Origin of the sequence: Nocardia sp. NPDC056100 (assembly GCF_042266325.1) — a bacterium.
Taxonomy (GTDB): domain Bacteria; phylum Actinomycetota; class Actinomycetes; order Mycobacteriales; family Mycobacteriaceae; genus Nocardia.
In genome coordinates, this window is sequence record NZ_JBHJVY010000003.1 from 57292 (window position 1) to 518664 (window position 461373).

The window sequence follows — 461373 nt, forward strand, 5'->3', positions numbered from 1 at the left end:
CTACACGGTCGACACCCTCGGCACCGGCCACGAGGGACCGATCCCCAGCGCGGGCCCGAATGTGCGCGGCGGCTTCGGTTTCGGCGGCGGCGGACGGCACGGCGGTGGCGGGCCCTGGCAGAACGGCGGCACCGCACCCGGCCAGAACGGCGGCATGCGCGGCCAGAACGGCACCACACCGGGCCAGAACGGCGGTATGCCGGGCATGAACGGTGGGATGCATTCCGGTGGAGCCCGCAATGGCGGCGGTATGCCAGGTGGCGAAATGGGCGGTGGCGCGGGCAATTTCATGATGGCCAGCAAGCCGAGTGCGAAGGTCACCGCGCTGCTGTCCGCCAATGGCGATCAGTTCACCTGGGTGGCGGCGGCCATCGGCTCGAACAGCGCCGCGGGTTTCCAGCTCGCCACGCAGCTGCCGGTCATGCCGGTCGGCGGGTTCAACGGCAGTGATCCGTCGCCGACGCTGGAGCAGTTCCAGCGGTATGTGACCGATGGGGATATCCACTACTTCATCGGCGGCGGCGGTATGGGTGACGGCGGTGAGGGCCGGATGGGCGGTTCGAACCGTTCCGGCTCGCACAGTTCCGAGATCACCAAGTGGGTGCAGGAGCATTACACGGCGCAGGAGGTGGACGGGGTGACCCTCTACGACCTGACCGCGCCGAAGCCCGCCTAGCCCCGCATACGAAAGAGCCCGTTCCGCGTGATTGCGGGACGGGCTCTTTCGTTTGCTACGCCTGGCTCAGGCGAGGCACTGCGCCTGGATCAGGCGAGGCCCCACGCGTGCAGCAGGTAGGTGATGTTCGACGCGATGCTGGTGACAACGTTCGCGAGATTCAGTGCGGCAGAGCCGAGATCGATGATGGGCACAACAATGTCCTTCGCGGATCGGGTTCAATTCAACCCTGCACGTTAGGCTCCCGGACAAGCGTCCAGCAATGATGCAGTTCACGTATTTCCGCTGATCAGCCGCGATGTCGCCCACTCGAAAACAATATTGTGACCCGCGCCACTCCCCTACCCTGAAATCGGCACCCGGCAATCCGATCCAGGGACTGTCATATGAACGATCCACTCCCCCTCAGCGATGAACGCCGCGAAGCCTTCTGGCGGCGAGCCGGTTGGGCACCGGACCTGCCGGATCTCGAACGCGAGCGCATCGAACACCGCTGGGACGACGAATCGATCGATATCGCAGAGGTTTTCGGCTGGTAGACGACGAATCGGAGTTCAGCGCGGGAGAATTCAGCGCGGCGCGTGCAGCGCGATATGCAGCGTGGCCGCCCACTGCTGCACGATCTCCTTGCGGCGCAACGAGTCGTCGGTGAGGATATCGGCCAGTCCGAGACCGCGCGCCAGATCCAGCGTGGCCTGAACCAGATGGTGCGCAACGGGATCGGAGTCGTCCACGCCCAGCGCCTCCACCGCCATGCGATGCGAGACCCGGCCGAAGCGCGCCTCCATCGGCACGATGAGTTCGCGCAGCGCCGGATCGGCGGCGGCATGCGTCCACACCTGGAGCGCCGCCTTGAAGAACGTGGTGGTGTAGCCCTCCACCAGTGCGGTCACCACGGCCTCGGTGCGGCCCTGCCCCTCGGCCACCTCACCGATGGCCTGGGCGTCGGCGAGCGATTGCGCCATGCGGGTGTCGAACATGTAGTCCAGCGCGGCGGTGATCAGATCCTCGCGGGTGGGGAAGTGATGCTGTGCCGCACCGCGCGACACCCCGGCGCGTTCGGCGACCACCGCGACCGTCGCCGCCGCCCAGCCGGTCTCGGCCAGGCAGTCGATGGTCGCCTCCAGCAGCCGCTGCCGGGTGGCCCGGCTGCGGTCCTGCTTGGGTTCGTGGGGTGTAGCCATGAGTAGTTATTCTGCCCAGCTCGGCGGGCGACGCTGAAAGAAGGCCGTCATGCCCTCGATCACATCGGGGGTGCCGAAGAAGCTGCCGGACCGCTCGGCCAGGGCCTGCGCGGAGCGATCGACCTCGGCCAGGATGGCGGCGGTGGCGAGTTTCTTACTCTCCGCCAGACCCTGCGGGGAACCCTTGCGCAGCTCTCCCACCAGGCGTTTCACCTCGGCTTCCGGATCATCGGCGGCAATGCTGATCAGGCCGGTGCGCTCGGCTTCGGCGGCGTCGAAGGTCTCCCCGGTCTGGAAGTAGCGGGCCGCCGCGCGTGAGGTCAGGCGCGGCAGCAGGGTCAGCGAAATCACGAACGGCGCGAGCCCGAGCCGGGCCTCGGTGAGGGCGAAACTGCTGCCGCGACCCGCGACCGCGATATCGCACGCGCCCACGATGCCCATACCGCCCGCGCGCACATTGCCGTCGATCTGCGCGATCACCGGCTTGGGCAGGTCCAGGATGTCGCGCAGCACCCGCACCATCCAGCCGGTGCGGATACCTGCGGCGGCCGCCGGATCGGCGTCCAGCGCTTCCTTGAGATCCGCTCCGGCACAGAAGGTATTGCCGGTGTGGGTGAGCACCACCCCGCGCACCGCGGTGTCCGCGGCGGCCTGTTCCAGGCCCGCGAGCAGCTCCGTCACCAGTTTCGAGGACAGGGCGTTGCGATTGTGCGGGGAGTCCAGGGTCAGGACGGCGAATCCGTCCCGCACCTCGTAGCGCACGTACGGCGCGTCGGGGGTGGCGTCACTCATCGAATTTCCTTACGGGTCAAGAGAAGACGGCTCAGTCGGATACGGCTCAGTACGACCGGGGCAGGCCGAGCGAGTGCTGTGCGACGAAGTTCAGGATCATCTCGCGGCTGACCGGGGCGACGCGCGCGATGCGCGAGGCCGCCAGCATGCCCGCCAGCCCCACATCGGAGGTGAGGCCGGAACCGCCGTGCGTCTGAATCGCCTGATCCAGCGCCTTGATACTGGCTTCCGCCGCAGCGTATTTCGCCATATTGGCGGCCTCGGCGGCACCGAAGTCATCGCCCGAGTCGTACAGGAACGCGGCCTTCTGCATCATGACCTTGGCCAGTTCCAGTTCGATCTTCACCTGTGCCAGCGGATGCGAAATGCCCTGGTGCGCACCGATCGGCACGCCCTTCCACACCGCGCGCTCCTTGGCGTAGGTCACCGCGCGATCGATGGCGTAGCGGCCCATGCCGATCGCCATCGCCGCGCCCATGATTCGCTCCGGGTTCAGACCGGCGAACAGCTGCGCGATGGCGGCGTCCTCCTGGCCTACCAGGGCGGTGGCGGGCAGGCGCACATCATCGAGGAACAGCGTGAACTGGTTGTCCGGCTCGATGATGTCCATCTCCTGCTTCGTCTTCACGAAGCCGGGGGCATCGGTGGGGACGATGAACAGGGCGGGCTGGAGGTTGCCGGTCTTGGCGTTCTCGGTGCGCGCCACGATGAGCACGGCCTCGGCCTGATCGACACCGGAGATGTAGACCTTGCGACCGCTCAGGATCCAGTCCTCGCCGTCCTTACGGGCGGTGGTGGTGATCTTGTGCGAATTGGAGCCGGCATCGGGTTCGGTGATACCGAAGACCATCTTGCCGGTGCCGTCGGCCAGCTTGGTCAGCCAGTACTGCTTCTGCGCGTCGGTGCCGTACTTGGTGATGATGGTGCCGCAGATGGCCGGGGAGACCACCATGAGCAGTAGGCCGCAACCCTGTGCGGCGAGCTCCTCCTGCACCAGCGCCAGCTCGTAGATGCCCGCGCCGCCACCGCCGTACTCCTCCGGCAGGTTCACGCCGAGGAAGCCGAGTTTGCCCGCCTCATCCCACAATTCGTCGAACGGCTCACCCTTGCGGGCCTTGGGTCCGGCGTAATCGCGGAAGTTGTATTTGGCGGCCAGCTTGGCCACGGCCTCGCGCAGGGCCTTCTGCTCATCGGTTTCGATGAAGCTCATCGTCTACTCCTGGTTTTCGCTGTCATCGGACTGGACCACGGCGAGCAGGGCGCCCACTTCGACCTGCTGACCGACCGTCACATTGAGTTCGGTGAGCACACCCGCGGCGGGCGCGGCGATGGTGTGCTCCATCTTCATCGCCTCCAGCCACAGGATGGGCTGGCCCTTCTCGACCCGGCTGCCCAGCTCCGCACCGAGGCGGATGACCGCGCCCGGCATGGGAGCGAGCAGTGAACCCTCGGCCACCTGATCGGCCGGATCCTCGAAACGCGGCAGGCGACGCACCGAGACCGGGCCGAGCGGGGAATCCACGGCCACCAGATCGCCGTAGCGGGCGATCTCGAAGCGGCGGCGCACCGCGCCGCGCTCACCGGGCACCAGCAGAATCACCAGATCCGGTGTGGCCTCGACCAATTCGAGACCCGGATGGCCCTCGACCTCGAGACCGGCACGCGTGATGCGGTAGCGCACCTCATGCTTACCGCTCACACGGCTCTCGTAGGACTTGGACTGCGGTTGCGACGGCAGATTGCGCCAGCCGCTCGGCACACCGAAACCGACCTTGGCGTTCCTGCGATTCGCGGCCGAATCCGCCAGTGCCGCAGCCACAATGGAGAGTTGCTCGGATTCCTCGGACACCAGCGGCGCGGACAGCTTGTCCAGGCCGTGCGTGGCGAAGAAGGCGGTATCGGTGTCACCGGCCAGGAAGGCCGGATGCCGCAGCACCCGCACCAGCAGATCGCGATTGGTCACCAGACCGTGAATCTTGGCGCGCTGCAAGGCCGAAGCCAGGATGTGCGCGGCCTCGTCACGGGTCTCGGCGAACGAGATCACCTTGGACAGCATGGGGTCGTAGTGCACGCCCACCACGGAACCGTCCACCACACCGGTGTCCAGGCGCACGCCCGGTTCGGTCAGGACGGTGAATTCACCCGTGGTGCCCGGGATGTCGAGCTTGTGCACCGGACCGCTCTGCGGCTGCCAATCGTGCGCCGGATCCTCGGCGTACAGGCGCACCTCGATGGAGTGCCCGCGCATGCCCGGCTGCGTCGCCGGCAGCGGGCGACCGGCGGCGACCTGCAATTGCAGGCGCACCAGATCCAGGCCGGTGACCTGCTCGGTGACCGGATGTTCCACCTGGAGACGGGTATTCATCTCCAGGAAGAAGAAGTCACCCTTCTCGTCGGCCAGGAATTCGACGGTGCCCGCACCCTCGTAACCGATGGCCTCGGTGGCGAGCTTGGCGGCCTCGAACAGGCGCGCACGCATCCCGTCGATCTTCTCGACCAGCGGGGACGGGGCCTCTTCGACGACCTTCTGATGGCGGCGCTGGATCGAGCACTCGCGCTCGCCGACCGCCCACACCGTGCCCTTGGTGTCGGCCATGACCTGCACCTCGATATGGCGGCCGGTCTCCAGGTAGCGCTCACAGAACACGGTCGGATCACCGAACGCCGATTCCGCCTCGCGCCGCGCGCCTTCCAGCTGTTCGGTGAGGTCGGCGAGATCGCGCACCACGCGCATACCGCGACCGCCGCCGCCCGAGGACGCCTTGATGAGCACCGGCAGCATATCCGCGGTGACCTCGGCCGGGTCCAGCTCGGCGAGCACCGGGACACCGGCGGCGTCCATCATCTTCTTGGACTCGACCTTGGAGCCCATCTGCTCGATGGCGGCCACCGGCGGGCCGATCCAGGTCAGACCGGCTTCCAGTACGGCACGCGCGAATTCGGCGTTCTCGGAGAGGAATCCGTAGCCGGGGTGGATGGCGTCCGCACCGGCGGCCAGCGCGGCCTCGATGATCAGTTCACCGCGCAGGTAGGTCTCACCAGGAGTGTTTCCGGGCAGTCGAATGGCCGAATCCGCTTCCGCCACATGCGGTGCGGCGGCGTCGGCGTCGGAATACACGGCGGTGGTGGCGATTCCCATGCGACGGCACGTGGCGAATACGCGCCGCGCGATCTCACCGCGGTTCGCGACCAGAACGTTCGTTATCTCCATACCGGCACTCACATTCGGAAGACGCCGAAGCCCTCGGCGCCCTTGATCGGGGCATTGTGGATGGCGGACAACGCCATTCCCAATACCGTGCGGGTGTCGCGCGGGTCGATGACGCCGTCGTCGTACAGGCGGCCCGACATGAACATGGGCAGCGATTCGGCCTCGATCTGCGCCTCGATCATGGCGCGGATACCGGCGTCGGCCTCCTCGTTGAACGGAATGCCCTTGGCCTCATTGGCGGCCCGGCCCACGATGGAGATGACGCCCGCCAGCTGCGCACCGCCCATGACGGCGGATTTGGCGCTGGGCCAGGCGAATACGAAGCGCGGATCGTACGCGCGACCGCACATGCCGTAGTGCCCTGCGCCGTAGGACGCGCCCATGAGCAGCGAGATATGCGGGACCTTGGAGTTCGACACCGCGTTGATCATCATCGCGCCGTGCTTGATGATGCCCTTCTGCTCGTACTCCTTGCCGACCATGTAGCCGGTGGTGTTGTGCAGGAACAGCAGTGGCGTGTTCTTCTGATTGGCCAGCTGGATGAACTGCGCGGCCTTCTGCGCTTCCTCGGAGAACAGCACGCCGCGCGCATTGGCGAGAATGCCGACCGGGTAACCGTGCAGCTCCGACCAGCCGGTGACGAGGCTGGAGCCGTACAACGGTTTGAACTCGTCGAAATCGGAGCCGTCGACGACGCGGGCGATGACCTCGCGCGGATCGAACGGGATCTTCAGATCGGTCGGCACGATGCCGACCAGCTCTTCCTGATCGAACAGCGGCTCGATCACCTCGGCGACCGGGCGCGGGGCCGGGCCCTGCTTCTGCCAGTTCAGGCGGCGAATAATGGAGCGGCCCAGGCGAATCGCGTCCTGCTCGTCGGCGGCAAGGTAGTCCGCCAGACCCGAGACGCGGGCGTGCATCTCCGCGCCACCCAGCGATTCGTCATCGGATTCCTCACCGGTAGCCATCTTCACCAGCGGCGGACCACCCAGGAACACCTTGGAGCGCTCCTTGATCATGACCGTGTAATCGGACATGCCCGGGATGTACGCGCCACCGGCGGTGGAATTACCGAAAACCAGTGCGATGGTGGGAATTCCGGCCGCCGACAGGCGGGTGAGATCGCGGAACATGCGACCACCCGGAACGAAGACCTCCTTCTGCGTCGGCAGATCCGCGCCGCCGGACTCCACCAGGCCGATGACCGGGAGCCGGTTCTCCAGCGCGATATCGTTCATGCGCAGGTTCTTGCGCAGCGTCCACGGGTTCGAGGTGCCGCCGCGCACGGTCGGATCCGGTGCGACGATCATGCATTCGACGCCCTCGACAATGCCGATACCGGCGATGACGCTCGCGCCCACGTGGAAGTCACTGCCCCAGGCGGCCAGCGGGGCCAGCTCCAGGAACGGTGAATCCTCGTCGATGAGCAGTTCGATGCGCTCGCGCGCGGTCAGCTTGCCGCGCTTGCGATGTCGCGCCATCTTGTCCGGGCCGCCGCCCGCGACATTCTTGGCGTATTCGGCCTCGACCTCGCCGAGCTTGGTCGCCATGGCCTCGGCGGCGGCCTGATAGTCCGCCGACTTCGGGTCTACGGTGCTGCGCAGAATGCTCAAGACTGGAACCCCAATCGCTTTGCCGCCAGGGCGGTCAGGATCTCATTGGTGCCGCCGCCGATACCGAGAATGCGCACATCGCGGTACTGGCGTTCGACCTCGGACTCGCGCATGTAGCCGAGCCCGCCGAACAGCTGAACCGCCTGGTGCGCAACCCATTCCGCGGTCTCGACGGCGGTGTTCTTGGCGAAGCACACCTCGGCGATGAGATCGGTCTCGCCCTGTGCGGCGCGCTCGGCGATATGCCGGGTGTAGACGCGGGCCACATCGATGCGGCGCGCCATCTCCGACAGCGTGTTCTGCACGGACTGGCGGCTGATCAGCGGGCGGCCGAAGGTCTCCCGGTCGCGGGTCCACTGAAGCGTCAGGTCCAGGCAGCGCTGCGCCTGCGCGTACGCCTGGACCGCCAGGCCGACGCGCTCGCTCACGAAAGCGCTGGCGATCTGGGCGAATCCGGAGTTCTCCGCACCGACCAGGTTCGACACCGGTACGCGCACATCGACATACGAGAGTTCGGCGGTATCGGAGGCCAGCCAGCCCATCTTCTCCAGCTTGCGGCTGACCGTGAAACCGGGCGTGCCCTTCTCCACGATGAGCAGCGAAACACCGGCCGCGCCACTGCCTCCCGTGCGCACCGCCGTCACGACGTAATCGGCGCGCACACCCGAGGTGATGTAGGTCTTGGAGCCGTTGACGATGAACTCGTCACCGTCGCGCACCGCGGTGGTGCGCAGATGCCCGACATCCGAACCGCCGCCCGGCTCGGTGATGGCGAGCGAACCGATCTTCTCGCCCGCCAGGGTCGGCTTGGCGAAACGCTCGATATGGTCGGCGTTCCCCGAGGCGATAATGTGCGGCACCGCGATACCGCAGGTGAACAGCGAGGCGAACAGACCGCCCGAACCGCCCGCGTAATGCATTTCCTCGCACACGATGGCGGCGTCGATGGGATCGCCGTCCGAACCGCCGCCCGATTCCGGGAACTGGATGCCGAGCAGGCCCAGCGCGCCCGCCTTCTTGTGCAGTTCACGCGGGATCTCACCGTCCCGCTCCCAGCCGTCCAGATACGGGAGCACCTCGCGCTCGGCGAATCCGCGCACGGTGGCACGCAATTCGCGCCGCTCCGGCGTCTCCCAGGGGTTCACAAAGGCAGTGCTCATGGCAGCAGCTCCACAGGAATTTCGATGTGCCGAGCCCGAAGCCATTCCCCGAGCCCCTTGGCCTGCGGATCGAAACGCGCCTGATAGGCCACGCCCTCCCCGAGCAGACCCTCGACAATGAAGTTGATCGCGCGCAGATTCGGCAGCACGTGCCGGGTGACCGGCAGTTTCGCGGTTTCCGGCAGCAGCAGGCGCAGTTCGTCCACGGTGAGCGCGTGCACCAGCCAGCGCCACTGCTCATCGGTGCGCACCCAGACGCCGATATTGGCATTGCCGCCCTTATCGCCACTGCGCGCCAGCGCGATGGTGCCGAGCGGGACGCGCTTGGTCTCACCCCGCGGAAGCGGCTGCGGCAGTGCGGGTTCGGGCACCTCGGCCAGTTCCAGGGTCTCCCCCGCCGGTGCGATATCCACCGTGCCGCCATCGGGCAGCACCGCGATATGCGGAACTTCCTTCGCATCCACATAGCCCGGCGTGAACACGCCGTACGGGCCGCCGTTTCCGGGCGGGGCCGTCAGCGAGAAGCCCGCATAGCTGGCCAGGGCCAATTCCACTGCCACGCTGGAGAATCCGCGCCCCACCTTGTTCGGGTCCGGATCGCGCACCACACAGCGCAGCAGTGCGCTGGCCTGCTCCTCGGTCTCGGCGTCCGGCCGGTCCAGGCGGGCCAGGGTCCAGTCCAGTTCGGCGGGCCGCACCGGCAGCCAGGCTTCCAGCTGTCGTTGCGCCAGTTCGGCTTTGGCCTCGATATCCAGGCCGGTGACGATGAACTCCATCTCATTGCGGAAACCGCCGATGGTGTTCAGCGAGACCTTGGTGCGCGGCGGCGGCGCTTCACCCTTCACACCGCTGATGAGCACCCGATCCGGGCCGTCCTGGGAGAGTTCGATGGTGTCCAGGCGCGTGGTCACGTCCGGTCCGGCGTAGCGCTCGCTCTGGATCTCGTACATGAGCTGGGCTTCGACGGTGTCCACGGTGACCGCGCCGCCGGTGCCGTCATGCTTGGTGATGACACTGCTGCCGTCGCGGCGCACCTCGGCGAGCGGGAAGCCCGGGCGGTTCAGATCCGCGATCTCGGTGAAGAAGGCGAAATTGCCGCCGGTGGCCTGGGTGCTGCATTCGATGACGTGCCCCGCCACCACCGCGCCCGCCAGCGCGTCGTAATCGGTTCGGCCCCAGCCGAAATGCGCGGCGGCCGGGCCGACCACCAGGGCGGCGTCGGTGACGCGACCGGTCACCACGATGTCCGCGCCCGCGTTCAGGCTTTCGGCGATACCCCACGCGCCCAGATAGGCATTGGCGGTCAGCGGCGCGCCGAGGCCGAGTTCGCTCGCACGCGGCAGCAGATCGTCACCGGTCACATACGCGACCTTCGGTGCGAGACCGAGCTTTTCGGCCACCTCGCCGACCCGCTGGGCCAGTCCGGCCGGATTCAATCCACCCGCGTTGACGACGATCTTCACGCCCTTGTCCAGGGCCAGTCCGAGATTGCTCTCCAGCTGTCGCACAAAGGTTTTGGCGTAGCCGAGATTGGCGTCCTTCATGCGATCCCGGCCCAGGATCAGCATGGTGAGTTCGGCCAGATAATCGCCGGTGAGCACATCGAGCTGCCCGCCCTCGAGCATCTCGCGCATGGCGCTCATCCGGTCCCCGTAGAAGCCGGAGCAGTTGCCGATCCGAATGAGGTCCGGATCGTCGCCGAGCTGACTCATTACTGGGCCTCCCTGTGCACCCGCATGGCGCAGCGCCATCGCTGCGGTCGGTTACAGGGTCACATCGCCCCAGAAAAAAATCAAGCCTGCGTGCTTGTTAATTGGCTGAGAGCTTCGGCCGGAGCCCCCGAGACCGGCCCGAACCCCGCCAGGCACACTATTGCGGTGTCCGAAGACGTCGCCATGATCGCGCTGCTAGCCCTGGCCGGATTCCTCTACGGCGGGGCCTACTCGACCTGGAAGACCGCACGCCCGCTCGCGATCGCACTCGGCGTGGCCGGAGTGCTGGCGACAGCGGGCGCAGTGCTCTATCTCCTCTAGATACCGCCTACTACTCCGCCTCCAGGCGGAAGATGCGCAGATCCTCCGGCACACCGCTGAGCGGGGCCGCGAAAAAGCTGCGCCGATACGGCCGGACCCCGAAACCGAGCTCCTCGAGCGTCTCGGGCTTCAGGGACTCCAGCGTCACCGCCGACATCATGGTGTTGCCGTTACCGCCCGCCGCCATCACCCGCGCGGCGATCGTGACATCCACGCCCAGCCAATCGCCGCCGATCTCGCGCGGGGTGCCCGTATGCAGGCCCATGCGCATCTGCGGGCGATAGCCGTTGACATTCACATTGGTGAGATTCTCCTTGGCCGCCACCGCGGCTCGCACCGCGCGATCCGCGGACGGGAACACCGCCATCAGACCGTCACCCATGCGCTTGATGACCTGACCGCCGCGATCGGCGATCGGCGGCTCGATGGCCTTGGCCACCCGGCGCAACAGTTCCAGGGTCTGTTCGTCACCGGCGGCCAGCGACCAACTGGAGAAGGCCACCAGATCGGTGAACATGATGGTGATCTCCTGGGTGCCGCGGCCCTTGCCGACGCGCTCCAGCATGGCCTGCCAGACCTGCAACGCGCCCAGGCCCAATTCGCGTGCGGCACTGGGTGAATCGCCGACCAGTTTGTCCGCGGCGCGGGCGACGGCACGAGCACCGCCCGGACCGGAAACCGAGAGCGGATCACCGAAAGCCGGGTCACCGGGCAGGTTTTCGCGGGCCTTGCGGACCAGGCCGATCAGATCACCGCGCTGATTCGCGGCATTGACCAGCGCCGAAAGCTGCCCGCTCGGGAAACGGCGGCGGCCGTTCGCGGCATCGGTGTCGTCGAGGGAATCATCGACCGATTCGGTCGGGACCAGCGGAATCACCACGTCGGGGTCGATGCGGGGTGCGCGCGACTCACGAGCACGGGATCCATTCGCCTCCCGCGACCGCTTGCGATCGGTTCCCAGTCCTTCCGAGCGGGGGGCGTCGGATGCGCGCTCGCCGCCGTCGGAGGGTCGTTCGCTCACGCCCAGAGCGTATCTCAGCGCTTGATCTCCGGATGGATTAATGACTGCCACCTGACACCTTCCGATCGGTCCGAGCGGCCACATCATTGGGCCCGCCGATGTACGAGTGTTTTGGTTGCTGGGCCGATGCTACTCAGCTCCGGAGGGGTCCGCCAGACACTTGCGACCCGATTCGACGGTATTCATACAGTGTTTCCCGGCACACCCGGAGCGAGAGTCCCCCGACCACCGGAAACGACATCGGCCCGATACGGATTTCTCCGTATCGGGCCGATATTCGCCGCCGAACCGGGCAGTGGCCGGCGGCATCCCCGGGCAGGGTCTATGCGTCGCGCTTATTGACTACGAACAGCGCGGCTCCGAAAACGATTCCGACGAACACGGCGAAGTACAGCAGGCTGCCCCACGGGCCCCAATGCCAGTTGGAACCGGCCGCGTCCGCACCCGCCGAATAGAAGTGACCGGCGTTCGCGAAAGGCATGAACGCGCCCACATTCCGGCCGAAGCTGCCGAACGCGCTGAGCAGGGTTTCCAGCACCGTCGGCCACAGGATGATCAGCGAGATCGCCGCGGCGCTCTGCCGGACCAGCACGCCGACGCCGATGGCCAGCACCACGGACAGGAAGGCGTAGATCGGGACGCCGTAAATGGCGCGGGCGTTATCGGCATTGGACAGCACCAGGGCCGCGCCGCCCTCCGAACCGCTGATCGCCTTTGCCAGCAGGAAGGAGAGCAGGGTCAGCACGCCGATCAGGACCGCGCCGAAGGCGCCGATCAACAGTGCTTTGGTGATCAGCACCTTATCCCGCGCAGGGGTTGCTAGAAATGTGCTGCGAATGGTGCCGAACCGATACTCGCTGGTTATCGCGAGCGCCGCCAAGATCATCAGCACCAGTACGCCGAAGCCGCTCACGCCACCCACGACAGTGGTCACGTGCAGGGGCGGGGTATCGGCCTTGGGCGAGCGATTCACCGCCGCCACCAGGGCCGCGAAGCCCAGACCCAGCGCCACGATGATCGCCGAGCACCACCACGGAGACCGGGTCGAGGTGAGTTTGATTCGTTCCGCCGCGAGTACGCCCATCAGAGCGCACCTCCCATCACCTGGTCGAAGCCTTCGCCGTGGTACTCCACCGCACTGCCGGTCATCCGCATGAACGCCTCCTCCAGCGACGCGCGCTGCGGTGACAGCTCGAAGAGCGTTATGTCATTGGAGCCGGCCAGTTTTCCGACCGCGTCCGAGGTGACGCCCGCGATCACCAGGGCCGGGCCGTCATTGTCCGCGCCCGCCTCACGCACCGTCATGCCATTGGAGGTGAGCAGGCCGCGCAATTGATCCAGCTGCGGACTGCGCACGCGCACAGACTGTTCCGACGCCTTCTCGATGAAATCCTTTGTGGTGGTGTCGGCCATCAGCTGGCCGCGGCCGATCACGATGAGATGCTCTGCGGTCTGCGCCATTTCGGACAGCAGATGGCTGGAGACCAGCACCGTGCGGCCCTCCGACGCCAGCCGCTGCATGAAACGGCGAATCCACAGAATGCCCTCGGGATCCAGGCCGTTCACCGGTTCGTCGAACAGCAGCACCTTCGGATCACCCAGCAGCGCACCCGCCAGGCCGAGCCGCTGCGACATGCCGAGCGAGAAACCGCCCGCGTTCTTATTGGCCACCTCCGCGAGGCCGACCAGGCGCAGCACCTCCTCCACGCGTGCCGCCGGAATGTCATTGGACGCCGCCAACCAGCGCAGATGTGCGCGCGCCGAACGATTCGGATGTACCCACTTGGCATCGAGCAGCGCGCCGACCTCGGTCAGCGGACGCTTCAAATCGCGATACGGCTTACCGTCGATGAGCGCGGTACCGGACGTCGGTTCGTCCAACCCCAGAATCATCCGCATGGTGGTCGACTTACCCGCCCCATTCGGGCCGAGAAAGCCGGTCACCAACCCCGGACGAACCGTGAACGACAGATCCGACACCGCGACGGTCTGCCCGTAGTGTTTGGTCAGGCCCCTCAGTTCGATCATGGGGACCAGTCTTCCCGAAGATCCGGTCCCGCACTATCGACCAGAGGTCGCGCGTCCCCTCAACCTCGAGGATGACCTGCTCTACCCCCTTCCAGGGGACTTCCCCCCGGACAATCCGGACTCGGCGGCGCGCCGAAACCTTCGGACGCCGGGTCAGAGCGCGGGCGAAGAGGCTTGTGCCCAGAAACGTTTCGGGATGCGGCCCGCCTCGCGCGCCAGCCAACCGGCCTGGACGGCATTCGCCATGGCCGTCGCCATGAGGGCGGGTTTGCGGGCGCGGGTGACCGCGGTGGCGAGCAGGACTGCGGCACAGCCGAGTTCCATCGCCAGGGCGGCATCGCTGGCGGTGCCGATACCCGCGTCCAGGATGACCGGGACGCCCGCGGCGGCCACGATCATCTCGATATTGTGCGGATTGCCGATGCCCAGGCCGGTGCCGATCGGCGAGCCCAGGGGCATGACGGCGGCGCAGCCCGCATCCTCGAGACGGCGCGCGAGCACCGGGTCGTCGGTGGTGTACGGCAGCACGGTGAAACCGTCGTCCACCAATTGCTCTGCGGCATCGACCAATTCGATGGCATCCGGGAGCAGGGTGCGCTCGTCCGCGATGACTTCCAGCTTCACCCAATCGGTTTCGAGCGCCTCACGGCCCAGGCGCGCGGTGAGCACGGCCTCGGCGGCGGTGCGGCAACCCGCGGTATTGGGCAGCGGGGCGATCTCCAGGCGCTTGAGCAGATCCAGCACGCCGGTGCCGCCCGCGGCGTCCACGCGGCGCATGGCGACCGTGGTCAGTTCGGTGCCCGAGGCGATCAGGGCCTCCTCCAGCACCGCGAGATTCTCCGCGCCGCCGGTGCCCATGATGAGCCGCGAACCGAAACTGCGACCCGCGATCACCAGCGGATCGATGCCGCTAGCCACCCTGCACCGCCGTCAGCACCTCGAGCTCCCAGCCGCGCCCGACCTGCTCATCCCAGCGCGACTTCGGGAACAGCGCGCCGTCCACCGCCACCGCCACACCCTGACACGGCAGATTCAACTGCTCCAGCACCTGGCGCACCGTCGGGGCCTCGGCGAATTCGTGGTCCTCACCATTGACGGTGATACCGACCGGAACTGCGGTCATCGGACTCCTCCTGAAGAGATGGGGGCGGAAGTGCGGAAGCGTCCCGGATCGGCGGATCGCGCCTCGGGGAGCTGAGCATCGGCGAGCAGGGACAACACTGCGTCAACCGTGACGGGGGTATCGAGAATTCCATTGCGGCCGTGCCCCGTCGCCGCGATCACGCGCTCATCGAGATAGCCGATGAGCGGCAGATTATCCGGCGATCCCGGCCGCGAACCCGCGATGGCCTCGGCGAACTCGTACTCCCCGATACCCGGCAGGATCGCCTCGGCATCGGTGATGAGATCCCGCACGCCCGCCACGGTGACAGCCGTATCGAACCCCTGCTCGTATTGCGTTGCGCCCAGCACGATTCCGTCACTGCGCGGCACCAGATAAATGGGCCGCCCGTGCACGCGAGCGCGAATCACACTCTCCGGCGGCGTCGGTGCACTGGGCCGCCGCCGCAACCGCAGAATCTCGCCCTTCACCGGGCGAACCGGCAGCCCCGGCCACAATTCGGCGGCAGCCGCCCCGGCCGCGAGCACGACCCGATCATGCGACAGATCCGCGAGCGAGTTCACCTTCTCCGCGCGAAATTCAACGCCGCCCGCCACGCAGGCGGACCGCAGCGCGTTCACCAGCGCGCGATTGTCAACGGCGGGTTCGGAATTCGCGAGCAATCCGGCACGCACGGTCCGGGCCAGACCGGGCTCGAGTGCCCGAACGCCACCGCGATCCAACAGCCGCAGATGCTCGCCACCGGCCCCGTCTCCCCGCGCGGACATCTCCGGGATATCGCCGGGTCGTGCGGTCGTGGACAGTGCACCCGCGCTATCCAACGTGGGCAAGGGCTGGGCATTCACCCAATCAGCGATAGTGCGCAAGTCGGCCGCGTCGGCGGTGTCGAGAGCGACCGTCAGCGTGCGCGTCGCGGTGAAGAGCTCGGTGGTCGCGTGGGCTTGCAGGCGAGCCGCGAACTCAGGCCACCGCGCCAGCGAAGCGGCCCCGAACGCGAGCGCGGCCTCCTCCCCCGGCCACCCCTCCGACAGCGGCGCGAGCATCCCACCCGCCACCCACGAGGCCCCCGACCCACTCGCCGGATCGAACAGCGTGACCGCCCACCCCGCCTCGGCGGCACGCCATGCCACCGAAAGCCCGATCACACCGCCGCCCACGACGGCCAGAGTCCGCACTACATCCACCTAACTGTGTTCGATTGCGCCGCCTCCGGCGGCGCGGTCCGCGGCCCTCGAAGCCCCGGCGGGCCGCGAATCAGAAGTTCGGCATGGCGGGGCCGGTGTCTTCGAAGGCAACGAGCAGTGGCCCCGCACGCAGGTCACACCGTTCGTTTCGCCTCACCACGGTAGCGCGACTAGCGTCGGGGACGTGCAGCCCTCCCACCCGAACCGGCCCGCCACACCGCGCGAACGCCTGGCCAGCGCACGCCTGTACCTGTGCACGGATGCCCGCCGGGATACCGGCGACCTGGCCGCCTTCGCCGATGCGGCCCTGGCCGGGGGCGTCGACATCATCCAGTTGCGGGATAAGGGGTCGCCCGGGGAGAAGGAGTTCGGGCCGCTCGAGGCCAAAGCCGAACTGGGTGCGCTTGCCGAATTGAAGGCCGCCGCGCGCAGGCACGGGGCACTCGTGGCCTGCAACGACCGCGCCGATATCGGACTGGCGGCGGGCATCGATGTGCTGCATTTGGGGCAGGGGGATCTGCCGCCCTGGTACGCGCGCAAGATCCTCGGGCCGGATGTGGTGATCGGCCGCTCCACCAATAACCGGGCGCAGGCGGGGCTCGCCGCCATCGACGAGCACATCGATTACTTCTGCACCGGGCCCGTGTACGCCACGCCCACCAAGCCTGGTCGTCAGGCGTCGGGGTTGGAGCTGGTGCGCTCCACCGCCGAATCGCATACCGCGCGGCCCTGGTTCGCCATCGGCGGCATCGACGATCAGCGCCTGCCGGAGGTGCTGGCGGCGGGCGCGACCCGAATCGTGGTGGTGCGGGCCATTACCGCAGCACGCGATCCGGAATCGGCGGCCCGTGCGCTCAAGCAGCAGGTGCTGGACAACCTCGCCAACTGAGCCTCAGCTCAGCGGCACCGGATCCAGGCGGATCGGGACGCCGTTGAGGTGGGACATGCCCGCCAGGCGTTCGACGTCGGCGGGATCGGTGGACATGAGGTGGTTGGGGTTGGCTCCGCCGGCGGCGTTGGCTCGATGCCAGCCGCCGTTGTGGCCCCAGCCGTGCGGGATGGCCACCGCGCCTTCGATCATGTCTTCGGTGAGGTGGGCGGTTACCTCTATGGAGCCGTGGGGGGAGGTTACGCGGCAGCGGGAGCCGTCCGAGATGCCCGCTACGGCTGCGTCTTTGGGGTTGATGCGGGCGGCTTGGGTGCGGTCGCCGCGCATGAGGAGTTCGGAATTGTGCATCCAGGAGTTGTGGGATTTGAGTTCGCGCATTCCGATCACGCGGAGGGGGTAGGACGGGTCGGCGGGGGCGGCGGTCAGGTCGCGGAGTTCGGCGAGGATTTCGGCGGGGGCCAGGTGGACTCGGTTGTCCTTGTGCTGCACCACTTCTCGCAGGACACCGGTCGTGATGGAATCCGCGAGGACCAAGCCGTGCGGGTGGCGGCGGAGCATTTTCAAGCTGAGACCGCCGCGACGCAGGCCGAAGAGGTCGCCGTAAGGGCCAGTGCGGACGGCCAGATCGACCAGCAGGCGCGGGGTGGGGTGGGCCGCGCGACCGCCGGGGAGGCCGCGCAGGCGGCTGAGCAGGCCACCGGCGGCCTTGGGGCCGATGACGAAGGGCTGCACGCCGATTCGGGTCGCGATGGCGTCGATGATCCGCCATTCCTCGCGGGCCTCGCCGTACGGTTCCAGCACCCGCTCGGTGTACTGCGTGTACGGGGTGGGTGCGAGCGCGGTGAACGGCAGCGGGATGTCATCGCGTTCCAGGAAGGTGGTGGCGGGGAGGATGTAGTCGGCGGTGCGGTTGGTCTCGTTGACGTACAGATCGATGGAGACGTGCAGGTCGAGCTGCGTCATGGCGGCGGCCAGTTCGCGGCCGTTCGGCACCGAGGAGACCGGATTGCCCGCCGAGGTGAACAGGGCGCGGAGCTGTCCGGGGCCGGGGGTGGTGATCTCCTTGGCCATGATGGCGGCGGGGAAGGTGCCCAGCACATCCGGGAAATCGCCTATGCGGGAACGGTTCTTGCCGTATTTGATCAGGCCGAGTTGCGCGTTCAGTTTGGAGACGGCGACCAGTTCCCTGCCGAACACCGAACCGCCGGGCCTGTCCAGATTGCCGGTGACCAGCGCCAGCACATCGATCAGGAATGCGACCAGGGTGGCGTGGCGGCCCAGGCAGGTGCCGGTGCGGCCGTACACGGCGGCGGAGTCGGCGCGCGCCAGATCGCGCGCGAGGGCGCGCACGGCATCGGGCTCCAAACCGGTCACCGGCGCGGTGACTTCCGGGGTGAATCGCGCTACGGCAGCACGCAATTCGTGCGCACCGGCCGATTGGCGGCGGATCGCGTCCGCGTCTTCCAGACCTTCCGCGAAAATGACCTGGAGCAGGCTCGCGAGCAACCAGGCGTCGCCGTCGGGACGCACCCCCACATGTTCGAACAGCTGCGCGGTCTCGGTGCGGCGCGGATCGACCACCAGCACCCGCCCGCCGCGTTTGGTGATGGCCGTGAGCTTCTCGCGAATACGCGGCATACTCATCGCACTACCGTGCGACACAACGGGATTCGCGCCCAGCATGAGCAGGAAATCGGTGCGGTCCAGATCCGGCACCGGTACCGAGGTCAGCGATCCGTACAGCAGTTCGCTGGCAACGAACCGATTGTTGATGTCCTGCGAGCCCGCCGAATAGACATGCCGCAATCCGGCCGCGAGCTGAAAACCCACCAGCCACAACGTATGTGAATAGGAGAACGAGGAGGGATTGCCGAAATACCAGCCGAGACTCTCGCGCCCGTGCGCGCCGATGATGGTGCGCAACCGCGCGCCGATATCGTCCAGCGCCTGGTCCCAGGTGACCCGCTCGAACCCATTCCCGGTGCGCCGCAAGGGATACAGCACCCGATCCGGATCATTCTGTATCTCGCTGAACGCGATCCCCTTCGGGCACGCGTTCCCCTTCGACAGCGGATGCGACTTATCGGCGCGCAGTCGCACCAGCCGTCCGTCCTCGACGGTGGCGATCAGTCCACAGAGTGGTTCGCAGATCCGGCAGTACGTGGGAATCTCACGCTCGCTCACGCCTCAAGACAACACCTGAGCCAGCGTGAGGTACAACACATTTCCGGCCAGATCATCGATGTCCGCGCCTGCGCCGATCCGGGCATCTCGGGCATTGCCATTGCCGTCCGTGCGCAACCAGAGGAACTCCGCATCGGGTAGTTCCAGGGTGCGTGGCAATGCGGCCGCCACCGCTTCCGGATCGTCCAATCCGTCCAGGCTCACCCGCGCCGGGGTGGCGCGCAACAGCGGCCAGGCGGCCTCGAAACCCGGATGCAGCGGGCGGGCGTCCACTTCGGCCTCGGGCACCCACGCCAATTCGGTGCTCTCCAGATTCGCCTCGGTGCGCAGCCGGGTGGCCGCGTCCGCGATAACCGTGGTGTACGTCCAGCCACTGGCGGCGGTGGCGGTCACCCGCGAGGCCCGCACCCGGATGGATCCGGCGGTGATGCCCGCCTCCTCCTCGGCCTCGCGGACGGCGGCGTGCACGCTCGTCTCATGGCTGTCGCGGGCGCCGCCGGGCAGTGCCCAGGTACCGCCCTGATGACTCCAGGCCGCGCGATGCTGCAGCAGCACCGCCGACCCGCCATCGGCCAGCGGGGCACGCAGCAACAGTCCGGCAGCTCCGAATCGACCCCACTGTCGGGTGCCATCCGGGCTTTCCGCCCAGCCGTCGCCGTCACCACGCATGCTCGCATCCCATCCTCGGACCCGTGCCGTACAGAGATCCGGGTGTTCCCGCGTCACGGCACAGGTACGTCCACAATAAGCTCATCCGAGTGCTACAAGTCGATCGTCCGGTTTCGGTCAGTGGGAGGTGAACATGGTTCGCACCGAGCAGTTGCGGCTGGACGAGCTGTCCCCCCGCGCGGCCGCGGCGGCCGTGCGCGAACGGCTCTCGACCACCGAGATGCGGCTGTTCGCACAGTCCTCACCGGCCAAATTGATCGCCGTCGGACTGGTGCTGCTGGGCATGTGCCTGGCGGCGGGCGTGGTCACCGCGAGCGCGGTGAACAATCGGCAGCACGCGCTCGATGTGCTTTTGGATCAGAGTGAGCCGGACGCGTATTCGGCGCAGCGGCTGTACACCGCGCTGTCGGTGGCGGACGCCTCGGCGGGCACCGCGTTCATCTCCGGCGGGCTCGAACCCAAGACCGTGCGCGACCGCTACAACCAGGCGGTCGGCGAGGCCGCGGCCGAACTGGTGACGCAGTCCAATCGCAGTGGCGGAGACGGGGATACGCATCTGCGCACCGGCATCTCCACCGGACTGCCGGTGTACTGCGGCATCGTGGAGACCGCGCGCGCCAACAATCGCAGCGGACTACCGGTCGGGGCGGCCTACCTCAGCGAGGCGTCTAACCTCATGCAGGGCACCGTGCTGCCAATGGCGCAGGAATTGCAGGAGCATCGCGCCGCCGCCATCACCAGCACCCAGCGCAGTCATGTACGCCCGCCGTGGCCCGCCATCGTGACGCCGCTGCTGGCGGTGGCGGTGCTGGTCGCGGCGCAGTGGTTCCTGTTCCGGCGCTGGCATCGGGTGCTCAATGCCGGACTGCTGCTGGCCACCGGGACCATGGTGGTGCTGCTGGGCTGGACGGTCATCGCCGGATTCATCTCCGCCGTCGACACCACCGACTCCCGCGATTCGGGCAGCATTCCCACCGCGGCGCTCACCGAGAGCCGCATTCTCGCCCAGCAGGCCCGCACCGCCGAAACGCTGAAGCTGGTGCGGCGCGATACCAGCGCCGAATACGACAAGACCTTCGACCAGGCCGTAGGCAAACTGCAGGCCATTCTGGCGGGATATTCCAGCCACGCGCCCGGCGCGACCGAGGTGAAGACCGCGAGCTCGGCGCTGGATCGCTGGAAGGCCGCGCATCAGCGCATGAACGACGCGCTCTCCAAGGGCGACTTCATCGGCGCGGGCGCGGTCGCCACCGGACCGGGCGCGAACGAGGCCACCGCCCAGGTCGACGCCCTCGACACCGCCCTCGGCAACGGCATCACCGATACCCGGAACGAATTGCGCGCCAACACCTCCCACGCCGCCCGCACCCTCGATCTACTCGCCCCGGGCGCACTGGTGCTGAGCACCGCCGCCGCCGTATTGGTCGCCGCGGGACTGTGGCCGCGACTACGGGAGTACCGATGAACCGACACTCGGCGCTACGAACCATCGGTGTGATCGCGGCCGCGCTCGCGGTCGTGAGCGGCTGCGCGGACGGAGCCGCGCCCGCACCGTCGAGCCATGTGCCCAGCTATATGGAACCGCCGCTGCCCTCGGGAGCCGTTGCGGCACAGACGCAGACGCCGCTGCCGCCATCGGTGGACAACTGTGGGGATCCAACGGCGAGCCTGCGACCGGCGAGCACCGCCGGGCCGAGCGTGGACGCCATTCGAGCGCGCGGGCGACTGCTGGTCGGATTGGATCCGGGCAGCAATCTGTTCAGCTTCCGGGATCCGACCAGCGGGGCGCTCACCGGATTCGATGTGGACATCGCACACGAACTGGCGCGGGATCTGCTCGGGAATCCGGATGCCATCGAATACCGCATTCTCGGATCCGCCGATCGCGAGCGCGCGCTCCAGGAGCACACCGTCGATGTCGTGGTGAAGACCATGACCATCAATTGCGAACGGCGGCAACGGGTCACCTTCTCCACCTCGTATCTGCAGGCCCATCAGCGGGTGCTCACGGTGCGCAATTCCGGCGTCTCCGGGCTCACCGATCTGGCGGGCAAACGATTGTGCGTGGTGCGCGGCACCACCTCGCTGGATCTGGTGCGCATCCAGCAGCCCGCGGTCTCCATACTGACCGTGCCGAGCTGGGCGGACTGCCTGGTGGTGCTGCAGCAGCGACAGGTCGACGCCATCAGTACCGATGACACGCTGCTGGCCGGACTGGCCATCCAGGATCCGGCCATCGAGGTGGTCGGGCCGAACCTCAGCACCGAGCAGTACGGCATCGGAATATCCCAGGGCTCGGACGATCTGGTGCGCTTCGTCAACGGCACCCTGGAACGCATTCGCTCCGACGGCACCTGGAATCGCCTCTACCACCGCTGGCTGGCCACCGAACTCGGCGACGCCGCCATTCCGCCCGCGCCGAGGTACCGCGACTGATGCACACCCCACAGGAGCCCGACCCGACCCAGGCCACCGAGCGCGTGGCCGAACCCACCCAGGCCACCACGCGGCACGAGGAGGCCGAATCGGCTGCCACCCAGCAGCATTCGGCCTCCGGCACGGCGGTGAGCACCGGGCGCACGCCCACCCGGCCCTCACAGCGCACCGCGCGAATGGCGCGGACGCGCCCCGTGGTGCGACGGCTCGGGGCCGGACTGGTGCCGATTCCGGCGGTGGAACAGGTTGATCCGGAGAAGGCGGTGCTCGCCGATCCGATGGTCGCGGAGGGCCGCCGATTCTGCTGGCGCTGCGGCAAACCGGTGGGGCGCGCCACCGCGGCGCGTCCGGCCGCCACCGCCGGGACGTGCGAGACCTGCGGTGCGCCTTATGATTTCCGGCCGTCGCTGCAACCCGGGGATCGCGTCGCGGGACAGTACGAGATCCAGGGCTGTATCGCGCACGGCGGGCTCGGCTGGATCTACCTGGCCATCGACCGGAATGTGAGCGACCGCTGGGTGGTGCTCAAGGGCCTGCTGCACGCCGGTGACGCCGAGGCGCAGGCGGTCGCCGTGGCCGAACGGCAATTCCTGGCCGAGGTGGTGCACCCGAGCATCGTCAAAATCCACAATTTCGTGGAACATCCGGGCTCGGACGGCTCCCCCGTCGGCTACATCGTGATGGAGTACGTCGGCGGGCATTCGCTGCGCGATCTGCTCGAACAGCACACCCGGCCCGAACGCATGCCGGTCACCGAGGCCATCGCGTACCTGCTGGAAATCCTTCCGGCACTGGACTATCTGCATTCGGTGGGCCTGGCCTACAACGATCTCAAGCCGGACAACATCATGGTCACCACCGACCGGGTGGAACTCATCGACCTCGGCGCCACCGCACCCTTCGAAGCGTACGGAAACCTGTACGGCACCAGGGGATTCCAGGCGCCGGAGATTCCACAGACCGGGCCCACCATCGCCTCGGACATCTATACGGTCGGCCGCACCCTGGCGGTGCTCACCCTCGACCTGCCCATGGAGAAGGGCGCGTACGTCGAGGGCATCCCGGCGGCGAAGGATCAGCCGGTGCTGGCCCGGCACCAGTTCTTCCACCGGCTGCTGCTGCGCGCCACCGATCCGGATCCGGATCGACGCTTCGGGTCCGCGCGACTGCTCAGCGGTCAGCTCACCGGTGTGCTGCGGGAAATCCTCGCGGTCGAGACCGGCAATGAACATCCGCAGCTGTCAACGCTTTTCAGCCCGCCGCGCACCAGTTTCGGCACCGCGGAATTGGTGGCGCAGACCGATGGACTCATCGACGGCGTCGAACGCGGCACCCTGCTGCGTCCCCGCGATGTGGTGGCCGCGCTGCCGGTACCGCTGGTCGATCCGACCGACCCGTCCGCGGCGCTGCTGGCCGGGGCCGCACACCCCGAGGCCCGGCACGCGCTGGACGAACTGCGGCACGCGCGCCAGCGCGCGGCGGCCGAACCCGGCGGCGCACCGGAGACTTTCGAACTCGAGGTGACCCTGGCCGAGGCGCGCGCCCATCTCGATCTGGAGGAACCGGCCGCCGCCCGCATGCTGCTGCGCCGCCTCACCGATAATGGGGAACCACCGTCCCAGGATTGGCGCGCGGACTGGTACCTGGGCATGATCGAACTGCTGGAACAGGATTACGAACGCGCCTTCGCCCGCTTCGATGCCGTGCTCCAGGCCATCCCGGGTGAGATAGCACCGAAACTCGCGCTCGCCGCCACCGCGGAACTCATTCTGCAACACTGGGATTCACCCGATCCGGAGGAATGGCGCGCCTACGCCGAGAACTACTACGCCACCGTCTGGCGCACCGATCGCGGTGTGGTCAGCGCGGCGTTCGGCCTGGCCCGGCAACTCGCCGCCGCCGGGGATACCACCGCCGCCGTGCACGCCCTGGACGAGGTGCCGCCCGCCTCGCGGCACTATTCCGAGGCCCGGATGACGGCGGTGCTCATGCTGCTGGCCAGCATGCCGGTCGCACAGCTCGACGAAAGCACGCTGCACGTGGCAGCCGCTCGCGTGCAGGCGCTGCCGCCCGGCGAGAGCCGCACCGCGCAACTGCGCATTCTGGTGCTCGGCACCGCATTGGGCTGGTTGCAGGCGGGGAATGCCCCGAAAACGGGTGATGCCAAGATATTCGGCGCACCATTCACCGAACGGGATCTGCGGCGCGGTATCGAAACCGGTCTGCGCGGTCTGGCCCGCTTCGCGCCCGGGCGCACCCACCGGTACGCGCTGGTGGATCTCGCCAACGCGGTGCGCGCCAAATCCTGGTTCTGAGAACACAGCGGCCCGGTTCCGGGAAGACCGGAAGGCCCCGTGCCGCACTGCGTACCTTCGGAGGCAGCCGAGAGGATCCGGGTACTGGCGAGGGAGGGTCAGTACCCAGCGCAGTTGTGCGTTGGGCGGCACGGGTTCCGGTGGATCCGCGCTCGGGGGGAACCGGATCCGAGTAGCACTCTGGCAGACCGATCGTGATGTTTTGGTGAAGATGCTCGGAAAGCGGCTGCCGCGCTGGTCAGCCCACCAGGCGGGCGGCCGCGCGCGCGATGGCCAGTTCCTCGTTGGTCGGCACCACCAGCACCGCGACCTCCGCGCCCGCCGGTGAGATGTACCGGGCGGAGCGATCTTTGGCGGTATTGCGGGCCGGATCCACCTCGATGCTGAAACGCCCCAGATCGGCCAGCGCGGCCGCGCGCACCGCGGCGGCGTTCTCACCGACGCCGGCGGTGAAGGTGATCGCGTCCACCCGGCCCAGTTCCACCAGGTACGCGCCGATATAGCGGCGCAGGCGATGAATGTAGACGTCGAACGCGAGTTGGGCCGCGGCGTCCCCGGTCTCGATGAGGCGGCCGAGTTCGCGGAAATCGTTCACCCCGGACAGGCCCTTGATACCGGACTGCCGGTTGAGCAGGGCATCCACATCGTCCACATTCATATCCGCGGTGCGAATCAGATGGAAGATGATCCCCGGATCCAGATCCCCGGACCGGGTTCCCATGACCAGCCCCTCCAGCGGCGTCAGGCCCATGGTGGTGTCGACCGCTTTCCCACCGCGGATGGCGGAGGCGGACGCGCCGTTACCCAGGTGCAGCACAATCTGATTCAGCTCGGACGGGTCTTTACCGAGGAATTCGGCGACCTGCCCGGAGACGTATTCGTGCGAGGTGCCGTGGAAGCCGTACCGGCGCACGCCGTGCGCGGCGGCGACCTTCGCGTCGATGGCGTAGGTCTTGGCGGCGGCGGGCAGCCCGTGGAAGAAGGCGGTGTCGAACACCGCCACCTGCGGGACATCCGGCAGCAATTCGCGCGCACTCTCGATGCCCACCACATTGGCCGGATTGTGCAGCGGCGCAAGGGAGGACAGGTTCGCGATGGCCTCGACCACCTCATCGGTGATCAGGGTCGGCTCGTAGAACACCTCACCGCCGTGCACCACGCGATGCCCGACCGCGCGCAGGCCCTCATCGGCCAGATCGTGGCCGCTCTCGGCGAAGATGTCGAAGACCAGGCGCAAGCCCGCGGCATGATCGGGCACTTCCCCGTCATGCTCGAAAGTCTTGCCGTCACTCTGGTGTTCGATGCTGGGCGAGCCCTCGGCGACCGGTTCGCCGATCCGCTGCACCATCCCGGCCGCGACCACATCGGCCGATTCCGGGTCCAGCAGCTGGTATTTGATCGACGACGACCCGGAATTGATGACCAGGACCTTCACTTCGCCTCCCCCTGCGCCTGAATGGCGGTGATGGCAACGGTATTGACGATATCGGCGACCAGCGCGCCGCGCGACAGATCGTTGACCGGCTTGCGCAGACCCTGGAGTACGGGGCCGATGGCCACCGCACCGGCGCTGCGCTGCACCGCCTTATAGGTGTTGTTACCGGTATTGAGGTCCGGGAAGATGAAGACCGTCGCCTGCCCGGCCACCGCCGAATCCGGCAGTTTGGTGCGCGCCACCGTCGGCTCGATGGCGGCGTCGTACTGGATCGGGCCCTCCACCAGCAGTTGCGGTGCGCGCTCGTGCACGAGTTTGGTTGCGGTGCGCACCTTTTCGACATCAGCGCCGGAACCGGATTCGCCCGTCGAGTAGGACAGCATCGCCACGCGCGGATCGATGCCGAACTGGGCGGCGGTGCGGGCCGACGAAATAGCGATATCCGCAAGCTGATCCGAGGTCGGATCCGGCACCACCGCGCAGTCGCCGTACGCGAGCACGCGATCGGCCAGGCACATCAGGAACACACTCGACACCGTGGAGACGCCCGGCTCGGTCTTGATGATCTCGAAGGACGGGCGAATGGTGTGCGCGGTGGTGTGCGCGGCGCCGGACACCATGCCGTCCGCGACGCCCATATGCACCATCATGGTGCCGAAATACGAGATATCGGCGAGGTATTCGCGGGCGCGGTCCACCGTCATGCCCTTGTGCGCTCGCAGCCGCGCGTACTCCTCGGCGAATTCGTCGCGCAGCGGACAGGTGCGCGGATCGAGCACCTCGGCGGCCTCGATATCCACGCCGAGTTCGGCGGCGCGACCGCGCACGGCCGCCTCGTCACCGAGAATGGTGAGGTCGGCGATCTTGCGCTGCAGCACCCGGCCCGCCGCGCGCAGAATGCGATCGTCATCGCCCTCGGGCAGCACGATGCGCTTGCGGTCATTGCGGGCGCGTTCGATGAGCTGATACTCGAACATCTGCGGCGTCACGATATTCGGGATGGGAATCTCGATCTGCTGCAACAGTTCTCGCGCGTTCACCCGCTCCTCCATGAGCGCCAGCGCGGTATCCACCTTGCGGATGCTGGACAGCGATACCCGGCCGCGGGTGCGGGCCGCGGCCTTGGCGGTGGCGAAGGTGCCCAGATCCGTGGACAGGATGGGCAGTTTCGGCTTCAGACCCGCCATCAAGCGCGCGATGGACGGCGCGGGCTGCATATCACCGTTCATGATGATGCCCGCCAGCGACGGAAAGCCTTCCGCCTCATGGGCGTTCACCAGCGCCAGCAGCACGTCGGAGCGATCGCCGGGCGTGATGACCGCGACGCCGTCGGTGAGCCGCTCCAGAATGTGCTCGGTGGTCATACCGCCGATGATCACGTCGAGGGCCTCGCGATGCAGCAATTCCGGGTCACCGCTGTAGATTTCGCCGCCGATGGCCTGGCACAGCTCCTCCATGGTGGGCGCCTGCAACAGCGGCACCTCCGGCAGCGTCCAGGACGGCACCGCGGCGGCCTTGGCCAGCGCGGCGGTATCGGCCTCCAGCTGATCGGGATCGCAGCGATTGGCGATCACCGCCACCAATTTGGCGTGCTCGGAAACGAGTTCGGTGCGGCACAGCTCCACCAGCTGACCCAGTTCGGCGGGCGTGCGCTCGGAACCGCGCACCACCAGCAGTACGGGCGCACCGAGATTCACCGCGATGCGGGCATTGAAGCGCAGTTCGCTCGGGCTCGCGACATCGGTGTAATCGCTGCCCAGGATGAGCACGGCATCGCACTGTTTGGCCATGGCGTGATAGCGCATGACGATCTCGCTGATCGCGGCGTCCGGATCGGCGTGCACCTGTTCGTAGGTGACGCCGATGGACTGGTCGTAATCGTCATCGGCGGTGGAATGTTCGAGCAGCAGCTCGAGAATGTAGTCGCGTTCGGTCGCGGATCTGGTGATCGGCCGGAACACTCCGACTCGCGGTGTCGTCGCGGCAAGCGCCTGCAGGACGCCGAGCGCCACCGTCGACTTGCCGGTGTCACCCTCGGGCGACGCGATGTACACACTGGAAACCGGTGAGGCCATAAAACAAGAGCGTACCGACCGGAATATAAAGATTTCCCGGGTGCGGCACCGACGTGCCGAACATCATGCGCCGCCGGTGACGCACCACACCCGGGAACCGAACTACAGCGCGCGCAGGCGCGGGGCCAGATCGCGCTTGAACAGATCGAGGAAGCGCAGCTGATCGTGACCCGGGGCGTGGAAGACCAGGTGGTTCAGGCCCGCGTCCAGGTACGGCTTGATCTGCTCGACGGCCTGATCCGGATCGCTCGCCACGATCCAGCGCTTGGCGATCTGCTCGATCGGCAGCGCGTCGGCGGCGGCTTCCATCTCGATCGGATCGGTGATGGAGTGCTTCTGCTCCGCGGTCAGCGACAGCGGGGCCCAGAAACGCGTGTTCTCAAGGGCCAGTTCGGGATCGGTGTCGTAGGAGATCTTGATCTCGATCATGCGATCGATATCGTCGACCGTGCGGCCGACCTTGGCCGCGCCCTCGGCGACGGCGGGCATGAGCTTCTCGGTGTACAGGTCCATACCCTTGCCCGAGGTGCAGATGAAACCATCACCCGCACGGCCCGCGTACCTGGCCACCAGCGGACCACCCGCCGCGATGTACACCGGGATGCCGCCCTTGGGCACGTCGTAGATGGACGCGCCGACGGTGCTGTAGTACTCGCCTTCGAAATCGACGCGATCGCCGGTCCACAGCGCGCGCATCAGATCCACCGATTCGCGCAGGCGCGCGAAACGCTCCTTGAACTCCGGCCATTCGCCCTTGTATCCGGTGGCGATCTCATTGAGCGCCTCGCCCGAGCCGACACCCAGCATCACGCGATTCGGGTACAGGCAGCCCATGGTGGCGAACGCCTGCGCGATCACGGCCGGGTTGTAGCGGAAGGTCGGGGTCAGCACCGAGGTGCCGAGCAGAATCCGCTCGGTGCGCTCACCGGTCGCGGCCATCCACGCCAGCGAGAACGGGGCGTGCCCGCCATTGTGCCGCCACGGCTGGAAATGATCGCTCACCGTCGCGCTGTCCAGGCCGTGCTGTTCGGCCGCGACCGCGATCTCCACCAGCTCTCGCGGACCGAACTGCTCAGCCGACGCCTTGTATCCGAGTTTGAGGTCTGTCACCGCGCCACTCCTTCGCCTTGTGCGCTTGGTCATGCGGGCCAACCTCCCGCGCCGCCGTTCGGATTCCCGGTTTACGGCTCCCTTCGCACCCTAGTCAGCGATGTGGCGGGGGTCGCACCCACCCGACACAACGGGGATAGCGGACAATTGGCCCGTGACCTCTTCCGAAGAACCGATCCTGTCCTACCTCACTGACATGGACGGGGTTCTCGTACACGAGAACCACATGGTGCCCGGAGCCGACCAGTTCCTGGCCGAACTGCGCGATAACAACATCCCGTTTCTCGTGCTGACCAACAATTCCATCTACACCGCGCGCGATCTGCAGGCCCGGCTCCGGCACACCGGACTCGATATCCCGGTCGAATCGATCTGGACCTCCGCGCTGGCCACCGCCACCTTCCTCAAGGAGCAGCGGCCGAACGGAACCGCCTATGTCGTAGGCGAATCCGGGCTCACCACGGCGCTGCACGAAATCGGATACGTCCTGACGGACAGCGATCCGGACTATGTCGTGCTCGGCGAGACCCGCACGTATTCGTTCGAGGCGATCACCACCGCGATCCGCCTGATCTCGGCGGGCGCGCGATTCATCGCCACCAATCCGGACCCCACCGGACCCTCGCGCGAGGGCATCCTGCCCGCCACCGGTTCGGTCGCGGCGCTCATCACCCGCGCCACCGGCAAGGAGCCGTACTACGTGGGCAAGCCGAACCCGCTCATGATGCGGTCCGCGCTGCGGCGGATCGGCGCACATTCACAATCCACCGTCATGATCGGCGACCGGATGGACACCGATGTCATCTCCGGTCTGGAGGCCGGTATGCGCACCATTCTGGTGACCACCGGCATCTCCACCCAGGCCACCGTCGAGCAGTACCCGTACCGGCCGACCGCAGTACTGCACTCGGTCGCGGAACTGGTCGGCAAGACCAAGTCCCCGTTCGAGGTCTGAAAGACGCAGCAGTTACTCGGATTCGATGGCTTCGAGCGCGGCCGACAGGTCCGTGAGCGAATCCACGATCCGGGTGAAGCGCTCCATGCCCAACTCGGCCACGAGCCGCGCGGCCCACTCGGCGTGCTGCGGGTTGATCCGCCGCACCGCTGCACGACCCTCCTCGGTACCGGCCACCAGCTTGGCGCGTTTGTGCTGCGGATTCGGGCGGTATTCGGCAAAACCCTTCTCCACCAGCAGATCCGCGATGCGCTGCACGCTCTGCCTGGTGATGCCCATCTCGCGGGCGATGCCCGCAACCGGCAGCGGTTCGTGCAGCACCGCGCCCAGCACCTGCCACCAGGCCGCGGTGAGCCCGGCCGGATTGGCCAATTCCTCTGCGATGGCGAGGAATTGGCCGTTCAGCTTGAAAGACGTGATCGCCGCCGTACTGAAGAGTTCCTGCTCGGTGCGGGTCATGCCGTCGCCGCGGCGCGGCTCTCCTCGTATTCGGCGAGCGTGAAGAAGCCCGCCGGATCATTCTTGCCGTAGAGCAGGTACCACGCCTCGAGGATGTGCGGTTCGAAGATATTCAGGCGGCCCAGGATGGCGCGGGCGAAATCGACCGGCAGGGTGCCACTGGCGGTGATGAGATCACCGTCGGTCACCGCGGGCTCGTAGACGAAGCCCTCACCACCCGAATATCCGCTCATGGCAAGGTATTCCGCCGCATTGCTGGTGTGCTTGCGGCCATCCAGCAGACCCGCGCTCGCCAGGCCGAAGGTCGCACCACAGATGGCGGCGACCGGGACACCGGCGGCGAGGAATGCGCGCGCCTTCTCGGCGAAGGCGTTCAGCTCACCGCTCTCCCAGGTGGCCGAGCCCGGCAGGATCAGCATGGCGCTGTCGGCGGGCGAGAGTTCATCGAGGGTGAGATCCGGCGTGACCCGCATACCGCCCATGGAGACGACGGAATCCTTTGTGGCCCCGACGGTTCGGACCTGCCACTCGCCGGGCTCGCGATGCCACAGCGGGCGGTTGATATGCGCGGTGGCGAACCCGGGCTCCCAATCGGAGAAGGTGTCGTACACGGCCAGGTGAACTGTTTTCGTCATGACAGTATCCTGTCATGTTTGACAGCATGCTGTCAACACTTCGTCCCGAAACGACGAAGGGCCGGAACCATGACGGTTCCGGCCCTTCGAGCTTTACGGTCAGCCCAGTGCGCGACCGAGATCGTTCAACAGATCCTCGACATCCTCGAGCCCGATCGAAATCCGCAGCACGCCATCGGAAAGACCGATGGCCGCACGGCCTTCCGGGCCCATGGCGCGATGCGTCGTGGTCGCCGGATGCGTGATCAGCGTCTTGGAATCACCGAGGTTGTTGGAGATATCGATGATGCGCAGACCGTTGAGCACCTCGAACGCGCGCTTCTTGGCCGCTTCGGGCTGCGCCTTCAATTCGAAGGTCACCACGGTGCCGCCGCCGGACATCTGGCTCCGGGCCAGTTCGTACTGCGGATGCGACTTCAGGAACGGGTACTTCACCCAGGCCACGGCCGGATGCTGTTCCAGGAACTCGGCGATGCGCAGCGCCGACTCGGTGGACTGGCGCACCCGCAGCGGCATGGTCTCCAGACCCTTGAGCAGCGTCCACGCGTTGAACGGGCTCAGCGCCGGACCGGTATGGCGCATAAGGGTTTTCACCGGGCCGTCGATGTACTCCTTCGACCCGAGAATCGCGCCGCCGAGCACCCGGCCCTGACCGTCGATGTGCTTGGTGCCGGAGTAGACCAGCACATCAGCGCCGAGATCGAAACCGCGCTGCAGCAGCGGGGTGGCGAAGACGTTGTCCAGCACCACCTTCGCGCCCGCCTTATGCGCGAGATCGCAGACCGCGCGCACATCGACCAGCGATTGCATTGGGTTGGAAGGGGTTTCGAAGAAGACGGCCTGGGTCGGCACCGACAGCGCCTCTTCCCACTGCGCCAGATCCTCACCGTCGACGAACACGGTCTCCACGCCCCAGCGCGGCAGGATCTCATTGGCCACCACGAAACACGAGCCGAACAGGCTGCGCGCGGCCACCAGGCGATCACCCGCGGCGAGCAGCGCGCCCAGCGCGGTGAACACCGCGGACATACCGCTCGCGGTGGCGAAGCACGCCTCCGCGCCGTCCAGCAGGCGCAGACGCTCTTCGAACATGGCGACCGTCGGATTGCCGTAGCGCGAGTACACGAAGTGCTCGATCTCGCCGGTGAACGCGGCCTCGGCGGCCTCGGCGCTCTCGTAGACGAAACCCGAGTTCAGGAACAGCGCCTCGGAGGTCTCGTCATAGCCGGAACGGCGCGTACCACCGCGCACACCCAGCGTGGCCGGGCCGACGCCCTCGGGTAGCGGCCGCTCGAACGAACCACCGGTGATCATGACTGCCTCCACGGAAGCCCATCGGCGCGCCAGCCTTCGCTGCCGCGGTGACCCTGCGCGTCCAGCGCGCCTTCGAAACCCTCGAGGACATTGAAAGAAGGGGAGATGCCGATCGCCGTGGCGGCGGTGGCCGCGCCGATGGAGCGCTGGCCGGAGCGACAGATGAAGATCACCGGCGCTTCCGAATCCGCGGCGCGCTCACGCAGAGCCTGCTGAAGTTGGTCCGTGAAGCGCGAATTGGGGGTACCGCTGGTGTCCACCCATTCGATCAGCGCGGTCGGCCGCCCGATGCCATTGGTATCGGGGACACCGACGAAACGCCATTCGGCTTCGGTGCGCACATCTACCAGCACCGCATCCGGATTGTCCCGCAACAGCTCCCACGCCTGCTTCGGCGTGATATCGCCCGCGTAGCTCACTTGTCGACCTCCTGTGAATCCGCACTTGCCGCACCGTTGCCCGATGCGCGGCCAGGTCGTCACCCGGAGCACCCCGCCGCGGAGGAGGGTTGCCGACCAGCCAGCCGGGGCTTGGCGCTGGTACTCATGACCTGGGATGAGATTGACCGAAAAATGGGCTACCTGTCAAACCGTGCGGGGTGTCGCGGCGGATCAGGAATCGCAGACCAGCCACAGACTGCCGGAACGGGTGAAGTGCCAGGTGGAGGTTGATTCCTTCCCGGCCGTATCGAAGGTGACCTGGGCGGTGGCCTTATCGCCGGACACCGCCGGATCGGTGAGTTTCACGAAGTCGAAGGCGGTGCCGTCACCCGCCTTGGCGGGGGCAAGCGGGGAGCGCTCCTCGCTGAATCCGTCGCAGACCACGCGGGGGTCCAGTGTGCCGGTGGCGCTGCGGGATTGGAGGAACTTGCGCGAGGCCAGGTCGAGCCGGTCCGAATCTGTGACATTCTTCTCAACCGGTGAAACCAGGGCGGCCACCACGATTCCGATGATGACCAGCACCAGCACGCCCGCCGCCACCAGGAACGGCAGCAGACTGCGCGCACTGCTCTGATCGATCGGTATCTGCTGGTCGTCGCCTTGTTCCATGACTCGATCATGCCCGGTCACGGCGGTGGCATCGGTCGCGACACCGGCATTCCGGGCTGCTGGACGTCCGCACAGTCGCGCGGCACCGGCGCGGGCGGGGGCTTCCGCCCACCGATAGAATCAGCAGAATTTCCGGACGAAAACGGAAATAGCAGGACCACGCAGCAACGCTGCAGCTTCGGGGATTCCAATGAAGGGCACCCCGGAGCGAGGGCGTCAACTTAGCCTAAGCTAAGAAAGACGGCTGAGACTTGACGGCAAGATAGTTCAACCAAAGGGTGCGCCAAGAATGACCGAACAAGCAGCGACCCGCCCGCTTCGTATAGCGATCGTGGGCGCCGGCCCGGCCGGAATCTACGCGGCGGACGCGTTGATGAAATCCGACGCCGACGTGAGCATCGACCTGTACGAGCGGATGCCCGCGCCGTTCGGCCTGATCCGCTACGGCGTGGCCCCCGACCACCCGCGCATCAAGGGCATCATCACCGCCCTGCACAAGGTGCTCGACAAGCCGCAGGTCCGCCTGCTCGGCAATATCGACTACGGCGTCGACATCAACCTCGAGGATCTGCAGCGCTTCTACGACGCGGTGATCTTCTCCACCGGCGCGAACGCCGACCGCGCGCTCGAGGTCCCGGGCATCGAACTCGACGGCTCCTACGGTGCCGCGGACTTCGTGTCCTGGTACGACGGCCACCCGGATGTGCCGCGCGAATGGCCCCTGGAGGCCGAGAAGGTCGCGGTCCTGGGCGTCGGCAACGTGGCCCTGGACGTGGCGCGCGTGCTCGCCAAGACCGGCGACGAACTGCTGCCGACCGAGATCCCGCCGAACGTGTACGAGGGCCTCAAGCAGAACAAGGCCCTGGAAGTGCACGTCTTCGGACGCCGCGGCCCGGCGCAGGCCAAGTTCACCCCGCTCGAGCTACGCGAACTGGACCACTCGCCGACCATCGAGGTCATCGTCGATCCCGAGGACATCGATTACGACGAGGGCTCCGAGGCCGCACGCCGGCACTCCAAGCAGGTCGACATGATCTGCAACACCCTCGAGCAGTGGGCCATCCGCGACGTCGGCAACCGCCCGCACAAGCTCTTCCTGCACTTCTTCGAGAACCCGGCCGAGATCCTCGGCGCGGACGGCAAGGTCGTCGGCCTGCGCACCGAGCGCACCGCGCTCGACGGCACCGGAAACGTCAAGGGCACCGGCGAATTCAAGGATTGGGACGTCACCGCCATCTACCGCGCGGTCGGCTACCTGTCGCAGAACATCCCCGCCCTGCCGTTCGACGATCAGGCGGGCACCGTGCCCAACGAAGCCGGGCGCGTGCTCATCGACGAGAACGCCGACGGTGCGGCTCGCTTCATGCCGCAGACCTACGTCACCGGCTGGATCAAGCGCGGACCCGTCGGCCTCATCGGCCACACCAAGGGTGACGCCAACGAGACCATCGCCTGCCTGCTCGACGACGCCGCGAACTTCACCGCGGCCGCCGAACCGGAACTCGATGCCGTCACCAAGTTCCTGGAGGACAAGGGCGTCCCCTTCACCACCTGGGCCGGTTGGTACCGCCTGGACGCGCACGAGCGCGCCCTCGGCGAGCCCGAAGGGCGCGAGCGGGTCAAGGTCGTCGAGCGCGAGGACATGCTGCGCGCCAGCGAACCGGACAAGGTTTCCTGATCAACCTGGTTCCCCTCGACTGACCTGGCCCAATCCGACAGGTGGACAAGGTTTTCCGCACTTGTCACCGTTGTGAGGCATGCTGATCACGTGTTCGATGCCCATCTCCACATCTTCGACCCGCGGTTCCCGCTGGCCGAGAACGAGGGCTACCTGCCCGACCCGTACACCGTCGCCGATTATCGACGCCGCATGCAGCGCTTCGATATCGACGGCGGCGCGGTGGTCAGCGGGTCGTTCCAGGGCACCGATACCAGCTATCTCCGGGCAGCCCTCGCCGAATTGGGTGCGGGCTGGGTCGGCGTCGTCAATCTGAACGAGGACGCCACCGACGCCGAGATCCTGGAACTCAACCGCGCGGGCGTGCGCGCGGTCCGGTTCAATTTCAAGCGCGCGGGCGGCGATATCGTCGGGCTCACCATGCTCGCACTGCGGGCCTACGAGCTCGCCGGATGGCATGTCGAGCTGTACATCGACGGATCGATGCTCGGCTCGCTCGAACCGGTCATCACCAAACTGCCCAAACTGTCCATCGATCACATGGGCATGTCCGACGATTGCCTGCCCTACCTGCTGAACCTGGTCGATCGCGGTGCCAAGGTGAAAGCCTCCGGCTTCGGGCGGGTCGCCATGAATGTCGGCATGGCGCTGCGCAAGGTGCACGCGGTGAATCCCGAGGCGCTCATGTTCGGGTCCGATCTGCCGGGCACCCGGGCCGGGCGGCCGTTCCTGGACTCCGATATGCGGATAATCTCCGATTCGGTCGGCAATGATCTGCACAAGGTATTGGACGACAATGCGCGCGCCTTCTACGGACTGCCCGCCAAGGAACGCCGTATCGAGGATCCGACGCCGACCGTGCCGCTGTTCGGACCGGAGTCGCCGACGCTGCGACTACACCGTTCCGAACTGCCGCTGCCGCCGCCGGACACCCTGCCGCTACCGCGGATCGACCCTAGGTCGCGATAGCGGCGATCAGCCAAACACCCGCTGCCAGTAGCGCACCGAACAATTCGACCAGCATGGACAGGCCGACGCCCTTGAGCGCGTGCACCGTCGACCGCCAGGCCGGTTGCTGTTCGCGCAACCGCTGCAACTCCGAAACATAAACGCCCAGAACGAATCCCAGGATCAGCCCGACCACCGGCACCACGAAGAAGCCGATGATGCCGAGCACCGCGCCCAGCAGCAGCGACCGATTCGGCACCCCCGCCTCACGCAGTTTGCGGCCCGGCCAGGTGTATTTGATGATGCCGCTGATCACCAAAAACGTTGCGCAGGCGGCGAATACGCCCCAGGCGGTCGCACCCCCGGTCATGATCGCCCAGACCAGGATGGCCGCCAGAATCAGGATCACGCCGGGCAGAATCGGCACGATCACCCCGAGCAGGCCGACAAGTATCGCGAGGCCGACCAAGACCTCGCCCGATGCACTCACTGTGGATCCTCCCGCTCGTACTCCCCCGCATTGTCGCTCATCCGGACCCGTCGCGTTATTGTCGTTTGGTCAACACCGGTGTTGTGGCCGGTGCGCTGGAACGATGAACCGAGGTAGGGCGTGAGCACTCCATCCACCGCCAAGCAGGGCCCGCTCGCGGGGGTCCGGGTAGTTGAACTCGCCGGGATCGGCCCCGGACCGCATGCGGCACTGCTGCTCGCGGATCTGGGCGCGGACGTGGTGCGGGTACAGCGGCCGAACCAGCTGCCCGGCTTCATGGAACGGGCACAGTGGCGCGGGCGCACCATCGTCGAGGCCAATCTCAAGGATCCGGCCGATATCGAGAAGGTGCTCGGGCTGATCGAGAAGGCCGACGTACTCCTGGAAGGCTTCCGGCCCGGCGTCACCGAGCGCATGGGACTGGGACCGGACGTCGCGCTGGAGCGCAATCCGAAACTCGTCTACGGCCGCATGACCGGCTGGGGCCAGTACGGTCCGCTCGCCGATCGCGCCGGGCACGACATCAACTACATCTCGCTCACCGGCGTGCTCAATGCCATCGGGCGCAAGGGCGAACGCCCGGTGCCGCCGCTGAACATGGTCGGCGACTTCGGCGGCGGGTCCATGTTCCTGGTCTTCGGAATTCTGGCCGCGCTGGTGGAGCGGCAGTCCTCGGGTAGGGGTCAGGTCATCGACTCCGCCATGATCGATGGGGCGCTTGCCCTTTCGCACATGATCTGGGGCATGAAGGGCGTCGGCCTCTGGTCCGATGAGCGCGGCACCAACCTGCTCGACACCGGTATGGCGTTCTACGACACCTACGAGACCTCCGACGGCAAGTACATGGCCGTCGGCTGCATCGAACCGCAGTTCTACGCGGAAATGCTGAAGGGCCTGGAGATCGATCCGACGGGCCTGCCCTTCCAGATCGACCCGAACGGCCAGGACGAACTCCGCAAGATCTTCACCGAGAAGTTCAAGACCAAGACCCGCGACGAGTGGTGGGCCATCTTCGAACACACCGACGCCTGCACCACCCCGGTACTGACCTTCACCGAAGCCGAACAGAACCCGCACATCCAGGCGCGCACCGGCCTGATCGAGATCGACGGCATCGTCCAGCACGCCCCGGCCCCGCGCTTCTCCCGCACCCCGGCCGGCATCCCCACCCCGCCCCCGAACGAGGGCACCCCGATCGAAACCGTTTGGGCCGACTGAGCGATACCCCTTCGCGGGGTAGGCGGTGGCATTCGATTCGAATGCCACCGCCTTTTTCATAGCCGACAGGTATGGAAGGCGTGATAGCGGTGGCAGATCACAGCACATGAACAGCTATTTAGCTTGAGTAGTGACCTCGCCAACCGATAGCTTCGAACAGCGCCGGGCCGACTGTCCCAGTCGGATTCGGGCCACATCGAAACTTGCAACCATCGGGGGAAATACCATGCTGTCTCGTCGCTCGACCATGCTCGCAACCCGCATCGCCACCCTGTGCGCGCTGCCCGTCGCCGCCGCCGTCATGCTCTCCGGCACCGCTCAGGCCGCCGCGGTCGACGCCCCGGTTCCGGCCACGCAGATCGACGCTCCGGCGGGGCCGGATCTGACCAAGGTGGGTAATGCCGCGCTCGTCGGCGCGGGCATCGGTGCTGTGGCGGCGGGTGTTCCGGCCGCGGTCATCGGTGCGGCCGGTGGCGCGGTCGCCGGTGGTGTCGTCGGAGCGGGTGCCGGATTCCTGGTCGGCATCGGGGCTCCCGCTCTTGCCACCCTGACCGCCGCCGCCGTCGGCTGCGCGACCACCGGTTGCGTCATCGATGTTCCGATCTTCGTGGCCGGGTTGGCCGCCGAGGCCGCGGGCGCTGCCGGTGGAATTGCGCTCGGCGCGGCGATCGGTGCGGTCGGCGGTGGTGCGCTCGGCGCGGCTGCTCTCGGTCTGCCCGCCGCGGCGGTCGGTGCGGGCATCGGCGCTGCCATCGGCGCGGGCGCGGGTGCCGCCGGAGTCGCGGGCTGATCCACGATCCGCGCGCCGTACGGAAACGGCGGCGCTGACGAAAGACGAAGCGGCGGCACCCCTTTCGGGTGCCGCCGCTTTCATATGGTCGGAACTGATGCCGACTTCCGTTGTCGGTGATCGGCTTCCGGTCGGGAAGCCGATGGGCCGATCAGGCGGAGGGCTCGACCAGCTGGATGTCGAGTTCGATGGCGATCTTGTCGCCGAGCATGGCGGTGGGCAGGCCGGCGGCGATGTTGAACTCGCTGCGCTTGATGGTGCCGGTGGCGGTGAAGCCGGCGTGGTGCTTCTGGTCGCCGGGGAACAGCTGGACGCCGCCCCACTCGACATCGAGGGTGACGGGCTTCACGACGCCGCCGAGGGTGACCTCACCGGTTACCTCGAACTCTTCGGCGATGTCGACCGGCTCGGTGACCTTGAAGTGCAGGGTGGACAGGTTGGCGGTATCCAGGATGTCGGCGCTGCGCACGTGGCCGTCGCGCATTTCGTTGCCGGTGTCGAAGGAGTCGAGGAAGATGGTGGCCTCGATGGTGACGGCCTTACCGGCCTCGTCCACCACGAAGGCGGTCTCGAACTTGTTGAAGCGGCCGCGTACCTTGGAGATGCCCAGGTGGCGGGCGGTGAAGTTCACCGAGGAGTGGTTGGCGTCGAGGTCCCAGGAACCGGAGGCCAGGCGGGTCTGCTCAGAAGTCGTCATGTCCACTATTCAAGCGGACCCCAGTCCGGTTAGCCACACCGTCTTGATCCTGGCACTGGCAGGGCTGGGATAACGAAGCCTGGAACAGGCACTATGGATATGTGTCCAGATCCGAGTTCGCCGAATTCCTGATCGCGCGCCGCGCGCAACTGCAGCCCGAAGACGTCGGCCTGCCCGCGGGGCGGCGTCGCCGCACCCCCGGATTGCGCCGCGAGGAGGTCGCCGCGCTCGCCGGTGTCAGCTCGGACTATCTTGCCCGATTGGAACAGGGCCGGGACAGCAACCCCTCCAGCTCGGTACTCGGCGCGATAGCGGATGCCTTGCGGCTCAACGAAGTTGAGCGTCACCACTTCGGCAGGCTCGCCATGAGCATGGAGCAGAAGGCCAGCTGCCCGTCCGCCGGACAGGCCCGGGAACAGGTCTCCGACACCATGCGCGCGGTCATCGACGCACTACAGCCCACACCCGCCTTCGCCCTCGGGCGCTGGCTCGACATCCTGGCCTGGAATCCGTCCTGGCGGGATTTCGCCGAACCGCTCGGCATGCTCGACGACTCCGTGCACGGCAATTTCGCCAACTACGTCTTCACCCATCCGGATGCGCCGAAATACGTCCGGAACTGGTCCGATGCCGCCGATATGCTGGTCTCGGCGCTGCGCAACACGCAGACCCGCTTCCCGGACGACCGCAGCCTGGAAGCCCGCATCACCGCGTTGCAGCGCTATCCGGAATTCGCCCGGCGCTGGCGCGAGCACCTGGTCATCGACTACCGCACGCACGTGCTGATCATCGAACATCCGCAGCGCGGGCAGGTCGAGGTGGAGATCGAATCACTGGATCCGCTCGCCGATCTGACCATCCAGGTCTGGCTGGTCGACCGCCGGAAAGCGCACGCCCCCGGATTGCGGCTGGTCAACGAATAAACCCTCACATTTCAGGCTATTTCGTTCCTCCCGCTCACAAAGGGCGAGCGAACTACAGTTGAAGCCATGGCTCGGAATTGGCCGATGGTCGAACGGGAGAGCGAGCTCGAGGCGATCACCGCCGCACTGACCGGCGATGAATTCGTCGGCGCGGTGCTCACCGGCGACGCCGGGGTCGGCAAGACCACCCTCGCCCGCCTGGCCACCGCGGCGGTGAACGGCAGCACCGGAAATATCCGCTGGGTGGCGGGCACCGAATCGGCCCGCAGCATTCCGCTCGGGGTGTTCGCGCATATGGTCGGGGTGTACACCGCCCACGATCCGGTCACCTTCATGGCCGCCGCGCGCGAGGCGCTGCTCGCGGACGGGCACACCATCATCGGCGTCGACGACGCGCATCTGCTCGATCAGCTTTCCGCCACACTGCTTTTGCAGCTCGCCATCGACAAGGCCGCGCATATCGTCGCCACCGTGCGCAGCGGGGTGCCGGTCCCGGACGCGGTGACCTCGCTGTGGAAGGACGGGCATCTGCTGCGCATCGATCTGTCGCCGTTCACGCAGCGGCAGAGCGTCGAGCTGGTGGAGAACATGCTCGGTGGGCAACTGGAGGGGTTCACCAGCAATCTGATGTGGGAATCCTCCGGGGGGAACGCGCTTTTCCTGCGGCACCTGGTCGAGGGCGCATTGGAGGCCGGGACGCTGCGGCAGGTCAACGGGGTCTGGCAATTGCGCGGAAGGGCCGCTGTCACTTCGCAATTGGCGGCGCTGCTGGAGGATCGGGTGGAGCAGCTGCCCGAACCCGTCCTGCGGGTGCTGGAGCTGCTCACCTTCTGCGAACCCATCGACCTGGACGTACTCGCCGAACTCACGGGCGAACAGGCCGTGGAAACCGCCGAATCACGCGGTGTCATAAGGATTGTCGAGCACGGGCGGCAACTGCTGGTGCGGTACAACCATCCGCTGTTCGGGGAGGTGATCCGGCGGCGGCTCGGCATCGCCTCGGCGCGGCGGCTGCGCGGACGGCTGTTCACCTCACTCAAGGAACGGCCGATCAACTCCGCCTCCGATCGCATCCGACTGGCCGAATTGGCTTTGGACAGTGATAAATCCGCGGATCTGGAACTGTTCGAGGCGGCCGCCGCCGATGCCATCGGATTGGCGAATCTGCCACTCGGAGAACGCTTCGCACGCGCGGCCGTGGAGCGCGGCGGCGGCGTCGAGGCTGCGGACCTACTGGCGCGCGCACTGCTGTGGCAGGGACATCGCATCGAGGCCGAACGCACCCTCGCGGCGTTCGACCCGGATCAGTTGAATGAGGTGCAGCTGGCGCGCTGGGGCTCGACGCGCGTCTCGAATCTGCTGTGGTCCATGGGCGATGCCGACCGGGCCGACGAAGTGCTGGAATCGGTGCGCAGCCGGGCCACCCATCCCAAGATCGTCGCCATCCTGGACGGGGTGGCCTCCGCGTGCGCGGTCAACGAGAACAAACTCGACGAGGCGTTCGCGTACGCCGAACCCGTCATGGCCGCGAAAGACGTTCCGCCCTGGGCGGTGTGGTGGGCGGCGTTCGGTGGCGGACTCGCGCTGGCGCTGATGGGACGCGGGGAGGCAGCGCGGCAGTACGCCGAACGCGGGCATGCCATCGAATCGCATATCGACGGGCTGAACCGGTTCATGTCCACGCACGCGGAGGTGCTGGCGCTCACCTTCACCGGGGATATGGATGCCGCACGGCGTTGTGCCAGTAGCAATTACACGTACTCCTCACCCGGGCAGTATCTGGCGTGGGGCATGACCAAAATCCTGCAGGGCACCGTCGACGTCGCACAGGGGCGGTTTCCCGAAGGCATCGACAATCTCGAACAGGCGCTCGCGGCACTGACCACCGAGGGCAAGGCCGCCTGGATGTTCCCCGCGAGACTGCAACTGGCGGAAGCGTATTCGGCGCTGGGCCGGGCCTCGGAGGCCGCCGAATCCATCGCGGCGGCCGAGGAACGCGGCGGCAGGCACAGCGCGGTGTACGAACCCATGCTGGAGATCGCCAAAGCGTGGCAGGCAGCGGCGGAAGGCACTGCGACACCGGCGATTCGGCTCGCACTGGGCGCCGCCGACGCGGCGGCGCGATCGCATCAGCACGCCATCGAGGCCATGGCGCTGCACACCGCGGCTCGCTTCGGGGACCATTCGGTGGCGGGACGGCTCGCCGATCTGGCGGCCCGGGTGGACGGGCGGCTGGTGCAGGTGCAATCGCGGCACGCGGTGGCGGTCGCCGCCCACGACGGGGCCGGATTGGATACCGCCGCAGCCGAATTCGAGGCCATGGGGGTATTGCTGTCGGCGGCCGACGCCGCCGCGCAGGCCGCGTCCGCGCATGAGCGGGCCGGTGATCGGCGGCGGCTGCTGGAATCGGCCGCCACCGCGAATCGGCTCGCGGCCGCATGCGGTGGGGCGAGTACGCCCGCGCTGCGGCAGTCCGCGCAACCGCTACCGCTCACCGCGCGCGAACGCGAGATCGCGAATCTGGTGGCGGCGGGGCTGTCGAACCGGCAGATCGCGGATCGGCTGACCGTTTCGGTGCGCACCGTGGAGGGGCATCTGTATCGGGCGTGCATCAAGCTCGATGTCACCGATCGCGAGGCGCTGGCCGAGTTGATGCTCGGCGGGGCACCTTCCGGCAAATTGGAGCCGTGAGCTGCCGAAGCATCTTGAAAATGCTTCTACCAGCGATTGTGGGATATCTCTCGAGCATCACCGTCAGGTAACGAATCGATTGATTCACATCTGGAATCACCCGTTTCCTTTCAGCTACCATCCCCGCCGAGTGGCCGCTCCCGGCCACGGGGACAGTTCCGATCTGATGAGGGTGGTTTTCGGCGTGACTCGTCGGCATGACATGAATACCGGCGTTCGACGCGCCATCCGGCCCGCACTCGGCGCACTGCCGCTGGCCGTCGGCATCGCGTGCGCGGGCGTCGCACAGGCCATTCCGCAGCCGGGCGTGACCACCGGTCCCGCACAGCCCGCCGCACCGAGCGCGGACTCCACGCGCCAGCCCGGCACCACGGTCGCGCCGCCCGCACCGCAGGTCAATTACGCTGTCCCGCAGGACCATCGGCCGGTCCCGGTCGAGACCGAACCCGCACCCGCCGTCAACTGGCAGCAACTGCACGCGCCCGAACCGGTCGCACCGGTGGCCCCGATCGCACCGCCGCCGCGCACCGTCCGCATCGGCGACTTCACCACCCCGGCCCCCGACGCGCTGCCGGACGCCATCCTCGCACCCGTCAATGACGCGGCCGCGGGCACCGAAGCCGCCCTCTCCACCGGCCTCCAGTCGGTCGGCATCAACCCGTCCCGCTCGGACAAGATCGCCGCGGGCACCGCCGGCGGCGCGGTCCTGGGCGCGGCCATCGTCGGCATCCCGTCCGCCATCGGCGGCGCGATCGGCGGCGGCCTCATCGGCGCGGGCGTCGGCGCGGGCATCGGAGCCGGTATCGGCGTCGCCATCGTCGCCGGAACGGCCGTCGCGGCGGGCGTTCCCACCGGTGGCCTCGGCGCGGTCATCGCCGCCCCCGCCGCCGTCCCGATCATCGGCGGCGGAGCGCTCATCGGCGCAGGCGTCGGCGCGGCAGCGGGAGCCGCACTCGGCGCTGCGGCCATCGGCATCCCCGCCGCCGTCCTCGGCGGCGTAGCGGGCGGAGCCGCGGGCGGCTTCCTCGGCGGCGCGTTCTAACCCGAACCGAACAACCTGGCTGCCCGCGCCCCACCGGCGCGGGCGGCACCGAATTCGCCTGGCGGACAACGTGTATCGGCCCAGCACAGCGGTGGCCGACGTCCAATCATGTGCCTGTGGCACCGGAACGCGGCGCAGCGGCCAGGGTGAGCGGCCAACCAAGCAGCTCAGCGCTCAATTCGACACGCGGGCCGAGAACTGCGGAGCACCAGCGAGTCTCGGCGTGCCGGGGTGCGAGGTTTCCAACCCGGCACCTGCCTCGACGATCAGCGCGCACGATCTAACCGCCAGCTCAGCGGCATCCACGGGGCGAGATAGCCAGCGGGAACCGAATCAGTGAGCGGTCGGGGCATCGGAAGCGGCTGGCACTCGTCAATTTCATATCGCTCGGTCAATCGATTCAATCTGATGAGGGTGGTGATCCGGCGTGAACCGTCGGCAGCTCGTGAACAACACCGCGGTTCGCCGCGCCATGATCCTCGGCACGCTGCCGCTCGCGTTCGCCGTGGCGTGCTCCGGCACCGCTGAAGCACCCAGTGCGGCACCGGCATCCAGCCCGTCGGGCAGTTCCGGCACGGATGCGCAGCCCGGTGTGCTGCCGCCGGGGAGTGCTCCCGGCAGTGATCTCGCACCCGGTGCGGTACCGGGGATCACGCCCGGCACCCTGGCACCGGGCACTCCGGGCGCGCAGCCCGGTGTGCAACCGGGACAGCCCGGAACCGCTTTCCCCACACCGCAATTCGGTGCCGGACAGTCGCAGCCCGGCGTGACGTATCCGGCGGCCGACCGTGCGGGCGCGCGCCCCGGACCGATCCAGCCGGGTGTGACGACCCCCAATCGGCCACCCGCACCGGCACAGCCGCAACCCCAGCCGCAGGCGGATTACGCGGTCCCGGCCAACTTCCGGCCCATCCCGCAGACGACACCGGCCCCGCCGGTGGATCTGCAAACGTTGCACGCGCCGACCGTCGTGCAGCCGGTCGCCCCCATCGCGCCGCCCCCGCGCACGCTGCGACTCGGTGACTTCACCTCTCCCGTACCGGATGACGTGCCCAATCCGGCACTGGACACGGTGAACAATGTCGCCGCCGGTGCCGAAGCAGCCATCGCCACGGGCTTCAACTCCATCGGCATCAACCCGAGCCGGTCCGACCGCATCGCGGCGGGCACCCTCGCCGGTGTCGCGGCGGGTGCGACGATCGGCGCGATCGGCGCGGGCGTCCCCGCCGCCATCGCGGGCGCAGTCCCCGGTGCGGTGGTCGGCGCGATCATCGGCGGCGTCGCGGGCGGAGCCCTCGGCACCATCGGCGCGACGGTCCTGCCCTGGACCGCCCCCATCGACATCCCCGGCGGTATCGCGGGCGGAGCCCTCATCGGCGCGGCGGTCGGCGGCGCGGCCGGAGCCGCAGCGGCGGGCATCCCGGCGGCCGCCCTCGGCGGTATCGCGGGCGGCGTCGCAGGTGGCGCTGTCGGCGGCTTCCTGGGCGGCGCGTTCTGACACGAGCGAAGACGCCTGATTTGTCACCGTGTAAGACCCCTGAATCGCCCGTGCCATACGAATTCGTATGGCACGGGCGATTTTTCGTGGGTGAGCCGCCCTCAATTCACATCGCGCTGAGAGATCGCGCGTAGTTGAGTTGGTGCATGACCATCGGGAAGGTCTGCTGGTCTTGGACCGGGATCATGGTGGAGTGGAAGCGGCCGCCGCCGGTCACGGTGACCTGGACATATCCGGCAATTACTCGTTCCTTGATGAGGAGGAAGAGTAGGCCGAGGAAGCAGAGGGGGAAGAAGAGGATGGCCAGCACCACGGCGTAGGCGGGGATGCGTTCGGCCGTTTGGGACATATCGGTCGCGGTCCAGATGGCACCGCGCAGCGGCAGCGTTCCGGACGGAGTGACCACCGCGCCGTCGACCACCGCGATATCGCCGATGGCGATCAGGAAGTTCGGGGCGGGCTGTGCCACGGGCTGCGGCCAGACCTGTTGCGGTACAGGCAATCCGGGAGTCTGCGGGTACGGCATTCCCGATCCGGTCCCGGGCGCGCCGAATGCCGCCGGGTCATTGAATGGTCGTTGCTGGTACGGATCTGTCACGTGCGCCCTCCCTGGTGTCACGCGGGATCCCCACCCGCGTCGCTTCGCACGATCGCCGGATGCGTGCCATCCCGCGCGATCCAGATCATTCTCATCCCGAATCATGGGACGCGCCCGGCGTTCTCACAGATCAGCGGAGAGGTGTTCCCGCGAATCAGAACAGCGTGGGCTCGCCGAAGCCGGGGGTGCGCTCGATTTCGAGCAGCCGCTGTTTGGTGTTGATGCCGCCGGGGGCCGAGAAGCCGTGCAGGGCATGGTCGGCGGTGAGGACGCGGTGGCAGGGGACTATCAGGGGAATGGGGTTGCGACCCAGGGATTGGCCTACGGCCTGCGCACCGCCGGGAGCGCCGATGCGGTTGGCGATATCGCCGTAGCTGAGGGTGTGGCCGGGGTGGATGGCCCGGGTTACCGCGTAGACGGCGCGGTCGAAGTCGTTGAGCGGACTCACATCCAGCGGAATCCAGTCGAGATCGTCCAGATCACCCGCGAGGTGGGCGCGGATCTTCTCGATAGCCGCGGCGATCTCGGGGGTGGGTTCGGCTTCGCGGACGTCGTAGACGCGGTGCCTGCGCAGGATGTACGCGCGAGTGTCTTCCGGATCCGCCTCGGGGAGGGCGAAGCGCAGCACACCGGCGGCGCTCCAGGCGAGGGCGCAGGTGCCGATCGCGGTATCGAAGAGCGCCGCCGAGGCGAGCGGGCGGTCCGGGTGCGACATAGAGCCAGTGTGCACCGGGGTACCGACAAGTCCAGTTCCGGATGGCCAGCATCCATGCGCGGCAGCCACTTCAGACCAGTTACCTAGAACTGGACTGTTTCCTCACGGCAGGGGATCTTCGCTAGATGCGGCAGTGGTGAGCGGCCGCGCCCGGTCAGCCGGGTCCGCTGTGCAACCAGCACGGCCGGTGGCTCGTCCTGATGCGCGTAGGCGGCGGCGAGGTCGGCGTACTGCCTGGCCCCGTCGTATTCCGCGACCGACCAGTCCGACATCGGCGCATGCGGGCGGTACTTCTCCAGCAGTGCACCCCAACGCTCATCCGGCGTGGGAGCGAACCGGTACACGATTCCGGCGAAGGCCGCGACAACCAGCAGGGAGATGAGCATTGCGATCATTATTCGATGGTGGCCCCCGCTGGACTTGAAGAAAATATCCAGTACCCGGATACTGGCCTTTATGGCGATACGAGTGATCGGGGCAGCCAGCCTCACCCGCGACCTGGGGCGCTGGCGGCAGGACGAGCCCGGCTCCCCGGCGGCCGAGACCAAACGCAGCAGCAGGCCCGCGTACGTGGCGCTGGCCGAGAGCATTCGACTGCTCATCCACGACGGCCGCGCACCCCTGGGCGTCGCGCTGCCCAGTGAGCGCGATCTGGCCACCAGCCTGCATGTCAGCCGCACCACGGTGACCTCCGCGTACGCGCTGCTGCGCGAACACGGCTATCTGATCAGCAGGCAGGGTTCACGCAGTACGGTCGCGCTGCCGCCGACCGTGGTGCACGACGGCACCAAACCCGCGCGCAGCCTGCTCGCCATGATGGCGCAGCCCGAACTCCCGACCATCGATATGACGTACGCGGCCATGTCCGCGCCGATCGAGATGACGGACGCGTATACCACTGCGCTACAAGGACTTCCGACGTATCTGGGCACGCACGGCATGGACCCGGTCGGCATGCTCATGCTGCGCGAGGCGCTGGCCCGCCGGTACACCGAGCGCGGCCTGCCGACCGATCCGGATCAGATCCTGGTCACGCTCGGCGCACAGCACGGGCTGCGATTGCTGCTCAATGTGCTCACCACACCGGCCGAACGCGTGCTGATCGAGCACCCTTCGTACCCGAACGCCATCGAGGCGATCCGCGATGTCGGTGCGCGCCCGGTGCCGGTGCCATTGCGCCCGGACGGCTGGGATCTGGATGGAATCCGCAGTGCCGCAAGGCAAACCGCGGCCAGCGTCGCGTATCTGGTGCCGGATTACCACAATCCGACCGGACTGCTGCTGCCCGCCGAGGGTCGCGCCGAACTGGCCGCCATCGCCCGCGAAACCCGCATGACGGTGATCGTCGACGAATCCATGGTCGACCTGCATCTCACCGATCACGAAATCATGCCGCCCGCAGCGTCATTCGCACGCGGTTCGGAGATCGTCACCATCGGTTCGGCCTCGAAATCCTTCTGGGGCGGTCTGCGCGTCGGCTGGGTGCGCGCGAATCAATCGCTGATCACCAAACTGCTCGGCACCCGCTCCACGGTGGACCTGGGCACCCCGGTCATGGATCAGCTGGCCACGGTGCACCTGCTCCAGCACGAGGACGAAATCCTCACCGTGCGAAGGGAACAACTGCGTTGCCGCCGGGCGGCGATGCTCGAGGCACTCGCCGAGGACCTGCCCGATTGGCGGGTCTCCCCCGGCGCGGGCGGCATGTCACTGTGGGCCCAACTCCCCGCCCCGGTCTCCACCGCCTTGGCCGCGACGGCCCCGAACCACGGCGTATTACTCGCCGCCGGACCGCGTTTCGGCGTGCAGGGCGCGTTCGAGCGATTCCTCCGACTGCCATATACGCACGAGGAAGCCGACATTCGTGTCGCGGTGAAATCGCTCGCGGCGGCCTACGCGTCATTGACCCCGCACGCGGCCGAACCGCTCGCCCCGCTGACCTGCTACTGAAGAACCCCCGCTGAAATGAGTCACCCCCGTTGCGTTTTCACGCAACGGGGGTGGAATTCTCAGACAGAGAAACGATCTCGGGATCTACTCCCGCGCTCTCAACTCAGGATGTCGTGGCGCACGATCGTCTGATCGCGGCCCGGGCCGACGCCGATGCAGGACATCCGCGCACCCGAAAGCTCTTCCAGCCGCAGCACGTACGCCTGTGCGTTCGCGGGTAGGTCGTCGAAGGTCCGCGCCCCGGAGATGTCCTCCCACCAGCCCGGCATCTCTTCGTAGATCGGCTTGGCGTGGTGGAAATCGGTTTGCGTGGTGGGCATTTCGTCGAACCGCTCACCGTCGATCTCGTAGGCGACGCAGATCGGGATGGTGTCCAGGCTGGACAGCACGTCGAGCTTGGTGAGGAAGTAGTCGGTGATGCCGTTGACGCGGGTGGCGTAGCGGGCGATCACGGCGTCGAACCAGCCGGTGCGGCGGGCGCGGCCGGTGGTGACGCCGACCTCGCCGCCGGTCTTGGCCAGGTACGCGCCGGACTCGTCGAAGAGTTCGGTCGGGAACGGGCCGGAGCCGACGCGGGTGGTGTACGCCTTCAGGATGCCGAGCACGGTCTCGATCTTGTTGGGGCCGATGCCCGAACCGACCGCCGCGCCACCCGAGGTCGGGTTGGAGGAGGTGACGTACGGGTAGGTGCCGTGGTCGACGTCCAGCAGGGTGCCCTGCGAACCCTCCAGCAGCACGATCTCATCGCGCTCGAGCGCCTGGTTGAGCAGCAGGCGGGTATCGGAGATGCGGTGCTTGAAGCCTTCGGCCTTCTCGAGCACCTCGTCGACGACCTGCTGCGGGTCCAGTGCGCGACGGTTGTAGATCTTCACCAGCACCTGGTTCTTGAATTCCAGTGCGGCCTCGACCTTCTGGGTGAGGATCTTCTCATCCAGCACGTCGGCGACGCGGACGCCGACGCGGGCGACCTTGTCCTGGTAGCAGGGGCCGATGCCGCGTCCGGTGGTGCCGATCTTCTTATTGCCGAGGAAGCGCTCGGTGACCTTATCGATGGCCACGTGGTACGGCATGATCAGGTGCGCGTCGGCGGACAGCAGCAGGCGGGAGGTGTCCACGCCGCGCTGTTCCAGGCCCGCGAGTTCGGTGAGCAGCACGCCCGGATCGATCACCACGCCGTTGCCGATGACGTTTGTCACACCGGGGGTGAGAATGCCGGACGGAATCAGATGCAGTGCGAAGTTGTCGCCATTGGGCAGCACCACGGTGTGACCCGCGTTATTGCCGCCCTGGTAGCGCACAACCCATTGGACGCGGCCACCGAGCAGGTCGGTCGCTTTGCCCTTGCCCTCGTCGCCCCACTGGGCGCCGATCAGCACGATTGCCGGCATTAGAAGACTCCTACGGGTTCGACGCGCAGCATCGGTGATGCTGCAGCTACCCGCCGTCAGAAGGCGGTGGCCGGAGGCACAGTCTAGTAGATGCTCGAATACGCCCAGGTTCGCGACCCGGCACGGGACGAAACCGACGTAACGGGTGGGCTTCGAAGGCGGCGCCGCAAATGAACCGGGGCTATGGTGGCACGGGGAGTCGGGCCGGTAAGACGGCCCGCAGGAGCGCAGTGAGGCGATGGTGTTGTCAGGTCAGAGGAGGGTGTACGGCAGTTGAGTACCCATGTTCTCCGCTGCGACGGCGCACCCGTACCGATCGCACTCGCTTCGCTACCGCTCACCCAGACTTCCGCCATACCGGACACCAATGTGCTGGACGAGTTGCTGCCCGTGATGGCCGCCGACAGTCTGCCGCGGCTCATCGTGCTCGGTGAGGACGCCGGACTCGCGGCCGTGCTCACCCATCTGATGCGCACCGAACGCCTCGGCGTCGAAATCGGTTACGTCCCCGTCGACCGCACCTACGGTTCACGCGCCTACGAAACCGGCACCGGATCCGCCGCCGCCAAGCGCGCGCTGGAAGGTAAGCCGACCGAGACCCCGCTCATTCGCGATGACACCGGCAAGGTGCTGATCGGCCGCGCCACCCTGGTCGGCGAGAACGGTGAGAAGCTCGAAGGCGAAGCGTACGTGGACGACACGCGGTTGTTCACCGGTAAGGTCTCGGCGCTGCTGGTGTCACCGACACTGGAGATGCCCGGGCTGCACGCCAGCGCGCAACGCGGGATCCTCGGTAAGAAACGCTGGGCGCAGGGGCGTGCCATGCAACTCGGCACGCGCGGCGCGATCGTCACCCGGGACGGCATCACCACCGATAAGCCGGTGCGGCGATCCACGTTCTACCGGCATCATGAGCCGTGGTTGCTGGTCCGCTGATCTTCACCCGGTGCATCCGGGGTCCATTCAAGGAGTCCGATGAGTAGTCCTCGCGCGATCGGCCGTGCCTCGGGGGCGGTGCGCCCGAGCCCGGTGTTCCTGCTCGTCGTCGCGATCGCGGTGGCGGGCGGGGTGGTGGCCTGGACCGCGGATCTGCTGTCCAATCAGGCGAAATTCGGGGTTTTCCTGATGGTGGTGGCGGGCTGGGTGGTGTCCATCTGCCTGCACGAGTTCGCGCACGCCTTCGTCGCGTATCGCGCCGGGGACCGCGAAGTCGAGTTGCGCGGGTACCTCACCTTGAATCCGCTCAAATACAGTCATCCGCTGCTGTCGATCGGATTGCCGCTGCTGTTCATCGCGATCGGCGGGTTCGCGCTGCCGGGTGGTGCGGTGTACGTGAACTCGAACAGTTTCAGCGCGAAAATCCGGCGGATTCTCAGTGGTGCGGGACCGGCGTCCAATCTGCTGTGCGCGATCGTGCTGTTGATCATCGTGAAGCTGTGGGGCAGTTCGTATTCGCATGCCGCGTTCTGGTTCGGGCTGAGCTATCTGGCGTTCCTGCAGATCATGGCCACCGTGCTCAATCTGATCCCGGTGCCGGGCACGGACGGGTACGGGATTCTGGAACCGTCGCTGAGCTATGAGACGCGGCGATCGATGGATCAGATCAAGCCGTACGGGATTCTGATCCTGGTGGCGCTGCTGTTCGTGCCGCAGATCAATATCGCGTTCTTCAACGGGATTCGGGCGCTGTTCGAACTGTCGGGCGTGCCGTCGATCTGGTCGGATTTCGGTTCGACGCTGACGCGTTTCTGGCGCTGAGCCGACTCAATCGACCGGTGTCACATACGGATTCGGGACGGTCGGCGGGAGCATGGCGATCGAGGAAAGCCTGCGCATCCCGCACACCTGCATGAGATCCACCACGATCGACCGGATCTGCGCGAACACCACGTGCGCGGAGATGCCCGCGCCGTCCACCAGATCCTTGGTCGCGCCCTTGGCGACCGTGCGCAGTACGCGGGTGGCCTCGGCGGCATCGGGTTGATCGCCCGGATCCGCGAGCACCATCTGGCGCACCATATCCACGGCCTGGCCGAGCCGTTCGACTTCGAGAGTCAGTCGCGGATCCAGGATTTCGTCATCGCGTACCAGGGACAGGGCGCGGCGCAGCAGGACTCGTGAATTGCGGACGGCATTGTCCAGCGGGTCCGCGACCTCGCGCAGGCGTTCCAGGCGGGCGCGCGAATTCCAGTACAGCGGTGAGATTCTGCTGATCTCGCGGCCGCCCTCGAGGGTGCTGCGCAGGGTGTCGAGATTGCTCTGGGTGCCGCGCACGGCCTCCAGCGCGACCTTGATCTTCTCCGCGTCATGCTCCAAAAGCCCCGCGGCGCACTCGGTCAGCGAGTTGCCCATGACGCCGAGAATGTCCGCGGCCTGCTGCCGGGCGCGGCGCACCGGATGCAACGGGATCGCCGCCACCACCACGATGCCGACCATGCCACCGACCAGTGCGTCGATGATGCGCAGATTCGAATTGCCGCTCGCCGGCGGCAGCAGGGTCGCCACCAGCACCGCCGAGGACGCGGCCTGCATGGTGATGACCGGGCCACCGTCCAGGAATACGGCCGTGCACATGGCGAAGATGACCAGCACCGAGATCTGCCAGATGCCCGTCCCCGCCCAGGAGACGAACAGATCGCCGATGCCGATGCCGACCGCGACGCCGACGATCAATTCGACCGCGCGGCGCAACCGCGCACCGAACGAGACGCCGATCGAGATCATGGCGGCCATCGGCGCGAAGAACGGTTGCGGATGGCCGACGATATTGTGCGCGATGAACCAGGCCACGCCCGCGCCGACCGCGCACTGCACGATCGGCAGCAGCGAGGACCGCACCCGCTTCGCGGCGGTGCGCATGCGCGTGACGCCGCTGTCCTTGGCGGCGTCGAACGTGGTGCCTAGGCCACTGCTCAAATCAGTCGAGACCGAGTTCGGCGGCGGCGCGCGGGTCGCAATCCTCGAGCAGATCCAGGCAGCGCGCGTACTCGTCGGTCTCGCCGATGGTGCGGGCCGCGCGGGCCAGCGCGCCGACGCTGCGCAGGAATCCTTGATTGGGTTCGTGGCTCCACGGCACCGGGCCGAAACCCTTCCAGCCGTTGCGGCGCAACAGGTCCAGGCCGCGGTGGTAGCCGGTGCGGGCGAACGCGTACCCGGCGAGGGTGTCGGCGTTCACCTCGTTATCGCCGCGCTCGAGGGCGCCTTCGGCCAGATGGGCCCAGGCGATGGAGGCTGTCGGATGCGCGGCCGCGACCACTACCGGGTCCTGCTTGTTCAGCAACGCGTCCTCGGCGTCGGTGTTTTCCGGAAGCAGTACCGGCTGGGGTCCGAGCAGATCACCGAAGGAGGTCATGCCGATCATTCTGCACCGACCGCGCGAATGCTCAGTAGGCTGACCGTCGAATCACAGTTCCGCCGAACCGAGGGGTAGCGCGTGTCCGACTCGAACGACGACCAGCAGCCACAGGACCCTGCCCGCCAGGCAGCTCCCGGCAAGGGCGCCGACAAGGACACATCAGCCGCCCCCGAAACCGCGGCCACCGAGGTGATCCACACCGCCAAGCCGGGCTTCGCCACCATCAAATACGAGCCCGCCCAACCGGTCTCCGAAGGCCCCACCACCCGAATCCCCGCCACCCCCCGCCCCGAGAACACACCGGGCGGACAGCAGCCGACCGCGAATCAGGGTGCGCCCGCCGCGAATCAAGGTGCCCCCACGCAGTCGGGCGCGCCGCAGAGCGCGCCGAGCGCGCCCGCCCCCGGTAACGCCCCCGCACCCGCGAACCAGAACGAAGCCAACCGGCCGGGCGCACCCGGCCAACCGGGCGAAATTTCCCAGCGCGGGGAAGCAGGCCAGCAGCCCGGCACCGCGAACCAGCAGGGCGCGGCACAACAGGGCGGCGCGGCCAATCAGCAAGACCCTGCGCGACAGGGCAGCCCCGCGAACCAGCAAGGCGCGGCGCAGCAAAACCGTCCGGCCGACCAGCAGGGCGCGGCGCAACAGAGCCGTCCCGCCGACCAGCAGGGCTCAGCGCAGCAGGGTGCGCCTGCTCCGCAGGGTGGCGCGCAGCCGAGCGGAGCGGGCGAGGCTTCGGGTCGTGGCGCGAACGCGGCGGACTCCGGAAACCCGCCTCCCTCAGCGGATGTCACCACTCAGTTCAAGGTCGTCCCCCGCGCGGACGCTTCCGGCGCGCAGGCGGGCGGCCCTTCCGGTCAGCCGAATAACGCTGCCGGACAGCCCGTTTCGCCCACCGGTCAGCCCGGCGACGCCTCCGCCGCGAGTGGCGGCACGTCGGCCGCCGGCGGACAGGGTACTTCCGGCGACGAACAGCCGGGAGCGGATGCCGCTGCGGCCGGGGGCGTGAGCGAATCGGCCGATGCGGGAACGAAGGACTCCGCCGATCAGGATGCGCCCCAGGGACCTGACGAAGTTTCGGGGACTGGCGGGGACGCCGGGTCGCCGGATTCGAAAACCGTTGTGATGAAGCAGGTTCCGGCGGGGTCGGAGGATGCGACCACCATGTTGCCGGTGGTCAATCCGGATCAGGCGACGGAGAAGATGCGGGTTTCCGGGCCGCAGGGGCGGGCTGTGAGCAAGCCGCCCGCTTCGCCTCGGATGAATCAGGGGCCCAGGAATGTGGGGCCGCGCGGGGGTGCGCCGGATCAGGGTGGAGCGGTCGAGGAGACTCGGCCCGCACCGCCGCGACCGCCGCATGCGCCGCGCCGACCCGCCAGTGCGCCCTCTCCCGCCGATATGCAGCCGACCGCGCCCGCCGTGCCGATTCGCGGGCCGAGGGCCATGCCGCCCGGGCCGCAGCGGGTCGGACCCGGCGCGCCGCCGCAGGGACCGAACGGACAGGGCGGACCCGGACAGGGCGCGCCGCAAGGGCCCGGTGGGCCTGCGCAAAGTGGACCCCAGGGGCCGGGTGGACCGGGACAGCGCGGGCAGCAGAGCCAAAGCGGACCCGGACAGGGTGGACCGCAAGGCCAGGGTGCACCCGGACAGATTGGGCCACAGGGTAAGGGCGGACCTGCCCAGGGTGGACCGGGCGGCGTGCCGATGACCAAGCCGGGTGGCGTGGGGGCGCCGGGGTTGGCCGGAGCCGCGGCGGCTGGAGCCGGTGGTGCGCAGGGAGTGGCGGGTGTTCAGGGGGTTGGACAGCGGCCTCAGGATGCTCAGTGGGGTCAGGAATCGCAGCGGCCTCAGGATGGGCAGGGTGCGCCGCGGCCGATTGCCACGCCGCAGCGGGTGCCCGCGGCGGGTGAGAGCGATGCCGCGCCCGCGAAAGCCGGTGCGGGAAGCAAGAATCGGGTGTTGTTGCTGGCGGGGATCGCGGCGGCGGTGGTGGTCGCGGTGATCATCGGCATCGTGGTGATGGTGGCCGGAGGGTCGGACGATTCGCCGGAGACGCAGGTGAAGGGCGCTATTTCTACCTACACCGATGGGCTGGCGACCGGGGATCTGGAGAAGTTGCGCGGGATCACCTGCGGTGCGCAGCATGACTTCTATCAGAAGATCTCGGCTGATCAGTTCGCCGGTGTGTATCGAACTTCCAAGGAGCAGAAGAGCATTCCGGTGGTGAAGAGTGTGGATGCCATCCGCATCACCGGTGATGCCGCGCTGGCGCAGGCGACCGTCTACACCGAGGCGGATCCGTCCAAGCAGTCGGCGCGCACCTTCGACCTGCAGCGCACCTCCGATGGGTGGAAGGTCTGTGATCCGGCCAACGGATAGCGGATCTCGACTAACGGATCGGACCCTCGCGCAGATGTTCTGATCGGGCGGGTGTCGCATTAGCGCCCCTGCCCGCGACGAACATCACATACACCTGGTCAACAGTCCGACTCGCCAGTAATATGGCGCAGATTGTCTGGGCCAGCCACGATGGGGTGTCGGCGCCTCCACCGGCGGTAAGCCGTGGTTTTGTGCTGACACCGATCGGGCACGGTCCTACCGGGTTTCGATTGTGCAGGGAGCTGAACCATGCCGGAGACGGCCGAGGCGATTGCCGCCACCACCGCCACCGATCTGGTCGGTCGGCATTTTCGCGTACGTGACCATTACGACGTCGGCCGGGAGAAGATCCGGGAGTTCGCACGCGCCGTGCGCAACCACCATCCCGCCCACCACCGCGAGGACGATGCGCTCGCGCTCGGTTACGCCGGGCTGCTGGCCTCGCCGACCTTCGCGTCCGTCATCGGCGCCGCCACCACCCGTTCGCTGATCGGTTCCGTGCTCACCGAGTACGACGTCTCGCAGTTCATGCAGACCGATCAGATCTTCGAGTACCACCGCCCGATCCTGGACAACGACCTGCTGTCGGTCGATGTGCTGATCGAGCAGATCCGTTCCTACGGCGATAACGACTTCCTCACCGTCAAGGTGACCATGAGCGATGCCGACGCGCTGCCGGTGCTGGTCGCGACCACCACCATCGTGGCCCGCAAGGGTGTCGAGATCGATCCGGCCGCCGTGGAGACCGTCTCGGGCGTGCTCATGCACGGCCATGTCCCCGAGGATCAGGCCACCGATCCGACCGGGCTCATCCTGCTCGCGCCGGAGGATGTCGCGGAATTGCGCGATCCCGCCCCCGCGCTGCCGGTGCAGACCACCCCGACCGCCGCGACCCTGGCCGCGGGCACCGAACTGCCGCCCGGCAAGGTGCCCGTCACCCGCGGCGATCTGGTGAATTACGCGGGCGTCTCGGGCGATCCGAACCCGATCCACTTCAGCGATGCCGCCGCCCAGCTGGTCGGCCTGCCGACCGTGGTCGCGCACGGCATGCTCACCATGGGCCTGACCGCCAGCTACCTGGTGAACTGGCTCGGCGATCCGGCCGCGCTGAGCAAGTTCAGCGTGCGCTTCTCCGGCTTCGTCCCGGTGGAGCCGACCGCGCCGACCTTCGTCGATTTCACCGGCAAGGTGAAGTCGGTGGACGCCGAAACCGGCTCCGCCACCATCGTTCTCGGCGCTACCTCGGAGGGCAAGAAGCTCTTCGGCCGCGCAGTCGCCGAAGTCCGGCTCTCCTGACGCACTGAAACCGCCTGGGCGGCATCGCGATACGATCGCGGTGCCGCCTTTCGCGTCAATTCAGCGTGGCGTGCATCAGGTAGACGTTGTAGTCGCTCCAGGTCGACATGGTGAAGTAGAGCTCGTTGCCGGTCGACCAGGGGTGGATGAAACCGCCGTAGAGTTCCGGGAATTGCATCGCACTCACCGTCGCCGCGCCCGGGGACCAGACGCCCTGCGGTGAATCCGATTCGCGCACAACGAGAGCCGCTTTCGCGGTGTCCAGGTAACTCATCTGCCAGATCTTGCGCACGGCGTCGTAGCGCACGGACAGCTCAGCCACCGGAGCGTCGACAATCGGTGTGGCGGAGGTGTATCCGCCGACCGGGGTCCATTCACCATCGCGCCAGTACTGGTACGCGGTGGTGTTGAGCACCTGATCCTTCGGCACCCGCGCCAGGCCGACGGAGGCCAGGCGGGTGTTGGGCGTGCCGAACATGTAGACGTAGTCGCCCGCCGGGACCATGGCCGAGACCTGGAAGTTGGAGACGCCGAAGATGTTGTCCCACTTGGCGTGTGCGTCCTTGGTCCAGGTGCGGCCGTGATCGTCGGAATAGGCGATGCCGCCGTAGTTGGTGTACCAGGTGCCCGGGATGCTGTTCCAGGTGCGAATGGACATGTAGCTCATGTACTGCCGGTCGCCGAGCGCGAAGCCGGAGGTCGGGATGGTGGTGATCTCGATATTGTCGAGCTTCTTGCTGGACAGCAGTTCGGTGGCGTGACAGCGCGAGTCGGTGACCATGCTGTCGAAGGTGACGCCGTCCGCGAGGTTCTTGTCGGTGCTGAAGGCGAGCAGATTGCTGCGCCAGTCCTCGCCCATACCGCCGGGCGGATGGAAGTCGTGGCCGACGGTGTCACCGAAGGCGATGGCGATCTCGCCGGGTGCGCTCTCCCACATGATGCCCAGGTCGGTGCCCTGCACCTGCCAGCGTTTATCGGTGCGGTTGATGGAATTGGCCCCGGTCAGCTTGGCGACCTCGCGGACGTCGGTGACCTGCGGCATGGCCCGGGCGGGCGTCAGCGGCGCGGCTTCGACGCCGGGGTGCGCGGGTTCGGGTCCGGGCGGTACGGCGGGCGGATTCGGGTTGGGGAAGGCGAAATTGAACGGCTGCGGATGCAGGATGAGGCGCGGAATGCCCAGTTGCTCATTGAGACTCGGCGGCGGGGCGGGCAGATCGGTGAGATCCGGGCAGGGGTTGACGCACGGATCGCCGGGCAGCTCCATATCGATCCGCTTGGTGTTCTCCACCGGCGGTCCGGGGTCGACGGTGACGACCGGATAGGTGATCGGCACCTCGATGGTTTTCGGCACCAGCGATTCGTGTACCGGGGCGGGATCGGTGTGGCAGGGTCCGATGCCCGGAATCCCTTCCACCGCACCGTGTTCCGCGGGGGCCGCCAGGGCGGTCGCGGGGTGCGCGCCGACCAGCGCGCCGGCCCCGAACACCATTGCTCCCACCGCGGCGAGCAGCCGTTCGGCCATGCACCAACCTCTCGCCATTCGGGCTCATCGGACACATCCGGCAGGAGACCCTACCCGCGGCGGGCGGCGAACAGCGGGCACTCGCCCAAGATCAACCGAAATCGATATCCGGCGTGCCGCGGCCCGGATCTCCGCGAACCGAAACCAACTGGGCAGCAGGGTAATACAGTGGAGAGGTGTACGTGCAGGACGTGACCCTGACCGGGACCATCAGCGCCGAACTGGCCGAGGAGCTGGCCTACCTCACCAGCAGGCATACCTCGCACATCATCCTGACCTGCAAGGAACACCGGCTCTTCGTCGGCCTGCTACCCATGTGCCTGGACGATCTACAGCTACGCGCGGGCGATATCGTCACCGTCACGGTGAGCGGCGGCTACAAACCACCCGACACCGAGGACCGGCAGGCGCTGCGCGAGGCGGTGGAGCTGCTGGCCAAGGCCGGGGCCTGACCTCGAGCCAGGCTCAGCGCACCGCCTGGAACACGAACACCGTCGCCCCGATCCGGATGGCGTCACCGTCGGCGAGCACCGCGGCGCTCTCGATGGCCTGCTCGTTGATGTAGACCCCGTTCGCCGATCCGAGGTCCTTGATCAGCAGTCCGGCCCGGCTGGGCGTGATCTGCGCGTGGTACCGGCTGGCCTTGGGATCGTCGAGCACCAGATCGTTATCGGTCATGCGGCCGATCTTCATTCCGCCCACCGCGATCGGAATCATCCGGCCCTCGGCGGTCAGCAATTGCCCGGCCCGCACCGCGCGCGGCATTTCGGTGACCGTCTCGGTCATGGCCTTGGCCATCCGCTCGACCTCGGCGATCTGCCCGGTCTGCAGCGGTTCCTGGCGCAGCACCTGCTGTTCCAGCGCGATGATCGCCGGTCCCGGATCGATGCCGAGTTCATCGGACAGCACCCCGCGCACCCGGCGGCACGCCTCGAGCGCGTCGGCCTGCCGCCCGGACAGGTACAGCGCCGTGATCAGCTGCGCCCACAGCGGTTCGCGCAGCGGATGCGCGTTGGTCATCGCGACCAGTTCGCCGACCACGGCGGACGCACGCCCGCAGGCGATTTCGGCGTCCACGCGCGCGGAGGCGACCAGCAGTCGCTCCTCATCCATTGCGGTGGCGAAACTTTCGGCGAACGACAGCCCGGACAGATCGTCCAGGGCGCGACCGGTCCACTGCGCCAGCGCATCCGCGTACAGCCGCGCGGCGCGCTCATGATCGCCCTGGTTCGCGGCCTCGGTACCCGAACGCCGAATGCTCTCGAACCGTCCGAGATCGCAATGCTCATCGGAGATTTCGAGCCGGTACCCGGACGATTCGGTGCGCAGCACCGTGCCCGGATCGACGCCCGCGTTGCGCAGCGTCTTACGGATATTGGAGACGAACACCTGCAGGCTGGCCTGATAGGAGTCCGGCGGCTCGTCATTCCAGACGATGTCCGCCAGCGCCTGCGACGACACCGCACGCCGCCGGTTCACCGTCAACGCGGCCAGCAGTGCACGTGGCTTGGGGCCGCCGACCAGCACTGGACGGCCGCCGACCAGCACTTGCACAGGCCCGAGGACCCGCACATCGAGAGTCATTGCGCTGCACCTCGTATAGAAAAGCGAACCGCCGCGGCAGCACCTGGCCACCACGGCGGGCTCTGCTCACTGGGCCGGAGTTTTCCGGCCTCGGAGCTACCTTACTTGGCGCTGATGGAGCGACCAGCCGACTTCAGGTCGTTGCACGCCTCTTGCACACGCGCGGCCATGGAGGTTTCGGCCTTCTTCAGGTAGCTGCGCGGGTCGTACACCTTCTTGTTGCCGACCTCACCGTCGATCTTCAGCACGCCGTCGTAGTTGGCGAACATATGACCGGCGACCGGGCGGGTGAACGCGTACTGGGTGTCGGTGTCGACGTTCATCTTCACCACGCCGTAGCGCAGCGAATCCTCGATCTCGGACTTGAGCGAGCCGGAACCGCCGTGGAAGACGAAGTCGAACGGCTGCGCGTCCGCGCCCAGGCCCAGCTTGGCGGCCGCGACGCGCTGACCCTCGGCGAGCACCTCGGGCTTGAGCACCACATTGCCCGGCTTGTACACACCGTGCACATTGCCGAAGGTGGCGGCGAGCAGGTACTTGCCGTTCTCGCCCGCGCCGAGCGCGTCGATGGTCTTCTGGAAGTCCTCGGGGGAGGTGTAGAGCTTGTCGTTGATCTCCGCCTCGACACCGTCCTCTTCACCGCCGACGACGCCGATCTCGACCTCGAGAATGATGTTCGCGGCATGGCACTGCTTGAGCAGTTCCTTGGCGATCTCCAGGTTCTCGTCGATCGGAATCGCGGAGCCGTCCCACATGTGCGACTGGAACAGCGGGTTCAGACCCGACTTCACGCGCTCCGCCGAAATCGCGATCAGCGGGCGAACGAACCCGTCCAGCTTGTCTTTCGGGCAGTGGTCGGTGTGCAGCGCGATGGTGATGTCGTACTGGGCGGCCACCACGTGCGCGAATTCGGCGAGCGCGACCGAGCCGGTCACCATGCTCTTCACGCCCAGGCCCGAGCCGAATTCGGCTCCGCCGGTGGAGAACTGGATGATGCCGTCACTGCCCGCGTCGGCGAAGCCCTTGATCGCGGCGTTGATCGTCTCGGACGACGTGCAATTGATCGCGGGGAACGCGAAGGAGTTCTCCTTGGCCCGAGCAATCATCTCGGCGTAGATCTCCGGAGTCGCGATGGGCACAATGACCTCCGTAGTGGTGTGCTGTGTACAACAAATTCTGTCAGGCGACACCCTAAGGCAGTGTGGTTTCGACACAGTCGGTGGCCTCGGACCGAACATCCTGAGCGGACGCTGTGAGACATTCTGTGATGGACCGCATTCACCGGTAGGGTGGTGCCCGTGACCTTGCTGGCCGTGTCCGATGCCGTGACGACCAACGTCGCGCTCCCCGCGATTCTCGATCCCATGCATCTCCTTACGGAGACCTGGCTGAAGAACGCGGTGCTCCCGGCGATCTTGGTGATCGTCTTCATCGAGACGGGCCTGCTGTTCCCGATTCTCCCGGGCGATTCGCTGCTGTTCACTGGCGGTCTGCTGAGCGCCCAGGCGAATCCGCCGGTCTCCATCTGGGTGCTGCTGCCCGCGGTCGTGCTGATCGCGTTCCTCGGCGACCAGTCCGGATATTGGATAGGCCGGGCCATCGGGCCCGCGCTGTTCCAGAAGGAGGACAGCCGCTTCTTCAAGAAGAAGTACGTCACCGAGACGCACGAATTCTTCGAGAAGCACGGTCCCAAGACCATCATTCTGGCTCGCTTCGTCCCCATCGTGCGCACCTTCATGCCGGTGCTGGCGGGCGTATCGAAGATGGACTACCGCAAGTTCGTCACCTTCGACATCGTCGGCGCGATCCTGTGGGGCGGCGGCGTCACCGTGCTCGGCTACTTCCTCGGCAATGTCGAATTCATTCGTAAGAATGTCGAGGCGATCTTCCTGCTCATCGTGTTCGTCTCGATCCTGCCGGGCATCGTCACCGTGGTGAAGAACGTCCGCAATCGCGGCGCCGAGGCGGAGCTGGCCGCCACGTCGAACGAGCCGAACCGCTAGAGCCATCGGTGTCGACCACCCCGCTAACCCACGCTCTGAGCGCCTTCGGGCCGCTCGAGACAGCTGGGCCGGTGCTCGTGTGGACCGTCGTCCTCACGTTTGTCTTCCTGGAATGCGCGCTGATCATCGGGCTGTTCCTGCCCGGTGATTCGATGCTCATCACCGCCGGTGTCGTGCTGGCCTCGCAGGCCACCGGTGAGATGCACGTGTGGGCGCTGGCGGTCGGCACCATGATCTCGGCCATCGCCGGTAATCAGGTCGGCTATGTGATCGGGCAGCGCACCGGACATCACCTGGTGGCGCGCAAGAACGGTAAATACATCAACACCCGGAATCTGGCCCGGGTGGCCGAGCTACTACATCGCCACGGATTCCTGGCGGTGCTGGTGGCACGCTGGATTCCGTGGGTGCGCACGCTGTGCCCGCTGGTCGCGGGTGCGGCCGGAATGGACCATCGCAAGTACACGATCGCCTCGACGGTGGGCGCCATCATCTGGGCCCCGGTGCTGCTGCTGGTCGGTTATTACGCGGGCAGTTTCCTGGAGAACGTGTCCTGGCTGATGCCCGCGGTGATCGGCACGCTGGTGGTCGGGCTGATCCTGGGCACGATCGTGGGCGTGCGCCAGTACCGTGCGGAAATGTCGCGGCCCGCAGAGGATTTCGAACTCGACGCGGAGTGCGAGACGGTCCCGATGCATGTCATCGGCCGCAACGACTGAGACCTCAGAGTCCCGCGGCGGTGACCGTGTGCGCGGCCTCCATGAGTTTCCAGCCCGAAAGCTGTACGGACAGATCACGTTCCGGAGTGCGCGAAGCCGAGACCGAACCGCCCTCGAAGCGGCCCGCACCCGAAACGCCGGGTAGTCGCGCGGGTAATCGCCAATCCGGGCCGAAGAGCGGTTCGCCCTCCACTTCCAGACGGTTCTCCCAGGCCGCGGTGGCCGATTTGCGCACGATCGCGGCCGCGGTGCGGCGCGCGTTCACCTGTTCGGTCTCATCGCCGGGCAGCATGACCGCGGCCAGCGCCAGATAGCGGATGAGAATGCCGTTGAACAGCCCGCCATCGCCGCCACCACCGCCGATGACGATGCCGCCGCCGACCATATGTTCCTCGATCGCGGCGATCAGGCGGACCGCGCGATCCACATGCCGGGGTTCGCCGGTGTGCACGGCCAGTTCGGTTTCCAGGCCGAGCACCACGCCCTGGCAGTAGCTGTAGGTGGGGCGTTCGACCTCACCGGAGGGCAGGTGGATGCCGTCGAAGATGAGCCCGGAGTCCTTGTCGCGCAGGTTGTCGTCGAGCCAGTCGGAGATTTCCTGGGCGCGCGGGTAGCGGCCGAGCCGGGCCATCGCGATGCCGACCGGACCGTTCGCGGGGGCATTGAAGAAGTCCGAACCCTTACGCCACGGCACCGCGCCGAACTGCGTTTCGAATCCGGTGTACAGCTCATTGCTCAACTGCAGCAGCGCACCGCGCACCTCCTCGACGCCCTGGGTGCGCTCGGCCCGCTCCAAAGAGATTGTCAGCCAGGCCATATCGTCGTAGTAGTTATTGGTCCACCCGCTGATATTGCGTAACCGCATGGCGTGCGCGATCGACCAGATCCGCTTCTGCCGCACCGGCGTCGGCGCGCGATTGGCGGCGTCCACCGCACAGTCGATCAGATGCGCCTGCCACCAGTAGTGCCAGTTCGCGAACCCGCGTTCCCGCTTGGTCGCGGGCCAGCCGACCACGCCCAGGGCCGTACCCGGCATACCCCACAGCGTCCGCAGGTGCCGAGACACGATCGCGGACTCCGCCAGATCGGCGCGCTCCGCCCAGAGCGCGGCCGTCGGCTCGATATTGCGCCCGGTCCGCGAAGTCATAGGACATATCGTGCCAGGGCCACACCCCACCCCGTGGCTGATTTGTTACCAACCTTGTCCAATTGCCGTGGCGGTAGTCACTTCCACGCCGTTCGCAGGTCGGCGTGTTGCCGAACCCAGGCGTGCATCGCGATACCGGCTGCGACCCCCGCATTGATACTGCGGGTGGAACCGAATTGCGCGATCGAAACGGTCAGCAGGGCGGCGTCTTTGGCGGCCTCGGTGACGCCCGGACCCTCCTGGCCGAACAGCAGCAGGCAATCGCGGGGCAGATCGGCGGTTTCCAGCGGAACCGAACCCGGGACGTTGTCCACGGCCACCACCGTCAGGTCATGGGCGATCGCGAATTTCAGCAGTTCGGCGGTATCGGCGTGATGGTGAATGTGCTGATAGCGGTCGGTGACCATGGCCCCGCGCCGATTCCAGCGTTTGCGCCCGACAATGTGCACGGCCGCCGCGCCGAAGGCGTTCGCGGTGCGCACCACCGTGCCGATATTCGCGTCGTGCCCGAAGTTCTCGATGGCCACGTGGAAGGAATGCCTGCGGCTGTCGATATCGGCGACGATCGCCTCGCGGGTCCAATAGCGGTACGCGTCCACCACATTGCGCCGGTCGCCGTGTGCGAGCAGTTCCGGGTCCAGGCGCGGATCGTCCGGGGGTTCGGTGCCGTATTCGTCCCGCCACGGGCCGACGCCGTGCGGATGCTCACCCCATTCGGTGGGACCGGCCGGATCGCCCTCGGGGCCGTCGGCTTCGGGGGCGAGTGGATCGTCGGTACTGGCGGAACTCACTCGCGCCATCGTAATGGCAGGTCAGCACTGCCCTTCCCGCGCTGTCCGGAGGTCGCGCCTAATTCGTCGTACTGCCGACGACGCCGATCACGATGCTCAGGACCACGATCAGCACGACGAACACCAGCAGACCCGTGGCGATGATGCCGCAGATGTATCCGGCGTTCACCATGCCGCGACCACCGATGGTGCCCCGCGAGGCGTCGATCTCGTCGCGGACGCGACGGCCCATGACCCAGGCCACAGGTCCGATGACCTGGCACAGCACCAGGCTGAGAATGCCGAGCACCAGCACGGTGACGGCCTGCGGATGATCCGGCGGCGGTGCGCCGTAATAGCCGGGCGGGGGCTGATACCCCGGCGGCGGCGGTTGATAGCTCATGCACATGATGCTAGGTCTTCGTGCTGGCCACACCCCGGATTTACGGGCCTGCTCCCTCGTTCCGAATCGGCCGCCCGGCCACGATGAGAGGTATGAACGAGACGGCCGCACTCCCCACTATCGTGCTCGGCATGCCCGACCCGGAACCCGCACCGCCACCCGCGAGCCCGGGCGACATGCTGCGCGCCTTTCTGCTGGCCCCGTTCCAGGCGCGGGCGTGGAAGGAATTCGCGTACCTGATCATCGCCTTCGTACTCGGATGTATCGCGGCCGCATACCTTTTCGTCGGCTTCGCCGGCGGCGTGTATTCGATCATCGTATTGATCGGAATTCCCGTGCTGGCCTGCGTGATTCTCGGCGGCCGGGTCTGGGGCCGGGTCTATCGCGTACTGAACGCGGTGCTGTTGAACAATCCGATGCCGGAACCGCAGCCGTTCACCTACCGGCCGGGGGTGCTGGGCTGGTTCCGCAGCGCCTACACCGATCGGACCTCGTGGCGCGCACTGCTTTTCCTTCTCATCCAGTGCCTGTTCGGCATGGTGCTGGGGTATGGGCTGCTGGTCGTGGTGGCGGTGGTCGGGTTCACCGCTCTCTCCCCCATTCCGTGGGCCCTGCTCAATCCCACCAATGTGGATGAGAACGGCGTCGAGCATCACTCGATGATCCAGTTCAACGAGTACTTCCTCGATACCTGGCCGCGCGTACTCGGTTTCGCCGCACTGGGTGTGCTCGGCTGTTTCCTGCTGCCGTGGCTGTTCCGATTCGTCTGCTGGCTGCACGGCTTGTTCGCGCTCTGGCTGCTCGCGCCGACGGCCGGGGATCGCCGGGTGCTCGAATTGCAGGAGAGCCGCCGGGCCGCCGTGGACGATTCCACCGCGACGCTGCGCCGCCTGGAGCGGGATCTGCACGATGGCACCCAGGCACGCCTGGTCAGTATCGCCATGATGCTGGGCCGCGCCGAGGAGCGCCTCGCGAGCGGCGGCGACGCCACCGAACTCGTCGCGCAGGCCCGCACCGGATCCAAGGAAGCCCTGACCGAACTGCGCGAACTGGTGCGCGGTATCCATCCGCCCGCGTTGGATCTGGGTCTGGAAGCGGCGCTGGAGACCTTGGCCGCGCGCTGCGCCATTCCGGTGGAACTGCGGGTGCTGCTGCCGATCCGGCCCAGTCCGGCGATCGAGGCCATCGCCTATTTCTCGGTCGCGGAAATGCTCACCAATGTGGTGAAACACGCTGGCGCGAACCGTATCTGGGTGGCGGTGCTGCCGCAGGGCGCGGACGCGCTTGCGGTGAGCGTGCGGGACAACGGACAGGGCGGTGCGTTGCAACCGGTGGAGCGCCCGGGTGAAACCGCTGTGGCGGGCGGGCTTTCGGGGTTGGCGGCGCGTGCCCGCTCGGTCGACGGGTCGCTGCTGGTGGACAGTCCGGTCGGCGGACCCACGGTGGTCACCATGGTGTTGCCGGTGGCGGGACCGTAGTGCCCGTCGAAAACCGGCCGCCCCGTACGACAATCGAGAGGACAGCATGAGCACCCCCGATCGACTGCGCGTGGTGATCGCCGAGGACAACGCGATCCTGCGGGACGGGCTGACCGCGCTGCTCACCGATCGCGGTCACGAGGTGGTGGCCACGGTCGGCGAGGCGGACGGCCTGTCCGCGGCGGTGGCCGAGCACCGGCCCGATGTGGCGGTGGTGGATGTGCGCATGCCGCCCAGCTTCACCGATGAGGGCCTGCTGGCGGCGCTGGCATTGCGCCGCAGTCATCCCGAGACGGGGGTGCTGGTGTTCTCGCAGTGGATCGAAACCCGCTATGCCACTGAACTTCTCGCCTCCGGTGCGGGTGGCGTCGGCTATCTGCTCAAGGACCGGGTTGCCGATATCGGCGATTTCGTCGACGCGTTGCAGCGGGTCGCGACCGGCGGCACCGCCCTCGATCCGGAAGTGGTGAGTCAGCTCATGGGTGCGGCCCGGCAACAGGATTCGCTCGCCCGGCTCACCCCGCGCGAGCGCGAGGTGCTGGAGTTGATGGCGCAGGGGCTGTCGAATTCGGCGCTGGCGCAGGCGCTCACGGTGACCGAGCGGGCGGTGGAGAAGCATATCGGCAATATCTTCACCAAGCTGGAGTTGCCGCCGTCGGATCTGCATCATCGGCGGGTGCTGGCGGTGCTGCGGCTCAAGGGTTAGCCGGCGGTGTTGAAACGTCGCTGTACGGTTGCCGACCGTGGAACACTGGTTCCATGGTTCGGTCGAGTTCCGCGGAGACGGTGAAAGTCGTTGTGTCCTGGCCCGATCACCTATTGACGCTGGCGGAGTGGTCGGCGCTACCCAATGAGCGCGGTTCCTGCCGCGAACTGGTGGACGGGGTGCTGCTGGTGGCGCCGCAGCCGCCGCGGCATCAACTCGCGGTGTGGCGCTTGGCCGCTCAGCTGGAACCGGCGCTGCCGCGGCGGGTGGCGGCGCTGGCGCGGGTGGAATTGGTGATCGAGGAGACCCATCCGCCGACGGTGCGGGTGCCGGATGTGCTGGTGGTGGGCGGTGCGGCCGGGGCGGCGCACGCGACCCGGGTGTATCCCCCAGATGTGTTGGCGGCCATCGAGATCGTATCGCCCGGATCGCGGCGCACCGATCGGATCATGAAGTTCACCGAGTACGCCGAGGCCGGTATCGAGCACTACTGGTTGCTGGAGACCGACGGGTCGGTGCGGTTGACCACCTTCGGCTTGCGCGAGGGGCGCTACGAGACGACCGGCACGTACGCCGGGCAGGTAACCCTCGAACTGGACGGCATGGTGCTGCCCCTCGATCTCGACGCGCTCACCGCGCTGCGCACCACCGCCTGAGTCCGCACAACAGCCTGACCTCGCCCGATCCCCCACCCATACGGAATATTCGGACTATCCTGGAGTTCCGCAAGCCGTGGTTGGAGGGTCTCGATGGACCACGCGCGTATTTCTCGCACCGTACTCGGCGTCACCGTCGCGTACCTCGTCACGCTCTGCGTCTGGCTGGCCTGGCTGGTGCCGCTCACCCCGCCCGGCACGCTGCCGCTCCAGATCATCGTGCTGGTCGGCATGTTCGGCACCTTCCTCGGCATCGGAATGCTGCTGGCACAGCGCCCCTCGCACAGCGACCGCCAACTCCGGCGGCACGGCCTGGAGGGCTGGGCCACCATCGAGGGCGTGCACCGGCTCATGCGCACCGACCACTGCACCGAGATCACCGAACTCGATCTGGAACTGGTGGTGCCCGGATCCGAGACCTATCGCGGCAGCATCGTCTTCGACGTGGAACCGGTCATCCGCCCGAGAATCACTGTGGGCGGCATACTTTCGATTCGCGTCGACCCGCGCAACCGCGACCGGATAGTGGTCTGCCTGTAGCGGCAGCGCGGGCCGGGGCAATCCGTCGCCGCAGGCAGCCGCCCGATTTGCCCGGGATGACCCGTAGCATCACTGGTCATGACCACCGCTATACCCGCTGTACCGCCCGACCGCCGAGAAGCGCCGCTGCTGCTCGATACCGAGCCGCCGCGCACGCTGAGCTTCAGCGACCAGGCAGCCTTCTGGCTGAATCTCGGCGTCAGCCTGATCGGGTTCAGCGGTGCGGCCACGGTGCTGCTGCCCAACGGACACCCGCCGCTGTCGATCGCGGGTGCGTTGCTGGCCACCCTCGTCGGCACCGTCGCCGGTATCGCCATGGTCGCCGGAACCGGAGCCGTCGGCACCCGCACGGGCGCGCCCGCCATGGCGGTACTGCGCGGGCTCTTCGGCACCAAGCTCTCCTATCTGCCCACCGCCGCGAACATCGTGCAGTGCATCGGCTGGGGCGTTTTCGAACTGACCGTCATCGCACTCGGTGTCTCCGCGCTCACCGATGACCGCGCTCCGCACGCGCTGGTCATCATCGCGGCGGGCATTCTGTGCACCGTCATGGCGATCTGGCCGCTGCGCGTGCTGCACATTCTGCGCAAGTACGTCTCGATCGCGGTCGGCATCGCCCTGGTGTACTTCACCATTCAGCTACTGCGGCAACCGGTTCCGGAACTTCCGAACACCAGTTGGAGCGGATTCTTCCCCGCTGTCGACGCGACCCTCGCCGTCTCGGTGTCGTTCGTACCGCTGGCCGCCGACTACACCCGGCATTCGCGTTCGGCACGCGGTGCGGCGGGCGCGGCGACGCTCGGCTATTCCATCGGGCAGTTCTGGTGCTACCTGCTCGGCATCCTCGCGATACTCCAGGCAGGCGGGGATGTGAACCATATCTTCGACACCCTGCTCGGTGTGACGGCGGGCTGGGCATTCTTCGCGGTGCTGGTGCTGCGCGAATCGGATCAGTCCTTCGCGAACGTCTACTCCACGGCCATGTCGATCCAGAATCTGCTGCCGCGCGTGGATCGCCGACTGCTGGCATTGGGCGTCGGCGTGCTGGTCACGCTGCTGGCTCTGCCGGTGCGCGATTTCACCGACTACGGCAATTTCCTCTATCTGATCGGCTCGGTGTTCGTGCCATTGAGTGCCGTGCTGATCATCGACTATTTCTTCGGCACCAGCAGGCAGGGCTGGAATCTGTCGCAAACCGCGCCCGCTCGCCCATTCATGCTGTTGCCCTGGATCATCGGCTTCGTCGTGTACCAGCTGTGCAATCCGGGCTCGGTGCCGTGGTGGGCGAACCTGTGGACAAAGGTGCAGGACGCCATCGGCTTCCACCCGCAATGGTGGTCTTCGGCTTCACTGCTGTCCTGGCTGGCAGCTGCTTTCGTCACCGCCGTCCTGGTGGCCGTCCAGCGCCGGAGGGCCTGACCCGATGACCCGGGACCGCGTCTTCGGCATGGGTCAGGAACAGCTGGTCGCCCCCGACTGGCCGCCCCTGACCCCGCCGGAGATCGCGGCCCTGCTCGGCCCCGACGCCGTCATCGAATGGCGCAGTCCCCGGCCGCTTTCCGCGACCGCCCGGGTCCGCACCGCCGACGGCACACCGGTGATCGTCAAACGACTCCCCCGCACCCTGCGCGATGCGACGGCCCTCGCGGAGGAGCACGCGTTCATGGATCACCTGCGCGACAGGGGAATCCCCATCCCCGCCATCGTGCTCACCCGCGAGATCGGCGAATTCGCCTACGAGGTACAGGAACTCGGCATCGGCGAGGATCTCTATCGCGGCGCGTTCTCCTGGTCCCCCTACCTCTCGACCGACCAGGCCCGCACCTCCGGCCGCATGCTGGCCCGATTGCATCTCGCCGCAAGGGATTACGACGCCCCACCCCGTCCACCCCGCCCCCTGCTGGCGAGCTTCTCGATCTTCTCCGCACCCGACCCGATCGCCGCCATCGAGGCTCGCGCCGCCGTTCGCCCGGCCCTGGCGGCCTTCCTCGCCACCCGAGACTGGCGCACCGAGGTGCAACGCCTGCATCTGCCCTTCCACACCCGCCTGCATCGACTGCTCCCCCACCTGGACCCCCAGTGGACGCACAATGACTGGCACGGCACCAACCTGCTCTGGCAGTCCACCGGACCCGGAGTCGAATCCCCTTCCACGGTCATAGATTTCGGTCTCTGCGACCGCACCGTCGCCATCCACGACCTGGCCGTAGCCATCGAGCGCTGCGCCGTCGACTGGATCTCCCTGCGCGACGGCGGCCCGGCCCACATCCAGTTCGAGCAGGTCGAAGCCCTGCTGAACGGTTACCGATCGATCCGCCCGCTCGGTCCCACCGAGGCCGCGGCCCTTCCCGAACTGCTACCGCTGGTGCACGCCGAATACGAGCTGTCCGAGATCGACTACTTCCTCGGCGTGATACCCGGCGGCAACCCCGAGAACGCCGAAATCGCCTACCGCCATTACTTTCTCGGCCACACCGCATGGTGGGCAGCCGAAGGCCGCGCCCTACTGTCCCGGCTCCCCTGACCGCGTACGGCCGGTCAGGGGCGGTGGGCGCGGGGGTCTGCCAGGAGGTACTGGGCGGCGGCGTAGGTGGTGAGGATGACGCCCTCGGTGATGCGCTGGGAGCGGGGGGTGCGGGCGAAGATCTTGCGCAGCACGATGAGTCCGTCGGAGACCGTGAAGAGCAGGGCTCCCACGCCGAGACGGGTGCGCGGGTCGGAACCCGGGATATTCAGGCCCGCAATGGCTTTCGCGCCGGGGGCGATGCCCGGATCCGACGCGAGGGTGGCGGCCGTGCCGAGGGTCGCGCCGTAGGCGGTGAGGGGCAGGGCCACCGCCGGGGCCTTGGCCCGCATCAGGGCTGCCGCGCCCAGCCAGGCCACCAGTCGCTGGGCGGCGATCTGGGGTTGCGGGCGGCCGCCGCGCCGCCACCAGAGGCGGGAGTAGCCCGTCTGCATGAGGGCGAAAGATGAAGCGCCCGCGATCAATCGGCGGTCGTTGTCCGGGTCGATGAGCAGGATGTCGCCGACCGTGGCGGCCGCCAGGGAGCCGAGCAGCACTGTGCGGTCGGCGGATTCGAGGCCGTCGTCATTGGTGGCGATATCGGCGGCGAGCAGGGGCATGAGCAAAGGCTTTGCGGCCCACTGCAATGTGTGGCGGCCGGTGACAGCGCCGAACACTGTCACGGCCGCCGCGCCGACGAAGGCGGCGCGGAACGGCCGGGGCATCAGAAGGAGGGCTCGGCGGGCACCGGGGGCAGCACCGCGACCTGGCCGGCGTAGGACAGGCCCGCGCCGAAGCCGAGCAGCAGCGCGAGCTGACCGCCCTTGGCCTTACCGGTCACCAGCATTTCCTCGATGGCCAGCGGAATCGAGGCGGCGGAGGTGTTGCCGGTGTTCTCGATGTCATTGGCCATGGGCAGATCGTCGGCGAGGCCGAGGTTCTTCTTCATGAGCTCGTTGATGCGGGCGTTGGCCTGGTGCGGCACGAACACCTCGATGTCTTCCTTGGCCACACCGGAGAGTTCGATGGCGCTGGAGAGCGCGCGCGGCAGCGTGACCGCGGCCCAGCGGAAGACCTTGGGGCCCTCCATATGCAGCGACATCCGGCCGACGGGCTCGACCGCGGGATCGGTGCCCTGCAGTTCCTGCGCACGGTTCATGAAGGCCAGGAAGTCGATGTCCTGGGCGATGGCTTCGGCGTTCTCGCCGTCGCTGCCCCACACCGTCGGCGAGATGCCGTTCTCCTCGGCGGGTCCGATGACGACCGCGCCCGCGCCGTCACCGAAGATCATGGCGGTGCCGCGATCGGTCGGGTCCAGGCCGACGGTCATGGTTTCCGCACCGATGACCAGGATGTATTCGGCGGAGCCGGAACGGATCATATCGGTGGCGACGCCCAGGCCGTAGCAGAAGCCGCCGCAGCCGGATACGAGATCGAACGCCGGAATGCCGTTCATGCCGAGGTCCGCGGCAATGGTGGGCGCACCGTGCGGGGTGAGCTTGAGCCAGCTGGAGGTGCACAGCACCAGCGCGCCGATCTTGGAGCGATCGATGCCGGTGTTCTTCAGCGCGCGTTCGCCCGCCGCCACCGACATCGATCGGATCGTCTCGTCGCCGCTGATCCACCGCCGGTTGTGGATACCGGTGCGGTCGAAGATCCACTCGGGGGTGGAGTCGAGCGTTTCGCACACCTCGGCGTTACTGACGATGCGCTCGGGCCGGTAAGCACCGATGCCGAGCATCGCAACATTCTGGGGACCCTTGTTGATTGCAATGCTCACCACAGGTGACTCACACGACCCTTCACAACAGCAGTTCGACAACGTTGTCGGACATAAGACCAACAACAGGCTAACTCAGGGCGACAGTTCAGCCCAGCGCCAGATCCTTCAGCCCGAGAATCGAGCGGTACTCCAAACCTTCGGCCGCGATGATGTTGTCGGCGCCGGTTTCGCGATCCACCACGGTGGCCACGCCGACCACGATGGCTCCGGCGTCACGCAGTGCTCGCACGGCGGTGACCGGCGAGTTTCCGGTCGTGGTGGTGTCCTCCACCACCAGTACGCGCTTGCCGACGATGTCCGGGCCCTCGATCTGCCGCTGCATGCCGTGCGTCTTGGCGGCCTTGCGGACCACGAAGGCGTTGATGGGACGGCCGGGCGCGTGCATGACCGCGGCCGCGACCGGGTCCGCGCCCATGGTGAGCCCGCCGACGGATTCGAAATCCCAGTCCGCCACGAGTTCCCGCAGCAGTTTGCCGATGAGCGGCGCCGCCTCGTGCTGCAGGGTGGCCCGGCGCAGGTCCACGTAGTAGTCGGCTTCCTTGCCCGAGGACAGGGTGACCTTGCCGTGTACGACGGCGAGTTCACGTACCAGTTCGGCCAGTCTGTCCCGGTCGGTCGTCGTTACCTGCATTGCTGTGTCTATGTCCTTCCGCGTGCGTTGAAAAAGGCCCGATTCAGGCGGGTCACCAGGGACCGCGGGATCAGTCCGGCGACCGCGGCGATCGCTTTGTACTGCATGCCGGGCACACTGATCACCCGGTTCTTCTCCAGATCCGCCAGTGAGCAGGCGACCACCTGATCCACATCCAGCCAGAGCGGCCGGGGAAACGATTCGGTCGGCAGACCGGCACGTTCATGGAATTCGGTGTGGACCAATCCCGGGCATAGAGCCTGCACCCGGACGCCGGTCCCGGCCAGCCCGCTCGCCAGCCCTTGCGAGAAGGATACGACGTACGCCTTGGAGGCCGAATAGGTCGAGCCCCTCCCGGGTATCAGCCCGGCCATGCTGGCGATATTCACCACGGTTCCGTTGGCGGCGTGCAGCATGGGCGGCACGGCCGCGCGGGTGAGTTCGACCACCGCGGTGACGTTCACATCGAGTTGCGATCGCAGTGTCTCCGGCGTGGCTTCCCAGAACTCGCCGGAGAGCCCGAATCCCGCGTTGTTGACCAGGAATTCGACGCCTTCGGCCAGCCGGGCGGCCACCCGGTCCCGGTCGGCGGCCACGGCCAGATCGGCGGGCAGTACCTGCGCCCGCGCCCCGAAACGCACCTCGCAGTCGTGCGCCAGCGCGGCGAGCCGCTGCTCATCGCGCGCCACCAGCACCAGGTCGTAGCCGAGCGCGGCCAACCGGGTGGCGTACGCCTTACCGATTCCGGAGGTCGGCCCGGTGATCAAGGCCACGGGCCGATGCGCGCCGGGCAGGCGCGCGGCGCTCATCGGCAGCTCGGCGCTCGGGGACAGCTCGGGAGAACCCTCGGTCATCGGCAACCCATCATTCGCACGACTGGTGAACGGTCGGCGATGACCGGGACAGCGCAATCATTCTGGCCCCTCGCACGCGGGACCGAGGGCAGTACCCGTGCAATTGGCCGCGTCTCGACGGTTTCGGCGGATCGAACCGATCGACCGCCGCGCGTCACCTCGGCGTCGGACCCTGATACGGGCGGAAGCCGGGGTGGAAGGGGCCGCCGGGCGGGGCGCTGCGGCCCTGGTCCTTGCGCCAGCCTTCTTCGGGTTCCTCGTCGCGGCGGGGCTCGGGTTCGTCCTCGGGCCAGTCGTCCTCGGCGGCGGGGCGGCGCGGAGCGTCCTCGTCATCGGCCCAGTCGTCGCCCTCTTCGGCGGGAGGCCAGTTGCGGCGCGGGCGATTTCGCGGATCCGGCACGACTTTCAGTGCGGGACGCCAGTTTTCGGGTTCGCCCTCACCTTCGCCACCGGCGATGTCACCGAGCAGGGGGCTGAGTTCGTCGTCATCGGCCTCGATTTCGGCCGCGCCGGGCGGGCGGGTGCGTCCCCGGCCGCGCTCGTAATCGCCGTCCTCGTCGTAGCCGTCGTAGTTCTCGTCCTCCGGAACCGGGTGCGAGCGACCGGGTTCGGGCAGTTCATCGCGGCCGCGTTCGGAGTTGATCACCGGCGGCAGCACGTGCAGCAGCCCGGACAGGCGCAGCACGGCGTCGATCGCCATCTCCCAATCCTTGGCGACCGAGCTCACGTGCAGCATGCCGAGGGTCCAGTTGCCCTCACTCCACAGCTGTTGCACGGTATCGGGCAGCGATTCGATGAACGCCACCATGCGCTGATCCACCGCATGCCGGGCGATGTCCGGATTGGTCGCGAAGACCACCCGATCACCAATGGCGCCAAGCATTTCCAGATCGTGGTCCTTGGGCGGGGCGGCGGTCTTCATGCGCAGATCGATATCGATGTCCGAACCGATCTGCCGGCGCACCGCGACCAGGGTGGCGGCGTCCTCCAGATCGAAGAGTACGAACTTCTCGCCCTTGCGATTTCCGGACACCACATCCACCGCGGACAGGTATCCGAGCTTGGCCAGCGCGCCGCGCCGCCAGGTGGAGGCCAGCGCCGGTTCCACCGAAACATAGGTGTACCCCTGGGATTTCGCCCAGACCTGGCGCACATGCCCGGTGCGCTGCCGTTGCAGCCGATCGAAATAGAGCAGCACGATCGCACCCACCAGCGCGATCGCCGCCAACCCGAACCATATAGCCGTCATCGCCGCCTACCCTATCCAGCCGGGCGGGGGTATGCCCGGTATGCCTGCACTCATCGGGTTCCGCCGGGCAATGACGTGCTGATGATGAGCTTGGCCTGGATCGCTCCGTCGGCGGCCTTATCGCCCTGCACCATCACCATTTCACCCACCGGTATGTCCGCCACCTTCGTACTTCCGAGCGAAATGACCTGCGTCCGTTCGTCGGTGTGCACGGTCACCGTAGTGCCGGACAGTGTTGTCATGGTGAGGGTGGTGCCGTCATTGCTCGCGATGGTGCCCATATTCGCGCCGAGTGAGTCGATATCGCCGAGGCCCGGAATCTGCGGAATGCCGCTGGGCAGCGGCTGCGACGAGGTGTTCCCGGGCAGGTTCGGCATGGGAAAACCGCTGGTGCGGGTGGTGGTGGAGGCCGCGGTATCGGATGAATCCTTGTTCGCGAGAAGCGCTCCCAGCAGTACCCCGGCGATGGCGACGAGTACGAAGGCGGCGATGCCCACACCTATCCACAGGCCGGTTTTGCGCGGCGGCTGCGGCGGGGCGGGCTGCTGCGGGAATCCCGCGGGCTGATAGCCGCCGGGCCCACCCGGATACCCTCCGGTCTGCCCGTAGCTGAGTCCGCCTTCGCCGGGCGGCATCTGGCCGTATCCGGCAGCGCCGCTCGGGGTGTAACCCGCCGGGTTCGGGGTGTAGCCCGGTGGATAGGTGGCGGTGGGTGGGGCGTAGCCCGCGCCGCTGTCGTAGCCGCCCCAGCTGGCGTCGTACGGCGGCAGCACCCGGGTGGCTTCCGGTCCCTGCTGCTGCCCGAAGTATTCGGTGGGCGAGATGTGCTCGCCGCCGCCGTGGTTGTCCGCGACTTCCGAGGAGTGCCCGACCTGTTCGGCGGGGTGCTCGACCTTTTGGGTCGGCTCCTCCCCCGGGCCAGGTTCAGGCCGCCGCGACCATGGATCGCTCGGAGTTGTCATGGCCTCCAGCCTAAGCTGCCGGACTCCTGCGGGGCTTGAACTCGACCGAGCGGTTCCGAATCGGCCATCTACCGGCAAATGAAAATGCCGCACTTTCCACAGCGAAAAGTGCGGCATTCCCGTTTTTCCGGACTAGCGGCCGACGATCAGACTGTCGCCGTCCGGGGTGACGTTGACCTTCACGGTGTCCCCGTCCTGCACCTCACCGGCCAACAGCTCCTTGGCGAGGGTGTCGCCGATGGACTGCTGGATCAGCCTGCGCAGCGGACGCGCACCGTAAGCCGGATCGTAGCCACGCACCGCGAGCCAGAACCGCGCCGAATCCGAGACGTCCAGCTTCAGGCGACGCTGGGCGAGCCGCTTCTGCAACTGGTTCAGCTGGATGTCGACGATCGACTCCAACTGCTCCTCATCGAGCGGATGGAACATGACCACATCGTCGAGCCGGTTCAGGAACTCGGGCTTGAAGGCCACCCGCACCGCGTTCATGACCATCTCGTTCGATCCGCCCGCACCCAGATTCGAGGTGAGAATCAGGATGGTGTTGCGGAAGTCGACGGTGCGGCCCTGACTGTCGGTGAGCCGTCCCTCGTCGAGCACCTGCAGCAGGATGTCGAACACATCCGGATGCGCCTTCTCGATCTCGTCGAAGAGCACCACGGAGTACGGCCGCCTGCGCACCGCTTCGGTGAGCTGACCGCCCTGGTCGTATCCGACATAGCCCGGGGGCGCACCGACCAGGCGAGCCACCGAATGCTTCTCGCTGTACTCGCTCATATCGATGCGGATCATGGCGCGCTCATCGTCGAACAGGAAGTCCGCCAACGCCTTCGCGAGCTCGGTCTTACCGACGCCGGTGGGTCCGACGAACATGAAGGAACCGGTCGGCCGATTCGGATCGGCCACGCCCGCGCGAGCCCGGCGCACCGCATCGGAAACCGCCTGTACCGCAGCCTTTTGACCGATGACGCGATTGCCCAGCTCATCCTCCATGCGGAGCAGTTTCTGGGTCTCGCCCTCCATCATGCGGCCGACGGGGACACCGGTCCACGCCGAGACCACCTCGGCGATATCGTCCGGGCCGACCTCCTCCTTGAGCATGACGTCACCATCGGACGCGCCCTTGGCCTTGGCCTCGGCTTCGGCGAATTCCTTCTCCAGCTTGGGGATTCGCCCGTACCGGAGTTCGGCGGCCTTACCGAGATCGCCATCGCGTTCGGCGCGCTCGGATTCCCCGCGCAGCGCTTCGAGCTGTTCCTTGAGCGCGCTCACCGAATCGATGGCCTGCTTCTCGTTCTGCCAGCGGGTCATCAATTGATTGAGCTTCTCGCGGTCGTCGGCGAGTTCGGAGCGCAACTTCTCCAGGCGTTGCTTGGAGGCGTCGTCGGTCTCCTTGGCGAGCGCGACCTCTTCGATCTCGAGGCGGCGCACGGCCCGTTCCACCTGGTCGATTTCGACTGGGCGGGAATCGATTTCCATGCGAAGCCGGGACGAGGCCTCATCGACCAGGTCGATGGCCTTGTCCGGCAGGAACCGCGAGGTGATGTACCGATCGGACAGGGTCGCCGCGGCCACCAGCGCGGAGTCGGTGATGCGCACGTGGTGGTGCACCTCGTACCGCTCCTTGAGCCCGCGCAGGATGCCGACGGTGTCCGCCACCGAGGGCTCGCCGACCAGCACCTGCTGGAACCGGCGCTCCAGGGCCGGATCCTTCTCGATGTGCTGGCGGTATTCGTCCAGGGTGGTCGCGCCGACCAGGCGCAGTTCACCGCGCGCCAGCATGGGCTTGATCATGTTCCCGGCGTCCATGGCGGATTCGCCGGTCGCGCCCGCGCCGACAATGGTGTGCAGCTCGTCGATGAACGTGATGATCTGTCCCGCACTGGATTTGATCTCCTCCAGCACGGCCTTGAGCCGCTCCTCGAATTCACCGCGGTACTTGGCTCCGGCGACCATCGCGCCCAGATCGAGCGAGACGAGTTTCTTACCGCGCAACGATTCCGGGACATCGCCCGCGATGATGCGCTGGGCCAGCCCCTCGACGATGGCGGTCTTGCCGACGCCGGGCTCACCGATGAGCACCGGATTGTTCTTGGTGCGCCGGGACAGCACCTGCACCACGCGCCGAATCTCGGTGTCGCGCCCGATGACCGGGTCCAGTTTGCCGTCGCGGGCGGCGGCGGTCAGATCGGTGGAGTACTTCTCCAGCGCCTGGTAGCTGCCCTCGGGATCGGCGTTGGTGACGCGGGTGTTGCCGCGCACTGCGGTGAACGCCTCGCGCAGCGCGTCCGCGGTCGCGCCGTATTTGAGCAGCAGTTGCGAGACGTCCGAATCCCCGGCGGCCAGGCCGACCATGAGGTGTTCGGTGGAGACGTATTCGTCGCCCATCTCGGTGGCCAGCCGCTGCGAGGCGGTGATGGCGGCCAGCGCCTCGCGCCCGAGTTGCGGTTGGGTGGTGGCGCCGCTGGCGCGCGGCAGCCGGTCGACAATGTCCTGCGCCTCGCGCCGGACCGTGGCCGGATCTACGGCGACGGCCTTCAACAGGGGTGCGGCGATGCCGTCGGTTTGATCCAGCAACGCCACCAGCAAGTGCGCCGGACGGATTTCCGGGTTGCCCGCGGCGGAGGCCGCCTGCAATGCGGCGGTCAGGGCCGCCTGGGTCTTGGTGGTGGGATTGAACGAGTCCACGTTCACCTTCCTACTAGTCGCTTACTCGAACCAACGCGACAGGAGTTGAGTCTGTTCCGCTCAAGTCTGACGAATTTCCGGTGCGACCACCAGTGCCGAAGGTCCCCGTAAGGCTACTCGCCACGAACAAAACCGAATGGCCTGAATCACACCGGTTCCAGGGTGTCCCTGCCTACGATGAACCGGGTTCGTTGACGCATCACCCGCTCATCCCAAGCTCGGACATCCGGACGAATGGAGCAGCAATGCGCGCGATCGTGGTTCGAGAATTCGGTGGCCGCCCCGAGGCCGCCGATATGCCCGTCCCCGAGGCCGGACCGGGTGAACTCAAGATCGAAATCGAGGCCGCGGGCGTCAACCCCTTCGACCAGCGCATCATCGACGGCTTCCTGGACGGCAAACTGCCGCACGACTTTCCGCTCATCCCCGGCGTGGACGGTGCGGGCCGGGTGGTCGGCATCGGCGCCGATGTCACCGATGTCGAGATAGGCGAACGCGTGGTCGGCAAATGGCTCAATCCGCCGCTCGGGCACGGCACCTTCGCCGAATACATCGTGGTGCCCTCGACCTCGATCATCGCCCGGATACCCGACGAGGTGACCTCCATCCAGGCCGCCGCCCTGCCCACCGCGGGCATCACCGCGCTCGATCTCGTTCACGCCGCGAAGGTGGCGGCCGGGCAGAGCGTGCTGATCGTCGGCGCGTCCGGCGGCGTCGGCTCCTATCTGGTGCAGCTCGCGGCGCTGGCGGGCGCGCACGTCATCGCGACCGCGCGGCCGGACGACACCGATCGGATGATCCGGCTGGGTGCGACCGAGGTGGTCAACTACGGGCGGATCACCGTCACCGACTCGCCGACCCACGCCGAGGGCGCGCCGCTCTCGATCGCGGATTCGGTGCGGATCACAGTGCCCGCCGGAGTCGACGTGCTCTTCGATCTGGTGAGTCCGCCGCCGCTGTTCGCCGACAATGCGAGCGTGGTCAAGTCCGGCGGTGCGGCGTACACCACCGTCTGGTCCGCCGACGAGGAAGCGCTCAAAGCGCGCGGCATCACCGGCGGAAACTTCGAATCCAGCGGCGGCGCACCGGAATTGCGGGAACTGCTGCGCGATGTCGGCAATGGCGATCTGGTGGTCCCGATCGACAACACCCCGCCCCTGGACGCGGCCCCGGAAGTTATCGGCGCCTCCGGCGCACGTGGCAAGACGGTGTTGGTTATCTGAACCCCCGGTGCGTCGCCGCCGTCCAACTACCGGCAAATTCACAACCCTCGGCTATATCCGTGCGACCACGGTTTTTTCAGGGATACTTGACGCGGAGGACCGCCTGGAACCAGGCGCGTCCGGGGTAGTAGCAAGGAAAGGAAAGCTCGACGTCGTGGATGCGCGTTCAGCAGCGCTGGTCCGCGCAAACTTCCGGACAGTCGTCGAGGCCCCGCACGGGCCCGAACGACTGATCAGCGCGTTCTACGGTCACCTATTCGCGGAGATCCCCGCCCTGCGGGAACTCTTCCCCTCCGCCATGGATATGCAGCCCAAGCGGCTGGTGACGGCCGTGCAGTTCGTGCTCGACAATCTGGAGGATTGGGACCGGGCGCAGCGATTCCTGGAGCAGCTCGCGCGCGATCACCGCAAGTACGGTGTGGAGGCGGCGCACTACGACATTGCCGGTCGTGCGCTGCTCGCCGCGTTCCGCTCCTATAACGGGGTCGGAAATTGGAGCAGGCAGCTGGAGTCCGGATGGCGCGATATCACCATCCTGATTTCGGCGTCCATGGCCATCGGCGCGAATTCCGATACGTCACAACCGTATTGGGAGGCGACCGTGGTCGGGCACCGGCGGGTGGTCGACGATCTGGCCATCGTGCGGCTGCAATCCGATACGCCGATCCCCTATCAGGCGGGACAGTATGTGCCGGTGGCGATTCCGCAGCGGCCCAAGATGTGGCGGTATCTCTCGCCCGCGATTCCCGCCAATCAATACGGCGAGATCGAATTCCACGTCCGCAAGGTGCGCACCGGGTGGGTGAGCCCGGCCATCATCAATGAGACCAAGGTCGGCGACCGCTGGATGATCGCGTCCCCGCTGGGCGGACTGCATGTGGACCTGCGCAGCCGCCGCGATGTGCTCATGATCAGCTCCGGCACCGGTATCGCGCCGATCCGGGCGCAGCTGATCGAGATGGGGCGGCGCGGTATCAATCCGCGCGTGCACCTGTTCATGGGCGGGCGCTACCCCTGCGATCTGTACGACGTGGAGAACATGTGGCAGCTCTCGCAGAGCAATCCGTGGCTCACGGTGATCCCGGTGTGCGAGAACGAGACCAACCCGTGGTGGCATCCGTACCCGCCCGCGGATCCGCCGTTCGGCATGCACCGGCGGCTGATCGGTAACCTGGGCGCGGTGGTGGCCAGTTTCGGCGCGTGGGCGGATCGGCAGATCCAGATCGCCGGGTCGGCGCGCATGATCGCGGACACCAAACGGGCACTGTTGGCGGTGGGCACGCCCGAGTCGGCGATCAACTCCGACCCGGTGTGAACCCGCGTCCCGGCCGCACGCGCGCCGGATGATGGTTTTGCGGTCTGTGTGAGAGATAGTGCGGTGCAAGGTTTTTCGATGAGCAGGAGTGTGCGGTGACCCTCGACCCCGATCAGACCGGCCCGATTCGGATCGACGGCCCGACCGAGTGGCCCGCCACCGTGGTCGGCGCGCACCGCCTGCGCGAGGACCTCACGGTGGTCCGGCTGATCGGCGAGTTCGTGCCGTTCGCGCCGGGCCAGTCGGTGGAGGTGCGCACCCCGCAGCATCCGAATATGGTGCGCCGCCTGTATCCCGCACTGCCGCCGTCGCTGGACGGCAAGCTGGAGTTCCACATTCGCACCGTGCCCGGCGGCTGGTGCAGCGGTTCCATGGTCGCCGACACCCGCACCGGCGACGAGTGGAAGATCCGCAATCCGGCGGGCTGGCTGGCGGTGGCCGACAATGCCACCGACCTGATCATGATCGCCGACGGGGTGGGCCTGGCCCCGTTCCGCGCGCTGCTGCTGGATATCTCACGCCGCGAGCACCCCCCGCGCACCCACCTTTTCGTCGGCGGACGCTTCCCCCGCGATCTCTACGCCGCCGATATGCTGGCGCTGCTCGCGAACGAATTGCCCTGGCTGACAATCATTCCCGTGGTGCTGGACGAGCAGGATCCGGACTGGATCGACGACTGGTACGAATCCTGCCGCGTCGATATCGGCTTCCAGCCCGAGGAGCTGATGCCCGGCACCCTCGCCGAGGTGGTCCACCGCTTCGGCCCGCTGGACCTGCAGCAGATCCTGGTCTGCGGCGGCGCGGCCATGGTGCAGTCCACGGTGGAAATGCTCATCGCCACCGGCACCCCGCGCGAACTCATTCGCTACGAAGGGTTCTGAGAGTTAGGTGGTGCCCCGCACCGCTGCCGAGCGACAGGCAGCGGCGCGGGGGTCTTTTCGGGAGGGGTCAGAAGAGCGGATCGTGGCGGATGTTCTTGGTGGAGGTCCCCGCGGCCATCAGCCGGAACTTGGTGGTCTGCACCATCGACGGCGACCCGACGATCTGCACATCGCGATCGTCCCAGGCGCCGAAACTCGCGACCACCTTGCCGATTTGGCCGACGACCCGCGGTTGCAGTCCCGGATGTTCCTTGGGCTCACTGGAATTGGAGAGCTGCCACCACGGATCCTCATCGCTTTCGGTGACCGGGGTGACGGTGAGCCATTTATTGGACTGCGCGAGCTGCCCGAGGATTTCCAGATCGTAGAGGTCGCACGGGTAGTGACCGCCGACGAACAGATCGACCTTGGGATTGGAGCGGCGCTGGGTCATGGCCATGAGTTGTGCTCGCAGCGGGGCGATTCCGGTGCCGCAGCCGATCATCAGCATCTTGCGCCGGGTATTGCGGGGCACGCCGAGACCGCCGAGCGGTGAGCCGATCAGCCATTTCTCGCCGACCTTGGTGTGCCCGACCATGGCCGGGCTGACCCAGCCGCCGGTGACGCCGCGAATGTGGAATTCGATCTCGCCGCTGGGATTCGCGGGAATCGCCGGGGAGAGATAGCGCCACATGCGGGGGCGCGAGGGGATCTGCACGCTCATGTACTGACCGGCCGCGTATTGGATGGGCTGATCCAGTTTGAGCCGCACGATCGCGAGATTGCGCAGTACCTCACGGTGTTCGATGACGGTGCCGGTCCAGACCGGTGGTGTGGTCTCCCGGTCCGCGGCCTCCATCATGGTGGAGGCGATGACCGTGAGGCCCTCGTCCCAGGCCCGGCCGATCTCATCGGTCCACAGCTCGGTGCCCGCGTACGACTCCAGCGCGGCCTTGAGTGATTTCCCCACTGCCGCATAGTGTTCGCCGACCACACCGTATTTACGGTGGTCGCGGCCGAGCTGCGCCAGGAAGGGCAGTAGCTTATCGGGTTCCTCCAGGCGATCCACCACATAGGCGATGGCCTTCACCAGCCGATCGCGCTGGGCGTCCAGCGCTGCCGGGAAGAAGTCTCGAACCTGGGGGTACTCCGTGAAGAGGATGGCGTAGAACGATCGAGCGAGTTTTTCGGGGCCACCATCCTCCGCAGCTACCGCCTTGAACGTCGTTCTTATCAATGCGACGGTCCGCGAATCCATTTGTGTCACAACCCCATTTCGCACTCGAACACAAGCCAGGGCCGGTGAGTGCAGTGCTGCGGGACACTCGACAGCAGCCGTTGCTGAGCAACTATAGGCGAGGTTTGCCAGCAACGGAATGAGTCGTTTCAACAACATGCCTGTAATTCCCCGAAAACGAGCCCGTTGCAACCAAACCTGCACGAAAACAGACTGTTCAACTGGGAAACGCCGGTGGACACCGGCTTTCGGCTACCGATCTTGGGGGATTCGTTTTGCAATCTTCAGTAAGGGAGCGATCCTGCCGCAACCATGACAGGCGATGAATTCCCATGCCACAGCTGGACAAAACATACAATTAGCAAACAATACAACCGAGCGGTCTGTATTAATTTCACGGCCCGCCAACGCAATAAAAAAGCAGCGCCCCGACATTCGGAGCGCTGCTTCCCGTTTCCGGCTGGCTATCGCATGCGGCGTTGCCCGACTACTGCGTTCGCCGATGCCGCGGCTGCCACACCACCAGCGCCGTACTGCGCTGCGGCGGAGTCAGATCCGGGCGGTACCCCGCACGGAGCCGATCCACCTCACCGCTCAGTTCGGCCACGCGCTGCTGGAGTTCCTCGACCTGATTGGTGAGTTCGATGATCCGTTTGATGCCCGCGAGATTCACGCCCTCGTCCTGGGACAGGCGCTGTACCTCGCGGAGCAGCTGCACATCCCGATCGGAGTAGCGCCGCCCGCCGCCCGAAGTACGTTGCGGCGAAACCAAACCCAGTCGGTCATAGGTGCGCAGCGTCTGGGCGTGCATGCCCGCCAGCTGCGCCGCCACCGAGATCAGGAAGTACTGTGCCTCGGCGGCTTTCTTCGGATCGGAACTCATCACGCACCTGCCCAGCCTGCACGCGGATCGAATCCACTGGTCTTCTCCGCCTCCGCATAGCGCCGGAGCGCTTCGGCGGCATTGTCGTCCAGCTTCTGCGGGATGGCGACCTTGACGGTGACGAGCAGATCGCCCGCCCCGCCGTCGCGCTTGGGCACACCCCGCCCGCGTACGCGCAGGGTGCGGCCGTCGGCGGTGCCCGGGGGCACCTTGACGCCGACGCGTCCCTCCAGTGTCGGCACGGAAACCGTTGTACCCAAAACCAGTTCGCTGTAACTGACCGGCAGCACCAGGGTCAGATCGTCGGCATTGCGGCCGAAGACCTTGTCCTGGCTGACGTGCACGGTGACGAACAGATCGCCGGGCGGTGCGCCCCGCAGACCCGCCTCACCTTGACCCGCCAGCCGAATCCGCTGCCCATCGCGCACCCCCGGGGGAATGCGCACGGTGATGGTGCGGGTCCGATTCTGGATACCGGTGCCGTGGCAGTCGACGCACGGATCATCGATGATCGATCCGGTGCCCCGGCAGTCCTCGCACGGTTCGCTGAATCCGAACGCGCCCTGATTGCGGCTGACCACACCCGCGCCATTGCAGTGCGGGCACACGCGCGGGCTGGTGCCCGGCTTGGCGCCGCTGCCGTGGCAGGTGGTGCAGGCGGCCGGACTTGTCATGCGCAGCGGAACCGTCACGCCCTGGGCGGCCTCGCGGAAGCCCAGTGTCGTCTCGGTTTCCACATCGCTGCCGCGCCGCGGCCGCGACGAGGTGCGGGTGCCGCCCCGGTTGAACAGTCCGCCGAGCAGATCGCCCAGTCCGCCGTCACCGGCGCCGGCCTGCTGCCCGCCGAAGATGTCACCCAGGTTGAATTCCTGCGAGAACCCGCCGCCGGGCTGACCGTAACCGGCGCCCGGAGTGAAGCCGCCGCGGCCGAAACCGCCGCCCGCGAAGAGCTTTCGCGCTTCGTCGTACTCCTTGCGCTTCTCCGGATCGGACAGCACGGCGTGCGCCTCGCTGACCAGCTTGAACCGCTCCTCGGCCTTGGCGTCACCCGGGTTCTTGTCCGGATGCAGGTCGCGGGCGAGCTTGCGGTACGCCTTCTTGATCTCGTCCTGGCTGGCGCCGGAGGCGATACCCAGCTCCTTGTAGAAGTCCTTCTCGAGCCACTCCCGGTTCACCGGGCATCTCCTCCTCTCGAATTCCTCGGCGCCGCGGTCCCATTCGGGACCACCGGCTTCGCGGTCTCGCGAGAGACCGCCCGAACGGCCCCGGCCGGGGCCATCGGTGTGTTACTCGGTACCAGCGGCATCGGGGCCGGCGTTCGTCGTATCCGATGCGGCCGGGCCGTTCAGATCCTCGGGCGCGTCGGTGACCCCGACCATCGCGTGCCGCAGCACCCGATCGCCGAAGCGGTAACCCTTGCGCATGACCATGCCAATCACCGGCTCATGGCCGGAGCCCTCGTGCTGGACGGCTTCGTGCAGGGTCGGGTCGAAAGGATCGCCCGCCGCGCCGAATTCCTCCAGGCCCTGCTTCTGCAGGGCGGTGGCGAGCTTGTCGGCGACCGCCTTGAGCGGTCCCTCCAGATCGCCGTGTGCACGCGCGCGGTCCAGATCGTCCAGCACACCGAGCAATTCGCTGACGACCGTGGCCTTGGCATTGTCGATGGTGGCCTTGCGGTCCCGTTCGACACGGCGACGGTAGTTGGCGTATTCGGCGGTGAGCCGCTGCAGATCCGAGGTGCGCTCGGCGAGTTCGGCGCTGATGGCGTCGGCGAGGGAATCCTCGCTCAGCACGTCGGCGGCCGAAGCCGCGGCGAAATCCTCCGCCGCGACATCGCCTACCTCACCCGTGACCGGTTCCTGTTCCGGGTTCGGGTTCGTCACTTCTTCTCCGGCTCCTCGACGACCTCGGCGTCGACGACGGTGTCATCGGCATCGGGCGCGGCCTGACCGTTGCCCGAGGCGGCCTGATCCGCGGCGCTCGCATCGTAGATGGCCTGGCCCAGCGCCTGCGACTCGGTCGCGAGCTTCTCCACCGCGGTCTTGATGACCGCGATATCGGTGCCCTTGAGCGCCTCGTTCGCCTCGGCGATCGCGGCCTCGACCTTTTCCTTGATGTCGCCGGGGACCTTGTCCTCGTTGTCCTTGATGAACTTCTCGGTCTGGTGCACGAGAGATTCGGCCTGGTTGCGGGTCTCGGCCTCTTCGCGACGGGCCTTGTCCTCCGAGGCGTGCGCCTCGGCGTCCTTGACCATGCGATCGATCTCCTCCTTGGACAGGCCGGAGCCGTCCTGGATCTTGATCGTGTTCTCCTTGCCGGTGCCCTTGTCCTTCGCGGTCACGTGCACGATGCCGTTGGCGTCGATGTCGAAGGTGACCTCGATCTGCGGCACGCCGCGCGGGGCCGGCGGGATGCCGGTCAGCTCGAAGGAGCCGAGCAGCTTGTTGTGCGAAGCGATTTCGCGCTCACCCTGGAAGACCTGGATCTGCACGGACGGCTGATTGTCATCGGCCGTGGTGAAGGTCTCGGACCGCTTGGTGGGGATGGTGGTGTTGCGCTCGATGAGCTTGGTCATCACACCGCCCTTGGTCTCGATACCCAGCGACAGCGGGGTGACATCGAGCAGCAGGACGTCCTTGACCTCACCCTTGAGCACACCGGCCTGCAGGGCGGCGCCGACAGCGACGACCTCGTCCGGGTTCACGCCCTTGTTGGGCTCGCGGCCACCGGTCAGCTCCTTGACCAGTTCCGAGACGGCGGGCATACGGGTCGAACCACCAACGAGGACAACGTGATCGATGTCGCCGACGGCGATGCCCGCGTCCTTGATGACGGACTGGAAGGGCTTGCGGGTGCGGTCCAGCAGATCGGAGGTGATCTTCTGGAACTCGGCGCGGGTGAGCTGCTCATCGAGGAAGAGCGGGTTCTTGTCCGCGTCGACGGTGATGTAGGGCAGGTTGATCGAGGTCGACTGCGAGGACGACAGTTCGATCTTGGCCTTCTCCGCGGCCTCGCGCAGACGCTGCAGGGCCATCTTGTCCTTGGTCAGGTCGATGCCCGAGGACGCCTTGAACTTGTCGACCAGCCAGGTCACGACGCGCTCGTCCCAGTCGTCGCCACCGAGGTGGTTGTCACCGGAGGTCGCGCGGACCTCGACGACGCCCTCGCCGATCTCCAGCAGCGAGACGTCGAAGGTACCGCCACCGAGGTCGAAGACCAGGATGGTCTGTTCCTTGTCGCCCTTGTCCAGGCCGTACGCCAGCGCGGCCGCAGTGGGCTCGTTGACGATGCGGAGCACGTTCAGGCCCGCGATCTGCCCGGCCTCCTTGGTGGCCTGGCGCTGCGCGTCCTCGAAGTAGGCGGGGACGGTGATGACCGCGTCGGTGATCTCCTCACCGAGGTACGCCTCGGCGTCGCGCTTCAGCTTCATGAGCGTGCGCGCGGAAATCTCCTGCGGGGTGTACTTCTTGCCGTCGATCTCGACGGACCAGTCCTCGCCCATGTGGCGCTTGACGGACCGAATCGTGCGATCGACGTTGGTGACGGCCTGGTTCTTCGCGGGCTGACCCACGAGTACCTCGCCGTTCTTCGCGAAAGCGACGATGGACGGGGTGGTGCGCGAACCCTCCGAGTTGGCGACGACTACCGGCTCACCGCCTTCGAGAACGGCGATGACCGAGTTGGTGGTCCCGAGGTCGATACCGACCGCACGAGCCATGGTGATTCCTCCTGGTTGACGTACCTATGTGTCTTAGCGGCGAGATCCCTGCCCGTCCGGCGGGCAGGAATCTTCAGCAACACTGAGCGTGGTCGGCTCAATCCTGCACCCGATATCCGATCGGTGCAAGTTGAACTTGAGTCCGTCGCGCTCAACCTTGTCTGAACAGCACCAACTGGTGACTCACGACATCTATTCCCGGGGGAGCGGAGAAATCTCCCGAAAGTGAGGTTACTTCGCGACGTTCACCATGAGCGGCTCGCCCTGCATCGAAACCACCAGGTAGCCGGTGCGCGAACCCTGCGTCGTATAGATGGAGATGGCCGGATCCTCACCGGTCCTGCGCTCGATGCTGATGTGCGAGACCGGAACGCCGGGCAATCCGGCCGAGGCGGCTCCGCCCGCGATCAGACCGGCCAGTTTCGGCAGATCGATAGTGGACAGATCCAGCGACTGGACACTGGAGCTGCGGGCGGTGTCACTGCTGCCGCGGAAGCTGCCGTCGTAGTTGTAGTAGTCCTCACGGCCTTCCTTCGTCGACGGGCGCTGGATCGACACCCGGTCGGGGAAGATCGTCACCTGGTCGACGGTGGTGTCGCCGAAGTGATCCCGGTATGCCGCAACGAAACTCGCGAAACCCGCACCGGTGGTGGCGTCCGGCATATCCGGTTTGGAGACGGTATTGCGGGCGATGCAGCCGCCGAGTGCGCCCACCACGGTCGCGACGCAGAGCGCGGCTATGGCGATCTTCCAGCGCCGCAGGTCATCTCGGCGTTGCGGCCGAAGCAGTGCGGTACCAACGAGATTCGCCGGAATCTGGAGATCGTCGATGAGCTTGTCGAGATCGCCGAAGGTGCGCGCCGCCATCGCGGCGGCGGTGCGCCGCGCGTGTTCGGCCTCGGTCAATTCGCCTTCGGCCTTGGCATTGTCCAGTAGCGCGCAGGCGTCGACCCGGTCGGCGTCGCGAACGCGCATGCTCTGGTTCCGATAGTCGGCCATATCCGTCCTATCCCTTGAACGGTGACGTGCGGGTGACCACACCCGCCGGAGTGGCATCGAGGAAGCCGCCCTCAGTGGCCTTGTTGCTCACGTAGATTCGGACGATCGGAGCCGGCACCCCGCGCGGGGAGGACGTCGAATCGGGATCGAAGCTGATATGGCTGATCGTCCCCTGGGCGACATTCAGGTCGGTGAGCGCCCGCGCCGCCAGTGCGCCGATGGCAGTCGTATCGACGGCACCCAGGTCGAAGACCGGGGCGTCGGATTTGCGGGTGGTCGGCGTCGAGCGCTGCTGGAATCCGCCCCGATAGTCGTACTCCGCCTGGCGATTCGACTGCCCCGGCACCATGCGCTTCAAGATCGCGTAGTCGGGATACAGGGTCAGCTCATCGACGGACAGATCGCCGAACTTGGCTTTGTACAGTGCGAAGAACGCCGCGATCCCTTCTCCCGTATGGAGATTCGGGATCTTGACCACGACGGGCTCCACCACCCCGAGGTTCACCCCGGGCGGCGCGGCCGGAATCGGCGCGGGCCGATTGACCGCCGCGAATCCCGCGATGAACAGCGCCGCGCAGGCCGCGAGCACGCCCACCCCGAACAGCTTTCCGCGATACGACCGCGGCGGCTGCGCCACACCGGGAGCGTTCGCGGACCGTTGCAGATCGGAGGTGAGGTCGGCCAGTTCCCCCAGAGTCCTTGCCTCCCCGGCCAGTTCGGTCAGGGCGCGATGGTCGGCCTCGTTCAGCTGCCCGTCGGCGAGTCCGGCGTCGAGCACAAGACAGGTTGCCGCACGATCGCTGTCCCGCGCCCGAGTGCGGGTGGGATACCGGCTCGTCTCGGCCGGTTTGGTCGGCGGCGCGGTCACCCCCGCCGCCCCCTTGGTGGGTTGCAGATCCCCCGTCAGCCGCGCGAGCTGCTCCAGCGTCTGCGCCGCCTGCGCCCGCTGCGACCGCTGCTCATACTCGTCCGCCCCCAACTGCCCTTCCTCATAGGCGGCATCGAGCCGGGCCCGGGCATTCACCCGGTCGATATCACGCGCCCGCAATCGCCCGGCGCTGGCGGAACCCGACGCATCGGACGATCTCGCACTCACACGCGGATCGTATCCGCCCGGGCAGCGGATAGGGCGGCAACCTGGACACGCGCTATGTCCGAAATACCCGGTTTTCGCAGGTTGGCGGGCAAGATCTAGACGTTTGGACCGCTGCGACCGGAGGAGGCCCGATGGATGTGCGTTTCGGCATTTCGATCCCGCCCACCGCGGCGGCCCTGGAAGACGTGCTCGATATGACCAAGGCGGCCGAGGATGAGGGGCTGGATCTGGTCGGTATCCAGGATCATCCGTACGCGCCGGAATTCGGCGATACCTTCGCCGTCGTCGGGGCCTGTCTGAGCGCGACCGGGCGGATCACCGTCTATCCCGGGGTGGCGAATATGCCGCTGCGGCGACCGTCCATGATCGCGAAACAGGCCGCCACTTTCGATCTGCTCAGTGGCGGGCGCTTCGAATTGGGGGTCGGCGCGGGGGCTTTCGAGGACGGCATCGTCGCCATGGGCGGTCCGGCGCTGAAGGGCCGTGCGGCGCTGCGCGCCCTCGAAGAAGGTATCGAGATCATTCGCGCGGAATGGCGGCCCGGCCGTCTGGTCGCCGTCCAAGGTGACGAATACACCGTCCAGGGCATCGCGGGCGGTCCCGCCCCGGCGCACGATATCGGCGTCTGGATCGGCGCGATGGGCCCGCACGCCCTCGACCTGATCGGCCGCACCGGCGACGGATGGGTTGCGCCCCTGCCCAATTGGCTCCCCTGGGAACACTGGCACGCCGCCCAGGACCGCATCGACGCCGCCGCCCGCGCCGCCCGCCGCGACCCTGCCACCATCACCCGCATGGCCGCCCTCCCCGGCGTCATCAGCGACCGCTCCCTCAACCCTCGCCCCCGCGGCAGGGACCCCATCCAGGGCTCCGCCCGCGAATGGGCGGAAATCATTGCGGCCCTGCACAAGAACGCCCGCTTCGACACCTTCATCTACTGGCCCCCGGGCTTCGACGTGGACCAGATCCACCGCTTCGCCCGCAAGGTCGTCCCCGCCGCCCGAGAGCTGCTCGAGTCAGCCACCTGAACCTCCCGGTCAGTTCAGGAGGGGGAAGCGACCCGAATCGATCAGTCCGGCGATGGCGTCGATCTTCGCCTGCGGCGCGGCGTAATCGGGGTGTGCGCCGAGGATGGCGGCGGCATCGCGGAGGGTGGACATCTGCTGGGCGGCGGCGGCCACACCGCGACCGCCGGGGCTGACCTGGTGTCCGGCGAATGCGGGGCGGTGGGGATCTATGCGGCCGAGTTCGAGAGCCTTGTCGACACGACGTGAACACCGGCAGGGTGCTTGTGGATTGGCCAGGCCGCAGGTGTCGGTGAGGAAATTGCCGATGCGTTTCTTGGCTCGCTCCAGGCGCTTTCGATAGGCGGCGGGGGTGGAGTCGGTGATCCACGCCGCCTCGGCGGAGGACAGCGCGAAGATATCGGAGAGCACGAAGGCGACGCGTTCGTCGCGCGCGAGACATTGCAGCATGGCCTGGGTGCAGTTCAGCCGCACCTCGTGGGTGAGCAGTTCACCCTCGGGGCCGCGGTAATCCGCCTCAGCCAGGCCGTCTCGCAGATCCTCACCGAACGCGTCCAGGCTGACCTGCCGCTCCTCCTGGGATGTCTTGCGCTTGAGATTCAGCAGATAATTCACGCCGATCCGATACGCCCACGTCAGCAGTTTCGCCTCACCCCGCCAGGTGCCGAGGTGCCCGACCACACGCAACAGAATCTCCTGGGTGGCGTCCTCGGCGTCGGCGGGCCGCCACACCATGCGCAGCGCCAGCCGGTAGATCGGATCCTGAAGCAGCAGCACCACGTCGCCGACAGCGGTCCGATCCCCGGCGACGGCCCGCGCGACCAGTGCGAGCTCATCCGCATCCGGCCCCTGCCGGACAGCACTCTCGTCGGTCTCCATGACCGCCAGCCTGGAACGGGCTGCGGTGCGGCGCAAGCGTTGCGGGCGGGGATCACGGGGCGTGTCGAGTGCGCGCCCCGTGATCAGCCCTGCCACGGCGGATTCAGGCTACCGCCGGGGTGGTGGTGAGGGCGTGCCGCCGAATCCAGTCGGCGACGGCTGCGCCGATGGCGTCGGGCTGGTCCTCGGGGCAGTGGTGTCCGGCGGGCCCGATATTCGCCACCTCGGCGGCGGCGAATGTGGTTGCGGCCCAGTCGATGATCTCGGGTGAGCCGAGGCCGACGCCGTCCTGGACGGCCATGACGAGTTTGGGCACCTCGGGTGTGTCCGCCATCCAGCGGTCATAGTTCTCGATGGCGGCGACGACGTCGGCGGGTTCGCCGTCGAGCGGGAATTCGCGCGGCCACACCAGCATCGGCTTGCGCGAGGCCGGGGTCGGGTACGGCGCGCGGTAGGCGTCCAGGGCCTCCAGGGTCAGCGAGCGGGTGGAGGCGGGCAGGTTGAATTCGATGAACATATTGCGTTCCAGGACCATCTCCTCACCCTCGGGCGAACGGAAGCGCCGGAACAGTTCCGCGCCCGCGGGCGGCATCTCCGACCAGAGCATGGGCCGCAGGAAGGTCTCGACCACGGCGATACCCCGCACCCGGCCGGGATGCCTTGCCGCCCAGTCCATTCCGAGCGCGCCGCCCCAGTCGTGGCCGACGATGACGACCTGATCCAGCCCGAGCGCGTCGAACCAGGCGTCGAGGTAGCGGGCGTGATCGGCGAACCGGTAGTCGCTGTCCGGCTTACCGGAAGCGCCCATACCGATGAGATCCGGTGCCAGCGCGCGATTTTCGCCGCTGACATGCGGAATCACATTGCGCCAGATGTAGTTCGAGGTGGGATTGCCGTGCAGGAACACCACGGGGATGGCCCCGCTGCCGGTGTCGCTGTAGTTGATGAACGAGTCGAGCACGTCGACGGTGGCCATGAGGTTGTCCTTCCAAGTGTTTTTCGCCTTCACCTGGTTGGACACGCACGGCCGCCGCCTGTGACTACCGAGCCGAGTGATCCACCTCACAGGCCGCGGCCGTGCCGGGCGCGGCGGTGAGACCGGGGTGGATACCCGGGGTCAGCCCGTTGCCGACGGCCGCGCGCTGCAACAGCTTCACCATGACCGCCCGTTCGTCATCGTCGAGCGCCGACAGGATTTCCGCGTCCAGTCCCCGCGCCAGCGCGGTGGCCTCGGTGAGCAGTTCCCGGGCCGCCGGAAGCAGGTGCACGGCGTGCGCGCGCCGATCGGCGGGATGCCTGCGGCGTTCGACGAGCCCGCGTTTCTCCAGGTCGTCGACGAGTCCGACCATCACATTGCGGTGAATCCCGAGCGCCTCGCACAGCTGCTGCTGCGATCGCCCGTCATTGGCCTCGAGAATCCGCAGCGTGCCGAACTGCGGGGGTTTGATGCCGAGCGGGGTCAGCAGTTCGGCGAATCGGTACGCGGAGTGGGAGCCCAACTGCCCCAGCAGGAATGCGGGGGAATCGAACAGCCGCGGGTACTGGGTTCCGGCGTCATCGCTCACCTCGCCAGAATACAGCAATGCACAAAATATGAATGCCCCCTTGATTGATAATCACTTCATGTGCATAGTTTGAAGGGTCGCACCACCCACCAATCGAAGAGAGCTCGCCGTGGCTTCCGACACCCCCACCCCGGAAAATCCCCCAAGTACCCTCGACCCGCGCCGCTGGATCGCCTTCGCCGTCATCCTGGCCGCCGGGTTCATGGACCTGCTCGATGTGACGATCGTGAACGTCGCCGTCCCGAGCATTCAGAAAGACCTCGAGGCCGAGTACTCGCAGATCGAATGGATCATCGCCGCCTACGTGCTGTCCTTCGCCGCGGTGCTCATCACCGGCGGCAGGCTCGGCGATATCTACGGCCGCAAACGCCTGTTCCTCATCGGCATGACCGGTTTCACCTTGGCCTCGGCCGCCTGCGGGCTGGCCTCGGACCCCACCCTGCTCATCGGCTCACGTTTCGTACAGGGCGCGATGGCCGGGCTCATGGTGCCGCAGATCCTGGCCATCATTCGGGTCACCTTCCCGAAGCATGAGCGCGCCAAGGCGATTGCCATCTACAGCGGTGTCGGCGGTTCCGCGTCGGCGGTCGGGCTGTCGCTGGGCGGGCTACTGGTGCAGTGGAATCTGTTCGATCTGGGCTGGCGGCCGATCTTCCTGGTGAATATCCCGGTCGGCATCGCGGCGTTGATCGCGGCGAGCATCGTCATGCGGGATTCACGGTCCGCGCATGCGCCGCGACTGGATATCGCCGGCATGATCCTGGCCATCGGCGCGGTGGTGCTGCTGGTCTACCCGCTCACCGAGGGCCGCCAGAAGGATTGGCCCGCTTGGACATTCATCATGATCGGGGCGGCCGCCGTGACCTTCGCGGCCTTCGTGGTCTACGAACGGCGGCGGGCGCGCACGGTCGGCTCACCGCTGATCGACCTCGATCTGTTCCGGTCCCGCCCGTTCACCGTGGGCCTGTCCAGCTGGCTGCTGTTCTGGATCGGCATGGGCGGCTTCTTCCTCATCTGGACCCTGTTCATGCAGGCCGGACTGGGCTGGTCGCCGATGCGGGCCGGGCTCACCTCGGTGTTCTTCGCGGTCGGCGCGGGTATCGGCGCGGGCACCTCGGTGAGTGTGCTGGCCCCGAAGTTCGGGCGCTGGGTGCTGCTGGCGGGCGGGCTGATCACCGCGGGCGGTTTCGGCCTGTACGGCTGGCTGGCCACGCACTACGGCAGTGATTTCGCGTCCTGGCAGATGGTGCTGCCGCTCATCGTGACCGGCACCGGTTTCGGCATCGTGGTCGCGCCGACCATCGACATGCTGCTCGGTCAGATTCCGGAGCAGGAGGCGGGCGCGGCATCGGGGCTGCTCAATACCGGTCAGCAGCTGGGTTTGGCGTTGGGTGTGGCGCTGGTCGGCATTATCTTCTTCGGGCAGCTGGATCATGATTCGGCGCGCGGGGTGGACGCGGTGACCGCGCAGACCCGCACCGAATTGAGCACCGCCGGACTGCCCGGACCCGCGCAGGAGCAGATTCTCGCGAGTTTCCGTGCCTGCGTGCAGGATCGGTCGGCGGCCGTGGATCCGTCCGCGGTGCCGGACAGCTGCCGCGGCACCGGCGGTGACGCGCGCATCGCGACCACGCTCGCCGATGCGGGGGCGGAGGCCAACGCGGTCAACTTCGCGCACACCTTCCGGTACACCCTGGCCTGGGGCATCGGATTGATGGCGCTGGTCTGCCTCGGTTTCGCGGCACTGCCCAGGGACGTGAAACTGGAACAGCACGAGCTCGTCGACCTGGACGACGAGCTGGTCGGGGTCTGATACCGCCCTCGATACGGCCCGCGAATCCGGTGGAAACGCCGGATTCGCGGGCCGTTCCCTTTCCGCCGCCGCCCGCGACGGGAAGAATTCAGCACTGACAACGTCTTTCGACAGGAGTGCACCATGCGGGCGGTCACGGTAACCAAGGGCGAATTCCGAGTCGAGGAGCTACCGGAACCCATTCCGGGACCGGGGCAGCTGGTGATCGACGTACTGCGCTGCGGTATCTGCGGATCCGATCTGCACGCGCGCACGCACTGCGACGAGCTCGCCGATATGGCGGCCGCCACCGGCTACCAGCACTTCATGCGCTCGGATCAGAAGGTGGTGCTCGGGCACGAATTCTCCGGTGAGGTGGTCGATTACGGTGCGGGCACCCGCAGGCGCTGGAAGCCGGGGACGCCGGTGGTGGCGCTGCCCATCCTGCGCGGCGGGCGGGTGCCGCATCTGACCGGACTGTCCGCGTCCGCGCCGGGCGGGTACGCGGAGCAGACGGTGGTGCAGGAATCCATGACCTTCGCCATCCCCAATGGGCTGTCCGCCGAGCACGCGGCACTGACCGAGCCGATGGCGGTGGGGTGGCACGCGGTGCGCAAGGGGCGCGTCGGCAAGGGGCAGACGGCGTTCGTAATCGGTTGCGGGCCCATCGGTTTGGCCGTCATCACCATGCTGAAGGCATCCGGGGTGCGGCTGGTGATCGCCAGCGACTTCTCCCCGCGCCGCCGCGAACTCGCCGCCGCCTGAGGTGCGGATGTGGTGGTGGATCCCGGCGTGGATTCGCCGTGGACGGCGTCGCCGAAGAAGGCCCGCATCACCGGGGCGTCCGACATCCTGAACCTCGGCTTCGACGCGATGGAAAAGCTGCGCCGTATCCCGAATATCCCGTGGTGGTACGTGTTCCGTGCCGCGCACGGTCTCAATCAGGGTCCGGCCGGGCCGGTCATCTTCGAATGCGTCGGCGTCCCCGGCATTCTCGATCAATTGCTGACCGCGGCCCCGCCCATGTCGCGCATCGTGGTGGTCGGCGTCTGTATGGAATCGGACCGCATCCACCCCGCCACCGCCATCAACAAGGAGATCGAACTCCGCTTCGTGCTCGGCTACGACCCGGGCGAATTCCGCGACACCCTGCACATGATCGCCGACGGCAAGGTCGACCCGACGCCCCTGATCACCGGCACCGTCGGCCTGGATGGCGTGGACGCGGCGTACACCACCCTCGCCTCCCCGGACCACCACGCGAAGATCCTCATCGATCCGCGCAGCACCGCGACCACTCCCTGAGGCGAGCCGCACCCTGCCATTCCGGCGTGGTGCGGCATCCCGCGCTATGCGTTGCGGGGCAGGGTGATTCGAGCGAACGGTGTCGTCGGGGGCTCGTGCAGGATGTCCAGCAGGCCCTCGGCGCTGCGGGCGGCGGTGAGGCAGGCGTTCGCCATGAATTGATCGGCCAGTGGGTGGCGGGCTCGGGTCCGCCACTTCTGGACGGCGGTCAGCGCCCGATCCCGCTGGGTGTTCACGTCGGTGTGCGACGGCAGGCCGAGGCGGCGGTGCGCCGCGACGCCCGCGCCGCCGATCAGGCGATGCAGTTCGGCGAGATCGGCCGGGGCGAACGGGAGTTCCTCGGCGCGCAGATGACCGAGCAGACGGAGCTCGGTGAATCCATGCACATCCGCTAACAGGGTCCGCACCCGCGGCAACAGCGCATCGGCCTCGGTGCCCGGGTTGGCGACCAGGATTCGAGCCAGTGCCGTGAGCGCCGAATGCGCCTTCAATTCCTCCGCGCGCTGGGCGAATTGCACATCCAGCACGGTGCGCAGTTCATCGAGTCCACTGCGCTGGGTGAGTTCGGCCGCGAGCGTTGCCGAGTCGCGCACACCGAGCCGAATAAGCGTGACGGCCAAGCGGATTCCGAACAGCCCGAACCGCGCCGCGAGATGTGCGCGCAGTTCGGGCGGCAGCGGTAGCGGCAGATCGGGCCGCGCGAACCGATCCGCCGACAGCAGGGCGGCGGCGAGCGTATCGGTCGGCACCCCGGCCAAGGCCTCGAACGCCTGATATTCGCGCTGCCGCAGCGTGGCGGCCGCGAACGCCAGCAGCCCGGCCACCGGAATCACCGACTGGCACAACCCCGTTCGCTCCAACTCGGTCGCGAATCGCGCCGCCACATCCCGCGCCGAATTCAACGCGTCGATGCGCCCCGCCCCGATCTCATCCGCCCGCGACACCACCCCGATCACCCCGAGCGGAGCGCTGGTCCCGCTCGCACCGGAACTCCCCTGCGCACCCGAATGGCCGAACCCGTGCGCCCCGGACGCCGCGCCGATCCGTTCGAGAAACTCCACATCCGAGGTATCCAGCCGCCGCAGCAGATACACCACCGCGTCGGCATTGGGCAGCTCCACGCTGTTCCCACCGGGCGCGAGCAGATGCGAGGTTCGCGCCGACACATCCCGCGACAGCGACGAGATCCCCGGCGTATCGATAATCGTGGTCTGCGCCAATTCCTCCGACGGCCACTCGACCGCGAGGTGATCGACCTCCCTGCCCGGGTTGGTGTGGTGCCCAACCTCGCCGGCCTGACCCTGGTGCGCAGGGTGCTCGGCGGCGCGCAGTTGACCCGGGTTCCAGCGCAGGGCCGACAGGTCGAAGGTGAGGCCGTGGGCGCCGGGGAGGCCCTCCGCGCCGCGGCCGCGGCGCACCACCACGTCGGCTCGCGCGCCGTCGGTCGCGTAGGCGGTGACGCGAGGGGACGGGCCATTGCGGTACCAGGTGACCAGGCGGGTGCATTCGGTGGCGTCGGTGGGGGCGATGTCCTGGCCGACCAGGGCGTTCAACAGGGTTGATTTACCTGCTTTGAGTTGTCCGGCCAGCGCGACCCGCAGGGGTTCGTCCAGGCGGCGCACGCATTCCTCGAGCTGGGCGCGCACCCGGCCGTGCTGGACGAAGGCGCGGCGGGCCGCGGCCAGCAGACCGCGGGTCTCGGCTCCGACACCGTAGCCGGCCGTACCCACGTCATATCGCACCGGCTCATGTTCTCGAACCACTTCGCACCTCCACGCATCGCCAGCCTTTCGGCGGAACCGGGCTCGGCGTTAGCACCGGGTCCGGTAGACGAATTGTGGTCAGGAACCCTGGGGAAGTGCTGTGGGGGTGGGTGCGGGGCCGAGGATGAGGTTCGCGCGGCGGCGGAGATCGGCGAGGATGTGCAGGCGGCGCTCCAGGGCGGTGATGCGGTCGGCGCGGCGGGTGGATTCGAGAGTCGCGGCTTCCTGGGTGGCGCGCAGGGATTCGTCCAGCGAGCGCAGAGTGCGGTCGGCGATGGCGGTGAAATGGTCGCGCAGCAGGCGGTGAATGCGGTGCAGGCGGTCCTTGGTCTCCTTGCCGGTGTGGAAGGCGATATCGTCGAGGTAGCGGCGCACCGCCACCTTGGCGTCGGCGCGGCGTTTGGCCAGGCGGGCCTGTTTATCGTCACGGAAAGCCTTGCCGCCCAGCAGGACTCCGGCCCCGAGGGACAGCGGGTTGATCAGCGCGAGTCCGGCCATGGTGCCGACCATGCCCGCCATGATCACGCCGCCGTAGGAGCCGCGCACACCCACCAGCAGTTTGTGGCCCAGGCCGAGATCGGGTTCCAGATCCGACAGCGTGCAGGATCCGGCGCGAGAGGCATTGCCGTCCAAGGTTTCCCGCACATCGGGCAGATCCACCGCGCCGAGTTCGGTGAAATGCGCGCCGACCTTTTCCGCGAGTTTCACCGCGCGCGTGCGGGTCCACAGCAGATTGTCGCCGACGGCGGTACCGACGGTGCCGGTGAGCCACTCCTCCATGCGGTCCCAGTGGCGGCCGGGATCGTTGTCGTCGATCCATTCCTCGGCGGTGCGGGAGATGTCCCGCAATCGGTCGCGCAGGTCGTGATCGACATCTCCGACCAGGTCGGTGATGCCGTCGGACAGCGTCAACTGCCATACCGAAGTGCGTTTGTGCAGTTCCTCGGCGGACGTTCTGGCGGAACGCAATTCGCGGACCGCTGCCGCGCCGCGCTCCGGATCGCGCAGGGCGACCAGTTCACTGCCCAGGGCGAGCGCCAAATGCTCTGCCGCGGAGCCGATATCGGTGGCGACGGTCTGTTGCAGGGCCGCCTGGTCCCGAGCTACCACGTGATCGCGCAGGAACTGGAATACCCCGCCGAATCCGGACTCCAGTCCGAGCTGGGCATCCTGCAATCGCAGTGCGTGCGTGCGCAGTACCGAGGACACCGCGAGCATGGGGACCTCGATGCCCGCGCGCCGCAGATGTTCCGCATTGGCGTCGAACACCTGCCGCCAGTGCGGGTACAGGTCGATCTTGCCGACCAATACCGCTACGGCCGGGCACAATTCGCGCACCTGCCGCAGGAACTCCACCTCCGGATCGGTCAATTCGGTGGAGGCGTCGGTGATCATCAGCACCGCGTCCGCGGTCGGGGCGGCCCCCAGCGCCGCCCCGCTGCCGCCGTGCGCACCCATGCCGGGCGTATCGACGATCACGATGCCATCGGCGAGCAGCTGATTCGGCGCTTCGATCTCCACGCGCAGCACCGCTCGCCCTTCGGCGTACTGCGACCGGGTCACCCCCGCGCCGATGGCCTCGATCGGCACCGGAATCCGGGTGGTCTCCCCGTCGGCGGCGGTCACCACCAGCGCGGCATTCGCCTCGGGGGCGTGGGCGAGCGTGGTGGTCACCATGGTCGTCGCATCATCTCCGACGGCACAGATCTCCAGGTTGAGCAGCGCGTTCACGAACTGGCTCTTGCCCTGATTCCCCAACCCGCACACCACGATCCGCCGCCGCGGATCGCGCACCCGAGCGGCCACGTTCTCCAGCCGCCCGGCCAAATCCCCCCGCCCCGCCTCCCGCGCGACCGAGATCGCCTCCCCCAACATTCCGGCCAGCGGCCGCGCCGCCACGATCCCAGTCACGCCAGTCCTCACAGTTCCGATCGCCGCACCTCGTGAAAGGCGCGGTCCGCCAACGCAATCAATGCCGAACCGTCACGAATGCAACATGTCCCCGATGATGTCCCCCATCGGATGCGTCCCCAGCTCCATTCCGGCATTCACCCCGCCATCCCCATACAGCCCGGCATCCACACCGCCCGCATGCACGCCCTCCCCGAACGCCTGCGAAACATCCACCCCCGCCCAAGGATTGGCCCCGCCCCCGATCCCCACATCCCCCACACCGTGCACATTCGCATCCAGCCCACTCCCCACCTGCGCACCGAGATCACCAACGGTCCCCACCCCACTGGAGAACCCCGCGCCCACACCGTCGGTTACCCCCGCCGCGAGATCACCCCCACCGTGCACACCGGCCCCAACGGCGGAGTCGACGCCACTGCTCAACCCGGCCCCCAACTGCGCCGCACCGCTCGTAGTCCCATTCAGCGCCCCGGAAAGCCCTGTCTCCAAACCGCTTCCAAGCTGCGCACCGGCATTCAACCCGCCATCCACGGCACCATTGAGCCCGGTCTCGAGCCCCGCACCCGCCCCGACGGCGTTATGCACAGCACCGGAAAGATCGGTGCCGAGGTTCGCGCCCGCACCGACCGCGGTATCGATGCCACCGGAAAGCCCTGTGCCGAGCTGACTTCCGAGGTTTGCACCGAGATTCGCGCCGCCGCCGACAGCGCCGTTCAGGCCGGTCTCCAGACCCGCACCGAGCTGGGCACCGGCATTGGCCGCCGCGCCGAGGTCGGTCGACAGGCCCGCGCCGAGGTCGCCGCCGACCTGCGCGCCCACATCGGTGGCCGCGCCGATCGCGGAGTTGATGCCGCCGGAAAGTCCTGTGCCCAGGTCGGTTCCGAGCTGTGCGCCGCCGCCGACCGCGCCGTTCAGACCGGTCTCCAGGCCCGCGCCGAGCTGTGCGCCCGCGTTCGCTGCCGCGCCGAGGCCGGTGGAGAGTCCGGCGCCCAGGCCGCCGCCGAGCTGTGCGCCCGCGCCGAGGGCGCTGTCGATGGCGGCGTCGACGCCGGTGGTGAGGCTGGTTTCGAGGTTCGCGCCCGCGCCGATCGTGCCGGAGACGGCTCCGTTGAGGGCGGCACCGGCCTGGGTGGCGGCGGAGACGGCGGATTGGAGGCCGAGTTCGAGGTTCGCGCCGGTGCCGATCGCGCCGTTGAGGGCGCCGGAGAGGTCGGCGGCGGCTTGGGTGCCGATGACGCCGGAGAGGTTGGCTTCCAGGCCGGTGGCGGCGGAGGCCGCCGAGGAGAGCGCGCCGCCGAGACCTACCGAGAGGCCGGTGCCGAGGTTGGCAGCCGCGTCTACGGCGGCGTCGATGCCGGTGGAGAGGCCCAGTTCCAGGCCGGATCCGGCGTCGCCGGTGAGGCAGATATCGGTGGCGGCGACGGTGCCGAGGTTCACGGCGGTGCCGGTGGCGGCCGAACCGTTCACGCCCGCGGCACCATTCACACCGGCACCTGTGTTCACAGCGGCCGCACCGTTCACTGCGGCCGAACCGTTCAGGCCGGACGAACCATTCAGCCCGCCCGCACCGGTTCCGGTGGCCTCGCCGCCGCAGCCCGCGGCGATGATGGCGGACAGCTGCGAACCTCCGGCAACCAGTGCGGATTCGGCGACCATGGGGGCCACGGCGGTGATGTCCTCGGGGGTGACGTTTTCCAGTCCGGCGTTGGCGAGGGCCTGGGCCGGGTTGGCGCAATAACCGACGGCGGCTTCGTGATCCCGCAGCAGGTTGAGGATGAACTCGAGAATTGCGTTGGGGCTCATGGCGAATCGTCTCCTGGGTGCGGCGGGCCCGGTTGGCCCGCCCTGCTCGACTTGCCTTTCACGCTAGGAACGCCACCCGTTACGCCGAAACGGGGAGTCGCCCCCCACTTGGGCGTGTTGCCCCAATAGGGGGTTTGTGGCCATTAGGGGTATTTCCCCACACCTGGGTGGGAATCGGTAACGACGATCCCCCAGCAACCGACAGCACCCATGGGTCAACCGGCCCGGCACCACCGTTTTCGTACAAATCGGACTGAACAGCTTTCGAGCAGCACGCGATTCACCCGTCGCGTGTTTCGAATCGACAGGGGATCTCGAATGAGTCAGGGGATGGCGCTCGGCATTACCGTCGGGTCGTCGAATACGGTCGCCGTGACGTCTTCCGGGGGACAGCGAAAAATACACGTCCGGCCGAGTCGCCTCGGTGCGGAGCATGAGGTTCCGGAGAGTCTGCTGGCCCGGGTGGGGGATCCGGTGGACATTCGGATGCGAGACGGATCCGCTGTGCGCGCAGCGGATCTCGTGGCCGCGGCGGTCGGCCGAGCCGTGGACGACTCCGGCCCCGCCGCGGCCATGGTGTGCTGCTATCCGGCCTGGTGGACCCAGCACACGGTGGAGGTGCAGCGCAGCGCGCTACAGGCCGCCGGACTCGATGGCGTGGCCCTGGTGCCCGAACCCGCCGCCGCCATGCGCTGGCTGCAGGATGTGCACGAGTCCAGCCATGACGGCGCGATGATCGTGTACGACTTGGGCGCAACGGGTTTGACGGTTTCCCTGGCCCGCACCGGCGCACTGTCCGGCATGCTCGGTGAACCGGTGCGTTCGACGGCGGTGGCGGGCGCGGAATTCGATCTGCTGCTCACCCGCTATGTGCTGGCTTTCGCGGTGGGGGAAAAGGATTTCGATCCTTTCGACCCGGCCGTGGAACGAGAATTGTCCGGTTTGCGCGTGCGTTGCGGAATGGCGAAGGAAACGCTCTCCAAAAATACCGCGACTATGGTTCCGGTGCGTTTGCCCGGAATCGGAGCGATCGACGTACGCCTGGTCCGCGATGAGGTGGAAGACCTGTTCCGCGGCCCGCTGCTCACCTCGACGGATCTGGTCCGCGAGGCCGTGCGCCGCGCCGGACTCACCATCGACGATGTGGACGGCATCCTGCTCACCGGCGGCTGCGCGGCGATCCCCCTGGTCACCGAGGTGCTCTCCACCGAATTCGGTATTCCGGTCGCGGCCGCCACCGATCCCGCGCACCTGAGCGCGCACGGCGCGGCCCTGCTCGCCGCCGACCTGATCGCCGACACCACCGCGACCGAAGCCCAGCCCGCCATCGCCGAACTGCTCACCCGCCACGACACGGCCGAAGCTCAGCCCGCCATCGCCGAGCTGCCCACCCGCCAAGAGGCGGACGAACGGGTTCCGCTACTACCGCCGCTTCCACCAACGGAACCGCCAACCGGTTTCGCGCATTGGCGGCGGGTCGCGGTGATCGGCGCGGCCGCTATCGCGGTGGCGGCGCTCGCGACGGGCACGCTCGCCATGGGAACGGGCGCGCAGTCCGCGCCGTCGGAATCGCCTGTGCCACAGGCACCCGCGACGTCGGCGGCAGCGCTGGAAGCACCCGGCACGGCGGTGAATACCGGCGGGCAGGCGGTGCCCGCACTGCATCCGGGCACCACGCAGGCTCGCGCCAACACCCCGGGCAGCACCGCGCCCGGCGCTCCCGCGCCGACCACGACGGCCGAGGCTCCGGCGGCCGCGGCACCCGCTCCGGCGCAGCAGAATTCGCCCGCGCCGCAGCCCGCCCCCGGTGTGCCCCAGCAGCTTCCGACGATTCCGGCGATCGCGCCGCCGTCGATCTCGCTCCCCGATCCGGGCCAGCTGACCGTCCCGTCCGTGCCCAAGATCCTGCCCAACTGACGGCGGATGAGAGTTGGTACCCCGTGATAGCCAATCCCCCAGTCGCACTCGATTCCCTGCCCTGCGCGCGCGAGATCTTCCGGGAACTGGACTCCGCTGATTCCGCACCCCGGTGCTATCTGATCCGCGGCCGTTCCGGCACCGGCAAATCCATCCTGCTGACCGCCATCCGGTCGCGGCTGCGCGGCCGCGGTGTCACCGTGTCCGACAATCCGGCCGACGCACTGCCCGATCGCGATGACCGCGGCCCGGCCGCGCTGGTGGTGGACGACGCACTCGGCCTGAGCGCGACGGAGTACGAAACGCTCTGCGCCGTCATCGAATCCGGGGCCTGCACGGTGGTGCTGGCGACCCGCGCGAGACCGCACGATCCACAGTTGCGCGCACTCACCGACCTGATCGCGCGACGCGGCCGCGTGGTGGATCTGCGCGCCCTGGGCGTCACCGAAATCGCGCCGTTCGCACGAGAATTGGGCATGATGGTGCCGCGCGGCCTGGCGCAGCACATCCACCGCCAGACCGCCGGTATCCACGGCGGCGTGGTGGCCGCCCTCATCGCCGCCTGCGCGACCCGCCTCGACGCCGGAATGACGGCAGTCGACGATGCGGTCGCGGCCTGGGCGCGCGCCCGCCTCGACGATGCCGACCCCGAACTGCTCGACGCCTACGTGGTGGCGGCGATCGGTGCGGGTCTGGACACCGGCGAACTCACCGAGGTACTGGACATAACCCCCGCGGCCGCACAGGATCTGGTCGACCGCGCCCGCGCCAGCGCCCTGATCACCGACGCGGATCTGCTGCTCGCCCCCGCGATCGCACCGCTGCGCACCCTGGTCGGGGACCGGCGTTTGCTGGCGGTGCAGCGCCGCCTGCTGCAGGCCCGCCTGGACGCGGGTCTGCTCCGCGATCACACCGCCCTGCAAATGGCCGAATCCGGCGTCCGCGATCCGCGCCTCGCCGAATTCCTCTGCGCCACAGCCGAAAAGGCGGGCGACGAAGCCGTCCGCCACTACGCCGCCGCAGCGGCGGCGGGCGCGAACCCGGAGGCCATCGCCCTGCGCTGGGCCGACGCCGCCGCCCGCACCGGCGATTGCGATACCGCCCTGCGCCTGGCCGAACCCGTCCTGGCCCGCAACTCCTCCCCCGCCGATCTGGCCGCCGCCGTCCGCATCTGCGCGGGCGTCTGGACCCGCCGCGGCCTGGCCGCCCGCGCCGCCCAGCTCTACACCTGGCTAGGCCCCGACCGCGTCGGCCCGGACTGGGCCGTCGCCGCCACCGTCCAGCACCTGGCAGGTGATGCCCCCGCCGCCCGCGCCCTGTCCGCCTCGGCCGCCAACTGGCCCCCCACCGAGGCAACGGCCCGGGCAGCCCTCATCGCACATGCCCTCGCCGGTTCGACCGAATCCCCGAAACCCGCACCCGCACCGCCGCTTCCGAGCCTGCGCCCCGACCCCGCCGTGACCGCGGCCTTCGCCGCACGCACCGGCACGACCACCGCTTCGGCCACGGGAGCATCCGCACCCCAGCCGACTGCCGCGCCCATTCGACGAGATGCGCCGTTCCCCGGCAACATCCAGCCGCGCATGACCGGTTATCCGGCAGCCGCAACGCATTCCGGCGGCCCCTGGCCCGCCGTGACCGGCGACGACTACGGTCCCGGGACGAACAACGGCGGCCCGGCACACCCGTTCGGCGCCCAGCCGGTGGGTGACGACCGGCACGAAGCGGTTCATCCCCCGGCGGCGAACCCCGCAGCCGCCACCGAGCACCTCGACCGAACGAGAGTCGGCAACTATCTGGGCGAAACACAGTGGGCCGCTGGGTATCCGGGCCGATCCGCGACCGGCGCACCGCCGACCACCACGCCGCGGGCGATCGATACCGCCGGGTTCGCGGCGCTGCGGGATACCCCGCCGGTGCGGCGCGCGCAGGTGCGTGGCGTGGACGCGGCGCGGAGTGCGGCCGTCGCGGCGGCTTCGGCGCTGATCCACGCGGCGCATTCCGGGGTCGCCCCGGGTGAGCACGGCGGGGACAGGTTTCTGCCGTGTTCGGCGGTGTCCATCGCGGTGCTGCTGAGTTTGAGCATGGGTGAACCACGCAGGGCCGCAGACGCTTTGCGCGGTTCGGTCCGGAGCCCGCAGGGTGCGGTACTGGCCGCGTGGGTGGCGATGCTGGGCGGGGATGAACAGTCCGCAGCCACCGCGCTGGACGGTCTCGATCTGACGCGGCTCGATGCGCGGGACCGACTGCTCGCGCACGGCGTGATCGTCGGATTGGCCCGGCGCGCCGGGGATCACACCGCGCTGACGGTGGCGTGGCGGGCCGCCTATCCGCTGTTCGATCAGGTGGGCGCGGATCTGCTGGCGCTGCTGCCGATCGGTGAATTGTGGCTCGCCGGAATCAGATTGCGCGATGAGGCCCGGATCGCCGCGCTGGTGACCGCCGCCGGGGAGTTGCTGCGCGGGCTGGGCGATCCGCCCGCGTGGTCGAACGCCTTCCACTGGTACGCGATTCAGGCCGCCCTCGCGCATGAGAGCCCGAATGAGCTGCTGCCGCACGCACATCGGCTCAAGACCGCCGCCGAGGCGGGCGATCCGCAGGCCGCCGCGCTGGCGGACGCGGGCCGCACCTGGGTGCTGGTGCTGCGCGGTCAGGTGGAACGGGAGCCGGTGCAGGCCGCCGTCGCCCGGCTGGCGGGGCTGGGCCTGCGCTGGGATGCGGCGCGGCTGGCGAGCGAGGCGGCCCTCGCGGCGGCCGACGCGGGCACCGCGACCGCCCTGTTGAAGCTGGCGCGCACGGTGCGCGCGCAGTCGCGGCCCCCGGAGGCGCCGGTGCGCACGCCCGTTCCGACCGCCCCGCCGGTGCGCCCGGAACCGCACACCGATACCGTCCTGAGTGAACGGGAGCGGGAGGTCGCCGAGCTTGTACTTCTGGGCTTGACCTATCGGGAAATCGGGGCTCGCCTCTATATCTCCGCGAAAACGGTGGAGCACCATGTGGCCCGGATACGGCGTCGGATCGGTGCGAGCTCGCGTTCGGAGTTATTGTCAATGCTCCGCGCCATGGGTCACGGTTCCCTCCTCGTATGACCTCGGCGCGGAGAGGACTCGGACGCACCTAGTGAGGTAATGGACATGGCCACTGGGGTGGGCCTGCGGATAGCAGACGACGAATCGGTCGTCGCTGTCGTCACCGGCGATGACGCCGCACTCCCGGTGACCTACATCGTGCGCGAGTCGATCCTGCACATGTCCGATGACGGCGATGCGGTCCTCGGCGGCGATTCGATACCGGAGAATTCGCACGCGATCAGTGGTTTCGTGGCGGCCGTCGGCGATCCGGCGGGTATGCCGGTGGACGAGGGCGAGGCGTATCGCGCCGAGGATCTGATGGCCACCGCCGCCTTCTGCCTCATCAATCTGGCCGCCGATCAACTCAACGGCCCGGCCGAGTTCTACGCCACCCATCCCACGGGCTGGCCGGACGAGAATGTGCAGGCGCTGCGCGAGGCCCTGGATTACCTGGGCCTGAAGTCGGTGGTGCTGGTCAGTGAGCGCGATCTGCCGCAGCCCGAGGGCGATACCGGAAAATCGTTCGCACACAACGCGGCTCGCGCGGCGCTCGCGGCGGTGCTGGCCACGCCCGCCGGGCTGACCCCGCCGGATCCGGACGCGGGCACCCAGAACGCCGCCGATGTCACCGATATCCTGCCCGCGCTGCCGAACGCGCTGCCGCTGTTGCAGGCGTATTCGGCGGCGATGCCGGCGGCCACCTCGGTGGAGCAGTCGGTCGGCCCGATCACCGCCGAACAGCCGATCGTCCGCCCCCGCAAGAGCGCGAGTCGCGGTCCGTACATCATCGCCGCGGCCGCCGCCGTGATCGGTTTGCTGCTGGGTGGCCTGGGGGTCGCCGCGGTACTGCGGCAGGACGATTCCGCGCCCGGACCCCCGCGCGGTGAGGTGGCGAATCAACCGGCGGCCACCGCCGGCGCGATTCCGCCATTGCTACCGCCGCCCGCATCGGAAGCTCCTCCGCCGCCCGCTGATTCGGTCGATTCGCAGACCACCAGCGCGCCCCCGCCCACCACGACGCCGCCGCCGACCACCACCCCGGAGCCGACGCCGACCACCACGCGACCCACGACTCCGCCGCCGACGACGACCACCAAACCGCCGTACTACCAGTACCCGCCGGTACCGACGTGGTCGTTCCCGACGCCGCCCGTGTTCGAGGATCCGTGGCCGCAGGTTCCGGGATGAGTTCGTAACCCCCTTTTGTGATTTGTGCCCTAAAGTGGTGCGCTGACCGATGTTCCGTCATGTAACGGGATAGTCGGTCTGCTGGTGCACTACGAAGGGACTCCATGCGCAAGTTCATGGCGCGCCGCGCCGCGGTCCGAGCAGCAACCGTCGCGTTCGCCTCGACCGTCCTAGTCGGCCCCTTGTTCGCAGCGATTCCCGCGAGTGCGGAACCTGTCGATCAGCTTGCCGCGGACAAACTTCCGGCCGAACTCGTCCAGGCGATCCAGCGCGATCTGAAGATGTCGCCGGCCGAGTACCTGGACCGCGCCGCGAAGGCACAGCAATTGCGTAACTACGCAAGGGATTTCCGCGCCGAGCGCCCGGACGACTTCGCCGGCGCCTGGATGGGGGCCGACGGTAAGCCGGTGCTCGCGGTGACCTCCCTCGACGCCGCCCAGATCGTCGCGGCCGACGGCTATCAGACCCGGCTGGCCCCGATCAGCGCCGATAATCTGGAAGGGTCGGTGGATCAGCTGAACAGCTGGATCACCAGCCTGCCGCGCGAGATCTCCGGCGCCATCAATTCGGTCGCGATCGATTTCCTGAACAGCCAGCTGGTGCTCAGCGTGGCCAACACCCCGGCCGGGCACCTGCTGAATCTGCCCACCCTGATCGCGAATATCAAGGTGGTGCTCTCACCCGACAGCGGCGGTCCGGTGGAACGCCGCCCGATGGGTGGCGACACCTATATCAGCGCGCCCACCTCGCTCAATGATTCGTCATTGCAGAGCGTCGATGTCTGCTCGTTCGGATTCAACAGTGTCGATGCCGCCGGTAACGCGCTGAACATCAGTGCCGGGCACTGCAATCCGAATATCGGCAAGTCGAATCAGGCGGCCGAAGTGTATCTGCCCAATATTCGCAATCTGACCGCCTCCCCACCGCTGGGGAGTTTCGTCCGTTCACAACTCGGCGGCGGCAATGCGCTGGACTACTCGGTAATCAAGCTGAATGACACCGCGGTGCGCGCGGGCATGGATCAGCCCTCGGTGCGCGGCGCCAACGGCACCACGCTGACCATCACCGGCACCGCCGATCCGATCACCGGCGCGCCGATCTGCAAGTCGGGCCAGTCATCCACGTTCACCTGCGGTTTCGTGGTGGCAGACCGGGTGGAGACGCAGCTGTTCACCTCCGAGGGCCAGTCCAAGACGGTCCGCGGATTCGCCAGCAGCGCCTGCACCCTGGGCGGTGACAGCGGCGGCGCGATCGTGTCCGGCACGCTCGCGCTCGGCATCACCAGCGGATCGAATGCGGCCGACGCGCCGAATTGCAACGAGGCCAATACCCAGCTCGCGCAGTACGGTGGAACCGCGACACTCGGCATTCCGGTCCGCGCCATCCTGGCGGATATCGACGCGAATTCCGGTGGCGCCCTGGGCAGTGGCATTCAGGTGCGCACCAGCCCGAAGACGAACTGAAGTTGAACACTCGACGAACTCGGACCGGGCCGCGACACGCAGGTGTTCGGCGGCCCGGCGAGTCATCGGAGCGAGTGGCCCGGACAGGGCGTTAGCGGGCGTGCGAAGTCGCGAACTCGCCGAAGTGAAACACCCGCAAATTCCGCACAGCCACGCGGCAATAAGTAGGCATAACGGTCCCGACACCATATAGTCGGCTCATGCTCCTGCCACGTATGCGCAATTCCTCGCCGCCCGTGGGCCGCAGGCCACGGTCCCTTGTCCGTTCAGCAGCGATCGCGGCCAGTGCGCTGCTGATCGCCGGACCGGTGGCGGTAAGCGCACACGCGGAGCCCGCGACTCCCGATCTGCCCGCGGAGCTGGTCGCCGCCATCACGCGCGACCTCAAGATCTCCCCGCAGGACTATCTGAACCGCGCCACCCTCGCCCAGCAGGTGGCCGCCTTCTCCACCACCGCGCAGCGCCAGTTCCCGCAGGTTTTCGCGGGCTCCTGGCTGGACGAGGCCGGTAAGGCCGTCGTCGCGCTGGCCGACGGCCCGGGTATCGACGCCGCCCGCAAGGCCGCCGCCGACGCCGGATTCACCGTCAAGGACGTCGCCAAGAGCGAATCCACCCTGCGCGGCGAGAAGAACGCCTTCCAGAAGTGGCTCGAGGGCCAGCCCGACGCGGTCTCCAAGGCCGTGCGCGGCGTGGCGGTCGACACCATGAACAACAGCATCGCGGTGCGGGTGGATCAGCCCGGCCTGGCACTGCCCAGCTTCGTCGACCCGGCCCGCGTCATCGTGATGGCCGTGCCGCCGACCGGTGGCGAGGACGCGAACCTGCCGCAGGCGAGCGCCATCGCCGGTAACGGCAACGGCCCGCTGGCCGCCGGTGACGCCTACGCGTCGGTGGCCGGTCGCATGTCGCTGCGCTGCTCGCTCGGCTTCAACGGCCTCGATCGCAACGACAATGTCGTGAATATCTCTGCCGGACACTGCAACCCGAACATTCCGGCCACCGGCGGCGCCAACTCGCCGGGCGTGTTCGAGATGGTCGGCAGCGATCACATCGGCACCCAGCTCGGCAGCTTCCAGAAGTCGATTCTGGGCGCGCAGGACTACTCCATCATCTCGGTCGCCGACGGCGCGCGGGATCGCCTGTCCAACAACCTGGTTCGCGTGCCGAACGCGGCGCCGGTGGCCATCACCGGTGTGGCCGTGCCGGTCGTCGGCGCGCCGGTCTGCAAGTCGGGCTCGCGCACCGGCTTCAGCTGCGGCGTGGTGAACGCGGTGGATCAGACCGTGCAGGTCGGCGATCACCAGCTCACCCAGAGCTTCTCCGCCAATATCTGCGCCCTGCCCGGCGACAGCGGCGGCCCGATCGTGACCGGTACCCTGGCCCTGGGCATCTCCAGCGCCTCCTCGGTCGCCGACTACCCGATCTGCGAGATCCCCAACCTGATCGGCCTGATCACCGGCAACGCACCCCAGCTGTTCGCCCAGCCGATCAGCACGGTCCTGTCGGACAACCCGGGACTGCGCGTCCGCACCAACTGAGCATGAGCAGCTGAAAGGGCCGGTAGCCATTGGGCTACCGGCCCTTTCGCATGCCATGCCCGCCCATGGCGGTGCACGGGGTGGCTCTGGCAGCGCTGGGGCACCCGAAGGCGGGCGTGCCGCGAGCGATCTTCCGGCATGCTGGAGTCATGTGTTTGGTGTTGCTCGGCTGGCGGGCGCATCCGGAGTACCGGTTGATCGTCGCCGCCAACCGTGACGAGTTCTTCTCCCGCCCAACCGAATCGCTGCGGTGGTGGGATGAGGTGCCCGGCCTGCTGGCCGGGCGCGATCTCGGCGCGGCCGGGCCGGTACCGGGCACCTGGCTCGGATTGAGCCGGGAGGCACCTCGATTCGCCGCGGTCACCAATGTGCGCGGACCGGACGAAGCACGGCCCGACGCGCGCTCGCGCGGGGCCCTGCTGATGGATTTCCTGCGCGGCGACGCGGATTCGGAAAAGTTCGTGCGCGATATCGCCGCCGCGCCCGACGACTACAACGGCTACAACCTGGTCGTCTCGGATCTGGAAACCCTGTGGTGGCACGGCAATCGCAGCGGACTCGGCCCGCATGAGCTCGGGCCCGGCTTCCACGGACTGTCCAATGGCGCGCTCGCGGCGTCCCTGCCGCCCGGTGGCGAGCTGAGCACCGGAACCGATACTCCGCCCTGGCCGAAGGTGCGCGAGGGCGTCCAGGAGCTACGCAGGGTGGTGGAATCGAATCCCGGTGACGCGGCCGGTTATCTCGCGGTGCTCGCGGATCAGCATCGCGCCGCCACCGCAGAGCTACCCGACACCGGTTTGGGCACCTTCGCCGAGCGGGTGTCCTCGGCGCGTTTCGTCAATCATCCGCTGCACGGAACCCGGTGCAGCACGGTGTTATTGGTGCGCGAGGACGGCCGCTTCGAAATGACCGAGCGCACCTTCGGCCGCTTCGCGCGGCGCAAGGGCACGGTGTCCTTCCACGGCCGCCTCGAACTCCCCGCCTGACCCGGGTCCGAACAGGCTCGGCGCGCCCGGCCGCGAAAACACGAACGGCCCGCCCCCAACGAGTGGGCGGGCCGTTCGCGTCGACGAGACGTGCAGGCTACTTCGGGCCGTTCATGTTCGCGTCGCTCCACTTGGAGGTGCCCGGGGTGGCCTGGAAGGTGTTGATCAGGTCCATACCGGCAACGCCCAGCGCGGGTGCGCCGAAGGCGATGGTGCCCAGGATGCCGCCGATACCGGCCAGCGCGACGAAGGTCGGGATGGCGGTGAGGCAGAGCACGATGGTCATGCACTGGATCGCGCCGAGCGCGATGCCGATCGCGCCGCCGATGACGACACCGACCGCGGTGCCGACGAAGCCGCCGATGGCGGTGGCGAGACCGAACTGGGTGGTGAAGTTGTTCATCGCGCGCTGGTCCTCGACCGGCGAGGCGATTTCCTGCGCCGATGCGATCGGCTTCTCCTGTGCGACAGCGACAGTCGGCGTGTTGAACACCGGGAGCGCGGCGGCGTCGAAACCGGCCGGCTTCTCGGGCACCAGCTCGAGCACCTTGTTGTCGTTCTTCAACGCGGCCGCGACCGGGATCTTGGTTCCGGCGACGGAGTAGTTGAGCGGGAAGGAGACGGCGGTGACGCCGTCCGGACCCTTGACGTTGACGATCGTCTGCTTCGGGTCTTCCTTGGTGGCTCCGTCGACCTGAGCCAGCTCGAAGGTGCCGTTCTTCAGCGTCGAGACGATGGTCTTGACGTCCTTGTCGCCGACCTTCTGGTCGACCAGCTTGGACGAGTACTGGATACCCGTCGGCTCTGCGGGGGCGGGAGCGTTATCGGCATGGGCAGAAGTCGTCCCGATGGTCATTGCGCCGATGACCATGGCAGCCGCCGCAGTGGTGCTGCGAAACTTCATTCGGTTTTTTCCAATCCATCATCAGGTAGATCCGCTGTCCGCATCTTCGCCACGCGAGGCCCTGGCTTCCCTCGGGCCCTGCCTACGCGCTAACGGCGAACTCTCCCCGAGCATGTGAAGATGCGCACAGACTTCGGACGTCGTGAGCTTAATCGAACAGTGACCGATTAGCGACATTCATAACGCCCCGAAATAGCGGGGCTTTCCAAGTAAGCCTGCCCTTTGTTACGCGCGTGATTTGCCGGGATTTACGGTGTGGGAAAACCCTGGACAGCTAAGTTACCGGCGGGTAACTTACTGTCCGTTAGGATACGAGCCAGCCAAGGCGGACCAGGCCGTCCTCGGAGAGCTTGTTGAACCGGTCAGAAAGGTCGCGACATGAATGCCCTGACAGTGACACTGGGCACGATTGGAGCGGTGTTCACAGTCTTCTGTTGGGCATCGTTCATCGGAGGCGTGCGCAACATAACGCGCACCATCATGGTCGGGCAGTCCGCACCCGATCGGTGGCGGCCGTTCCTCCCCCGCTTCAAGACCATGTTCGTGGAGTTCCTCGCGCATACGCGCATGAACAAGTTCCGTACGGTCGGCTGGGCGCACTGGCTGGTCATGATCGGCTTCCTCGCCGGCATGCTGCTGTGGTTCGAGGCCTACGGCCAGACCTTCGACAGCGAATTCCACTGGCCGATCATTGGCAGCTGGGGCATCTACCATCTTGTCGACGAAGTCCTCGGAATCGGTACCGTCGTCGGCATCGTGGCGCTGATCGTGATCCGCCAGCTAAATCACCCACGCGTCCCGGAGCGCCTGTCCCGCTTCAGCGGTTCGAAGTTCGCACCTGCATATGTCATCGAGACCATCGTCCTCGTTGAGGGCCTGGGGATGGTCTTCGTGAAGGCCGGCAAGATCGCCACCTACGGTGAATCGCACACCTGGAGCGATTTCTTCACCGAGCAGATTGCCAAGTTGCTGCCTGCCAGCCCGACCATGGTGTCGATCTTCGCGTTCATCAAGCTCTGCTCCGGCGCGCTGTTCCTGCTGCTGGTCGGCCGCAATGTCACCTGGGGTGTGGCGTGGCACCGCTTCTCGGCGTTCTTCAATATCTACTTCAAGCGTGAGGACGACGGCACCGTCGCCCTCGGCGCGCTGAAGCCGATGATGTCGCAGGGCAAGCCGATCGATATGGAGACGGCGGATCCGGACAACGACACCTTCGGCGTCGGCAAGTTCGAGGATTTCTCCTGGAAGGACATCCTCGACGTCACCACCTGCACCGAATGCGGCCGCTGCCAATCCCAGTGCCCCGCATGGAATACCGGTAAGCCGCTCTCGCCCAAGCTGCTGATCATGTCGCTGCGCGACCACGGTTACGCCAAGGCCCCGTACCTGCTGGCCGGCGGCCGCAAGGATATGGGCGGTGACGAGATCGGTCTCGTCGACGCCGAGGGCAAGCCGAATGAGCGTGCGCTGGCACAGATTCCGGAGGCCGCGCGCGCCGAGGCCGAGCGCCCGCTGGTCGGCGGCGAAGATGTCAGCGGCATCATCGATCCCGAGGTGCTGTGGTCCTGCACCACCTGTGGTGCGTGCGTGGAGCAGTGCCCGGTCGATATCGAGCATGTGGATCACATCATCGATATGCGCCGTTACCAGGTGCTGATCGAGTCGGAGTTCCCGTCCGAGCTCGCGGGTCTGTTCAAGAACCTGGAGAACAAGGGCAATCCGTGGGGTCAGAACGCCAAGGATCGCCTGAACTGGATCAGCGAAATCGATTTCGAGGTCCCGGTTTTCGGTAAGGACGCCGATAGCTTCGACGGGTACGAGTACCTGTTCTGGGTCGGTTGTGCCGGTGCGTACGAGGATCGTGCGAAGAAGACCACCAAGGCCGTGGCCGAGTTGCTGGCGACCGCGGGCGTGAAGTTCATGGTGCTGGGTCAGGAGGAGACCTGCACCGGCGACTCGGCGCGCCGCGCGGGCAACGAGTTCCTGTTCCAGCAGCTGGCCATGCAGAACATCGCGGTGCTGGATTCGGTGTTCGAGGGTGTGGAGGCGTCCAAGAAGAAGATCGTGGTCACCTGTGCGCACTGCTTCAACGCGTTGAACAATGAGTACCCGCAGGTCGGCGGCACCTACGAGGTGGTGCACCACACGCAGCTGCTGAACCGCCTGGTGCGTTCGAAGAACCTGATCCCGGTGTCCCCGGTCGCGCAGAACGTCACCTACCACGACCCCTGCTACCTGGGCCGGCACAACAAGATCTACGACGCGCCGCGTGAGCTGATGGAGGCCTCGGGCTCCAAGCTGATCGAAATGCCCCGCCACGGTGAACGTTCCATGTGCTGTGGCGCCGGTGGCGCGCGCATGTGGATGGAGGAGCAGCTCGGCAAGCGCATCAACGTCGACCGCGTCGACGAGGCCCTGGACACGCTCAACGGCGGCAATGAGCCGTCCATGATCGCGACCGGCTGCCCGTTCTGCCGCGTCATGCTCACCGACGGCGTCACCGCCCGCAAGGACAGCGGTGAGGTCGGCCAGGGCGTCGAGGTCGTGGATGTCGCGCAGCTCATGCTGCAATCCATCGACCGCGTCGACTCGGGTGTGCTGACCGAGAACCTGAAGGTCATCCAGCAGCCGAAGGTCGAAGAGCCGGAACCCGTTTCGGAGCCCGAGCCGGTCGCGGCCGAGGCCGCCGTAGTCGAAGCCGCGCCCGCCGAACCCAAGGCCGCTCCGGCGGGCAAGGGTCTCGGGATGAAGGGTCCGGCCAAGGCTCCGGGCGGTAAGGGACTGGGTATGAAGGGCGGCCTCAAGGCCCCCGGTGCCAAGCCCGCCGCCACCGAGGCGACCGCCGAACCGGCTCCGGCCGAGGCCAGCGAGGCGGCGGCTCCGGCCGCACCCGCAAAGGGTCTGGGTATGAAGGGTGCCGCCAAGGCTCCCGGCGGTAAGGGTCTCGCCATGAAGGGCGGGCTCAAGGCTCCGGGCGCGAAGGCGGCTCCGGCCGAAACCGCCGCTCCCGCAGCCGCTTCCGCCCCGGCCGCACCCGTCAAGGGTCTGGCCATGAAGGGTCCGGCGAAGGCTCCGGGCAAGGGTCTGGCCATGAAGGGCGCGGCCAAGGCTCCGGGCGCCAAGCCCGCCGCCGCACCGGCCGAGGCCACCGCGACCGAGGCGACCTCGGCCCCCGCGGAAACCGCTGCCGCCCCGGCGGATTCGGCACCGGCCACCGCGGCAGCGGCTCCGGCCGAGGCCACCGAGGCCAAGCCGTCCATCGCGCCCAAGGGTCTGGCCATGAAGTCCGGCCTCAAGCGCCCCGGGCCGAAGGCTCCCGGCGCTGCGGCTCCGGCTGCCCCGGCTCCGGCCGCCGAAGCCCCTGCGGCACCGGCTGATTCGGCACCCGAGGCAACTGCCCCGGCTCCCGCCGAATCCGCCCCCGCAGAAGCGAACGGCACCGAGGCGAACGGCACCGAAGCCAAGGCCACCGACGCGGCTCCGGCCACCGAGGGCAATGGCGCGGCCAAGCCGCCGGCCTCCAAGCCGGGCGGCCTCGGCTTCAAGTCCGGTATGAAGGCCCCGGGCAAGAAGAACTGACGCCCGACCGCGACTGACGAAGGCGCGCCACCCACCCGGGTGGCGCGCCTTCGCCGTTTCCGCGCCCGCCGCACCTGACCCGCGCCGGGCGGAGCGCGACGGTGCCCGGCAACCGATCCGGGACTGCCGGGCGAAGGTTGCCGGGGCCGCGCTCGTACCCGGCGAGGTGGGATCAGATCGGCGTGTGCGCTGGTCGGTGCGGCGAAATCGGGTTAGCCCGCACGATTCTGCTAATGCCCGGCAAACATTGTCGGTGATCTTCGACCATAATTCGAGGTATGACGGATGCGGGAGCGGTTCGGGTCGAGATCGGAGTCGAGTCGCTCGAGGGGGTTCGGATCGCGGATGCGGCGGGGGCCACTCGGGTGGAATTGTGTACCGGGCTGTCGGTCGGCGGGCTGACACCGAATATCGCGCTCATCGAAGCGGCCGTGGCGGCGGCCTCGAAGGTGCAGGTGCATGTGCTCATTCGGCCGCGCCCCGGTGATTTCCGGTATTCCGCCGATGAGGTGGCGCTGATGCGCGCCGATGTGGAGCGGGTGCGGAGCGCGGGTGCGCACGGGGTCGTGATCGGCGTGCTGGACGAGCTCGGCCATGTGGCCGCGGCTCCCAATGCCGAATTGATCGCGGCCGCGGAGGGTATGGAGGTGACCTGTCATCGGGCCTTCGATGTGTGCGCGGATCCCTATGACGGGTTCGATCAATTGCTGGAACTGGGGTTCACCAGATTGCTCACCTCGGGACGGCAGGAGTCGGTGCTCGACGGCGCCGCGCTGATCACGCGGCTGGTCACCCTGGCGGACGGGCGAATTCAGGTGATGGCCTGCGGCGGCCTGCGCGCCGACAACGCGCGACGCGTGATCGAATTGACGGGGGTGCGGGATCTGCACGCGGCGGTGCGCGTTCCGGTGCCCGCGCTGACGCGGCCGGAGGGCACCGACGTCTCCTTCGCCGAGATCGGCGCGCCCAGCGGGTACGACCATTTCGTCACCGATGCCGATGGCGTCGCCGCGCTCTGCGAGGCGGCGCGACTTTCGGTTTAGGAATTCATCCGATCTGGATAATGAGTTTGCTGGAGCACAGTTGAAGTTTGCTGTGCTCCATTATTTTTGACTTTCTCGAGCTAGATCGCTTGACCAAAACGTTGCTGCCACATATCTTTCAGAGCACGACAAGACTGTCCATTGTCGCGGCCTCGATCGGCCTCACACCTTTTCTGGTGGCGATCCTGCCCGCGGCGGTGGCCAACGCACACGGCTATGTCTCATCCCCGCTGAGCAGACAGGCGCAGTGCGCCAAGAGCATCGTGTCCTGCGGGGATATCAAGTACGAGCCGCAGAGCGTGGAAGGTGTGAAGGGCCTGCGCAATTGCAGCGCCAATATCTCCCGGTTCGCCGAACTCGACGATGACAGCAAACCCTGGCAGGTGCAATCCGTGGGCAGCACAGCCACTTTCACCTGGACCTTCACCGCCCTGCATCGAACCCTGAACTGGGAGTACTACATCGGCGGCACCCGGGTCAGCCTGGTCGACGGCAACAATCAGCCCCCGCCGTCCGGCGGCGTCACCCACACCATCGACCTGAGCGGCTACAGCGGCAGGCAGAAACTCCTGGCCATCTGGAATATCGGCGATACCGCCAACGCCTTCTACTCCTGCCTCGACCTGCAGATCGGCGGCGGCGGAACACCCACCACCACACCGTCTTCCACCACCGTGCCGCCGACGACCACCAAACCACCGGTCACCACCACGGCACCGCCCGCGACGACACCCCCGGCCACGACCACCACCAAGCCACCGGTCACCACGACGGTTCCGCCGACCACCACCCATCAGCACACCACCACCGATCAGCCCGCGGGCAATGCTTGGACCGTGGGCGCGCGCTACGAGATCGGCGATGTCGTCACCTATCAGGGCCGCCGCTACCGCTGCTTACAGGCGCACACCGTCTACGACCCGAACTGGATGCCCTCGGCGACACCCGCACTGTGGCAACGCCTCTGATCGGTCACCGACTCTCCGATCCGGTGCTCACACCGCGCCTTGACACCGAATCGGAGTAAGAGGGTGGCGCGCTCCGCCGAGCGCGTCACCCTCGCCCGTTCTCAAGGCTTGGAGTGACGGCCCCCGCGCGGCGGATTCTGCGGCTTCGAGGGCGGGCGCGGCAGTGACGGATCCGTATCCTCGTAGGGCGAATCCTGTTGTTCCGAAGCGGCTCTCAGCGACCAGGGAGCGGGCGGTTCGCCCTGCGGACGCACCGCGTTCTGCGGCCCCGATGCGGGCCAGGATTGCTGCGGCGCTTCCTGCCACGCGTCCTGCCAGGGCTGTTGCTGCTGTTGCGGCGGCGGTGCGTCCTGCCGCTGCGGTGGTGCGTCCTGCCTGCCCGGTGAGCTCACCGTCGGCGCTTGGCGCGGGCCGCGCGGCGGCGAGACCGGCTGTGCCGCATCACCTGTCGCGGTGGGGCGGGTTCCGGCGGGGCGGGCGGCGCGTTTGGCGGGGCGCGGGCGGTTGGCACCGGTTCGCACCGCCACCGGGGGCTTATGACCGAAGGGGCGGGCCAGGATGACCGCGATGGCGGTGGTCAGCGGTACCGAGAGGGCGAGGGCGATACCGCCGACCGCGGAGCGCGCGATCTCGATGCCGACCGCGTCACCGGTGAGCACATCGCGCATGGAGCGGCCCGCGACGCTGAACAGCAGCAGCAGCGGCAGCGCGCCACCGGCGTAGGCGAGCACCAGGGTGTAGACGGTACTGGCGATATGGTCCCGGCCGACCCGCATGGCGGCGGCGAAAATGCCTCGGCGGGAAGCCTTCTCGTCGAGGGCCGCCAGTTCGAAGGCGGCCGATGCCTGGGTGATGGTGACGTCGTTGAGCACACCGAGCGAGCCGATGATGAAGCCCGCCAACAGCAATCCGGTAATGCTCACGTGCTGGAGATAGGTCGCCACATTGGTGTTCTGTTCCTCGGACAGACCCGTCAGATGCGTCATCTTCAGTGCGACCCAGGACAATACGGCCGCCAGCACCATGGAGGTGAGCGTGCCGAGCAGCGCCGAGCTGGTGCGCAGATTCACCCCGTGCGCGAGGTACAGCACCGAGTACAGGATGAGCGAGCCCGCGACCAGCGCCACCGGAATGGCCGGTTTCCCGTCCAGCAGCGCGGGCAGCATGAAGCCCACCAGCACCACGAAGGCGAAGCCGAGCCCGATCAGCGCCCGCAGGCCGCGCCAGCGCGCCACCACGATGATCACCAGCGCGAAGGCTCCGACGATGAGGCTCAGCGGCAGTCCGCGCGCGTAATCGTCGAACGAGTACACGGTGGCCCCGTTGGTATCGCTCTGCCGCACGATGCGCAGGCTGTCGCCGACGCGCAGATCGGGTTGTCCGGGGCCGGGCGCGATCTCGAAGAGCGTCTTCTTACCCTTGTCCGCACCCGAGTCGATGGTGACGATGCTGCGCTGGCAGTTGTACGCATTGCTGCGCGGCGCCTGCGGCTTGTCCTCGAACGGCTTTCCCAGCGAAGGACTTCCGCACGGTCCGAGGTCCTGGCTGATCACCGTCCCAGCCTCGGTCACCAGTGCCCCGCCGCCGCCGTTCTGCATGGGCAGCGGAATGTCGACGTGCTGACTGCTGGGCCAGAGCCAGATCGCGCCGCCCACCACCAGCACCCCGATGAAGGTCAGCAATCCGATGACGACCCACTTGGCGGTGGCGCCGATGGCGATGGGTCCGGAGTGGTCATGGTGGTGGTGATGGTGATCGCTCACTCAGGGAGCCTAAACGAAAACCGTTCCCGAAGCTCTAACCGGAGAACCAACGGGACAACTGATCTCGTGAGGTGGGGGTAACTCCGGGGGTACCCCCGAAACGGGACCAAAATCCCTGGTTAGTCCGGTTGAAAAGTCTCCACGGCCTAAGTCCCGGCAGAAGTCACGGGGAGGCGGTGGAGAATTCCTGGAGGGGCGGCGGAGAGCAGGGGGATGTCTCCGCCGCCCGGGACGGCGGCCCAGGGGGGGTAGGCCGACCAATCCAGGGCCAGACGTCCCAGGGGGGGTAGGAGGTCTGGCCGGGCACCTGAGTGCCGAGTCCCACTGTACACAAAAGTCAGTTCTTTGCGCTAGCTAAGTCTCTAAAAACCGAACTTTTTCGTACTAGCGGTTTGTTTTTGGCTTTGTCGCAACCCCGACACTGGACAAACGCCCAGTTCACCGGACGTATGTCCCAATCCCCTACCTACTGACGGTAACTCGACAAAAAGTTGCCGAACCGCTCGATCGCCACCGACAGGTCCCGCGCCCACGGCAGCGTCACGATCCGGAGGTGGTCGTGGTGCGGCCAGTTGAACCCGGTCCCCTGCACCATGAGGATCTTCTCCTGCAGCAGCAGATCCAGCACCAGCTTCGAATCATCGTGGATCTCATGGACTTCCGGGTCCAGGCGCGGGAACGCGTACAGCGCGCCCTGCGGCTTCACGCACGAGACGCCCGGAATCGTATTGAGCTTCTCCCACGCCACATCACGCTGCTCGAGTAGTCGGCCGCCCGGCAGAATCAGATCCTCGATGCTCTGATGCCCGCCGAGCGCCACCTGAATGGCATGCTGCGCGGGCACATTCGGGCACAGCCGCGAGGATGCCAGCAGCGAGATGCCCTCCAGGAATCCCTCGGCGTGATCCTTCGGCCCGGTGATCACCAGCCAGCCGGAGCGATACCCCGCCACCCGGTACGCCTTGGACAGCCCGTTGAAGGTCAGGCACAGCAGATCCGGCGCGAGCGAGGCCAGCGAGATGTGCTTGGCATCGTCGTACAGGATCTTGTCGTAGATCTCATCGGCCAGCAGCAGCAGTTGATGCTTGCGCGCCAGATCCACGATCTGCTGCAGCACCTCCGCCGAGTACACCGCACCCGTCGGATTGTTCGGATTGATCACGACAATGGCCTTGGTCTTGTCGGTGATCTTGGATTCCATATCGGCGATATCCGGCTGCCAGCCATTGGACTCATCGCACAGGTAGTGCACCGGGGTGCCGCCCGCGAGGCTGGTCATGGCCGTCCACAGCGGATAGTCCGGCGCGGGCAGCAGCACCTCGTCGCCATTGTTCAACAGCGCCTGCATGGTGATGGTGATCAGCTCGGAGACGCCGTTGCCCAGGTAGACATCGTCCACATCGAACTTCGGGAAGCCCGGCACCACCTCGTACCGGGTCACGATGGCCCGGCGCGCGGGCAGGATGCCCTTGGACTCGGAATAGCCCTGCGCGTACGGCAGCGCGGCAATCATGTCGCGCATGATCACGTCCGGGGCGTCGAAACCGAACGGCGCGGGATTGCCGATATTGAGCTTGAGAATGCGGTGGCCCTCGGATTCCAGCCGCGCCGCGTGTGCGTGGACCGGTCCCCGGATCTCGTAGACCACGTTCTGGAGTTTGGTCGACTGCTCCAGGACGCGCGGGGACCGATGCGGTAGGTGACTGGAAGGACTCACCCGTCCAATGGTGCCATCCGCCCGCAACCAGCTTTTTTCACCGCACGGAATCGGGCGGCAACATGCTCTTGGCGGCGGTGGTGCCGCAGAACTCCTCGATCCGCTCATCCAATTGCCTGGCCTCGACGGCCTCGCGGAACCCGGGCCGGATCAGGCGCTGGCGCAGCCCGCCGAGCCGTTCCTCCAATTGCGCGATCCGCTTGTCCTCATCGAGTTGCAGCACCGGTTGCAGGGCTTCGGCGGCCCCGTCCAGGCTGCCGTTGATCAGGTGCGCGGCCGCGCTGTCCACCCGGGCGAGCGATTCCGCGCCGTACGAGCGCTGTTCGGTGGGCCCGTTCGAATACAGCTCGATGGCGCGCCGGGTCGCCTCCAGCGCGGGTTCGGCCTGACCGAGATGGATATAGGTCGCGCCCGCGTAGTACTGCGCCTTGGGCTGATTGAAACCGAAGACGCCGCCGACCTCGTCGTGCAGCGTATCGCTGGAATTTCCGTCGCGGGCGTCGTCGGCGGCGTGGATGCAGCGCTCGGTATCGGCCGGTGCGCCCAGGCGGGACCAGATGCGCGCCTCGATATTGTGCAGCCGCACCTGCGAGGTCGCGGACTCCGCGTACTGCTGCCCGCTCTGCGCCAGCAGCACCGCGCGGCGCGGACGGTCCGACCAGTATTCGATCAGCGCCTGCATACCGCGTGTCCAGGCCCGTAAACCGTTGTGGCCGCACAACTCCGCGTAAGCCCAAGCGGCCCTTGCCTGTTCGCCCGCGGCGTCGACGTAGCCGAGATCGGTGCTGGCATTGGCCAACAATCCGGACAAAGTCCCCGCGAGCAGGTAGAGGTGACCGGTATCGGCCGGGCGCTGATGCCCCTCCAGCAGGCGGTAGACGCGGCGGCGCACCCGCAGCATCTCCACCATCATGGGCACCGGCGGGACGTGCACGTAATCATTGGCGATTCGCGTGACATCGGCATCGAGCTGCTCCAATGTGGTGGCACCCACATTGGAACTCTCCGCCCTCCCGGCGTGCTCGCTTGCTTCATGGGCAGCCGCCATGATCAGATCCCTCTCCGAAATAGCCGCTAACGCATCGCCCCTCATCGCACCCGTATCGACGAGTGCCAGCAGTTCCGCGTCGCTGGAATAACTGGCCTGCGCCGGAACATCCTGGCGCGCATCGAAACCCGGTACGGGGCGGTCGATCAGTGGCTGGTCGATCAAAGCCGCGAACCGGGCCCGCACAATATCGTCGGACCTGGCGAGAGAGGTATCGAGAGCGGCCTGATTGACGGGGCGGGGGTGGACGCGATCGCCACCGGCCTCCCACTTAGAAACCAGACGTTCGTGAACGCCCAAATGCGCCGCGAACTCCCGGATACTCATCCGTTTGGCATCGCGGAGGGCACGGGCCTCTTTACCTGACCACTGCCGGACCACGACGTCATCCTTCCGAACGAACTCCGATGTCCAGGGTACGAGCGCATCGTGACCACGGCCACAGCCGAAACATAGCTGGTATGACCAAATTACGCGCGAGTAGCAGTGGCAGTGCTTGGGCAGCGCAAGGAGGGCATGCGGGCGTTACCGCGCGGGCCGCCCGGCCGCACCCTGGAATCGGGAGGCAGGAGTCGGGTCGTGAATACGGACAAGCTGCGCACGGTGCAGGACTGGGTGTCCTTCTACCGGCACGAATTCGGGCTACCGGTAGCCGAACGCGGCGGCTTCGTCATGCTCCCGGTCACCGCCAAGGTCGGCGTGTTGCATTTACCCGTGGCGCGCGCCGAAATGGTCCGCGCCGCACTGCGACAGCAGCGGCGCACCGGTCCCATGCTGGCACGGCAGATTCGCTGGAGCTTCCTCGTCGAACCCGATTCCCGTCCGGGCGAACAGATCCTGACCGCGCTCAATCGAATGGACATCGGCATACCCGCCATCGGCAGCGCCGTCATGCTGCCCACCGGTCTCGGCCGCTGGACGCGCGAGGGCTGTCACTGGGTGGTGCCGCCCGCCCGCGAACTCCAACTCCCACCCCTGTCGCTGCTCGTCACGACGGCGCTGGCGGTGGGGAATATGAGCGAGGACTGAACGCAGCCGGCCCTCGCATCCGGCGCGAATCGCGCCGGGCCCACCGGATCCGCCCCACTTCCGGCAGTCGACGGGGCGGATCCGGCGGGTGGGAGCGCGCCGCCAGTGGCAGCGGAATGGCTGTGCAACGCCGAACGATTCAGCCGCCGGGCGGCGGAAACAGCGGCGGGAGTGTGGGAACGATCACCGGCGGCAGACCCGGAATGATCGTGATGGTGTTCGGGCCCGGCGGCGGCGGGGCCTCGGTGGTGGTGGTCGTCTCCCGGCGCGGCGGCGGCGCGGCCAGCGACTCATTGGTGGCATCGGTGGTGGTGGGCACCACCGTGGTGGTCTCGGTCGCCGGTTTCGTGGTGGTCGGCACCGCCGACGTGGTCCCGGCATCCGAACTCTGCGAATCGTGTTCCAGCACTTGCGGACCCCAGCCCAGCGAGACGCCGATCGCGGCGACCACGACCAGTGCGCCCACCGCCACCCCGGCGATGCTCACCTCGCGGCGGCGGCTGAACTTCTCCGCACCGGCACTCGATAGCAGCGGCGGCACCGATTCATGCTGCGGCGGAAGCGAATTCTCAAACGCGCTGGTGAACGGCGCGGGCGCGGGCCGCTGCCGCACCGGGCGGGCCAGAATCGCCGCACCCCGGGTGGCGACCGTCTCCGGATTGGCGGGCACCAGCACCGGCACCCCCAGCCAGCGCCGCAAAACTCTTGCCACCAGCGGAATCTGGGCGCAGCCGCCGATCAGCGCGACCGCCTGCACCGGCTGCTCGGATCTCAGGATCACATCGCGCGCCATGCGCGCCGACGATTCCACCGCCAGCATGATCAGCGCTTCGAAGTTCTCCTGCGACAGCAGTACCAGGCCCTCGGTGGACGGCAGCGCGACCGCGCTGTTCTCCGACAGCTGTTCCTTCGCGGTGCGGCACAGCGCGTCCAATGCGGCCAGACCGGCCGCGTCCGGCGGATGCGCGATGCGCCCGGAGGCGATCTGCTGTTCGCGGATCAGGGAATCCAGGTAATCACCGCTGATATCGCTGGTGCGCTCGCTGTAACTCACCTGACGCGTGCCGGTGTCGACCACCGTCACCGAAAGTCCGGACGCGCCCAGATCGTAGAGCGCGACGGTGCTGAAACCCTGCAGCTCACCGGAGAATTCGAGGAATTCCAGCGCCGCGGCCACATCGGGCACGAGTTCGTAATCGGTGAACTGACGGCGAGCCAGCTCGGCGCGAATCGCGCGGGCGTGCTGTTCGTCCCGGAAAGCGATGGCGGTGGCGGTAATCCGCTGATCGGCGCTCAGTATCGCGCCGATGGCGTCCGCGGCCAGCTCCTCGACCCGGCGATCGTCCACCGGAACGGTCTGCACATCGAACGCGTCGGCGGCCTGTGGCTGGACGGTTCCGCGCCGGGCGGAATTCCCCGCGAGCGGGCGTGCGACGCGAACCGCGCCCGCCCCCACGGAAACTCCCAGTACCGAACTCATTCGCTGCCCATTCGTTGCCACACTGACCACGCTCACGCACTGATGATGTGCGTGCGGTGCATATTACGGTCGGGTCACTTTACCTGTCGCCGCCACCTTACGACGCCCGAAGCCGTACGTACACCCGCAGAGCTCAGTTGCCTTATGGCGTTTGGAAGTTCAGGTAGGCACGCGACGGGGTCGGACCGCGCTGACCCTGATATTTCGAGCCGACGGCGGCACTGCCGTACGGATTCTCGGCGGGTGAACTCAATCGGAACAGGCAGAGCTGACCGATTTTCATACCCGGCCACAAGGTGATCGGGAGGTTCGCCACATTCGACAGTTCCAGGGTGATGTGCCCGCTGAAACCCGGATCGATGAAGCCCGCGGTGGAGTGGGTGAGCAGGCCGAGCCGGCCCAGGCTCGACTTGCCCTCCAGACGGCCCGCGAGATCGTCCGGCAGGCTGCACACCTCGAGGGTGGAGCCCAGCACGAACTCACCCGGATGCAGCACGAACGGCTCATTGGCGGCGGGTTCCACCAGCGAGGTCAGCTCGTCCTGCTGTTGCGCGGGATCGATATGGGTGTAGCGGGTGTTGTTGAACACCCGGAAGAGGCCGTCCAGCCGCACATCGATACTCGACGGCTGCACCAGCTTCTCGTCGAACGGGTCGAGCCCGAGACGCCCTTCGGCGATCTCCTTACGGATGTCGCGATCGGAAAGCAGCACGCCAAGAGACTAGTTGTCGCTGTCCTTCACCTCGTCCGTCGGGGTCTCGGCGAGTTCGACGACGTGCTGCCGGGTGGGTAGCGGCCAGCTCGAATGCGCCTCGGCGCGCATGCGCTCGACCATATGTGGATAGTGCAGTTCGAAGGCCGGGCGCTCGGAGCGGATGCGCGGTAGTTCGTAGAAGTTGTGCCGGGGCGGCGGGCAGGTGGTGGCCCATTCCAGGGAATTGCCGTAGCCCCACGGATCGTCCACGGTGGCGACTTCGCCGAAGCGGTAGCTCTTGAAGACATTCCAGACGAACGTGATCATCGACAGCCCGAGCACGAACGAGCCGATGGTCGAGATGGTGTTCAGCGTGGTGAAGCCATCGCTCGGCAGATAGTCGGCGTACCGGCGCGGCATACCCTCGTTGCCCAGCCAGTGCTGCACCAGGAAGGTGGTGTGGAAGCCGATGAACGTGGTCCAGAAATGCAGTTTGCCCAGGCGTTCGTCCATCATGCGGCCGGTCATCTTCGGGAACCAGAAGTAGATGCCCGCGAAAGTGGCGAACACGATGGTGCCGAACAAGACGTAATGGAAGTGCGCCACAACGAAATACGAGTCCGAGACATGGAAGTCCAGCGGCGGCGCGGCCAGCACCACACCCGACAGACCGCCGAACAGGAATGTCACCAGGAATCCGATGGACCACAGCATGGGCGTCTCGAACGTCAACTGCCCGCGCCACATGGTGAATATCCAGTTGAAGAACTTCACGCCGGTGGGCACCGCGATCAGGAATGTCATGGCCGAGAAGAACGGCAGCAGCACCGATCCGGTCGCGTACATGTGATGCGCCCACACCGCCACCGACAGCGCCGCGATGGACAGCGTCGCGTAAACCAGTGTGGTGTAACCGAACAGCGGTTTACGACTGAACACCGGGAAGATCTCGGTGACTATGCCGAAGAACGGCAGCGCGATGATGTACACCTCGGGATGCCCGAAGAACCAGAACAGGTGCTGCCACAGAATCGCGCCGCCATTGGCCGGATCGTAGATGTGCGCACCCAGGTGCCGGTCCACCTCCAGCGCCATCAGCGCCGCGGTGAGGATCGGAAAGGCAAGCAGCACAAGCACACTCGTCACCAGGATATTCCAGGTGAAAATGGGCATGCGGAACATGGTCATACCCGGGCAGCGCAGGCAGACCACCGTGGTGACCATATTGACGCCGCCCAGAATGGTGCCGACGCCCGAGACCGCCAGCCCCATGATCCACAGGTCAGCGCCGACGCCCGGCGCGTGCACGATGTCCGAGAGCGGCGTGTACGCCGTCCAGCCGAAGTCCGCGGCACCGCCGGGAGTGACGAAACCGGCGGTCGCCATGGTCGCGCCGAACAGGTACAGCCAGTAGCTGAGCGCGTTCAGACGCGGGAACGCCACATCGGGGGCCCCGATCTGCAGCGGCAGCACCGCGTTCGCGAACCCGAACACGATCGGGGTCGCATAGAACAGCAGCATGATGGTGCCGTGCATGGTGAACAGCTGATTGAACTGTTCCGGCGAGAGGAATTGCAGCCCCGGCCGCGCCAGCTCCGCCCGCATGAGCAGCGCCATCACGCCCGCGATCAGGAAGAACGACATGGCCGAGAACAGATAGAGAATCCCGAGCACCTTGGGATCGGTGGTCGTGATCGCTTTCCAGAGGAAGGATCCCTTGGGCTCGCGCCGCCGGGTGGAAGGCCGCACGGCCTCCAGTTGCGGTATATCCCGCGATGGCACCGTGGTCATACGTCACCCCCATGGGAGCACGGACGCACGCGCCAGCAAACGTTCAGCGCAACCCAAAGTCACTGTGGTGGACAGGCTTTCGACCCTGCGCCACAGTCTACGACCGCCCCCGTACAAAACCCCCCGGTTCGCGCAAAACGATCACCCACCCCGGCGCGCCGCCCCCGGACACGGCCCCGACTCCCAGGGTTGGCTGTGGCCGGGAGGGGTCTGATAGAGTCGCGAAAGCATCATGCCGATGTAGTTCAATGGTAGAACTCCTGCTTCCCAAGCAGGTAGCGCGGGTTCGATTCCCGTCATCGGCTCAAACGAAGATCCTCCGCCGAAATCCTTTGGCGGGGGATCTTTTTCATTCCTAGGATCTGATCATGGGAATCAAACGGGCCACCGCGCGAGTCATCCTGCTCGATCCCGACGACCGGGTGCTGCTGTTCCGCTTCGCCCCACCCGAACCTTTCGAGGAGAAGGTCGGCTGGCTCACCCCCGGCGGCGGCCTCGACCCGGGCGAATCACTCCCCGACGGCGCGATCCGCGAACTCTTCGAGGAAACCGGCCAGCGCATCGACCCCACCCGCCTGAGCCCGGTGGTAGCCGTCTCCTCCGGCCAGTGGACCTCCTCCGAAGGCATCCTTTACGACGCCACCGACTCCTATTTCCTGCTCCGCACCACCTCCACCGACGTGGACATCTCCGGCCACCAGGAAGTCGAGCGCAACGCGCTGTCCGGTCACCGCTGGTGGCCGCTGGCCGAACTGGAGCGGACACCGGACCGAGTGTTCCCACTCGGCCTGGCTGCCCTGCTCAGTCGCCTGCTGGCCGGAGACGTGCCCGCCGAACCCGTCGAACTGCCCTGGCGCTGAGGGTCATTCGCGGCTGACGACTACTTCACGCATTCGGTGGTGATGCGTTTTACGGCGGTGCCGGCCTTGCGGAAGTCCTCGGAGGTGAGGTTGAGGGTGGCGGGGTTGTTGTAGCCGTGGTCGATGAGTTTTTGGATGCCGCTGTCGGAGAGGCCGGTGTCGATGTAGATGCCGGCTACGCAGTCGGCGGTCTTGGCGTCCAGGCCGCCCTTGTCCTGCAGGGACTTCGAGATCTGCGCGGCGGTGAGGGTGGAGCCGCCGGGGGTGGCCGCGCCGGAGGTGGTGGGTGCGCCCGATTTGGCGGGCGAGGTGGTGGTGGTGCTGCCGCCGGGGGTCGCGGTGGTGGTGACCGCGGCGGCGGGGGCGGAGCTGGCCGTGACCAGGTTGGCGGGGGTGCTGTCGTTGGTGCTGCACGCGGCGAGCAGAGGCAGCGCGAGCAGCGCTGCCGCGATTACGGATTTCCTCATCGCATTCCTCGATCTCTCGGGCGGCGGGGGGTTCGCCGTCACCCGAGAGTGCGCGCAGGTACTTACGATCGGCTAGCGAAACGCCAAAAACGCAGGTGCGGAGACTAGTTGCCCTTCAGGCACTCGCTCACGATCTTATTGGTGGCCGAGCGGGCCTTATCCGCGTCCGCGGTGGACATGCCGAGCGATTCCGGATCGGTGCCGGTGGCGCTCTTATTGTCACTCTTGATCATGAGACGCAGGCCGTCCTGTGAAATCCCCTCGTTCACAAAGAGTTTCGCCGCGCAGTCGGCCAGCTTGGCATCCTTGAGGCCGCCGTTCTGCAGCGACTTGGAGATGTCGTCCTGGGAGACGGCCGCAGGCTTGTCATCACTACCGCAGCCCGCCAGCAGCGGCAGTGCCACGAGCGCGGCGGCGATCAGGGAAATCCGCACGGGTTCCTCACTTCTCACGAATCAATGTGGTTGGGCCGCAGGAACGATCTCACAGATCCATGGCGGCGCGCAGCGCTGTGTCGATTCGCTCGGCGGTCTCGGTGTCCACGGCATCGACGCGTTCCTCGAGCCAGCCCCGATAGATACGACCGAGATTGCCCGCGTGCACCCAGCCGTACCCGGGAATCGGCACCGCGAGAATATCGCGCGGATCCTCATCCATCACCTCGGCGGCGATCAGCCACGGCCGCGGCGACTCATTGATGCCGTCGCTGCTGATCAGCAGGATATTGCGAACTCGTTCGGAACCGTGCGGGTGATAAACCCAGAGTTCACCCCTGCGCACGCAACTCCTTCTCGGCGGCGGCCAATTCCGCTTCGTCGCCGACGGCCTGCTGCACCGGATCGAAACCGGGACCGCAGCCGGTGCGCACGGCCTCCCGGCGCGCGGCGCGCGATATCCATGCGGAGGGCGATATACCCGCGCGGGCCGCGGCCTGCTCGGCATACGCCCAGGACGCCTCATCGAGTGAGAGGGTCACCTTACGGGTTGCCATACCTTTTATCGTACCGCCGCCCGACCGGGAAGGAAGGGCTGTTCGAGGGCCGAAAAGCTCAATTGGCACGCGGCCAACGACTGTTAGGGTCGATGCATGGCCAAGCTGAATCACCATCGCGCGGGCACCGGCGACCCACTGGTCCTCGTGCACGGCGTCGGCAGTCGCTGGCAGGTGTGGGAACCGATCATCGACACCCTCGCCGCCTCCTTCGATGTGATCGCGGTGGATCTACCCGGATTCGGCGGCAGCGAACCGCTCACGGACACCACGGTGTCCACCCTGGCCGACGCCCTGGTCGAATTCCTCACCGTCGAAGGTATCGAAAACCCGCATCTGGCAGGCAATTCCATGGGCGGCGGCATCATCCTCGACCTGGCCGCGCGCGGGCTGGCGCGTTCGGTCACCGCCTACTCCCCCATCGGATTCTGGGACACCCCCGGCCGCATCTGGTGCCAGCAGGCGCTCGGCCGCGCCAAACAACTCACCAAAGTGCTGCATCCGGCGGTCCCGGCGCTGCTCGGCAATGCCGCGGGCCGCACCACCTTCCTGAGCCTGGTGTTCGGCAAGTCATGGGCGCTGGACCCGGCGATCGCCGTCGACACCGTCGAGGGCCTGCTCGGCGCGGGCGGCTTCGACGCCGCACTGGCCTCGTTCACCGACTTCCGGCTGCCCGACCGCACCCGGCTGGACAGCATCCCGGTCACCATCGCCTGGGGCAATCGTGACATTCTGCTCACGTACGCCACCCAGGCCCGGCGCGCCCGCGAGGCACTGCCGGGCGCGCGGCATGTCACGCTGCACGGCAGCGGGCATACCCCGTTCTACGACGATCCGGCGGGCTGCGCCCGGCTGCTGCTGGATCAGCTGGACTGACACCCGAGCAGCCGAAGAGGAAAGACCATGAGCAACAACGTCTCCCTGCGTTTCGAAGGCGACCGCGCCTACGTCGCCCTGGACCGGCCGGACAAGCACAATGGCCTCACCATCGATATGCTCCGCGAACTCGCCCGCGTCGCGCGGACCATCGGGGGCCGCAAGGATATTCGCGCGGTCATCCTCTCCGGCAACGGCCCGAGCTTCTCCTCGGGCCTGGACGTCGCCAAGGCCATGAGCAATCCGCTGGACGTGGTGCGCTCGTTCGTACCGCTGCCGTGGACCGGCACCAATGACTTCCAGGAAGCCTGCTGGGCCTGGCGACGCCTGCCGCAGCCGGTCATCGCCGTCGTGCACGGCCGCTGCTACGGCGGCGGCTTGCAGATCGCGCTGGCGGCCGACTTCCGTTTCGTCACACCGGATTCCGAGTTCTCGGTGATGGAGGCCAAGCACGGCCTGATCCCGGATATGACCGGTGCGGCCACCCTGTCCCGCCTGATCGGCATCGATCAGGCACTGCTGCTCACCATGACCGCCGATCCGGTCGACGCCGCCTACGCCGAACGCATCGGCCTGGTCACCGAGGTGAGCGCCGATCCGCTGGCCGCCGCCGAGAAGCTCGCCGACCGCATCGCCACCCGCTCCCCGCATGCCGTCGCGAGCGCCAAGAAGCTGTTCGACCGCAGCTGGCAGTCCTCGGTGCGGCGCACCCTGGCCATCGAACGCGCCACCCAGCTGCCGCTGATCATCCGCCAGGCCCTCGGCAAGGGCGGTAAGCCCGAATAGCGACTCACGCGGCGATCGGCAGGGTGATCGTTTCGGCGATCACCGCCTCGATCGGGGTGACGGTGAGACCCAGCGCGCGCTCCGTCACCGTCGCGTCCAGTACGTCGGGATGTTGGAGGGCGTAATACATTTCGATCATCTCGGCGATGACCGGATTCTCCAGCCCGGCCCAGGCCAGCTCGTGCCGGGTCATCGGCACGAAGACCGGGGCCGATACCCCCGCAGCCGCGGCGATCCGAGTGGTCAACTCGCGCACCGAGATCCGGTTGGACGGCACATGCCAGGCTCGGCCCCAGGCGATCTCGGAGCGGGCGGCCGCCGCCAGGGTCCGGGCCACATCGCCGATATACGACCAGGATTTCTCGACATCGAGATCACCCGGATACGAAACCGGTTCCCCGGCAAGCAGTTTCGGCACGACGAACATGTTGTACACCGAGGAGGCGGCCTCGCGCCCCAGGAACGCGGACGCCCGCACCTCGGTCACTCGCGCCCGGCCCGCCTCGTGCGCGGCCAGTGCGTCCAGCCACATCCGCGCTCGCACAGCGCCTTTCACCGCGATCGGAGCCATCGGCAGATCCTCGGTGAACGCGCCGTCCACCCGCCCGTAGCCGTAGGTATTGCTCAGCGAGACGTATCCCGCGCCGGTCCGCTCGGCCGCGGTCAGCAGCGCCGCACCGATCGGCGGGAATTCGGCGGGCCAGCGATCGTAGGCGGGCCAGGTGGTGTTGATCAGACTCGCGGCCCCCGTGGCCAATTCGCTCATCCGGTCCGCGTCGGTGGTGTCTCCCACCGCCAATTCGATGCGCGGATGCGCCGGTCCGAGACCGCGGCGGCTCACCAGCCGGACCCGTTCCCCGGCCTCCGCGAGTTCGAGCGCGGTACGGCTTCCGGTACCCCCGGCACCGGCGACGACGTGCAGTGACATCGGAATTCCTCTCCCAGCGGCCGCCCGTGCGGCGGCCCGGAAACCACTCTGCCGAGCCGGATCCGGGTACGGTAGTGGCCGGAAAGCCAGATATCCCAAGGATCGAGCCATGCACAGGATCGCGATCGTAGCGGTACCGCCGGTGACCACATTCGACCTGTCGATTCCGGAGGTGGTCTTCCCCGCCACGGTCATCGACGGCGCACCCGGATACGAGGTGACGCTGTGCACGCCCGATCCGGGCATCGTGCCCGGCTACAACGGCACGCCCGTGGTGATCGAGCGCGGACTGGACGCGGCCGCGACCGCGGACACCCTGATCGTCACCGGAACCGGAGCCCGCGCCGAAGGCGATCCACGAGTGCTGGATGTCCTGAGAACCGCTGCGGCCCAGGGCAAGCGGATCGCCTCCATCTGCACGGGCGCGTTCGTGCTGGCTCAGGCCGGACTGCTGGACGGCCGCCCCGCCACCACCTACTGGCTGTTCTCCGATGAGATGCGCGAGCGCTTCCCCGCGGTGGATCTGCAACCCGATGTGCTGTTCGTCGACGACGGCCGGATTCTCACCTCCGCCGGACTCGCGGCGGGAATCGACCTGTGCCTGCACATGATTCGCGCCGACTACGGTGCGGTCGCCGCCAACGCGGTGGCGCGGCTGGCGGTGATGGCCCCCTTCCGGCCGGGCGGCCAAGCCCAATTCATCGAGACACCCCTGCCGCCGGAGACCGGCGCCTCGCTCGCGGCGACCCGGGAGTGGGCGCTGGCGCGATTGGAGCAGCGGCTCGCGCTGCGCGACCTCGCGGCGCACGCGAATGTCAGCACCCGCACCCTCACCCGGCGGTTCCGGGAGGAGACCGGTGCGAGCCCACTGCAGTGGCTGCTGCATCAGCGAGTGGATCGCGCCAGAGAGTTGCTGGAGGCGACCGAGCTGTCCATCGAGGAAGTCGCGCGGCGGTCCGGACTCGGTACCGCCGAATCGTTGCGTCAACATCTGCTGCGCCGGAATGGGCTGACGCCGAGCGGCTATCGCGTTGCGTTCAGCCGCAGGCGGTAGCTGTGCGACGCGCCGGTATCCACATCTGCGCAGTTCAAACCCGAAACGGTGCTCTAATCGATACCGGTAAGCCAATTCACGGCAAACAATCCCGATAGCTCGCCCGCAAGCCCCAGTTCCGCTGTTAGCATTTTCACACTTTGCCAGCGAGCCGAACATCTTGTGCGGTCCGTCACATATCGTGTGGTCGCGCATGATTTTCGGCGAGAACCGGAGGACCACGCATTGACCAAGTCCGCCTCCGTGCTGCTGTCCGCGATCGCAGGTGCTTCGGCCTTGCTTCTCACGGTGACAGGCCCGGCCGCAGCCAATCCCAATGCCATCAATCCGATTCCGGTGCTCAATGGCACCAATGGGCTACCCCAGCTGCCCGGTCGCACCAAAGCGGTCTTCCAGGTCACCGGTATGCAGAGCCCCAACAACACCCAGGCCTACAACGTGCTCGGGACCGACCTCGGCATCATGTGGGACAACGGCAACGGCGAAATGCTCACCACCTTCGGTGACACCGCCGGCCTCGGCTTCCCCAATCTGCTTGTCGGCAGCACCTGGGCCTGGCGCTCGAACATTCTGGTGCGCTCGCACACCCAGAATCCGTCCAACGGCATCTACTTCGACAGCGTCGTGCGCGATATCTTCGGCCAGGCACGCGATCTCATCCCCAGCCCGAAGATCCCGTTCCTGGAGATCAGCCGCATCCCCACCGCGGCCATCTCGGTCGGCGGCACCCAGTTCATGAGCCTGATGTCCGTGCAGAGCTGGGACGATGTCGGCCAGTGGACCACCAATTTCTCCGGTCTCGCCGTCTCCGGTGACAATGGCGAGAACTGGGTGGAACTGCCCGCCACCCGCCGCCCCGACGATCGCGGCAATGCCAACTTCCAGATGAACTCGTTCGTCAAGAACGGCGGCTTCGTCTACGAATACGGCACCGCGTCGGGCCGCAATAATCCGGCATTCGTGGCACGCGTACCCGAGGCGGCCATCGGCGACCTCGGAGCATACGAATACTGGGTGGGCGATCAGTGGAAGCGCGGTGACGTGGACGGGGCCACCCCGGTCATCGGCGGCGGCATCGCCGAGATGTCGGTGCAGTGGAATGACTATCTCGGGCAATACATCATGCTCACCACGGATCCGTGGAACTCGGTGGTCATGTACCGGGCGCCGAATCCGGAGGGGCCGTGGAGCGGGCCCGAGGTGCTCATCGACACCCGGGAACTCCCGACCGCCTACGCGCCGTCGATCTTCCCGTACCAAACCGGCCGTGATCTCTACTTCCTCACAACCGTGCACAGCCAGTACAACGTGATCCTGATGCACACCACGCTCTGACGAGTCGTGTTTGGGGTCGGCTTCTAGACTCGGGGGCATGGATGCCGACGGCTGGGACAGGCACTACTCGAGCACCGAGTTGGTGTGGGGCGCACCGCCGAACGACACCGTGGTCGAGCAGGTGTTCGGGCTGGAGCGGCGACTGCCGCTGACCGGATTCGGGGTCGGCGAACCGCGGCCCGAACTGCCCCGGGTACTGGACCTCGGCTGCGGTGAGGGACGCAACGCGCTGTGGCTGGCCACGCATGGCTGGCAGGTCGATGCCGTGGACTACGCACAGGCCGGCATCGACAAGGGCCGCACCGTCGCCTCGCGACTGTCGCGGTCCGTGCGCGGGCGCATCAGCTGGCATTTCGCCGATGTGACCGATCTGCTCGCCGCCGGACTCACCGGACCGTACGAGCTGATCCTGCTGGCCTTCGTGCACCTGCCCGCCACCGACCGCCGCGCCCTGCTGCTGAGCGCCGCCGGCATGCTCTCCCCCGGCGGCACCCTGCTCGTACTCGGCAATGACACCTCGAATCTCACCGAAGGCTATGGCGGCGAACAGGATCCGGCACTGACCTTCACCCCGAACGATATCGTCGACGATCTCGCCCCCACCGGCGACGATCTGCGCATCCGCGTGGCGGATCGGGTGCACCGTCCGACCGAGGAACGCGACGCCATCGACGCCCTGGTCGTGGCCACCAAACCGATCCCGGAGGAAGCGGCCCCGGCCCTGCCCGCCGACGCGGTCGCGGAGCCACTCGCGCTCGAAGCGCCTACACCGGCGGACGACTGACCCTTTCCGTCATTCCGGTGTCTATGCGGTCCAGCGAAGCAGCCACGGGGTGACTGTTCCGGCGATGTCGTCGAAGCCCGCGCGGTAGGAATGCGCTTGGCCGGGAATGACTTTCACCTCGGTGGCGTCGGCGGGGTCGGGGATGCCGAAGGGGTCGCGGGCACCGTTCACCACCACAACCGGGATATCGCCGACGTCGAGGAGTTCCTCGCGGCGGGATTTCTCCGGCTTACCGGGCGGGTGCAGTGGAAATGACAGGGCGACAACGCCCTTGGCCTTCGCCGCGACGGCAGTGCGGCAGGCGACGCGCGCGCCATTGCTGCGGCCGCCCTGGATGAGCGGGACGCCGCGGAACTTCTTGCGCACGGCGGCGATGATCTCCAGCCAGGCGGCGTCCTGCACGTCGGCCTTGCCGGGGGCGCGGCGGCCCGCCACGCGATAGGGCTGGGTCACCAGGACCACCGCGCCACCGGATTCGAGGGCCGAATCACGCACGGCGAGCAGGTCTTTCGCATCCACGCCGCCGCCGGAACCGTGCGTGAGCACCAGCAGGAAGGCGGGCGGTTTCTTCGCGGGTCGCGCGATGTCGATCTCGGCGGGACCGGCGCTGGTTTCGATGCGCACCGCCTCACGCTAGCGATTGCGCGGCTGTGAATTCGCGTGCCGCTCCGGCCGCTGATCAGCGGGTATGGGATCACCGCCGATTCGGCCGGGATGCGGGCCCTGAGCGGCGCGGGTGCCTTTCATCACATTGGCCTCGATCGTCTTGAGACGGCCCTTACCCATGGGTAACATGGCGCTTAAGTTACCCGTCAGTAGCGCTAGCTTTACGGTGTCTACTCGGTGGACCAACGGGCGGGAACGGCACAACCGAACCGCACCCATCTCAATGGAGAGTGAGTACGACCATGGGTCACTACAAGAGCAATGTCCGCGACCTCGAGTTCAACCTCTTCGAGGTGCTCGGCCTCGGTTCCCTCCTGGACGGCGGCGCCTACGGCGACCTCGACACCGAGACCGCCAAGGAAATGCTGAACGAGGTCCGTCGCCTGGCCGAGGGCCCGCTCGCCGACTCCTTCGAGGACGGCGACCGCAACCCGCCGACCTTCGATCCGGCCACCCACACGGTCACTCTCCCCGAATCCTTCAAGAAGTCCTACCGCGCCCTCGAGGACGGCGGCTGGGCCAAGGTCGGCGTGCGCGAGGAGCTCGGTGGCCTCGGCGCCCCGTCCGCCCTCACCTGGGCGCTCGGCGAAATGATCCTCGGCGCCAACCCCCCGGCTCAGATGTACGCCGCCGGTGCGGGTTTCGCGCAGGTCTTCTACAACAACGGCACCGATGAGCAGAAGAAGTGGGCTCAGGCGATCGCCGACCGCAACTGGGGCGCCACCATGGTGCTGACCGAGCCGGACGCCGGCTCCGATGTCGGCGCGGGCCGCACCAAGGCCGTCAAGCAGGAAGACGGCTCCTGGCACATCGAGGGCGTCAAGCGCTTCATCACCTCGGGCGACTCCGACGACCTGTTCGAGAACATCATGCACCTGGTGCTGGCTCGCCCCGAGGGCGCCGGACCGGGCACCAAGGGCCTGTCCCTGTTCTACGTACCGAAGTTCCACTTCGACTTCGAGACCGAGACCCTCGGCGAGCGCAACGGCGTCTTCGTGACGAACGTCGAGCACAAGATGGGCATCAAGGTTTCGGCCACCTGTGAGGTCACCTTCGGCGGCCACGGCGTGCCCGCCAAGGGCTGGCTGGTCGGCGAGGTGCACAACGGCATCGCGCAGATGTTCGACGTCATCGAGAACGCTCGAATGATGGTGGGCACCAAGGCCATCGCCACCCTGTCGACCGGTTACCTGAACGCGCTGGACTACGCCAAGATCCGCGTCCAGGGCGCCGACCTGACCCAGATGACCGATAAGGCCGCGCCCCGCGTGACCATCACCCACCACCCGGACGTGCGCCGCTCGCTGGCCATGCAGAAGGCGTACGCCGAGGGCCTGCGCGCCATCTACCTGTACACCGCCGCGCACCAGAACGCCGATGTGGCGGAACTGGTTTCGGGCGCCGATAAGGATCTGGCGTTCCGCGTCAACGATCTGCTGCTGCCGATCGTCAAGGGTGTCGGTTCCGAGCGCGCCTACCAGTACCTGACCGATTCGCTGCAGACCTTCGGTGGCTCCGGCTTCCTGCAGGACTACCCGATCGAGCAGTACATCCGCGACGCCAAGATCGACTCGCTGTACGAGGGCACCACCGCCATCCAGGCGCAGGACTTCTTCTTCCGCAAGATCGCCCGCGATCGCGGTGTGGCGCTGGCCCACGTGGCCGGCCAGGTGCAGAAGTTCATCGAGCGCGAGGGCGGCAACGGTCGTCTGAAGGCCGAGCGCAAGCTGCTCGCCACCGCCCTCGAGGATGTGCAGGCCATGGCCGCCACCCTGACCGGGCACCTGATGGGCGCCCAGCAGGACCCGAAGGAGCTGTACAAGGTCGGCCTGGGCTCGGTCCGCTTCCTGATGGCCGTCGGCGATCTGCTCATCGGCTGGCAGCTGCTGCAGCAGGCCGAGGTCGCCATCAAGGCGCTGGACAACGGCTCCACCGAGGCGTTCTACACCGGCAAGATCGCCACCGCGCAGTTCTTCGCGCGCAACGTGCTGCCGGAGCTGACCGCCACCCGCGCCATCCTGTCGAACCTGGACAACGACATCATGGAGCTGGACGAGGCCGCGTTCTGACCTGAGCCTGCGGCTCGATAGCAATCGGTGCGCCCCCGGGATGACTCCCGGGGGCGCACCGCTGTCTGTGGATAAAGGTTGGGGCCCGGAGGATTCCGGGCCCCCAACTCCTGTTTGTGATCTATCCCAAGTCATCCCAAGGGTTATCCACAGGCGGTGGATAACCTGTGTGCGAAGGGATCTCAGCTCACTCGCACTTCACGATCGGGATGGGGTCGTATTTGACGGTGCGGGTGTGGCGGTAGGTTTCCTTGCCGGACTTGGCATCTCGAATGATTCGGGTATCCGACGTGGTGAAACCCGGTGCGCCCTCCGAGGCGATGCAGTTCTTGCCCTTGGGGAGCGTCACCGTATTCGGCTCGGTCGGCTTCACGCGGTCACCGGTGATCGACTCCACCTCAACGGTTTTGGTACTCCACAGGCGCACCGTCAGCTCCGAGTCACCGCCGATGGTCTCGATGTAGATGCCGTACGGGGTGTTGTTGCGGAACTTCAGATCGATCGCGCCGTCGAAGACCGTGGCCTCGCGGGCGGCCGGATACCGGGAGATGTAGTAGCTGTGCTCGGTGTGGTCGACGTCTTCCAGACCGGCGAAGTAGGCCGCGTTGTAGAGCGTGGTGGCGAACTGGCTGATACCGCCGCCGACCGCGGTGCTCGGGCGGCCGTGATCGATGATGCCGGACTCGACATAGCCCTCCGCCACACCGCGGGTACCGGTGAAGTCGTTGAGCGAGAACACATCCCCGGGCCGGATCACCGCACCGTCCACCTTGCGCGCCACCGTGCGGATGTTCACGCCGGACGGACCGCTGAAACCGCCCGTGGTGAACGATCCGACGGGCTGCACCACACCGAACTTCTCGGCGTCGGCGGTGGTCAGCTTGGGCTGCACCGGTTCGTAGACGACGGCCTTGGCGTGATCGCCGGGTGAAATCAGCAGGGCGGGAAGACCTTCGAAGGTCTTATCCCAGTTGACGGCATCGCCGACCACCGCGGGCACCAGGGTGGCGCGGCTGCCCGCCAGCGTCCAGGTGGCGTCCTTGGGTTCCACCACGGTGGGCTTCAACTGTGGTTCCAGTGCCGCGATCAGCGCGTCCCGGCTGTACGAGAGCTCCAGTGCGCCTTGATCGTTCGGCTGGAAGACGAGCGCGCCCGCGAGCTGGGCGGGGTCGAGCACGGCATTGCCGCCCTTACCGGTGAAGGTGACCGGGACGCGCACCGCGGGCTGGGCGATCTCGCGCAGCGCCCTGTCCACCGCCGCGGAGCTGACCCGGGCCTGCTTCTCGACGGCGGGCAGATCCAGCACCGAACCGTCGGCCCAGTGGCCGACGAGCTGGGCGCGCGCGGCGGCCACATCGAGCACCCGCCCGGGCACCGGGTGCACCGGCACCGGCTTGCCCTGGTCGAAGACGATGCCGCCCTCGACGGGCTGGCGGTCATTGGCGCGCAGCGCGTCCAGCTGTGTGGTCATGGCGGCGTCGTCGACCAGGGTCGCGGGTTCCACCCGCCGGGTGGTGAACACCGACCACACCCGGGTGAACGGGTTCAGCGGCTGACCGCCGATGCGGTCCCAGGTGCCGTCCCAGTCCACCGACAGGCCCGCGGTGCGCGGCACCAGATCGGTGCGCACATCCCCGATCTCGACCGTGAGCGGTTGTGCGACACGCTTATCGAGTTCCAGCTCCAGCCGGGTCTGCGCCTGTGCGCGCTGCAGCCCGCCGATATCGATGCCCGCTACCTGCACGCCACGCGGCGTCTGCCCGGACGAGAGCGTCCAATCCACCGCGAAAGCGATGCCTCCGACCGCCATCAGCACACCCGCCGCGATCCCGGCGCGGCGGGCCGTCGGCGAGTTCAGGAACTGGCGTACGGGTGTCGAAGGTTCGGCCGGGGTCTGTTGCGCACGCGCATGCCGCCCGGGACTTCCGCTGGTCACGAACCATCCTCCCAAATGGTTGAATCCGGACTCGCGCACGCGAGCCCGCCACCCACCATAGTGGGCGGCTCCGACACGGGGGTTTGTCCAGGCTCGCAGCAACTTCTGTGCAATACGGCACCGGAAACGAAGAGAGGCTCCGTGCGGTTGCCGGGTCGGGGGTCTGGCAACAGCACGGAGCCACCCCTTTATCGACACCCGTTCGAGGGCGTTACACACCTTCCCGATGAGACCGGAAAAAACTTCCGGCAACCGGAACTGGGACAATCAAGACGATCGCACCGGAACAGTCAGTAGAACCCGGGGCCGCCCGTGGTTCGGGACGACTCGAGGAGATGACATGCAGCTCGGAATGATCGGCCTGGGCCGGATGGGCGCCAATATCGTGCGGCGCATCGTCCGGGACGGGCACACCGCCGTCGGCTTCGAACGCAAGAGCTCGCATATCGACGAACTCGGCGCCGAACTCGGCGACAGCTTCTCCGGCAGTACCGAACTGAGCAAGTTCGTCGCCATGCTGGAGACGCCCCGGGTGGTGTGGGTGATGATTCCGGCGGGCGCGACCGGCGCGGTGATCGATCAGGTCGCCGAACTGCTGGAACCCGGTGACATCATCATCGACGGCGGCAACAGCCGCTACCACGAGGACATCAAACGCGCGAAGGCGCTCCAGCCCAAGGGTATTCACTATCTCGATATCGGAACCTCGGGTGGCGTATTCGGTTTGGAGCGCGGCTTCTGCCTGATGATCGGCGGTGAGGCCGAGACGGTGGCCCATGTCGAACCGCTGCTCAAATCCATTGCCCCGGGCGTGGATACGGCCCCGCGCACCCCCGGGCGCACCGGCACCCCCGCCACCTCGGAAGAGGGCTATCTGCACTGCGGCCCCGCCGGTGCGGGACATTTCGTGAAGATGGTGCACAACGGCATCGAATACGGCGCGATGGCAGCGTATTCCGAGGGCATGAACATCCTGCACCGGGCCAATGTCGGCAACGAGCAGGACACCGAGCATTCGGCCGAGGTCACACCGCTGGAGAATCCCGAGTTCTACCGATACGACATCGATATCCCCGAGGTCACCGAGGTGTGGCGGCGCGGTTCGGTGGTCGCCTCCTGGCTGCTCGATCTCACCGCCGCGGCGCTCTACGCCGATCCGAACCTGGATTCCTTCGGCGGCAATGTCTCCGACTCCGGTGAGGGCCGCTGGACGCTGGACGCCGCCATCGACGAGGGCGTGCCCGCGCCGGTGCTGTCCGCGGCGCTGTTCCAGCGCTTCTCCTCACGCGGTGAATCGCTGTACGCCGACAAGGTGCTGTCGGCCATGCGCCAGGCCTTCGGCGGTCATCACGAACTACCGAAGACCTAGCGAGCCGGAGATCAGAGACCCAGTGCCTGCGCCAGCATCTTCGCGACCGCCAGCGGTCCGAAGGTGAGCAGGTAAACCACACCGTCCACGATGGCCATCATCGGGCGGCTCCTTTCGATAGGGGTGTCATTCGAAGTTGCCGTCGATCCAGTCGATGGTCTGCATGCCGAACAGGTCGACGCCCCAGCCGTACATATCGGTGATGAAGCGTTCCATGCTGCAATCGGTCGGGGCGTAGGTGACGTCCGCGCCCTGACCGCGATAGGTCTCGGCGAGATTCCTGGCGTCCGCCGCGGGCACCAGCGACATCGGCGAATCATCCTTGGCGCACGAGGAGATCATGATCTTCGACGTCGGAGTTCCATTGCGCCCCAGCACATTGTTCGCGAACGCGCGCTGGAAATCCGGCTCGTCGGCCGGATTGCGGCCCGAGGTGAACAGCGCCTCCATCGGCACGAACGGCAACCCGAAATAGGCGGGCACCTGGCACTGCGTGCGATAGAAGCTCGCCAGCGCCTGCCCGGCGGGGTTGAGCTTTTCGTTCACCCGCATCTCCGGATACCAGGGCTCCAGGCCGAGCAGCGTCGCGAGCGCGAAGCCCGAACCGATCGAACCGCTGGTGACGCGCATGAAATTGGCGGGATCGACGACCATGCCCTCCAGCAGCGTGGACTTGATGTCCAGCTCCGGCGCGTACGCCGGCGCCATTTCCGCCGAGAAGGCCGCTCCCACACCGCCGCCCGCGATACCGAACAGGGCGATCTGGGTGTCATTGCTCAACCCCGACGCCGGAAGCCGCAATGCCGCACGTGCGCCGTCCAATTGGGCGTGCCCGGAGTAGGTGCCGACGAAGACGCCGTGCGGATCGCGGTCCGCGTCATTGCCGACGTCGGAGATCATCACCGCGTAGCCCTTGTCGAACATGAGCGCCAGCGGGCCCAAGGCCGACCACGACGAACCGTCCAGGGGCGCGCCGCCGGTCCACTGCGTGCTCGGATGGCACGACCAGCCGACGCTGTCGTTCGCCTCCTGATAGGAGATGAGGCGGCGTTCGGCGGCGGGCTTGCCGTCCTTGGGGATCATCAGGATGCCGGTGCTGATGACCGGGGTGACGCCGTCCGGCGCGGTCGTGACGTACATCAGTTTGTGCGCGTCGACCGTCGTCGGCTTGACGCCCAGGAACATCACGTCGACGGGCTTGGATTTCAGGATGTCACCGGGCTTTTCGGCACCGGTGAGCGGAGGCTCCTGATAGAAGGGGTCATTCGCGAGCAGTGCCTCGAATTTCTCCTCCGGAGAAGCGTTTTCGGCGGTGTTCAGCGTGCCGATGACGAATCCGTTGAAGACCCGGTCGATTCCGGGCACCGGATTCACCGGGGTCACGGGATTCACCGGGGTCACGGGGCTCGCCGGTTCGGCGGTCGCCACGGCGGTGCCCGACAGCAGGACGGCCGCGGCGAACAGCACGGCGGGAAGTGTGCGTCGCATGGTTATCGCACCGCCATTTCCGCGCCGGTGGTGACCGGGTTCGCCGGTGTCACCTGCAGTTGCCGCACAGCCGAATCGAGCAACTGCGGAATGTTCAGCAGCGGGCGCTTCGATTCCATCTGCACCTCGTAGGGCGTGCGCATGGTGGCCTCCAGGGCGGGCCAGTTGTTCTCGACCTGATCGCGGTACTTGGGCAGCAGTTCCTCGGTGATGTACTCCCAGCGCGAATCCAGCACCGACCAATTCCATTCCGGCAGCGGCAGAGTCAGCAGCGAGGGGGTGCCATCGGCCGCGGTGAACGGGATCCGGATGGGGTGGAACTGACGGGGCGGCACCACGCCCGCGACCGACGGGGAACCCGCCGCACCGCTGAGGTAGGTGATGGCCTCGCCGACATCGCCCTTGTACGAACGCACTTCGTCCCACTGCCGGGCGATGGCCCACTGCTGTTCCCGGCGCAGCAGGGCGCGATTGCCGGTGGCGACGCGTTCGCCGTTCCCGGAGGCGACATCGCGCCACGCGGCCATGATGTCATCGCCGAAGAGTCCGGCGGCCTGGAATTCCGCGAGCGCGGGCAGTCCGCCCGTGACGTACGCGTCGTGCATGGGCATGAGGTCGGAGAAGATGTTCTTCTGCATCACCAGGATTCCCGCGATGACGTGGTCGACATCCTCGGGGGTGATGCGCGGGGCGGCCGACGCGAGCGCGCGCAGCCCGGCGGGCAGTCGCTGCACGGCCTGCGGTCCCGCGGCCCGCTGCACGGCGTCGAGCACCGCACCGGCCGATTCGGAAATCCCCGGCAGCCCATAGAGATCCGAGCCCATCAGCTCGAAATCGATGAGCCCGCCGCCGAAGTCGGCGCCGACCTGGCCGCCCATTCCGGCCCACTGGAGTTCGCGGTGCCCCAGTTGCAGATCCTCGTAGTAGCGGTAGGACCTGATGAGATTGTCGCGATTGGCGCGCACCCCGTCGCGCGGATTCCAGGCGCGCAGGTCGATGCCCGCCTTGCCGGTCGCGTCGACGAGCCAGTACTGGTAGAGCAGGGCGGCGTAGCGCTGGGGCGGAACATTCTGTGCGCGAGCCTGTTCGAGCAAGGTGCCGAGTTCGGTGCGGTCGTAGGGCAGGTCCGGGTGGACACCGCCGGGACCGGCAGCCGCGTCCCGGTTGACCAGCGGCAGATCGAGATAGCGGTCAACTTCACTCGCCGAGGCCGGTGCCGCGGCGGCCATTCCCACTCCCACCGCGGCGGCGACTCCCAGCGCGGCCGTGCGCAGCATTGCGCCGATTCGCATATGTCAGTCCTCCATCAGGTTCGTCCCATAGAACCGGCCCGGCAGGTTTGCCACAACACTGCCAGTGGCCGATCTGAGACAACTTCCCCTTGGCGCACATCCGCCAGATTCGGCTCGATTCCCCCGCAACAATCCGCAGACGTGCGTATTTATGCAGCTAGATAGGGCTATCCAGCGCGCGAACAGGATGCTACTGGACGGATGTCCGAATCACTTAATCGCCATATGTGTCGATCGCCACAGGTTTGCCAAAATCAGCCCCATAGGGTTGCCCACACAAACCGGACCGAAACACCGGTGTCCGAATAGGCGCGAACCCCGGCGGCGGCTACCGTCGGATGCCATGCGCAACGCTCCTGGGATCGTGATCGCACTCACCGCCCTCGTATTGGCCGGCTGCTCCGGCAGCGGGTCCGATCAGTCGGCCCAATCGACCACCACCACAACGGGATCCAGCGAATCCACCCCGCCGCCGACCAGCTCCGCACCGCAACAGGACTGCGCGGCGGGGTATTTGGCGAATTTCACGCTGCGGCAGAAGCTGGCGCAATTGCTCACCGTCGGCGTGACCGGCGAGGCCGATGCCGAGAACGTGGTGAAGACCGAGCAGATCGGCGGCATCTTCGTCGGCAGCTGGACCGATAAGGCGATGCTGGCCCAGCATCAGATCGACAAGGTGCAGGCCGCCTCCCGCACCCCGCTCATGGTCACCATCGATGAGGAGGGCGGCCGGGTTTCGCGGGCCAAGGACCTGATCGGCGTCGCACCGTCCGCCCGCGCCACCGTCGGCCAGATGAGCGCCGACGAGTTCTACACCTTCACCCTGGATCGATCCAAGAAGCTGAAGGCGCTCGGCGTCACCGTCGATTTCGCGCCCGATGTGGATGTGAGCAGCCAGCCCGACGATTCGGTGATCGGCGACCGCTCCTTCTCCGATGATCCGAATGTGGTGGCGCAGTACGCCGATGCGTACATCCGCGCCGCGCACGACGCCGGGCTCGGCACCGTCATGAAGCATTTCCCGGGCCACGGTTCGGGCTCGGGCGATTCGCACACCGGTGCGGTGAAGACCCCGCCGCTGGCGCAATTGCAGACCTCGGATCTGGTCCCGTATCGCAAGCTCATCGACTCCGGTTCGGCCGTCATGGTCGGGCACCTCGATGTGCCCGGACTGACCGAGCCGGGTAAGCCCGCCAGCATCAGCAAGGAAGCCATGGATTTGCTGCGCCAGGGCACCGGCTATGGCGCTGCCCCGTTCGACGGCGTGATCTTCACCGACGATCTGGGCGGTATGGCCGCCATCACCGCGCGCATGAGCATCGAGGACGCGGTGGAGGCCGCCCTGGTCGCGGGTGCCGACAATGCGCTGTGGATCACCACGGACGCCGTTCCGCAGGTGCTGGACCGCCTGGTGCAGGCCGTGCAGAGTGGCCGCCTACCGGGAAGCCAGGTGGATGCCTCGGTACTCCGGATGGCAAAGTACAAGGGCACCGCTCCACACTGCTGACGCCCGATGGCGAATCACCGGCAATTCGCACTCGCGGAACTTACCTTGGAGTAAGATAGGGGCTTCGATATGTCCTAGGAGATGTGGATGGCAGGCGGAACGAAACGACTTCCCCGCGCGGTGCGCGAGCAGCAGATGCTCGACGCCGCGGTGGAGGTCTTCTCGCGCAAGGGTTATCACGACACCTCCATGGACGCCATCGCCGCCGAGGCGAAAATCTCCAAGCCCATGCTCTACCTGTACTACGGCTCCAAGGACGAACTGTTCCGCGCCTGCATCCACCGCGAGAGCATGCGGTTCATCGAAGCCGTCGCGGTGGCGGGCAACCCCAAGCTCACCCCGCACGAACAGCTGCGGGCGGGCCTGGAGGCATTCCTGTCCTACGTCGATCACAACCGGCTGTCCTGGCAGGTGCTCTATAGACAGGCACTCGGCCAGCAACCCTTCGCCTCGGAGATCTCCAACAGCCGGGACCGGGTCATCGAGCTGACCGCGAAACTGCTCGAATCCAGCGCCAAGTACGCCGAGCCCGGCACCAATTTCGAAGTGGTGTCGGTCGCGGTGATCGGCGCGGGCGAGGCCATCGCCGACCGGGTCGCCAGCGGCACCGTCGATATGGCCGAGGCCGTGGACCTGCTCGACAACCTCGCCTGGCGCGGTCTGTCCGGTAAGAAGAAGGAAGCCGAACCCGCCTGACGGGACGAATTTCCCGCAGCGCTTGCCAGTCCCGTTAACGCCTGCCACAGTCGCTCGGATTGTGTTGTTGGACGGCCGGTGCGCACCGGCCCGGGAAACGGGGACTCGCATTGTTCGGAATGCTCAAGCCGTGCGCGCACAGTGCCGCCCGATACGGTATGGAAGCGACCGCATGGCAAACCCAGATGTGCGGGCTCTGCCTGGGGCTGCGGGACGGGCACGGGCAGCTCGCACGGGCCGCCACCAATACCGACGCCATCGTGCTCGGCGTACTCACCGAGGCGCAGCAGACGCTGACACTCGAGCGCACCGAGGCCGGGCCCTGCCCGCTGCGCGGTATGCGCAAGGCCAGCGTCGCACCCGCGGACTCCCCCGGTGTACAGCTGGCCGCCACCGCCTCACTGCTGTTGGGCGCGGCCAAGATTCGCGATCACATCGACGACGGTGACACCCGCCGCCTGAGCAAGCGGCCGATGGCGCACGTCGCCGATCGCTGGCACAACCGGGCGCGCGCGGCCGCCGCGCCCATCGGCCTGGATATCGACCCGCTCATCACCGCGATCGAATCGCAAGTGGCGCTGGAGGAATCCGGAGCATCGCTCGCGGAACTGACCGCGCCCACCCAGCTGTGCGCGGCGGAGTTGTTCGCGCACACCGCGATTCTGGCCGGACGTCCCGAGAACGCCGATGCGCTACGGGAAGTGGGCTGGCATTTCGGCCGCATCGCCCACCTCGCGGACGCCATCGAGGATATCGACGAGGACCGCGCGGCAGGCCGCTTCAATCCCCTGACCGCGACCGGCACCAGCACCGCCGATGCGCACGCCCTACTGCGCGAATCGAATTCGCTGCTGAAGGCCGCCCTGGTCACGGTCGGCCTGGATCGCACCACGTCCATCCGCTGGATGCTGCTGGACCCGCTGCACGGCGTCGTCCGCAAGCTGGGCCGGGCCGCCGGAACCGTGCACGCCTGCGCCACGCACGCCTGCGGCACTCATCGGAGCACCGAATCCTTGGTTCCCGCAGCCGGTTCGGAATTCCTGGTGACCGCCGTCGCGAACGGTCCGTACGCGGTGTTCGGCACCGAGCCGCCGCGCACGCCCTTCCGCAGGCCCGGATTCTGGGAGGGCATCGGAATCGGGTTGTCCCAGTACTGCACCGGATACGCCTGCTGCGCCGAGCACACCAGCCCGTGCAGCGGCGAACGCAAGGACTCCTGGTTCAATCGGGGGTGCTGCGATTGCAGCGACTGTTGTGACTGCGGCGATTGCTGCAGCGGCTGCGACTGCTGCGATTGCGACTGCTGCGGCTGCGATTGCAACTGCTGAGCGCCGAAAACGTAAAAGCCGCACACCGATTCCCCCTCCGGATGTCGAAACCCCTGCGTGGCGACATACGGTGTTGAATCGGTGCGCGGCTCTCGCCCCGCCCCTGCGGGGCCGACGCTGTCGGCGGCCCGACCATACCTGTGATGGCCGGACCCCGTGGTGGTTCGGAAACCACCGAATCGGCGTGACCCCGGGTCTTCGGATGAACTGTCACCAATTTGCCACACTCGGTGCGACATTGCTGGCTTCGGTGCGCCACGGTCTCAGCCGAGACCGTGGCCGAACCGACTCAGCGAATGGTGGCGGTCAGGTGGGGGTAACCCTTCTTCGGGTTCTTCAGGGCGAGATCCCAGCCGCCCTCGACCTTGTCGGCGTAGACGTTGATCGTCGACGGCAACAGGATCGGCTTACCGAATTTGACCGCGTACGTGGCCTTTTCGGGAACGCGACCCTCGAGGTTGGACAGGATGTTGGCCGCGGACCACATACCGTGCGCGATCGGCTTCGGGAACCCGAAAGCCTTGGCGCCCAACGCCGAGGTGTGAATCGGGTTGTGGTCACCGGACGCGTTGGCGTACCGGCTGATGGTCTGCTGATCCACCCGCAGCGTGCGCAGCGGCGGCGGCGGAACCTCATCCGGCTTGGGCTCGGGCTTGGGCCCGCCGGACAGCGAGGTGCGCTGCTGGTGCAGGAACGTGGTGACCTGACGCCACACCAGTTCCCGGCCCACGCTCACCTCGGTGATGGCGTCCACGAGCAGACCCTTGGGGTGCTCGCGCAGGTTCTCGATATGGGTGTCGAAATCCAGCGGTTCGGAGACCGAGATCTCCCGGGTCCGCTCGATCACGTTCTCCGCGTGCACCGCGCCGACCGCCACGAACGGGAAGTCGCGGGCGACAACCAGCTGCATGGCGAGCGGGAAGCTGAGCACGAACGGGTAGGTCAGCGGCAGGGCGTCGCTGAACCGCAGTCCGGTCGCGCGGCAGTAGGCGGCCAGGTGATCCGGATCGACCTTGAAGCCCTCCAGCCGCACGGTGCGGTCCGGCAGCTTGGACGGGCGGTTCGACAGTCCGGGCACCGGCAGCGCGCCGAGCGCGGCCTTGACGAACAGGCCGGAGTTCTTCGGCACCTCGCCGAGCTTGATGGTCTGGCTCATCATGCTCCGATCAGGCTCTGGCCGCAGACGCGAACGATGTTGCCGGACACCGCGTTCGACGCCGGGGAGGCGAAGTAGGCGATGGTCTCGGCGACGTCGATGGTCTGACCGCCCTGCAGCAGCGAGCTCATCAGGCGACCGGCCTCACGGGTGGTCAGCGGGATGGCCGCCGTCATGGCGGTCTCGATGAAGCCCGGCGCGACGGCGTTGATGGTGATGCCCTTCTCGGCCAGCTTCGGGGCTTCGGCGTTGACCATGCCGATGACACCGGCCTTGGACGCGCCGTAGTTGGTCTGGCCGCGGTTGCCCGCGATACCGGCGATGGAGGACACGTCGATGACGCGGCCACCGGACTTGAGCGCGCCCGCGGCGACCAGGCCCTCGGTAATGCGGTGCGGGGCAGCCAGGTTCACGTTGATGACCGAGTTCCAGCGGCCCTCGTCCATGTTCGCGAGCAGCTTGTCGCGGGTGATGCCGGCGTTGTGCACGACGATGTCGATGCCACCGAAACGCTCGGTCGCGAACGCGGCCAGCTTCTCGGCGGCGTCGGCGGCGGTGACGTCCAGGGCCAGCGCGGTCGCGCCGACCTTGTTGGCGGTCTCGGACAGGGCTTCACCGGCGGCCGGGATATCGGCGACGATCACGGTGGCGCCGTCGCGAGCGAACACCTCCGCGATGGTCGCGCCGATACCGCGAGCCGCACCGGTGACCACGGCGACCTTGCCCGCGAGCGGCTTGTCCCAGCTGGCCGGGGCGGTGGAGTCGTCCTTGCCGACGCGGAAGACCTGGCCGTCGACGAAGGCCGACTTGCCCGAAAGGATGAAGCGGAGAGTCGATTCCAGGCCGGTGGCGGTCGCGGCGGCCTCCGGGTGCAGGTACACCAGGTTGCCGGTGGAACCGCGCAGCAGTTCCTTGGCGACCGAGCGGCTGAAGCCCTCGAGCGCGCGCTGGGCGATCTGCTCGTCGACGGACGCGGTCAGCTCGGGGGTGGTGCCCACGACCAGGATGCGGCCGGACGCGGCGAGGCTGCGCATGGCGGGCTGGAAGAACTCGAACAGCTGCTGCAGCTCTTCGATGGTGCGGATGCCGGTGGCGTCGAAGACCAGCGCACCGAGCTTGGTGCCCGGGGTGACCGAATCCACAAAGCTGTAGTCGGACAGCAGGTTACGGGCGGCATCGGCGACCCGGCCCTTACCGCCGAGCAGCACCGGACCCGGGAGCGCGGGCTGACCTGCGACGTAGCGGCGCAGGTTCTCCGGCTGCGGCAGACCCAGCTTGCTCGCCAGGAACGCGCCCGGAGCAGAGTGGATGAAAGATCCGTACAGGTTGGGAGCGCCCTTGCTCTTGCTGGCTGCCACTGTTCCTACCTTCTCTTGTCTAGGCCCCGCGGGCGGTCTTGGGCACATTCGCGGGGTACGGTGTCGACAAATGAACTTACTCCAGAGTAAGTTTAATGTAAACCGACCAATGCCGGTCCCGCGGGACCGTGCGAGTACGGAAATCCACCCGACGAGACACTGGAGACTCGAGTGACCACCAAAGCCCGTTCGGCGAAGCCCGCGGCCAAGACCGCCAAGCAGGCCAAGCCTGTCGCGATCCTCGGCGGCAACCGGATTCCGTTCGCCCGTTCCGACGGCAAGTACGCGCACGCCTCCAACCAGGACATGTTCACCGCCGCGCTGAACGGTCTGGTCAGCCGCTTCGGGCTGCAGGGCGAGCGCCTCGGCATGGTCGTCGGCGGCGCGGTGCTCAAGCGCGTCGGCGAGCACGGCATGATCCGCGAGAGCGTGCTCGGCTCCACCCTGTCCCCGTACACCCCGGCCCACGATCTGCAGCTCGCCTGCGGCACCGGCCTGCAGGCCATTCAGACCGTGGCCGACGGAATCGCGCTGGGCCGCTTCGAAGCCGGCGTCGGCGGCGGTACGGACACCACGTCCGACGCGCCCATCGGCGTCAGCGAGTCGATGCGCGAGTGGATGCTCGACGCCAACCGCGCCAAGAACAACAAGGACTACGCCAAGCTGGTCGGCCGCCTGCGCCCGTCCATGGTCGGCATCGAGATCCCGCGCAATGCCGAACCGCGCACCGGACTCTCGATGGGTGAGCACGCCGCCATCACCGCCAAGGAATTCGGCGTCGCCCGCGAGGCCCAGGACGAGCTGGCCTACCTGTCGCACAAGAACATGGCGGCCGCCTACGACCGCGGTTTCTTCGACGACCTGATCACCCCGTTCCTCGGGCTGACCCGCGACGACAACCTGCGTCCCGGCTCGACCATCGAGAAGCTGTCCACCCTGAAGCCGGTCTTCGGCGTGAAGCTGGGCGACGCCACCATGACCGCGGGCAACTCCACCCCGCTCACCGACGGCGCGTCCACCGTGCTGCTGTCCACCGACGAGTGGGCCGCCGCGCGCAACTTGTCGCCGCTGGCCTACCTGGTCGACTCCGAGGTCGCCGCCGTCGATTACATCCACGGCCCGGACGGCCTGCTCATGGCTCCCACCTACGCGGTGCCGCGCCTGCTCGCCCGAAACGGCCTGACGCTGCAGGACTTCGACTACTACGAGATCCACGAGGCGTTCGCCTCCGTGGTGCTCGCCACCCTGCAGGGCTGGGAGTCGGATCAGTACTGCAAGGAGCGCCTGGGCCTGGACGGCGCGCTTGGTTCCATCGACCGCAGCAAGCTGAACGTGAACGGCTCCTCGCTCGCCGCGGGCCACCCGTTCGCCGCCACCGGTGGTCGCATCATCGCCTCCACCGCGAAGATGCTGGCCGAGAACGGTGGCGGGCGCGCGCTCGTCTCCATCTGTGCCGCGGGCGGCCAGGGCGTCGTCGCCATCGTGGAGCGCTAGGAACACTCCGCTCGCGCGGAAGCGAAATACCAAGGGCGGGGCCCGGTTCCGAGGGAACCGGGCCCCGCTCCGGTCTTTCAGGGCAGCAGCCGGTGGGTTCTGGTCGCGAGATCGGAGATGCGCAGGGTGGGGTAGCCGGTGACGGCGCTGTGCAGGGTGTCGCCCAGGGAATCGGTCCAGTGGGCGGGGATGCGGGACGCGCCTGTGCAGATGCCCGCCACCGAACCCGCCGTCGCGCAGTTCGATCGCGAATCCCAGCCCGCACCCGCGGTCAGGCGCACGGTTTCGGTGAAATCGCCGTCGCCCCAGAGCAATCCGGCGGCGATGAGACAGGCGTTGCCGATCGAATGCAGGCGGTTGTAATGCGCGTGGCGTTCATGGATCGCGAGGCGCGCCCGGTCGAAATCCAGGTAGTTCGCATGATCGTCGATGACCTCCGAGAGCGCCACCGCCAAACGGGAATTCGCCGGGATGACACGCTGCGCCCGATCCAGCGCCTCGCCCGGACGCGCGGCCGTGAATGCCGCCGCTATCAGCGCCGCGGCCCATCTCGCCGCCCATAATCCATTGCCGGTGTGCGAGACCGAGGCATCCCGGGCGGCCAGTTCCGCGGCGCGGACCGGATCACCGGGATTGGTGTAGCCGTAGATGTCCGCACGCACCAGCGCACCCCGCCACTCCCGGTAGGGATTTCGGTAGCTGGCCGTATCCGGGGGCAGGAAACCGTCGATGAGATTGCGGTACGCCACCCGCTCGGCAGTGGTGGTGCGCAGGAACGGCAGTCGTTCCAGCCACAGCGCCGAGACGTCGTCGGCGATGAATTCGGCGCCGTACTGCTCGAGCAGATGCAGGCCGAGAATCGTGTAGTCAAGGTTTTCGTCACGCGCGCAACCGATTACGGCCGTGACCCGCGGACCGGACAGCGCGCACCCCGCGCATCTGCCCAGCCAGCCGCCATGGATGCGGTCGAACAGCTCGGTCCGGGAGTAATCCACCGGCGTGCGATATCCGGGCGAATCACGGGCCGCACCAAGGTTGTTCGGATCACCGCCGGTGGCGCTCCATTCGAAGTACCGCCAGTCCGGCGACCGCGCCGCCGATTCGATGCGATCGAGCAGTCGCCAGCAGGCCGCGTCCATCGGCCGGTCGGCCCGCGACAGCTCGTTCACATCTTCGGCGAAATCGGCTACCGCGTAACCGGATTCGAGACGCTGGCACCATTCGTAGTAGAGCAGTGCGCGGGGATCTGCCTCATGATGGCCGAATACGGCCGCTTCGATCGAGGACACCGGATCACAGCACCGCGATGGTGGCGTCGAGTAGCTCCGATAACAGGGGTAGCGATTCATCGCGCTGGGGTGCGCGCGCCCACCACCTGCCCTCATGGGTGTGCCTGCCGAATCCGGTGGGCAGGATGACATTACTGCGATGCGGGCCGATGTCCACGCTGTTGCGCTCCAAGCGTTCGAGCCATTCGTCTGAAGGATACCCGTCGAACACCGCCAGGAAGGTGCGGCGCGGCGGCCGATCGCGCACCAGCACCGGGCCGGGCACGCCGCGCACCGTCAATTCGCCGAGTATCAAGGCGCCCAACGGTTCCGGGGTGTTCAAGGCCGCGATGGTGTCCACCAGGGGTAGCACCACGAAGCCGGGGGTGGTGACATGCACATGCGGCAAACCGAACAGGGAGCGATACACGCTCGCCCATTCCTGCGGGGTAGTCAGCTCGTCCAACCGCACAATCCACCCCTCGTCCGGGCTCAGCTCCAACGACGGCGATGTCGAGTCGGCGGTATGGCAGGTGCCGACACGTCGGTGAGAAAACCGACTCCTGTCAGTGAAAACCGGAGTCGCGTATCCCACCACTGATTTGGGTGAATCGTTCGCAAACTGTGGACAACCCGCGACAGACGGAAGTCGTCAAGTCGGCTTCCGGCAACCTTTCCGGGGTAACCTCGATACGGAGACATGCGTTCCCATCAGGAGGTTCGTCATGCCGTGCGATTTGATGCTCATCGCGTACGACGGGTCCGAGAATGCGCGCCGCGCCGTCGAATACGCCGGGCGGTTCCTGTCCGCGAACAGAGCCGTGGTCCTCACCGCCTGGGAGCCGATGGCCCGCCAGGCCGCGCGACTGTCCGGACTCTCCGGGGTGATGCAACCGGAATGGATGCCCGACGACGAGATCGAGGACGTGGCGTACGTCGACGCCAGGACCATCAACTCCGAGGGCGTGCGACTGGCCAAACTCGCCGGGCTCAATGCCGAGGCGAGCACCGTCGAATGCACCACCACCATCTGGAACGCCATCGTCGAGGTGGCCGACGATCTGGATGTGGACATCATCGTCGCGGGCACCCGCGGCGCGACCGGCATTCGGGCGCTCATGCATTCCAGCGTCGCGGACGCGGTGCTCAAACACTGTCACCGGCCGGTGCTCATGGTCCCGCCCGGCCGCGAACCCGCCCCGAAATCCTGAGCGATCGGCACGCGTGACACTCCCCGCCGCACCCGCCGCGCGGGCCTGCGAGATGAGTCCTTCAGGGCCGCAATGACACTGGGGACCTGCGCCGGAGCGGTGTGATCGGCGCGACAGAGACTTCCGTCGCTCCGGGGATTCAGCCGCGCACGAGCGGACTATGGTCGGAAGACCATGGACGGATTTCTGCTGGCGTCACCCAATGGCGTGGTACGCACCAGAGGCGCCCGCATCAGCTTCGATGCGGCGGCCGACGCGGCGGCCGCGCTGCGCGCCGGAGACGCCGAGCTGATCACCGGTGCGCTGGCGTTCGATCCGCGCCGACCGGCCGCACTGTGCGCACCCGAAGAAGCGCTGCACACCGCCGGGCCATGGCGGCCCGCCGCGCTGCCGGAATTGCCCGCCGTGCGCGTGGTATCCGAAATGCCCAGCGCCGCAGAACATGTGGCGCGCGTGACCAAACTGGTCGAACAACTCTCCGATCCGGAACAGCCGCTGCGCAAGGTGGTGGCGGCGCGCTCACTGCTCGCCGAAGCCGACGCACCGCTGGAACCGGAGGTGGTGGCCGCACACCTGGTCACCCGGCATCCGCGCGCCAATGTGTACGCCGTCGACCTCACCCCGGCCGGACGGCCCGGCGAAACCCTGCTCGGCGCGACACCCGAGGTGCTGGTCGCACGCCAAGGGCGCACGGTAACCCTGCGGCCGCTCGCGGGCACGCTGCCCCGGCTGGCCGATCCGGACGCCGATGCGGCACAGGCGCGAGAACTGTTGTCCAGCAGCAAGAATCTCGAAGAGCACGCGTACGTCGTGGAATGGATTCGCGACCAACTCGCGCCCGTCTGCGGCACGCTGAACATCCCCGACGGCCCGGAACTGCTGAATACGCCCGAGGTTTGGCATCTGGCCACCCCCATCACCGCCGAACTCGACGATCCGTCGGTCACCGCCCTCGACCTGGCGGTACTGCTGCACCCGACCCCCGCGATCTGCGGCACGCCGACCCCGCTCGCCCTCGACGCCATCTGCGATCTCGAAGGCGACCGCGGCTTCTACAGCGGCGCGGTCGGCTGGTGCGATTCCAGCGGCGACGGCGAATGGGTGGTCGCCATCCGCTGCGCCGAACTCTCCGCCGACGGCCGCTCACTGCGGGCCTTCGGCGGCGGCGGCATCGTCGCGGCCTCGGACCCGCACACCGAACTGCTGGAAACCACCGCCAAACTCCGCACCTTCCTCGGCAGCCTGCACTGCGCGGTCCCCGAATAGCGCGGCGGTGCATCCGCCCGGTCAACGGGCTGTTCAACTGTGCAGAATGCCCGGATGCGGACGCCGAGCGGGCTGGGCGGTACGGACCTATCCGCTTCCCAGCGCTCAACCTGCTAGGTTGGCTCGAGTTACGCATGCGTCGATGTATGGGAGTCCGCGATGAAGTTTGCCGTTCCTGGTGTAGCGAGCGCTGCCGGTGGGGCCCTGATCGGGCTGGCGGTGGTGCTGGGCATCACGATGGCGGCCTCACAGGACAAGCGCCCGGAAATCGACCGGAGCGGCGACGCCTCCTCGTCGCTGCTCAACCACGTTGAGTACGGCGCACGCTGACCGGCTGACCTCCGATCCCGCCGCGACCGGTCCAATCGGAGACCGGTCGCCGAACACCACACCGCTGGGCCGCCGCTGGCTGCTCGGCAGCGTCCTCGCCGCCTTCCTGCTGACCTTCGCGCAGGCGCCCGGCCGCACCGTCGCGGACACCAAATACGATCTCGCGCAGAACCCGCTGGGCTTCCTCGCGCGCGCCAGCCACCTGTGGAGCAGCCAGGCCCCGATGGGGCAGGTGCAGAACCAGGCGTACGGCTACTTCTTCCCGCACGGCGCGTTCTTTTCACTCGGGCACATCCTCGGCCTGCCCGCCTGGGCCGTACAGCGCATCTGGTGGGCGCTACTGCTGCTCGCCGGATTCTGGGGCATCATCCGGCTCTGCGAAACCCTCGGCATCGGCAGTCGCGGTTCACGAATCATCGCGGCCGTCGCCTTCGCCCTCTCCCCCCGCGTGCTGACGACGCTCGGCTCGATCTCCTCCGAGACGCTGCCGATGATGCTCGCGCCCTGGGTACTGCTGGCTCCCGCCGCACTGGGTGTGGCGCTACGGCGTACCGCCGAAAACTCCGAGGGAGACGACAGCACCCCGGGCGCGAATACCGAGACCGCTCTCGATAATCCGAGCAGGTGGCGCGGGGCCGCCACACCGGCCGGAAGCGCTGTGGCGTTGGCGCTCATGGGGTCGGTCAACGCGGTGGCCACGGCGGCCGCGTTCCTGCCCGCGGCGCTCTGGTGGATGTCGTATCGGCCGAATCGGGCCTGGTGGCGGTTCACCCGGGCGTGGATTCCGATGCTGGTGCTGGCCACGTTCTGGTGGGCGGTGCCACTGCTGTTGCTGGGCAAGGTGAGTCCGCCGTTCCTGGATTTCATCGAATCGTCCGGGGTGACCACGCAGTGGGCCTCGCTCGGGGAAGTGTTGCGCGGCACCGATAGTTGGACGCCGTTCGTCTCACCGGAGCGCATCGCGGGGGCCGTGCTGGTCACGCAGCCCGCGGCCGTACTGGCCACCGGCATGCTGGCGGCGGCGGGCATCGCCGGATTGGCCATGCGATCCATGCCCGGGCGCGGGCGGCTGGTGCTGATCCTGTGCGTCGGACTGGTCGGGATCTGCGCCGGATACGCGGGCGAATTGGGCGGGCCGTTCGCGGAGCAGGTGCGCACCTTCCTGGACTCCGGGGGCGCACCGCTGCGGAATGTGCACAAGCTGGAACCGCTCATCCGATTGCCGCTGGTACTCGGGCTCGCCCACCTGCTGAGCCGGGTGCCGCTACCCGCATCGGTGCCGATGCCGGTGTGGCGCAGGGCCTTCGCACATCCCGAACGCGACAAGATGGTGGCGGTCGGCGCGCTGATCCTGACGGCGCTGACGCTGTCCACCTCACTGGCGTGGACGGGCAAACTCGCACCGCGCGGCGACTACGACAGGGTGCCCGACTACTGGCATCAGACGGCGGATTGGCTGGCGCACAACGCTTCCGACACCCGCGCGCTGATCGTGCCCGGCGCGCCGTTCGGCAGTCAGACCTGGGGACTGACCCGCGATGAACCCATTCAGGCTTTGGCGAGTACGCCCTGGGCGGTACGTGATTCGGTGCCGTTGAATCCGCCCGGCGCGATCCGCGCCATGGATTCGGTGCAGCGGCTCATCGCCGATGGGCGGCCCTCGGCCGGAATGGCGGCGACGCTGCTGGACCAGGGCATCGGAATCCTGGTGCTGCGCAACGACCTCGACCCGGAGACCTCACGCTCGACCCGGCCGATGCTCGCGCACCAGGCCATCGAGGGCTCGCCCGGACTGAGCAAGGTCGCGCAATTCGGCGACCCCATCGAATCCGGGAAGCTGGCGGGACTGGTCGCGGACGCGGATCTGCGGCCCTCGTATCCGGCGATCGAGATCTACCGGGTACGACAGCCCGATGCCACCGCCGCACCGAACGACCGTGCCGAAAACCCCGGCACCGACCTCGGATCGCGTGAAACCGCGCGCACGGCAGCCGATTTGCGCAGCGGCACCGGTGCGCCCGGTTCGTTCCCGGGCGCTTACACACTGCCGCTGGACGGCGTGCCCGTCGTCCAGGGCGGTCCGGAAGCGCTGGAACGCCTGCGCCGCGATCCCGCGACACCCACCGGCCCGGCCTTGCTCGCGGCGGACGCCGCGCAGGCGGGACTGCCGGTGGACGGCGTCACGATCACCGACACCCCCATGGATCGCGAATCCGACTTCGGGCGGGTCGACAACCACGGTTCGGCGCTGCGCGGTAAGGATGACGCACGGCGGACGCACAATCTGGTGCCGGACTATCCCGTGCCCGGTGCGCAATTGGTCGAGGGCGAATGGTCCGGCGCGCGGATCACCGTCTCCAGCTCGGCCGCCGACGCCACCCAGCTGGGCGGGGCCGCGCCCGGCAGTTCCACCGCCGCGCTGGTGGACGGCGATCCGTCCACGGCGTGGATCAGCAACGGCGTGGAATACGCGCTGGGGCAATGGATTCGACTGGATCTCGACAAGCCCGTCACCTCGGCGGTGCTGCATCTGACCACCAGCGGCGCGGTCATCGGCAGTCCGGTGAAATGGGTGGAGGCCAAGACCTCCAAGGGCACCGTGTCCGCGCGCATCACCGAGCCGGGCAAGCCGGTGTCGATCGCACTGCCGCCCGGCAAGACCGACTGGATCAAGATCACCGCCATCAGCACCGAAAACGGCAGTCTCGGTGGGCAATTCGGGGTCAGCGAACTGAGCCTGGACGACTACGCCGACCGCGAGAACCCGGTGACCGTCGATATCCGGCATCGCGCGGTACTGCCACCCACCCCGGCGGGCGCACAGGTGCGAGGCTGGCGACTCGGCCAGGAATTCCCCGGCCGCGGTGCGTGTTTCGAATCCCCCGATCGGGTGCGCTGCAGTAAATCCATGGCGCTCACCGCCGAGGAACCCGGGCTCTTCGAACGCACCCTGCAGGTCCCGGAGCCGGTCACCGTGACACCGCAGCTGCTGGTGCGCGCCCGCCCCGGACCCGCCCTGGAGAATCTGCTCGCCGACCGCGCCCGGCCCGTCGCCCGGGGGCAGGCCGATGTGGCCGATCCGCGCGGCTCCGCGCTCGCCGCCACCGACGGCGACCCGCGCACCAGCTGGACCGCACCGGAGACCACGGTCCACAATCCCACCGGCGCGAAACCCACGCTCACGCTTGATCTTCCGGAACCGACGCTGGTCACCGGACTGGAACTGACACCGTCCCGAGGCGATCTGCCCGCGCACCCCACCTCGGTCTCGGTGAATCTCGGTGACGGCCCGCAGGTGCGCGAGGTGGACCCGGCCGCCGGTGTCCCCACCCGCATCGAAGTGCACCCCTACGTCACCGATCGCATCGAGTTGAGCATTCAGACCTGGGATGCCGTACTCGACCGCACCGCACTGGGTTTCGCCCAGGAGCAACCGCCGGGCCTGGCCGAGGTGTCGGTCCTCGGACCCGACTATCCGGCCCCCGCCGCGCCCGATCGCCTCATCACCATCGATTGCGCCGACGGCCCCACCCTCGCCGCAGCGGGGCGCACCCTGCACACGACCGTCACCGGCACCGCGGCCGAATTGCGTTCCGGCGCACCGCTGCCCGCGAAGGTCTGCGGGAGCGATGAGACCCCGGGATCCGGTAACCCGGCTGACAGCGCATCCGCTGGTCAGGCGATCGAAGGATCAGACAGCAGCGCAACGACATTCGACTTCCTGCCCGGCGGCATCGATGTCACCGTCGCGCCGACCGGACTCTTCAGCGTCGACGAACTGCGTCTGGACCGCACCGAGTTCCCGGCGCTGAACCCGAACGCCGCCGATGCGCGCGCACCGTCCGGCACCCGGGTGCTGGTGCTCCCGCTGAGCACCAATGTGGGCTGGCGGGCCGTGACCTCCGACGGCCACGAATTGAAACCCGTCGTGATCGACGGCTGGCAGCAGGCCTGGCTACTGCCACCCGGCACGAAGGGCCCGATCACCATCGAATTCCCGGCCGATCGCTGGTATCGGTACGCCATCTTCGGCGGTCTGCTGCTGTTGCTTCCGCTCGCGGTACTCGCCTTCCGGAGCGCACGCGCACCGGTCCGCGATGACGGACCCGCACCGCGCACCTGGCGCAGCCGCACCCTGGGCGCGGCCGGACTGGCCGCCGCGGCGGGCTTGATCGCCGGTCCGACCGGGCTGGTACTCACCGCGATCGGACTGATCGCCGCGCGCCTGCGGCCGCCGCACTGGTCCATGTGGCTGATCGCCATCGCCGGTACGGGAACCGCGATCTCGGCGGCCGCGCTCTCCACCGGGCCCTGGCGTTCGCCCGAGGGTTATATGGGCGGCTCACTGTGGGTGCAACTGCCCGCGCTGGTGGCGATTGTGGCCCTTGGCCTTTCGGCGTTGCCGCCCCGGCGCGACTGACGGCCGCGCCCTCCGATCAGCCGAAACGGCGGCGCGTCCACTTCCGCACCGGCTCCTCGACCAGTGCGAAACTCGCGGCGGCCAGCGGCAGGGTGAAGGCGACGGTCAGCAGATAGACCTGCACGAAATGTCCCCGGAACGGGACGATGCCGAACACCGGGAAAATGATCGACAGCACCGCCAGATGCCAGATGAAGATGCCGTACGACCAGCGGCCGAGGGTGGCGGCGGTGCGGCTCTCCAGCCACCGGTACCGCACCTCCGGGCGCAACACCAGCGGTGCGAGCAGGCTGAATCCGATGATCGCGCCGAACAATATCTTCAATACGTACTGCCACGGCTGCGCGTGCGTGAGCCCGGCCGGACCGGCGAACGGTGTCGCCGACAGCAGCATCGCGGCCAGCGCCAGCGGCCACATGAGCCGCCGGTCACCCGCGATGCGCCGCCATCGCGGTACGTCCCGATCGGAGAGTTCGGCCAGCAGCATCCCCATGGCGAACCACGGCAGATAGGCGGGCAGCCAGTTGTCGGAGTGAATCGCCTCGGGCGTCGGGACGGGCAGCAGATTCCAGCTCAGGAACAGCACCGCGATCGCCAGTAGGACGGGCACCCGCCGATTCGCGCGCGGCCCGCGCAACCACATCAGCGCCAGCGCGAGCAGCGGAAGGACAAGATAGAAGGCCACTTCCACGGACAGACTCCACATCTGGGTGAGTCCGTCGGTGAGCGTGTACGGCACGAAGACCTGTGTCAGCGCGAGATTCGAGACCCATACGCGGAGTCCGGCGGTGTGCGCCGCGCCCGGGAGCAGGATCAATACCGCGCACACCACCACCCAGTAGGCGGGCAGGATGCGGGCCGCGCGATGCAGCAGATAGCGGCCCGTCGAGGGCGCGGCTCCCAGTCCGCGCGCGGCGGCGGCATGCGGACGCCAGAGCAGGAAGCCGGAGAGCGCGAAGAAGATGGCGACGGCCATATCGAAGCGTTCCAGCACGCGGCCGATGATCGGGTACGTGGTGGCCCCGGTCTGGAAGGCGACGTGCGTGACGACGACTCCCAGCGCGGCCATGGCCCGCATGCCCTCCAGGGCCGGGACGAAGACTCCGGGACGGCGGATCGACCGGCGATCGAGTTCCGCGTCCGGCGTGTCCGGACGGACCGGTTCGGTCGGTTCGGAGGGCGGGTGCAGCGTGGCGGTCATCGAGGATCAGTTTGCCTTGTTACTCACGCGTGTGAGCACCCTGTGTTTGACTTACGGGCGTTTCGTGATGTTTTCCTGCCTCGGCAGGACGATGTGAGCCGATCGACTGTTAGTGTCGGGGCTCACGAGTGCTGTGCGGCGACCACGGCACTGATCGGAACGACCTGTTCGACGACGAGGAGAACCTGCATGGCACTGAGTGCCGGTACCCGAAGGACCGTGGCCTGCCTGCTCGTGGGGCTGGGTGCTTTGCTGCTCGTCGCCGCGATCATGATCCCCACCTACACGGTGAGCCGTCTCGCGAAAACCCCGCTTGACCTGGAGATCACGACCGTCGCGACCAATGTCCAAGGGGCTCCCAGCGAAGTGCTGGACTCCAAGTCGCTCACCTCGCCGACCGGTTCGGCGAAGGTGGACACCAACGTACCGCTGTTCTCACAGCGGTTCCTCACCGTCGAAGATCCGGCGAACGCCTCGGAGATGACCATCCAGGCCGGTCAGACCCTGCGGCGCACCGATAAGCAGGGCGATACCGGCCTGCTCACCGCCACCCTCGACCGGGTCACCATCGACCGCAAGGACGGCATGCCCGTCGATTCCGTCGACGGCGGCCCCAATGGCGCGGTCGGCGCGACCGTCGACAAGAAGGGCGACGCGGTCATGGATCCGGTGCAGCACACCGGTCTGCAGTACCGCTTCCCCATCGGCACCGAGAAGAAGGCCTACCCCTACTTCGACCTGAACGTGCGCAAGACCTTCGACATCAACTTCGTCGAAGAGACCGAGATCAACGACATGAAGGTCTACCACTTCCAGCAGACCGTCCCCGTCACCGATCTCTCCACCGTGGTCAACTCCCCCACCAACAAGCTGGCGCTGCCGGCCGAGAAGTGGGGCGTCGAGGGCGGCGAAACGCCGGTCACCATGACCCGCTGGTACACCAACACCCGCGACGTGTGGGTCGAGCCCAAGACCGGAACGGTCATCAAGGGTGGCGAGCACGTACAGCAGTTCTACGCGCGCAGCGCCGACAAGCCCGAGGTCACCGTCCTCAACGCGAGCCTGATCTTCGATGAGAACACCGTCGAATCGCAGATCTCGGTCGCCAAGGAGAACATCGACAAGCTGTCGCTCTTCGGCCGCACCGTCCCGATCGCCTTCGGCATCATCGGCGCCATCGCGCTGATCGCCGGCATCGTGTTCGGCGTGCTCGGCGGCGGCAACGGCAATGGCGGCACCCCGGTCCGCCGCGTCACCCCGGCTCCCGCTCCGGCGGGCGGCCCGCGCCCCGACCCGTTCGCGGACGCGCCGACGCAGCAGATCGACATCAGCAAGACCCAGCAGATCGACATGGACAAACGGCCCTGACCAAGCCCGGTCCCGAAGCGGCCCCGCACCTTTCGAAGGTGCGGGGCCGCTCTCGTTTCACCCGCGCATTGCCCGGCCCGGACAACTCCGGGGGTGCGGCGCGAAGGTCGTGCGGGCGGGTGGGAGCATTGCGGACGTGTCCGTTGTACGTCGTCTACCCGTGGTGGCGGATCTGACGTTGGTGACGGCGGGCGCGATGACCGCCAATGTGGCGGGATACCTGCTGCAACTGCTGGCCAGTCGATGGCTGGGCGTCGCGGGCTACAGTCCGTTCGCCAGCCTGCTCGCGGTACAGCTGCTGTGCGCGGTACCCGCGCTGGCATTACAGAATGTGGTGGCCCGAGAAGTCGTGCGCGGCGCGGGAACCCCCGCCGCCCGCGGGCTGTCCCTGCGCTGCGCCGCACTGGTGGCCGCCGTGGCGATTCCGCTCGTACCCGTGGTCAGCGCGGTGCTGTCGGTGAGCCTGGTCGCCGCGGCCGCCGCACTGTGCGCCGCACCCGTTCTGGTACTGCTCTCCGGGGAGCAGGGAATCCTGCAGGGCCGCAGCCGCTTCCGCGAGCTCGCGATCGTCCTCGGCGGCGCCGGAATCCTGCGCGTCACCCCCGCCGTCGTGGTGCTCGGCAGCGGCGGCGGCACCACCGCAGCCCTCTGGGCAGCCGCCATCGGCATCGCCCTCGCGGCACTCGGTGCCCGTCGCACGGTCGACGGCATCGACCGCGCCGACGAGCGCACCGCACCCCAGCGCGAGTACACGGGCGGGGCCGGGGTGCTGCCGGTGTTCCGGGCGGTGCAGGTGCAGGCGGCGCTGATGGCACTGTCGTCGGCGGATTTGATCGTGTCGCGAATCGTGCTGGACGAGAACGATGCCGGGCGGTACGCGCTGGGGGCCATCGCGGCGAAGATCGCGTTCTGGCTGCCGCAGGCGGTGGGGGTGGTGCTGTATCCGCGCATGGCGCAGCCGCAGCATTCCGCGCGCGCGGTGCGGTCGGCGCTGGCCGTGCTGACCGGGATCGGGGCGCTCGCGGTGGCCGCCGCGGCCGTCGCCGCGCCGCTCGCGCCGCTGCTGGCGGGACAGGATTACGCGCCGGTGCAGGGACTGCTGTGGGTGTTCGCGCTCAACGGCGCACTGCTCGCGGTGCTGCAGGGCGCACTGCTCTCCGCGATCGCCGCCGATCGCACGGCACCGGCCGCGATCACCTGGCTCGGCCTCGCCATCGGCGTCGGCGCGATGCTCGGGTGGGCACATTCGGTATCCACCCTGATCACCATCGCCACCACGACCTCCGCCCTCACCACACTCGTGATCACCGTGCTGGCGCTGCGCACCGCTCGTGAAACAACCTCCCGCGTCCCTGCCGCACGCGATTCCGCCGCTCCCGACGAAAGCGACCCGGCCACCCCCGGCAAACGCGATTCGACCGCACCTGGCGACAGCGGCCCGGGCGTCCCCGGCGAAAGCGATTTCGGCGTCCCCGATTTCGGCCCGAGCGGCGCATAGGGTGCCGGTGTGAACAGTCGGGTTCGCGGTAGCTGGAGCAGGTTCGTGCCCGCGGGGTACAGCCTGGCGCTGTCCCTGCTCGTCCTCGGTCCCCTGCTGGGCCCGGGTTATCTCCTGCTCCGCGACGCGGTCAGCACCCCCCGCTCCTACCTGACCGATTCCGCCCTCGGCCTCGGCGACGCCGCACCCCGCGCCGTCCCGCAGGACGCCCTCATCGCCACCCTCTCCCCCCTGCTCGACGGCGGCCTGATCGTGAAGGCGATTCTGCTGACCGCACTCTGGCTGGCGGGCTGGGGCGCGGCCACCCTCACCCGCTATCTCCTGCACGTCTCCACCGGTCCCCAACTGGTGGCCGCCACCCTCGCCATCTGGAACCCCTACGTTGCCGAACGCCTGCTGCAAGGCCATTGGAGCCTGCTCACCGGCTACGCCGCCCTCCCCTGGATAGCCCTGCATGCCACCCGTTTACGCACCATCCCGGCACCTTTCGCTCGAACCTGGCCGGTATGGGCGGCGCTCGGCGGCTGGCTGGCGGTGGCGGGCCTGACGCCCACCGGTTCCCTGCTGGCGGGAATCATGGCCTTCCTCCTGGTCGGCCGCCGGAATCTGCTTGCGACGGTTGCTCTCTGGATCACATCCTCGGCCCCTTGGCTGGCCGCCACCGTACTCGCGGGCTCGGGCGCGGAACCCTCGGATCCGGCGGGCGTAGCCGCCTTCGCCGCGCGAGCCGAACCACTGCTCGGAACCCTGGGCAGCCTCGCAGGATTGGGCGGCATCTGGAACAGCACCGCCGTCCCCGGCTCCCGCACAACATTTTTCGCCCTGATCGGCACCGCGATACTGCTGGCCTTGGTCGCCACCGGAATTCGTTCCACCCTCCGCCCCGGTGCCACGGCCCCGGGTACCCGGCAGGTACTGGCGGGACTGGCGCTGGCGGCGATCGTGATTCCGGCGCTCGGAGCTACCGGGTGGGGCCTCTCGATCGGAGAGTTCCTGGTGGCGCATGTGCCGGGAGCCGGATTGCTGAGGGATACACAGAAATTCGCGGCACTGACCATGCCCGCGTTCGTGCTGTGCGCGGCGGGCGGCTGCCGAGCGGTGGCGGAGTGGATCGCGCGGCGCGGCGAGGTGCGCCGGGGACACGGTCCGATCGGGGCGGTGGCGGCGGTATTCGTTGTACTGGTGCTGATTTCACTGCCGGATATGGCTTGGGGCGTCGGTGGGGAGTTGCGGCCGGTGACGTATCCGGCTGGGTGGCAGCGGGTTGCCTCGAAGGTCGAGGGGCCGGGGGATGTGGCGGTGCTGCCCGGGGGGATGTTCCGGAAGTTCCGGTGGTCCGGAGGTGCGCCGGTGCTGGATCCCGCGCCTCGAATGCTGCCTCGGGATGTATTGCAGACCGGGGAGCTTCCGGTGCAGGGGGCGACCGTATCCGGTGAAGGGATGCGGGCCGGGCAGGTCGAGCGGCTGCTGTTGCGGGGTGGCTCGGCGGCGGAACTGGCGCGGCTCGGTGTGGGATGGGTGCTGGTGGAGGGTGGTACGCCGGGACCGGTCGGCGAATCGAAAATAACGCTGGGCCAGCTCAATTCGGTGTACAGCGATCGCGACCTACAGCTGTATCGGGTGCCGGGCGAGATCACCCCGCATGATGCCTCGGCCGCGGCGCGGCGGGTATCCGGTGCCGCTCACCTGGTGTGGGGCGTATTGCTCTGCGGCGGAATCATTTCCGCGCTCGTTCGCTTCCTGTCGCAGTCGCGGACCCGACGTCGATCCGCGACGCGCTCAGCCGCGTGATCGTGCCACCGATACCGACGTAGTGCCGGGGCCTCAGGAAACCGTCGCTCCCGCAACGAGTCCGGAGACGCGTTCACCGCGGGCCACGGCCGACAGGACGTCGAAGACGCCGTTTCCGGTTTGCTCCCAGGAGAATTCGCGAGCTCGGGCGCGAGCCTTTTCGCCCAGGACGGTACGGGATTCGGGGTCGGCGAGGAGATCGCCCACGGCTTCGGTCAATTGGGTGACGTCGTCGACGAGGACGCCCGTCACGCCGTCGACGATGGAGTCGGTGAGGCCGCGGGAGCTGCGGTAGCCGACGGTCGGGACGCCGTGCTGGGCGGCTTCGATGACCGCCAGGCCCCAGCCCTCCTTACGGGAGGGCAGCACGTGCACCCAGGCGCGGGCGAGCAGATCGTGTTTGCGGTCCTCGTCCACGTGGCCGTGGAAGGTGACGGCGTCGGCGATGCCGAGTTCATCGGCGTGCGCGCGCAGGTTGGCGTCCCACCAGCCGCCGCCGATGACGTCCAGGTGCAGGCCGGGAACGCGCCCGCGCAGTCCCGCGACGACCGCCATGGCGTCCTCGATCTGCTTGTGCGGCACCAGCCGGGACAGCACCACGATGCTCGGATGCGCGGTGCGGGTGCTGTGATCACCGGTCGGCGCCTGCTCCGGAATGGGTTCGGCGCCATTGCGCACCACCGCGATTCGCGCCGCCTCGACACCGAGCGCGGTCAATTCCTCGGCCGAGGGCAGTGACACCGTCAGGTACTGGTTACCGCGATGCACGCGCGGTGACAGCTGGGATTCGATCCACCAGCCGATGCGCCCGATCAGTCGTCCCGCCACCGGCCACTGTTCGCGATGCCCGTGATGCACCAGCACCACCGTCGGGGCCGCCGCGGCCGTCCGTGCGAAGAAGGGGATCCCGTTCTGGGTGTCGATCACCGCGTCGGGCCGCAGCCCGGCCAGCGGCCCCAGGCCGAACCGGCCGAGCGCGATGGCGGCCAGCGCCCGCGGATACACCGTGTACCGCCCGCCACCGCGGCTGATCTCGATCCCATCGAGGTGCTCGCGGCGCGCGGCCCCCGGGTACCGGGCGGTCCGCAACGTGACCTTCACACCGCGGGCGGCGAGCTGAGCGCCCACCTGTTCCAGGTAGCGCTCACTTCCACCGCCCTGCGGATGCCCGGTGTCGCGCCAGCACAGCAGCAGCACTTCACGCACGGACGATCTCCAGGGTCATCGATGGGGACGGCGAACAATGGGCTCCACCCTATAGCCCGGCCCGCCTCCCCGAGCCAACAGTGGTCAGCCGACCACCAACTGCTCAATCGCCCCGGAGGGTCGCCGTATTACCTCCCCGGCCGGGTAAGGGCCGGATTCGGCATCGCATCGCGGCCATTTTCCTTGCGAAGAAGGCGTGTCGGGGTGCGAGGTTGTGGGTGGGAAGGGGTGATGGCCGTAATTGTGCGAGACTGCTCGCCATGCTTCGAGCCGAGCAGAACCGTGCCGGGAGACGTCCGAGATTCGCGCGTCGGGCGACCCTGCGACGCTCGCTACGGCTGCTGGGCAGCTTCCGGTTCGAGCAGACGGATCCGGGCCTGTTCTACGGCGGGATCGCGACCGATACGGCCGATATGGTGGCCGATTTCTACCGGGATCTGACGGGCCGCTCCCTGAGCGGGACGGTCGTGCTCGATGTGGGCGGCGGTCCCGGCTATTTCGCGGACGAGTTCACCCGTGCGGGTGCGCGCTACCTGCCGGTCGAACCGGATCCTTCGGAAATGCACGCGGCGGGCCTGCGGGTGGCGGGCGCGGTGCGCGGTTCGGGCATGGCGCTGCCGTTCCGCGATGACGCGGTCGAGGTGTGCGTGTCCTCGAATGTGGCCGAACATGTGCCGCGCCCCTGGGTGATGGCGCGGGAAATGCTGCGCGTCACCAAACCCGGTGGGCTGATGGTGTTTTCGTACACGGTGTGGTTCGGGCCGTTCGGCGGGCATGAGACCGGCCCGTGGCACTACCTGGGCGGTGAGTACGCCGCGCGCAGATATCGCCGCATACAGGGCCGCGAACCGAAGAATCGTTTCGGCAGGTCATTGTTCGCCGTGAGTGCGCGGGACGGCGTGCGCTGGGCGAATACCGCACCCGGCGATATCGAGATTTTGGCCGTTTTCCCCCGGTACCACCCGCGCTGGGCGTGGTGGGTGGTGCGGGTGCCGATCGTGCGCGAACTGCTGACCAGCAATCTGGTCGTGGTCGCCACCAAGCGCGCGGCCACGAGAACGCCTGCCGCCGAAGCGGATTCAGCGCTCGAGTCGACCGCGCCGCCAAAAGCGCCGTAGCCCAACGCATTCGGGTTCGCCCCAGGGTGACTCCTGGGTTGCGAGCCCGACCGTCTCCATTGCCGTGAGCCCGACCTGTCCGGCGAGCGCGTTCACCGCAGCTACCGCCTCGGCGGCTTGCAGTGCGGCCGTGGCCTGTTCGGTGGTGAGGGTGCGGCCGGGCAGGAATGACACCACCCAACCGCCCACGCCAACGCTTTTCGCCTGATGAGGCGTGAGATCGCTTGTCATGAGCGACCGATCGACCACTTGCACCGCCATGACCCGGACTCCCCTGTGCGATAACGGTTCACGTTATGAGCGAGCTATCCACGATAGCTATAAAGCATGCTCGCTACGCCTTCCGAATGCAATAGTGCGTTTCACGAAAAGCGAACCGACAGGTTGGAATTCGATGATGGCGAGTGCTACGCGATAGCTCAGAGATCGCCCATCACCAATCGCAGTACCGGCTGGCCCACCCGCGCGGCCCCCTGCGAACTTTCCACGACTTCCACCTGCCAGCCCGGCGGTAACACCTTCTGCAACTGACTCGCGGCCCGCTGCATCGGAGTGCTGGCCGACAGCGGAGGGATCTCGGTCAACTCGGGGAGAACGAAAGCGTCGGAATGCACCTGGGTCATACGATTCGCCTACCTTTCGCGTAATCGAACGAGTAGCCGGCCGAAGGGCTGGAAATTCGAAAAGGGGGCGCGGCAACCGAAGTACCAATAGCTAATTTATAGCAACAGACCGGATCGGTCATGCGGAGGAGCCACGGGAGAGCATAGGGCACCGGTGGGCGAATCGAATTGCGAACCGCCCCGGAAGAATGGACTTCGCGCGCTTTCGATTTCATCCCACTGACCGGGACACTTGTCCGGTCTTCACTACAGACAGCCCTCGGGCCAAAACTGTAACGTGTTCTCATGGATTACCAGAGTCTGTTCATCGGCGGCAGCTGGACCGCGCCCGCGGGTTCGGAAACCGTTCAGGTCGTCTCCCCCGCCACCCTCGAAACCGTCGGCAGCGTGCCCGACCCCACCCGCGCCGACGTCGACGCCGCGGTAGCCGCCGCCCGCCGTTCCTTCGATCACGGACCCTGGCGCACCACCCCGCCCGAGGAGCGCGCCGCACTGCTGGCCCGCGCCGTCGCACTGCTCGACCAGAAGTCGGGCGAGTTCGCCGCGGCGCTGTCCGCCGAGATGGGCGCGCCGACCATGACCGCCACCACGCTCAACTACATCCCCGCCCGCGGCACCCTCGACTTCTACGCCGGGCTCGGAAAGTCCTTCCCCTGGACCGAATCCCGCACCGGCCTGTTCGGCACCACCCGGGTCTCGCGCGAGGCTGTCGGCGTGGTCGCCGCGGTCATCGCCTGGAACGTGCCGATCTTCCTGGCCGTGAACAAGCTCGCCCCCGCACTGCTGGCGGGCTGTTCGGTGGTGCTCAAGCCCGCACCGCTGACACCGCTCTCGGCGAACCTGCTCGCCGACCTGTTCGCCGAGGCCGGGCTGCCCGAGGGCGTGCTGTCCGTATTGCCCGCCGGACCCGAGGTCTCCGAATACCTGATCTCGCATCCGGATGTGGACAAGGTGACCTTCACCGGCAGCACCGCCGTCGGCCGCAAGATCGCCTCGATCGCGGGCAGCCAGCTCAAGCGCTGCTCGCTCGAACTGGGTGGCAAATCCGCGGCAATCCTGCTGCCGGACATGGATATCGCCGATATGCCCAAACTCGCCTTCTCCGGATTGATGAACAGCGGCCAGGCCTGCGTGGCCCAGACCCGCATCCTGGCCCCGCGCTCGCGCTATGACGAAATCGTCGACGCCCTCACCGAATCCGTGCGCCTGTTCCCACTCGGCCTGCCCGACGACCCGAATGCCCAACTCGGACCGCTGATCTCGCAGACGCAGCGCGAACGCGTCGAAGGCTATATCGCCAAGGGCAAGGATGAGGGCGCGCGCCTGATCCAGGGCGGCGGCCGCCCGTCCGATCTGCCCGGCTGGTACGTGGAGCCGACCGTCTTCGCGGACGTCGCGAACTCCATGACCATCGCCCGCGAGGAGATCTTCGGCCCGGTGCTGTCGGTGCTGCCGTACGACACCGAACAGGAGGCCATCGCCATCGCCAACGACTCGGACTACGGCCTCGCCGGTTCGGTCTACACCACCGATATCGAGCACGGCGCGGAGGTCGCGAGCCAGATCCGCACCGGCACCTACGCCATCAACTGGTACGCCTTCGACGCCAGCGCCCCCTTCGGCGGCTACAAGACCTCCGGAATCGGCCGCGAGAACGGCCCCGAGGGCCTGGACGCCTACTGCGAACTCAAGTCCGTCCTCATGCCCGCGGGCTACACGGGCTAGACCGCACGCCCCACCGAAAAGGCCGCCCGCGCTCCGAGGAGTGCGGGCGGCCTTTCGTATTCAGTTTGCGGGGCGAATCAGCCCAGGCGCTCCTTGAGAGCTTCGAACTCGTCGCGCACGCCGGAAGGCAGCTTGTCGCCGATGAATTCGAACCACTCCTCGATGAGCGGAATCTCGCGCTTCCACTCCTCCGGGTTGACCTTCAGCGCCTCGTCGACGTCGGCGGCGACCACGTCCAGGCCCTCGAGATCGAGGTTGGCCGCGACCGGCACATTGCCGATCGGGGTGGCGGTGGCCTCGGCGGTGCCTTCGATGCGGCCGATGATCCACTCCAGCACGCGGGAGTTCTCACCGAATCCGGGCCACAGGAAGCGGCCGTCATCGCCACGACGGAACCAGTTGACGTAGAAGATCTTCGGCAGCTTGTTCGCGTCCGCGTTCTTGCCCAGGTTCACCCAGTGGCCCAGGTAGTCGCCCACGTGGTAGCCCAGGAACGGGATCATGGCCATCGGGTCGCGGCGCACGGTGCCGACCTTGCCCTCGGCGGCGGCGGTCTGCTCCGAGGACAGCGTCGCGCCCATGAACACGCCGTGCTGCCAGTCGAAGGATTCGGTCACCAGCGGGACGGTGGTCTTGCGGCGACCGCCGAACAGGATGGCCGAGATCGGCACGCCCTGCGGATCGTCCCATTCGGGAGCCAGGGTGGGGCACTGCGACATCGGGGTGCAGTAGCGCGAATTCGGGTGCGCGGCGAGGGTTTCGGACTCGCGCTCGTACCAGTCGTTGCCCTTCCAGTCGATCAGGTGATCGGGCTGGCCCTCCAGGCCCTCCCACCACACATCGCCGTCATCGGTGAGCGCCACGTTGGTGTAGACCGTGTTGCCCGCGTCGATGGTGGCCATCGCGTTGGGGTTGGAGGAGTGGTTGGTGCCGGGCGCGACACCGAAGAAACCGAACTCCGGATTGACCGCGTAAAGCTGCCCGTCCTTGCCGAAGCGCATCCAGGCGATGTCGTCGCCGAGAGTTTCGGCGCGCCAGCCCGGGACGGTCGGCTGGATCATGGCGAGGTTGGTCTTACCGCAGGCCGACGGGAACGCGGCGGCCACGTAGTAGTTCTTGTTCTCCGGCGAGATCAGCTTGAGGATGAGCATGTGCTCGGCCAGCCAGCCCTCGTCGTGCGCCATCGCGGAGGCGATGCGCAGCGAGTAGCACTTCTTGCCCAGCAGCGCGTTGCCGCCGTAACCCGAACCGTAGGACCAGATCTCGCGATCCTCGGGGAAGTGGGTGATGTACTTGGTGTCATTGCACGGCCACGGCACATCGGCCTGGCCCTCGGCCAGCGGCGCGCCGAGCGAGTGCAGCGCCTTCACGTACGGGCGGTCGGTGCCGAGCTTCTCCAGCGCGGCGGAACCGGCGCGGGTCATCACGCGCATCGAGACCACGACGTATTCGGAGTCGGTGAGCTCGACGCCGAGCTTGGGGTCTTCCGCGCCGAGCGGGCCCATGCAGAAGGGCACCACGTACATGGTGCGGCCCTTCATGGAACCGCGGTACAGCTCGGTCATGGTGGCGCGCATCTCGGACGGGTCGACCCAGTTGTTGGTCGGGCCGGCGTCGGATTCATTGCGCGAACAGATGTAGGTGCGAGATTCGACGCGCGCGACGTCGGAGGGATCGGAGAGGGCGAGGTAGGAGTTCGGCTTCTTGGCCTCGTTCAGCTTCTTGAACGTGCCGGCCGCGACGAGCTGCTCGGAGAGCCGCACCGCCTCTTCCTCGGAGCCGTCGACCCAGACCACGCGCTCCGGCTGGGTGAGTTCTGCGACCTCCTGTACCCAGGCAAGCAGTTCCTTGTGCTCGGTGGGCGCGGTGCCATCGTGAAGACCAGGAATGGTCGCTGAGGTCATGAAACAACTCTCCTGAGATGGGTGGCCCGGGGTGCTCGCGACACCGAGTGCCACCATTGCGGCAAGGCACCCACCCTCGCCTTGCAGGTAGCTCGTCCCGGCTGGACGGCGTACAAGGACCAAGCGGACGCCCAGGTTCCTGCCATAGAGGTTAACGCCATATATCCCGGCGTATGGAATCGGGTTGTCCAGTCGGTACCGGGTCGAAACCTCCGACCAGCGATTATGCGAAATCGAGTGCGCTCAGGTCACGTTCACATGCCGTCAACAATGCGGGTCGCCGTTGCGCCGCCTGCCGCAAGTGCGCCTCCAATTCCCCTACCCTGCGGTCTGTTTCGACCATGCGCGCGGTACTGGTCCACAGCACCCGTTCGGTGAGTCGTTCCTCCGCCTCCACCAGTGCCGTGGCAACCCGCTGCTCCAATTGCGCCTTCACGTTGACCAGCGCGTCTGCCACCCACTGCCGTAAATGAGCGCGCTCAGCGAGTTGCCGGCGAGCCCGCACCACCCAGCCCGCGGCGGCCACGCCGAGCACCAAACCGACCGGAACGATTGCGTATTCGGCCGCCTCCCACCACGCCAGCGGAACCACCGCGAGCCGCCCCGCGCCGAACCCTGCCGAGCCCCCTAACGCGATCATCAGATGATCTTCGACACCCCGGCACCTGGGTTCAGGATCCGGACCCACCCGGGGCCGCCGATCCCGCCACCCGAGGGCGCTCCCGGCGGGCAGATCGGGCGGCACCGAATCCGGTGCGCGCACCGCCTCGGCGAGCAGCCGATCCAATTCGGCGAGGCGGCCGTGCGTATCGCGGTCGATATCCCGTGTGATCTTTTCCACCGAATCCTGCAACCGCTGTGGATAACCGGCGTGCGCCCCGCGCGGCAACCGCTCGATCTCGGCGCGGGCCGCGGCGTTCAACCCGCGAATCCGGACGCCCGCCTCGTGCAGCAGATCCACCCGCGCCAAATGCAGCCGATTCCGGATCATCGCCATGGCCGTTCCGCGACCGCCGTCGTTCACCGCCAGCAATGTCGCCCGCTCCGCCCGCAGCGCCGCCACATCACCGCCCGTGCGCAATTTCGCCAGCTCGCCTTCGATCCGCGTGCGCGTCTCCGCGACCACCCGTTCGCGCACGATCCCGGCCTGATCCCGCACGGCCCCGGCGCCGACGGCCGCCACCAGCCGGGCGTGCAATTCCCCGATACCGGACCGATCCCCCAGTCCCGCATCCCCGTTCATGCGCGCCACCACCGCCATGCGCGCCGAAATCGGGACGATCTCGACCGGCTCGCCCTCCGACAGCAACTCGATGGCCCGTTCCCGCACCTCCCGCCATTCGGGGTGCGCATGGAATCCGGCCAGTGCGAACACGATCCGAGTGCCCGCACCGCGCAACCGTCGCACCGTCCCCAGCATCTCCCGCCCGATCAGCGCTCCCGCGTCGAGCACCACGCAGGCCACGGCCGCCGGTCGGCGCGGTTCGTGACTCTCCACATCGGCCGTCAGCAACTCCACACGCGGTGTGTGACCGGCCAATTCGGCCCGCAGCAGCGGGATATGCACATCGTCATCCACAATCAGCGCCACCGCTGCGTGGGAGACCTGTGCACAACTTCGCATTGCCAGTAGCAATGCCATCCCGTGCGGATTCCAGCGCGTCACAATCGCTTCCGCCAGCGCGGAAAGACCCGTCGGCCGCACCTCGGACACCCGAGCTGCGGATAGCGGTTCGGGTGGTGGCAGCGTTCTCTCGACCGGCGGCAGATCCAGTGCGAAAGGGAGCGGGGCCATTCCGTTCAGGGGTTCGGGTTCACGATCCAACACTCGTTATTCGTTGCGAGGGGCGGACCGGGTGGGGAATTCGGCGACCGCGCCCGCGATTCCGCCGCCGCCCGTTCATAAAGGTGATGGAGTGCCCGATAGATGAGGTCTATTCCACTGGCGGAGTGCAGGATTTGCAGTAGCGGTTGCGGGGCCAGATCGGGGGCGTGCCGCAGCGCGGCGAGGGCGCAGGCGACACCGTGCAGATCCCAGCGCTCCAGCAATTCCCTGCGAGCCGGTACATCCTCGGCGACGGCCGGGTCCGCGAAGAGGTCCGCGGTGAGCGTGAAGGCCGGATCCGCGCTGTCGCGATGGCGGCGCAGGGTGCGCAGATCCGCCTCGGTGAACATGCCCGCACGGGTGTGCACAGCCAGGGAGGCAACGGCGGGAAGGGTGTGGATACCAAGGGTTTCGCTGTGCCGGGCAGCAGCCTGAGCTGCGTCGGACCACCGGGAACCGATGGCATCGGCCTTGTTGAGAACCACCAGGGTGCGGTCCGGGCGCAGGGTTTCGAGCACACGGCGGTCAGCGGCACCGAGGGTGCCGGGCAGGACATAGAGGATGAGATCGCCGTCCAGGACCGGGTCCGGATGTCCGGGATCGTCCACCGGCGCGGTTTCCTCGGCGGTGGTGAGGGACAGCGCGTTTCGCAGCGTGGACTTACCCGCGCGGGCGCGACCGCTGACCTGGATACGCGGTGATCGCCCGGTCGGCACCGGGCGAGCCTAGTCGTGGCGCGAGCGGACCGAACCGCATTCGCCACAACCCGCCCGGTCTGCCGGAACTGCCCGGTGCGGGCGGCACGACATCGCGGGATCGGACCGGCACGAGCGCGTGTCGCGATGCGCTCGAGTGAGACCGCGCGGTCCGACCTGTGCGGTGAGAAATCCTCGTGAAGTGCGGGTTTATCTGTGCGACAGCATAATTCGGTGCAACTGCTCTTCACAGACACCGCGATCTCACCTAGGGTTTCGATCCGGTCGGCTACCCAGGCCGATAACGGCGACGGCGGTTCCCCCCGGGGAGTATCCGGCGGCCGAACTCACACAGGGAGACTCGTCATGACTGTCACCGCTGATGTCACGGCCCCGGCCGATTACCCTGCGGGACAGCTCGATTCGCCCGCGCTCCCGATCGCGACCGCACACCGCCCCGGCGCGGACACCGTCGATTCGGCTGTAGCGCAGCGGGGTTCGGGCGTGGAATGGCGCACACCGGCCGCGGGCCGCCCGCTGCCGCCGAGCTCGGATCCATTCTTCCGCGCGCCGAGCGGGTTCGCCGCGCAGGATCCGGGAACCGTACTGCGCAGTCGCCCTGTGGAATTGGCGCTGCTCGGAGTGATTCCGCAGCAGGTCACGGCGTGGCAGCTGCTGTATCGCAGCAGCGATCTGCACGGCGATCCGGAAGTCGCGGTCACCACGGTGCTGCTGCCCAAGGGCGCGAACCCGGACGCGGAACGACCGCTGCTCGCCTTCGGAGCCGCCATCGACGCGGTGACCGATCGGTGCGCGCCCTCGTACGCGTTGCGCCGGGGTGCGCTGTCCCCCGGGTCGATCACGCAGTTGGAGTGGTTTCTGGTGGCGAACGCGCTGCGCCGCGGCTGGGCGGTGACGATCGCCGATCATGAGGGCCCGCACGGGAATTTCGGGGCGGCACGGGAGCCGGGCTACCGCACGCTCGACGGGATACGCGCGGCGCTGCGGTTCGCTCCGCTGGGGTTGCGCCCGGACACCAAGATCGCGGTGTGGGGGTATTCCGGTGGTGGCATGGCGAGTTCGTGGACCATCGAGATGGCGCCCGGATACGCGCCGGAGCTGAATATCGTGGGCGCGGCGCTGGGCGCCCCGGTCGGCGATCCGCGCGAGGTGTTCCTGCGGCTCAACGGTGGCCTGTTCGCCGGGTTCCCGGCGATCGTGATCGCCGCCCTGGCGCGCGTGTATCCGGCCATGGCCGAGGTGATCGACAGGGATCTCACCGAACAGGGCCGTCGGCTGCTCGATCGGGTGCGGAGTCTGGGCCCGATCGCCGCCCTGCCCTGGCTGGTCGGCAGCCGGTTGGAGAATTACCTGCTGCGCCCACTCGACGAGGTGCTGCCGGAGCTGGAGGACATGTTCGACGACATCCGGCTCGGCGGTACGGCTCCGGCCTGCCCGGTGCTGGTGGTGCAGCCCGTGCATGATCAGGTCATCGATGTCGCGGGTATCGACGGTCAGGTCGAGCGCTATCGGGAGGCGGGCGCGGCGGTCTGGTACATCCGTGATCGCCTGAGTGAGCATTTCTCACTGCTGCCGCTGGCGACTCCATTGAGCCTGGATTGGCTGGCCGATCGGATCGCGGGAAAAACTCTCACAGAACCCACAACCAAGACCATCTGGTCGGTGGCGCTGCGTCCGGAGCATTGGCGCGGCCTGGTGGAAATGGCAACTACCGCAATGCGTGTCACGCTCGGACTGCCCCTGACAGCGGAGTCGGAGCAGGTCACCGCCGAGGCGCCGGAGCTGGCGGCCTGAGTGATGGCGCACGCCCGAACGCGTGGTCGATCGCTGCGCTGATTACTCAATACTGGACAATGGACGCCGTGAACGACGCCGCGAACCCCACTGCCGAGCCAGTCCCCGGACCGCGGTCCGCCGATCTCAATGGTGACGCCGATCACCCGGTCGAGGGCGTGCCCCGCGCGGTGGGCGGCAATCGCCTGTACCCCCGGGTCACCAGTTTCCGTTCGCGGCGCGGCGCGCTGACCCCGCCGCAGCAGGAGTCCTGGACGCGGATGTGGCCGCGCATCGGCGCGGACGTCTCCGATAAGCCGCTGGACGCCGATGCCTGGTTCGGCCGCTCCGCCCCGCTGATCATCGAGATCGGTTGCGGCACCGGCACGGCCACCGCGGCCATGGCGCAGGCCGAGCCGGAGTTCAATCTGATCGGCATCGAGGTCTACAAGCCGGGTCTGGCGCAGTTGGTGCAGCGGGTGGAACGCGAGAACATCGAGAACATCCGGCTTTTGCGCGGTGATGCCGTGGACGTACTGGAAAACATGATTGCTCCGGAATCGCTGACAGGTGTTCGCGTGTTCTTTCCGGACCCGTGGCCGAAGGCGCGCCACCATAAGCGCCGGCTGTTGCAGCCCGCGACGCTGACACTTATCGCGAGTCGGCTGATGCCGGGCGGCGTGTTGCACGTCGCGACCGATCACGCCGATTACGCGGAACACATTGCCGAAGTAGGCAAGGGAGAATCCCTGCTCATCGGCATGAATGAGGCCACGGGTGGGGACTCTTCGCGGTATCTTGAAACCGCACCAATCGGTTTCGAACGTCCGATTACCAAGTTCGAAGGAAAAGGACTCCGCGCGGGTAGCGCCATCACGGAGTTCATCTGGGGGAAGATCGAGTCATGAGCGTCAGTGAGATGGCCCCGGAGGTCGCGGATGTTGCCGAAATAATGCACGGCACTGCTTCGTCCGAACTAACGGGCACCACGGGCCTTTCCGGCAGCAGTACCGACTTCCGTCGGGTACTGCTCGTCTGGGACGCACCGAACCTGGATATGGGACTCGGCGCCATTCTCGGCGGACGGCCCACCGCCGCATACCGTCCGCGTTTCGACGCGCTCGGCCGCTGGCTGCTCGCGCGCACCGCGGAACTGTCGGTCGGCAGCCGCCAGCGCGTGGAACCCGAAGCCACCGTTTTCACCAATATCGCCCCCGGTACCGCGGATGTGGTGCGGCCGTGGGTGGAAGCGCTGCGCAATGTCGGTTACGCGGTTTTCGCGAAGCCCAAAATCGACGAGGATTCCGACGTCGACAGCGATATGCTCGGCCATATCGAGCTACGCCGCCGCGGCGCGGGCCTGGCCGGAATCATGGTCGCCTCCGCCGATGGTCAGGCGTTTCGCGCACCGCTCGAGGAAATCGCCGCCGCCGGCGTACCCGTCCAGGTATTGGGATTTCGCGAGCACGCGAGTTGGGCGGTCACGTCGGATATTCTCGAGTTCATCGATCTCGAGGACATCCCGGGCGTGTTCCGTGAACCGCTGCCCAGGGTGAGTCTCGATTCGCTGCCCGACGAGGGAGCCTGGCTGCAGCCGTTCCGGCCGCTGTCGGCATTGCTCACCTCCCGCCCCGCTCAAGGAGTCGCTTAGTGTTCACCCGCTGGGGCGACCTGGTCTACAAGCTGCGCTTCACCGTTCTAGGTGTAATGGTGGCTGCCCTGCTCTCCCTCGGTGCTTTCGGGCTCGGGGTCGAGAGTCACCTGAGCTCCAGCGGATGGTTCGATCCCACGTCGGAGTCGACAAGGGCCTCGCAGCTGCGGGACTCGGCGTACAGCCGCGACCACACCAGCGATGTGGTGCTGCTGTACACCGCGCCCGAGGGCAAGACCGTCGACGATCCGGCGTGGAATCAGAAGATCATCGACAGCCTCAACATGCTGCCGAAGAAGTACCCGCAGATCAGCAAGGTCAATGTCGCACCCTGGAAAACCGATACCGGAAACCAGGTCGCGCAGACGGTGAGCACCGATCGCAAACACGCGTTCGCGACCGTGGCCCTCAACGGCAACAACGACACCGAGATGCTGCAGGCATACGGCGCGGTGCAGAACGCGTTCGAGATTCCGGGCGTGACGGTCGAGGTCGGCGGTCTGCAACCGATCGCCTACACCTTGAACAACACCATCGCCAGCGATGTGAAGCGCATGGAGATGCTGGCGCTGCCCGCCGTCGCGGTGCTGCTGTTCTTCATCTTCGGTGGAATCGTCGCGGCCGCACTGCCATTGATCATCGGTGGCCTGACCATCATCGCCGCCAACGGCATGATCATGGCGCTGACCAAATACACCGAGGTGAACTCGTTCGTCTCGGCCGTGGTGTCGATGATCGGCTTGGGTCTGGCCATCGATTACGGCCTGTTCATAGTGAGTCGATTCCGCGAGGAATTGGCGGAGGGCTATGACACCAGGTCGGCTGTGCGGCGTTCGGTCATGACCGCGGGACGCACGGTGACATCCTCGGCGACCATGATCATCGCGGCCAGCGCGGGCATGCTGCTGTTCCCGCAGGGCTTCCTGAAATCGGTCGCCTACGGAACCATCGCCGCGGTACTGCTGGCCATGATCACCTCGCTCACCGTGCTGCCCGCACTACTGAGCATTCTCGGTCCGCGCGTGGACAGCTTGAGCCTGAAGTGGATTCGCAAAACCAAGACGGCCGAAGAGGTCGAGGCCGGATTCTGGGGCAAACTCACCGCGTGGGTGATGAAGCATCCGCTCAAGGTCGCGGTACCGCTGACCATCGGATTGCTACTGCTCATCATCCCGGTGAAGAATCTGCAGTTCGGCGGAATCTCGGAAACATATCTGCCGCCGACCAATCCGGTGCGATTGGCGCAGCAGCACTTCGACGAGACATTCCCGCTGCGAAAATCCGATCCGGTCCAGTTGGTCATCATCACCGATAACTCCAAGGACATCGGGCCGATCCTGCAATTGGCGAACAAGGCTCCGGGTCTGGTCAAGAACGCCCAGTTCGGGATTCCGGCCAAACCGCCCGCGGGGTCCAATGTCTGGTCCTCCGATGCGACCGTCGAGGACAGTACCCATCCCGAGGCGACCGTCGACTATCTGCGGTCGATGCCGGTGCCGGACGGCGTGGAGGTATTGGTCACCGGCCAGCCCGTACTCATGATGGACAGCCTCGATTCGCTGCTGAGTCGAATGCCCTGGATGATCGGCATAGTCCTGCTGGTCACCACCATCCTGATGTTCCTCACCTTCGGTTCACTGGTGCTGCCGTTGAAGGCCGCGCTGATGAGCGCGCTCGGACTCGGATCGACACTGGGCATCCTGACCTGGATATTCGTCGACGGTCACGGTGCGTCACTGCTGAACTTCACCCCGCAACCGATTACCGCGCCGGTGCTGGTGCTGATCATCGCGATCATCTACGGCCTATCGGTGGACTACGAGGTATTCCTGCTGTCCCGCATGGTCGAAGCGCGCAGCCAAGGTGCGAGCACGACCGAGGCGGTGCGCGCGGGCACGGCCCAGACCGGTCGCATCATCACCGCGGCGGCGCTGATCCTGCTCGTCGTGACGGGCGCCTTCGCCTTCTCCGATCTGGTGATGATGCAGTACATCGCCTACGGCATGGTGGCGGCGCTGTTCATCGACGCGACCGTGCTCCGCATGCTGCTGGTGCCCGCCACCATGAAGCTGCTCGGTGACGACTGCTGGTGGGCTCCGGCCTGGATGAAGAAGATTCAGCAGAAGATCGGACTGGGCGAGCCCATCCTCGATGATGAGCGGCCCGGCGGCGGTGAAGTGGTCGACCTGGTCAAGACCACGCCCATCACCGATCCGGTCACCATGCAGATTCCGGCGCTGACCGATTCCGCCGCGCTGCGGCTGCGCAAGCCGCGGCCCGCACGCAAGATCGACATCGACAGTGAGGCGCCCACCCAGCGCATCGGCAAATCGATGCTCAACAAGCCGGTCGTGGACGTCACCCCGAAGCCGGGGGCCGCGAGCGCGCCGCCGAACGCCGAGAAGTCCTTCCCCGCACCGCAATCCGCCCCGATCCCGGGCAACCCGCCCACCCCCGGCACGGATTCCGGCGGGTCACTGACCAACCTCGGCGGCACCCCGCCGACCAGTCCTGCCGATCGCGGCCCGGCCGCCAATACCGGTGCGGCATCCGGCAATAGTGGTCCGGTGGCTAGCAATCCCGGTCCGGCGGTAGGCAATCGCGGTGTGGGGTCCGGCGAATCGGGCGCGGGCTTCCGCGCACCGTTGCAGGAGCCCCCGACCACCGATTTCAGCGCCGCGAAGCCCGCTAGCGGCACCGAGTCCGGCGGCCCCGCCGAGCGAGCGTCGAACGGTGTTCCCGCACAGGCGGATAACGGGAGCCACGGCGGATTCCCGGCACCCGACTTCAGTCCGGTCGCCGGAACCGGTGTGACGCCTCGAAACCTCGGTTCCGGAGCGATGCCCCCGGGCAGCACCCCGCCCGCCGGTTCCGATGACTCGGCGCGTGCCGCCTCCGGTACACCGCCGAAGCCCGACGCTCCGCAGAACGGATGGTCCACTCCCGGCGCGACTCCGCACGGCGGGGCCGGACAGGGTGAGGCCCCGCAGGGCGCAGGTCAGCAGCGTGGCGCCGGGCAGAGCCCGATTCCCTCGGTCTCCGCTCCGGCCGCTCCCCCGGCATCGGCTCCGGCCGCGCCGCAACAGGATTCGCCGCCCGCCGCAGCGCATCCGGTGGGCGCGGAGCGGGTGCTGCCGCCGCCTCCGGCGTCGAAGTTGCCGCCGCATCCGGCCACCCGGGCGCAGCTGTACCAGCCGCACGAGGCGGAGGAGCTGCTGGAGTCCGAATCCGATGAGACGCAGCCGCATCCGGCTCATCACGCGGCCGAGGATCAGCCGCAGCAGGGTCCCGGGCGCAGCAGCATCGAGCAGTGGATGTCCGATCTGCGTACGGCGCGCAAGCGCCCCGGCAAGGCCGAAGCCGAGGACGTCGACGACGAGGGCAAGCATCGCGGTGGCGACGGCCGCACCGTGAGCGTGAACGAACTGCTCCGCCGCCAGAACCGCGACTGAATCAGCCGCGGTACGAACGAAAAGAGCCCGGCCGAGTCATCGACTCGGCCGGGCTTTCTCGTATCTGCGCCACCTACTCATCCAGCCGACTACGGCCCGGAAAGGCCGGCACATCGGCGGGACCGGTTGTGCCGCACGACATCAGCCGTGCGGCACCGGTCCGGCGGGTGCGGGTCAGCCGCGCGGGGCGGGATCCGCGGCCTCGGCGAAGGCGCGAGCGTAGCGGGTGCCGACCAGCAGCAGGAGGACGCCGACCACCAGGAAGGCGGCCGCGCGGAGCAGGCCGTCGAGGGTCGCCAGGTCGAACAGGAACAGTTTGGCCAGTGCCGCCGCGGTGAGCAGCAGGCCCCCGGCGAGCGCGGCCTTAGCCGCCTGCGGGGTGCGGCCCAGCCTGCGCAGTCCGAACAGCAGTGCCGCGGTGGCGGCGGCCATCCAGATCACGGTGGCGATGCCGTGGCCCGCGAGGAAACCGTCATCGCGGCCGGTGGCGACGCCGATCGACACCGCCAGCGCGGTCACCGCGTACAGGCCCGCGATTCCGCCGACCACCGCCACGGCGGTCGCATCGCTTTCCCGTGTGACCAGCCCCAAGCGCCGGGCGCACCAGCAGGCGGCGGCCAAGGCGGCGAGCGCGGACAGCGCGGACAGCGCGGTCGAAATACCAAGGCGCTCTTCGGCATAGAACTGATCGGACAGGGTGGCCGGACCGGCCTGATCCAGCAGCGCGATCATGCCGATCACCCCGAAGGCCGCACCGATGCCCGAGGCCATCCGCGACCGCTGCTGTCCGCCCGCGCCCAGGAAGCCCAGTGCCACCAGGAACAAGCCGATCGGCAGCGTCTGCGCGTTCGTCACGCCGGCGCAGGTCTCCAGTACCGCGAACGCTCCGGCGACCGCCGTGACGATCGTCAGGTGTCCCGGAATCCGCACCCGCTCAGCCAGTTTCGGCATCCACCGCGATGCGGCGAGCCCCAGCAGCACGATCGCGAATCCCGCCGAGATCGCCACGGCGGTGCGCCGCTCGAACATGGCCGGCGCGGCCAGCAGCGGCATGGTCGCCACCGCGCAGGTCAGGCTCGCCGCGATGTCCCCGGCGCGCTGCCGCACCACCGCCAGCGCGCTGACCAGCCCCACCGCCGCAATGACAATGGCCGCCGCCAGCACCTGGTACCGCTCCCCGCGTGCGGCCTCCCCCAGTCCCGCCGCGGCAATCGCGACCAGCGTCGCCAGCACGGCCGGAATCGTCCGCACCACATGCAGATACGGCCAGTCCCGCACCAATTGCACCGGCGCGGCGGCGATCTGCAACACGATCAGGAACGCCAGCAGCGCGAGCTCGGTGGTGATCACCGGCGACAGCAGCGCCGCCCCGATCATCACCATGACCGCCAGCCCCTGCGACCCCCACCGCATGGCCAATGCCACCCCACCCGCGGCGATCCCCAGCGCGATCCCGTATCCCACAACGGGATTCACCCATCCGTAGAGGGTCGTCATCGCGACGACGGACAGATATCCCCCTGCGATACCCGTCGCCGCCAGCGCGACACCGCCCACCTGCCCTCCGGCCTTCCCGTGCACGCGCATCCCGATAGCCACCAGCGCGCCCGAGAATGCCGCCCCCACAACAACTCTCGGCACCGGCCCGAAGAACCCGGCCTGCGCCGCCAGCACCAGCAGCATCACCACGCCGATCAGCGTGACGCCCACCCCGGCCACCGCCAGCACCCGGCTGACCACCCCTTCCCGCTGCCACCACGGCGCTCGCCGCTCCCGCACCGGCACTCCCCTCCGCTGCTGCTGCGCGAGCGGCGGCATCGCCCGATACCCACCCTGCGGCTGACTCCCCATCCACCCCGCACGCCCCGCCCCATATCCCGGCTGACCAGCGGCATAGCCGGGCTGGCCGACCCCATATCCGGGCTGACCGCCCCCGTATCCGGGCTGTGCCACCCCGTGCCCGGGTTGGGCGACTCCGAAGCCGGGCTGCCCGGCACCAGGACCCGGCTGTCCGTAACCCGGAATGGTTCCCGGCCCCGAAGGCACGGCCCCACCGCCCGGCGAACCCCAGCTCGCGGTGCTTCCCGGCCCCTGCTCCCCAGCTGCGGCCTGTCCTCCGGCAGTCGGCGGCATCAGCCCCGCGGGCGGTGGAACGGGTGCTCCTGTATCAGCGGCAATGTCCGCACCACGGGCCGAAACCGGCTCCGCCACCTGACCCGGGGGCGATGTGGCGGCACCGGATAGCTCATCCCCACCGCGCACGGGTCCGCCCGGAACCGTGCCGGGTGCGGGCATGGGAACGCCCGCTGCCGGTGCGGCAGCGGGTGGGGTCGGTGGAACGACGGGTTGTGCGGGACGCGGGGCGACGACCAATTGGCTGCGCAGGACGTCCAGGTCGCGGCCGAGGATTCCCATGTGTTCGCTGAGGGAGGTGAACTCGGTCGACAACCGTGCGATCAAACGGGGATCGATGGCGGTGTTCATGCCGATAATGCTCGCCACCTGCGCCTTCGGCGGGATGAGTAGAAACACTCGGGCACGGCCCGGGTCCTACTCGATTACTCCTGAGTGGCGGCACGGCCCGTGCGCATTCCCGGTCGCGGTGTGCGCGCCGCCCAGGGTCAGGCGGATTGAGCCTGTGCGTCCCGGGTGATGGTGGCGCGGATCTCGGTGGTGATGCGGGCGGGGTCCTCGAGCATGGGGACGTGGCCCAGGCCGGGGAGGGGGTGGATCTCGAGGGTGGGGGTGGGGGTCAGGGGTGCGTAGAGGTGGGGCGGGAGGACCCGATCGAATTCGGGCAGGAGCAGGGTCGCGGGGACCTGAATCGAGGACAGGGTGGTGAAACCTATTGGGAGGGCAGGATCTTCGGCCAGGTCATCGAGGATGGTGCAGTGCGCGGGGGCGGCGGCCATGGCGCGGGCGAGGTGCGCGGGAACCGTCGCGGGATTGTGCGCGAGCAGGGGAAGCAGCAGGCTGCGGATCATGGTGGGCAGCGCCGGTGGGGTGTCCGAGCCGAAGCCGATCAGGGGGCTCATACCGCGGAATTTGCGGACCAGGGCCGCGGATGACGAGGGCTTGTCCCACAGACCCGCCGGGGAGATGGCGGTGACGGTGCGGGCGCGCCCGCGGGCGGCGAGTTCCAGGGCGATCCAGCCGCCGAGCGAGTTGCCGACGATATGCGCTGTGGGCCAACCTGTTTCGTCGAGCAGCGCCTCGGCCCAATCGGCCAGGGCGGCGACGGTGGCGGGGTGGTGCGCGGCGGGGCCGCCGTGGTGGCCGGGGAAGGTGGGGGCCAGGATGTCGTGGTCGGCGCGCAGATCGTCGATCACCGGGAGCCAGGATTGCCAGGTCAGCAGCACGCCGTGCAGGAGCAGCAGCGGTGCGCCGCGGCCGGTCCGAAGAAATGGTTCCGGGGTCGAGTCCGCTGAGCCGCCTGCCATGGGCGTGACGATACCTGCCGGGACGGGGTGTCGCCGAAACCGATTCGGGACGGAATCACGCCCCGTTGAGGAACTTCTTCCACTGGGTACCGAAGGGATGCTTGGCATTGACCGAGCCGAATCGCACCTTGCCGTGCACGACCAGATGCAGCGGCCCCATGGGCGGTCCGGTGCGCACCTTGTTCTCGGCGCTGCCGCCGATCAGATCGAGGCCGTTCAGGTCCACGGTGGCGTCGGCGGGCACGACGAGTTCCAGTGAGCTCAGGTAGTCGTCCACCCGGATCTCCACCACCTGGGTGGACATGATCGCCTGGGTGAAGTCCAGTCGCACGCTGCCCATGAACGATTCGACCAGCAGGGTCTGCGGCACATGCCAACTGCCATTGCGCTTGACCCCGGACAGCTTGGCCCGGATGACATTGCCCGGTGCGACCGGATGCGGCAGCCGCGGCCCGTACTGCGGCCGGTTGTAGCCGAATTGCGGCCGCGGCGCGTAGACGAACTGCGGCGTCTTCGGCGCGGGCTGCCCGGCGAGCCGGATGCCCGGCAGATCGACCAGCACCGCGTTGAGTTCACCGCGGGTCTTGGCGGCGAGCGCGGTATCCATGCGCTCGGTGAATTCCCCCAGCGACAGCATGCCCAGGCCGACCGCGCGCTGCAGCAGTCGTCCGACGTGTTCGCGTTCTACATCCGATACCCGCAGGTCGCGTTCGCCCACCACGGCGGCCTCGACACCGGGAACCACTTCAGGACCTCCCATGTTTTCGAGGCTACGAGCCGATCGGCCGTCGCGCATCAGGGCAATCCCTGAATCCGCACCCTATTCGCCGTCCAGGCCCTGTTCGATGGCATAGCGGGTGAGTTCGACCCGATTGCCGAGTTGCAGTTTGCGCAGGGTGGACTGCACATGGTTCTCCACGGTGCGATGGCTCAGGCTCAGGCGGGTGGCGATCTGCTTGGCGGACAGCCCTTTCGCGACCATGCGCAGCACTTCGGTCTCGCGGTCGGTGAGCGCGGGCCGGTGCGGTTCGTCCCGGTCCGGCGGGGTGTTGGCGATGCGCCGGTATTCACCGAGCACCAGGCCCGCGAGGCCGGGGGTGAAGACGGCCTGACCGGCGGCGGTGGCGCGCACGGCGTCCACGAGTTCGGTGGCGGAGGCGCTTTTCACCAGGTAGCCGATGGCTCCGGCCTTGATGGCGTCGAGCACGTCCTCGCGTTCGGCGGAGGCCGAGAGCACCAGTACGCGGGTGCGCGGGGAGACGCGCAGCACCTCGGCGGTGGCGTCCGCGCCATTGCCGTCGGGCAGCTGCATATCCATGAGCACGACATCGGGTTGGACGGCGGCGGCGCGGCGCGCGGCGGTGGCGACGCCGTCCGCGGTGGCGAGCACCTCGAATCCGGCTTCGGCGAGGTCGCGGGCCACGCCCTCGCGCCAGATCGGGTGGTCGTCCACCACCATGATCGAAATTCGTTCGCCCGCGGTGCTTTCGGACACGCTCGCCTCCCGATTCCTGTTACCGATGCCGCCGGGGGACCCGGAATTCCCATTCGGCCCCGGACCCTTCCTCGCCGTCGGCTTCGAAGAGTAGGTGCGCGGTGCCGTCGAGGGCGGCGATGCGCCCGATTATGGAGCGTGAAACGCCCATGCGGCCTTGGCCTTCGGCTTCCAGCAGCCGTCCGGGGCTGATGCCGGGTCCGTCGTCGCGCACGCTGACGATGAGTTCGTCGCCGGTATCCTCCAGCAGCACATAGGCTTTCGCGCCGGGTCCGGCGTGCTGGGCGACATTGGCGAGTGCGGCGGCGACGGCGGCGGAGATCTCCCTGGCCTCGAAGCGCCCGATGGGGACCGGCTCGCCGGGGGTGGAGACCAGCACCGAGGTGGTGGCCTGCGCGGTGAGCAGCGGCCGCAGATCCTGTTCCACGCCACCGGTGTCCGCGCGCCCGCCCTGTTCGGAGAGCAGCACCCGCAGCGCGACTTCCTGTTCACCCGCGCGCTGCGCCAATTCGGCTGTCGGCCCGCCGATTTCGGTGCCGCGCCGTTTGATGTAGCTGAGCACCTGGAGGACGCCGTCGTGCACTTCGCGGGCGAGCCGTTCGCGTTCCTGCGCGGCGGCGGTGAGCCGCACCGCGCGCTGCAATTGCTGTTGGGCGCGGTGCGCGGTGTTGGCGGCCAGGCCGATCGCGAGTCCCACCGAAACCAGAACCGGCGCTGTGGCATCGCGCCAGATGTCCAGATCCCAGCGGGCGCGCGCACTGAGAATCGCTGCCGCGATGAGGAATCCGGAGCAGATGCCGCCGAACGGCCCCCACAGAATGGCCGCGGACATCACGGCATTGGCCGCCCACAGTGTGGTCGGCAGCGTCTGATGCCCGTAGTACCAGTCGAAATCCGCGACCAGCCGGGTCGCGAAGATGAGCGCGATGACGACCACGTGATCGCCGATCACGACGGTGGTGCGCACCTGACGCACATTGTGAATTCGCCACTGTGACAGCAGAATCGCCGACACCCCGGTCCACACCGCCATGAGCGCGATGAACACCCAGCTCAATCGCTGATTGGTGTAGTGCGAGACCGAGGCGAACTGCTGTCCGATGGCGTACAGCAGGGTGATGAGCCGGAACGCCTGCGCCGCCCGCCACAGCGGGGCGGTGGCGGCGTCGCCGGGATCGGGTTCAGTCCGCGGAGTCACCGGTGGCCGGGGGTTCGGCGGTATCGGCGGACTTCACATCGGATTTCACCGTGGGAGGGGCCAATTGGTAGCGCCCGGGATCGGGTATGTCCGGTTCGGCGGCGAACATGGGTTGATGCGGATCACCGGTGTGCAGCTCCTGGTAGAGCTCCTCCGGTGAATCCGCCAGCAGCGAGCGAATCGCGGTATTGAGCGCCGCCACGAACGGCACCGCGAGCAGACCGCCCGCGATACCGGCGAGCACCACGCCCGCCGCGATGGCCAGCACCACGGCCAGCGGATGGATGCGCACCGCGCGCCCCATCAGCAGCGGTTGCAGCACATGCCCTTCCAGCTGCATGACCGCGACGGTGATGCCGAGCACGATGAGTGCGGTGACCGCGCCCTTGGTCATGAGCGCGATGAACACCGCCACCGAGCCCGCGATGAACGAGCCGATGATCGGAATGAACGCGCCGATGAAGACCAGCGAGGCCAGCGGAAGTGCCAGCGGCACACTCAGAATGGCCAGTCCGGAGCCGATGCCGATGGCGTCCACCGCCGCCACCAGCACGGTGGCGCGCACGAATCCGGTGAGGCTGCCGAAGCCGAGTCGTCCGGCCGTGCGCACGCGTTCGCGGTTGCGGGTGGGGATGATCCGGGTGATGAACTCCCAGATCTGATCGCCGCCGTAGACGAAGAAGATGAGGATGAACAGCGTCAGGAAGGTCCCGGTGAAGAATTCGCCGATGACGGTCGCGGTGGTCAGCGCCCCGTTGGTGAGTGAGTCCTGATTGGATTCGATGGTTTTGACGATGGTGTCGCCCGCATTGCGAATCTGCTCGTTGGACATGTGCAGCGGACCGTTGATCAGCCAGTCCTGGATCTCGTGCACGCTGGATTTGAACTCGTCGGACAGTTGCGGCACACCGGTGACGAACTGTTCCACCACGAAAGTCATGATCCCGGCGAGCAATCCGAGCGATCCGACCAGCGCCACGAATACGCCCAGCGAGCGCGGCACCCCGAGGCGCTGCATCCAATCCACCAGCGGTGACAGCAGTGCGGCCCCGAGCAGTGCGATGGACAGTGGAATGGTCACGGTGGATAACCGATGCGCCAGCCAGGCCAGTGCGTAGACGGCCGCGAGAATGAGCAGTAGTCGCCAGGACCATTCCGCCGCCTCGCGTACCAGCGGGTGCACCGCGTCCGCGGCAGGCCGCCGAACCTTGCCCGGTTTGCCGGATTGGCTGGCCTCTGCCCGCACATCGCTCACGATCGCGAGCCTACTGGGTGACCGACCGACTTGGCCGCCCATAAACCCGTGCCCCGCGTTCGGCGACGCCCCGGCCATTCGAAACGGCTCGGCTCGGTGTTCCCAAGAGTTAACGCCGCCCGAACTGTGCGCCAAAGTCGCGGAGATGCGGAACCGCTAGATTGGTCTCGTGTCAGCGCCCCTGGAAGCGGTCAAACAGACCATGCGAACCCGCTGGCCGCTGTACCTCGCATCGATGCTCGCGGCCAACGCGTTCGGTGCCGTGCTCGTCTGGGCGTTCATTCAGTACGGTTTGCCCGTTCCCGAAGGTGGCTCGAGTGCGACACGGCAGACCGGGCTGTTATTGCCCGCGCTCGTATTCATTGTCGGCGGTCTGCTCAGCCTGAGCGCCTCGGCGTTCATGCTGCGGCCGGTGATGCGATGGCAGGTGCGCGGCGGACCGCCGTCCCGGCAGGAGCAGATGGCGGCCCTGCACGCGCCGCTGCGGCAGGCCATCGTGCACCTGGTGCTGTGGCTGGTCGGCGGCGCGGTGCTGGCGTCGGTGATCATCGTGCGCACGCCGGAGCTGGCGGCGGCGGTGATCGTCACCGAATGTATGGCCGCCACCATTGTTTTCGGCTTCACGTACATGCTCGGCGAGCGAATTCTGCGGCCGGTGGCGGCCGAGGCGCTGACCGTCGGCGCGTTCGATCACACGCTGACCGCGGGCGTCGGCACCCGAATGGCGATGACATGGGGAATGGGCACGTTCGCCCCCGTGATCGCCATTGTGCTGTTGTGCGTCACCCAGATTTCTTCGCGCGTACAGTTTTCCGCGCAGTCGCTGGCGATTTCGATTCTGCTGTTGTGCGGTGTGGTGATCATGCAGGCGCTGGCGCTTTCCATGCTTACCGCGGCGAGTATTTCCGATCCGATTCGCCAGCTCAGCCAGGCTATCGATCGCGTGCAGGAAGGCGCGCGCGATGTGCAGGTGGAAGTTTTCGACGGTTCGGAAATCGGACTGCTGCAGGTTGGCTTCAACCGAATGATGGGTGAGGCGGCCAAACGCCGCGAACTACAGGAATTGTTCGGCCGCCACGTCGGTGAGGATGTGGCCCGGCGCGCGCTGGAGTACGGCACCGAACTCGGTGGTGAAACCCGATTCGTCGCGGTGTTGTTCGTGGATATGGTCGGTTCCACCGCGACCGCCGCGGAACGCCCGCCGACCGAAGTGGTCAGTCTGCTCAACGAGTTCTTCCGCATCGTGGTCGATGTGATCGACCGGCACCACGGGCTGATCAATAAATTCATGGGTGATGCCGCGCTGGCCATCTTCGGCGCACCGCTGGACCGCCCGGACGCGCCGACCGCGGCCCTGGCCGCCGCCCGTGAGCTGCGCGAAGCCCTGCGCGAGGTGCCCGGACTGGATATCGGTATGGGTGTTTCGGCGGGTTTGGCGGTGGCCGGGAATATCGGTGGCGCAAATCGTTTCGAGTACACCGTGATCGGTGACCCGGTGAACGAGGCGTCCCGGCTCACCGAACTCGCCAAGGATCGCCCGGAACGCGTGCTCACCTCCAGTAGCGCTCTCTATTTCGCCGATACCGAGGAACAGCGGCATTGGGAAACGGGTGAGGAAGTCCAGCTGCGTGGACGCCGCCGCAAAACCCGGCTGGCCTGGCCGAAACAAACTAGCGACCAGTCGGATGCAGACGAGGAGACCGCCCGTTCGTTAGGGTGAGGTTGTGACGGCCCATGGTGAGCTGGCCGGCGAACCTGCGCCGCCCGCGGAGAACTCGCGCCGCGGCAGGTTCTGGTGGGCCAAATGGGTGCTCGGAGCCGCGCTCGCGGCCCTGCTGATTTCCGAGGGCGCATATCTCTATCCGCGGCTGCACGAATCCTGGAAGAACCTCACCGAAATCCATTGGGGCTGGGTCGCGGCCTGCGTGGTTATGCAGGCGCTTTCCATGAGCGGATTCGGCCGCATCCAGAAACAACTGCTGCACGCGGGCGGCGTCGAGGTGAGTCAGCGCAAATCGGTGACCGTGGTGTACGGCGCGACCGGTATGGCGCTGACACTGCCCGCCGGACAGGTGTTCTCCACCGCCTTCACCTATCGGCAGACCCGCCGGTGGGGTGCGAGCCCGATCGTGGCGTCCTGGCAGCTGGTCATGTCCGGGGTGGTCGCCACCGCCGGATTGACGCTGCTCGGCGTGTTCGGCGCGGTACTGGGCGGGGACAGTATCGGCCCGGCCAAGGTGATTCTGTCGCTCGGCGCGGTGGCGGTGCTGATCTGGGCGTTCAACTACGTGTCCAGGCATCCGGGCACGATGGAATCGCTGCTGCATCGAATCCTGCATCTGATCAACAGGATTCGGCGCAGGCCCGCCGAGGCCGGGGTCGAGAAACTCGCCGAGGTGCTGCACCAGCTGGAATCGGTGGACCTGGGCAAGAAGGACGGCGCACTGGTCGCGGCCTGGGCCGTGGTGCATCGGCTCGCGGATGTGGCGTGCCTGGGCGCGGCCTGTTACGCGGTGGGCGCGGATCCCCGGCTGGCCGGATTGATGCTGGCGTTCGCGGCCGGAAAAGCGGTGGGCACCATACCCTTCGCGCCCGGCGGCATCGTGTACGTCGATGCCACGCTGATCTATTCGCTGACCGCGGCGGCGGGATTGCCCGCGGCGCAGGCGGTCGCGGCGGCGTTCCTGTACCGGCTGGTCAGCTTCATCCTGGTGGCGATCATCGGCTGGATCGTCTTCCTGTTCCTGTTCCGCAAGCCGCAGGCCGATGACGCGGAGTACGAGAAGGAGTTCTCGCAGCGCGGCGGCACCCCGCTGATCACCGATCGCCGTCGCCCGAATTCCCCGCCCGCGGAAGGCTGATCGACCCGCGTCCCACCGGACCGGCGTGCCGCACCGCCCGGATCGCGAGGAGTGTCCCTGCACGGGGCGCGCCGACGCCGCCCGATAACCTCGTGCCCGTGAAGAAATTGGTGCCGTTCGGCGTGGATGTGGTGCTGGTGGTCGTGTTCTGCGCGATCGGGCGGCGCAGTCATGACGAAGCGGTGCTGGCGGGCATGCTGCGCACGGTGTGGCCGTTCGCCACCGGCCTGCTGCTCGGCTGGGTGATCGCGATCGCGGTCGCCTCCGGGCGCGAGGGCATCAGCGCCGCAAAGCGTTTCGACGGCCGGGTGCTGTGGCCGACCGGCGTGATCATCTGGCTCAGCACGCTGATCGGCGGCATGCTGCTGCGCGTGGTGAGCGGTCAGGGCACCGCGGTCAGCTTCGTCATCGTCGCGGCGACCGCACTCGCCCTGTTCCTGCTGGGCTGGCGCGCGGCCATCAAAGCGCTGGGCTGATCCGAACTCTCTGGGCTGTTAGTCCGGAGTCGCGAGGGACTGGAGCAGTCGGGCCGCCATGCGGGCGGTCGCGTCCGGGGCGTCGATATCGTCGATGTGGATGGCGAAGGCGAGATCGCCCATGGTGGCGATGAGCCAGCCGTTATTGCCCGCGGTGGCCGCGTACGCCTGCACGCCCTGATACCTGTTGAGGCTGACCAACTCCGGTGCGCCCGCGCCGTCGCGCAGCATGGTGCGCAGCCGGTCGGTGACATTGCCGGGCAGGGCGGGCAGATCGGCCTCGGTGGTGGCGGGGACGCCGATGGTGATCATCGGTTTCGGCACCTGGCCATTGGCGATGGCGGCGGCCGCGATGGCCATACCCCACGGGCTGGCCAGCAGTGAGTCGGCGGCATTGCCGCGCCCGACCTGTTCGGCGGCGTTCTTGCCGGTGGGCAGGCGGCCGGTGGTCTCGTCCAGGCCGGGCACCTTGAAGTCCAGGCCGACGCCGAGCTGACTGGCCGCCTCGGCCGCGTCGCCGACCGAAATGTCCTGTGGCGCTTTCTGCTTGGTGAGCGCGGCCATGTTCTTGAACAGTTCGATCATGCCGCCGACCGGGTACAGCCCGGTGAACGCGACCGATCCGTGCTCGCTGGCCTGGCTGTTCTGCGCGGCCGCGACGATCGCGCCGCTGGACGGCTGGATGGCCACGATCGAGGACGGCGTGCCGTAACTCACCACGGCATCCTCGGCGGCGCGTTGCAGGCGCTGATCCATGGTGCCCGGAATATCCGGTCCGGGCGGGCCCTGTTCACCCGCGAGCTGGGTGACGAAGGTGCCGTCGGGTTCGAAGAGCTGCACGCCCCATCCGGCGCGCGCATCGTTGTTGTCCTGCCACACCTTCCGCATGGAGTCCAGCAGCGGCGACCAGACGCGGCGGTCGGCGGAGATGAGCCGGGGCTGCTTCTCCATGACCACGCCGGGGATGGCTCCCATGCGGTCTTCGAGGATATTGAAATCCCCGTCGCGCAGGTTGACCGCGACGACCGGTTTGCCCTGGGAGGCCGACAGTTGTTGCAGCAGCACCGGTCCGGTGATGAGCGGGGCGACCGGTTCGATGGCTGCGGCCAGCGCATTGCTGGAGCCGACCGGATCGCCGGTCCTGGTGGGATCGAGTTTGATGACGTTGATGGTCTGCTCGGTCATGAGCGGAGCGCCGACGATGTCATTGACGTGCGGGGCCGGGGTGGCGTAGGTGCGCACCAGCTTCACGGTGCGCTTGCTGTCCAGCTGCGGGATGACCAGGGCGGGATCCCACGAGATGCGCCAGCCCACACTGAGTTTGCGGACGGTGCCCTGCAGGTCGTATTTCCAGTCCCGCTTATCGCCGAAGTTCCAGGCGGCCGTCATGCTGAACAGTCCGGTATTGCCGTCGAGGCCGATGAACTGGGTCACCTGGTAGTCGGCTTTGCCTGGATTCAGGCCGCTGAAAACTTGCTTCAGCGTTGCCGAAGCACCGTTCGGGTAGGACGTCAGCCGCGCCGCGCCCTCATAGTCCTGTTTGTCGAGCAGGCTGGAGAATCGCTCGACAATCGCTTCCGCACCGGTCGACCGTTCCCGGAAAGCACACGACCCCATCGCAATCGCGATAGCCAGCACCACCGCGAGCACGATCGCGCCACGAATCCGGAAGCGGCGGGATCCCCACACATCCATATCGCCCACTCTTCACTCTTGCCACATCAGCAACAGGACCACGGTACCGCGTTCACACCACCCGCGGTGCCACCTTTCCACCAGGCGTACACGTATTGAGCACCACCATAGTGCCGATTTCGGTCGACATGGACCACTTACATGATCACCGGTCGGTTACGGCCCCTGGCACATTCGCGCCCTGACCGGACCGTCCAGTCCCTTCCGATGGCGCGGTTGCGCAATCGCGCAGCGCCGCGTGTCGAACCCCGTTCTCCGAGAGCGGAATCCATTCGGCCGGAAAGAACGTAACGTTGTAATCAGAATTACAACTCCAGACAGCAAGTGAGAGTGACCGCCATGAAGTACGGACATCGCGGACGTGAATTCGGCCGCCCCGGCGGCTGGCAGCAAGCCGACCTGCCCGACGCCGCAGACGCTTCCGACTGGTTCGCCGGAAGGTTGCCAGCGGAGTGGTTCACCGGACCCGCAACCCTCGAGATCGATCGCGACGAAATCGTCGTCGTCGGCGAACTCCCCCTCCCCGCTACCGAACCCGCCGACGCCGACACACCGGCCGACGCGCCCGCCGAAGTGCCGAAGGCCACCCGCGAGGGCCTGGTCTCCCGCTTCCGGGAATCCACCCGCGCCGCCCGCATGCAGATCGCACAGGAGGCGCAGGCCCGCTACGGCCGCAGCGTCGCCTGGGGCGTCACGGTCGGCGATGAGCGAATCCTGTTCACCCACCTGGCGGTTCCGGTCATGACCCGGCTCCGTCAGCCCGAGCGCAAAGTGCTGGACACCCTCATCGACGCCGGTGTCGCGCGCTCCCGCTCCGATGCCCTGGCCTGGACCGTCAAGCTGGCGGGCAAGCACGCCGAGGAGTGGCTCGAGGAACTCCGCGGCGCCATGCGCAAGGTCGACGACCTGCGCTCGGAGGGCCCGCGCGGGCTCTGAGCCTGCTTATCGCAGCGAGGCAATAGGATCGGACCCATGGCTGACACCGTGGGTCCGATCCTCGTTCTGAATGGGCCGAACCTGAACATGCTCGGCCTCCGGCAGCCGGAGGTGTACGGCACCGACACCCTCGACGACATCGTGGCGCTGTGCAACAAGACCGCCGAGCGGTTCGGGCGCGAGGTCAACACCTTCCAGTCGAACTCCGAAGGCGCGCTGATCGATCGAATTCACGCGGCCCGGCGTGTCGAGTCCGGGATCGTCATCAATCCCGGCGGCCTCACCCATACCTCGGTCGCCCTCCGCGACGCCCTGGTCATCCCCGAGGTGCCGATCGTCGAGGTGCACATCAGCAATGTGCACGCCCGCGAAGAGTTCCGCCACCACTCCTTCGTCTCCCCCATCGCCACCGCGGTCATCGCGGGCATGGGCATCCAGGGCTACGCCGCCGCGATCGAATTCCTCGCGACCCGCTGATCCGGAACGGCGCGAGGTTCAGTACCGGCGCGCCGCGTTACGAGAGTTCTGCGCGATCACCAGGCGCACGGCGACGAAGCCCGATCCGAGAATCGCGACCACGCCGAATCCGAGTTCGAACCAGCCATCCCCATGATTCGAGGATTGCTGCTCGGAGTAATCGCGAGTGCTGGAATGACTACCGTTTCGCAGCTCTTCGCACCTGTCCCCGGCGTGCATGACCTGCCCGCCACATTTCACCTGGTGATCATTGAGCGAGTTGATCCCGCTCACCACCCCCGCGATGCCGAGCACCATCCAAAACACAACTGCCAGAATAGTTTTCATCTGGTAATTCCCCCGGGTACATATTTTTCATCGAGCGTCCGAACTGTAACAGGACGGCCCGACAGCCGGGATCCGGTTCAGTCGCGGCCGCGCAGGACCTGGTAGACCGGCACGGCCTCGCCCGCCTCATCGGTGGCGGTGATGGCCTTGCGCCACAACGACTGTGCGGTGCGCGAGAGGGTGGCGTCGACGCCCGCCTCCTCGCTGGCGTCGATGATGTGCTGTGCGCCCGCGTCCATCATGACCAGTTGGGAGCGGTCGCCCCAGCCGCCCGCCTTGGCGGCCGCCGCGAAATCGGTCATGAAGAAGGGGAACGCCTCGTTCGAGCGCAGGGCGTACGGGAGGAAGCGGTCGATATCGTTGCCGGAGTTGGCGATCAGGGCCAGGGCCTGGTCGTAGGCCAGCATCCACGGGTGGAAGATGGTCAGCAACGCCTGGTAGAAGACCTGTGCCAGACCGTCATCCGCACCCAGGTACTCCTGCGGGCTGAGCGGGCGCAGCAGCTCGGCGTGCGCGTCGAAGACCTCCTTCGGACCGCTGTAGAAGACGTACGAGGCCGGGTGCTCGATATTGTCGCCCGCCGACATGAAACCGCCGGAGATGAATTCCGCACCGTGCGAACGCACCCAGGCGCCGCCCTTGCGCGCCGCGTCCGGGGAATCGGAGGACAGGTTGGCGATCACCTTGCCCGCGAGATGATCGGTGGCCTGGCCGAGCACGTCGTACATGGCGGCGTAGTGGGTCAGGCTCAGGATCGAGACCGCGTTCGCGTCGAGCGCCTCGGCCACGGTGGCGGCCGGCTTCGCGCCCAGTTCGACCATGGCGTCGACCTTGGCCCGGCTGCGGTTCCACACGGTCACCTCCACCCCGGCCTGCAGCAGGGCCCGGACCATGGCCTGGCCCATCGGCCCCAGGCCGAGTACGGAAACGGAACGTAGCTGCTCAGACATGGTGTGTCCCTTCGAATCCTGTGCCGATCGGTCATCGGCGACGGATTCGATCGTGTCCCCGATCGACGGGCTCGGGAAGACCGCACGTTCGAGTGTGGTTGCTTACCTCGAGGTTCGAAATACGGTCAGGAGGACGCGGTGCTGAATTCGGGTGACACGGATCACCAGGTGTGCGGTATGTCCATCGCCATCGACGTGGTCGGCGGCAAATGGAAGATGCACCTCATGTGGGCGCTCGGCGAGGGGCCGCAGCGCTTCGGCGAAATCCGCCGCCTGCTGTCCGGGGTGAGCGAGAAGGTGCTCGCGGAAAACCTGCGCCACTTGGAGGCCAGCGGTGTGGTGCACCGCGAGATCTACCCGGAAATCCCACCGCGCGTGGAATATTCGCTCACCCCCATCGGCCAGGAGCTGAACCGCGCCCTGAGCACCCTCGAAAAATGGGGCAACGATCACCGCGACCAACTCACCGAACGCACTCCCGCACTGGCGGTCTGACCACCGTCAGCGCACGATCCGCTCCCCGATCCGCCGCACCAGTTCGGCGGCATCGGCCATGCAGCGGGCCGGGTCCGGTTCGAGGTCGGTGAGGGCGTAGGCGGCGGTGAATCCGGCCGCGCGCAGTTGGTCCGGGGTGAGTTGGACGCGACCGGCGACGGCCACGATCGGGACTCCGGCGCGGCGGGCGGCGGTGGCAACGCCCATGGGGGCCTTGCCATTCAGGCTCTGGGCATCGAGGGAGCCCTCACCGGTCACCACCAGATCGGCTCCCGCGAGCTGCGCCGGGAAATCCACCAGGTCGAGCACCACGTCTATGCCCGAGCGCGGGACCGCGCCCAGCACCGCCATGGCCCCGAAACCGGTGCCGCCCGCCGCACCCGCGCCGGGTTTGCCCGCCCATTCCGGGCCGAGCAGCATCGCCCAATTCGACAGGGCCGCTTCGAGAGTCGCGACCTGTTCCGGTGTCGCGCCCTTCTGCGGGGCGTACACCGCGGCCGCACCGTCCGGTCCGAGCAGCGGGTTGTCCACATCGCTGGCGAGGGTGATGCGGGTATCGGCCAGCGCCGGATGCAGACCGCTCCGATCGACCCGATCGCCGGGACCGAGAAGTGTTCCATTGCAAGGCAATTCGTTGCCGAACGCATCGCGAATACGCAAGCCGAGCGCTTCCAGCATGCCCGCGCCACCGTCGGTGGAGGCACTGCCGCCGAGACCGAGCACGATCTCGCGCACACCGTGATCCAGCGCGTGCGCCATGACGACGCCGAGACCGTAGGTGTTCGCACCCAGCGGATCCGGTTGTCCGCCGGGCAGTTTCACCAATCCCACGACCGCCGCGAGTTCGATCACCGCGATATCGCCGCGCCGGGCGTACGCGGTGGATACGGGCACACCCGTAGGCCCGGGCGCTTCGAGCGCGATCCGCTCCCATCCGGCGGCGAGGAACGCGTCGACCGTCCCGTCGCCGCCGTCCGCGACCGGCAACCGCCGCACCTCGGTACCGGGGGCGGCGCGTTCGATACCCGCCGCGAGCGCCGCGGCCACCTGGGCGGCGGTCAGCGAACCCTTGAATTTATCCGGGGCGAGGATCACCCGGCGCGGTCCGGCGTGTGTCATTTCCACAGTGTGATCATTGTTCGCCCGCCCGGCATCCGCACGCCCGCGCGATTGTCCGGCGGGTGCGCGACACGCCCGAAGCCGGGTAATTCGGATACGGACAAATAGCCTGGCAAACGCGTTAGCGTCGACCTATGCCGAGTGAGTCGAACGCGTCTGTCGAGGTCCGCAAGAATGCCGAACTTGATCGCTTCGAGCTGTATGTCGACGGCATGCTCGCGGGTGTCGCGGCATATCAGGACACCGCCAATGAGCGCGCCTTCGTGCACACCGAAATCTATCCACAGCATGAGGGTCTCGGGTACGGCCGCAAACTGGTGCAGGGCGCACTCGATCAAACTCGCGACGCCGGATTCGGGATTCTGCCGATGTGCCCGATGGTGCACCATTTCGTGGAGTCCCGGCCGGAGTACCTGGCCCTGGTCCCGCACTGGTCGCGGGAACGGTTGAATCTGCCGCAGCAGTAACCGGATCGAGGTGTGCCGGGGCTCAGTACGCCTTTACTGCGCCATCCAGAGCGGTCTGCAATTCGTCGCGGACGATGCGGGTGATCTCGGCCGGTTTGGTGGGGAGCTCGGGCACCGGCACACCGAAATAGAAGCTGGCCGACTTCGCCTCTTCCTTGGTGGGTTCCACCTTGGGGTCGACGCGCGGTCCGTAGCTCAGGCCCAGGCTCACCAGCACCGGATCCGCGCCGAGCTTCTTGGCGCGGAAGGCGATGTGCCCGATACCCGTTCCCACCGCCTGCACCTGCGCCGGGTCGACGTCATTGCAGGTGCCCTCGGGGAACACCGCCACCCCGTCGCCGCGCGCCATGCGCTCGGCGCAGATGTCGATCATGCGCTGTCCGGCCGCGTTCACCGCGCGCAGTCCGTGGTCCTTACCTCGGAAGACCGGGATCCCGCCCATCATGTCGATGCGGGCGCGCAGCTTCGGTTCCAGGAACAACTCATCCTTGGCCAGCACCCGGGTCCGCCCGATCACCGGCCGCAATGCGCTGTACCAGGCGGCCGCCGCGACCGTGTACGGATCCAGCTGCGAGAGGTGGTTGACCGCGATGAGCAGCGGCCGCTGCTGGGAGATCAACTCGCGCAGCCGTTCCCGCGCCCCCGGCGCATACGAGATGCGCGGCCGATAACGCCGCCCCAGCAGCCAGTACGCCGCCCGCGACTTCAGCAGATTCTGCTGATGATCACGATAGAAGTCGTACACCGCATCGCTGTTCTCGAGGACAACCTCGGGCCGTTCCATGCCGCCACCCTAACCCGGTTCGATCGCCGTCCACAGGGCGAGTTTTCGCCCGTAGCGACCGCCGGGCGACGGCGTAATTGCGCACGTCCGAAATTTGGCCACGCAATTGTGGTGCGGCGGTGCGATGATGGCTGGGTGGCACGCGCAGAGGAACACGGTGACCGTTCTCGACGCGAATTCCGGCATGAGGATCAGGTGGTTCGCCCTGGCACTCTGCTGGTGTCGGCGACGGACCTGATCGAGGCATCCTTCCGGCGCAGCATTGTGTACATCATCGAACACAACGACGCCGGCACGCTGGGCGTGGTGCTGAATCGGCCCAGCGATACCGCCGTTCACGACGTTCTACCGAATTGGGCGGATCTGGCGGCGTCCCCGCGGGCGCTGTTTCTCGGCGGCCCGGTCAAACGCGATGCCGCACTCTGCCTGGCGACCGTGAAGGTCGGTGTCACCTTCACCAAGGTGCCGGGTCTGCGCCGGGTGGACGGCCGGGTGGCCCTGGTCGATCTGGATTCGGACCCCGATGTCATCGCCCCCATGGTGGAGGGCATTCGAATTTTCGCCGGATATGCCGGCTGGACCTTCGGGCAACTCGAAGGCGAATTGGATCGCGGTGACTGGATAGTGCTCTCGGCGCTGCCGAGCGATCCGCTGGCGGGTCGCGTGGATCTCTGGGCGCAGGTGCTGCGCCGTCAGCCGCTGCCGCTTTCGCTGCTGGCGACGCACCCTATCGAATTGGAACGAAACTGATCTGAACCGCAGGCACGGTCTGTGTCGTGAAGGGTGCGGAGGTGACCGATGCCCGACGACCAGGCGGCGTTGCTCAAAGTGCTCTACGAGGAGCACGCGGCAGCACTGTGGAGATATACGTTCGGCCTGGTGGGCGATCCCGGCCGGGCCGAGGACATTGTGCAGGAGACGCTGCTGCGCGCGTGGCAGCGGCCGAATGTGCTGGATCAGTCGACCACGTCGGCGCGGGCCTGGCTCTTCACGGTGGCCCGTAATCTGGCGGTGGACGAGCATCGCAGCGCCCGCTCCCGGCGGGAGTTCCGCACGGATCATCCGCCGGAGCAGCCGACCCCGGATCAGTCGGACCGCGCCCTGGACGGCTGGCTGGTCGCCGACGCGCTGGCCCGGTTGAGCATCGATCACCGCGATGTCATCGTCCGCGCCTACTACCGGGGCCTGTCCACCGCGCAGATCGCGGGGGAATTGGATATTCCGGAGGGGACGGTGAAGTCCCGTATGCACTACGGCATGCGGGCACTGCGTTTGGTGCTACAGGAGATGGGGGTGACGAGATGACGGAGGGCCACGACCTCTGTGACGGCTACACCACGTGGGACGGTGCGTACGTGCTCGGCGCTCTCGCCCGGGACGAACGCCGCGAGTACGAGGAGCATCAGGCCAATTGCGAGCACTGCCGCACCGCGGTGGCCAAGCTGGCCGGATTGCCGGGACTGCTCGCGCTGGTCGATACCGATACCGCGCTTTCCATTGCGGGACAGGAGGATCCGGCCACCGCGGTACCGCCGCCACCGGATCGGCTGCTGCCCACGATCGCCGGACAGGCGGCGAAAAGGCAACGGCGGCGCAGGTTTCTGGCGATCGGTGGCGCGGCGGCGGCCGCCGCGGCGGCGGCCGTGATCGCGGTGCCGGTGACGGCCGCGGTGGTCGGTGATCGCCCGGCGATCGAGCAGGTGGTCGCGCAGGGCGCATTACAGGCACAGGTGGACACCCCGATCGTGGCGACCTACAAACTGCTGTCGGTGAATGGCGCTACGCGCGTGGACATGTGGTGCAACTACCCGTCCTCGGAGGAGTACGACACGTACGCCTGGCAGCTGTCGCTGTGGGTGGTGCGCGCGGACGGGACGCAGTCCAAACTCTCGGAATGGACGGCGAAGCCGGGGCAGGTGTTCACACCGGACGGCACCACTTCGGCCACACCGGGTCAGGTGAAGACGGTGCAGATCCGCAATGCGTCGGGCAAGGTGCTGCTGGCGGCGGGCGTCTGAACGCACGAGGACGGCGCACCCCGGCGGGTGCGCCGTCTTCGCTTCGCGCAGTGCCTATTTCGGCTCTCGCGGTGGCTATTTCAACTGGTCTTGCGGCGGAAGGCCGAGGTGGACCAGAAGTAGCCGACACCGCCCAGCAGTACGCACCAGCCGATCGCGAGAATCCCGTTGTGCCCGATCTCGGTGCCCATCAGCAGCCCGCGCAGGGTTTCGGTGATGGGGGTGAAGGGCTGGTATTCGGCGAACTGCTTCACCCCGGCGGGCATGGTGTCGGTGGGCACCAGACCGCTGCCGAGGAAGGGCAGCATGATGATCGGGGTCGGCATATTGCTGGCGCTCTCCGGATTCTGCGCGATCACGCCGAAACCCGCTCCGACCCAGCTCAATGCGAAGATGGTGAGCCCGAGCAGGCCGAACGCGGCCAGCCATTCCAGCACGCCCGCGTCATGGGAGCGGAAGCCGAGCGCCAGCGCCACCACGGTCAGCACGCCGATGCCCGCCAGGCCCTGCAACAGGCTGCCGAGCACGGTGCCGGTCAGCACCGACGAGTGTGAGATATGCATGGTGCGAAAGCGATTCACGATGCCCTTGGTCATATCCGAGCAGACCGAGACCGCGATGCCCGCGACCATGTACGCGGGAATGATGAGCATCATGCCGGGCGTCAGATACTCGATGTACTTCTGACCGCCGGTCGCGCCCTTCAGCGCGCCGCCGAAAATGTAGTTGAACATGAGCAGCATGACGATCGGCATGATCAGCAGGCTGACCGTCATGGCGGGATAACGCTTGGCGTGCACCAGATTCCGGCGCAGCATGGTCTTGGAATCGGCGATGGTCATGGCCACGGTGGTCATCGGGCGTTTTCCTTATCGGTCGAATGGCCGCCGGTGAGGGCGAGAAAGACGTCATCCAGATCGGGCGTGTGCACCGACAGGCCCGCGGGTTCGATGCGCGCGGCATCGAGGCGGTCGATCACCTCGCGCACCGAGCGCACGCCGCCGTCACTCGGCACGGCGAGCGTGAGATCGCCGTTGACCTGCGAGGCTTCACCCAGAACTGCTGCGGCTGCGGCGAGTTCGGCACGATCGTGGAAATCGAGCCGGACGTAGCCGCCCGGCACCCGGCGCTTGAGTTGATCGGGCGTGCCCTCGGCGACCAATCGCCCCTGATGCAGTACCGCGATGCGGTCCGCGAGCTGATCGGCCTCCTCCAGATACTGCGTGGTGAGGAAGATGGTGACCCCGCCCGCGACCAGTTCGCGAATGATGTCCCACATGGAGCGGCGGCTGCGCGGATCCAGGCCGGTGGTGGGCTCGTCCAGGAAGATGATGCGCGGATTCCCGACCAGCGTCATGGCCAGATCCAGGCGGCGGGTCATACCGCCGGAGTAGCTGGACGCGACCTTGTCCGCGGCGTCCACCAGATCGAACTTCTCCAGCAGATCCGCTGCGATGCGGCGGCTTTCGGCGCGCGGCAGATGGTGCAGGTCACCCATGAGGTGCAGGTTCTCCCGGCCGGTGAGCAGTTCGTCGACGGCGGAGAACTGTCCGGTGACGCCGATGGCCGAGCGCACCTCGTCCGGCTGGGTCGCGAGATCGTAACCGCCGACGCTGATTTCGCCGCCGTCGGACTTGATGAGGGTGGACAGGATCTGCACGGTGGTGGTCTTGCCCGCGCCGTTCGGGCCGAGCAGGGAGAAGATGCTGCCCTGCGGGACGGTGAAGTCGATGCGGTCCAGGACTATCTGTTCGCCGAAGGATTTGCACAGGCCGGTGACCGCTATCGCCGGGGGGCGGTGGTCGTTCATGGGTGTCCCTCTCATCAATGGGTATGCATGAATGCATGCGTCGGGTGAGCCGTGTCCGCCGAGGCGTGCGGACAAAGCGGGTTATTCAGTTGTGCGGCAATACTTTTGGGCTAGCTGATGATCAGATGTCGAGTTCTTCGATATTCGAGTGATCGGAGGCGTCGACCACGCGGGCGTAGAGGCGGTCCGGGATCTTGCCCTTCAGGTCATCGATGGATTCGAAGACCTCGAAATCGAAATCGCCCCAATCCTGTTCGCCCACACCGAGGAAGCGCCGCCACTGCTTCCAATCCTTGAGGATGTTGGTGTCGGCCGGGAATTCACTCCAGTTGGAGAAGTGGCTGTGCACCGCGTACGCGCCTTTGCGTGTGCGGTACACCCGGATGTCTTCGATGCGCTCGTTGCCCACCTGGTGCCATTCGGTCAGCAGGACGCCGGAGAAGCGGATCTGCCGGACTCCGTCCTTGCCGACCTTGAGGACTACCTCGTCGTAGCCCTGTTGGCGGCCTTCCTCGATTTCGATGAAACGCCGCAGCGCCGTCACGATCGCCCCCGACAGATTTCCCCCCACCAGCTCTTGCGCGCGCTGAAACAGCTTGAGGTCCTCATCGGATACGTAGATCGTCTTGTTCGGCATGAGCCAACTATACGTAGACGTATACATACATTGCAAGCCCCACTCCCGGGACCCTCAGGGGCTCCGCCCCCGAACCCCCGAAGGGCCGGACGCGGCAACTGATTGAACCGGCAACAGCTCGGTCTCGTATCTCGGGTAACAGACTCGGGACTCCGGTGTCAGGCACCGAAAGGAGCCGCCTCATGCACAACGGAACACGGGTGGTGGACTACCTGGTCAGAGCGGTCTCCGAGGTTGGCGTGCGGCATTTCTTCGGGGTGGACGGCGCGAACATCGAGGATCTCTACGACGCGGCTTTCGATCATCGCGAGTTGGTGACCGCCGTTGTGGCCAAGCATGAGTTCGCGGCGGCGACCATGGCCGACGGGTATGCGCGGTCCACGTCCGGATTCGGGGTGGTGTGCGCGACGTCCGGGGGCGGGGCGGTGAATCTGGTGGCCGGGCTCGCCGAATCGTTCGCGTCCCGGGTTCCGGTGCTCGCGCTGATCGGGCAGCCGCCGACCGTTCTGGAGGGCAAGGGCGCCTTTCAGGACACGAGCGGGCGGGCCGGCGCGTTCGACGCGGTCCGGCTCTTCACGCCGATCTCGCACTACTGTGCGCGCGTCGAAGCCGCCGCCGACCTGCCCGCTCACCTGACCCGCGCGTGCCACGCCCTGAATCAGGGCGGACCGGCGGTGTTATTGCTGCCCAAGGATGTGCAACAGGCCGAATTGAGCGCCGCGGAATTCACCCCGCCCGAGCCCGCGTACCGGCGCGATACGGCCAGCCTGCGCCGGGTGCTGGATACCATCACCGCCGCCCGGAAGCTGGGCAAGGTGGTCATCATCGCCGGTGATCAGATCGCCCGCGATGACGCGCGCCCGGAACTGGCCCGGCTCGCCACGCTGCTGGACGCCGCGGTGGGGGTGGCCCCGGACGCCAAGGACGTCTATCACCACGGCGATCCCGGATTCTGCGGCATCGCGGGAAGTATGGGTCACCCGGAGCTCATCGACGCACTGCAGCGCGCCACGCTCTGCCTGCTCATCGGCACCCGCATGCCGGTCACCGCGCGGGCGGGGCTGGAGGGCCCGCTGGCGGAGGTGCCGCTCGCGAGCATCGGGGCCGAGGTGCCGTTCCTGTCGGCGATTCACGCTCGCAGCACCGATCTGGCACTGACCCTGGCGGAGCTGCTCGGCGAATTATCCACACCCGCACCGATTTCCATCCTCCGGCCGTTCACCGCCCCGGCTGTGGACAACACACCGCAGGTTGTGGAAACCGGGATGCTCACACCGTTGGAGGTACCGCCGTCCGACGGTCCGGGCCTGCGCTATCGCGAGGTGGTCGAAACCATCAACGCCGCACTTCCCGAGGGTGCGGACGTCTTCGCCGATGCCGGGAACACCGGTGCGGCGGTGGTGCATCACCTGCGGTTGCCGCGGGACGGACGCTTCACGGTCGCCCTGGGGATGGGCGGTATGGGCTACGCCTTCGGCGCGGGCATCGGCTCGGCGTTCGCCCGGCACGAGCGCGCGGACGGAAGCATCCGGCGCACCTTCGTCATCGCCGGTGACGGCGCGTTCTTCATGCACGGCATGGAGATTCACACCGCGATCGAACATCGGCTGCCGATCACCTTCATCGTCTTCAACAACAACGCACATGCCATGTGCATAAGTCGCGAACAGCTGTATTACGGGGATCGCTACAGCTTCAACAGATTTCGGCCGGCGTATCCGGGCGCCGGTCTGTCCGCCATGTTCCCGGATCTGTGCACACACGCACCCATCACCCGGGCCGAGCTCGCCGAATCCCTTCGGCATTGCGTCGGCAGTTCCGGGCCGTCGTTCATCGCCGTCGACTGCGATCCCGACGAAATCCCGCCCTTCACGCCGTTTTTGACGGCTCCGAGGAGGTAAACGTGACCACCAGCGCCCTGCCCGCACTCAGCGATATCCCCGAGGGGGTGGTGCCCGGACTGCTGCGTATCGAGAATTCCGATCGCGAGGCCACCACACCCGTCATTCTGGAGATGCTCCGGTCGGTGTATCCGCACGACCAGATCTTCGGCGACTACTGCCCGGTCCAGGGCTATATCGACGCCCCGCCCCGGGATCTGTACGAATACCTTGCCGATACAAGGTCTTTGGAGGAGTGGACGTACAGCCTGCGCGGTTTCACCGAAACCGCGGAACCCGGGCTGTGGGAATCGTATGACCGGCTCGGCCCCAACACCAAGATCTACACCCGCACGGTCGCCAATCCCGACGCCATGACGGTGGACTACCACTGCGCCTGGGATCAGGGCGAGCACCTGTGGATGATCTATCTGATGCGGGTGGTGGACGCGCAATTGGTGTTCGACAAGCCCGGTTCGGTGGTGCTGTGGACGAACTGCCATCACCCCTTCTACGACCGGAATCCCTACCAGGACAAGGCACCCGAGGGCCGCAAGGTGTGGGTGGGCGATTTCTGGGAGATGTTCTCCGCCGGGCATCAGCTGGAACTGGACAATCTCAAGGCGATTGCCGAGTACCGCGCCTCGCACGGATTGCCCATCACCCCCGACTGGATGAAATAGGCAGGCGCGTCATGGATTTCACGGATCCCCGTCTCACGACCCCGCCCCCGGTCAGCCTGGTCGACGTGGCCAGCTATCTGCCGGGCGAACCGGTCGGGACCGAATACTTCACGCAGTTCTCCCGTTCGGAACGAATGGCCAAGAACGTCATGTTCCGCGCCCCGAAGGGACGGCATCACAAGGGCCGCGACGAAACCGTGGTCGATATGGTGGAGCGGGCCGTCGCACCGCTCATCGAACGCCATGGGGTGCAGGAACTTTCGAATATCGACATCCTGCTCACGCACACCCAGCTGCCGGACAATCCGGTGCTCGGCGCTGGCGGTGAGGTGGCGCGACGGCTGAATATGAACCCGCGCTATGTATTCGATGTGCACAATGGCGGCTGCGCGGCCTTCGTGCACATGATGTGGCTGGCCCGCACCATCATGCAGACCACCGACGCGCGCACCGCGCTCATCGTCGCCACCCAGAATTGCGCGGGACCGGTATTCACCCAGCCCGAGATCCGCAAGCTCGCACAGGCTCCCGTACCCGGTGACGGCTGCGGCGTCGGATTGCTGGTGAAGAACGCCAGCGCGCCGATTCTCGATATCGAATGCCGCACCTACCCCGAATTCGCCGGGGATATGGAATTCACCACCGGCTCGGACCGCAAATACTGGGAACCCGGCGAGGGCGAGGGCTGCGTCAGCTTCACCGAATCCAAGGTGGCCAAGGTGTTCGCGCGCGGCAACCGCCTGGTCCCGGAGGTGGCGCACGAGGTGTGCAAGCGCATCGGGGTGAAGAGCCAGGATATCGACACCCTGGTCACCAATCAGCCGAACCGGCTTTTCCTGCGCAATTGGCATGATGCGCTGGAACTGCCCGCCGAACGCCATCCGGACACCTTCGATCAGTGCGGAAACCTTTTCGCGGCGGGGATTCCCGTCACCCTCGACACCGAGAACGAGGCGGGACGGCTGCGCAACGGGTCGGTGGTATTGCTGTCGGCCTTCGCGCACGCGGGAGATTTCGCGGGCGCGGCGGCGGTGCGCTGGGGCGCGGCGCGATGAGTGCGCCCCTGGAGCAGTACCGCTTCGAAACCGTTCGCTTCGATCTGAGTTTGAGCGAAAACCCGTTCACGCCACTGCCTTCGGTGCTGCGTGCGGTGGATGACTCGCTGGTGCAGGCGAATCGGTATCCGGAGTTCCTGCCGCACCGGTTGCCGTCGATCATCGCCGACCATATCGGGGTGGATCCCGACCAGGTGGTGGTCGGTTCGGGTGCGACCGGGGTGGCCATGCAGATCATGCAGACACTGCCCGACCCCGGTGCTCGATTCGTGTTCGCCACACCGACTTTCGACGGATATCCGATCATGAGCGGCATGGTCGGGCTGCGCTCGCAACCGGTCGCGCTGGACGGTCACGGCCGTCAGGACCTGTGGGCCATGGCGCGGATGATCAACGCGGACACCGGACTGGTGGCGGTGTGCCGCCCGCACAATCCGACCGGGACCGTCATCTCGGCGAGCGAGTTGAAGGCTTTCCTGTGCACGGTTCCGGCCACCGTGCCGATCATCCTGGACGAGGCGTATATCGAATTCCTCGGTGCGGCGGACGCTCTCGACGCCGTGGAGTTGGTTCGGCGGCATCCGAATGTGCTGGTGCTGCGCACCTTTTCGAAGGCGTACGGACTGGCCGGGCTGCGCATCGGATACGCGTTCGGATCACCGGCGCTGGTGCGGCGGGTGCGGCGACTGCAATTGCCGTTCGGGGTGCAATCGGCGGCGGTGGCGGCGGTGACCGCCTCGTATGCGGCCGAGGCCGAACTCGGCGAGCGCATCCTACGCATCACCACCGAACGGGAAGTGCTGCGAACAGCACTGCGGCGCAACGGTATTCGTGTGCCGCGCAGCAGCGCGAACTTCCTCTACCTGCCCGGGCGCGAGGTGGCCCCGGCCTTGGCGCGCGCCGGAATCGTGGCCAAACGCTATCCGGACGGCAGCGCCCGCATCGCGGTCGGTGATCCGGTCGCGGGCCGTGCGGTGCTGCGCGCGCTGGCCGCCCGCCCGTCCACCGGTGCGCGACCGCTGCGCCGGGACGACAGCCGGGTGCTCTCGCTCACGGTGCGGTCCGAGCCCAGCGTTGCGCGAGCGCCGCACAGGTGATCAGCTGCACCTGATGGAAGATCATCAGCGGCAGCACGATCAGGCCGATGGGGTGACCGGCGAACAGCACGGTCGCCATCGGCAGGCCCGTGGCAAGTGACTTCTTCGAACCGCAGAACACCACCACGATCCGATCGCCGCGATCGAAATGCGTGGCCCGGCCCAGCACCGAGGTCACGCCGAGCACGATCGCCAGCAGTGCGCACAGCACCACCACCAGCAGCAGAATCCGCCACGGCGACATGGCATGCCAGATGCCCTCCACCATGCCCGCACTGAACGCGCTGTACACCACCAGCAGGATGGAACCGCGGTCCACCAGTTTGGTCGGCTCGGCGTAGCGGGACAGGAAACCCTTCACCTTCGGGCGGATCAACTGGCCGACGCAGAACGGGACCAGCAGTTGCAACACGATGTCCAGCACCGAGGACAGGTCGACCCGGGCCTGCCCGGTGGTGTTCATCAACAGGATCACCAGTGCGGGCGTGAGGAATACGCCCAGCAGATTCGACAGCGTGGCGCTCACGATCGCGCCCGCCACATTGCCCTTGGCGATCGAGGTGAACGCGATCGAGGACTGCACGGTGGACGGCACCAGGCACAGGAACAGCAGGCCGGTGTACAGATCCTCGGTCAGGATATGCGGCACCAGCACCCGCGCGGCAACGCCGAGAATCGGGAAGAGCACGAAGGTGCAGGCCAGCACGGTGAGGTGCAGTCGCCAGTGCTTGAGGCCGGTGAGCGCCTCATGCGAGGACAGGCGCGCGCCGTACAGCAGGAACAGCAATGCGATGGCAATCTTCGTCAGCCAGCTCACGATATCGGCGGCATCGCCCCTGGCCGGGAAGACGCTGGCCAGACCGACGACCGCGAGAATCGACAGAATGAACCCGTCGATGTAGAACTTGCTGAGAAATCGCACCGAATCAGGCTAATCACCCGATATCCGAGTTATTAACACCGCACCCGGACGGCGGCGATACTTGTGATGATCGACTGACCAGACTTCTCGAGGGTGGGGAATCGCCATGGTCCCTTGGACCACACTGGCCGCGGCCGCGCGCCCGGCCGCCGATACGTGGGGAATCTCCGGCCCGACCTTCCTGGCCGCGTACGCGCTGCTGGGATTCGCGGCCGTCCTGTACGGATTCACTCGGCGCACCAGCGTCATTCGCGCCGACCACTCGCGCGCGCACCTGGCCAACGCGCTGACACCGACCGAAACCGCCATGCTCTTCGACGACCGGCGGCCGGTGCTCGCCGGGCTCGCACAATTGCGCGGCTACCACCTGATCGATTCCAGCGGACAGCCCACGCGCTCCCCCACCGATACCGAAACCCGTGCGCTGGATCCGGTCTCGCGCACCATGCACCAGTACCTGCTGGGCGCGGATCAGCGGCAGCGCCATGTCATCCACCTGGCGGGCGCGACCCGCGCACCCATCACCTCATTGCGCGCGGTCCTGACCGATCGGGGCTATCTGATCGGCGGTGAACAGCGCAAATCCCTGCTGCTGGCCGCACTTCCGCTGTGGGCGCTGCTGGTGCTGGGCATCGTGCGAGTCATCGCGGGCATCGCGAACAACCACCCCATCGGATACCTCGCCCTGCTGATCATCGTGGTGGCGATCTGCGCGTTCCTGGTGCAGCGCGCCCCGCGCCTGACCCGCGCCGGCCGCGCCGCCAAACAGGAATCGATGCGGCGCAACGGACATCTGCGCCCCGCCAACGCCCCCGCCTACTCCGCCTACGGCCCCGACAGCGCCGCCCTGGCCGCCGCGCTGTTCGGCGCGGGCGTCCTCTGGAGCCTCGACCCAGGATTGGCGGGAGCCACCGGAGCCCTCGCCTCCGGCGGCATCAGCGGCTCCGGCGGCAGCTGCTCCAGCTCCAGCGGCGACAGCGGCGGCGGTGGCGATTCCGGCAGCAGCTGCGGCAGCAGTTGCGGCGGAGGCGGCTGCGGCGGCGGGTGCGGCGGATGACCACCCCGCTGCCCGCGGGGACGATCGGGATCGGGTGGAGACGCGAGATCTGCGGCATGATCGCGGCACTCGATGGGATCGGGTTCTGCGAGGTCATCGCGGAATCGCTGGTGAGCGCGGGGGCGGACCGGCCGCGGTGGCGGCGCGTTCGTGGAACTCGGGGAGCGGTTGCCGTACCCGAGGAACTCGCCGCACTGATCGCGCGGGGTATACCCGCAGTGCCGCATGGCATTTCGCTGTCGCTCGGCGGGGCGGAGGCTGTGGATGAACGGCGGGTCACGCATCTCGCGGAGTGTGCGCGGGCGCTGGGTTCGCCGCTGGTGAGCGAGCACATCGCGTTCGTGCGCGCGGACGGGGTGGAGGCCGGACATCTGCTGCCGGTGCCGCGCACCCGCGAAGCGCTGAACGCATTGGCGCGCAATATCTCCCGGACGCAGGCCGAACTCGACGTGCCGCTCGCGGTAGAGAACATCGCTGCGCTGTTCGAATGGCCGGACGCGGAATTCACCGAGGCGGAGTTCCTTCAGGAATTGGTGGAGCGTACCGGCGTATACCTGCTCATCGATATCGCGAACCTGTATGCCAACGCGCGCAACACTTCTCGTGATCCACTGACGGAATTACTGCGCCTGCCGACCGAACGCCTCGCCTACTGTCACATCGCGGGCGGTCACGAGGTGGGCGGCCGCTATCACGACACCCACGTGCACCCGGTCCCCGCCGAGGTGCTGGCGCTGGTGGCCGAATTCGCCGCGAACCGCCAGGTCCCCCTCATGCTCGAACGCGACGGAAACTACCCGCCCGCAACCGAACTCATCGCCGAACTGAACGCCATCGCCACCGCCTCCGCCCGCCCGGCCATCACGTCGCGCCACGCGTTCTCGGCATGATCGAGCAGCCGGAATCGGACGTCGTGGCTTCGGACAGCGGGACGACCGGTGAGCCGACGCCCGGAACCCTCGCCGAGCAGCAGGCGGCGCTGGTGCGGGCGCTGGTCGCGGGAGCGGCCGTTCCCCCGGGGTTCGACGCGGGCGATATCTCGGCGGCGGCGCACGCGCTGCTGCACAAGCGGGCCGAGGAAGTGGCGCATCGCTTTCCGGTGCTGGCACACAATTGCGGGCAGGAATTCACCGCGAGGTTCATGGCGTGGGCACGGACTCGGCCCAAGGTCAGCACTGCGGCCGACGCCGCCGCCTTCGCGACCGAGCTCGGGCTCGCTCCGCCACGCCGGGATTGGCGAGATCGACTGCGCCGCAATCACCGCTGACGTCGGCCTGCTTCGACGGGATGATCCGCCGGGTAGGCGATAGATGCACGGGTGCTAATGTCCGTACCTGTTTGCTGGATGTCCTGCCCATCTCGGAAAGGAAGTTCCATGTCACAGGTTCACACTGCTCACAGTGGACACGATCACGTCCACGGACCCAGTTGCGGCCATGTTGCCATTCCACATGGCGATCACGTCGACTACGCGCATGACGGGCATTTGCACCGGGCGCACGATGATCATTTCGATGAGTGCGAGCCCGCCGGGCACATCACCCATGACAGCCACGATCATGAGCACGGGCCGAACTGCGGGCATGTGGCGGTGCCGCACGGGGATCATGTGGATTACATCCACGACGGTCATCGGCATGCGGCGCACGCCGGGCATTACGACGATCACTGAGTCGCACGGGCGGTCGCGCGGTCGCGGCCGCCGGTGCGCGATCATTCGATGATGGCGTTCTTCGGACGAGATCCCGAGCGCGGTTTCCGGGTGAATGCGGCCCCGGCGACCGGCACCCGCAGTCGTGTCCTTGTTCGATTCACCTGTGCCGGTAGGGATTTCGTGCTCCGGCAGACGATCATCGCGCCGAATGGCCAGAGCGGCTGGCATTTTCACGACGGCACCCTGTTCGTGCTGGTGACCGGTGGGCCGCTGGATCATCCGGCAACCGATTGCGTACCGGTCGTCAAACCACCGTGGCGAATCTTCCGCGAGCCGAGCGGGGCGGGCCACGCACACCTGGCCCGCAATCCCGGACCGAAGCCGGTGCGGCTCACCGTGCTCTATGTGAACCCGGCGGGCAGTCCGCTCTCCCGGAGCATCCCGGCTCCGGAATGCGCACGCATCCCCGAACCGGGTGATACCGCTCACTGAGGCATGCTGGCCTGATGATCGAGGTACTCACCGTCACGACGGAGCAGGAGCTGGCCGACGCGTACGCGATTCGCATGAAGGTGTTCGTCGCCGAGCAAGGTGTGCCGCCCGAACTCGAACTCGATGAGCTCGACGCGGTCGCGGATCATTTCCTGGCCCGATTCGACGGGCAGCCGATGGGAGCGGGCCGTTTGCTGGTGCGGGAGGACGTCGGCCTGCTCGGCCGCCTGGCGGTGCTGGCGGAATCGCGCGGCACCGGTCTGGGCGTGGCGCTGGTGCGGGCCATCGAGGAGCGGGCGCGCGAGCGCGGGCTGGTCGCGATCGAATTGCATTCGCAGACCCACGCGCAGGGGTTCTATGAGCGACTCGGATACGAGGCGTACGGCGAGATCGGCGATGACGCGGGCATCCCGCACATCTGGATGCGCAAGAACCTCGGTTAGTACCCGGAGAGACCGAAGATCAGTTGGCGGCGGGTTCGCAGGCGTCACGCAGCGAGCAGGAACCGCAGGCGCTGCCGCAGCCACCGGCCGGTTCCGCCGGGGAGGCCGCTTCGAGGGCCTTCTCGGCGGCGAGCGCGCCCGCGCCGAGGGTGAAGAACGAGATGACCACGGCCAGCACCGCGATCAGCAGGCCCGCGATGCCACCGCCGACCAGGGCGACCGAACCACCCGCGGCGAGCAGCAGCCCGGCCACGATCGAGGTGGGCGCGGCCACGCGATTGGCCAGCTTGAAGTTCTCCTCGGACTCGATCGCCTTCTCGGAGTGAATCCCGAAATAGCGGTTGCCGGGGAGCGTGCCGGTCAGTCCGAGCACTCCGGTGACCACGGCAACAGCCGACAGAACAAAGAGAATCAGCGCGACGACAACCACCCCTGCAGGCTACAGCGCGCTCGGGTCAGCCTCGGCCCCGGTCGGTGTGTCGCGGGACGCTCCCGAACCTTCCGGCGTGCCGGTGCGCGAGGTCGCGACCCTTTTTGGGGACCGGGGTGGCGACGCTTTACCCTGGTGAGCGACCTTATCGGGGATCGGCTAGGGATTAAGAAGGCAGGACCGTGCAGGACACTCGTGCAACCGACACACCCACCGCGGCCGCGGCTGGGGCCAGCGATGTGCCCGCGCACCGTTACAACGCCGAGCTGGCGGGCCGGGTAGAGCAGAAGTGGCAGCAGGCCTGGCAGGAGCGGGGCACGTTCTACGCTCCCAATCCGGTCGGCCCGCTGCAGGGTGAGACCCCGGCGGACAAACTGTTCGTGCAGGACATGTTCCCGTACCCCTCGGGCGCGGGCCTGCATGTCGGGCATCCGCTGGGCTATATCGCCACCGATGTGTTCGCGCGCTTCCACCGCATGCGCGGCCGGAATGTGCTGCACGCCCTGGGTTATGACGCCTTCGGCCTGCCCGCCGAGCAGTACGCGGTGCAGACCGGCGCGCATCCGCGGGTCACCACCGAATCCAATATCGCGAATATGCAGCGTCAGCTGGATCGCCTGGGTCTGGGCCATGATCGCCGCCGCTCGTTCGCGACCACCGATCCCGAGTACTACAAATGGACGCAGTGGATCTTCCTGCGCATCTACAACGCCTGGTACGACACGGGTCTGGGCCGGGCCCGCCCGATCGCCGAGCTGATCGCCGAATTCGAGGCCGGTAAGCGCGCCATCAACGGTGACGACCGCTCCTGGAACGAGCTGTCCCCGTCCGAGCGCAATGCCCTGATCGACTCGTATCGCCTGGTGTACCAGACCGATTCGATGGTCAACTGGTGCCCGGGCCTGGGCACCGTGCTGTCCAATGAAGAGGTCACCGCCGACGGCCGCTCCGAGCGCGGTAATTTCCCGGTGTTCCGTAAGCGCCTGTGGCAGTGGATGATGCGCATCACCGCCTATTCCGATCGCCTGGTCGACGACCTGGACAATCTGGATTGGCCGGAGAACGTCAAGTCCATGCAGCGCAACTGGATCGGCCGCTCGCGGGGCGCGCAGGTCAAGTTCGAGGCGGGCTCGGATGTCATCGAGGTGTTCACCACCCGCCCGGACACGCTGTTCGGCGCGACCTACGTGGTGCTGGCCCCCGAACACGAACTGGTCGACCGGCTGACCGAGGCCACCTGGCCGTCCGGCACCGATGCCCGCTGGACCTTCGGCGGCTCGGACACCCCGGCGGAAGCCGTTGCGGGATACCGCAAGTCGATCGCCGCGAAGTCCGATCTGGAGCGCCAGGAGAGCAAGGAGAAGACCGGCGTCTTCCTGGGCTCCTACGCCACCAACCCGGTGAACGGCGCGCGCGTACCGGTCTTCATCGCCGACTACGTGCTGAGCGGTTACGGCACCGGCGCGATCATGGCCGTCCCCGGCCACGATCCGCGCGACTGGGAATTCGCCTCCGCCTTCGGCCTGCCCATCGTGGAAGTCGTTGCGGGCGGCGATATCTCGGAGGCCGCCTACGCCGGTGAGGGCACCCTGGTGAACTCCGGTTACCTGGACGGCCTGGAGATCGACGCCGCCAAGGCGCGCGTCATCGGCGAACTGGAGGCCAACGGCCACGGTAAGGGCACCATCCAATACAAGCTGCGCGACTGGCTGTTCGCTCGCCAGCGCTACTGGGGCGAGCCCTTCCCGATCGTCTACGACGAGGACGGCGCGGCGCACGCACTGCCGGAATCCATGCTGCCGGTGCTGCTGCCGGAGATGGAGGACTTCGCCCCCGTCACCTTCGATCCGGACGACGCCAATTCCGAACCGTCCCCGCCGCTGGCCAAGGCCACCGAATGGGTGAACGTCACGCTGGATCTGGGCGACGGCCCCAAGCAGTACCGCCGCGATACCAATGTCATGCCCAACTGGGCGGGCAGTTCCTGGTATCAGCTGCGCTATGCCGATCCGACCAACTCGGAGGCGTTCTGCGCCAAGGAGAATGAGCAGTACTGGCTGGGTCCGCGCACCGCCGAGCACGGCGCGAACGATCCGGGCGGCGTCGATCTGTACATCGGCGGCGTGGAGCATGCGGTGCTGCATCTGCTGTACGCGCGCTTCTGGCAGAAGGTGCTGTTCGATCTGGGTGATGTGTCCAGCTACGAGCCGTACCGCCGCCTGTTCAACCAGGGCTATATCCAGGGCTTCGCCTACACCGATGAGCGCGGCGCGTACGTGCCCGCCGCCGAGATCATCGAGCGGGACGGAAAGTTCTTCTGGACCAACACTTCCGGTGTGGAGATCGAGGTCTTCCAGGAGTACGGCAAGATCGGCAAATCGCTGAAGAACGCCGTCTCCCCGGATGAGATGTACGAGGCGTACGGCGCGGACACCTTCCGCTTCTACGAGATGTCCATGGGCCCGCTGGACGCCTCGCGCCCCTGGTCCACCAAGGATGTCGTCGGCGCGCAGCGCTTCCTGCAGCGCGTGTGGCGGCTGGTGGTGGACGAGGAGACCGGCGCGATCCGCGTCACCGAGGACGAACCGTCGAACGAGGCCCTGCGCCTGGTGCACAAGACGATCGCGGGCGTCGACGACGACTACGCCAACCTGCGGGACAACACCGCGGGCGCGAAGCTGATCGAGCTGACCAACTATCTGACCAAGAACTTCGGCGACGGCGCACCCCGCGCCTTGGTCGAACCGCTGGTGCTGATGCTGGCCCCGATGTCCCCGCATATCGCCGAGGAACTGTGGGAACGCCTGGGCCACAACGCATCCCTGGCGCACGGCCCGTTCCCGATCGCGGATCCGGCTCTGCTGGTGGAGGATTCGGTCGAGTACCCGATCCAGGTCAACGGTAAGGTCCGCAGCCGCGTCAGCGTCCCGGCCGATGCCGATCAGGCCGCGGTGCAGGCGGCGGCGCTGGCGGACGAGAAGATCGCCGAGCTGCTGGGCGGCAAGGATCCGCGCAAGATCATCGTGGTGCCCGGCCGACTGGTGAATATCGTCGCCTGAGCCGAAGTCCGGATAGGGCAGGCCCGCGGGCTGCGGTTTCGAACTCGGATCAGAGTTCGAACTGCACCGGCGGGTCGGCCATCAGTTCCACGATCGGCCGATCCGGGTCGACGGCATAACCGCGGCTGCGGGCGAGGCCGTCGAAGAGCATCCAGATCGAATCCGCCAGCAGGCGCGCCAATTCCGTCGCGTCCAGATCATCCGGCCGGGTGTCGAGCCAGCGCGTCACGCCGCCGTCCACCAGTGAGACGATGGCGAACGCCGCCGGATCGATGCCCGGATGGTGCTGATCCACCACGCTCGCGGCCATGGTGAACAGCTGTGCGACGCGCAGCGCGATGGCGGTCTTGGTGCCGACGACCACGGCCTTGCCCGCCGGGTCCGCGCTGCCCGGACCGCGTTCGATCCACTCGTGCAGGCGCGCGTGCACCGCCACCCACCGCACATAGGTGTCGACAATGCGGAAGATGGTGTCGCGCAGGCTTTCCGCCGGATCGAAGTCCGGCATCATCTGGTCGACAACGCCTTCCACCGCGAATTCCCGGGTCTTGGCGTCCAGATCGCCGCGGTCACCGAAATGCCGGTAGACCACCGAGCGCTTCACGCCCGCGCGGTCCGCGATCAGTTGCAGCGGGATCTCCGCGCCGGGCTCGGATTCCTCGATGAGCTCGATATACGCGGCGATGATGGCACGACGGCGCTCGGTATTGTGATCGCCCCAGCGACCGCCCGTGACCTCCGCCCTGTCCGCTGCCATGCGGACAAGCATCCCATTGCGAACCGGTCAGCCGAGCACCAGGACGTCATTGAGCGTGACCGTGCGCAGACCGCGTTCCCGGATGATGTCGTTCAGTTGATCGAAGACATGGGTGACGGTCGGCCGATTGGCGTGCCCGATCACGATGGATTGCGCGCGGAACCACTGCCGGGCCGCGGTGAGCACCATATCCTCGTTGATCACCGTATTGGTGTCGTTGAGATTGCCGTACCACATGGTCGGCACCGCATAGCCGGAGTCGGCGGCCACCCGATCGACCAGGCCGTTGTGCCGGCCGAACGGCGGGCGGTAGAACGGCGTGCCGTCGGTGCCGAAGGTGTTCCACAGGAACGTCTTCGCGCGTTCGATCTGATCGGAGATGGCCCCGGCGGACAACCGGGTCAGATCCGGATGATCCCAGGTGTGATTGCCGAGCTGGATCTGTCCCGAATCCACCAGCGGGCGCAGCGCGTCCCGGTGCACCAGCCAGGAGTCGTAGTACGCGGTCACGAAGAAGGTCATGCGAATGCCGGTGCGGCGGGCGAATTCGATGAAGGCGCCGACGGTTTCGACGCTCGCGCCGTCATCGATGGTGAGCGCCATATTGTTTCCGTCACCGGGCAGCGCGGTGATCGTGCCCGGGCCGATCGTGGCACGCGGCGACAGCGGCGGAATCGTGGCGCCCGGCAGCACATTCGGCGGGATGAGCCCGGACGAACCGTTGTCGAACGGGAAGTCGGCGTTCGCCTCGCCCGTCCCCAGCAGGGTCGCGGCGGTGCCCGCCGCCAGCAGCGTCAGCAGTCGTCGTCTATCCATGTCGAACCTTCTTCACTAGCAAACGGCATCCGGAGAGGACACCGGAAAATCCACGCCCCCGGGCGATTACGCCCCTAGTGCGATAGCGCCAATACGTCGTTCAACGTGACCATGGCGAGGTTGCGTTCCCGGATGATCTCGACCAGCTGGTCGAAGCAGTGCGTCACGGGCGGGTGGTTGGCGTGCCCGATGACGATGGTCTGCGGCGTGAAATACTTTCGCGCGCATTCCATCAGGTAGTCCTCGGTGATCAGGCCGGAGTCCGAGATCGAGCCGTACCACATGGTGGGCACGGTGTAGCCGAGGTCGCCCGCGACCTTGTCGACGGTGCCGTTGTGGCGGCCGAACGGCGGCCGGTAGAAGGGGGTGCCGTCGACGCCGAAGGTATTGCGCAGGAACGTTTTCGCCTGATCCAGCTGCGATGAGACGGCGCTCGCGGACAATGTGGTCAGATCCGGATGGTTCCAGGTGTGGTTGCCCAGCTGGATCTGGCCCGAATCCACCAGCGGTCGCAGCGCGTCCCTGTGCACGCTCCACGAGTCGTAGTACGCGGTGACGAAGAAGGTGAAGCGGGCCCCGGTGCGCTTGGCGAATTCGATGTACGCGCCGACCACCTCGGGGCTGGCTCCGTCGTCGACGGTGAGCGCCATGGAGTTGCCGTTACCCGGCAGACCGGTGATGGTGGTGCCGGGCGCGATCGGGGTCTTGGGTCCGGTGGGCCGCGCGGGGAGCAGGGGCGGTGTGGTGCCGGGCGGCTGCGTTCCACCCGCGGAGCCGGTGTCCAGGGGATCACCCTGTGCCTGGGTGCAGCCCGTGAGGGCGGCCGCCGTGCCCGCAGCGAGCAGCGTGAGCAGCCGTCTTCTGTCCATCGTGGTAGATCACTCCGAATTCCGGATCCGCATGCGGGATCGCCTCATCCCCGCGCCGGATTCGGGCGGTTCATCCGGTTATATCGACCGCCGATGAACTGAGCACCAATTCGGCGCGAAACGATTGGAATTCAGGGGGAACGTTAAGGCTGCTCTCAGCTGAAACGCCCGGTCAGCGCGGGATCGGGCGCACTACGATTTCGGTGGGATGCGCGTCACGCGGGGTCTCGACGGCATTGCGCACCATCCACGCCACCGTCTCCGCTTTGAGAAATTCATTGGGCTCGTACGGCCGCTGCTCACCCGCCACCAGCTCGCGCTGCATATCGGTGTCGATGCGCCCGGGATGGATCGAGGTCACCCGCAATTCGGGCTCCTCCAGCCGCAGCGCGTCACCGAAGGCGCGCAGTGCGAACTTGCTCGCCGCGTACACACCCCAGCCCGGATTGGCGCGCAACCCCGCGCCGGAATTGATCAGCACCACGTGCCCGCGCGCGGCGCGCAACGCGGGCAGGGTCAGCCGGGTCAGTTCCGATACCGCTATCAGGTTGGCTTCCAACGTATTCCGCCACTGCGCAACGGACGAATCGGCTATTGTTCCCAGGTCGGCGACCCCGGCATTGTGCACCAGGACATCCAGCCGCTCGATCGACTCGGCCTTGCGGGCCACCGCTTCGTAGTCGGTCAGCTGCACCGGCCACCCCGTGGCATCCGGCAATTCCTTCAAGATCGGTTCGAGCGCTTCCGGCGTGCGCGCACCCAGCAGCAGCCGGTGCGTCGGCGCGAGCGCGCGGGCGATGGCGGCGCCCAGGCCGCGGCTCGCTCCGGTGATCAACGCGGTCGGACGGTCATTGCCGGTGCTCGCGGAATTCGCCATGCCCTCACCGTAACCGGGCGCACGGCGCCGACGATGCGTTGGCTAGGCACAGAGGGCTCAAACACACGCGCGTTCGAAAATGTGAAAAGGCGTACACAGTGCAATTCGGCGAACCGGCGTCCTCGGCAGGCACAGCGTCCTACGAGGAGGTGGACATCGCGCCTCGCGACGCGGACACAGCTCCTCCGAGACAGACCGATACGGCGTTACGCCGGGACGGGAACATAGCGTTCTTCGATCACACCATGCCGCCCGAGCATCCGGTCCGGGACGGACATCGCGCATACCTGCGGGTTCCGTCGCAGAATAGGGCGATGACGCACTCGGGTTTCACGCCAACCCAGCTCGCGGCCCGCGCCGCCTACCTGCTGCGCGGCAATGACCTGGGGTCCATGACCACCGCCGCGCCGCGGCTGTATCCGCATATGTGGAGTTGGGACGCCGCGTTCGTCGCGGTGGGGCTGGCGCCGTTGAGTGTGGAGCGCGCGGTGCTGGAAATGGACACGCTGTTGTCGGCGCAGTGGCGCAACGGCATGATCCCGCACATCGTGTTCGCCAATGGCGTGGACGGATATTTTCCGGGACCGAGCCGGTGGGAATGCCGGCGCCTCGCGGCCGATGCCCCGGACGGACCCGATACTTCCGGAATCACCCAGCCGCCCGTGCATGCCATTGCGGTGCAACGGATTCTGGATCATTCCCGGCGGCACGGGCGCAGCACCCGCGCAACCGCCGAGGAGTTCCTGCAGCGGCGCTGGCCGGATCTGATGCGCTGGCATCGCTGGCTGGCGTATGCGCGAGATCCCAAGCAGCACGGGCGAATCACGCTCTACCACGGGTGGGAATCCGGTATGGACAATTCGCCGCGCTGGGATCGCGCCTACGCGAATGTGATTCCGGGACCGGATCTTCCGCCGTACGAGCGGGAGGATCTGCACGTCGTCGGCGATCCGACGCAGCGGCCCAGCGATCGCGAATACGACCGCTACATGTGGCTGGTGGAGCAGATGCGCCGCTGCGGTTACGACGATTATCAACTGGCCTCGACAATGAGTTTCGCGGTCGAGGACGTATTCGTCACCGCCATCTTCGCGCTCGCGTGCGATGTGCTCGCCACCATCGGCGAGGACTACAAGCAGCCGAACGCCGATGTGCGCGAACTGCTGGAATGGGCCGATTACTTCCGATCGGGCGTGGTCGGCACCACGAATCCTCGCACCGGGGTGGCGCGCGATTTCGATGTGCGCGCGGACAAGTGGATCGAGACCGAAACCCTCGCCTCGTTCGCGCCGCTGCTGTGCGGCGGGCTGCCGCGTGACGCCGAACGGCGACTGCTGCAACTGTTCGAGGGTCCGCGCTGGTGCGGGCATCCGGATCTGCGCTACGCGCTGCCGCCCTCCACCTCACCGGTGGCCCGGGATTTCCGGCCGCGCGAATACTGGCGCGGACCGGTGTGGCCGGTGATGAGCTGGCTGTTCTCCTGGGTGTTCGCCCGCCGCGGCTGGGCGGAACGATCGTTCATGCTGCGCGCGGAGGGCCTGCGCCAGGCCAGCGACGGCAGCTTCGCCGAGTACTACGAACCGTTCACGGGCGAACCGCTGGGCAGCATGCAGCAGTCCTGGACCGCGGCGTCGGTATTGGATTGGCTCGGATGAATCGCTGAGATTCAGCTAACACTTGGACAACGTGCGGGCGAGTCGCTGTGTGGGGTGCGTAAGCCCACATAGCGTCCCCTGGCATGGTTCGACGAAGGAAGTTGGCACTGACCACTTTCGCGGTGGCCAGCATTCTCACGGCAATGTCGGCCGCCCCCGCGGCGGCCGATGCGGGCGGGCCGGATGTCTCGTCCTGGCAGCATCTCGACGGGCGCATGATCAATTGGTTCGAGGTGCGCGCCTCCGGCAATCACTTCGCCATGGTCAAGGCCACCGAGGGCGTCAACTATGTGAATCCGTACTTCGTGCCGGACAGCCTGCTCATGCGGGCGGCCGGGGTGGCGCGCGGGACCTACCATTACGCGCGCCCGAACCAGCTGCCCGAGGCGCAGGCCGCGCTGTACGCGGCCACCGTGCTGGGTCAGAACGGGCCGCTGGATCTGCCGCCGGTGCTCGATCTCGAGGATTCGGGCGGACTGCCCGCACCGGCGCTCATCGACTGGACGCACCGGTACCTGAATACGGTGCAGGCGTTGACCGGTCGCGTGCCGATCATCTACACCTACCCGCGGTTCTGGCAGACAGCCATGGCCGACAGCAATGAATTCACCAGGTACCCGCTGTGGATCGCCGATTACCGCGGTAACGACGGCCCCGAGGTGCCCGGCGGCTGGCCGAACTGGACCTTCTGGCAGTACACCGATTCCGGCAATGTGCCCGGTATCGCCGGGGGCACCGATCTGAACGTATACAGCGGCGCCCAAGGCGATTTCGGCCGATTCGCGAATATGCCGAGCTTCGGCAGCAGCTAGAGCACCTGCGAGAGGAACTGCTGCAGTCGCGGGGTCTGCGCCTGATCGAAAAGCGCTTCGGGCGTACCGGTTTCGACGACCCTGCCGTGGTCCATGAACACCACCTGATCCGATACCGAACGCGCGAAGCCCATTTCGTGCGTCACCACGATCATGGACATACCGCCCTTGGCCAGATCGGCCATGAGCGCGAGCACGCCCTTCACCAGTTCCGGGTCCAGTGCCGAGGTCGCCTCGTCGAAGAACATGACCTGGGGTTTCATCGCCAGCGCCCGGGCGATGGCGACGCGCTGCTGCTGTCCGCCGGACAGGTTCGCGGGCCGGGAATCGGCCTTGCCCGCCAGCCCGACGGTCTCCAGCTGCTCCAGCGCGAGCGTGCGCGCCTGCTCCTTGGACAGTCCGTGCAGCTTCTGCGGGCCGAGCGCCACATTGTCCGCGACGGTCTTGTGCGGGAACAGGTTGAAGTGCTGGAACACCATGCCGATGCGACGGCGCAGCTGATCCGGATCATCCTTCAGCACGGATTTCCCATCCAGCAGGATGTCACCCTCGGTCGGCTCGTACAGCCGGTTCAGCACCCGCAGCAGCGTCGACTTACCCGAACCGGACGGGCCGATGACGGTGGTGGTCTTGCCCGCGTCGACGTGCACGTCCACCCCGCGCAGCACCTCGTTGCCGCCGAGCGTCACGTGCAGTCCGGTACCCGTGAGTGAGGCACTCATGCTCCACGCCCTTCCGTGATGACGGCCTGTTCGACCGGTTCGACCGTCTTCTCGGCGCGGCCGGTGCGCAGGCGGCCGTCGATGTAGTTCACCAGATGGGTCAGCGGCACCGTCAGCACCAGGTACATCAGGCCCGCCGCCACCAGCGGCGACAGATTTCCGGTCTGTGCGTTGAGGTCTCGGCCGACCGCGAACAATTCGCGTTGTGTGGCAAGGAGTCCCAGGAAGTAGATCAGGGAGGAATCCTTGATCAGCGCGATGAACTGATTCATGAGCGCGGGCAGCACCCGGCGCACACCCTGCGGAATCACCACCAGGGACATGGACTGCCGGTAGCCGAACCCGATGGCGCGGGCCGCTTCCAGCTGACCCGGCTCCACCGACTGGATGCCGGAGCGGAAGATCTCACCGATATACGCCGAGGACAGCAGCGCCAGCGCCACCACACCCAGCCAGTACGGATTGTTGCCGGTGATGTTCTTGACCACCGGGCCGATGCCGAGGCCGATGATCAGGATGATCACCACGGCGGGCAGGCCGCGGAAGATATCGGTGTACACCCGTGCGGGCCAGCGCAACCAGCGGGTGCGCGAGATGCCCGCCACCGCCAGCAGCATGCCGATCACGGTGCCCAGCGCACCCGAAACCAGCGCCAGGATCAGGGTATTCGGCAGACCGGTCTTGATCAGATCCGGAAAAGCCTTGCGGTACAGCGACCAGTCGAAGAACGTGTCCTTCAACTGCGCGAGCGTGGACTTCGGCTGCACGGCGGTCTGCCCGGCATTGTCACCGGCGTGCTCGGCCGCGATCTTGGCGAAATCCGGGAGCTGCGGGGCGGCAACGGCTTTGGAGCCCGGCTTCCAGCCCGGCGGAATCTCGCGCGGCACCCAGTCCTCGTACAGCTTGGCGTAGGTGCCGTCCGCGATCACCGCGTCCAATCCGGCATTGAGCGCATCGGTGAGCGGCTGATTGTCCTTGCGCACGGCCCAGCCGGTGAAGTTGTTGAGGCTGAAGGTGTTCTGCACGATCGAGGCCGCGTCACCCGGCTTGATAATGCCGATGGCCTGCTGCGACGGTGCCACCCAGGCATCGATCTGCCCGGTCTTGAGATTCGCGTACGCGGTGTTGTAGTCGGGGAACTTCACCGGATCCAGGTGCAGTTCGTTCACCACGTACTCGTCCTGCACGGTGCCCTGCACCACGCCGATGCGGGTGCCCTTGTTCAGATCCGAAAAGCCCTTGATGGCACCGCCGTTCGGGGCGACCAGGGAGAAGTAGCCGAAATCGTAGCCGTTGGTGAAGCCGACCAGCTTGCGGCGGGCGTCGGTGGTGGTGATGCTCGACGACGCGGCATCGAAACGGCCATTGGCCACCTGTGCGAGCAGACCCGCGAAATCGGTGCCGGTGAACTCCACCTGCAGGCCGATCTTGGCGGCGGCCGCGCGCAGCAGCTCATTGTCGAAACCGGTGAACGTGCCCTTGGAATTGAGGCAGATGCTCGGCGGGGCGTCGGACAGGGTGCCGACGCTCAGCTTGCCCGGGGTGAGCAGGCCCAGCTTGGTGATATCGATGCGATCCAGCGGTTCGGTGGTCGCGGTCGTGTATTTATCCGAGTTCGGGGACTGCTGCCCCGACGCCAGATTGGTGGGTGCCGCGCTGGCCGCGGCCACGCCCGGCGGGGAACACAGATCCCCGCCGGAGGGTGCGGCGGCCGACGGTCCGGCACCGAGGGTGACCGCACCCAGGGTGACCAGCAACACCCCCGCCATCGACAGCATGCGAGGTCGGCGGCCGGACCGCCCGGACCTGGTCGTACGCAAGCAAACCATGACAAACCACCCTAGTGGGGGTGGCCGGTAAAACCAGACTTGCCATCAACGAGAGTCCAGGACCGCCCGTCGGCGGCGGGTCAGGCCGAGAGGCTGTCGCGCCAGGCGATGGCCTGTTCGACGGTGCTCAGGTCGTAGTCCGGGCCGCCGACGCCGACGGTGAACAGGGTCGCGCCCTGCGCCACGAAATCGGGAGCCTTGTCCGCGCCCGGCCAATCCACCGACTTCTCGATGTTCGCCACCTCGGTGCCGACCTCGGCGCAATGCTCGGCGAGGATGCCGGACTTGCGCGTCAGCACGTCGAGATCGGCGAAGCTGTGCCAGATATCGGCGTACTGCGCGACCAAGCGCAGCGTCTTCTTCTCACCGCCGCCACCGATGAGGATCGGGATATCGCGCACCGGCTGCGGATTCAATTTGGCCAGGCGGTCGGTCAGCCGCGCCATATTCTCCTTGAGCAGCGCCAAACGGCTTCCGGCCGTGCCGAATTCGTAGCCGTACTGGTCATAGTCCTTCTGGAACCAGCCCGCGCCGATACCGAGGATGAGCCGCCCGTCACTGATGTGGTCGACGGTGCGCGCCATATCGGCGAGCAGTTCGGGATTGCGGTAGCCGCCGCCGGTGACGAGTGCGCCCAGCTCCACCCGTTCGGTCTGTTCGGCGACCGCGGCCAGCATCGTCCAGCATTCGAAGTGCGCGCCCTCGGGATCGCCGTACAGGGGATAGAAGTGATCCCAGTTGAAGACGATGTCGACCCCGGCGTCCTCGGATCGGCGCACCGCGTCGCGAATCAATCCGTAGTTGGGGGCGTGCTGTGGTTGCAGCTGAACTCCGATACGAACCGGTCGGCTCACGTGGCTCTCCCTCTCGTGGAACTGGATTCTCGTACCGATTCCCGAGGCTACCGCCGTACCGATCGGGCCGCCGCGCGAGCTCGCGGGCGGGATACCCTCGCCAAATACATGCAGACATACGCATGTGTTGATGTTATCGTGGCAGGTATGAACGCGACGGCGAACGAACGGCGAACCGCAAACGGTGCCGACCGCCACTCGGCGGGCGACGGCGATCACGGGCACGGCCTGCTCGGACCACGCATGGAGATGGCCTTCGCCATCGGCTCCGGCGTCACCTATACGGGCGGCATGGTTGCCCGCTACCTCCTGGACACCCCGCCGTGGGTCGCGGCCACGCTGTTCGGGGCCACCTATCTGCTCGGCGGCTTCTTCACCGTGCGCACCGCGATCAATACCGTGCGGCGCGGGCGCTTCGAGGTCGACTTCCTCATGCTGATCGCGGCCGTCGGCGCGGCGGCGGTCGGCAAATGGGCCGAGGGCTCGGTACTGCTGTTCCTGTTCAGCCTCGGCCACGCGCTCGAGGAATACGCCATGAGCCGGGCCAAGCGCTCCATCGAGGCGCTGGGCGAACTCGCGCCCCGCACCGCGCTGGTGCGACGCGGGCCGGACAGCGTCGTCGAGATCGATGTCGAGGATCTGGAGATCGGCGATATCGTTGTGGTGCGGCCGAATTCGCGCCTCAGCGCGGACGGCGTCGTGGTCACCGGCGTGAGCGCCATCGACGAATCCGCGGTCACCGGCGAGAGCATTCCGGTGGAGAAGCGGGCCGTGGACGATCCGGCCGCCGCGCTCGCCAGCCGCACCCCGCTACCTGAATCACAACGCGTTTTCGCGGGCACCCTGAACGGCTCCGGGGTGCTGGAGATCATGGTCACCAGCAAGTCCGCCGACAGCACCCTGGCGCGGGTGATCGCCATGGTGCGCGACGCCGACACCCAGAAGTCGCCGACGCAGCGGTTCATCGACCGGTTCCAGGTGATCTACGTGCCCGCCGTCATTCTCGGCGTGCTCGCCGTAATCGGTTACGGCGCTGTCGTTCTCAGCGAACCGTTCGCGGACAGCTTCTATCGCGCCATGGTGGTGCTGGTCGCCGCCAGCCCCTGTGCGCTCGCCATCGCCACGCCCAGCGCGGTGCTGGCCGGAGTCGCGCGCGCCGCACAGGCGGGCGTGCTCGCCAAGGGCGGCGGGCCGCTCGAATCGCTCGGCCGGGTGCGGTCCATGGCCTTCGACAAGACCGGAACACTCACCTGGGGACAGCCCCGGGTCACCGATATCGAACCCGCGCGGGAGGAAATGCGCGATGACCTCATCACCGCCCTGTTCGCGGTGGAATCGTTCAGTGATCACCCGCTCGCGAGTGCCATCACCCGCGACCTGAAACTGCTCGTGCCAGCCGAGACGGAAACCAATGCCACCCAGGTGAATTCGGTGACCGGGCGCGGGGTGACCGCACTGGTCGACGGCAGTCCCACCGAAATCGGCAACCTCACCATGTTCGCCGAGATCGATCCGGACGGGGTGCCCGCCGCCATCGCCGAAACCGTCGACCGGCTGCACGCGGCCGGGCGCACCACCATGATCGTGCGACGCGGTGGCAGGTATCTCGGCGTGGTCGGCGTCATGGACACCCCGCGCGCCGAAGCGGCCGCGGTGATGGAAAAGCTACGCGCACTGGGCATTTCCGATCTGATCGTCATCTCCGGTGACAATCAGCGCGTCGCGGACGCGGTCGCCGACGGTCTCGGCCTCGATGCCGCGCACGGTGGCCTGCTGCCCGAGGACAAGGTCGAGATGATCGGCCGCCTCAGTGCCAACGGTGGCACCGCCATGGTCGGCGACGGCGTCAACGACGCGCCCGCCATGGTCAACGCCTCGGTCGGAATCGCCATGGGCGCAAGCGGTTCCGCCGTAGCCCTGGAAACCGCCGATGTGGCGCTGATGACCGACGATATCGGCCGCCTCCCCTTCGCGGTCGCGCTGAGCCGCCGCACCGCCGCCATCATCCGCCAGAACCTGACCGTCGCCCTGATCATCGTCGCGGGCCTGGTCCCCGCCACCCTGATCGGCCTGCCCATCGGCCCGGCGGTCTTCATCCACGAGGGCTCCACCCTGCTCGTGGTCGCCAATGCCCTGCGGCTGCTCCGCTTCCAGCGCGGGGCCGAACACGAAGGCATCGAACACGAGTCGCGCCCGGGTGCCTGATCACGGCTCGGCAGGGCCGTTCACCGGCTGATATCGTGCCCAGGACCCGAGCCCCCGGCTCGGGTCCAACCCCTCTACTACGGATCGTCCGGCACGTTCCTGCCGGTGAAGGGATGCGTTTCGCATGGCTACGGTCACTTTCGACAAGGCCACCCGGTTGTACCCGGGCTCGGCCACACCCGCCGTCGACGAACTGAATCTGGAGATCGCCGATGGCGAATTCCTGGTGCTGGTCGGTCCGTCCGGCTGCGGGAAGTCCACCTCGCTGCGCATGCTCGCGGGACTCGAGGAGGTGAGTGACGGGCGGATCCTCATCGGGGATCGCGATGTCACGCACGCCGAGCCCAAGGAACGCGATATCGCCATGGTGTTCCAGAACTACGCGCTGTACCCGCATATGAGCGTCGCCGAGAACATGGGGTTCGCGCTCAAGATGGCCAAGGTCGCCAAGGAGGAGCGGCAGCAGCGCGTGCTCGAGGCCGCCAAACTGCTGGACCTCGAGCCGTACCTGGATCGCAAGCCCAAGGCGCTGTCCGGCGGTCAGCGCCAGCGCGTGGCCATGGGTCGCGCCATCGTGCGGCAGCCGCAGGTGTTCCTGATGGATGAGCCGCTGTCCAACCTGGACGCGAAACTGCGCGTGCAGACCCGCACCCAGATCGCGCAATTGCAGCGGCGGCTCGGCACCACCACCGTGTACGTCACGCACGATCAGGTCGAGGCCATGACCATGGGCGACCGGGTCGCGGTGCTCAAGGACGGGCTGCTGCAGCAGTGCGCCTCACCGCGCGATCTGTACCGCAATCCGGCGAATCTGTTCGTGGCCGGATTCATGGGATCGCCCGCCATGAACCTGTTCACGCTGCCGGTTCAGGACGGCGGGGTAACGCTCGGCGGGCATCGCCTCGAACTGCCGCGCACGGTCGCCGGGGCCACCGGGCCGAATATCGTTGTGGGCGTGCGGCCCGAGCATCTGGAGCCGGTCGCCGACGGCCGGGGCATCGGCATGGAGGTCGATGTGGTCGAGGAGCTCGGCTCCGACGCGTACATCTACGGCCGCACCCTCGGCGACGGGGAAACCATTGTGGCGCGCGCGGATTGGCGCAATCCGCCCGCCAAGGGCGCGCGGCTGAGCCTGTCCACGGACGCTGAGCACATCTACTTCTTCGGTCCCGAAGACGGACGTCGCCTGAACTGACGTCCGGCGTAACGACTGGCGTCGCACCGCATTACGCGGGGCGGCGCCAGTTCTTGTTCACGCGGACCCGCAGATTCTCCAGTGGCACTTCATTTCCCGAGGCGGAGCGGATCTCGACGCGCACCGGTTCGCCGGTCGCGTCCTCCACGCGCTCCAGCGGCGGGGTGCCGTCCTGGAGGTACTGATCACCCCACTGCCACAGCGCGAGCACGGCGGGCAGTAGGTCCGAACCCATTGGGGTGAGCACGTATTCGTGCCGGGTGCGCTTACCCTCCTCCTGATACGGGCGCTTCTCCAGCAGTCCGGCATCAGTGAGTTTGCGCAGCGCGCTGGAGGCGGCCGCATCGGTGATGCCGATGCGGGTGGCGAAACCGTCGAACCTGGTGACGCCGTAGTAGGCCTCGCGCAGGATGAGCATCGCCGACCGGGTGCCGACGATATCGAGGGCCTTGGCGATGGAGCACCCTTCGGGCTTCCACGCGCTCAGGTCCCTGAGCTTTCCTTCCAATACGACGGACATGGCGTACATCATACACATGCTGACTTGCCTCAACTATGGCCAGCTCGTAGCCTGGGTTTAGGGCAATGAAGCCAGCTCCTCCGAAAAGGAAAAGCCATGAGAGACGCAGTCATCGTCGAAGCGGTTCGTACGCCGGTCGGCAAGGGCAAGGCCAATGGCGCGCTGCACGGTCAGCATCCGGCCGACCTGTTCGCGCACAGCCTGCGCGAAGTGGTCCGGCGCAGCGGCATCGATCCCGAACTCATCGACGACGTCATCGGCGGTGTCGTCACCGCCGTCGGCGAACAGGGCAGCAACCTCACCCGCCGCGCGGTCCTGGCCGCCGGATATCCCGAATCCGTGCCCGCCACCACCGTCGACCGGCAGTGCGGCAGCAGCCAGCAGGCCATTCACTTCGCCGCACAGGGCGTCATCGCCGGGGCGTACGACATCGTGGTCGCGGGCGGCGTCGAATCCATGAGCCGAGTGCCCATGGGCGCCAACCTCATCGGCGCACAGGACATCGCGGGTGTCGGCTTCGCCGAACGCTATCCCGAGGGCCTGGTTCCGCAGGGCATCAGCGCCGAACTCATCGCCGCCAAATGGGGACTGTCCCGCGCCCAGCTCGACGAATTCGCGCTCGGCAGCCACGAGAAGGCCGCTCGCGCAACCAAAGACGGCGCGTTCGACGCCCAGCTCGCACCCATGGCCGGACTCACCGCCGATGAGGGCATCCGCCTCGGCGGCAGCCTGGAAACCCTCGGCATCCTGCGCCCCGCCTTCTACAGCGAGGAGATGGCGGCCCGTTTCCCGCAGATCGGCTGGAATATCACCGCGGCCAACGCCAGCCAGATCAACGACGGCAGCTCGGCAGTGTTGATCATGACCAGCGAGCGGGCCGCCCAACTCGGCCTCACTCCCTTGGCGCGCCTGCACAGCTTCGCGGTAGCGGGCGACGATCCGCTGCTCATGCTGACCGCCGTGATCCCGGCAACCCGAAAGGTATTGCAGCGCAGCGGCCTGCAACTCTCCGATATCGACCTGTTCGAGGTCAACGAGGCCTTCTCCTCGGTGGTCCTGGCCTGGGCGCACGACACCGGCGCGGACCTGTCCAAGGTCAACGTCAACGGCGGCGCGATAGCCATCGGCCACCCGCTCGGCGCATCGGGCTCCCGAATCGCCACCACCCTCGTGCACGCCATGCACGACCGCGGCGCACGGTTCGGCTTGCAAACCATGTGTGAGGCGGGCGGCCTGGCCAACGCCACCATCTACGAACGCCTCTGACCCTCGAAGTCACAGGGACACCGCGACAATCGCGGTGAGCAAACCCAACACCCACGATTCGATGAGCAGCGGGAAGGCCACCAGCGCGGTAGGCCACGCCCGCTGCCCCAATCGCACCGCCCGCTGCACCCACAGCGGAATCACCATGAGCGTCACCACAATCCCGAACCACCCCACGAAATAGGCGAACGGCAGATACCGGTGCTCACCGGTCGCACCGACCAGCACCCGATAATCCGGCACGAACGCCGCCAGCACCCACCCCGCAACCACCGCCGCGAGATAAATCACCACGGCAGCAACAAGATCCACCGGCCGAACCGGCGGCCGCCAATACTCCGCCATACCTCCAGCATGCCGCGATTTGTCAGCCGACGGCGTTACCGACCAGGACGTGGCCGATACCGCCGCAGATCGCGATGATCGGCAGTGCGGCCAGGGTCCACCACCAGGCGCGGCGACCGGTCATGGCGGCCACCGCCGCCAGCACCAGCGCGGCGACCAGGGCGAGGGACATACCGCCGCCACCGATCAGCAGGCCCCACAGGGCCGAGGCTCCGGGGCGAATCGCGGTGCACTGCACCGAGAGATCCTTCTTGGCCGTACAGCGGTTGCGGATCAGGCCGAAGGCTTTTCCGAACAGGTCATAGGAGAACAGCGACACGATCGCGATATCGACCGCGAACAGCACCGCGGCCAAAGCGGCGTCCTTGCGGCTGACGGGCGGCCTCGGACCCGGAGTATTCGTTTCGGCGGCAGCCGATTTCGAGCGGCGAGCACCGGCCTTCTCACCCTTGGACAGGGTTTGGCGCACGGTTTCCTCGCCATCGGCGGGCGCGTACGGCTGCCCCGGCTCGCCCTGCCCCTGATCGCCCGGACCCGATCCATACGGCGGATTCCCACCGCCGGGACCGAAACCCGGACCGGGAACAGGTTGCGACGCCGGACCTTCCGGACCCCACGGCTGCCCGGATCCCTGCGGTGCACCGTGCCCCGGACCCGGAACCGGCTGTGACAGCGGACCTTCCGGACCCCACGGCGCATGCTGCCCCGTCCCGTACGGCCCACCCGAGCCTCCCGGACCCGGGCCCCGGCCCGGATTCCGCTGCGACGCCGGATCCCCCGGGCCCCGAACCGGACCCGGCGGCCGTCCGGACCCGCCGGTGTTGCGTTGCGCACCCGGATCTTCCGACCCGCGACCTTGACCGGGTCCGCCCGGCCCAGGAGTTCCCGGGCCACCGGAACCTGGGCCGCCAGGGCCGCCCGAGCCCGGACCACCGGCTCCCGGTGCGCCGCCGCGTCCACCCGGGCCGCCGAAGCCTCCCGGTCCCGGCGGTCGGCCGGGGCCGCCCGGGTTGCGCTGCGGCCCAGCTCCTGCCGGGCCGTGCGGCGGCGGACCGCCGGGGCCCGGCGGCGGAAGCTGGCCGGGTGGGTAGTTCTGGCCGCCCGAGCCTCGGGATTGGTTCGGATCGCCCTGCGGGTCGCCGGGTCCACCCTGTCGCCGCGTCTGGCCCGGGTCGCCGGGGACGGGGCCGGAATTCGGCGGGCTGCCGTCCGGGCCGGTCCGACGCGGTTCATTGGGTGGGTACATGCTGATGGGCTCCCCCGGTCGATCGATTACTTCCGGCATTGTCGCCGCGTCGCGACCCGGCCGCCACTTTGTTATCGCGACGCGGGTCCAGACCGACAACATCGGGCCGGGTTCGCGTCATTCCCGCCGCACTTCCGCACCAGTGTGCGCCCATCTCCGCTGGGAAGCAGGGACTTTCGCACCGGAGCGCGGTCGGCTGCCGCGACCCGGCCCTGTCGAGCGCGGTCTCGAATCGGCCGACGGTGCGGCTGGGTAGGCTCGGCGGTGATGAACGACCACGCCATTCAGTCGGCCGGGGCTCCGGATTTCGACGCCGCGATCGTCTACGCCATTCCCATGCGGACCAGGTTTCGCGGGATCACCGTGCGCGAAGGGATGTTGATTCCCGGGCCGCAGGGGTGGGGTGAGTTCTGCGCATTCGCCGAATATGACGATCGGGAGGCGGCCGCATGGCTGGCGACCGCCGTCGAACAGGCGACCGCCGGATGGCCGGAGCCGGTGCGCGATCGGGTGCCGGTGAACTGCATCGTGCCCGCGGTGGGACCGGAGCGGGCGCGGGAGATCGTGCTGGCCTCGGGATGCCGGACCGCCAAGGTGAAGGTCGCCGATCATCCGGATTCGCTTGCCGAAGACCTGGATCGGGTGGCCGCCACCCGGGAGGCGCTCGGGCCCGGCGGTGCGGTGCGGATCGATGCCAACGCGGTGTGGGATGTGGAGACCGCCGTCGAACGGATCACGCTGATCGACAAGGCCGCGGGGGGATTGGAATACGTCGAACAGCCCTGCCGCACGATCGAGGAACTGGCGCAGGTGCGGCGCAGGGTGAATGTGCGTATTGCTGCGGACGAATCCATCAGGCGCGCAGAGGATCCCATGCGCGTCGCGGTGGCGGGTGCCGCGGATGTCGCGGTGCTCAAATGCACGCCGCTGGGCGGGGTACGGCGCGCGCTTCAGGTGGCCGAGGCCGCAGGGCTGCCTGCCATCGTATCGTCGGCGCTGGAGAGCAGCGTGGGACTCGCCGCCCAGATACGTTTGGCCGCAACCCTTCCCGAGCTGGACTTCGCGTGCGGGCTGGACACGCTCTCGCTGTTCACCGGCGATCTGGTGAGCGAATCACTGCGCCCAGTGGACGGATATCTCACCGTTCCGGCCTCCCCGCCTACGCCGGATCCGGAGCTGATGGAGCGCTACCGCCACCCGGACCCGGAACGGGAACGGTGGTGGCGGCAGCGCCTCGAGCGGGTAGCGGCGCTCCTGCCATAGCGCTGTGGCCGAACGCGGTTGCGGTGTTGTGCTCAGTCGGCGATCAGGGCGTTGCGCATGCTGCCGGAGGTGGTCAGGGTGCGTTCGCGCTGGCGGCGGATGAGGTAGCGGCCCGGGGCGATACCGCTGCCGCCGTGTTCGGGGTGCAGCAGGTAGGCGGTGGCGCGGGTGTCGAGGCAGCCCAGTGCCAGGCCCTCCGGATCAGCGACTCGGGTGGTCCAGCGGCAGACGCCGGGATCGGCGACGAGGACGTGCGGGTTGGCTCCGGCCGCGCCGCGGACGATTTCGATGCCCGCGAGCGGGACCTCGGTCCAGCGATTGTCGGGGACGCGGACATTGGTGACCAGCTCGATGGGGATGACGAGCAGGTCGCCCTGGGCTTGCAGGCCCGCTACGGCCGGGACCGCGACCTGGGTTTCCAGATGGTCGAGGACGTCGACACCGGTACGGGAGGTCAGTTCGGCAAGGGTAATGGTCATGAGATCACCTCTGGTGTGAGAAGTTTCAGGTGCGGCGGAGCAGCTGTGCGTACTGCGCACCGCTCAGGCCGTAGGACCAGCCCGCGGCGGCCACGGGATTGTCGATGGTGACGGGAACATTGAGGCCGTAGCGACGACGGGTGCCGTCACGTTCCCGAGAACCGTTGACCACCAGCAGCACTCGGGTGCGATCGCGCCAATTGTCGTAGAGCCGCAGTTCCGCGCCCGGATTGCCGGGATCGGGAGCCGTGGACAGCAGGGTGAGCCCGGCCCGATCGATGAATTCGTCCCAGCCCAGCCGTTCGATGGCGGCCCGCCGCACCTCGATATTGCGCACCGCCAGCACGCGTTCCACCGTCAGATCCTTGAACACCCAGTCCGGCACGAAGGTGCCGTGCAATGCGAACACCCCTGCGCCATCGGCGAATTCGACCGCGGGACCGCTGGAATTGTGCAGCCGCGTCTCACCGAACCAGGCGACCGCCTGCGGTTCGGCATGCACCGCGACCGGACGCTCGGACAGCACACAGCGCTTCGGGCCGGGCCACCACCAGCCCGCATGCCGGGCCAGCGCCACCCACTGATCGAGCTGGTGCGCGTCGTCATCGCGGTACCGCGCCAATCCGGCGACCCGATTCAGGTCGTGAAAGGCCACGGTCCAGGTGTCGTACTGCTCGTATCCGGCGATATCGGTGCGCCGCCCGTCCGGACCGAGCAATTCGGCGCGCATCGGCCGATACATACTGTCCCGCAGTGATTCCTGCAAAGGCAGATGCACCAGATTATCCAGAATCCGAGGCGCGGAGATACCCGCCGCCAGCAATTCTCGCGGCGACATCGCGGACCATTCGTGCGCGGGCAATGACCGGCCGCGCAACCACCATTCGCGCTCGGGTTCGGTGCGTTCGATCAATCGCCGCCGCATGGCGGATTTGTTTCCGAGCAGACGCTGCAATAGCGGCCAGTTCCGAAAAGGCTGACCGGAGGCGGGAATTCCGATTCCGCCCGGTGGCCGGTCCGGATCATCGCGCAGTATTTCCACCGCCGCCGCGGGCGAGGGCACCCAGACGAACTCCGGTGGCGGTGCGCCGACCAGCGCATACAGCTCGGTGACGGCACGCTGTGCGATATCCCGATCGGCGGATGCGGTGGACAGACCGGTCCGCAGCCATTCATCGCGTAATCGGCACGCGAATTCGACGGGTTCTACCAGGGAAACCCCACGGGCTCTGGGCCGGCGCGGGGTGGCGACCGCGGTCACCGCTCGAAGGCGGTGGCCGCCTTTCCATAGAAGGAGATCATGAATCCGATCATGGCATCGAATTCGCGTCGCCGCAAGCGCGATCCGGCCGGGCGCTCAAAGTACGCGCACACCACAGGAATACATGGTGGTGCGCAGCAACAGCGCGGCTTCCGGTCCGACGACACCGTCGACGAGCTCGATATAGCGGCCGCAGAATTCCGGCCCGTGCGGCGCGGTCAGGGCGTGGTCGGCGTCCAGATGGTGCGCGAGTTCGTGCAGAATCACCAATTCCCGCAGCGCCCAGGCTTTTCCGTGCAGATGCAGGGGTACCGCGAGTACCGCGTCGTCGGCCTCGTAGTGCGCGGCCCGCGCTCCGGACCGCGCCCGCACCGTGACCGGCACATCGGCCCGTTTCCACTGGGCGGCAACCCAATTCAGCGTGAGGACCCGATCCACGTAGTTCTGCACGGACTCCACCGACGCGAACTTTCGTTCCACCGGCAATGTCACCTGTGATCCGAGCACCTCCACGGTGCGCACCCCGAACTCGTCGGCACGCTCGAAAGCACCGCGCACCAGCATTTCCGCGTCGTACACCTGTGACCGCTGCGAGTCACGCACGGCGGAGGTCAGCCCTCACCGCGCGGTAATTGCCCACGGCCCGCACCCAATTCGGGCGCGGTGCCCAGACGGGCGGCACGACCGGCGCGATCACCGGCGCGCCGGGCGGCGGCCGAATAGCCCGCCGACGCCTGCGGTCCGCGCCAGGTTCCGCGCGCCTCGGAGGTGCTGGAGTAGAAGTCCGTGAGCTCCAGCTCCTTATTGCGCAGCGCGAGAGCCGTTCCGGTGGAGCGGGTTTCGGTCCGCACCGCCTCGGCCTCCACCTCGGTTTTGACCTCGGCCAGGCGGCGGCCGATGCGCGCCGCGAAGGCCATCTGGAAATTCAGGCGCGCGGTCACCGCCGCGACCGGAGCCTGCACGCGCTTCTGGATCGTGCGGCCCCAGCGGGTTTCGGCGACGATCTTCTCGGTGGTGGCACTCTTGTAGGCCCCGGATTTGATGTACTGATCCGACGCCCGCACCATCTGCACCAGCAGGCTGCCGTACAGCGCCTCGCAGGTGTCGATATCGGAGTCGAACCCGTACGCGTAGACCGTCGTCGAGGACCGCGCCACATCGCAGCGCACATCATTGGCCGCAGCGATCGCCACGAACAGCTGCACGTAGGTGCGCAACCCCTTCTTGCCCGGCTCACCGATCGGGATCACCCGCTGAATCGGCGTCGGCCGCCGCTCCCGGCTCGCGATATGCGCCCGCGCGACGGTGAGATCCACCGAGGACCGGGTGGCGAGCTTCTGTGCGGCCGCCAGGAACGCCTCGGCCTCATGCTCGTTATCGGTCGACTCGGCCTGGCGCAGCAGCCCGCCGATACGTGTCAGTAACTTGTCCGTGCTCAATTTGCCCTCCGCTTCGCTACGGGCAGGTTCGCGGCCCCGGGAAGTCTCACTTCTTCCCTCCCTCCGCTCCTCCGCTTCGCTCCCCCGCTCCACTCAGTCCAGAAGCGAGACGGGCCGCGAACGCTAAGGTAGCTCCGGCGAACGTTAACGCAACCATGTATCTTCCCTTGTGCAACCGGCTGAGTGTGCTGCCGCTCACGTCTCGACCCTGGAGTATCCGCGATGGTTTTGAAGAAGGTGTCGTCCCTACGATCGTCGCTCGTCCCGCGCGCCGCGGTGGCTGTCACCTCGGCCGCGCTGTTGACCGCGACATTCGCCGCGGGTTGCTCGAGCGACTCGGGGAGCAACGCCGCCTCGCAGAACCTGACCGGGCGCGGCCCGATCACCTACGTCGAGGGCAAGGACACCACCGAAACCGGTGCGGTCAAACAGCTCATCGACCGGTGGAACACCGCGCACCCGGATGAGAAGGTGACGTTCAAGGAGCAATCCAACGACGCCTCCCAGCAGTACGACGATCTGAAGCAGCACCTGCAGGCCAAGTCCTCGGACTACGACGTGGTCGCGCTCGACGTGCCGTGGACCGCCGAATTCGCCGCGCAGGGCTGGATCCAGCCGCTGAAGGACTCCTTCGCGATCGACACCTCCACCCTGCTGTCGCCGCCGGTCGCCTCGGCCACCTACAACGGCACCCTGTACGCCGCACCGCGAAACACCAACGGCGGCCTGCTGTTCTACCGCAAGGACCTGTCCCCCGAACCGCCCAAGACCTGGACCGAACTGCTGGCCCAGTGCCCCAAGGCCAAGGAAGCCGGAATCGGCTGCTACGCCGGGCAGTTCGCGCCCTACGAGGGCCTGACCGTGAACACCGCCGAGGTCATCAACGCCTTCGGCGGCAGCTTCGTCGGCCCGGACGGCAAGACCCCCACCGTGAACACCCCGCAGGCCAAGGCCGGCCTGCAGGTGCTGGTGGACTCGTACAAGAACGGCGATATCCCGAAGGAAGGCATTTCCTTCAAGGAGCCGGAATCGCAGAACGCGTTCGTCACCGGCAAGCTCATGTTCATGCGCGGCTGGCCGTCGTCCTTCGGTGACGCGGGCTCGGACGCCTCCGCGGTCAAGGACAAGTTCGGTGTCGCCCCGCTGCCCGGTAAGGACGGCATCGGCGCCTCCACCCTCGGTGGCTACAACGCGGCCATCTCCACGTTCTCCAAGAACAAGGCCACCGCGCTGGACTTCCTGCGCTACCTGATCAGCGAGGACGCCCAGCACATCATCGCCCAGGGTGCGCTGCCGTCCGTGCGCGCCTCGGTCTACGACGATCCGGCGCTGATCGCCAAGATGCCGTACCTGCCCGCGCTGAAGGATTCCATCGCCTCCGCCGTGCCGCGTCCGGTCACCCCGTTCTACCCGGCGGTGTCGAAGGCCATCCAGGACAACGCATATGCTGCGCTGACCGGTACGAAGTCCGTCGACGACGCCATTGTCGGAATGCAGAAGGGCATCGAGACCGCCGGTTCGTAGTACGACGAGTCCGTCCCCGTAGGAGAAGATAAACGGTGTCACGTCCTTCGGGAGCGACCGATGTCGCGACGCCCGACCTGCCTGGCAAGCCCGTGAAACCCGCACCGCCGCAAGGTAAACGCCGATTCGCCCCGGGCGGATCGGCCAAACCGTGGCTGTTCGTCACGCCCGTGTTGCTCGCCCTGGCCGTCGTGGTCGGGTATCCGGTGGTCCGCGCGGTGTACATGTCCTTCCAGAAGGACGCCGGACTGGACAAGTCCACCGGCATGTTCACCAAGGGCGGCAGCGCCGGATTCGACAATTACACGCACTGGCTGCTGCAGCAGTGCACCAATTCGCTCGGCGAGACGGTCGACTGCCCCACCGGCAATCTCGGCTCGCAGTTCTGGCTGGCCATCGGCGTCACGCTGTTCTTCACCGTGGTGACCGTGACCCTGGAGGCCACCATCGGCCTGGGCATGGCCGTCATCATGGGCAAGACGTTCAAGGGCCGCGCCCTGCTGCGCGCCGCCGTGCTGATTCCGTGGGCCATCCCGACCGCCGTCACGGCGCGCCTGTGGGAGTTCATGTTCCAGTACGACGGCGTGGTGAACCGGGTGTTCGGCACCCACATCCTGTGGACCGCCGACCAGTGGCCCTCGCGTTTCGCGGTCATCATCGCCGACGTGTGGAAGACCACCCCGTTCATGGCGCTGCTGATTCTGGCCGGGCTGCAGGTCATTCCGGCCGATGTGTACGAGGCGGCCAAGGTCGACGGCGCGTCCGCCTGGCAGCGCTTCACCCAGATCACGCTGCCGCTGCTCAAGCCCGCACTGCTGGTGGCGGTGCTGTTCCGCACCATGGACGCGCTGCGCATGTACGACCTGCCCGCGATCCTGACCCAGTCCAATCCGAACACCCGCACCATCTCGATGCTGGTGGTCGATCAGGTGCGCCAGGGTCCCAACAGCGCCTCGGCGCTGTCGGTGATCACCTTCTTCCTCATCTTCGCGGTGGCGTTCCTGCTGGTGAAGGTGCTGGGCGCCAACGCGGTTCGCACCCAGGAAGCACAGCGGGAGGCGCACTGATGAGCATCGATATGAGTAAAGCGCCCGCCGCCCCCGTGAAAAAGCCGGTGGCGCAGTCGGTCCCGTGGACCAAGCGACTCGCCTCCGGCCGCGTCTACCTCGGCGCGCTGATCGTGCTGGTGTGGGGCCTGGGCCCGTTCTACTGGATGGTCGTCACCGCACTGCGCGATCCGGCCTACACCTTCGACAACACCCCGTGGCCCACGCACGTCACCTTCGACAACTTCCGCGACGCGTTCAGCACCGATCGCGGCAACGACTTCGGGCGCGCACTGCTGAACAGCGTGGTCATCGGATCGGTGACCACCCTGGTGGCGTTGGTGCTCGGTGTCATGGCGGCTTACGCCCTGGCGCGCTTGACCTTCCGCGGTCAGTACGTGGTCTCCGGGCTCATTCTGAGCGCGTCCATGTTCCCGGTCGTGGTGCTGGTGACACCGCTGTTCCAGCTGTTCACCGACCTCGGCTGGATCGGGCACTACCAGGCCATGATCATCCCGAACATCTCGTTCGTGCTGCCCATGACCGTGTACATCCTGGCCTCGTTCTTCACCGAACTGCCCTGGGAACTCGAAGAGGCCGCGCGCATCGACGGCGCGTCCCGCTTCCAGGCGTTCCGGCTGATCATGCTGCCGCTGGCCGCGCCCGCCGTATTCACCACGGCCATCCTGGCTTTCATCGCCGCGGTGAACGAATATCTGCTGGCGCGACTGCTTTCCAGCGATAAGACCGAACCGGTCACCGTCGCGGTGGCGCGTTTCTCCGGTAATAATCCGCTGGTGCAGCCCTATGCCGCCATCATGGCGGCGGGCACCATCGTCACCATTCCGCTGGTGATCATGGTGTTGCTCTTCCAGCGCCGCATCATTTCCGGTCTCACCGCGGGCGGCGTGAAGTCCTGATCCTGACGGTAGCGTCGATTAGCATGGGTCGCGCCGCGCCTGCGGCGCTCTGACGTACACAAGCTTTTTCGACGCTCCGGAAGGAGATGATCGTGAGCTCGTCCCGCAAACGGCGCCGAAACGAACCGGCCCCGTACGCCACCATGGCAGGGTGGAACGAGCTCCCGACCGTGCCGCTGCAGCGGCAACCGTCGCACAGCAAACCGCGCCGGCGCGCGAAACCGCCGAGCAGGCCCGAATCGGCCACGCGCCCGCCGCGCACCCGCGGGCAGCGCATCCGCCGGGTGCTCGCCGCGCTGGTCGTCATCTTCCTGGTGCTGCCCGCCATGCTGCTCGGCCTCGCCTACTGGAGCGCCGAGATCCCGGATCCGTCGGCGGTGCAGACCAATCAGATCGCCACCATCCTGACCTCGGACGGCAATACCGTCATCGCGAAGGTCATTCCGCCCGAGGGCAATCGGACCCCGGTACCGCTCAGCGATGTGCCGCAGCCGATGCGATTGGCGATACTCTCGGCCGAGGACCGCAATTTCTATACCAATCCCGGATTCTCGACCACGGCGTTCCTGCGCGCGGCCCGCGACAATCTGACCGGTAAGGACGATGCGGGCGGCGGCTCCACCATCACCCAGCAATATGTGAAGAACGCCTTCCTGACCTCCGAACGCACCCTGAGCCGGAAAATGCGCGAGCTCATCATCGCCGCCAAGATGTCCAGGCAGTGGAGCAAGGACGATATTCTCGCGGCCTACCTCAACACCATTTACTACGGTCGCGGCGCGTACGGCATCTCCGCGGCCGCCAAAGCCTATTTCGGCAAACCGGTTCCGGAACTGAACCTCGGTGAGAGCGCGGTGCTGGCATCGGTGGTGCGCACCCCGTCCATCCTGGATCCGGAAACCCATCTGCCGCAGCTGCGAGCGCGCTGGGCATACGTGCTGGACGGCATGGTCGATATGGGAGTGCTCAGCCGCGCCGACCGGGCCGCCGTGCAATTCCCGGAGATCGTGCCCGCCACCGAGGTCGGCGACAATATCCCGCGTGGGCCCGAAGGGCTGATCCGCGCGCAGGTGCTGCGCGAACTGCGCGCCTCCGGGATCAGCGAGCAGGAGCTCAATACCGGTGCGCTGCAGATCTTCACGACCATCGACGCGCGGGCGCAGCAGGCCGCGCTCGGAGCGGTCGGAAACACCATGGGCGGACAGCCCGGCGAGTTACGCAGCGCGGTGGTCTCGATCGATCCGCGCTCGGGTGCGGTGCGCGCCTACTACGGCGGACCGGACGGCATCGGCTTCGACTTCGCACAGGCCCCGCTGCAAACCGGTTCCGCCTTCAAGACTTTCGCGGTGCTGGCCGCGCTTCAGCAGGGAATCTCGCTGTCCTACAAGCTCGACAGCGCACCGCTCACCGTCAACGGCGAGAAGATCCAGAACGTCGGCGGTGAATCCTGCGGCACCTGCTCGCTTGGCGAGGCGTTCAAACGCTCCCTCAACACCAGCTTCTACCGGCTCACCCAGACGCTGTTCGAAGGGCCGAAAGCCATTGCGAACGCGGCACATCAGGCCGGTATCCCCGATCAGATCCCGGGCGTCGCGGGCAAGACGCTGACCGAGGACGGCGGGCAGCCGCTGCCGTCCATCGTGCTCGGCGCGTATTCGGTGCGGCCGATCGATATGGCCTCGGCGTACGCGACCATCGCCGCCTCGGGCGCCTATCGCGCACCGTATTTCGTGCAGAAGGTGGTGACCGGGGACGGCCGGGTGCTGCTGGACCGCGGCCCCGATCCGCAGAAGGGTGAACAGCGCATCCAGACCACGGTGGCCGATACCGTCAGCCAGGCCATGCTGCCCATCGCGGCGTACTCGAACAATCACAATCTCGCCGGGCGGCCGTCCGCGGCCAAGACCGGCACCACCCAGCTCGGCGACACCGGGCAGAACAAGGATGCCTGGATGGTCGGGTTCACCCCGTCGCTGTGCACCGCGGTCTGGGTGGGAACCGAACAGTCGCAACCGATTCGGACCGCGCGCGGCGCCGCCATCTACGGTTCCGGACTGCCGTCCGATATCTGGAAGCAGACCATGGACGGCGCGTTGGACGGCTCGCCGGTGGAGCAGTTCCCGAATCCGGCCGACCTGCCCGGCGCGCCGCCCGGCAATGGCAATTACGACATTCTCAATCCGAGTCCGGGCCCGCAGCAGGAACCGGTGGTGATCATTCCGCCCGCGCCGGAGCCACGCCAGGTGGAGATATTTCCCGGCCTCAGCATCCCGGTTCCGGGCTAGTTGATCATGAATCCCGACTACCGGACCCATCCGCCCCCGGCCACGGATATTGTGGAAACGGCCACCGGTGCCATCGACTCCGGACATCGGTGGCAGGATGCGGGTTGGGAGCAGGGTGGGGTCGGAGACAGCACGAGACTTAGGGGCGACGCCGGTGGATTTCAATGTAGTTGAACGCCACGAGACGCTGGTGGCCGGAACGGTGCTACGCAGCCCGGCGCTGGCGGTCGAGGGACCGCGCCGCGCCAAGGTCGAGGAAGCCTGGAAACAGAACCTCGCCCGCAGCCTGCCCGGGCCACCCGCGACCGCGTATGTCGATCACGCGCCCGAGATCGGCTCCTATCTGACCCATATCGTCGGCTACCGCTGTGAAAGCCTGAACGACCTGCTGCCGGGCGATGTACTCGCCCGGATTCCCGCGGGCACCTTCGCGCGCTTCACCCGCTCCGGCGACAACCTGGGCGACACCATCGCCTCCATCTGGCGCACGGTATGGGATCTGGAAGCCTCGGGCACGTTGACCCGCGCGTATACCGGGGATTTCGAACGGTATCCGGATCCCCGGACCGTGGAGGTTTTCGTCGCGCTGCACGCCGGCGCGGAGGGGTAGGGGCTGTGGATTTCGAAATCATCACCCTCGACGGGTTTCTCGTCGGCGGGCTGACCATCCCGCTCGCGGGCCGCGAGGTTACCGCGCGGGATCTGGATCTGGTGAACTTCACCTGGGACCGCTATCTCGCCCGCGAGAAGAAGGCCGGGCGCGTCGCGGCCTATATCGGGCAGAACGATCACGCCGTGGCGGTTCTCGGCTATGAACTCACCGGTCTCGACGACCTCGACACCGGTGACGTCCTGACTCGAATCCCCACCGGCCGCTACGCCAAATTCGTGGTCTCGGACAAGCCCTACGACCTGCTCCGCACCGCGTGGGCGAAGGTCGCCAAGGCCGAGAACGCCGGAACCATCACCCGATCCCACACCGCCGAGATCGAGCGCTATACCGGCCCGACCTCGGTCGAGGTCTACGTCTCCCTCGACTGACGCTGCCGACAGCTTCCAAAAGCCAAGGGCGGGACCGCGAATCGCGGTCCCGCCCTTCCCTCACCCGGTGGTGATCGCTACTTACTCGGCGCCGATGATGAACGCTTCGAGCTGCTCACGGGCGACATCGTCGGCGAGCTGCTTCGGCGGGGACTTCATCAGGTAGGCCGAGGCCGGGATGACCGGTCCGCCGATGCCGCGATCGAGGGCGATCTTGGCGGCGCGGACGGCGTCGATGATGATGCCGGCCGAGTTCGGGGAGTCCCACACCTCGAGCTTGTACTCCAGGTTCAGCGGCACGTCACCGAAAGCGCGGCCCTCGAGACGCACGTACGCCCACTTGCGGTCGTCCAGCCAGCCCACGTGATCGGACGGGCCGATGTGCACGTTGCCCTCGCCCAGATCCTTCTTCAGGTTGCTGGTGACGGCCTGGGTCTTGGAGATCTTCTTGGACTCCAGGCGCTCCCGCTCGAGCATGTTCTTGAAGTCCATGTTGCCGCCGACGTTCAGCTGCATGGTGCGGTCCAGCTGCACACCGCGGTCCTCGAACAGCTTGGCCATCACGCGGTGCGTGATGGTCGCGCCGACCTGGGACTTGATGTCGTCGCCGACGATCGGGATGCCCGCGTCGACGAACTTCTGCGCCCACACCGGATCCGAGGCGATGAAGACCGGCAGCGCGTTGACGAAGGCAACGCCCGCGTCGATGGCGCACTGCGCGTAGAACTTGTCGGCCTCTTCCGAACCGACCGGAAGGTAGGAGACCAGGACGTCGACCTTGGCATCCTTGAGCGCCTTGACCACGTCGACCGGCTCGGCCTCGGACAGCTCGATGGTCTCGGCGTAGTACTTGCCGATGCCGTCCAGGGTCGGACCGCGCAGCACGGGCACATCGGCCGGCGGCACATCGGAAATCTTGATGGTGTTGTTCTCGCTGGCGAAGATCGCGTCGGAGAGGTCGAAGCCGACCTTCTTGGCGTCGACATCGAACGCGGCGACGAACTTCACATCGCGGACATGGTAGGGGCCGAACTTGACGTGCATGAGACCCGGAACGGTCGCGGTCTCGTCAGCGTCCTTGTAGTACTGCACACCCTGAACCAGGGAAGACGCGCAGTTACCCACACCTACGATGGCCACCCGAACTTCGGTGTTGTTCTCACTCATGGCCGCTATTTCCCTCTTTCTGTGGTGCCGCCTTCGTCGATTGCTCCGCAGCAATCAACTCGTTGAGCCAGCGCACTTCGCGCTCGCTTGATTCGAGACCGAGCTGATGGAGCTGGCGGGTGTAGCGATCGAGTTGCCCGCTGGCTCGTTTGATCGCTTCCCGCAGTCCTTCTCGGCGCTCTTCGACCTGCCGTCGCCGGCCTTCCAGAATCCGCATCCTCGCTTCCGCGGGGGTGCGACTGAAGAAAGCCAGGTGAACGCCGAAGCCGTCGTCGGTGTAGTTCTGTGGTCCGGTATCGGCCAGGAGTTCGGCGAACCGCTCCCGCCCGAGATCGGTCAGCTGGTAGACCCGCCGCGCACGCCGCGTGGTCAACCCCGGTGGAATCTCTTCCGCGATAAGGCGATCGGTCTGCATGCGCTTGAGGGTCGGATACAGCGACCCGTACGAGAAGGCCCGGAACGGGCCGAGCAGACCGGTGAGCCGCTTGCGCAACTCATAGCCGTGCATCGGAGATTCGAGGAGCAGCCCGAGGATTGCCAACTCGAGCACCGGGCCTCACCCCCTCCTGACTGTTGTCTTCAGACCTAACCGATGGATGCAGTTACAAACTATATCGCGCCGATATATTTAGCCACACGAAGCCGGGATCGGGGTGTCTGACGTAACCCTGAGAGTCCATCAGGGGAGTGCGAGGGGCGTGCCGCCGCAAGTACTCTGGGTCGCGTGCGAATACAGCGGCAGGTAGTGGACTATGCGCTCCGGCGCCGGTCGCTGCTGGCCGACGTCTACGCGGGCCGCGTGGACGTCTCGTCGGTGTGCGATGCGAATCCGTACCTGTTGCGTGCGGCGAAATTCCATGGGCGGGGGAGCGAGGTCACATGCCCCATCTGCCGGAAAGAGCAGTTGACTCTCGTATCGTGGGTCTACGGTGACGCTCTGGGACCGGCCGCCGGCTCCGCACGCACGCCGGAAGAGCTGATCCGGCTGGCCGAGACGCGCGAGGAGTTCTCGGTGCACGTGGTCGAGGTGTGCCGGACCTGCAGTTGGAACCATCTGGTGCAGTCCTATGTGGCGGGCCAGGCCCCCGCGCCGGGCCGCCGTCGTTCCGGCGCCCGCCGTCGCGCGGCCGAGTGAAGGGCCGCACCGACTGCTGAATACGCGGGTACACACGTGCCCGCAGCGGCCAACTGCCGCAAGGACCCACCACCCCGGGCTAGGACCGTAAGTATCGAGTAGCTATTGGAGAGCCAGGCTGTGACATCGCCCTATGACGACGGACCGCACGGCGGCCGCCCCCAGCGTGGCGGTTCGCAACCCGGCCCCGGCGGATATCCGCCGCCGCGACCGCAGGGTCCGCCGCCAGGAGCGCGCCAGCCGGGCATGGGCCCGGGACAGCCGGGCCGTCCGGCTCCCGGCGGGCAGCCCCCGCGCGGACCGCAGGGTCAGCCGATGCGCGGTCCGGTGCCGCAGGGCCAGCAGCCCCCGCGCCGTCCGGGTCCGCCGCCGCAGGGGCGGCCCAATCCGGACGCGACGCGCAAGCTGCCCGCGCCCGACGCCACCCAGAAGGTGAACACCGGCAGCCGCCAGGCCGTGCCCCCGCATCTGCAGCGGGCCGCGACTTCCGATCGCGCCGAACGGGTTTCCGACCGCAATCCGCGCGTGCAGGCTCGCGCCGGCGCGGGCGTCGCCGACCGCACCCGCAATGACGACCGCACCCGCCCGCCGTCGGGCCCGAATCCCGCGGCCGCCCGGCGTCCGCAGGGTGGCACCGCGGGCGGTCCGCCGCCGCGGCGTCCCGGCGGCGAGGGCCCCGGCGGCAGCGGAGGCGGCAGCCGTCGCCCGAAGCGCAGGTCGCCGTGGAAGATCGTCCGCCGCGTGGCGTACGTGCTGATGGCGCTGTTCCTGGTCACGCCGAGCACCATCTTCCTGATCGCCTACTCGACCGTGGACGTGCCCAAGGCCGGTGACCTGAAGACCAATCAGGTGGCCACCATGTTCATGGCGGACGGCACCTCGGTGCTGTCCAAAGTGGTTCCGCCGGAAGGCAACCGGACCGATGTGACCATCGACCAGATCCCGCCGCACGTGCGCAATGCGGTGATCGCGGCCGAGGACCGGGATTTCTACACCAATCCGGGCTTCTCCATCTCCGGCTTCGTGCGCGCCGCGCGTGACAATGTCATGGGCAAGGCCAGCGCCGGTGGTGGTTCCACCATTACGCAGCAGTATGTGAAGAACGCGCTGGTCGGTGATGAACGCTCGCTCAGCCGTAAGCTGCACGAGCTGGTCATCTCGGCCAAGATGGCGCGGCAGTGGTCCAAGGACGACATTCTCACCGCGTACCTGAACACCATTTACTTCGGCCGCGGCGCGTACGGCATCGACGCGGCGGCCAAGGCGTACTTCGGCAAGAAGGTCTCCGACCTCGATCCCTCCGAGGGCGCAATGCTGGCGGCGACGATTCAGCAGCCGTCCAACCTGGATCCGGAGAAGAACCTCAAGGGCGCGCAGACGCGATGGAACTATGTGCTCGACGGTATGGTCGCCGGCGGTAACCTGCCCGCCGCGCAGCGCGCGGGAATGCAGTACCCGCAGGTGATTCCGGCCGCGCAGGCCGCCGGTGACAAGACCATGGACAGCGGTCCGGAGGGTCTGATCAAGACTCAGGTGCTCAAGGAGCTCGAGGCCGCGGGCATCAGCGAGCACGAGCTGAACACCGAGGGTCTGCAGATCACCACCACCATTGATCAGAAGGCGCAGCAGGCGGCCGTCGATTCGGTGAACAAGACCATGGACGGTGAGCCGGACATCCTGCGCACCGCGGTGGTTTCGGTGGATCCCAAGACCGGTGCGGTGCGCGCGTACTACGGCGGTACCGACGGTCAGGGCTATGACTTCGCCAATGCCGGTCTGCCGCCGGGCTCGTCGTTCAAGGTGTTCGGCCTGGCCGAGAACCTGGAGATGGGCAAGCCGCTGTCGACGCTGTACGACTCCTCGCCGGTGACGGTGAACGGCATCAAGATCACGAACGTCGAGGGCGAGCAGTGCGGTATGTGCACCATCGCCGAGGCGCTCAAGCGGTCGCTGAACACCAGCTTCTACCGCATGATGCTGGACATGCCGGGCAACGGCCCACAGAAGATCGCCGATATGGCGCATAAGCTCGGCATCCCGGACACCATTCCGGGCGTCGGCAAGACCCTCACCGAACCGGATGGCAGCGGCCCCAATAACGGTGTCGTACTTGGTCAGTACCAGGTGCGCCCGCTCGATATGGCCTCCGCGTACGCCACCATCGCCGCCTCGGGCATGTACCGCGCGCCGCACTTCGTGCAGAAGGTCGTCACCTCGGACGGCACCGTCCTGCTCGATCGCGGCGAAACCGCGGGCGAGCAGCGGGTTTCAGCGGCCGTGGCGGATAACGTCACCGATGCCATGAAGCCCATCGCGGCCTGGTCGCGCAATCACAACCTGGCGGGCGGCCGGGATTCGGCCACCAAGACCGGTACCAACCAGCTCGGCGACACCGGCGAGAACCGCGACTCCTGGATGGTCGGGTTCACCCCCGAGCTGTCCACCGCGGTCTGGATGGGCACCGAACAGGGCGTGAAACTGCGAAATGCCAACGGCGGCATGATCTACGGCTCCGGCCTGCCCGCCGATATCTGGAAGGGCACCATGGACGGGGCGCTCAAGGGCGTGCCGAACAGCAAGTTCCCCAAGCCCGGCACCATCGCCGGACAGGCGGGCGTGCCGTCCTGGTCGGCGCCGTACACCGCGCCCTCCACCACCGATTCGCCGGTGCTGCCGCCGGTGATCACCCAGAGCCAGGTGGAAATCCTGCCGGGTATCACGATTCCGGTGCCGGGGCTGGCCCCGAATCCGCAGAACCAGCAGCGAGCGCAATCGCAGCCGACACAGGATCCGGGGGCGGGTCCGATGTCCGGTCAACCCGTCGCACCGGCAGACGGTTCACCACTGACCACCACACCCAGTACGGGCGGCGGGAACGGTAATGGGAACGGCAACGGCAATGGGAATGGCAACGGGAACGGCAATGGCAACGGGGCGCCACGCGGTCGGTAGCCTCGAGGCGTGATCGAGCAGGAAGTGACACACCGGTCGGCCGCCCTCGGCGAGCCGGCCGGTGCCGCACCGGAACCCGGCCCGTCCGAACCGGTGCGATACGTCTCCCCCGCACCGCTGGCAGCCGATCTGCGGTCGGCCGACGACCGCGACAAGCCCAGCCGCACCGATACCCTGACCGCGCAGCTGTGCGATCTGATCGGCGGGCCGGTCGGCGATCACGCGCTCATCGGACGGGTGCGATTCTGGACGCCCACGCGGGTGCTGCTGGCCTTCGCGGTGCTGTTCCTGGCGCTCAGCTGGTTCGGTAAGGCGGGCTGTATCCAGCAGGCCCCCGACGGCTCCGGCGGTATCGGCCTGGACTGGAACAACGGCCGCCAATACGTGGCCATGTGCTATTCGGACACGGTGCCGCTGTACGGCGCGGAACATTTGAACGAGGGCGCGTTCCCGTACAAGAAGCAGTGGACCGACTTCGGCTCCGACGGTAAACCGCAGACGCGCTACATGGAGTATCCGGTGCTGTCCGGGCTCTACCAGTACGGCGCCATGGGAATCGCCAAGGCGTGGAAGCAATCTCATCTGCCCGGCGCGCTGGAAGTGGTCATCTACTTCAACGTGGTCGCGGTCGGACTCGCGCTGGCGTGGCTGGTGACCATCTGGGCCTCCGCGCAATTGGCGGGGCGGCGGGTGTGGGATGCCGCGCTGGTCGCGCTGTCACCGCTGGTGCTGGTGCACGCGTTCACCAATTTCGACACCCTCGCAACGGCTTTCGCGGCCGGTGGACTACTGGCGTGGGGGCGGCGGCGACCGTGGGTGGCGGGCATACTGCTCGGGCTCGGCGGGGCGGCGAAGCTGTATCCACTGCTGCTGCTCGGCCCCATCCTGGTGCTGTGCCTGCGCGCCGAACGCTGGCACGAGGACGAAAACATCTGGGGCGGAATGCGTCCGCTGCGGGCGGGCCTGTCCGCCGTCGCCGGGGCCGTGATCACCTGGCTGGCGGTGAACGCGCCGATCGCGGTGCTCTACGGCAAGGGGTGGCGAGAGTTCTTCCGGCTCAATACCGAACGGCACGCCGATCCGGATTCGGTGTACAACGTCATCACCTCGTTCACCGGCTGGAAGGGATTCGACGGCGCGCTGGATTCCGGGGCGACCCCGACCATGCTGAACAGCGTCTCGCTGCTGCTGTTCATCGCCGCCTGCGCGGGCATCGGCTGGATCGGCTTGACCGCCGCGCGGCGGCCGCGGCTGGCGCAGTTGGCGTTTCTGGTGGTGGCGGCGTTCCTGCTCACCAATAAGGTGTGGAGCCCGCAGTATTCGCTGTGGCTGGTGCCACTGGCCGTGCTCGCGCTGCCGCAGCGCCGAATCCTGTTGGCGTGGATGACGATCGACGCGCTGGTCTGGGTGCCGCGGATGTATTACTACCTCGGCACCGACCACAAGGGCATACCCGAGCAGTGGTTCACCGGCACCGTCGCCATCCGCGATATCGCGGTGATCATCCTGTGCGGCTTGATAATCCGGCAGATCTACCACCCGGAGGACGACCCGATCCGCCGGGACGGCGTCGACGATCCGGCCGGAGGCATCCTCGACCGCGCCCCGGACCCCGACCACCCCTGGCTGCCGCCACTGCTGAGGCCACGCCCGGCCGCAATCACCTAGTGCGACAACAGAATCCCCGCCCTCAACCGAGAGCGGGGATTCTCGTATCCGGCCTTCAGTGCAGGAAGCGGCCGAGCTGGGGTACGGCCTCGCCCGGGTGCTTGGCCTGGAAGCCTTCGCCGAGCGCTTCCAGTTTCCAGTCCTGGGTGCCGCCCTGGCGGTAGACCTTGGCCATCGCCATACCGGTGAAGGACATGCCGCCCGTCATCGTGTAGCGCGCCAGTTCGGCGTTGTTGGTGCCGTCCACCATGCGGCAGAAGGCATTCGCCACCTGTTCGAAGGTGTGACCCTTGTACGAGGTGACGATGAACAGCAGCGTGGTGACGTGCGTCGGGATGCGGGTCAGGTCGACCACGATCACCTCGTCGTCGCCCTCGCCCTCACCGGTGAGGTTATCGCCCTGATGCCGGATCGAACCGTCCTTGGAGGCCAGGCTGCCGTAGTAGACGACATCGACCGGGCTCATATCGGCGAACAGCACCACCGAGGCGTCCAGATCGATATCGGGCGCGCGGTTTCCGAACATGCCGCCGCGCTTGACCGGATCCCAGCCCAGGCCCATCTTCACGTAGCTGAGGGCGCCGCCGCCCTCCTTGCGCAGATTGATGCGCTGGCCCTTGACCAGGCTCACCGACTGCCCCTTGGGCAGATCGCGATCCGCGCTGGGATCGGTGGCGGGACTGTAGGCGGGCGGCGCACCGCCGCCCTGCGGCGGATACCCCTGTGCCGGAGGCGGATAGCCCCCGGCGGGCGGCGGATAACCGCCCGCGGGCGCGGCCTGCTCGGGATACCCGCCCGTGGGCGCGGCCACCGGAGCGGGCTGGGACTGCGCCTGATTCACCTGCACGCCGTGATCGGTGACCAGCGCGGCGAATCCGCCCGCGTAGCCCTGTCCGACCGCGCGCACCTTCCAACCGCCCTGGCGCCGATACACTTCCAGCGCGATGACGATGGATTCGGTGTCCAGGCCCTCGATCCGGTACTCGAACAACGGATTTCCGCCGAGATCCGAGACCACGGCGACCGGCGCGGGCAGCCGCCCGAAGTTGTTGCCCGCCTCGTCCAGGGTGATCACGGCACGAATCTGCTCGATCCCGGCGGGCACCGCGCCCAGTGAGATCATCAGCGCGGCAGGCTGGCCGGACGAACCCGGTTGCAGGTTCACCCCCGGTCCGCTGGGCTGATTGAAGAACACGAAATCGGCGTCCGAGCGGACCTTGCCGTGCTCGGTGACCAGGAGTGCGGACAGATCCGCGGGCGCGGCGATCTGCACGCTGATCACCACATCGTTCACATTCAAAGGACCGTTCTGGCCCTTCACCAATGCTGCGGACAAGGTCGACCCTTCGCTTGTCGGTGTTGTCGCTGCCACTCTACGAGAAATAGACGACCACGGGCGGCCACCCGATCGGTTAGGGTTGCCCGCAAGTTTCGAGTACGGGGAAATCCATTGGCGCAGCTGTTCGAGAAGTCCAAAAAGGTGATCGAGGCGCACCTGTCCGGAACCAGCCTGCGGGCGATCTCCGGGTCCATGGTCGCCTACGAGGGCAATGTGCAGTTCAAGAGCGCCGGTTTCGGCGGCGGTGACGGCCTGGTCGCGGGCATCAAACGCCGCGCGACCGGCGAATCGCTCTCGCTCATGGAGTGTTCCGGGCAGGGCCGGGTGTTCTTCGCGGTCAACGGCCAGCACGTGACCGTGGTGGATATCAACAACGAGACCTTGCAGGTGGAGTCGCAGCAGCTGCTGGCGTTCGCCGGAAACCTGCGCACCAATGTGAGTTTCGCGGGTCTGCGCGGCGCGACCACGGGCGCGGGCCTGTTCACCACCACGGTGAGCGGTCAGGGTCAGGTGGCGCTGCTGTCGGCCGGTGGCCCGCTGATTCATCTGGAGGTGTCGCCGCAGTACCCGCTGGTGGTCGATCCGGATGCGTTCGTGGCCGCGCGCGGCAATCTGAATCAGTCCTTCGTCACCGACGTGTCGTGGCGCGATGTGATGGGTCAGGGTGGCGGGGAGGCGTTCTCGCTGCGCTGGGACGGGCAGGGCGTGGTGTTGATCCAGCCCGCCGAACGGTAGGGGCGAGAACATGTTCGAACAGGTCAACGCGAAAGTCGTGAAGGTCAATGTCGCGCAGTCCGGTGGTGTGATCGCGCGCACCGGGGCGATGCTCTTCTACACCGGCGATGTGTCGTTCTCACCGCATCAGGTGCCCGGCGCGGGCGCGATGGGCGGTATGAGCGGGCTCGCCGGTATGGCCGGGCGCATGATGGCCGGTGAGCACGAGCGCACCATGCTGGCGCAGGGCAACGGTGAAGTGCATTACGGCTTCGCGGGTTTGGAGACCCACGTGGTGCAGATGCAGCCGGGCGCGGTGCTGCGCGTGGAAGCCTCGCGGCTGCTCGCCAGTACCGCCGGATTACAGAGTTCGGTTGTCTCGGTGGCGAGTTCGGGCGGCGGCTCGGGCGGTCGCGGTGGCGGCCTGATGGGCGCGCTGCGCGGCGCGGCGAGCGGAATGCTCACCGGCGCGGGCATGTTCACCACCCAGCTGTCCGGGCAGGGCAGTGCCGTCTTGCTCGCGCACGGTGGGTTCTTCGAACTACCGGTCGGCGGGCAGTACCCCGTCGTCGTCGACCCGCAGGCTTTCGTAGCGGCCTACGGGAATGTGCAGACGGAATTGAAAACCGCGTTGAGCTGGCGGGACGCGGTCGGCCGCGGGTCCGGTGAGGCTATGCAATTGCACTGCGCCGGCCAGGGCGTCGTGTACGTGCAAGCCTCCGAACAGAAGCTGTGAGACTGCCATGAGCACCCTTCTCAATCCGATGAATCTTGTTGAAAGCGATAATCTTCCGGGCAACGATTATGCCTACAGCATTGATCTGCGCCAACCGTGGTTCATGCGCCGGGGAGCGATGATCGCCTACTACGGGCAAATGGAGTTCCGGGCGCTGACTCATGGACTGCAGGGCGGGTTGCTACACATGGTGTCGCAACAGTTTTCAGCTCCATTATTCACCGGTGACTACGTGATTGCCGAAGGTCACGGAAAATTGATCATCGGCGATCGTGGTTACAACATCAACTCCTATGACCTGGACGAGGGCAATCTCACCATCCGTGCCGCGAATTTGCTGGCATTCGAACCGGGTCTGTCGCTGAATCAGTCCATCGTGCCCGGTTTTCTCACGCTCATCGGCACCGGCAGGTTCCTGGCGTCCTCCAACGGACCGGTCATGTTCGCCGAACCGCCGCTGCGGGTGGACCCGGAAGCGCTCGTCGGCTGGGCCGACTGCCCGTCGCCGAGTCATCATTACGACCAGCGCTGGGTATCGGGTTTCCTGGCCGCGGGGGCCGCGCGATTCGGCGTGAACTCAGGTGAGGAACGGCAATTCGACTTCACCGGCGCGGGTACGGTGCTCATCCAGTCCAGCGAGAAGATCATGGACGACTCGCATCTGGTGCGCACCATCGAGGGTCAGTTGCAGAGCGGCATCACCCCGACCGGCCTGCAGCGCATCCAGAGCGTGGTCACACAGCAACTGGGCGGCCAGCAGAGCTACTGAGCGCGTGACCGACACCGCCCGGGGCACACTGAACAGGGCACGCCAGAGGTTTGCTGCCATTACTGCGCGGCGCCGCTCACCCGTGGCAGGATCGGTTTCGTGAGCGACGGTGAGGTAGAACCCGCGGAAGCGCACGAACAGTATTTGCGCGCCTTCCGGCATCCCGCCGTGTCCCGGACGCAGCTCGAGGACCTCCTCGACGCCGTGAACGGCTTCCTGGACACCATCACTCCCGGCGAGGGTGAATTCGTGCCGCAGGGCGGCTGGGCGCCCGAATCCACCGCGATGGCATTCCAGATCGGGCGCGCGGTGGAGCAGGTGCTCACAGAACGTGAACAAGCCGAGCAGGAATTGTTGCACCGCCGTGACATTCGAGACCGGCTCGTAGTCGCGCTGGACGCGGTGCTGGACTGCCTGCGCACGCTGCCCGATCTCGCCGAGGCCGAGATCGCGCTCGGCACAACGGCTGTGAACGAGGGCTTCCAGGTCTTCGACGACGGATCGGTGCGCACCACCGTCTCCCAGGAGATCGGGGCCGATCTCGGTGCGCTGGAAGCGCGCCGGGTGGAACTCGACGAACAGATGACCGCCGCCGTCGCCGCGCGCACCGGATTGATCGAGGACACCACCGATCTGGTGCGCGACCGCCTCGGCGTCGCCGACGTCGGCATCCCGTGGGTGATCCTGGAGGCCACCAAGGGCGGCCTGGACGTGTCCGAACCGTTCGAATTCGCGGCACACCATCTCCCCGACTGCGAATTACGGGAGCTGATGGTGCAGTTGGTCACCGATATCGAATTGGCGCGCACACTGGAAGAGGACGCGACCGCCTGACGCCGTTGGCTGCGGAGGAGAACGATTCGGTGAAGAAGCTCATCAATGATCCGGCCGATGTGGTCGACGCGGCACTGGCCGGAATGGCCGCCGCGCATCCGGAATTGCGCATCGACGCGAAACAGCGGCTGGTCATCCGGGCCGACGCACCCGTGCCCGGCAAGGTGGGCCTGGTGTCCGGCGGCGGTTCCGGACATGAACCGCTGCATGCCGGATTCGTCGGCCACGGCATGCTCGACGCCGCCTGCGCCGGAGAGATCTTCACCTCACCGGTCCCCGATCAGATCCTGGCCGCCACCACCGCCGCCGACGCCGGGGCGGGAGTGCTGCACATCGTGAAGAACTACACCGGCGATGTGCTGAATTTCGAGATGGCCGCCGAAATCGCCGCCGCCGAGACAGGGGTTCAGGTGATCTCCGTCGTGGTGAACGACGATGTGGCGGTGCAGGACAGCCTGTACACCGCCGGTCGGCGCGGTGTCGGGGCCACCGTCATCGTGGAGAAGATGGCCGGGGCCGCCGCGGCGGCGGGGCGGCCGCTGGTCGAGGTGGCGGGCATCGCCACCCGCGTGAGCGTCGAATCACGCAGTATGGGAATGGCTTTGACCTCCGGCACGGTGCCCGCCGTCGGGCACCCCACCTTCGAACTCGGCGATGACGAGATGGAGATCGGCATCGGGATCCACGGCGAACCCGGCCGCCGCCGCGTCCCGCTCGCTCCCGCGCGCGATATCGCCGCCATGCTGGTCGAGCCGATTCTCACCGATCTGCCGTTCCAGCGGGGTGATCGCGTGCTGTGCTTCGTCAACGGCATGGGCGGGACACCGCTGCTGGAGCTGTACCTCATGTTCGACGAAGTGGCTCGACTACTGCGCGGTCAGGGTGTGGAAATCGAACGCTCCCTGGTCGGTTCGTACATCACCTCACTCGATATGGCCGGATGCTCGGTCACCCTCACCCGGCTCGACGAGGAACTCACGACGCTGTGGGACGCACCGGTTCGCACCCCGGCACTGCGGTGGGGCATCTGATGCGGGTCGACGCGGCGGCCTGGATTCGCGCCTTCGCCGCGCTGATCGACGAGCACGCCGATGAACTGACCGCCCTCGACGCCGCGATCGGCGACGCCGACCACGGCACCAACATGCGCCGGGGCATGGCGGCGGCAGTTGCGGCACTGGATGATTCGACGCCCGACACGGCCGCCGAGATCTACAAGCAGACCGCCATGGTGTTGATCCGCACCATCGGCGGAGCGAGCGGCCCGCTGTACGGCACCTTCTTCCTGCGCCTCGCGACCGCCCTCGGTGACGACCCGGAAACTTCAACCGACATAGGCGATTTCGCGCGCGTTTTTCGGGCGGGGCTCGATGGCGTCATCGCACGCGGTAAGGCGGAACCCGGCGACAAAACCATGATCGACGCCCTCGCACCCGCCGCCGACGCCCTGGAGAAGCAGGCGGCGGACCGCACCGACCACTCGACCACCGGTGCCGATACCACCGAGACGGGGTCCGCGGCCCTCGATGCGGCGGTCGCCGCCGCCGCGTCCGGCAGGGACGCCACCACCGCACTCGTCGCCCGCAAGGGTCGCGCCTCCTACCTCGGCGAACGCAGTGCGGGACATCAGGATCCGGGCGCGACGAGCGCCGCCCTGCTGGTCCGCGCCGCCCGGCAGGCCCTGCGATGATCGGCCTGGTGGTCGTGTCCCACAGCCGTCCACTCGCGCGCGCCGCCGTCGCCCTGGCCACCGAACTACTCCCCGACCAACCCGTCCGCATCGAAATCGCCGCGGGCACATACGAGAACGCCCTCGGTACCGATGCCGTCGCGGTGGCCGAGGCGATCACCGCCGCCGACAGCGGCGACGGTGTCCTCATACTCATGGATCTCGGCAGCGCCGTACTGTCCGCCGAGACCGCACTCGAACTGCTGGAATCGCCTGTGCGCGTGCGACTCTGCGCCGCACCCTTCGTGGAAGGGCTGATCGCCGCACTGGCGACGGCGGGTGGCGGCGCGGACCTGGAGCAGGTCGCACGCGAGGCGGAAGAGGCGCTCGATGCCAAACACGCCCAACTTGGTGCCGGCGCTGTACCTCCCGGATCGAACGAATCACCCGGTGCCATCGCCGAGGCCACCGAACCACCCGAAGCCTTCACACAACCGGCATCCACCGCACGGACGGTGGCGGCCTTCCTGGTCTCCGATCCGCACGGCCTGCATGCCCGCCCCGCCGCCGAACTCATCGCCGCGCTCCGCGACCTGAATGTCGATGTGGAACTCCGAAACCTGAGCACCGGAACCGGACCGATCGCCGCCGACAGCCTCACCCGCCTACTGACGCTGGGCGTATTACACGGTCACCGGCTGGAGGTGTCCGCGCTCGGCCCCGATGCGGCCGCGGCGATCGATCGGGTGCGCGCCGCCGTCACCGGGCGCTGAGACGGCCGCACATTCGGCCCGGCCGAATCGCAGTCACCAGGGTGAGCGGCGGGCCGGAGTCGTGAGTGACGTGGGCCGCCTTTCGCGCGGTGGCGGGGAGGGGCAGGATCGGGGGATGACATTGAAGGAGCACGCCGAAACGTTTCTCGCACTTCATCAGCCGGGGAATCCGGTGATTCTGCCTACCGTGTGGGATGCCTGGTCCGCGAAACTGGTGCAGGAGGCCGGGTTCTCGGCGATCACCGTCGGCAGTCATCCGCTCGCCAATTCGCTGGGGCGGGCGGATAACGAGGGGATGAGCTTCACCGAGGTGACCGCGCGGATCAAGGAGATCACCGCGGCGGTGGACATTCCGGTGTCGGTGGATATCGAGTCCGGGTACGCGCAGAAGCCCGCCACCCTGATCGAAGGGCTGTTGGAGGCGGGGGCGGTGGGACTCAATATCGAGGACACCGTGCACAGCGAGGGTAAGCGGCTGCGGGCGCCGCAGGAGCACGCCGATCTGGTCGGGGAACTGCGGCAGGCCGCCGACGCGGCGGGCGTGCACGTGGTCGTGAACGCGCGCACCGACGTCTTCATGCGGCCCGATACCGGGACACCGGCCGAACGACTGGACAGTGCGCTGGAGCGGATGAAACTGGCCGCTGCCGCCGGAGCCGATGTGCTGTACCCGGTCGGACGGCATGAGCCCGAGGTGCTGCGGCGGCTCACGAGTGAGCTGCCGCTGCCGGTCAACTCGATCGGCATTCCCGCACAGGACGGACGCGCCTACTTCGCCGAATTGGAGGTGGCGCGCGTGAGTTTCGGGCCGTTCCTGCAGAACGCCCTCACCGAATACGCCAACGGGCTGTTCGGCATCTGGCGCTAGGAGAGCACCGGTTCCGGGGTCGCGAGCGCGGCCCCGGTCAGGAACCAGTCCAGGATCTCCACACCCGCGAGAATGCCCGCCGACGGGGTGAGGGTCAGGTTGGGGCTGGTCCAGCCGAGCTGTTCGAGTTCGCCGTGCCGGGGACGGATGGCGGCGTCGGCGGTGCGGAGCATTTCCGCGTCGAGGGCGCCGTCACCGGCCGCGAGCAACCGGGCCTCCGGGGCGAGTTCGCCCGAATCCTGGAGGCGGCGGCGCACTTCGGCGACCGCGCGGCTCTTGCAGACCGCATCGGGCATGCTGTAGATCTTGCGGCCCTGCTGTGAGGCGGACCAGCCGCGTGCGCGGCACCAGGCATCCCATTCGGCCAGGAAATCGGCGGGCTGCCGGGCCGGATCCACGACCAGATAGTTGAAGAGATGGTCGGCGACGCGGAACTTGGTCGCCCAGGAATCGTCTATGCGGGAAAGCAATTCGGCATTCACCTGAGACAGGGTGGCGCTGCCGGAGCGGACCTCGGCGTCCAGTGAACTGCGCCAGCGGGTATCGGGGACCCCGTTGTCGAGGATATTGCCGCCGTTGGTGGTGACGGCGAAGCGCCACGGCGCACCCGGGAGGCCGATTCGCTTGAACTGCTTGATGGTTCGCGTGGTGGTCGGGATGACCGCCGCCACTTCGGTGAGGGCCCGCAGGCGTTCGGTCGCGATGACCGTCATGAACGACAGCGGGGCGCCCTGATAGTGCTCGACGCACACCGAGGGCAGGTCCGGGGTCGCGCCCCAGGCATCGCGGGAAGCGTTGCGGGAGTAGATCATGGTGCGGTCCAGATCGGTCGCGATCAGGGTTTCCCTGCGCGACAGCAGCTTCCGTCCGGTCACTGCTCGGCCACATCCTTGATCAGGCCCATGCACGCGTACGCGAGATCGGGCACCACTTCGACGGGGACATCGCGGGCGGCGGCCAGCATGCGGATATGCGCGTGCTCGGGAGCGTCCGCCTCGCGCACCAGCACTCGCCAGGGGACGCGGCGCAGCAGCACCCGGGTCGTCTCTCCCACACCGGGTTTCACGAAGTTCACGCTGGCGACGCCGTACGCTTCGCGCACCTTCTCCACCGAGGCCCACCCAGCCCAGGTGGGGGTGCGGTCGGAGGTCAGCACGGCTTCGACCTGTGCGGGGACCTGCGGGCGCACCGTGTCGAAGGCCGCGGTGACGGCATCGAGCAGGCGGCCGGACACATCATCGGCGGCGAGTTCGGCGTAGAACTTCGCGCCGTGGAAATCGCCCGGGCCGATCAGGGTGTCGTTCAGCACCGTGCGCGAAACCAGGCCGGACACCGTGGAATTCAGGCAGGCCGACGCGATCAGGAAGTCGTCGCGGGTGCCGTAGGTGCGCACGCACGCGCCCGGATCGGCGAGCACGACCAACTCGGGATTGAACCGCGCGCCGCCCGCGGCGGCGTACGCGTCGAGCGCCTCGGCCAGCTCATGCGTGATCGCACCCTTGCCGGTCCAGCCGTCCACGAACACGATATTCGCCGGATCATGATGCGCGGCAAGATAATCCAGCGCCACCGCGTCGATACCGCGATCACGCACGATCGACACCGCGTAATGCGGCACATCCAGCCCGCGGGTGGCCAGCCACCGCCGCATCAGCACCCCGACCGGGGTTCCGGCCCGCGCCAGCGACACCAGCACGATGTCGTTCCCGCGTTCGGCCACCACGACTTCGGACACCGTGGCCACGGCCAGCGCCAACCGCTCCGCGCTCTCGGCGAGCACCTTGTCGAACAGCTCCCGATAGGCGGCATCCGGCTGATACTCCACCGGCAGCGACTCCGCGTAATGCGCGACCCCGGCCTGAATCCGCCGCTCCCGCTCCGCCACATCGGCTTCCAGATCCGCCCCGGACAAATCCTTCAACAGCCAAGCCACTTCATCGGCCGCATACGACCCGAACTCGGGCCCCCGCAACGGTTCCGGCAGCACCCGCTCGGACCCGGAAGGTGCCGCGACTCCCGCGACCGCACCGGCGGAGCGGGTGGCCAGCAGCGCCTGCGGATCGACACCCGGCAGCACGGCAAGTACCACATCCGCACCGGACGCGGTCAGCACATCGATCAGGCCACCGGCCTCGGTGAGGCGCTCGGTATCGGCGGGCTCATCGATCACAACCAGCAGAATCGGCTCCACAGCGATCGGCTCGGGCCACTGCGCGTTGTACACGAAGCGAGGCGCGTCCTCACCGAGTTCCGGTGCGGTGAAACGGAATCCACGACGCAACGGATACCCGGGCTCATCCAGCACATAGGCCGGTGACCGCGTTGTGGTCTGATACCGCGCCGCCACTCCCCCATCGGCCAGCGCCGCCGCCAGACGCAACGGCAAGTACATGAGCTCCTCATGCGCGAGCACGATCACCGGCCGCAGCGCCGATTCAGCACTACCCCAGGGTAGTTCGCTGAGATGGTCGCGCAGGGCCGCAGTCGCGGTCGAGACGGCGGCTTCGAAAGCAGGGGTATCGGACTCCAGAATCCCGTGCCGACCACCCTCGGGAACCGTTCGGGACCAAGGTAGTTCGAGGCGCGAGAACTCACCGCGAACGGCGGCGACGGGGTTCAGTTCCGGATCCGGCAGCGCGGCAACGGCTTCGACCAGACCGGCGGGAAGAAGGGTCTCTCCGGCCGCCAGGCACACCGCATCGATCTCGACACCGAGCTCGGCGGCGGTGGCGGCGAAAGCGGCCTTGTCCGCATCGGTCCGCATATCGACCAGCGACGCCAGAATGTAGTGCGGTCGCGGTGTGAACGCGTGCAATGCCCGGATCGCATCGAGCGCGGTTGCGCCGGTGGAGATCTCGTCATCGACGAGCACCATGGGTAGCTCATTGCGGAAGGTCTCGGCGGGCATCGGCTGGAGCAGATGCGAGGTGGCGTGCGAATGCCCCTCTTCGAACCCGGTGAGGGTTACGGCGGTGGGCACATCACGCCGGGTGGAGTGCAGGTAGCACTGCGCCCCGATCCGTGCCGCCACCGTGTGCCCGAGTCCCGTTGCGGTCTCGGCGAATCCGAGCACAACCGCGGCCACACTGTTCGCCGTGACGGCCGCAGCGGCGTGCCCTGCATGCGCCGTCAGCGTCTCCGAGACCAAGTCGCCCAGGCGGTTTCCGGCGTCGATGACGCGGTGCGTGTCGGTGGGGAGGTGTTTGCCCAGGACGGTGGAGACCAGCAGGTGGGCGCGGCGGGGGTTGCGGCGCAGGCCGGGTTCGACGAGGTCCGGGATGTCCCAGGCGGGGGCGGGGACGTGGGAGTCGCCGTGGCGCAGGCCCAAGCCGAGTTCGCGGGTGGCCCACGGTTCGGTGGCGGCGGACGTCGCGGGCTCGGTGGTGACTGTGCCCTCGGGACGCGCGCTCACGATGCCACCAGCACTTTCAGTAGGTCTACGAAGGAGACGCCCTTATTGGTGACTCCGAATACGCGGGCGCGCAGCAGGGTTTGGCGAGCCCAGCTGCGATGCGGCTTCATCTCGTTCATCTTGTTGCGGTATTCCGAGGCCGCGACGCCGCCGGAGTCCTCGCGCAGGATGTCGAGGGCGTCGGAGTACTCCTCGTGGGTGACCACCGACAGCGCGTGCACCACCGCCACGTGGGAGGGGTGGATAACCGTCTTGCCCTGAATTCCATTGGCGCGGTCCAGGGTTATCTCGCGCAGCAGCCCGTCCAGATCCCGGCTGACCAGGTATTGCCGGAACGGCACCGCGTCGGCTTCGGAGAACGGCGAGGTACGCAACTGCGGGCGGAACATGCGCTCGTGGTCCGCGAAGTACTCCCACACCGGCCCGGTGATGGTGAATCCCGTTCCGTCCGTTCGCCCCAGGTAGTTGACGATGTCCGCGATGACGTCGGCCACCACGCGCACGTCGTAGATGGTGAGATCGCGGTCGCGCCGAATTCCGAAGGTGGAGCACATATCCGTGGCCCCGATGCGCACCGCGAGCACGCTGTCCCGGCGCGCGGTGAGCATGTCCTGGATGCGATGCAGTTCCAGATCGCGGGTCTGGCGGTGCACCAGCGCGGGCGATTCCAGCACCGGCATGCCGAAGACGGTGCGCCCCAGCGCTTCCGAGGCCCGGTCCAGGGCATCGAGATATTTCGCGCCGGAGGTGCTGTCGAATTTGGGGAAGACGAATCCGGTGAGCGCCCGCGCGCCTGTTCCCAGGGCGGCGACGATCTCACCGACGGATTCGGCATCGCGCACGCGCACGAACAACAGCGGATGCGTATCCGTGCCCGCGCCGAGTTCGTCCAGTGTCGCAACGGCCTGTTTCTTGCCGAATTCCAGATCGTGGTCGGCGACGGCGTCCTCGAGGTCGATGACCATGGAGCACACCCCGCGTTCGGCCCGGCGCACGATGGTGGCGGTGAGGTCGTCGCGGGTCGCGGGCACGTAGAGCGTCGCGCCCAATGCCATGGACAGCAGGTCGCGGTCGCTGGAGCCGCCGAAGGGTTCGGGCAGGCAGTGGAAGAGCAGTCGCAGTTCCGGCCCCGGTACCTGCGGGAAGTGGCGCATGGGGAAGCGCTTGTGCAGGGATACGGGGGCGACTTCCGGATAGGTGCTGATAATCGCGGTCATCGTCCCCCGTGCCTCCTACTGTTCGGTCGGTTTATCTATCGGTATTTCGCATGCGTTCGACAACACCCGCAAGGAACGCCGAGATGGCGTCCAGTTCGGAGATATACGCCCAATAGTCCGGATGCGGGCCGGTGAGCCCGGCGACCACCCGATCCAGGCGTTCGGACTGGGCATCCAGTACCGAACCCCACTGGGGGACGAGACCGTTGTTCACCGCCAGCATCTGCGCGTCGCGCAGTTTGAACCGTACGGTCTTGGCCTTCTCCTGTGGCTTCTCGCGGACCTCGCGCAACAGTGTCAACCGGTCGGTGACAGCGTCGGCCTGCTCCTCTGCGGAGGCGAGGTGCCCGCGGGCGGATGTGGTCAACTCAAGCGTTTGCTCCGGGTCGTTGTTCTGCAATGCGGCCCGGGCCCGGGACAGTTCCGCGGCTGCGGCGTCGATGGCTCGGTGGGCTTGCCGCTCATTGTTCGCCAAATCCGCCGAACTTGCAGCGTTGAACTCCCGGAGCAGGGCGGACAGCGCCGGGGCGAGTCGCTCGGTGCGATGCTGGGCCGCCGCCAGCCGGGTACCCGCCGATGCCAATGCGGTGGTCGCCGAATGCTGTTTGCCCGGTGCGTCTTCCAGTGCCCTTGACAACGCGCGCGTGCGATTGTCCAACTCCGTCGCGGCCTCGCGGGTGGCCCCGACACCGGCCGCGGCCGCCGCCTCCAATGTGACGAGACCCTCATCCACCGCCGCCTTGGACAGCAGCACCGACGGATATCCGGTGAACGGCGACGCGTCCGCGGCCTGCCGCGCCTGCTGTGCCGCCGACCGCACCTGCGCCACCAATTGCGGCACCGAACCGTAGATGGCGACTGCGTGTTCGAGGTGCGCCTGATTGCCGCGATAGAACTCGTCCACCCCGCGCGCGGCATCCGCGAGCTTGCGCACCTGCGCCTCGATCTCGGGTTGCGGGATCATGCCGCCGTCCCGTTCGGCCTGGTCCAGCCGCTCGTTCAGGGCCAGATAGGACCCCGCGGCGTCATAGCAGCGGGCGCGCACCCGATCCCACTGCGCCGCCATCCCGCGTTCGGGAAACACCTGTGCCGATGCCGCGACCGCGTTCTCGGCGATGCTCTGCCGGGTATCCATGTCCAGGAAGGCCGCGGTCAGCGCCGTCCGGGCTTGCGCCACCCATTCGGTGTTCGGGGGTGCGGAGCGGAACCATCCGCGTCTACGGCCTGCCACGCCCCGATGTTAGGTGCCCGTTCACACCCGGGGCGACTGTGACGATGAACCCGGTGACATGTCGCGTGACAGGCTGGTGCCGGTGGATGTCCTCGGTTTGTTCATGCACAAGCTCGCGGAAAACTACTAGGGTCGTACCTGCGGACCCCGGCAATTCGGACATGCCGCGCTACAAGAACGTTTGAACGCTTTCCAACGGAAGGGATTCCCGCATGGGTGTCAGTTTGTCCAAGGGCGGCAATGTTTCGCTGACGAAGCAGGCCCCGAACCTCACCGCCGTGTCGGTCGGCCTCGGCTGGGATCTGCGGACCACCACCGGGAGCGACTTCGACCTGGACGCCAGCGCCATCGCGACCGGCGCCGACAAGAAGGTCGTGTCGGACAAGCACTTCGTGTTCTTCAACAACCTGACCTCGCCCGAGGGCTCCATCGTGCACACCGGCGACAACCTCACCGGTGAGGGCGAAGGCGACGACGAGATCATCAATATCGATCTCGCGGCCACCCCGCCGACCATCGAGTCCATCTTCTTCCCGGTCTCGATCTACGAGGCGGATCAGCGCGGCCAGAGCTTCGGCCAGGTCCGCAACGCCTACATCCGCGTGGTCTACCGCGCCAACGGCGCCGAACTGGCCCGCTACGACCTCACCGAGGACGCCTCCACCGAGACCGCCATGGTCTTCGGTGAGCTGTACCGCAATGGCGCCGAATGGAAGTTCCGGGCCATCGGCCAGGGCTACGCGTCCGGTCTGTCCGGTATCGCCCGCGACTACGGCGTCAACGTCTAATCAAATAGTTTCGACGCGCCAGGGGGGCTCGGGTGCATGAGCCCCTCCTCGTGCGAGCATCACCCGATCCTCAAGCGGTTCCGGCACAACGAAAGGCCCCCTAGCGGTGCGTATATTCGGCCTCTCCATCCTCGTCACGGTGGTGTCGCTCATCGCGGCATTCCTGTACGGCGGTCCGACAGCGCTGGCACTGTGCGCCATCCTGGGCATCCTCGAGGTGTCGCTGTCGTTCGACAACGCCGTGATCAATGCCAGTGTCCTGCAACGAATGAGCGAATTCTGGCAGCGCATCTTCCTGACCGTCGGCGTCGTCATCGCCGTCTTCGGTATGCGCCTGGTCTTCCCGCTCGCCATCGTGTGGGTCACCGCGGGCCTGGACCCCAAGCGCGCGTTCGATCTCGCGATGAACCCGCCCGCGGACGGCGCCCTCACCTTCCCCGATGGCAGCGCCTCCTACGAGAAGCTGCTCACCGACGCGCATCCGCAGATCGCCGCCTTCGGTGGCGCGTTCCTGCTGCTGCTGTTCCTGAACTTCATCCTCGAAGAGCATGAGATCACCTGGCTGGGCTGGATCGAGCGGCCGCTGGCCAAGCTCGGCAAGCTCGACATGCTCTCGGTGGTGCTCACCCTGGTCGCCATTGTCATTGCCGCGGAATGGATTGCCGACGCGGACGACCGCGGCACCGTACTGCTGTCCGGCATCCTGGGCGTGGTCACCTACATACTCGTCGACGGACTCGGATCGATGTTCCACACCGAGGAACTCGAGGAGGGCGCCGAATCCGGGCCCAGCGGGGTCGTCAAGGCCACCGGTAAGGCCGCGTTCTTCCTGTTCCTGTACCTGGAAGTGCTCGACGCCTCGTTCTCCTTCGACGGTGTCATCGGCGCGTTCGCCATCACCTCGGACCCGATCCTGATCGCCCTGGGCCTGGGCCTGATCGGCGCCATGTTCGTCCGGTCCATCACGGTGTTCCTGGTCCGCAAGGGCACGCTGTCCGAGTACGTGTACCTGGAGCACGGCGCGCACTGGGCCATCGGCGCGCTGGCGATCATCCTGCTGGTCTCCATCGGCGTGCACATCAACGAGGTCATCACCGGCCTGGTGGGTGTGGCGTTCATCGGAGCGGCGTTCATCACCAGCATCATTCGCAATCGCCGGCTGGGCGATGACGACGACTCCAAAAGCGTGACGACCCAGGAACCCACCCCGGTAGCCTGAACCACGTAACTCCACTTTCCGCGCCCGTCACGCGAATTCGCGCGGCGGGCGCGGTGTCGTTTCAATCCCTGAGGGGGGAATGTCATGAGCAAGGTCACGCTGTCCAAGGCCGCACCGTCGGTGAGTCTCACCAAACCCGGTGACAGCCAAGGGTTATTGCGGGTGAACCTGAACTGGTCGCAGGGGGCGCGGCGCGGATTCTTCAAACGCTCCAGTGCGATCGACCTGGATCTCGGTTGCCTGTGGGAACTCTCCGACGGCAGCAAAGGCGTGGTGCAGGCGGTCGGAAACAATTTCGGCTCTTTGCATTCCGCGCCCTTCATCCAACTCGACGGCGACGACCGCACCGGGGAATCCTCCGGCGGCGAGAACATGCACATCGACCTCGCACGCCCGGACGCCTTCCGGCGGATTCTGATCTTCGCGTTCATCTATGAGGGCGTACCCAATTGGGCCGCCGCCGACGGCGTCGTCACCCTGTACCCCACCTCCGGTCCGGAGGTCGAGGTACGCCTGGACTCACCGGTGGACGGCGCGCGCTCCTGCGCCATCGCACTGCTGCAGAACAACGGCGGCGGACTCACCGTGCATCGAGAAGTGCAGTACATCAACGGAAATCAGAGCGCCATCGACCGTGCCTACGGCTGGGGTATGAAATGGCAGGCGGGCAGCAAATAGGTCAGAGCATGCGGCGCTGCGCGGTCAGCCGCCGGGATCGCCGCACCGATATGCGCGACCACACCGACTGCTGCACCGCCAGGGTCACCCAGCCCGCCAGCGCCATACCGGCGACATTCAGGAACAGCTGCGCCACACTGCCCCAGATCGTCGAACCGTCACCGAACGCCACCCCGAGCGCGATATTGCCCGCGGCGGGCACCGTGGTGACCGAGATGAAAACCCCGGCCAGGCCAACCGATTTCGCCGAGGTCATGGACAGCACCCCGGCCGCGCCCGCGACGACCGCGACAATGAACGACCACTTGTCCGGGGTGTAGATGAACGCCGTGCCGGGACGCGGGCCGATCACATCGTCGAGGGTGATCCAGCCCAGCGCCCGGCCCAGCAGCGCCAGCCCGATGGTCACCGCGATGGCGATCACGAAACCGCTGACCAGCGTGCGAATCGCCAACTGCAACAGCACGAATCGACGACGCACCAGCGCGACACCCAGGGCCGCGATCGGGCCGAATTCGGGGCCGAGCACCATCGCACCGACCGTCAGAATCTGCGAATCGGTGATGATGGCGATGCTCGCGATGACCGTCGCCAGCGTCAGGAAGCTCAGAAACGTCCAGTTCAGTTCGGTCTCGTCATAGGACCGCTGCGTCACCTCGGCCCACACCACCGAATCGGCGCTGCTGCCCGGGGTGCGGACCTCGGCGTCGAAACCGCTGCGGGACAACCAGGTTCCCACCTGTTCGATCTCGATACTGCCCTCACGATGCACCTTCAGCGCACGCAATCGGTCGACGACGTCATTGGCGGCCTCGCGCGCCACCTGGGCGGTCACCACATCACCCGGCGGTTTGAGCGCGACGCCGCGGAAGACCGCGAGACCGGTCACCGCGTCGTCGTGCTCGAGTGCGCCGAGGATGTCATCGGTCATGGTGGCGGGGGCCGTGATCCGCAGGTGCAGCATGCGCACAGTCTGCCGGGTGATCTAGGCGCGCACCGGCTCCGGCACGGCGACGATCGGTTCCGGCCGGGGCGCGGGGGCCTTGCGCGCGGCCAGGATCATGCCGAGGACGCCGACGGCCAGACCCGCGATCGTCAAGGGGTGCAACGGTTGTGCGATGAAAAGCCAGGCCAGGACGGCCGTGGTGACCGGGGTGGCGAAGAACAGGCGGCCGACCCGGGTGGCGTCCCAGCGGCGCAGCATGGCGTTCAGCAGCAGGAACGCGCCCATCGAGTTGATCAGCACCATCCAGGTGAGGGCGATGCCGAAGCGGCCGGGATCGCTGATGTGGAAGTCGCCGCTCACCAGCACCAGCAGTCCGGCGAAGGGCGCGCTGACCAGCTGATGCACCGCGGTCGCGGCGCGCGAGTCCACGGTGGGGGTGAATTTCTTCTGGTAGACGGTGCCCAGGCTCAGGCCGAGCAGTCCGATGACGCACAGCAGCAGGCCCAGCCAGGAGAAATTGGATTGATCGCTGACCGCGAAGGCCACACCGACGCCGCCGATGCCGAATCCGAGCCACTGCCGTTTGCTGACATGCTCACCCAGCACGCCCGAGAACAGCGCGATGACAACGGGATTCAGGCCCTGCATGAGGGAGATGACGGCGGCGGAGACGTGTTCGCCCATGGCGGTGTAGAAGGCGCCGAACTGCACGATCTGCATGAGCAGACCGGCGATCATGACGTGCCGCAGCTGTCGTCCGCGCGGCCAGACGGCATGTACCGCAAGGCCGTACAGCAGTAGCAGCGGTCCGGCGATGGCATAGCGGCCGAGTAGCACCACCATCGGCGGGGCCGCGCCCACGCCGATGATTCCGACGATGAACGCGCTGCTCCACATGAGGACGAACAGCGGCTGTACGACCCCGTTCATGAATCGGTCCGGCATGGCCATCTCCCGTCGGCGTAACCCCTTAAGACGGTTATCAGACTTCACCCGCTACCAGTAACCTGTCAAGGGGGTTATTGTGGAAGACATGTTCACCTTCGTCAGCGGCAATCTGGCACTGGACTTCATCGGCACGGTCAAGGCCCGGCGCGCCCGGTTCGAGGACCTCCTCGAAACACCGGACGACCTGGGCGCATGGGCCGTCGCGGCCGAACTGCTGGACAGCGCGCCGACCGCCGACGCCGCCGAACTCGAGCGCGCCACCGCACTGCGCGAAGCCACCTGGCGCATGACCCTGGCCGTCATCGACGGCGCGGCGATCGACGACGCCGACCGGCGACTCGTCAACGACATCGCGCGCGGCCCGCTGCCCGGCGTCGAACTCACGGCCGCCGGGGGCGTACAGCGCAGCGGCACAAGCGAATCCGTGCTCGCCGCGATCGCACGCTCGGCCATCGAACTGGTCGGCGGCGCGGCCCGGAACCGGGTCCGCGAATGCGGGCGCGCGGACTGCACCCGCCTCTACGTCGACACCTCACGCGCCGGATCGCGGCGCTGGTGCGATATGACCGTGTGCGGAAATCGCGCCAAGAGCGCGGCCTTTCGCGCCCGCGGCACCGAAACCGATACCGCGGCAGCGCATTAGACGCTCAGAGCGCCGAATACGCCAGCACCGGCGCCGGATTCTCCTCGAATCGCGTTGCCGCGCTATCCCTTACGCGCGGCCTGGCCCGAATGAACAGGAAGAAGAACACCAGCAGCAACACCGCCCGGCCCCACACCCCGAACTGCACCACATTCTCGGCCAGCTCCGGCGCATGCCCGGAACCCAGCGCGTAGAAGTACCGGAACACCCCGATCCCGATCGCGGCATCGGCCAGCAGGTACACCCCCACCAGCGTCCACGGCACCTCCAGCAGCACCAGGAACGGAATCAGCCACAGCGTGTACTGCGGTGAATGCACCTTGTGGAACAGCAGGAATCCGCACAGCATGGCCCCGCTCACCCCGATCCACGGGTACAGCCCGGTGACCGCGAACTGCCGCCAGCCCAGCCAGCCCGCCACCGCGAACGCCAGCACGATCAGCAGCGGAGACGCCGCCGACACCACATCCTGGAAGTTGGCCTCATCGGCGGCGGTATTGCCGAACACCGGGCGCAGACCCCAGTACCAGATCGAATTCGTGGTGATATCGGCCTGCCGCAACTGCTGGAAGGTGATCGACGCCCGCCAGCCCTCATAACCGGCCAGCGCGAACGGCAGATTCACCGCGATCACGGTCACGATCGCGGTCCCCGCCACCAGCAGCGCGCCGCGCACATCGAAGGGGCGCGGCACCCGCGCGTCCTCACCCGGCCGCGGCTCACCGACCAGCACGTATAAAAGCAAGGGCAGCACGAAGATTCCCGGATACAGCTTCAGGCAGAACCCGATGCCGAGCAGTACCGCGGCGGCGATTCCGCGCGCCCGCAACGAATATCGCGTCATCGTGGACACGATGTAGGCCGCGCCGACCGCCGTGCACACCACCGGCAGTTCCCAATTGTGGAAGGCGTACAGGATCAGCGGCGGACCGGCCGCCCACAGCAGCGCCGCGCGCCCGCCCATCCGGCCCAGCATGTACGCGGTCAACAGCGCGAACGGCGCCAGCAGCAGCGCCGAATGCAGCAGGAACGCCGCGTCATCGTGCGCGCCGATCGCACCCAGCCACATGAAAAGCCCACTCAGCACCGGATATTCGACCGCACCGCCGGTGAGCGCGCCGTCCGGGGTGATACCACCGGTCAGGTACGGGAAGATGTGCTCGTTGATATCGCGGCCCAGCCACAGGAACTGGATGTCCGAGTAACAGACGTTCGAATCCTTGACCGAATCGAAGATGGTGCTGCGGCCGAACTCATTGAACGGCGCGCCCGCACAGCGCGCCTTGTTGAAATAGGCCACCAAAAGTGTGACCGCGCACACCAGTACGGCGATCAACCCCATCGATGAACGGTCCGCGACCGCGCGGTCGGCGACCGGCTCATTGCCGACGGGTCGGTTCAACATGGCCACCACCCTAAGCGGCTCGGCCGGGTTCCGGCCCGGCAAACCCTTGTCCGGGCCCGATTTCGCTGCTCACAGCCGCTCATGTAGCCTTGGCGGGTTGCTGACGCAACGAACCCTCCTGCCACGGATCGTCCGTGGCCGTTTAAGCCCATAGGAGGTGATGAGGTCCGTGCGTCATTATGAAGTGATGGTTATCCTCGATCCGAGTCTGGACGAGCGCACCGTTGGCCCGAACCTGAACACCATGCTCGGCGTGGTTGGTTCAGAAGGCGGCAAGGTCGACAACGTCGACATCTGGGGCAAGCGTCGTCTCGCTTACGAGATCGCCAAGCAGGCCGAAGGCATCTACGCGGTGGTCAAGCTGACCGCCGAGTCCGCCACGGTCAGCGAGCTCGATCGCCAGCTGGGACTGAACGAGTCGGTGCTGCGCACCAAGGTGCTGCGCCTCGGCAAGAAGTAGGTCCTGCCCTCCCGCATGTGCGCTCACAATGCGTCGGTCTGTGTCTCTAGGCTGAGCGCAACAGGCGAGTGCACTGCGGACTGCACCGGATAGCAGGAGGAACCATGGCAGCAGGCGACACGGTCATCACCGTCATCGGAAACTTGACGGCTGACCCCGAGCTTCGATTCACGCCCGCGGGTGCGGCCGTCGCGAACTTCACGGTCGCGTCGACTCCCCGTGTGTTCGACCGTAATACCAATGAATGGAAAGACGGCGAAGCGCTTTTCCTGCGCTGCAACATCTGGCGAGAAGCTGCGGAGAATGTCGCCGAGAGCCTGACCCGTGGATCTCGGGTGATCGTGAGCGGACGACTGAAGCAGCGCTCCTATGAAACCCGCGAGGGTGAGAAGCGCACAGTGGTCGAGCTCGAGGTCGAAGAGGTCGGTCCCTCCCTGAAGTACGCGACCGCGAAGATCAACAAAACCACCCGTGGCGGTGGCGGCGGAGGCTTCTCGGGCGGCGGCGGACAGGGTGGCGGCCAAGGCGGCGGCGGTTTCTCCGGCGGTGGCAGCAGTGGTGGTGGCGGAGGTCGTGGCGGCCAGAGTGCCGGCGACGACCCGTGGGGCAGTGCGCCCGCGGCCGGCTCCTTCGGGGGCGGGCAGCAGATGGACGATGAACCGCCGTTCTAGACAACGGCTTTCGCAGGGAGCCTGAGAGCTCCCCCAGAATTACGGAGTAAAACCCATGGCCAAAGCACCGGCACGCGAGAAGGTGCTGAAGAAGAAGGCTTGCGCATTCTGCAAAGAAGCCAAGACCGGCACCGTCAACATCGACTACAAGGACACCGCGCTGCTGCGCAAGTACGTGTCCGATCGCGGCAAGATCCGCGCGCGCCGGGTGACCGGTAACTGCGTGCAGCATCAGCGCGACGTCGCCGTTGCCGTCAAGAACTCTCGTGAGGTGGCACTGCTGCCTTACGTCTCCACGGCTCGCTGAGAAGGGAAGACACAGCAATGAAGTTGATCCTTACTGCTGATGTGGATCACCTCGGTGCGCCCGGCGACACCGTTGAGGTCAAGGACGGTTACGGCCGTAACTTCCTGCTGCCCCGCGGCCTGGCGATCGTCGCCACCCGTGGCGCCGAGAAGCAGGTTGCCGGCATCCGTCGTGCCCAGGACGCGCGCAAGGTGCGCGACCTGGATCACGCCAACGAGCTGAAGCAGGCCCTCGAGGGCCTGACCGGCGTGGCGCTGTCCGTCAAGACCGCGGGCACCGGCAAGCTGTTCGGTTCGGTCACCACCGCCGACGTCGCGGGCGCCATCAAGGCCGCCGGCGGTCCGGTTGTGGACAAGCGCAGCATCGAGCTGCCGAAGGCTCACATCAAGAGCACCGGCAAGCACAACGTCGTGGTGCACCTGCACCCCGATGTGGCTGCCAAGTTCGACCTGCAGGTCAACGCCGCCGAGTAATTTCGGCGTCAGAACGGAGGCCGCCTTCGTACTTCCGGGTGCGAGGGCGGTCTCCGATTCTTTTCTGCGCATCGCTGTGTGCCGGCTTGTGGATGGTTGAACAAACCAACCTTCCGCTTTGTGTGACGGGTCACAAACTGGTTCGCCGCTGTTCACCGAACACGCCCGAAGGTGGACGTCCAGCGACACGCCGGAACGTTTTGATCCACAGTTGCCGACAGTGAGAAATAGACCACTACCTGGCGGTTGTACGATCCCGCCGACTGTTGTCCCCAAGTAATCCACAGGGGGTGCACAACGGTTGGTGAACAACACCCACTTTATCCACAGGTGTATCCACAGGTCGGTTTGGCGAGTACCTGTTCGGTCGCCTAGGTTCGCATCGTTGTCCTCATCACCACGCGCGTTCGCCCGCCGCGTGGCAGCCCGAATCTGTCGGTATGCAGGCGTAGAACGGTGAGGGATGTCGAATCCGGGCCGGAGGAGAGAGGACGGTCGAGATGGCAGTCATCGACGATCGCGGCCACGACGATAACGGACCCTCCGAGTACCGCGAAGCCCCCGGTGAGGATTTCGGCCGCCAGCCCCCGCACGATATGGCCGCCGAACAATCCGTCCTGGGCGGCATGCTGCTGTCCAAGGACGCCATCGCCGACGTCATCGAGGTCATTCGCCCCGGCGACTTCTACCGCCCCGCGCACCAGGCCGTCTACGACGCCATCCTGGACCTCTACAGCCGCGGCGAACCCGCCGACCCGGTGACGGTCTCCGCGACCCTCGATCGCCGCGGCGAGCTCAAGCGCATCGGCGGCCCCCCGTACCTGGTCACCCTGACCCAAACGGTCCCCACCGCCGCCAACGCCGGCTACTACGCCGAAATCGTCGCCGAGAAGTCCGTCCTGCGCCGCCTCGTCGAAGCGGGCACCCGCATCGTCCAATACGGCTACGCGGGCGCCGACGGCCAAGACGTAGCCGAGGTCGTGGACCGCGCCCAAGCCGAACTCTACGAAGTAACCGAACGCCGCTCCAGCGAAGACTTCCTCCCTCTTGAAGAGCTGTTGCAGCCAACAATGGACGAAATCGACTCCATCGCCAGCCGCGGCGGCATTTCCCTCGGCGTCCCTACCGGCTTCACCGAATTGGACGAACTGACCAACGGCCTGCACGCCGGCCAGATGATCATCGTCGCGGCCCGACCCGGTGTCGGTAAATCGACCCTGGGAATGGATTTCATGCGCAGCTGCTCCATCAAGCATGGAATGGCCAGCGTCATCTTCTCCCTGGAAATGAGCCGCACCGAAATCGTCATGCGCCTCCTATCCGCCGAAGCGAAAATCAAACTCGGCGATATGCGATCGGGTCGCATGAGCGATGACGACTGGACTCGCCTCGCCCGCCGCATGAGTGAAATCAGCGAAGCCCCGCTCTTCGTCGACGACTCCCCGAACCTCACCATGATGGAAATCCGCGCCAAGGCCCGCCGCCTGAAACAGCGCCACGACCTGCGCCTCATCGTGGTCGACTACCTCCAGCTGATGAGCTCCGGCAAAAAGGTGGAATCCCGCCAGCAAGAAGTCTCGGATTTCTCCCGAAGCCTCAAACTGATGGCCAAAGAATTGGAAGTCCCGGTTATCGCTATCAGTCAGTTGAACCGTGGTCCGGAACAGCGAACCGATAAGCGACCAATGGTTTCCGACCTTCGCGAGAGTGGATCTCTGGAACAAGATGCCGATATGGTCATCCTATTACACCGCCCCGATGCATTCGAGCGAGATGACCCTCGCGGTGGCGAAGCGGACCTTATTGTAGGTAAGCATCGAAATGGTCCGACAGCGACTATCACCGTCGCCCATCAGCTGCATCTGAGTCGATTCGTCGATATGGCCAGGGGCTAATCCAATATTTTTATTCCACCCCAAAAGAATCGGTTATGGGTCGATAATAGATATCGACAGTAACCGTAACCAAGGGGGGATTCGGTGGATTCGTCACGTATCAATCAGTTTGGCTGTATGCCGGAATCGACGCGAATTCTGCGCGCCGACACAGGCAACGAGGTTTCGTTGGGTGAGCTGCTGTGCAGCCGCGAGCAACCTCTTGTCTGGTCACTCGATGAGCACATGCGCATGGTTGCCCGGCCGTTAGTTGATGTATTCCAGCGCGGTAGGTGTGAGACCTTCAGCCTTCGCCTTGCTTCCGGCCGTGAGCTGCACCTGACCGGCGGTGCCTCGCTACTGACCGTAGAAGGCTGGGCTGCGCTTGGGCAGTTGAACACTGACGACCGCATCGCTATACCGAGGCGGGTACCGGAACCCAACCGGCCCCAGCTCATGCCTGATGCGGAGGTGATACTGCTGGCGCACATGATCGGTGACGGGTCCTGTGTAAAACGTCAGCCGATTCGGTATGCCAGTATCGACGAGGAGAATCTGGCGGCTGTGACCACAGCTGCCTCCCATTTCGGAGTCACCGCTGTACGCGATGAATACGCGGCAGCGAGGGTGACGACACTTCGACTGCCCGCGCCATATCGATTGACGCACGGCCGCAGGAACCCGATCGCCGCGTGGCTCGATGAGTTGGGGTTGTTCGGTTTGCGAAGCTATGAGAAGTTCGTTCCTGATCGCGTTTTCGCGACGCGGAATGATCAGGTTGCACTGTTTCTGAAGCATCTCTGGGCGACAGATGGTTCGGTCCGTTGGGATGCGAAGACCCGCCAGGCACGTATCTACTACGCCTCCACTAGTCGTCGGCTGATCGACGACGTCAACAACCTGCTGCTCCGGCGTGGCATTCATGGTCGGATCAATATCGCTCGCAAGGACGGCTATCGCGACTGCTGGCATCTCAAGATCGACGGTGCCGAGAACCAGACCATATTTCTCGAGGACGTAGGTGTTCATGGTGCCCGTGGTCGGTCTGCAGCTGCTGCGCTAATGGAACTGGAGTCGGTTCAGCGAAACACCAATGTGGATACGGTTCCGAAGGAAATTTGGTCCAAAGTCCGGGAGTCGCTGGCCGATCAGAAGGTGACCCACCGCGCATTTCAGTCAGCGATGGGTTCACAGTTCTGCGGCTCCGCCCTTTGGAAGCGCTCACCGAGCCGCGCCCGTTTGGCTCGCGCTGCGGCAATCCTCGACAACGCCGAGATCGAGATGTTTGCCAACAGTGAGGTGTTCTGGGACCGAATCATCGAAATATCCAGTTTCGGTGCACAAGACGCCTACTTCTGCAGTGTCCCCCGCACTCACAACTATGTCGCACAAGGAATCTTGGTTCGAGACTCGTCAAGCCCGTTGTAGTCGGTGATCGTGACAATGCCCTCCTCGGATAGCAATCCGAGGAGGGCATTGTCGTATTCGATTGTGCGGTAAGGACTTCGGGTTAGCGGTTGGGGGTGGTGGTGACCGTGGTGGTCGGCGGCACGGTTGTTGTGGTGGTGGGTGCCGTGGTTGCGGGTGGGGTGGTGGTGACGGGGGCCTGGGCCAGTACGGAATCCGTGGTCGTCGGGGCGACGGTGGTCGGAGCCGGGGTGGTGGGCGTGGTTGTCACCGGGGCGGGGGTGGTTGTGCCCGGGGTTGTGGTGCCCGGTGTTGTGGTGGCCGGGGTGGTTGAGCCGGGGGTGGTGGTGCCCGAGGCCTTGGTCGGGGAAGTTGTTGTGGTGGAGGCGGATTCGACGGTGGGCTTGGCGGCCTTGTAGGCGGCGGCGAGGTCTGCCGGTTCGGGCTTGGCGGCGGTGGTCACCGGTTCGCCCTTCTGGGCCTGCTGTGCCAGGTGGGTGAGCCAGGCGGCGGCGTATTCGGCGGAGGTGAGGGGTTTGCCGTTGGCCTGGTCAGCGTCTTTCCAGTAGTCGAAGTGGTGACCGGTGTGGTCGGGGCCGAGGGTCTGCTGGTACGGGTCGCTGAGGATGACGGGGATCGTGTTGGTGTTGGTGACGATCAGGCCGACGATCTCGTTGAAGACCTTCTGCGGCAGGTAGGCCAGCGGCGACATGTCGTTGGTGGCGACGCTGTCCCCGGCGGAGACGGGTCCGGCGGTGACGGCGGCGGCGCCGGGCTTGTAGGTGGGGGCGGAGACCTTGAGCAGCACCTGCAGGAAGGTTTCGTCGCTCTTCATCCAGTTCGGGTTGTTGCCGATGTACTGGAACGCCTTGAGCGCGATATCACCGAGTTTGACGGCCACATCCTGACCGGTCGCGGGCGTGAGGCCGTCGTTCTGCAGCGAGTCCACATTGATCTGACGCCCGACGTTGATGGCCAGCTGCAGCAGCGAAATGTTCTGCGGCGCAGAGCAGGTGAGGTCGCCGTCGGAGCAGAAGGAGGCGATCTTGCCGTTCAGCTTGCCGAAGTCGCCGCCGGTGTCGGGCAGTGCGCCCTGACCGCCCGCGCCTTTACCGCCGTAGTTGGTGTCGAAGTTGTCCGGGTGGTTGGGGTCCTGGGCGCCGATGAAGGTGCCGTCGCCCGCCTTGCGGCCCGGGTCGGCGAGGATGACGACGCCGAGCACCTTGTCGGGATCGATATCGGTCTGCGAGTTGCCGATCTGCATGGCGACGCGGCGGACCACGTCCGAGCCTTCGCTGTAGCCGACGATGGAGTACTTGGTGTTCGGGCAGACCGAGGAGATTTCGCGCATGACCTTCTCGGTGTTGGCGACGCCGGCGGTGACGGCGGCCTCTTCCGAGTTCAGGTTGGCCGGATAGGCGATGTAGATGGCGGCGTTGGAATCGGAGCCGACGGCATTGCTGCCCGCGTTCACGACCGGGTCCAGCCATTCGCTCTTGTGGTCTCCGGACAGCGCGGCGGGCAGTTCGTTGCCGTTGCGGTCGACCAGCATGGCGGTGGTGCCCGAGACCGGGGTGTCGTTGCGTCCGGCCACCGAAATGGTCACCATGTCATGGCAGTCCATGACCGATGAGGTGAGCTGCGTCTCGGTGGTGCCCGGCTTCGAGGTGATACCCCAGGAGGCCGCGATGGCCGCGACCAGCCCGAGTGCGGCGAGTGCCGCAACGGGTATCGCGGTGCGGCGGTTCTTTCCGAGGAACGATCGAATGCGCGCAAAATAAGTTCGAAGAGCCAATGTCCCGGTTCCCATTCCCATTCCGGTGGATGGATAGGCCCCCCGACGGGCCGTGATTCACCGGGGACGTCGGAATGGGGAAGGGAATCGTTACTGCGGCTACCGTTTATGCAGCTAGCGGTCAGTGCGCGCGCAGCATCCGGCCCGCCGCGTCGACCGCCGGGGTGGATGATCCGGCGTCATTGATGAACACCGCGAACGCGAGATCGCCGGAGATTCCGACGAACCAGCCGTGCGCGTGTTTGTCGTCGATGAATTCGGCGGTTCCGGTCTTGCCGAGCAGTCCGGGGATGTCCGCCAGCTGGGTGGCGGTGCCGGAGGTGACGGTCTCGCGCATCATGGTTTTGATCTGGTCCGCGATGCCCGCGGGCAGTGGTGCGGCGGCGTGGTCGGGGGTGCCGGGACGGCCTTGCACCAGCACCGGATTCGGCGGCGATCCGTGTGCGAGCGCGGCGGCGACCAGTGCCATGCCGAAGGGGGTGGCGGTGACCTTGCCCTGTCCGATGCCCTCTTCCACGCGCAGCGCGGAGGTGTCGGCGACGGGCACCTTGCCGGTGACGGTGGTCAGCGCGGGCGTCACATAGTCGATGCCGAGCCCCAATTGGTTCGCGGCATCGGTGAGTCCGTCGGGCGGCAGGTTCACCGCGAGTCGTCCCATGGTGGTGTTGCAGGATTTCGCGAAGGCCGTGTGCAGCGGCACGCTGCCGAGGTCGAAGTTGTTGTCGTTGGGGATCTGCCGTCCTTCGATGTTCTCGGTGCCCGGGCAGGGCAGCACGGTGTCGGGGGTGACGGCGCCCGATTGCAGTGCGGCCGAGACGGTCACCGTCTTGAAGGTGGAGCCGGGCGGGTAGAGCCCGGTGAGTCCGATCGGTCCCTGGGCGTCGGCGGGCGCGTTCTGCGCGATGGCGAGCACGTCGCCGGTGGACGGTTGCAGTGCCACGATGGTCGCGGCCTGCGGGATCGGCGCTAGTGCGCCTTCGGCGGCGCGCAGTAGCGCCGGGTCCAGGGTGGTGCGAATGTCATTGACCGGCTTGGCGTCCTGTCCGCCGACCCGCTGTGTCCCGTCGGTCCCGCGCGCCCGGACCGCCCAGCCAGCGGCGGCGTCGTTCTCCTGCTGCCAGAGGTCGCTGAGCCCGGACCAGGATGGTGAGGTGAGGGCCTTGTCGGTGGTCAGCAGCCGATTCTGCGGTGCCAGTGTGACATTCGGCAGTGCGGCCAGCGCGTCTTGAATCGGCGCGATATCGGCCGCGCGCAGGGTGACGGCCGTGATCGATTTGCCCTGCGCACCTGCGAGTTCGGTATTCAGCGAGGCCGCGGTGATATCGGCGGCGACGGGTTGCAGCAGCGCCGCGACGGCCGCGGTGTCCACCCCGGGTGACAGGTTCACGAGGGTGACGACCTGCTGTGTCATGAATTCCGCACCGGTGCTGTCGAGTATGCGCGCGGCGGGCGCGGGATCCACGGCGCTGTACGACAGCGGCCCGATATCCAGCCCGGGCGCGACGGTGGCCGGATTCCAGTGGATCTTCCACCCGTCGCTCGTATCGTCGAGCTGTCCGTTGGTGGTGTACGTCCACGCGTTGTGGCCGTCTTTCCCGAGTTTCCAGGTGCCGGTGAGGGTGAAAGTTCCGCCGCCGTCGGTCTTCTCGACCTTGCCGACCTGGAATTTCACATCCTTGCCGAGTGCGTCGTAGAGCCCGGTGAGGGTGTCGGTGGCCTTTTTGCCGTCGGTGGTGGCGGCGGCCGCGGCGGTGACATCGTCGCGGCTGAGCGCATCGGCGAACCCGCTGGCCGCGTCCTGCATATGGTCGGCGGTCTTATCGCCGGAGCAGGCGGTCAGTGCGAGGCCGGTTGCGACGACCATTCCGAGCAGTCTGGTTCCCGTGCGCATTGGCCCGACGGTACCTGGCGATCACGTGGTAAGCACGGACCTGTCGGGGCTACTGTCGCCACGTGGGTTTCGAGGTTCGGGTGGACAGTGCGGGCGCTATCGAGATCGTCCGGGCCGCAGTGCGGTTCGTCTGGGGCTGGGATGCCACCGATGTCCGGAGTTTCGCGCGCCGGGTGGGGTGGGATACCCCGGAGCCGGTGGGCACCATGCGCCGCGGTGCGGTGTTCTCCCGGACCGGCCTGAATATCTGGTGGGATTCGGCCATGTTCTGGGGCAGTGGGCGACGGCTCCAGTACGTGCGGGTGCCGGTCTCGGACTGTCCCGCGACCGCGCATCGGGATCTGCTCGATGACGCGCTGGCCCGGGTGCGCGCCGCGTTCGCCGAGGTGTGGGGTGAGCCCGAATCGGGTGCGGGGCCGGATGAGGGACCGTCCTGGGTGTTCCCGAATCTGCTGGTGGGCTTGACGATCGGCCCGGAAACCGTGGATCTGATGCTGGTGAATCCGCTCGATCAGCGCTTCTGGATGGATAAGCGGCATGACGGCGCGCGCAGGCGTGCGGGCCTGGGCGGCTGGGGTCGCTTCACCGAGGATCTGGCCGAATACCTGGAGTCGCTGACCACCGACGCGCGCATGGTGGTGACCGCGCCCGGTGGTCGCTACGTGCAATTCGCGGTGGAGCCGGGCGAGTTCACCAGTGAGCTCAGTCGCAGCGAATTCATCGATCCCACTTGGCGATACGGCGTCGAGGTGGACGATCAGCTGATGGCGCAGGGCTGGAAGCCCTCCGAGGACGCGAACTGGTGGCGCACCCTGCCGCGCAATGCCGGGCGCACCGCCGTCAGTCATTTCGCGGCCGATACCGTGCAGGCGCTGCGCATTCTGGAGGTGCGCGCGGTGACGGATCTGGTGGCGGACGCCTGGGTGGAGGGCGGCGAGGATCTCGATGTCGCCCCGCTCGGCATTCCGCCGCACGCGACCGCGCGCACGCAGCGCGCGGAGTTCCTGCGCAGCAACGCCCCGTACGGTTTCGATATCGGCCCGCTGCGCGTGGATGTGCCCGGCGGTATCGAAATAGCGCGTGCGGCAAAGGCTTTCGACTGGTCTTGGTCGCGCGCCGATATCGCCGCGTTCACCGAGCGCCTGGGCTGGCGGCTGGAGGGCGACCCCGGTCCGTCGGATCGCGTGGTGCACGCGAAAACCGAACTGCGGATCGATCATTCGCGCGCTCGCTATTGCTACGGCGGCGACCGTCTGGAGGCGGTGTGCATCACCCTCAGCGACAGCATCGAATCCCAGCTGTACGAGGAGGGTCCGCCCGCCGAGGTGCGAGACCAGTTGACGGCGGCGGTGACTCGGGCGGTGGAGGGTCTGCGCGCAGAATTGGGCGCACCCGTGCACGGCACGCTCCGGCATGCGCACGGCCCGGTGTGGGCGTCGAAGAATCTGGCCATAGGCATTGTGCCGGATGAGAATACGGTCGAGCTGTACCTGGTGAATCCGGCCGAACGCGGCCGCCAGTTGATCATCGAACAGCAGCAGACGGCCCGCCGCGCCGCCGAACGCGAATGGCGGCAGTTCTTCGACGATCTCGCCGTGGTGGTCGCGGAGCTGCCCGAGAACGCCGAGGCCACCGTCGATGCCGGTGATCGCGGCACCGCGCATTTCCACCGCGATGCGGACGGTCTGCGGGTGAGCCTGGACGCCGAGGCCGGGCTGGGCCTGCATCCGCGCATCACCGGTCTGATGCGCGCGAACGGCTGGCAGCGCCCCGAGGCGGCGCGCCCGGTATGGCGGTGCGGCCTCTATCGGCCCGCGCTGTACCGCGATTTCCGGCATTTCGTGGAGTTCGCGCTGTGGCCGCTGCGCACCCGTATGGGCCCGTACACGGTATTGCGGGTGCGGTCGGGCACCGAAGATCACGATCTGCGCACCCCGTCGACGGGGGCTACCGGCTTCTGACCGTGCGCGGCCATAGAGTTTGAGCCATGACCACCGAGATCGACGATGTCCGGGTTACCAGAGAAAGCTATGACGAGGTAGCGGAGCTGTACACGAACACTTTCCGGGAGGGCATCGAGGAGAATCCCTTCGATCGGGCCATGCTGGACATGTTCGCCGCCTCGGTGCGCGCCGCCGATGCCGAGCCGGGGTTGATCGCGGATCTGGGTTGCGGTCCGGGCCGGGCCGCACGCTATCTGGATGTGCTGGGGCTCAATGTCTTCGGCCTGGACCTATCCCCCGAGATGATCGCCCGCGCGCAATCCGCGCTGCCGCATCTGCGGTTCGAGATCGGTTCCATGGAGAACCTGGATCTCACCGATGCGTCGCTGAGCGGAATCGTGGCCTGGTACTCCATCATTCACACTCCGCCGCACCGAATCCCGGCGCTGCTCGGCGAATTCGCGCGCGTGCTGCGCCCGGGCGGTCACGCCCTGTTCGGTTTCCAGGCCGCCGATGATTCGCGCGGTATCCAGGAGTACGACCACAAGGTCACCACGTCCTATCGCTGGGCTCCCGATACGCTCGCCGCGACCCTGGAGGAGCTCGGTTTCACCGTGACCGCGCGCATGTCCCGGACCGCCCGCGAGGATGAGCGCACCCCGCAGGGCTATCTGCTGGCCGTCAAGAACTGAGCGGTTCCACCGGGCGCGCCGCGCGTTCGTCGAATTCGGCTCGGGCGCTGGTGATTTCGTCCACGTGCGCCAGCGCCCACTGCCCCATGGCATGCGTGAGCCGCCCGAGGTCGGCCCCGATCGGGGTGAGCGAGTATTCGACCCGCGGCGGCACGGTGGGGTAGACCGCGCGGCGCACGAGTCCGTCGCGTTCCAGATCGCGCAGGGTGCGGGTGAGCACCTTCTGGGTGATGCCGTCGAGGCGGCGGCGCAGTTCGTTGAAGCGGATCGGGCCGTCGTTCGCGCGCAGTACGCCCAGTACCAACAGCACCCATTTGTCGGCCAGCACCGCCAGCACATCACGTGCCGGGCAGCGTTTGAGATAGTCCTCCACCAGGTTGGTGGATTCTTCCACGTCGAAGACGGTATCCATCGGGTACCTCGGGATCTATTTAGTGCCTTCTTCCCAGAAGATACTACCGGCCGAAGAATCGTAACCATGAAAGCGATCAGTCAGAACACAGTCGGCGGACCGGAAGTACTGCAGACCGTAGAGGTCGAACGGCCCGCTCCCGGTGCGGGTGAGGTCCTGGTGCGCGTTGCCGCCACCTCGGTGAACGCGGCGGACTGGAAGCTCCGCAACGGCAGCATCGACGTGCTGGGTCCGCCGCCGTTCACACTGGGTTTCGACGTATCCGGGACGGTCGTCGAAATCGGTGACGGGGTAACCGATTTCAATATCGGCGATGAGGTTTTCGGTATGGCGCTGAGCCGTTCGGGCACCTACGCCGAATATGTGGTCACCCCGGCCGACCACCTCGCGCCCAAACCCGCGAACCTGACGCACACCGCCGCCGCGGCGCTGCCGACCGCGGTGCTCACCGCATGGCAGGCATTGGCGAAAATCGCACCGGGACAACGCGTTTTGATCCACGCGGCCGCCGGTGGTGTCGGGCATCTGGCGGTGCAGATCGCGAAACATCATGGCGCGTACGTGATCGGCACGGCCCGGGCCGCGAATCACGAGTTCCTGCGGTCGCTCGGCGCGGATGAGGTGATCGATTACCGGACAGCCGATTTCACCACGGTGACGCCGCCGGTGGATGTGGTGTTCGATCTCGTCGGCGGTGAGTACGGTGACCGGTCGCTGACCATCCTGACCCCGGAGGGTCGTCTCATCGACGCCCAGCGCGACGGGGTGCTCGACGATCCGCGGTTCCACCGGCACTACGTCGCCCCCTCCGGCGCGGATCTGCGCGCGCTCACACCCCTGCTCGAACAGGGCGCGCTGCGCGGTGAGGTCGAGCGCGTCATGTCCCTGGCCGATGCCGCCGAGGCGCATCGGCTCAGTGAATCCGGGCGGGTGCGCGGCAAGATCGTGCTGCTGCCCTGGGCCGCCGCCTGATTCCTGGCCATCGGGACATTCCTGTGCGAGGCTCGCGGCCGCGCCCTACCGTCTGGCGTAGGCGAGAACAGGGAGTTGTGGTGACGTACTGGGACAATGAGGTCGATGTGCTGGTCGCCGGTTCGGGCGGCGGCCTGGCCGGGGCGTATACGGCGGCGCGTGAGGGACTGACGGTGCTGCTGGTGGAGGCCACCGAGAAATTCGGCGGCACCACCTCGTATTCGGGTGGCGGCGGTGTGTGGTTCCCGTGCAATCCGGTGCTCCAGCGCGAGGGTGTGGATGACACGCTCGAGGACGCGCTCACCTACTACCGGGCCGTGGTCGGCGATCGCACACCCGCCGAATTGCAGGAAGCGTATGTGCGCGGCGGCGCGAAGGTGATCGAGTATCTGGAGAGCGATGAGAGCATCGCGTTCCAGATGTTCCCGTGGCCGGACTACTACGGCAAAGCGCCCAAGGCGCGGCTCGACGGTAAGCGGCACATCATCCCCAAGCCGCTGGCCGCCAAGAAGCTCGGTGAGCTGAGCGCGTCCATTCGCGGACCGCTGGGCACCGACCGCAATGGTGAACCGCAGCCGGACTATCTGATCGGCGGCCGTGCACTGGTGGGCCGGTTCCTGCTGGCAATGGCCAAGTACCCCAACGCTTCCCTGCGTTTGAACACCGCGCTGGTGGAGCTGGTCGTCGAGGACGGCGCGGTGGTCGGTGCGATCGTCGAACAGGACGGGGAGCGCACCGCGATCCGCACCCGCAAGGGAGTCCTGTTGGCGGCGGGCGGTTTCGAGGGCAATGACGAACTGCGGCAGCGCTTCGGCGTACCCGGTGTCGCGCGAGACACCATGGGGCCGTGGGGAAATGTCGGTAAGGCGCATGAGGCGGGTATCGCGGCGGGCGCGGATACCGATCTGATGGATCAGGCATGGTGGTCGCCGGGCCTGATCCACCCGGACGGGCGGGCCGCGTTCGCGCTCTGGTTCACCGGCGGTGTGTTCGTGAACCAGAGCGGCGAACGGTTCGTGAACGAATCCGCACCGTACGACCGGCTGGGCCGGGACATCATCGAGGCAATGGACGCCGGAACGGTGACACTGCCGTTCTGGATGATCTACGACGATGCCGATGCGGGCGTACCGCCCATCAAGGCCAGCAATGTGCCGATGGTGGAACGCGAGAAGTACGTCGAGGCCGGACTCTGGCACACCGCCGACACGCTGGAGGAACTGGCCGCGAAGATCGGCGTGCCGAGTGACGCGCTGGCGGCCACGGTCGCCCGCTTCAACGAACAGGCCGCCGCCGGGACGGACCCGGACTTCGGCCGCGGCGACGAGGCGTACGACCGTGCCTTCTCCAACGGCGAATCGCCCCTGGCCCCGATCGTGAAGGGCCCGTTCCACGCCGCCGCCTTCGGCATCTCGGACCTGGGCACCAAGGGCGGCCTGCGCACCGACACCGTCGGCCGGGTACTCACCGCCGACGACACCCCCATCCCCGGCCTCTACGCGGCGGGCAACACCATGGCCGCCCCCAGCGGCACCACCTACCCGGGCGGCGGCAACCCGATCGGCGCATCGGTCCTGTTCAGCCACCTCGCGGCGTTGGACATGGCGGCTCGCTGACCCCTCGTCATCCCGGCGCGTATTCGGCCGCGATGACGACGGGGATTCCGGTGTGGCCGGGCTTAGAGTCGATTCATGGGTGATGAGACGGCTCCGGGGTTCCCCGCGCGCGGACGGTACGACGTGGTGGTGGTCGGTGGCGGCCACAATGGGCTGGTCGCGGCGGCGTATCTGGCGCGGGCCGGGCGGTCGGTGGCGGTGCTGGAGCGACAGGATCACACCGGCGGGGCTGCCGTCTCGTCGCGGGTGTTTCCGGGCGTGGACGCGCGGCTGTCCCGGTATTCGTATCTGGTGAGCCTGCTGCCGGAGCAGATCGTGCGAGAACTGGGGCTGCGCTTCGAGACTCGTAAGCGGCGCATTTCGTCGTATACGCCGGTGGGGTCGGGCGGGCTGCTGGTGGACAACGGGTCCGAGGCGCAGACCCGGGAGAGCTTCGTTCGAGTCACCGGCTCGGACAAGGATTTCCGGGCCTGGCAGGACTTTTACGCCCGCACCGGGGCGCTCGCGCAGCGCGTGTTCCCGACATTGACTCGTCCGCTGCCCACCCGCGACGAAATGCGCGGCACCGTGGCCGATTCCGCGCTCTGGGAGTCGATTTTCGAACGGCCGCTGGGTGACTGGGTGGAGCGCGAATTCGCCGACGACACCGTGCGCGGCGTGGTGCTCACCGATGCGCTGATCGGCACCTTCACCCACGCGCATGATCCGTCACTGCTACAGAATCGCTGCTTCCTCTATCACGTGATCGGCGGCGGCACCGGCGACTGGGATGTGCCGGTCGGCGGAATGGGCGCGCTGACCGACGCGCTCGCGACGGCCGCGCGCGCCGCCGGAGCGGAGATCATCACCGGTTGCGCCGTGACCGGCATCGAAACCGATGACGGCACAGCGGAAGTGGCTTTCACCTCGGGCGACGGCAAGGCGGGCGTGGTCGCCGCCCGGCAGGTGCTGGTGAACGCCGCCCCCTATGAACTGGCGAAACTGCTCGGCGAATCCGCCGAACGCCCCGAGGGCGCACAGCTCAAAATCAATATGCTGCTGCGCCGCCTGCCGAAACTCCGCGATACCGCCGTCGATCCGGCCGATGCCTTCGCGGGCACCTTCCATATCGCCGAATCGAGTTCCCAACTCGCCCAGGCATATCGGGAGGCTGCTGCCGGACAGCTCCCCTCCGCCCCGCCCGCGGAAATCTACTGCCACACCCTGACCGACCCCTCGATCCTGTCACCGGAATTGCGCGCCCAGGGCGCACACACCCTCACCCTCTTCGGTTTGCACACCCCCGCAAGGCTTTTCGCCGATGACCCGGAGGGCGCGAAGGCACGACTGGTCGATGCCACCCTGGCCCAGCTCGATGCGGTCCTGGCCGAACCACTGCGCGACTGCCTGGCCCTGGATGGCGACGGCAACCCCTGCCTGGAAGCGAAATCCCCGGTCGACCTGGAACGCGATATCGGCCTCCCCGGCGGCCACATCTTCCACCGCGACCTCGAATTCCCCTATCTCCCAGCCGATTCAGGCGACTCCCCCGCCGCCCGCTGGGGCGTCGCCACCGCCCACCCCAACATCCTGCTCTGCGGCGCTGGCGCGATCCGCGGCGGCGGCGTGAGCGGCATAGGCGGCCACAACGCCGCCATGGCAGCCCTGGAAACCACCTAGCCCTACATCCCCCGCGTTACCTATCCTGCCCAGCGCCACATACCTCAACGCAACATTGAATGAAATCGCTGACCAGCGGCGGAGTCTCGGCCGACGCGGGCCAGGCAACCGCGACGCGGCTCGGTCCGATGCCGCGCACCGGCCGATACACGATGCCGGGGCGCGGGTAGTAGCGCGCCGACGAGGCCGGGGTGAAACTGAGCCCGAAGCCGTTGGCGATGGCGGTGAGCCATTCATCGGTATTGCGGGCGATGGCCCCGATGACCGCGGTGCTGGCGGGCCGGGCGTCCGCGCCGATCCAGAAGTCGCGCCACCAGCCGTTTTCCGGTGGTGAGGCGACGAACGGCTCATCCCAGATCTCCCGGAATTCGATTTCCGGGGATGCGGCGAGCGGATGGTCGGCGGGCAGCGCGAGCCAGCGCGGTTCGGTGAACAGTTCCCGCGCCCGGAAGCGGTCGTCACCCGGGAACGGCAGTCGCACCAGCGCGGCGTCCACATCCCCGTCGGCGAGTCCGGCGCTGGGATCGGTCCAGCCGACCTGTCGCATATCCACCCGCCAGTCCGGATGCGCACGGCGGAATGCCGCCACGATGGCGGGCGTGAATTCGTTTGCGGCACTGGCGATGAACCCGACCCGCAGCACCTTCCCGGCCCGGCTGGCATCGCTTTTGGTGGCGCGCAGCATGCGATCCCAACCGGCCAGCAGTTCCGGGGCGTGCTCGGCGAATACCCGCCCGGGTTCGGTGAGCGTCATTCCCGTGCGCGATCGGGTGAAAAGCGCTACGCCGAGCTGGTTTTCGAGTTGTTTGATCTGTTTGGTGAGCGCGGGCTGGGATACGTAGAGCCGTTGGGCGGCCCGGGTGAGGTGGCCCTCTTCCGCGACGGCGACGAAGTAGCGCAGCAGCCGCGTATCGATGTCCATTCCATCAGGTTATGAATGCGGGTATTGGACGCGGAATTCGCCCCCGGCCAGGCTGAAAATCATGAACATCAGCGAAATCAACAGCCCGGTACACCTTGTCGTCGCCTATCACTCGGGGTGGGGACATACCGAAGTACTCGCCGAGGCGGTGGCGGACGGCGCGCGCACGGCAGGCGCGGCCACCGGGCTGGTGCCGGTGGACCGGATCACCGATCCGGACTGGTCGGCGCTGGACGAGGCCGATGCCATCGTCTTCGGCAGCCCCACCTACCTGGGCGATGTGTCGGCCGGGTTCAGAACCTTCGCCGAGGCCACCTCGCGCCGCTGCTCCGAGGGCCGCTGGCGGGACAAGGTCGCGGCGGGTTTCACCAATTCCGGGGCGATGAGCGGTGACAAACTGCATGCGCTCGTCTCGCTGTCGATATTCGCCGCACAGCATCACATGCACTGGGTGAATCTGGGTTTGACCGCGGGCTGGAATTCCACCGTCGCGAGTCCGGAGGATTCGAATCGCCTGGGTTTCTGGCTCGGTGCGGGCGCGCAGACGAATGTCGATCTGCCGCCGAATGCCATGTCCGAGTCCGATATTCGCACCTGCGCCCGGCTGGGCGAGCGGGTCGCGCGCGTGACGGCGCAATTGCGCCTGGGTCAGGCCGCGCTGCTATGAGGTGCGGCGGCCGTCGCCGGCCTGATGCCCCATGATGTCGGTGCAGCACCGAATGAAGTACCGCACAATGGGATCCGCTTCGGAGGCGTCCGGCCACACCAGTGCGACCCGGGTCTGCGCGATGCCGTGCACGGGCCGGAACACCACGCCCGCATGGGCATTGGCGGCCGCGGTGGAGGCGGGGGTGAAGCTGACGCCGTACCCGTTGGCGATGGCGCGCAGCCATTCGTCGGTGCTGCGGGCGATGGCGCCGATGATGGCGGTATCGGCGGGTCTGGCGTCCAGGCCCATCCAATAGTCGCGCCACCAGCCGGTTTCCGCGGGTGAGGCGACGTAGGGCTCATCCCAGAGTTCGCGGAAGGCGATGTCCTCGCGTTCGGCGAGCGGATGGTTGTCGGGCAGCGCGATCCAGCGCGGTTCGGTGAACAGTTCGCGCACGTAGTAGCCGTCCTGACCCGGGAAGGGTAGTCGCAGCAGCGCCACGTCCACATCGCCCTCGTCGAGTCCGGCGGTGGGATCGGTCCAGCCGCCCTGGTGGATGTCGACCTGCCAGTCCGGGTGCAGCCGGTGGAAGACGCGGATGATTTCCGGGATATGCCCGTCGGCGGCGCTGTGCACGCAGCCCAGGCGCAGTACGCGTGCGGCGCGGCTGGCATCGCTCTTGGTATCGCGCAGGATGTGGTCCCAGGCGCCGAGCAGTCCCGGAACCCGGTCGGCCAGGACCTTTCCGGCGGCGGTCAGGGTCCAGCCGGCGCGGGAGCGGATGAACAGTTCCACGCCGAGCTGCTGTTCGAGCTGTTTGATCTGGGTGGCGAGGGCCGGTTGGGCGACATGCAGGCGCTGCGCCGCCAGCGGCAGGGACTCGGTGTCCGCGACCGCCAGGAAGTAACGCAGCAGTCGCGTGTCGATATCCATGCACTCAGGTTATGGACGCTGCAACCGGTAGGCATACCCCGGCTTTGTAGGCCGGGACGGGATTGACGGTTCTGTCACACCGCCAATGCTCGCAGACGAGTCGTTCCAGGCGAACCGGATTACCCAAGGTGGATGTCGCGGCGAAACCCCGCACGCCACCGACCAGTCGGTTAGTTGCGCGCTAGGGTGAATTTGCCAGAAAGTTGCCGACTCGGACGGGCGGAAGGAGGCGTATGGATTCGGACACCCCCGACCACCCGCAACCCGAAAATCATCAACCCCAGCACCGCATCGCTCCGGCCCCGCGCCCCAGCAGCGGCCGCCTCTACGGGGCCACCCGCCGCGCCGCCGGTTCCATGGACCGCTGGCTGCGCCGGGTCAGCGCCGGCGCACCCGAGGTGCCCGCCGAGGACGCCCCCGAACCCGAGGAGCCGCCCGTCTCGGCCGATCTGCTGGATCTGCTGCGGCATATGGGCGTCGCGCTCATCGCCTCGGGCGAGACCACCAATCAGGTGCAGCGCATTCTCGACGATCTGGCCCGCCGCTACGACGCCGATGAAGTGCACTTCTTCGTACTGCCCACCGGAATCTTCGTGCGCGTGCATGATTCGCGCGGTTCGGCCGTCGATCTGCTGGACGCGTCGGTGGACACACTGCGGCTGGATCAGATCGCCGCGCTGTACAAGCTGATCGATCAGATCAAGAACAAAGTGCCGCCGCCCACCATGGCCACCGCCGCCCTCGCGGCGATCCTGCGCTCACCGCCGCCGACCGCGGTGTGGCTCATGCTGCTCGGCAATGTGGTGCTCACCCTCGGCCTGGGCCTGATGCTCAATCCGACCGCCAATGCCCTGCTCGGCTATATCGTGATCGGCCTGGTGGTGCAGCTGCTGATCATGCTCGCGGACCGGATGCCGCTGCTGTCCCTGGGTTTGCCGGTGGTCGCGGGCGGTGCGGTCACCATGCTGGCCTTCGGTTTTCCGCATGCGCTCGGCGGCGGCAATCCGCAGCAGCTGCTGGTGCCGGGCGTCTCGGCGCTGCTGCCGGGCGCCACGCTCACCAACGGTTCCATCGAATTGGCCACCGGATCGATGGTGGCGGGCGCGAGTCGCACCATCTACGGCCTGAACAAACTGTTCCTGCTGGCGTTCGGGGTTTTCATCGGCTTACAGCTGCTGGGCCCGAATCATCCGAATCCGCCCGAGCAGATGCATCAATTGGGTTGGTGGGCTCCGATTCTCGGTGTGCTGCTGATCGGGTTCGGGCATTCCTGGCGGTCCAGCGCACCGCCGAAATCGCTGCCCTGGCTGCTGGTGGTGCTGTACGCGGCGTTCGCGGCGCAGAAGCTCGGCGTGCAGATCGGCGGCGGTCTGCTGGGTTCGTTCCTGGGCGGCATGGTGGCGGTGCCCGCGGCATATCTGGTGCAGCGCAATCGGAACGCCCCGCCCACCCAGGTGACGTTCCTGCCCGCGTTCTGGATGCTGGTGCCCGGCGGTATCGGCCTCACCGGGGTCTCGCAGCTGGTGGCCGAATCCAATGCGAACGGCCTGCACGTGCTGGTGACGACCACGCTGACCGTCGCCGCCATCGCGCTGGGCGTGCTGGTCGGTTCCGGTATCGCGGCCAAGCGGCCGCCGCAGATCACGCCGGTGGTGGATCAGCTGCTCGGCCCGGATACCGGGCGGCATTCAGCGAACCGTCGGAAGCCCTGAGCCCGGATCGGCCAGCCACAGCAGCCAGTGCGGTGCGAGCAGTGCCGCGAATTCGTCATAGCCGGGGGCGTCGGGGTGGTAGCCGTCGCGCGCGGCGACCTCGCGCATCCAGATCGGATTGTCCCGCAGTGGTTGGTGCGCACGCAGATACCGCGCGTCGAGGGCATCGCAGATATCGGCGAAGCTGTCATCCAGAGCCAGCAGGCGCCGATTGTGATCCTCGTCCACATTCGGCGGCGGCGCGATCACCATTGTCTGCCAGCCTTTTTCCCGGGTTCCGCGCAGGATGGCGGTGAGATTGTCCGCCGAGACCTCGGGATCGACTCGGGGACGGCCGTTCTCGTACTGCGAATCGTTGACGCCGGTGGAGATGACCACCCGGCAGTCCGCCCCGGCGGGTAGTCGCGGGGTGCATTCGGCGGCCCAGCGCGCCCGCAATTCGGTACTGGTCTCCCGGCGAATTCCCAGGTTGTAATAGTTGAGCGGCTGTCCGGCCGCGGTGGCGCGCACCGCGAGGCGGCCCGCCCAGCCCAGGTGTTTTCGGTCGCCTATGCCCGCTACGAAGGATTCGCCGAGAAAACACACGCGCAGATCGGGCACCACGCGTCGATCCTCGCACGGGGCCGCGACGGCCCCGCGCCGAACCTATTAAGCAGGAATAACCGCGACGACGCGTTCGGCGTGGCGGCGGGGTCGTCCCGCTGGGACCCCGCGACGGGTTACGGTAACCGGGCACCAACCGCCCCGAGCCGACCATGGGACCGCAGTCGTTCCCACGATCCGAAAGCGCCCATAGGACATGCGAGTCGACGGACGGGAAATTCCTGTCTCCGGCAGTCTGCTGCAGCCGCGGATCCGGCGGACCAGCGACATTCTGCGCGTCGTGCTGTCCGCGCTGCTGACCGCCGTCGTCATCACCGGCTCACTCATCACGCGGCCGCAGTGGGTGGCGCTGGAGCGTTCGGTGTCCGAGATCGTCGGATTCCTCACGCCGGAGCAGTCCAATCTGGTCTACATCCTGTACGGCATCGCGATTCTGGCGTTGCCGTTCGCGATTCTGGTGCGCCTGATCTGGGGCAGGCAGTGGAAACTGCTGGGCGGCTTCCTGTCCGCGGGCCTGATCGCACTGCTGCTGTTCTCCATCACCGGCACCGGTTTCACCCCGCCGAAGTGGCATCTGTCCGAGGCCGAACAGCTCAATACCTTCCTGTCCCAGTTCCTGGACGATCCGCGCTGGATCGCCATGCTGGCGGCCACCCTCACCGTGGCCAGCCCGTGGCTGCCCCCGCGCTGGCGGCGCTGGTGGTGGACGCTGCTGCTGGCATTCGTGCCCATCCACCTGGTGGTGTCGCTGGTGGTGCCCGCCCGCGCCATGCTGGGGCTGGCGGTGGGCTGGCTGGTGGGCACGGTGATCGTGCTGGTGGTCGGCACACCCGCGCTGGAGGTGCCGCTGGACGCGGCCGTGCGGGTGCTGGCGCAGCGCGGTTTCAAGGTGACGGCCTTCCAGGTGGTGCGCCCGGCCGGGCGCGGGCCGCTGGTGCTCTCGGCCAAGACCGAGGGCGATCCGATCACCGTCGAGATGTACGGGCAGAATCAGCGCAGCCGCAGTGCGCTGCGACAGTTGCGGCGCTGGTTGACGATTCGGGCCAGCGAGTATCCGACCCTGTTCGCGTCCATGCGGCGCGCGGTCGAACATCGCGCGCTGATGGGCATCGCCATCGGGGATCTGGGCCTGGGCAGCAATAGACCGCTGACCGTCGCCGCCCTCGATCGCGGCTGGATGATGTACGCGCACACCGTGCCCGGCGGTAAACCGCTCTCGGCCGCCGACGGCGAGGAGATGCTCGCCAAGGTGTGGCAGGCGCTGCACACGCTGCACGACGCCCAGATCTCGCACGGTGATCTGCGTGCCGAGGACATTCGGATCATCGACGGGCAGGTGCGTTTCGGCGGTTTCATGACCTCGGAATTCGGCACCTACGAGGTGCGCTTCCAATCCGATGTGGCGCAGTTGCTGCTGACCTCGGCCGCGCTGTTCGGCGTCGAGACCGCGGTGCGCACGGCCATCGAATGCATGGGCGCGCAGCGGGTGCTGACCTCGTCCCGGCGACTCACCAAAACCGCCATCCCCGAACAGGTTCGGCACGCGGTGCCCGATGCCGGGGATCTGATGAAGCACACCCGCGACGAGGTGGCCAGGCAGACCGATCAGGACAAGATCGAGGCGGCGCGCATCACCCGGTTCTCCCGGAACCAGTTCATCCAGCTCGTGCTGCTCATCGGCCTGGTGTACGTGGCGTACCCGTACATCAGCGCCGTGCCGACATTCTTCTCCGAACTGCGCTACGCCAACTGGTGGTGGGCGCTGCTGGGCCTGGCGGTATCGGCACTGACCTATCTCGGTGCGGCAATGGCGTTGTGGGCGTGCGCTTCCGAAGAGGTGAACTTCAAGAATCTGCTCTTCATGCAGGTCGCCAATACCTTCGCCGCGACCACCACCCCCGCGGGTGTTGGCGGGCTGGCGTTGAGCGTGCGATTCCTGCAGAAGAGCGGACTGGGCGCGGTGCGCGCGACCGCGTCGGTGGCGCTACAGCAGACCATTCAGGTGGTGACGCACCTGATCCTGCTGCTGTTCTTCAGTGTGGCGGCGGGGGTTTCGACGAACCTGTCGCATTTCGTGCCCAGTGCGACGGTGCTGTATTTCGTGGCGGGCGCACTGCTGGGCCTGCTCGGTGTGACCATGTTCGTGCCCAAGATCCGGCGCTGGCTGCTCAATGAGGTGCGGCCGCAGCTCGCGGATGTCCTGGCGCAACTCAAGGATCTGTCGCGCCGTCCGGGCCGGCTGGCGATGATCGTCGCCGGTTGCGCCACCACAACGCTCGGTATGGCGCTCGCGCTCTGGGCGAGTATCGAAGCCTTCGGCGGCAGTACGACTTTCGTGACCGTCACGATCGTGACGATGATCGGTGGCACCCTGGCCTCGGCCGCGCCCACCCCCGGCGGCGTGGGCGCGGTGGAAGCCGCGCTGATCGGTGGTCTGGCGGCGTTCGGAGTGGCGGCGACCATCGCGGTCCCCGCCGTCCTCCTCTACCGAGTGCTCACCTGCTGGCTTCCGGTGTTCTGTGGCTGGCCGATCATGCGCTGGCTCACCAAGAACGACATGATCTGAAACCTATTTGCGGAGTTCGACCTTCAGCACCTTGCCGCTGGCGTTGCGGGGCAGCTCGGTCACGATGACGAGATCCTTGGGGTGCTTGTAGCGGGCCAGGGATTCGTTCAGGAAGGGCTCGAGTTCTTCGAGGGTCAGGGTGTCCACGCCCGCGGCGAGGGCGACCACCGCGACCGGCACCTCACCCCACTTCTCGTGGGCGCGGCCGATGACCGCGGCCTCGTGGATCTTGGGGTGGGCGAAGAGCACGTTCTCCACTTCGGCGCAGTAGATGTTCTCGCCGCCGGAGATGATCATGTCCTTCTTGCGGTCGACGACGTAGATGAAGCCGTCCTCATCCGCGCGCACCAGATCGCCGGAGTGGAACCAGCCGCCGTGGAAGGCTTCCGCGGTCGCTTCGGGCTTGTTCCAGTAGCCCTGCATGAGGGTCGGGCCGCGGTAGACGATCTCGCCGACGGTGCCGGGTTCGACATCGTTCATCTCGTCGTCGACGATGCGGGCCTGAATCGTGGGGATGGGCTTGCCGACCGAGCCGAGCTTGGTCAGCGCGTCCCGGCCTTCGAGCACGCAGGTGATGGGCGACATCTCGGTCTGGCCGAAGACCGCGACATTGAAGGCGTCCGGGAAGCAGTCGGCCATGGCGCGCAGCACCGTATCCGAGGCCGGGGCCGCGCCCCAGCACAGCGCGCGCAGGGCCAGTTTGCGGTCCTTGACCGTCGGATCCTCACAGATGAGCTGCCACTGCACCGGTACGCAGAAGGCGGTGGTGGCCTGCTCCGCCTCGATGGCGTCCAGGAATTCGGTGGGGTTGAAAGCGCCGAGCGGATGCAGCACGGTCTTGCCGCCGAGCAGGAAATACGGTGTGAGACTGCCCAATCCGGCGATGTGGAACAGCGGTGAGGTGCAGAAGCCGATGGAATCGGGGGTGATCTCCATGGCGCGGATACAGGTCAGCGCCTGGGAGTTCAGGTTCGCGTAGGACAGCACCGCACCCTTGGGGGTGCCGGTGGTGCCCGAGGTGTACATGATCAGCGCCGGAGAATCCTCCGGAATGTCCAGTGCGGCATGGGGTTCGCCGTCCTCGGCGAGGAAGTCGTCGTAGCCGATGACGCCGTCGCCGCTCTGCCCGTTGATGACCACGCAGGTTTCCAGGGCCGGGGCCTGGGCGCGCACGGCGGCGGCCAGCGGCTGCAGCGGCGCGTCGGTGACGATGGCCTTGGCGCCGGAGTCGCTCACGATATAGGCGACCTCGGGCGGGGTGAGCCGGAAGTTCACCGGCACCGCGATGGCCCCGACCGCGTTGATGCCGAGCACGGCCTCGATGTACTCGGTGTAGTTGAGCGCCAGGATGAGCACCCGGTCGCCGAATCCGACCCCGCGCCGGGCGAGCGCGTCGGCGAACTTCTCCGAGCGCTCGTGCAGCTGTCCCCAGGTGGTGTCCGTGCCCTGGAAACGGAAGGCGACACCGTCTCCCCGCATGGCCGCGTGGGTGGCGACCTGGTTGACCCAGTGATTGCGCCGCGACCGGATCGGCTCGTCGAGCGGCCGGAAACCTGTGGTCATTGTGTGCCCTTCCGTCTGATTGTTCGCGAGAATACCAACTAACTTCTTGGCGTGACAAGGGTTACAGAGAAGGTTCTGTACGATGTTTATCATCGATTCAATCAGCAGCTCAGAGGCTGAAAATCGCTCTTGATGACGGGGACGGCCGCTCGCGGTTATCCCCAGGTCGGCGTCCCCTACGCCACCGAAGGTGCAAACTCCGACTCACATCGGGGTTGAACCCCCATATGCAACTATGCGAGTATCGAGCCAGTTGTGAGAGGCCAGAGAGGACTGCGTCGATGCTGCGTACCAGGTTCACCGAGACCTTCGGGGTAGAGCACCCGATCGTGCAGGGCGGCATGATGTGGGTCGGCCGCGCCGAACTCGCCGCCGCCGTGTCCGAGGCGGGCGGTCTGGGCATCATCACCGCCCTCACCCAGCCCACGCCCGAGGATCTCCTGAAGGAGATCGAGAAGGCGCGCGAGCTCACCGATAAGCCGTTCGGTGTGAACGTGACCATCCTGCCGTCGATCAATCCGCCGCCGTACCAGGAGTACATGCAGGCGATCATCGAGTCGGGCGTGAAGATCGTGGAGACCGCGGGCTCCAACCCCGAGCCGTTCCTGCCGTACTACAAGGCGGCCGGTATCAAGGTGCTGCACAAGTGCACCAGCGTCCGGCACGCGCTCAAGGCGCAGAAGATCGGCGTCGACGGCGTGTCCATCGACGGCTTCGAATGCGCGGGTCACCCGGGCGAGGACGATGTCCCCGGCCTGATCCTGATTCCGGCGGCCACCAAGGCCCTCGATATTCCGGTGATCGCCTCGGGCGGTATCGCCGATGCGCGCGGTCTGGTCGCGGCGCTGGCGCTGGGCGCGGACGGCGTGAATATGGGCACCCGCTTCATGTGCACGCAGGAATCGGCCATTCACCAGACGGTGAAGGAGCAGATCGTCGCCAATTCCGAGCGCGCGACGCAGCTCATCTTCCGTACGCTGCACAACACCGCGCGCGTGGCGGATAACGAGATCAGCCGCAAGGTCGTCGAAATCGAGAAGGCGGGCGGCACTTTCGAGGATGTGCGCGAACTGGTCGCCGGTGCGCGCGGCCGCCGCGTATTCGAAGAGGGCGATCTGAACGCCGGCATCTGGTCCGCGGGTCAGGTCCAGGGCCTCATCGATGACATCCCGACCTGCGCGGACCTGGTGTCCCGCATGGTTTCCGAGGCCGAGGAGATCATCCGGGGTCAGCTGGGCGGCATGCTCGTCTGACGACCGCGCGGCATGTTCTCGAAAGCGCAATAGGTGTTTTGAGAATTTCCGCTAAGAGCCCTTGGCAGATCTTGCCAAGGGCTCTAGTCATTTCGGTTACCCGGGGCCCGTCGATGCGTCATGCTTTAACGACAGTCCGAAGTGGTGGAGGTGCCGAAATGGCAATCACTCGTATCTATCTCGACGATGACGCGCTGCGGCGGACAATGGCTATTTCGGGCGTTCACACCGAACAGGACGCGGTGAACCTAGCATTGCGATTCTTCACCTCGCATGCCACGGCGGCGGATCTCGAGCACCCGATTCACACCCGGGCGGCCTCGGCGTAGCAGCCGCGCCCCAGCCGATGTCGTAACCGCGCGCGGCCACACCGTGGCGGCGCGCGGCGCGCGTCCCACACCCGTGGATGGCACGCCGAGTCACAATCTACCTGCGCCAAAGCTCTTCTGGCGGCGGCGAATTCTTGGCAGAATCGCCGGAGGTACCTCGGCGCACACGTCGCCGGACCACGGGAGGGGTTCTCCGTGCGGCAGAGTACGACAGCATCGAACGATTCGGCGCCCGCTCCGCGGGTGTCGATCGTCGGTGTCGCGTACCGGCCGACAGGTACGGCCTTCGACAACGACTGGTTCGCGCTGCCCGAACACGAGGCGGCCGCCCTGGATCCGCGCCAGCGCGTCACCCTCGAACTCGCCGTCGAGGCCCTAGACGACTCCGGCCTGGGCCACCTCGCCCCCGGCTCCCGCGCCGCCGTGGTCTTCGGCGCCGCAACGACATTCGGCCCCGCCGCCGCGCTCAACATCGCCCACCTGCTCTCGCGCACCCTGGACCTGCACGGCCCCAGCCTGCTCGTAGCCAGCGACCGCACCGCACCGCTGGTCGCGGTCGACACCGCCGTCCGCCTGCTCGCCGACGAATCCGTACCGTTCGTCATCACCGGCGGCGCGGACCTGGCCCTGCTCCCCGACCCGCCTCTCCCCCAGCACATCTCGGCCGTCGCGCTGCCCGAATCCAGCCGCGGCGCGGTCCTGATCCTGCAGCGCACGCGGGACGCGTACCGCACCGGCTCCCGGCACTACGCCGAATTCCCCGGCACCGGAATGGGTTTCCCACATCCCGGCGACACCGCACCCCGGATAGCGCTGTGGCACAGCCATCCTCGGTCGGACGAGACCGACGGGCCGGTACGCACGTCGGACCGAGACACCCAGCCACCGCTGCCGATTCCCCTGTCCGCGCACGACCTCGACGCCCTGCACGAACTCTGCCTGCACTACGCGACCGCGATCGGCGGCTACCCATCGCTGCGTGACTTCGCGGCCGCGGTTGCTCGTCTGACACCCGGCCAATCCCGCGCTACGATCCTCGCCCACGACATCACCGATGCCGCAAGCCAACTCCGCGAAGTCGCCCGCGATATCACCGCCCTCGCGACCACCCTGCCCGTCTCCGCCGCCGCCCGCGTGTCCCCACGCGGCGGCCGGGTACAGCCCAATCGAATCGCGCATCTGACGGCAGCAGACGCTCCCGCGACCGCGAGTGCACCGACTTCGACGGCGGCACAGGGAAATCCGGCCACCCGACCGGAGAGCAACGGATCGGCCGGGCCGAGCACGGCGTGCGGTATCGCCGGGGAAATGGTCCGGCGGGTGGTCGGTTCAGCGCTGTCGAGCGACCCCGGATCCGGTGAGGTGGTCGGGATTTCCGAGTACGAGCGCGCCGGCGGGGTGCTGTTCCTGTTCTCGGGCGCGGGCGGGCACGCGCGAATGGGTCGCGCACTCGCGGCACGCTATCCGGTCTTCGCGGCGGCGCTGACCGATGCGGTCGATGCCATCGTCGCGGCCGGTGGACCGCGAGTATGGACCCCGCGCAACGGATTCGGATCGGGAACCGGCGGCGAAGACGTCGCGCAACCGGCGCTCTTCGCATTCCAGGTAGCGCTCGCCGCCCTGCTCGGTGTCTGGGGCATCTGGGCGGATGCCGTTGCGGGACACGGGATCGGCGAGGTCGCGGCCGCAGTGGTGTGCGGTGCGATATCGCTGGCCGACGGAGCCCGAATCGCGGTGGCCCGCGGCCGCCTGCTCGCCGGAACCGGTGTCGACGGTGCCGCAGCGGTACTGGAAGCCACCCCCGCCGAAGTACATCGGCTGATCGAACCCATGCGCTCCTCGGTCGGAGTCGCCGCCGTCGACGGCCCATCGTCCATCACGGTGTCCGGCGACCCGCGCTATATCGACACCCTGGTCCGCCGCGCCCACCGCCGCGCCATCTTCGCGCAGCGCATCGCCGCCGATGGCACCATCGGCGGCCCGATCCCCGTGCCGCACGCACCCCGCGCCCGAGACGTTGCCCCGCAACTGGTTTCGGAGCTCGCGACGGTTACGGCGCTGCGCCCCGAAATGCCGTTCTTCTCAACCACCCGGCGCGGCATGGTGATCGGACCGAAAACAGCGCCGGGGGGGAATGGGGTGGCGCAGGGGTGTACGGATGCGGCGTATTGGGCGCTGAATGCGGCTGGGCCGGTCGAACTCGGGGCGGCGTTGGATTCTGCTGCGGGGGCCGGTATTTCGACGGTGGTGGAGATCGGGCCGCATGGGGTGCTGACGCCGGTGGCGCGGGAGCATATGGCGTTTCGGGGGGCCGCTTATGCGGTGGGGTCGCGGGCGGATGAGGCGGGGAGTTTTCTGCGGGCGGTCGGGCGGTTGTTCCTGGAGGGGCGGCGGGTGGATTGGTCGGCGCTGGGGGCGCTGACGGTGCCGCCGCCGCAGCGGCGGTGGGGGCGGCGGGTGTCGGTGGAGGGCGTCGGGGTGCGGATGCCCGAGGTGCGGATTCGGGTGGACGGGACGTATGTGGTGGCGGGCGGACTGGGGGTGTCGGGCGCGCTGGTGGTGCGGTGGCTGCTGGACGCGGGGGTGCGGGAGGTGGTGGTGCTGACCCGGTTGGCGCGGGCGCTGCCGGAACCACTCGAGGGTATGGAGGAGTGCGTGGTGGTGGTGCAGTGCGATGCCACCGATCGGGTGGATCTGGCTGGGGCACTGGACGATATCCGCGATTCCGGACCACCGATCCGAGGTGTGGTGCTGGCGGGGCGGGCGTTGCATCCGGTGGCGGCGGGCAATCTGGTCGACTTGACCGCGGCCGATCCCACGGATTTCACCATCGGGTTCTCGGGGGTGGGCTGGCTGCCGCTGACCCGCGTGTCGGGCGGTGCCGCGCCGGTCACGCGGGAATGATGTCGGAATGGCCGAGGCGACTATCCAAGTGAAATGGAAGGACCAGCCGGACGAGCACGACTATCCGGCCGCGGCGGACTTCCTCGATATGCTGGGCGATCCGGATGTGGTGAACACGGTCATCGAGGAGTTGCGCGCCGCGCAGGTCACCCATAAGAAGGCCAAGGATATTCTGCGCGCCTCACAGCTGGAGATCCTGCCCGCGTACAACCCGTATGTGCGCCGCGATCTGGAGAAGATCCTGGCGGGCAAGGCGCTTTCGCCGATTCTGCTGGTGCGCGGCAACTTCCGGCGCGGTGTGCCCGCGCAGATCGCGGACGGCTATCACCGCGTATGCGCGATCTACTACTCCGACGAGAACATCCTCATCCCGGTGAAAATCGCTTCGCTGCCGTGACTTTCGAACTGCTCTCGCTGATCGTGCTGCTCGGCCTGGCCGGGCCGATCCTGGCGTGGCGGCCGCAATGGCACATCCCGGTCATCCTGGGCGAGCTGCTGGCGGGAATCCTGTTCGGCAGCACCGGTTTCGGGGTGCTGAACCCCGCCGATCCCACCTTCACGTTCCTCGCGGATGTGGGTTTCGCGGTGGTCATGTTCGTGGCGGGAACCCATGTGCCCATGCGGGATTCGACCATTCGCTCGGCGCTGGGCCGCGGCGCCGTGCGGGCCGCGCTGGTCGGTCTCCTCGCGGTCGCCGCCGGACAGGGTGTGGCCGCGCTGTTCGATACCGGCCACGGTGCGCTCTACGCGGTGCTCATCGCCTCCTCCTCGGCCGCGCTGGTGCTGCCCGTCATCGACGGGCAGTGCCTGACCGGAAAACCGGTGCTGGAGTTGACCGCCCAGGTCGCCATCGCCGATGCGGCGTGCGTGGTGGCGCTGCCGCTGGTGATCGATCCCGGCAATGCGGGGCGCGCGGCGCTGGGTGCGCTGGCGGTGTCGGCGTGCGCGGTGGTGCTCTACTTCGGGCTGAAGTACCTGGGCGATTCCGGCCTGCGCCATCGCTTCCACAAGGTGTCCGAGCAGCGCGGTTTCGCATTGGAGCTGCGGGTGAGCCTGGTGCTGCTGTTCGCGCTGTGCGCACTGGCGACCCGCACGCACGTGTCGATCATGCTGGCGGGTTTCGCACTGGGCCTGGTGGTGTCGGCCATCGGGGAACCGCGCCGGGTGGCGCGGCAGCTGTTCGCCATCGGCGACGGTTTCCTGACCCCGATGTTCTTCGTCTGGCTGGGCGCGCGCTTGAACCTGCGCGAGTTCGGTGATCACCCGTGGCTGATCCTGCTCGGCCTGGCGCTGGGTGGTGCGGCGGTGCTGGCGCATATGGCGATGCGGGTCGTCGGTCAGCCGATCACGTTCGGCGCCATGGCGTCCGCGCAGATCGGGGTGCCGGTCGCGGCGGTCACCGTCGGCACCCAATTGCACGTCCTGCGCCCGGGCGAGCCGGCGGCGCTCATGCTGGGCGCACTGGTGACCGTGCTCGCGACCGCCCTGGCCGCCAATCGTGCCGCCGCCCATTCCCCGAGCGACGAGGGTGGGAGCGACGGGGATGGCGAGCACGGCAAGGGCGCGAAGCACGGCGACTCAGGCGTCGCGGCCGAGTAGCCGATCCGTTTCGCGGCGTTCGCGTTTGGTGGGGCGGCCGCTGCCGCGATCGCGCTGCGGCAGGGTGGCGATCACCGCCGGATCGGGCGGGGGCGGGCTCTTGTCGATCATGCACTGCACGGCGACGGCCGCGCCCACGCGTTTGGTGAGCAGCCGCTGCACGATCACGATGCGTTCGACGCCGCCGACCCGGACCCGGATCTCGTCACCGTGTTTGAGCGAGTGGGCGGCCTTGACCGCCACGCCGTTGACCTTCACATGCCCGGCCCGGCAGGCGGTCGCGGCGGCGGAGCGGGTTTTGAAAAGACGAACGGCCCAGACCCAAGAATCAACTCGGGCCTGGGCCGGTTCGCTCGGTAGAGCTGACGTCACGGGCTACACGATACGTGCCACGCGTGCGCCGACGATCTTCGACTGGGCGGCAGTCGTTTCGAACTCTGTCGTTATGCGGTGATCGCCGTCGATCAGGCGGCGATGCGGCGCGCGGTGACGACCATGTCGGGGCGCAGGTTGGTGTAGGAGACGGGGGTACCGGTCTGCACCGCGTTCAGCAGCTTGCCGTCGCCGGCGTACATGCCGACGTGGCCGCCGCCGTTGGTGACGACGATGTCACCGGGCTGCAGATCCTGGAAGGCGACGGGCGCGCCGACGTGCGACTGCTCGAAGCTGGTGCGCGGCAGTTCGACTCCGGCCTGCTTGTAGGCCCACTGCACCAGACCGGAGCAGTCGAAGCTGAACGGGCCGGTGGCACCCCAGGAGTACTGGGCGCCGACCTTGGTCTGCGCGGCCTCGAGCGCGATCTGCGCGGGGCCGGTCTGCTTCTGCGGGAACAGCTCCGGAAGCTGGAAGCCGTTGGCGCCGGGGGAGGGATTCACCCCGACCTGAGTGCTCTGGAGGTCCTTGACCGCCTGGTTGAACTGCTGAACCTGGGGCGCGAAATCGTCCGGTACATCGAAGTTCCCGATACCCGGGATATCGATGGTGGCTGCCTGGGCGGTGATCGCCGGGAACACACCCGTCGTCGTCGCCGCCATGGCGCCCATTACTACTGCGCCCTTCACGGAACTCGGAATTCGAGATTCCCGCTGCATGCTGTGCTTACCCACCGAGCCGCCATCTCCGATCTTGCTACATCCCGATTCGCTGACGAACGTCTTTGTGGTTCGTCGTCGACTAGCCGGTAACGTCGCGGGCCGCCTCTCCGATGAAGCGACAGACTCCGCTAAGTCACGAAGAGATTACGACTACCCGGCTGTGTTGTCCACCCCACACGCGGCGCGTGTCGCGACACACCGCAAATCCCCCGGCCGCAGCACGAATTCCGCTATGCCGGGCCGGATCACGGGAAGATATACGCGATCGAAATGCCCGTTATCGAAGCGCAAACTCGAGATCAACCGCGTGCCTCCACTGCTCTTTCGAGATCGGCGATGCGGCGGCGCGCGTCCGCGAGTTCGACTTCGAGTTGACCCAGCGCCATCACGAGCGGGCCGACCGCGAGATCGGCGACCAGCTGCGGATCGTCATAGCCGCGTTCGATCGCCACCAGAATGTTGTTGCGAATGCGCGCGGCGACTATCGCCTCCGACGGTACGTTCCAGGACTCGACCACCTCGGCGACGGTGGACGGGGCTTCCTCCGACATGAACCCTCCTGCCCTGGGCATCTGTGAATCAGCCATAAGGGTAGCGAGGGTGCAAGCGCGACAAGGGGTACGAAGCGAACACCCGCTCCCGGCGAAACGGACAGTTCCTCGTGTCGCCGGTCGACAGGCGGCGTATGCCCGTCGATTGCCCTGTCTATGGGCTTCGGTAGATGCCCGGATAATCCCGAACTTTGGCGCTACCGTCGTGCGCGTGGATCCGGTCAGAAATCCCTACGCCCCAGGTGCCGGGCAGCGCCCACCCGAACTCGCGGGACGCGATCGGCAATTGGACGCCTTCGACATCGTGCTGGAGCGCATTGCCCGTGCTCGCCCCGAACGCAGCGTCATGCTGACCGGTTTGCGCGGGGTCGGGAAAACGGTGCTGCTGAATCAACTTCGCTCGGCCGCGCGCACCCGCGGCTGGGGTACCGGCAAACTCGAGGCACGCCCCGAGCAGGAATTGCGGCGGCCGCTTTCCTCAGCCCTGCACATGGCGGTGCGTTCGATAGCGGTGGCACATCGCAATCCGGATCAGGTCGACGATTTCCTGGGGATTCTCAAGGCTTTCGCGCTCCGATCGACCGCGGACAAGGGAATGCGGGACCGCTGGAATCCGGGTATCGATGTCCCGGCGGTCACCGGCCGGGCCGATTCCGGGGATATCGAAATCGATCTGGTCGAGCTTCTGCTGGAGGCCGCGCAACTTGCCCGCGACATCGGTGTCGGCATCGCGCTGTTCATCGACGAGATGCAGGATCTGGGCCCGCAGGACATCTCCGCCATCTGCGGCGCCTGCCATGAATTGAGTCAGGACGCAGCGCCTTTGATCGTGGTCGGCGCGGGCCTGCCGCATCTGCCCGCCGTGCTCTCGGCCTCCAAGTCGTACTCCGAGCGCCTGTTCTCGTACCACCGCATCGACCGCCTGGACCGGGAGGCCGCGGATCAGGCGCTGATCGCCCCCGCCGGTCGCGAGGATGTGAAATACAGCGAGGCGGCGCTGGACGCCCTCTACGAAAAAGCCGACGGTTACCCGTATTTCGTGCAGGCGTACGGCAAGGCGACCTGGGACGCGGCCGCGCAGAGCCCGATCAGCGAAGAGGATGTGGCGGTGGCCGCACCGCACGCCGAGGAGGAGCTGGCGGTCGGATTCTTCGGCTCCCGCTATGAGCGCGCGACACCCGCCGAACGCGAATACATGCGTGCCATGGCGGATCTCGCGGGCGATGACGGCCCGGTCTCCACGGCGGCGGTCGCACGCGAGCTCGATCGCAAACCGGCCTCCCTCTCCCCCGCCCGGGACGGCTTGATCAAGAAGGGTCTGATCTACTCCGCGGAGCGCGGAACGATCGGTTTCACGGTGCCGCATTTCGGCCGATATCTGCGGAGCGTGGCGTAGCCAGCGGTTCGCCGTGCAATCAAGATCATTGTCTGACAAGGGTTTTTGATCTTAACTGGCGTCTACCGGTGGGTAACAAACGCTTCTACACTCGAATGTGATTCCGATCACCTCCGAGGAGGACGCTATGGCGACCACAGCGAAAGTCGACGCCACCGAAGAGCAGGCTCGCGCACTTGTCGAGGAGTCCCGCGAAACCGACTGGGCCAAACCCTCTTTCGCGAAGGAGATGTTCCTCGGCCGCTTCCGTCTCGACCTGATCCATCCGTTCCCGACGCCGAGCAAGGCGGATCAGACCAAGATGGATCTGTATCTGACTCGGCTGCAAGCCTTCTGCGAAACCATCGACGGCCTGCGCATCGAGGCCGAGGGCCGGATTCCGGACGAATATGTGCGCGGGCTGGCCGAACTCGGCTGTTTCGGGCTCAAGATTCCGGAGGCGTACGGCGGCGTCGGCCTCACCCAGGTGGGCTACAACCGCGCGCTCATGCTGGTCGGTTCCGCGCACGCGAGCCTGGGCGTGCTGCTCTCGGCGCATCAGTCCATCGGCGTCCCGGAGCCGCTCAAACTGGCGGGCACCGATGAACAGAAGCGAGAGTTCCTGCCGCGCTGTGCCAAAGGCGCGGTGAGCGCGTTCCTGCTCACCGAACCGGATGTGGGTTCGGATCCGGCGCGCATGGCCTCCACCGCCACCCCGACCGCCGACGGCGAAGCCTATGAGCTCAATGGCGTGAAACTGTGGACCACCAATGGCGTGGTCGCCGAACTCCTCGTGGTGATGGCGCGGGTCCCCAAGAGCGAGGGCCATCGCGGCGGCATCTCGGCGTTCATCGTGGAGGCGGACAGCCCGGGAATCACCGTGGAGCGCCGTAATTCGTTCATGGGCCTGCGCGGTATCGAGAACGGCGTCACCCGCATGCACGATGTCCGGGTGCCCAAGCGCAATCTGGTCGGTCGCGAGGGCGACGGCCTCAAGATCGCGCTCACCACACTGAACGCGGGCCGTCTCGCCATCCCCGCGATGTGTACCGCGGCGGCCAAGTGGTCGCTCAAGATCGCCCGCGAATGGAGCGGCGCGCGCGTGCAGTGGGGCCGTCCGGTGGGTGAGCACGCCGCGGTCGGTTCGAAGCTGTCCTTCATCGCCGCAACCACTTTCGCGCTGGAGGCGGTGCTCGATCTCTCGGCCACCATGTGCGATGAGAACCGCAATGACATTCGCATCGAGGCCGCGCTGGCCAAACTGTGGGCGTCGGAGATGGCCTGCACCATCGCCGATGAACTGGTGCAGATTCGCGGCGGCCGCGGTTACGAGACGGCGGCATCGCTGGCCGCGCGCGGCGAACGCGCGGTGGGTGCGGAGCAGATGGTGCGCGATCTGCGCATCAATCGCATCTTCGAGGGTTCCAGCGAGATCATGCGATTGCTGATCGCGCGCGAGATGGCCGATGCGCATATGTCGGCGGCGGGCGCGCTGGTCGATCGCAATGCCGAACTCAAGGACAAGGCGAAGGCGGCGGTCGGCGCGAGCGGTTTCTACGCCAAGTGGTTCCCGCAACTGGCCGTCGGCACCGGCACGGTGCCCGCCAGCTTCGGCGAATTCGGCCCGCTGGCACGGCATATGCGTTTCGTGGAGCGCATGTCGCGCAAGCAGGCGCGGGCGCTGATGTACGGAATGGCGCGCTGGCAGGCGAGATTGGAGTACAAGCAGGGTTTCCTGGGTCGCATCGTGGATATCGGCGCGGAGCTGTTCGCCATGGCCGCCGCGTGCGTGAAGGCGCAATCGCTGCGCGTGGCGGGCGATCCGGACGGTGCCGCGGCGGAGGAGCTGGCCGAGGTGTTCTGCCGCCAGTCCCGGATCCGCGTGCAGCGGCTGTTCGAAGGGCTGTGGGACAACACCGATGACGCCGATACCGAATTGACCCGGGGCATTCTGGATGGCCGCTACAGCTGGCTGGAGGGCGGTGCGCTCGATCCCAGCGAGGGCACCGGGCCGTGGATCTCCGAATGGCAGTTCGGGCCGTCCACGGAGCAGAACCTGATCCGGCCGTTCCTGCCGTCGACGAAGGCGGGCTCGTCCACCTAGTGCTCGTCAGGTGAATCTGCCCCTCTCTAGCTTCTTCGGTAGAGAGGGGCAGATTGCTGTCGCGAGCACCTTCGCGAGCATTGACCAGGCGGTCTGTAGTTCTCATAAGCATCTACAGCTTTCTAGTGTCATCACTAGAAAGCTGTAGATAGCCCGATTGTGCAGCGATGGCGCAGAAATCCGGTCGAATCGGTATATCGATCACCGGCATCGGTTGGACAACTTGTGCATAACGCCTGGTGTGAACGGTTAACGGGAAGGCAATACCCATCGACAACCGGGCAAGAGGCGAACTCTCCAGGAGGCCGTCATGTCCATCCGCACCCCCGCCGCCGATCACGACGGTCACCATCTGACCGTCACCGCGGACGATGGCGTGCCGATCGCCGTTCGCGAATTCGGCCCCGCCGGCGCACCGCTCACCGTGGTCTTCGCACACGGGCACTGCCTGCGCACCGAATCCTGGGAGCTGCTGCGCGCGCATCTGCAACGACTCTGGGGCGAGAGCACGCACATGGTCTTCTACGACCATCGCGGACATGGCAATTCGGGTACCGCCGATCCGGCCACCTACACCATCGATCAGCTGGCGCTGGATATGGACGCGGTGCTGCGCGCGGTCGCACCCACGGGTCCGGTTGTGCTGGTTGGCCATTCGATGGGCGCCATGACGATCCTGGCGTACGCCCGGCTCTTCCCCGAGACCATCGGCACCCGCATCGTGGGCGTGGGCCTGCTGGCGGGCGCGGCCAACAGCGTCACCCGGGTCGGCCTGGGCCGCCTGCTGAACGGTCCGGCCGTGACCTCACTGCGGGTGGCGGTGCGCCGCGCCCCGCGCGCCATGCAGGCGTCCAAGCATTTCACCCGGCATCTGTTCGAGCCGATCATGCGCGAGGCCACCCTGGGCACCCGCAAGATCAGCCCGCGGGTGCTGGCGGTGGCCACGGCCATGCTGAACGAGACCTCACTGCTGACCATGGCGAGTTTCCTGGAATCGCTGATGCGCTTCGACGAGACCGCCACCCTGCACCGGCTTGGCGCGATTCCGGCGCTGGTGCTGGCCGGTTCGGCGGACATCGTGATCCCGTTCGCGCATTCGGTGGTGCTGGCCTCGCAATTGGACGATGTGGAGCTGGTGCGCCTGGACGGCGCGGGCCACAGCGTGATCATGGAGCGCGCCGAGGAGGTCGCGGCTTCCATTGCGGCACTGGTGGATCGGGCCGTGGCGGTGGTGGCCGATCCGGCCGGACGCCCCTGCGAGCGGGGCGAGGACTGTGGCCCGGAGTTCGCCATCGCGGGGTGAGGCGCTCGTCGTTCCGGGCCGCGACCGTCGCGGCGGCGGCCCGGATCCGCCTCGGGGACAGGCCGCTGAGCAGCGAATATGCCTCCGCGACGAGACGAACGGAGTATCTTCACGTACTGTGTTGTAGATCATATTGTGTGGTCGGTCACACGGCTCGAGGAGGCTTTCGATGACACGCAGCGAGATTGCGGAACTCCGCTACACGGTCGGCCAGCTCCGGCAGTGCGTCACCGCATTGCGTTCCCACTACGGGGAGACCGGTTCGATTCGCCGGTTGGAGAACGATCTGGAGAGGCTCGTCATCGACGCCGATGAATTCGAGCAGGCCCCGCCGAGCGAATCGGCGAAGGCCAAGCAGGAACCCATCTACGTCCCGGACGCCAAGCACGATGAGGCGGCCTGGATGGGCGCGCAGGACGAGGGTCTGGGCTTCCACTCCCGCCCGCGCACCAAGTAATCAACACTTCCGCCCACACCGGCGTGGGGAATCACTAAACTCCCGCCCGGGACAATGCTGCCCGGCAGTACCCATCCATGCGATGGGGCGGTCCCGGGCAGGAGTATGTGTGTGAGTCGCGCGGAGCGATTGACGGCGCGCGATGCCGTCTTCGTCTATGACGAATTCGAGCGGCACCCGTCGAATATCGTCGCGGTGTACGCCTTCGATGCCACCGCGGCCGGAGCGTCGGCTACCGATGCCGCGACCGTGATCGCCTGGGTCCGAGCGCGTCTCGGGCATTTCCGGTTTTTCCAGCGGCGACTGGCGCGGGTGCCGGGAGACCTGGATCTGCCCTATTGGGTATGGGACGCGGACTTCGACATCCATCGGCACGTCTCGATGGAATCGGCTCGGGACTGGAGCGCGGTACGCGCCCGGATCGCCGAAATCGCCGCCACCCGAATGGATCTGACCCGGCCGCCGTGGCGGATTCACATCTTCGAATCGGTCACCGGATATCCGGGCAGGCCCGATGCGGCGGTGACGCTGGTCCTGCTCGGCTTCCATCACAGTGCCGGTGACGGTGTGGCGACCCGGGAACTCGAACTGAAGTTGTTCGACGGCAGCGCATTACCGACACCGATCGATTCCGGCGACGCCCGGGAATGGTCCGCCCGCCGGGCGCTCGCCCGCGCGGTGGTGACACAGCCGTACCGGTTGCTCCGGTTCGCCCTCGGATTGCGGAGCACCCGCGCCGTCCCGTCATCGGCCCCGGAACCGCTCGCCATGCGGCCCGCCACCCGGTTCAATCGAAAAGTGGATCCGCGCTTCGGATTCGATCTGGTGCGCATTCCCATGGCCGCCGTGCTGAAGGCCAAAGCCGCTGCCCCGGAGCGGATTACGGTCAACGATCTGGTGCTGACCGTGGTCGCCGGAGCGCTCGCCGCCTACCTGGACGAGCAGGGCGAGACACCCGCCGATTCGCTGGCCGCCATGGTGCCGCGCTCCATGCGCGGTCTCGCGCACTGGGATTCGGTGAATCAGCTCACCCAGATGTCGGTCGATCTGCATACCGATATCGCCGATCCGGTGCGGCGGCTGCGGGCCATCCGGGAATCGGTGCGGCGGGAGAAGGAACGCGGCGGCGATCCGGCGTATCTGCGGCGGCAGGAACGCGTGCAGACCTCCCCCGCGTGGCTGCTGCGGCTGGCCGGATGGGGCAGGGCGCAACGGCGATTCGATGATGTCGCGCAGGTGCCGCTGTCCAATACCACCGTCAGCAATGTGCCGCCGGTGGCGGAACGGCTGGCCTTCCTGGGTGCGCCGATGATCAGCGCGTTCGGTGCGCTGCCGATCATGGACGGTGACGGTCTGCGGCATCTGACCACCTCGCAGGGCGATGAGCTGATCATCAGTTTCAGCGCCGACACCACCATGCTGCCCGATACCGGGCACTACGGGGAATTACTGCTGCGCTCGTTCGACGAGCTCTGGCAGGCGCTCGAATCCCACCGGGACTGAACGGCTTACAGCCCCAGCGCCGGACCGAGCACCGGCCAGGACCGGTGCAGCTCGTCCTGCCAATAGCCCCAGGAGTGGGTGCCCGGCGCGTCGAGGTTGTAGGTGATGTCGTTGCGGCCCAGGGCATTCGTGCGTTCGGCGAGCCGGGCGGTGCAGTAGTTGGTTGCCGCCTCGATACCGCCGCCGACCATCATCTGATTGGCCAGGGTCTTGGTGTTCTGCCGCACGGTCGGATCGGCCAGCACATCGTGCGGGCCGGGCAGTCCGGTGCCGCTGGAGATGTACATGGGGATGCGCGGCAGCCGGTCGGCGTTCAGCAGCACATCGTGCGCGCGCCATTCCGGGCCGTTCAGCGGACCCCACATATTCTGGGCGCGACCGCCGCCGAGGCTGATGACGAAGTTGATGAACGACTGTCCCAGTGGATCACTGGTCATGGCGCAGCCGCTGTACGCGGCGACGGTGCGATACAGCTCGGGGGCCGCAATGGCCAGGTCGAGCACCGAGGTGCCCGCCATGGAGATGCCCGCCAGGCCGTTCACCCCATTGGTGCCGAAGGCGTGATCGATGACCGGCGGCAGTTCCTCGGTGAGGAAGGTGGCCCATTTGTTCCGGCCGTTGTTGCCGAGCAGCTTGCCCAGGCCGGGATCGTCCTGCTGCCAATCGGTGTAGTAGCTGAACGCGCCCTCCATCGGGACCACGATATTGACCTGTTTATCGGCGAAGAAGCCGTTCAGATCGGTTTGCGCGACCCAGCTCGCGGCGTCCTCGCCGCCGCCCGCGCCGTTCAGCAGATAGAGCGTGGGCGCAGGGGTCGCGGTGTCGACGGGCCGCAGCACCTGAAGTGCGATATCGCGGTCCATGGCCGGTGAGTAGACGGTGATCTGCAGCAGGCGTCCCGCGCCTGCGGTCTGCGATATCAGCCGGGCCGGAACGGCGGCCTGCGCCGGTGCCGGGGCCGGGCCGACGGGAGTCCACAGCAGCGCCGCGGCCAGCAGACTCAGCCCGAACGCGGTGTTCCGCAACCGCCGTGTACTCATGAAATCGCCTGTGCCCCTGTGCTATCGCCAAGGGGGCGCACCCGAATCGGTGCGCCCCCGTAATCGACTATCCGTAGGTCTTACTTGCCCGCGGCGGGGGTGCCGCCGCTCAGCGTGATCAGCGCGTTCACGATCGTGGTGCCCAGGCTGCCGATGCTGCCGCTGCCCTTACCGAGGACATCCCAGAGTGATCCCATGGTGTATCTCCTTGTCGTGCTTGTGATTTAGCGAATTCGTCGGCTACTTGCCGCGGAAAGCGGCGAGCGAGCCGAGGAAGGTGTCCAGCAGGCTGTCGCCCGCGACCGCGGAACCGAGAGCCGGAATTATGGAGCCGAGCAGATCGCTCAACGAACCCATCGTGAATCTCCTTGTACGCGTTCGTCGTTGCCCCGTGCGAACGGCGCCTGCCCGCAAAGAGAAACGTCCACGTTCATCAATGAACGTGACGCAGGCAACATAACAAGCGACCACTTTATGATCAAGACATCACGCGAAAAATTCTTCGCCACGCGCACTATCGATCAGGCGAATTTTCAGCAACCACAGCTGATTTGGGCACTCCCCCGAAAACAGTGGCTTCCGCTACCGCCGACCCCGTGCTATTCGGGCGCGCGGATCGTTTCCGTTCAGCAGCAACAGTCGGCGTGTCGAACGGCGTGTCGAAATCGGATCAGGCGCGGTGCCTGCCGAAACGCCGGGGCGGACGCGCCCCGTGGAAGCGCGCACCGCGCGGGGTCGGCGCGACCTGTTCGGTATAGGCCGATTCGAAGACCGCGGCCAGCGCCTCGGACGGACCGGTGGGAATGGCAGCCAGCCCGTAACCGCCTTCGCTGCGGGCCAATTCGTGCAGCAGCGTGGTCACCATACGCAGTCCGGCCGCCCCGCCCGGATCACCGAGCGCGATGGCCGCGCCGTGCACATTGAGCCGCTCGGCGGAATCGAATTCCCAGCCCTCGCGCTCCCAAAGCCGGTTCAGCGCAAGCACTTCCACCGCGCTGGTCTCGTCGATCTCCAGCAGATCCAGGGCTTCCAGACCGAAACCGCTGCGCCCCAAAGCTTTTTCGATGGCGGGAGCGGCGGCGGGCACGGCCTGATCGGGTTCACCGGTGGCGGCGGCCCAGCCGACCAGATAGCCGAGCGGTTCCAGGCCCAGATCGACGAGGCGGTCCTCGGCCACCACCAGGCAGGCCGAGGCGGCCAGGGTGCGGGTGCTGCTGTTGCCGACGGTGGTGACGCCGCCCGGCAGGAACGGTTCCAGCGCCGCGAAGGCGCGCGCGGACACATCGTCGCGCAGGCCCTCATCGCGGTCGACCAGTTGCACCACACCGGAATTCACATCACCGGCGATGGCGTTCACCACCACCGGCGCGGTCTCCTCACCGAAGATGCCCTGCCGCCGGGCGCGCGCGGCGCGGCGATGACTGGCCGCGGCGAACTCATCGGCCTCCAGCCGGGAAATCCCGTAGTGCTGCGCGAGCAGATCGGCGTACTTGGATTCCTGCGGACGGCGCACACCCTCGGCCGCGGCCCACACCGCCAGCTGTTCGCCGGTGTCGACACCCATGGCCACACCGCTACCCACGGCAACACCGTTCGGCGCGGGCGGTGCGACCCGCTGCGCACCGATGGGCCTGCCATTGCGCGGACCGGTCGGCAGCGGTCCCGCACCCAGCGGGCCCGGACCGACCGGTCCCCTGGGTTGCACCGGGGCGCAGGGGAATTCGGCGCCGAGGGCGAGCACCACATCCGCCGACCCGGTCTGCACCATCATGGCCGCGGTGATCAGCGCGCGCAGTCCCCCGCCCGGACCCGCGCCGAGCGGGAATTCGCCCACGGTGGGCGGCAATCCGGCCAGCGGGACGGCGGCGCGCACCGCGCGCTGATCCGGCACCGCGGTGACGAGTTGTTCGATGCGGTACGGGTCGATGCCCGACCGGCCCACCACCGCGCTGAGCACGGTGGAGATCAGCCGTTGCGGGGCGACCGCAGCGAGGGCGCCGCCCGGCAGACCGACCGGTGTGCGCATCGGCATGACGATTGCGGCTCTTCTCATCACAACAGCTCCTAACTCACTACAGGGCAAGGTCCCACAGTGTTGTTGCTGCTGTGTGACGGCTGAGATAGCCGTTTGTTCACCAATCAAACGACGGGCCGGGAAAATCGCGGATTGTGGCGCAAATCACGGGATCACGAATTCGCGGTACCGAGCTCGAGTGATAGCTGCCCTGTCGTAGGGTGCTCACCATCACATTCGATGCCGGAGGTAACGATGACGTTCCACGGGGTAGAGCAGCGAGGCATCCAGCAGTGAGCGCCGCACCAGTCAAGGGTCCTGAATCGAGCACAACCGGGGTATTCAGCAAGGGTCGTGCGGCCATCTCCGCGCGCACCCTGCGGACCGACAGCTGGTGGGTTCCACCGCTGGTCACCGTGCTGGGCCTCGGCACCTTCGTCATCTACGCCACCGTGAGATCGTTTGCGCGCGCGGCATATTGGGTGAACGACTACCACTATCTGACGCCGTTCTACTCACCGTGCCTGAGCGCGTCGTGCGTCGAGGGTTCGAGTCACCTCGGCACGCCGATCGGCCACCTGCCCATGTGGATTCCGCTGGGCTTCCTGGTGTTGCCGTTCCTGTTGCTGTTCCGGCTCACCTGCTACTACTACCGCAAGGCCTATTACCGCGCGGTGTGGTTCTCCCCGCCGGCCTGCGCCGTGGCCGAACCGCACGCCAAGTACACCGGCGAGACCAAGCTGCCGCTGATCATCCAGAACGCGCACCGCTACTTCTTCTTCGTGGCGGCCATCATCGCGGTGATCAACACCTATGACGCGGCTATCTCGTTCCACGGCAAGGACGGTGGCTTCGGCATCGGCCTGGGCACCATCATCATCACCGGGAACGCGCTGCTGCTGTGGGCGTACACGCTGTCCTGCCACTCCTGCCGGCATATCGCGGGCGGGCGGCTCAAGCACTTCTCCGCGCATCCGGTGCGCTACTGGTTCTGGACCAAGGTGTCCGCGCTGAACACCCGGCACATGCTGCTGGCCTGGACCACCCTCGGCACGCTCATCCTCACCGACTTCTACGTCATGTTGGTCGCGAGCGGCACCATCAGCGATCCGCGTCTCATCGGCTGAGCACGGTACGACTGATCCCAATCCTCAAGTCTGTCAGGAGTATTCGGTTCCATGCCTGAAGTCGAACGGCACAAGTACGACGTCGTGGTCATCGGTGCGGGCGGCGCCGGACTGCGCGCGGTGATCGAAGCCCGCGAGCACGGCCTCTCGGTGGCGGTGGTGTGCAAATCGCTGTTCGGCAAGGCGCACACCGTCATGGCCGAGGGCGGCTGCGCGGCCGCCATGGGCAATGCCAATGAGAAGGACAATTGGCAGACCCATTTCAAGGACACCATGCGCGGTGGCAAATTCCTCAACAACTGGCGGATGGCCGAACTGCACGCGCAGGAGGCCCCGGACCGGGTGTGGGAGCTGGAAACCTATGGGGCGCTGTTCGATCGGACCAAGGACGGCCGGATCAGCCAGCGCAATTTCGGCGGCCACACTTACCCGCGGCTCGCGCACGTCGGCGACCGCACCGGGCTCGAACTCATTCGCACCATGCAGCAGAAGATCGTCTCGCTGCAGCAGGAGGACTTCGCCGCCACCGGTGATTACGAGGCGCGCATCAAGGTCTTCGCCGAACTGACCATCACCGAACTGCTCAAGGACGGCGACAAGATCTCCGGCGCGTTCGGCTACTGGCGGGAATCGGGCCGGTTCGTGCTGTTCGAGACCCCGGCCGTGGTGCTGGCCACCGGCGGAATCGGCAAGTCCTACAAGGTGACATCCAATTCCTGGGAGTACACCGGGGACGGCCACGCCCTCGCACTGCGGGCGGGCGCGACGCTGATCAATATGGAGTTCCTGCAGTTCCACCCGACCGGCATGGTCTGGCCGCCGTCGGTGAAGGGCATCCTGGTCACCGAGGGTGTGCGCGGTGACGGTGGCGTGCTGAAGAACTCGGACGGCAAGCGCTTCATGTTCGACTACATCCCCGGAGTCTTCAAGGGGCAGTACGCCGAATCCGAGGAGGAGGCCGATCAGTGGTTGAAGGACAACGACTCCGCGCGCCGCACCCCTGATCTGCTCCCCCGCGACGAGGTGGCGCGCGCCATCAACGAAGAGGTCAAGGCGGGCCGCGGCACCGAGCACGGCGGTGTGTACCTCGACATTTCGTCCCGGCTGCCCGCCGCCGAGATCAAGAAGCGGCTGCCGTCCATGCATCACCAGTTCCTGGAACTGGCCGATGTCGACATCACCGCCGAGCCCATGGAAGTCGGCCCGACCTGCCACTACGTCATGGGCGGCATCGAGGTCGATCCCGATACCGGCGCGGCCACCGTGCCCGGATTGTTCGCCGCCGGTGAGTGTTCCGGCGGTATGCACGGCTCCAACCGGCTCGGCGGCAACTCGCTGTCGGATCTGCTGGTGTTCGGGCGGCGCGCCGGTCTGGGCGCGGCCACCTATGTGGAGCAGCTGGCCGGGCGGCCCAAGATCACCGATCAGGATATCGCGGCCGCCGCGAAAGCCGCTGTGGTGCCGTTCGATCCGCCCGCCGAGGGGCCGGGCGAGAACCCGTACACCATGCACCTGGACCTGCAGCAGACCATGAACGATCTGGTCGGCATCATCCGCAAGGAGGGTGAGCTGAAGCAGGCCATCGAGAAGCTGTCCGAACTGCGCGACCGCTACGACGGCGTCACCATCGAGGGGCACCGGCAGTTCAATCCGGGCTGGCATCTGGCGCTGGATCTGCGGAACATGCTGCTCATCAGCGAGTGCGTGGCGCAGGCGGCGTTGCTGCGCACCGAATCTCGCGGCGGGCACACCCGCGACGATCATCCGGGCATGGATCCGGTGTGGCGGAACAAGTTGCTGGTCTGCCGCATCGATCCGGACGAGATCGGTTTCTCGGTGCCGTCGGTGACCGTCACGCCCGAACAGCAGATACCCATGCGCACCGATCTGCTGCGTCTGTTCGAACTGAACGAACTCGAAAAGTATTACAGCACCGCCGATCTCGCGCCCGTGCGGGACGGCGACGCCGGAGAGGCGGAATAGCCATGGCTTACGACGCGAAGTTCAAGGTCTGGCGCGGCGATATCGAGGGCGGCGAGCTCCAGGACTTCACCGTCCAGGTGAACGAGGGCGAGGTCGTGCTCGATGTGATCCATCGCCTGCAGGCCACCCAGACACCGGATCTGGCGGTGCGCTGGAATTGCAAGGCGGGCAAGTGCGGATCGTGTTCGGCGGAGGTGAACGGGCGGCCGCGACTGCTGTGCATGACCCGCATGAACACCTTCACACCGGATGACGTCGTCACCGTGACGCCGCTGCGCACCTTCCCGGTGATCCGGGATCTGGTCACCGATGTGTCCTTCAATTACCGGAAGGCGCGGGAAATTCCGTCCTTCACTCCCCCGGTGGATCTGAAACCGGGCGACTACCGCATGCAGCAGCAGGATGTGGAGCGGTCGCAGGAATTCCGCAAGTGCATCGAATGCTTCCTGTGCCAGAACACCTGTCACGTCGTCCGTGATCATGAGGAGAACAAGGAAGCGTTCGCCGGGCCGCGCTATCTGATGCGGATCGCGGAACTCGAAATGCATCCTTTGGACGTGGCCGATCGGCGTGATCTCGCGCAGGACGAGGCCGGGCTCGGATTCTGCAATATCACCAAATGCTGTACCGAGGTGTGCCCGGAACACATCAAGATCACCGATAACGCGCTGATCCCGCTCAAGGAGCGGGTGGCCGATCACAAGTACGATCCGCTGGTCTGGCTGGGCAACAAGCTCTTCCGGCGCTGAGACCGCAGACTGCCCGTCGTTCCACGGAACGGCGGGCAGTTTTTTTACGGTATGGCGGAAGGGATCACAGCATCGCGACGACGCCCAGCGCCACCGCGCCGACCAGCAGCCCCACGGCCACCGCCGATACCAATGCTCCGGTGAGTACGTATATGCCCATCGCCGATACCGCGAAGAGCATCCCTACGATCAGCCGTTCCATCCAGTCATCGGGACCTACTTTGCGGTACCGGGGTCGGGAATTCTTCAGCCCTCGGTCCACGAATACTTGGATACCCAACTTTAGCCGTCGCAAACATGTTTTCGATATGCAACGGCTGCCGTTTCGTGATCTTGGGAGGGCCGGGCGATGAACAGGAAGTTCATCGCCCGGCGACCGTTATCAATCGCGCACGATCAATTCCGTGAACGAATCCCATTCCCGCGCACCGAACACCAGGGCGGGGCCGCCGGGATTCTTGCTGTCCCGCACCCCCACCTGTCCACCGGTCAGGAACGCCACCTCGACGCACTCCTTACCGGCCCCGCTGCGGCTGCTCTTGAACCAGCGCGCACCAGCCAGATCCCGCACACTCATGCCGAATACTCCTTCGCCACCTGCCGCAGCAGGTTTCTGCTGTCCTGGACCTCCAGCGCGCAGCGTTCCAGGCATCCCTGCGCCCGGCGATAGCGCTGAACATCGCCCTGTCTTTCGAGATACAGATCGCCGGTGAACCCCTCCACGTACACCACCGGGGGTTCCACCGGCTGCCCTTTGCCATCTGTCCCGAACTCGAGAATCACGAATGGACCGGTCGAAAGTCCCAGGGGGACACCGGCATCAAAGGGCAGGATGCGCAGTGCGACATTGGGTCTGGTGCTCACCTCCGCCAGGTGCCGCGCCTGCGCCGCCATCACCCTTGCACCTCCCACCGACCGGCGCAATACCGATTCGTGCAACACCATGGCGACCGTCGCCGGATGCATGCGGCGGGTGATCAGCGCCTGCCGCTGCAACCGCAGCTGGACGCGTCGATTCACCTCTGCCGCAGACTCTTCCGGATATCCGAGGGTGTTCAGGGCCCTTGCGTAATCGGCGATCTGCAGCAGTCCGGGCACCAATTCCGATTGGTAGCAGGACAACTGCTGCGCGGATGCTTCCAGGCCGACGTAGACGTCGAAGTTCTCCGGGATGAGGTCGCCGTAGGAGTGCCACCAGCTCTTCACCGCGGCCTGCTGCGCCAAACCCTTGAGCCCCTCGGCGATTTCGGCCGGGATGCCGTAGATGCGGCACAGCTCGTGGATGTCGATGGTGCGGATGCGATCGGCATTGCCCTTCTCCAGCCGTTGCAGCGTGCTCGCGCCCCATTCCATGAGTTTGGCGGCCTCGGCGATGGTCAATCCCGCCTGTATCCGCCAATCCCGTAAATAGCGCCCGAGCTGGCGGCGGGGCAGGGTCGATGACGCAGGGCTCTCTGACACAGCGCGCTCCGTTCTCGGTCGCGGGCACGAGCGGGGCGGCGGCACGACGATGCCGGAGGGCTGGCGGCACGATAGTGTTGCGGCACACCGGCTCCCGCCCGGACGCACTTCTCATCGGCTGGGGGCTTCGTCCACTATGGAGAATCTTCCTCCCCCGGTTGGATTCACTGCTGGGAATTCGCGCAATTTTGCGTTCTCATCTTCGAAAATCACCCGCCGGGCGGCTGCTCATGGTGTGCTGGATATGTGCCCGGGGCGGTGTTGCCAGTCCCCTTTCGTTTCCTGAATGCTCCGGGCACTTCAGGAATTCCATGCGGAACGAGGAGTCATGGCCGAAGCAGTCACCCCCTACCACCTCTCTCTTGCGGAGGTCGGATCATGCAACTGACCGCCCTCAATATGCATGTAGCCGGATTGCTGCGGTGTCGCAGGGATCCGGGTGTCATGAGCGCCGAACAGGCCCACGCCGCAATGCAATTGCACCTCGATTGCACGGTTCAGACCTGCAAGGTGCGGCGCCGCGCCCGCGCGACGCTGGTGGACGAGGGGCGCTGCGTCCTCGACGAGCGCGCCCTGCCATGACAAACGGCGCCGACCGGTATGAGCGCGCGGTCTTTCGCGCACTGTGGTGGATGCTCGATCGCCGCCGCGCGTTCATCCGCCGGCGCCGCGTCCAAGGGCCGGGGAAGGCCCCTGGCCGCCAGAACAGCTGCCGCACCGCCTTTCGATAGCCGTCGCACCTTCCAACCTCCTGGGTGCGCCGGCCAACCCCCGCCGCGTTGCGTCAGCGCGGTTCGGCCCGCCCGTCCGGCAGACGGCAGGCGGGCCGAACCGCATCCCACCACGGCTCCCACCTGTGAGTACACTGCCTCCTGGCTCGTTTGCGGAGACACCGGCCCGGTGTGCCGTCTAGGCTTGACTCAGAGACTTGTGTACGAACGCAAGGGAGCAGATGACCACCATCGCGGAGACAGTTCGATCGTCGCCCGTGTACCGGGTGCCGGAGCGGGCGGACCTGCCCGACATCCAGATCATCGATGCGGCGGCCTTCCGCGACCGCTATCCGTATTTCGTGCTCCGCCAACTGCTGGACGCGCACAGTTCCGGTTGCGTCGTCGCCGTCGAACTCGGTGACGACGGCGAGGAGAAGGTCGTCGGCTACGCCCTGACCATCGGCGAGGGTGGCCGCGCCTGGCTGATCAGCCTGGCCGTCTCCCCCGATGCCCGGGGTCACGGCTACGGCCGGGGGCTGCTCCAGCACACCGTCGACGTCTGCCGCGAAAAGGGCGATGTGGACGAGGTATTGCTGACCGTCGACCCCAAGAATCAGCCCGCCTACAACCTGTTCAAGGATTTCGGCTTCGTACTGCACGAGCGCGATGAACGGTATTTCGGCGATGACGAGCCCCGCGATGTGCTGATCTACAAGGTGCACCGGGTACCCGATCCGTTACCCGCCCTGCTGCCCTGAAACGGTTACCCTGGAACCTGATTGGCGGTTCGCAGTTGGGGGAGTAACCGAATGCCGACGACTGATGAGCGGTGGGGGCGGCTGAATTCGGTCATCGAGAACATCGATGACCGCGCGGCCAGGCACACCGAGAAACTCGATGCGACGAGCGCCGCCGATCTCTCGAAACCCACTGCGCTGGACGACTTCCACGGCCGCGTCGAGGCGCTGATCGACAGATCCGAACTGCTGAGCCTGGGCCGCCGCGGTAATCGGCTGATGTTCGTGACGCTGTACGAGCGGGCACCGCAATTGGCCCCGGGCACCGAAGCCTGGCGTGCGCCGCTGCTGGCTGGACTGCTCGCCGCCGAGATCGAATTCCGCGGTCCGCTGCGCCTGAGTCAGACCCAGAACATGCTGCTCGCAGCGGAATTCGAGACGTTGGCGGCGGAACTGCGCAAGGCCGGACTGCCCGCGCACGCGGTGCTGGCCTGGCGGCGGGCGGTCGCACTGCATCGCCTCACCGAGGATGTGCAGGCCGAGGACCGCTGCGGACTCGAGCTGGCTCGGGCGCGCCGTCGCGCCACCGCATCGGTCTGGCGGCGGATACCGGGCGCCATCTCGGATCTGTTGTGCGGCTACGGATATCGGCCGTTCTGGCTGCTCGGCTGGGTGGCCGTGCAACTGGTGGTGTTCTCGCTGCTCGGCCTGCTCTGGCGGGGAACGGTATCGCGGGGCGATGTCGTCTACCTGTGCACCGTCGGCTTCCTCAATCCGCTCGATCCGGGCAATACCAAGGATATGGCCCCGCCCGCGGAGGCGCTGTTCGCGATCGAGGCGTGGCTGGGCGTGGTGTCGATGTCGGTGTTCTTCGCCCTGCTCGTCCGAAAGTGGTTCCGGCTCTAGCTCTTTCAGCGATAGTCGAGTCCGCCGCGCGCGGCGTAGTACGTCGCCACCCCGATGCGATGCTCGAGCTGTGCGACCTTGGTGTCCCACTGCCGCGAGAATCCCGCATCGGACTGCAGATTCCGCCACAGCGCCCGCATGCTGTCCGGGACGTGCGCACCCGGCATCCACAGGTGCGCGAGATGTTCGAGCACCGGGGCCAGCACTTCGACCTGCCGGTCGTACCCGCCGCCGAATCCGTCCGCGGCCAGCACTTTCGCATTGATGACGGTCAGCAGCCAGTCGTGCGCCGCGACGTCCTGGCAGAAGCGCAGTGCGGCGGGCAGATCCTCGGCGTGCTGCACGGTGACGGTCACGGACCGCGGGCGCTCGTCATCGCCGACGCGGAAGAACACCGAGGTGCCCCGTTCCCGGCCCATCCGGGCCGTCCAGCGCAGCCGGGTGATCGGCGCGAGCAGTGGTGGATTCTGGTCCAGCAGCGGCGATTTGCGCAATTCATCCAACTGCCGGGCGCAGACGGACGCGATATCCAGGATGCCGGGACCCGAGGCGGCGAGGTACGCGTCGGTCAATTGCTGATCGGCGCCCTCGCGATCGGGCAGCGTACCGATCACCTCCACCGTTCCGACCCGGCCGACGTAGTGCGACCAGGACCGGCGTTGCTGCTGCGGGGCGCGCACCACCGTGACGTGCGAGGACATCTGCGCCAGCCGCCCGCCGACCAGGACGGCCGTAGAGGCGACGGTACCCACGATGCGCGCCTTCGCCGCATCGCCCCGGGACAGATGACAATCCACCCCGACCGCGCGCGGCGGCGAAAAGGCAAGCGGCCCCGGCCTTTCCCGGCGGCTGACCGACGCGCCCGGGACCAGCGCCAGGAATTCCTCGGTGCCCTGACCGTCGAGTGCGGTGGAATGCGGCAGCAGACAGGTGCGGATCTCGCCCAGCGCCGCCAGCGGCGCCTGTGACACCCGGCGGCCGCGCGCGGGCGCGGAACGCGTATTCGCCGTCATGATCAGGTCCCCTCGAGCAGCAGATGTCCCACGCGTTCAACGACTTTGGCGGGCACCCCGACCCCCTCGGCGAAGCCCTGCGCGGTGACGTACGCGGCGATATCGTCATCGATCGCGAGGTGATCGAGGATGACCCGCACCGCGTGTTCGATGGGCAGATAGCGCTTGGGCAGCATGGACATCGTTCGATAGGCCGTGAACGGCGCGGCCTGCTCGTTGAGCCGCACCACCGGTGGCAGATCCCGCCAGGCGGTCGGCCAGTCCCGCCCGTCCAGCCACTGCTGGGGTTCGACCACCGCCGCACCGTGATACCGGAGCATCCCCAGGCGCAACAGCTGCCAGACCGCGGCCAGGAACGGGCAGGACCAGCGGCGCTCATCCCTGCGGTCGTGCCACAGTTCGACATCCAGGAAGATGGAATGCTCACGCGCGCCGTGTTCGCGCGGGGGAACGTATTCCTCGCGGTGCATCGCCGCCCGGGATCTGCCGGTCTGCTCCCGCCGCCCATTGCACAGCCAGCCGGATTCGGTGGTCGGCGGGCGGCGGCCATTGGCCGTCTCCTCCTCCTCGGGCTGCGCGATCAAGCGGGCGGCGACCATGGCCGCGACCGGAATCGGTTCTCCCACAGCGACTCCGCCGGTGAAGACCGGGGCCTCGTGGCAGCCGGACTCGCGCGCCAGATAGTCGATGGTCAGTCCGGCGTCGGCGGCGACGCCGAGCAGCCGGTCCAGCACCTCGGCCGGTTTGTGGTCGGTCTGGAAATAGTCGTCCGCGAGGTAGCAGGTGCTGACCCGGGCGTCGGGACCGAACTCGACCCGGGCCGATTCGGTGAAGGCCCGCACCAGCGGGACGGCGCGACGGAATTCGGCCCGGATCTTATCGGTCTCGTCGACTATCTCGTCCAGCGAGAAGTGGCCGATCTCGATCGACAGATGGGCCATGGGTAGCGGCGCGACGGCCGATTCCTCCGAGGACTCTCGGTAGGTTGGTTGACGTATCACTCGATATCCCAGGTCGACTTGTCGGTCAGCTTCCGGGCCAAGCTCATGTACGCGTCCACCGTCGCCACATTGGCGATCTTGGAATTCACGTCCACATCCATGATCAGCTGCTCGCGCCACTGCAGCACCGGTTCGATCGGCGTCTTGCCCAGCAGCATGGCGGTGCCGAGACCGTTCGCCAGCGCCAATTCCGTCAGCGATTTGGCCTGCGTATCCAGCCAGGTGCCCTGCGGTGCGCGATCACCACTCGGCGTGCGATCCGAAGCCACGGCGGTACGCACACAGCGCGTGGCGGCGAGCAGTGCGTCGCGATCGTGCCCCCATTCACTCCCGGCCTCGAGCAATCCGTGCGGGCCGTGCACCAGCCCACCGGCCGCCAGCACATGCTGACGGGTCCAGCGGTGGTAGACCAGCCAGCGATGTGGCCTGCGCCGCAAGCCATTCGACGCGGTCGCCCGCAACGCGATCTCCAACGCGACCGAACGCCCGGCGCTGAGATCCACGATGACCACGCTGAATTCGCTCAGGAGCGAAGACAGCAGGGCGACGCCGCGCGCCACCATCGCGTCATCGCATCCGGCGAATTCCGCGCCGCCCTCATCACCCGGCAGCAACACCAGCTTTCCGGCCCCGGACGGGACCTTGCGCAGAGCGATCCGATCGGTGGTGCGGGCGACATTGAGCCGCTCCGGTTCGCCGATCTGATCGAGCAGATACGAGTGCACACCGCCGCCACCGGGATTACCGCGCTCGACCTTGCCGATCTCGAAAAGCGCACCGGCCGTGGGTGATCCGAAGTCGAAGTCGACGTACGCCACATCGTGACCGCGCAGGCTGAGCCGGTACGCGATATTGCAGCTGGTGACCGATCGGCCCGTGCCGCCCTTGTCGGAGGTCGCGAACACCAGCATCGGGTCCATGCCCCGGACGCTCATCGAGTCGCGTCCTCGCGGGCGTAGGCCAGGGCGTTGAGCCGCAGCAGGGCGTCGGCGGCCAGACTCTCGGCGGTATGCGGGCGTTTGGCGGCGATGGCGCGGGCGCGATCCAGCGACTGCTCGATCGCCTCCAGTTCCTTGCGCCGGGGCGAGTACGCGGTATCGCCGATCTCCAGGAACTCCTGGTTCAGCAGGTGGTCGGCCTCGCTGATCCGGCCCGTCGCGCTGTTCACCATGCTCGCGGTGGCGACCGGCGGGCGCGAGAACGTATTGTGCGCGACCACAAGGGATTCCATCATTCGTTCGGTCAGGAACCAGGACGGTGCGGGCTCGGCGGCATGGTCGGTCGGCGCGAGATTGTCCCACAGGCCGGAGGAACGCCCGCGGGTGACGCTGCGCTCCTGCATATGCTCCATGGCCGAGGCCGCCAGATCGAGGAGTTGCTCCCGGGTTTCGACATCGCGTGCCAGCCGGGCCGCCTGTAGACAGCGCTTGAGCAACAGGGTGGTGAAGTCGGCGACGTGATATCCCATCATCGGGCCGTCGCCCACGTCCTGGGATCCCTTGAGGGTCAAGGTGATTCCGGGATAGTGCAGGGTGGCGGCCGGATCCTCCGGGATCTCCCGGTTGGTGATCCGCGCCCGCTGCGCCAGCTGGGTCAGCACCGCGACGGTGCGCGGCAGATCGGTGGTGGACTCCCGATCCAGCATGTCCTGGATCAGGAAGGACGTGACGACCAGGCTGTAGTAGTCCGATTGCTTACCGTCCGAGGTCCGCCACGGCAGATCCTCCAGCGGCCAGCGGCCGGTGCCGAAACGCGAAATGGTGGACCAGTAACGCTGGGTGAGTTCCGCACGCCGCTTGAGCGATTCGGCGAGCGCCAATTGTTCGCCCTCGAGCAGGTCCGGCTCCTGCGTGCGCTGTGAATAAAGGTCTTTGACACCGTCCAGGGCGACCAGCGTGAAATAGAGATACGGCTCGGAAACCGCGACGCCGGGCTGACTGGCGATACGGGTGTCGAGCTCACCGCGCGGTGCGGACTTACCGTCGATGCTCCAGCTCCATCCGCATTCGAAGAGCAGGTTGTCATCGCGCAGATCGGTATCCGGCGTCCGCAGGCTGCGAATATCGTTGCGCGCCTGGACTCGGATGCGCTCCAGCGTGCCGGAGAAGTCGGTGATGACGTCCTTGAACGCGGAACCGGTCTGGTTGACCAGCGTCAGAATCTCCTGTCCGGCGGGGGAGGAGAAATGCGGCGTGTGAATCACGAAACTGCGGATCAAACCCATCATGGCGGCGGTCAATCGGCTCTGCACGCGCGGTGTCAGCGCATCGATGCGCTTGTCCAGCCGCCCGGCCTGCAACCGCACCTCCCCGCCCAGATAACGCTGCAGACCGCGTACGAAGCGCAGCACCGCGATACACAGGCTCAGCGACATCGAATAGGAATCGACCACGTCGAGCGCGCGCTGTTCCTCGGTGGGCGCACCCTGCCCGACATCGCGAAAGTAACTGCCACCCGCGAAGATCGGCTCCCCCTCGGCATCGGTGTAGCGATCGAAGAACTGCTCGATGACCTCGACCAGGAATTCACCGATCCGCAGATCCTCACCCAGCACCGACACCACCGCGGCGACATCATCGGCCGTAGCGATTCGCTCCGGATCCAGCGCGAAACTCGAAAGCTCCGTCGCCGGATACAAAAGACACATCAACTGTTCGGCATCGCAGATCGAATTGCTGCCGTCCCGCCCACCCCAGACCCAGACCCCGTCCCGATACGACGTTTCCAGATGCGAACGCCATAGATCGAGCAGCTGTTGGCGCGGTCGAATCCTCATCGATCCCCCTCCACGAGCCGACCGGATACGGCTCGTCGTCGAACTCGTCCTTCCAGTGTGAGCGTTTCCCAAGATCTTGTCATCGGTTGCGCCGGAATATGTTTCGTCCCCGAGCCGGTGTTCGCGCACGAGTTATCGACCAGTTTCACTTCCGAAACCACCGCGATTTCTTTCGGTGTTCATCGCGGACACACCGGGCGGCGGGAATTCGCGTCCGGGTTATCGCGGCGGTAGCGTCGGCGCTCATGAACCGGGCCGTTAGGCGTGTGGCCACCAGTTATGTCCTGCTGTTGCCGAGTTTGATCGGTGTCGGCTGTTTTCTGCTGGTTCCGATCGGGGTGGTGCTGTGGCTCAGCCTGCACAGCTGGAATCTGCTGGGGCCGATGGAGTTCACCGGGCTGGCGAACTGGCGAGCGGTGCTGGGGGATCGGCAGTTCGGACATTCGCTGCTGGTGACGCTCGCGCTGACGGCGATGGTGGTGCCGGTGCAGACGGCGCTGGGGTTCGGGGTGGCGGCGCTGCTGGCGGGCCGGGGGCGCGGTGGGACGGTACTGCGGGTGGTGTACGCGCTGCCGTGGATGTGTGCGCCGGTGGCGGTGGGAGTGGTGTGGCAGTGGATATTCGCGCCGACGGGTGGGGCGCTGAGTGCGGTGCTGGGGCGGCGGGTGGAGTGGTTGAGTTCGCCGGTGCTGGCACTGCCGTGTGTGGCGGCGGTGCTGGTGTGGATGAACGTGGGGTACGTGGCACTGTTCTTCGTCGCGGGGATACGGGCTATACCCGGGGAAATACTCGACGCGGGGGCGCTGGACGGGGCCACCGGGTGGCGGCGTACGCGATGGCTGGTGCTGCCGCTGTTGCGGCCGACGATGTTCTTCGTGCTGGCCACGGGGGTTTTGACGGCATTTCAGACATTCGACGCGGTGTACGCGCTCACCCGGGGCGGGCCCGACCATCGCACGGATGTCGTTGCCATGCGGCTGTATTCGGAGGCGTTCGACGCGGCGCGACCGGGACGGGCCGCCGTCATCGCGGTGGTGATGTTCGCCGTGATGTTCGCGATCACCTTCGCACAGCATCGGTACTTCCGGAATCGGACCGGCTATGAATACTGAATCGCGCAGGGGCGCGGTGCGTTCCGGGGTGGCGTACCTGGTGTTGATCACGGGGGCGCTGCTCACTGTCGCACCGCTGGTGTTGAGCGCATCCACCGCGTTCAAGACCCCCGGGCAGTTCGCCGGCGAATCCGCGTTGACGCCACCGCATCCGGTGACGCTCGACAACTTCCGCACGGTGCTGGATCAGGGCCTCGGCCGGGCCGTGGTCGTGACCGCGCTGATGACGGTGTGCATCACCGTCGGACAGCTGCTGGTCTCGATCCTGGCGGCATACGCGTTCGCGCGCACCAGCTTTCCGGGACGGGAGGCGCTGTTCTGGGTGTACCTGGGCACCATGATGGTGCCCAGCGCCGTCACCCTCATTCCGCTGTATCTGATGTTCGCGAAGCTCGGATGGTTGAACACCTTCTGGGCACTGGTGCTGCCGTTCCTGTTCGGCTCGCCGTACGCGATATTCCTGCTGCGGCAGTACTTTCGGGCGATACCGGGTGAACTCATCGACGCGGCCCGGACGGACGGGGCGAATACGCTCGACATCCTGGTGCACGTGGTGGTGCCGATGAGCAGGCCGATCCTGGCCACGCTCACCGTGATCACCGTTGTCACGCAATGGAACAGCTTCATGTGGCCGCTGGTCGCGGCCAGCGGGGCGAAGTGGCAGGTGCTCACGGTCGCCACCGCGAATATGCAGACGCAGTACAACTCGCAGTGGCCGCTCATCATGGCGGCGACCACGCTCGCCATCGCGCCGCTGGTGGTGGTGTTCGTGGTGTTCCAGCGGCAGGTGCTGCGGTCCATCGCGTGGACGGGGCTCAAATGAGGGTCAAGGATTCCACCAGGGTCGTGCTCGGGATCGCACTGGTCATCGCGATGCTGGTGGGGGCGGCGCTGTGGCTGGGGCGGGACGGGGAATCGAGTGGGCGCACGGTGGTGCGATTGCGGATCTGGGATGAGAGCTTCGTTCCGGCGTACCGGGCGTCGCTCGATGAATTCGAGCGGGCCAATCCGGATATCGAGGTACGAATCACCCTGGTGCCGTGGGCTTCCTACGCGCGCAAGCTGCGACTCGATGTGGCGGGCGGGATCGCCGACGATTTGTTCTGGACCGGACTGTACGAGGACTACGCCGACAGCGGGCGACTGGTCGATATCGGTGCGGCGCTGGGGCCGCAAGCTGCCGCGGCCTGGGATCCCAGCGCGGTCGATCAGTTCACCCGTGGCGGAAAGCTCTGGGCGGTACCGCAATTCGTCGACGGCGGCAGTGCGGTGTTCTACAACCGGGACCTGCTGGAGCGCGCCGGAGTCGATCCGGGGGCAGTGACCGCCGCGCGCTGGAGTCCCGATGACGCGGTGGATACGTTCCGGCCGCTGCTGCGCCGACTGCACGCCGTCGCGCCGTGGCCGTACAACGCCGCCAAGGACTTTCAATCCATCGAACTACCGTACCTGGGTTCGGCGGGAGCCGAATTGCAGCGTGACGAACGGTTCGAGTTCGCGAATGCTCAGGGCAACGCGGCGTTCGGCTATCTGGTGGGGCTCATTCGGGACGGGCTGTCGCCGTCCGCCGCTGATACGAACACCAGCGGGGACTTCGCGAAAAACGCATTCCTGCAGGGGAAGATGGCGCTGTTCCAATCCGGCAGCTTCACGCTCGCGACCATCGCGCAGCAGGCCGGGTTCCGCTGGGGGCTCACCCTCATACCGCAGGGGCCGAAAGGCCGGATCAGCACCAATAATTCGATCGCGGTGGCGGGCAATGCGGCCTCGCCGCATCCCGACCAGACGCGGCGGGTGCTCGCGTGGCTGGGCAGCGCGGCGGGCAATCGCCATCTCGGGCTGACGGGGGCCACCATTCCGGCGGTGCTGTCGGAACAGCATGTGTACCGGGACTATTGGGCGCGGCACGGGGTGGATGTGACACCGTTCTTCGAGGTGCTGCGCGACGGGCGGATGGCCGGCGGCAGCGGGCCCGGATTCCCGGCGGCCCTGGAAGCCATGGATCCGATCCTCGCCGAAATGTTCCTCGGCCGGGTACCCGTGGACGTGGCGCTGCGGCGTGCGCAGGATGCCGGGAACGCGGCCCTGGACCAGCGTTGATCGGCATCGGCCCGGCACGGCCGCGAACAAAGGGGGCGGGTCAGATGCGGCTGTGATCGGTGTACGGCGTGCGCGGACCGAACTTCGGCTTGTGCGCGAACCCCGCCAGACCGAGCAGCCGGACGGCCCGATAGCGATGCGGCCGTAGCGGTTCCAGGTAATCGATCATCTCGGCATCGTCGATCGGACGGCCCAGCAGTGTCCAGCCGACGATCGCGGCGAGATGGAAATCGCCCACCGACAACGCATCCGGATCACCGAAGGCGCGCTGTGCGATCTCCGCCGCCGTCCACACCCCGATACCGGGCACGGTGCGCAGCCGACGCTCGGCGTCGGCATGACTCATGGCCGCCGCCTCCTCCAGCTTCCCGGCGATACGGGCCGCCAGCACAATGGTTTTCGAGCGCTGCGGACCGACATTCGCGCGGTGGTAGACCCACGACGGAATATGCCGCCAGGTCTCCGCGTCCGGCATCACCCGCAATCCGTCCGGCGCGGGTCCGGGCGCGGGAGTTCCGTACCGCCACACCAGCTTCCGCCACGAATCATGCGCGGTCCTGGTGTGCACCTTCTGCTCCAGCACGCACGGCACCAGCGCCTCGAACACCAGCCCGGTCCGCAACATCCGCAGGCCCGGATTGAGCCGATGCGCCTCGGCCACCTTCGGATGCTCGGGCGCGAACCCGCTCAGATCCTCGTCCAGGCACAACATGGTCGGCACTTGCTCGAGAAACTCCTCGGCCCCCGGACCCCACGCCCGAGCCTCCACCGCGCACCGATCAACCTGCCGCAATCGATAGGTCACCACCCCGGACGCCATCCGCGAGGCATGCCAGTGCGAACCGTCCGGCGTCTCCCGATGACAGGGATCGCCGAACCCGTGGCGCAGCGGCGCTACGGTCGCCGCGAGATCGATGGGACGCTCCGACCGCACCGTGCGCGTCAATGCGGTGGCGATCGGCGCGGTGGTCACCGGGACATTCTGCCAGTGCCCGAATCCCCGATCAGGAATTGGGCGAGATGCCGGGCGGACCTGCCCGCCAGCTGGGCGGCCTGGGTGCGGCAGGAGAAGCCGTCGGCGAGCAAGACCGCATCGGCGGGTGCGTCGCGCAGCGCGGGGAGCAGGCCGTTCTCCGCGACGGCGACCGAGACGTCGTAGTGGCCGCGCTGCATGCCGAAGTTTCCGGCCAGACCGCAGCAGCCCGCGATCTCCCGCACGGTCGCACCGGTCCGCTCCAGGATGCGGCGGTCCGCCGTGAAACCCGAGACCGCGTGCTCATGGCAGTGCGGTTGCACCACCACCGTCCGATCCGAGCGATCCGGGGGCGTCCAGTCCGGCTGCGCCTCGAGAAATTCCGCGAGGGTGCGCACGGCCGCCGCGACCGGGGCCGCACGCGGATCGTCGGGCAACAGCCGGGGGAGATCCTCGCGCAGCGCGGCGGAGCAGGACGGTTCCAGTCCGACCACCACTCCGCCCGCGCGCACATGCTCATCGAGCGCGTTCACGGTGGCGCGCAGGCGCTTTCGGGCTCCGTCGAGTTGACCCGTGCTGATCCAGGTCAGCCCGCAGCACACGCGCCGATCGGCGACGACAACCCGATGGCCCAGCGATTCGATCAGTTCGACCGCCGCCCAGGCGATCTCGGGATCGAACGCATCGGTGAAGGTGTCCACCCACAGCAGCACCGCGGGTGCAACGGGAACAGCACTCCCACCCAACGCGACCGCTTGATCGGGTGCGATGGGGAGCGACGGCTTGCGGCGAGCATTCCAACCGCGGCGGAAGCTCGTGCGCGCCAGTTCCGGCACCGTGCGGCGGGAATCGATTCCCGCCGCGCGCGACCCGATTCGGCGCAGGATCGCGTTCCCGGACAGCGCATTGGCCAGGCGGGGGAGACGGGTGGCGGCGGACAGCCACTGCGGGAGGCGGCCGAGGGCGTAGTGATCCAGGGGGCGGAGACGGCCCTGGTAGCGGCGGTGCAGGGTTTCGGATTTGTAGGTGGCCATATCGACGCCAGCGGGGCAGTCGGAGTGACATGCCTTGCAGGACAGGCAGAGATCGAGGGATTCGGCTACCGCGTCGGAGCGCCAATCCAGTGCACCCCGCACCACCTCTTGCAGGACGCGGGCACGCGCTCGGGTGCTGTCCTTCTCATCCCCGGTGGCCAGATAGGACGGGCACATGAAACCGCCGGAGGCGCGGGTGTCGGCGCGGCATTTGCCCACACCGACGCAGCGGTGCACGGCGGTTCCCAGATCACCGTCGGCGGGGAATGCGAAGCCGCCCGCGGCGGGAGTCGGCAGCAGTCCCGCCACCCGCAGATCGGCGTCGATGTTCCTGGGGCGCACCAGAACACCGGGATTGAGGACGTCGTCCGGGTCGAATAGCGCCTTGAAATCGGCGAACGCGGTGAGCGCGGCGGGGGAGTACATGTGGCGCAACAGTTCCGAGCGGGCGCGGCCGTCGCCGTGCTCGCCGGAGAGGGAACCGCCGAACGACACCACCTGGCGGGCGGCGTCCTCCAGGAAGTCCCGGAAGCGTTGCGGGGCATCGGCTATCGGCAGATCCAGGCGGACGTGGATGCAACCGTCCCCGATATGACCGTAGAGGAGTCCGTCCACGCGGTGCTCGGTCATGAGCTTCTCGAATTCGCGCAGGTAGTCACCCAGTCGCTCGGGTGGGACGGCCGCGTCCTCCCAGCCCGGCCAGGCCGGATTACCCTCCGGGGTGCGGCCGGACAGGCCCGCGCCATCGGCACGAATCGCCCAGAGCGCCTTGGCTTCCCGAGCATCGAGCACCAGCCGGGAATCCACGGCGTGGGTGGAGCGGCACAGCAGTTCGGCGGTCTCGCGCGCCTGCTCCGGAGTCTCGCCCTCGATTTCGACGAAGAGCCAGCCGCCGCCGCGCGGCAGCGGCGGCACCCCACCGCGATACCTGCGCACCACGTCGACCAGGCGCGCATCCATACCTTCCACGGCGACCGGCCGCACCGCCATGACGGCCGCGACATCGTCCGCGGCCGTTGGCATATCGGGATACCCGAGCACGACGAGGACGGTCGCGGCCGGGATCGGCACCAGCTCGACGATGGCATCCAGCAGCAGGCCGCAGGTGCCCTCGGTGCCGACGAACGCCTTGGCAATCGACGAACCATGTTCCGGCAGCAGATGTTCCAGCGCGTATCCGGACGCCTGCCGCTCGAATCGGCCCACCTCGGTGCGCAGCACGGCCAGGTTCACCAGCGTGAACTCGCTCAACCCCGGCACCGCCGACAGGTCGGTTCCCAGCCGCCGCTCGGTACCCGTACCGTCGAGAATTCGCAGTTCACGCACGGTATCCGAGGTTCGGCCCCAGGCCACCGCGTGCGGCCCGCACGCGTTATTGCCGATCATCCCGCCCAGGGTGCAGCGATTCTGCGTCGAAGGATCCGGCCCGAACCGCAGCCCGTGCGGGGCGGCCGCGCGCTGTAGCTCCCCGAGCACCAGCCCGGGACGCACCCGCGCCCACCGCTCCTCGGCGTTCAGCTCGAGGAGATCGTTCATATGACGGCTGAAATCCAGCACGATGCCCGCGCCTATGGCATTTCCGGCCACCGAGGTGCCCCCGCCGCGCGCGGTGACCCCCAGCCCTTCCGTCCGCGCGAACTCCAGCGCCGCGCGCACATCCGCGTCGCCACGCGGAAACACCACGCCCTCGGGCAGCACCCGATAGTTGGAGGCATCGGACGAATACTCGGCTCGCCGCCGCTCGGACCGGTCGACCTCGCCGTCGATCCGCCCGCGCAACTCCCGCATCGCCGATTCCATCCGCACCCCGCCAGCCTATGAGTCCGGGGCCGCGATGGACCGAACGCGCACACACCACGTCTGGGACGACAGGAGAGCCGGAGCCTTCGTAAGGAGATCCGGTGTTCGCCAACAGCGAATCTCTGCTGGTAACGGCTTGTCCTCAACCTTTGTTGAGGTCCTACTGTCGGTGGTCTGAGGTTCGATGAACTTCAGACGGTGAGGAGTGCGGTTATGACCATGGAATCCATCGCTTGGAGTCAGCTCTATCGGCAGGCGAACGCGCCTACCGCGCAGCGGCCGCTGCGGGCCGGGACCGCGCGGCGGATCCTGGTGTTCGCGCGGGCGCATCATCGGCGGCTGGCCGCGTTCCTGGCGTTCAGCATTGTCTCGGCGCTGCTCGCGGTGGCGACACCGGTGCTGGCCGGGCGGGTGGTCGACGACATCGTGAAGGGTTCGGCACCCCGGACGGTGCTGATTCTCGCGGCCGTCATCGCACTGGTGGCGGTGCTGGACGCGGCGCTCGGGGTGGTCATTCGGTGGCTGTCCTCCCGCATCGGGGAGGGGCTCATCTTCGATCTGCGCACCGCGGTCTTCGATCACGTGCAGAAGATGCCGGTCGCGTTCTTCACCCGCACCCGCACCGGCGCGCTGGTCAGCAGGCTCAACAATGATGTGATCGGTGCCCAGCGCGCGTTCAGCTCCACGCTGTCCGGTGTGGTCACCAATGTGGTGACGCTCGCGCTGACCCTCGCGGTCATGCTCCGATTGTCCTGGCAGATCACCCTGCTCGCGCTGGTGCTGCTACCGGTGTTCGTGCTGCCCGCCCGCCGCATGGGTGAGAAGATCGCGGGCATCCAGCGCGAGGCCGCCGGGCTGAACGCGTCCATGAGCACCCAGATGACCGAGCGGTTCTCCGCGCCGGGCGCGACGCTGGTGAAACTCTTCGGCCGTCCGCAGCAGGAATCCTCCGAATTCGCGGTGCGCGCCGGGCGCGTGCGCGATATCGGGGTGCGCACCGCCATGCTGCAAACCGTATTCGTCACCGCGCTGACATTGGTGTCGGCGCTGGCATTGGCGCTGGTGTACGGACTCGGCGGCTACTACGCGCTGAAGGGACAGCTGGAACCCGGTGCGGTGGTGGCGCTTTCGCTGCTGCTGACCCGGCTGTACTCACCGCTCACCGCACTGGCCAGCGCACGGGTGGACATCATGTCCGCGCTGGTGAGTTTCGAGCGGGTCTTCGAGATCCTGGATCTGAAACCGCTCATCGAGGACGCACCGGATGCCCGCGCGGTGCCGGAGGGTCCGATCGCGGTCGAGCTCGACAACGTGACCTTCGGCTACCCGTCGGCCGACAAGGTGTCCCTGGCCTCCCTGGAGGATGTGGCGACGCTGGACACCCGAGGCGGCGAGGAAGTGCTGCACGAGGTCAGCCTGCGTGCCGAACCCGGGCAGATGGTGGCCCTGGTCGGCTCCTCCGGGGCGGGCAAATCGACCATCGCGCAATTGGTTTCGCGACTGTACGACGTGGACTCCGGATCCGTGCGGCTCGGCGGCGCGGATGTGCGCGAGCTGACCGGGCGGTCCATCCAGGACACCGTCGGCCTGGTCACCCAGGATGGGCATCTGTTCCACGACACCATTCGCGGCAACCTGCTGCTGGCCCGGCCCGAGGCCACCGAGGACGAACTCTGGAATGCCCTGGAGCGGGCGCGCCTGGGCGAGCTCATCGCCTCCCTGCCCGACAAACTGGACACCGTGGTCGGTGAACGCGGCTATCGCCTCTCCGGTGGCGAACGGCAGCGGCTCACCATTGCCCGGCTGCTGCTCAAGCAGCCGCGCGTGGTGATCCTCGACGAGGCCACCGCCTCACTGGACTCCACCTCCGAGGCGGCGGTGCAGGAGGCGCTGGCCGAGGCGCTCGACGGCCGCACCGCACTGGTCATCGCGCACCGGCTGTCCACCATCCGCAATGCCGATCAGATCCTGGTGCTCGAACACGGCCGCATCGTCGAACGCGGCACGCACACCCAACTGCTGGCCGCGGGCGGGCGCTACACCGACCTCTACCGCACCCAGTTCGCCGATGACAGCGAGCCCGCCGCGGCTTGATCGCTATTTGCCGGTCCGGACACCTTTTGCCGGACCGGCAAACAAAGTTGGCAATACGGGAAAATTCGATACGGTCGTAGGAATGGGAGCACACACGCACGGGCACTCGCATTCACCCGATACCGTCGGCCATCACCACGGCCACACCTATGACGGGATCGATTGGACCGAGCAGATCGGCAATCTGCGGCGGGAGGATCTGATCACCGCCGACGCGCAGGCGCGGATCGCCGAGCGGCTCATCGGCCTGCCGACCGGATCCGACGGGCAGCCCGTGATCGTGGATATCGGGGCCGGTGCGGGCGGGCAGAGCGCCGCGTTCGCGGTGGCGCTGGCCAAGCGCGGCGGCGGACGGCTGATCATCGCCGACGCGGTGCCCGAATTGCTGACCGCGGCCCGCGAGCACACCGAACAGGCCCTCGCAGGCGATGATCGGGTGACCATCGAGACCGTGGTGGTGGACGCCGCCGCCGACAGCGTGCTCGAGACGGTCGCGCAGGCCGATATCGTCTGGGCCTCGCGCATGGTGCACCACCTGCCCGATCAGCAGGCGGGCGCCGATCGACTCGCCAAACTGGTGCGCGCCGGCGGCTGGCTGGCACTGTCCGAGGGCGGGCTCAGCACCCGAAATCTGCCCTGGGACATCGGAATCGGCGCACCCGGCCTGCAGGACCGGCTGCTCGCGGCCCGGGACGCGGCCTTCGTGCGCATGCGCGCCGAGATCACCGGCACGGTCCCCATGCCGTACGGCTGGACCACGACCCTCACCCGCGCCGGACTGACCGAGGTCACCTCGTTCAGCGTCCTCACCGATCACCCCACCGCGACTCCCGAGGTCCGCGCGTCCGTGGCCGCCTGGCTGGAATCGCTGCGCGACCACGTGAGCGATGCCATCACCGCCGCGGATCTCCAGGCTCTGGACGCGCTGCTGGATCGGAACGCCCCCACCTACGTCGCCAACCGCGACGATCTCTTCGTCCTCGGTGCGAGCACGATCCATATCGGACGCCGATAATCCTGTCCCGCATCGCATTTCACCTACCCGGCGGTAGCGCAGCGCTGCCGCCGGGATGACCGCGCATGCGCGGGGCGAACGGATTCATAGCGAATCGGTGCTACGACGTTTGCAAGATCAGTTGAGAATGCATCGTCGATGGTATCGGTGCGAGTCCCTCCTGTGACCGTTCCGTTAAGGTACGGCCGGTCTCAAATGCCCTGCTGTACGGCATAATTCGGGTTCCCTGGCACAGCAGTCGGACGCTTGTTTCACATGCCGGGGGAGGAGTTTCGGTGAGCCGTACCACGGAGCAGCGGCGGGTGCCCGCCTTCGGTTTCGATGATTTGCAGCGTTTCGCTGCCGCCGCGCGGAGAAGCGGTGAGCAGGTCCGAACGCCGGCCCCGGCGGCCCCGCCGCTGGAATTGCGCGTGACCGGTGAATCCCGGCGCACCGAGGAACAGTGGACGGTGCCGGAAAAGCTGGTCGCGGAATGCACTTCGGGCAAGGTCGTCGTCGACTTCACCCAGGCCTACTGCTCCCGGCGCGAAATCGATATGCGGGTCATCGCGGGCTCCGGCACCATCATCGTGATCGTGCCGCGCGGCTGGCGGGTCGACCTCGAAGCCGTGGAATTCGGCACCGGGGGACATGTCTCGAATCGCGTGACGCTGCCGCGTTTCCCGGGGGCGCCGCTGATCCGCATCGAGGGCCGGGTGGAAACCGGGGTGCTCAAGGCGCGATACGCGTACCGCTCGCCGAAGGCGTGGCTGCGCGGGGATCGCTAGCCCCGTCACCGCACCGATACCGCGCGGGTGAGCCGGTATCCGGGCATTTCGACAGACCATGCGGTATGACGGAAGGGTGACGCGCTGGCTGCTGCACGTCGACCTCGACCAATTCCAGGCCGCGGTCGAATTCCGGCGGCATCCGGAGCTGCGCGGTCAGCCCGTCATCGTGGGCGGCAACGGGGATCCGAAGGAACCGCGCAAGGTGGTGTCCTGTGCGTCCTATCCGGCGCGGGCCTACGGGGTGCGCGCGGGCATGCCGTTGCGATCGGCCCTGAAGATCTGCCCCGACGGGGTGTTCCTGGCTCAGGATCTCGCCACCTACGCGGAGGCGTCCGAGGAGATCATGACGCTGCTGCGGACCTTTCCCGGACGGGTGGAGGTGCTCGGCTTCGACGAGGCGTTCCTCGCGGTCGACACCGATGATCCGGAGCAGATCGCCCGCGATATCCGTTCCGCCATCGAGGAATTGGACCTGACCTGCGCGGTCGGCATCGGCGACAACAAACTGCGCGCCAAACTCGCCACCGGATTCGCCAAAGCCGTTGGTAAGAGCGGGGATACGGACAACACCGACTCGGACGCCACCCAGGCCACCGGCACCGGCATCTTCCGGCTCACCGCCGACAACTGGACCGAACTCATGGCGCACCGCCCCACCACCGCGCTCTGGGGCATCGGCGCGCGCATCGCGAAACGCATGAGCGCCTTGGGAATCGAGACCATCGCCGATCTCGCGGCCTCGGATCGCGATCTGCTCGCCAAGGAATTCGGGCCCAATACCGGCCCCTACCTGTGGGTGCTCGGGCACGGTGCGGGCGATACCGATATCTCGGAACCGCGTGAGCCGGTGGGTCATTCGCGCTCGGAGACCTTCCCCGCGGATCTCACCGAACACGCCGAACTCGATGCCGCCATCACCCGGCTGGCCACCCAGGTCGCGGAGGAGACCATCGCGGGCGGTCGCGGTATCGGCCGGGTCGGGGTCACGGTGCGCACCAAGACCTTCTTCACCCGCACCAAACAGAAGAAGCTGCCGCGACCCACCACCGATGTGGACGAGGTCGTCCGGACCGCGCTGCTGATCCTGCACACCTTCGAACTGGATCGCCCGATTCGCCTGCTCGGCGTGCGCGTGGAATTCGGGAGGGAATGACCGAACCGCAGGCGGGCACACCGCGTTTGTCATGCTGGGATCAGGCATACCGACGGAAGGCACCACCGGACAATGAGCAACTACCAGAACATCAGCTTCGTGGCGGACGGCCCGATCGCCCGCATCACGCTGAACCGGCCCAGCGCCGCCAACGGCATCGACCAGGCGCTCGCCGACGAACTGGCAGCCGCCGCGACCTACTGCTCCGAGGATCCGGCCGTGAAGGTCGTGGTGCTGACCGGTGCGGGCAAGTTCTTCTCCGCGGGCGGCGATCTGCGCGCCATGTCCGAGAGCCCGGACACCGGTGAGTTCATCGCCAAACTGGCCGACACCCTGCACCAGGCGGTATCGGCGCTGGCGCGAATGGACGCGCTGCTCATCGTGGCGGTGAACGGCACCGCCGCCGGGGCGGGCATGAGCCTGGCCGTTGCCGGTGATCTCGTGGTCGCGGGCGAATCCGCCGCGTTCACCATGGCGTACACCAAGGTCGGGCTGAGCCCGGACGGCGGCGCGTCCTACTATCTGCCGCGCCTGATCGGCGTGCGCCGCACCCAGGAACTCATGCTCACCAATCGGGTGCTGCGCGCGGCCGAGGCGCTGGACTGGGGCCTTGTGCACCAGGTGGTGCCGGACAGCTCGCTCACCGACACCGTCGACGCGCTGGCGCAGCAGTTCGCGCAGGGGCCCAAGGGTTCCAACGCGAATGTGAAGAAGCTGCTGCTGGTTTCGTCGCAGCACACCCTGGAGGAGCAGCTGGCCACCGAGGCCTCCTTCATCACCCACGCCGCGGAATCCGCGGACGGCGTCGAAGGCATTGCCGCGTTCCTCGACAAGCGGTCGCCCAAATTCGCTTGAGCCACATCGTGATTCGCCGAGGAACGCGGGCATTCAGCTCTTCAGGAACTCCAGGATTTCCGCGTTCACCTCGGCGGCATGGGTGATGTACAGGCCGTGCCCGGCGTCCCAGTACTCCTTCAGCACCGCGTGCGGCGCCAGCTTGACCGCCTGATGGCTGCTGATCTCGATCGGAATCGATTGATCGGCCAGGCCGTGCAGCAGCAGGAACGGGACCGTCACCGCGGCCACATCCGGGCGGTGATCGGAATGGAACAGGTCCCGCTGCACCGCGATCGTGGCATACGGTGACGCCGACAGGCAGCGCTGAATCTCCATATCGATGACCGCCTGCGAGGTGCCGCGCCGCAGATGCGTGGCGAAGTAGCCCTGTGCGCGCTCGGCGAACCACTGCGGGCGATCCGACTTCAATTGTGCCGCAGAGGCTTCGAAGGCCGCGCGGGGCGCGCCGACCGGGTTGTCCTCGGTCTGCAACATGTACGGGATGGCCGGGGCCAGCAGGGCGATGCGGTTCACCCGGTCCTGACCGTGCCGGGCCAGATAGCGCACCACCTCCGCGCCGCCCGCCGAATGCGCCACCATGGTGAAGTCGTTCAGGTCCAGATGCGCGATCAGGGCGGCGATATCGTCGGCGCGGGTGTTCACATCGTATCCGGCGGCCGGGCGATCGGAACGACCGTGGCCGCGCCGGTCCAGCAGGATGCAGCGGTAACCGCGCTCCACGAAGTAGTGCAGCTGGTACTCCCACATATCCGCGTGCAGTGACCAGCCCGCGATGAAGACGAGCGGCGCTCCGGTGCCGTACTCCTCGTAGGCGAGAGTGGTGCCGTCGGTGGTCTGGAAATAGGGCATATCTGCTGCGCTCCTTGGTCTTTCGCGATGCGGGGAGAATGTCTCCCGCTGTGCTGAGAACAAGGTTGCCGCAGTGCGGGAACGAAAGCGATTACGTGCGGGGTAAAGTCGCCGCTTCCCCCGGAACATCGCCCTGACCAGCGGTTCGAGTCCTATGCTCGGTGCATGGAGTTCCAGGCGATGGTGGCACGCAAGACGGACAGCGGGATCGCACTCGCGCGCGAGACGGTCGGCGACGACTTCCTCGGCCCGGGCGAGGTGACGATCAAGGTGCACTTCACGAGCGCCAACTACAAGGACGGGCTGGCCATCACGCCCGGCGGCGGCGTGGTGCGCGAGTATCCGATCATCCCCGGCATCGATCTCACCGGTGAGGTATTCGCCTCGGACAACCCGGAATTCGCGCCCGGCGATCTGGTGGTCGCGCACGGTTACGACATCGGCGTCGCGCACAACGGCGGTTTCGGCGAGTACGCCCGCGTCCCCGCCGACTGGGTGGTGAAGCTCGACGGCCTCACCCCGCGCGAAGCCGCCGCCCTCGGCACCGCCGGTTTCACCGCGGCCATGAGCGTGCAGGCGCTGCTGGACAATCGCATCACCCCCGAATCGGGTCCGGTGCTGGTCACCGGTGCGACCGGCGGTGTCGGCAGTGTCGCGGTGGATATTCTGGCCGGACTCGGCTTCGAGGTGATCGCCTCCACCGGAAAGCTCGGCGCCACCGAACTTCTCACCGCGCTCGGCGCGTCCAGCGTGATCGGCCGCCTGCCCGGTGAGGGCGAGAAGCTCCGGCCGCTCGGCAAGGCGCAGTGGGCCGCCGCGGTCGACAGCGTCGGCGGCACCTCCCTCGCGCATATCCTCTCGACCATCAAATACGGTGGCGCGGTGACGGTTTCCGGCCTCACGGGCGGCACCGATCTGCCCACCACCGTGATGCCGTTCATCCTGCGCGGGGTCTCCCTGCTCGGTGTCGACTCCGCGCACTTCCCGATCAAATCCCGCCGCGAACTGTGGGCGCGCCTGGCCAAAGACCTGAAGCCCCAGCATCTTTCACTGCTGGAGAACTACGCGCCCATCACCGAGGCCGAAGCCGTGCTGCACTCCATTCTGGAGGGCAACCACTCCGGCCGCACCGTGCTCGCCGTGGCGGGGGAGTTCTAGCCGATCGTCGCGCGTACGAGATTGTGGTCGGACACCCCGGCCACATCCTCGACGGCCGTGGCCCGCGCGGCGAGGCCGCGCGTCACCACGTGGTCGATGAACTGGGATTTCTCCGCACCGGAGCTGCGCGGGCGCGTCGCGATGGCAGCGGCCGGGAGCGCGGCAACGGTGTAGTCCGGCCCCAGTGCCGCACCGACTTCCGCGGCGGGCGCGTTGAAATCGCCGAGCAGCACCACCGGTCCGCCCGCGGTCAGTTCCGCCAGCCGCGCGAACTGCCCACCGCGCCGATCATCGCCGGTCACGTGCGTGGCGACCACGAGCACCTCGTCCAGCAGCACGGCGACATAGCCCTTGCCCGGATCACTGGTGAAGGCTCCGGCGGCGAAGTCACGCGCGGTGCCGTCCACGATCAACACCAGGAACTCACCGCGGTCCTCCAGCACCGAGGGCACCCGCCGCGGCCGCGGCACCCGCGGATACCGCAGCACATGGAACTCCCGCCCCGGCAACGCTTCCCGCAAACTCGCGAGTTGATCACCGCTCACCTCCTGTAGCGCGATGACCTGCTCGGATCTCCCCGCCACCACGCCGGTGACCCCTTCGATCCGCACCTTCTCCTCCGGCCAGCGCCCGGAAAACGAGCTGTCCCAGTTGTCCGCATGAACCCGATGCAGGACATTCCAAGTGGCAACAGTGATCACCCAGCACACGTTACGAGACACAAACGGACCGCGCGGGATTCACGTTTCATATCAACCATCCGTCCCAAGAAGACGGACTTGCTGCTCACGCTCTCACTGGCTGTGAGAGGAGTGGCTGCTTTAGGCCGGTTGATTGGCGGCCCGATAGCTTTCATACCCGAGTACGGCAATATTGTGGGCGGCGTTGTGATCGGCGTGACCGGTCCACGCGCATCGACGGCACCGAAACACTGGCTGACTGGGTCTGTTCGCCGAGTCGATGTGTCGACAGCGGTGGCAGGTTTTGCTGGTGCCACGCGGGTTGACGACCTGCACGGGAACTCCCGCAGCTTGCGCCTTATATGCGATCTGCTTCCGCAACTGCGCGAATGTCCAGGTATGTAATTGGTGCCGCTGCGTGCGAGCGAGCCGTACCCGGTCCCGGATTCCCGACAGGTCTTCCATCGCGATGCCTTGTCCGGTGCGTTGTGCTTGCGCGACAATGGTTTTGGAGAGCTGGTGGTTGATGTCGGTGGCGTAGCGGGTTTCCTTCCGGCGATGCTTCTTCAATTTGCGTTTCGCAGACTTGGTTCCCACCTTTTGTAAAGCTGTGCGCAGGACCTGATGCTTCTTCCTGACCGCGGTGACCGCACCACCCGACCAACGCAGATCGAGGTTGGAGGGATCATCGGCGGTGGTGACAGCCAGGTTCACGATCCCCAGGTCCACCCCGAGCCAGCCGTCCGGACCATCCGAAGGGGTCAGCGAGGGTGGAGTGCTTGTATCGACGGTGGCGTGCAAGTAGAAGTGGCCGTCGCGGAGGATCAGATCCGACTCCCCTTTGCGATCCGCAAGTAGTGCCAATTGCCATGGCGCACATACGAATCGTAAGCCCTTCATTCGTCCTGCCGTGGTCCAGATCGACACCGTCGAGTCTTCTAACTGCCATGACAGGCATCGATCGTCGAATGGTTGGCCCGCATCGTCACGGAACACGATGGCCTTGCCTGCGATCCTTCGATAGCGATTCGATCCGGGCAGTCCATAGTTCCCCCCGACGAGCTTTCCCTGCCGGGTCGCGTAAGCGTCCGAGACCTTCTTGATGACCCGAATCGCGGGCTGCGCGGACAGTCCGCGCGCCTTGAGATCGGCGTACACCTGTTTCTGTAATGCGAATGGCCTGCGATCGGTAGCGGTGTGCGCGAACCGGGAGACCGCATTCGCCCCTGTATTGCACAACTTCAATGTTGATGACAACGCCGCGTGCTGCTCCGGAGTGGGAACCAGCTTCACGGTGACGATCCGTTTCACGACCCGCCCCTGTCGTTGCTACCGTTTGGTCTATGTCACCGAGATGGGTATCTGATCCAGATATACGCCGAGGTAGAACAGTCATACACAATTTACAGGCGCATTTGGTCTTCGTCACACGTTTTAGACGAGAAGCCCTGAGTGAGCCGATGCTGACTCGCTGCGAGCAGATCATGGCCGAGGTTTGCGACAAGTTCGACGCAACATTGATCGAGTTCCGTGGCGGTGAAGACCATGCGCACCTGTTGGTCCACTACCCGCCAACTGTGCAGGTCTCCACGTTGGTCAACAGCCTCAAGGGTGTGTCGGCGCGCTACCTACGCCAGGAATTCCCGGAGAATATTCAGCGATCTTCGCGAGGCGCGCACCTCTGGTCACCCTCGTACCTCGCGGTATCGACAAGCGGAGCATCGGTGGCCGTCATCGATGAATACCTCGCTGCGCAGCGACAACCGGTGTCTGTGGACGAGGGCAGCCCCACCGGGTAGCCGGCGCGATTACTCCGAGGTGCAAGACGGTTTCATGTGAAACACGCGCGGTCTCGGTAGTTGACAGGGGAGGAGCCGTGCGTGTGGGACGCACGCACGGCTCCTCATGAGGAGCGCTCGCGGGTTAGGCGGTGGCGCTCAGGGGGCGGCCTTCCAGGGCCGGTTCGATGACCGGCTCGATGGCGTAGGCCAGGATTTCGGCCACGTCGGCGACGGGGCGGACATCCAGGGCGGCCAGCACCTCGGCGGGGACTTCGTCGAGGTCGGGCTCGTTGCGGGCGGGGATGAAGACGGTCTTCAGGCCCGCGCGCTGGGCGGCCAGGAGCTTCTGCTTGACGCCGCCGATGGGCAGGACTCGGCCGTTGAGGGTGACCTCGCCGGTCATGCCCACATCCGCTCGGACCTGACGGTCCAGGGCCAGGGACACCAGGGCGGTGACCATGGTGACGCCCGCCGACGGGCCGTCCTTGGGGACCGCGCCTGCCGGGAAGTGGATGTGGATATTGCGGTCCAGCACCTTCGGCTCGATGCCGATCTCCTCCAGGTGCGAGCGCACGTAGGTGAGGGCGATCTGCGCCGACTCCTTCATGACGTCACCCAGCTGACCGGTGAGGGTGAGCGAGCGCTCGCCCTCGGCGGCATTGGCCTCGATGTAGAGGACATCGCCGCCCGCGCCGGTCACGGCCAAACCCGTTGCGACACCGGGGACCGCGGTGCGTTCCACCCCGTCGGGGGTGAAGCGCGGACGGCCCAGGTAGTCCTTCAGATCACCGAGACCGATCACCAGCTGATCGGCCGAGTCCGGCACGAATTCACCTGCGGTGATGATGCTTTCGGCATCGCTCAGGTCCGCGGTTTCGGACAGCTTGGTCGCCGCCTTGCGCAGCGCCTTGGCGATCAGGCGCTCCATCTGGCGGACACCGGCCTCCCGGGTGTAGTTCGCCGCGACCTCACGCAGCGCCTCGTCCGTGATCTGAACCTCGGCGCTGGTGAGCGCGTTGCGCTCCAGCTGACGCGGGATCAGGAAGTCGCGGGCGATGGCGACCTTGTCGTCCTCGGTGTAACCGTCCACGGTGATCAGTTCCATGCGGTCCAGCAGCGGGCCGGGGATGGTGTCCATGACATTCGCGGTCGCGATGAACAGCACATCCGACAGGTCCAGATCCAGATCCAGGTAGTGATCGCGGAAGGTGTGGTTCTGCGCGGGGTCCAGCACCTCGAGCAGCGCCGCCGCCGGATCACCGCGGAAATCGGAGCCGACCTTGTCGATCTCGTCCAGCAGGACAACGGGATTCATCGAACCCGCCTCCTTCATGGCACGCACGATGCGACCGGGCAGTGCGCCGACGTAGGTGCGCCGGTGGCCACGGATCTCGGCCTCGTCGCGCACGCCGCCGAGTGCGACGCGAACGAACTTGCGGCCCAGGGCACGCGCCACGGACTCACCCAGCGAGGTCTTACCCACACCGGGCGGGCCGACCAGCACCAGCACCGCGCCGGAACCGCGACCGCCCACGACCTCCAGGCCGCGTGCGGCGCGACGGGCGCGCACCGCCAGGTACTCGACCATGCGGTCCTTCACCTCGTCCAGGCCGTGGTGATCGGCGTCCAGCACCGCGCGGGCAGCCGAAACATCGGTGCTGTCCTCGGTTTTCACGCTGAACGGCAGCTCCAGGACGGTGTCCAGCCAGGTCCGGATCCAGCCGGATTCCGGGCTCTGATCGCTGGAACGCTCCAGGCGATCGACCTCGCGCAGCGCGGCCTCGCGGATATTGTCCGGGAGATCGGCGGTCTCGACGCGGGTGCGGTAATCGTCCGCACCGTCGGGCTCACCCTCGCCCAGTTCCTTGCGAATCGCGTTGAGCTGCTGGCGCAGCAGGAATTCGCGCTGCGACTTCTCGACGCCCTCGCGGACCTCTTCGCTGATCTTCTCGTTGACCTCGGTCTCGGCGATGTGCTGTTTGGTCCACTCGATCAGCTTGGTCAAACGGGTTGCGGTGTCCAGGGTTTCGAGCAGCTCGCGCTTCTCGTCATGGCCCAGGTACGGGGCCCAGCCGGCCGCGTCGGCGATGGCCGACGGATCGTTCAGCTGATTCACCGCGTCGATGACCTGCCACGCCTCACGCCGCTGCAGCACCGCCACGACCAGCTTCTTGTATTCGGCCGCGAGCTCCTTGGTGCGGCCGTCGGGCTCGGACACCTCGACCGGTTCGGCCTCGACCCAGAGCGCCGCGCCGGGTCCGGTCACGCCGTGCCCGATCTTCGCGCGGCCCTCGGCCTTCAGCACCGCCGCCGGTGCGCCGCCGCGCATGCGGCCGACCTGTTCGATGGTGGCGACCACGCCGTAGCTGGCGTAGCCCTCATCGAGGCGAGGCGCGACCAACACCTGGTTGACCTTGCCCGCGCGGGCGGCATCGATGGCGGCTTGGGCGGACTCGTCGAGCTCGATCGGGACGATCATGCCGGGGAGCACGATCGGATCGGTCAGGAATAGCACCGGCAGGTTCTGAGGGTTGGTCACTTCTCTACCTCTTCCAAGATTGAGCGTCTCCTACTCAACTCAGGTTGAGCGTTACCCAGTCAACTCCGGCCCCCGCCGAGTAATTCCGCGACCTTGTTCGCCCCGGGCGAACGCCGGATTCACCCCGGTCGGAATATAGATTCCATGGACATAGTTTCCATGTACAGTAAGCGATAGGACGGCTTACTCGTCGATACAGGGAGTCACCATGACCACCGCACCCACACTCACCGGACAGGACATCGCCGAGGCGGAAGGGGCGGTCACCGCCCTGCTCGAGGCGACGCTGATCGCACAGGGATTCAGCACGACCGCCAATGAATACGCCGTGCTGCGGGCCCTCGCCGCGCGCGGGCCGGTCGCCGAACCGGGCGAATTCCATCGCTACCTGGCCGGGCAGCGGCAGCTCGGCGTCGATGCGGCGGGGACGGCCGAGCTGCTCGCCGGGATGGAGAAGAAGGGGTTCGTCAGCGGATCCGCGATCGACGGGCCGGGGCCGGTGGAATTGGCCGCCGCGGGTTCGGCCGAGTTGAAGACGCTGATGCAGACGATCGCGCCGTTGACGCGGCCGATCTTCGGCGGCTCGGACCCCGAGGAACTGGCCATCGCGCATCGGGTGCTGACCTCGGTCATCGAGCGGGCGAAGAAGCTGCGCGCGGGCGAGACGCTGTGAAAAAGCCTTAGCGACAGCGCTATTCGGCACCCTCGGGCGCATCGAGGAGTTCGCGCAGCATGGCTGCCAGCTCCGCGGTGCGCTCGCTGCCGTTCCCACCCAGCGGCGCGGTCAGGCGGTCGCGCATGCCGTGCACGAGTTCTATTGTGCGGCGGGCGGTTTCAGCGCCCTGTTCGGTCAGCGCGAGTTCGACCGCGCGCGGGTCGACGGAACTGGCCGCGCGGGTGACCAGCCCCTGGCGTTCCAGGGCGCGGACCAGTTTGGAGATGTAGACGGCGTCCAAACCGGTGAGGTCCGCCAGTTTTCGCTGACTCGGACGCGTCCCATCACCGGTCAGACCGTAGAGCGGGGCGAGCACCGAATACTGCGCCTGGGTGAGACCGTGCGGCGCGAGAGCGCGATCGAGGATAGCGCGCCAGCGGGTGGAGAGCCGCCAGACCAGATAGCCGACGTTCGCGTTCACATCACTCTCGGTATCCGCCACGCCGGACAGTTTATATGGCAACTATCCACCGGAGACACGCCGAAAACTGAGGGTTGACGACTTTGGCTAAAGTTATTAGCTTTATGGCTACAGGAATTAGCCACACGAAGGAGCGGACGATATGACCGAGTACATGGACATCGACGGCGGCCGGATCGCATACGACTCGATCGGCGAAGGCCCCCTGGTGGTGCTCTCGCACGGCATCGGCGACCGCCGCCAGGCCTACCGGTTCCTGGCCCCGATCATCGCGGCCGCCGGTTACCGGGTGGTGAGCACCGATATGCGCGGACACGGGGATTCCAGCATGAACTGGGTGTCCGAGACCGGTAAGGAAGCCATCAGCCGCACCGATGTCGCCAATGACCTGCTCGCGGTGATCGCCGGACTGAACGCCGGACCCGCGATCGTGGTGGGCCACTCGCTCTCCGGCGGCTCGGCCACCATCGCCGCCGCCAAATCACCCGAACTGGTGCGCGCCATCGTGGAGATCAACCCCTTCACGCTGACCCAAACCCCTTCCGTCGGAGCGCTTTTCACCGTGTCCCGGTACCGCCGCGGCATGACCGCGCTGATGGGCACCATGATTTTCAAGAGCGTGAACCAGTGGCTGAAGTACCTGAACATCGCCTACCCGACCAAGCCCGCCGACTACGACGAGTACATGGCCGCCAACGCCGCCAAGCTCCGCGAGCCGGGCCGGATGGCCGAATTCATGAAGACCGGCAAGTCGACTCCCGCCGACGCGCAGGCGCAGCTGCCCAACGTCACCCAGCCCGCGCTGATCGTCATCGGCACCGCCGATCCGGATTTCCCGAACCCGGAGGCCGAGGGCCGGGCCATCATCGCCGCGCTGCCCACCGGACTCGGCAGCCTCGGACTCGTCGAGAATGGTGGCCACTACCCGCACGCGCAGCTGCCGGAGCGGACCGCCGAATTGATCCTGCCGTTCCTGAAGGAGCACGCGAATGCCTAGAGCCGGGCTCAGCAAGACCGATGTCGTCGCGGCGGGAGCGCAACTCGCCGACGACGCCGGTTTCGCGAACCTGGCCCTGAGCCCGCTGGCTCAGCGACTCGGCGTTCGCACCCCGTCGCTGTACAAGCACATCGACAGCCTCGCCGATCTGCAGCACGGCGTCGCCACGCTCGCCATGACCGAACTCGATCAGCGGCTGCGCGACGCCATGCACGGGCTGTCCGGCAGCGAAGCGCTCGCGGCCTTCGCCACCGCGTTCCGGGAATACGTGGTCGCGCATCCGGGCCGCTACAGCGCCACCGTCGGGGCCACCTTCACCGGGCCGGACGATCCACTGCTGCAATCGAGTTCGCGCGTCATGGAATCCATGCGGGCGGTACTGCGCGGCTACGGCATCCCCGACGACGAGATGGTGCACGCCATCCGCACACTGCGCTGCACCTTCCACGGCTTCGCGACGCTGCAGGCGTCGGACGGCTTCCAGTGGAGCGACGACTCCGAGGACAGCTTCGACTGGATGATCCGCTTCCTGGACCGCGGACTCGGCCAAATCGGCACCGCCTGAGCCGAACTCCTATGACGCGGCCGCATTCCGGAGGACCATGGACACGACACCGGCAACGAAGCCACCTGGAGCGTCATGGAAGACTTCACCTTCGACGGGATCCGCATCGCCTATCTGAAGCGCGGTGACAGCGGACCACCGGTGGTGCTGCTGCACAATGCCGGATCCTCCCATCTGATCTGGACCGCGCAGACCACGGCGCTCGCCAGGAACCATCGGGTCTACGCGCTCGATCTGCCCGGCTACGGCTCCTCCGATCAGCCCGCCGACGGCTTCACCCTCGCGCGCTATGCCGAACTGGTGCACGCGTTCCTGCTGCACCATGAGCTCACCGATGTCCGGTTGATCGGCAATTGCCTGGGCTCGGCCATCAGCCTCACGCTGGCCCGCACCCATCCCGGCCTGGTGCACGCGGTGGTGGCGATCAACCCGCTCACCGAATCCACCGCCATGCGCGGCGATCTGGGCGCGGCGGCCCGGCTCACCCGCGCGCTGCCCGATTCCGGCGCTCGCGCGCTGTTCGGCTGGCACACCCCGAAATGGTTCGCCCGCACCACCATTCGCACCTGGTTCTCGAACGGCCGGGCCTATCGCGAATGCCCGTACGTGCAGCCGCTGTCCGACGGTTTTCCGGCCCGTGCGCTGGTCGGGCTGGTTCGCGACCTGGGATCCTTTGCCGCACTGGATAGCTGGCCGGACCGCGACAGCATGCCGCCGGTCTGCACCATCTGGGGCGTCGAGAATCGCATTCTGTCCGCGGCCGCCGGGCGCACGCTCAATGAACAGCTCCGCCCGGACCGCGCGGAATGGCTGGATCGCTGCGGCCACGTGCCGATGCTCGAACGCGCACCCGAGGTGACGGCGATCATCACCGGATTCCTGGAGTCGACATCCTCCGATACCCATCGGACCGCCCGGACCCGGCGGCGCGCGTCGACCGGGTAGCGGACGAAGCGGACCATTCACTCGAATTCTCGACCTAGCATGGCTGGCAGTGAGCAATGCTTCCAACCGCCATAGGAGTCGATGATCATGCTGGCCGCGCGACTACACCTGGGACCGAATCGCCGCTTGGAATTGGATGAGGTTCCGGTGCCCGAGCCCGGCCCGGATCATGTGCTGGTGAAGGTGGAGGCGGCGGGCGTCTGCCTGTCGGACGTGCACCTCATCGACGGAACGCTGTCGCCGCTGTTCCTCGAGGGCGATGTGGTGACGCTCGGGCACGAGGTTGCCGGAACCGTGCACCAGCTCGGGCCGGGGGTCACCGCCGCCAAGGTCGGGGATCGAGTGCTGTTGCAGGCCGGGGAGATTCGCGGGGGAGCCACCTTCACGCGCGGTGTCGACTACGACGGCGGCTGGGCGGAGTACACGCTGGCGCGCATCGATACGCTGGTGCCGATCCCCGATGATCTGCCGTTCGAGCAAGCCTGCTTCATTCCGGACGCGGTCTCCACGCCGTGGGCCGCCGTCACCGCGACCGCCGAGGTGAAAGCCGGTGAGGCCGTGGGCGTCTGGGGCGTGGGCGGACTCGGGGCGCACGGGGTGCAGTTGCTGCGGCTGGTCGGCGCGGCCCCGATCATCGCGGTCGATCCGCTGCCCGCGGCGCGGGAGCGGGCGCTGGAATTCGGGGCGGATCTCGCCTTCGATCCGGCCGATCCCGATCTGCGGCAGAAGATCTTCGCGGCCACCGGGACCGGGCTGGCCGCGGCCTTCGACTTCGCCGGTGTCGCCGCCGTGCGCGAACAGGCCGTGGTCTGCCTCGCACCGCAGGGGCGATTGGTGCTGGTCGGGCTGACCAACAAGCCGATCACCATTACCGGCGGAACAGCTTTCAGCTTCTTCCAGCAGCAATTGCGCGGGCACTACGGGTCCGGGCCGGAGCACGTCACGCAGCTGGTGAAGTTGCAGGGTTTGCAGCGGGTCGACTTCTCGCGATCGGTGAGCGCGGTGGTGCCGCTGGCCGATGCCGCCAAGGCGGTGCATGCCCTCGATGCCAAGGAAGGCAACCCGATTCGGATCGTGCTCAAGCCCTGAGGCTCAGAGGCGACGCTGGAATACGTTGGTGGGCTGACCGTTCGAGGGATCGACGGTGTGGACGGTCAGGTCCGCCGATGACGCGGTGAGGTCCAGCACCATGAAGCCGAGATCGGTGAAGTTCTCGAACAGCGCCGGGGTGATGCGGGCCGGATCCTTCTCGTGCGAACCGGAATTGGTCTTGGCGGCCGCGCCGGACACGATCTGCCGGGTGCCCTTGCAGGCCGGATTCGGTTCCAGCACCTGCAGGCAGTGATCGTGCCCGGAGAGCAGGAACTGGGCGCGGCCGAGCACATGCGCTTCGAAGAAGCGTTTCACGTGGATGCCGTTGACGGGTTCGATGCTCAAACCCTCGTATTCCCCGGCGTTTCCGTGACTGCCGTTGCTCAGGTACGGGTGGTGGGTGCAGACGATCTTCCACTTGGCGGTGGATGCGTCGAGCGCGCGATCGAGCCAGGCGGCCTGTTCGGTCATGAACTGGCCGTCCGCCGCCCAGTACGGCGCGAACAGCGGGGGCAGGTACGCGGCAATGGGATTCAGGTCCAGCACGAAGAATTCGACCAGATCGCCGATCGGGACCGAATAGTAGCGGGACGGCATCCACCAGCGCGGTGAGCGCGAGTGATAGGCGACCTCGTGATCGCCGCGCAGCAGCCAGCCGCCGTCGCCGGGCAGGATGGAACTGTTGTCGTGGTTGCCCTGCACCATGATCCAGGGGAAGTCCAGATCGTGGTTGGGGTCTTCGAATTTGGCGTTGAACTGGGCGTCGTCATCGGACTGCGGCCCCTGTTCGTAGAGGTTGTCGCCGAGTCCGATGGCGAAGGAGAAGGGCTGTTGCGCGTGCAGTGTGCGGGCGGCGTCGGCGACGGCCCACTGTGGGCGCGCGCCGGTGCCCGCGTCACCGGTGACGAGAATGCGCAGCGGCCCGCCGTCGGGGAAGGGCAGTTTGCCGGGCGCGGGTTGCGCTCCGGCGGGTGCGGTGGTCGCCAGGCTCGCGGCGGTGGCCAGGCCGGCGGCGGTGGCGGCGCCGGTCAGAAAGCCGCGGCGGTCGACATTCATTCATCTCTCCCTTGACTACCCTATTTGGTCGCCCGACCAGTATTGCCGGTCCCGTGAAACCACGCACAATATGACACGTTCTCCGAGGCCATCGACCTTTTGACAGCACACTTGGCCAATGAGAGTGTTGTGTGTCCGTTTTCTCACCATCGGCCGCAGGGGGACGCAGTAATGACGACAATGGCCTCGGGTGTCTTCCTCGACTGGGAGCAGCTGACCGGCCAACCCAAACTCGTCGTCGACCTGATCAGTTTCCCCATCTTCAGCGCCATCGCCGGTTGGCTCACCAACTGGACCGGCGTGCTGATGTTGTTCTGGCCGCTCTACTTTCGCGGTATCCGCATTCCGGGCCTGGACATTCTCTATCCCTATCTGCCGCGCCGCGTGCAGGTGCTGCCGACCTTCTCCGGCGACGGCAAACAGCTCGGCTTCCAGGGCTTCATCCCCGCACGCGCCGAGAAAATGGCCAGCATCTGCGTGGACGTCGCCATCATGCGCATCGGCAGTCCGCGCGATTTCATCCATGAGCTGGATCTGGACGGCATCGCGGATTACATCGCCGACGTCGGCCGCAAACAGGTGCCGTCCATGGTCAACGAGATCATGAAGCGGGAGAACCCGGATCTGTGGGGCGCGGTCCCGCGCGCGGCCCGAAATGTGTTGTACCAGCGCGTGGAACGCGAATTGCCGACGCTGGCCCGGCGGGCTTTCGAACAGCTCGGCGACAATGTCGATCAGCTCATCGACATCAAGAGTTTCGTCATTCGGTACCTGCAGGAGAATCCACACATCCTGAAGGACCTCACCACCACCATCGCCGCGCCCGAACTCAAATTCATGGTGCGCATCGGACTGCTCGGCGCGCCGTTCGGCCTGCTGCTGGCGCTGTATATGCAAGTGCACCACCGCATTCCGGTCGTCGGCTGGGTGCCGAGCTGGGTGGTCATCCTGGCCGCGGCCGCCGCCATCGGCGTACTGGTCAATGTGATCGCGGTGAAAATGGTGTTCGAGCCCGGCGATCCGCAACCGCGCTACAAGTACCTGTGGAAGCAGGCGCTGCTGGCCAAGCGGCAGCCCGAGGCCGCGGCCGATCTCGCGCACATCCTGGCCTACCAGGTGCTGACGCTGCCCAATCTGGCCAAGGAATTGCTCGACGGCACCAATGGCGACAAGACCCGGCAGCTGCTCGAGCGTCTCATCGCCGCCGAGATCCACCGGCAGCTCGGGCCGACGCACACCTTCGTGCGCACCGTGTTCGGGGCTCGGAATTTCGACAATCTGAAGGTCGGCGCGACCGCCGCGGCCGCCGGACTCGCGCCGAGCCTGGTCGAGGACGAGGAATTCGCGGCGGCGCAGGCCAAGAAGATCGACGAATTCGCCGCGCGCAAACTCCAGCAGCTGACGCCGGGCGAGTTCATGGAGATGTTCTACGCCTCGGTGGAACAGGACGCGTGGCTGCTGTATCTGCACGGCGCGGCGCTCGGGCTCGGCGTCGGCGCGGTGCATCTGATCCTGTTCGGCTGGTAGACGGCCGCTTCGAGGCAAATACAAGCACGCATGCTTGCATTTTTTCGGCCGCACTGCGATGCTGGCGGCGACGGCACACACAATGGCGTGTGTGCCCGTTCTGTGCCTGTCTCGGCACAGCGAGCTTGAGCGACAAGGACTTTCGATGGCCGATCTCGAGGCGTTGCTCGCCGACTTCACCGCCGAATGCGACGACCTGGACCGGCTCATCGCCGATCTCGATGCCGCCGAGTGGCAGCGGGACACCCCCGCGCCCGGCTGGACCATCGCCCATCAGATCGCACACCTGACCTGGACCGATCGCGTCGCCGCGATCGCCGCCACCGATACGGTCGCCTTCGACGCGCTCGTGCAGGCGGCGCTGCCCAAGGCTCTCACCTTCGTGGACGAGGCTGCCGAGGAAGAGGCCAAGACGCCCGCGCCGGAATTGCTCGCGGCCTGGCGGCGCGATCGCGCGGTGCTGGTCGAGGCTTTGCGAACGGTGCCCGCCGGAACCAAACTGCCGTGGTTCGGACCGCCGATGAGCGCGGCCTCCATGGTGACCGCGCGGCTCATGGAGACCTGGGCGCACGGGCAGGATGTGGCGGATGCGCTCGGGGTCACTCGGGTACCGACCGCTCGGTTGAAGAACGTCGCGCATCTCGGCGTGCGCACCCGCAATTTCGCGTACCTCACGCACGGACGCACCGCGCCCGATGCGGAGTTCCGGATCGAATTGACCGCGCCCGACGGCTCCGCGTGGACCTGGGGTCCCGCGGACGCGGCGCAGCGAATCAGCGGTCCCGCCGTGGATTTCTGCCTCGCCGTCACCCAGCGCAGGCATCTCGATGACCTGTCTTTGCAGGTGGAGGGTGCGCAGGCGCTCGAATGGCTCGGGCTGGCACAGGCTTTCGCCGGTCCGCCCGGAGTCGGCCGGACGGCGGGCCAGTTCCACTGACCCGCCGCCGATCCCGGCCTCCGGCCTAGATCTCCCCCAATTCCCAGGGAGTAGAGCGAGCGAGCGCCACCCTTGGGTGCGCCGTGCCTGGTGCCGACCGGACGACATTGGCCGGAGGTCCTCGAGTGGCAGTCGAGTGGGCGCTCGCCGCTCTCTGGTATTTACCCAGCCTTCCGATATCGGAAACCTGCCGATGCAGAAACCCGGGCGAAGTTCCCATTTCGGACCTGGCAGTCTCATCTGTCGGTACAGTCGCTGTGATCCTGGTCTCGAGGGCGGCGGGTGTCACCGCGCGTCACCGTAACCTGGACGGGCGTACGACTTTCAATGGTGCGGGTCGTGGGCGTCGAAAGACGCAGGGGGACCAGGGGAGAGGGAAAGGACCGCACCAGTCATGTCGCATCAACTCACGACGCAGGCCGCCGGATCATCGCGGCGTGCGGCACAGGTGCTCCGCTACAGCGCCATCGTCACCGCCGGAATGGCGAGCATCGGTCTCACCGTCGCCGCCGGCTCCTACATCGCCAACCAAATGGCCGACGCACAGAAATCCGGCACGATCGTGGCCGCGCCGGGTGACCGGCACGCGACGGTGACCGCGCCCGGCAACGTCACAGCACCGGTCGACAATACGCCGGTTGCCGACAATATCGGCCTCACAGCATTTTTCACACCGCATGTCACGGAAAATCCTGCACCGCTGAATATTCCGGCCACCCGCGTCGGAACGACCACCGAAACCACCCGCGCGGCCAAACCCGAGCCGATTGCCGGACAGTTGCGACTCGGCGGCGCATACGTCGGCGCGGCAGTCGTTCCGGTACAGCGCAATTCGGTCTCGCTGACCTTGGACACCAATGTGTTCGCCACCATCGCCGATCTGGTACTGCACACGCCGATCGGGGAGACCCTGGGCATCGGATCCGATCCGACGGCCAACACCCAGCTGCGCACCGATGTGGATACGCACAGCGGTGAGGTGACGGTGACACTGTCCGATCCGGCGCTCGGCCGCTACGGCGTCCAGCTGGCCAGGCACAACACACCCGCCGCGGCGACCGTGCCGAGCCAGGCAGCCGGGCAGAACCAGGTGGTCACGCCGAACGAGGCCGGAGCACAGCAGGTCTCGCCCGGCACGGGAGCGGAATCCGGTCGCACGGGCGGCCCGGAACTCACCACTGTGTGAGACTTCCGGTGTGTACGACTACTGCGTGATCGGCGGCGGCATCGTCGGAGTGGCCACCGCGCACCGCATTCTCGAACGGCATCCCGGCGCGAGCCTGCTGCTGCTCGAGAAGGCGGATGCGCTGGGCGTGCACCAGACCGGGCACAACAGCGGGGTGATCCACTCCGGAATCTATTACGAGCCCGGCAGTCTCAAGGCGCGACTGTGCCGGGCCGGGGCCGAACAGACCAAGGAATTCGCGGCGGCGCACGGCATTCCGTTCGAGGTGTGCGGAAAACTGCTGGTGGCCACCGATTCCGCCGAACACGCCCGGATGCTGGCGCTGTACGAGCGGTCGGTGACCAATGACGTCGAGGTGGAACTGCTCGACGCCGCCGAACTGGTGCGCCGCGAACCCCGGATCACCGGGGTGGGCGCGCTGTTCGTGGCGAGCACCGGAATCATCGACTACAAACTGGTCACCGCGGCGCTGGCGGAGGCGATCCGCGCGGCTGGTGGCGAGATCCGGCTCGGCGCGGAGATCACCGCGATCGACGAGAACACCGATACGGTAACCGTTTCCGGTCCCGCCGGGAGCTGGCGGGCGGCCCGGCTGGTGGTGTGCGGCGGATTGCAGGCCGATCGGCTCGCCGCGCTCGCCGGATTGCGCCCCGACCTGCGCATCGTGCCGTTCCGCGGTGAGTATTACCAGCTGCCGCCCGAGCGCAAGGGCCTGGTGAGCACGCTCATCTACCCCATTCCCGATCCCGAATTGCCGTTCCTGGGCGTGCATTTGAGCCCGACCATCGACGGCGGGCTGACCGTCGGGCCCAACGCGGTGCTCGGATTGGCGCGCGAGGGATACCGCAAGGGCAGCGTGAATCTGCGCGATGCGCGGGAAATCCTGGGATTCCCGGGTTTTCACCGGGTGGCCGCGGCCAATGTGCGAACGGGACTGCGCGAGATGCGCAATTCGATGTTCCGGCGCGGATATCTGGCGGAGTGCCGACGGTACTGCCCGGAATTGACGGTAGCGGATCTGTTGCCACGCGAGGCCGGAATCCGCGCGCAGGCGGTGCGACGGGATGGCACGCTGGTGCACGATTTCCTGATCGAACGGACGGCGAGGTCGGTGCACGTGCTCAATGCGCCGTCACCGGCCGCCACTTCGGCGCTGCCGATCGCGGCACATATCGCCGAACAATTGGACAACTGACCGAATTGCGCACGCACAGCAAATCCGGGTATCCATTCATTAAATAGGATTGCTGTAGTACTTTTGTTGGCAGCCGTGGGACAGGGAGCACCTATGGGCCACATGAAATACGCGTGCGACGTCGGGGCACCGGTGGAGGTCGCGTTCACCTATACCGACAACCATCAGTTCGTACCGGACTGGGCCTTCGCCGTCACCGCCTTCGAACCCCTCGGAGACAGCGATCACGGCTCGGGAGCCATCTTCGGGGCGCGGCTGCGGGTCGGCTTCTGGCATCCGGTCATCGAATGCGAGATCACCGACTACCGCCGCAACGCGGTCATCGAATACACGCTGCGCAGACGCAGGACGGGGAAGTCGGCGCCCGCGCAGCAGCACGATGGCGGCACACCGATCGGCGCACCACTGTGCGTCATCACCCTGCGATTCGATCCGCTCGGCTACGGTCGTGCGGTGCTGACCTCGGAAACCGAGTACCGCGTTCCGCGCGGGCTCACCGGCCGCCTGCTCTCCCGAATGCTGGCCGCCGCCGTACAATCGGCCGTGCGACGCACCGAATCGCAATTGCGAAGGGAGATAGAGGAATTCCACGGAACGGATCTTGTCGGCCGGATTGCGTAGGGTTGTGAGCATGATCATCGTGAGCACCGACGGATCGTGCCTGCGTAACCCGGGCGGAGCCATCGGCTGGGCGTGGGTCAATCACGCGGGCGGATCGGCCAGCGGCGGTGCGGCCTCGGGCACCAACCAGATCGCGGAGCTACGCGCGCTATTGGAAGCCATCCGCGCCCATCCCAGCTCGGAACCGCTGTTCATCGAATCCGATTCGCTCTATGCGATCAAGTGCGCCTCCGAATGGATCAACGGGTGGCGGCGGAACGGGTGGAAGACCTCCAGCGGGGGACCGGTGAAGAACCTGGAGTTGATCCGGGCGATCGATCAGGCCATCAGCACCCGGCCCGGGCCCGTGCGATTCCGCTGGGTGCGCGGACATGTCGGCAACTACTTCAACGAGCAGGCGGACACGCTGTGCGGGCAGGCCGCGCGCGCCATCGCCGCCGGGACGCTCGAGCCCGCGCCCGATGTCACCACCGATGATCCGATCACCGAGCCGATTCCGATCGATCCGATGACGGAGCCGATTCCGGTGATCTCGCCGGTGGAGAATGTCTCGGCGGTCGCCGAAAAGATCGTGGCGCAAGCGCATACGGCCCCGGCGACTCCGCGTCGCAGGGCCACCCCGGCGAAAACCCCTGCGCCCGACGCGCTGACCCTGTTCTAGAACAGGGGAAATGGGGGGACGCTGACGCTGGGTCTTGGGGGCTACGCCCCCAAACCCCCAGGCGGACGCGGTGACACCCGATCGAGGACGCGACCCCGAACCCTCGGCGGTGCGACGCTGGATCGAGGCGAGCTGGACCCTCGGCGGGTGCAATGCCGGGTTCGGGACGCCAGCCCCAACCGTTCGATCAGAAAGGCCCGCCCCCCGATTTCCATCGGGGGGCGGGCCTTTTCGTGTGGTGGCTCAGTTACCCGGGGCCGGGGTGGGGGCGGGAGCCGGGGCTCCGGAGGGGGCGGGCTGTTGGGTGGAGGGGGAGCCGCCGCCGGGGAAGAGGCCGTTGTTGCCGTTGTCGGCGATGGGCTCGAACTTGGAGACGAGCCACTTGCCGTCCTTCTTCTCCAGTTCGGCGTAGGTGGGCAGGGTCAGCACGAGGGGCTGGGCGCGCATGGTGTTGCTGGAGGTCTGGGTGAGGCTGACAAGGACGGTGGCCTTGGAGTCGTCACCGGATTCCCAGCCGCAGCGGACCGTGTTCAGCTTCGAGGAGGCGTGCACACTGGTCAGCACGTCCTTGAGGTCGCCGGACATCTTGTCGAACATGTCCCGGAAGTCGCCGGTGGTGGCGGCCTGGACGCGCTGCACGTAGTCGCCGAGGCTCTTGTCGTCGTAGACCGAGACGGTTTTGACGAAATCGCAGGCGGCCTTGGTGGAATCGTCGCGGTCGGCGAGTTCGTTCTTGTCGTTGTTCGACTGCAGCCAGAAGAACACGACCGCGCCGATCGCGGCGACCAGCAGTACGCCCGCCGCGAAGGCGGCGATCAACGGCAACGGCAGCGAGGACGACGACTTCGCCGCAGGCGGCGGGGTGGCCGGAGCCGAGCTCGCCGGAACGGGCGGCACCTCGGAGTCGGCCGCGGCCGCAACCGGTGCGGTGGGGATCGCGTCGGCGGGCTTGTCGGCGGCAGCGGCGGCCTTGTCGGCGGCGTCGGTGTCCTTGCCGAGGGCGACCGTTTCCGGTTCGGCCGCTTCCTGCTTCGCCGTCGGCGTTACGTCGGCGCTGCCCTGTACATCGGCCTCGGCGATCGAGTCGTCTTCGGTTTTCTTGTCCTGGGCAGCGTCATCCGACATGTATCGATCACTTCCTCGGTGCGCTGCGGGCGCACCGTTCTAGGTTCTTCAGCGAGTATGCCCGCTCACCGGATCGGCGGGAGAGTCCGCTCGTTCTGGTCGGCACCCGCGGGCGGGTACGCGCCATTGTTCGGCACATCCGGTCGCGGGGCGTTGCCCGAACCGCGAATCTGCTGGTCCGCCTGTCCATTGGTGCAGTAGCTGCCCCACTTGGAGAGGGTGGCGTCGGTCGCTGCTTCGGGGCGGATCTGCTTCGTCGAGTAGTCGCAGAAGGGACGCGGCCAGATATCGACGATGGTGTAGAACTCGCCGTCGTGCGCCGGCACACCCATGGCCGAGGTGCCGACCACCAGCGCCGGGAACAGCGCGCGCAGGGCGGGCTGCCGCAGTATCGCGCCCTTGGTGATGGCGGCGAAATTGGCGGCCAGGCTGGTCATCGGGTCGGCGGTCTTGTCGAGCACCGCTCCGAGGGCCTGCAATTGCGCGGGCGCCTGCTCCAGGATCTTCTGAAGTTCGGCATTGGCATCGTTGAACTGCTGGAACAACACACTCGAATTGCGGGTCAGCGTGGCCAGATCCGGCTGCGCCAACGAGGTGGTGGCATTGATCGTCTGCAGGTTCTTGATCAGATTCGTGGTCTGCGGCAGCAGGTTGTCCAGGCCGGTGGTCGCCAGGCTGATGCCGTTGATGAGCGATCGTAGCTGATCCGGTCCACCGGACAGCGCGGTGTCGAGTTCGGTGAGGATGGTGGAGAATTTGTCCGGATCGATCTGCGAGATCAGCTCACTGGAATTGTCCAGCACCGACCACACCGGGGTCGGCGTCTTGACCTTGTCCTTGTCGAACTGGACGATCGAGCCGTTGTTCAGGAACGGCGCCTTATCGGTATTGGGCCGGAAATCCAGGTACTGCTCACCCGCGCCGGACAGCGCGCCCACCGAAATCACGGTATCGCTGGGGATGCGGTACTTCTTGTCGATCTCGACGGTCGCCGCGATGGCGGAACCGTCCTTCTCCAGCTTGATATCGGTGACCTTGCCGATGCGGTAACCGCGCAGGGTGACGTCATTGCCGGACTGCAGACCGCCGGAGCGATCCAGATCGACCGTGACCCTATAGGTTTCGCGCAGCGGATTGACCCGCATGACGCTGATCGCCAGATAGGTCGCGCCGACGAGCAGAATGAGCACCAGCGCCGAATTCGACACCAGGTTCTTGTGGTTCTTCACCCAATTCATCGGTGGCCCCCGTTGATCCGGCCGTAAATGATCTGCAGTACCTGGATCAGGCTGCCCCCGAAGTCGTTCAGGTCGCGCAGGTCCGGGAACTTGCTATTGGCCGGATCGGTGAGCAGGCCGATATCGAGCATGCTGAGCGTGGCCGCCACCGCGAGCGTATTGCCCTTGAACGACGCGTCCACCGACGGCCGCAGCTCGTGGATGGCGTCGAGCATGGGACCGAAGTCGGGTTCGGTGCGAGCCAGCGCGGCCATCAGCTGCTGCACATTGTCGAGCAGACTGGCCAGATCACCGGAGGTGGTGTTGGCGTAATCGCCCAGGGCCGCACTGGTTGTGGAGATCTTGGTGAGCAGATCGCCGAGCGCCTGATTGTTCTCCGCGACCGCGCCGATCATGGCGGGCAGCGTATTCGCCACCTGGCCGAGCTGATCGTGATTGGCCTGAATGGTGTTGGCCAGCGCGCTGAATTGGGCGAGCACACTGTCCACCCGCGAGCTGTTGTTGTTGAGACTGCCCACCACACCGGTCATTTCGGTGATCAGGTGCGCCAGCGTCTGCCCCTTGCCGCCGACGATGGAGTCCATCTCGGAGGTCAGTTTGGACAGGGCCGCGATACCGCCGCCGTTGAACAGCATGGAAATCGACAGCAGCAGTTCTTCCACGGTGGCGCCCGCCGACGTATTCGTCAGCGTGTCACCGTTTTTGAGCATCTGCACGCCCGGATCGGTCTTGGGCTTGGACACCGCGACGAACACATCGCCCAGCGGCGTGGCCTGCCGCAGTTCCGCCGTACTGCCGGTGGGCAATTCGATATCGGTGCGGATGGCCAGATCGACATTGGCCTTGAAATCCTTGGTGCTGATCTTGGTGACGACGCCGACGTCGGAACCGCCGATCTTCACCTTGGCCTGGTCCGGCAGATTCAGCGCGTTGTCGAAGACCGCATGGATGGTGTACGTCTTATCGCCCGCGCCGGGCTTGGGCAGCGGCAGGCTCTCCACGGTCAGGCCGCAGCCGGAGACCGCGAGGGTGGAGGCCGCCACCGCCAGCGCGACGATGGTGTGCCGGGTTCGCCTGCCCGACCGCAACTCTCGGCGGAAACGGTTGCTCATTTCGTCATTCCCAACATTGCCGCCATCAGGCCGAGATCGGGGCCGAGGTCCTCCACCTTGCCGGTGCGGCAGCCGTCCGATTTCATCTGGATGCGTTCACAGAACAGGCTGATGATCTCGCCGGACAGCACCGTGCCGAGCACCGCGTGCAGGCGGATGAACTGGCCCTGCCGGTTCACCGAGCGGTCCAGGTTCTGCATGAGCAGCGGTGCGGTGTCGACGACCTCGATGACACCGGCGGCGTTGGCGCGCAGCTGATTGGTGACATTGGTGAGGCCGGTGAGGGTGCCGTTGAGCTGATCGGAGTACTGCGAGAACGCGCCACTGGTGTTGGCCAGGAAGGCATTGAGCTGTTCCAGCGTGGCCTGCAGGCCGGGGGCCTGGTCGGCGAGCAGCCCGGTCATCTGGGTCATGCGATTGCTGAAATCCCGGACCGACTGGTCGTTGTCGGCCAGCATGGTGGTCAGTTCGTTCAGCTTGATGATGATGGTGGAGACGGCGTCCTTGTTGTCGACACCGACCTTCAGCGCGCCCGAGAGCGAGTTGAGCACATCGCGCATCTTCTCGCCGTTCCCGTTCATCATCGGGTACAGCACGCGACCGGACAGCGGACCGAGACCGTCATTGCCGTCGGTCGGCTTGAGCGCCGCGGCGAAGGTGTCGATGGTCTTGATCATGGTGTCCAGCTCGACCGGGGTCTTGGTCTGCTGGGTGGTCAGGTGCGAACCGTCCTTGAGCTTGTCCCCGCCGGTGTAGCGCGGGGTCAGCTCGATATGCCGGTCCGTCACGATGGACGGCGAAATCAGCGCCGCCTGCACGTTTTTCGGGATGTCCACGCCGGCGTCCACCGTCATGTGCACCTCGACGTACTGACCCTTGGGCACGATCTTGTCGACCTTGCCGACATCGAGCCCGAGCACCGTGATCGGGTTGCCCTCGAACATGCCCGCGATATTGAGGAAGTCGGCGGTGAAGTGCTGGGTCTGACCGACCGCGTCCTTCACCCCGAGCGGCACGATGGAGCAGCTGCCGACCGCGAGCGCGGCGGTGCCGATCATGGCGGCCTTGGCGATGCGCCCGATGTTGAGCTTGACCGATTTCATCCCTGGCACCCCTGAATGACTTGAGCGAAGCACAACCAGTTGTCCGGGAACAGCCACGGCAGACCGACATTGCCGTAGTTGCCGTCACCGAACGCGTTGTTGAACGTGCGCACGCCGACCGGCATGGCGGACAGCAGGCGATCCAGGTTGTCCTTGTTCTTCTGCAGGCCCTCGGCCATGGTGTTGAGCTGGATCAGGGTCGGGCCGAACTGGTTGTCGTTCTGCGCGCCGATCTGCTGCAACTGGCTGCTGAGCGTGGCGACATTGTCCAGCAGGGTGCGCAGCAGGGTCTGCCGTTCCATCACCCGGTTGGCGATGGCCTCGCCCTGGGTGATGACCAGCAGCACGCTGTTGCGGTTGTCGCCGAGGATCTTGGTGACCCGGTCCAGATCCTTGAGCAGCTGGTCGACCTCGCCCTTGCGGTCGTTCATGGTCTTGGCCAGCGCGCCGACCGAATCCAGCGCCTGCACCGTGAGCTGCGGGGAATCACCCATCTGCTGATTGATCAGATTGAGCGAATCGGCGAGCTTCTTGGTGTCGAGTTCCTCGAACTTCGGCGTGCCCTCCTGCACCACATCGGCCAGGTTGTAGGGAACGGACGTGTTGGACTTGGGAATTCGATTGTTCTTCAGGCCGGAGCCGTCACCGGGCACCAGATCGACATAGCGCGCGCCGAGCAGCGTCGCCATCTTGATCGACGCCTTGGCATCGGGTCCGAACTTGACGTCGTTCTTCACCGAGAGCGAGACCATCACATGGTCGCCCTCGAGTTCGGCGCCGGTGACCGTGCCGACCGAGACACCCGAGACCGCGACCTTGTCACCGGTCTTGATGCCCGCGGTCTGCACGAATTCGGCCTTGATGGTCTTCTCGCCGATACCGATCTGGCGGTACAGCGTGGACCCGGCCAGCAGGCCGACGATGAGCAGCACGCCGAACAGGCCGAGCCACATATTGCGATTGGCGTTGAAGCGGGACTTGAGTTTCACCATCATGGCCGGCACACCGCCGAGTGGGAGTTGCCGCCGATCTGGTTGAACAGACCGCGCGGGAAGAGGATTCCGTACAGCGAGACATCCAGGCTGCACACGTACGCGTTGGCGTAGGTGCCGTTCTGGGTGAACTTGCCGATATCGGTGAGGATGTTGGGGAAGTCCACCGCGCCCTTGTCGAGCTTGTCGCCATTGGCGAGCAGCAGCGCGAGCGCGTCATGCGTGGAGTTCTGTGCCAGCACGAGTTTCGGCTGGATCTGACCGATCATGGTCACCAGCGCGGAGGTCGCGTCGGCGATCTGCACGGTGGAGGTCTGCAGCGACTGGCCCTGCGCGTACAGTCCGCCGATCAGCGAACGGGTCTGCGTCACCAGGGTTTCCAGTTCGTCACCGCGCTTGGCCAGACCGGACATGACACCGGAGAGATTGGTGATCACATCCGAGAGGATGGCGTCGCGGCGCTGGAAGTCGGTGGCCAGGGTGGCGGCCTGGGTGATGAAGGCGCTCAACGAGACCCCGTCACCCTGCAGCGCCTGGATGAAGGTGTTGGACAGGTTGTTCACCTCATCCGGTTGCAGTACCTGGAACAGCGGCTGGAAACCGTTGAGCAGACCGGATACGTCGAAGGACGGTTCGGTGCGCTCGACCGGAATGGCCCCGTTGTTCCGCAACACCGTGTGCGTGCCGGAGACCGGCTTGCCCTTGACCGGCTCCGCCAGCGCGATGTAGCGCTGGCCGATCAGGTTCTGGTAGCGGACCAGCGCCTTGGTGTCGCCGTACAGCGTTTGATCGCGCTGCACGATGAAGGTCACCTCGGCGGCGTTCTTCTTGTCCAGCTTGATCTCTTCGACCTTGCCGACGCGCACGCCCGCCATCCGGACGTCATCGCCCTTGCGCAGGCCGAGCACATCGGTGAAGGTCGCGGTGTATCGGTTGGTGGTCCCGTCCACGGTGCGCGCCAGGGTATTCCAGATGACCGCGGTCACCAGGACGGACACGATCGCGAAGATGCCGAAACCGATCAGCGGTTTGCGAATGCTCATCGACCGGGCTCGCTTTCGGTCACTTGCAAGGTTCCATCCCTCAGAATCGGGCTCAGCAGCAGGTATTCGGCCGCTGACGGGCGACGGCCCAGCAGCGCGGTAATAGCGGAGTCACCGGGGTAGGAGATTGTCCCGCCCTTGGGCAGCGTCTGCTGTGACGCCGGTGCGGCGGCGGGCGCCGCACCCGGCTGATTGCCCGGCGCCGCGGGGGCGGCGTTCGGGAAGAGGCCCTGCAGCGGGGTGCCCGCGAAGGGGTTGGCGGGCGCGGTGTCACCGGCGGCGGGGGTCGGCTCGACCATCGTCAGGCCCGGGATCAGCGGGAAGCCAGCGGGCGGCGGCAGTTTCGGCAGTCCGGCGGCGACATCGAGGGACTTGGGCCGCAACGATTCCGGCAGTGTGCCGGGATCGGAGATGAGCGGCGCGCTGGCGCAGCTCGGGGCGGCCAGTTCGCCGTAGCGCGGGCAGTCGTCACGGGTGTACGGCTTATAGGGCGTGAAGGTGAGCCCCATATTCCAGATCATCTGCTTCTGCGGGCCCCAGTGGAATGTGGACCCGAGCTTGCGCACCGAGTTGTTCAGGTTCGCGATGGCCTGCGGGATGGCGTTCGGATCGTCGGACAGGGCGCCGAACAGCGCGCTGGTGCCGGTCGTGACGTCCTTGCCCACGTTGGGGTTTCGCGCGAACAGGGCGTTGACCTTGTCCACGGTGACCGCGGTGCCGGAGATCAGCGAGGTGAGTTCGGCGCGGCGATCGGCGATGGTCTGCGCGGTCTTCACCGATTCGCTGAGCACGCCCATCAATTCCGGTGCGGACTGGTTGAGCGCGCGGAAGGAATTGGAGAAGTCGCTCAGCATGACGCCGAGATCCGGAATCGAATCGTCGACCGACTGCAGCCAGCGGTCCACCCGCTCGATGGAGGAGCCGGGCATGCGACCGGAACCGTCGAGGGCGTAGGACAGCGTGCCGAGCACCCGGCCGAACTGGATCGGATCGATCTTGCCGAGGATATTGCGGACCGTGGTGAGCGTGTCCTGCAGTGCGATGGTGCCTTTGGAGCGGTCCTCGGAAATCTGCGAACCCTCTTTGAGGTGCGCGGCGTCCGCGCCGTTGTAGACCAGCTCCACCGAGGTGACGGCGAACAGGTTGGAGGGCACCACGCGCGCGGTCACATTCGCGGGAATGCCGCCGGTGTACTCCGGCTTCATCTCGATGTGGACCTGCTGTAGTTCACCTTTGGCGGCGACCGAGACGTTCTTGACCGCGCCGACCAGCACGCCGCGGAACTTCACATCGGCGTTATCGGGCAGGCCGTCACCGGTGGTGGTGAGGTTCGCGGTGACATTGACCTTGTCGACGAACGCGCCCTTGTAGCGCGCCATCAGGAAACCCAGGATGAGTGCGAAGACGACGAGTCCGGCGACACCCGCGATGAGCAGTTGCCGCATGGTCGGGCCGCGGCCGCTGGGATCGAGAATCATGCTATGCGCCCCCTTATCCCGAGATCCGAATGCCGGGGTTGACGCCCCAGATGGCCAACGTGATGAACAGGTCCGCGAACACCACCGCGATGATGCTCAGCTTGATCGCGCGACCCGCCGCGACACCAACGCCCTCGGGACCGCCGGAGGCGAAAAACCCGTAGTAGCACTGGATGAACGTGGTGATCGCGACGAAGATGATCGCCTTCAGCAGTGAGTACAGCACATCGTGCGGCACCAGGAACTGATAGAAGTAGTGCTGGAATGTCCCGGACGCGGTGCCGCCGATCAACTGCACGGTCAGCGAGCAGGAGATGTACGCGAACGGCAGCGCCAGGCAGTACAGCGGCACGATGGCGATCATGGCCGCGATCATGCGGGTGCTCACCAGGTACGGAAGCGGCCGGATGGCAACCGATTCCAGCGCGTCGATCTCCTCGGAGATGCGCATGGCGCCCAGCTGTGCGGTGAACCTGCAGCCCGCCTGCGCCGCGAAGGCGAGGGTGGCGAGCATCGGGCCGAGTTCACGGGTGGTGGCGAACGCGGAGATGGCGCCGGTCAGCGGGCTCAGGCCGAGCAGGTTCAGCGAGGTGTAGCCCTGAATGGCGACCGTCATACCGCCGAACGCGGACAGGATGAGCACGACGCCGATGGTGCCGCCACCGACGATGAGATTGCCGTTGCCCCAGGTGACATCGGACAGCAGCCGCCACACCTCTTTGGGGTAGTGCCGGAACGCCATCGGCATCGAGCCGAGCGAGCGCAGGAAGAAGAAGACCTGGTGGCCGATGCGCGCGACGAAGTCACGCGGCGAGGAGGCCACACCCTTGATCCGTTGGAACGGCCGCAGCAGCGGCGGAACATACGTTGCTGACACGACTCAGACCATCTGTGGGGGGAACAGGGAGTTGTAGACCTGCGTGAGAATCAGATTCACGCCGAAGAGCATCACCGCGGACATGACGACCGCGGTGTTCACCGAGTTGGCCACACCGCCCGGACCGCCGCGGGTGTTCAGTCCGGCGTCGCAGGCGATGATCGCCGCGAGCACGCCGAAGATCAATGACTTGAGCAGCGCCACAAACAAATCCGTCGTGATCGCGAAGGAGGCGAAGGTGCCGACGTAGGAGCCGGGGGTGCCGCCCTGCGCGAAGATATTGAAGACGTAGCCGGTCAGGAAGCCGACGAAAACCACGAAGCCGCAGAGCAATACCGAGACCAGCATGGCCGCGCCGAGTCGCGGGGCGACCAGGCGGCGCATCGGATCGACGCCCATCACCTTCATGGCGTCGATCTCCTCGCGAATGGTGCGCGAGCCGAGATCGGCGGTGATGGCGGAGCCGACCGCGCCGGCGATCATCAGCGAGGTGACCAGTGGCGCGCCCTGCTGAATGATGCCCAGACCATTGGCCGCGCCGATGAACGAGGTCGCGCCGACCTGTCCGGCGACCGAGCCGACCTGAATGGAGACGATGACGCCGATCGGAATGGCGACCAGCAGGGTGGGCGCGGCGGCGACATTCGCCATGAACGCGCACTGCCGGACGAACTCGGCGAAGGGGAAACGCTTCCGGAAGATCGCGATGAACAACTCGGCGATTGCGGAGACGCCCATGGCCATCATTCGGCCGCCGGTTTCCAGCGACTTCTGTGGATGGTCCTGCCAGTAGCCTCTGGCCCAGTCCACGGCTGCGTTCATCCGCGACTCCGTGGGGCTCCCCTGCCCACCCGGGCTCTTGGTCAACTGCACTGACTACCCCTCTCGACGCCGGGTTACCCGCCTCCGGCACCTGTTTGCTTGACGCACCTTACTACGGAGTTAGGAAAAACACACCACGCGTTGTGGTTTCAGTCATAGAGGCAGATCACTTTGCATGAACTGTTGTGAACTGGCAGATCACGGTTGGTTTTTGTCACAAAGAACCAGGCAAACAACTAGAACTTGTTCTAATTTCGCAAGCGTTTGCGAACGATTTCCAGAGATGTGAAGCTTCGCCGGGTAAGAATTAATGGGAGAGAATTTATCGGAAATCGAAGCGAGTTATGCATTAATTCCATAACTCGTATCCAACTCGGTATCGCTCGCGAAGACGAGCAGGACACGGCTCCGCAACATGTGGCAGTACAAGCAGCAACCCGGAACGAATACTGACAGGATGAGTTCCGCAGCTTGACTCGAGCGGCTTCCGACGTCTGGAGGGACATGTTCAGGAAACTCGCCGGTGTGGCCGGCGTCTTCGCAATCGCCCTGGGGACCGCGCTGCTGGGCACCGGGGCCGCGAACGCCGACCCCGCTCCGGCAGTCATCGGTGGTGGCTCCGGCATCATCATCGATGACATGTTCGAGTGCACCGTCACCACCATCGGGCATGACGGCACCGGTCGGCTGGTCGGGCTCACCGCGGGGCACTGCGGTGACGCGGGCGCGAAGGTATGGGCCGAAAAGGACCGCGGCGCAGGACAGATCGGCCGGTTCGTCTACTCGAACCATGATCTGGACTACGCGGTCATCGAGTTCTTCGGGGATCGGGTCGTCCCGGTGAACCGGATCGGCAATGTCACCATCACCGGACTCGGCGGGCCGCCGAGCTTCCCGATGATCGTCTGCAAGGAAGGCCGCACCACCGGCAATACCTGCGGACTCTCCTGGGGTGACGTCTTCGCCAGCAATGTGGAGACCTGGAGCCAGATGTGCGTGGTGGAGGGCGATTCCGGCGCTCCGGTCGTCGTCGGCACCACCCTGGTGGGCATGGTGAACGCGTACCTGGCCCTGGCCTGCTTCGGCCCGGAGGTCGGTACCAATATGTCCGCGATCATGGCGGATCTGAACGGGCACGGCGGCATCGGATCCGGGTACTACCCGATCTAGCCGGGCGCGACGACCCGCGCGGGGGCGCGAAACAGACTGCGGGGGGCGGTGATCCGATGGATCACCGCCCCGCTCCTTATATCTATGGGGCCGCTACAGCGTGTTGACGCAGATGACGATTTTGCGCTCGTCGTAGACGTAACCCGAGTCGCCGTCGGCGCATTCGTCGACGCTGGTGCTGTTCTTCATGATCGCGAGCACCTTCACGCCGTTGGCCGCGCCGCGGGTGGAGCAGTCGATGCGCTTGGGATCGGCATTGCTGCCCTTGGCGCCCAGATCCAGGCAGTCGTTCACCACCCAGTCGATATCCAGGCAGAGCGCGCCGGTCTCGACGCCGACCACGGTCTCGTAATAGGCCTGATCGATATCGCTCGGGCACTGGGCGTTGGTGCGCGCCTTGGCCACCACCTTGTAATTGGAGTCCTTGCTCCCGCAGGTCGCCTTGTGGATGGTGGCGTTCTCGGTGGTGCCGCCGAGTTTCACGCAATCGCCGATGCTGGCCTGGAAATCGGTGTCGCCGCCCTTGTCGGCGTTGGTGGTGGTCGGGCGGTTGCCCTGCGTCGGCTTACCGGAGGGTTTGGGCGTCGTGGTGGTGACGACCGAATCCAGTCCGGGCGGGGCGGCCACCGGTGTGCCCGAGATGGTGGTGCCGCAACCCGCGAGCAGCAGGGCTGCGGCGGCGACGGCCGGGGCGGCAATCCGGGCGGAGATCTGCTGACGCAACACGAAACTGTCCTAAATTCGAGTAATACCAGGCGCGGAGTTCAATGCCCATGCATACACGACAAATACGACAAACGTCGAGCCATATGGCCACCCACCAGCCGATCCTCGAACCCGAGCGGGTACCGACAACGTATAGGGGAGCATGAGTAGCACCGATCGATCCGCCACCGGGCCGCCGCTGCGCGAACCCCGGCCGGTGCCGCTGCACGCACTGGCCGCCGCGATCGATCTGGAACGCTATTTCGACTGGCGGCGCGGGCGGGACGGCGATCCGTTCCTGATGCGGTTCCCGGCCTTCGGATCCGCGGTGTTCACCGGCACCGCGGCGGGGGCGCGCGAGATGTTCCGCGCGCCGGTGGAATTGCTGGAACCGCCGCTGCCCAATCCGATCGAACCCATGGTCGGCCCGGCCTCCTTGATCCTGGCCCGCGGGGAACGACATAGGAAGGAACGGTCGGTTTTGGCCCCCGCCTTCCATCGACAGCGAATCAGCGCCTACGGCAACGTTATTCGCGAGACCGCGCGGGACGAACTGTCCGGTGCGCGCACCGGGCGGGCCTGGCGGCCCGGCACCCGGATCGATGCGCGGGAAGCCGCGCGTGCCATGACATTGCGGGTCATCCTGGCGGCGGTGTTCGGGATCGAGGATCCGCGGCTGCTGGCCGAGTACACCTCGGCCACAACGGAATTCCTCTCGTCGTTCGGCGGGCCGCTGTTCCTGGTTCCGGCCCTGCGTCGCAATATGTTCGGATTGTCCGGCTGGGAGAGGTTTCTCGCGGCCCGGGATCGGCTGGACGCGCTCATCGATACCGAAATCGACCGGCGGCGTACGGATCCGGGCGCGAACGGCGGCGCGGATATGCTCGGAATGCTGCTGGAGACCAGATATACGGACGGCAGCGGGCTCGGTGATATCGAACTGCGCGAACAATTGCGCACGCTCATCGTGGCCGGACACGAGACCACCGCGACGGTACTGGTGTGGGCGCTGTACCGATTACACCGCGAACCGGCGGTGCTGGAGCGGTTACGCGCCGAACTCGCCTCCGCCGGAACCGATATCGATCCGGTCGAACTGGCCGAACTGCCCTATCTGGACGCGGTCTGCCAGGAGACGCTGCGCCTGCACCCGCCGGTGCCGATCGTATTGCGCAGGCTCACCGGTGATTTCGAACTGCGCGGCGCACCGCTGGTGGCGGGGGACACCATGGGGCTCTCCGTACAATTACTGCACAGTGATCCACAGGTGTGGAGTGAACCACAGCGGTTCCGGCCCGAACGCTTCCTCGAACGCCGGTACAGCCCATTCGAATTCGCACCGTTCGGCGGTGGGCACCGGCGCTGCGTGGGGGCCGCGCTCGCCGATTACGAACTGCGGATAGTGCTGGCGACACTGCTCGGGTCGGTGCGCTTACGGCTGTCGCCGCGGTTCGCGCGCGGGCGCGCGCCGTGGACGGTGCCGCACAATATCGCGACCGGTCCGCGTGCGGCCATTACCTTCGACGTGCTCGAACCCTGATGCGACGTCAGTGATTTCGATCACAACCAGGTTTGGGCATATCGACTCGGCCGCCGTGACCGGACAACCGGTCTGATTAGGGAATCGCCGACGCGAACGGCGATAACACACCGGCGATTCGGCCCTTCCCGGTTGTGTGCCCCGGAACACACCAAGAGGTCTGTACGCATAACCGGCGCAAGTCGATTGGCACACGCAGAATCGCAAGGTAGGAATGAACCCGGGGTTGGGACCTACGCGGGTAGAGCTGTGCCCGCGATCTGCGTATGAACAAGGATCGGAAGGACACCTAGCTGTGCGCAACACCCGGTATGGACTGATTTCCCTCGCCGCCATCGCGGCGACCGGAGCCCTGGTGGCCGCGCCCGCCTCAGCCGCCCCACTATGGCCGGGCGGCCCGGAAGTCCCGGGTGTGCCCTCCGCCGTCATGCCGCAGCCCGTACCCGGCGATCTGCCCACCGCGCCCGGCGCGAGCTCGCCGCTGCCGCCCGCGAACTTCACCGCACCGAACATCACCCCCGGTGACGGCGACAACGTCGGTGTGGCGCAGCCCATCATCATCAACTTCAAGGAGCCGGTGAGCGATCACGCCGCCGCCGAGAAGTCCATTCGCATCACCTCCACCAACAAGGTGGACGGGCACTTCTACTGGCGCGGCGACAGCCAGGTGCGCTGGCGGCCCGAGGAGTTCTGGCCGTCCGGCTCCAAGGTGACCGTCGAAGGCGGCGGCACCAAGACCGCCTTCGAGATCGGCGACGAATTCATCGCCACCGCCGATGACACCACCCACGAGATCGTGGTCACCCGCAACGGTGAAGTGGTGCGCACCATGCCCACCTCCATGGGCAAGACCGGGCACGAGACCCCGAACGGCACCTACATCGTCAGCGAGCGCAATCGCAAGATGATCATGGACTCGTCCACCTACGGTGTGCCCACCACCGCGCCCGAGGGCTACAAGCTCGAGGTCGAGTACGCCACCCGCATGTCCAACAGCGGCATCTTCGTGCACGCCGCGCCGTGGAGCGTTGCGCAGCAGGGCTATTCGAACACCTCGCACGGCTGCCTGAACGTGTCCACCGAGGATGCCAAGTGGTACATGGACAATGTGAAGAAGGGTGACCCGGTGGTCGTCAAGAACACCAAGGGCGGCACCCTGAGCACCAGCGACGGCTGGGGCGACTGGAACTGACGTTCCGCGCGCTCCCACAATAACTTTCGTCGGCCCCGCCTCTGATGAGGCGGGGCCGACGTGCTTGGAGGGGGATTCAGGAGAGCGCGCGCTCTCAATACTGTTCGAGGCGGATCGCGTTGGCGGCGTGCTCGAGTGGCTTCGTGATGGAGCGCAGGGCCATGCCCTTCCAGGGGAGGTGGCGCAGGGCGCGCATGGCGGTGGTTTGAATCCACACGGCGAATTTGTCGGCGGCGACCATGCGGGTGGCGTTGTCCCAGCCGATCGTCAGGTTCAGGTCGATGTATTCGCGCATGCGGTCCTGATAGCGGGCGAAGGCGATACGGTGATCGCCGCAGGCCGCTTTCAGTTCGCCCGCAAGGACATACGCGCCGACCAGCGCCATGCTGGTGCCCTGCCCGGACAGCGGCGACGGGCAGTACGCGGCATCGCCGACCAGCGCGACGCGGCCGCTCGACCAGCGCTCCAGGTGGATCTGGCTGACCGAATCGAAATAGAAGTCCGGTGAATCGGCCAGGTGGCGCAACAGGTTCGGGGTTTCCCAGCCCGCGTCCGCGAACGACTCCGCCACCAACCGCCGCTGCGCTGCGATATCGCGGCGATCGGGCAGGCCGTCCGGAACGCCGAAGATGAACTGCGCCTTGGCCGAATGCCGCTGGGTGCTGTACATCTGCACGACGCGGCCCGGCATCGGATGCATGATCTCCCAGTGATCCAGGCCCAGATAGTTGGGCACCGAGATGACGCACGCGGCCATACCGGTGTGCCGAGCGAACTGCTCCTCGGGGCCGAAGGTGCTGCGGCGCACCGTGGAATGCGCGCCGTCCGCGCCGATCACCAGATCGAAGACCTCCGGGGGCGCGTTCCGGAAGCGCACCGAGACGCCGTTCGAGCCCTGGGACATATCCGCGATGGAATCGCCGAAAAGGTACCGGACGTCATTCTTGGTGGCATCGAACAGGATTCGGGCCAGATCACCCCGCAGCACCTCATCGTCACCCGGCGCGCGCAGCCCGATGAGATCCGGCCCGAGCGTGGCCAGCGCCTTTCCCGAGGCATCCACCCACTCGCCCCCGCGCATGGCGGTCGAAGCGCGCTTCAACTCCGGCAGCAGTCCCATTCGCTCCACCACCCGCATGGCGGCCCCGCGAATATCGACCTTGTATCCGCCCTCCCGCAGTGCGGGGGCCTCCTCCACAACGGTCACGGTGAACCCGTGCCGATGCAACCAGTAGGCCAGTGCCGGGCCCGCCACGCTCGCACCACAGATAAGAACGGTCTTGCTGCTGAACTGCCGCTTCGTCATGCCCGAAGCATCATCCGCACCCCTCACCGCCGACTCACCGTCGACTCACCACCCCGCCGATCACCGGTCCTGAACAGGACCGATCTGCGCCAGGGCGACGGCCTGATCTACCGGCAATGCGACACCGCGACTGAAGGCGGCCTCGAAATCGCGGTCGCCCAAGATCTTCCGACATTGTTCGGCGAGGTCCGATACCTCGGAATCGCCGGTTCGTGTCAGACCGCGCATACCCTCGGCCGCGCCGAGCAGCACCGCCGTCGCTTCCACAGCGCCAGTTTCGAAAGATGCGGCAGCCATCTGCTCGACCGCGCTCGCCGCCACGGGCGACAGGCTGTTGTCTACCGCTAGATCCAACGCCGCCCGATAGTGCGAAAACGCCTGTCCCGCATCCTGCTCGGCGATGCTCAGCCGACCCAGGCCGATCAGGGTACGAGCGCGGGACTCGGCGGCACCGATGGAGTTGTCGGCGGGAAGGGACAGCGCCGCTTCATAGTGGGCACGCGCGGCCACCCGATCGGTGTCGAGGGCGAGGTCACCGAGCCCGCGTAAAGCGTTGGCGCGCATATCGGATGCGCCTATCGTGCGGGCCAACTCGGCCGCGCGTTCGTAATCGGCGCGGGCTCGGTCGCGTTCGGCCTCATCGCCACCCGCGCAAATATCGCCACGACGGCTGAGCAGATCGGCGATATCCGCGACCATGCCCAGCTCCGTACCCATCGCGATGGCCTCGTCGATCAATGTCAGCGCGGTCCCGTGGTCACCGCGCAGTTCGGCGACGGCGGTCAGCTTGTCCAGGGTGGCGGCAATCGCCCAGCGGTCGCCGATGCTGCGGAAACCGGCCAGGGCCGCGAGGAATTCGGGCTCGGACTCGGCGGCCCGCCCGGACATGAACAGCCCGAGGCCGTCACCCAGCCGCACAAACGCCTGTGACCAGGGATCCGACCCGAACAGTTGGCGCATCCGGTCCGGATCGCCCGGTATCCGCTCACCGGCGAACGCCAGCAGCAGCACGAGATACGGCCTCCGCAGCGGAGTTTCGAGTCTCGCGACCGCGGCGGCCGCCTGCGCGATGACTGTCGTGTATTCGGCCGCTACCGCATGACCGGCCGCATCGAAGGCCTTGGCACCCCGGGCGGCCACGGTGACACACAGAGCGAACTCCTCCGCGTCCCCACTCGAATTCTGCTTCGCGCGTGCGAATTCCCCGCCGGCTTTGCCGGAATCGAGCTCGGTTCGTCGCCCGGACCCTGTTCGCGCACCTTCGAAATCGCTTGGGGCACGCCCCGAAGTCGCCTCGGTACGGCCGAATCCCGGGTGCGGATCGCCGGAATCTCCCAGGCCCCGAGCGAGATACAGATCGGCGGGTCGGGAACCCGGGATCACGGGATCGGAAAGAACCTCGGTACCCGGGGTGTCCGCGCCTGTGCGGGCGGGTCCTGCCGCGATGTCGGGACTCAGGCCCGTGAGGAGGCGTCGGGCCAGTGCGGGGGCGTCGCCGGGACGGCCGGTCAGCCACCAGTACCAGGCTTGGGAAGCTATGAGGCGTTGTGCCAGTGCGGGATCGGCGCGGGCCGACCAGTGCAGGGCGGCTTGGAGGTTGTCGTGGTCCGCGGTGAGGCGGGCCAGGTGGGTGAGCTGGTCGGGGCCGCGCAGGGCCGGTTCCGAATGTTCGGCCAGGCGGAGGTAGAACTCCGCGTGCGCGCGCAGCAGGCGGTCGTGGTCGCCGGAATCGCGCAGCTCGCGCAGCCCGAATTCGCGGATCGTCTCCAGCATCCGGTAGCGGCCGGATACCGCCACCACCAAGGATTTGTCGACCAGGCCGGACAGTAGTTCGTCAACGTCGCCCGGAAATTCGCGGTCGTCCAGCCATGTTTCGACGCCAGCGCCCTGGTCTTCGGCACCGGCGTTCCGGCCCTCGGCACCGGCGTTCCGGTTTTCGGCACCGACGTTCTGGTTTTCGGCACCGGCGTTCTGGTTTTCGGCACCGGCGTTCTGGCGTTCGGCGCTGGTGTCGGTGTTTTCGGCGCTGGTGTCGGTGTTTTCGGCGCTGCCGCGAAGGGTTTCGCCGCCGATGGCCGGGTTGCAGATGTGCTGGGCCGCGGCGAGGGTGGCTCCGTTGGCGAAGATGGTGAAGCGTTGGGCTAGTTGGCGTTCGGCGGGGGTGAGTAGGTCCCAGCTCCAGGCTACGACGGCGTGCAGGGTGGCGTGGCGGGGTTCGGCGGTGCGGGCGCCGCGGGACAGGAGGCGGAAGCGGTCGGTGAGGCGGGCGTCGATATCGTCGATATCGAGGGTGCGCAGGCGGGCGGCGGCCAGTTCGATGGCGAGGGGGAGGCCGTCGAGGCGGGCGCAGATGCGGCGGACCGCGCCGATGGTGCCGGCGTCGACGGTGAATCCGGGTTTCGCGGCGGCGGCGCGGTCGGCGAAGAGGCGGATGGCGGGGCTGTTCAGCTGCTCGGCGAGCGCGGCTTCCGGTGCGGCGATGGGCAATTGGCCCAGGGGGAAGACCGCTTCACCGGTGATGGCCAGGGGTTCTCGGCTGGTGACCAGGACGCGCAGGCCGGGGCAGGCCCGCAGGAGACGGTGGGTGAGGTGCGCGGTGTCGAGGACCAGGTGTTCGGAATTGTCGAGGATGAGCAGTAGGGGCCGGTCGGCGAGCATGGCCAGCAGCTGGGTTTCGGGGTCACGACCACCGGTTGAATCGCGGCCTCCGAGAGCCGCCACGACCGCGGGCGCGACCTGGGCACCGTCGGCGAGAGCGGCCAGTTCCACGACGCACACCTCACCCTGTACTCGCGCGCCGACCTCCAGGGACAGCCGGGTTTTCCCGGTGCCGCCCGGTCCGGCGATCGTCACCAGGCGTGATCGGGCGAGCAGTGGAATCAGTTGTGCGAGTTCGGTTTCACGACCGATGAAACTGGTGAACTGGGCGGGGAGCCGCCGCACGGCGGGTGCCGGGGCGGCATCGGCGCGCAGGATCGCCAGGTGTGCCTCGGTCAGTTCCGCGCCGGGATCGGCCCCGAGTTCCTCGGCGAGCAGGCGTCGTCCCTGTTCGAATGATTCCAATGCGTCGGATTGGCGGCCCGCCGCGTAGAGCGCGCGCATGAGTAGGGCGCGCAGGCGTTCGCGCAGTGGATGCGCGGCCACCAGCTCGGGCAGCGTGGCCACCACCGAATGGTGATCCCCCAGTGCCAGTGCGGCTTCGGCGCGATCCGCCAGCACGGAGAGGCGGGCCTCGTCCAGGCGCGCCACCTGCACCTCGGCGAAAGGCGCGTCTAGGACATCGGCGAGGGCGGGTCCGCGCCAGCAGGCCAGCGCCTGATCCAGCAGCGTCGCCGCAGCCGCCGGATCCCTGTCGCGCAACGCGTTTCGTCCCTGTTCGGCGAGCCGCGCGAAACGGTGCGCGTCCACCGCCCCCGATTCCACCGCCAATCGATAACCCGCAGGCGAGGATTCGACGAACTCGCTCGTGGCGGACCCTGTACTCGTACCGACCGGCCCACCGGCGGACGCGCCGGTCGCGGCGGACCCGGCCTTGCCGGACCCAGCCGTGGCGGATCCGACCGTGGCAGGTCCGGCCGTGGCAGGTCCGGCCGTGGCGCGCAGGGCGCGGCGCAGGCGGGAGACCTGGGATTGCAGGGCGTGGGCGGCGTCTCCGGGCGGGTCCTCGCCGTAGAGGCCGTCGATCAAACGCTCGCGGCTGACGAGTTTGCCCGCGTCCAGCGCCAAGAGCGCCAGTAGCGCTCGCACCTGCGGTCCGCCGACCGCGATCGGATCACCATCGGTCCGCCGTACCTCGATCGAACCGAGTATTCCGAACTGCACGCCCGTCAGTATGCCCGCGCGCTCGCCGCGGTCGTATCGGGCGATCGACCCCGATAACCGGGCGTCCGGACGCATGCGGCCGGGGAGTGCGACCGTCTCGCGGGGGATGATCAGCCGCCGATGGCCGGGCTGATGGCCGATCCGCCGCTGACGTCGATCACCGCGGCGGTGACCCAGCGGGCATCGTGCGAGGCCAGGAAGGCGACCACATCGGCGACGTCCGCCGTCTGCCCCATGCGGCCGAGCGCGGTCATGGCGCTCATCTGCGCGCGGGCCCCGGGGTTGGCGTCCAGGAAGGCGGCCATGCCCTCGGTCTCGGTCGCGCCCGGGGCCACCGAGTTGACCGTGATACCGCGCGGACCCAGCTGTACGGCAAGGGTTTTGGTGAGCACATCGAGCGCGCCCTTGGTCATGGCGTAGGCGACCTGCGACGGAGCGGCGATGCGCGGTGCGCACGAGGAGATATTGACGATGCGCCCGCCGTCGGCGAGCAGCGGCAGCGCCCGCTGGGTGATGAACAGTGGTGCGGAGACGTTCACCGCGAACAGCCGATCGGTCTCGGCGGGGGTGAGCTGTTCGATGGAACCGCCGCCACCGCCACCGCCCGCGTTGTTGACCAGGATGTCCAGCTGGGCACCGGCCAGGCCCGCCGCCAATCCGTCGAAGAGGTCGTCGATGCCGGAGGGCGCACCCAGTTCGGCTCGCACGGCGAAGGCCCGGCCGCCCTTGGCCCGGATCTCCTCGACGGTCCGGTCGGCGGCTTCCTTATTACTGCCGTAGTGCACGGCCACCGTCGCGCCGTCGGCGGCCAGCCGCAGTGCGATGGCGCGGCCGATGCCGCGGGAGGCGCCGGTGACGAGTGCGTGCTTACCGTTGAGAGACATGGTGAACTCCTGTGCCGTTCGGGTTTCGGTGCTGGACACAGCGTCGCGGGGAGTCCTCACCGAGCACTCACCGAGTGCTCACCAACGGTGGTGATCGATTCCGGCCTTGAAAGAGACTGGGCGGACGTACGATTCGGCGCATGTCCGCGCCTCCAGCGGGTGCGTCCGGTGAACAGTCGGTTGCGCCCGTGCGCCGACTATTCAACCGGGCGGCATCCAGTCGTTACCGGCTAGTCGCAAGCAACCGTCACGCTGCGCGGGTGAGATCGAGCCCGGAACGAGTACTGCCGCAGCCCGCCGGGCGCGGATGGCGAGGTAGACCCTGGCGGGACTACGCGCTGTTCATAGTGCTCGTCGCACCAAACCTGGTGCTGCTCTCGGTATTTGTGTATCGGCCGCTGATCGACAATATTCGCCTGTCGTTCTTCGACTTCAATATCTCCGATACCTCGGCCACTTTCATCGGCGTCGACAACTACACCGAGTGGTGGGGTCGGCATGATTCGTGGCAAATCGTAAGCAACACGGTCATCTTCACGCTGGCCGCCGTTATCGGCAGTATGGTGCTGGGTTTGGGTCTGGCGCTGCTGCTGGATCGGAAACTGTTCGGGCGCAATGTGGTCCGCTCCGCGATCTTCGCGCCATTCGTCATCTCCGGCGCGGCCATCGGCGTGGCCTTCCAGTTCATCTTCGATCCCGGCTTCGGCCTGGTACAGGATGTGCTGCACCGGCTCGGCGTCGACAAGGCCCCGGACTTCTATCAGGACCCGCACTGGGCACTGTTCATGATCACGGTGACCTACATCTGGAAGAACCTCGGCTACACCTTCGTCATCTATCTGGCCGCCCTGCAGGGGACTCGGGCCGATCTGATGGAGGCCGCCGAGATCGACGGCGCGAGCCGGTGGACCACCTTCACCCGGGTGCTGCTGCCGCAATTGCGACCCACCACGTTCTTCCTGTCCATCACCGTGCTGCTCAATTCCTTGCAGGTCTTCGACATCATCAATGTGATGACCCGCGGCGGGCCGCTCGGCACCGGCACCACCACCATGGTCTTCCAGGTCTACGAGGAGTCGTTCCGGAACTTCCGGGCCGGATACGGCGCGACCGTCGCCACCATCATGTTCCTGGTGCTGCTGACCGTGACCCTCGTGCAGGTGCGCATCATGGATCGGAACGAACAGTGAGCAGTGCCCTGAACAAGCTCGACAATGACCGCTGGGCAACGATTTTCGGTTATCTCGCCATGGCGTGCGTGCTGATCATCGTCGGCGTACCGCTGTTCTGGATCATCATCACCTCGTTCAAGACGCGCGGTGACATCTACGTGCAGCCCGCCGTGTACTGGCCGCACAGCTGGCATCCGGAGAACTACAGCGAGGCCACCACCACGCTGCCGTTCTGGACGTTCCTGCGCAATTCGCTGATCATCACCGGGGTCATCTCGGCGGTGAAGTTCGTGCTCGGCGTGCTCAGCGCGTACGGCCTTGTCTTCCTGCGGTTTCCGGGCAAGACGGTGCTGTTCCTGGTGATCATCGCCGCGCTCATGGTGCCGAATCAGATCACCGTCATCTCCAATTACGCGCTGGTCGCGCAAATGGGCTGGCGAAACACCTTCCAGGGCATCATCGTTCCGCTCTGCGGCGTCGCGTTCGGCACCTTCCTGATGCGCAATCACTTCCTGTCACTGCCCGCCGAGGTCATCGAGGCGGCGCGCATGGACGGTGCGGGCTGGTGGCGACTGCTCACCCGGGTGGTGCTGCCCATGTCCGGGCCGACCATGGTGGCGTTCGCGGTGGTCACGCTCGTGAACGAATGGAACGAATACCTGTGGCCGTTCCTGATGGCCGATGACTCGCGCGTCGCCACGCTGCCGGTCGGCCTCACCCTGCTGCAGAACACCGAGAACCCGAGCGTCACCAACTGGGGTCCGGTGATGGCCGGAACCCTGCTCACCATGCTTCCCATTCTCATCGTCTTCCTGGCATTACAGCGTCACATGATCAAGGGCCTCACCTCCGGTGCGGTCAAGGGGTAAGTCCCAGAAGGAGATTCCCGTGTCCGAAGCACGTTTTCCCGCTCTGTCCCGGCGCGGGTTCCTAGGGTTGGCCGGCGCCACGGCGGCCGGACTCGCGCTGACCGCGTGCGCCGGATCCGGCGGCGGCAGCCAGCAGGGCGGCGACTCGAAGACCATCACCTTCTGGTCCAACCACCCGGGCACCTCCAAGGACCTGGAGCTCGAGCTCATCAACCGGTTCCAGGCCAAGTACCCGGATCTGAAGGTCAACCTCGTCGACGCCGGTAAGAACTACGAGGAGGTGTCGCAGAAGTTCAACGCGGCGCTGTCCGGCGGCGACCTGCCCGATGTGGTTGTGCTGTCCGATGTCTGGTGGTTCAACTACGCGCTGAACAGCACCATCGAACCGCTGGACTCGCACTTCGGTTCCGCCGGTGTGAAACTCGACGACTACGTCGACTCGCTGGCCAACGACTACAAGTTCAACAACAAGCATTACGCGCTGCCGTACGCGCGTTCGACGCAGATCTTCTACTACAACAAGGACGTCTGGGCCAAGGCCGGACTGCCGGACCGCGGCCCGAACTCCTGGCAGGAATTCGACGAGTGGGGCCCGAAGATCCAGGGCGTCATGGGCGGCGACAAGTTCGCGCACGGCTGGGGCGATGCCAAGAACTACCTGGGCTGGACCTTCCAGGGACCGATGTGGACGTTCGGCGGCGGCTACTCCGACGACTGGAAGCTGAAGTTCAGCGACCCCAAGTCGATCGAGGCGGGCAAGTTCTTCAGCGACATGATCAATGTCAAGAAGTACGCCAGCATCCGCCCGCAGATCGCCAATGAATTCGGCACCGGGCTGCTCGGCTCCACCATCGCCTCCACCGGTGACCTCAAGGGCATCATGAAGAACGCCGAGGGCAAGCTGACCGTCGGCACCGCGTTCCTGCCGCACCCGAACGGCGCGGGCGCCACCACCGGCGGTGCGGGACTGGCGATTCCGTCGCGCATCTCCGATGCGCGCAAGGAGAACGCGCTCAAGTTCATCGAGTTCATCACCAATGCCGCGAACACCGCGTACTTCTCGCAGGGCACCGGATACATGCCGGTCCGCAAGTCGGCGCTGAGCGATCCGAGCGAGCAGGACTTCCTGGCCAAGAACCCGAACTCCAAGACGGCCATCGATCAGCTCGCGGTGACCAAGTCGCAGGACTTCGCCCGGGTGTTCGTGCCCGGCGGCGATCAGATCATCGGCACCGGCATGGAGCAGATCGGCCTGCAGAACCGCGATGTGACTTCGGCTTTCGCGGATATCAGCAGCCAGCTGCAGACCATCATCGACCGGCAGATCACGCCCAAGCTGCCCAAGTAATACCGAGCTAGGAGACCCGCCCGCATGGCGACTGTGCAGTTCGAGGGTGTTTCCCTCAGTTACCCGGGTGCGCCCCGCCCCGCGGTCGAAGACCTGAACCTGGAGATCGCCGACGGCGAATTCCTGGTGCTGGTCGGACCGTCGGGCTGCGGCAAATCCACCAGTCTGCGCATGCTGGCGGGCCTGGAAGCGGTGTCCGCCGGGCGAATTCGCATCGGCGGCATCGATGTCACCGGCCTGCCGCCCCGCTCCCGCGATGTGGCCATGGTGTTCCAGAGCTACGCGCTCTACCCCAATATGACGGTCGCGGAGAATATGGGCTTCGCCCTGCGCAACGCGGGAGTCAGCAAGGCGGACACCTTGATTCAGGTCAAGGAAGCCGCCGCCATGCTGGAACTGGAAGAACTGCTGGACCGCAAACCGGCCAAACTCTCCGGTGGTCAGCGCCAGCGCGTGGCCATGGGCCGCGCCATCGTGCGTCGTCCCCAGGTCTTCTGCATGGACGAGCCGCTCTCGAATCTCGATGCCAAGCTGCGGGTTTCGACCCGCTCACAGATCGCGGCGCTGCAGAAGCGGCTCGGCACGACCACCGTGTACGTCACCCACGACCAGGTCGAGGCCATGACCATGGGTCACCGGGTGGCGGTCATGAAAGACGGTCACCTGCAACAGATCGCCGCACCCCGCGAGCTCTACGACAACCCGGTCAACACGTTCGTCGCCGGTTTCATCGGCTCACCGGGCATGAACCTGCTCACCGCCTCGGTCCGAGACGGCGCGGCCGTGCTGAACGATCTGCGAATCCCGGTGCCGAACAACGCTTCCGGCGACAAGATCATCATCGGCATCCGCCCCGAGTCCTGGGAAGTCACCACCGATCCGGAGAACTCCCTGGCCGTGGAGGTCGAACTCCTCGAAGAACTCGGCTCGGAGTCCTTCCTCTACTCGCACGGCATCACCGACGAATGGTCCAGTCGCTCCGGCCGCGTCGTCGCCCGCGTCGACCGCCGCTTCCGGGTGGCCCTCGGCGACCGCCTGCACCTGACCCCCAAACAGGACGAACTCTTCTTCTTCGACGCCGAAACCGAAGACCGCCTGCGCTAGGGGAGCGGTTCGGCCCGTTCGAGAATCGCGTCCACCGTCTCGTCGACGGTGAGATCCGAAGTGTCGAGCCATAATCCGAGGCGCGGGGTGGTGGCGTGCAGACCGGTGTCCAGGTCCTCGACCGTGTACGGGCCGTACGCCTGCTTGGCGCGGCCCGCCTCCCGGGCGGCCACGGCCTCCGGGCGCGGGGCCAGCACCACCACATACCGTGGGCGGGTGCGGATCTGGTCGGCGAAGTAGGGCAGGAAGTCACCGAGAACGACGTCTTGGACGACGGCGGTGAACCCCTCGGCCGCATAGGCATCCGCGGCCTGTGCGGCCAGGCGATGCCGTAACCGCAACTGGGACAGCGCCTCTTCCGGCGGATCCGGGCGCATATCGGCGCGCCCGGACACCACGAACCGCCGGAAGGCGTCACCGCGCACATGCGCCGAGCGGGGCAATCGCTCCGCCAGCGCCTGTGCCACGGTCGATTTACCGGCAGCCTGAATGCCGGTGATCAGATAGACGGCTCCGGTCACCAGATCTTCACGCGCTCCGCGGGGTCCAGGTAGAGCTCGTCGCCCTGTTTCACGTTGAACGCTTCGTGGAAGCTGTCGAGGTTGCGGACTACGCCGTTGCAGCGGAACTCGGGCGGGGAGTGCGGGTCCACGGCGAGGCGGCGGATGGCTTCCTCCTGGCGGGCCTTGGTGCGCCAGACCTGGGCCCAGCCGAAGAAGACGCGCTGGAGACCGGTCAGGCCGTCGAGGACCGGAATCTCCTTGCCCTCCATGGCGATTTCGTAGGCGGCCAGGGCGATGGTGAGACCGCCGAGGTCGCCGATGTTCTCGCCGATGGTGAACTCGCCGTTGACCGTGTGATCGTCGGAGAGTTCCTTGGGGGAGAAGGCGTTGTACTGGTCGATGAGAGCCTTTGTGCGCTTACCGAATTCGGTGCGATCGGATTCGGTCCACCAGTCGATCATGTTGCCGTCGCCGTCGTACTTCGAACCCTGATCGTCGAAGCCGTGGCCGATCTCATGACCGATGACCGCGCCGATACCGCCGTAGTTGGCGGCGTCGTCGGCGTTCATATCGAAGAACGGCGGCTGCAGAATGGCCGCGGGGAAGACGATTTCGTTCATGCCCGGGTTGTAGTAGGCATTGACCGTCTGCGGGGTCATGAACCATTCGCCGCGGTCCACCGGACCGCCCAGCTTGTCCAGATCGCGATCGTGTTCGGCGGCATAACCGCTGCGGTAGTTGCCGACCACATCCGCCGGATCGATGGTGATGGCGGCGTAATCGCGCCACTCGTCCGGGTAGCCGATCTTGGGGGTGAACTTCTCCAGCTTGGCGATGGCGGCCTGCCGGGTGTCCGGGCCCATCCACTCCAGACCGGAGATACTGCGGCGGTACGCCTCCTGCAGGTTCTCCACCAGCTCGACCATGCGGGCCTTGGCGGCGGGCGGGAAGTGCCGGGCCACATACAGTTTGCCGACGGCCTCGCCGAGCAGATCCTGCACCACCGAGACGCCGCGCTTCCAGCGCTCGCGGTTCTCCGGCGCGCCGGTCAGGGTGCGGCCGTAGAAGTCGAAGCTCTCCTCGACCAGGTCATCGGTGAGGTACGCGGCGCGGGCCTTGACCACGCGCCAGGCCGCCCACGCCTTCCAATCGTCCAGCGATTCCGAGGCCCACAACTGTGCGAATGTGCGCACATAATCCGGCTGGCGGACCACGAGTTCGGCGAACAGTTCCGGACCGGAGCGATCCACGCCCGCGGCGAGGGCGGAAGTCCAGGCATTCCAGTCGAATTCCGGATTCTCGGCGGCCAGGGCGTCGAAAGTGGTGAGGTTGTAGCTCTTTTCGGCATCGCGACGCCGCACCACATCCCAATGGCCCTGCGCCAGCTTCTTTTCCAGTTCGAAAACCCGCTGCGCGTCATAGTCCAGGCCCGCGAGCGCGAACATGCGGCCGATATGCGCGACGTACTTCTCGCGAATCTCGGCATTCTCCGGCTTGTGGTAGTACGACTCGTCGGGCAGGCCGATACCGGACTGCGAGGCGTGCACCAGATAGCGCTCGGAATTCTTGTCATCGGTGTCGACGTAGAACCCCAGCGCGCCACCCACACCCGTGCGCTGATGACGGCCGATGAGCGCGGCGAACTCACTCCGGTCGGACACCTCGGCGATCGCGGACAACTCCGCCGCGATCGGGGTCAGCCCGGCGGCCGCGATGGCCGCGGTGTCCATGAAGCTGTTGTACAGATCGCCGATCTTGCGCTCTTCGCTGCCGGGCGCGGCATCGGAGGCGGCCGCCTCCTGGATGATGGTCTGCACATCCCGCTCGGCCTGGTCGTAGAGCGTGCGGAAGGCGCCGTCCACCGCCCGGTCCGACGGTATGTCGTATTTATCCAGCCACTCGCCGTTGACGTGGGCGAACAGGTCGTCCTGCACCCGCACGCCCTCGTTACGGAAGGACAGATCGATACCGGAGGGAGGCGTCAGCTGCGAAGTCACGCCCTCCAGTATGCCGATCCCGGCACGGTCGGGGCGGGATCACGCGGAGAGCGAAACAAGATCAGGCGGCGAGCGCGATCCGATCGAATTCGCCATCCCGCACGCCCGCCAGGAAGGCATCCCATTCGCCAGGGGTGTAGACGAGACCGATCTCCCCGTACCCGAGTGTGGTGAATCCGTCGGCGGCGGTGTGCGCGGTGAGCTCCGCACCACCCGCGGGGCGGTCCCGCAGAACGGCCAGGAAGGACATCCATTCGACGGCGCTGACGGTGATGATGGGTTCATCGTGTGAGCTGTTGGCCGGATTTCGCCGGTACTTGCTGTCACGGATGAACACCGCCGCACCGTCGAATCGGACCTCGACGCACTGATTCCCATTATTGGTGCGCGTCGACGTGAACCAGCCGGTGGATTCCGGTTGATACTTCGCGGTTTTCAGCATAGGCAGCATTCTACGGTCTCGCATGCGTCTCCTACCCTTGCGAATAACTCTTGATCATTTCCAAAGACTTTGCACGACTGAGAGATTGGTCGAGTGCACGCACAAATGCGAAATCCAGATCGCGAATCAGATCCGGATCCTCCACGGCCCCACCGAAAACCGCGCTCTCCACCCAGCCGAAGGTATGCAGCGCGGTGGAGGGGAAATCCAGCAGATGGAAACTGGAGCCGCCGAGAATCGCACCGCGGGTGGCGGCGAACGGAATCACCCGCACCGTCACCGAATCCAGGTCATCCAAGAGTGTTGCCAGGTGTTCCAGTTGTCCCCGAAGGACTTTCGGGCCGCCGATCTGCTGCACGAGCGTGGCCTCGCCGATGACGGCGGTCAACTCCGGATGATCGCCGTCGCGTAATCGTTCCTGTCTTCGCATTCGCACCGCGACCAACTGCTCCACCTGCACCGGGCGAATCATGACATCGGCGCTGATCAGCGCCCGGGTGTAATCCTCGGTCTGCAGCAGACCGGGCACCACGAGCGAGTCGTAACTGCGAATGGCGTCGGCGCCGAATTCCATTCCGTAGTAGCGCTGCAGCTCCGGGCCGATCAGCGCGGGGGATTTGGCCCACCAGCCGCGTTCCTTACTGGCGGTGAGCAATTCGAGGAGCTCGTCCCGCTCCTCACCCTCCACCTCCAGCAGTTCCAGCACCGGGCCGATGGTGGTGGCGGTCAGCACCCGGCGGCCCTTCTCCACATGGGACCAATTGGCGGGGGTGAACCCGACCCGCTTGGCGAAGGTCGCCGAATCGAAGCCGCGCTGCTCGCGCAGCTCCCGTAATCGCAGTACCAGTTCCCACCGGGCGACGGTGGGTGACACGGGCGCCATGACTGCTGACTCTACGCTCTCAACTCACCGGCGTGTGACTATTGTCATACCGATTGCGGGAGAATAGGGTCGGTAGCAGGAGGTTCGCCATGAGCGCGCTGGACCCGTCCTCGTACACCGCCACCCAGGAGGCGCTTGCCCGCTGCCGGCGCTACCGCAAGGAGCATGGCCTCTACGGGATAGTCGACTCCGCGCTGGGCCGGATCATGTTGGAGATCGGCTCCGTCGGAGCCGTCACCATGCCCGCCGAACTGGGCGCACGCGTCCGCGACCACCTTATCGCGCGCCGCCGCTGCGGCCCGGTGATCAGTCATCCGCGCTCCGGGCGCTGGACCTTCCTCACCGGGCCGACCGACGATTCCTACCTCGATATGGCGCTGTTCTCCGACCTGTTCCGGGACTGCGCGGCGGTGGCGCTGCCCGGTAGCCACATCGTGCTGCCCTCACCCACCGATGAGCACAGCGGCTACCGGATCTGGATCTGCCCGCCGGACAGCGACTTTCGGCCCGAACTCGCCGAAGTCGTCGGCGCCACCCGCGAATGCGGCACCGTGCAGCAGTAGCCGCGGCGCTCATCGAGCCGGAAAGGGCTCAGCGAGTCCGAAGGGCTCAGCGGGTCGGCATGGGTGTCAGCGTGACGCTGAACTTGTCCTCGATGCGCTGCTGGAACTCGTCCTGGCACCGCTGCTGCGCGGTCGTGTCACTGCCCGCCTTGTTCAGGCAGTCGACCAGATCCGTGCCGCCGTTGTCCTTGAACACCACCCAGACCAGAATGCCGACCACGATGCCGCCGATCAGGCTCAGCACGCCCAGGATCAGACCGGCAACGGCCATACCGAAACCGCCGGAGGTGCCCTTGCGCGCCTTCATCATGGCGATCAGGCCGAAAATGGCGGCGAGCAAACCGAAGAAGACGCCGACCACGGTCAGGATGATGGTCCAGAACGTCAGCACCGCGATGATGCCGAGCACCAGGGCGGTGATCGCCAGGCCCTTGCCCTTCGGCGATTCCTGCCAGTACTGCGGCTGCTGACCGCCGGGCGGCGGGTAGCCACCGGGTGGCGGCGCGGGGTATTCGCCGTAGTTACCGGGGGGCGGGGGCGGGTACTGCGACATGGGCGTCGTCCTTCCGTCGGTGCTGCTCCCGGTATCGCCAACGCTGCGACCAGCCGTTAACGGGTCCGGTTCGTCCGGAATCAAGTTATCCCGAAATGCTATTGGCCACCCAGACGAGCATGCATTTCCCACACCAGGATTTCCGACGGCAGGTTCGCGGTCACCCGCTGACCGCCGCTGCGCGCCATGCGCACCGCGTCACCCTCGTACAGGGTGCCGACACCCTCCAACTCCACCTCACCGCGCGCGATGAACAGATGCAGATACGGCGATTCCGGTAGTCGCACCTCCGGCGCGTCGGCCGCCACCGGCATCCGCGCCACATGCATGGCCGAATGACTGCTGCCGATCGCGATGGCCGTGCGATCCCGATACCGGGGCAGGCCCGAGGCCACCGTCACCAGACCGCCGGACGCCAGCTCGTCATCCACCTCGAGCTGCTGATAACCGGGCGCGGAGCCCGGCTCATCCGGAACCACCCACATCTGGACGAAATGCACCGGTTCCTCGTGTTCGGGCGCGGTACTGATGCGCCACGAATCATTCTTCTCCGAATGCAGAATCCCCGAACCCGCGCTCATCCGCTGCGCCAAACCCGGATAGATGACACCGTTGTGGCCGAGCGAATCCTGATGCACCAGGCTGCCACTCAACACCCAGGTGACGATCTCCATATCGCGATGCGGATGAGTTTCGAAGCCCTCACCCGGCAACACGATGTCCTCGTTGTTCACCAGCAAAAGACCGTGGTGTGTGTTGTCGGGGTCGTAATGTTCCCCGAACGAGAACGAATGCTTCGAATCCAGCCACGCCACACGAGTTTTCATGCGGTCGCCGCCCCGATGGACATCGATGTGTGGTCTCGTGAGCGTGGACACCGCCCTACTCCCTTCACCGGCGTGCACCGATCGGAATCCAGGGTAGGGCCACATTCGGTGACCCGGGCTGAACTCCGGGTAAATTTTAGCGTGCGAGCAGCGCCGCCCGCACGCCGCCTACCAGGCAGGACACCCGGGGCGTCATTGTTCATGCCCTGCCAGCGGCATTCGGTCGGCGACCGTATCATGATGTGCCGCAAGTGAAACCGGAGGGAGAGCAAGGGGATGCGACCCGACGTACTCGCGGGCATCGAACGCGAACTCCGGCAGCAGGCCAACAGCGAGGGGATCACCCACTTCGTAGTGGGCGTGGCCGTTTTCCGTGGGGGAAAACTCCTGGTCGTACGGCGTGTTGCCGATGATTATCACGGGGGGATGTATGAACTCCCGGGCGGCGGAGTGGAATCGGGGGAGAGCTTCGCGCAATGCGTGGAGCGCGAACTCTTCGAAGAGACCGGACTGCGCGTACTGCGCATCACCGATGTGCTCGGCGGATTCGACTACGCCACCCGCACCAAATCCCGCGTACGCAAATACAGCTTCGTAGTCGAAGCGGAATCAGGGGAAGTGTTGCTCGCGCCCGGCGAACACGATCAATTCCAATGGATCGACGCCGACAGTCTGGACAACCTACCCATGGCGGACGATATGCGCGCCGCCGTATTCGCACTCGTCACCACCCACCCTTCCAGGTGAACGGGGCCGAGATCGAACCCGCAGAGGTACCGACCACACCCGCACCGCCACCGGAACCGCACCGGCTGGAGCGGATCCGGCGTGGCGCGAGCACGTTGCGCACCGCGCTGCGCGAGAGTCCGGGAGCGCTGCGGCTCGCCGCCGTGCGGTTGTCCGGGCAGTTCGGCGACGGCATGTTCCAGGCCGCGCTGTCCGGGGCGATCCTGTTCAACCCGGAACGCGAGACCGATCCGCTGGCCATCGCGGGCGGGTTCGCGGCGCTGCTGCTGCCGTACTCGATCATCGGGCCGTACGCGGGCGCACTGCTGGATCGGTGGGATCGGCGCACGGTACTGCTCATCGCGAACATCCTGCGCGGGTTGCTCATCGGCGTGACCGCGGTGAGCCTGCTCGGCGGGGTGCGCGAGACGCCGCTGCTCTTACTCGCGCTCTCGGTGGTCGGCGTGTCGCGGTTTGTCGGCGCGGGCGTGTCGGCTTCGCTGCCGCGCGTGCTCGCACAACGGCGACTGGTCGCGACCAACTCCATCCTGGCGACCGTGGCCTCCGGCTGCGCGATCCTCGGCGCGGGCGTCGCCTTCGGGCTCATCGCGGCCATCGGCGCGGGGGATCGCGCCTCGGCCACCGCGGTCGCGGTCAGCGCCATCGGATCGATCGTGGGGGCTTGGGCCGCAGCCGGATTCCGCAGACACGCGCTGGGACCGGACCCGGACGAACCACTCGCCGGGTCCGACGCGGCGCGGGAGTCCGGGCAATCCGGCGCGGGCGCGCCACCCGCCGAGAGCTCGCTGCGGGCCATTGCCTCCGGATTGCGGTCCGGGGCGGGGGCGGCGTGGCGGTCGCGGGAAGTCACCACGGCGATGATCGGAATCGCGGCGCACCGGGCGGTATTCGGTGCGGACACGCTGCTCATGGTGCTGGTGCTGCGGCGCGGATCCGGGAGCGGCGGCGGGGGCGGGCATCACATCGCGAAATTCAGCGCCGCCATCTCCGCGACCGGGGCCGGAATGCTGCTGGCCGCCGTCATCGCGCCCATTCTCATTCCGCGGCTGGGTCGTTCACGCACCATCGTCACCGGACTGCTCACCGCCATCGTGGTGCAGATCGCGCTGGTCACGCCCATCACCATCGCCGACGGGACCGGGGAGCGGCGGGCCGAACTGTGCCTGCTCGCGGCCGCGTTCCTGCTCGGGCTGGCCGGGCAGACCATCAAACTCACCGGTGACGCCGCCATGCAGATCGATATCGACGATCTGCATCGCGGACAGGTATTCGCGCTGCAGGACACCATCTTCAACATCACCTACGTGGGCGCGCTGGCGGGCACCGCACTGTGGATACCGGCCGACGGGCGCTCACCGATGGTCGTGCTGGTGGCGGCCGGGGTGTACTGCTGTGGAATTGCCGCCATCGCGCTGGTATCGGCTCGATCACAACCGGGCGAAAACCGCCACCCCTGAACGCGCACGACGCCCCCGCCGGTTACGGTGGGGGCCGTTCGATCTCGCGCAACCCGGACGAGGAGACCCGCGCCGCATGGGATTCCGCACGACCGATGCCCTGATCCTGTCAGGCGTACTGACGGTCGGCGCGATCCTGTTGCCCGCCGCACCCGCCGGGGCGCTGCCGCAATGGCAGCCGCCGCCGGTGAACAGTTGCGGGGAAACGGGATTCGATCCGCTCAGACGCGAGACCGCGCCCGAACCCGCTCCGCCGCAGCCGGATCCGACCATTCGCATCCAGATACCGGTCCCCGAGATCACCCAGGTGCCGATTCCGGGACCGCCGCCGGACAACACCCGCATCGAACCCCAGGCGCTGCCCGAGGATCCGTGCGCCGCGCCCTGCCCGGACATTCGCGACAATCCCAAGCCGCCGCCGGTCACCACACCGCCGGAAGGCACTCCGGCGGAAAACGATCCGGCCACCGACGCGCCCGCCCCCACCACCACCGCGCCCGGCGGCTCCGGCTCCGGCTCACTGCCGAAACTGCCGCGCATCGAGATAACACCCGAGACCGAACCCATCCCCATCCCGGTCCCCGGCGGTGAACCACCCGAACCGCAACCCATGCCCGAACCGGCCGTCCAACCGCCCGCCGCCGCACCCGCCGCGCCACCGGTCGCACTGCCCCGGGTCGACTCGGTGGACCTGGTCAACCAGATCACCGGGCACGGGTCGGTCAACCGCACCGATATCCGCTGGGGCGTCGACGGCACCGACCTCGGCCTGATGTGGGAGAACAAGCCCGGACAGGTCGCCGTCGTCTTCGGCGACACCTTCGGCAAAGGCTGGGAACCCATCGGCGCGGGCACCGGCGACCAGGACTGGCGCAGCAACACCATCGCCTACAGCAGCAATCGGGACCTCTCCGAAGGGCTGGTGCTGGACGACTTCGTCCAGGACACCCGCTGCCACGCCGCCGAGATCCTGGACAGCCGCAAGATCCGGAACTTCGAGATCACCACCATCCCGACCTCCGGATTCGCCATCGGCGACCGGCAGTACCTGAGCTATATGTCGGTCAACCGCTGGAGCCGGATCCCGGGCATGTGGTGGACCAACCAGGGCGGACTCGCCTGGTCCGACGACAACGGGCGCACCTGGACCAAATCCCAATGGGCACGCTGGGACAACCTGTTCGGACTCGGGCGCTTCCAGGTCGCCACCATGGCGCCGCAGGGCGATTACGTCTACATGTTCGGCACACCCAACGGGCGCATGGGGGTCATCGGGCTCGCTCGGGTGCCGCGCGCACAGGTGCTGAACAAATCCGCCTACCAGTACTGGATCAACGGCGGCTGGACCGCCGCCGACGGGGCCAACGAATTGCTCGCCACCCCACTGGTTTCCGGCACCGCCAGCGAACTGTCCGTGCGCTACGACCAGGACAGCGGGCAATGGCAAATGGTGTACCTCGATCTGCAACGGCATCAGATCGTGCTGCGCACCGCCGCCGAACCGCAGGGCACCTGGACCGAACCCGTCGCGCTGCTGGACACCGACGACTATCCGACCGCGTACGGCGGGTTCATCCATCCGTGGTCGACGGCGAAGGACCTGTACTTCACCATGTCCGCGTGGAACAGCTACAACGTGTATCTCATGCACGCCACGCTGAATCGCGAAGACTGAGCACGGTTCCGTCCGCGATCAGCTGAAATGCCTGTGGCACAGCCGGAATCAGGTTAGGCAGGGCCGGAAGCGAATGCGCTGACCAGGCCGCGCCTGCGCCACCAGATCCACCTCGGCATCGGCCACGACGCCGATCACCGGATAACCACCGGTGATCGGATGATCGGCGAGGAACACCACCGGCTGACCGCTCGGCGGGACCTGAATCGAGCCCAGTGCCATTCCCTCCGTGGGCAATTCGCTCGATACACGGCGTTCCAGGGCGGGACCGCTGCGCCGATCCAGGCGCGCGCCGATGCGATCGGTCGCCGACGAGACCGTCCAGTCGCCCGCGAAAAGCGCTGTGACGGACGAGAACCAGTCATCGCGCGGACCCGGAATCACATGAACGGTGAGCAGGCCCGACGCCGGCGGCAAGACCGGAGCCACATCCACGATCGGATACAGCCGCGGCGGCGGGCCGACCGGCAGGACATCGCCCGCCCGCAACGGATCCGGGCCCAGACCCGACAGTGTGTCGCGACTGCGTGATCCGAGTACCGCGGGCACGTCGATGCCACCCCGCACCGCCACGTAACTGCGCAAACCGGCCATTGCGAAACCCAGGCGAAGTCGTTGGCCCGCTTCTATTTCCAGCACACTGGCCGCACCCATCGGGCGGCCGTCCACCGACGCGGGCGCGGCCGCTCCGGTCACGGCAACCGTCAGATGCCGATCGGCCAGCAACTCCAGCCCACCCAGCAGCACCTCTATACCGGCCGCGCCCTCCGGATTTCCCACCAGGCGATTGGCCAGCCGCAACGAGGCGCGATCCGCCGCCCCCGCGATACCCACACCGGAATCGAACCAGCCGGGACGCCCCAGATCCTGAATCGTGGCCAGCGGGCCCACCCGCTCGACCCGGATCACGCGAGACTCGCTTCGACATCGACGAATTGGACGGCGGCCGCGGCGCGAATCAGGGCGGGCGGATCACGATCCACATCCCACAGCGGTGCGTCGGTACTGCCGATCAATTGCCAGCCACCCGGACTGCGACGCGGATAGACGGCGGAATAACCGCCCGCCAGCGCCACCGCGCCGGGCGGAATCGCGGTACGCGACTCCGGGCGGCGCGGCACCGTGAGACGGCCGTCCGCGGATTCCAGATATCCGAAACCGGGGGCGAAACCGACGAAGGCGCAACGCCATACGGTGGACGTGTGCTGCGCGATCACCTCGTCCCGGGTCAGCCCGAGCAGGCGGGCCACGTCGGGTAGGTCCGCGCCGTCATAGCGCACCGGGATGCGGATCGGCTCCGCGTCGACCGCCGAACCCTCCGGGGGCGCATCGGGCAGGGATCGCCCGCCGGGTGCTACCGGAGCACCCGCGCCCACCCGCGCATCCGCTTCCAGTCGAGCGAGCAGTGCGTTCAGGCGCGCGCGGACCTGTTCGGCGGCAAGAGATTCCGACAGGGTGACCAGTACTGTTTCGGCGGCGGGCAGCACATCCACCACCCCCTCGGGCCGGGGCCGCAATGCCACGACCAGATCGGCCACCAGCGCTCGCGCCGCCGGAATCACCAGCAGCGCAGAATCTCCCGCCGTACGTATCTCGCTCCGCATCGGACCCTCGCTCACTACTCGAAGTTGTCCCACCGGCGACCGCCACCGCCGAATGCCGCGGCCCGATCACCACCCCGTACGCGGACCACGATCATCGGGCCGCCGCGCCGGAATTCATACGCCGCATATGAAATATCGCGCGATTCGGCGCGCAGCGGGCGAAAACGCGCACCGCGGACGGGTCGGCGACGAGAGTCCGCGAGCATCAGGTGAAGGGGCGGACGGGAATTGCCGCATCGGCCAAAGCCGCTCGGATACGGACGGCCATTTCCACCGCCGCGGGGGAATCGCCGTGCACGCAGATGCTCGCCGCCGAGATCGCGACCGTGCCGCCGTCGACGGTGATCGTCTTGCCGTCACGGGCGATCGAAAGAGCCTGGGCCAGCGCATTATCCGGCGACAACACCGCGCCCGGGGTACCGCGCGGGGCCAGCAGGCCGTCGGCGGTGTAGGCGCGATCGGCGAAACCCTCACCCAGGAAAGGGGTTCCGGCGGCGTTCGCGGCGGTCTCCATCTCCGTGCCCGCCGGGCCGAGCAATGCGAGGGCGGAATCGAATTCGCGCATGGCCGTGACGATCGCGGACGCGAGCGCCGGATCGGCGGCGGCCGCGTGATAGAGCGCGCCGTGCGGTTTCACATAGCGGACCCGGTCACCCGCCGCGCGGGCGAAAGCGTCGAGACTACCCAGCTGATACAGGGTTTCATCGCGGATCTCGGCGGGCGGGACCGCGATGGCGCGGCGGCCGAAACCGGCGAGATCGCGATAACCGATATGCGCGCCGATCCGTACACCCCGCTCGACAGCCAGCGCGCAGGTGCGGCGCATGATCGACGGGTCGCCCGCGTGGAAACCACAGGCGATGTTCGCGCTGGTGACCACGTCCAGCATGGCGGCGTCATCACCCATGCGATACGCGCCGAAACCCTCGCCCAGATCGCTGTTCAGGTCCACCGTCATGCCAACGATTGTGGTCGCGGGCGACGCCGCGGACAACATGCCTGCCGGAATGTTCGTGACTCAGGTCATATCCGGACGCGGTTCACCTGTTGGGCACACCATGTCCCATGTCGGCACCGGCCAGTACGCTCGAAACAATCATGGCCACGTATTTCGATCCCAGGGCCTGGTCACCCCTGCGGGCGGTGGACATGGGGCTCGACCTGGGGAAACGCCTGTTCGACCAGACCTGGGTCGACCAGTGGACCGGCTTCACCACCGCCTGGCTCGATCCCGTCGCAGACCTCGGGGTCGGCACCGTCACCGCGCTCATGCCCGATGTGCTCATGACGCTGCTGTCCGAGGGGATACTCAGCCGATTCGGCGGGCAGGAGGTGAGCGCCACCTTCCTCGGACACGATGTGCGGGCCAACCTGCACACGCTCAAGGTGCGGCGGCGGGGAGCGCATTTCCAGACCAAAACCGTGCTCACCGAGATGTATTGGGATGAGCATCCGATCGAGGAACTGACGGTCATCGCGCACGGGGTGCGGCTGGTGCCGGGGGTGCCGACCAAGCTGCGGGCCGCGCAACTCGATGTCACCGGGGTGATATCGCGTGCGGCGCTGCTGGATTGGGTCAACAGCTGGCAGCCGGACTGGGAGCTGGAACCCGCCCCGGACGGGCTCGCGCTGGCACGGCACAAGCGAAAACGGATCAGGGCGCTGGTCGATGCCGATATCACCGACAATCTGCTCACCATCACCGTGCACAGCGCGCACTGGCGAAAAGTGCGTGCGCCGAAACGACTTACGACGCTGAAGCCGATTCCGCTGGTGGATTTGCCGAATCAGGCGCGGATCAGTCGCACCGAGCGGCTCGGGGACCACGTGCGGTTCACCGCCGACCTGCCCGGACTGGCCGGATCCTTCGACCTGGCGCAGATCCGGTCGGCGATCGTCGCCGGAACGACACTGATCGTCTTCTAGCTCTTGGCGGTTTGCCACCATTCGAGGAGGGCGGCTTCGGCTTCTTCGCGGGGGAGGGGGCCGCGGTCGAGGCGGAGTTCTTTGAGGAACTTCCAGGCTTTGCCTACGTCGGGGCCTGGTTTGATGTCGAGGAGTTCCATGATGGCGTTGCCGTCCAGGTCGGGGCGGACGCGGGCCAGGTCCTCCTGTTCGGCGAGTTTCTCGATGCGGACTTCGAGGTCGTCGTAGGTGGAGCGGAGCAGGGCGGCGCGGCGCTTGTTGCGGGTGGTGCAGTCGGCGCGGACCAGTTTGTGCAGGCGGGGGAGCAGTTCGGCACCGTCGGTGACGTAGCGGCGGACCGCGGAATCGGTCCACTGGCCCTTGCCGTAGCCGTGGAAGCGCAGGTGCAGGTAGACCAGGCGGGCCACGTCTTCGGTGAACTGCTTGGGGTATTTCAAGGCGCGCATACGCTTTCGCACCATTTTCGCGCCCACCACCTCGTGGTGATGGAAGCTCACCCCGCCGCCGGGCTCATTCTTCTTGGTGGGCGGCTTGCCGATGTCATGCAGCAGGGCGGCCCAGCGCAGCACCAGATCCGGATCGCCCTCCTCCTGATCGATGGCCTGGCGCAGCACCGTCAGCGAATGCTCGTAGACGTCCTTGTGCTGGTGATGCTCGTCGATCTCCAGCTTCATGGCCGGAACCTCGGGCAGCACCCGCTCGGCCAGCCCCGTCTCGACCATGATGTCGATGCCCTCGGTGGGATGCTCGCCGCCGATCAGCTTGTCCAGCTCCGCGTGCACCCGCTCGGCGGTGATGCGGTCGATCTCCGGGGCCATCTCCACAATCGCCTCGCGCACCCGCGGCGCGAGCCGGAAACCCAGCTGCGAGACGAAGCGCGCACCGCGCAGCATCCGCAGCGGATCGTCGTTGAACGAATCCCGCGGCAGCGCAGGGGTATCCAGCACGCCCTCGAGCAGGTCCTCCATCCCGTTCAGGGGATCGACGAACTCCAGTTCGCCCAGTTCACCGATGCGCACCGCCATGGCGTTCACCCGGAAATCGCGGCGCACCAGATCCGCTTCCAGGGTGTCGCCGAAGGTGACCTCGGGATTGCGCGATACGCGATCGTAGGAATCGGCGCGGAAGGTGGTGATCTCCAACTGCTGCCCGGCCTTGGACGCGCTCACCGTCCCGAACGCCAGCCCGCCGGTATCCCACAGATGATCGGCCCACCCGCGCATGAGCTCCTGCACCGCCTCGGGCCGCGCGTCGGTGGTGAAATCCAGATCGGTACCCAACCGGCCCAGCACGGCGTCACGCACCGTGCCGCCCACCAGATACAGCTCATGCCCGTGCTGGGCGAACAATTCCCCGAGCGGGGTCAGGACATCGGACAACCGGCCCACCGTGATCGCCGCCGAGGCCAGCAATCGGGTTCGGCGATCCACGTTTGCTTCCTCGGACTTCTGCGAAACCACGAAATCCGAGCTTAGTGGACCGGGCAAACCCTTTGATCGGAGCGTCGCGTTCCCAGCGTGCGCCCGCGACGTAAGGCGCGCGGCACCTGGCAACCGGCAGAAGGCGCGCTGAGGCGGGATATGCTGGCGCGGTGTCTCCGGCCGATCGCGCGAACAGTCGACGCCGCCAGCCCCGGCGCCGTAGTTCGGCCGGTAATGCGGCGAAACCTCGTATGCGCACGGTGCGGGAGACTTCCGCCGGTGGACTCGTGGTCGACGGCCTCGACGGGCCCCGGGAGAAGCGCTGCGCCGCACTGATCGGGCGCACCGACCGCCGCGGCAGACTGCTCTGGTCGCTACCCAAGGGACATATAGAAGAGGGCGAGACCGCCGAGCAGACCGCCATCCGCGAGGTCGCCGAGGAAACCGGCATCAACGGCAGCGTGGTCGCCGAACTCGGCAGCATCGACTACTGGTTCGTCACCGAGGGCCGGCGGGTACACAAAACCGTGCACCACTATCTGATGCGCTTCCTCGACGGCGAACTCTCCGACGCCGACGTCGAAGTCACCAAGGTGGCCTGGGTTCCGTTGAGCGAGCTCGATTCCCGGCTCGCCTACGCTGACGAACGCAGGCTGGCCGAGGTCGCGAACCGGCTGATCGACCGGATGGAGAACGGCAGACAATGACGCGTGCGGGGTCTGGGCGTCCTGGGCAAGACACCGCGGGGGCGCTGCACCGCTGGATCCTGTCGCTCGTCGCGGTGGTGCTGGCTGTGCTCACCGGGGTACCGGTTGTGCTCACCGCGCATCCGGCGGCGGCCGAGCCCACCGGTAGCAATACGTCCACGGGGCCGAAATTCCTGAAACTGTCGCTGGATTCGGTGACGCCTACGGCGATCACCGCCACCAGCGACCCGTATTTCGTGGTGTCGGGGACGGTCACCAATATCGGCGACCGCCAGGTCGACGATGTCAGCGTGCGCATCCAGCGCGCCGCACCCGTCACCAACCCCAGCGGACTGCGCTCGGCGCTGCGCCTGGATCAGGGCAGCTACGACATCACCGGCGAATTCCAGGATGTCGCAGACCAATTGACGCCCGGCCAGCGAAAGCAGTTCAGCCTCACCGTCGCTCTGCACTCGGCGACCGAACTGCCCAGCGGCATATCCACTCTCGACATCACCGCACCCGGCATCTATCCGCTGCTGCTGAATGTGAACGGGCAACCCGCGTACGGCGGACAGGCCCGGCTCGACGACGCCCGCTTCCTGCTGCCGGTGCTCGGCATCCCCGCCGCGGCCGCCGATCCGAAACATCCCGCGCCACCGGCGGTTCCGGCCGCCCCGGACGGCGGACCCGTCGCCACCACCATGCTCTGGCCGCTCGCCGACCGGCCGCGCCTGGTCGCCGGTAAGCCCGGCTCCGCCGACGGCGAAGCGCTGCTCACCGATGACGACCTGGCCGCCTCGCTCACCTCCGGCGGACGCCTGGACCAACTGCTGTCCGCGCTCGAGACCACGCTCAAACCCGATACCCCGCGCGATAAGAGCCTGAACACCTCGCTGTGCCTGGCCGTCGACCCGGACCTGCTGATCACCGTCTCCGATATGAAGGACGGCTATCGCGTCCTGGCCAGCCCGTCCGATCCGGACGGCAGCACCCGCGCGGGCACCGGCGATCACGCCGCCAAAGCCTGGCTGGACCGGCTGCGCTCCCTGGCACCGAGCATGTGCGTGGTCGCGCTGCCGTTCGCACAGGTCGATCCCGGCGCCCTCGCCGCCACCGGCGACATCACGCTCTCCGATCGGGCGCTCAACGCACCCGCCGACCTGGTCGACCAGCTGCTCGCGGTGAAATCCGTGCGCGGGGTGGCGCTGCCCGACGCCGGCAGCATCGACACCGAGGGCGCGCAACTGCTCGCCCACCACGGCTACAGCACCGCCCTGCTCGCCGACAACGCCGTGACGCCAGCCGACGGCCGCTCCAATATCTCCAGCGCCAAAAGCCCGGCCGCCCCGGCGGATTCGGTGAGCCCCGACCTGGTGCGACTGGACGGGCTCACGCTGCCCGCACCCGGCGGCGGCGACCCGGCGCCCGGCGCACCCGAATTGCACGCCGCCACCTTCGACATCTGGTCCGCCACCGCCCTGGCCGCGGTCGGCTCACACCCGCCGACCCCGCCGTACACCCCGGACCGGGTCCGCTACGACGTCACCAACGACTCCCGCGCCGCCCGGCTGCAGGACGCGCTCGGCGCCATCACCTGGACCGCGCTCAACCCGCAACCCGGCCGCCCGCGCTCACTGCTGCTCATGCCACCGCAGCAGTGGGGACCCAACCGCGACGAGGCCACCGCCCTGCTCGGACAGCTCGACCTGATGTACCGCGACAACCTCGCCGCCCCGCGCTCGCTCACCGATCTGCTTGCGCAACAGGTCGATCCGCAGCCCTACGACCTGGACTATCTGCCCACCGCGGCCGATGAGGCCGTCCCCGGGCACTTCGCCGAACCGGTCCGGCAGCAGGCGCACAACATCACCGAACTGATGAGCGCGCTGGCCGATGTGCCGCAGCAGGAACTCAGCCCGCGCGGGTTCCTCACCCCGCTGCGCGACGATCTGATCCGGGCGCTCACCATGTCCGATCGGCGCGCCGGCGGCGCACAGGCCGACACCTTCGCGCAACGCCGCATCGACCAGACCACCCGCACCGTCGACGACCTCTTCCGCTCGGTCACCGTGCTGCCGCCCGGCGGCGTCTACACCCTCGCCTCCGAACAGAGCCCGCTGCTGCTGGTCGCCCGCAACGACCTGCCCGTCGCCATCCGCATCAAGTTCCGGATCGACGCGCCCGCCGAGACGAACATCACCGATATCGGCGAACAGGTATTACCCGCCAAGGGCACCCGGTCCTTCCAGATCCCGACCGAGGTCTCGGACAGCCGAAACCTGGTGATACCCATCGCACTTACCACACCCGACGGGGTGCCACTCGGCAATGCGGTATCGGTATCCGTGCGATCCAACGCTTACGGTCGTGTGTTGGCGATAATTACCGCTAGTGCCGGTGCGCTGCTGCTCCTGCTGGCCGGACGCCGGCTCTGGCACCGCTTCCGCGGCCAGTCCGATCCGGCCGACGAGGGGCTGGATCCGGAAACCCGACGCCGGGTGAACAGGTTCTCGCGCGCCAAACGCGAGCAACGAAAGGAGGCGTGATGAGCGAGTACGGCGACGATCCCCGCTCCTCCGGCCGTCCCGACGGCAATGCCTCCGGCCGTCCCGACGGTTATGACGCACCGCGTCCCGACGGTTACGACGCACCGCGTCCCGCGGGCCGACCCGACGGTTACGACGGACCGCGACCGACGGGACGCCCCGACGGCGGCGCACCCCGCGCGGGCGGGCGACCCGTTCCCCCGGAGGGGGCAGGCGCGCGCCGCGCACCCTCCGCACCCTGGGAACGCGGCATCCCACCGCAGCGCCCGCAACGGCCCGGACCGCCGAATCAAGGCCCGCGAACCGGGAATCCGCCGTCCCAGGGAATTCCGACCGTCATGCCCGGTCGCCCAGCCGGTCAACCGTCCGGTCCGCCCACCGGGCCCGGACCCGGCCTGCGCACCGGCGAATCCGGTCCGATCATGCAGCGGCCGCCCGGTCAGCCCCCGCGCCGCCCGCAACCCGGACCTCAGGCCAACCCGCAGCCACCCCGGCCCGCCGGACCACCGCAGGGCCGCGGCGCACACGTCGCACCCGAGGACCGCTACCACTGGGGACACCGCCCCGGCGACCCCAATCAGCCACCCGGCGGCGGACCGTACAACACGCCGACCGGCGGACAGCGCTACCCGACCCCGCAGTCGAATCCGCTACCGCGGCAATCACAACCGCTGCCGCGCGTAACCGGCGGACCCAACACCCGCGAACAACGGGTCGCCGTCGCCGAGAAACCGGAGAGCTCCAACGCTCGCCTGGTCCGCGACTCCGGCTCCATCGCCATCGCCACCCTCGCCAGCCGCATCACCGGCTTCGGCAAACAGCTGCTGCTGCTGACCGTGCTCGGCCCGGCCATCGCCAGCGCCTTCACCGTCGCCAGCACCATCCCGACCATGATCTCCGAGCTGCTGCTCGGCGCGGTGCTCACCGCCATCGTGGTGCCCACCCTGGTGCGCGCGGAGAAAGAGGACCCGGACGGCGGCAGCGCCTTCGTACGGCGACTGTTCACCGCCGCGCTCACCGTGCTCGGCACCGGCACGCTGATAGTCCTCATCCTCGCGCCGGTGCTGACCACGCACGTCTTCCTCTCCAATGACGGCAAGGTCAGCACCGCGCTCACCACCGCGCTCGCCTTCCTGCTGCTGCCCGCCGTGCTGTTCTACGGCACCTCGGCGCTGCTCATGGCCATCCTCAATACGCACGGGGTGTTCAAACCCGGTGCGTGGGCGCCGGTGCTGAACAACCTCGTGGTGCTCACCGTGCTCATCGCGTACCGGATGACACCGGGCGAGATCAGCCTCGACCCGGTGCGCATGGGCGAACCGAAACTGCTCATCCTCGGCATCGGCGTCACGCTCGGCGTGGTGGTGCAGATGGTCAGCCTGCTGCCCGCCATCCGGCGCGAGGGCATCGATCTGCGGCCGCTGTGGGGCGTGGACGCCCGGCTCAAGCAGTTCGCGGGCATGGGCGCGGCCATCATCCTGTACGTGCTGATCAGCCAGGTCGGCTGGACCTTCGCGACCCGCATCTCCTCGCACTGGGACAAGGCCGGACCGGCCATCTACCAAAACGCCTGGCTGCTACTGCAATTGCCGTACGGCGTGCTCGGCGTGACCCTGCTGACCGCGATCATGCCGCGACTGAGCCGCAATGCCGCCGCCGACGACACACCGGCCGTGGTCGACGATCTCGGCACCGCCACCCGCTTGACCATGATCGCGCTGGTCCCGGTCGTCACCTTCATGACCTTCGCCGGACCGCAGATCGGTGAAGCCCTGTTCGGCTACGGGCATTTCGGGCTCGGGCAGGCCGCGCGACTCGGCGAGGCAGTGTCCTGGTCCGCATTCACGCTGATTCCCTACGCACTCGTGCTGATTCATCTACGGGTGTTCTATGCCCGCGAACAGGCGTGGACACCGACCTGGATCATCCTCGGCATCACCGGTGTGAAGATCGCGCTCTCGGCGCTGGCCCCCGTGTTCTTCGATGAGCGGCACGTGGTCATCGCGCTCAGCGTCGCCAACGGCCTCGGCTTCGTCACCGGCGCGGTCATCGGCGGATTCCTGCTGCACCGCAGCCTCGGCGATCTGCGCATGACCAATGTCGGGCGCACCGTCACCCGGGTCGTGCTGGCCTCCCTCGCCGGTGGCGCGGTCATGCTGATCGCGGACAAGGTCATCGGGCTGCACCGGCTCTCGGACTCGTTCGGCGGACTCGGCTCACTGGTGCGCGTCGGCCTCACCGCGCTCATCATGTTCGGCGTGGCCTTCGGGCTCATGCGCCTGGCGGGCATCCCGGAGATCGTCGCCATCACCGTGGCCATCTCCCGGCGACTCGGCTTCACCGCGCCCGCACCGGATCTCGAACTCGACGGCGGACTGGTCGGCGATCTCGGCGAAACCACACTGCTGCCCAAGCCGGATCTGCGCGCCGCGCCGTACTACTACCGGTTCGATCCCTATCTCGACGCGCAGACCATGGTGCTGCCCGTCATCCGACCCGATGCGGTTGACATCACCGGCAAGGGTGAGTTCCCGTACCCTGTTCGGCAGGCAAGCGCAAGCTCCGGACACGCCCTCCCCGACCTCGGTGGCAGGGCGGATCCGGGTGCTCGCGCCGCTTCGGACGACGGTGTCCGCAGGACACCTGGTCCGGCCCAACAGCATCGGTCTCCGACATACCAGGGCGAAGGAGGAACGAGGGTGAGCGACGACGCGGCGAGCGGCGTCCCGGCCGCCGAATCCGCAGCGGCCGCGGGCGGTGGGCTCTCCACGGATGCGCCCCCGACTCCGGATCGTGCGGATGAAAAGCGGGGCGGCACGGCCGATTCCACGCACCGGAACACCGGGCGGGACGACCGGGAGGATCCGGACGACCTAGAGGAGGCCCAGGCGGGCCCCGAAACCGGTGTCTACGAGGCGATTTCGCCGCAGATGCCACCCATGCGGGTGGAGGCCACCAAACGCATCCAGCGCGGGCCCAAACTGCTGCCGGGCGCCTCGGTCGCGGGCGGCCGGTACCGGCTGCTCGCCGGGCACGGCGGCGCGCGCGGGCTCAAGTTCTGGCAGGCGCTGGACGTGAAACTCGACCGCGAGGTCGCGCTCACCTTCGTCGACGCCGACCAGCAGGCCGCCGAGAACTCCGGGCACGACGGACCGCAGGCCATCCTGTCCCGCACGCTGCGCCTCGGGCGGATCAACTCGCCCGGCCTGGCGCGCGTACTCGACGTGGTGCGCGGTTCCTCCGGCGGCATCGTGGTCGCCGAATGGACGCCCGGCCGCTCCCTCAAGGAGATGGCAGACACCGTCCCGTCGCCGATAGGAGCCGCACGCGCCATCCGGGCGCTCGCGGCGGCCGCCGAACTCGCGCACCGCGGCGGCGGCTCACTCTCCATCGACCATCCGGACCGGGTGCGCATCAGCGCCTCCGGTGACGCCGTGCTCGCCTTCCCCGGCACCCTCGGCGATTCGGACGCGCAATCGGACGTGCGCGGCCTCGGAGCCATGCTGTACGCGCTCATCACCGCGCACTGGCCGATCCGCGTCGGCGGGGTCACCGGCACCGCCGCCACCATCGGCGGACTGCCCCTGGCCGATTTCGGCCCGGACGGAACTCCGGTGGAGCCCAGAACGATTCGGCCCGAGGTGCCCTTCGAGATCTCCGCGGTCGCCGTGCGCTCGCTGGAATCCAACAAGGGCGTGCGCACCGCCGCCACCGTCCAGCACGTGCTGGAACAGGCGTCCGTGGTGGATCAGAAGACCGATCTCATCCCGGTACTGCGCCTGGGCCAGCGGCCGCCGTCCGCACCGGACGAAACCCTCGCCGATCCGGAACTGCTCGCCGCCGAGAAGGAACGCTCGCAGCGGATGATGTGGATCCTGGTCGGGCTCGGCGTACTGGCCGCGCTGGTGGTCGGCGTCATCATCTGGTGGCTGCTGAGCGTGTTCGCGCCCGGCAGCTCCGAAGCGCCGCTCAACGAACAGCGCAATATCGGGCTCACCACCTCCAGCCTGGCCCCGCCCGCACCGGGCTCACCGCAGACCACCGCGGGTGCGGCGGCGGGCGTTCCGGTGCCGGTCACCGGGGCCATGGTGTTCTCGCCCGAGGGCACGCCCGACGGGGTCGGCAGCATCGGCGCGGTACTGGACAACAATCCGGGCACGCTGTGGCGCACCGACGCGTACTTCCAGCAGTTCCCCGCCCTCAAGAAGGGGGTGGGGGTGCTGACGACGCTGGGCAGCCCCAGCAAGCTCACCAAGGTGATCATCGATTCGCCGACGCCGGGCACCCAGGTGGAGATCCGCACCTCGCCGACCGCCTCACCGACGCTGGATCAGACCCAGTTGATCGGGGCGGCGACGCTCGGCAACGGCACCACCGAGATCGCGGTGCAGGCCGATCAGCCCGCCCGCTACGTGCTGGTGTGGATCACCGCGCTGGCGCAGAACGGCGGTCAGTATCAGACCTCCATCGGGGAGATCCGATTCGAGGCCGCTCCATAGTTTCGTGATTTTCGGGTCGTTCCGGTTATCGAAGACGCTGTCCGGTTCGCCCGAAAACGCCCGCTAGCTGCGCTTTTATCGCGCATTCCATTGCTGCCGAATCGTTATCTTCGATATGATCTTGCGTACTCTCTGCTGGTTTCAGGAGTCGCATTGTCGTCAGCTCACGATTTCGGAGTAGCGACCGAGTCACGAACTCGGGCCTCAGCGACGGCTGTCCGCACCCGCCACCGGGTCTGCGAGGCCACCGATCGCGATCTGCTCGCCGCCCACGCCCTCGGCGAGCGGCACGCCTTCGCCGAGCTATTACGCCGCCATCGCGACCATCTCTGGCAGATCGCGCTGCGCACCTCCTACACCCCCGAGGACGCCGCCGACTCACTTCAGGACGCCCTGCTGTCCGTCCATCGCTGCGCGGGCGGCTTCCGCGGCGAGTCCGAAGTGCGTAGTTGGCTGCACCGCATCGTGGTGAACGCGTGCCTGGATCGCATCCGTCGCAACAAACTCCGGCGCACGGTACCTTTGTCCGACGAGTCCGTACTCGAACCCCTTTGTCCCCGCGACGATTTCGCGAGCCTGGAAGCAACGCTCGTGGTCGATGCCGCGTTGTTCACGCTACCCGCCGAACAGCGCACCGCCCTGGTCGCCGTGGAGCTCGAAGGCTATTCGATCGCGGAAGCCGCTGTGCTGCTCGGTGTTCCGGCCGGAACCATCAAAAGCCGGTGCGCCCGCGGGCGGCGGCGACTCGAAGAACATCTGCACTCGATGAACACCTGATTCCGCCGCGCGCGGAGCAGGATATCCGGGGAACCGGACGCGACTCCGGTGCGTCGAAAACTAAGACAGGTCTGCGATTTCCCACACGGGTCCGATCTGGAGGGGCAATGAACGAGGACGACGCAGTACTCGCAGGATCAATGGCACCGGGAACGGCGACCGCCGGAACCATCCCGCGCCCGCCCTGGTCCGACGAACTGCTCGCCGATCTGCACGCCGGGAACGTCCCGGCGGATCTGTCCGCACAACTGTGGACGGAAGTGCGCCGCGATCCCGCGGCCATGCGCTATCTGCGCTCACTCGACCAGGTGAACCTGCGCCTGCGCGATCTGGGCCGCAACGACCACCTCATCCACCCCATGCCGGACGAGATCACCACCCGGCTCGAGCGCATGATCGGTGACCTGGCCGCCACCGACATCACCGATCCGGGGCAGATCGCCACCGTGCACCGGTTACCCGTGCCTCGCCAATCCACCCATCCCGCACCACCTTCCACCGCACCCATGCCGGTGCTGAACGGCTCCGCGGTATTCGACACCGGTCAGCTCGACCCGCGCGAACTCGGCGACCTCACTCCCGAGGAACTCGACGACGACTACGAACCGGACACCGATTCGGTCCGGCCCGATGAACGCTTCACCCGCCGCCAGCGCTGGCTCAGCGCCGCCGCGGCCGCGGCGGCCGTGCTCGCGGGCGGGGTGGTGGCCTTCGACGCCATGCACAACCGCAGCGCCGCGCCCGCCGCCGCCCAGCCCGCCGACAATCAGCTGCCCGCCGACTTCCCGCCGTCCATGGCGCTGGCCGCGATGGGCCGCCACGACATCAGCGGCCCGCTCGCCCACGGCAGCGCGCTATCGGACTGTCTGACGGCCGCACAGCTGGACAATCGGGTGCTCGGCAGCCGCAGCGTCTCCTACGGCGGCCAGCAGGCCGTGCTGGTGCTGCTCGCCGGACCGCACGCCCCGCAGATCACCGCGGTGGTGCTGGGCAACGGCTGCACCGCCGCCAATCCACAATTGCTCACCAGCGTCGATATCGGCTGAGCCCGCGCCGGCGGTGGATCGGCATCGCGCAAGCCCGTTCGATACCGCGCGACGGTAATCGGCTGAGTCCCAACGGCACTGGTCAGCGGGATATGTAGTCCGCACGCCCGGGCGGTTTCGCCCGGAGTGTGGCGGCTCACGCGCGCGCCCGGTCCACGCGGGTTCGGGAACAACAGCGTTTACCCTGTTGTTGACCGACCTGCCTGTTTCACATCTGCCTTCGGAGGCCCTCTTGACTACCGCTGTTCGCGACCTGATCATCGTCGGTTCCGGACCGGCCGGATACACGGCTGCCGTGTACGCCGCGCGAGCGGAGTTGCAGCCGTTGCTGTTCGAAGGCACCCAATTCGGCGGTGCGCTCATGACCACCACCGAGGTGGAGAACTTCCCCGGCTTCCGCGGCGGCATCATGGGCCCGGATCTCATGGAGGAGATGCGCGAGCAGGCCAAACGCTTCGGCGCGGACATCCGCACCGAGGACGTGGACGCCCTCGACCTCTCCGGCAAGATCAAGAAGGTCACCGTCGGCGGTGAGACCTTCGAGGCCTACGCCGTGATCCTGGCCATGGGCTCGGCCGCGCGCTACCTGAACATCCCGGGTGAGCAGGATCTCCTCGGCCGCGGCGTCAGCGCCTGCGCCACCTGCGACGGCTTCTTCTTCAAGGGCCAGGACATCGTGGTGGTCGGCGGCGGCGACTCCGCCATGGAGGAGGCCACCTTCCTCACCAAGTTCGCCTCCAGCGTCACCATCATCCACCGCCGCGAGGAGTTCCGCGCCTCCCGCATCATGCTCGAGCGCGCCAAGGCCAACGACAAGATCCGCTTCCTGCTGAACTCCGAAGTCACTGCGGTGCACGGGGATTCGGCCGTCACCAGCCTCACGATCCGGGACACCCGCACCGGCGAGACCAGCGAACTGCCCGCCACCGGCCTGTTCGTGGCCATCGGCCACGATCCGCGCAGCGAACTGGTCACCGGCCAGGTCGAACTGGACGGCGAGGGCTACGTGAAGGTGCAGGGGCAGTCCACCTACACCTCGGCCGAGGGCGTCTTCGCCGCGGGCGATCTGGTCGACCACACCTACCGCCAGGCCATCACCGCCGCCGGAACCGGCTGCCGCGCGGCCATCGACGCCGAGCGCTGGCTCGCCGAGCAGGGCGACATCTCTACCAATACTCTCGATCACGCCGGCCAGCCGGTAGAAGTGAACAACTAAGGAGCGACCATGTCCGACGCCAAGACCTCCGCCACCATCACGGTCAGCGATAAGACGTTCGCGCAGGACGTGCTGGCCAGCGAGAAGCCGGTACTGGTCGACTTCTGGGCGGCCTGGTGCGGTCCGTGCAAGATGGTCGCGCCCGTGCTGGAGGAGATCGCCGCCACCCATGCCGACGCCCTGACCATCGCCAAGGTCGACGCCGACGCCAATCCGGAGGCCTCGAAGGACTACGGCATTCTGTCGTTGCCTACCATGGTGCTGTTCCAAGGGGGCAAGGAGATCAAGCGGATCGTCGGCGCAAAGGGCAAAGCGGCCCTCTTGCGCGAACTCGAGGGTGTTATCTAACGACGCGCCGTACGATGCCTGCACTCGACAGTTGCCGAAATCTGGTCCGGGTCTGAGACAATCGACCGACGCTCCGGTCGTGCACAGGTGTGTAAACCTGTGCACGAGTGGGTACCCGGGTTGGCGGAAGGAAAGGGCTCTTACGCATGCACCGACTTCGTCACGGCGATACTGGACCAGCCGTAGCTGAGGTTCGGAGCACCCTCGCAAGTCTCGGATTCCTGAACTCACACCCCATTGCCGACACCAACGGCAATGGCAACGGCGAGTACTGGAAGAACATCGAAGCCACCTTCGACCACGACCTCGACTCCGCGGTGCGCGCCTTCCAGCAGCATCGCGGTCTGCTCGTCGACGGCGTGGTGGGCCCGGCCACCTACCGGGCCCTCAAGGAAGCCTCCTACCGCCTCGGCGCACGCACCCTGATCTATCAGCTGTCCGCACCGCTGTACGGCGACGACGTCGCCACACTGCAACGGCGACTGCAGGATCTGGGGTTCTACGTGGGCCGGGTGGACGGCTACTTCGGGCCGCACACACATGAGGGGCTCACCTCCTTCCAGCGCGAGATCGGTCTCGCGGGGGACGGCATCTGCGGGCCGGACACGCTGCGCTCGCTGGAACTGCTGGGCGCGCGCGTCACCGGCGGCAATCCGCATCGCATCGCCGAGGAAGAAGTCGTACACCGCGCCGGTCCGCAGCTGACCGGTAAGCGCATCGTCATCGATCCGGGCATGGGCGGACCCGACAAGGGCTCCTCGGTGCCCAGCGAATTCGGTGACGTCTACGAATCGGAGATCCTCTGGGATCTGGCCAGCCGCCTCGAAGGACGCATGGCCGCAACGGGTATGGAGACCTTCCTGTCCCGGCCCTGGGGCGCGAACCCCTCCGATGCCGAACGCGCCGAGACCTCCAATACCTTCGACGCCGATCTGATGATCTCGCTGCGCTGCGCGGGCAATCCGAGCACCTCCGCCAGCGGTGTCGCCAGCTTCCACTTCGGCAATTCGCACGGCTCCACCTCGATGATCGGCCAGGTGCTGGCCGGGTTCATCCAGCGTGAAATCGTCGCGCGCACTTCACTTCAGGACTGCCGCACGCACGCCCGCACCTGGGATCTGCTGCGACTCACCAAGATGCCGACCGTCCAGGTCGATATCGGTTATCTGACAAACGATTACGACTCGACGGTGCTGACCAACCCGCGCATGCGCGATGTCATCGCCGAGGCGATCCTCATCTCGGTGAAGCGGCTGTACCTGCTCGGCCAGGACGATCAGCCGACCGGGACGTACACCTTCGCGGAACTGCTCGCGGAAGAACTCGCCGCCGCCGACCGCATCTGAGTTCACCGGAACTACGGAGACCACGAAAAACCCCGCTGCGCCGATTCGCTCGGCACAGCGGGGTTTGTTCGTCTCGGCCGCTGCTAGAGGGTGACGAGCCGGTTCGGCATCGTCATCGCCGCCGCCGCGAGCAGCTGATCCAGCGCGCGCTCGACGTCTTCCTTCCACAGGTGGTCGCTATCGAGTTCCAAACGCAGCCGCGGAAAACGATGATGCGCGGCAACCACTTTGAAACCGACCTCCTCCAGGAAATCGGCATCGATCATGCAGGTGTCCGGTGCGCACCCCGCCGACGGCGGCGGAGTCTTGGACGCACGCGGGGGAGTGGGTGCGATGCGCTCCAGCAGCGTCATGGAACCGAACCGGTCCGCCATCGCGGTAGCCGGTGGATCCCAGCGCATTCCGAACGCCTCGATGGCGCGCACACCACGACGCACCAGATCGGCTACCACGGCCGAAATGAGCTGCTGGGCGACATCGGTGTCCTGATAGGGACTTTCGGCCCGCAGCGTGGTCAGCAGGACGGCATCCGGGCTCACGGGGGAGGTGGGGAAGAGCCCGGCGCGCGGCACCCGGCTCGGCGGTGAGTACAGCGCCACCCCGGCCGACTGTCCGTCGACCAGAGCGACCTGCCCACACGACCCCCACTCCAGGAGTACGGTCGAGAGCCAGGCCTCCTTTTCGAAGACCGGGTCACTGAATTCGCGGGAGTCCGCTGCCACTGCCGGATCCATCTCCCAGAACACGCACCGCCGCGCGTGCGAGGGGAGTTTGTCGAGTCCGCCGAGGGTCAATGCGGTAACGCTGGTCGACACCGCTCTGCTCAGCCTCCAGCTGTCCGATTCATCCACACTCACGCCGCATCGATATCTACTCGCCAGCAAGAATAAGCGATCAAAGCAACACGCCTCTCGGGGCCTGGGATCGTGTACGTCACAGTGACGTTTCAGCCTCGACCCCAGAGTAGGGCCGATTTCAAAGCTTGGATTGCTCCATCAGGCTGACAATTCGCTCGAGATCGTCAATGGAACCGAACTCGACGGTGATCTTGCCTTTGCGCTTACCGAGCGCCACCGTGACGCGAGTGTCGAAGGACTCCGACAGTCGCTCGGCGACATCCTGCAAACCCGGCATCTGAATCGGCTTACGCTTCGGCGCCGGGGGAGTGACCGCGCTATCGGGATTCCGATTCGCCAATTTGACGGCTTCCTCGGTCGAGCGAACCGACATGCCCTCCGCGACGATCCGCTTCGCGAGCTCCTCCTGCGCCTCGGCTCCCGCCTCCAGCGCGAGCACCGCACGGGCATGCCCGGCGGAAAGCACGCCGGCCGCTACCCGGCGCTGCACCGGAATCGGAAGTTTCAGCAGGCGAATCATATTCGTCACGACCGGTCGGGAACGGCCGATTCGCGAAGCCAATTCCTCATGGGTGACGCCGAATTCCTCGAGCAGCTGTTCGTAGGCCGCCGCCTCTTCGAGCGGATTCAACTGCACGCGATGGATGTTCTCCAGCAGCGCGTCCCGCAGCAGCGCATCATCCGCGGTCTCCCGGACGATCGCCGGGATGGCCTCGAGTTCCGCCTTCTGGCTCGCCCGCCAGCGCCGCTCACCCATGATGAGCTGATACTGCGGCTCCGGCACGGTCGCGATCTGACGCACCACGATCGGCTGCATGAGACCGAACTCTTTGATCGAGTGCACGAGTTCGGCGAGCGCCTCGTCATCGAAAACCTGACGCGGCTGCTTCGGATTGGGCACGATCTGCTCGGGCGGAATCTCCCGATAGACCGCGCCCGCGTCCACCTCGTCGACCGCCGCCGTCGGCTCCTCCGGATCCGGAACCCGATGCAGGAAGGCCGAAGCCGGCTGCGGGCCGATCGGATCCAGCCCGATGACGACATTGGCTGCGGCGCTGCCGAGGCCCCCCGGTGTGACTGCGGGTCCGGTAGGGATCAGCGCGGCGAGACCGCGTCCCAGTCCACCCTTCTTCGCCTGACTCATCGGTCTAGGACCCCTTTCGTTGTTCACCATGCACCGCAGCCGCGATTGTCATTACACACTGGATCCGGCGTCGGTGGTCGGCACCGGCTCCGGGCGCGCCGCCTTGGCTGCCATCTCACGTCCCGCATCCAAATAGCTCATGGCGCCACGTGAACCCGGATCGTAATCGAGCACGGTCATGCCGTAGCCCGGCGCCTCGGAAACCTTCACGCTGCGGGGGATGACCGAGCGCAGCACCGCGTCACCGAAGTGCGCGCGCACCTCCTCGGCCACCTGGTCGGCCAGCTTGGTGCGGCCGTCGTACATGGTGAGAACAACGGTGGAGACATGTAATTCGGGGTTCAGGTGCGCCTGCACCAGACCGATATTGCGGAGCAACTGACCCACGCCCTCCAGTGCGTAGTACTCGCACTGGATCGGAATCAGCACCTCCTTGGCCGCCACGAGCGCGTTCACCGTGAGCAGGCCGAGCGAGGGCGGGCAGTCGATCATGACGTAGTCGATGTCGTATCCCGCGAGGTTCGCCTCCTGGATGGCGGCCTTCAACCGGCCCTCGCGGGCGACCATGGAGACGAGTTCGATCTCGGCACCGGCGAGATCGATGGTGGCCGGAATGCACAGCAGCCGTTCATTGTGCGGGCTCTGCTGGATGGCGTCACGGACGGTGCACTCGCCGATGAGCAGTTCGTAGCTGGACGGAATGCCGGAGTGATGCGGGATGCCGAGCGCGGTGCTGGCATTGCCCTGCGGATCGAGATCGACCACGAGCACGCGCATCCCCTGCACCGCCAGCGCGGCCGCCAGATTCACGGCGGTGGTCGTCTTACCCACGCCGCCTTTCTGATTCGCGATGGTGATGACACGCTGTTCGCGCGGGCGCGGGATCGCGGTATTGCCGGGGTGCAGAACCTGGCTGGCGCGCTGCGCTTCCGCTGCGATCGGGGTCTCGGTGGGGGAGATATTTCCGAACGGGGTGCGGCTGAACTCCTCTACATCGAAAGCTCCGGTATCGAGCATGCCGGGCACCCGGGACGTTGTTTCCCGTGAAACATTCGCCGGACCGTTGGACATACAGGCTCCTAACCCCGAGAACTCAAAGACACGTGGCCGAGTGGATGCGCGTAGGGAAGGCCGCCGGGCACCGCCACTGTGGGGCACTCACGCTCGACGTTCATAGCTTGCCAGTACCGGACACAATACGGAAGTTGAACAGCAATCCCGCACCCGCGACACGCATAATCGATCACCCCGAAGGGAATTCGCGCGATGTTTCACGGGAAACCATGCCGGACAAAGACTCTGCGGCGGGGGTCGGACGGAGTCGCGGCCGGGATCAGCCGACCAACCAAAACGGGAACGGGCGCGACGGCGGGCCGGCCGTCGCGCCCGTTCCCGGGACGCGGTGGGGGAGTAGCTACTTGGCGGAGAGCGAGCTCAGCAATCCGGCGAGCGGGTTGCTCCCGGAGGAGCCGGTGCCCCCACCCGGGGTAGTCGGCTGAGTCGTCACAGTGACGGTGGTCGACTTACTGCTGATGATCTCCTGGGTCGCCTTCAGCTCATGCGAACCGGTGGTGCTGGGCGTCCACTGGATGGTCGCCTTGCTATTGCTCACGTTCGCCTTGCCGATCTCGGTGCCGTTATCGGTGAAAGTCACCTGGAACAGCATCGAGGTGAAGGTGACGTCCGCGGTGATGGTGTAGGTCTGGCCGACATACAGGGTGGTGTCCGAAACGCTGATGCCGTTGACGAGAGCGTTGGCCTGGGGCGCGGTCACCAGCGCGGTCGTGGCCAGTGCGCCCAGCAGTGCGACGCCGAAACCGGCACGCCGTGTGGTCTTCATGAAAACTCCTGTGCTCCGATCCCACCTCGGTGTGGGTGACCCGGACAGTACCGAGCCGGGGCGCGGCGCACAGGGGTTTTGAAAGAATAGTGTTTCAACTATTTCTTCGGGCGCGCTTTACGACGATCGGCCCGGGGGAGCTTCTCCGCACTGATCACCATGGTCGGCGTCTCCAGCACTCCCACACCGCATTCGAGCACCTCGGTCCTGCCCGCACCGGCCTTGGCGAGATCATCGCGATCGCGCTCCAATTCCTCGACCGCGCTGATTCCCTTGAGCGCCAGCATGCGTCCGTGATCGCGCACCAGCGGCATGGACCAACCCGCCAGCTTCGCCAGGGGAGCGACCGCGCGGGAGGTCACGACATCCGCGCCGCCCGCCTCCTTCTTCACGCCCGGCTGTTCCGCGCGCCCGCGCACCACGGTCACCCCGAGCCCGGCGGCCTCGATGAACTCCGCCAGGAAAACGGTCCGTCGAAGCAGCGGCTCCACCAACGTGATTCGGAGATCCGGGCGCGCGATGGCGAGCGGGATACCGGGCAGGCCCGCGCCGGAACCGATGTCGACGACGGTCGCGCCCTCGGGGATGAGCTCACCGATCACCGCGCAATTGAGGATGTGCCGATCCCATAGCCGGGGCACCTCGCGAGGTCCGATCAACCCGCGCTCGACTCCCGCACTCGCGAGCACGGTGTAGTACCGGCGCGCGATCTCCAATCGATCGCCGAAGATCACCGCGGCTGCGGCGGGCGGCTCGACAGCGAGATCGGTCGACTCGGTGCCAGGTTCCACGTGAAACATCCTTCCCAACTGATGACGAAAAGCGGTCGACTCGGGACAAGCGTAGGGCCCCCGGTCTGTTCGACGCGGGGGCCCCGGCTTCGGTGCGGTGTGCGTGTCACGCGGGGAGGACGACGACCCGTCGGCTCGGCTCCACGCCTTCGCTTTCGCTGACGACACCATCGACGGCGGCGACCGCGTCGTGCACGATCTTGCGCTCGAACGGGGTCATCGGGGTGAGCGCCTCGCGCTCGCCGGACTCCAGCACGCGCTTGGCGGCCTCGGTGCCGAGCGCGCTCAACTCGCTGCGACGGCCCGCGCGCCAGCCCGCGACATCGAGCATGAGGCGACTGCGCACGCCGGTCGCCTGCTGCACGGCGAGGCGGGTCAGCTCCTGGAGAGCGTCCAGAACCTCACCGCGGCGGCCGACCAGCTTCGCCAGATCCTTACCGCCGTCGATGCTCACCACGGCCCGATCGCCTTCGACATCGAGGTCGATGTCACCGTCGAAGTCGAGCACATCCAGTAGCTGTTCGAGGTAGTCACCGGCGATCTCGCCCTCTTCGATGAGCGCTTCCTCGGCATCCACCACGGGCTCGGCCGCCGCCGCGGTCTCGGTCTCCGGTGCCGCCGCCGTCGCAGCCGTCACTGTGGGGTCCCCTCCGTCGGTTTCAACAGTCATGGTTGTTTCCTTCATCTGGAGTTGTAGAGAAGATCAGCGACGGCGCTTCTGGTTGGCACGCCCGCGATTGCCGGACCGCTTCTTCTGCTGGTTCGACTGTTGATTCGACTTGGCGGAACCGTTCTGGCCGGCCTGCGGCGCATCGGTCTTGGCCATATCGACGCCATTGGTGTCGGCCTGCGCGGGTGCGTCGACGACCGGCTTCTTGCGGGTGTCGACCGGCTTCGCGCCCGGCTTCGGAGCGTTCTGGGCGCGACGCTCGATGGCGGCGTCCTTCTTCTCCTTCTCTTCCTTCTCCATGCGGCCGAAGACGAGATGCTGCTGCGCGTAGGTCCAGATGTTGTTGGACACCCAGTAGATGAGGATGGCGATCGGCAGGAACGGGCCACCGACGAGCACGCCCAGCGGGAACACGTACAGCGCCAGCTTGTTCATCATGGCGGCCTGCGGGTTGGCGGCGGCCGCCTCGCTCTGCCGCTCCACCGAGGCGCGCGCGTTGAAGTGCGTCGCCAGGCCCGCGATGATCATCAGCGGCACCGAAACCGCGATGATGGCGACCTTGCTCGGCATACCGCCGTACTCGGCGAAGGATTCCAGCACCGCGTTCTTCTCGGTGATGAAGCCCGAGAGGGGAGCACCGAAAAGCCGTGCGGTCAGGAAGGACTGGACGTCGCCCGCGCTGAAGAAGTAGTTCGCGGTATGCGCGTTGTCGTACGGCGTCATGCCCAACTGGCCGATACCGGTGCCGGTCCGGTTGAACGAGCGCAGCACATGGAACAGACCCAGGAACACCGGAACCTGCAGCAGCACGGGCAGACAGCCCATGAGCGGATTGAAGCCGTGTTCCTTCTGCAGCTTCTGCATCTCGACCGTCATCTGCTGACGATCGTTCTTGTACTTCTTCTGCAGTTCCTTGATCTGCGGCTGCAGTTCCTGCATCTGCTTGGTGGTGCGGACCTGCTTCACGAACGGCTTGTACAGCACCAACCGCAATGTGAACACGAGGAACACCACGGCCAGCGCCCAGGCGAAACCGCTGTCATCGCCCAGCGCCCACCCGAAGACGCGGTGCCAGAACCAGAGGATTCCCGACACCGGGTAATAGATGAAATCGAGCACGGCGTTATGTACTCCCGTCGTTCGTCTCGCCGGTCACCGCGGACGGTGACCCTTGTTTGGCTGCTGCCGCGTGCCGGTGACGTGAACGTTCCGGTACGGGGTCCCACCCACCAGGGTGCCAGGGTGCGCATTTCACGATTCGCACGGCTGCCAGTCCGAGTCCGACGAACAGACCGCGGGTGCGCAGCGCGGTCACCGCGTACTCACTACAGGTGGGAGTGAAGCGGCACACCGGCATGCGGGTGGGGGAGACATAGGTCCGATACAGCTCGATGAGGAATATCAGAGCTTTGGCCGGGAGACGGGCAGCGGCGCGCAGGACGTTCATGAGTCGCTGCCAGCTGTTCCCGATTCGCCACCGGCCGGACCGGATTCGCTGAGGGTGCCGAGTTTGCGCAGGCCGCTCCGGATCTGACGTTCGAGATCGACGGAAGCGGCGTTCGCCGCGCCCGGCAGGGCGCGCAGAACGATATCGGCGCCCGCGGGTAGATCCACCGCGACGCTCGCACAGATATGACGCAGGCGGCGGGCCACCCGGTGGCGTACCACCGCCGGACCCACCGCCTTGCTGACGATCAAGCCGAAACGCGGACCGCCCACCCGAATGGATGGTTCCGGTCCGCTCGACAGATCGTCGTGTAGCAGTACGTGCACAACGAGATCCCGTCTCCCGATCCGCCGGCCCTGGCGCACCGTCCGGGAAAAATCGGTACGACGGTGCAGCCGATACGGCTCAGGCAGCACTGATCTCGAATCAGGCCGTCAGAGACTTACGGCCCTTGCCACGGCGCGCCGAAACGATGGCGCGGCCCGCACGGGTACGCATCCGGAGACGGAAGCCGTGGACGCGCGCCCGACGACGGTTGTTCGGCTGGAACGTCCGCTTGCCCTTGGCCACGGTCAACACTCCTCATAGGTGGCGGGCGTCGGTTGACGCCCGAAGCTTTATCGGTGAAACGGTCTGCGATCCGGCGAATCTGAGATCCGCGGACGCAAATACCCTTATCGGCACGGGCAGCAGACAGCCGCCACCGCACCATAGGGTGACTGTAGAAGGGTACTTATCTGCTGGACGAGGGTCAAACTCGGGGTAAGAGCGCACTTTCCGGGGCTGAAAAGCCGGTTCGACCGAATGGCCCCGCTTCATGTACCGTCCTTCGAGGCGTTGGAGCGACCTAGCGTGTAGTTGCCAGCTGATTGCTGAAGAACCGCAGGTCTGCGCCCGAATAGGGGGATTCGACGGGATGCGACACGCATCCCCAGGTTGTCCACATCTGTGGATAATTGTGTGGAAACACCCTTGGAGTGGCATATTCGTGGGGCTGACGGTGCTCGCCGACACCCGGTTACCTGGGGGAATCGAGCAGTCGCCGCCCGTCTGCTCCAATCGACCTTGCTCCGGGGAGGACTCCGTTCGTGAACGACGAGCAGAATGTGCTGACAGCTGTCTGGCCCGAGGTGATCGCGGAACTCGCGAGCGGCTCCGCGGACGGAGAGATCCAGCCGGTCAGCAAGGCGCACAAAGCCTGGCTCGGCATCATCGAACCGATCACCTTCGCGCAGGGATTCGCCCTGCTCTCGGTGCCCGGAACCATGGCGCAAGAGGTGGTGGAACGCGATCTCCGCGAGCCGATCCTGCGCTCGCTGGCCCGGCGCGGACTTCAGGTCGAGGGCCTCGGCGTGCGGATAAGGGCACAGCAGAACTCCCCGGTCGACCGCTCGCCCAACGCACCCCGGCACGCCCGCATGACCTCCCGGCCGGAACGCCCGCGTGAGCCCGATCACGCCCCGATGAGCTACCAGCCGGCACCCCCGGCACCGGCTCCGGTTGAGCGCCAACAGCCCCACTACCAGGCACAGCCGGACTATCCACAGCCCCGCTACGCCCCTGCACAGGACTACCCCGCGGAGTACGGCGAGCGCGAATCTTATCCACCGGTGGAATTCGGTCAGCCACAGATGGCCGAAGAGTTGCCGGTACCCGTTCCGGAACCGCAGCAACCGCCGCGACGCCGGGAAAACCATCGCGCGCCGAACCTGCCGCCCGGCCAGGAGTCGCTGTTCTCGCCCGAAGCCGATCCGGAACCGGCGCATATGGCGGCGCAACCCGCCCATATGCCCGCACCGCCGCCCCCGCCCATGCCGTCGCAGCCCGCGCGCAGGCCGGTGGACGAGGATCACGAGGACGACGAACCGGTCGTGAACGCGCGCAATTCGTGGCCGACCTATTTCAACAAGTCGCCCGAGCGCGAGACGCCGCAGCCGTCGTCGGCGAACAGCCTGAACGCCAAGTACACCTTCGAGACCTTCGTCATCGGCGCGTCCAACCGGTTCGCACACGCCGCGGCGGTCGCAATCGCGGAGGCGCCCGCGCGCGCCTACAATCCGCTATTCGTTTGGGGCGCTTCGGGTTTGGGCAAAACCCACCTGCTGCACGCGGCCGGGCACTACGCCCAGCGGCTGTTCCCGGGCATGCGGGTGAAGTACGTGTCCACCGAGGAATTCACCAACGACTTCATCAACTCGCTGCGCGACGACCGCAAGGTCGCGTTCAAGCGCCGCTACCGCGAGACCGACATCCTGCTGGTGGACGACATCCAGTTCATCGAGGGCAAGGAAGGCATCCAGGAGGAGTTCTTCCACACCTTCAACACCCTGCACAACGCGAACAAGCAGATCGTGGTGTCCTCGGACCGGCCGCCCAAGCAGCTGGCCACCCTGGAGGAGCGGCTGCGCACCCGCTTCGAATGGGGCCTCATCACCGATGTGCAGCCGCCCGAGCTGGAGACGCGCATCGCGATCCTGCGCAAGAAGGCGCGGATGGATCGCCTGGATGTGCCGCATGACGTGCTCGAACTCATCGCCAGCCGGGTGGAGCGCAATATCCGCGAGCTGGAGGGCGCGCTCATCCGGGTGACCGCGTTCGCCTCGCTGAACGGGCAGCCGCTGGATCTGTCGCTGGCCGAGGTGGTGCTGCGCGATCTCATGCCGGACGCCACCACCATGGAGATCACGGCGTCCACGATCATGGCCGTGACCGCGGAGTACTTCAACACCACGCTCGAGGAGCTGACCGGTCCCGGTAAGGCCCGCCCGCTCGCGCAGGCCCGGCAGATCGCCATGTACCTGTGCCGTGAACTGACGGACCTATCGCTGCCCAAGATCGGCCAGGCGTTCGGCCGCGACCACACCACGGTCATGTACGCCGACAAGAAAGTGCGCAAGGAGATGACCGAGCGGCGCCGGGTGTACGACCAGGTTCAAGAACTCACAGCCCGGATTAAACAGCGTTCCCGCTGATCCACAGCTAACAGGCCCCCACGTCGTCTGACGTGGGGGTCTTGTGTTTTCGGGGGTGTGGATTCCTCGAGGAATCCTCGAGGAAACTGTGTGGAATCCTCGAGTTGTGCACCGGTTTACCCACAGGGCTCTACTAACAGGGGTGCACAACCGGTAGTGCACAGTTCCCACAGGTTGCTTCATCCTCGAGGTCTGACCTGGGCGGATGCGAGTTGTGCCCTGTGGATTCCTCGAGGAGTCCCATGGGAGTCCTCGAGGAAACTCGTAGTTGTCCACCGATTCGCCCCCATGTGCGCAGGTAGGCCGGAAACCGTGGAGCAACTCGAGGATGGCTCGAGGATGGATGTGGAAACTGGCGGTGACTCCACAGCCATCGGCTGTTCATCCTCGAGACACCCTCGAGACATCCACACGCCGCCGCACCCTCGGACCTGCGGAAAGGGGGGAAGTCCACAGATTCCACAGTGCCTACTACTACTTCATTTCTCTCTAATTAGAATTCTCTTCTAAAACAGGTGTGTGGAAACTCGGCTTGGGAGCGAACGGTTCGCCGGGAGCGGTTCCCGGCTCGTGCACAAGGACGCCTGGAGAAGAACGGACACCCTGGACTCAGTTGGACCCTCCGCCCCGGCGCGCGCAGATCGCGGGTACGGTTTGATGTCGGCCCCCTGTGCGAGACTGCATGGGTTCCAGGGGGAAGCAGCCCCTGACGAATTCACTGATCACTACTGATCGAGACTGGGAGAGGAACAGACCGGGCGATGGAGCTTGCAAGCATGAAGTTTCGGGTCGCTCGCGAGGACTTCGCCGAATCCGTAGCCTGGGTGGCCCGCAGCCTGCCGTCGCGGCCTCCGGTGCCTGTGCTCGGCGGTGTGCTCCTCGTGGCCGATGAAGATGGTCTTACGGTGTCCGGCTTCGACTACGAGGTCTCCGCGCAGATGCGTGTGGCCGCCGAGGTCGCCGGTCCCGGGCAGGTACTGGTCTCGGGCCGCCTGCTGGCCGACATCACCAAATCACTGCCCAACAAGCCGGTGGACGTATCGGTGGACGGCACCCGCGTGCTGATCGCCTGCGGCAGCGCCAAGTTCTCGCTGCCCACCATGCCGGTCGAGGATTATCCCCAGCTTCCCGAACTTCCTCCCCAGACCGGTGATCTCGCGGTGGATCTGTTCGCCGAGGCGGTCGGTCAGGTCGCCGTCGCCGCCGGCCGCGATGACACCCTCCCCATGCTCACCGGCATCCGGGTCGAGATCGAGGGCCCGAAGGTCGTCCTGGCCGCCACCGACCGTTTCCGCCTCGCCGTGCGCGAGCTGGAGTGGAATCCGGGTCGCGCCGATGTGGAGACCGCGGTGCTGGTCCCGGCTCGCACGCTGTCCGAGGCCGGTAAGACGCTCGGCTCCTCGGATCAGCCGGTGCAGCTGGCGTTCGGCACCGGCAGCGATGGCCTGCTCGGCATCGTCAACGGCGGTCGCCGCACCACCACGCGCCTGCTCGACGCCGAATTCCCCAAGTTCCGCCAGTTGCTCCCCAAGGAGCACACCTCGGTGGCCACGCTCTCGGTGAGCGCACTGGTCGAGGCCATCAAGCGCGTGGCCCTGGTGGCCGAGCGCGGCGCCCAGGTGCGGATGGAGTTCTCCGAGGAGGGCCTGCTGCTGTCGGCCGGTGGGGATGACGCCGGTCGCGCCGAGGAATGGCTGGAGGCCGACTTCCGCGGTGAGGGGCTCACCATCGCCTTCAATCCGGGCTACCTGGTCGACGGGCTCGGTGCGCTGCGCACCGATAAGGTGACCTTCGGATTCACCACCCCCAGCCGTCCGGCCGTCTTCGTGCCCGCACCGGAAGAGGATCCGGCACAGCTGGATTCGGGTGCGTTCGCGGCGCTGGCCAGCAGCTACATCTACCTGCTGATGCCGGTGCGACTGCCGGGCTGATCGGCGATCGGTCGGCCGAACACTGTGCACAGTGTGGGTAAACCTGTGAAAAACTCGGTGCGCGTTGGGGTTTCACCCCGCGCCGCCGGGTTTTTTCGCTGCACGGGGTGGATATCCCCAGTTCCATCAACATTCCCCAGGTCGAAGGGCAGGGTGGCTAGCCGGATGTATGTGCGCACCCTGTCGCTGCGTGATTTCCGGTCCTGGGAAGCCGCCGAACTCGAATTACCGCCGGGCCGAACGGTTTTCCTGGGCTCCAACGGCAATGGCAAGACGAATCTGATCGAGGCGGTCGGGTATCTGTCCACACTCGGCTCGCATCGGGTGTCCGCCGATGCCCCGCTGATCCGCATGGGCGCGCAGAAGGCCCGCATCGGGGCGACCGTGGTGAACACCGGTCGCGAGTTGCGCGTGGATATGGAGCTCAATCAGGGCGTCGCCAATCGCGCGCAGATCAATCGCTCACCGGTGCGGCGGCCGCGCGAGATCCTGGGGATTCTCCAGACGGTGCTGTTCGCGCCGGAGGATCTGTCGCTGGTGCGCGGTGATCCGGGGGAGCGCAGGCGTTTCCTGGACGAGCTCGCCACCGCGCGGCTGCCGCGCCTGGCGGGCGTGCGCGCGGATTACGACAAGGTGCTGCGCCAGCGCTCGGCGCTGTTGAAAACCGCTGGGCGACTTGCCCGTTCCGGTGGGCGTGGCGCGGAACTGAGCACCCTGGATGTGTGGGACGGACATCTCGCGGCGCACGGTGCGGTGCTGCTGGCGCAGCGGCTGCGACTGGTGCACGAACTTTATCCACATCTCGCACAGGCCTACGGATCGATCGCGCCGGAATCGCGGCCCGCGTCCATCGCGTACCGAAGTGGTTATCTGCCACCGGAATTGCTCGATCCCGCGCGTACTCCACAGCTCGACGACGACGCCGATCTCGAGGCGATCCTGTTGCGCGAGTTGGCCGATGCCCGGCAGAAGGAACTCGAGCGCGGGGTCTGCCTGGTCGGCCCGCATCGCGACGATCTGGAATTGATGCTCGGTTCCGCGCCCGCGAAGGGTTTCGCCAGTCATGGTGAATCCTGGTCGTTCGCACTGGCTTTGCGGCTCGGCGCGTTCGAATTGCTGCGCACGGCGGGCACCGATCCGGTGCTGATCCTCGATGACGTGTTCGCCGAATTGGATCGCCGCCGCCGTACCGCGCTGGCCGCCGTCGCCGCCGAGGCGGAGCAGGTGTTCATCACCGCCGCGGTGGTCGAGGACGTTCCGCCCGAACTCGAGGCCACCCCGATGCGCGTGGAAACCACGGGCGAGGCGGACAGCCGCACCTCGCGAATCGCGGTGTAGCCCACCCGTCGGCACGGGCGCCCGGCCGAAACGCGCCGGGATGGCGAACGGGTCCAGCCGGGGTGACAGCCGGATCGCGGCGCGATGACGGCGAGGTCGCCGGTGGGTGTACGGCCGGTGACCTGCGCAGAGTTATCCCCAATTCCCCAGGTTTCTCCCCAGGTGCGGGATTGTTACCCGGCCGCCGTGCCGGTGGCGCGAGTGCGACATCACCCCTGGCCACGGCGTGCCTGTCGGCGGTATGCGGCAGAATCGCCGGGAAGCTGCAGATCTTGGAACCGAGATCTCGAACCGATCGCGACCGAAGGGACCTGTGCATGGCCGAGCAGCCGGAAGCCTTCGATCCCGCGCGATCGGCGGCGGGGGAGTCCGCCACCGGGCCCGATGGTGAGTTGCGGGGTGTGGATCTCGCCCGCCGGGCGCTGGAAGAGGCCAGGGCCGCCGCTCGTGCCGCCGGTAAATCGGTGGGTCAGGGCCGGGCGTCGCCGCCGCGCAAGGGCGGGATTCGCGCATTGCGCGGTAAGCGGCGTGGTTGGTCCGGGTCCGGGCCCGATGATCGCGATCCGCAGTTGCTCGGCGCGCTGACCGGTCAGCTGGCCAAGGGGCGCGGCTGGTCGGGCAAGGTGGCCGAGGGCATGGTGTTCGGGCAGTGGGCGAAGGTGGTGGGGGAGGACATCGCCGCGCACGCGCAGCCGGTTTCGCTGGAGAACAATGTGCTGAGCATTCAGGCGGAGTCGACCGCGTGGGCGACGCAGCTGCGCATGTTCCAGTCGCAGATCCTCGCGAAGATCGCGGCCGCGGTGGGTCACGGGGTGGTCAAACAGTTGCGCATCAATGGCCCGACGGCCCCGAGTTGGCGTAAGGGCGAGCGGCATATCAAGGGTCGCGGCCCGCGCGACACGTACGGATAGACGCGCGGAATCGCTTGCGCGGCTGACTCCTTCGCTGGTCAAACGATCGTTTCACGTGGAACGTGCGCGGAAATTGTCGGTGCCGCGCACTAGGCTGGGAGTGTCCGGATCTCGATCGCGGCGAACCCTGTCGCTAACTCTCCCGGCGGCTCGCTGTCATCGCCCGCTGAAGGTCCCGGAACCCCTCTCACCCATGACCGGACATATTGATGGTCGATTTCACGCACGTATGAGGCACTCAGGGGTGTCATAGGTGCATTCTGTGTCGGTCGTACCAGTAGGATGGGGGAGTAACTAGCGGCGATACCTCCCGGCGCGTTCGGCGACAGCTTGCGCGTGGATCCGTAACCCTCGAGCAGACCTGCTCCGGGGCTCCACGTGTGCTCACCGTCCGGCGCCCGGAGGATCAGCAAGTAAGGAGAGCTACCGACCAGTGGCTGCCATGGACTCCAACGCAGACGGCTCGACCAAGCCCAAGTCAGGCAACCCGGGCTACGGTGCCGACTCCATCACTGTTCTCGAGGGCCTCGAAGCGGTCCGCAAACGCCCCGGTATGTACATCGGCTCCACCGGCGAGCGCGGCCTGCACCACCTCATCTGGGAGGTTGTGGACAACTCCGTCGATGAGGCGATGGCCGGTTATGCCTCCCGCGTCGATGTGACCATCCTGGCCGACGGTGGCGTCGAGGTCGTCGACGACGGCCGCGGTATCCCGGTCGCCATGCACGCGCAGGGTGTGCCCACCATCGAGGTGGTCATGACCCAGCTGCACGCGGGCGGCAAGTTCGACTCCGACGCGTACGCCGTTTCCGGTGGTCTGCACGGTGTCGGCATCTCGGTGGTGAACGCGCTGTCCACCCGCCTCGAGGCGGAGGTCGACACCGACGGATTCCACTGGACCCAGGAGTACAAGGATTCCAAGCCGGGCAAGCTGTTCCAGGGCGATGCCACCAAGCGCACCGGTACCACCATCCGGTTCTGGGCCGATCCGAATATCTTCGAGACCACGGTCTACAACTTCGAGACGGTCGCGCGCCGCCTGCAGGAGATGGCGTTCCTGAACAAGGGACTCACCATCACGCTGACCGATCAGCGGGTGTCCGACAGCGATGTCACCGACGAGGTGGTCGGCGATACCGCCGAGGCGCCCAAGCATCTGGACGAGAACGCCCCGGCCGCGACGCCGAAGGTGAAGACCCGTACCTACCACTACCCGGGTGGGCTCGAGGATTTCGTCAAGCACATCAACCGGACCAAATCGCCGATCCACAATTCGGTGGTGGGCTTCACCGGTAAGGGCACCGGGCATGAGCTCGAGGTCGCCATGCAGTGGAATTCGGGTTACTCCGAATCCGTGCACACCTTCGCCAACACCATCAACACCCATGAGGGCGGCACCCACGAAGAGGGTTTCCGTGCCGCGCTCACCACGGTGGTGAACAAGTACGCGAAGGATAAGAAGCTCCTCAAGGAGAAGGACGGCAACCTCACCGGTGACGACATCCGTGAGGGCCTGGCCGCGATCGTCTCGGTGAAGATCTCGGACCCGCAGTTCGAGGGCCAGACCAAGACCAAGCTCGGCAATACCGAGGTCAAGTCGTTCGTGCAGCGCACCTGCAATGAGCATCTGGCGCACTGGTTCGAGGCGAATCCGGCCGATGCGAAGACCATTGTCACCAAGGCGGTGTCGTCGGCGCAGGCGCGGGTGGCCGCGCGTAAGGCGCGAGAGTTGGTGCGCCGCAAGTCCGCCACCGATCTCGGCGGTCTGCCGGGCAAGCTGGCCGACTGCCGCTCCAAGGATCCGGTGAAGTCCGAGATCTACATCGTGGAGGGCGACTCCGCCGGTGGTTCGGCCAAGTCCGGCCGCGATTCGATGTACCAGGCGATCCTGCCGCTGCGCGGCAAGATCATCAATGTCGAGAAGTCGCGTATCGACAAGGTGCTCAAGAACAACGAGGTCCAGGCGATCATCACCGCCTTCGGCACCGGTATCCACGACGAGTTCGATATCGCCAAGCTGCGCTATCACAAGATCGTGCTGATGGCCGACGCCGACGTGGACGGTCAGCACATCTCGACGCTGCTGCTCACGCTGCTGTTCCGTTTCATGCGGCCGCTGGTCGAGCAGGGGCACGTGTACCTCGCGCAGCCGCCGCTGTACAAGCTCAAGTGGCAGCGCACCGAGCCGGAGTTCGCCTACTCCGACCGTGAGCGCGACGGTCTGCTGGAGGCCGGTCTGGCCTCGGGCAAGAAGATCAACAAGGACGACGGCATCCAGCGCTACAAGGGTCTCGGCGAGATGAACCCGAAGGAGCTGTGGGAAACCACCATGGATCCGAGCGTGCGCGTCCTGCGTCTGGTGACGCTGGACGACGCGGCGGCCGCGGACGAGCTGTTCTCGATCCTCATGGGTGAGGACGTGGAGGCTCGGCGCAGCTTCATCACTCGCAATGCCAAGGACGTTCGGTTCCTCGACGTCTAGCGAAGTAGGACCCGGGAGTTCATTCCCCCGGGTCCCCCTTGCGTCCGGAACCCCTCGAAAAGACTTCCTACGGAGACCAATTCATGACTGAGACTTCGCTTCCGCCTTCGGGCGGCGACCGCATCGAACCGGTCGACATCCAGCAGGAGATGCAGAACTCCTACATCGACTACGCCATGAGCGTCATCGTCGGGCGCGCGCTGCCCGAGGTGCGCGACGGTATGAAGCCGGTGCACCGCCGGATTCTGTACGCGATGTACGACAACGGCTACCGCCCGGATCGCAGCTATGTGAAGTCCGCGCGCCCGGTCGCCGACACCATGGGTAACTACCACCCGCACGGTGACACGGCGATCTACGACACCCTCGTGCGCATGGCCCAGCCGTGGTCGCTGCGCTATCCGCTGGTCGACGGCCAGGGCAACTTCGGTTCGCGCGGTAACGACGGCGCGGCCGCCATGCGCTACACCGAGTGCCGCCTGACCCCGCTGGCCATGGAGATGCTGCGCGAAATCGACCATGAGACGGTCGATTTCACCCCGAACTACGACGGTAAGACGCAGGAGCCGATGGTGCTCCCGGCGCGGGTGCCGGCGCTGTTGATGAACGGCTCCAACGGCATCGCCGTCGGTATGGCCACCAATATCCCGCCGCACAATCTGACCGAGCTGGCGCAGGCCATCTTCTGGGCGCTGGACAATCACCTGGCGGATGAGGAGACCACCCTCGAGGCGTGCATCGAGCGGGTCAAGGGTCCGGATTTCCCGACCTCGGGCCTGATCGTGGGCACCCAGGGCATCAATGACGCGTACCGCACCGGTCGCGGTTCGATCCGCATGCGCGGTGTGGTCGAGATCGAGGAGGACGCCCGCGGGCGCACCACGATCGTCATCACCGAACTGCCGTACCAGGTCAATACCGACAATTTCATCAACGCGATCGCCGAGCAGGTCAAGGACGGCAAGATCGCGGGTGTCTCGGATATCCACGACGAGTCCTCGGACCGCGTCGGCATGCGCATCGTGGTCACCGTCAAGCGTGACGCGATCGCGAAGGTGGTGCTGAACAACCTCTACAAGCACACCCAGCTGCAGACCTCGTTCGGCGCGAACATGCTGTCGATCGTGGACGGGGTGCCGCGCACGCTGCGCCTGGATCAGATGATCCGGCTGTACGTGAACCACCAGTTGGACGTCATCGTCCGGCGCACCAAGTACCTGTTGCGCAAGGCCGAGGAGCGGGCCCACATCCTGCGCGGCCTGGTCAAGGCGCTCGATCAGCTCGACGCCGTGATCGCGTTGATCCGCCGGTCGGCCGATACCGATACCGCGCGCACCGGCCTGATGCAGTTGCTGGAGATCGACGAGATCCAGGCGACCGCCATCCTCGATATGCAGCTGCGCCGCCTGTCGGCCCTGGAGCGCCAGAAGCTGATCGACGAATTGGCGAAGATCGAGCTCGAGATCGCCGATCTGAAGGACATTCTGGAGAAGCCGGAGCGGCAGCGCGCCATCGTGCGCGATGAGCTGGCCGAGATCGTCGACAAGTACGGCGACGATCGTCGCACCCGGATCATCGCCGCGGACGGCGATGTCACCGATGAGGATCTGATCGCCCGCGAGGACGTGGTGGTCACCATCACCGAGACCGGGTACGCCAAGCGCACCAAGACCGATCTCTACCGTTCGCAGAAGCGCGGCGGCAAGGGCGTGCAGGGCGCGGGTCTCAAGCAGGACGATCTGGTCCGGCACTTCTTCATCACCTCCACGCACGACTGGCTGCTGTTCTTCACCAACAAGGGCCGCGTCTACCGCACCAAGGCGTACGAGCTGCCCGAGGCGAGCCGGACCGCGCGCGGTCAGCATGTGGCGAACCTGCTGGCGTTCCAGCCGGACGAGAAGATCGCCCAGGTCATTCAGCTGACCACCTATGAGGACGCCCCGTACCTGGTGCTGGCGACCCGCAACGGCCTGGTCAAGAAGTCCCGTCTGACCGATTTCGACTCCAACCGCACCGGCGGCATCGTGGCGGTCAATCTGCGCGATGGGGACGAATTGGTCGGTGCGGCACTGTGTTCGGGTGAGGACGATCTGCTGCTCGTCTCCGCGCACGGCCAGTCCATCCGGTTCTCCGCCAATGACGAGGTGCTGCGCCCGATGGGCCGCGCCACCTCCGGTGTGCAGGGCATGCGCTTCAACCAGTCCGATGAACTGTTGTCGCTCAACGTGGTTCGCGACGACGATCAGACGTACCTGCTCGTCGCGACCGCGGGCGGGTATTCCAAGCGGACGGCGCTCGGTGAGTACACCGCGCAGGGTCGCGGTGGAAAGGGCGTATTGACCATTCAATACGACGAAAAACGTGGCAGTCTGGTCGGAGCGCTCATCGTCAATGACGATGATGAGCTGTACGCCATCACATCGGGCGGCGGCGTTATCCGGACTGCGGCCAATCAGGTTCGCAAGGCCGGACGCCAGACCAAGGGTGTGCGATTGATGAACCTCGGTGAGGGCGATACCTTGCTTGCGATCGCGCGTAACGCGGACGAGCCCGACCAGGTTGCCGAAGATGACACCAGCGGTTCGGCGTAGCAGTAGTTTCACCCCAGCAGCGGCGGCACAACGGATCGAAGGATTCACCATTGACCAATCAGCCGAATGACCAGCGCGGTCATGCCAATGGCGTGACCGAGAGAATCGCCCCGTCTCCGATTCCGCCGCGGCCGATTCCACGGCCGGGTTCGGGGAACGAGGGAGGTACGCCGCAGGTGTCCAATGAAATCCCCGACAACTCAGGTGATTTCGCCTCGGATGTCACGGGCCGAATCAGCGATCCGACGGAGGTGACCGCCCCCGAAGCCGTGGACGGTCAGTCCGCCGGTAACCCCTACCAGGACGGCGGGTGGTCGCAGCTGCCGCAGCGGGAACCGCAGTCCAACCTGTACCGCCCGGGCCAGGCCCCCACCACCGGTCGTCCCGGCGGTGTGGGCCTGAACGCGGGTGTCTCCAACGCGCGCACCACCGCCGACCTGGCGGCCAAGGCGGCGCGCAAGGAGGCCGCCATGGTGAAGTCCGTCGGTATCGACGGGCCCACCCGCAGCATCGCCCGTCCGGAACTGGTGAAGGATCTGCCGGATCTGTCGGAGATGCGGCATCCGCTGCCGCCGCCGGAGCCGATTCCGCCGTCCGGTCCGGTATCGCCGTCCGCCCCCGCGGCGGTGGCCGCCGCCGCTGCCACCGGTGAGCCGCTGCGCGCGACCGTGCAGGTGCGCCATATCGATCCGTGGTCGACGTTGAAGGTGTCGCTGGTCATCAGCGTCGCATTGTTCTTCGTGTGGATGCTGGCGGTCGGCCTGCTGTACCTGGTGCTCGAGGGCATGGGTGTGTGGGAGCGGCTGAATTCCACGTTCACCGATATGGTTTCGGACTCCTCGGCGTCCGGGCTGATCGACGCGGGCACGGTGTTCGGCTACGCGGGTGTCATCGGCATGATCAATGTGGTGTTGCTGACAGCGCTTTCGACGGTCGGCGTGTTCGTCTACAACCAGTGCACCGATCTGGTCGGCGGCATCCAGGTGACCCTGGCGGACCCCGACTAGAAGCAGTCTCGCAACGGCCGGTCGCACCCGTCAGAACAGGGCTGTGACCGGCCGTTTTGCTTATCCGCACAACCTTCGGGTAATCTTCAGCCTCGGTTCGAGTGACACACTCGGAACCGGATGAGGGCCTATAGCTCAGGCGGTTAGAGCGCTTCGCTGATAACGAAGAGGTCGGAGGTTCAAGTCCTCCTAGGCCCACTCTCGAACATCACAGTAGGGTGGGATTCATGAAATTTCTCCTCACGATCGGCGTCATCGCCGCGGTGATCTTCGGAATCAGCAAATTGCGCCAGCGCAATGACGCGGATCTCTGGCACGAGGTCACCACGCGCTGATCCCGGCTCGGGGCCTTAGCTCAATTGGCAGAGCACTGCCTTTGCAAGGCAGGGGTTAGGGGTTCGATTCCCCTAGGCTCCACTTCTTCTCGTTCCGTGTTGTGACACACAACATCGGCGCGAAGCCCATTGCGTTCGCCCCGTAAGGTGGCGGCATGGCGTCCCCGAATCTGTCCAAGCTGGTCCAATCGGTGGTGGAGCCGTACCTGCTGAACGGGCCGCGCAAATACAACCGCCGTGAGGTCGCCGAGCGCACCGGGGTGCCCTCGTCGCTGACCCGCCGGTTGTGGGTGTCGCTCGGATTTCCCGCCGATCCCAATGACGACGCCATCGAATACACCGATGCCGATATCGAGGCGGCGCAGGCGTTCAGTCGCCTGAATGTGCTGGCGTCAGCGGACATTCACCGTCAGACCACCGCGGCGCGCACGCTGGGCCGGTCCATGGCGCGGCTGGCCGAATGGCAGGTGGATCTGGTCACCGAGGAGATTCTGGCGCGCATCGCGGCGCGGGCCGCCGCGGAGCCCGAGGCCGATCGCACCGAGCTGGCGCGCGAGGTGACCGCGGAGGTGGTCGAGGAGTTCGAAGCGTTGCAGCGCTACGCATTCCGGCGTCATCTGGACGCGGCGCTGGCGCGCTCACTGGACAATGGCGCGGTCGCGGGGGACACGCTGCGGGTGCTGGCGGTCGGCTTCGCCGATATGGTCGGCTACACCCGCCTGACGCGGCATCTGGAGCCCGATGAGCTCTCCGCGCTACTGGAGGCGTTCGAAACCGCCACCAGCAATGCCATCACCGCGCACGGCGGCTGGGTGATCAAGAACGTCGGTGACGAAGTCATGTTCGCCGCCAATACCGCCGAACAGGGCGCGCGCATCGCCCTGGCCATCCAGGAGGCCGCCACGGCCTCGCACGGCGTCACACAGGAGCTGCGGGTGGGTCTGGCCTACGGCGAGGTCCTGCAGCGCTTCGGCGACCTCTACGGCTCCGTGGTGAATGTGGCCGCGCGCCTGACGGGTGTGGCGCGTCCCGGCACCGTGCTCATCGATGAGGGCGCGTCCTATGCGATCGGTGGCGATCCGCAATTCGATCTGCGCAATCTGCGCACCGTACGCGTGCGCGGCATCAACCGCCTGCACGGGCACGTCCTGCGCCGCAATGAAATTCGCCCACTGGTGTGACCGGGATTCGACCGCCGGTGTAATCGCTGATCAAACCTGGTCCGGACATGGGGGCGGGCCTCGGCGAAGGGGGGGAGTTAGCCGAGGCCCGCGTAGGTCGGCCCGGGGGGGAGGGGCCGACGCGATCGATCCTACGCGACACCGGCGGATTGCGTGGAAATCGGGGGCGCGTTCCGGAGATTTTTTTCGAGGAAAAAGTGTCATACCCCTGTGCGAACATACGTTCGTGCCCGGGAAAGCGGTGTCGGCCTGTCGGATTCGAGTAGCGCGCTACTCGCGATCCGGGCTCGCTCGTGGGGCGATCATCGAGGTGGCCGCATCCCGCACCGGCAACCCCGAGCACCGCCGGACCCCCAGCGGGATGCGGCCCTCGTCTTGTTCACTCGCCGTGGTTCGCGAGGAAAAAGTCATGGCATCCCGTCTGCGTCCCAGGCATACTCAGTCCCAAATGTCCGGTCTTGTTCAGCAGCATATTTGCAGTTCAGAGCCCCTGCGGCTGCCACATCGCGAGACATCAGGAGAATCATGCCCGACGCAATAGTCGCCGAGGGTCTGGTCAAGAAGTACGGCAAACTGGTCGCTCTTGACGGACTCGATTTATCGGTGCCCGAGGGCACCGTAACCGCCCTGCTCGGCCCGAACGGCGCGGGCAAGACCACCACCGTCCGTGTTTTCACCACGCTGCTCATCCCCGATTCCGGCCGCGCCACCGTCGCCGGGGTGGATGTGCTCAAGGATCCGCAGCTGTTGCGCTCCCGCATCGGCGCCTCCGGGCAGTACGCCGCGGTTGACGAATATCTCACCGGTTTCGAGAATCTCGAGATGGTGGGGCGGCTGTATCACATGGGGACGCAACGCAGTAAGGATCGCGCCCGCGAACTACTGGAGCGTTTCCGGCTCGCCGACGCGGCCGATCGTCCGGTCAAGGGGTACTCCGGCGGTATGCGCCGCCGGCTCGACCTGGCGGGCGCGCTGGTCGCCAATCCGCCCGTGCTGTTCCTGGACGAACCGACCACCGGCCTGGATCCTCGTGCGCGCCAGGATCTCTGGGATGTCATCGAGGAGTTGGTGGCGGGCGGCACGACGCTGCTGTTGACCACCCAGTACATGGAGGAGGCCGATCGGCTGGCCGATTCCATCGCCGTCATCGATCACGGCAAGGTGATCGCCGAGGGCACCGCCGATCAGCTCAAGGCCATGGTGGGCGGCGATCGCATCGAACTGGTCGTGGACCATGTGGACAGTCTGCCGATCGCGCAGCGCGCGCTGGAAGGCTTGGCGCAGGGCGAGATTCGGCTCGAACCGAGTCTGCGCCGCATCATCGTGCCGGTGAACGACGGTTCGCAGGCGTTGGTCGATGCCATCGGCCAACTCGCCAAACATGAAGTGACCATTCATGATGTCGGCCTGCGGCGGCCTTCGCTCGATGACGTATTCCTGTCGCTCACCGGTCATGAAGCAGACGAATTGGTCAATGGCGGCAAGACCGCCGCGGATTCCGCAGGAGGCAATCGATGACCGCCGTCGTGCTCACCGCCGGAAAGCCTTCGCTCGCAGAACGTTTGAGCATGGTCTTCACCGACAGCGTGACGATCACCAAACGCAATGTCATCAAGATTCGGCGCGTGCCCGATGTGCTGATCTTCTCGACGCTGTCGCCGATCATGTTCGTGCTCTTGTTCGCCTACGTCTTCGGATCGGCGATTCAGTTGCAGGGCACCTCATATCGCGAATTCCTCATCGCGGGCATCTTCGCGCAGACCGTGGTGTTCGGTGCCACGTTCACCGGTCTGAGCCTGGCCGAGGATATGCAGAAGGGCATTATCGACCGCTTCCGGTCGCTACCCATGGCGCCGTCGGCGGTGCTCATCGGGCGCACGCTCGCCGATGTGTGCATCAATGTGGTGAGCCTGGTGGTCATGTCGCTGACCGGTCTGGCCGTGGGCTGGCGGATTCGCGGATCGTTCCTGGACGCGGTGTTCGCCTATGTGCTGCTGTTGCTGTTCGCCTACGCCATCTCGTGGATCATGGCGGTGGTCGGCCTGCTGGTGCGCGCGCCGGAGGTCTACAACAACGCCAGCTTCATGGTGATCTTCCCGCTCACCTTCATCGCCAACACCTTCGTGCCGACCGCGACGCTGCCCACCGTGCTACGGGTGATCGCGGAATGGAATCCGGTGTCGGCGGTGACGCAGGCCAGCCGCAATTTGTTCGGCAATACCAGCCCGATGGGGCCGAGCGCCGATGTCTGGCCGATGCGGCATCCGGAGATCACCACGCTCATGTGGGTGGTGGTGATCCTGGTGATCTTCGTGCCGCTGGCACTGAAGCAGTACAAGCGGTCGGTGAGCCGCTAGCCCGAAAAGTGTGAATTACCCACTCAGCGCGCGGATTCCGCGATCTGAGTGGGGGAGGAGCCGTTGCGCGAATAACCCAGGCGCGGCGGCTCCGCCGCGGGGGCCGGCGGCTGCGGACGGCGACTCGCGAAGATCGCGGCGACACCACCCGCGATCGCGAAGACAGCCGCAACGATGATCCGATTCCGAAAACGCCCCAGGCCCATCCGACCACTCTGGCACAGCGAAAGACTTCGCGCACCCAAGGGTGCACAGGAGGGGTTCCCGGGGGCTGGTGCCCCCGGGAACCCGGGGTGGGCGAAGGGGCGAATCGGGTTACTCGACCGTCACGCTCTTGGCGAGGTTGCGGGGCTTGTCCACATCCCGGTTCAGGGCGATGGCCATGTGATAGGCCAGCAGTTGCAGCGGGATGGTCAGGATGATCGGGTCGAGTTCGGTCGCCACCGCGGGGACGCGGATCACGGCGTCGGCCAGGCCGTCCGGCAGATCGGTGTTGGTGATGGCGATGACCGGGCCGCCGCGCGCCTTGATCTGCTCGATGGTGGTGATGTTCTTGGCGAGCAGTTCGTCACCCGGAATCAGCACCACGCTGGGCATTTCCGGATCGATCAGCGCGAGCGGGCCGTGCTTGAGTTCGGAGCCCTGATACGCCTCGGCGTGAATATAGGAGATCTCCTTGAGCTTCTGCGCGCCCTCGCGGGCCACCGGCCAGCCGCGCACCCGCCCGACGAAGAACATGCTGCGCGCCTTGGCGAAACGGGCGGCGACCTCCGCGATCTCCCGATCCTGTTCCAGCACCGCCTCGATGGCGTCGGGTAGCGCGCGCAGGCCGGTGACAATGCGCTCACCCCCTGCGGCGGACAGATCGCGGACCCGGCCCAGCAGCAACGCCAGCATGGCGAAGGACACGGTCATATTGGTGAGAGCCTTGGTGGAGGCCACCGAGACCTCGGGCCCGGCGTGCAGGAACATGCCCGCACCGCATTCGCGCGCGATGGCGCTGCCGACCGCGTTGACCGCGCCGATGACGCGTCCGCCCTTGCGCTGCAATTCCTGAACGGCCGCAAGGGTATCCAGGGTTTCCCCGGACTGGCTGATGGCGATGTACAGCGCGTCCGGATCCACCACGGGATTGCGGTAGCGGAATTCCGAGGCGGGTTCGGCGGTGGCGGGAATGCGCGCCAGTTCCTCGATGAGCTGTGCGCCGAGCTGTCCGGCGTAATAGGCGGAGCCGCAACCCAGGAAGACGACCTTGCGAATCCCGCGCAGTTCGCGCGCGTCCATGTTGAGGCCGCCGAGAATGGCGGTGGCGAAACGCTCGTCGAGCCGCCCGCGCAGCGCGCGGCGCACCGCGTCCGGCTGTTCCGCCATTTCCTTGCGCATGAAGTCCGGGTAGCCGCCGAGCGCGTAGTCCTCGGCCGCCATATCGATGGTGGTGGGCGTCTTGTCGGTGCGGCTGGCGTCCAATCCGAGTGTGCTGGTGCGGAATTCGTCCGCGCGCACGGTGGCCAGCTCGCCGTCGTCGAGGAAGACCACGCGCTGGGTGTGGTGCACCAGCGCGGCCACATCGGAGGCGACGAACATCTCGCCGTCGCCGACGCCGAGCACGATGGGGCTGCCGTTGCGGGCGACCACCAGTTCGTCGGGGCGGCGCGAATCCAGTACCAGCAGACCGAAAGTGCCCTCGACGTGAGCCAGTGCGCTGCGCACGGCGTCCTCGAGGGTGTCGGTGCTGTCCAGGGTGGCGGCGATCAGGTGTGCGATGGCCTCGGTGTCGGTGTCGGAGAGGAATTCGACGCCGTCGGCGATGAGGGCGGCGCGCAGTTTCTCGGCGTTCTCGACGATGCCGTTGTGCACCACGGCGATTCGGCCGGAGCCGTCGGTGTGCGGGTGCGCGTTGGCGTCACTGGGTTCGCCGTGCGTGGCCCAGCGGGTGTGCGCGATGCCGACGGTGCCGCGCAGGCGGGTGCCTTCGGCGTCCACCCGGTTGCGCAGATCCTGTACGCGCCCCTGGGTTTTGGTGATCCGCAGCCGTCCGCGATGCGGGACGGCCAATCCGGCGGAGTCGTAGCCCCGGTACTCCAGCCGGTGCAGGCCCTCCAGCAGGACCGGGACCGATTCGCGGTGTCCGATGTATCCGACGATTCCACACATTGCGCGAGGCTCTCCTCGATCAGGTATATGACGTGGTCAATGGGATGCTGCGGCGGTAGCCGCCGGCTAGCCGTAGACGATGCGGCGCAGTTGCCGTTCGGTGAATTCGGGGGCGGCGACCGGGCGCTGCGTGAGCTCGGTCGCGATGCGCTGCCAGATCTCGGCATTGCGCACCTGGCGGCGCTGTAGTTCGGCGTGCCTGCGGCGCACGAATTCCTCCGCGGTCTCGCCGAAGTATCCGGTGACGTCGGCGACCACCCGGGCCGCGACGGCCTCGGGCAGCCCGGTGGATGCCGCCACATGGCGGACCAGATCGGCCGGAACCCCGTCAGTCACGGTCCGAGCTTGCCTGATGGATCTTGTTTCGCCAACATATGTGCCCGAATTCGGGCAGGGAATCACAGGAAGCGGTCGCCGGCCGCCGCTGGGTGTGCCGCGCCGGAGCCCCTCTCGCCCCGGGCTCTAGGCTGGTCGCGTGACCTCACCGAATCAGACTGCTGTTGCGACGCTGCACACCAATCAGGGCGACATCAAGGTCGCGCTTTTCGGTAACCACGCTCCCGCGACCGTGCGGAACTTCCTGGGCCTGGCCGACGGCACCGCCCCGTACAAGACCAAGAACGCCTCCGGCGGCACCGAGGGCCCGTTCTACGACGGCTCGGTCTTCCACCGGATCATCGACGGTTTCATGATCCAGGGCGGCGATCCGACCGGCACCGGCCGCGGCGGCCCGGGCTACGAGTTCAAGGACGAGTTCCATCCGGAACTGCGCTTCGATCGCGGTTACCTGCTGGCCATGGCGAATGCCGGTCCGGCCACCAATGGTTCGCAGTTCTTCATCACCGTCGGCCCGCAGCCGCACCTGAACCGCAAGCACACCATCTTCGGCGAGGTGGTGGATCCGGAGTCGCGCAAGATCGTCGACCTGATCGCCAACGCCGCCACCGATCGCAATGACCGTCCCAAGGACGAGATCGTGATCGAGAAGATCAGCATCGCCTGAATCCGGTCCGAGCCGAAGAGAATTCGACATGCAACCGCAGCAGCCCGCCCCGACCTGTTACCGGCATCCCGATCGGCCCACCGGCGGTCTGGGATGCAGCCGCTGCGGGCGTCCCGCCTGCCCGGAATGCCTGACCCCGGCCGCGGTCGGACAGCACTGCGTCGAATGTGTGCAGCAGGGTCGCGCCGATGTGCGGCCGGTGCGCAATCAGGCGGGCGCGGTGCAGGGTAAACGCCCGGAACCGTATGTCACCTGGGCGCTCATCGCCGCGAACGTGATCGTCTTCGCGGTCACCGCGATTCAGGCGCACAGCGTGGTGGACAACAAGTTCTCCGCGCTGTTCCGGGACTGGATGCTGGTGCCCGCGCTGGTCGGGCACGGCGAATGGGTGCGGGTGATCGGCTCCGGCTTCCTGCACATCGGCCCGATTCACCTGTTGACCAATATGTTCGCGCTGTACGTGCTCGGCCCCTACTGCGAGGTCGCGCTGGGCCGGGCACGGTTCATCAGCGTGTATCTGGTGTCGCTGCTGGGCGGTTCGGCCGCGGTGACACTGCTGTCCGATCCATTGCAGGCGTCGGCGGGCGCATCGGGCGCGATCTTCGGCATCTTCGGCGCGGTGGCGGTGGTGATGCTGCGGACGCGGCAGAACCTGACCCAGATCCTGGTGCTGCTGGTGATCAACCTGATCATCACGTTCGCGGTGCCGGGGATCTCGATCTGGGCGCATCTGGGCGGGCTGCTGGCCGGTACCGCGGCGACGGGCGGAATCCTGTATCTGCCGCGCTGGCTGAAGGCGAGCACACCGGCGACGGCCATGCGGATCGGCTGGATCGCGGTGGCGGTGGTGGGTGTGATCGCGGTCCTGGTGACGGTGCTGGGCGCGCCGACGCTGTACTAGCGCCGGGTCCTGTACCGACGCGGGGTCACAGCGCTCACTGATTCACCAGGTACGGGCGCAGCGAGTCGAGCACGCTCTCGGGGCGCGCGCCCAGATCCCAGCGGCCGAAGATGATGAGCCGCTCTTCGCCGTCGTGCCGCACATCCATTTCCAGCATGGGCATGCGCCGGCCGAGACGGCGGTACTGCACGACGCGGGCGCGCAGCACCTGATCGGGTGTGTAGAACCGTGGCCCGGTGAGGCCGCGCACCACGATCTTGGGGACGGGCCCGGTTTCGACGGCCAGACGCGGTCGCTGCCGCAGTCCCATAGCGGCCAGGAACAGCAGGCCGAGGGCGGCCAGGCCGATCAGCAACCGGCCCGCGTTATCGCTGGTGACGACGGCCGCCACGGCCATGACGAGGCCGCCGAGACCGCAGACGACCAGCGCCGCCGGGGGTGTGGACCAGGAGAGTTGGGGATCGGTGGTCACTTTCCCCACTCTGTCCTCGAGTTGTCCACAAGGTCATCCACAGGTGTGTATGAATAACAATCGTGTAAGGAGCTCATCGCCAGCGCATGGTCATGATCAGGCCGACGACCATGAGGCCGAACCCGATCAGGAAGTTCCATGCGCCCAGATCGCTCATCCAGCCGATGTGGTCCGCCGCCAGGTAGTACACCAGCAGCCACACCAGGCCCGCGAGCATGAAGCCCAGCATGATGGACACGTACCAGACCGGCGACGGGCCGGCCGACTTCACCTTCACAGGCGTGCGGCTGGCCGGGTTGATCGTGTAGTCGGTCTTCTTCCGGACCTTCGACTTGGGCATGACGTCCTCAGTTTCGGCGTGCAGGTCTTGGTAGACATTATCCCAGGTCACTCGAGCGCTCCCGGCGCGAGCCGCCCTTGGGGAATAAACGATGGTATTGCGTGCGACGCGAGCGAGCCGGGTGACTACTCTCGAATCATGCGTGTACTGGTCGTCGACAATTACGACAGCTTCGTTTTCAACCTGGTCCAGTATCTCGGACAGTTGGGCGTGGACGCGGTCGTCTGGCGTAATGACGATCCCCAACTCGCCGATGTGGACGCCGTCGTACAGGACTTCGACGGAGTTCTGATCAGTCCCGGCCCGGGCACGCCGGAACGCGCGGGCGTCAGCATCGATCTGGTCAAGGCCGCCGCCCGGCATGAGCGCCCGCTGCTCGGGGTGTGCCTGGGCCATCAGGCCATCGGTGTCGCGTTCGGCGCGACCGTGACCCGCGCCCCCGAACTGCTGCACGGCAAGACCAGCGAGGTCTTCCACGTCGGCGCGGGCGTGCTGGCCGGACTGCCCGATCCGTTCACCGCCACCCGCTATCACTCGCTGACCGTGCTGGAAGAGACCATGCCGCCCGAGCTGGAAGTGCTGGGCCGCACCGAATCCGGGATCGTCATGGCCATGCGGCATCGCACCCTGCCGATCCAGGGCGTGCAGTTCCATCCCGAATCCGTGCTCACCCAGGGCGGGCATCGCATGCTCGCGAACTGGCTGGGTCAGGTCGGGGAGCGTCCGGCGGAGGGTCTGGTGCGCACGCTCGAGGCGGAGGTCGCGGCGCTGGTATGAGTGCCGGTCGAGATCGGCCTCATGTGCTGCTGTCGGTCGCGGTCAGCATCGACGGTTATATCGACGATGCGGGACCGGATCGGCTGTTGCTCTCCAACGCAGCCGATTTCGATCGGGTGGACGCGCTGCGCGCGGACTCGGACGCGATTCTGATCGGCGCGGGCACCCTGCGCAGCGATGATCCGCGCCTGCTGGTCAACAGCGAGGATCGCCGGATTTCGCGGGTCGCGGCCGGGAAACCGGAGTATCCGCTCCGGGTGATCGTCACGGCGACAGGAGATCTCGATCCCGCGCGCCGACTGTGGCACTGCGGCGGCGAAAGAATCGTCTACACAACCGATTCCGGGGCCGCACGCATCGGGCACGGCCTCGACGGGCTGGCCAAGGTCGTATCCCTGGGCGCGACAGTGGATTTCGCCGCACTGCTGGACGACCTCGGTAGCCAGGATGTCGGCCGCCTGATGGTGGAGGGCGGCGGTGCCATCCACACCGCGTTCCTGGCCGCCGATCTGGTGGACGAGATCAGCATGGCCGTCGCACCGATCGTGGTCGGTGATCCGGACGCACCCCGTTTTCTCGGGCCCGCCGATTTCCCGGGCGGTCCCGGGCACCGCATGCGACTGGCCGAGGTCGGCCGCATCGGTGATATCGCGGTACTGCGCTATCTGCCGAAGGAGGATTCCGATGTCGGATGAGGCTCGCTCGGATCGCGGCTGGATGCGGCACGCCATCGGCCTGGCGCGACTGTGCCCGCCGAGTGCGACCGCGTTCTCGGTGGGCGCGGTCATCGTCGGCGCGGACGGGGTGGAGGTCATCCACGGCTGGTCCCGCGAAACCGATGACAAGGTGCACGCGGAGGAATCCGCGCTGAACAAATTGGAACCCGATGACGATCGGCTGTCGTCGTCGACCATCTACAGCACGCTCGAGCCCTGTTCGCTGCGCAGCAGCAAGGATCGCGCGCCCTGTACGGATCGCATTCTGGCCGCGGGCATTCGGCGCGTGGTCATCGCCTGGCGCGAGCCCGGCACGTTTGTGGACAACTGCCAGGGTGTGGAGAAACTGCGGGAGCACGGTGTCGAGGTGGTCGAACTGGCCGATCTCGCCGAGGAAGCCATGTCGATGAACCGGCATCTGCGCCTGTAGACAGCTTTTCAACAAGAAAATCGGGTTGTGGATAACTTCTCCACAACCCGATTTCCGTCAGTCCCGGATGTCTGTCACGGCGGGCCGAGCGAGATGACGCCGGTCGTGATGGTCACCGTCTGATTCTTGGCGATCGAGGATCCCGCGGTCGGCTGCTGGGCGATGACCCGGCCGACGCTGCTGGCGTCCAGGGTGCTCTGCGTGTTCTGGGTGATCTGCCCGTTCCAGCCGCGCTGCCGCAGGATATCCACAGCCTGTGCGGGGGTGAGCCCGATCAGGCTCGGCATCTGCACGTTATCGCCGGTGGAGACCTGCACGGTGACGGTGGAGCCCTTGTCCGCCATGGTGCCCGCGGCCGGGTTGGTGCCGATCACGGTGCCCTTGGGCAGATTGTTGGGGACTTCCTGCACGCTGACCTTGAAGCCCGCGCTGTCGGTCAGATTCGGTTGCGCCACATCGATCTGCTGCCCGACCACATCGGGAACGCGGACCTTCTCCGGCCCGGAACCGAGGGTGATGGTGACCTGACCGCCGGAGTCGACCTTCTGCGCCTCGCCCGGACTCTGGCTGGTGACCTTGTCCTTCTCGTCGACGCTGGACGCTTCCCGCTTCACATCCGAATTCAGCCGCAGCCCCACCGAATTCAGCTGTTGTTCGGCCTGCTGCTGGGTGAGTCCGGCCAGGCGCGGCACCGCGACCTGCGAGGGTCCGGTGGAGACCTGCAGGGTGACGGTGCTGCCCTTGTCGATGCGCGAGCCGCCGAGCGGCTGGGTGGCGATCACATTGCCGGGCGCGATCTTGCTGTCCGCCTTGTCCTGCACGGCGACGCTGAAGCCGAGCTTCTCCAGATCGCGTTGCGCGAGCTGGGAATTGTGATTCGACAGTTCCGGCACCGCCACCTGATCGGGCTTGCTGCCGGGTCCGAGGAGCAGCCAGATGGCGACACCGGCGACCGCGAGGATGCCGACCGCGAGCGCCGCGATCAATCCGATGCGGCGGCCGCCGCCGTCGGCGGGTGCGACGAGTTCCTGTTCGGTGGTGTCATCGCGGCGCTCGACGGTGCGGTAGGAGCGCGGCGGCGGCAGATCGTCGTCGAGGAAGCTGTTGCGGTCCTCGTCGTTCATCACCATGGGCGCGGTGGGCTTCTGCCCGCCCAGCACCCGGATCAGGTCGGCGCGCATCTCGGCGGCGGTCTGATACCGGTTGGCCGGGTTCTTGCTCATGGCCTTGAGCACGACGGAATCGAGTTCGCGGGGCACGCCCGGATGCACATGCGAGGGCAGCCGGGGGTCCTCGCGCACATGCTGGTAGGCGACCGCGACCGGTGAGTCACCGGTGAAAGGCGGTTCGCCGGTGAGGATTTCGAAGAGTACGCAGCCGACCGAGTACACGTCCGAGCGCGCGTCGACCTGTTCGCCGCGGGCCTGTTCGGGGGACAGGTACTGGGCGGTGCCGATGACCGCGGCGGTCTGCGTCATGGGGTTGGAGCTGTCGGCCAGCGCTCGCGCGATGCCGAAGTCCATCACCTTCACCGCGCCCGCGCGATTGATCATGATGTTGGCGGGCTTCATATCCCGGTGCACGATGCCGTTGCGGTGCGAGAAGTCCAGTGCCGCACACACATCCGCGATGATCTCCATCGCGCGCCGGGGCGCCATCGGCCCCTTGCCGCGCACGATATCGCGCAGCGTATCGCCGTCGACGTACTCCATCACGATGTAGGGCAGCGGCCCGCCGTCGATCTCGGCCTCGCCGGTGTCGTACACCGCGACGATGGCGGGATGATTCAGCGCCGCCGCGTTCTGCGCCTCACGCTTGAAGCGCAGATAGAACGTGGGGTCGCGGGCCAGATCCGCGCGCAGCACCTTGATCGCCACATCGCGCCCGAGCCGCAGATCCCGCGCCTTGTGCACCTCCGACATGCCGCCGAAGCCGATGATCTCACCCAGCTCATAGCGGGAGGAGAGATTCTTCGGGGTCGTCATGACTGTCCTTGGGGGAGGGCGGGAGCACTGGGTTCCGTCGTTCCGTAGTAGCCCCGGGCGCCACCGGGAACCGCTGGCCATGATGGTAGGTCCCACGGCGGACGCGCACCGCGACTGGTGGTCGTCGGCGCGGTCGTGGTCTTGGGGACCGTGGTGGTCTGCGGTGTCGTCGTCACCGGCGGCGTCGTGGTCGGCGGCGGCGTGGTGGTGGGCGGCACCGTGGTGACCGGCGGTTCGGTGGTCGGATCGTAGGTGGGCGGCGGCGGAACCGGCTTCTCCCGGGTGGTGGTGGGTGGCACCGTCGTGGTGGTGGTCGCCACGGGGGGCGGCGCGACGACGGCGCTGGTGCGGGTGGTCGGGGTCGAATCCGACGGGGAGCCGTTGAGCAGCACCACCGCGGCGGCCGCGCCCAGGATGAGCGCGCCGACACCGAGTCCGGCCATGGCCTTCTGCGAGTTGGTGAAACGCCCGCCGTCACCGTCGCCGTCCGGCGCGCCGACGTGCATCGGTCTCGGCGGACCCGGCGGTGGCGTCTGCGGACCCGACATCATGACCGTGGAACCGGTCATCGGCGGCTGCTGCGGCTGCCGCATCGACTGCGGCGGGGTGGCGTAGCGGGTGGTGGCCTGATCGGCGCGGCCGCCCGGAATCATCATGGTGGGGCCGGGCGGCAGGATTCTGGTCGCACCGGTGGGGATGGCGGGATTGCCGCCGCCGGGGGTGTGCGCTCTGCGACCGGATCGCACCGCGGCCACCGCATCGGCGAATTCGCCTCCGGTGGCGAATCTTTGGGTCGGATCCTTCGCCATGGTGATCTCGATGAGCTCGCGCACGTTCGGCGGCAGATCCGCGGGCAGCGGCGGCGGCGCTTCGCGCACATGCTTCATGGCGACGGTCAGCGCGCCGTCACCGGTGAACGGGCGTTCCCCGGCGAGCGCCTCGTAGCCGACCACGCCGAGCGCGTACACGTCCGAGGCGGAGGTGGCGTCCTCGCCGGTGGCCTGTTCGGGGGCGATGTACTGGGCGGTGCCCATCACCATGCCGGTCTTGGTGACCGGGGAGGCGTCCACGGCCTTCGCGATGCCGAAGTCGGTGATCTTCACCTGACCGGTCGGCGTCACGAGGATATTGCCAGGCTTCACATCCCGATGCACCACGCCCGCCGCGTGCGCGACCTGAAGCGCGCGACCGGTCTGCTCGAGCATGTCCAGACCCTGATGCACGGACAGTCGCCCGAGCCGGCTGAGCACCGCGTTCAGCGGTTCGCCCTGTACGAGTTCCATGACCAGATAGGCGGTTTCGCCGCCGGAGGGGTCCATGGTCTCGCCGTAGTCGTAGATTCCCGCGATACCCGGATGATTGAGCTGCGCGGTGGTGCGGGCCTCGGTGCGGAAGCGGTGCCGGAAGGTGGGATCGGCGGAGAACTCCGCCTTGAGCACCTTCACCGCGACCCGGCGATCCAGCCGGGTGTCGAGAGCTTCCCAGACCTGGCCCATGCCACCGGTGGCGATCAGCCGATGCAGCCGGTAGCGGTCCGCGATCATCGCACCGTTGTTCAGCATTTCCGACCCTGTCTACCTTGCCCTGTCATGTCCGTTCAGCCCCCCAGCCCGGCGTCGAGCACCGCCCGCGCGACGGGCGCGGCCACCGAACCGCCGGTGGCGGCCAGGGCGCGGTCGCCACCGTTCTCGACGATCACCGCGATGGCGATCTTCGGGTTCTGCGCGGGCGCGAAGGCGATGTACCAGGCGTGCGGCGGGGTATTGCGGGGATCGTTGCCGTGTTCGGCGGTGCCGGTCTTGGACGCGATCTGGTAGCCCCGCTGCTGGGTGCCTCCCTGGGTGTTCTTCTCCGACTCGATCATCAGATTGGTCAGCTGGGTGGCCACCGGTGCGCTGATCGCCTGGCCGACCGACATGGGTTTCACGGTCTCCAGGGTGCTCAGGTCCGGGGCCTGCAACTGATCGACCAGATGCGGCTGCATCCGCACGCCGCCGTTGGCGACGGTCGCGGCGATGACGGCGTTGTCGAGCGGAGTCAGCGCCACATCGCGCTGTCCGATACTGCTCTGGCCGAGGGCCGGTGCGTCGGGAATGGTCCCGACGGTGCTGTCCGCCCACGGAATCGGAATGTTCGGATGGGTTCCGATGCCGAACGCGGCGGCCTCGTCCTTGAGTTTCGCGGCCCCCACCTTGATACCGAGGTCCACGAAAGCGGTGTTACAGGAGAACTTGAACGCGTCGGTCAGCGATGCGGTCGGCGCGTCGCCGGGACCACAGTGGCTGCCGTTGTAGTTCTCCAGCGTGGTCGTGGTGTCCGGCAACGTGATTCGCGACTGCGCGGTCAGCTGATCCTCGGGCTTGGCGATGCCGTTGGACAGCGCCGCGGCGGTCACGATCACCTTGAAGGTGGAGCCCGGCGGATACGTCTGCGACACAGCGCGATTCAGCATCGGCTGGCGCGGATCGGACTGCAGGTTCTGCCACGCCTGCGCGGCGGCCGCGCCGTCGTGGCCGGAGAGCAGGTTCGGATCGTAGGACGGCGTCGACACCATGGTGAGGATGCGCCCGGTGCTCGGCTCGATCGCCACCACCGAACCGGTGTAGCCCTTGGCGGTCAGCTGCTCGTACGCGACCTTCTGCATAGCGGGGTTGATCGTGGTGATCACATTGCCGCCGCGCGGATCCCGGCCCGACACCATATCGATGAAGCGCCGCCCGAACAGCTGATTGTCCGAACCGTTCAGCACCGAATCCTCGGCGTGCTCGAGTCCGGTGCTGCCGTACTGCATGGAGTAGAAACCGGTCGCGGGCGCGTACGCCAGCGGATCGGTCGGATAGGTGCGCAGGTACTTGTACCGGTCGTCGGTGGACACCGAACTCGCCAGCACCGTGCCCTGCGCGGAGATCTGGCCGCGCTGGCGGGCGTACTCGTCGAGCAGTACGCGGCCGTTGCGCGGATCGTTGCGCAGGCTGTCCGCCTTGCCGATCGGCCCGAATTGCACCTGGATGTAGGTGGCGTTGATAAGCAGCGCGACGATCATCAGCATGACCGCCATCGCCACCCGGCGCAGGGGTGTGTTCACGCGGTACCACCCTTCGGTCGCCGTACCAGTTCGGTGGGCGCGTCCGCGAGCGGCTCCGGCGCCCGCTTACGGACGGGGGCCGGGGCGCGCGCCGCATCGGACACCTTGATCAAGAGTGCCAGCAGTGCGTAGTTGGCGAGCAGCGAGGAGCCGCCGTAGGAGACGAACGGCGTGGTCAGACCGGTCAGCGGAATCAGTTTGGTGACACCGCCGACGACCACGAACAGCTGGATGGCGATGGTGAACGCCAGACCCGCCGCCAGCAGCTTGCCGAAACTGTCGCGCACCGCGATGGCGGTGCGCAGACCGCGAATCACGAAGACACAGAACAGCATCAGCACCGCGGCCAGGCCGATCAGGCCGAGCTCCTCGCCGATGGCGGAGATGATGAAGTCGGTCTTGGCGAACGGCACCTGCGAGGGCCGTCCGCTGCCGAGCCCGGTTCCGGCCAGCCCGCCGGTGGCGAGCCCGAACAGCGACTGCGAGATCTGATAGCCGGTGTTGTTGTAATCCGCGAAGGGGTGCAGCCAGGTCTCCACGCGCACCCGCACATGTCCGAAGACGTTGTACGCGAACACGAATCCGATACCGAGCAGCAGTGCGCCGACCGCCACCCAGCCGACCCGCTCGGTGGCGATGTAGAGCATGCACAGCACCGTGCAGAAGATCAGCAGCGAGGTGCCGAGGTCCTTCTCCAGCACCAGCACGCCGACGCAGACGATCCAGACCACCAGCATCGGGCCCAGATCGCGGGCGCGCGGCAGTTCCATCCCGAACACGTGCTTACCGGCGGCGGTGAACAGGTCGCGCTTGGCGACCAGCACCCCGGCGAAGAAGATGATGAGCAGGATCTTGGCGAACTCACCGGGCTGAACACTGAAGCCGGGCAGTCGAATCCAGATCTTCGCGCCGTTCACCTGCGAGAACCGATCCGGCAGGATGGCCGGGATGGCGAGCAGCACCAGGCCGACCAGTCCGAGCGTGTACGCGTACCGCGCCAGCGTCCGGTAGTCGCGCAACAGCAGCAACAGGCCCGTGAAAACCACCATCCCCAACCCCGTCCACAGCACCTGCTGGTTCGCATCGGGGGAGGGGATGGGCTGCGAGGCGAAGATCGCATCCTGCTTCTCGGCCAGGTCCAGCCGGTGGATGAGCACCAGGCCGAGACCGTTCAGCAGCGCCACGATCGGTAGTAGCAAAGGGTCCGCGAACGCCGCGAAACGGCGCACCGCCAGATGCGCGACACCGAACAACGCCAGATAGGCCGCGCCCAGTTTGGCGATCTCCCAGGTGATCGCCTGTTCCTGACTGGCCTCCACCAGCACCAGCGACACCGTGGTGACCACCGCCGCGAGCCCGAGCAGCAGCAGTTCCACATTCCGCCGGGTGGACGGCGGGGGCGCGGGAGCGAATCCGCCCGGAGGACTGGGAAAGGCCCCAGCGGACGGTGGTGCCGGTGCGGACATCAGTCCGTCACTCTGCAGTTCTGCCCCGGCTGCTGCGGCGCGGTCGTAGTGGTGGGGGTGGGCTGATCGGTCTTGCGGGGTTCCAGCGGATGGTTCTCGCCACCCGGCACGGCGGCCGGGGTGGTGGTGGGAACGGCGGGGGTGGTGGTGACGGGCGCGTTCGGATCGACCGGGGTGCTCGGCGGAGTCGTCGACGGCTGCGGCTGCGGCTGTGCCTTCTCGCAGGGCGGCAGCAGATCATTGCGGGTCAGCGCCTGCAACTGCTTGCCGGCTTCCTCGCGGGAGCCCGGCGGCAGACCCTTGTTGACCGAATCGCGGCCGGTCGGCTTGAGATCCAGCAGGCGCAGTTCGCGGCAACCCGCGCCGAAGCTGGAACCGATCGCGCTGATCTGCAATTCACCGGTGCGGGTGACACAGGCGATCTGATCCACATCGTGGATCGAATAGCCCAGCACCGAACCGGGCAGTCCGCGCAGCACCACGACCTTGTCGTCCTGGGTGCCCACGTAGTAGTTGCTGCGAATCATGTTGTAGCCGACCGTGAGTCCCGCGCCGATGGCGACCAGCAGGGCCAGCGAGAGCGCTATCCAGCGCAGTTTGTGGCTCTTGCGCGGCGGCTCCGGCTCGGGCTGCTGTACGGCCCGGCGCGGGGCGGCTCTCGGCGGCCGCATGGCGGCGGCGCGACCGGCGGCGGTATTCGGCGGGGGAGTGTCGTCATCCTCGCCGGAGGCCGCGCCCGCCACGATCGGATGACTCTGTCCGTAGTCGAGGTCGATGACATCGGCGACCACGACGGTCACATTGTCGGGACCGCCACTGCGCAAAGCCAATTCGATGAGCCGGTCGGCCGCCTCGTCGGTGCTGCCCTCGCGCATGGTGTTGGCGATGGTCTCATCGCTCACCACATCGGAGAGGCCGTCCGAGCAGAGCAGATACCGGTCCCCGGCGCGCGCCTCGCGCACCACCAGGGTGGGCTCGATCTCGTTGCCGGTGAGCGCGCGCATGATGAGCGAGCGCTGCGGATGGGTGTGCGCCTGCTCCGGGGTGATCCGGCCCTCGTCCACCAGCGACTGCACGAAGGTGTCGTCGCGGGTGATCTGGGTGAGTTCGCCATTGCGGAGCATGTAGGCGCGGGAGTCGCCGATATGGGCGAGGCCGAGTTTGCGCCCGGCGAACAGGACGGCGGTGAGCGTGGTGCCCATTCCGTCGAGTTCGGGCTCTTCCTCGACCTGATCGGCGATGGCGGCATTGCCCTCGTGCACCGCGCGATCGAGCTTGCCGAGCAGATCATCGCCCGGTTCGTCGTCGTCGAGATGCGCGAGCGCCGCGATCATCAGTTGGGAGGCGACTTCACCGGCGGCGTGGCCGCCCATGCCGTCCGCGAGCGCGAGTAGGCGCGCGCCCGCGTAGACGGAGTCCTCGTTGTTGGCTCGTACGAGACCGCGGTCGCTACGGGCGGCGTAGCGCAGAACAAGAGTCACGATCGCAGCTCGATCACTGTCTTACCGACACGGACGGGGGTGCCGAGTGGAACTCGGACCGGGGTGGTGACCTTCGACCGGTCGAGGTAGGTCCCATTGGTGGAACCGAGATCCTCGACATACCAATCCTCCCCGCGCGGCGACAGGCGCGCATGCCGGGTGGAGGCATAGTCGTCGGTGAGGACCAGCGTGGAGTCGTCCGCGCGCCCGATCAACACCGGCTGCGTGCCGAGTGAGATGCGGGTGCCGGCGAGTGAACCCTGAGTCACCACGAGATATTTGGCGCCCTTCTGGCCTCGGCGCAAGGAGGGGAGCACCGCGGAACCACCTTGGGTCCGCGGCGGCACCCGGATGCCGGAGGCCGCGTAGATATCGCTGCGCAGGGTCCGGAGCACCGCCCACACGAACAGCCACAACAACAGCAGGAACCCCGCCCGGGTGAGTTGCAGGATCAGTCCCTGCACGGTGCTCCACCTCCTGTTCGACCGTGTCGTAGGTACGGGCTGTCAGTACGGAGAAAGCTCCGCGACCCCCAACCGGTGCGCCTGGTCGGCGCGGCCTGTTGAGCCGCGAGTAATGGCAGCATCATAGGGCCGTCGACCGGTTGCGATCACGATACGGCGCAGGAAAATCCAGCCATATCGTGATCTGCACCGCGAGCTTACGGGATCAGACGATCCTGATCAGGATCTCGGAATGCCCGGCGCGGATGACATCGCCGTCGGCGAGCTGCCAGTCCTGGACGGGCGACCCGTTGACCAGCGTGCCATTGGTGGAACCGAGGTCCGAGAGCATGGCCGTCTGGCCGTCCCAGCGCACCTCGATATGCCGCCGCGAAACCCCGGTGTCGGGAAGCCGGAAGTGCGCGTCCTGGCCGCGGCCGATGATGTTGGAACCCTCGCGCAACTGGTAGGTGCGACCGGAGCCGTCGTCCAGCTGCAGCGTGGCCGAGTAGCCCGAGCCACTGCGCGCGGGAGCGGCGTAACCGCCCGCGGCGGGCTGCTGGCCGTACCCGGCCTGCTGGCCGTACTGGTCGTCGCCGTAACCACCGGCGGCGGGCTCGGCATAGCCCTGCGGCTGCCCGTAGCCCTGCTCGGCGTACCCCTGCTGGCCGTAGCCCGGATCGGCATAGCCCTGCTGGTCGCCGTAGCCCTGCTGCTGGCCGTAACCCGGTTCCGCGTACCCCTGCTGGCCGTAGCCGCCCTGGTCGTACGCCTGCTGGCCGTAGCCCTGCTGGCCGCCCTGTTCGGCGTAGCCGCCGCCCTGCTGGCCGTAGCCGGGTTCGGCATAGCCCTGCTGGCCGTAGGCCTGATCGGAGTATCCGGGCTGCTGCCCGTAGGCCTGATCGGCATAGCCCTGCTGCTGGCCGTACGCCTGATCGCCGTAACCACCCTGCTGAGCGCCGTAGCCCTGGCCGCCCTGCTGGTTGTAGTCGTAGCCGTTCTGGTACTCGCCATAGCCCTGCTGATCCGGGGCAGCGCCGTAGCCCTGCTGATCCGGGTACTGCGGGGCAGCACCGCCGCGGCCGTATTCGCCGTAGCCCTGCGGAGCGGGTCGGCTCGCGGGCGGGGGCGCGTACCCGCGGTTTCGTGGATCGGACTCCGCGGGCTCACGGCTTGGGTCGTAGCCTGAGTTCTGCGTCATGGGGCCAGCTCCTGGTTGCGGGTTGGGTCGTGGTGTGCGTTCAGGTCCCACCGCCGGACCCGCCCGGCGGTCGACACTACCGCCGACGGCGTCCGGGTCCACTCGACCGCGTGTCCTGAACTGTCCGGTGTGCAGCGTAGGGGATGCCTCGAATTCCACGTGCACTTCGCCGTACGTCTGCCAGCCTTGCTCACGGATGTAGTCCTGTAAGTGTTTGGCGAACGCGCGTACCGCGAGGTCGTGGTCGGCCTGTCCCTCGCCCTGGACGAGCTGCCCCAGGTCCGACTCGTTGATGGTGATGACGTAGCTGTTCGGTGCGAGCAGATGCCCGTTGCCGAGGTCTTGAACGTGGTCCGCGGCCTCGCGCTGGAGCGCTGCCTCGACCTCCTGCGGAACGACACTGCCACCGAAGACGCGGGCGAACACATCGCCGACAGCACCCTGGAGGCGACGTTCGAATCGCGAGACGATCCCCATCGAGCCCCTCCTCTCGGGTCAGGACGCTCCCGCGAGTGAAGCGTGCTTCGTGTCTTGGTCTCCTGGTGGCGCCGTGTGGTCTGCGGCGGTCCTACTGTGCGACACGCGGACATGGCGTGTCGCCGCTGGGACACGGTCCTTGCATGATATCCACGATCGTCCACACCTGTAACTCCTGGAAACGGGTCGGGGTTCCCGTGCCGGCATCGGCCGCCGTCACAGCCGATAACCAGGCGATTTCTTTTTGGTGCATACCCCGTGATACGTTCTTTCAGTCGCTCGGGCGAGTGGCGGAATGGCAGACGCGCTGGCTTCAGGTGCCAGTGTCCGTAAGGACGTGGGGGTTCAAGTCCCCCTTCGCCCACCAAGACGAAGAGCCCCATCCGGAATCGGATGGGGCTCTTCGCTTTTCGCTGTCCGTGACCCCGTTCGGGGCCCGGTCCCGCGTAGGCGGGGGTCACCGCAGGTCACACCGGATGTGACGAAGATCGCAGGCATATCGGGGACTCCTCGGCCGGGGCGTTGCCGGATGGCCTCCGGCGGTCCGCGGAGGGGTGAAAATCGATTGCCGGAAGGTGTCGGTTCGAGTATGCGACCGATTATCTGCGGCCATTGCCTGATGCTCGTTTAGTCAAAACTGAGTTAAACAAACTTGGGGTTTGTTTATCCTCGGGCGACCGCTTGGCAATGGTGCCGACCAGCCACGAAACTCCAGCTTAACGCGGGTTGAACCGGTGATGGAGGGTTATCGCGAGAGAAATCGGCAAACCGGGCGACGGGGGTGTTCCGGAAGTCCGAGCGAGGGGTCGAAACACGGTCGCCGAACGGTACCGCGCGGGTGGTTTCCTTAACCTCCGCAGACCGCTCGCAAAGCGTATGCCGGTAAATAGCGGACCTCTCGGGTTGCCTTCGCACAAAGGGCATTTCGCCTGGTGGCCATATACGCCCACCCAGCAAGTCGGAGGTTGCGTAGCCATAACGATTGTGTAGAGTCGACGGTAACGCTGGCCGCAGCTGAGCCGGACTCGCTGCGGCCAGTGGAAATCAATTCCGGGCCGTTGCCACCAGTGTCGAACCGACCACTCCCGCAACCGCTTCCGGATTCCGGACCGCCGAGTTGCCGGACATGTGCTCCCGCGCCGCGGCCGTCTCCTCCTCCAGCACCGCCCGCCGGCCCAGACCGAAGACGTAGGCCAGGAAACCGATTTCGGCGAGCGCGCCGATCCCGATCCGCACCGCGTCCGGCAGCTCGCTCGGGGTGACGAAGCCCTCGATGAATCCGGAGACCAGCAGCACGCCCACCAGGCCCAGCGCGATAACGGCCGTGGCACGGCCCTGTCGCGCCAGCGCCTGCGGACGGCTCTCGCGGCCCGGATCGATCAGTGTCCAGCCCAGTTTCACTCCCGCGCCGCCGGCCACGAAAATCGCGGTCAGCTCCAGCATGCCGTGCGGCAGGATGTAGGTGAAGAAGGCGTCCAGGCGGCCCGCGTCGGCCATCAGGCCCGCGCTCACGCCCACATTGAGCGCGTTCATGGCCAGCGCGTAGACCGCGGGCAGGATGAGTACCCCCATGAACAGGGCCACCGCGGCCACCGCCGCGTTATTGGTCCACACCTGGGCCGCGAAGGCATCGTGCGGATGTTCGTAGTAGTAGGTCTCGAATTCGCCGCCGGGCTTGGTCAATCGGTCGGTATCGGTGTCCAGGCCCAGATGTCGCCGCGCGGACTCCGAATTCGCCACCCACGCGCCCACGGCGGCCGACGCCGCGATGAACGCCGCCGCGACCGACAGCCACCAGCGCCGGGACCGGTACAGCGCGGCCGGGAAGCGATGGGTGACGAAGCGCAGGATCTCGGCGAGAGTGTCGGTGCGGGCGCTCAGCACGCGCCCGCGCGCCCGGGTCAGCACGGCGGAGAGTCCAGCCACCAATTCGGCGTCGGCCGAACGCGATTGCAGGCGGGCGAGCTGCTGTGAGGTGAGCCGGTACAGCCGTACCAGTTCGTCGGATTCCGTGCCGGAGAGTTTCTTACGGCGCGTCGCGAGATAGTCCAGCCGATCCCAGGAAGGTTTGTGCAGGAACGTATACGCGTCCAGGTCCATCGGTTGCCTTCCTGTGCCTCGGCTCGGAAGAATGCTAGTCGCCCCCGAGCAGGAGTGACATGGCCCTTTTCACCACCGGCGAGGCCGTCGCCGTAGAACTGCCCATCGCGCGCATCCCCACCCGGGCCGCGGCGTTCCTGCTCGACCTGATGATCCAGTTGATCTTCGGGACCGCGGTGTTCTTCTTCTGCCTGTGGGTGCTGTTCCTGTGGGGCGCGGATTCGGCGTGGATCTCCACCATGCTGGTGGTCGTGCTGACGCTGACGCTGATCGGCTATCCGGTGCTCAGCGAAACCCTCTCGCGCGGAAGGTCGCTCGGCAAGATGGCGCTCGGCCTGCGGGTGGTGCGCGCGGACGGCGGCCCGACCGATTTCCGGCACGCGGTCACCCGCGGTCTGGCGGGCATCGTGGACTTCTGGATTCTGGGCACCGGGTTGATCGCGGTCGTGGTGTCGCTGTGCTCGCCGAACGCCCGCCGCATCGGCGACGCGCTCGCGGGCACCGTGGTGGTGCACGATCGCAGTCGGCTGCCGTTCGCCGCGCTGGTACTGCCGCCGCCGTGGTTGCAGGGCTGGGCGCGTCAGCTCGATCTGACCGGGCTCTCCGATGAACTCGCGGTCTCGGTGCGCCAGTACCTGACTCGCTTCCGCACCCTCACGCCCGTGGCGCAGGATCAGCTGGGCCGTGCCCTGGTGGTCACGGTCTGCGCGCGGCTGCACACCCCGCCGCTCAATGGCTATCCGCCCGTGCAGATTCTGGGCGCGGTGCTCGCCGAACGCCAGCGCCGTTCCTTCCCGCCTCCGCCCAAGCCGGACACCAAGGCATTCCAGCGGGCGGCCTGACCAGCTCGCGAATTACATTGCGCCCGTTTGCTTGAGCTCCAGGTATTCGTCCGCGAGCGCGCCCGGCAGCCGGTCGGGGGAGTCCGAGATGACGCGGATGCCCATGCGGCGCAGGGTTTCCCGGGCCACCGCGTGCTCGGCGATGACATTCTCGGCGGCGGCCGCGGTGTAGAGGTCGTCCAGCGCGGAGCGGCGGGTGGCGGCGGCCGCGATATCCGGATCGGTGACCGCGACGATCAGCACGCGATGCCGGTCGGCCAGGATCGGCAGCACCGGGAGCAGGCCCTCCTGCACGGTGGCGGCATCGAGGTGGGTGAACCAGACGACCAGGCTGCGGCGGCGGGCGCGCTGCAATGTGGTGCGCAGCAGGCCCTGATAGTCGGTATCGGCCAATTGCGGTGTGACGCCCGCGAGGGCGTGCATGAGCTTGAGCTGCAGGCGTTTTCCGCCGATGCCGCGCACTTCGGCGCGCAGCGCGTTGTCGTAGGCGAGCAGATCCACCGAATCGCCGCCCGCGGCGGCGAGTCCGCCGAGCAGCAGCGCGGCCTCGATGGTGGCGTCCAGGCGGGTGCCGTCGCCGACGCGGCCCGCGCTCACCCGGCCGGTATCGAGCAGCATGACCACGTGCCGGTTGCGTTCGGGCCGCCAGGTGCGCACCAGCACGTCATTGGCGCGCGCGGTGGCCCGCCAGTCGATGGTGCGCACATCGTCGCCCGCGACGTATTCGCGGAAGGAATCGAATTCGGTGCCCTGTCCGCGCCGGTTGGTGGTGTTGCGGCCCTCGAGATGTTGCAGCTGACGGACTTTGGAGGCGAGCAGCTTCTCACTCCGGAACGGCGGCAGTGCGCGCAACCGGGCGGGGACGGTGCGGCGCGTCTGGCGTCCGGCGATGCCGAGCGGGCCGAGCAGGCGCACGGTGATCGGACCGGCGACCCGGTCGCCCCGATATTCCGGGGTGAGTTCGGTGTGCAGCCGAATCCTGGTGTTGGGCGGCAGTTTCAGCGCGTGCGCGCGATTGCGGGCCTGTGCGCTGTTCGGCCAGTCGTCCCACAGCGTGCCGCGCAGGGTGCGGTCGCCGGTGTTCAGCGCGGTGAGTTCCACCTCGGCGGTGCGCCCGGTTCGCACCGTGGTGAGGGGATCGCGCGAAAGTTCCAGCGCCCCGGGCGAACCCAGCAGCAGGACGTCCAGCAGTACCAGCGCCACCAGTACCGCGGTCGCGCCGAGCAGTCCCGCCCAGGAGGGCAGGACGAAGGTGACGAGGAGTGCGGCGGCGCCCGCCGCGATGGCCAGCCGGCCGGTGACGACCACGACTACACCGGAACCGGGACGGACATCAGCAGGGACGCCATCACCCCTTCGGCGGTGACGCCCTCCACCTCGTGTTCGGGCCGCAGTTGCAGGCGATGCCGGAGCACCGTCGTGGCAACGGCTTTCACATCGTCGGGGGTGACGTAACCGCGCCCGTTCAACCAGGCGAAGGCGCGCGCCGCCGCCATCAGCGCGGTCGCGCCGCGGGTGGACGCGCCGTGCGCGACGGCGGGGGAGGTGCGCGTGGCGCGGCACAGGTCGACCGTGTACGCGAGCACTTCGGGACTCAATGTCACCTGGGCGACGGCCTTGCGGGCGGCGGCGATGTGCTCGGGTCCGGCGACCGGCCGCAGTCCGGCGGCGTCCAGATCGCGCGGATCGAAGCCTGCCGCATGGCGTTGCAGAATCCGGAATTCGTCTTCGCGCCCGGGCAATTGGACGTCGACCTTGAACAGGAACCGGTCCAGCTGCGCCTCCGGCAGCGGATAGGTGCCCTCCTGTTCGATGGGGTTCTGGGTGGCGATCACCACGAACGGATCGGGCAGCGGCCGGGGCACGCCGTCCACCGAAACCTGGCGCTCCTCCATCGATTCCAGCAGTGCGGACTGGGTTTTCGGTGGGGTGCGGTTGATTTCGTCGGCGAGTAGCAGGTTCGTGAAGACGGGACCGCTGCGGAAGGTGAACTCGGCCGAATGCGGATCGTAGATCTGTGATCCGGTGACATCGCCGGGCATCAGGTCCGGGGTGAACTGGATGCGGCTGTGCCGCAGGTCCAGCGCCTTGGCCAGGGCGCGCACCAGCAGCGTCTTGGCCACGCCCGGAACGCCTTCCAGCAGTACGTGACCCTGGCACAGCAGTGCCAGCACCAGGTACATGACCGCCTGGTCGTTGCCGACGACAGCCTTGCCGATCTCGGCGCGCAGGGCGAGCAGCGCCTGCTGGGCCTGTTCGGGCGTCGGCGCGTGATTGGTGTCCATCACGACGACGGCTGTGGGCTCTGATCCGGTCACAAGACCTCCGCTTCGATCCATTCGAGTTGTGCGGCCACGAGTTCCAGCGTGCCCCGGTCCGGGACCGGGTCGTACAGTGCGGCCCGCAGCATGGCCGGGTCGGCGTGCAGGCGTGCGGCCAGGGGCGCGATCACCAGCTCGGGCAGGGTTTCGGCGGTGACGCCGAGGGTCGGGCGCAGCCGCCGCAGGGTGGCCGCCCGCAGCTTCGCCGCCACATGGTCGTGGTCGCGGGATTTGCGGTACAGCCCGGCCTGTCCGGCCAGCACCTCGTTGGCGGGCGCTTCCACGGGCAGCGGTTCGCGCACCACCGCACCGCGGCGGCGGCCGCGCCACCACAGCACCGCGCCCCACGCGATGAGCAGCTGCGCGCCGCCGAACGCCGCCCACGCGGGCAGGCGTTCGAAGATGGAGTCGTCGCCTTCGCCGAAGTTCGGCGGATGCCGGGGTGTCGGCGGCGGTTTCGACGTCGACGGCGGCGGTGTGTAGGGCGTGTTGTCGTGATGCTCGGGCGGTGAGGGCGGCGGCGGACTGATATGCGTCACCAGGTAGACCAGCACCACGATGCCGAGCAGTGCGCCCAGCACCGCCCAGAAGCGCCAATCCCGCAGCAGCGCGGGCAATTCGAGGGGCTCGCGTTCCTTCTTCTCGCGCGCGCCCCGCTGCTTCCTGGTCTTGCGGCGCTGTTCGGTGATCTCGGCGGGCGCGTTCTTGGGCGGCGGCGCGACCGAGAATTGATCGGCCTGTTCCAGCCGCCGGTATTCGGCCTCCGCGCCGGGGCGGCCGCCGTACACGATCTCGTCGAAACTGTGTGCCGCCGCGGGCAATTCGACGGCCTCACCGGGGAGCGCGCTGGTCGCGGCCTGCGCGGTCTCGCGGGCGGTGCGGGCGCGCTGCTCCTCGAGAATGCCGCGCTGTTCCAGACCGCGGGTGACCGCGCGATACCGCTCGCGCAGCGCGGTGCCGAAATCCGCGCGCCGGGCGGCGTCCTCCGCGGCGGCCAGATGCGCGGCAGCAGGCCCGAGCGCGGGTTCCGGCGGTGGCCCGAAGTGGTTGTCCGGCAGGGGAGTGCTCACGGCCGGGCCTCCCCGGGGATCTTGATATCCCAGCCCTCGCGGCGGCAGCGGCGGTCGACGTAGGCGACCACCTGGGCGGAGGATTCCACCATTTCGGCGAGCGCGACGAAGAGCAGACCGGCGGTGATGAGCAGGACGGTGACCGCCCAGCGCCGGGTGCCGGTGATGCCCGCCGCGAACTGCGGCAGCGCGAGCAGCGGCACGATCAGCACCAGCAGCAGTCCGCGCAGATAGAGCAGTACGCCAACCAGCTGCCAGTCGGTGCCGGATATCAGCAGTTTCGAGCGCAGCGTGGCGATCCGGTACGTGGTGTTTTCCTCGAAAATGGCCGGGACCGTGGCGAATCGGCGGGCCCGCAGCCACAGCAGCCAGACCACCGCGAACGGCGCGGTGAACATCAGCGGTGCGCCCAGCGCGAGCACGCAGACCCCGATGAGCGTGTACATGGCCGAATACCCCAGCAGCGGACCGGCTTCGGCGGATAACCGGCCCAGCGCCGCCCGCCAGCTCAGCGGCTGCCGGTGCACCACCGCGAGTCCCATCGGCACGGTGAAACCGCGCACGAACAGGCGCAATACCCAGGCGGCGATCAGGGTGGTCAGCAGTGCGCCCCAGAAGGTGCCGCTGTCCGAATCGCCGGTGGCGACCGAGACGAAGACGGTGACGCCGACCGAAATAGCGGCCGCGATCGCGACGGCGACCCCGAAGACGGCGGCGAAGGTGGCGATCCGCGCCTGGATCACCGCGAATGGCAGATCCAGCAGTTCACGGAACTGCACGGGTCGGATCGGGACCGTCGCCGGTTCGGTGTGCGGTTCCCCCACCGACCCGGCCGACGGACCGACTGAATCGGCGGCGGCGGGCAACACGGACCTACTGTAACCGCCGGGTGCCCCGTGGTCGCTCCATGTTTATTCGCCGAGCAGCCGTGCCACGACCTGGCGGTACAGGGCGGGGTCGACGGGCGGCATGCCGAGCAGTGCGCGCAGGTAGACGCCGTCGCCGACGAGCCGGACGATTTCCGCTTTGACCGGATCGCGTATTTCATTGTCCAGCGCGGTTTTCCAGCCGCTCATCATTTCGGCGAGCGCCCGATCCGCCTCGTCGGCGGCGGTGTCCTGGGGGCCGTCGACGGTGCGCATGGCGGCCAGCATGGAGCGGTACAGCGCGAGCTCCAGAGCATCGGAGTCATTGTCGGGATGCGGGGTCTGCAGATACCACTCGGCGACCGATTCGCCCTGTGCGACGGCGCTGTTCAACTGTTGATCGGCGCGTTCGCCGAGGCGGCGGACCAATCCGGCGAGCAGTGCGTCCTTGCTTTTGAAGTGATAGAGCAGTCCGCCCTTGGAGACGCCTGCCGCCGCCGCGACGCTTTCCAGCGTCACCTGGGACATGCCCTTGTCGAGCAGCAGGGTTTCGAGCGCGTCGAGGATCCGGTTGCGGGTGCCCGCCGGATCGCGAGGGGTTGTCACGGTGCATCACTGTACGGCGAATTGGTCATACTCACGCTGCATAACTGTACCGTCCGGACGGTAAGTCTGTTACTGTACCGTCCAGACGGTTCAACTCTGGAAGAGAAAGCTCCCATGGCCACCCACACCTCCGCCCGATCCGGACCCGGATCAGAGGCGGATCCCAGCGTCAACGACCCCCGGCCCGCCACCGCGCGCCGGGATTCCGGCATGCCCGCCACCCCGGATTCGGCCGCGGCGTTGGCATCCGAGAGCGGTTCGGATCGCGCGTCCCTGCGTGACTGGGCCGGGCTCGGCGTGCTCGCGCTGGCCCTGCTGCTGGTCTCGGTCGATGCCACCGTGCTCGATCTCGCGGTGCCCGCCATCTCCGGCGATCTCGCGCCGACCACACCGCAACTGCTGTGGATCATCGACGTGTACTCGTTCGTGCTGGCCGGTCTGCTCATCACCATGGGCACGCTCGGTGATCGCATCGGGCGTCGGCGGCTGCTGCTGATCGGCGCGGCCGGATTCGGTCTCGCCTCCGCGGTCGCGGCCTGGTCGGTGAGCCCCGAAATGCTCATTGCCGCACGCGT

Annotated in this window: 408 protein-coding genes, 4 tRNA genes, 3 pseudogenes and 1 riboswitch (2 of these 416 cut by a window edge); of the genes and pseudogenes, 212 read left to right on the forward strand and 203 right to left on the reverse strand. The window is 67.1% G+C overall.

Annotated elements, in window-relative coordinates; genetic code table 11:
• On the forward strand, positions 1-676 hold the 3' end of the coding sequence (locus tag ACFC0O_RS22480; RefSeq protein ID WP_375960893.1) for a glycosyltransferase family 39 protein. 1406 nt of this gene lie to the left of the window's left edge; the window shows 676 of its 2082 coding nt (coding positions 1407-2082); the start codon falls outside the window, past its left edge; the stop codon is at positions 674-676.
• Between the two features lie 386 nt (positions 677-1062).
• Positions 1063-1215, forward strand: coding sequence for a hypothetical protein (locus ACFC0O_RS22485; RefSeq protein ID WP_375960895.1), 153 nt, complete (start codon positions 1063-1065; stop codon positions 1213-1215).
• Positions 1216-1245: 30 nt separating this feature from the next.
• On the opposite strand, the gene ACFC0O_RS22490 is transcribed toward ACFC0O_RS22485, so the two are convergent.
• The 7 genes from ACFC0O_RS22490 to ACFC0O_RS22520 are packed head-to-tail and all read right to left on the reverse strand — an operon-like array spanning position 1246 to position 10348.
• A complete protein-coding gene (locus tag ACFC0O_RS22490; RefSeq protein ID WP_364649708.1) occupies positions 1246-1860 on the reverse strand; it encodes a TetR/AcrR family transcriptional regulator in 615 nt (204 codons plus the stop codon).
• A 6-nt stretch (positions 1861-1866) separates the two neighbouring features.
• Complete coding sequence (locus ACFC0O_RS22495; RefSeq protein ID WP_375960897.1) at positions 1867-2652, reverse strand: enoyl-CoA hydratase family protein; 786 nt, start codon at positions 2650-2652, stop codon at positions 1867-1869.
• 46 nt (positions 2653-2698) lie between these two features.
• A complete protein-coding gene (locus tag ACFC0O_RS22500; protein WP_364649713.1) occupies positions 2699-3862 on the reverse strand; it encodes an acyl-CoA dehydrogenase family protein in 1164 nt (387 codons plus the stop codon).
• Positions 3863-3865: 3 nt separating this feature from the next.
• On the reverse strand, positions 3866-5863 hold the full coding sequence (locus tag ACFC0O_RS22505; RefSeq protein WP_375960899.1) for an acetyl/propionyl/methylcrotonyl-CoA carboxylase subunit alpha: 1998 nt from the start codon (positions 5861-5863) through the stop codon (positions 3866-3868).
• A gap of 8 nt (positions 5864-5871) precedes the next feature.
• The gene (locus ACFC0O_RS22510; protein WP_375960901.1) at positions 5872-7476 is read right to left on the reverse strand and encodes an acyl-CoA carboxylase subunit beta; all 1605 of its coding nucleotides are present in this window, start codon (positions 7474-7476) and stop codon (positions 5872-5874) included.
• Positions 7473-8621 (reverse strand): acyl-CoA dehydrogenase family protein, encoded by a 1149-nt coding sequence (locus ACFC0O_RS22515; RefSeq protein WP_364649845.1) that lies wholly within the window; start codon positions 8619-8621, stop codon positions 7473-7475. Before ACFC0O_RS22515 ends, ACFC0O_RS22510 begins: the two co-directional genes overlap by 4 nt.
• An 11-nt stretch (positions 8622-8632) precedes the next feature.
• Entirely contained in the window at positions 8633-10348 is a 1716-nt protein-coding gene (locus ACFC0O_RS22520; protein WP_375960903.1) for an acyclic terpene utilization AtuA family protein, read from the reverse strand.
• 165 nt (positions 10349-10513) lie between these two features.
• Here ACFC0O_RS22520 and ACFC0O_RS22525 point away from each other — a divergent pair, with 165 nt between their 5' ends.
• Positions 10514-10669 carry a hypothetical protein gene (locus tag ACFC0O_RS22525; RefSeq protein WP_375960905.1) on the forward strand — a complete coding sequence of 52 codons (156 nt, stop codon included), beginning with the start codon at positions 10514-10516 and terminating at the stop codon, positions 10667-10669.
• A gap of 10 nt (positions 10670-10679) precedes the next feature.
• Here ACFC0O_RS22525 and ACFC0O_RS22530 read toward each other — a convergent pair whose 3' ends face one another.
• The 6 genes from ACFC0O_RS22530 to ACFC0O_RS22555 all read right to left on the reverse strand — a co-directional run bounded on the left by ACFC0O_RS22530 (position 10680) and on the right by ACFC0O_RS22555 (position 16016).
• On the reverse strand, positions 10680-11447 hold the full coding sequence (locus ACFC0O_RS22530; protein ID WP_364649848.1) for an adenylate/guanylate cyclase domain-containing protein: 768 nt from the start codon (positions 11445-11447) through the stop codon (positions 10680-10682).
• A gap of 565 nt (positions 11448-12012) precedes the next feature.
• Positions 12013-12774, reverse strand: coding sequence for an ABC transporter permease (locus ACFC0O_RS22535; RefSeq protein WP_375960907.1), 762 nt, complete (start codon positions 12772-12774; stop codon positions 12013-12015).
• Positions 12774-13718, reverse strand: a complete 945-nt coding sequence (locus ACFC0O_RS22540) for an ABC transporter ATP-binding protein (RefSeq protein ID WP_375960909.1) — start codon at positions 13716-13718, stop codon at positions 12774-12776. The genes ACFC0O_RS22535 and ACFC0O_RS22540 overlap by 1 nt, the downstream gene beginning before the upstream one ends.
• A gap of 153 nt (positions 13719-13871) precedes the next feature.
• Positions 13872-14624 (reverse strand): thiazole synthase, encoded by a 753-nt coding sequence (locus ACFC0O_RS22545; RefSeq protein WP_375963724.1) that lies wholly within the window; start codon positions 14622-14624, stop codon positions 13872-13874.
• 4 nt (positions 14625-14628) lie between these two features.
• Positions 14629-14841: a sulfur carrier protein ThiS gene (gene thiS, locus ACFC0O_RS22550; protein ID WP_364649737.1), complete on the reverse strand. Its 213-nt coding sequence runs from the start codon at positions 14839-14841 to the stop codon at positions 14629-14631.
• Positions 14838-16016 carry an FAD-dependent oxidoreductase gene (locus tag ACFC0O_RS22555; protein ID WP_375960911.1) on the reverse strand — a complete coding sequence of 393 codons (1179 nt, stop codon included), beginning with the start codon at positions 16014-16016 and terminating at the stop codon, positions 14838-14840. The genes thiS and ACFC0O_RS22555 overlap by 4 nt, the downstream gene beginning before the upstream one ends.
• Positions 16017-16209: 193 nt before the next feature.
• Between ACFC0O_RS22555 and thiE the strand changes: the two genes are divergently transcribed.
• A complete protein-coding gene (gene thiE / locus ACFC0O_RS22560; protein WP_375960913.1) occupies positions 16210-16914 on the forward strand; it encodes a thiamine phosphate synthase in 705 nt (234 codons plus the stop codon).
• A gap of 3 nt (positions 16915-16917) precedes the next feature.
• Here thiE and ACFC0O_RS22565 read toward each other — a convergent pair whose 3' ends face one another.
• Both ACFC0O_RS22565 and ACFC0O_RS22570 read right to left on the reverse strand, forming a co-directional pair.
• Positions 16918-19098 carry a molybdopterin-dependent oxidoreductase gene (locus ACFC0O_RS22565; protein ID WP_375960915.1) on the reverse strand — a complete coding sequence of 727 codons (2181 nt, stop codon included), beginning with the start codon at positions 19096-19098 and terminating at the stop codon, positions 16918-16920.
• Positions 19099-19101: 3 nt separating this feature from the next.
• The gene (locus ACFC0O_RS22570) at positions 19102-19767 is read right to left on the reverse strand and encodes an NUDIX domain-containing protein (RefSeq protein ID WP_375960917.1); all 666 of its coding nucleotides are present in this window, start codon (positions 19765-19767) and stop codon (positions 19102-19104) included.
• A gap of 133 nt (positions 19768-19900) precedes the next feature.
• On the opposite strand from ACFC0O_RS22570, the gene ACFC0O_RS22575 reads away from it, so the two are divergent.
• From ACFC0O_RS22575 to ACFC0O_RS22585, 3 genes are read left to right on the forward strand one after another with little or no spacing between them, the layout of a single operon-like run.
• The gene (locus ACFC0O_RS22575; protein ID WP_375960919.1) at positions 19901-21232 is read left to right on the forward strand and encodes a hypothetical protein; all 1332 of its coding nucleotides are present in this window, start codon (positions 19901-19903) and stop codon (positions 21230-21232) included.
• Complete coding sequence (locus tag ACFC0O_RS22580) at positions 21229-22203, forward strand: glutamate ABC transporter substrate-binding protein (protein ID WP_375960921.1); 975 nt, start codon at positions 21229-21231, stop codon at positions 22201-22203. The genes ACFC0O_RS22575 and ACFC0O_RS22580 overlap by 4 nt, the downstream gene beginning before the upstream one ends.
• Positions 22203-24518, forward strand: a complete 2316-nt coding sequence (locus ACFC0O_RS22585; RefSeq protein WP_375960923.1) for a tetratricopeptide repeat protein — start codon at positions 22203-22205, stop codon at positions 24516-24518. Before ACFC0O_RS22580 ends, ACFC0O_RS22585 begins: the two co-directional genes overlap by 1 nt.
• A gap of 238 nt (positions 24519-24756) precedes the next feature.
• Here ACFC0O_RS22585 and ACFC0O_RS22590 read toward each other — a convergent pair whose 3' ends face one another.
• The 3 genes from ACFC0O_RS22590 to fgd all read right to left on the reverse strand — a co-directional run bounded on the left by ACFC0O_RS22590 (position 24757) and on the right by fgd (position 29171).
• Entirely contained in the window at positions 24757-25953 is a 1197-nt protein-coding gene (locus ACFC0O_RS22590; protein ID WP_375960925.1) for an acetate kinase, read from the reverse strand.
• Complete coding sequence (gene pta / locus ACFC0O_RS22595; RefSeq protein ID WP_375960927.1) at positions 25950-28028, reverse strand: phosphate acetyltransferase; 2079 nt, start codon at positions 28026-28028, stop codon at positions 25950-25952. Before pta ends, ACFC0O_RS22590 begins: the two co-directional genes overlap by 4 nt.
• 102 nt (positions 28029-28130) lie before the next feature.
• On the reverse strand, positions 28131-29171 hold the full coding sequence (gene fgd, locus ACFC0O_RS22600; protein WP_375960929.1) for a glucose-6-phosphate dehydrogenase (coenzyme-F420): 1041 nt from the start codon (positions 29169-29171) through the stop codon (positions 28131-28133).
• 163 nt (positions 29172-29334) lie between these two features.
• Here fgd and ACFC0O_RS22605 point away from each other — a divergent pair, with 163 nt between their 5' ends.
• Entirely contained in the window at positions 29335-30093 is a 759-nt protein-coding gene (locus ACFC0O_RS22605; RefSeq protein ID WP_375963727.1) for an HAD-IIA family hydrolase, read from the forward strand.
• Between the two features lie 12 nt (positions 30094-30105).
• On the opposite strand, the gene ACFC0O_RS22610 is transcribed toward ACFC0O_RS22605, so the two are convergent.
• From ACFC0O_RS22610 to ACFC0O_RS22630, 5 genes are all read right to left on the reverse strand, one after another.
• Positions 30106-30552: a MarR family winged helix-turn-helix transcriptional regulator gene (locus tag ACFC0O_RS22610; protein ID WP_375960931.1), complete on the reverse strand. Its 447-nt coding sequence runs from the start codon at positions 30550-30552 to the stop codon at positions 30106-30108.
• Positions 30549-31187 (reverse strand): type 1 glutamine amidotransferase family protein, encoded by a 639-nt coding sequence (locus ACFC0O_RS22615; protein ID WP_375960933.1) that lies wholly within the window; start codon positions 31185-31187, stop codon positions 30549-30551. Before ACFC0O_RS22615 ends, ACFC0O_RS22610 begins: the two co-directional genes overlap by 4 nt.
• A 99-nt stretch (positions 31188-31286) precedes the next feature.
• Positions 31287-32501 carry an O-succinylhomoserine sulfhydrylase gene (locus ACFC0O_RS22620; RefSeq protein ID WP_375960935.1) on the reverse strand — a complete coding sequence of 405 codons (1215 nt, stop codon included), beginning with the start codon at positions 32499-32501 and terminating at the stop codon, positions 31287-31289.
• A complete protein-coding gene (locus ACFC0O_RS22625; protein ID WP_375960937.1) occupies positions 32498-32920 on the reverse strand; it encodes a rhodanese-like domain-containing protein in 423 nt (140 codons plus the stop codon). The genes ACFC0O_RS22620 and ACFC0O_RS22625 overlap by 4 nt, the downstream gene beginning before the upstream one ends.
• Before the next feature lie 16 nt (positions 32921-32936).
• A riboswitch (SAM riboswitch) is annotated at positions 32937-33052 on the reverse strand.
• Positions 33053-33112: 60 nt separating this feature from the next.
• Positions 33113-33550: a hypothetical protein gene (locus tag ACFC0O_RS22630; RefSeq protein ID WP_375960939.1), complete on the reverse strand. Its 438-nt coding sequence runs from the start codon at positions 33548-33550 to the stop codon at positions 33113-33115.
• 289 nt (positions 33551-33839) lie between these two features.
• Between ACFC0O_RS22630 and ACFC0O_RS22635 the strand changes: the two genes are divergently transcribed.
• Positions 33840-35228 (forward strand): FAD-dependent oxidoreductase, encoded by a 1389-nt coding sequence (locus ACFC0O_RS22635; RefSeq protein ID WP_375960941.1) that lies wholly within the window; start codon positions 33840-33842, stop codon positions 35226-35228.
• Between the two features lie 90 nt (positions 35229-35318).
• Complete coding sequence (locus ACFC0O_RS22640; RefSeq protein WP_375960943.1) at positions 35319-36197, forward strand: amidohydrolase family protein; 879 nt, start codon at positions 35319-35321, stop codon at positions 36195-36197.
• On the opposite strand, the gene ACFC0O_RS22645 is transcribed toward ACFC0O_RS22640, so the two are convergent.
• On the reverse strand, positions 36184-36666 hold the full coding sequence (locus ACFC0O_RS22645; protein WP_364649792.1) for a DUF456 domain-containing protein: 483 nt from the start codon (positions 36664-36666) through the stop codon (positions 36184-36186). The genes ACFC0O_RS22640 and ACFC0O_RS22645 overlap by 14 nt on opposite strands.
• A 120-nt stretch (positions 36667-36786) precedes the next feature.
• Here ACFC0O_RS22645 and ACFC0O_RS22650 point away from each other — a divergent pair, with 120 nt between their 5' ends.
• Both ACFC0O_RS22650 and ACFC0O_RS22655 read left to right on the forward strand, forming a co-directional pair.
• Positions 36787-37884 (forward strand): CaiB/BaiF CoA transferase family protein, encoded by a 1098-nt coding sequence (locus ACFC0O_RS22650; protein WP_375960945.1) that lies wholly within the window; start codon positions 36787-36789, stop codon positions 37882-37884.
• Positions 37885-38110: 226 nt separating this feature from the next.
• Positions 38111-38674, forward strand: a complete 564-nt coding sequence (locus tag ACFC0O_RS22655) for a hypothetical protein (protein ID WP_375960947.1) — start codon at positions 38111-38113, stop codon at positions 38672-38674.
• Between the two features lie 151 nt (positions 38675-38825).
• Here the strand turns inward: ACFC0O_RS22655 and ACFC0O_RS22660 are convergent, their stop codons facing one another.
• A complete protein-coding gene (locus ACFC0O_RS22660) occupies positions 38826-39371 on the reverse strand; it encodes a YceI family protein (RefSeq protein ID WP_364649801.1) in 546 nt (181 codons plus the stop codon).
• A gap of 101 nt (positions 39372-39472) precedes the next feature.
• Here ACFC0O_RS22660 and ACFC0O_RS22665 point away from each other — a divergent pair, with 101 nt between their 5' ends.
• From ACFC0O_RS22665 to ACFC0O_RS22680, 4 genes are all read left to right on the forward strand, one after another.
• Complete coding sequence (locus ACFC0O_RS22665) at positions 39473-40294, forward strand: helix-turn-helix transcriptional regulator (protein WP_375960949.1); 822 nt, start codon at positions 39473-39475, stop codon at positions 40292-40294.
• A 66-nt stretch (positions 40295-40360) separates the two neighbouring features.
• Entirely contained in the window at positions 40361-42985 is a 2625-nt protein-coding gene (locus ACFC0O_RS22670) for a LuxR C-terminal-related transcriptional regulator (RefSeq protein ID WP_375960951.1), read from the forward strand.
• A gap of 184 nt (positions 42986-43169) precedes the next feature.
• Positions 43170-44027, forward strand: a complete 858-nt coding sequence (locus tag ACFC0O_RS22675) for a hypothetical protein (RefSeq protein WP_375960953.1) — start codon at positions 43170-43172, stop codon at positions 44025-44027.
• Positions 44028-44454: 427 nt separating this feature from the next.
• The gene (locus ACFC0O_RS22680; protein ID WP_375960955.1) at positions 44455-45525 is read left to right on the forward strand and encodes a hypothetical protein; all 1071 of its coding nucleotides are present in this window, start codon (positions 44455-44457) and stop codon (positions 45523-45525) included.
• Positions 45526-45631: 106 nt separating this feature from the next.
• Here the strand turns inward: ACFC0O_RS22680 and ACFC0O_RS22685 are convergent, their stop codons facing one another.
• The 3 genes from ACFC0O_RS22685 to ACFC0O_RS22695 form a co-directional block, all read right to left on the reverse strand.
• Positions 45632-46123 carry a hypothetical protein gene (locus ACFC0O_RS22685; RefSeq protein ID WP_375960957.1) on the reverse strand — a complete coding sequence of 164 codons (492 nt, stop codon included), beginning with the start codon at positions 46121-46123 and terminating at the stop codon, positions 45632-45634.
• 154 nt (positions 46124-46277) lie between these two features.
• Positions 46278-46838, reverse strand: a complete 561-nt coding sequence (locus tag ACFC0O_RS22690) for a methylated-DNA--[protein]-cysteine S-methyltransferase (protein ID WP_375960958.1) — start codon at positions 46836-46838, stop codon at positions 46278-46280.
• Positions 46839-46921: 83 nt separating this feature from the next.
• Positions 46922-47233 carry a hypothetical protein gene (locus ACFC0O_RS22695; protein WP_375960960.1) on the reverse strand — a complete coding sequence of 104 codons (312 nt, stop codon included), beginning with the start codon at positions 47231-47233 and terminating at the stop codon, positions 46922-46924.
• A 61-nt stretch (positions 47234-47294) separates the two neighbouring features.
• Here ACFC0O_RS22695 and ACFC0O_RS22700 point away from each other — a divergent pair, with 61 nt between their 5' ends.
• Entirely contained in the window at positions 47295-48788 is a 1494-nt protein-coding gene (locus ACFC0O_RS22700) for a PLP-dependent aminotransferase family protein (protein WP_375960962.1), read from the forward strand.
• Positions 48789-48886: 98 nt separating this feature from the next.
• Here the strand turns inward: ACFC0O_RS22700 and ACFC0O_RS22705 are convergent, their stop codons facing one another.
• Entirely contained in the window at positions 48887-50176 is a 1290-nt protein-coding gene (locus tag ACFC0O_RS22705) for an adenylosuccinate synthase (RefSeq protein WP_375960964.1), read from the reverse strand.
• Positions 50177-50449: 273 nt separating this feature from the next.
• On the opposite strand from ACFC0O_RS22705, the gene ACFC0O_RS22710 reads away from it, so the two are divergent.
• Together ACFC0O_RS22710 and ACFC0O_RS22715 are read left to right on the forward strand one after the other, a co-directional pair.
• Positions 50450-51112 (forward strand): hypothetical protein, encoded by a 663-nt coding sequence (locus tag ACFC0O_RS22710; RefSeq protein WP_364649832.1) that lies wholly within the window; start codon positions 50450-50452, stop codon positions 51110-51112.
• A gap of 39 nt (positions 51113-51151) precedes the next feature.
• The gene (locus ACFC0O_RS22715) at positions 51152-51934 is read left to right on the forward strand and encodes a site-2 protease family protein (protein ID WP_375960967.1); all 783 of its coding nucleotides are present in this window, start codon (positions 51152-51154) and stop codon (positions 51932-51934) included.
• Between the two features lie 6 nt (positions 51935-51940).
• Here the strand turns inward: ACFC0O_RS22715 and ACFC0O_RS22720 are convergent, their stop codons facing one another.
• Both ACFC0O_RS22720 and ACFC0O_RS22725 read right to left on the reverse strand, forming a co-directional pair.
• The gene (locus ACFC0O_RS22720; RefSeq protein WP_375963729.1) at positions 51941-53035 is read right to left on the reverse strand and encodes an aromatic acid exporter family protein; all 1095 of its coding nucleotides are present in this window, start codon (positions 53033-53035) and stop codon (positions 51941-51943) included.
• Between the two features lie 58 nt (positions 53036-53093).
• The gene (locus tag ACFC0O_RS22725) at positions 53094-53528 is read right to left on the reverse strand and encodes a DUF3151 domain-containing protein (RefSeq protein WP_375960969.1); all 435 of its coding nucleotides are present in this window, start codon (positions 53526-53528) and stop codon (positions 53094-53096) included.
• Positions 53529-53609: 81 nt separating this feature from the next.
• Between ACFC0O_RS22725 and ACFC0O_RS22730 the strand changes: the two genes are divergently transcribed.
• Both ACFC0O_RS22730 and ACFC0O_RS22735 read left to right on the forward strand, forming a co-directional pair.
• Positions 53610-55910, forward strand: a complete 2301-nt coding sequence (locus ACFC0O_RS22730) for a hypothetical protein (protein WP_375960971.1) — start codon at positions 53610-53612, stop codon at positions 55908-55910.
• Between the two features lie 249 nt (positions 55911-56159).
• Complete coding sequence (locus ACFC0O_RS22735; RefSeq protein ID WP_364636192.1) at positions 56160-57206, forward strand: fused (3R)-hydroxyacyl-ACP dehydratase subunits HadA/HadB; 1047 nt, start codon at positions 56160-56162, stop codon at positions 57204-57206.
• 55 nt (positions 57207-57261) lie between these two features.
• On the opposite strand, the gene ACFC0O_RS22740 is transcribed toward ACFC0O_RS22735, so the two are convergent.
• Positions 57262-58728 (reverse strand): DUF4185 domain-containing protein, encoded by a 1467-nt coding sequence (locus ACFC0O_RS22740; RefSeq protein WP_375960973.1) that lies wholly within the window; start codon positions 58726-58728, stop codon positions 57262-57264.
• Between the two features lie 176 nt (positions 58729-58904).
• Here ACFC0O_RS22740 and ACFC0O_RS22745 point away from each other — a divergent pair, with 176 nt between their 5' ends.
• The gene (locus ACFC0O_RS22745) at positions 58905-59180 is read left to right on the forward strand and encodes a hypothetical protein (protein ID WP_364636198.1); all 276 of its coding nucleotides are present in this window, start codon (positions 58905-58907) and stop codon (positions 59178-59180) included.
• Between the two features lie 13 nt (positions 59181-59193).
• Here the strand turns inward: ACFC0O_RS22745 and ACFC0O_RS22750 are convergent, their stop codons facing one another.
• A complete protein-coding gene (locus ACFC0O_RS22750) occupies positions 59194-60312 on the reverse strand; it encodes a BTAD domain-containing putative transcriptional regulator (protein WP_364636201.1) in 1119 nt (372 codons plus the stop codon).
• 101 nt (positions 60313-60413) lie between these two features.
• Positions 60414-61451, reverse strand: a complete 1038-nt coding sequence (fbaA, locus tag ACFC0O_RS22755) for a class II fructose-bisphosphate aldolase (RefSeq protein ID WP_375960976.1) — start codon at positions 61449-61451, stop codon at positions 60414-60416.
• Positions 61452-61625: 174 nt separating this feature from the next.
• Between fbaA and ACFC0O_RS22760 the strand changes: the two genes are divergently transcribed.
• A complete protein-coding gene (locus ACFC0O_RS22760; protein WP_375963731.1) occupies positions 61626-62315 on the forward strand; it encodes a DedA family protein in 690 nt (229 codons plus the stop codon).
• A gap of 8 nt (positions 62316-62323) precedes the next feature.
• Entirely contained in the window at positions 62324-63034 is a 711-nt protein-coding gene (locus ACFC0O_RS22765) for a DedA family protein (RefSeq protein WP_375960978.1), read from the forward strand.
• Between the two features lie 4 nt (positions 63035-63038).
• Here the strand turns inward: ACFC0O_RS22765 and ACFC0O_RS22770 are convergent, their stop codons facing one another.
• The 3 genes from ACFC0O_RS22770 to ACFC0O_RS22780 form a co-directional block, all read right to left on the reverse strand.
• Positions 63039-64181, reverse strand: a complete 1143-nt coding sequence (locus ACFC0O_RS22770) for a glycoside hydrolase family 76 protein (RefSeq protein WP_375960980.1) — start codon at positions 64179-64181, stop codon at positions 63039-63041.
• Between the two features lie 77 nt (positions 64182-64258).
• Positions 64259-64981 (reverse strand): TrmH family RNA methyltransferase, encoded by a 723-nt coding sequence (locus tag ACFC0O_RS22775; protein ID WP_375960982.1) that lies wholly within the window; start codon positions 64979-64981, stop codon positions 64259-64261.
• Between the two features lie 49 nt (positions 64982-65030).
• Positions 65031-65354 (reverse strand): DUF4190 domain-containing protein, encoded by a 324-nt coding sequence (locus ACFC0O_RS22780; protein WP_364636216.1) that lies wholly within the window; start codon positions 65352-65354, stop codon positions 65031-65033.
• Positions 65355-65446: 92 nt separating this feature from the next.
• Between ACFC0O_RS22780 and ACFC0O_RS22785 the strand changes: the two genes are divergently transcribed.
• The 6 genes from ACFC0O_RS22785 to ACFC0O_RS22810 all read left to right on the forward strand — a co-directional run bounded on the left by ACFC0O_RS22785 (position 65447) and on the right by ACFC0O_RS22810 (position 71258).
• Positions 65447-66832, forward strand: coding sequence for a sensor histidine kinase (locus ACFC0O_RS22785; protein WP_375960984.1), 1386 nt, complete (start codon positions 65447-65449; stop codon positions 66830-66832).
• A gap of 64 nt (positions 66833-66896) precedes the next feature.
• A complete protein-coding gene (locus ACFC0O_RS22790; RefSeq protein WP_375963734.1) occupies positions 66897-67538 on the forward strand; it encodes a response regulator in 642 nt (213 codons plus the stop codon).
• Between the two features lie 53 nt (positions 67539-67591).
• Entirely contained in the window at positions 67592-68194 is a 603-nt protein-coding gene (locus tag ACFC0O_RS22795; RefSeq protein WP_375960986.1) for a Uma2 family endonuclease, read from the forward strand.
• A 93-nt stretch (positions 68195-68287) separates the two neighbouring features.
• Positions 68288-68734 (forward strand): hypothetical protein, encoded by a 447-nt coding sequence (locus tag ACFC0O_RS22800; RefSeq protein WP_375960988.1) that lies wholly within the window; start codon positions 68288-68290, stop codon positions 68732-68734.
• 78 nt (positions 68735-68812) lie between these two features.
• Positions 68813-70153, forward strand: coding sequence for a purine-cytosine permease family protein (locus ACFC0O_RS22805; RefSeq protein WP_375960990.1), 1341 nt, complete (start codon positions 68813-68815; stop codon positions 70151-70153).
• Positions 70154-70157: 4 nt separating this feature from the next.
• Positions 70158-71258, forward strand: coding sequence for a phosphotransferase enzyme family protein (locus ACFC0O_RS22810; RefSeq protein ID WP_375960992.1), 1101 nt, complete (start codon positions 70158-70160; stop codon positions 71256-71258).
• Between the two features lie 14 nt (positions 71259-71272).
• On the opposite strand, the gene ACFC0O_RS22815 is transcribed toward ACFC0O_RS22810, so the two are convergent.
• The 7 genes from ACFC0O_RS22815 to clpB all read right to left on the reverse strand — a co-directional run bounded on the left by ACFC0O_RS22815 (position 71273) and on the right by clpB (position 79404).
• Positions 71273-71962, reverse strand: a complete 690-nt coding sequence (locus ACFC0O_RS22815; RefSeq protein ID WP_375960994.1) for a lysoplasmalogenase family protein — start codon at positions 71960-71962, stop codon at positions 71273-71275.
• Entirely contained in the window at positions 71962-73020 is a 1059-nt protein-coding gene (locus ACFC0O_RS22820; protein ID WP_375960996.1) for a beta-ketoacyl-ACP synthase III, read from the reverse strand. Before ACFC0O_RS22820 ends, ACFC0O_RS22815 begins: the two co-directional genes overlap by 1 nt.
• Before the next feature lie 85 nt (positions 73021-73105).
• Positions 73106-73651, reverse strand: a complete 546-nt coding sequence (gene pyrE / locus ACFC0O_RS22825) for an orotate phosphoribosyltransferase (RefSeq protein ID WP_364636241.1) — start codon at positions 73649-73651, stop codon at positions 73106-73108.
• An 8-nt stretch (positions 73652-73659) separates the two neighbouring features.
• A complete protein-coding gene (locus ACFC0O_RS22830) occupies positions 73660-74460 on the reverse strand; it encodes an SDR family NAD(P)-dependent oxidoreductase (protein WP_375963737.1) in 801 nt (266 codons plus the stop codon).
• A 199-nt stretch (positions 74461-74659) separates the two neighbouring features.
• Positions 74660-75754, reverse strand: coding sequence for a hypothetical protein (locus ACFC0O_RS22835; protein WP_375960999.1), 1095 nt, complete (start codon positions 75752-75754; stop codon positions 74660-74662).
• Between the two features lie 50 nt (positions 75755-75804).
• Complete coding sequence (locus ACFC0O_RS22840; protein WP_375961000.1) at positions 75805-76716, reverse strand: DUF5666 domain-containing protein; 912 nt, start codon at positions 76714-76716, stop codon at positions 75805-75807.
• Positions 76717-76848: 132 nt separating this feature from the next.
• Complete coding sequence (gene clpB, locus ACFC0O_RS22845; RefSeq protein WP_375961002.1) at positions 76849-79404, reverse strand: ATP-dependent chaperone ClpB; 2556 nt, start codon at positions 79402-79404, stop codon at positions 76849-76851.
• Positions 79405-79649: 245 nt separating this feature from the next.
• Between clpB and ACFC0O_RS22850 the strand changes: the two genes are divergently transcribed.
• The 3 genes from ACFC0O_RS22850 to ACFC0O_RS22860 all read left to right on the forward strand — a co-directional run bounded on the left by ACFC0O_RS22850 (position 79650) and on the right by ACFC0O_RS22860 (position 82823).
• Positions 79650-80627 carry an NADP-dependent oxidoreductase gene (locus ACFC0O_RS22850; protein WP_375961004.1) on the forward strand — a complete coding sequence of 326 codons (978 nt, stop codon included), beginning with the start codon at positions 79650-79652 and terminating at the stop codon, positions 80625-80627.
• Between the two features lie 154 nt (positions 80628-80781).
• Entirely contained in the window at positions 80782-81942 is a 1161-nt protein-coding gene (locus ACFC0O_RS22855; RefSeq protein WP_375961006.1) for an FAD-binding oxidoreductase, read from the forward strand.
• Positions 81943-82037: 95 nt separating this feature from the next.
• Positions 82038-82823, forward strand: a complete 786-nt coding sequence (locus tag ACFC0O_RS22860) for an FAD-binding oxidoreductase (RefSeq protein WP_375961008.1) — start codon at positions 82038-82040, stop codon at positions 82821-82823.
• Positions 82824-82890: 67 nt separating this feature from the next.
• Here ACFC0O_RS22860 and ACFC0O_RS22865 read toward each other — a convergent pair whose 3' ends face one another.
• The 7 genes from ACFC0O_RS22865 to ACFC0O_RS22895 form a co-directional block, all read right to left on the reverse strand.
• Positions 82891-84060, reverse strand: a complete 1170-nt coding sequence (locus tag ACFC0O_RS22865; protein WP_375961010.1) for a globin domain-containing protein — start codon at positions 84058-84060, stop codon at positions 82891-82893.
• A 466-nt stretch (positions 84061-84526) separates the two neighbouring features.
• Positions 84527-84922, reverse strand: a complete 396-nt coding sequence (locus ACFC0O_RS22870) for a heat shock protein transcriptional repressor HspR (protein WP_364636264.1) — start codon at positions 84920-84922, stop codon at positions 84527-84529.
• Positions 84922-86097 (reverse strand): molecular chaperone DnaJ, encoded by a 1176-nt coding sequence (dnaJ, locus tag ACFC0O_RS22875; protein ID WP_375961013.1) that lies wholly within the window; start codon positions 86095-86097, stop codon positions 84922-84924. Before dnaJ ends, ACFC0O_RS22870 begins: the two co-directional genes overlap by 1 nt.
• Positions 86098-86208: 111 nt before the next feature.
• Positions 86209-86805, reverse strand: coding sequence for a nucleotide exchange factor GrpE (gene grpE, locus ACFC0O_RS22880; protein ID WP_364636270.1), 597 nt, complete (start codon positions 86803-86805; stop codon positions 86209-86211).
• Positions 86802-88640 carry a molecular chaperone DnaK gene (dnaK, locus tag ACFC0O_RS22885; protein WP_375961015.1) on the reverse strand — a complete coding sequence of 613 codons (1839 nt, stop codon included), beginning with the start codon at positions 88638-88640 and terminating at the stop codon, positions 86802-86804. Before dnaK ends, grpE begins: the two co-directional genes overlap by 4 nt.
• A gap of 231 nt (positions 88641-88871) precedes the next feature.
• Positions 88872-89639 carry a DUF1707 domain-containing protein gene (locus tag ACFC0O_RS22890; RefSeq protein WP_375961017.1) on the reverse strand — a complete coding sequence of 256 codons (768 nt, stop codon included), beginning with the start codon at positions 89637-89639 and terminating at the stop codon, positions 88872-88874.
• Positions 89640-89646: 7 nt separating this feature from the next.
• The gene (locus ACFC0O_RS22895) at positions 89647-90735 is read right to left on the reverse strand and encodes a DUF1707 domain-containing protein (protein ID WP_375961019.1); all 1089 of its coding nucleotides are present in this window, start codon (positions 90733-90735) and stop codon (positions 89647-89649) included.
• Between the two features lie 131 nt (positions 90736-90866).
• On the opposite strand from ACFC0O_RS22895, the gene ACFC0O_RS22900 reads away from it, so the two are divergent.
• Positions 90867-91763 (forward strand): LLM class flavin-dependent oxidoreductase, encoded by an 897-nt coding sequence (locus tag ACFC0O_RS22900; protein ID WP_375961021.1) that lies wholly within the window; start codon positions 90867-90869, stop codon positions 91761-91763.
• Positions 91764-91772: 9 nt separating this feature from the next.
• Here the strand turns inward: ACFC0O_RS22900 and ACFC0O_RS22905 are convergent, their stop codons facing one another.
• The 3 genes from ACFC0O_RS22905 to ACFC0O_RS22915 all read right to left on the reverse strand — a co-directional run bounded on the left by ACFC0O_RS22905 (position 91773) and on the right by ACFC0O_RS22915 (position 94204).
• A complete protein-coding gene (locus ACFC0O_RS22905; RefSeq protein WP_375961023.1) occupies positions 91773-92639 on the reverse strand; it encodes an RNA polymerase sigma factor in 867 nt (288 codons plus the stop codon).
• Between the two features lie 103 nt (positions 92640-92742).
• Entirely contained in the window at positions 92743-93615 is an 873-nt protein-coding gene (locus tag ACFC0O_RS22910) for a haloalkane dehalogenase (protein ID WP_375961025.1), read from the reverse strand.
• Between the two features lie 64 nt (positions 93616-93679).
• A complete protein-coding gene (locus tag ACFC0O_RS22915) occupies positions 93680-94204 on the reverse strand; it encodes a MarR family winged helix-turn-helix transcriptional regulator (RefSeq protein WP_375961027.1) in 525 nt (174 codons plus the stop codon).
• A gap of 109 nt (positions 94205-94313) precedes the next feature.
• On the opposite strand from ACFC0O_RS22915, the gene ACFC0O_RS22920 reads away from it, so the two are divergent.
• Positions 94314-96017, forward strand: a complete 1704-nt coding sequence (locus tag ACFC0O_RS22920) for an MFS transporter (protein WP_375961029.1) — start codon at positions 94314-94316, stop codon at positions 96015-96017.
• 123 nt (positions 96018-96140) lie between these two features.
• Positions 96141-97301, forward strand: a pseudogene (locus tag ACFC0O_RS22925) (zinc-binding dehydrogenase).
• A 44-nt stretch (positions 97302-97345) separates the two neighbouring features.
• Here ACFC0O_RS22925 and ACFC0O_RS22930 read toward each other — a convergent pair.
• The 3 genes from ACFC0O_RS22930 to ACFC0O_RS22940 form a co-directional block, all read right to left on the reverse strand.
• Positions 97346-99031 (reverse strand): dynamin family protein, encoded by a 1686-nt coding sequence (locus tag ACFC0O_RS22930; RefSeq protein ID WP_375963739.1) that lies wholly within the window; start codon positions 99029-99031, stop codon positions 97346-97348.
• 111 nt (positions 99032-99142) lie between these two features.
• On the reverse strand, positions 99143-100939 hold the full coding sequence (locus ACFC0O_RS22935) for a dynamin family protein (RefSeq protein WP_375963742.1): 1797 nt from the start codon (positions 100937-100939) through the stop codon (positions 99143-99145).
• A gap of 108 nt (positions 100940-101047) precedes the next feature.
• Positions 101048-102781, reverse strand: a complete 1734-nt coding sequence (locus tag ACFC0O_RS22940) for an IniB N-terminal domain-containing protein (RefSeq protein WP_375961031.1) — start codon at positions 102779-102781, stop codon at positions 101048-101050.
• Between the two features lie 318 nt (positions 102782-103099).
• On the opposite strand from ACFC0O_RS22940, the gene ACFC0O_RS22945 reads away from it, so the two are divergent.
• From ACFC0O_RS22945 to ACFC0O_RS22970, 6 genes are all read left to right on the forward strand, one after another.
• Positions 103100-104698: an Hsp70 family protein gene (locus ACFC0O_RS22945; RefSeq protein WP_375961033.1), complete on the forward strand. Its 1599-nt coding sequence runs from the start codon at positions 103100-103102 to the stop codon at positions 104696-104698.
• A gap of 23 nt (positions 104699-104721) precedes the next feature.
• Positions 104722-107787, forward strand: coding sequence for a LuxR C-terminal-related transcriptional regulator (locus ACFC0O_RS22950; protein WP_375961035.1), 3066 nt, complete (start codon positions 104722-104724; stop codon positions 107785-107787).
• 45 nt (positions 107788-107832) lie between these two features.
• The gene (locus tag ACFC0O_RS22955) at positions 107833-108957 is read left to right on the forward strand and encodes a hypothetical protein (RefSeq protein ID WP_364636308.1); all 1125 of its coding nucleotides are present in this window, start codon (positions 107833-107835) and stop codon (positions 108955-108957) included.
• Positions 108958-109061: 104 nt separating this feature from the next.
• Entirely contained in the window at positions 109062-110420 is a 1359-nt protein-coding gene (locus ACFC0O_RS22960; protein ID WP_375961037.1) for a S1 family peptidase, read from the forward strand.
• A 200-nt stretch (positions 110421-110620) separates the two neighbouring features.
• Positions 110621-111958, forward strand: coding sequence for a S1 family peptidase (locus ACFC0O_RS22965; protein ID WP_375961039.1), 1338 nt, complete (start codon positions 110621-110623; stop codon positions 111956-111958).
• 149 nt (positions 111959-112107) lie between these two features.
• Positions 112108-112944 (forward strand): NRDE family protein, encoded by an 837-nt coding sequence (locus ACFC0O_RS22970; protein ID WP_375961041.1) that lies wholly within the window; start codon positions 112108-112110, stop codon positions 112942-112944.
• Positions 112945-113041: 97 nt separating this feature from the next.
• Here ACFC0O_RS22970 and ACFC0O_RS22975 read toward each other — a convergent pair whose 3' ends face one another.
• Positions 113042-113848 carry a hypothetical protein gene (locus ACFC0O_RS22975; RefSeq protein WP_375961043.1) on the reverse strand — a complete coding sequence of 269 codons (807 nt, stop codon included), beginning with the start codon at positions 113846-113848 and terminating at the stop codon, positions 113042-113044.
• 378 nt (positions 113849-114226) lie between these two features.
• On the opposite strand from ACFC0O_RS22975, the gene ACFC0O_RS22980 reads away from it, so the two are divergent.
• The 3 genes from ACFC0O_RS22980 to ACFC0O_RS22990 all read left to right on the forward strand — a co-directional run bounded on the left by ACFC0O_RS22980 (position 114227) and on the right by ACFC0O_RS22990 (position 119438).
• Positions 114227-117427: a heterodisulfide reductase-related iron-sulfur binding cluster gene (locus ACFC0O_RS22980; protein ID WP_375961045.1), complete on the forward strand. Its 3201-nt coding sequence runs from the start codon at positions 114227-114229 to the stop codon at positions 117425-117427.
• Positions 117428-117705: 278 nt separating this feature from the next.
• Positions 117706-118470, forward strand: a complete 765-nt coding sequence (locus ACFC0O_RS22985; protein ID WP_375961047.1) for a copper homeostasis protein CutC — start codon at positions 117706-117708, stop codon at positions 118468-118470.
• Positions 118471-118559: 89 nt separating this feature from the next.
• Positions 118560-119438 carry a lytic polysaccharide monooxygenase gene (locus ACFC0O_RS22990; RefSeq protein ID WP_375961049.1) on the forward strand — a complete coding sequence of 293 codons (879 nt, stop codon included), beginning with the start codon at positions 118560-118562 and terminating at the stop codon, positions 119436-119438.
• 509 nt (positions 119439-119947) lie between these two features.
• On the opposite strand, the pseudogene ACFC0O_RS22995 reads toward ACFC0O_RS22990, so the two are convergent.
• The 3 genes and pseudogenes from ACFC0O_RS22995 to ACFC0O_RS23005 all read right to left on the reverse strand — a co-directional run.
• Positions 119948-121201: pseudogene (locus ACFC0O_RS22995) on the reverse strand (YibE/F family protein); the annotation flags it as partial.
• A gap of 466 nt (positions 121202-121667) precedes the next feature.
• Positions 121668-122927 (reverse strand): pyridoxal phosphate-dependent aminotransferase, encoded by a 1260-nt coding sequence (locus tag ACFC0O_RS23000; RefSeq protein ID WP_364637896.1) that lies wholly within the window; start codon positions 122925-122927, stop codon positions 121668-121670.
• 28 nt (positions 122928-122955) lie between these two features.
• Complete coding sequence (locus ACFC0O_RS23005; protein ID WP_375961051.1) at positions 122956-123912, reverse strand: XRE family transcriptional regulator; 957 nt, start codon at positions 123910-123912, stop codon at positions 122956-122958.
• A gap of 633 nt (positions 123913-124545) precedes the next feature.
• Between ACFC0O_RS23005 and ACFC0O_RS23010 the strand changes: the two genes are divergently transcribed.
• Positions 124546-124995, forward strand: a complete 450-nt coding sequence (locus ACFC0O_RS23010) for a hypothetical protein (protein ID WP_375961053.1) — start codon at positions 124546-124548, stop codon at positions 124993-124995.
• Positions 124996-125134: 139 nt separating this feature from the next.
• On the opposite strand, the gene ACFC0O_RS23015 is transcribed toward ACFC0O_RS23010, so the two are convergent.
• The 3 genes from ACFC0O_RS23015 to ctaD form a co-directional block, all read right to left on the reverse strand.
• A complete protein-coding gene (locus ACFC0O_RS23015; RefSeq protein ID WP_375961055.1) occupies positions 125135-126511 on the reverse strand; it encodes an Hsp70 family protein in 1377 nt (458 codons plus the stop codon).
• A gap of 106 nt (positions 126512-126617) precedes the next feature.
• Positions 126618-127187, reverse strand: coding sequence for a dCTP deaminase (dcd, locus tag ACFC0O_RS23020; protein WP_364636336.1), 570 nt, complete (start codon positions 127185-127187; stop codon positions 126618-126620).
• A 9-nt stretch (positions 127188-127196) separates the two neighbouring features.
• The gene (gene ctaD / locus ACFC0O_RS23025) at positions 127197-128960 is read right to left on the reverse strand and encodes a cytochrome c oxidase subunit I (protein WP_375961057.1); all 1764 of its coding nucleotides are present in this window, start codon (positions 128958-128960) and stop codon (positions 127197-127199) included.
• 234 nt (positions 128961-129194) lie between these two features.
• Here ctaD and ACFC0O_RS23030 point away from each other — a divergent pair.
• A tRNA-Gly gene (locus ACFC0O_RS23030) sits at positions 129195-129265 on the forward strand.
• A 63-nt stretch (positions 129266-129328) separates the two neighbouring features.
• On the forward strand, positions 129329-129820 hold the full coding sequence (locus tag ACFC0O_RS23035) for an NUDIX hydrolase (protein ID WP_375961059.1): 492 nt from the start codon (positions 129329-129331) through the stop codon (positions 129818-129820).
• A gap of 20 nt (positions 129821-129840) precedes the next feature.
• Here ACFC0O_RS23035 and ACFC0O_RS23040 read toward each other — a convergent pair whose 3' ends face one another.
• The 4 genes from ACFC0O_RS23040 to ACFC0O_RS23055 form a co-directional block, all read right to left on the reverse strand.
• Positions 129841-130287 (reverse strand): hypothetical protein, encoded by a 447-nt coding sequence (locus tag ACFC0O_RS23040; protein WP_375961061.1) that lies wholly within the window; start codon positions 130285-130287, stop codon positions 129841-129843.
• Between the two features lie 104 nt (positions 130288-130391).
• Positions 130392-130721, reverse strand: coding sequence for a hypothetical protein (locus ACFC0O_RS23045; RefSeq protein WP_364636348.1), 330 nt, complete (start codon positions 130719-130721; stop codon positions 130392-130394).
• Between the two features lie 49 nt (positions 130722-130770).
• Positions 130771-131067, reverse strand: a complete 297-nt coding sequence (locus tag ACFC0O_RS23050) for a hypothetical protein (protein WP_364636351.1) — start codon at positions 131065-131067, stop codon at positions 130771-130773.
• Entirely contained in the window at positions 131054-131278 is a 225-nt protein-coding gene (locus tag ACFC0O_RS23055) for a hypothetical protein (RefSeq protein WP_375961063.1), read from the reverse strand. Before ACFC0O_RS23055 ends, ACFC0O_RS23050 begins: the two co-directional genes overlap by 14 nt.
• A 96-nt stretch (positions 131279-131374) precedes the next feature.
• Here ACFC0O_RS23055 and ACFC0O_RS23060 point away from each other — a divergent pair, with 96 nt between their 5' ends.
• Together ACFC0O_RS23060 and ACFC0O_RS23065 are read left to right on the forward strand one after the other, a co-directional pair.
• The gene (locus ACFC0O_RS23060) at positions 131375-132154 is read left to right on the forward strand and encodes an alpha/beta fold hydrolase (RefSeq protein WP_375961065.1); all 780 of its coding nucleotides are present in this window, start codon (positions 131375-131377) and stop codon (positions 132152-132154) included.
• 27 nt (positions 132155-132181) lie between these two features.
• On the forward strand, positions 132182-132940 hold the full coding sequence (locus ACFC0O_RS23065) for a crotonase/enoyl-CoA hydratase family protein (protein WP_375961067.1): 759 nt from the start codon (positions 132182-132184) through the stop codon (positions 132938-132940).
• A 4-nt stretch (positions 132941-132944) separates the two neighbouring features.
• On the opposite strand, the gene ACFC0O_RS23070 is transcribed toward ACFC0O_RS23065, so the two are convergent.
• Positions 132945-133868 (reverse strand): NAD-dependent epimerase/dehydratase family protein, encoded by a 924-nt coding sequence (locus ACFC0O_RS23070; protein ID WP_375961069.1) that lies wholly within the window; start codon positions 133866-133868, stop codon positions 132945-132947.
• 109 nt (positions 133869-133977) lie between these two features.
• Between ACFC0O_RS23070 and ACFC0O_RS23075 the strand changes: the two genes are divergently transcribed.
• From ACFC0O_RS23075 to ACFC0O_RS23085, 3 genes are all read left to right on the forward strand, one after another.
• The gene (locus tag ACFC0O_RS23075; protein WP_375961071.1) at positions 133978-134922 is read left to right on the forward strand and encodes a GlxA family transcriptional regulator; all 945 of its coding nucleotides are present in this window, start codon (positions 133978-133980) and stop codon (positions 134920-134922) included.
• Positions 134923-135147: 225 nt separating this feature from the next.
• Positions 135148-136257, forward strand: a complete 1110-nt coding sequence (locus ACFC0O_RS23080) for a DUF4185 domain-containing protein (RefSeq protein ID WP_375961073.1) — start codon at positions 135148-135150, stop codon at positions 136255-136257.
• A gap of 37 nt (positions 136258-136294) precedes the next feature.
• Complete coding sequence (locus ACFC0O_RS23085) at positions 136295-137041, forward strand: class I SAM-dependent methyltransferase (RefSeq protein ID WP_375961075.1); 747 nt, start codon at positions 136295-136297, stop codon at positions 137039-137041.
• A 21-nt stretch (positions 137042-137062) separates the two neighbouring features.
• On the opposite strand, the gene ACFC0O_RS23090 is transcribed toward ACFC0O_RS23085, so the two are convergent.
• Both ACFC0O_RS23090 and ACFC0O_RS23095 read right to left on the reverse strand, forming a co-directional pair.
• Complete coding sequence (locus ACFC0O_RS23090; protein ID WP_375961077.1) at positions 137063-137665, reverse strand: alpha/beta family hydrolase; 603 nt, start codon at positions 137663-137665, stop codon at positions 137063-137065.
• A gap of 9 nt (positions 137666-137674) precedes the next feature.
• Complete coding sequence (locus ACFC0O_RS23095) at positions 137675-137836, reverse strand: hypothetical protein (protein ID WP_375961079.1); 162 nt, start codon at positions 137834-137836, stop codon at positions 137675-137677.
• A 113-nt stretch (positions 137837-137949) separates the two neighbouring features.
• Between ACFC0O_RS23095 and ACFC0O_RS23100 the strand changes: the two genes are divergently transcribed.
• Complete coding sequence (locus ACFC0O_RS23100) at positions 137950-139776, forward strand: acyl-CoA dehydrogenase (protein ID WP_375963746.1); 1827 nt, start codon at positions 137950-137952, stop codon at positions 139774-139776.
• A gap of 187 nt (positions 139777-139963) precedes the next feature.
• On the opposite strand, the gene ACFC0O_RS23105 is transcribed toward ACFC0O_RS23100, so the two are convergent.
• Complete coding sequence (locus tag ACFC0O_RS23105; protein WP_375961081.1) at positions 139964-141712, reverse strand: VanW family protein; 1749 nt, start codon at positions 141710-141712, stop codon at positions 139964-139966.
• Between the two features lie 340 nt (positions 141713-142052).
• Between ACFC0O_RS23105 and gnd the strand changes: the two genes are divergently transcribed.
• Positions 142053-143081, forward strand: coding sequence for a phosphogluconate dehydrogenase (NAD(+)-dependent, decarboxylating) (gene gnd / locus ACFC0O_RS23110; RefSeq protein WP_364636378.1), 1029 nt, complete (start codon positions 142053-142055; stop codon positions 143079-143081).
• A 126-nt stretch (positions 143082-143207) separates the two neighbouring features.
• Here the strand turns inward: gnd and ACFC0O_RS23115 are convergent, their stop codons facing one another.
• Together ACFC0O_RS23115 and ACFC0O_RS23120 are read right to left on the reverse strand one after the other, a co-directional pair.
• Positions 143208-144569 (reverse strand): lipase family protein, encoded by a 1362-nt coding sequence (locus ACFC0O_RS23115; RefSeq protein ID WP_375961084.1) that lies wholly within the window; start codon positions 144567-144569, stop codon positions 143208-143210.
• Between the two features lie 2 nt (positions 144570-144571).
• The gene (locus ACFC0O_RS23120) at positions 144572-145861 is read right to left on the reverse strand and encodes a hypothetical protein (RefSeq protein WP_375961086.1); all 1290 of its coding nucleotides are present in this window, start codon (positions 145859-145861) and stop codon (positions 144572-144574) included.
• A 343-nt stretch (positions 145862-146204) separates the two neighbouring features.
• Between ACFC0O_RS23120 and ACFC0O_RS23125 the strand changes: the two genes are divergently transcribed.
• The 3 genes from ACFC0O_RS23125 (at position 146205) to ACFC0O_RS23135 (ending at position 149392) form a co-directional block, all read left to right on the forward strand.
• A complete protein-coding gene (locus ACFC0O_RS23125; protein WP_364636384.1) occupies positions 146205-147368 on the forward strand; it encodes a glycoside hydrolase family 3 N-terminal domain-containing protein in 1164 nt (387 codons plus the stop codon).
• 87 nt (positions 147369-147455) lie between these two features.
• Positions 147456-148064, forward strand: coding sequence for a TetR/AcrR family transcriptional regulator (locus ACFC0O_RS23130; protein WP_364636386.1), 609 nt, complete (start codon positions 147456-147458; stop codon positions 148062-148064).
• A 158-nt stretch (positions 148065-148222) separates the two neighbouring features.
• Entirely contained in the window at positions 148223-149392 is a 1170-nt protein-coding gene (locus tag ACFC0O_RS23135; protein WP_375961088.1) for a DUF5685 family protein, read from the forward strand.
• Positions 149393-149681: 289 nt separating this feature from the next.
• Here the strand turns inward: ACFC0O_RS23135 and ACFC0O_RS23140 are convergent, their stop codons facing one another.
• Together ACFC0O_RS23140 and ACFC0O_RS23145 are read right to left on the reverse strand one after the other, a co-directional pair.
• On the reverse strand, positions 149682-150548 hold the full coding sequence (locus tag ACFC0O_RS23140; protein ID WP_375961090.1) for a MaoC family dehydratase: 867 nt from the start codon (positions 150546-150548) through the stop codon (positions 149682-149684).
• Positions 150548-151954, reverse strand: a complete 1407-nt coding sequence (locus tag ACFC0O_RS23145) for a 3-oxoacyl-ACP reductase (RefSeq protein ID WP_364636392.1) — start codon at positions 151952-151954, stop codon at positions 150548-150550. The genes ACFC0O_RS23140 and ACFC0O_RS23145 overlap by 1 nt, the downstream gene beginning before the upstream one ends.
• A 123-nt stretch (positions 151955-152077) precedes the next feature.
• On the opposite strand from ACFC0O_RS23145, the gene ACFC0O_RS23150 reads away from it, so the two are divergent.
• Positions 152078-153400 (forward strand): acetyl-CoA C-acetyltransferase, encoded by a 1323-nt coding sequence (locus tag ACFC0O_RS23150; protein ID WP_364636394.1) that lies wholly within the window; start codon positions 152078-152080, stop codon positions 153398-153400.
• A 77-nt stretch (positions 153401-153477) separates the two neighbouring features.
• On the opposite strand, the gene ACFC0O_RS23155 is transcribed toward ACFC0O_RS23150, so the two are convergent.
• Together ACFC0O_RS23155 and ACFC0O_RS23160 are read right to left on the reverse strand one after the other, a co-directional pair.
• The gene (locus tag ACFC0O_RS23155) at positions 153478-154689 is read right to left on the reverse strand and encodes an ADP-ribosylglycohydrolase family protein (RefSeq protein ID WP_375961093.1); all 1212 of its coding nucleotides are present in this window, start codon (positions 154687-154689) and stop codon (positions 153478-153480) included.
• A gap of 4 nt (positions 154690-154693) precedes the next feature.
• A complete protein-coding gene (locus ACFC0O_RS23160) occupies positions 154694-155134 on the reverse strand; it encodes a hypothetical protein (protein WP_375961095.1) in 441 nt (146 codons plus the stop codon).
• A gap of 259 nt (positions 155135-155393) precedes the next feature.
• Between ACFC0O_RS23160 and ACFC0O_RS23165 the strand changes: the two genes are divergently transcribed.
• The 4 genes from ACFC0O_RS23165 (at position 155394) to ACFC0O_RS23180 (ending at position 161895) form a co-directional block, all read left to right on the forward strand.
• Entirely contained in the window at positions 155394-155879 is a 486-nt protein-coding gene (locus ACFC0O_RS23165; protein ID WP_375961097.1) for a universal stress protein, read from the forward strand.
• A 174-nt stretch (positions 155880-156053) separates the two neighbouring features.
• Positions 156054-157145, forward strand: coding sequence for an isochorismate synthase MenF (locus tag ACFC0O_RS23170; RefSeq protein WP_375961099.1), 1092 nt, complete (start codon positions 156054-156056; stop codon positions 157143-157145).
• Between the two features lie 159 nt (positions 157146-157304).
• Positions 157305-157475 (forward strand): DUF2613 domain-containing protein, encoded by a 171-nt coding sequence (locus tag ACFC0O_RS23175; RefSeq protein ID WP_364636404.1) that lies wholly within the window; start codon positions 157305-157307, stop codon positions 157473-157475.
• A gap of 34 nt (positions 157476-157509) precedes the next feature.
• Entirely contained in the window at positions 157510-161895 is a 4386-nt protein-coding gene (locus tag ACFC0O_RS23180; RefSeq protein ID WP_375963748.1) for an alpha-(1->3)-arabinofuranosyltransferase, read from the forward strand.
• A 16-nt stretch (positions 161896-161911) separates the two neighbouring features.
• On the opposite strand, the gene ACFC0O_RS23185 is transcribed toward ACFC0O_RS23180, so the two are convergent.
• Positions 161912-163084 carry an acyltransferase family protein gene (locus ACFC0O_RS23185; RefSeq protein WP_375963751.1) on the reverse strand — a complete coding sequence of 391 codons (1173 nt, stop codon included), beginning with the start codon at positions 163082-163084 and terminating at the stop codon, positions 161912-161914.
• Between the two features lie 201 nt (positions 163085-163285).
• Here ACFC0O_RS23185 and ACFC0O_RS23190 point away from each other — a divergent pair, with 201 nt between their 5' ends.
• From ACFC0O_RS23190 to ACFC0O_RS23200, 3 genes are all read left to right on the forward strand, one after another.
• Positions 163286-164464 (forward strand): DUF3068 domain-containing protein, encoded by a 1179-nt coding sequence (locus ACFC0O_RS23190; RefSeq protein WP_375961101.1) that lies wholly within the window; start codon positions 163286-163288, stop codon positions 164462-164464.
• Between the two features lie 196 nt (positions 164465-164660).
• On the forward strand, positions 164661-165962 hold the full coding sequence (locus ACFC0O_RS23195) for a polysaccharide biosynthesis protein (protein WP_375963754.1): 1302 nt from the start codon (positions 164661-164663) through the stop codon (positions 165960-165962).
• Positions 165963-165971: 9 nt separating this feature from the next.
• The gene (locus ACFC0O_RS23200) at positions 165972-167753 is read left to right on the forward strand and encodes a hypothetical protein (RefSeq protein ID WP_375961103.1); all 1782 of its coding nucleotides are present in this window, start codon (positions 165972-165974) and stop codon (positions 167751-167753) included.
• A 33-nt stretch (positions 167754-167786) separates the two neighbouring features.
• On the opposite strand, the gene ACFC0O_RS23205 is transcribed toward ACFC0O_RS23200, so the two are convergent.
• Complete coding sequence (locus ACFC0O_RS23205) at positions 167787-168959, reverse strand: glycosyltransferase family 4 protein (protein ID WP_375961105.1); 1173 nt, start codon at positions 168957-168959, stop codon at positions 167787-167789.
• A gap of 260 nt (positions 168960-169219) precedes the next feature.
• Between ACFC0O_RS23205 and ACFC0O_RS23210 the strand changes: the two genes are divergently transcribed.
• Positions 169220-170077 carry a methyltransferase domain-containing protein gene (locus ACFC0O_RS23210; protein WP_375961107.1) on the forward strand — a complete coding sequence of 286 codons (858 nt, stop codon included), beginning with the start codon at positions 169220-169222 and terminating at the stop codon, positions 170075-170077.
• Here the strand turns inward: ACFC0O_RS23210 and ACFC0O_RS23215 are convergent.
• The gene (locus ACFC0O_RS23215) at positions 170039-170338 is read right to left on the reverse strand and encodes a hypothetical protein (RefSeq protein WP_375961109.1); all 300 of its coding nucleotides are present in this window, start codon (positions 170336-170338) and stop codon (positions 170039-170041) included. The genes ACFC0O_RS23210 and ACFC0O_RS23215 overlap by 39 nt on opposite strands.
• 158 nt (positions 170339-170496) lie before the next feature.
• Positions 170497-170700 (reverse strand): hypothetical protein, encoded by a 204-nt coding sequence (locus ACFC0O_RS23220; protein ID WP_375961111.1) that lies wholly within the window; start codon positions 170698-170700, stop codon positions 170497-170499.
• Positions 170701-170985: 285 nt separating this feature from the next.
• Between ACFC0O_RS23220 and ACFC0O_RS23225 the strand changes: the two genes are divergently transcribed.
• A complete protein-coding gene (locus ACFC0O_RS23225; RefSeq protein WP_375961113.1) occupies positions 170986-172425 on the forward strand; it encodes an aldehyde dehydrogenase in 1440 nt (479 codons plus the stop codon).
• 77 nt (positions 172426-172502) lie between these two features.
• On the opposite strand, the gene ACFC0O_RS23230 is transcribed toward ACFC0O_RS23225, so the two are convergent.
• From ACFC0O_RS23230 to ACFC0O_RS23240, 3 genes are all read right to left on the reverse strand, one after another.
• Positions 172503-174329 carry a phosphoenolpyruvate carboxykinase (GTP) gene (locus tag ACFC0O_RS23230; protein WP_375961115.1) on the reverse strand — a complete coding sequence of 609 codons (1827 nt, stop codon included), beginning with the start codon at positions 174327-174329 and terminating at the stop codon, positions 172503-172505.
• A gap of 223 nt (positions 174330-174552) precedes the next feature.
• Entirely contained in the window at positions 174553-176157 is a 1605-nt protein-coding gene (locus ACFC0O_RS23235) for a hypothetical protein (protein ID WP_375961117.1), read from the reverse strand.
• Positions 176130-176870: a hypothetical protein gene (locus ACFC0O_RS23240; RefSeq protein ID WP_375961119.1), complete on the reverse strand. Its 741-nt coding sequence runs from the start codon at positions 176868-176870 to the stop codon at positions 176130-176132. The genes ACFC0O_RS23235 and ACFC0O_RS23240 overlap by 28 nt, the downstream gene beginning before the upstream one ends.
• 345 nt (positions 176871-177215) lie before the next feature.
• On the opposite strand from ACFC0O_RS23240, the gene ACFC0O_RS23245 reads away from it, so the two are divergent.
• Genes ACFC0O_RS23245 through ACFC0O_RS23260 form a run of 4 tightly spaced genes read left to right on the forward strand, consistent with a single transcriptional unit; the run spans position 177216 to position 183746 of the window.
• Complete coding sequence (locus tag ACFC0O_RS23245; RefSeq protein WP_375961121.1) at positions 177216-178664, forward strand: lipase family protein; 1449 nt, start codon at positions 177216-177218, stop codon at positions 178662-178664.
• A gap of 59 nt (positions 178665-178723) precedes the next feature.
• Positions 178724-179551, forward strand: coding sequence for a tRNA (guanosine(46)-N7)-methyltransferase TrmB (gene trmB / locus ACFC0O_RS23250; protein ID WP_375961124.1), 828 nt, complete (start codon positions 178724-178726; stop codon positions 179549-179551).
• A complete protein-coding gene (locus ACFC0O_RS23255) occupies positions 179548-180294 on the forward strand; it encodes an NYN domain-containing protein (protein ID WP_364636430.1) in 747 nt (248 codons plus the stop codon). Before trmB ends, ACFC0O_RS23255 begins: the two co-directional genes overlap by 4 nt.
• Positions 180294-183746: an MMPL family transporter gene (locus tag ACFC0O_RS23260; RefSeq protein ID WP_375961127.1), complete on the forward strand. Its 3453-nt coding sequence runs from the start codon at positions 180294-180296 to the stop codon at positions 183744-183746. Before ACFC0O_RS23255 ends, ACFC0O_RS23260 begins: the two co-directional genes overlap by 1 nt.
• 174 nt (positions 183747-183920) lie before the next feature.
• Here ACFC0O_RS23260 and ACFC0O_RS23265 read toward each other — a convergent pair whose 3' ends face one another.
• The 6 genes from ACFC0O_RS23265 to ACFC0O_RS23290 form a co-directional block, all read right to left on the reverse strand.
• Complete coding sequence (locus tag ACFC0O_RS23265) at positions 183921-186230, reverse strand: DUF2339 domain-containing protein (RefSeq protein ID WP_375961129.1); 2310 nt, start codon at positions 186228-186230, stop codon at positions 183921-183923.
• A 137-nt stretch (positions 186231-186367) separates the two neighbouring features.
• A complete protein-coding gene (locus tag ACFC0O_RS23270; RefSeq protein ID WP_375961131.1) occupies positions 186368-187186 on the reverse strand; it encodes an alpha/beta fold hydrolase in 819 nt (272 codons plus the stop codon).
• 55 nt (positions 187187-187241) lie between these two features.
• Entirely contained in the window at positions 187242-187904 is a 663-nt protein-coding gene (locus ACFC0O_RS23275; protein ID WP_375963756.1) for a DUF1707 domain-containing protein, read from the reverse strand.
• Between the two features lie 102 nt (positions 187905-188006).
• A complete protein-coding gene (locus tag ACFC0O_RS23280; RefSeq protein WP_375963758.1) occupies positions 188007-188645 on the reverse strand; it encodes a response regulator in 639 nt (212 codons plus the stop codon).
• 55 nt (positions 188646-188700) lie between these two features.
• Complete coding sequence (gene macS, locus ACFC0O_RS23285; RefSeq protein WP_364636438.1) at positions 188701-189879, reverse strand: MacS family sensor histidine kinase; 1179 nt, start codon at positions 189877-189879, stop codon at positions 188701-188703.
• Positions 189863-191125: an AI-2E family transporter gene (locus ACFC0O_RS23290; RefSeq protein ID WP_375963761.1), complete on the reverse strand. Its 1263-nt coding sequence runs from the start codon at positions 191123-191125 to the stop codon at positions 189863-189865. The genes macS and ACFC0O_RS23290 overlap by 17 nt, the downstream gene beginning before the upstream one ends.
• Positions 191126-191336: 211 nt before the next feature.
• Between ACFC0O_RS23290 and ACFC0O_RS23295 the strand changes: the two genes are divergently transcribed.
• The 3 genes from ACFC0O_RS23295 (at position 191337) to ACFC0O_RS23305 (ending at position 194471) form a co-directional block, all read left to right on the forward strand.
• Positions 191337-192854, forward strand: a complete 1518-nt coding sequence (locus ACFC0O_RS23295) for an adenylate/guanylate cyclase domain-containing protein (protein WP_364637910.1) — start codon at positions 191337-191339, stop codon at positions 192852-192854.
• A gap of 4 nt (positions 192855-192858) precedes the next feature.
• Positions 192859-193995 (forward strand): YbhN family protein, encoded by a 1137-nt coding sequence (locus tag ACFC0O_RS23300; protein WP_364636440.1) that lies wholly within the window; start codon positions 192859-192861, stop codon positions 193993-193995.
• Positions 193996-194093: 98 nt separating this feature from the next.
• Positions 194094-194471 carry a DUF3054 domain-containing protein gene (locus tag ACFC0O_RS23305; RefSeq protein ID WP_364636442.1) on the forward strand — a complete coding sequence of 126 codons (378 nt, stop codon included), beginning with the start codon at positions 194094-194096 and terminating at the stop codon, positions 194469-194471.
• An 18-nt stretch (positions 194472-194489) separates the two neighbouring features.
• Here the strand turns inward: ACFC0O_RS23305 and ACFC0O_RS23310 are convergent, their stop codons facing one another.
• Positions 194490-196166 (reverse strand): NTF2-like N-terminal transpeptidase domain-containing protein, encoded by a 1677-nt coding sequence (locus ACFC0O_RS23310; RefSeq protein WP_375961136.1) that lies wholly within the window; start codon positions 196164-196166, stop codon positions 194490-194492.
• Positions 196167-196505: 339 nt separating this feature from the next.
• On the opposite strand from ACFC0O_RS23310, the gene ACFC0O_RS23315 reads away from it, so the two are divergent.
• Positions 196506-197102 (forward strand): hypothetical protein, encoded by a 597-nt coding sequence (locus tag ACFC0O_RS23315; protein ID WP_364636446.1) that lies wholly within the window; start codon positions 196506-196508, stop codon positions 197100-197102.
• A gap of 36 nt (positions 197103-197138) precedes the next feature.
• Positions 197139-197579 (forward strand): type II 3-dehydroquinate dehydratase, encoded by a 441-nt coding sequence (gene aroQ / locus ACFC0O_RS23320; protein WP_364636448.1) that lies wholly within the window; start codon positions 197139-197141, stop codon positions 197577-197579.
• Positions 197580-197597: 18 nt separating this feature from the next.
• Here the strand turns inward: aroQ and ACFC0O_RS23325 are convergent, their stop codons facing one another.
• Both ACFC0O_RS23325 and ACFC0O_RS23330 read right to left on the reverse strand, forming a co-directional pair.
• Positions 197598-197885 (reverse strand): hypothetical protein, encoded by a 288-nt coding sequence (locus ACFC0O_RS23325; protein WP_375961139.1) that lies wholly within the window; start codon positions 197883-197885, stop codon positions 197598-197600.
• 98 nt (positions 197886-197983) lie between these two features.
• Positions 197984-198856: an NAD(P)-dependent oxidoreductase gene (locus tag ACFC0O_RS23330; protein WP_375961142.1), complete on the reverse strand. Its 873-nt coding sequence runs from the start codon at positions 198854-198856 to the stop codon at positions 197984-197986.
• A 177-nt stretch (positions 198857-199033) separates the two neighbouring features.
• On the opposite strand from ACFC0O_RS23330, the gene ACFC0O_RS23335 reads away from it, so the two are divergent.
• The gene (locus tag ACFC0O_RS23335; protein ID WP_375963764.1) at positions 199034-199351 is read left to right on the forward strand and encodes a winged helix-turn-helix transcriptional regulator; all 318 of its coding nucleotides are present in this window, start codon (positions 199034-199036) and stop codon (positions 199349-199351) included.
• 6 nt (positions 199352-199357) lie between these two features.
• Here the strand turns inward: ACFC0O_RS23335 and ACFC0O_RS23340 are convergent, their stop codons facing one another.
• The gene (locus ACFC0O_RS23340) at positions 199358-200470 is read right to left on the reverse strand and encodes a glycerate kinase (RefSeq protein ID WP_375961144.1); all 1113 of its coding nucleotides are present in this window, start codon (positions 200468-200470) and stop codon (positions 199358-199360) included.
• Between the two features lie 134 nt (positions 200471-200604).
• On the opposite strand from ACFC0O_RS23340, the gene ACFC0O_RS23345 reads away from it, so the two are divergent.
• The gene (locus ACFC0O_RS23345; protein ID WP_364636456.1) at positions 200605-200937 is read left to right on the forward strand and encodes a GNAT family N-acetyltransferase; all 333 of its coding nucleotides are present in this window, start codon (positions 200605-200607) and stop codon (positions 200935-200937) included.
• A gap of 22 nt (positions 200938-200959) precedes the next feature.
• Here the strand turns inward: ACFC0O_RS23345 and ACFC0O_RS23350 are convergent, their stop codons facing one another.
• On the reverse strand, positions 200960-201721 hold the full coding sequence (locus ACFC0O_RS23350; protein WP_364636458.1) for a lysophospholipid acyltransferase family protein: 762 nt from the start codon (positions 201719-201721) through the stop codon (positions 200960-200962).
• 135 nt (positions 201722-201856) lie between these two features.
• On the opposite strand from ACFC0O_RS23350, the gene ACFC0O_RS23355 reads away from it, so the two are divergent.
• Genes ACFC0O_RS23355 through ACFC0O_RS23365 form a run of 3 tightly spaced genes read left to right on the forward strand, consistent with a single transcriptional unit; the run spans position 201857 to position 203739 of the window.
• On the forward strand, positions 201857-202471 hold the full coding sequence (locus ACFC0O_RS23355) for a YqgE/AlgH family protein (RefSeq protein WP_364636460.1): 615 nt from the start codon (positions 201857-201859) through the stop codon (positions 202469-202471).
• A gap of 48 nt (positions 202472-202519) precedes the next feature.
• Positions 202520-203026 carry a sigma-70 family RNA polymerase sigma factor gene (locus ACFC0O_RS23360; RefSeq protein ID WP_364636462.1) on the forward strand — a complete coding sequence of 169 codons (507 nt, stop codon included), beginning with the start codon at positions 202520-202522 and terminating at the stop codon, positions 203024-203026.
• Positions 203023-203739 carry a zf-HC2 domain-containing protein gene (locus ACFC0O_RS23365; protein WP_375961148.1) on the forward strand — a complete coding sequence of 239 codons (717 nt, stop codon included), beginning with the start codon at positions 203023-203025 and terminating at the stop codon, positions 203737-203739. Before ACFC0O_RS23360 ends, ACFC0O_RS23365 begins: the two co-directional genes overlap by 4 nt.
• Positions 203740-203819: 80 nt before the next feature.
• Here ACFC0O_RS23365 and ACFC0O_RS23370 read toward each other — a convergent pair whose 3' ends face one another.
• From ACFC0O_RS23370 to ACFC0O_RS23380, 3 genes are all read right to left on the reverse strand, one after another.
• Entirely contained in the window at positions 203820-204596 is a 777-nt protein-coding gene (locus ACFC0O_RS23370; RefSeq protein ID WP_375961151.1) for an ABC transporter permease, read from the reverse strand.
• Positions 204593-205549 carry an ATP-binding cassette domain-containing protein gene (locus ACFC0O_RS23375; RefSeq protein WP_375961153.1) on the reverse strand — a complete coding sequence of 319 codons (957 nt, stop codon included), beginning with the start codon at positions 205547-205549 and terminating at the stop codon, positions 204593-204595. The genes ACFC0O_RS23370 and ACFC0O_RS23375 overlap by 4 nt, the downstream gene beginning before the upstream one ends.
• Before the next feature lie 121 nt (positions 205550-205670).
• Entirely contained in the window at positions 205671-206186 is a 516-nt protein-coding gene (locus ACFC0O_RS23380; RefSeq protein WP_375961155.1) for an EXLDI protein, read from the reverse strand.
• Positions 206187-206368: 182 nt separating this feature from the next.
• On the opposite strand from ACFC0O_RS23380, the gene ACFC0O_RS23385 reads away from it, so the two are divergent.
• The 4 genes from ACFC0O_RS23385 to ACFC0O_RS23400 are packed head-to-tail and all read left to right on the forward strand — an operon-like array spanning position 206369 to position 210901.
• Complete coding sequence (locus ACFC0O_RS23385; RefSeq protein ID WP_375961157.1) at positions 206369-208087, forward strand: thiamine pyrophosphate-binding protein; 1719 nt, start codon at positions 206369-206371, stop codon at positions 208085-208087.
• 2 nt (positions 208088-208089) lie between these two features.
• On the forward strand, positions 208090-208749 hold the full coding sequence (locus tag ACFC0O_RS23390) for an SRPBCC family protein (RefSeq protein ID WP_364636474.1): 660 nt from the start codon (positions 208090-208092) through the stop codon (positions 208747-208749).
• An 11-nt stretch (positions 208750-208760) separates the two neighbouring features.
• Positions 208761-209804, forward strand: coding sequence for a 3-oxoacyl-[acyl-carrier-protein] synthase III C-terminal domain-containing protein (locus tag ACFC0O_RS23395; protein ID WP_364636476.1), 1044 nt, complete (start codon positions 208761-208763; stop codon positions 209802-209804).
• Complete coding sequence (locus ACFC0O_RS23400; RefSeq protein ID WP_375961161.1) at positions 209801-210901, forward strand: aminotransferase class I/II-fold pyridoxal phosphate-dependent enzyme; 1101 nt, start codon at positions 209801-209803, stop codon at positions 210899-210901. Before ACFC0O_RS23395 ends, ACFC0O_RS23400 begins: the two co-directional genes overlap by 4 nt.
• Here ACFC0O_RS23400 and ACFC0O_RS23405 read toward each other — a convergent pair.
• Positions 210855-211823 (reverse strand): bile acid:sodium symporter family protein, encoded by a 969-nt coding sequence (locus ACFC0O_RS23405; RefSeq protein ID WP_375961163.1) that lies wholly within the window; start codon positions 211821-211823, stop codon positions 210855-210857. The two genes, ACFC0O_RS23400 and ACFC0O_RS23405, sit on opposite strands and share 47 nt — an antisense overlap.
• 106 nt (positions 211824-211929) lie before the next feature.
• Between ACFC0O_RS23405 and ACFC0O_RS23410 the strand changes: the two genes are divergently transcribed.
• From ACFC0O_RS23410 to ACFC0O_RS23435, 6 genes are all read left to right on the forward strand, one after another.
• A complete protein-coding gene (locus ACFC0O_RS23410; RefSeq protein ID WP_375961165.1) occupies positions 211930-212880 on the forward strand; it encodes a TIGR04222 domain-containing membrane protein in 951 nt (316 codons plus the stop codon).
• Complete coding sequence (locus ACFC0O_RS23415; protein WP_375961168.1) at positions 212877-213770, forward strand: DUF692 domain-containing protein; 894 nt, start codon at positions 212877-212879, stop codon at positions 213768-213770. Before ACFC0O_RS23410 ends, ACFC0O_RS23415 begins: the two co-directional genes overlap by 4 nt.
• Positions 213767-214147, forward strand: coding sequence for a hypothetical protein (locus ACFC0O_RS23420; protein WP_375961171.1), 381 nt, complete (start codon positions 213767-213769; stop codon positions 214145-214147). The genes ACFC0O_RS23415 and ACFC0O_RS23420 overlap by 4 nt, the downstream gene beginning before the upstream one ends.
• A gap of 108 nt (positions 214148-214255) precedes the next feature.
• The gene (locus ACFC0O_RS23425; protein ID WP_364636488.1) at positions 214256-214552 is read left to right on the forward strand and encodes a hypothetical protein; all 297 of its coding nucleotides are present in this window, start codon (positions 214256-214258) and stop codon (positions 214550-214552) included.
• A 51-nt stretch (positions 214553-214603) separates the two neighbouring features.
• Positions 214604-215026, forward strand: a complete 423-nt coding sequence (locus tag ACFC0O_RS23430; protein WP_375961174.1) for a hypothetical protein — start codon at positions 214604-214606, stop codon at positions 215024-215026.
• A 14-nt stretch (positions 215027-215040) separates the two neighbouring features.
• On the forward strand, positions 215041-215469 hold the full coding sequence (locus ACFC0O_RS23435; RefSeq protein WP_375961177.1) for a GNAT family N-acetyltransferase: 429 nt from the start codon (positions 215041-215043) through the stop codon (positions 215467-215469).
• Positions 215470-215488: 19 nt separating this feature from the next.
• Here ACFC0O_RS23435 and ACFC0O_RS23440 read toward each other — a convergent pair whose 3' ends face one another.
• Positions 215489-215899: an SdpI family protein gene (locus ACFC0O_RS23440; protein WP_375961179.1), complete on the reverse strand. Its 411-nt coding sequence runs from the start codon at positions 215897-215899 to the stop codon at positions 215489-215491.
• A gap of 182 nt (positions 215900-216081) precedes the next feature.
• Here ACFC0O_RS23440 and leuS point away from each other — a divergent pair, with 182 nt between their 5' ends.
• Positions 216082-218958 carry a leucine--tRNA ligase gene (gene leuS, locus ACFC0O_RS23445; protein WP_375961181.1) on the forward strand — a complete coding sequence of 959 codons (2877 nt, stop codon included), beginning with the start codon at positions 216082-216084 and terminating at the stop codon, positions 218956-218958.
• A gap of 49 nt (positions 218959-219007) precedes the next feature.
• Here the strand turns inward: leuS and ACFC0O_RS23450 are convergent, their stop codons facing one another.
• The 4 genes from ACFC0O_RS23450 to ACFC0O_RS23465 form a co-directional block, all read right to left on the reverse strand.
• Positions 219008-219715, reverse strand: a complete 708-nt coding sequence (locus ACFC0O_RS23450) for a TetR/AcrR family transcriptional regulator (RefSeq protein ID WP_375961184.1) — start codon at positions 219713-219715, stop codon at positions 219008-219010.
• Between the two features lie 27 nt (positions 219716-219742).
• Positions 219743-220531: a polysaccharide deacetylase family protein gene (locus ACFC0O_RS23455; RefSeq protein ID WP_375961186.1), complete on the reverse strand. Its 789-nt coding sequence runs from the start codon at positions 220529-220531 to the stop codon at positions 219743-219745.
• A 74-nt stretch (positions 220532-220605) separates the two neighbouring features.
• Complete coding sequence (locus ACFC0O_RS23460; protein WP_375961188.1) at positions 220606-221400, reverse strand: polysaccharide deacetylase family protein; 795 nt, start codon at positions 221398-221400, stop codon at positions 220606-220608.
• A gap of 172 nt (positions 221401-221572) precedes the next feature.
• Complete coding sequence (locus tag ACFC0O_RS23465; RefSeq protein WP_375961191.1) at positions 221573-222277, reverse strand: SDR family oxidoreductase; 705 nt, start codon at positions 222275-222277, stop codon at positions 221573-221575.
• A gap of 314 nt (positions 222278-222591) precedes the next feature.
• Here ACFC0O_RS23465 and ACFC0O_RS23470 point away from each other — a divergent pair, with 314 nt between their 5' ends.
• Positions 222592-223932: a glycogen debranching protein gene (locus ACFC0O_RS23470; RefSeq protein WP_375961194.1), complete on the forward strand. Its 1341-nt coding sequence runs from the start codon at positions 222592-222594 to the stop codon at positions 223930-223932.
• An 83-nt stretch (positions 223933-224015) separates the two neighbouring features.
• Complete coding sequence (locus ACFC0O_RS23475; RefSeq protein WP_375961196.1) at positions 224016-224744, forward strand: glycoside hydrolase family 25 protein; 729 nt, start codon at positions 224016-224018, stop codon at positions 224742-224744.
• On the opposite strand, the gene ACFC0O_RS23480 is transcribed toward ACFC0O_RS23475, so the two are convergent.
• From ACFC0O_RS23480 to ACFC0O_RS23490, 3 genes are all read right to left on the reverse strand, one after another.
• Positions 224741-225466: an amino acid ABC transporter ATP-binding protein gene (locus ACFC0O_RS23480; protein ID WP_375961198.1), complete on the reverse strand. Its 726-nt coding sequence runs from the start codon at positions 225464-225466 to the stop codon at positions 224741-224743. The genes ACFC0O_RS23475 and ACFC0O_RS23480 overlap by 4 nt on opposite strands.
• Positions 225463-227235 (reverse strand): ABC transporter substrate-binding protein/permease, encoded by a 1773-nt coding sequence (locus ACFC0O_RS23485; RefSeq protein WP_375961201.1) that lies wholly within the window; start codon positions 227233-227235, stop codon positions 225463-225465. Before ACFC0O_RS23485 ends, ACFC0O_RS23480 begins: the two co-directional genes overlap by 4 nt.
• 140 nt (positions 227236-227375) lie before the next feature.
• Positions 227376-228149, reverse strand: coding sequence for an LLM class F420-dependent oxidoreductase (locus tag ACFC0O_RS23490; protein WP_375961203.1), 774 nt, complete (start codon positions 228147-228149; stop codon positions 227376-227378).
• Positions 228150-228296: 147 nt separating this feature from the next.
• Between ACFC0O_RS23490 and ACFC0O_RS23495 the strand changes: the two genes are divergently transcribed.
• Positions 228297-230354 (forward strand): heavy metal translocating P-type ATPase, encoded by a 2058-nt coding sequence (locus ACFC0O_RS23495; RefSeq protein ID WP_375961206.1) that lies wholly within the window; start codon positions 228297-228299, stop codon positions 230352-230354.
• Positions 230355-230478: 124 nt separating this feature from the next.
• Complete coding sequence (locus tag ACFC0O_RS23500) at positions 230479-231549, forward strand: ABC transporter ATP-binding protein (protein ID WP_375961208.1); 1071 nt, start codon at positions 230479-230481, stop codon at positions 231547-231549.
• Positions 231550-231580: 31 nt separating this feature from the next.
• Here ACFC0O_RS23500 and ACFC0O_RS23505 read toward each other — a convergent pair whose 3' ends face one another.
• Positions 231581-232069: a winged helix-turn-helix transcriptional regulator gene (locus tag ACFC0O_RS23505; protein WP_375961210.1), complete on the reverse strand. Its 489-nt coding sequence runs from the start codon at positions 232067-232069 to the stop codon at positions 231581-231583.
• A gap of 96 nt (positions 232070-232165) precedes the next feature.
• Here ACFC0O_RS23505 and ACFC0O_RS23510 point away from each other — a divergent pair, with 96 nt between their 5' ends.
• On the forward strand, positions 232166-233335 hold the full coding sequence (locus ACFC0O_RS23510; protein WP_375961213.1) for a thiolase family protein: 1170 nt from the start codon (positions 232166-232168) through the stop codon (positions 233333-233335).
• Positions 233336-233344: 9 nt separating this feature from the next.
• Here ACFC0O_RS23510 and ACFC0O_RS23515 read toward each other — a convergent pair whose 3' ends face one another.
• Complete coding sequence (locus ACFC0O_RS23515; RefSeq protein ID WP_375961215.1) at positions 233345-233680, reverse strand: hypothetical protein; 336 nt, start codon at positions 233678-233680, stop codon at positions 233345-233347.
• Positions 233681-233702: 22 nt separating this feature from the next.
• Positions 233703-234149, reverse strand: a complete 447-nt coding sequence (locus ACFC0O_RS23520) for a hypothetical protein (RefSeq protein WP_375961217.1) — start codon at positions 234147-234149, stop codon at positions 233703-233705.
• Between the two features lie 1044 nt (positions 234150-235193).
• Between ACFC0O_RS23520 and ACFC0O_RS23525 the strand changes: the two genes are divergently transcribed.
• On the forward strand, positions 235194-236189 hold the full coding sequence (locus tag ACFC0O_RS23525) for an o-succinylbenzoate synthase (RefSeq protein ID WP_375961219.1): 996 nt from the start codon (positions 235194-235196) through the stop codon (positions 236187-236189).
• A 32-nt stretch (positions 236190-236221) separates the two neighbouring features.
• Here ACFC0O_RS23525 and ACFC0O_RS23530 read toward each other — a convergent pair whose 3' ends face one another.
• The 4 genes from ACFC0O_RS23530 to ACFC0O_RS23545 all read right to left on the reverse strand — a co-directional run bounded on the left by ACFC0O_RS23530 (position 236222) and on the right by ACFC0O_RS23545 (position 239368).
• Positions 236222-236668, reverse strand: a complete 447-nt coding sequence (locus tag ACFC0O_RS23530) for a hypothetical protein (protein WP_375961222.1) — start codon at positions 236666-236668, stop codon at positions 236222-236224.
• 25 nt (positions 236669-236693) lie between these two features.
• Entirely contained in the window at positions 236694-237929 is a 1236-nt protein-coding gene (locus ACFC0O_RS23535) for a DUF6745 domain-containing protein (protein WP_375961225.1), read from the reverse strand.
• A 96-nt stretch (positions 237930-238025) separates the two neighbouring features.
• A complete protein-coding gene (locus ACFC0O_RS23540; RefSeq protein ID WP_375961227.1) occupies positions 238026-238532 on the reverse strand; it encodes a TIGR04338 family metallohydrolase in 507 nt (168 codons plus the stop codon).
• A gap of 8 nt (positions 238533-238540) precedes the next feature.
• On the reverse strand, positions 238541-239368 hold the full coding sequence (locus tag ACFC0O_RS23545; RefSeq protein ID WP_375961229.1) for a DUF2786 domain-containing protein: 828 nt from the start codon (positions 239366-239368) through the stop codon (positions 238541-238543).
• Between the two features lie 222 nt (positions 239369-239590).
• On the opposite strand from ACFC0O_RS23545, the gene ACFC0O_RS23550 reads away from it, so the two are divergent.
• The 6 genes from ACFC0O_RS23550 to ACFC0O_RS23575 all read left to right on the forward strand — a co-directional run bounded on the left by ACFC0O_RS23550 (position 239591) and on the right by ACFC0O_RS23575 (position 246184).
• A complete protein-coding gene (locus tag ACFC0O_RS23550; protein WP_364636534.1) occupies positions 239591-240892 on the forward strand; it encodes an ABC transporter substrate-binding protein in 1302 nt (433 codons plus the stop codon).
• Between the two features lie 92 nt (positions 240893-240984).
• A complete protein-coding gene (locus ACFC0O_RS23555; protein ID WP_364637916.1) occupies positions 240985-241959 on the forward strand; it encodes a sugar ABC transporter permease in 975 nt (324 codons plus the stop codon).
• A complete protein-coding gene (locus ACFC0O_RS23560; RefSeq protein ID WP_375961231.1) occupies positions 241959-242858 on the forward strand; it encodes a carbohydrate ABC transporter permease in 900 nt (299 codons plus the stop codon). Before ACFC0O_RS23555 ends, ACFC0O_RS23560 begins: the two co-directional genes overlap by 1 nt.
• A gap of 86 nt (positions 242859-242944) precedes the next feature.
• Complete coding sequence (locus ACFC0O_RS23565) at positions 242945-245143, forward strand: transglycosylase domain-containing protein (RefSeq protein ID WP_375961234.1); 2199 nt, start codon at positions 242945-242947, stop codon at positions 245141-245143.
• 154 nt (positions 245144-245297) lie between these two features.
• Positions 245298-245753, forward strand: a complete 456-nt coding sequence (locus tag ACFC0O_RS23570; protein ID WP_364636540.1) for a GyrI-like domain-containing protein — start codon at positions 245298-245300, stop codon at positions 245751-245753.
• A gap of 5 nt (positions 245754-245758) precedes the next feature.
• Complete coding sequence (locus ACFC0O_RS23575) at positions 245759-246184, forward strand: GyrI-like domain-containing protein (protein ID WP_375961237.1); 426 nt, start codon at positions 245759-245761, stop codon at positions 246182-246184.
• 81 nt (positions 246185-246265) lie between these two features.
• On the opposite strand, the gene ACFC0O_RS23580 is transcribed toward ACFC0O_RS23575, so the two are convergent.
• Positions 246266-247351 (reverse strand): inositol-3-phosphate synthase, encoded by a 1086-nt coding sequence (locus ACFC0O_RS23580; protein WP_364636544.1) that lies wholly within the window; start codon positions 247349-247351, stop codon positions 246266-246268.
• The gene (locus tag ACFC0O_RS23585; RefSeq protein ID WP_364636546.1) at positions 247344-247901 is read right to left on the reverse strand and encodes a PadR family transcriptional regulator; all 558 of its coding nucleotides are present in this window, start codon (positions 247899-247901) and stop codon (positions 247344-247346) included. The genes ACFC0O_RS23580 and ACFC0O_RS23585 overlap by 8 nt, the downstream gene beginning before the upstream one ends.
• 174 nt (positions 247902-248075) lie before the next feature.
• Here ACFC0O_RS23585 and ACFC0O_RS23590 point away from each other — a divergent pair, with 174 nt between their 5' ends.
• From ACFC0O_RS23590 to ACFC0O_RS23600, 3 genes are all read left to right on the forward strand, one after another.
• The gene (locus tag ACFC0O_RS23590; RefSeq protein ID WP_364636548.1) at positions 248076-248486 is read left to right on the forward strand and encodes a DUF5318 domain-containing protein; all 411 of its coding nucleotides are present in this window, start codon (positions 248076-248078) and stop codon (positions 248484-248486) included.
• Between the two features lie 756 nt (positions 248487-249242).
• Complete coding sequence (locus ACFC0O_RS23595; RefSeq protein WP_375963767.1) at positions 249243-251438, forward strand: transglycosylase domain-containing protein; 2196 nt, start codon at positions 249243-249245, stop codon at positions 251436-251438.
• 93 nt (positions 251439-251531) lie between these two features.
• Positions 251532-253106: a glycosyltransferase family 87 protein gene (locus ACFC0O_RS23600; RefSeq protein WP_375963769.1), complete on the forward strand. Its 1575-nt coding sequence runs from the start codon at positions 251532-251534 to the stop codon at positions 253104-253106.
• Positions 253107-253161: 55 nt separating this feature from the next.
• Here the strand turns inward: ACFC0O_RS23600 and ACFC0O_RS23605 are convergent, their stop codons facing one another.
• The gene (locus ACFC0O_RS23605) at positions 253162-254442 is read right to left on the reverse strand and encodes a TerD family protein (protein WP_375961241.1); all 1281 of its coding nucleotides are present in this window, start codon (positions 254440-254442) and stop codon (positions 253162-253164) included.
• Positions 254443-254556: 114 nt separating this feature from the next.
• On the opposite strand from ACFC0O_RS23605, the gene ACFC0O_RS23610 reads away from it, so the two are divergent.
• The 8 genes from ACFC0O_RS23610 (at position 254557) to ACFC0O_RS23645 (ending at position 260808) form a co-directional block, all read left to right on the forward strand.
• Positions 254557-255180, forward strand: a complete 624-nt coding sequence (locus ACFC0O_RS23610; protein WP_364636552.1) for an AIM24 family protein — start codon at positions 254557-254559, stop codon at positions 255178-255180.
• Positions 255181-255190: 10 nt separating this feature from the next.
• Positions 255191-255895, forward strand: coding sequence for an AIM24 family protein (locus tag ACFC0O_RS23615; protein WP_375961244.1), 705 nt, complete (start codon positions 255191-255193; stop codon positions 255893-255895).
• A 7-nt stretch (positions 255896-255902) separates the two neighbouring features.
• Positions 255903-256664, forward strand: a complete 762-nt coding sequence (locus ACFC0O_RS23620) for an AIM24 family protein (protein WP_375961246.1) — start codon at positions 255903-255905, stop codon at positions 256662-256664.
• Between the two features lie 99 nt (positions 256665-256763).
• Complete coding sequence (locus tag ACFC0O_RS23625; protein WP_364636558.1) at positions 256764-257498, forward strand: hypothetical protein; 735 nt, start codon at positions 256764-256766, stop codon at positions 257496-257498.
• A 29-nt stretch (positions 257499-257527) separates the two neighbouring features.
• Positions 257528-258529 carry a dihydroxyacetone kinase subunit DhaK gene (gene dhaK, locus ACFC0O_RS23630; RefSeq protein WP_375961248.1) on the forward strand — a complete coding sequence of 334 codons (1002 nt, stop codon included), beginning with the start codon at positions 257528-257530 and terminating at the stop codon, positions 258527-258529.
• Positions 258529-259188 carry a dihydroxyacetone kinase subunit DhaL gene (dhaL, locus tag ACFC0O_RS23635; protein ID WP_375963771.1) on the forward strand — a complete coding sequence of 220 codons (660 nt, stop codon included), beginning with the start codon at positions 258529-258531 and terminating at the stop codon, positions 259186-259188. The genes dhaK and dhaL overlap by 1 nt, the downstream gene beginning before the upstream one ends.
• Positions 259189-259196: 8 nt before the next feature.
• On the forward strand, positions 259197-259940 hold the full coding sequence (gene dhaM, locus ACFC0O_RS23640; protein WP_375961250.1) for a dihydroxyacetone kinase phosphoryl donor subunit DhaM: 744 nt from the start codon (positions 259197-259199) through the stop codon (positions 259938-259940).
• A gap of 115 nt (positions 259941-260055) precedes the next feature.
• On the forward strand, positions 260056-260808 hold the full coding sequence (locus ACFC0O_RS23645) for an isocitrate lyase/phosphoenolpyruvate mutase family protein (protein WP_375961252.1): 753 nt from the start codon (positions 260056-260058) through the stop codon (positions 260806-260808).
• On the opposite strand, the gene ACFC0O_RS23650 is transcribed toward ACFC0O_RS23645, so the two are convergent.
• From ACFC0O_RS23650 to ACFC0O_RS23665, 4 genes are all read right to left on the reverse strand, one after another.
• Positions 260805-261620, reverse strand: coding sequence for an HAD family hydrolase (locus ACFC0O_RS23650; protein WP_375963773.1), 816 nt, complete (start codon positions 261618-261620; stop codon positions 260805-260807). The genes ACFC0O_RS23645 and ACFC0O_RS23650 overlap by 4 nt on opposite strands.
• A 59-nt stretch (positions 261621-261679) precedes the next feature.
• A complete protein-coding gene (locus ACFC0O_RS23655) occupies positions 261680-264220 on the reverse strand; it encodes a phosphoribosyltransferase (RefSeq protein ID WP_375961255.1) in 2541 nt (846 codons plus the stop codon).
• Positions 264217-265374: an HpcH/HpaI aldolase/citrate lyase family protein gene (locus ACFC0O_RS23660; protein ID WP_375963775.1), complete on the reverse strand. Its 1158-nt coding sequence runs from the start codon at positions 265372-265374 to the stop codon at positions 264217-264219. Before ACFC0O_RS23660 ends, ACFC0O_RS23655 begins: the two co-directional genes overlap by 4 nt.
• A gap of 94 nt (positions 265375-265468) precedes the next feature.
• Positions 265469-266668: a hypothetical protein gene (locus tag ACFC0O_RS23665; protein ID WP_364636570.1), complete on the reverse strand. Its 1200-nt coding sequence runs from the start codon at positions 266666-266668 to the stop codon at positions 265469-265471.
• Positions 266669-266880: 212 nt separating this feature from the next.
• On the opposite strand from ACFC0O_RS23665, the gene ACFC0O_RS23670 reads away from it, so the two are divergent.
• The 3 genes from ACFC0O_RS23670 to ACFC0O_RS23680 all read left to right on the forward strand — a co-directional run bounded on the left by ACFC0O_RS23670 (position 266881) and on the right by ACFC0O_RS23680 (position 269353).
• Positions 266881-267456, forward strand: coding sequence for a TerD family protein (locus tag ACFC0O_RS23670; protein WP_375961258.1), 576 nt, complete (start codon positions 266881-266883; stop codon positions 267454-267456).
• A 106-nt stretch (positions 267457-267562) separates the two neighbouring features.
• Complete coding sequence (locus ACFC0O_RS23675) at positions 267563-268675, forward strand: DUF475 domain-containing protein (protein WP_375961260.1); 1113 nt, start codon at positions 267563-267565, stop codon at positions 268673-268675.
• An 84-nt stretch (positions 268676-268759) separates the two neighbouring features.
• Positions 268760-269353, forward strand: coding sequence for a Tellurium resistance (locus ACFC0O_RS23680; protein ID WP_375961262.1), 594 nt, complete (start codon positions 268760-268762; stop codon positions 269351-269353).
• Position 269354: 1 nt separating this feature from the next.
• On the opposite strand, the gene ACFC0O_RS23685 is transcribed toward ACFC0O_RS23680, so the two are convergent.
• Entirely contained in the window at positions 269355-270317 is a 963-nt protein-coding gene (locus ACFC0O_RS23685; protein ID WP_375961264.1) for a DUF389 domain-containing protein, read from the reverse strand.
• Positions 270318-270338: 21 nt separating this feature from the next.
• Entirely contained in the window at positions 270339-271244 is a 906-nt protein-coding gene (locus ACFC0O_RS23690) for a DMT family transporter (protein ID WP_375961266.1), read from the reverse strand.
• 88 nt (positions 271245-271332) lie between these two features.
• Between ACFC0O_RS23690 and ACFC0O_RS23695 the strand changes: the two genes are divergently transcribed.
• Entirely contained in the window at positions 271333-271890 is a 558-nt protein-coding gene (locus tag ACFC0O_RS23695) for a CGNR zinc finger domain-containing protein (protein WP_375961269.1), read from the forward strand.
• A 4-nt stretch (positions 271891-271894) separates the two neighbouring features.
• Here ACFC0O_RS23695 and ACFC0O_RS23700 read toward each other — a convergent pair whose 3' ends face one another.
• Positions 271895-273295: a glycosyltransferase family 87 protein gene (locus ACFC0O_RS23700; RefSeq protein ID WP_375961271.1), complete on the reverse strand. Its 1401-nt coding sequence runs from the start codon at positions 273293-273295 to the stop codon at positions 271895-271897.
• 169 nt (positions 273296-273464) lie between these two features.
• On the opposite strand from ACFC0O_RS23700, the gene rpsF reads away from it, so the two are divergent.
• From rpsF to ACFC0O_RS23730, 6 genes and pseudogenes are all read left to right on the forward strand, one after another.
• Entirely contained in the window at positions 273465-273755 is a 291-nt protein-coding gene (rpsF, locus tag ACFC0O_RS23705; protein ID WP_330185601.1) for a 30S ribosomal protein S6, read from the forward strand.
• A 104-nt stretch (positions 273756-273859) separates the two neighbouring features.
• Positions 273860-274426, forward strand: a complete 567-nt coding sequence (locus ACFC0O_RS23710; RefSeq protein ID WP_364636583.1) for a single-stranded DNA-binding protein — start codon at positions 273860-273862, stop codon at positions 274424-274426.
• A 55-nt stretch (positions 274427-274481) separates the two neighbouring features.
• Positions 274482-274733, forward strand: coding sequence for a 30S ribosomal protein S18 (gene rpsR / locus ACFC0O_RS23715; RefSeq protein ID WP_067567655.1), 252 nt, complete (start codon positions 274482-274484; stop codon positions 274731-274733).
• Between the two features lie 17 nt (positions 274734-274750).
• Complete coding sequence (gene rplI, locus ACFC0O_RS23720; RefSeq protein ID WP_364636585.1) at positions 274751-275206, forward strand: 50S ribosomal protein L9; 456 nt, start codon at positions 274751-274753, stop codon at positions 275204-275206.
• 500 nt (positions 275207-275706) lie between these two features.
• Positions 275707-277101, forward strand: coding sequence for a replicative DNA helicase (dnaB, locus tag ACFC0O_RS23725; RefSeq protein ID WP_375961276.1), 1395 nt, complete (start codon positions 275707-275709; stop codon positions 277099-277101).
• A 111-nt stretch (positions 277102-277212) separates the two neighbouring features.
• Positions 277213-278493: pseudogene (locus tag ACFC0O_RS23730) on the forward strand (LAGLIDADG family homing endonuclease); the annotation flags it as partial.
• 97 nt (positions 278494-278590) lie between these two features.
• Here the strand turns inward: ACFC0O_RS23730 and ACFC0O_RS23735 are convergent.
• Together ACFC0O_RS23735 and ACFC0O_RS23740 are read right to left on the reverse strand one after the other, a co-directional pair.
• Positions 278591-280282 carry a cutinase family protein gene (locus tag ACFC0O_RS23735; protein WP_375961278.1) on the reverse strand — a complete coding sequence of 564 codons (1692 nt, stop codon included), beginning with the start codon at positions 280280-280282 and terminating at the stop codon, positions 278591-278593.
• Positions 280283-280403: 121 nt separating this feature from the next.
• Entirely contained in the window at positions 280404-282173 is a 1770-nt protein-coding gene (locus ACFC0O_RS23740) for a penicillin-binding transpeptidase domain-containing protein (RefSeq protein ID WP_375961280.1), read from the reverse strand.
• 62 nt (positions 282174-282235) lie between these two features.
• Here ACFC0O_RS23740 and ACFC0O_RS23745 point away from each other — a divergent pair, with 62 nt between their 5' ends.
• Positions 282236-284134: a DUF6301 family protein gene (locus ACFC0O_RS23745; protein WP_375961283.1), complete on the forward strand. Its 1899-nt coding sequence runs from the start codon at positions 282236-282238 to the stop codon at positions 284132-284134.
• Positions 284135-284160: 26 nt separating this feature from the next.
• Positions 284161-284808 (forward strand): class I SAM-dependent methyltransferase, encoded by a 648-nt coding sequence (locus tag ACFC0O_RS23750; RefSeq protein WP_375961285.1) that lies wholly within the window; start codon positions 284161-284163, stop codon positions 284806-284808.
• On the opposite strand, the gene ACFC0O_RS23755 is transcribed toward ACFC0O_RS23750, so the two are convergent.
• Entirely contained in the window at positions 284798-285220 is a 423-nt protein-coding gene (locus ACFC0O_RS23755; RefSeq protein ID WP_375961287.1) for a winged helix-turn-helix transcriptional regulator, read from the reverse strand. The genes ACFC0O_RS23750 and ACFC0O_RS23755 overlap by 11 nt on opposite strands.
• A 66-nt stretch (positions 285221-285286) precedes the next feature.
• On the opposite strand from ACFC0O_RS23755, the gene ACFC0O_RS23760 reads away from it, so the two are divergent.
• The 3 genes from ACFC0O_RS23760 (at position 285287) to ACFC0O_RS23770 (ending at position 289467) form a co-directional block, all read left to right on the forward strand.
• Positions 285287-286192, forward strand: coding sequence for an NADP-dependent oxidoreductase (locus ACFC0O_RS23760; RefSeq protein ID WP_375961289.1), 906 nt, complete (start codon positions 285287-285289; stop codon positions 286190-286192).
• A gap of 80 nt (positions 286193-286272) precedes the next feature.
• Positions 286273-287808, forward strand: coding sequence for an FAD-binding protein (locus ACFC0O_RS23765; RefSeq protein WP_375961291.1), 1536 nt, complete (start codon positions 286273-286275; stop codon positions 287806-287808).
• A gap of 75 nt (positions 287809-287883) precedes the next feature.
• A complete protein-coding gene (locus tag ACFC0O_RS23770) occupies positions 287884-289467 on the forward strand; it encodes a phytoene desaturase family protein (protein ID WP_375961292.1) in 1584 nt (527 codons plus the stop codon).
• A gap of 16 nt (positions 289468-289483) precedes the next feature.
• Here ACFC0O_RS23770 and ACFC0O_RS23775 read toward each other — a convergent pair whose 3' ends face one another.
• On the reverse strand, positions 289484-290389 hold the full coding sequence (locus ACFC0O_RS23775) for a LysR family transcriptional regulator (RefSeq protein WP_375961295.1): 906 nt from the start codon (positions 290387-290389) through the stop codon (positions 289484-289486).
• 61 nt (positions 290390-290450) lie between these two features.
• On the opposite strand from ACFC0O_RS23775, the gene ACFC0O_RS23780 reads away from it, so the two are divergent.
• Positions 290451-291056, forward strand: coding sequence for a flavodoxin family protein (locus tag ACFC0O_RS23780; RefSeq protein ID WP_375961297.1), 606 nt, complete (start codon positions 290451-290453; stop codon positions 291054-291056).
• Here the strand turns inward: ACFC0O_RS23780 and ACFC0O_RS23785 are convergent.
• The gene (locus tag ACFC0O_RS23785; protein WP_375961299.1) at positions 291051-291971 is read right to left on the reverse strand and encodes a LysR family transcriptional regulator; all 921 of its coding nucleotides are present in this window, start codon (positions 291969-291971) and stop codon (positions 291051-291053) included. The two genes, ACFC0O_RS23780 and ACFC0O_RS23785, sit on opposite strands and share 6 nt — an antisense overlap.
• A 233-nt stretch (positions 291972-292204) precedes the next feature.
• On the opposite strand from ACFC0O_RS23785, the gene ACFC0O_RS23790 reads away from it, so the two are divergent.
• Positions 292205-293683: a threonine/serine exporter ThrE family protein gene (locus ACFC0O_RS23790; RefSeq protein ID WP_375961301.1), complete on the forward strand. Its 1479-nt coding sequence runs from the start codon at positions 292205-292207 to the stop codon at positions 293681-293683.
• Here ACFC0O_RS23790 and ACFC0O_RS23795 read toward each other — a convergent pair.
• Positions 293660-294283, reverse strand: a complete 624-nt coding sequence (locus ACFC0O_RS23795) for a GDSL-type esterase/lipase family protein (RefSeq protein ID WP_375961304.1) — start codon at positions 294281-294283, stop codon at positions 293660-293662. The genes ACFC0O_RS23790 and ACFC0O_RS23795 overlap by 24 nt on opposite strands.
• A gap of 199 nt (positions 294284-294482) precedes the next feature.
• Between ACFC0O_RS23795 and ACFC0O_RS23800 the strand changes: the two genes are divergently transcribed.
• Entirely contained in the window at positions 294483-296852 is a 2370-nt protein-coding gene (locus ACFC0O_RS23800; RefSeq protein ID WP_375961307.1) for a flippase-like domain-containing protein, read from the forward strand.
• Positions 296853-296855: 3 nt separating this feature from the next.
• On the opposite strand, the gene fadD5 is transcribed toward ACFC0O_RS23800, so the two are convergent.
• The gene (gene fadD5, locus ACFC0O_RS23805) at positions 296856-298415 is read right to left on the reverse strand and encodes a fatty-acid--CoA ligase FadD5 (protein WP_375961309.1); all 1560 of its coding nucleotides are present in this window, start codon (positions 298413-298415) and stop codon (positions 296856-296858) included.
• A 281-nt stretch (positions 298416-298696) separates the two neighbouring features.
• Here fadD5 and ACFC0O_RS23810 point away from each other — a divergent pair, with 281 nt between their 5' ends.
• The 5 genes from ACFC0O_RS23810 to ACFC0O_RS23830 all read left to right on the forward strand — a co-directional run bounded on the left by ACFC0O_RS23810 (position 298697) and on the right by ACFC0O_RS23830 (position 304500).
• Positions 298697-299668: an NAD(P)H-dependent flavin oxidoreductase gene (locus ACFC0O_RS23810; protein ID WP_375961311.1), complete on the forward strand. Its 972-nt coding sequence runs from the start codon at positions 298697-298699 to the stop codon at positions 299666-299668.
• A gap of 158 nt (positions 299669-299826) precedes the next feature.
• The gene (locus tag ACFC0O_RS23815; protein ID WP_375961314.1) at positions 299827-299997 is read left to right on the forward strand and encodes a type II toxin-antitoxin system VapB family antitoxin; all 171 of its coding nucleotides are present in this window, start codon (positions 299827-299829) and stop codon (positions 299995-299997) included.
• Between the two features lie 243 nt (positions 299998-300240).
• A complete protein-coding gene (locus ACFC0O_RS23820) occupies positions 300241-302901 on the forward strand; it encodes an acyltransferase domain-containing protein (RefSeq protein ID WP_375961316.1) in 2661 nt (886 codons plus the stop codon).
• Positions 302902-302908: 7 nt separating this feature from the next.
• Complete coding sequence (locus tag ACFC0O_RS23825; protein WP_375961318.1) at positions 302909-303298, forward strand: hypothetical protein; 390 nt, start codon at positions 302909-302911, stop codon at positions 303296-303298.
• Entirely contained in the window at positions 303295-304500 is a 1206-nt protein-coding gene (locus ACFC0O_RS23830) for a cation:proton antiporter (RefSeq protein ID WP_375961321.1), read from the forward strand. Before ACFC0O_RS23825 ends, ACFC0O_RS23830 begins: the two co-directional genes overlap by 4 nt.
• Here the strand turns inward: ACFC0O_RS23830 and ACFC0O_RS23835 are convergent.
• The 3 genes from ACFC0O_RS23835 to ACFC0O_RS23845 form a co-directional block, all read right to left on the reverse strand.
• Positions 304480-304872, reverse strand: a complete 393-nt coding sequence (locus ACFC0O_RS23835; protein ID WP_364636625.1) for an RNA-binding S4 domain-containing protein — start codon at positions 304870-304872, stop codon at positions 304480-304482. The two genes, ACFC0O_RS23830 and ACFC0O_RS23835, sit on opposite strands and share 21 nt — an antisense overlap.
• 92 nt (positions 304873-304964) lie before the next feature.
• Positions 304965-305543, reverse strand: a complete 579-nt coding sequence (locus ACFC0O_RS23840; protein WP_375961324.1) for a C40 family peptidase — start codon at positions 305541-305543, stop codon at positions 304965-304967.
• 350 nt (positions 305544-305893) lie between these two features.
• Positions 305894-306145, reverse strand: a complete 252-nt coding sequence (locus ACFC0O_RS23845) for a hypothetical protein (RefSeq protein ID WP_364636629.1) — start codon at positions 306143-306145, stop codon at positions 305894-305896.
• A gap of 211 nt (positions 306146-306356) precedes the next feature.
• Here ACFC0O_RS23845 and ACFC0O_RS23850 point away from each other — a divergent pair, with 211 nt between their 5' ends.
• From ACFC0O_RS23850 to ACFC0O_RS23870, 5 genes are all read left to right on the forward strand, one after another.
• Positions 306357-307541: an AAA family ATPase gene (locus ACFC0O_RS23850; RefSeq protein WP_375961327.1), complete on the forward strand. Its 1185-nt coding sequence runs from the start codon at positions 306357-306359 to the stop codon at positions 307539-307541.
• A gap of 127 nt (positions 307542-307668) precedes the next feature.
• Positions 307669-309624, forward strand: coding sequence for an acyl-CoA dehydrogenase family protein (locus tag ACFC0O_RS23855; RefSeq protein ID WP_375961330.1), 1956 nt, complete (start codon positions 307669-307671; stop codon positions 309622-309624).
• A 310-nt stretch (positions 309625-309934) separates the two neighbouring features.
• A complete protein-coding gene (locus ACFC0O_RS23860) occupies positions 309935-310927 on the forward strand; it encodes an alpha/beta fold hydrolase (protein WP_375961333.1) in 993 nt (330 codons plus the stop codon).
• Positions 310928-311096: 169 nt separating this feature from the next.
• Positions 311097-311384, forward strand: coding sequence for a hypothetical protein (locus tag ACFC0O_RS23865; protein WP_364636637.1), 288 nt, complete (start codon positions 311097-311099; stop codon positions 311382-311384).
• A 111-nt stretch (positions 311385-311495) separates the two neighbouring features.
• A complete protein-coding gene (locus tag ACFC0O_RS23870; RefSeq protein WP_375961336.1) occupies positions 311496-312887 on the forward strand; it encodes a wax ester/triacylglycerol synthase family O-acyltransferase in 1392 nt (463 codons plus the stop codon).
• 5 nt (positions 312888-312892) lie between these two features.
• On the opposite strand, the gene ACFC0O_RS23875 is transcribed toward ACFC0O_RS23870, so the two are convergent.
• Both ACFC0O_RS23875 and ACFC0O_RS23880 read right to left on the reverse strand, forming a co-directional pair.
• Positions 312893-313927 carry an alpha/beta hydrolase gene (locus ACFC0O_RS23875; RefSeq protein ID WP_375961339.1) on the reverse strand — a complete coding sequence of 345 codons (1035 nt, stop codon included), beginning with the start codon at positions 313925-313927 and terminating at the stop codon, positions 312893-312895.
• Between the two features lie 670 nt (positions 313928-314597).
• Entirely contained in the window at positions 314598-315980 is a 1383-nt protein-coding gene (locus ACFC0O_RS23880; protein ID WP_375961342.1) for an acetyl-CoA acetyltransferase, read from the reverse strand.
• Positions 315981-316234: 254 nt separating this feature from the next.
• Here ACFC0O_RS23880 and ACFC0O_RS23885 point away from each other — a divergent pair, with 254 nt between their 5' ends.
• The 3 genes from ACFC0O_RS23885 to ACFC0O_RS23895 are packed head-to-tail and all read left to right on the forward strand — an operon-like array spanning position 316235 to position 319800.
• Positions 316235-317068 carry a hypothetical protein gene (locus ACFC0O_RS23885; protein WP_364636645.1) on the forward strand — a complete coding sequence of 278 codons (834 nt, stop codon included), beginning with the start codon at positions 316235-316237 and terminating at the stop codon, positions 317066-317068.
• Positions 317069-317119: 51 nt separating this feature from the next.
• A complete protein-coding gene (locus tag ACFC0O_RS23890) occupies positions 317120-319051 on the forward strand; it encodes a fumarate reductase/succinate dehydrogenase flavoprotein subunit (RefSeq protein ID WP_375961345.1) in 1932 nt (643 codons plus the stop codon).
• A gap of 2 nt (positions 319052-319053) precedes the next feature.
• The gene (locus tag ACFC0O_RS23895; protein WP_375961347.1) at positions 319054-319800 is read left to right on the forward strand and encodes a succinate dehydrogenase/fumarate reductase iron-sulfur subunit; all 747 of its coding nucleotides are present in this window, start codon (positions 319054-319056) and stop codon (positions 319798-319800) included.
• Between the two features lie 64 nt (positions 319801-319864).
• Here ACFC0O_RS23895 and ACFC0O_RS23900 read toward each other — a convergent pair whose 3' ends face one another.
• The 3 genes from ACFC0O_RS23900 to ACFC0O_RS23910 form a co-directional block, all read right to left on the reverse strand.
• Positions 319865-320002 carry a hypothetical protein gene (locus ACFC0O_RS23900; RefSeq protein ID WP_364636651.1) on the reverse strand — a complete coding sequence of 46 codons (138 nt, stop codon included), beginning with the start codon at positions 320000-320002 and terminating at the stop codon, positions 319865-319867.
• 180 nt (positions 320003-320182) lie between these two features.
• Positions 320183-320377, reverse strand: a complete 195-nt coding sequence (locus ACFC0O_RS23905) for a DUF397 domain-containing protein (RefSeq protein ID WP_364636653.1) — start codon at positions 320375-320377, stop codon at positions 320183-320185.
• Positions 320374-321261 carry a helix-turn-helix domain-containing protein gene (locus ACFC0O_RS23910; protein ID WP_375961350.1) on the reverse strand — a complete coding sequence of 296 codons (888 nt, stop codon included), beginning with the start codon at positions 321259-321261 and terminating at the stop codon, positions 320374-320376. Before ACFC0O_RS23910 ends, ACFC0O_RS23905 begins: the two co-directional genes overlap by 4 nt.
• Before the next feature lie 378 nt (positions 321262-321639).
• On the opposite strand from ACFC0O_RS23910, the gene ACFC0O_RS23915 reads away from it, so the two are divergent.
• From ACFC0O_RS23915 to ACFC0O_RS23925, 3 genes are all read left to right on the forward strand, one after another.
• The gene (locus ACFC0O_RS23915) at positions 321640-321843 is read left to right on the forward strand and encodes a hypothetical protein (RefSeq protein ID WP_364636657.1); all 204 of its coding nucleotides are present in this window, start codon (positions 321640-321642) and stop codon (positions 321841-321843) included.
• A 370-nt stretch (positions 321844-322213) separates the two neighbouring features.
• On the forward strand, positions 322214-322732 hold the full coding sequence (locus tag ACFC0O_RS23920; RefSeq protein ID WP_375961354.1) for a GNAT family N-acetyltransferase: 519 nt from the start codon (positions 322214-322216) through the stop codon (positions 322730-322732).
• A gap of 51 nt (positions 322733-322783) precedes the next feature.
• A complete protein-coding gene (locus tag ACFC0O_RS23925) occupies positions 322784-323617 on the forward strand; it encodes a hypothetical protein (RefSeq protein WP_375961356.1) in 834 nt (277 codons plus the stop codon).
• Positions 323618-323622: 5 nt separating this feature from the next.
• Here ACFC0O_RS23925 and ACFC0O_RS23930 read toward each other — a convergent pair whose 3' ends face one another.
• The 4 genes from ACFC0O_RS23930 to ACFC0O_RS23945 are packed head-to-tail and all read right to left on the reverse strand — an operon-like array spanning position 323623 to position 328407.
• Positions 323623-324630, reverse strand: coding sequence for an SCO2521 family protein (locus tag ACFC0O_RS23930; protein ID WP_375961359.1), 1008 nt, complete (start codon positions 324628-324630; stop codon positions 323623-323625).
• Between the two features lie 2 nt (positions 324631-324632).
• On the reverse strand, positions 324633-325631 hold the full coding sequence (locus tag ACFC0O_RS23935) for an SCO2522 family protein (RefSeq protein WP_375961362.1): 999 nt from the start codon (positions 325629-325631) through the stop codon (positions 324633-324635).
• Positions 325628-326566 carry an SCO2523 family variant P-loop protein gene (locus ACFC0O_RS23940; RefSeq protein WP_375961365.1) on the reverse strand — a complete coding sequence of 313 codons (939 nt, stop codon included), beginning with the start codon at positions 326564-326566 and terminating at the stop codon, positions 325628-325630. The genes ACFC0O_RS23935 and ACFC0O_RS23940 overlap by 4 nt, the downstream gene beginning before the upstream one ends.
• Positions 326563-328407 (reverse strand): SCO2524 family protein, encoded by a 1845-nt coding sequence (locus tag ACFC0O_RS23945; protein WP_375961367.1) that lies wholly within the window; start codon positions 328405-328407, stop codon positions 326563-326565. Before ACFC0O_RS23945 ends, ACFC0O_RS23940 begins: the two co-directional genes overlap by 4 nt.
• A 245-nt stretch (positions 328408-328652) precedes the next feature.
• Here ACFC0O_RS23945 and ACFC0O_RS23950 point away from each other — a divergent pair, with 245 nt between their 5' ends.
• The 3 genes from ACFC0O_RS23950 to ACFC0O_RS23960 are packed head-to-tail and all read left to right on the forward strand — an operon-like array spanning position 328653 to position 331619.
• Positions 328653-329519: a carbohydrate ABC transporter permease gene (locus ACFC0O_RS23950; RefSeq protein WP_375961369.1), complete on the forward strand. Its 867-nt coding sequence runs from the start codon at positions 328653-328655 to the stop codon at positions 329517-329519.
• Complete coding sequence (locus ACFC0O_RS23955; protein WP_375961371.1) at positions 329509-330342, forward strand: carbohydrate ABC transporter permease; 834 nt, start codon at positions 329509-329511, stop codon at positions 330340-330342. The genes ACFC0O_RS23950 and ACFC0O_RS23955 overlap by 11 nt, the downstream gene beginning before the upstream one ends.
• Entirely contained in the window at positions 330339-331619 is a 1281-nt protein-coding gene (locus ACFC0O_RS23960; RefSeq protein ID WP_375961373.1) for an ABC transporter substrate-binding protein, read from the forward strand. The genes ACFC0O_RS23955 and ACFC0O_RS23960 overlap by 4 nt, the downstream gene beginning before the upstream one ends.
• A gap of 40 nt (positions 331620-331659) precedes the next feature.
• Here the strand turns inward: ACFC0O_RS23960 and ACFC0O_RS23965 are convergent, their stop codons facing one another.
• Positions 331660-332592 carry a DNA-3-methyladenine glycosylase 2 family protein gene (locus tag ACFC0O_RS23965; RefSeq protein WP_364636685.1) on the reverse strand — a complete coding sequence of 311 codons (933 nt, stop codon included), beginning with the start codon at positions 332590-332592 and terminating at the stop codon, positions 331660-331662.
• On the reverse strand, positions 332589-335426 hold the full coding sequence (locus ACFC0O_RS23970; protein ID WP_375963777.1) for an FAD-binding and (Fe-S)-binding domain-containing protein: 2838 nt from the start codon (positions 335424-335426) through the stop codon (positions 332589-332591). The genes ACFC0O_RS23965 and ACFC0O_RS23970 overlap by 4 nt, the downstream gene beginning before the upstream one ends.
• Before the next feature lie 213 nt (positions 335427-335639).
• Here ACFC0O_RS23970 and ACFC0O_RS23975 point away from each other — a divergent pair, with 213 nt between their 5' ends.
• The 5 genes from ACFC0O_RS23975 to ACFC0O_RS23995 all read left to right on the forward strand — a co-directional run bounded on the left by ACFC0O_RS23975 (position 335640) and on the right by ACFC0O_RS23995 (position 341313).
• Positions 335640-337520 (forward strand): ABC transporter ATP-binding protein, encoded by a 1881-nt coding sequence (locus tag ACFC0O_RS23975; protein WP_375961376.1) that lies wholly within the window; start codon positions 335640-335642, stop codon positions 337518-337520.
• Between the two features lie 82 nt (positions 337521-337602).
• Complete coding sequence (locus tag ACFC0O_RS23980; protein ID WP_375961378.1) at positions 337603-338535, forward strand: methyltransferase; 933 nt, start codon at positions 337603-337605, stop codon at positions 338533-338535.
• Between the two features lie 275 nt (positions 338536-338810).
• Positions 338811-339302: a hypothetical protein gene (locus ACFC0O_RS23985; protein WP_375961381.1), complete on the forward strand. Its 492-nt coding sequence runs from the start codon at positions 338811-338813 to the stop codon at positions 339300-339302.
• Positions 339303-339378: 76 nt separating this feature from the next.
• Positions 339379-340458: a DNA polymerase IV gene (locus ACFC0O_RS23990; RefSeq protein ID WP_375961383.1), complete on the forward strand. Its 1080-nt coding sequence runs from the start codon at positions 339379-339381 to the stop codon at positions 340456-340458.
• A gap of 72 nt (positions 340459-340530) precedes the next feature.
• Entirely contained in the window at positions 340531-341313 is a 783-nt protein-coding gene (locus tag ACFC0O_RS23995) for an enoyl-CoA hydratase/isomerase family protein (protein WP_375961386.1), read from the forward strand.
• Between the two features lie 33 nt (positions 341314-341346).
• On the opposite strand, the gene ACFC0O_RS24000 is transcribed toward ACFC0O_RS23995, so the two are convergent.
• Positions 341347-342165 carry an alpha/beta fold hydrolase gene (locus tag ACFC0O_RS24000; protein ID WP_375961389.1) on the reverse strand — a complete coding sequence of 273 codons (819 nt, stop codon included), beginning with the start codon at positions 342163-342165 and terminating at the stop codon, positions 341347-341349.
• Between the two features lie 165 nt (positions 342166-342330).
• Between ACFC0O_RS24000 and ACFC0O_RS24005 the strand changes: the two genes are divergently transcribed.
• On the forward strand, positions 342331-343323 hold the full coding sequence (locus ACFC0O_RS24005; RefSeq protein WP_375961391.1) for an oxidoreductase: 993 nt from the start codon (positions 342331-342333) through the stop codon (positions 343321-343323).
• On the opposite strand, the gene ACFC0O_RS24010 is transcribed toward ACFC0O_RS24005, so the two are convergent.
• Both ACFC0O_RS24010 and ACFC0O_RS24015 read right to left on the reverse strand, forming a co-directional pair.
• The gene (locus ACFC0O_RS24010; RefSeq protein WP_375961394.1) at positions 343320-344024 is read right to left on the reverse strand and encodes an endonuclease/exonuclease/phosphatase family protein; all 705 of its coding nucleotides are present in this window, start codon (positions 344022-344024) and stop codon (positions 343320-343322) included. The two genes, ACFC0O_RS24005 and ACFC0O_RS24010, sit on opposite strands and share 4 nt — an antisense overlap.
• Positions 344025-344144: 120 nt before the next feature.
• Positions 344145-345314 (reverse strand): RNA-guided endonuclease InsQ/TnpB family protein, encoded by a 1170-nt coding sequence (locus tag ACFC0O_RS24015; RefSeq protein WP_375961396.1) that lies wholly within the window; start codon positions 345312-345314, stop codon positions 344145-344147.
• A 32-nt stretch (positions 345315-345346) separates the two neighbouring features.
• Here ACFC0O_RS24015 and tnpA point away from each other — a divergent pair, with 32 nt between their 5' ends.
• Positions 345347-345802 carry an IS200/IS605 family transposase gene (tnpA, locus tag ACFC0O_RS24020; RefSeq protein WP_375961399.1) on the forward strand — a complete coding sequence of 152 codons (456 nt, stop codon included), beginning with the start codon at positions 345347-345349 and terminating at the stop codon, positions 345800-345802.
• A gap of 124 nt (positions 345803-345926) precedes the next feature.
• Here the strand turns inward: tnpA and lon are convergent, their stop codons facing one another.
• Entirely contained in the window at positions 345927-348263 is a 2337-nt protein-coding gene (gene lon / locus ACFC0O_RS24025; RefSeq protein ID WP_375963780.1) for an endopeptidase La, read from the reverse strand.
• A gap of 268 nt (positions 348264-348531) precedes the next feature.
• Here lon and ACFC0O_RS24030 point away from each other — a divergent pair, with 268 nt between their 5' ends.
• Entirely contained in the window at positions 348532-348996 is a 465-nt protein-coding gene (locus tag ACFC0O_RS24030) for a hypothetical protein (protein WP_375961401.1), read from the forward strand.
• Between the two features lie 19 nt (positions 348997-349015).
• On the opposite strand, the gene ACFC0O_RS24035 is transcribed toward ACFC0O_RS24030, so the two are convergent.
• On the reverse strand, positions 349016-349480 hold the full coding sequence (locus ACFC0O_RS24035) for a MarR family winged helix-turn-helix transcriptional regulator (RefSeq protein ID WP_375961403.1): 465 nt from the start codon (positions 349478-349480) through the stop codon (positions 349016-349018).
• 121 nt (positions 349481-349601) lie between these two features.
• Here ACFC0O_RS24035 and ACFC0O_RS24040 point away from each other — a divergent pair, with 121 nt between their 5' ends.
• From ACFC0O_RS24040 to ACFC0O_RS24055, 4 genes are all read left to right on the forward strand, one after another.
• The gene (locus tag ACFC0O_RS24040; RefSeq protein WP_375961405.1) at positions 349602-350456 is read left to right on the forward strand and encodes an alpha/beta fold hydrolase; all 855 of its coding nucleotides are present in this window, start codon (positions 349602-349604) and stop codon (positions 350454-350456) included.
• On the forward strand, positions 350449-351021 hold the full coding sequence (locus ACFC0O_RS24045) for a WHG domain-containing protein (RefSeq protein WP_364636711.1): 573 nt from the start codon (positions 350449-350451) through the stop codon (positions 351019-351021). Before ACFC0O_RS24040 ends, ACFC0O_RS24045 begins: the two co-directional genes overlap by 8 nt.
• Positions 351022-351096: 75 nt before the next feature.
• Complete coding sequence (locus ACFC0O_RS24050; RefSeq protein WP_375961408.1) at positions 351097-351966, forward strand: alpha/beta fold hydrolase; 870 nt, start codon at positions 351097-351099, stop codon at positions 351964-351966.
• 81 nt (positions 351967-352047) lie between these two features.
• Positions 352048-353055 (forward strand): zinc-binding dehydrogenase, encoded by a 1008-nt coding sequence (locus ACFC0O_RS24055; RefSeq protein WP_375961411.1) that lies wholly within the window; start codon positions 352048-352050, stop codon positions 353053-353055.
• 3 nt (positions 353056-353058) lie between these two features.
• Here the strand turns inward: ACFC0O_RS24055 and ACFC0O_RS24060 are convergent, their stop codons facing one another.
• A complete protein-coding gene (locus ACFC0O_RS24060) occupies positions 353059-354114 on the reverse strand; it encodes a metallophosphoesterase (protein WP_375961412.1) in 1056 nt (351 codons plus the stop codon).
• Between the two features lie 171 nt (positions 354115-354285).
• On the opposite strand from ACFC0O_RS24060, the gene ACFC0O_RS24065 reads away from it, so the two are divergent.
• From ACFC0O_RS24065 to ACFC0O_RS24090, 6 genes are all read left to right on the forward strand, one after another.
• Positions 354286-355641 carry a hypothetical protein gene (locus tag ACFC0O_RS24065; RefSeq protein WP_375961414.1) on the forward strand — a complete coding sequence of 452 codons (1356 nt, stop codon included), beginning with the start codon at positions 354286-354288 and terminating at the stop codon, positions 355639-355641.
• A gap of 145 nt (positions 355642-355786) precedes the next feature.
• Positions 355787-356578, forward strand: coding sequence for a TIGR03084 family metal-binding protein (locus ACFC0O_RS24070; protein WP_375961417.1), 792 nt, complete (start codon positions 355787-355789; stop codon positions 356576-356578).
• A gap of 394 nt (positions 356579-356972) precedes the next feature.
• Positions 356973-357764 carry a hypothetical protein gene (locus tag ACFC0O_RS24075; protein ID WP_375961419.1) on the forward strand — a complete coding sequence of 264 codons (792 nt, stop codon included), beginning with the start codon at positions 356973-356975 and terminating at the stop codon, positions 357762-357764.
• 10 nt (positions 357765-357774) lie between these two features.
• Positions 357775-358959 (forward strand): L-2-hydroxyglutarate oxidase, encoded by a 1185-nt coding sequence (lhgO, locus tag ACFC0O_RS24080; protein WP_375961421.1) that lies wholly within the window; start codon positions 357775-357777, stop codon positions 358957-358959.
• 93 nt (positions 358960-359052) lie between these two features.
• Complete coding sequence (locus tag ACFC0O_RS24085) at positions 359053-359580, forward strand: SRPBCC family protein (RefSeq protein ID WP_375961423.1); 528 nt, start codon at positions 359053-359055, stop codon at positions 359578-359580.
• A 10-nt stretch (positions 359581-359590) separates the two neighbouring features.
• Entirely contained in the window at positions 359591-360241 is a 651-nt protein-coding gene (locus tag ACFC0O_RS24090) for a ribonuclease H (RefSeq protein ID WP_364636729.1), read from the forward strand.
• A 243-nt stretch (positions 360242-360484) separates the two neighbouring features.
• Here ACFC0O_RS24090 and ACFC0O_RS24095 read toward each other — a convergent pair whose 3' ends face one another.
• From ACFC0O_RS24095 to ACFC0O_RS24135, 9 genes are all read right to left on the reverse strand, one after another.
• Positions 360485-361366: a hypothetical protein gene (locus ACFC0O_RS24095; RefSeq protein ID WP_375961426.1), complete on the reverse strand. Its 882-nt coding sequence runs from the start codon at positions 361364-361366 to the stop codon at positions 360485-360487.
• Between the two features lie 65 nt (positions 361367-361431).
• On the reverse strand, positions 361432-362604 hold the full coding sequence (locus ACFC0O_RS24100) for an MlaD family protein (RefSeq protein WP_364636733.1): 1173 nt from the start codon (positions 362602-362604) through the stop codon (positions 361432-361434).
• The gene (locus ACFC0O_RS24105; RefSeq protein WP_375961429.1) at positions 362601-363716 is read right to left on the reverse strand and encodes an MCE family protein; all 1116 of its coding nucleotides are present in this window, start codon (positions 363714-363716) and stop codon (positions 362601-362603) included. The genes ACFC0O_RS24100 and ACFC0O_RS24105 overlap by 4 nt, the downstream gene beginning before the upstream one ends.
• Positions 363713-364819, reverse strand: a complete 1107-nt coding sequence (locus tag ACFC0O_RS24110; protein WP_375961431.1) for an MCE family protein — start codon at positions 364817-364819, stop codon at positions 363713-363715. The genes ACFC0O_RS24105 and ACFC0O_RS24110 overlap by 4 nt, the downstream gene beginning before the upstream one ends.
• Positions 364816-365811 (reverse strand): MCE family protein, encoded by a 996-nt coding sequence (locus ACFC0O_RS24115; protein WP_375963783.1) that lies wholly within the window; start codon positions 365809-365811, stop codon positions 364816-364818. The genes ACFC0O_RS24110 and ACFC0O_RS24115 overlap by 4 nt, the downstream gene beginning before the upstream one ends.
• A complete protein-coding gene (locus ACFC0O_RS24120) occupies positions 365811-366854 on the reverse strand; it encodes an MCE family protein (RefSeq protein WP_375961434.1) in 1044 nt (347 codons plus the stop codon). Before ACFC0O_RS24120 ends, ACFC0O_RS24115 begins: the two co-directional genes overlap by 1 nt.
• Entirely contained in the window at positions 366851-368332 is a 1482-nt protein-coding gene (locus ACFC0O_RS24125) for an MlaD family protein (protein WP_375961436.1), read from the reverse strand. The genes ACFC0O_RS24120 and ACFC0O_RS24125 overlap by 4 nt, the downstream gene beginning before the upstream one ends.
• Positions 368333-368345: 13 nt before the next feature.
• Positions 368346-369209, reverse strand: a complete 864-nt coding sequence (locus ACFC0O_RS24130; RefSeq protein WP_364636743.1) for an ABC transporter permease — start codon at positions 369207-369209, stop codon at positions 368346-368348.
• Positions 369210-369212: 3 nt separating this feature from the next.
• Positions 369213-370031: an ABC transporter permease gene (locus tag ACFC0O_RS24135; protein WP_364636745.1), complete on the reverse strand. Its 819-nt coding sequence runs from the start codon at positions 370029-370031 to the stop codon at positions 369213-369215.
• A 504-nt stretch (positions 370032-370535) separates the two neighbouring features.
• On the opposite strand from ACFC0O_RS24135, the gene ACFC0O_RS24140 reads away from it, so the two are divergent.
• A complete protein-coding gene (locus ACFC0O_RS24140; RefSeq protein ID WP_375961440.1) occupies positions 370536-371201 on the forward strand; it encodes a serine protease in 666 nt (221 codons plus the stop codon).
• Between the two features lie 93 nt (positions 371202-371294).
• Here ACFC0O_RS24140 and ACFC0O_RS24145 read toward each other — a convergent pair whose 3' ends face one another.
• On the reverse strand, positions 371295-371927 hold the full coding sequence (locus ACFC0O_RS24145; protein ID WP_375961442.1) for a hypothetical protein: 633 nt from the start codon (positions 371925-371927) through the stop codon (positions 371295-371297).
• Positions 371928-372069: 142 nt separating this feature from the next.
• Here ACFC0O_RS24145 and ACFC0O_RS24150 point away from each other — a divergent pair, with 142 nt between their 5' ends.
• Positions 372070-373446 (forward strand): cytochrome P450, encoded by a 1377-nt coding sequence (locus ACFC0O_RS24150; RefSeq protein ID WP_375961444.1) that lies wholly within the window; start codon positions 372070-372072, stop codon positions 373444-373446.
• A 295-nt stretch (positions 373447-373741) separates the two neighbouring features.
• Positions 373742-374638, forward strand: a complete 897-nt coding sequence (locus ACFC0O_RS24155; RefSeq protein WP_375961447.1) for a L,D-transpeptidase — start codon at positions 373742-373744, stop codon at positions 374636-374638.
• Between the two features lie 94 nt (positions 374639-374732).
• Here the strand turns inward: ACFC0O_RS24155 and ACFC0O_RS24160 are convergent, their stop codons facing one another.
• From ACFC0O_RS24160 to ACFC0O_RS24170, 3 genes are all read right to left on the reverse strand, one after another.
• Positions 374733-375944, reverse strand: a complete 1212-nt coding sequence (locus tag ACFC0O_RS24160) for an FAD-dependent monooxygenase (RefSeq protein ID WP_375961449.1) — start codon at positions 375942-375944, stop codon at positions 374733-374735.
• Between the two features lie 60 nt (positions 375945-376004).
• Positions 376005-379766 (reverse strand): BTAD domain-containing putative transcriptional regulator, encoded by a 3762-nt coding sequence (locus ACFC0O_RS24165; RefSeq protein WP_375961452.1) that lies wholly within the window; start codon positions 379764-379766, stop codon positions 376005-376007.
• 110 nt (positions 379767-379876) lie between these two features.
• Positions 379877-380650, reverse strand: coding sequence for an SDR family NAD(P)-dependent oxidoreductase (locus ACFC0O_RS24170; RefSeq protein WP_375961455.1), 774 nt, complete (start codon positions 380648-380650; stop codon positions 379877-379879).
• A gap of 260 nt (positions 380651-380910) precedes the next feature.
• Between ACFC0O_RS24170 and ACFC0O_RS24175 the strand changes: the two genes are divergently transcribed.
• The 4 genes from ACFC0O_RS24175 to ACFC0O_RS24190 are packed head-to-tail and all read left to right on the forward strand — an operon-like array spanning position 380911 to position 385143.
• Positions 380911-381840 (forward strand): sugar ABC transporter permease, encoded by a 930-nt coding sequence (locus tag ACFC0O_RS24175; protein ID WP_364636761.1) that lies wholly within the window; start codon positions 380911-380913, stop codon positions 381838-381840.
• Positions 381841-381899: 59 nt separating this feature from the next.
• Positions 381900-382691 (forward strand): carbohydrate ABC transporter permease, encoded by a 792-nt coding sequence (locus ACFC0O_RS24180; RefSeq protein ID WP_375963785.1) that lies wholly within the window; start codon positions 381900-381902, stop codon positions 382689-382691.
• 19 nt (positions 382692-382710) lie between these two features.
• The gene (locus ACFC0O_RS24185; protein ID WP_375961458.1) at positions 382711-384039 is read left to right on the forward strand and encodes an ABC transporter substrate-binding protein; all 1329 of its coding nucleotides are present in this window, start codon (positions 382711-382713) and stop codon (positions 384037-384039) included.
• Positions 384040-384063: 24 nt separating this feature from the next.
• Positions 384064-385143, forward strand: coding sequence for an ABC transporter ATP-binding protein (locus ACFC0O_RS24190; RefSeq protein ID WP_375961461.1), 1080 nt, complete (start codon positions 384064-384066; stop codon positions 385141-385143).
• Here ACFC0O_RS24190 and ACFC0O_RS24195 read toward each other — a convergent pair.
• The 4 genes from ACFC0O_RS24195 to ACFC0O_RS24210 form a co-directional block, all read right to left on the reverse strand.
• Entirely contained in the window at positions 385140-385664 is a 525-nt protein-coding gene (locus tag ACFC0O_RS24195; RefSeq protein WP_364636767.1) for an AAA family ATPase, read from the reverse strand. The two genes, ACFC0O_RS24190 and ACFC0O_RS24195, sit on opposite strands and share 4 nt — an antisense overlap.
• Entirely contained in the window at positions 385661-387643 is a 1983-nt protein-coding gene (locus ACFC0O_RS24200) for a M13 family metallopeptidase (RefSeq protein ID WP_375961464.1), read from the reverse strand. The genes ACFC0O_RS24195 and ACFC0O_RS24200 overlap by 4 nt, the downstream gene beginning before the upstream one ends.
• A gap of 61 nt (positions 387644-387704) precedes the next feature.
• Positions 387705-388085: a DUF397 domain-containing protein gene (locus tag ACFC0O_RS24205; RefSeq protein WP_375961467.1), complete on the reverse strand. Its 381-nt coding sequence runs from the start codon at positions 388083-388085 to the stop codon at positions 387705-387707.
• Positions 388086-388116: 31 nt separating this feature from the next.
• Positions 388117-388968, reverse strand: coding sequence for a Scr1 family TA system antitoxin-like transcriptional regulator (locus tag ACFC0O_RS24210; RefSeq protein WP_375961470.1), 852 nt, complete (start codon positions 388966-388968; stop codon positions 388117-388119).
• A gap of 89 nt (positions 388969-389057) precedes the next feature.
• Between ACFC0O_RS24210 and ACFC0O_RS24215 the strand changes: the two genes are divergently transcribed.
• Positions 389058-389531 (forward strand): hypothetical protein, encoded by a 474-nt coding sequence (locus tag ACFC0O_RS24215; RefSeq protein ID WP_364636775.1) that lies wholly within the window; start codon positions 389058-389060, stop codon positions 389529-389531.
• A gap of 46 nt (positions 389532-389577) precedes the next feature.
• Here ACFC0O_RS24215 and ACFC0O_RS24220 read toward each other — a convergent pair whose 3' ends face one another.
• Together ACFC0O_RS24220 and ACFC0O_RS24225 are read right to left on the reverse strand one after the other, a co-directional pair.
• Positions 389578-390084, reverse strand: coding sequence for a DUF4190 domain-containing protein (locus tag ACFC0O_RS24220; RefSeq protein WP_375961472.1), 507 nt, complete (start codon positions 390082-390084; stop codon positions 389578-389580).
• Positions 390085-390182: 98 nt separating this feature from the next.
• Positions 390183-390911: a pirin family protein gene (locus ACFC0O_RS24225; RefSeq protein ID WP_375961475.1), complete on the reverse strand. Its 729-nt coding sequence runs from the start codon at positions 390909-390911 to the stop codon at positions 390183-390185.
• A 276-nt stretch (positions 390912-391187) separates the two neighbouring features.
• On the opposite strand from ACFC0O_RS24225, the gene ACFC0O_RS24230 reads away from it, so the two are divergent.
• From ACFC0O_RS24230 to ACFC0O_RS24240, 3 genes are all read left to right on the forward strand, one after another.
• Positions 391188-391658: an NUDIX hydrolase gene (locus ACFC0O_RS24230; protein WP_375961477.1), complete on the forward strand. Its 471-nt coding sequence runs from the start codon at positions 391188-391190 to the stop codon at positions 391656-391658.
• 65 nt (positions 391659-391723) lie between these two features.
• Complete coding sequence (locus ACFC0O_RS24235) at positions 391724-393115, forward strand: MFS transporter (RefSeq protein ID WP_375963788.1); 1392 nt, start codon at positions 391724-391726, stop codon at positions 393113-393115.
• 76 nt (positions 393116-393191) lie between these two features.
• The gene (locus ACFC0O_RS24240; protein WP_375961479.1) at positions 393192-394790 is read left to right on the forward strand and encodes a DUF4185 domain-containing protein; all 1599 of its coding nucleotides are present in this window, start codon (positions 393192-393194) and stop codon (positions 394788-394790) included.
• Positions 394791-394838: 48 nt separating this feature from the next.
• Here the strand turns inward: ACFC0O_RS24240 and ACFC0O_RS24245 are convergent, their stop codons facing one another.
• From ACFC0O_RS24245 to ACFC0O_RS24255, 3 genes are all read right to left on the reverse strand, one after another.
• Positions 394839-395699, reverse strand: coding sequence for a biotin-dependent carboxyltransferase family protein (locus ACFC0O_RS24245; RefSeq protein WP_375961481.1), 861 nt, complete (start codon positions 395697-395699; stop codon positions 394839-394841).
• Positions 395696-396394 carry an allophanate hydrolase subunit 1 gene (locus ACFC0O_RS24250; protein WP_375961483.1) on the reverse strand — a complete coding sequence of 233 codons (699 nt, stop codon included), beginning with the start codon at positions 396392-396394 and terminating at the stop codon, positions 395696-395698. Before ACFC0O_RS24250 ends, ACFC0O_RS24245 begins: the two co-directional genes overlap by 4 nt.
• A 205-nt stretch (positions 396395-396599) precedes the next feature.
• Positions 396600-397352: a LamB/YcsF family protein gene (locus tag ACFC0O_RS24255; RefSeq protein WP_375961485.1), complete on the reverse strand. Its 753-nt coding sequence runs from the start codon at positions 397350-397352 to the stop codon at positions 396600-396602.
• A gap of 140 nt (positions 397353-397492) precedes the next feature.
• On the opposite strand from ACFC0O_RS24255, the gene ACFC0O_RS24260 reads away from it, so the two are divergent.
• Positions 397493-398320 carry a hypothetical protein gene (locus tag ACFC0O_RS24260; RefSeq protein WP_375961488.1) on the forward strand — a complete coding sequence of 276 codons (828 nt, stop codon included), beginning with the start codon at positions 397493-397495 and terminating at the stop codon, positions 398318-398320.
• Here the strand turns inward: ACFC0O_RS24260 and ACFC0O_RS24265 are convergent.
• On the reverse strand, positions 398317-399750 hold the full coding sequence (locus ACFC0O_RS24265; protein ID WP_375961491.1) for a CCA tRNA nucleotidyltransferase: 1434 nt from the start codon (positions 399748-399750) through the stop codon (positions 398317-398319). The genes ACFC0O_RS24260 and ACFC0O_RS24265 overlap by 4 nt on opposite strands.
• A gap of 161 nt (positions 399751-399911) precedes the next feature.
• Here ACFC0O_RS24265 and ACFC0O_RS24270 point away from each other — a divergent pair, with 161 nt between their 5' ends.
• The 8 genes from ACFC0O_RS24270 to ACFC0O_RS24305 all read left to right on the forward strand — a co-directional run bounded on the left by ACFC0O_RS24270 (position 399912) and on the right by ACFC0O_RS24305 (position 412208).
• Positions 399912-400448: an NUDIX hydrolase gene (locus tag ACFC0O_RS24270; RefSeq protein ID WP_364636795.1), complete on the forward strand. Its 537-nt coding sequence runs from the start codon at positions 399912-399914 to the stop codon at positions 400446-400448.
• Positions 400445-402976, forward strand: coding sequence for a DUF6049 family protein (locus ACFC0O_RS24275; protein WP_375961494.1), 2532 nt, complete (start codon positions 400445-400447; stop codon positions 402974-402976). The genes ACFC0O_RS24270 and ACFC0O_RS24275 overlap by 4 nt, the downstream gene beginning before the upstream one ends.
• Positions 402976-407475, forward strand: a complete 4500-nt coding sequence (locus tag ACFC0O_RS24280; protein ID WP_375961496.1) for a lipid II flippase MurJ — start codon at positions 402976-402978, stop codon at positions 407473-407475. Before ACFC0O_RS24275 ends, ACFC0O_RS24280 begins: the two co-directional genes overlap by 1 nt.
• 258 nt (positions 407476-407733) lie before the next feature.
• A complete protein-coding gene (sigM, locus tag ACFC0O_RS24285) occupies positions 407734-408252 on the forward strand; it encodes an RNA polymerase sigma factor SigM (protein ID WP_375963791.1) in 519 nt (172 codons plus the stop codon).
• A gap of 140 nt (positions 408253-408392) precedes the next feature.
• A complete protein-coding gene (locus ACFC0O_RS24290; protein WP_375961499.1) occupies positions 408393-409298 on the forward strand; it encodes a hypothetical protein in 906 nt (301 codons plus the stop codon).
• Between the two features lie 232 nt (positions 409299-409530).
• On the forward strand, positions 409531-410514 hold the full coding sequence (trxB, locus tag ACFC0O_RS24295; RefSeq protein ID WP_364636805.1) for a thioredoxin-disulfide reductase: 984 nt from the start codon (positions 409531-409533) through the stop codon (positions 410512-410514).
• A gap of 9 nt (positions 410515-410523) precedes the next feature.
• Entirely contained in the window at positions 410524-410862 is a 339-nt protein-coding gene (gene trxA, locus ACFC0O_RS24300; protein ID WP_364636807.1) for a thioredoxin, read from the forward strand.
• Positions 410863-411008: 146 nt separating this feature from the next.
• The gene (locus ACFC0O_RS24305) at positions 411009-412208 is read left to right on the forward strand and encodes a peptidoglycan-binding protein (RefSeq protein WP_375961503.1); all 1200 of its coding nucleotides are present in this window, start codon (positions 411009-411011) and stop codon (positions 412206-412208) included.
• 83 nt (positions 412209-412291) lie between these two features.
• Here the strand turns inward: ACFC0O_RS24305 and ACFC0O_RS24310 are convergent, their stop codons facing one another.
• The 10 genes from ACFC0O_RS24310 to rpmH form a co-directional block, all read right to left on the reverse strand.
• Complete coding sequence (locus ACFC0O_RS24310) at positions 412292-413023, reverse strand: GNAT family N-acetyltransferase (RefSeq protein ID WP_364637940.1); 732 nt, start codon at positions 413021-413023, stop codon at positions 412292-412294.
• A gap of 160 nt (positions 413024-413183) precedes the next feature.
• Positions 413184-414209, reverse strand: coding sequence for a ParB/RepB/Spo0J family partition protein (locus ACFC0O_RS24315; RefSeq protein WP_375961506.1), 1026 nt, complete (start codon positions 414207-414209; stop codon positions 413184-413186).
• Between the two features lie 51 nt (positions 414210-414260).
• Positions 414261-415226 (reverse strand): ParA family protein, encoded by a 966-nt coding sequence (locus ACFC0O_RS24320; protein WP_375963794.1) that lies wholly within the window; start codon positions 415224-415226, stop codon positions 414261-414263.
• 397 nt (positions 415227-415623) lie between these two features.
• Positions 415624-416049 carry a hypothetical protein gene (locus tag ACFC0O_RS24325; protein WP_375961508.1) on the reverse strand — a complete coding sequence of 142 codons (426 nt, stop codon included), beginning with the start codon at positions 416047-416049 and terminating at the stop codon, positions 415624-415626.
• Positions 416050-416147: 98 nt separating this feature from the next.
• The gene (gene rsmG / locus ACFC0O_RS24330) at positions 416148-416849 is read right to left on the reverse strand and encodes a 16S rRNA (guanine(527)-N(7))-methyltransferase RsmG (RefSeq protein ID WP_375961511.1); all 702 of its coding nucleotides are present in this window, start codon (positions 416847-416849) and stop codon (positions 416148-416150) included.
• Positions 416850-416946: 97 nt separating this feature from the next.
• Positions 416947-417510, reverse strand: a complete 564-nt coding sequence (locus tag ACFC0O_RS24335) for a protein jag (protein ID WP_375961513.1) — start codon at positions 417508-417510, stop codon at positions 416947-416949.
• Between the two features lie 33 nt (positions 417511-417543).
• Positions 417544-418629 carry a membrane protein insertase YidC gene (gene yidC / locus ACFC0O_RS24340; RefSeq protein WP_375961516.1) on the reverse strand — a complete coding sequence of 362 codons (1086 nt, stop codon included), beginning with the start codon at positions 418627-418629 and terminating at the stop codon, positions 417544-417546.
• Between the two features lie 4 nt (positions 418630-418633).
• Positions 418634-418957: a membrane protein insertion efficiency factor YidD gene (yidD, locus tag ACFC0O_RS24345; RefSeq protein ID WP_364636821.1), complete on the reverse strand. Its 324-nt coding sequence runs from the start codon at positions 418955-418957 to the stop codon at positions 418634-418636.
• Complete coding sequence (gene rnpA / locus ACFC0O_RS24350; RefSeq protein WP_364636823.1) at positions 418954-419373, reverse strand: ribonuclease P protein component; 420 nt, start codon at positions 419371-419373, stop codon at positions 418954-418956. Before rnpA ends, yidD begins: the two co-directional genes overlap by 4 nt.
• 10 nt (positions 419374-419383) lie before the next feature.
• The gene (gene rpmH / locus ACFC0O_RS24355) at positions 419384-419527 is read right to left on the reverse strand and encodes a 50S ribosomal protein L34 (protein ID WP_083898281.1); all 144 of its coding nucleotides are present in this window, start codon (positions 419525-419527) and stop codon (positions 419384-419386) included.
• 518 nt (positions 419528-420045) lie between these two features.
• Here rpmH and dnaA point away from each other — a divergent pair.
• The 13 genes from dnaA (at position 420046) to ACFC0O_RS24420 (ending at position 436062) form a co-directional block, all read left to right on the forward strand.
• Positions 420046-421929, forward strand: a complete 1884-nt coding sequence (dnaA, locus tag ACFC0O_RS24360; RefSeq protein ID WP_375961521.1) for a chromosomal replication initiator protein DnaA — start codon at positions 420046-420048, stop codon at positions 421927-421929.
• Between the two features lie 761 nt (positions 421930-422690).
• On the forward strand, positions 422691-423860 hold the full coding sequence (dnaN, locus tag ACFC0O_RS24365) for a DNA polymerase III subunit beta (protein WP_364636827.1): 1170 nt from the start codon (positions 422691-422693) through the stop codon (positions 423858-423860).
• A 165-nt stretch (positions 423861-424025) separates the two neighbouring features.
• A complete protein-coding gene (recF, locus tag ACFC0O_RS24370) occupies positions 424026-425198 on the forward strand; it encodes a DNA replication/repair protein RecF (protein WP_375961523.1) in 1173 nt (390 codons plus the stop codon).
• A gap of 317 nt (positions 425199-425515) precedes the next feature.
• Positions 425516-426109: a DUF721 family protein gene (locus ACFC0O_RS24375; protein WP_375961526.1), complete on the forward strand. Its 594-nt coding sequence runs from the start codon at positions 425516-425518 to the stop codon at positions 426107-426109.
• A gap of 442 nt (positions 426110-426551) precedes the next feature.
• A complete protein-coding gene (gyrB, locus tag ACFC0O_RS24380; protein WP_364636833.1) occupies positions 426552-428591 on the forward strand; it encodes a DNA topoisomerase (ATP-hydrolyzing) subunit B in 2040 nt (679 codons plus the stop codon).
• Positions 428592-428674: 83 nt separating this feature from the next.
• Complete coding sequence (gyrA, locus tag ACFC0O_RS24385; RefSeq protein ID WP_364636835.1) at positions 428675-431182, forward strand: DNA gyrase subunit A; 2508 nt, start codon at positions 428675-428677, stop codon at positions 431180-431182.
• A gap of 176 nt (positions 431183-431358) precedes the next feature.
• Complete coding sequence (locus tag ACFC0O_RS24390; RefSeq protein ID WP_364636837.1) at positions 431359-432189, forward strand: DUF3566 domain-containing protein; 831 nt, start codon at positions 431359-431361, stop codon at positions 432187-432189.
• Between the two features lie 124 nt (positions 432190-432313).
• A tRNA-Ile gene (locus ACFC0O_RS24395) sits at positions 432314-432387 on the forward strand.
• Between the two features lie 29 nt (positions 432388-432416).
• Positions 432417-432524 carry a DLW-39 family protein gene (locus ACFC0O_RS24400; protein WP_364636839.1) on the forward strand — a complete coding sequence of 36 codons (108 nt, stop codon included), beginning with the start codon at positions 432417-432419 and terminating at the stop codon, positions 432522-432524.
• Positions 432525-432533: 9 nt separating this feature from the next.
• Positions 432534-432606, forward strand: a tRNA-Ala gene (locus ACFC0O_RS24405).
• A gap of 73 nt (positions 432607-432679) precedes the next feature.
• Positions 432680-433705 carry an adenylate/guanylate cyclase domain-containing protein gene (locus ACFC0O_RS24410; RefSeq protein WP_375961529.1) on the forward strand — a complete coding sequence of 342 codons (1026 nt, stop codon included), beginning with the start codon at positions 432680-432682 and terminating at the stop codon, positions 433703-433705.
• Between the two features lie 525 nt (positions 433706-434230).
• Positions 434231-435223 carry an ATP-binding cassette domain-containing protein gene (locus tag ACFC0O_RS24415; RefSeq protein ID WP_364636843.1) on the forward strand — a complete coding sequence of 331 codons (993 nt, stop codon included), beginning with the start codon at positions 434231-434233 and terminating at the stop codon, positions 435221-435223.
• 50 nt (positions 435224-435273) lie between these two features.
• On the forward strand, positions 435274-436062 hold the full coding sequence (locus ACFC0O_RS24420; protein WP_364637944.1) for an ABC transporter permease: 789 nt from the start codon (positions 435274-435276) through the stop codon (positions 436060-436062).
• 23 nt (positions 436063-436085) lie between these two features.
• On the opposite strand, the gene ACFC0O_RS24425 is transcribed toward ACFC0O_RS24420, so the two are convergent.
• From ACFC0O_RS24425 to ACFC0O_RS24435, 3 genes are all read right to left on the reverse strand, one after another.
• Positions 436086-436268 carry a hypothetical protein gene (locus ACFC0O_RS24425; RefSeq protein WP_375961532.1) on the reverse strand — a complete coding sequence of 61 codons (183 nt, stop codon included), beginning with the start codon at positions 436266-436268 and terminating at the stop codon, positions 436086-436088.
• A 109-nt stretch (positions 436269-436377) separates the two neighbouring features.
• Complete coding sequence (gene glmS, locus ACFC0O_RS24430) at positions 436378-438216, reverse strand: glutamine--fructose-6-phosphate transaminase (isomerizing) (protein ID WP_375961534.1); 1839 nt, start codon at positions 438214-438216, stop codon at positions 436378-436380.
• Between the two features lie 66 nt (positions 438217-438282).
• Entirely contained in the window at positions 438283-438552 is a 270-nt protein-coding gene (locus tag ACFC0O_RS24435; protein ID WP_364636847.1) for a hypothetical protein, read from the reverse strand.
• Between the two features lie 139 nt (positions 438553-438691).
• On the opposite strand from ACFC0O_RS24435, the gene ACFC0O_RS24440 reads away from it, so the two are divergent.
• Complete coding sequence (locus tag ACFC0O_RS24440; RefSeq protein WP_364636849.1) at positions 438692-439219, forward strand: peptidylprolyl isomerase; 528 nt, start codon at positions 438692-438694, stop codon at positions 439217-439219.
• Positions 439220-439247: 28 nt separating this feature from the next.
• A complete protein-coding gene (locus ACFC0O_RS24445; protein WP_375961538.1) occupies positions 439248-440120 on the forward strand; it encodes a rhomboid family intramembrane serine protease in 873 nt (290 codons plus the stop codon).
• Positions 440121-440154: 34 nt separating this feature from the next.
• Here ACFC0O_RS24445 and ACFC0O_RS24450 read toward each other — a convergent pair whose 3' ends face one another.
• Positions 440155-440592, reverse strand: coding sequence for a PH domain-containing protein (locus tag ACFC0O_RS24450; protein ID WP_375961539.1), 438 nt, complete (start codon positions 440590-440592; stop codon positions 440155-440157).
• Between the two features lie 73 nt (positions 440593-440665).
• Positions 440666-440932 carry a cell division protein CrgA gene (gene crgA / locus ACFC0O_RS24455; RefSeq protein ID WP_364637946.1) on the reverse strand — a complete coding sequence of 89 codons (267 nt, stop codon included), beginning with the start codon at positions 440930-440932 and terminating at the stop codon, positions 440666-440668.
• 138 nt (positions 440933-441070) lie between these two features.
• Here crgA and ACFC0O_RS24460 point away from each other — a divergent pair, with 138 nt between their 5' ends.
• The 3 genes from ACFC0O_RS24460 to ACFC0O_RS24470 are packed head-to-tail and all read left to right on the forward strand — an operon-like array spanning position 441071 to position 442855.
• Positions 441071-441709 (forward strand): aminodeoxychorismate/anthranilate synthase component II, encoded by a 639-nt coding sequence (locus tag ACFC0O_RS24460; RefSeq protein ID WP_364636855.1) that lies wholly within the window; start codon positions 441071-441073, stop codon positions 441707-441709.
• Positions 441706-442404 (forward strand): RibD family protein, encoded by a 699-nt coding sequence (locus tag ACFC0O_RS24465; protein WP_375961542.1) that lies wholly within the window; start codon positions 441706-441708, stop codon positions 442402-442404. The genes ACFC0O_RS24460 and ACFC0O_RS24465 overlap by 4 nt, the downstream gene beginning before the upstream one ends.
• A complete protein-coding gene (locus ACFC0O_RS24470) occupies positions 442394-442855 on the forward strand; it encodes a dCMP deaminase (RefSeq protein ID WP_375961544.1) in 462 nt (153 codons plus the stop codon). Before ACFC0O_RS24465 ends, ACFC0O_RS24470 begins: the two co-directional genes overlap by 11 nt.
• 74 nt (positions 442856-442929) lie before the next feature.
• Here the strand turns inward: ACFC0O_RS24470 and pknB are convergent, their stop codons facing one another.
• The 7 genes from pknB to ACFC0O_RS24505 form a co-directional block, all read right to left on the reverse strand.
• Positions 442930-444840, reverse strand: coding sequence for a Stk1 family PASTA domain-containing Ser/Thr kinase (gene pknB / locus ACFC0O_RS24475; RefSeq protein WP_375961546.1), 1911 nt, complete (start codon positions 444838-444840; stop codon positions 442930-442932).
• On the reverse strand, positions 444837-446402 hold the full coding sequence (locus tag ACFC0O_RS24480) for a protein kinase (RefSeq protein WP_375961549.1): 1566 nt from the start codon (positions 446400-446402) through the stop codon (positions 444837-444839). The genes pknB and ACFC0O_RS24480 overlap by 4 nt, the downstream gene beginning before the upstream one ends.
• 35 nt (positions 446403-446437) lie before the next feature.
• Positions 446438-447925 carry a penicillin-binding protein 2 gene (locus tag ACFC0O_RS24485; protein ID WP_364636865.1) on the reverse strand — a complete coding sequence of 496 codons (1488 nt, stop codon included), beginning with the start codon at positions 447923-447925 and terminating at the stop codon, positions 446438-446440.
• Positions 447922-449391, reverse strand: a complete 1470-nt coding sequence (locus tag ACFC0O_RS24490) for an FtsW/RodA/SpoVE family cell cycle protein (protein WP_375961552.1) — start codon at positions 449389-449391, stop codon at positions 447922-447924. Before ACFC0O_RS24490 ends, ACFC0O_RS24485 begins: the two co-directional genes overlap by 4 nt.
• Positions 449391-450872 (reverse strand): PP2C family protein-serine/threonine phosphatase, encoded by a 1482-nt coding sequence (locus ACFC0O_RS24495; protein ID WP_375961555.1) that lies wholly within the window; start codon positions 450870-450872, stop codon positions 449391-449393. The genes ACFC0O_RS24490 and ACFC0O_RS24495 overlap by 1 nt, the downstream gene beginning before the upstream one ends.
• On the reverse strand, positions 450869-451336 hold the full coding sequence (locus tag ACFC0O_RS24500; protein ID WP_364636871.1) for an FHA domain-containing protein: 468 nt from the start codon (positions 451334-451336) through the stop codon (positions 450869-450871). Before ACFC0O_RS24500 ends, ACFC0O_RS24495 begins: the two co-directional genes overlap by 4 nt.
• A gap of 205 nt (positions 451337-451541) precedes the next feature.
• Positions 451542-452993: a DUF3662 and FHA domain-containing protein gene (locus tag ACFC0O_RS24505; protein WP_375961557.1), complete on the reverse strand. Its 1452-nt coding sequence runs from the start codon at positions 452991-452993 to the stop codon at positions 451542-451544.
• Between the two features lie 281 nt (positions 452994-453274).
• On the opposite strand from ACFC0O_RS24505, the gene ACFC0O_RS24510 reads away from it, so the two are divergent.
• A tRNA-Leu gene (locus ACFC0O_RS24510) sits at positions 453275-453360 on the forward strand.
• A gap of 677 nt (positions 453361-454037) precedes the next feature.
• On the opposite strand, the gene ACFC0O_RS24515 is transcribed toward ACFC0O_RS24510, so the two are convergent.
• Positions 454038-455093 carry a stage II sporulation protein M gene (locus ACFC0O_RS24515; protein WP_375961559.1) on the reverse strand — a complete coding sequence of 352 codons (1056 nt, stop codon included), beginning with the start codon at positions 455091-455093 and terminating at the stop codon, positions 454038-454040.
• 59 nt (positions 455094-455152) lie between these two features.
• On the opposite strand from ACFC0O_RS24515, the gene ACFC0O_RS24520 reads away from it, so the two are divergent.
• Positions 455153-455935: an RDD family protein gene (locus ACFC0O_RS24520; RefSeq protein ID WP_375961561.1), complete on the forward strand. Its 783-nt coding sequence runs from the start codon at positions 455153-455155 to the stop codon at positions 455933-455935.
• 12 nt (positions 455936-455947) lie between these two features.
• On the opposite strand, the gene ACFC0O_RS24525 is transcribed toward ACFC0O_RS24520, so the two are convergent.
• The 5 genes from ACFC0O_RS24525 to ACFC0O_RS24545 are packed head-to-tail and all read right to left on the reverse strand — an operon-like array spanning position 455948 to position 460798.
• On the reverse strand, positions 455948-457243 hold the full coding sequence (locus ACFC0O_RS24525) for a DUF58 domain-containing protein (RefSeq protein ID WP_375961563.1): 1296 nt from the start codon (positions 457241-457243) through the stop codon (positions 455948-455950).
• Positions 457244-457245: 2 nt separating this feature from the next.
• Positions 457246-458220 carry an AAA family ATPase gene (locus tag ACFC0O_RS24530; protein ID WP_375963798.1) on the reverse strand — a complete coding sequence of 325 codons (975 nt, stop codon included), beginning with the start codon at positions 458218-458220 and terminating at the stop codon, positions 457246-457248.
• Between the two features lie 29 nt (positions 458221-458249).
• On the reverse strand, positions 458250-459326 hold the full coding sequence (locus tag ACFC0O_RS24535) for a DUF4129 domain-containing protein (protein ID WP_375961565.1): 1077 nt from the start codon (positions 459324-459326) through the stop codon (positions 458250-458252).
• Positions 459323-460195 carry a hypothetical protein gene (locus tag ACFC0O_RS24540; protein WP_375961567.1) on the reverse strand — a complete coding sequence of 291 codons (873 nt, stop codon included), beginning with the start codon at positions 460193-460195 and terminating at the stop codon, positions 459323-459325. The genes ACFC0O_RS24535 and ACFC0O_RS24540 overlap by 4 nt, the downstream gene beginning before the upstream one ends.
• Before the next feature lie 42 nt (positions 460196-460237).
• Entirely contained in the window at positions 460238-460798 is a 561-nt protein-coding gene (locus ACFC0O_RS24545) for a TetR/AcrR family transcriptional regulator (protein ID WP_375961570.1), read from the reverse strand.
• A 210-nt stretch (positions 460799-461008) separates the two neighbouring features.
• On the opposite strand from ACFC0O_RS24545, the gene ACFC0O_RS24550 reads away from it, so the two are divergent.
• On the forward strand, positions 461009-461373 hold the beginning of the coding sequence (locus tag ACFC0O_RS24550; protein ID WP_375963799.1) for an MFS transporter. It continues 1192 nt past the right edge of the window; only the first 365 of its 1557 coding nucleotides appear in the window; the start codon lies at positions 461009-461011; its stop codon lies beyond the right edge, outside the window.

What these genes read in the sequence shown, in the direction of transcription:
- ACFC0O_RS22485 (WP_375960895.1), top strand. Translation starts at nt 1,063, where the DNA reads ATGAACGATCCACTCCCCCTCAGCGATGAACGCCGCGAAGCCTTCTGG.
- ACFC0O_RS22490 (WP_364649708.1), bottom strand. Translation starts at nt 1,860, where the DNA reads ATGGCTACACCCCACGAACCCAAGCAGGACCGCAGCCGGGCCACCCGG.
- ACFC0O_RS22495 (WP_375960897.1), bottom strand. Translation starts at nt 2,652, where the DNA reads ATGAGTGACGCCACCCCCGACGCGCCGTACGTGCGCTACGAGGTGCGG.
- ACFC0O_RS22500 (WP_364649713.1), bottom strand. Translation starts at nt 3,862, where the DNA reads ATGAGCTTCATCGAAACCGATGAGCAGAAGGCCCTGCGCGAGGCCGTG.
- ACFC0O_RS22505 (WP_375960899.1), bottom strand. Translation starts at nt 5,863, where the DNA reads ATGGAGATAACGAACGTTCTGGTCGCGAACCGCGGTGAGATCGCGCGG.
- ACFC0O_RS22520 (WP_375960903.1), bottom strand. Translation starts at nt 10,348, where the DNA reads ATGAGTCAGCTCGGCGACGATCCGGACCTCATTCGGATCGGCAACTGC.
- ACFC0O_RS22535 (WP_375960907.1), bottom strand. Translation starts at nt 12,774, where the DNA reads ATGGGCGTACTCGCGGCGGAACGAATCAAACTCACCTCGACCCGGTCT.
- ACFC0O_RS22540 (WP_375960909.1), bottom strand. Translation starts at nt 13,718, where the DNA reads ATGATCGAACTGAGGGGCCTGACCAAACACTACGGGCAGACCGTCGCG.
- thiS (WP_364649737.1), bottom strand. Translation starts at nt 14,841, where the DNA reads ATGACCGCAGTTCCGGTCGGTATCACCGTCAATGGTGAGGACCACGAA.
- ACFC0O_RS22570 (WP_375960917.1), bottom strand. Translation starts at nt 19,767, where the DNA reads ATGCGTGGTGACGGCGACGGCTGGGCGGAAAGCCCGGATGGCACCCGA.
- ACFC0O_RS22575 (WP_375960919.1), top strand. Translation starts at nt 19,901, where the DNA reads ATGGTTCGCACCGAGCAGTTGCGGCTGGACGAGCTGTCCCCCCGCGCG.
- ACFC0O_RS22580 (WP_375960921.1), top strand. Translation starts at nt 21,229, where the DNA reads ATGAACCGACACTCGGCGCTACGAACCATCGGTGTGATCGCGGCCGCG.
- ACFC0O_RS22585 (WP_375960923.1), top strand. Translation starts at nt 22,203, where the DNA reads ATGCACACCCCACAGGAGCCCGACCCGACCCAGGCCACCGAGCGCGTG.
- pta (WP_375960927.1), bottom strand. Translation starts at nt 28,028, where the DNA reads ATGGCCTCACCGGTTTCCAGTGTGTACATCGCGTCGCCCGAGGGTGAC.
- fgd (WP_375960929.1), bottom strand. Translation starts at nt 29,171, where the DNA reads ATGACCAAGCGCACAAGGCGAAGGAGTGGCGCGGTGACAGACCTCAAA.
- ACFC0O_RS22605 (WP_375963727.1), top strand. Translation starts at nt 29,335, where the DNA reads ATGGACGGGGTTCTCGTACACGAGAACCACATGGTGCCCGGAGCCGAC.
- ACFC0O_RS22610 (WP_375960931.1), bottom strand. Translation starts at nt 30,552, where the DNA reads ATGACCCGCACCGAGCAGGAACTCTTCAGTACGGCGGCGATCACGTCT.
- ACFC0O_RS22615 (WP_375960933.1), bottom strand. Translation starts at nt 31,187, where the DNA reads ATGACGAAAACAGTTCACCTGGCCGTGTACGACACCTTCTCCGATTGG.
- ACFC0O_RS22620 (WP_375960935.1), bottom strand. Translation starts at nt 32,501, where the DNA reads ATGATCACCGGTGGTTCGTTCGAGCGGCCGCTACCCGAGGGCGTCGGC.
- ACFC0O_RS22630 (WP_375960939.1), bottom strand. Translation starts at nt 33,550, where the DNA reads ATGGAACAAGGCGACGACCAGCAGATACCGATCGATCAGAGCAGTGCG.
- ACFC0O_RS22635 (WP_375960941.1), top strand. Translation starts at nt 33,840, where the DNA reads ATGACCGAACAAGCAGCGACCCGCCCGCTTCGTATAGCGATCGTGGGC.
- ACFC0O_RS22655 (WP_375960947.1), top strand. Translation starts at nt 38,111, where the DNA reads ATGCTGTCTCGTCGCTCGACCATGCTCGCAACCCGCATCGCCACCCTG.
- ACFC0O_RS22660 (WP_364649801.1), bottom strand. Translation starts at nt 39,371, where the DNA reads ATGACGACTTCTGAGCAGACCCGCCTGGCCTCCGGTTCCTGGGACCTC.
- ACFC0O_RS22670 (WP_375960951.1), top strand. Translation starts at nt 40,361, where the DNA reads ATGGCTCGGAATTGGCCGATGGTCGAACGGGAGAGCGAGCTCGAGGCG.
- ACFC0O_RS22690 (WP_375960958.1), bottom strand. Translation starts at nt 46,838, where the DNA reads ATGTCGCACCCGGACCGCCCGCTCGCCTCGGCGGCGCTCTTCGATACC.
- ACFC0O_RS22695 (WP_375960960.1), bottom strand. Translation starts at nt 47,233, where the DNA reads ATGATCGCAATGCTCATCTCCCTGCTGGTTGTCGCGGCCTTCGCCGGA.
- ACFC0O_RS22700 (WP_375960962.1), top strand. Translation starts at nt 47,295, where the DNA reads ATGGCGATACGAGTGATCGGGGCAGCCAGCCTCACCCGCGACCTGGGG.
- ACFC0O_RS22705 (WP_375960964.1), bottom strand. Translation starts at nt 50,176, where the DNA reads ATGCCGGCAATCGTGCTGATCGGCGCCCAGTGGGGCGACGAGGGCAAG.
- ACFC0O_RS22715 (WP_375960967.1), top strand. Translation starts at nt 51,152, where the DNA reads ATGAGTAGTCCTCGCGCGATCGGCCGTGCCTCGGGGGCGGTGCGCCCG.
- ACFC0O_RS22720 (WP_375963729.1), bottom strand. Translation starts at nt 53,035, where the DNA reads ATGCGCACCGCCGCGAAGCGGGTGCGGTCCTCGCTGCTGCCGATCGTG.
- ACFC0O_RS22725 (WP_375960969.1), bottom strand. Translation starts at nt 53,528, where the DNA reads ATGACCTCCTTCGGTGATCTGCTCGGACCCCAGCCGGTACTGCTTCCG.
- ACFC0O_RS22735 (WP_364636192.1), top strand. Translation starts at nt 56,160, where the DNA reads ATGCCGGAGACGGCCGAGGCGATTGCCGCCACCACCGCCACCGATCTG.
- ACFC0O_RS22740 (WP_375960973.1), bottom strand. Translation starts at nt 58,728, where the DNA reads ATGGCCGAACGGCTGCTCGCCGCGGTGGGAGCAATGGTGTTCGGGGCC.
- ACFC0O_RS22750 (WP_364636201.1), bottom strand. Translation starts at nt 60,312, where the DNA reads ATGACTCTCGATGTGCGGGTCCTCGGGCCTGTGCAAGTGCTGGTCGGC.
- ACFC0O_RS22770 (WP_375960980.1), bottom strand. Translation starts at nt 64,181, where the DNA reads ATGACTTCGCGGACCGGGCGCAATATCGAGCCGACGGCCGCGCTCTGG.
- ACFC0O_RS22775 (WP_375960982.1), bottom strand. Translation starts at nt 64,981, where the DNA reads ATGGCGCGAGTGAGTTCCGCCAGTACCGACGATCCACTCGCCCCCGAA.
- ACFC0O_RS22780 (WP_364636216.1), bottom strand. Translation starts at nt 65,354, where the DNA reads ATGAGCTATCAACCGCCGCCGCCGGGGTATCAGCCCCCGCCCGGCTAT.
- ACFC0O_RS22785 (WP_375960984.1), top strand. Translation starts at nt 65,447, where the DNA reads ATGAACGAGACGGCCGCACTCCCCACTATCGTGCTCGGCATGCCCGAC.
- ACFC0O_RS22795 (WP_375960986.1), top strand. Translation starts at nt 67,592, where the DNA reads ATGGTTCGGTCGAGTTCCGCGGAGACGGTGAAAGTCGTTGTGTCCTGG.
- ACFC0O_RS22800 (WP_375960988.1), top strand. Translation starts at nt 68,288, where the DNA reads ATGGACCACGCGCGTATTTCTCGCACCGTACTCGGCGTCACCGTCGCG.
- ACFC0O_RS22805 (WP_375960990.1), top strand. Translation starts at nt 68,813, where the DNA reads ATGACCACCGCTATACCCGCTGTACCGCCCGACCGCCGAGAAGCGCCG.
- ACFC0O_RS22810 (WP_375960992.1), top strand. Translation starts at nt 70,158, where the DNA reads ATGACCCGGGACCGCGTCTTCGGCATGGGTCAGGAACAGCTGGTCGCC.
- ACFC0O_RS22815 (WP_375960994.1), bottom strand. Translation starts at nt 71,962, where the DNA reads ATGCCCCGGCCGTTCCGCGCCGCCTTCGTCGGCGCGGCGGCCGTGACA.
- pyrE (WP_364636241.1), bottom strand. Translation starts at nt 73,651, where the DNA reads ATGCAGGTAACGACGACCGACCGGGACAGACTGGCCGAACTGGTACGT.
- ACFC0O_RS22830 (WP_375963737.1), bottom strand. Translation starts at nt 74,460, where the DNA reads ATGAGCGCCGCGCGCCTGCCCGGCGCGCATCGGCCCGTGGCCTTGATC.
- ACFC0O_RS22835 (WP_375960999.1), bottom strand. Translation starts at nt 75,754, where the DNA reads ATGACGGCTATATGGTTCGGGTTGGCGGCGATCGCGCTGGTGGGTGCG.
- ACFC0O_RS22840 (WP_375961000.1), bottom strand. Translation starts at nt 76,716, where the DNA reads ATGACAACTCCGAGCGATCCATGGTCGCGGCGGCCTGAACCTGGCCCG.
- ACFC0O_RS22850 (WP_375961004.1), top strand. Translation starts at nt 79,650, where the DNA reads ATGCGCGCGATCGTGGTTCGAGAATTCGGTGGCCGCCCCGAGGCCGCC.
- ACFC0O_RS22865 (WP_375961010.1), bottom strand. Translation starts at nt 84,060, where the DNA reads ATGGATTCGCGGACCGTCGCATTGATAAGAACGACGTTCAAGGCGGTA.
- ACFC0O_RS22870 (WP_364636264.1), bottom strand. Translation starts at nt 84,922, where the DNA reads ATGAGTTCCGATCCGAAGAAAGCCGCCGAGGCACAGTACTTCCTGATC.
- dnaK (WP_375961015.1), bottom strand. Translation starts at nt 88,640, where the DNA reads ATGGCTCGTGCGGTCGGTATCGACCTCGGGACCACCAACTCGGTCATC.
- ACFC0O_RS22890 (WP_375961017.1), bottom strand. Translation starts at nt 89,639, where the DNA reads ATGGCCGACTATCGGAACCAGAGCATGCGCGTTCGCGACGCCGACCGG.
- ACFC0O_RS22900 (WP_375961021.1), top strand. Translation starts at nt 90,867, where the DNA reads ATGGATGTGCGTTTCGGCATTTCGATCCCGCCCACCGCGGCGGCCCTG.
- ACFC0O_RS22905 (WP_375961023.1), bottom strand. Translation starts at nt 92,639, where the DNA reads ATGGAGACCGACGAGAGTGCTGTCCGGCAGGGGCCGGATGCGGATGAG.
- ACFC0O_RS22910 (WP_375961025.1), bottom strand. Translation starts at nt 93,615, where the DNA reads ATGGCCACCGTCGACGTGCTCGACTCGTTCATCAACTACAGCGACACC.
- ACFC0O_RS22935 (WP_375963742.1), bottom strand. Translation starts at nt 100,939, where the DNA reads ATGTTGGGGGAGGCGATCTCGGTCGCGCGGGAGGCGGGGCGGGGGGAT.
- ACFC0O_RS22940 (WP_375961031.1), bottom strand. Translation starts at nt 102,781, where the DNA reads ATGAGCCCCAACGCAATTCTCGAGTTCATCCTCAACCTGCTGCGGGAT.
- ACFC0O_RS22945 (WP_375961033.1), top strand. Translation starts at nt 103,100, where the DNA reads ATGAGTCAGGGGATGGCGCTCGGCATTACCGTCGGGTCGTCGAATACG.
- ACFC0O_RS22955 (WP_364636308.1), top strand. Translation starts at nt 107,833, where the DNA reads ATGGCCACTGGGGTGGGCCTGCGGATAGCAGACGACGAATCGGTCGTC.
- ACFC0O_RS22960 (WP_375961037.1), top strand. Translation starts at nt 109,062, where the DNA reads ATGCGCAAGTTCATGGCGCGCCGCGCCGCGGTCCGAGCAGCAACCGTC.
- ACFC0O_RS22965 (WP_375961039.1), top strand. Translation starts at nt 110,621, where the DNA reads ATGCTCCTGCCACGTATGCGCAATTCCTCGCCGCCCGTGGGCCGCAGG.
- ACFC0O_RS22970 (WP_375961041.1), top strand. Translation starts at nt 112,108, where the DNA reads ATGTGTTTGGTGTTGCTCGGCTGGCGGGCGCATCCGGAGTACCGGTTG.
- ACFC0O_RS22975 (WP_375961043.1), bottom strand. Translation starts at nt 113,848, where the DNA reads ATGAAGTTTCGCAGCACCACTGCGGCGGCTGCCATGGTCATCGGCGCA.
- ACFC0O_RS22980 (WP_375961045.1), top strand. Translation starts at nt 114,227, where the DNA reads ATGAATGCCCTGACAGTGACACTGGGCACGATTGGAGCGGTGTTCACA.
- ACFC0O_RS22985 (WP_375961047.1), top strand. Translation starts at nt 117,706, where the DNA reads ATGACGGATGCGGGAGCGGTTCGGGTCGAGATCGGAGTCGAGTCGCTC.
- ctaD (WP_375961057.1), bottom strand. Translation starts at nt 128,960, where the DNA reads ATGACCACGGTGCCATCGCGGGATATACCGCAACTGGAGGCCGTGCGG.
- ACFC0O_RS23035 (WP_375961059.1), top strand. Translation starts at nt 129,329, where the DNA reads ATGGGAATCAAACGGGCCACCGCGCGAGTCATCCTGCTCGATCCCGAC.
- ACFC0O_RS23040 (WP_375961061.1), bottom strand. Translation starts at nt 130,287, where the DNA reads ATGAGGAAATCCGTAATCGCGGCAGCGCTGCTCGCGCTGCCTCTGCTC.
- ACFC0O_RS23055 (WP_375961063.1), bottom strand. Translation starts at nt 131,278, where the DNA reads ATGGCAACCCGTAAGGTGACCCTCTCACTCGATGAGGCGTCCTGGGCG.
- ACFC0O_RS23060 (WP_375961065.1), top strand. Translation starts at nt 131,375, where the DNA reads ATGGCCAAGCTGAATCACCATCGCGCGGGCACCGGCGACCCACTGGTC.
- ACFC0O_RS23065 (WP_375961067.1), top strand. Translation starts at nt 132,182, where the DNA reads ATGAGCAACAACGTCTCCCTGCGTTTCGAAGGCGACCGCGCCTACGTC.
- ACFC0O_RS23070 (WP_375961069.1), bottom strand. Translation starts at nt 133,868, where the DNA reads ATGTCACTGCACGTCGTCGCCGGTGCCGGGGGTACCGGAAGCCGTACC.
- ACFC0O_RS23075 (WP_375961071.1), top strand. Translation starts at nt 133,978, where the DNA reads ATGCACAGGATCGCGATCGTAGCGGTACCGCCGGTGACCACATTCGAC.
- ACFC0O_RS23085 (WP_375961075.1), top strand. Translation starts at nt 136,295, where the DNA reads ATGGATGCCGACGGCTGGGACAGGCACTACTCGAGCACCGAGTTGGTG.
- ACFC0O_RS23095 (WP_375961079.1), bottom strand. Translation starts at nt 137,836, where the DNA reads ATGTTACCCATGGGTAAGGGCCGTCTCAAGACGATCGAGGCCAATGTG.
- ACFC0O_RS23100 (WP_375963746.1), top strand. Translation starts at nt 137,950, where the DNA reads ATGGGTCACTACAAGAGCAATGTCCGCGACCTCGAGTTCAACCTCTTC.
- gnd (WP_364636378.1), top strand. Translation starts at nt 142,053, where the DNA reads ATGCAGCTCGGAATGATCGGCCTGGGCCGGATGGGCGCCAATATCGTG.
- ACFC0O_RS23115 (WP_375961084.1), bottom strand. Translation starts at nt 144,569, where the DNA reads ATGCGACGCACACTTCCCGCCGTGCTGTTCGCCGCGGCCGTCCTGCTG.
- ACFC0O_RS23120 (WP_375961086.1), bottom strand. Translation starts at nt 145,861, where the DNA reads ATGCGAATCGGCGCAATGCTGCGCACGGCCGCGCTGGGAGTCGCCGCC.
- ACFC0O_RS23125 (WP_364636384.1), top strand. Translation starts at nt 146,205, where the DNA reads ATGCGCAACGCTCCTGGGATCGTGATCGCACTCACCGCCCTCGTATTG.
- ACFC0O_RS23130 (WP_364636386.1), top strand. Translation starts at nt 147,456, where the DNA reads ATGGCAGGCGGAACGAAACGACTTCCCCGCGCGGTGCGCGAGCAGCAG.
- ACFC0O_RS23135 (WP_375961088.1), top strand. Translation starts at nt 148,223, where the DNA reads ATGGAAGCGACCGCATGGCAAACCCAGATGTGCGGGCTCTGCCTGGGG.
- ACFC0O_RS23140 (WP_375961090.1), bottom strand. Translation starts at nt 150,548, where the DNA reads ATGAGCCAGACCATCAAGCTCGGCGAGGTGCCGAAGAACTCCGGCCTG.
- ACFC0O_RS23145 (WP_364636392.1), bottom strand. Translation starts at nt 151,954, where the DNA reads ATGTGCCCAAGACCGCCCGCGGGGCCTAGACAAGAGAAGGTAGGAACA.
- ACFC0O_RS23165 (WP_375961097.1), top strand. Translation starts at nt 155,394, where the DNA reads ATGCCGTGCGATTTGATGCTCATCGCGTACGACGGGTCCGAGAATGCG.
- ACFC0O_RS23170 (WP_375961099.1), top strand. Translation starts at nt 156,054, where the DNA reads ATGGACGGATTTCTGCTGGCGTCACCCAATGGCGTGGTACGCACCAGA.
- ACFC0O_RS23175 (WP_364636404.1), top strand. Translation starts at nt 157,305, where the DNA reads ATGAAGTTTGCCGTTCCTGGTGTAGCGAGCGCTGCCGGTGGGGCCCTG.
- ACFC0O_RS23190 (WP_375961101.1), top strand. Translation starts at nt 163,286, where the DNA reads ATGGCACTGAGTGCCGGTACCCGAAGGACCGTGGCCTGCCTGCTCGTG.
- ACFC0O_RS23195 (WP_375963754.1), top strand. Translation starts at nt 164,661, where the DNA reads ATGACCGCCAATGTGGCGGGATACCTGCTGCAACTGCTGGCCAGTCGA.
- ACFC0O_RS23210 (WP_375961107.1), top strand. Translation starts at nt 169,220, where the DNA reads ATGCTTCGAGCCGAGCAGAACCGTGCCGGGAGACGTCCGAGATTCGCG.
- ACFC0O_RS23215 (WP_375961109.1), bottom strand. Translation starts at nt 170,338, where the DNA reads ATGGCGGTGCAAGTGGTCGATCGGTCGCTCATGACAAGCGATCTCACG.
- ACFC0O_RS23220 (WP_375961111.1), bottom strand. Translation starts at nt 170,700, where the DNA reads ATGACCCAGGTGCATTCCGACGCTTTCGTTCTCCCCGAGTTGACCGAG.
- ACFC0O_RS23225 (WP_375961113.1), top strand. Translation starts at nt 170,986, where the DNA reads ATGGATTACCAGAGTCTGTTCATCGGCGGCAGCTGGACCGCGCCCGCG.
- ACFC0O_RS23230 (WP_375961115.1), bottom strand. Translation starts at nt 174,329, where the DNA reads ATGACCTCAGCGACCATTCCTGGTCTTCACGATGGCACCGCGCCCACC.
- ACFC0O_RS23245 (WP_375961121.1), top strand. Translation starts at nt 177,216, where the DNA reads ATGACTGTCACCGCTGATGTCACGGCCCCGGCCGATTACCCTGCGGGA.
- trmB (WP_375961124.1), top strand. Translation starts at nt 178,724, where the DNA reads ATGGACGCCGTGAACGACGCCGCGAACCCCACTGCCGAGCCAGTCCCC.
- ACFC0O_RS23255 (WP_364636430.1), top strand. Translation starts at nt 179,548, where the DNA reads ATGAGCGTCAGTGAGATGGCCCCGGAGGTCGCGGATGTTGCCGAAATA.
- ACFC0O_RS23265 (WP_375961129.1), bottom strand. Translation starts at nt 186,230, where the DNA reads ATGAACACCGCCATCGATCCCCGTTTGATCGCACGGTTGTCGACCGAG.
- ACFC0O_RS23270 (WP_375961131.1), bottom strand. Translation starts at nt 187,186, where the DNA reads ATGGCAGGCGGCTCAGCGGACTCGACCCCGGAACCATTTCTTCGGACC.
- ACFC0O_RS23280 (WP_375963758.1), bottom strand. Translation starts at nt 188,645, where the DNA reads ATGGTGGTGGACGACCACCCGATCTGGCGCGAGGGCGTGGCCCGCGAC.
- ACFC0O_RS23295 (WP_364637910.1), top strand. Translation starts at nt 191,337, where the DNA reads ATGCGAACCCGCTGGCCGCTGTACCTCGCATCGATGCTCGCGGCCAAC.
- ACFC0O_RS23310 (WP_375961136.1), bottom strand. Translation starts at nt 196,166, where the DNA reads ATGGATGTGTGGGGATCCCGCCGCTTCCGGATTCGTGGCGCGATCGTG.
- ACFC0O_RS23315 (WP_364636446.1), top strand. Translation starts at nt 196,506, where the DNA reads ATGAAGTACGGACATCGCGGACGTGAATTCGGCCGCCCCGGCGGCTGG.
- aroQ (WP_364636448.1), top strand. Translation starts at nt 197,139, where the DNA reads ATGGCTGACACCGTGGGTCCGATCCTCGTTCTGAATGGGCCGAACCTG.
- ACFC0O_RS23330 (WP_375961142.1), bottom strand. Translation starts at nt 198,856, where the DNA reads ATGTCTGAGCAGCTACGTTCCGTTTCCGTACTCGGCCTGGGGCCGATG.
- ACFC0O_RS23335 (WP_375963764.1), top strand. Translation starts at nt 199,034, where the DNA reads ATGTCCATCGCCATCGACGTGGTCGGCGGCAAATGGAAGATGCACCTC.
- ACFC0O_RS23340 (WP_375961144.1), bottom strand. Translation starts at nt 200,470, where the DNA reads ATGACACACGCCGGACCGCGCCGGGTGATCCTCGCCCCGGATAAATTC.
- ACFC0O_RS23345 (WP_364636456.1), top strand. Translation starts at nt 200,605, where the DNA reads ATGCCGAGTGAGTCGAACGCGTCTGTCGAGGTCCGCAAGAATGCCGAA.
- ACFC0O_RS23350 (WP_364636458.1), bottom strand. Translation starts at nt 201,721, where the DNA reads ATGGAACGGCCCGAGGTTGTCCTCGAGAACAGCGATGCGGTGTACGAC.
- ACFC0O_RS23360 (WP_364636462.1), top strand. Translation starts at nt 202,520, where the DNA reads ATGCCCGACGACCAGGCGGCGTTGCTCAAAGTGCTCTACGAGGAGCAC.
- ACFC0O_RS23365 (WP_375961148.1), top strand. Translation starts at nt 203,023, where the DNA reads ATGACGGAGGGCCACGACCTCTGTGACGGCTACACCACGTGGGACGGT.
- ACFC0O_RS23370 (WP_375961151.1), bottom strand. Translation starts at nt 204,596, where the DNA reads ATGACCACCGTGGCCATGACCATCGCCGATTCCAAGACCATGCTGCGC.
- ACFC0O_RS23375 (WP_375961153.1), bottom strand. Translation starts at nt 205,549, where the DNA reads ATGAACGACCACCGCCCCCCGGCGATAGCGGTCACCGGCCTGTGCAAA.
- ACFC0O_RS23380 (WP_375961155.1), bottom strand. Translation starts at nt 206,186, where the DNA reads ATGCCGAACAAGACGATCTACGTATCCGATGAGGACCTCAAGCTGTTT.
- ACFC0O_RS23385 (WP_375961157.1), top strand. Translation starts at nt 206,369, where the DNA reads ATGCACAACGGAACACGGGTGGTGGACTACCTGGTCAGAGCGGTCTCC.
- ACFC0O_RS23395 (WP_364636476.1), top strand. Translation starts at nt 208,761, where the DNA reads ATGGATTTCACGGATCCCCGTCTCACGACCCCGCCCCCGGTCAGCCTG.
- ACFC0O_RS23400 (WP_375961161.1), top strand. Translation starts at nt 209,801, where the DNA reads ATGAGTGCGCCCCTGGAGCAGTACCGCTTCGAAACCGTTCGCTTCGAT.
- ACFC0O_RS23410 (WP_375961165.1), top strand. Translation starts at nt 211,930, where the DNA reads ATGGTCCCTTGGACCACACTGGCCGCGGCCGCGCGCCCGGCCGCCGAT.
- ACFC0O_RS23415 (WP_375961168.1), top strand. Translation starts at nt 212,877, where the DNA reads ATGACCACCCCGCTGCCCGCGGGGACGATCGGGATCGGGTGGAGACGC.
- ACFC0O_RS23420 (WP_375961171.1), top strand. Translation starts at nt 213,767, where the DNA reads ATGATCGAGCAGCCGGAATCGGACGTCGTGGCTTCGGACAGCGGGACG.
- ACFC0O_RS23425 (WP_364636488.1), top strand. Translation starts at nt 214,256, where the DNA reads ATGTCACAGGTTCACACTGCTCACAGTGGACACGATCACGTCCACGGA.
- ACFC0O_RS23430 (WP_375961174.1), top strand. Translation starts at nt 214,604, where the DNA reads ATGGCGTTCTTCGGACGAGATCCCGAGCGCGGTTTCCGGGTGAATGCG.
- ACFC0O_RS23435 (WP_375961177.1), top strand. Translation starts at nt 215,041, where the DNA reads ATGATCGAGGTACTCACCGTCACGACGGAGCAGGAGCTGGCCGACGCG.
- ACFC0O_RS23450 (WP_375961184.1), bottom strand. Translation starts at nt 219,715, where the DNA reads ATGGCAGCGGACAGGGCGGAGGTCACGGGCGGTCGCTGGGGCGATCAC.
- ACFC0O_RS23455 (WP_375961186.1), bottom strand. Translation starts at nt 220,531, where the DNA reads ATGGATAGACGACGACTGCTGACGCTGCTGGCGGCGGGCACCGCCGCG.
- ACFC0O_RS23460 (WP_375961188.1), bottom strand. Translation starts at nt 221,400, where the DNA reads ATGGACAGAAGACGGCTGCTCACGCTGCTCGCTGCGGGCACGGCGGCC.
- ACFC0O_RS23465 (WP_375961191.1), bottom strand. Translation starts at nt 222,277, where the DNA reads ATGGCGAATTCCGCGAGCACCGGCAATGACCGTCCGACCGCGTTGATC.
- ACFC0O_RS23470 (WP_375961194.1), top strand. Translation starts at nt 222,592, where the DNA reads ATGACGCACTCGGGTTTCACGCCAACCCAGCTCGCGGCCCGCGCCGCC.
- ACFC0O_RS23475 (WP_375961196.1), top strand. Translation starts at nt 224,016, where the DNA reads ATGGTTCGACGAAGGAAGTTGGCACTGACCACTTTCGCGGTGGCCAGC.
- ACFC0O_RS23480 (WP_375961198.1), bottom strand. Translation starts at nt 225,466, where the DNA reads ATGAGTGCCTCACTCACGGGTACCGGACTGCACGTGACGCTCGGCGGC.
- ACFC0O_RS23485 (WP_375961201.1), bottom strand. Translation starts at nt 227,235, where the DNA reads ATGGCGGGGGTGTTGCTGGTCACCCTGGGTGCGGTCACCCTCGGTGCC.
- ACFC0O_RS23495 (WP_375961206.1), top strand. Translation starts at nt 228,297, where the DNA reads ATGAACGCGACGGCGAACGAACGGCGAACCGCAAACGGTGCCGACCGC.
- ACFC0O_RS23500 (WP_375961208.1), top strand. Translation starts at nt 230,479, where the DNA reads ATGGCTACGGTCACTTTCGACAAGGCCACCCGGTTGTACCCGGGCTCG.
- ACFC0O_RS23505 (WP_375961210.1), bottom strand. Translation starts at nt 232,069, where the DNA reads ATGTCCGTCGTATTGGAAGGAAAGCTCAGGGACCTGAGCGCGTGGAAG.
- ACFC0O_RS23510 (WP_375961213.1), top strand. Translation starts at nt 232,166, where the DNA reads ATGAGAGACGCAGTCATCGTCGAAGCGGTTCGTACGCCGGTCGGCAAG.
- ACFC0O_RS23515 (WP_375961215.1), bottom strand. Translation starts at nt 233,680, where the DNA reads ATGGCGGAGTATTGGCGGCCGCCGGTTCGGCCGGTGGATCTTGTTGCT.
- ACFC0O_RS23525 (WP_375961219.1), top strand. Translation starts at nt 235,194, where the DNA reads ATGAACGACCACGCCATTCAGTCGGCCGGGGCTCCGGATTTCGACGCC.
- ACFC0O_RS23530 (WP_375961222.1), bottom strand. Translation starts at nt 236,668, where the DNA reads ATGACCATTACCCTTGCCGAACTGACCTCCCGTACCGGTGTCGACGTC.
- ACFC0O_RS23550 (WP_364636534.1), top strand. Translation starts at nt 239,591, where the DNA reads ATGGTTTTGAAGAAGGTGTCGTCCCTACGATCGTCGCTCGTCCCGCGC.
- ACFC0O_RS23560 (WP_375961231.1), top strand. Translation starts at nt 241,959, where the DNA reads ATGAGCATCGATATGAGTAAAGCGCCCGCCGCCCCCGTGAAAAAGCCG.
- ACFC0O_RS23565 (WP_375961234.1), top strand. Translation starts at nt 242,945, where the DNA reads ATGATCGTGAGCTCGTCCCGCAAACGGCGCCGAAACGAACCGGCCCCG.
- ACFC0O_RS23580 (WP_364636544.1), bottom strand. Translation starts at nt 247,351, where the DNA reads ATGAGTGAGAACAACACCGAAGTTCGGGTGGCCATCGTAGGTGTGGGT.
- ACFC0O_RS23595 (WP_375963767.1), top strand. Translation starts at nt 249,243, where the DNA reads ATGGCGCTGTTCCTGGTCACGCCGAGCACCATCTTCCTGATCGCCTAC.
- ACFC0O_RS23615 (WP_375961244.1), top strand. Translation starts at nt 255,191, where the DNA reads ATGTTCGAACAGGTCAACGCGAAAGTCGTGAAGGTCAATGTCGCGCAG.
- ACFC0O_RS23620 (WP_375961246.1), top strand. Translation starts at nt 255,903, where the DNA reads ATGAGCACCCTTCTCAATCCGATGAATCTTGTTGAAAGCGATAATCTT.
- dhaL (WP_375963771.1), top strand. Translation starts at nt 258,529, where the DNA reads ATGCGGGTCGACGCGGCGGCCTGGATTCGCGCCTTCGCCGCGCTGATC.
- ACFC0O_RS23645 (WP_375961252.1), top strand. Translation starts at nt 260,056, where the DNA reads ATGACATTGAAGGAGCACGCCGAAACGTTTCTCGCACTTCATCAGCCG.
- ACFC0O_RS23650 (WP_375963773.1), bottom strand. Translation starts at nt 261,620, where the DNA reads ATGATCTACTCCCGCAACGCTTCCCGCGATGCCTGGGGCGCGACCCCG.
- ACFC0O_RS23660 (WP_375963775.1), bottom strand. Translation starts at nt 265,374, where the DNA reads ATGCGCCACTTCCCGCAGGTACCGGGGCCGGAACTGCGACTGCTCTTC.
- ACFC0O_RS23670 (WP_375961258.1), top strand. Translation starts at nt 266,881, where the DNA reads ATGGGTGTCAGTTTGTCCAAGGGCGGCAATGTTTCGCTGACGAAGCAG.
- ACFC0O_RS23680 (WP_375961262.1), top strand. Translation starts at nt 268,760, where the DNA reads ATGAGCAAGGTCACGCTGTCCAAGGCCGCACCGTCGGTGAGTCTCACC.
- ACFC0O_RS23685 (WP_375961264.1), bottom strand. Translation starts at nt 270,317, where the DNA reads ATGCTGCACCTGCGGATCACGGCCCCCGCCACCATGACCGATGACATC.
- ACFC0O_RS23690 (WP_375961266.1), bottom strand. Translation starts at nt 271,244, where the DNA reads ATGCCGGACCGATTCATGAACGGGGTCGTACAGCCGCTGTTCGTCCTC.
- ACFC0O_RS23695 (WP_375961269.1), top strand. Translation starts at nt 271,333, where the DNA reads ATGTTCACCTTCGTCAGCGGCAATCTGGCACTGGACTTCATCGGCACG.
- ACFC0O_RS23700 (WP_375961271.1), bottom strand. Translation starts at nt 273,295, where the DNA reads ATGTTGAACCGACCCGTCGGCAATGAGCCGGTCGCCGACCGCGCGGTC.
- ACFC0O_RS23710 (WP_364636583.1), top strand. Translation starts at nt 273,860, where the DNA reads ATGGCAGCAGGCGACACGGTCATCACCGTCATCGGAAACTTGACGGCT.
- rpsR (WP_067567655.1), top strand. Translation starts at nt 274,482, where the DNA reads ATGGCCAAAGCACCGGCACGCGAGAAGGTGCTGAAGAAGAAGGCTTGC.
- rplI (WP_364636585.1), top strand. Translation starts at nt 274,751, where the DNA reads ATGAAGTTGATCCTTACTGCTGATGTGGATCACCTCGGTGCGCCCGGC.
- dnaB (WP_375961276.1), top strand. Translation starts at nt 275,707, where the DNA reads ATGGCAGTCATCGACGATCGCGGCCACGACGATAACGGACCCTCCGAG.
- ACFC0O_RS23740 (WP_375961280.1), bottom strand. Translation starts at nt 282,173, where the DNA reads ATGCGCACGGGAACCAGACTGCTCGGAATGGTCGTCGCAACCGGCCTC.
- ACFC0O_RS23750 (WP_375961285.1), top strand. Translation starts at nt 284,161, where the DNA reads ATGACCACCGAGATCGACGATGTCCGGGTTACCAGAGAAAGCTATGAC.
- ACFC0O_RS23755 (WP_375961287.1), bottom strand. Translation starts at nt 285,220, where the DNA reads ATGGATACCGTCTTCGACGTGGAAGAATCCACCAACCTGGTGGAGGAC.
- ACFC0O_RS23760 (WP_375961289.1), top strand. Translation starts at nt 285,287, where the DNA reads ATGAAAGCGATCAGTCAGAACACAGTCGGCGGACCGGAAGTACTGCAG.
- ACFC0O_RS23770 (WP_375961292.1), top strand. Translation starts at nt 287,884, where the DNA reads ATGGGTGATGAGACGGCTCCGGGGTTCCCCGCGCGCGGACGGTACGAC.
- ACFC0O_RS23775 (WP_375961295.1), bottom strand. Translation starts at nt 290,389, where the DNA reads ATGGACATCGATACGCGGCTGCTGCGCTACTTCGTCGCCGTCGCGGAA.
- ACFC0O_RS23780 (WP_375961297.1), top strand. Translation starts at nt 290,451, where the DNA reads ATGAACATCAGCGAAATCAACAGCCCGGTACACCTTGTCGTCGCCTAT.
- ACFC0O_RS23785 (WP_375961299.1), bottom strand. Translation starts at nt 291,971, where the DNA reads ATGGATATCGACACGCGACTGCTGCGTTACTTCCTGGCGGTCGCGGAC.
- ACFC0O_RS23790 (WP_375961301.1), top strand. Translation starts at nt 292,205, where the DNA reads ATGGATTCGGACACCCCCGACCACCCGCAACCCGAAAATCATCAACCC.
- ACFC0O_RS23800 (WP_375961307.1), top strand. Translation starts at nt 294,483, where the DNA reads ATGCGAGTCGACGGACGGGAAATTCCTGTCTCCGGCAGTCTGCTGCAG.
- fadD5 (WP_375961309.1), bottom strand. Translation starts at nt 298,415, where the DNA reads ATGACCACAGGTTTCCGGCCGCTCGACGAGCCGATCCGGTCGCGGCGC.
- ACFC0O_RS23810 (WP_375961311.1), top strand. Translation starts at nt 298,697, where the DNA reads ATGCTGCGTACCAGGTTCACCGAGACCTTCGGGGTAGAGCACCCGATC.
- ACFC0O_RS23815 (WP_375961314.1), top strand. Translation starts at nt 299,827, where the DNA reads ATGGCAATCACTCGTATCTATCTCGACGATGACGCGCTGCGGCGGACA.
- ACFC0O_RS23825 (WP_375961318.1), top strand. Translation starts at nt 302,909, where the DNA reads ATGGCCGAGGCGACTATCCAAGTGAAATGGAAGGACCAGCCGGACGAG.
- ACFC0O_RS23840 (WP_375961324.1), bottom strand. Translation starts at nt 305,543, where the DNA reads ATGGGCGCCATGGCGGCGACGACGACGGGTGTGTTCCCGGCGATCACC.
- ACFC0O_RS23845 (WP_364636629.1), bottom strand. Translation starts at nt 306,145, where the DNA reads ATGTCGGAGGAAGCCCCGTCCACCGTCGCCGAGGTGGTCGAGTCCTGG.
- ACFC0O_RS23855 (WP_375961330.1), top strand. Translation starts at nt 307,669, where the DNA reads ATGGCGACCACAGCGAAAGTCGACGCCACCGAAGAGCAGGCTCGCGCA.
- ACFC0O_RS23860 (WP_375961333.1), top strand. Translation starts at nt 309,935, where the DNA reads ATGTCCATCCGCACCCCCGCCGCCGATCACGACGGTCACCATCTGACC.
- ACFC0O_RS23865 (WP_364636637.1), top strand. Translation starts at nt 311,097, where the DNA reads ATGACACGCAGCGAGATTGCGGAACTCCGCTACACGGTCGGCCAGCTC.
- ACFC0O_RS23875 (WP_375961339.1), bottom strand. Translation starts at nt 313,927, where the DNA reads ATGAGTACACGGCGGTTGCGGAACACCGCGTTCGGGCTGAGTCTGCTG.
- ACFC0O_RS23880 (WP_375961342.1), bottom strand. Translation starts at nt 315,980, where the DNA reads ATGAGAAGAGCCGCAATCGTCATGCCGATGCGCACACCGGTCGGTCTG.
- ACFC0O_RS23890 (WP_375961345.1), top strand. Translation starts at nt 317,120, where the DNA reads ATGCCTGAAGTCGAACGGCACAAGTACGACGTCGTGGTCATCGGTGCG.
- ACFC0O_RS23895 (WP_375961347.1), top strand. Translation starts at nt 319,054, where the DNA reads ATGGCTTACGACGCGAAGTTCAAGGTCTGGCGCGGCGATATCGAGGGC.
- ACFC0O_RS23900 (WP_364636651.1), bottom strand. Translation starts at nt 320,002, where the DNA reads ATGGAACGGCTGATCGTAGGGATGCTCTTCGCGGTATCGGCGATGGGC.
- ACFC0O_RS23905 (WP_364636653.1), bottom strand. Translation starts at nt 320,377, where the DNA reads ATGAGTGTGCGGGATCTGGCTGGTGCGCGCTGGTTCAAGAGCAGCCGC.
- ACFC0O_RS23915 (WP_364636657.1), top strand. Translation starts at nt 321,640, where the DNA reads ATGCAACTGACCGCCCTCAATATGCATGTAGCCGGATTGCTGCGGTGT.
- ACFC0O_RS23920 (WP_375961354.1), top strand. Translation starts at nt 322,214, where the DNA reads ATGACCACCATCGCGGAGACAGTTCGATCGTCGCCCGTGTACCGGGTG.
- ACFC0O_RS23925 (WP_375961356.1), top strand. Translation starts at nt 322,784, where the DNA reads ATGCCGACGACTGATGAGCGGTGGGGGCGGCTGAATTCGGTCATCGAG.
- ACFC0O_RS23930 (WP_375961359.1), bottom strand. Translation starts at nt 324,630, where the DNA reads ATGACGGCGAATACGCGTTCCGCGCCCGCGCGCGGCCGCCGGGTGTCA.
- ACFC0O_RS23940 (WP_375961365.1), bottom strand. Translation starts at nt 326,566, where the DNA reads ATGAGCGTCCGGGGCATGGACCCGATGCTGGTGTTCGCGACCTCCGAC.
- ACFC0O_RS23945 (WP_375961367.1), bottom strand. Translation starts at nt 328,407, where the DNA reads ATGAGGATTCGACCGCGCCAACAGCTGCTCGATCTATGGCGTTCGCAT.
- ACFC0O_RS23950 (WP_375961369.1), top strand. Translation starts at nt 328,653, where the DNA reads ATGAACCGGGCCGTTAGGCGTGTGGCCACCAGTTATGTCCTGCTGTTG.
- ACFC0O_RS23955 (WP_375961371.1), top strand. Translation starts at nt 329,509, where the DNA reads ATGAATACTGAATCGCGCAGGGGCGCGGTGCGTTCCGGGGTGGCGTAC.
- ACFC0O_RS23960 (WP_375961373.1), top strand. Translation starts at nt 330,339, where the DNA reads ATGAGGGTCAAGGATTCCACCAGGGTCGTGCTCGGGATCGCACTGGTC.
- ACFC0O_RS23970 (WP_375963777.1), bottom strand. Translation starts at nt 335,426, where the DNA reads ATGGAATCGGCGATGCGGGAGTTGCGCGGGCGGATCGACGGCGAGGTC.
- ACFC0O_RS23975 (WP_375961376.1), top strand. Translation starts at nt 335,640, where the DNA reads ATGACCATGGAATCCATCGCTTGGAGTCAGCTCTATCGGCAGGCGAAC.
- ACFC0O_RS23980 (WP_375961378.1), top strand. Translation starts at nt 337,603, where the DNA reads ATGGGAGCACACACGCACGGGCACTCGCATTCACCCGATACCGTCGGC.
- ACFC0O_RS23995 (WP_375961386.1), top strand. Translation starts at nt 340,531, where the DNA reads ATGAGCAACTACCAGAACATCAGCTTCGTGGCGGACGGCCCGATCGCC.
- ACFC0O_RS24000 (WP_375961389.1), bottom strand. Translation starts at nt 342,165, where the DNA reads ATGCCCTATTTCCAGACCACCGACGGCACCACTCTCGCCTACGAGGAG.
- ACFC0O_RS24005 (WP_375961391.1), top strand. Translation starts at nt 342,331, where the DNA reads ATGGAGTTCCAGGCGATGGTGGCACGCAAGACGGACAGCGGGATCGCA.
- tnpA (WP_375961399.1), top strand. Translation starts at nt 345,347, where the DNA reads ATGTCACCGAGATGGGTATCTGATCCAGATATACGCCGAGGTAGAACA.
- lon (WP_375963780.1), bottom strand. Translation starts at nt 348,263, where the DNA reads ATGATCGTCCCGATCGAGCTCGACGAGTCCGCCCAAGCCGCCATCGAT.
- ACFC0O_RS24030 (WP_375961401.1), top strand. Translation starts at nt 348,532, where the DNA reads ATGACCACCGCACCCACACTCACCGGACAGGACATCGCCGAGGCGGAA.
- ACFC0O_RS24040 (WP_375961405.1), top strand. Translation starts at nt 349,602, where the DNA reads ATGACCGAGTACATGGACATCGACGGCGGCCGGATCGCATACGACTCG.
- ACFC0O_RS24045 (WP_364636711.1), top strand. Translation starts at nt 350,449, where the DNA reads ATGCCTAGAGCCGGGCTCAGCAAGACCGATGTCGTCGCGGCGGGAGCG.
- ACFC0O_RS24050 (WP_375961408.1), top strand. Translation starts at nt 351,097, where the DNA reads ATGGAAGACTTCACCTTCGACGGGATCCGCATCGCCTATCTGAAGCGC.
- ACFC0O_RS24055 (WP_375961411.1), top strand. Translation starts at nt 352,048, where the DNA reads ATGATCATGCTGGCCGCGCGACTACACCTGGGACCGAATCGCCGCTTG.
- ACFC0O_RS24060 (WP_375961412.1), bottom strand. Translation starts at nt 354,114, where the DNA reads ATGAATGTCGACCGCCGCGGCTTTCTGACCGGCGCCGCCACCGCCGCC.
- ACFC0O_RS24065 (WP_375961414.1), top strand. Translation starts at nt 354,286, where the DNA reads ATGACGACAATGGCCTCGGGTGTCTTCCTCGACTGGGAGCAGCTGACC.
- ACFC0O_RS24070 (WP_375961417.1), top strand. Translation starts at nt 355,787, where the DNA reads ATGGCCGATCTCGAGGCGTTGCTCGCCGACTTCACCGCCGAATGCGAC.
- ACFC0O_RS24075 (WP_375961419.1), top strand. Translation starts at nt 356,973, where the DNA reads ATGTCGCATCAACTCACGACGCAGGCCGCCGGATCATCGCGGCGTGCG.
- ACFC0O_RS24085 (WP_375961423.1), top strand. Translation starts at nt 359,053, where the DNA reads ATGGGCCACATGAAATACGCGTGCGACGTCGGGGCACCGGTGGAGGTC.
- ACFC0O_RS24090 (WP_364636729.1), top strand. Translation starts at nt 359,591, where the DNA reads ATGATCATCGTGAGCACCGACGGATCGTGCCTGCGTAACCCGGGCGGA.
- ACFC0O_RS24095 (WP_375961426.1), bottom strand. Translation starts at nt 361,366, where the DNA reads ATGTCGGATGACGCTGCCCAGGACAAGAAAACCGAAGACGACTCGATC.
- ACFC0O_RS24100 (WP_364636733.1), bottom strand. Translation starts at nt 362,604, where the DNA reads ATGAATTGGGTGAAGAACCACAAGAACCTGGTGTCGAATTCGGCGCTG.
- ACFC0O_RS24105 (WP_375961429.1), bottom strand. Translation starts at nt 363,716, where the DNA reads ATGAGCAACCGTTTCCGCCGAGAGTTGCGGTCGGGCAGGCGAACCCGG.
- ACFC0O_RS24110 (WP_375961431.1), bottom strand. Translation starts at nt 364,819, where the DNA reads ATGAAATCGGTCAAGCTCAACATCGGGCGCATCGCCAAGGCCGCCATG.
- ACFC0O_RS24115 (WP_375963783.1), bottom strand. Translation starts at nt 365,811, where the DNA reads ATGGTGAAACTCAAGTCCCGCTTCAACGCCAATCGCAATATGTGGCTC.
- ACFC0O_RS24120 (WP_375961434.1), bottom strand. Translation starts at nt 366,854, where the DNA reads ATGAGCATTCGCAAACCGCTGATCGGTTTCGGCATCTTCGCGATCGTG.
- ACFC0O_RS24125 (WP_375961436.1), bottom strand. Translation starts at nt 368,332, where the DNA reads ATGATTCTCGATCCCAGCGGCCGCGGCCCGACCATGCGGCAACTGCTC.
- ACFC0O_RS24135 (WP_364636745.1), bottom strand. Translation starts at nt 370,031, where the DNA reads ATGAACGCAGCCGTGGACTGGGCCAGAGGCTACTGGCAGGACCATCCA.
- ACFC0O_RS24140 (WP_375961440.1), top strand. Translation starts at nt 370,536, where the DNA reads ATGTTCAGGAAACTCGCCGGTGTGGCCGGCGTCTTCGCAATCGCCCTG.
- ACFC0O_RS24150 (WP_375961444.1), top strand. Translation starts at nt 372,070, where the DNA reads ATGAGTAGCACCGATCGATCCGCCACCGGGCCGCCGCTGCGCGAACCC.
- ACFC0O_RS24160 (WP_375961449.1), bottom strand. Translation starts at nt 375,944, where the DNA reads ATGACGAAGCGGCAGTTCAGCAGCAAGACCGTTCTTATCTGTGGTGCG.
- ACFC0O_RS24170 (WP_375961455.1), bottom strand. Translation starts at nt 380,650, where the DNA reads ATGTCTCTCAACGGTAAGCACGCACTCGTCACCGGCGCCTCCCGCGGC.
- ACFC0O_RS24180 (WP_375963785.1), top strand. Translation starts at nt 381,900, where the DNA reads ATGGCGTGCGTGCTGATCATCGTCGGCGTACCGCTGTTCTGGATCATC.
- ACFC0O_RS24190 (WP_375961461.1), top strand. Translation starts at nt 384,064, where the DNA reads ATGGCGACTGTGCAGTTCGAGGGTGTTTCCCTCAGTTACCCGGGTGCG.
- ACFC0O_RS24205 (WP_375961467.1), bottom strand. Translation starts at nt 388,085, where the DNA reads ATGCTGAAAACCGCGAAGTATCAACCGGAATCCACCGGCTGGTTCACG.
- ACFC0O_RS24210 (WP_375961470.1), bottom strand. Translation starts at nt 388,968, where the DNA reads ATGGCGCCCGTGTCACCCACCGTCGCCCGGTGGGAACTGGTACTGCGA.
- ACFC0O_RS24215 (WP_364636775.1), top strand. Translation starts at nt 389,058, where the DNA reads ATGAGCGCGCTGGACCCGTCCTCGTACACCGCCACCCAGGAGGCGCTT.
- ACFC0O_RS24220 (WP_375961472.1), bottom strand. Translation starts at nt 390,084, where the DNA reads ATGTCGCAGTACCCGCCCCCGCCCCCCGGTAACTACGGCGAATACCCC.
- ACFC0O_RS24225 (WP_375961475.1), bottom strand. Translation starts at nt 390,911, where the DNA reads ATGAAAACTCGTGTGGCGTGGCTGGATTCGAAGCATTCGTTCTCGTTC.
- ACFC0O_RS24230 (WP_375961477.1), top strand. Translation starts at nt 391,188, where the DNA reads ATGCGACCCGACGTACTCGCGGGCATCGAACGCGAACTCCGGCAGCAG.
- ACFC0O_RS24240 (WP_375961479.1), top strand. Translation starts at nt 393,192, where the DNA reads ATGGGATTCCGCACGACCGATGCCCTGATCCTGTCAGGCGTACTGACG.
- ACFC0O_RS24250 (WP_375961483.1), bottom strand. Translation starts at nt 396,394, where the DNA reads ATGCGGAGCGAGATACGTACGGCGGGAGATTCTGCGCTGCTGGTGATT.
- ACFC0O_RS24255 (WP_375961485.1), bottom strand. Translation starts at nt 397,352, where the DNA reads ATGACGGTGGACCTGAACAGCGATCTGGGCGAGGGTTTCGGCGCGTAT.
- ACFC0O_RS24260 (WP_375961488.1), top strand. Translation starts at nt 397,493, where the DNA reads ATGGCCACGTATTTCGATCCCAGGGCCTGGTCACCCCTGCGGGCGGTG.
- ACFC0O_RS24275 (WP_375961494.1), top strand. Translation starts at nt 400,445, where the DNA reads ATGACGCGTGCGGGGTCTGGGCGTCCTGGGCAAGACACCGCGGGGGCG.
- ACFC0O_RS24280 (WP_375961496.1), top strand. Translation starts at nt 402,976, where the DNA reads ATGAGCGAGTACGGCGACGATCCCCGCTCCTCCGGCCGTCCCGACGGC.
- ACFC0O_RS24290 (WP_375961499.1), top strand. Translation starts at nt 408,393, where the DNA reads ATGGCACCGGGAACGGCGACCGCCGGAACCATCCCGCGCCCGCCCTGG.
- trxA (WP_364636807.1), top strand. Translation starts at nt 410,524, where the DNA reads ATGTCCGACGCCAAGACCTCCGCCACCATCACGGTCAGCGATAAGACG.
- ACFC0O_RS24305 (WP_375961503.1), top strand. Translation starts at nt 411,009, where the DNA reads ATGCACCGACTTCGTCACGGCGATACTGGACCAGCCGTAGCTGAGGTT.
- ACFC0O_RS24315 (WP_375961506.1), bottom strand. Translation starts at nt 414,209, where the DNA reads ATGAGTCAGGCGAAGAAGGGTGGACTGGGACGCGGTCTCGCCGCGCTG.
- ACFC0O_RS24320 (WP_375963794.1), bottom strand. Translation starts at nt 415,226, where the DNA reads ATGCTCGATACCGGAGCTTTCGATGTAGAGGAGTTCAGCCGCACCCCG.
- ACFC0O_RS24325 (WP_375961508.1), bottom strand. Translation starts at nt 416,049, where the DNA reads ATGAAGACCACACGGCGTGCCGGTTTCGGCGTCGCACTGCTGGGCGCA.
- rsmG (WP_375961511.1), bottom strand. Translation starts at nt 416,849, where the DNA reads ATGTTTCACGTGGAACCTGGCACCGAGTCGACCGATCTCGCTGTCGAG.
- ACFC0O_RS24335 (WP_375961513.1), bottom strand. Translation starts at nt 417,510, where the DNA reads ATGACTGTTGAAACCGACGGAGGGGACCCCACAGTGACGGCTGCGACG.
- yidD (WP_364636821.1), bottom strand. Translation starts at nt 418,957, where the DNA reads ATGAACGTCCTGCGCGCCGCTGCCCGTCTCCCGGCCAAAGCTCTGATA.
- dnaN (WP_364636827.1), top strand. Translation starts at nt 422,691, where the DNA reads ATGGAGCTTGCAAGCATGAAGTTTCGGGTCGCTCGCGAGGACTTCGCC.
- recF (WP_375961523.1), top strand. Translation starts at nt 424,026, where the DNA reads ATGTATGTGCGCACCCTGTCGCTGCGTGATTTCCGGTCCTGGGAAGCC.
- ACFC0O_RS24375 (WP_375961526.1), top strand. Translation starts at nt 425,516, where the DNA reads ATGGCCGAGCAGCCGGAAGCCTTCGATCCCGCGCGATCGGCGGCGGGG.
- gyrB (WP_364636833.1), top strand. Translation starts at nt 426,552, where the DNA reads ATGGACTCCAACGCAGACGGCTCGACCAAGCCCAAGTCAGGCAACCCG.
- gyrA (WP_364636835.1), top strand. Translation starts at nt 428,675, where the DNA reads ATGACTGAGACTTCGCTTCCGCCTTCGGGCGGCGACCGCATCGAACCG.
- ACFC0O_RS24400 (WP_364636839.1), top strand. Translation starts at nt 432,417, where the DNA reads ATGAAATTTCTCCTCACGATCGGCGTCATCGCCGCGGTGATCTTCGGA.
- ACFC0O_RS24410 (WP_375961529.1), top strand. Translation starts at nt 432,680, where the DNA reads ATGGCGTCCCCGAATCTGTCCAAGCTGGTCCAATCGGTGGTGGAGCCG.
- ACFC0O_RS24415 (WP_364636843.1), top strand. Translation starts at nt 434,231, where the DNA reads ATGCCCGACGCAATAGTCGCCGAGGGTCTGGTCAAGAAGTACGGCAAA.
- ACFC0O_RS24420 (WP_364637944.1), top strand. Translation starts at nt 435,274, where the DNA reads ATGGTCTTCACCGACAGCGTGACGATCACCAAACGCAATGTCATCAAG.
- ACFC0O_RS24425 (WP_375961532.1), bottom strand. Translation starts at nt 436,268, where the DNA reads ATGGGCCTGGGGCGTTTTCGGAATCGGATCATCGTTGCGGCTGTCTTC.
- glmS (WP_375961534.1), bottom strand. Translation starts at nt 438,216, where the DNA reads ATGTGTGGAATCGTCGGATACATCGGACACCGCGAATCGGTCCCGGTC.
- ACFC0O_RS24445 (WP_375961538.1), top strand. Translation starts at nt 439,248, where the DNA reads ATGCAACCGCAGCAGCCCGCCCCGACCTGTTACCGGCATCCCGATCGG.
- crgA (WP_364637946.1), bottom strand. Translation starts at nt 440,932, where the DNA reads ATGCCCAAGTCGAAGGTCCGGAAGAAGACCGACTACACGATCAACCCG.
- ACFC0O_RS24460 (WP_364636855.1), top strand. Translation starts at nt 441,071, where the DNA reads ATGCGTGTACTGGTCGTCGACAATTACGACAGCTTCGTTTTCAACCTG.
- ACFC0O_RS24465 (WP_375961542.1), top strand. Translation starts at nt 441,706, where the DNA reads ATGAGTGCCGGTCGAGATCGGCCTCATGTGCTGCTGTCGGTCGCGGTC.
- ACFC0O_RS24470 (WP_375961544.1), top strand. Translation starts at nt 442,394, where the DNA reads ATGTCGGATGAGGCTCGCTCGGATCGCGGCTGGATGCGGCACGCCATC.
- pknB (WP_375961546.1), bottom strand. Translation starts at nt 444,840, where the DNA reads ATGACGACCCCGAAGAATCTCTCCTCCCGCTATGAGCTGGGTGAGATC.
- ACFC0O_RS24480 (WP_375961549.1), bottom strand. Translation starts at nt 446,402, where the DNA reads ATGCTGAACAACGGTGCGATGATCGCGGACCGCTACCGGCTGCATCGG.
- ACFC0O_RS24490 (WP_375961552.1), bottom strand. Translation starts at nt 449,391, where the DNA reads ATGTCCGCACCGGCACCACCGTCCGCTGGGGCCTTTCCCAGTCCTCCG.
- ACFC0O_RS24505 (WP_375961557.1), bottom strand. Translation starts at nt 452,993, where the DNA reads ATGGGGATCGTCTCGCGATTCGAACGTCGCCTCCAGGGTGCTGTCGGC.
- ACFC0O_RS24515 (WP_375961559.1), bottom strand. Translation starts at nt 455,093, where the DNA reads ATGGACCTGGACGCGTATACGTTCCTGCACAAACCTTCCTGGGATCGG.
- ACFC0O_RS24520 (WP_375961561.1), top strand. Translation starts at nt 455,153, where the DNA reads ATGGCCCTTTTCACCACCGGCGAGGCCGTCGCCGTAGAACTGCCCATC.
- ACFC0O_RS24530 (WP_375963798.1), bottom strand. Translation starts at nt 458,220, where the DNA reads ATGGACACCAATCACGCGCCGACGCCCGAACAGGCCCAGCAGGCGCTG.